Origin of the sequence: Tundrisphaera macrotermitis (assembly GCF_051175315.1) — a bacterium.
Classification (GTDB): Bacteria; Planctomycetota; Planctomycetia; order Isosphaerales; family Isosphaeraceae; genus Tundrisphaera.
The window spans coordinates 3,739,642-4,201,014 of record NZ_CP195100.1; the positions used below are offsets into that span (position 1 = coordinate 3,739,642).

General features: G+C 69.3%; 377 protein-coding genes, 4 tRNA genes and 1 pseudogene (2 of these 382 cut by a window edge). 184 read left to right on the plus strand and 198 right to left on the minus strand.

What is annotated here, in order from left to right; translation table 11 throughout:
• From TA3x_RS15030 to TA3x_RS15050, 5 genes are all read right to left on the minus strand, one after another.
• Nucleotides 1–575 carry the start of a sulfatase-like hydrolase/transferase gene (locus TA3x_RS15030; protein WP_435015466.1) on the minus strand. Its footprint begins 814 nt before the window's first position, so the window shows 575 of its 1,389 coding nt (coding positions 1–575); it begins with the start codon at nt 573–575; its stop codon lies beyond the left edge, outside the window.
• A gap of 258 nt (nt 576–833) precedes the next feature.
• A complete protein-coding gene (locus TA3x_RS15035) occupies nt 834–2,132 on the minus strand; it encodes a beta-ketoacyl-[acyl-carrier-protein] synthase family protein (protein ID WP_435015467.1) in 1,299 nt (432 codons plus the stop codon).
• A 44-nt stretch (nt 2,133–2,176) separates the two neighbouring features.
• Nucleotides 2,177–3,421 carry a beta-ketoacyl-ACP synthase II gene (fabF, locus tag TA3x_RS15040; protein ID WP_435015468.1) on the minus strand — a complete coding sequence of 415 codons (1,245 nt, stop codon included), beginning with the start codon at nt 3,419–3,421 and terminating at the stop codon, nt 2,177–2,179.
• Between the two features lie 73 nt (nt 3,422–3,494).
• Nucleotides 3,495–3,935, minus strand: coding sequence for a MarR family winged helix-turn-helix transcriptional regulator (locus TA3x_RS15045; protein WP_435015469.1), 441 nt, complete (start codon nt 3,933–3,935; stop codon nt 3,495–3,497).
• Nucleotides 3,936–4,110: 175 nt separating this feature from the next.
• Nucleotides 4,111–4,413 (minus strand): hypothetical protein, encoded by a 303-nt coding sequence (locus tag TA3x_RS15050; protein ID WP_435015470.1) that lies wholly within the window; start codon nt 4,411–4,413, stop codon nt 4,111–4,113.
• A 353-nt stretch (nt 4,414–4,766) separates the two neighbouring features.
• On the opposite strand from TA3x_RS15050, the gene TA3x_RS15055 reads away from it, so the two are divergent.
• From TA3x_RS15055 to TA3x_RS15065, 3 genes are all read left to right on the plus strand, one after another.
• On the plus strand, nt 4,767–5,729 hold the full coding sequence (locus TA3x_RS15055; RefSeq protein ID WP_435015471.1) for a TIGR03885 family FMN-dependent LLM class oxidoreductase: 963 nt from the start codon (nt 4,767–4,769) through the stop codon (nt 5,727–5,729).
• Nucleotides 5,730–6,047: 318 nt separating this feature from the next.
• A complete protein-coding gene (locus TA3x_RS15060) occupies nt 6,048–6,479 on the plus strand; it encodes a hypothetical protein (RefSeq protein ID WP_435015472.1) in 432 nt (143 codons plus the stop codon).
• Nucleotides 6,480–6,818: 339 nt separating this feature from the next.
• On the plus strand, nt 6,819–7,199 hold the full coding sequence (locus TA3x_RS15065) for a hypothetical protein (protein WP_435015473.1): 381 nt from the start codon (nt 6,819–6,821) through the stop codon (nt 7,197–7,199).
• A gap of 20 nt (nt 7,200–7,219) precedes the next feature.
• On the opposite strand, the gene TA3x_RS15070 is transcribed toward TA3x_RS15065, so the two are convergent.
• Together TA3x_RS15070 and glgA are read right to left on the minus strand one after the other, a co-directional pair.
• Entirely contained in the window at nt 7,220–7,726 is a 507-nt protein-coding gene (locus TA3x_RS15070; protein WP_435015474.1) for a DUF2127 domain-containing protein, read from the minus strand.
• A gap of 40 nt (nt 7,727–7,766) precedes the next feature.
• Nucleotides 7,767–8,987 carry a glycogen synthase gene (gene glgA, locus TA3x_RS15075; protein WP_435015475.1) on the minus strand — a complete coding sequence of 407 codons (1,221 nt, stop codon included), beginning with the start codon at nt 8,985–8,987 and terminating at the stop codon, nt 7,767–7,769.
• A 299-nt stretch (nt 8,988–9,286) separates the two neighbouring features.
• Here glgA and TA3x_RS15080 point away from each other — a divergent pair, with 299 nt between their 5' ends.
• The 4 genes from TA3x_RS15080 to TA3x_RS15095 all read left to right on the plus strand — a co-directional run bounded on the left by TA3x_RS15080 (nt 9,287) and on the right by TA3x_RS15095 (nt 14,576).
• Entirely contained in the window at nt 9,287–11,164 is a 1,878-nt protein-coding gene (locus tag TA3x_RS15080; protein ID WP_435015476.1) for a DUF1592 domain-containing protein, read from the plus strand.
• Entirely contained in the window at nt 11,161–12,597 is a 1,437-nt protein-coding gene (locus TA3x_RS15085) for a DUF1552 domain-containing protein (RefSeq protein WP_435015477.1), read from the plus strand. The genes TA3x_RS15080 and TA3x_RS15085 overlap by 4 nt, the downstream gene beginning before the upstream one ends.
• Nucleotides 12,598–12,693: 96 nt before the next feature.
• On the plus strand, nt 12,694–13,854 hold the full coding sequence (locus TA3x_RS15090) for a lactonase family protein (protein ID WP_435015478.1): 1,161 nt from the start codon (nt 12,694–12,696) through the stop codon (nt 13,852–13,854).
• A gap of 224 nt (nt 13,855–14,078) precedes the next feature.
• On the plus strand, nt 14,079–14,576 hold the full coding sequence (locus tag TA3x_RS15095; RefSeq protein ID WP_435015479.1) for a hypothetical protein: 498 nt from the start codon (nt 14,079–14,081) through the stop codon (nt 14,574–14,576).
• A gap of 134 nt (nt 14,577–14,710) precedes the next feature.
• Here the strand turns inward: TA3x_RS15095 and TA3x_RS15100 are convergent, their stop codons facing one another.
• From TA3x_RS15100 to TA3x_RS15120, 5 genes are all read right to left on the minus strand, one after another.
• Complete coding sequence (locus TA3x_RS15100) at nt 14,711–15,607, minus strand: J domain-containing protein (RefSeq protein ID WP_435015480.1); 897 nt, start codon at nt 15,605–15,607, stop codon at nt 14,711–14,713.
• 416 nt (nt 15,608–16,023) lie between these two features.
• Nucleotides 16,024–17,070 (minus strand): 1-acyl-sn-glycerol-3-phosphate acyltransferase, encoded by a 1,047-nt coding sequence (locus TA3x_RS15105; RefSeq protein ID WP_435015481.1) that lies wholly within the window; start codon nt 17,068–17,070, stop codon nt 16,024–16,026.
• Nucleotides 17,071–17,118: 48 nt separating this feature from the next.
• Nucleotides 17,119–17,838 (minus strand): metallophosphoesterase family protein, encoded by a 720-nt coding sequence (locus TA3x_RS15110; RefSeq protein ID WP_435015482.1) that lies wholly within the window; start codon nt 17,836–17,838, stop codon nt 17,119–17,121.
• Nucleotides 17,839–17,863: 25 nt separating this feature from the next.
• Nucleotides 17,864–19,747, minus strand: coding sequence for an asparagine synthase (glutamine-hydrolyzing) (gene asnB, locus TA3x_RS15115; protein ID WP_435015483.1), 1,884 nt, complete (start codon nt 19,745–19,747; stop codon nt 17,864–17,866).
• A gap of 73 nt (nt 19,748–19,820) precedes the next feature.
• Entirely contained in the window at nt 19,821–20,567 is a 747-nt protein-coding gene (locus TA3x_RS15120; RefSeq protein ID WP_435015484.1) for a 3-keto-disaccharide hydrolase, read from the minus strand.
• 323 nt (nt 20,568–20,890) lie between these two features.
• Here TA3x_RS15120 and TA3x_RS15125 point away from each other — a divergent pair, with 323 nt between their 5' ends.
• Nucleotides 20,891–21,334, plus strand: coding sequence for a hypothetical protein (locus TA3x_RS15125; RefSeq protein WP_435015485.1), 444 nt, complete (start codon nt 20,891–20,893; stop codon nt 21,332–21,334).
• Nucleotides 21,335–21,404: 70 nt separating this feature from the next.
• Here TA3x_RS15125 and TA3x_RS15130 read toward each other — a convergent pair whose 3' ends face one another.
• On the minus strand, nt 21,405–23,246 hold the full coding sequence (locus TA3x_RS15130; protein WP_435015486.1) for a delta-60 repeat domain-containing protein: 1,842 nt from the start codon (nt 23,244–23,246) through the stop codon (nt 21,405–21,407).
• 409 nt (nt 23,247–23,655) lie between these two features.
• Between TA3x_RS15130 and trpB the strand changes: the two genes are divergently transcribed.
• The 4 genes from trpB (at nt 23,656) to TA3x_RS15150 (ending at nt 26,449) form a co-directional block, all read left to right on the plus strand.
• On the plus strand, nt 23,656–24,891 hold the full coding sequence (gene trpB / locus TA3x_RS15135; protein WP_435015487.1) for a tryptophan synthase subunit beta: 1,236 nt from the start codon (nt 23,656–23,658) through the stop codon (nt 24,889–24,891).
• 61 nt (nt 24,892–24,952) lie between these two features.
• The gene (gene trpA, locus TA3x_RS15140; protein WP_435015488.1) at nt 24,953–25,783 is read left to right on the plus strand and encodes a tryptophan synthase subunit alpha; all 831 of its coding nucleotides are present in this window, start codon (nt 24,953–24,955) and stop codon (nt 25,781–25,783) included.
• A gap of 76 nt (nt 25,784–25,859) precedes the next feature.
• Nucleotides 25,860–26,126 carry a ribbon-helix-helix domain-containing protein gene (locus TA3x_RS15145; RefSeq protein ID WP_435015489.1) on the plus strand — a complete coding sequence of 89 codons (267 nt, stop codon included), beginning with the start codon at nt 25,860–25,862 and terminating at the stop codon, nt 26,124–26,126.
• Nucleotides 26,123–26,449, plus strand: a complete 327-nt coding sequence (locus TA3x_RS15150) for a type II toxin-antitoxin system RelE/ParE family toxin (RefSeq protein ID WP_435015490.1) — start codon at nt 26,123–26,125, stop codon at nt 26,447–26,449. Before TA3x_RS15145 ends, TA3x_RS15150 begins: the two co-directional genes overlap by 4 nt.
• A gap of 667 nt (nt 26,450–27,116) precedes the next feature.
• On the opposite strand, the gene TA3x_RS15155 is transcribed toward TA3x_RS15150, so the two are convergent.
• Nucleotides 27,117–28,538, minus strand: coding sequence for an MBL fold metallo-hydrolase (locus tag TA3x_RS15155; RefSeq protein WP_435015491.1), 1,422 nt, complete (start codon nt 28,536–28,538; stop codon nt 27,117–27,119).
• Nucleotides 28,539–28,847: 309 nt separating this feature from the next.
• On the opposite strand from TA3x_RS15155, the gene TA3x_RS15160 reads away from it, so the two are divergent.
• The 3 genes from TA3x_RS15160 to TA3x_RS15170 all read left to right on the plus strand — a co-directional run bounded on the left by TA3x_RS15160 (nt 28,848) and on the right by TA3x_RS15170 (nt 31,298).
• Complete coding sequence (locus TA3x_RS15160) at nt 28,848–29,387, plus strand: hypothetical protein (protein ID WP_435015492.1); 540 nt, start codon at nt 28,848–28,850, stop codon at nt 29,385–29,387.
• A gap of 286 nt (nt 29,388–29,673) precedes the next feature.
• Nucleotides 29,674–30,489 (plus strand): Ldh family oxidoreductase, encoded by an 816-nt coding sequence (locus TA3x_RS15165; protein ID WP_435015493.1) that lies wholly within the window; start codon nt 29,674–29,676, stop codon nt 30,487–30,489.
• 26 nt (nt 30,490–30,515) lie between these two features.
• On the plus strand, nt 30,516–31,298 hold the full coding sequence (locus TA3x_RS15170; protein WP_435015494.1) for a rhomboid family intramembrane serine protease: 783 nt from the start codon (nt 30,516–30,518) through the stop codon (nt 31,296–31,298).
• A 3-nt stretch (nt 31,299–31,301) separates the two neighbouring features.
• Here the strand turns inward: TA3x_RS15170 and TA3x_RS15175 are convergent, their stop codons facing one another.
• Entirely contained in the window at nt 31,302–31,946 is a 645-nt protein-coding gene (locus tag TA3x_RS15175; RefSeq protein WP_435015495.1) for a hypothetical protein, read from the minus strand.
• Nucleotides 31,947–32,103: 157 nt separating this feature from the next.
• Between TA3x_RS15175 and TA3x_RS15180 the strand changes: the two genes are divergently transcribed.
• On the plus strand, nt 32,104–32,886 hold the full coding sequence (locus TA3x_RS15180) for an MlaE family ABC transporter permease (RefSeq protein WP_435015496.1): 783 nt from the start codon (nt 32,104–32,106) through the stop codon (nt 32,884–32,886).
• Nucleotides 32,887–32,902: 16 nt separating this feature from the next.
• Here the strand turns inward: TA3x_RS15180 and TA3x_RS15185 are convergent, their stop codons facing one another.
• The 10 genes from TA3x_RS15185 to thrS all read right to left on the minus strand — a co-directional run bounded on the left by TA3x_RS15185 (nt 32,903) and on the right by thrS (nt 43,396).
• A complete protein-coding gene (locus tag TA3x_RS15185) occupies nt 32,903–33,910 on the minus strand; it encodes a DUF3500 domain-containing protein (protein WP_435015497.1) in 1,008 nt (335 codons plus the stop codon).
• A gap of 112 nt (nt 33,911–34,022) precedes the next feature.
• Complete coding sequence (gene pheT, locus TA3x_RS15190; RefSeq protein WP_435015498.1) at nt 34,023–36,038, minus strand: phenylalanine--tRNA ligase subunit beta; 2,016 nt, start codon at nt 36,036–36,038, stop codon at nt 34,023–34,025.
• A 220-nt stretch (nt 36,039–36,258) separates the two neighbouring features.
• On the minus strand, nt 36,259–37,809 hold the full coding sequence (locus TA3x_RS15195) for an APC family permease (protein WP_435015499.1): 1,551 nt from the start codon (nt 37,807–37,809) through the stop codon (nt 36,259–36,261).
• A 28-nt stretch (nt 37,810–37,837) separates the two neighbouring features.
• Nucleotides 37,838–38,074 (minus strand): hypothetical protein, encoded by a 237-nt coding sequence (locus TA3x_RS15200; protein WP_435015500.1) that lies wholly within the window; start codon nt 38,072–38,074, stop codon nt 37,838–37,840.
• A 58-nt stretch (nt 38,075–38,132) separates the two neighbouring features.
• Nucleotides 38,133–39,140, minus strand: coding sequence for a phenylalanine--tRNA ligase subunit alpha (gene pheS / locus TA3x_RS15205; RefSeq protein WP_435015501.1), 1,008 nt, complete (start codon nt 39,138–39,140; stop codon nt 38,133–38,135).
• A complete protein-coding gene (locus TA3x_RS15210) occupies nt 39,137–39,346 on the minus strand; it encodes a hypothetical protein (RefSeq protein WP_435015502.1) in 210 nt (69 codons plus the stop codon). Before TA3x_RS15210 ends, pheS begins: the two co-directional genes overlap by 4 nt.
• A gap of 165 nt (nt 39,347–39,511) precedes the next feature.
• Nucleotides 39,512–39,922 carry a 50S ribosomal protein L20 gene (gene rplT, locus TA3x_RS15215; RefSeq protein ID WP_435015503.1) on the minus strand — a complete coding sequence of 137 codons (411 nt, stop codon included), beginning with the start codon at nt 39,920–39,922 and terminating at the stop codon, nt 39,512–39,514.
• Between the two features lie 93 nt (nt 39,923–40,015).
• Entirely contained in the window at nt 40,016–40,330 is a 315-nt protein-coding gene (gene rpmI, locus TA3x_RS15220; protein ID WP_435015504.1) for a 50S ribosomal protein L35, read from the minus strand.
• 182 nt (nt 40,331–40,512) lie between these two features.
• Nucleotides 40,513–41,004, minus strand: a complete 492-nt coding sequence (gene infC, locus TA3x_RS15225) for a translation initiation factor IF-3 (protein WP_435015505.1) — start codon at nt 41,002–41,004, stop codon at nt 40,513–40,515.
• Between the two features lie 172 nt (nt 41,005–41,176).
• On the minus strand, nt 41,177–43,396 hold the full coding sequence (gene thrS / locus TA3x_RS15230; RefSeq protein ID WP_435015506.1) for a threonine--tRNA ligase: 2,220 nt from the start codon (nt 43,394–43,396) through the stop codon (nt 41,177–41,179).
• A gap of 332 nt (nt 43,397–43,728) precedes the next feature.
• Between thrS and TA3x_RS15235 the strand changes: the two genes are divergently transcribed.
• Nucleotides 43,729–44,154 carry a DoxX family protein gene (locus TA3x_RS15235; protein WP_435015507.1) on the plus strand — a complete coding sequence of 142 codons (426 nt, stop codon included), beginning with the start codon at nt 43,729–43,731 and terminating at the stop codon, nt 44,152–44,154.
• A 65-nt stretch (nt 44,155–44,219) separates the two neighbouring features.
• Here TA3x_RS15235 and TA3x_RS15240 read toward each other — a convergent pair whose 3' ends face one another.
• Together TA3x_RS15240 and TA3x_RS15245 are read right to left on the minus strand one after the other, a co-directional pair.
• Nucleotides 44,220–45,050 carry a methyltransferase domain-containing protein gene (locus TA3x_RS15240; protein WP_435015508.1) on the minus strand — a complete coding sequence of 277 codons (831 nt, stop codon included), beginning with the start codon at nt 45,048–45,050 and terminating at the stop codon, nt 44,220–44,222.
• Nucleotides 45,051–45,137: 87 nt separating this feature from the next.
• A complete protein-coding gene (locus TA3x_RS15245; protein WP_435015509.1) occupies nt 45,138–45,479 on the minus strand; it encodes a YnfA family protein in 342 nt (113 codons plus the stop codon).
• Nucleotides 45,480–45,772: 293 nt separating this feature from the next.
• Between TA3x_RS15245 and TA3x_RS15250 the strand changes: the two genes are divergently transcribed.
• On the plus strand, nt 45,773–50,044 hold the full coding sequence (locus tag TA3x_RS15250) for a tetratricopeptide repeat protein (RefSeq protein ID WP_435015510.1): 4,272 nt from the start codon (nt 45,773–45,775) through the stop codon (nt 50,042–50,044).
• Between the two features lie 27 nt (nt 50,045–50,071).
• On the opposite strand, the gene TA3x_RS15255 is transcribed toward TA3x_RS15250, so the two are convergent.
• From TA3x_RS15255 to TA3x_RS15265, 3 genes are read right to left on the minus strand one after another with little or no spacing between them, the layout of a single operon-like run.
• On the minus strand, nt 50,072–52,039 hold the full coding sequence (locus TA3x_RS15255; protein WP_435015511.1) for a response regulator: 1,968 nt from the start codon (nt 52,037–52,039) through the stop codon (nt 50,072–50,074).
• The gene (locus tag TA3x_RS15260; RefSeq protein ID WP_435015512.1) at nt 52,023–52,472 is read right to left on the minus strand and encodes a response regulator; all 450 of its coding nucleotides are present in this window, start codon (nt 52,470–52,472) and stop codon (nt 52,023–52,025) included. Before TA3x_RS15260 ends, TA3x_RS15255 begins: the two co-directional genes overlap by 17 nt.
• On the minus strand, nt 52,454–54,145 hold the full coding sequence (locus tag TA3x_RS15265) for a sensor histidine kinase (RefSeq protein WP_435015513.1): 1,692 nt from the start codon (nt 54,143–54,145) through the stop codon (nt 52,454–52,456). Before TA3x_RS15265 ends, TA3x_RS15260 begins: the two co-directional genes overlap by 19 nt.
• Before the next feature lie 282 nt (nt 54,146–54,427).
• Between TA3x_RS15265 and TA3x_RS15270 the strand changes: the two genes are divergently transcribed.
• Together TA3x_RS15270 and TA3x_RS15275 are read left to right on the plus strand one after the other, a co-directional pair.
• Nucleotides 54,428–55,279 carry a hypothetical protein gene (locus TA3x_RS15270; protein WP_435015514.1) on the plus strand — a complete coding sequence of 284 codons (852 nt, stop codon included), beginning with the start codon at nt 54,428–54,430 and terminating at the stop codon, nt 55,277–55,279.
• Between the two features lie 215 nt (nt 55,280–55,494).
• The gene (locus TA3x_RS15275) at nt 55,495–55,857 is read left to right on the plus strand and encodes a GlsB/YeaQ/YmgE family stress response membrane protein (RefSeq protein WP_435015515.1); all 363 of its coding nucleotides are present in this window, start codon (nt 55,495–55,497) and stop codon (nt 55,855–55,857) included.
• Nucleotides 55,858–56,127: 270 nt separating this feature from the next.
• On the opposite strand, the gene TA3x_RS15280 is transcribed toward TA3x_RS15275, so the two are convergent.
• Together TA3x_RS15280 and TA3x_RS15285 are read right to left on the minus strand one after the other, a co-directional pair.
• A complete protein-coding gene (locus TA3x_RS15280; protein ID WP_435015516.1) occupies nt 56,128–56,586 on the minus strand; it encodes a hypothetical protein in 459 nt (152 codons plus the stop codon).
• Nucleotides 56,587–56,648: 62 nt separating this feature from the next.
• Nucleotides 56,649–57,236, minus strand: a complete 588-nt coding sequence (locus tag TA3x_RS15285; RefSeq protein ID WP_435015517.1) for an FHA domain-containing protein — start codon at nt 57,234–57,236, stop codon at nt 56,649–56,651.
• Nucleotides 57,237–57,482: 246 nt separating this feature from the next.
• Here TA3x_RS15285 and TA3x_RS15290 point away from each other — a divergent pair, with 246 nt between their 5' ends.
• The 3 genes from TA3x_RS15290 (at nt 57,483) to TA3x_RS15300 (ending at nt 59,959) form a co-directional block, all read left to right on the plus strand.
• Nucleotides 57,483–58,322 carry a sugar phosphate isomerase/epimerase family protein gene (locus TA3x_RS15290; protein WP_435015518.1) on the plus strand — a complete coding sequence of 280 codons (840 nt, stop codon included), beginning with the start codon at nt 57,483–57,485 and terminating at the stop codon, nt 58,320–58,322.
• Nucleotides 58,323–58,422: 100 nt separating this feature from the next.
• Nucleotides 58,423–59,091, plus strand: a complete 669-nt coding sequence (locus TA3x_RS15295) for a class I SAM-dependent methyltransferase (protein WP_435015519.1) — start codon at nt 58,423–58,425, stop codon at nt 59,089–59,091.
• A 10-nt stretch (nt 59,092–59,101) separates the two neighbouring features.
• A complete protein-coding gene (locus tag TA3x_RS15300) occupies nt 59,102–59,959 on the plus strand; it encodes an alpha/beta hydrolase (RefSeq protein WP_435015520.1) in 858 nt (285 codons plus the stop codon).
• 62 nt (nt 59,960–60,021) lie between these two features.
• On the opposite strand, the gene TA3x_RS15305 is transcribed toward TA3x_RS15300, so the two are convergent.
• Nucleotides 60,022–60,582: a DUF2231 domain-containing protein gene (locus TA3x_RS15305; protein WP_435015521.1), complete on the minus strand. Its 561-nt coding sequence runs from the start codon at nt 60,580–60,582 to the stop codon at nt 60,022–60,024.
• 172 nt (nt 60,583–60,754) lie between these two features.
• Between TA3x_RS15305 and TA3x_RS15310 the strand changes: the two genes are divergently transcribed.
• On the plus strand, nt 60,755–61,726 hold the full coding sequence (locus TA3x_RS15310) for a YihY/virulence factor BrkB family protein (RefSeq protein WP_435015522.1): 972 nt from the start codon (nt 60,755–60,757) through the stop codon (nt 61,724–61,726).
• A gap of 4 nt (nt 61,727–61,730) precedes the next feature.
• On the opposite strand, the gene TA3x_RS15315 is transcribed toward TA3x_RS15310, so the two are convergent.
• A complete protein-coding gene (locus tag TA3x_RS15315) occupies nt 61,731–62,615 on the minus strand; it encodes an SDR family oxidoreductase (RefSeq protein ID WP_435015523.1) in 885 nt (294 codons plus the stop codon).
• Nucleotides 62,616–62,767: 152 nt separating this feature from the next.
• Between TA3x_RS15315 and TA3x_RS15320 the strand changes: the two genes are divergently transcribed.
• Nucleotides 62,768–63,658 carry a ParB/RepB/Spo0J family partition protein gene (locus TA3x_RS15320; protein WP_435015524.1) on the plus strand — a complete coding sequence of 297 codons (891 nt, stop codon included), beginning with the start codon at nt 62,768–62,770 and terminating at the stop codon, nt 63,656–63,658.
• A 68-nt stretch (nt 63,659–63,726) separates the two neighbouring features.
• Entirely contained in the window at nt 63,727–64,203 is a 477-nt protein-coding gene (mscL, locus tag TA3x_RS15325) for a large conductance mechanosensitive channel protein MscL (RefSeq protein WP_435015525.1), read from the plus strand.
• Here the strand turns inward: mscL and hemW are convergent.
• From hemW to TA3x_RS15340, 3 genes are read right to left on the minus strand one after another with little or no spacing between them, the layout of a single operon-like run.
• Entirely contained in the window at nt 64,165–65,319 is a 1,155-nt protein-coding gene (gene hemW / locus TA3x_RS15330) for a radical SAM family heme chaperone HemW (RefSeq protein WP_435015526.1), read from the minus strand. The genes mscL and hemW overlap by 39 nt on opposite strands.
• Nucleotides 65,316–65,558, minus strand: coding sequence for a NifU family protein (locus TA3x_RS15335; RefSeq protein ID WP_435015527.1), 243 nt, complete (start codon nt 65,556–65,558; stop codon nt 65,316–65,318). Before TA3x_RS15335 ends, hemW begins: the two co-directional genes overlap by 4 nt.
• Nucleotides 65,559–65,562: 4 nt before the next feature.
• Nucleotides 65,563–65,961: an RNA recognition motif domain-containing protein gene (locus TA3x_RS15340; RefSeq protein ID WP_435015528.1), complete on the minus strand. Its 399-nt coding sequence runs from the start codon at nt 65,959–65,961 to the stop codon at nt 65,563–65,565.
• Nucleotides 65,962–66,254: 293 nt separating this feature from the next.
• On the opposite strand from TA3x_RS15340, the gene TA3x_RS15345 reads away from it, so the two are divergent.
• The 4 genes from TA3x_RS15345 to metG all read left to right on the plus strand — a co-directional run bounded on the left by TA3x_RS15345 (nt 66,255) and on the right by metG (nt 69,842).
• On the plus strand, nt 66,255–67,379 hold the full coding sequence (locus TA3x_RS15345) for a DUF1573 domain-containing protein (protein ID WP_435015529.1): 1,125 nt from the start codon (nt 66,255–66,257) through the stop codon (nt 67,377–67,379).
• Between the two features lie 97 nt (nt 67,380–67,476).
• Nucleotides 67,477–69,075, plus strand: coding sequence for a multiheme c-type cytochrome (locus tag TA3x_RS15350; protein ID WP_435015530.1), 1,599 nt, complete (start codon nt 67,477–67,479; stop codon nt 69,073–69,075).
• A 27-nt stretch (nt 69,076–69,102) separates the two neighbouring features.
• On the plus strand, nt 69,103–69,453 hold the full coding sequence (locus TA3x_RS15355; protein WP_435015531.1) for an Mpo1-like protein: 351 nt from the start codon (nt 69,103–69,105) through the stop codon (nt 69,451–69,453).
• A 35-nt stretch (nt 69,454–69,488) separates the two neighbouring features.
• Nucleotides 69,489–69,842, plus strand: a complete 354-nt coding sequence (gene metG / locus TA3x_RS15360) for a methionine--tRNA ligase subunit beta (protein WP_435022372.1) — start codon at nt 69,489–69,491, stop codon at nt 69,840–69,842.
• A gap of 102 nt (nt 69,843–69,944) precedes the next feature.
• On the opposite strand, the gene TA3x_RS15365 is transcribed toward metG, so the two are convergent.
• The 6 genes from TA3x_RS15365 to TA3x_RS15390 form a co-directional block, all read right to left on the minus strand.
• Nucleotides 69,945–71,984 (minus strand): substrate-binding domain-containing protein, encoded by a 2,040-nt coding sequence (locus tag TA3x_RS15365; RefSeq protein WP_435015532.1) that lies wholly within the window; start codon nt 71,982–71,984, stop codon nt 69,945–69,947.
• 1 nt (nt 71,985) lies between these two features.
• The gene (locus TA3x_RS15370) at nt 71,986–72,918 is read right to left on the minus strand and encodes an ABC transporter permease (protein ID WP_435015533.1); all 933 of its coding nucleotides are present in this window, start codon (nt 72,916–72,918) and stop codon (nt 71,986–71,988) included.
• Nucleotides 72,915–74,426: a sugar ABC transporter ATP-binding protein gene (locus TA3x_RS15375; RefSeq protein WP_435015534.1), complete on the minus strand. Its 1,512-nt coding sequence runs from the start codon at nt 74,424–74,426 to the stop codon at nt 72,915–72,917. The genes TA3x_RS15370 and TA3x_RS15375 overlap by 4 nt, the downstream gene beginning before the upstream one ends.
• Nucleotides 74,427–74,431: 5 nt before the next feature.
• Nucleotides 74,432–75,703 carry an L-rhamnose isomerase gene (locus TA3x_RS15380; protein ID WP_435015535.1) on the minus strand — a complete coding sequence of 424 codons (1,272 nt, stop codon included), beginning with the start codon at nt 75,701–75,703 and terminating at the stop codon, nt 74,432–74,434.
• A 136-nt stretch (nt 75,704–75,839) separates the two neighbouring features.
• Complete coding sequence (locus TA3x_RS15385) at nt 75,840–77,960, minus strand: prenyltransferase/squalene oxidase repeat-containing protein (protein ID WP_435015536.1); 2,121 nt, start codon at nt 77,958–77,960, stop codon at nt 75,840–75,842.
• Between the two features lie 29 nt (nt 77,961–77,989).
• Nucleotides 77,990–79,354, minus strand: a complete 1,365-nt coding sequence (locus TA3x_RS15390) for an arylsulfatase (protein ID WP_435015537.1) — start codon at nt 79,352–79,354, stop codon at nt 77,990–77,992.
• A 565-nt stretch (nt 79,355–79,919) separates the two neighbouring features.
• Between TA3x_RS15390 and TA3x_RS15395 the strand changes: the two genes are divergently transcribed.
• The 4 genes from TA3x_RS15395 to TA3x_RS15410 all read left to right on the plus strand — a co-directional run bounded on the left by TA3x_RS15395 (nt 79,920) and on the right by TA3x_RS15410 (nt 84,766).
• Entirely contained in the window at nt 79,920–81,326 is a 1,407-nt protein-coding gene (locus TA3x_RS15395) for a neutral/alkaline non-lysosomal ceramidase N-terminal domain-containing protein (RefSeq protein WP_435015538.1), read from the plus strand.
• Nucleotides 81,327–81,482: 156 nt separating this feature from the next.
• Entirely contained in the window at nt 81,483–82,478 is a 996-nt protein-coding gene (locus tag TA3x_RS15400; RefSeq protein WP_435015539.1) for a metallophosphoesterase family protein, read from the plus strand.
• A 57-nt stretch (nt 82,479–82,535) separates the two neighbouring features.
• Nucleotides 82,536–83,384, plus strand: a complete 849-nt coding sequence (locus TA3x_RS15405) for a 3-keto-disaccharide hydrolase (protein WP_435015540.1) — start codon at nt 82,536–82,538, stop codon at nt 83,382–83,384.
• Nucleotides 83,385–83,416: 32 nt separating this feature from the next.
• Entirely contained in the window at nt 83,417–84,766 is a 1,350-nt protein-coding gene (locus TA3x_RS15410) for a PHP domain-containing protein (protein ID WP_435015541.1), read from the plus strand.
• A gap of 28 nt (nt 84,767–84,794) precedes the next feature.
• Here TA3x_RS15410 and TA3x_RS15415 read toward each other — a convergent pair whose 3' ends face one another.
• The 4 genes from TA3x_RS15415 to TA3x_RS15430 form a co-directional block, all read right to left on the minus strand.
• Nucleotides 84,795–85,562 (minus strand): vWA domain-containing protein, encoded by a 768-nt coding sequence (locus TA3x_RS15415; RefSeq protein ID WP_435015542.1) that lies wholly within the window; start codon nt 85,560–85,562, stop codon nt 84,795–84,797.
• 90 nt (nt 85,563–85,652) lie between these two features.
• Complete coding sequence (gene aroA / locus TA3x_RS15420) at nt 85,653–86,951, minus strand: 3-phosphoshikimate 1-carboxyvinyltransferase (RefSeq protein WP_435015543.1); 1,299 nt, start codon at nt 86,949–86,951, stop codon at nt 85,653–85,655.
• A gap of 50 nt (nt 86,952–87,001) precedes the next feature.
• Complete coding sequence (locus tag TA3x_RS15425; RefSeq protein WP_435015544.1) at nt 87,002–87,301, minus strand: DUF167 domain-containing protein; 300 nt, start codon at nt 87,299–87,301, stop codon at nt 87,002–87,004.
• Nucleotides 87,294–87,992, minus strand: a complete 699-nt coding sequence (locus TA3x_RS15430) for a YggS family pyridoxal phosphate-dependent enzyme (protein WP_435015545.1) — start codon at nt 87,990–87,992, stop codon at nt 87,294–87,296. Before TA3x_RS15430 ends, TA3x_RS15425 begins: the two co-directional genes overlap by 8 nt.
• A 127-nt stretch (nt 87,993–88,119) precedes the next feature.
• Between TA3x_RS15430 and TA3x_RS15435 the strand changes: the two genes are divergently transcribed.
• A complete protein-coding gene (locus TA3x_RS15435; protein WP_435015546.1) occupies nt 88,120–88,377 on the plus strand; it encodes a hypothetical protein in 258 nt (85 codons plus the stop codon).
• Here TA3x_RS15435 and TA3x_RS15440 read toward each other — a convergent pair.
• Nucleotides 88,364–89,077: a hypothetical protein gene (locus tag TA3x_RS15440; protein ID WP_435015547.1), complete on the minus strand. Its 714-nt coding sequence runs from the start codon at nt 89,075–89,077 to the stop codon at nt 88,364–88,366. The two genes, TA3x_RS15435 and TA3x_RS15440, sit on opposite strands and share 14 nt — an antisense overlap.
• Before the next feature lie 1,319 nt (nt 89,078–90,396).
• Between TA3x_RS15440 and TA3x_RS15445 the strand changes: the two genes are divergently transcribed.
• Both TA3x_RS15445 and TA3x_RS15450 read left to right on the plus strand, forming a co-directional pair.
• Nucleotides 90,397–91,956, plus strand: a complete 1,560-nt coding sequence (locus TA3x_RS15445) for an outer membrane beta-barrel protein (RefSeq protein ID WP_435015548.1) — start codon at nt 90,397–90,399, stop codon at nt 91,954–91,956.
• Between the two features lie 169 nt (nt 91,957–92,125).
• Entirely contained in the window at nt 92,126–93,730 is a 1,605-nt protein-coding gene (locus TA3x_RS15450) for an ammonium transporter (protein WP_435015549.1), read from the plus strand.
• A 20-nt stretch (nt 93,731–93,750) separates the two neighbouring features.
• Here the strand turns inward: TA3x_RS15450 and pucL are convergent, their stop codons facing one another.
• Entirely contained in the window at nt 93,751–94,605 is an 855-nt protein-coding gene (gene pucL / locus TA3x_RS15455; protein WP_435015550.1) for a factor-independent urate hydroxylase, read from the minus strand.
• Between the two features lie 485 nt (nt 94,606–95,090).
• On the opposite strand from pucL, the gene TA3x_RS15460 reads away from it, so the two are divergent.
• The 6 genes from TA3x_RS15460 (at nt 95,091) to TA3x_RS15485 (ending at nt 99,511) form a co-directional block, all read left to right on the plus strand.
• The gene (locus TA3x_RS15460) at nt 95,091–95,291 is read left to right on the plus strand and encodes a hypothetical protein (RefSeq protein WP_435015551.1); all 201 of its coding nucleotides are present in this window, start codon (nt 95,091–95,093) and stop codon (nt 95,289–95,291) included.
• 450 nt (nt 95,292–95,741) lie between these two features.
• Nucleotides 95,742–95,948 carry a carbon storage regulator CsrA gene (csrA, locus tag TA3x_RS15465; RefSeq protein ID WP_435015552.1) on the plus strand — a complete coding sequence of 69 codons (207 nt, stop codon included), beginning with the start codon at nt 95,742–95,744 and terminating at the stop codon, nt 95,946–95,948.
• Nucleotides 95,949–96,154: 206 nt separating this feature from the next.
• On the plus strand, nt 96,155–97,303 hold the full coding sequence (locus TA3x_RS15470; protein WP_435022374.1) for an aldo/keto reductase: 1,149 nt from the start codon (nt 96,155–96,157) through the stop codon (nt 97,301–97,303).
• A gap of 380 nt (nt 97,304–97,683) precedes the next feature.
• Nucleotides 97,684–98,052 carry an RNA recognition motif domain-containing protein gene (locus tag TA3x_RS15475; RefSeq protein WP_435015553.1) on the plus strand — a complete coding sequence of 123 codons (369 nt, stop codon included), beginning with the start codon at nt 97,684–97,686 and terminating at the stop codon, nt 98,050–98,052.
• 152 nt (nt 98,053–98,204) lie between these two features.
• On the plus strand, nt 98,205–98,393 hold the full coding sequence (gene rpsU, locus TA3x_RS15480; protein ID WP_026012078.1) for a 30S ribosomal protein S21: 189 nt from the start codon (nt 98,205–98,207) through the stop codon (nt 98,391–98,393).
• 245 nt (nt 98,394–98,638) lie between these two features.
• The gene (locus tag TA3x_RS15485; RefSeq protein ID WP_435015554.1) at nt 98,639–99,511 is read left to right on the plus strand and encodes a TerC family protein; all 873 of its coding nucleotides are present in this window, start codon (nt 98,639–98,641) and stop codon (nt 99,509–99,511) included.
• A gap of 242 nt (nt 99,512–99,753) precedes the next feature.
• Here TA3x_RS15485 and TA3x_RS15490 read toward each other — a convergent pair whose 3' ends face one another.
• Nucleotides 99,754–100,584, minus strand: a complete 831-nt coding sequence (locus TA3x_RS15490; RefSeq protein ID WP_435015555.1) for a S1/P1 nuclease — start codon at nt 100,582–100,584, stop codon at nt 99,754–99,756.
• A gap of 191 nt (nt 100,585–100,775) precedes the next feature.
• Between TA3x_RS15490 and TA3x_RS15495 the strand changes: the two genes are divergently transcribed.
• The 7 genes from TA3x_RS15495 (at nt 100,776) to TA3x_RS15525 (ending at nt 109,903) form a co-directional block, all read left to right on the plus strand.
• Complete coding sequence (locus tag TA3x_RS15495) at nt 100,776–103,037, plus strand: SEC-C domain-containing protein (protein ID WP_435015556.1); 2,262 nt, start codon at nt 100,776–100,778, stop codon at nt 103,035–103,037.
• A gap of 42 nt (nt 103,038–103,079) precedes the next feature.
• The gene (locus tag TA3x_RS15500) at nt 103,080–104,846 is read left to right on the plus strand and encodes a hypothetical protein (RefSeq protein WP_435015557.1); all 1,767 of its coding nucleotides are present in this window, start codon (nt 103,080–103,082) and stop codon (nt 104,844–104,846) included.
• Nucleotides 104,839–105,252 carry a phosphoribosyl-AMP cyclohydrolase gene (gene hisI, locus TA3x_RS15505; protein WP_435015558.1) on the plus strand — a complete coding sequence of 138 codons (414 nt, stop codon included), beginning with the start codon at nt 104,839–104,841 and terminating at the stop codon, nt 105,250–105,252. The genes TA3x_RS15500 and hisI overlap by 8 nt, the downstream gene beginning before the upstream one ends.
• Nucleotides 105,253–105,302: 50 nt before the next feature.
• Entirely contained in the window at nt 105,303–106,388 is a 1,086-nt protein-coding gene (gene serC, locus TA3x_RS15510; RefSeq protein ID WP_435015559.1) for a 3-phosphoserine/phosphohydroxythreonine transaminase, read from the plus strand.
• Between the two features lie 32 nt (nt 106,389–106,420).
• Complete coding sequence (locus tag TA3x_RS15515; protein ID WP_435015560.1) at nt 106,421–107,584, plus strand: pyridoxal-phosphate-dependent aminotransferase family protein; 1,164 nt, start codon at nt 106,421–106,423, stop codon at nt 107,582–107,584.
• A 40-nt stretch (nt 107,585–107,624) separates the two neighbouring features.
• Nucleotides 107,625–109,259, plus strand: a complete 1,635-nt coding sequence (serA, locus tag TA3x_RS15520) for a phosphoglycerate dehydrogenase (RefSeq protein WP_435015561.1) — start codon at nt 107,625–107,627, stop codon at nt 109,257–109,259.
• 161 nt (nt 109,260–109,420) lie between these two features.
• Nucleotides 109,421–109,903: a hypothetical protein gene (locus TA3x_RS15525; protein ID WP_435015562.1), complete on the plus strand. Its 483-nt coding sequence runs from the start codon at nt 109,421–109,423 to the stop codon at nt 109,901–109,903.
• Nucleotides 109,904–109,951: 48 nt separating this feature from the next.
• On the opposite strand, the gene TA3x_RS15530 is transcribed toward TA3x_RS15525, so the two are convergent.
• The 7 genes from TA3x_RS15530 to TA3x_RS15560 all read right to left on the minus strand — a co-directional run bounded on the left by TA3x_RS15530 (nt 109,952) and on the right by TA3x_RS15560 (nt 118,462).
• Nucleotides 109,952–111,607 (minus strand): ABC transporter permease subunit, encoded by a 1,656-nt coding sequence (locus tag TA3x_RS15530; protein ID WP_435015563.1) that lies wholly within the window; start codon nt 111,605–111,607, stop codon nt 109,952–109,954.
• On the minus strand, nt 111,604–112,074 hold the full coding sequence (locus tag TA3x_RS15535; protein WP_435015564.1) for a hypothetical protein: 471 nt from the start codon (nt 112,072–112,074) through the stop codon (nt 111,604–111,606). Before TA3x_RS15535 ends, TA3x_RS15530 begins: the two co-directional genes overlap by 4 nt.
• Before the next feature lie 21 nt (nt 112,075–112,095).
• Nucleotides 112,096–113,022, minus strand: coding sequence for an ATP-binding cassette domain-containing protein (locus tag TA3x_RS15540; RefSeq protein ID WP_435015565.1), 927 nt, complete (start codon nt 113,020–113,022; stop codon nt 112,096–112,098).
• Entirely contained in the window at nt 113,019–115,562 is a 2,544-nt protein-coding gene (locus tag TA3x_RS15545; protein ID WP_435015566.1) for a hypothetical protein, read from the minus strand. Before TA3x_RS15545 ends, TA3x_RS15540 begins: the two co-directional genes overlap by 4 nt.
• A gap of 151 nt (nt 115,563–115,713) precedes the next feature.
• Nucleotides 115,714–117,018 (minus strand): hypothetical protein, encoded by a 1,305-nt coding sequence (locus TA3x_RS15550; RefSeq protein ID WP_435015567.1) that lies wholly within the window; start codon nt 117,016–117,018, stop codon nt 115,714–115,716.
• Nucleotides 117,019–117,199: 181 nt separating this feature from the next.
• Nucleotides 117,200–118,264, minus strand: coding sequence for a 4-hydroxythreonine-4-phosphate dehydrogenase PdxA (pdxA, locus tag TA3x_RS15555; protein WP_435015568.1), 1,065 nt, complete (start codon nt 118,262–118,264; stop codon nt 117,200–117,202).
• 30 nt (nt 118,265–118,294) lie between these two features.
• Complete coding sequence (locus TA3x_RS15560; protein WP_435015569.1) at nt 118,295–118,462, minus strand: hypothetical protein; 168 nt, start codon at nt 118,460–118,462, stop codon at nt 118,295–118,297.
• 308 nt (nt 118,463–118,770) lie between these two features.
• Between TA3x_RS15560 and TA3x_RS15565 the strand changes: the two genes are divergently transcribed.
• The 6 genes from TA3x_RS15565 (at nt 118,771) to TA3x_RS15590 (ending at nt 126,187) form a co-directional block, all read left to right on the plus strand.
• Nucleotides 118,771–119,823, plus strand: coding sequence for a choice-of-anchor A family protein (locus tag TA3x_RS15565; protein WP_435015570.1), 1,053 nt, complete (start codon nt 118,771–118,773; stop codon nt 119,821–119,823).
• A gap of 733 nt (nt 119,824–120,556) precedes the next feature.
• Entirely contained in the window at nt 120,557–121,669 is a 1,113-nt protein-coding gene (ald, locus tag TA3x_RS15570) for an alanine dehydrogenase (RefSeq protein WP_435015571.1), read from the plus strand.
• Between the two features lie 55 nt (nt 121,670–121,724).
• Entirely contained in the window at nt 121,725–122,021 is a 297-nt protein-coding gene (locus TA3x_RS15575) for a hypothetical protein (RefSeq protein WP_435015572.1), read from the plus strand.
• Nucleotides 122,018–123,124, plus strand: a complete 1,107-nt coding sequence (gene mtnA, locus TA3x_RS15580) for an S-methyl-5-thioribose-1-phosphate isomerase (RefSeq protein ID WP_435015573.1) — start codon at nt 122,018–122,020, stop codon at nt 123,122–123,124. The genes TA3x_RS15575 and mtnA overlap by 4 nt, the downstream gene beginning before the upstream one ends.
• Before the next feature lie 94 nt (nt 123,125–123,218).
• Nucleotides 123,219–123,530, plus strand: a complete 312-nt coding sequence (locus tag TA3x_RS15585) for a Dabb family protein (protein WP_435022376.1) — start codon at nt 123,219–123,221, stop codon at nt 123,528–123,530.
• Nucleotides 123,531–124,630: 1,100 nt separating this feature from the next.
• The gene (locus TA3x_RS15590) at nt 124,631–126,187 is read left to right on the plus strand and encodes a thioredoxin domain-containing protein (RefSeq protein WP_435015574.1); all 1,557 of its coding nucleotides are present in this window, start codon (nt 124,631–124,633) and stop codon (nt 126,185–126,187) included.
• Between the two features lie 103 nt (nt 126,188–126,290).
• Here TA3x_RS15590 and TA3x_RS15595 read toward each other — a convergent pair whose 3' ends face one another.
• Both TA3x_RS15595 and der read right to left on the minus strand, forming a co-directional pair.
• Nucleotides 126,291–127,202 (minus strand): sugar phosphate isomerase/epimerase family protein, encoded by a 912-nt coding sequence (locus TA3x_RS15595; RefSeq protein WP_435015575.1) that lies wholly within the window; start codon nt 127,200–127,202, stop codon nt 126,291–126,293.
• A gap of 219 nt (nt 127,203–127,421) precedes the next feature.
• Complete coding sequence (gene der, locus TA3x_RS15600) at nt 127,422–128,924, minus strand: ribosome biogenesis GTPase Der (protein WP_435015576.1); 1,503 nt, start codon at nt 128,922–128,924, stop codon at nt 127,422–127,424.
• Nucleotides 128,925–129,166: 242 nt separating this feature from the next.
• Between der and TA3x_RS15605 the strand changes: the two genes are divergently transcribed.
• Entirely contained in the window at nt 129,167–129,757 is a 591-nt protein-coding gene (locus TA3x_RS15605; protein WP_435015577.1) for a hypothetical protein, read from the plus strand.
• A gap of 108 nt (nt 129,758–129,865) precedes the next feature.
• Nucleotides 129,866–131,623 (plus strand): TolC family protein, encoded by a 1,758-nt coding sequence (locus tag TA3x_RS15610; RefSeq protein WP_435015578.1) that lies wholly within the window; start codon nt 129,866–129,868, stop codon nt 131,621–131,623.
• Between the two features lie 13 nt (nt 131,624–131,636).
• On the opposite strand, the gene TA3x_RS15615 is transcribed toward TA3x_RS15610, so the two are convergent.
• Nucleotides 131,637–133,250: an MFS transporter gene (locus TA3x_RS15615; protein WP_435015579.1), complete on the minus strand. Its 1,614-nt coding sequence runs from the start codon at nt 133,248–133,250 to the stop codon at nt 131,637–131,639.
• The gene (locus TA3x_RS15620; RefSeq protein ID WP_435015580.1) at nt 133,250–134,671 is read right to left on the minus strand and encodes an HlyD family secretion protein; all 1,422 of its coding nucleotides are present in this window, start codon (nt 134,669–134,671) and stop codon (nt 133,250–133,252) included. The genes TA3x_RS15615 and TA3x_RS15620 overlap by 1 nt, the downstream gene beginning before the upstream one ends.
• Nucleotides 134,672–134,868: 197 nt before the next feature.
• Between TA3x_RS15620 and TA3x_RS15625 the strand changes: the two genes are divergently transcribed.
• Nucleotides 134,869–135,354 (plus strand): hypothetical protein, encoded by a 486-nt coding sequence (locus TA3x_RS15625; protein ID WP_435015581.1) that lies wholly within the window; start codon nt 134,869–134,871, stop codon nt 135,352–135,354.
• 58 nt (nt 135,355–135,412) lie between these two features.
• Here the strand turns inward: TA3x_RS15625 and TA3x_RS15630 are convergent, their stop codons facing one another.
• Nucleotides 135,413–137,257: a hypothetical protein gene (locus TA3x_RS15630; protein ID WP_435015582.1), complete on the minus strand. Its 1,845-nt coding sequence runs from the start codon at nt 137,255–137,257 to the stop codon at nt 135,413–135,415.
• A 294-nt stretch (nt 137,258–137,551) separates the two neighbouring features.
• Here TA3x_RS15630 and topA point away from each other — a divergent pair, with 294 nt between their 5' ends.
• Together topA and TA3x_RS15640 are read left to right on the plus strand one after the other, a co-directional pair.
• A complete protein-coding gene (topA, locus tag TA3x_RS15635; RefSeq protein ID WP_435015583.1) occupies nt 137,552–140,218 on the plus strand; it encodes a type I DNA topoisomerase in 2,667 nt (888 codons plus the stop codon).
• Between the two features lie 152 nt (nt 140,219–140,370).
• Entirely contained in the window at nt 140,371–140,625 is a 255-nt protein-coding gene (locus TA3x_RS15640; protein WP_435015584.1) for a glutaredoxin family protein, read from the plus strand.
• 7 nt (nt 140,626–140,632) lie between these two features.
• Here TA3x_RS15640 and TA3x_RS15645 read toward each other — a convergent pair whose 3' ends face one another.
• Genes TA3x_RS15645 through TA3x_RS15655 form a run of 3 tightly spaced genes read right to left on the minus strand, consistent with a single transcriptional unit; the run spans nt 140,633 to nt 145,490 of the window.
• Nucleotides 140,633–141,013: a hypothetical protein gene (locus tag TA3x_RS15645; RefSeq protein ID WP_435015585.1), complete on the minus strand. Its 381-nt coding sequence runs from the start codon at nt 141,011–141,013 to the stop codon at nt 140,633–140,635.
• A gap of 31 nt (nt 141,014–141,044) precedes the next feature.
• Entirely contained in the window at nt 141,045–142,907 is a 1,863-nt protein-coding gene (mnmG, locus tag TA3x_RS15650) for a tRNA uridine-5-carboxymethylaminomethyl(34) synthesis enzyme MnmG (protein ID WP_435015586.1), read from the minus strand.
• 60 nt (nt 142,908–142,967) lie between these two features.
• A complete protein-coding gene (locus TA3x_RS15655) occupies nt 142,968–145,490 on the minus strand; it encodes a hypothetical protein (protein WP_435015587.1) in 2,523 nt (840 codons plus the stop codon).
• Between the two features lie 260 nt (nt 145,491–145,750).
• Between TA3x_RS15655 and TA3x_RS15660 the strand changes: the two genes are divergently transcribed.
• Both TA3x_RS15660 and TA3x_RS15665 read left to right on the plus strand, forming a co-directional pair.
• Nucleotides 145,751–147,061 (plus strand): hypothetical protein, encoded by a 1,311-nt coding sequence (locus TA3x_RS15660; RefSeq protein WP_435015588.1) that lies wholly within the window; start codon nt 145,751–145,753, stop codon nt 147,059–147,061.
• Nucleotides 147,062–147,525: 464 nt separating this feature from the next.
• A complete protein-coding gene (locus tag TA3x_RS15665; protein ID WP_435015589.1) occupies nt 147,526–149,022 on the plus strand; it encodes a hypothetical protein in 1,497 nt (498 codons plus the stop codon).
• 46 nt (nt 149,023–149,068) lie between these two features.
• Here TA3x_RS15665 and TA3x_RS15670 read toward each other — a convergent pair whose 3' ends face one another.
• Both TA3x_RS15670 and TA3x_RS15675 read right to left on the minus strand, forming a co-directional pair.
• On the minus strand, nt 149,069–150,316 hold the full coding sequence (locus TA3x_RS15670; protein ID WP_435015590.1) for an aldo/keto reductase: 1,248 nt from the start codon (nt 150,314–150,316) through the stop codon (nt 149,069–149,071).
• 115 nt (nt 150,317–150,431) lie between these two features.
• Nucleotides 150,432–151,301, minus strand: coding sequence for a hypothetical protein (locus TA3x_RS15675; RefSeq protein ID WP_435015591.1), 870 nt, complete (start codon nt 151,299–151,301; stop codon nt 150,432–150,434).
• A gap of 183 nt (nt 151,302–151,484) precedes the next feature.
• On the opposite strand from TA3x_RS15675, the gene TA3x_RS15680 reads away from it, so the two are divergent.
• The 4 genes from TA3x_RS15680 (at nt 151,485) to TA3x_RS15695 (ending at nt 155,279) form a co-directional block, all read left to right on the plus strand.
• Nucleotides 151,485–152,165 (plus strand): nucleotide exchange factor GrpE, encoded by a 681-nt coding sequence (locus tag TA3x_RS15680; RefSeq protein ID WP_435015592.1) that lies wholly within the window; start codon nt 151,485–151,487, stop codon nt 152,163–152,165.
• Nucleotides 152,166–153,032: 867 nt separating this feature from the next.
• On the plus strand, nt 153,033–153,866 hold the full coding sequence (locus TA3x_RS15685) for a phytanoyl-CoA dioxygenase family protein (protein WP_435015593.1): 834 nt from the start codon (nt 153,033–153,035) through the stop codon (nt 153,864–153,866).
• Nucleotides 153,856–154,926, plus strand: a complete 1,071-nt coding sequence (locus TA3x_RS15690; protein WP_435015594.1) for a glycosyltransferase — start codon at nt 153,856–153,858, stop codon at nt 154,924–154,926. Before TA3x_RS15685 ends, TA3x_RS15690 begins: the two co-directional genes overlap by 11 nt.
• Nucleotides 154,927–155,054: 128 nt before the next feature.
• A complete protein-coding gene (locus tag TA3x_RS15695; protein WP_435015595.1) occupies nt 155,055–155,279 on the plus strand; it encodes a hypothetical protein in 225 nt (74 codons plus the stop codon).
• Between the two features lie 64 nt (nt 155,280–155,343).
• Here TA3x_RS15695 and TA3x_RS15700 read toward each other — a convergent pair whose 3' ends face one another.
• Entirely contained in the window at nt 155,344–157,803 is a 2,460-nt protein-coding gene (locus tag TA3x_RS15700; RefSeq protein ID WP_435015596.1) for a DUF1549 domain-containing protein, read from the minus strand.
• Between the two features lie 265 nt (nt 157,804–158,068).
• Here TA3x_RS15700 and argB point away from each other — a divergent pair, with 265 nt between their 5' ends.
• The 4 genes from argB to rph all read left to right on the plus strand — a co-directional run bounded on the left by argB (nt 158,069) and on the right by rph (nt 162,063).
• Entirely contained in the window at nt 158,069–159,037 is a 969-nt protein-coding gene (argB, locus tag TA3x_RS15705; protein WP_435015597.1) for an acetylglutamate kinase, read from the plus strand.
• A 106-nt stretch (nt 159,038–159,143) separates the two neighbouring features.
• A complete protein-coding gene (locus tag TA3x_RS15710) occupies nt 159,144–160,397 on the plus strand; it encodes an aspartate aminotransferase family protein (protein ID WP_435015598.1) in 1,254 nt (417 codons plus the stop codon).
• The gene (argF, locus tag TA3x_RS15715; RefSeq protein WP_435015599.1) at nt 160,397–161,344 is read left to right on the plus strand and encodes an ornithine carbamoyltransferase; all 948 of its coding nucleotides are present in this window, start codon (nt 160,397–160,399) and stop codon (nt 161,342–161,344) included. The genes TA3x_RS15710 and argF overlap by 1 nt, the downstream gene beginning before the upstream one ends.
• The gene (gene rph, locus TA3x_RS15720) at nt 161,341–162,063 is read left to right on the plus strand and encodes a ribonuclease PH (RefSeq protein WP_435015600.1); all 723 of its coding nucleotides are present in this window, start codon (nt 161,341–161,343) and stop codon (nt 162,061–162,063) included. The genes argF and rph overlap by 4 nt, the downstream gene beginning before the upstream one ends.
• A gap of 13 nt (nt 162,064–162,076) precedes the next feature.
• Here the strand turns inward: rph and TA3x_RS15725 are convergent, their stop codons facing one another.
• Nucleotides 162,077–162,706, minus strand: coding sequence for a histidine phosphatase family protein (locus tag TA3x_RS15725; RefSeq protein WP_435015601.1), 630 nt, complete (start codon nt 162,704–162,706; stop codon nt 162,077–162,079).
• Nucleotides 162,707–162,865: 159 nt separating this feature from the next.
• On the opposite strand from TA3x_RS15725, the gene TA3x_RS15730 reads away from it, so the two are divergent.
• The 4 genes from TA3x_RS15730 to TA3x_RS15745 all read left to right on the plus strand — a co-directional run bounded on the left by TA3x_RS15730 (nt 162,866) and on the right by TA3x_RS15745 (nt 169,335).
• Nucleotides 162,866–163,504 carry an adenylate kinase family protein gene (locus TA3x_RS15730; RefSeq protein WP_435015602.1) on the plus strand — a complete coding sequence of 213 codons (639 nt, stop codon included), beginning with the start codon at nt 162,866–162,868 and terminating at the stop codon, nt 163,502–163,504.
• A 94-nt stretch (nt 163,505–163,598) separates the two neighbouring features.
• On the plus strand, nt 163,599–165,752 hold the full coding sequence (locus TA3x_RS15735; RefSeq protein ID WP_435015603.1) for an OPT family oligopeptide transporter: 2,154 nt from the start codon (nt 163,599–163,601) through the stop codon (nt 165,750–165,752).
• A 37-nt stretch (nt 165,753–165,789) separates the two neighbouring features.
• Complete coding sequence (locus TA3x_RS15740) at nt 165,790–167,874, plus strand: S46 family peptidase (protein ID WP_435015604.1); 2,085 nt, start codon at nt 165,790–165,792, stop codon at nt 167,872–167,874.
• Between the two features lie 120 nt (nt 167,875–167,994).
• On the plus strand, nt 167,995–169,335 hold the full coding sequence (locus TA3x_RS15745; RefSeq protein WP_435015605.1) for a Gfo/Idh/MocA family protein: 1,341 nt from the start codon (nt 167,995–167,997) through the stop codon (nt 169,333–169,335).
• 93 nt (nt 169,336–169,428) lie between these two features.
• On the opposite strand, the gene TA3x_RS15750 is transcribed toward TA3x_RS15745, so the two are convergent.
• From TA3x_RS15750 to TA3x_RS15795, 10 genes are all read right to left on the minus strand, one after another.
• On the minus strand, nt 169,429–170,628 hold the full coding sequence (locus tag TA3x_RS15750) for a glycosyltransferase family 4 protein (protein WP_435015606.1): 1,200 nt from the start codon (nt 170,626–170,628) through the stop codon (nt 169,429–169,431).
• A 117-nt stretch (nt 170,629–170,745) separates the two neighbouring features.
• On the minus strand, nt 170,746–171,120 hold the full coding sequence (locus TA3x_RS15755) for a hypothetical protein (protein ID WP_435015607.1): 375 nt from the start codon (nt 171,118–171,120) through the stop codon (nt 170,746–170,748).
• 79 nt (nt 171,121–171,199) lie between these two features.
• Nucleotides 171,200–172,471, minus strand: a complete 1,272-nt coding sequence (locus tag TA3x_RS15760) for a glycosyltransferase family 4 protein (protein ID WP_435015608.1) — start codon at nt 172,469–172,471, stop codon at nt 171,200–171,202.
• A 57-nt stretch (nt 172,472–172,528) separates the two neighbouring features.
• Nucleotides 172,529–173,794 carry a glycosyltransferase family 4 protein gene (locus TA3x_RS15765; protein ID WP_435015609.1) on the minus strand — a complete coding sequence of 422 codons (1,266 nt, stop codon included), beginning with the start codon at nt 173,792–173,794 and terminating at the stop codon, nt 172,529–172,531.
• A complete protein-coding gene (locus TA3x_RS15770; protein WP_435015610.1) occupies nt 173,791–174,894 on the minus strand; it encodes a glycosyltransferase family 4 protein in 1,104 nt (367 codons plus the stop codon). Before TA3x_RS15770 ends, TA3x_RS15765 begins: the two co-directional genes overlap by 4 nt.
• 417 nt (nt 174,895–175,311) lie before the next feature.
• On the minus strand, nt 175,312–176,886 hold the full coding sequence (locus tag TA3x_RS15775) for a Gfo/Idh/MocA family protein (protein ID WP_435015611.1): 1,575 nt from the start codon (nt 176,884–176,886) through the stop codon (nt 175,312–175,314).
• Nucleotides 176,887–176,899: 13 nt separating this feature from the next.
• Nucleotides 176,900–177,982 (minus strand): DoxX family protein, encoded by a 1,083-nt coding sequence (locus TA3x_RS15780; RefSeq protein ID WP_435015612.1) that lies wholly within the window; start codon nt 177,980–177,982, stop codon nt 176,900–176,902.
• Nucleotides 177,983–178,014: 32 nt separating this feature from the next.
• On the minus strand, nt 178,015–179,154 hold the full coding sequence (locus TA3x_RS15785) for an FAD:protein FMN transferase (protein WP_435015613.1): 1,140 nt from the start codon (nt 179,152–179,154) through the stop codon (nt 178,015–178,017).
• Between the two features lie 500 nt (nt 179,155–179,654).
• Complete coding sequence (locus TA3x_RS15790; RefSeq protein ID WP_435015614.1) at nt 179,655–180,743, minus strand: hypothetical protein; 1,089 nt, start codon at nt 180,741–180,743, stop codon at nt 179,655–179,657.
• A gap of 171 nt (nt 180,744–180,914) precedes the next feature.
• Nucleotides 180,915–181,448, minus strand: coding sequence for a hypothetical protein (locus TA3x_RS15795; protein ID WP_435015615.1), 534 nt, complete (start codon nt 181,446–181,448; stop codon nt 180,915–180,917).
• 162 nt (nt 181,449–181,610) lie between these two features.
• Between TA3x_RS15795 and TA3x_RS15800 the strand changes: the two genes are divergently transcribed.
• From TA3x_RS15800 to TA3x_RS15810, 3 genes are all read left to right on the plus strand, one after another.
• Complete coding sequence (locus TA3x_RS15800; protein WP_435015616.1) at nt 181,611–182,732, plus strand: glycoside hydrolase family 18 protein; 1,122 nt, start codon at nt 181,611–181,613, stop codon at nt 182,730–182,732.
• A 315-nt stretch (nt 182,733–183,047) separates the two neighbouring features.
• Complete coding sequence (locus tag TA3x_RS15805) at nt 183,048–184,595, plus strand: sodium:solute symporter (RefSeq protein WP_435015617.1); 1,548 nt, start codon at nt 183,048–183,050, stop codon at nt 184,593–184,595.
• A gap of 94 nt (nt 184,596–184,689) precedes the next feature.
• Nucleotides 184,690–187,059, plus strand: a complete 2,370-nt coding sequence (locus TA3x_RS15810) for an exo-beta-N-acetylmuramidase NamZ domain-containing protein (protein ID WP_435015618.1) — start codon at nt 184,690–184,692, stop codon at nt 187,057–187,059.
• Nucleotides 187,060–187,371: 312 nt separating this feature from the next.
• Here the strand turns inward: TA3x_RS15810 and TA3x_RS15815 are convergent, their stop codons facing one another.
• Nucleotides 187,372–187,551: a hypothetical protein gene (locus TA3x_RS15815; RefSeq protein WP_435015619.1), complete on the minus strand. Its 180-nt coding sequence runs from the start codon at nt 187,549–187,551 to the stop codon at nt 187,372–187,374.
• Between TA3x_RS15815 and TA3x_RS15820 the strand changes: the two genes are divergently transcribed.
• The 8 genes from TA3x_RS15820 (at nt 187,550) to TA3x_RS15855 (ending at nt 201,370) form a co-directional block, all read left to right on the plus strand.
• Complete coding sequence (locus TA3x_RS15820; protein WP_435015620.1) at nt 187,550–191,665, plus strand: choice-of-anchor Q domain-containing protein; 4,116 nt, start codon at nt 187,550–187,552, stop codon at nt 191,663–191,665. The two genes, TA3x_RS15815 and TA3x_RS15820, sit on opposite strands and share 2 nt — an antisense overlap.
• Nucleotides 191,666–191,854: 189 nt before the next feature.
• Nucleotides 191,855–193,414 carry a sulfatase family protein gene (locus TA3x_RS15825; protein WP_435015621.1) on the plus strand — a complete coding sequence of 520 codons (1,560 nt, stop codon included), beginning with the start codon at nt 191,855–191,857 and terminating at the stop codon, nt 193,412–193,414.
• A 391-nt stretch (nt 193,415–193,805) separates the two neighbouring features.
• Nucleotides 193,806–195,257 carry a DUF1501 domain-containing protein gene (locus TA3x_RS15830; protein WP_435015622.1) on the plus strand — a complete coding sequence of 484 codons (1,452 nt, stop codon included), beginning with the start codon at nt 193,806–193,808 and terminating at the stop codon, nt 195,255–195,257.
• 97 nt (nt 195,258–195,354) lie between these two features.
• Nucleotides 195,355–197,535, plus strand: a complete 2,181-nt coding sequence (locus tag TA3x_RS15835; RefSeq protein WP_435015623.1) for a DUF1549 and DUF1553 domain-containing protein — start codon at nt 195,355–195,357, stop codon at nt 197,533–197,535.
• 12 nt (nt 197,536–197,547) lie between these two features.
• Nucleotides 197,548–198,864, plus strand: coding sequence for a DUF1501 domain-containing protein (locus TA3x_RS15840; RefSeq protein ID WP_435015624.1), 1,317 nt, complete (start codon nt 197,548–197,550; stop codon nt 198,862–198,864).
• Nucleotides 198,861–200,507, plus strand: coding sequence for a PPC domain-containing protein (locus TA3x_RS15845; protein WP_435015625.1), 1,647 nt, complete (start codon nt 198,861–198,863; stop codon nt 200,505–200,507). The genes TA3x_RS15840 and TA3x_RS15845 overlap by 4 nt, the downstream gene beginning before the upstream one ends.
• Nucleotides 200,504–200,968, plus strand: coding sequence for an alpha/beta fold hydrolase (locus TA3x_RS15850; protein ID WP_435015626.1), 465 nt, complete (start codon nt 200,504–200,506; stop codon nt 200,966–200,968). Before TA3x_RS15845 ends, TA3x_RS15850 begins: the two co-directional genes overlap by 4 nt.
• A 102-nt stretch (nt 200,969–201,070) precedes the next feature.
• On the plus strand, nt 201,071–201,370 hold the full coding sequence (locus tag TA3x_RS15855) for a hypothetical protein (RefSeq protein WP_435015627.1): 300 nt from the start codon (nt 201,071–201,073) through the stop codon (nt 201,368–201,370).
• A 7-nt stretch (nt 201,371–201,377) separates the two neighbouring features.
• On the opposite strand, the gene TA3x_RS15860 is transcribed toward TA3x_RS15855, so the two are convergent.
• Nucleotides 201,378–203,468: a hypothetical protein gene (locus TA3x_RS15860; RefSeq protein WP_435015628.1), complete on the minus strand. Its 2,091-nt coding sequence runs from the start codon at nt 203,466–203,468 to the stop codon at nt 201,378–201,380.
• Between the two features lie 25 nt (nt 203,469–203,493).
• Entirely contained in the window at nt 203,494–209,583 is a 6,090-nt protein-coding gene (locus TA3x_RS15865) for a GH36-type glycosyl hydrolase domain-containing protein (protein ID WP_435015629.1), read from the minus strand.
• Between the two features lie 284 nt (nt 209,584–209,867).
• Here TA3x_RS15865 and TA3x_RS15870 point away from each other — a divergent pair, with 284 nt between their 5' ends.
• Together TA3x_RS15870 and TA3x_RS15875 are read left to right on the plus strand one after the other, a co-directional pair.
• On the plus strand, nt 209,868–215,846 hold the full coding sequence (locus TA3x_RS15870) for a hypothetical protein (RefSeq protein ID WP_435015630.1): 5,979 nt from the start codon (nt 209,868–209,870) through the stop codon (nt 215,844–215,846).
• Nucleotides 215,847–215,932: 86 nt separating this feature from the next.
• Complete coding sequence (locus TA3x_RS15875) at nt 215,933–217,918, plus strand: fructose-bisphosphatase class III (protein WP_435015631.1); 1,986 nt, start codon at nt 215,933–215,935, stop codon at nt 217,916–217,918.
• Nucleotides 217,919–217,943: 25 nt separating this feature from the next.
• On the opposite strand, the gene TA3x_RS15880 is transcribed toward TA3x_RS15875, so the two are convergent.
• The 5 genes from TA3x_RS15880 to TA3x_RS15900 all read right to left on the minus strand — a co-directional run bounded on the left by TA3x_RS15880 (nt 217,944) and on the right by TA3x_RS15900 (nt 228,600).
• Nucleotides 217,944–219,512 (minus strand): TolC family protein, encoded by a 1,569-nt coding sequence (locus tag TA3x_RS15880; RefSeq protein ID WP_435015632.1) that lies wholly within the window; start codon nt 219,510–219,512, stop codon nt 217,944–217,946.
• 189 nt (nt 219,513–219,701) lie between these two features.
• Nucleotides 219,702–222,818, minus strand: coding sequence for an efflux RND transporter permease subunit (locus TA3x_RS15885; protein WP_435015633.1), 3,117 nt, complete (start codon nt 222,816–222,818; stop codon nt 219,702–219,704).
• 69 nt (nt 222,819–222,887) lie between these two features.
• The gene (locus TA3x_RS15890) at nt 222,888–224,432 is read right to left on the minus strand and encodes an efflux RND transporter periplasmic adaptor subunit (RefSeq protein WP_435015634.1); all 1,545 of its coding nucleotides are present in this window, start codon (nt 224,430–224,432) and stop codon (nt 222,888–222,890) included.
• Nucleotides 224,433–224,630: 198 nt separating this feature from the next.
• Nucleotides 224,631–226,076 (minus strand): DUF1501 domain-containing protein, encoded by a 1,446-nt coding sequence (locus tag TA3x_RS15895; protein WP_435015635.1) that lies wholly within the window; start codon nt 226,074–226,076, stop codon nt 224,631–224,633.
• Between the two features lie 19 nt (nt 226,077–226,095).
• Entirely contained in the window at nt 226,096–228,600 is a 2,505-nt protein-coding gene (locus tag TA3x_RS15900; RefSeq protein WP_435015636.1) for a PSD1 and planctomycete cytochrome C domain-containing protein, read from the minus strand.
• A gap of 432 nt (nt 228,601–229,032) precedes the next feature.
• Here TA3x_RS15900 and TA3x_RS15905 point away from each other — a divergent pair, with 432 nt between their 5' ends.
• The 8 genes from TA3x_RS15905 to TA3x_RS15940 all read left to right on the plus strand — a co-directional run bounded on the left by TA3x_RS15905 (nt 229,033) and on the right by TA3x_RS15940 (nt 238,982).
• The gene (locus TA3x_RS15905; RefSeq protein ID WP_435015637.1) at nt 229,033–229,392 is read left to right on the plus strand and encodes a ComEA family DNA-binding protein; all 360 of its coding nucleotides are present in this window, start codon (nt 229,033–229,035) and stop codon (nt 229,390–229,392) included.
• Nucleotides 229,393–229,438: 46 nt separating this feature from the next.
• Entirely contained in the window at nt 229,439–231,514 is a 2,076-nt protein-coding gene (uvrB, locus tag TA3x_RS15910; RefSeq protein ID WP_435015638.1) for an excinuclease ABC subunit UvrB, read from the plus strand.
• Between the two features lie 20 nt (nt 231,515–231,534).
• Nucleotides 231,535–232,473 (plus strand): carboxylating nicotinate-nucleotide diphosphorylase, encoded by a 939-nt coding sequence (gene nadC, locus TA3x_RS15915; RefSeq protein ID WP_435015639.1) that lies wholly within the window; start codon nt 231,535–231,537, stop codon nt 232,471–232,473.
• Complete coding sequence (locus TA3x_RS15920; protein WP_435015640.1) at nt 232,470–233,414, plus strand: biotin--[acetyl-CoA-carboxylase] ligase; 945 nt, start codon at nt 232,470–232,472, stop codon at nt 233,412–233,414. The genes nadC and TA3x_RS15920 overlap by 4 nt, the downstream gene beginning before the upstream one ends.
• A gap of 88 nt (nt 233,415–233,502) precedes the next feature.
• Nucleotides 233,503–235,746 carry a S9 family peptidase gene (locus tag TA3x_RS15925; protein ID WP_435015641.1) on the plus strand — a complete coding sequence of 748 codons (2,244 nt, stop codon included), beginning with the start codon at nt 233,503–233,505 and terminating at the stop codon, nt 235,744–235,746.
• The gene (locus TA3x_RS15930) at nt 235,743–236,054 is read left to right on the plus strand and encodes a hypothetical protein (RefSeq protein ID WP_435015642.1); all 312 of its coding nucleotides are present in this window, start codon (nt 235,743–235,745) and stop codon (nt 236,052–236,054) included. The genes TA3x_RS15925 and TA3x_RS15930 overlap by 4 nt, the downstream gene beginning before the upstream one ends.
• A complete protein-coding gene (locus TA3x_RS15935; RefSeq protein WP_435015643.1) occupies nt 236,047–237,678 on the plus strand; it encodes a sodium:solute symporter family transporter in 1,632 nt (543 codons plus the stop codon). Before TA3x_RS15930 ends, TA3x_RS15935 begins: the two co-directional genes overlap by 8 nt.
• 323 nt (nt 237,679–238,001) lie before the next feature.
• The gene (locus TA3x_RS15940) at nt 238,002–238,982 is read left to right on the plus strand and encodes an N-acetylmuramoyl-L-alanine amidase (RefSeq protein ID WP_435015644.1); all 981 of its coding nucleotides are present in this window, start codon (nt 238,002–238,004) and stop codon (nt 238,980–238,982) included.
• A gap of 38 nt (nt 238,983–239,020) precedes the next feature.
• Here TA3x_RS15940 and TA3x_RS15945 read toward each other — a convergent pair whose 3' ends face one another.
• The 10 genes from TA3x_RS15945 to pyrR form a co-directional block, all read right to left on the minus strand.
• Nucleotides 239,021–239,644, minus strand: a complete 624-nt coding sequence (locus tag TA3x_RS15945) for an NUDIX domain-containing protein (protein WP_435015645.1) — start codon at nt 239,642–239,644, stop codon at nt 239,021–239,023.
• A gap of 3 nt (nt 239,645–239,647) precedes the next feature.
• The gene (gene sucD, locus TA3x_RS15950; protein WP_435015646.1) at nt 239,648–240,529 is read right to left on the minus strand and encodes a succinate--CoA ligase subunit alpha; all 882 of its coding nucleotides are present in this window, start codon (nt 240,527–240,529) and stop codon (nt 239,648–239,650) included.
• Nucleotides 240,530–240,624: 95 nt separating this feature from the next.
• Nucleotides 240,625–241,188: a Uma2 family endonuclease gene (locus TA3x_RS15955; RefSeq protein WP_435015647.1), complete on the minus strand. Its 564-nt coding sequence runs from the start codon at nt 241,186–241,188 to the stop codon at nt 240,625–240,627.
• Between the two features lie 29 nt (nt 241,189–241,217).
• On the minus strand, nt 241,218–242,468 hold the full coding sequence (gene sucC / locus TA3x_RS15960) for an ADP-forming succinate--CoA ligase subunit beta (protein WP_435015648.1): 1,251 nt from the start codon (nt 242,466–242,468) through the stop codon (nt 241,218–241,220).
• Between the two features lie 115 nt (nt 242,469–242,583).
• Nucleotides 242,584–243,216, minus strand: coding sequence for an NYN domain-containing protein (locus TA3x_RS15965; RefSeq protein WP_435015649.1), 633 nt, complete (start codon nt 243,214–243,216; stop codon nt 242,584–242,586).
• A gap of 110 nt (nt 243,217–243,326) precedes the next feature.
• Entirely contained in the window at nt 243,327–244,634 is a 1,308-nt protein-coding gene (locus tag TA3x_RS15970; RefSeq protein WP_435015650.1) for a dihydroorotase, read from the minus strand.
• Between the two features lie 227 nt (nt 244,635–244,861).
• Complete coding sequence (locus tag TA3x_RS15975; RefSeq protein ID WP_435015651.1) at nt 244,862–245,089, minus strand: hypothetical protein; 228 nt, start codon at nt 245,087–245,089, stop codon at nt 244,862–244,864.
• Between the two features lie 98 nt (nt 245,090–245,187).
• Complete coding sequence (locus tag TA3x_RS15980) at nt 245,188–246,252, minus strand: DUF1559 domain-containing protein (protein ID WP_435015652.1); 1,065 nt, start codon at nt 246,250–246,252, stop codon at nt 245,188–245,190.
• 218 nt (nt 246,253–246,470) lie between these two features.
• Nucleotides 246,471–247,427: an aspartate carbamoyltransferase catalytic subunit gene (locus TA3x_RS15985; protein WP_435015653.1), complete on the minus strand. Its 957-nt coding sequence runs from the start codon at nt 247,425–247,427 to the stop codon at nt 246,471–246,473.
• A complete protein-coding gene (gene pyrR, locus TA3x_RS15990) occupies nt 247,424–247,996 on the minus strand; it encodes a bifunctional pyr operon transcriptional regulator/uracil phosphoribosyltransferase PyrR (protein ID WP_435015654.1) in 573 nt (190 codons plus the stop codon). The genes TA3x_RS15985 and pyrR overlap by 4 nt, the downstream gene beginning before the upstream one ends.
• 399 nt (nt 247,997–248,395) lie before the next feature.
• Between pyrR and TA3x_RS15995 the strand changes: the two genes are divergently transcribed.
• The 5 genes from TA3x_RS15995 to ispH all read left to right on the plus strand — a co-directional run bounded on the left by TA3x_RS15995 (nt 248,396) and on the right by ispH (nt 252,694).
• On the plus strand, nt 248,396–248,599 hold the full coding sequence (locus TA3x_RS15995; RefSeq protein WP_435015655.1) for a hypothetical protein: 204 nt from the start codon (nt 248,396–248,398) through the stop codon (nt 248,597–248,599).
• A gap of 46 nt (nt 248,600–248,645) precedes the next feature.
• Nucleotides 248,646–249,722 carry a DUF1559 domain-containing protein gene (locus TA3x_RS16000; RefSeq protein WP_435015656.1) on the plus strand — a complete coding sequence of 359 codons (1,077 nt, stop codon included), beginning with the start codon at nt 248,646–248,648 and terminating at the stop codon, nt 249,720–249,722.
• 145 nt (nt 249,723–249,867) lie between these two features.
• Nucleotides 249,868–250,434: a hypothetical protein gene (locus TA3x_RS16005; protein ID WP_435015657.1), complete on the plus strand. Its 567-nt coding sequence runs from the start codon at nt 249,868–249,870 to the stop codon at nt 250,432–250,434.
• Nucleotides 250,435–250,545: 111 nt separating this feature from the next.
• Nucleotides 250,546–251,649, plus strand: coding sequence for a family 16 glycoside hydrolase (locus tag TA3x_RS16010; RefSeq protein ID WP_435015658.1), 1,104 nt, complete (start codon nt 250,546–250,548; stop codon nt 251,647–251,649).
• Nucleotides 251,650–251,746: 97 nt separating this feature from the next.
• Complete coding sequence (gene ispH, locus TA3x_RS16015) at nt 251,747–252,694, plus strand: 4-hydroxy-3-methylbut-2-enyl diphosphate reductase (RefSeq protein WP_435015659.1); 948 nt, start codon at nt 251,747–251,749, stop codon at nt 252,692–252,694.
• A 14-nt stretch (nt 252,695–252,708) separates the two neighbouring features.
• On the opposite strand, the gene TA3x_RS16020 is transcribed toward ispH, so the two are convergent.
• Nucleotides 252,709–253,584: a hypothetical protein gene (locus TA3x_RS16020; protein ID WP_435015660.1), complete on the minus strand. Its 876-nt coding sequence runs from the start codon at nt 253,582–253,584 to the stop codon at nt 252,709–252,711.
• Between the two features lie 185 nt (nt 253,585–253,769).
• Here TA3x_RS16020 and TA3x_RS16025 point away from each other — a divergent pair, with 185 nt between their 5' ends.
• Together TA3x_RS16025 and TA3x_RS16030 are read left to right on the plus strand one after the other, a co-directional pair.
• Entirely contained in the window at nt 253,770–254,714 is a 945-nt protein-coding gene (locus TA3x_RS16025) for a VWA domain-containing protein (RefSeq protein WP_435015661.1), read from the plus strand.
• Nucleotides 254,715–254,742: 28 nt separating this feature from the next.
• Nucleotides 254,743–256,473, plus strand: coding sequence for a vWA domain-containing protein (locus TA3x_RS16030; RefSeq protein ID WP_435015662.1), 1,731 nt, complete (start codon nt 254,743–254,745; stop codon nt 256,471–256,473).
• A 3-nt stretch (nt 256,474–256,476) separates the two neighbouring features.
• Here TA3x_RS16030 and TA3x_RS16035 read toward each other — a convergent pair whose 3' ends face one another.
• The 6 genes from TA3x_RS16035 to TA3x_RS16060 form a co-directional block, all read right to left on the minus strand.
• On the minus strand, nt 256,477–258,210 hold the full coding sequence (locus TA3x_RS16035) for a hypothetical protein (protein ID WP_435015663.1): 1,734 nt from the start codon (nt 258,208–258,210) through the stop codon (nt 256,477–256,479).
• Between the two features lie 34 nt (nt 258,211–258,244).
• Complete coding sequence (locus TA3x_RS16040; RefSeq protein WP_435015664.1) at nt 258,245–259,294, minus strand: tetratricopeptide repeat protein; 1,050 nt, start codon at nt 259,292–259,294, stop codon at nt 258,245–258,247.
• 74 nt (nt 259,295–259,368) lie between these two features.
• Complete coding sequence (locus TA3x_RS16045; protein ID WP_435015665.1) at nt 259,369–260,004, minus strand: hypothetical protein; 636 nt, start codon at nt 260,002–260,004, stop codon at nt 259,369–259,371.
• Nucleotides 260,005–260,036: 32 nt separating this feature from the next.
• Nucleotides 260,037–260,570: an RNA polymerase sigma factor gene (locus TA3x_RS16050; protein ID WP_435015666.1), complete on the minus strand. Its 534-nt coding sequence runs from the start codon at nt 260,568–260,570 to the stop codon at nt 260,037–260,039.
• A 222-nt stretch (nt 260,571–260,792) separates the two neighbouring features.
• The gene (locus TA3x_RS16055) at nt 260,793–261,164 is read right to left on the minus strand and encodes a hypothetical protein (RefSeq protein WP_435015667.1); all 372 of its coding nucleotides are present in this window, start codon (nt 261,162–261,164) and stop codon (nt 260,793–260,795) included.
• 175 nt (nt 261,165–261,339) lie between these two features.
• Nucleotides 261,340–261,552 (minus strand): hypothetical protein, encoded by a 213-nt coding sequence (locus TA3x_RS16060; RefSeq protein ID WP_435015668.1) that lies wholly within the window; start codon nt 261,550–261,552, stop codon nt 261,340–261,342.
• Between the two features lie 308 nt (nt 261,553–261,860).
• Between TA3x_RS16060 and TA3x_RS16065 the strand changes: the two genes are divergently transcribed.
• Complete coding sequence (locus TA3x_RS16065) at nt 261,861–263,093, plus strand: DEAD/DEAH box helicase (RefSeq protein WP_435015669.1); 1,233 nt, start codon at nt 261,861–261,863, stop codon at nt 263,091–263,093.
• A gap of 118 nt (nt 263,094–263,211) precedes the next feature.
• On the opposite strand, the gene TA3x_RS16070 is transcribed toward TA3x_RS16065, so the two are convergent.
• Entirely contained in the window at nt 263,212–264,480 is a 1,269-nt protein-coding gene (locus TA3x_RS16070; RefSeq protein WP_435015670.1) for a hypothetical protein, read from the minus strand.
• Nucleotides 264,477–265,415: an alpha/beta hydrolase fold domain-containing protein gene (locus TA3x_RS16075; protein ID WP_435015671.1), complete on the minus strand. Its 939-nt coding sequence runs from the start codon at nt 265,413–265,415 to the stop codon at nt 264,477–264,479. Before TA3x_RS16075 ends, TA3x_RS16070 begins: the two co-directional genes overlap by 4 nt.
• 178 nt (nt 265,416–265,593) lie before the next feature.
• Between TA3x_RS16075 and TA3x_RS16080 the strand changes: the two genes are divergently transcribed.
• From TA3x_RS16080 to TA3x_RS16090, 3 genes are all read left to right on the plus strand, one after another.
• Entirely contained in the window at nt 265,594–266,826 is a 1,233-nt protein-coding gene (locus TA3x_RS16080; protein ID WP_435015672.1) for a hypothetical protein, read from the plus strand.
• Nucleotides 266,823–268,349 (plus strand): tetratricopeptide repeat protein, encoded by a 1,527-nt coding sequence (locus TA3x_RS16085; RefSeq protein WP_435015673.1) that lies wholly within the window; start codon nt 266,823–266,825, stop codon nt 268,347–268,349. The genes TA3x_RS16080 and TA3x_RS16085 overlap by 4 nt, the downstream gene beginning before the upstream one ends.
• Nucleotides 268,350–268,709: 360 nt before the next feature.
• Nucleotides 268,710–269,195 (plus strand): TraR/DksA family transcriptional regulator, encoded by a 486-nt coding sequence (locus TA3x_RS16090; RefSeq protein WP_435015674.1) that lies wholly within the window; start codon nt 268,710–268,712, stop codon nt 269,193–269,195.
• Between the two features lie 86 nt (nt 269,196–269,281).
• On the opposite strand, the gene nadA is transcribed toward TA3x_RS16090, so the two are convergent.
• Nucleotides 269,282–270,208 carry a quinolinate synthase NadA gene (gene nadA / locus TA3x_RS16095; protein ID WP_435015675.1) on the minus strand — a complete coding sequence of 309 codons (927 nt, stop codon included), beginning with the start codon at nt 270,206–270,208 and terminating at the stop codon, nt 269,282–269,284.
• Between the two features lie 417 nt (nt 270,209–270,625).
• On the opposite strand from nadA, the gene TA3x_RS16100 reads away from it, so the two are divergent.
• On the plus strand, nt 270,626–272,191 hold the full coding sequence (locus TA3x_RS16100) for a trypsin-like peptidase domain-containing protein (RefSeq protein WP_435015676.1): 1,566 nt from the start codon (nt 270,626–270,628) through the stop codon (nt 272,189–272,191).
• Nucleotides 272,191–273,219, plus strand: a complete 1,029-nt coding sequence (trpD, locus tag TA3x_RS16105; protein WP_435015677.1) for an anthranilate phosphoribosyltransferase — start codon at nt 272,191–272,193, stop codon at nt 273,217–273,219. Before TA3x_RS16100 ends, trpD begins: the two co-directional genes overlap by 1 nt.
• A gap of 21 nt (nt 273,220–273,240) precedes the next feature.
• On the opposite strand, the gene TA3x_RS16110 is transcribed toward trpD, so the two are convergent.
• The 3 genes from TA3x_RS16110 to TA3x_RS16120 form a co-directional block, all read right to left on the minus strand.
• Nucleotides 273,241–273,720, minus strand: a complete 480-nt coding sequence (locus TA3x_RS16110; protein WP_435015678.1) for a GNAT family N-acetyltransferase — start codon at nt 273,718–273,720, stop codon at nt 273,241–273,243.
• Nucleotides 273,720–274,643 (minus strand): rhomboid family intramembrane serine protease, encoded by a 924-nt coding sequence (locus tag TA3x_RS16115; protein WP_435015679.1) that lies wholly within the window; start codon nt 274,641–274,643, stop codon nt 273,720–273,722. Before TA3x_RS16115 ends, TA3x_RS16110 begins: the two co-directional genes overlap by 1 nt.
• A 139-nt stretch (nt 274,644–274,782) precedes the next feature.
• A complete protein-coding gene (locus TA3x_RS16120) occupies nt 274,783–275,157 on the minus strand; it encodes an STAS domain-containing protein (protein ID WP_435015680.1) in 375 nt (124 codons plus the stop codon).
• 501 nt (nt 275,158–275,658) lie between these two features.
• On the opposite strand from TA3x_RS16120, the gene msrB reads away from it, so the two are divergent.
• The 5 genes from msrB (at nt 275,659) to TA3x_RS16145 (ending at nt 279,368) form a co-directional block, all read left to right on the plus strand.
• On the plus strand, nt 275,659–276,159 hold the full coding sequence (msrB, locus tag TA3x_RS16125; protein WP_435022378.1) for a peptide-methionine (R)-S-oxide reductase MsrB: 501 nt from the start codon (nt 275,659–275,661) through the stop codon (nt 276,157–276,159).
• Between the two features lie 145 nt (nt 276,160–276,304).
• Nucleotides 276,305–276,379: transfer RNA gene (locus tag TA3x_RS16130), tRNA-Gly, on the plus strand.
• Nucleotides 276,380–276,481: 102 nt separating this feature from the next.
• Entirely contained in the window at nt 276,482–277,951 is a 1,470-nt protein-coding gene (gene tig / locus TA3x_RS16135; RefSeq protein WP_435015681.1) for a trigger factor, read from the plus strand.
• 110 nt (nt 277,952–278,061) lie between these two features.
• A complete protein-coding gene (locus TA3x_RS16140; protein WP_435015682.1) occupies nt 278,062–278,691 on the plus strand; it encodes a ClpP family protease in 630 nt (209 codons plus the stop codon).
• 62 nt (nt 278,692–278,753) lie between these two features.
• Complete coding sequence (locus TA3x_RS16145; protein ID WP_435015683.1) at nt 278,754–279,368, plus strand: ATP-dependent Clp protease proteolytic subunit; 615 nt, start codon at nt 278,754–278,756, stop codon at nt 279,366–279,368.
• 61 nt (nt 279,369–279,429) lie between these two features.
• Here the strand turns inward: TA3x_RS16145 and TA3x_RS16150 are convergent, their stop codons facing one another.
• The 4 genes from TA3x_RS16150 to TA3x_RS16165 all read right to left on the minus strand — a co-directional run bounded on the left by TA3x_RS16150 (nt 279,430) and on the right by TA3x_RS16165 (nt 282,629).
• The gene (locus TA3x_RS16150) at nt 279,430–280,047 is read right to left on the minus strand and encodes a hypothetical protein (RefSeq protein ID WP_435015684.1); all 618 of its coding nucleotides are present in this window, start codon (nt 280,045–280,047) and stop codon (nt 279,430–279,432) included.
• A gap of 19 nt (nt 280,048–280,066) precedes the next feature.
• Nucleotides 280,067–280,543, minus strand: a complete 477-nt coding sequence (locus TA3x_RS16155; RefSeq protein WP_435015685.1) for a (deoxy)nucleoside triphosphate pyrophosphohydrolase — start codon at nt 280,541–280,543, stop codon at nt 280,067–280,069.
• Nucleotides 280,477–281,286, minus strand: a complete 810-nt coding sequence (locus TA3x_RS16160; protein ID WP_435015686.1) for an enoyl-ACP reductase FabI — start codon at nt 281,284–281,286, stop codon at nt 280,477–280,479. Before TA3x_RS16160 ends, TA3x_RS16155 begins: the two co-directional genes overlap by 67 nt.
• Nucleotides 281,287–281,429: 143 nt before the next feature.
• Nucleotides 281,430–282,629 carry a hypothetical protein gene (locus tag TA3x_RS16165; protein ID WP_435015687.1) on the minus strand — a complete coding sequence of 400 codons (1,200 nt, stop codon included), beginning with the start codon at nt 282,627–282,629 and terminating at the stop codon, nt 281,430–281,432.
• Nucleotides 282,630–282,788: 159 nt separating this feature from the next.
• Between TA3x_RS16165 and pxpB the strand changes: the two genes are divergently transcribed.
• Nucleotides 282,789–283,460: a 5-oxoprolinase subunit PxpB gene (gene pxpB, locus TA3x_RS16170; RefSeq protein WP_435015688.1), complete on the plus strand. Its 672-nt coding sequence runs from the start codon at nt 282,789–282,791 to the stop codon at nt 283,458–283,460.
• On the opposite strand, the gene TA3x_RS16175 is transcribed toward pxpB, so the two are convergent.
• The 5 genes from TA3x_RS16175 to TA3x_RS16195 form a co-directional block, all read right to left on the minus strand.
• Nucleotides 283,457–285,307, minus strand: coding sequence for a protein kinase domain-containing protein (locus TA3x_RS16175; RefSeq protein ID WP_435015689.1), 1,851 nt, complete (start codon nt 285,305–285,307; stop codon nt 283,457–283,459). The two genes, pxpB and TA3x_RS16175, sit on opposite strands and share 4 nt — an antisense overlap.
• Before the next feature lie 4 nt (nt 285,308–285,311).
• Entirely contained in the window at nt 285,312–285,908 is a 597-nt protein-coding gene (locus tag TA3x_RS16180; protein WP_435015690.1) for an RNA polymerase sigma factor, read from the minus strand.
• The gene (locus TA3x_RS16185; RefSeq protein ID WP_435015691.1) at nt 285,905–287,578 is read right to left on the minus strand and encodes a hypothetical protein; all 1,674 of its coding nucleotides are present in this window, start codon (nt 287,576–287,578) and stop codon (nt 285,905–285,907) included. Before TA3x_RS16185 ends, TA3x_RS16180 begins: the two co-directional genes overlap by 4 nt.
• Before the next feature lie 480 nt (nt 287,579–288,058).
• A complete protein-coding gene (locus TA3x_RS16190; RefSeq protein ID WP_435015692.1) occupies nt 288,059–289,078 on the minus strand; it encodes a hypothetical protein in 1,020 nt (339 codons plus the stop codon).
• A 277-nt stretch (nt 289,079–289,355) separates the two neighbouring features.
• Nucleotides 289,356–289,721 carry a hypothetical protein gene (locus TA3x_RS16195; protein WP_435015693.1) on the minus strand — a complete coding sequence of 122 codons (366 nt, stop codon included), beginning with the start codon at nt 289,719–289,721 and terminating at the stop codon, nt 289,356–289,358.
• A gap of 449 nt (nt 289,722–290,170) precedes the next feature.
• Between TA3x_RS16195 and TA3x_RS16200 the strand changes: the two genes are divergently transcribed.
• On the plus strand, nt 290,171–291,121 hold the full coding sequence (locus TA3x_RS16200; protein WP_435015694.1) for a hypothetical protein: 951 nt from the start codon (nt 290,171–290,173) through the stop codon (nt 291,119–291,121).
• A gap of 41 nt (nt 291,122–291,162) precedes the next feature.
• Here TA3x_RS16200 and TA3x_RS16205 read toward each other — a convergent pair whose 3' ends face one another.
• Nucleotides 291,163–292,059, minus strand: coding sequence for an extracellular catalytic domain type 1 short-chain-length polyhydroxyalkanoate depolymerase (locus tag TA3x_RS16205; protein WP_435015695.1), 897 nt, complete (start codon nt 292,057–292,059; stop codon nt 291,163–291,165).
• Between the two features lie 142 nt (nt 292,060–292,201).
• Between TA3x_RS16205 and TA3x_RS16210 the strand changes: the two genes are divergently transcribed.
• Nucleotides 292,202–293,635: a glycoside hydrolase family 140 protein gene (locus TA3x_RS16210; protein WP_435015696.1), complete on the plus strand. Its 1,434-nt coding sequence runs from the start codon at nt 292,202–292,204 to the stop codon at nt 293,633–293,635.
• Between the two features lie 33 nt (nt 293,636–293,668).
• On the opposite strand, the gene TA3x_RS16215 is transcribed toward TA3x_RS16210, so the two are convergent.
• Entirely contained in the window at nt 293,669–294,226 is a 558-nt protein-coding gene (locus TA3x_RS16215) for a sugar O-acetyltransferase (RefSeq protein WP_435015697.1), read from the minus strand.
• A 342-nt stretch (nt 294,227–294,568) separates the two neighbouring features.
• Here TA3x_RS16215 and TA3x_RS16220 point away from each other — a divergent pair, with 342 nt between their 5' ends.
• Both TA3x_RS16220 and TA3x_RS16225 read left to right on the plus strand, forming a co-directional pair.
• Nucleotides 294,569–294,811 carry a hypothetical protein gene (locus tag TA3x_RS16220; protein ID WP_435015698.1) on the plus strand — a complete coding sequence of 81 codons (243 nt, stop codon included), beginning with the start codon at nt 294,569–294,571 and terminating at the stop codon, nt 294,809–294,811.
• Between the two features lie 194 nt (nt 294,812–295,005).
• Complete coding sequence (locus tag TA3x_RS16225) at nt 295,006–297,642, plus strand: hypothetical protein (protein ID WP_435015699.1); 2,637 nt, start codon at nt 295,006–295,008, stop codon at nt 297,640–297,642.
• Between the two features lie 77 nt (nt 297,643–297,719).
• On the opposite strand, the gene TA3x_RS16230 is transcribed toward TA3x_RS16225, so the two are convergent.
• The gene (locus tag TA3x_RS16230) at nt 297,720–303,359 is read right to left on the minus strand and encodes a hypothetical protein (protein WP_435015700.1); all 5,640 of its coding nucleotides are present in this window, start codon (nt 303,357–303,359) and stop codon (nt 297,720–297,722) included.
• Nucleotides 303,360–303,998: 639 nt separating this feature from the next.
• On the opposite strand from TA3x_RS16230, the gene TA3x_RS16235 reads away from it, so the two are divergent.
• The 3 genes from TA3x_RS16235 to TA3x_RS16245 all read left to right on the plus strand — a co-directional run bounded on the left by TA3x_RS16235 (nt 303,999) and on the right by TA3x_RS16245 (nt 307,558).
• Nucleotides 303,999–305,078 carry an acyl-CoA dehydrogenase gene (locus TA3x_RS16235; protein WP_435015701.1) on the plus strand — a complete coding sequence of 360 codons (1,080 nt, stop codon included), beginning with the start codon at nt 303,999–304,001 and terminating at the stop codon, nt 305,076–305,078.
• A gap of 153 nt (nt 305,079–305,231) precedes the next feature.
• Complete coding sequence (locus tag TA3x_RS16240) at nt 305,232–305,840, plus strand: fused DSP-PTPase phosphatase/NAD kinase-like protein (RefSeq protein WP_435015702.1); 609 nt, start codon at nt 305,232–305,234, stop codon at nt 305,838–305,840.
• 65 nt (nt 305,841–305,905) lie between these two features.
• On the plus strand, nt 305,906–307,558 hold the full coding sequence (locus tag TA3x_RS16245; protein WP_435015703.1) for a hypothetical protein: 1,653 nt from the start codon (nt 305,906–305,908) through the stop codon (nt 307,556–307,558).
• Between the two features lie 28 nt (nt 307,559–307,586).
• On the opposite strand, the gene hisE is transcribed toward TA3x_RS16245, so the two are convergent.
• Nucleotides 307,587–307,925: a phosphoribosyl-ATP diphosphatase gene (gene hisE, locus TA3x_RS16250; RefSeq protein ID WP_435015704.1), complete on the minus strand. Its 339-nt coding sequence runs from the start codon at nt 307,923–307,925 to the stop codon at nt 307,587–307,589.
• Between the two features lie 27 nt (nt 307,926–307,952).
• On the minus strand, nt 307,953–309,128 hold the full coding sequence (locus TA3x_RS16255; protein ID WP_435015705.1) for an FIST signal transduction protein: 1,176 nt from the start codon (nt 309,126–309,128) through the stop codon (nt 307,953–307,955).
• A gap of 273 nt (nt 309,129–309,401) precedes the next feature.
• Between TA3x_RS16255 and TA3x_RS16260 the strand changes: the two genes are divergently transcribed.
• The 11 genes and pseudogenes from TA3x_RS16260 to TA3x_RS16310 all read left to right on the plus strand — a co-directional run bounded on the left by TA3x_RS16260 (nt 309,402) and on the right by TA3x_RS16310 (nt 318,199).
• Nucleotides 309,402–310,883 (plus strand): hypothetical protein, encoded by a 1,482-nt coding sequence (locus TA3x_RS16260; RefSeq protein ID WP_435015706.1) that lies wholly within the window; start codon nt 309,402–309,404, stop codon nt 310,881–310,883.
• Entirely contained in the window at nt 310,880–311,458 is a 579-nt protein-coding gene (locus tag TA3x_RS16265) for a FliG C-terminal domain-containing protein (protein WP_435015707.1), read from the plus strand. Before TA3x_RS16260 ends, TA3x_RS16265 begins: the two co-directional genes overlap by 4 nt.
• The gene (locus TA3x_RS16270) at nt 311,451–311,765 is read left to right on the plus strand and encodes a FliG C-terminal domain-containing protein (protein ID WP_435015708.1); all 315 of its coding nucleotides are present in this window, start codon (nt 311,451–311,453) and stop codon (nt 311,763–311,765) included. The genes TA3x_RS16265 and TA3x_RS16270 overlap by 8 nt, the downstream gene beginning before the upstream one ends.
• A gap of 103 nt (nt 311,766–311,868) precedes the next feature.
• Nucleotides 311,869–312,405 (plus strand): FliO/MopB family protein, encoded by a 537-nt coding sequence (locus tag TA3x_RS16275; protein ID WP_435015709.1) that lies wholly within the window; start codon nt 311,869–311,871, stop codon nt 312,403–312,405.
• Nucleotides 312,402–313,262 (plus strand): flagellar type III secretion system pore protein FliP, encoded by an 861-nt coding sequence (locus tag TA3x_RS16280; protein WP_435015710.1) that lies wholly within the window; start codon nt 312,402–312,404, stop codon nt 313,260–313,262. The genes TA3x_RS16275 and TA3x_RS16280 overlap by 4 nt, the downstream gene beginning before the upstream one ends.
• A gap of 24 nt (nt 313,263–313,286) precedes the next feature.
• Complete coding sequence (locus TA3x_RS16285; protein WP_435015711.1) at nt 313,287–313,556, plus strand: flagellar biosynthetic protein FliQ; 270 nt, start codon at nt 313,287–313,289, stop codon at nt 313,554–313,556.
• 82 nt (nt 313,557–313,638) lie between these two features.
• Nucleotides 313,639–314,061 (plus strand): annotated as a pseudogene (locus TA3x_RS16290) (flagellar biosynthetic protein FliR); the annotation flags it as partial.
• 52 nt (nt 314,062–314,113) lie between these two features.
• Entirely contained in the window at nt 314,114–314,368 is a 255-nt protein-coding gene (locus tag TA3x_RS16295) for a flagellar biosynthetic protein FliR (protein ID WP_435022380.1), read from the plus strand.
• Between the two features lie 33 nt (nt 314,369–314,401).
• Nucleotides 314,402–315,436 (plus strand): EscU/YscU/HrcU family type III secretion system export apparatus switch protein, encoded by a 1,035-nt coding sequence (locus TA3x_RS16300; protein WP_435015712.1) that lies wholly within the window; start codon nt 314,402–314,404, stop codon nt 315,434–315,436.
• 157 nt (nt 315,437–315,593) lie between these two features.
• A complete protein-coding gene (locus TA3x_RS16305) occupies nt 315,594–317,015 on the plus strand; it encodes a glycosyltransferase family 87 protein (RefSeq protein ID WP_435015713.1) in 1,422 nt (473 codons plus the stop codon).
• 191 nt (nt 317,016–317,206) lie between these two features.
• Nucleotides 317,207–318,199, plus strand: a complete 993-nt coding sequence (locus tag TA3x_RS16310) for a dockerin type I domain-containing protein (protein WP_435015714.1) — start codon at nt 317,207–317,209, stop codon at nt 318,197–318,199.
• A 57-nt stretch (nt 318,200–318,256) separates the two neighbouring features.
• Here the strand turns inward: TA3x_RS16310 and TA3x_RS16315 are convergent, their stop codons facing one another.
• Nucleotides 318,257–318,808 carry a GNAT family N-acetyltransferase gene (locus TA3x_RS16315; RefSeq protein WP_435015715.1) on the minus strand — a complete coding sequence of 184 codons (552 nt, stop codon included), beginning with the start codon at nt 318,806–318,808 and terminating at the stop codon, nt 318,257–318,259.
• A 242-nt stretch (nt 318,809–319,050) separates the two neighbouring features.
• On the opposite strand from TA3x_RS16315, the gene TA3x_RS16320 reads away from it, so the two are divergent.
• Nucleotides 319,051–320,253 carry an aldo/keto reductase gene (locus TA3x_RS16320; RefSeq protein ID WP_435015716.1) on the plus strand — a complete coding sequence of 401 codons (1,203 nt, stop codon included), beginning with the start codon at nt 319,051–319,053 and terminating at the stop codon, nt 320,251–320,253.
• 22 nt (nt 320,254–320,275) lie between these two features.
• Here the strand turns inward: TA3x_RS16320 and TA3x_RS16325 are convergent, their stop codons facing one another.
• The 13 genes from TA3x_RS16325 to glgX (TA3x_RS16385) form a co-directional block, all read right to left on the minus strand.
• A complete protein-coding gene (locus TA3x_RS16325; protein ID WP_435015717.1) occupies nt 320,276–320,479 on the minus strand; it encodes a DNA gyrase inhibitor YacG in 204 nt (67 codons plus the stop codon).
• A complete protein-coding gene (locus tag TA3x_RS16330) occupies nt 320,476–320,814 on the minus strand; it encodes an FmdB family zinc ribbon protein (protein ID WP_435015718.1) in 339 nt (112 codons plus the stop codon). Before TA3x_RS16330 ends, TA3x_RS16325 begins: the two co-directional genes overlap by 4 nt.
• An 18-nt stretch (nt 320,815–320,832) precedes the next feature.
• Entirely contained in the window at nt 320,833–321,324 is a 492-nt protein-coding gene (gene grpE, locus TA3x_RS16335) for a nucleotide exchange factor GrpE (RefSeq protein WP_435015719.1), read from the minus strand.
• Between the two features lie 10 nt (nt 321,325–321,334).
• Nucleotides 321,335–322,480, minus strand: coding sequence for a molecular chaperone DnaJ (gene dnaJ, locus TA3x_RS16340; protein WP_435015720.1), 1,146 nt, complete (start codon nt 322,478–322,480; stop codon nt 321,335–321,337).
• Nucleotides 322,481–323,048: 568 nt separating this feature from the next.
• Nucleotides 323,049–324,674 carry a chaperonin GroEL gene (groL, locus tag TA3x_RS16345; RefSeq protein WP_435015721.1) on the minus strand — a complete coding sequence of 542 codons (1,626 nt, stop codon included), beginning with the start codon at nt 324,672–324,674 and terminating at the stop codon, nt 323,049–323,051.
• Between the two features lie 134 nt (nt 324,675–324,808).
• Entirely contained in the window at nt 324,809–325,102 is a 294-nt protein-coding gene (groES, locus tag TA3x_RS16350) for a co-chaperone GroES (RefSeq protein WP_435015722.1), read from the minus strand.
• A gap of 132 nt (nt 325,103–325,234) precedes the next feature.
• Nucleotides 325,235–326,929, minus strand: coding sequence for a chaperonin GroEL (groL, locus tag TA3x_RS16355; RefSeq protein WP_435015723.1), 1,695 nt, complete (start codon nt 326,927–326,929; stop codon nt 325,235–325,237).
• A gap of 389 nt (nt 326,930–327,318) precedes the next feature.
• On the minus strand, nt 327,319–327,606 hold the full coding sequence (locus tag TA3x_RS16360) for a hypothetical protein (protein WP_435015724.1): 288 nt from the start codon (nt 327,604–327,606) through the stop codon (nt 327,319–327,321).
• Between the two features lie 97 nt (nt 327,607–327,703).
• A tRNA-Ala gene (locus TA3x_RS16365) sits at nt 327,704–327,776 on the minus strand.
• Between the two features lie 82 nt (nt 327,777–327,858).
• Nucleotides 327,859–327,931 (minus strand) — tRNA-Ala (locus tag TA3x_RS16370).
• Nucleotides 327,932–327,991: 60 nt separating this feature from the next.
• Nucleotides 327,992–328,579, minus strand: coding sequence for a thioredoxin family protein (locus TA3x_RS16375; protein WP_435015725.1), 588 nt, complete (start codon nt 328,577–328,579; stop codon nt 327,992–327,994).
• A 24-nt stretch (nt 328,580–328,603) separates the two neighbouring features.
• Nucleotides 328,604–330,112 (minus strand): carboxypeptidase M32, encoded by a 1,509-nt coding sequence (locus TA3x_RS16380; protein WP_435022382.1) that lies wholly within the window; start codon nt 330,110–330,112, stop codon nt 328,604–328,606.
• A gap of 78 nt (nt 330,113–330,190) precedes the next feature.
• A complete protein-coding gene (gene glgX, locus TA3x_RS16385; RefSeq protein ID WP_435015726.1) occupies nt 330,191–332,338 on the minus strand; it encodes a glycogen debranching protein GlgX in 2,148 nt (715 codons plus the stop codon).
• 390 nt (nt 332,339–332,728) lie between these two features.
• Between glgX (TA3x_RS16385) and TA3x_RS16390 the strand changes: the two genes are divergently transcribed.
• The 3 genes from TA3x_RS16390 to TA3x_RS16400 all read left to right on the plus strand — a co-directional run bounded on the left by TA3x_RS16390 (nt 332,729) and on the right by TA3x_RS16400 (nt 335,894).
• Nucleotides 332,729–333,526, plus strand: coding sequence for a hypothetical protein (locus TA3x_RS16390; protein ID WP_435015727.1), 798 nt, complete (start codon nt 332,729–332,731; stop codon nt 333,524–333,526).
• A 71-nt stretch (nt 333,527–333,597) separates the two neighbouring features.
• Nucleotides 333,598–334,182, plus strand: a complete 585-nt coding sequence (locus TA3x_RS16395; RefSeq protein WP_435015728.1) for a hypothetical protein — start codon at nt 333,598–333,600, stop codon at nt 334,180–334,182.
• Nucleotides 334,179–335,894 carry an ABC transporter permease subunit gene (locus tag TA3x_RS16400; protein ID WP_435015729.1) on the plus strand — a complete coding sequence of 572 codons (1,716 nt, stop codon included), beginning with the start codon at nt 334,179–334,181 and terminating at the stop codon, nt 335,892–335,894. The genes TA3x_RS16395 and TA3x_RS16400 overlap by 4 nt, the downstream gene beginning before the upstream one ends.
• Nucleotides 335,895–335,939: 45 nt before the next feature.
• On the opposite strand, the gene ftsH is transcribed toward TA3x_RS16400, so the two are convergent.
• The 6 genes from ftsH to TA3x_RS16430 all read right to left on the minus strand — a co-directional run bounded on the left by ftsH (nt 335,940) and on the right by TA3x_RS16430 (nt 343,584).
• Complete coding sequence (gene ftsH / locus TA3x_RS16405; RefSeq protein ID WP_435015730.1) at nt 335,940–337,916, minus strand: ATP-dependent zinc metalloprotease FtsH; 1,977 nt, start codon at nt 337,914–337,916, stop codon at nt 335,940–335,942.
• Nucleotides 337,917–338,219: 303 nt separating this feature from the next.
• Nucleotides 338,220–339,386: a hypothetical protein gene (locus tag TA3x_RS16410; protein WP_435015731.1), complete on the minus strand. Its 1,167-nt coding sequence runs from the start codon at nt 339,384–339,386 to the stop codon at nt 338,220–338,222.
• A gap of 519 nt (nt 339,387–339,905) precedes the next feature.
• Nucleotides 339,906–341,546 (minus strand): formylglycine-generating enzyme family protein, encoded by a 1,641-nt coding sequence (locus TA3x_RS16415; protein WP_435015732.1) that lies wholly within the window; start codon nt 341,544–341,546, stop codon nt 339,906–339,908.
• A gap of 25 nt (nt 341,547–341,571) precedes the next feature.
• Nucleotides 341,572–342,141 carry a hypothetical protein gene (locus tag TA3x_RS16420; RefSeq protein WP_435015733.1) on the minus strand — a complete coding sequence of 190 codons (570 nt, stop codon included), beginning with the start codon at nt 342,139–342,141 and terminating at the stop codon, nt 341,572–341,574.
• Nucleotides 342,142–342,165: 24 nt separating this feature from the next.
• A complete protein-coding gene (locus TA3x_RS16425) occupies nt 342,166–342,657 on the minus strand; it encodes an acetolactate synthase (RefSeq protein WP_435015734.1) in 492 nt (163 codons plus the stop codon).
• Nucleotides 342,658–342,759: 102 nt separating this feature from the next.
• On the minus strand, nt 342,760–343,584 hold the full coding sequence (locus TA3x_RS16430; RefSeq protein ID WP_435015735.1) for an SDR family NAD(P)-dependent oxidoreductase: 825 nt from the start codon (nt 343,582–343,584) through the stop codon (nt 342,760–342,762).
• Between the two features lie 182 nt (nt 343,585–343,766).
• Between TA3x_RS16430 and TA3x_RS16435 the strand changes: the two genes are divergently transcribed.
• Nucleotides 343,767–345,410, plus strand: a complete 1,644-nt coding sequence (locus tag TA3x_RS16435; RefSeq protein WP_435015736.1) for a hypothetical protein — start codon at nt 343,767–343,769, stop codon at nt 345,408–345,410.
• A gap of 12 nt (nt 345,411–345,422) precedes the next feature.
• On the opposite strand, the gene TA3x_RS16440 is transcribed toward TA3x_RS16435, so the two are convergent.
• From TA3x_RS16440 to TA3x_RS16450, 3 genes are all read right to left on the minus strand, one after another.
• On the minus strand, nt 345,423–346,322 hold the full coding sequence (locus tag TA3x_RS16440; RefSeq protein WP_435015737.1) for a DNA integrity scanning protein DisA nucleotide-binding domain protein: 900 nt from the start codon (nt 346,320–346,322) through the stop codon (nt 345,423–345,425).
• A gap of 3 nt (nt 346,323–346,325) precedes the next feature.
• The gene (locus TA3x_RS16445; RefSeq protein WP_435015738.1) at nt 346,326–348,137 is read right to left on the minus strand and encodes a hypothetical protein; all 1,812 of its coding nucleotides are present in this window, start codon (nt 348,135–348,137) and stop codon (nt 346,326–346,328) included.
• Nucleotides 348,138–348,330: 193 nt separating this feature from the next.
• Nucleotides 348,331–348,939, minus strand: a complete 609-nt coding sequence (locus TA3x_RS16450) for a hypothetical protein (protein ID WP_435015739.1) — start codon at nt 348,937–348,939, stop codon at nt 348,331–348,333.
• A 566-nt stretch (nt 348,940–349,505) separates the two neighbouring features.
• Here TA3x_RS16450 and TA3x_RS16455 point away from each other — a divergent pair.
• Complete coding sequence (locus TA3x_RS16455; protein WP_435015740.1) at nt 349,506–349,694, plus strand: YegP family protein; 189 nt, start codon at nt 349,506–349,508, stop codon at nt 349,692–349,694.
• Nucleotides 349,695–349,794: 100 nt separating this feature from the next.
• On the opposite strand, the gene TA3x_RS16460 is transcribed toward TA3x_RS16455, so the two are convergent.
• A complete protein-coding gene (locus TA3x_RS16460) occupies nt 349,795–351,243 on the minus strand; it encodes a hypothetical protein (RefSeq protein WP_435015741.1) in 1,449 nt (482 codons plus the stop codon).
• A 120-nt stretch (nt 351,244–351,363) separates the two neighbouring features.
• Between TA3x_RS16460 and TA3x_RS16465 the strand changes: the two genes are divergently transcribed.
• On the plus strand, nt 351,364–352,779 hold the full coding sequence (locus tag TA3x_RS16465) for a hypothetical protein (RefSeq protein ID WP_435015742.1): 1,416 nt from the start codon (nt 351,364–351,366) through the stop codon (nt 352,777–352,779).
• Between the two features lie 61 nt (nt 352,780–352,840).
• Here the strand turns inward: TA3x_RS16465 and TA3x_RS16470 are convergent, their stop codons facing one another.
• The 4 genes from TA3x_RS16470 to TA3x_RS16485 all read right to left on the minus strand — a co-directional run bounded on the left by TA3x_RS16470 (nt 352,841) and on the right by TA3x_RS16485 (nt 359,532).
• Nucleotides 352,841–355,621, minus strand: coding sequence for a hypothetical protein (locus TA3x_RS16470; RefSeq protein WP_435015743.1), 2,781 nt, complete (start codon nt 355,619–355,621; stop codon nt 352,841–352,843).
• A gap of 459 nt (nt 355,622–356,080) precedes the next feature.
• Nucleotides 356,081–356,770, minus strand: a complete 690-nt coding sequence (locus tag TA3x_RS16475) for an RNA polymerase sigma factor (RefSeq protein WP_435015744.1) — start codon at nt 356,768–356,770, stop codon at nt 356,081–356,083.
• Between the two features lie 379 nt (nt 356,771–357,149).
• Entirely contained in the window at nt 357,150–358,247 is a 1,098-nt protein-coding gene (locus tag TA3x_RS16480; RefSeq protein WP_435015745.1) for a DSD1 family PLP-dependent enzyme, read from the minus strand.
• 16 nt (nt 358,248–358,263) lie between these two features.
• Nucleotides 358,264–359,532 (minus strand): Gfo/Idh/MocA family protein, encoded by a 1,269-nt coding sequence (locus TA3x_RS16485; protein WP_435015746.1) that lies wholly within the window; start codon nt 359,530–359,532, stop codon nt 358,264–358,266.
• Between the two features lie 418 nt (nt 359,533–359,950).
• Here TA3x_RS16485 and TA3x_RS16490 point away from each other — a divergent pair, with 418 nt between their 5' ends.
• The 5 genes from TA3x_RS16490 (at nt 359,951) to TA3x_RS16510 (ending at nt 364,792) form a co-directional block, all read left to right on the plus strand.
• Nucleotides 359,951–361,036 (plus strand): DUF1559 domain-containing protein, encoded by a 1,086-nt coding sequence (locus TA3x_RS16490; protein ID WP_435015747.1) that lies wholly within the window; start codon nt 359,951–359,953, stop codon nt 361,034–361,036.
• 101 nt (nt 361,037–361,137) lie between these two features.
• A complete protein-coding gene (locus TA3x_RS16495; RefSeq protein WP_435015748.1) occupies nt 361,138–361,551 on the plus strand; it encodes a hypothetical protein in 414 nt (137 codons plus the stop codon).
• A 420-nt stretch (nt 361,552–361,971) separates the two neighbouring features.
• On the plus strand, nt 361,972–363,066 hold the full coding sequence (locus TA3x_RS16500) for a DUF1559 domain-containing protein (RefSeq protein ID WP_435015749.1): 1,095 nt from the start codon (nt 361,972–361,974) through the stop codon (nt 363,064–363,066).
• A gap of 309 nt (nt 363,067–363,375) precedes the next feature.
• Nucleotides 363,376–363,630, plus strand: coding sequence for a hypothetical protein (locus TA3x_RS16505; RefSeq protein WP_435015750.1), 255 nt, complete (start codon nt 363,376–363,378; stop codon nt 363,628–363,630).
• A 205-nt stretch (nt 363,631–363,835) separates the two neighbouring features.
• Nucleotides 363,836–364,792, plus strand: a complete 957-nt coding sequence (locus tag TA3x_RS16510; protein WP_435015751.1) for a lysophospholipid acyltransferase family protein — start codon at nt 363,836–363,838, stop codon at nt 364,790–364,792.
• A gap of 6 nt (nt 364,793–364,798) precedes the next feature.
• Here the strand turns inward: TA3x_RS16510 and TA3x_RS16515 are convergent, their stop codons facing one another.
• The 4 genes from TA3x_RS16515 to fae all read right to left on the minus strand — a co-directional run bounded on the left by TA3x_RS16515 (nt 364,799) and on the right by fae (nt 368,340).
• Nucleotides 364,799–365,842 (minus strand): ComEC/Rec2 family competence protein, encoded by a 1,044-nt coding sequence (locus tag TA3x_RS16515; protein WP_435015752.1) that lies wholly within the window; start codon nt 365,840–365,842, stop codon nt 364,799–364,801.
• A 19-nt stretch (nt 365,843–365,861) separates the two neighbouring features.
• On the minus strand, nt 365,862–366,881 hold the full coding sequence (locus tag TA3x_RS16520) for a DUF1464 family protein (RefSeq protein ID WP_435015753.1): 1,020 nt from the start codon (nt 366,879–366,881) through the stop codon (nt 365,862–365,864).
• 8 nt (nt 366,882–366,889) lie between these two features.
• Nucleotides 366,890–367,759, minus strand: coding sequence for an NAD(P)-dependent methylenetetrahydromethanopterin dehydrogenase (locus TA3x_RS16525; protein ID WP_435015754.1), 870 nt, complete (start codon nt 367,757–367,759; stop codon nt 366,890–366,892).
• A 74-nt stretch (nt 367,760–367,833) separates the two neighbouring features.
• Nucleotides 367,834–368,340, minus strand: a complete 507-nt coding sequence (gene fae / locus TA3x_RS16530; protein WP_435015755.1) for a formaldehyde-activating enzyme — start codon at nt 368,338–368,340, stop codon at nt 367,834–367,836.
• 282 nt (nt 368,341–368,622) lie between these two features.
• On the opposite strand from fae, the gene TA3x_RS16535 reads away from it, so the two are divergent.
• Together TA3x_RS16535 and TA3x_RS16540 are read left to right on the plus strand one after the other, a co-directional pair.
• The gene (locus tag TA3x_RS16535; RefSeq protein WP_435015756.1) at nt 368,623–368,937 is read left to right on the plus strand and encodes a DUF6370 family protein; all 315 of its coding nucleotides are present in this window, start codon (nt 368,623–368,625) and stop codon (nt 368,935–368,937) included.
• A 90-nt stretch (nt 368,938–369,027) separates the two neighbouring features.
• On the plus strand, nt 369,028–370,155 hold the full coding sequence (locus TA3x_RS16540) for an ATP-grasp domain-containing protein (protein ID WP_435015757.1): 1,128 nt from the start codon (nt 369,028–369,030) through the stop codon (nt 370,153–370,155).
• Here the strand turns inward: TA3x_RS16540 and TA3x_RS16545 are convergent.
• From TA3x_RS16545 to TA3x_RS16555, 3 genes are all read right to left on the minus strand, one after another.
• On the minus strand, nt 370,136–370,315 hold the full coding sequence (locus TA3x_RS16545) for a hypothetical protein (protein WP_435015758.1): 180 nt from the start codon (nt 370,313–370,315) through the stop codon (nt 370,136–370,138). The genes TA3x_RS16540 and TA3x_RS16545 overlap by 20 nt on opposite strands.
• Nucleotides 370,312–370,848 carry a DUF6677 family protein gene (locus tag TA3x_RS16550; RefSeq protein WP_435015759.1) on the minus strand — a complete coding sequence of 179 codons (537 nt, stop codon included), beginning with the start codon at nt 370,846–370,848 and terminating at the stop codon, nt 370,312–370,314. Before TA3x_RS16550 ends, TA3x_RS16545 begins: the two co-directional genes overlap by 4 nt.
• 95 nt (nt 370,849–370,943) lie before the next feature.
• The gene (locus TA3x_RS16555) at nt 370,944–371,780 is read right to left on the minus strand and encodes an ExeA family protein (RefSeq protein ID WP_435015760.1); all 837 of its coding nucleotides are present in this window, start codon (nt 371,778–371,780) and stop codon (nt 370,944–370,946) included.
• Nucleotides 371,781–371,900: 120 nt separating this feature from the next.
• Between TA3x_RS16555 and TA3x_RS16560 the strand changes: the two genes are divergently transcribed.
• Nucleotides 371,901–372,617 (plus strand): RsmE family RNA methyltransferase, encoded by a 717-nt coding sequence (locus TA3x_RS16560; protein ID WP_435015761.1) that lies wholly within the window; start codon nt 371,901–371,903, stop codon nt 372,615–372,617.
• Between the two features lie 101 nt (nt 372,618–372,718).
• The gene (locus tag TA3x_RS16565) at nt 372,719–373,468 is read left to right on the plus strand and encodes a hypothetical protein (RefSeq protein WP_435015762.1); all 750 of its coding nucleotides are present in this window, start codon (nt 372,719–372,721) and stop codon (nt 373,466–373,468) included.
• Between the two features lie 61 nt (nt 373,469–373,529).
• Here the strand turns inward: TA3x_RS16565 and TA3x_RS16570 are convergent, their stop codons facing one another.
• Nucleotides 373,530–375,497, minus strand: a complete 1,968-nt coding sequence (locus tag TA3x_RS16570) for a sulfatase (RefSeq protein ID WP_435015763.1) — start codon at nt 375,495–375,497, stop codon at nt 373,530–373,532.
• 231 nt (nt 375,498–375,728) lie between these two features.
• On the opposite strand from TA3x_RS16570, the gene TA3x_RS16575 reads away from it, so the two are divergent.
• The 3 genes from TA3x_RS16575 to glgX (TA3x_RS16585) all read left to right on the plus strand — a co-directional run bounded on the left by TA3x_RS16575 (nt 375,729) and on the right by glgX (TA3x_RS16585) (nt 379,598).
• A tRNA-Met gene (locus TA3x_RS16575) sits at nt 375,729–375,800 on the plus strand.
• Between the two features lie 139 nt (nt 375,801–375,939).
• Nucleotides 375,940–377,280 carry an NAD(P)/FAD-dependent oxidoreductase gene (locus TA3x_RS16580; protein WP_435015764.1) on the plus strand — a complete coding sequence of 447 codons (1,341 nt, stop codon included), beginning with the start codon at nt 375,940–375,942 and terminating at the stop codon, nt 377,278–377,280.
• A gap of 200 nt (nt 377,281–377,480) precedes the next feature.
• The gene (gene glgX / locus TA3x_RS16585; protein ID WP_435015765.1) at nt 377,481–379,598 is read left to right on the plus strand and encodes a glycogen debranching protein GlgX; all 2,118 of its coding nucleotides are present in this window, start codon (nt 377,481–377,483) and stop codon (nt 379,596–379,598) included.
• Between the two features lie 84 nt (nt 379,599–379,682).
• Here the strand turns inward: glgX (TA3x_RS16585) and TA3x_RS16590 are convergent, their stop codons facing one another.
• Nucleotides 379,683–380,357 (minus strand): hypothetical protein, encoded by a 675-nt coding sequence (locus TA3x_RS16590; RefSeq protein ID WP_435015766.1) that lies wholly within the window; start codon nt 380,355–380,357, stop codon nt 379,683–379,685.
• A gap of 425 nt (nt 380,358–380,782) precedes the next feature.
• On the opposite strand from TA3x_RS16590, the gene TA3x_RS16595 reads away from it, so the two are divergent.
• The 8 genes from TA3x_RS16595 (at nt 380,783) to TA3x_RS16630 (ending at nt 388,076) form a co-directional block, all read left to right on the plus strand.
• Complete coding sequence (locus tag TA3x_RS16595) at nt 380,783–383,404, plus strand: type VI secretion system Vgr family protein (RefSeq protein WP_435015767.1); 2,622 nt, start codon at nt 380,783–380,785, stop codon at nt 383,402–383,404.
• A gap of 34 nt (nt 383,405–383,438) precedes the next feature.
• Entirely contained in the window at nt 383,439–384,086 is a 648-nt protein-coding gene (locus TA3x_RS16600; protein WP_435015768.1) for a hypothetical protein, read from the plus strand.
• Nucleotides 384,087–384,108: 22 nt separating this feature from the next.
• Nucleotides 384,109–384,399, plus strand: a complete 291-nt coding sequence (locus TA3x_RS16605; RefSeq protein WP_435015769.1) for a PAAR domain-containing protein — start codon at nt 384,109–384,111, stop codon at nt 384,397–384,399.
• A 10-nt stretch (nt 384,400–384,409) separates the two neighbouring features.
• Entirely contained in the window at nt 384,410–385,039 is a 630-nt protein-coding gene (locus TA3x_RS16610; protein WP_435015770.1) for a DUF6931 family protein, read from the plus strand.
• Nucleotides 385,040–385,268: 229 nt separating this feature from the next.
• Entirely contained in the window at nt 385,269–385,913 is a 645-nt protein-coding gene (locus tag TA3x_RS16615) for a DUF6931 family protein (RefSeq protein WP_435015771.1), read from the plus strand.
• A gap of 26 nt (nt 385,914–385,939) precedes the next feature.
• Entirely contained in the window at nt 385,940–386,374 is a 435-nt protein-coding gene (locus TA3x_RS16620) for a hypothetical protein (protein ID WP_435015772.1), read from the plus strand.
• A 5-nt stretch (nt 386,375–386,379) separates the two neighbouring features.
• A complete protein-coding gene (locus TA3x_RS16625) occupies nt 386,380–387,069 on the plus strand; it encodes a cysteine peptidase family C39 domain-containing protein (protein WP_435015773.1) in 690 nt (229 codons plus the stop codon).
• Entirely contained in the window at nt 387,054–388,076 is a 1,023-nt protein-coding gene (locus TA3x_RS16630) for an LIC_10091 family protein (RefSeq protein WP_435015774.1), read from the plus strand. Before TA3x_RS16625 ends, TA3x_RS16630 begins: the two co-directional genes overlap by 16 nt.
• A 7-nt stretch (nt 388,077–388,083) precedes the next feature.
• On the opposite strand, the gene TA3x_RS16635 is transcribed toward TA3x_RS16630, so the two are convergent.
• Together TA3x_RS16635 and TA3x_RS16640 are read right to left on the minus strand one after the other, a co-directional pair.
• The gene (locus tag TA3x_RS16635) at nt 388,084–389,193 is read right to left on the minus strand and encodes an MBL fold metallo-hydrolase (RefSeq protein ID WP_435015775.1); all 1,110 of its coding nucleotides are present in this window, start codon (nt 389,191–389,193) and stop codon (nt 388,084–388,086) included.
• On the minus strand, nt 389,190–389,438 hold the full coding sequence (locus TA3x_RS16640) for a DUF3006 domain-containing protein (RefSeq protein WP_435015776.1): 249 nt from the start codon (nt 389,436–389,438) through the stop codon (nt 389,190–389,192). The genes TA3x_RS16635 and TA3x_RS16640 overlap by 4 nt, the downstream gene beginning before the upstream one ends.
• Before the next feature lie 324 nt (nt 389,439–389,762).
• Here TA3x_RS16640 and TA3x_RS16645 point away from each other — a divergent pair, with 324 nt between their 5' ends.
• The 4 genes from TA3x_RS16645 to TA3x_RS16660 all read left to right on the plus strand — a co-directional run bounded on the left by TA3x_RS16645 (nt 389,763) and on the right by TA3x_RS16660 (nt 393,770).
• Nucleotides 389,763–390,218 carry a hypothetical protein gene (locus TA3x_RS16645; protein WP_435015777.1) on the plus strand — a complete coding sequence of 152 codons (456 nt, stop codon included), beginning with the start codon at nt 389,763–389,765 and terminating at the stop codon, nt 390,216–390,218.
• A gap of 116 nt (nt 390,219–390,334) precedes the next feature.
• Nucleotides 390,335–391,342, plus strand: a complete 1,008-nt coding sequence (locus tag TA3x_RS16650) for a lysylphosphatidylglycerol synthase domain-containing protein (RefSeq protein ID WP_435015778.1) — start codon at nt 390,335–390,337, stop codon at nt 391,340–391,342.
• Nucleotides 391,339–392,295 (plus strand): glycosyltransferase family 2 protein, encoded by a 957-nt coding sequence (locus tag TA3x_RS16655; RefSeq protein ID WP_435015779.1) that lies wholly within the window; start codon nt 391,339–391,341, stop codon nt 392,293–392,295. Before TA3x_RS16650 ends, TA3x_RS16655 begins: the two co-directional genes overlap by 4 nt.
• Nucleotides 392,292–393,770, plus strand: a complete 1,479-nt coding sequence (locus TA3x_RS16660) for a hypothetical protein (protein ID WP_435015780.1) — start codon at nt 392,292–392,294, stop codon at nt 393,768–393,770. The genes TA3x_RS16655 and TA3x_RS16660 overlap by 4 nt, the downstream gene beginning before the upstream one ends.
• Here the strand turns inward: TA3x_RS16660 and TA3x_RS16665 are convergent.
• The 9 genes from TA3x_RS16665 to TA3x_RS16705 all read right to left on the minus strand — a co-directional run bounded on the left by TA3x_RS16665 (nt 393,755) and on the right by TA3x_RS16705 (nt 399,705).
• Nucleotides 393,755–394,315 carry a type II toxin-antitoxin system VapC family toxin gene (locus TA3x_RS16665; RefSeq protein ID WP_435015781.1) on the minus strand — a complete coding sequence of 187 codons (561 nt, stop codon included), beginning with the start codon at nt 394,313–394,315 and terminating at the stop codon, nt 393,755–393,757. The genes TA3x_RS16660 and TA3x_RS16665 overlap by 16 nt on opposite strands.
• A complete protein-coding gene (locus tag TA3x_RS16670) occupies nt 394,312–394,551 on the minus strand; it encodes a hypothetical protein (RefSeq protein ID WP_435015782.1) in 240 nt (79 codons plus the stop codon). The genes TA3x_RS16665 and TA3x_RS16670 overlap by 4 nt, the downstream gene beginning before the upstream one ends.
• Nucleotides 394,552–394,715: 164 nt before the next feature.
• Complete coding sequence (locus TA3x_RS16675) at nt 394,716–395,003, minus strand: GlsB/YeaQ/YmgE family stress response membrane protein (protein ID WP_435015783.1); 288 nt, start codon at nt 395,001–395,003, stop codon at nt 394,716–394,718.
• Between the two features lie 156 nt (nt 395,004–395,159).
• Nucleotides 395,160–396,215, minus strand: a complete 1,056-nt coding sequence (locus TA3x_RS16680; RefSeq protein WP_435015784.1) for a copper homeostasis protein CutC — start codon at nt 396,213–396,215, stop codon at nt 395,160–395,162.
• Nucleotides 396,208–396,555, minus strand: a complete 348-nt coding sequence (locus TA3x_RS16685) for a hypothetical protein (RefSeq protein WP_435015785.1) — start codon at nt 396,553–396,555, stop codon at nt 396,208–396,210. Before TA3x_RS16685 ends, TA3x_RS16680 begins: the two co-directional genes overlap by 8 nt.
• Nucleotides 396,556–396,571: 16 nt before the next feature.
• The gene (locus TA3x_RS16690) at nt 396,572–397,342 is read right to left on the minus strand and encodes an AMP nucleosidase (RefSeq protein ID WP_435015786.1); all 771 of its coding nucleotides are present in this window, start codon (nt 397,340–397,342) and stop codon (nt 396,572–396,574) included.
• A gap of 20 nt (nt 397,343–397,362) precedes the next feature.
• Nucleotides 397,363–397,761: a GatB/YqeY domain-containing protein gene (locus TA3x_RS16695; protein WP_435015787.1), complete on the minus strand. Its 399-nt coding sequence runs from the start codon at nt 397,759–397,761 to the stop codon at nt 397,363–397,365.
• Nucleotides 397,762–397,894: 133 nt separating this feature from the next.
• On the minus strand, nt 397,895–398,314 hold the full coding sequence (locus TA3x_RS16700) for a hypothetical protein (protein ID WP_435015788.1): 420 nt from the start codon (nt 398,312–398,314) through the stop codon (nt 397,895–397,897).
• Between the two features lie 47 nt (nt 398,315–398,361).
• Nucleotides 398,362–399,705, minus strand: coding sequence for an erythromycin esterase family protein (locus tag TA3x_RS16705; RefSeq protein ID WP_435015789.1), 1,344 nt, complete (start codon nt 399,703–399,705; stop codon nt 398,362–398,364).
• A gap of 206 nt (nt 399,706–399,911) precedes the next feature.
• Between TA3x_RS16705 and TA3x_RS16710 the strand changes: the two genes are divergently transcribed.
• From TA3x_RS16710 to TA3x_RS16720, 3 genes are all read left to right on the plus strand, one after another.
• Nucleotides 399,912–401,960 (plus strand): FAD-dependent oxidoreductase, encoded by a 2,049-nt coding sequence (locus TA3x_RS16710; protein ID WP_435015790.1) that lies wholly within the window; start codon nt 399,912–399,914, stop codon nt 401,958–401,960.
• Nucleotides 401,957–402,745, plus strand: coding sequence for a SprT-like family protein (locus TA3x_RS16715; RefSeq protein WP_435015791.1), 789 nt, complete (start codon nt 401,957–401,959; stop codon nt 402,743–402,745). The genes TA3x_RS16710 and TA3x_RS16715 overlap by 4 nt, the downstream gene beginning before the upstream one ends.
• 137 nt (nt 402,746–402,882) lie before the next feature.
• On the plus strand, nt 402,883–403,605 hold the full coding sequence (locus tag TA3x_RS16720) for a YebC/PmpR family DNA-binding transcriptional regulator (protein ID WP_435015792.1): 723 nt from the start codon (nt 402,883–402,885) through the stop codon (nt 403,603–403,605).
• Nucleotides 403,606–403,662: 57 nt separating this feature from the next.
• Here TA3x_RS16720 and TA3x_RS16725 read toward each other — a convergent pair whose 3' ends face one another.
• The 6 genes from TA3x_RS16725 to TA3x_RS16750 all read right to left on the minus strand — a co-directional run bounded on the left by TA3x_RS16725 (nt 403,663) and on the right by TA3x_RS16750 (nt 409,076).
• Complete coding sequence (locus TA3x_RS16725; RefSeq protein ID WP_435015793.1) at nt 403,663–404,913, minus strand: aldo/keto reductase; 1,251 nt, start codon at nt 404,911–404,913, stop codon at nt 403,663–403,665.
• Between the two features lie 134 nt (nt 404,914–405,047).
• Complete coding sequence (locus tag TA3x_RS16730; RefSeq protein ID WP_435015794.1) at nt 405,048–406,115, minus strand: hypothetical protein; 1,068 nt, start codon at nt 406,113–406,115, stop codon at nt 405,048–405,050.
• 98 nt (nt 406,116–406,213) lie between these two features.
• The gene (locus TA3x_RS16735; protein WP_435015795.1) at nt 406,214–407,146 is read right to left on the minus strand and encodes a DUF3466 family protein; all 933 of its coding nucleotides are present in this window, start codon (nt 407,144–407,146) and stop codon (nt 406,214–406,216) included.
• A gap of 145 nt (nt 407,147–407,291) precedes the next feature.
• Complete coding sequence (locus TA3x_RS16740) at nt 407,292–407,741, minus strand: thiol-disulfide oxidoreductase DCC family protein (protein ID WP_435015796.1); 450 nt, start codon at nt 407,739–407,741, stop codon at nt 407,292–407,294.
• Between the two features lie 22 nt (nt 407,742–407,763).
• The gene (locus TA3x_RS16745) at nt 407,764–408,213 is read right to left on the minus strand and encodes a hypothetical protein (protein WP_435015797.1); all 450 of its coding nucleotides are present in this window, start codon (nt 408,211–408,213) and stop codon (nt 407,764–407,766) included.
• A gap of 140 nt (nt 408,214–408,353) precedes the next feature.
• Nucleotides 408,354–409,076 (minus strand): TetR/AcrR family transcriptional regulator, encoded by a 723-nt coding sequence (locus TA3x_RS16750; protein WP_435015798.1) that lies wholly within the window; start codon nt 409,074–409,076, stop codon nt 408,354–408,356.
• Nucleotides 409,077–409,192: 116 nt separating this feature from the next.
• Between TA3x_RS16750 and TA3x_RS16755 the strand changes: the two genes are divergently transcribed.
• The 3 genes from TA3x_RS16755 (at nt 409,193) to TA3x_RS16765 (ending at nt 412,675) form a co-directional block, all read left to right on the plus strand.
• Nucleotides 409,193–410,053: an NAD(P)H-binding protein gene (locus TA3x_RS16755; protein WP_435015799.1), complete on the plus strand. Its 861-nt coding sequence runs from the start codon at nt 409,193–409,195 to the stop codon at nt 410,051–410,053.
• 244 nt (nt 410,054–410,297) lie between these two features.
• Nucleotides 410,298–410,942, plus strand: coding sequence for a sigma-70 family RNA polymerase sigma factor (locus TA3x_RS16760; protein WP_435015800.1), 645 nt, complete (start codon nt 410,298–410,300; stop codon nt 410,940–410,942).
• A complete protein-coding gene (locus TA3x_RS16765; protein ID WP_435015801.1) occupies nt 410,939–412,675 on the plus strand; it encodes a serine/threonine-protein kinase in 1,737 nt (578 codons plus the stop codon). The genes TA3x_RS16760 and TA3x_RS16765 overlap by 4 nt, the downstream gene beginning before the upstream one ends.
• Nucleotides 412,676–412,687: 12 nt before the next feature.
• Here the strand turns inward: TA3x_RS16765 and TA3x_RS16770 are convergent, their stop codons facing one another.
• A complete protein-coding gene (locus TA3x_RS16770; RefSeq protein ID WP_435015802.1) occupies nt 412,688–413,362 on the minus strand; it encodes an adenylate kinase family protein in 675 nt (224 codons plus the stop codon).
• Nucleotides 413,363–413,625: 263 nt separating this feature from the next.
• On the opposite strand from TA3x_RS16770, the gene TA3x_RS16775 reads away from it, so the two are divergent.
• Nucleotides 413,626–415,461, plus strand: coding sequence for an ABC transporter permease (locus TA3x_RS16775; RefSeq protein ID WP_435015803.1), 1,836 nt, complete (start codon nt 413,626–413,628; stop codon nt 415,459–415,461).
• On the opposite strand, the gene TA3x_RS16780 is transcribed toward TA3x_RS16775, so the two are convergent.
• The 8 genes from TA3x_RS16780 to TA3x_RS16815 all read right to left on the minus strand — a co-directional run bounded on the left by TA3x_RS16780 (nt 415,441) and on the right by TA3x_RS16815 (nt 425,624).
• Nucleotides 415,441–416,103, minus strand: coding sequence for an MBL fold metallo-hydrolase (locus tag TA3x_RS16780; RefSeq protein ID WP_435015804.1), 663 nt, complete (start codon nt 416,101–416,103; stop codon nt 415,441–415,443). The genes TA3x_RS16775 and TA3x_RS16780 overlap by 21 nt on opposite strands.
• A gap of 1 nt (nt 416,104) precedes the next feature.
• Nucleotides 416,105–417,118 (minus strand): GTP 3',8-cyclase MoaA, encoded by a 1,014-nt coding sequence (gene moaA, locus TA3x_RS16785; protein ID WP_435022383.1) that lies wholly within the window; start codon nt 417,116–417,118, stop codon nt 416,105–416,107.
• 892 nt (nt 417,119–418,010) lie between these two features.
• Nucleotides 418,011–418,691, minus strand: a complete 681-nt coding sequence (locus TA3x_RS16790; protein ID WP_435015805.1) for a molybdenum cofactor biosynthesis protein — start codon at nt 418,689–418,691, stop codon at nt 418,011–418,013.
• A 52-nt stretch (nt 418,692–418,743) separates the two neighbouring features.
• On the minus strand, nt 418,744–421,662 hold the full coding sequence (locus TA3x_RS16795; protein WP_435015806.1) for a bifunctional transaldolase/phosoglucose isomerase: 2,919 nt from the start codon (nt 421,660–421,662) through the stop codon (nt 418,744–418,746).
• Between the two features lie 331 nt (nt 421,663–421,993).
• Nucleotides 421,994–422,362 (minus strand): hypothetical protein, encoded by a 369-nt coding sequence (locus TA3x_RS16800; RefSeq protein WP_435015807.1) that lies wholly within the window; start codon nt 422,360–422,362, stop codon nt 421,994–421,996.
• A gap of 259 nt (nt 422,363–422,621) precedes the next feature.
• On the minus strand, nt 422,622–423,827 hold the full coding sequence (locus tag TA3x_RS16805) for an FG-GAP repeat domain-containing protein (protein ID WP_435015808.1): 1,206 nt from the start codon (nt 423,825–423,827) through the stop codon (nt 422,622–422,624).
• Nucleotides 423,828–423,998: 171 nt separating this feature from the next.
• Nucleotides 423,999–424,313, minus strand: coding sequence for a hypothetical protein (locus TA3x_RS16810; protein ID WP_435015809.1), 315 nt, complete (start codon nt 424,311–424,313; stop codon nt 423,999–424,001).
• Nucleotides 424,314–424,316: 3 nt separating this feature from the next.
• A complete protein-coding gene (locus TA3x_RS16815) occupies nt 424,317–425,624 on the minus strand; it encodes a Gfo/Idh/MocA family protein (protein WP_435015810.1) in 1,308 nt (435 codons plus the stop codon).
• Nucleotides 425,625–425,824: 200 nt separating this feature from the next.
• Here TA3x_RS16815 and TA3x_RS16820 point away from each other — a divergent pair, with 200 nt between their 5' ends.
• Nucleotides 425,825–426,526 (plus strand): 3-keto-disaccharide hydrolase, encoded by a 702-nt coding sequence (locus TA3x_RS16820; RefSeq protein WP_435015811.1) that lies wholly within the window; start codon nt 425,825–425,827, stop codon nt 426,524–426,526.
• Between the two features lie 6 nt (nt 426,527–426,532).
• On the opposite strand, the gene TA3x_RS16825 is transcribed toward TA3x_RS16820, so the two are convergent.
• Nucleotides 426,533–427,360 (minus strand): hypothetical protein, encoded by an 828-nt coding sequence (locus TA3x_RS16825; protein ID WP_435015812.1) that lies wholly within the window; start codon nt 427,358–427,360, stop codon nt 426,533–426,535.
• Nucleotides 427,361–427,366: 6 nt separating this feature from the next.
• A complete protein-coding gene (locus tag TA3x_RS16830) occupies nt 427,367–429,748 on the minus strand; it encodes an alpha/beta hydrolase family protein (RefSeq protein ID WP_435015813.1) in 2,382 nt (793 codons plus the stop codon).
• A 238-nt stretch (nt 429,749–429,986) separates the two neighbouring features.
• On the opposite strand from TA3x_RS16830, the gene TA3x_RS16835 reads away from it, so the two are divergent.
• A complete protein-coding gene (locus tag TA3x_RS16835) occupies nt 429,987–434,468 on the plus strand; it encodes an amidohydrolase family protein (protein ID WP_435015814.1) in 4,482 nt (1,493 codons plus the stop codon).
• A gap of 234 nt (nt 434,469–434,702) precedes the next feature.
• Complete coding sequence (locus TA3x_RS16840; RefSeq protein ID WP_435015815.1) at nt 434,703–435,041, plus strand: YbjQ family protein; 339 nt, start codon at nt 434,703–434,705, stop codon at nt 435,039–435,041.
• 111 nt (nt 435,042–435,152) lie between these two features.
• Here TA3x_RS16840 and TA3x_RS16845 read toward each other — a convergent pair whose 3' ends face one another.
• From TA3x_RS16845 to uvrA, 8 genes are all read right to left on the minus strand, one after another.
• A complete protein-coding gene (locus TA3x_RS16845) occupies nt 435,153–436,187 on the minus strand; it encodes a hypothetical protein (protein WP_435015816.1) in 1,035 nt (344 codons plus the stop codon).
• A gap of 27 nt (nt 436,188–436,214) precedes the next feature.
• Complete coding sequence (locus tag TA3x_RS16850; protein ID WP_435015817.1) at nt 436,215–437,132, minus strand: phosphate acyltransferase; 918 nt, start codon at nt 437,130–437,132, stop codon at nt 436,215–436,217.
• Between the two features lie 64 nt (nt 437,133–437,196).
• Nucleotides 437,197–438,870 carry an energy-dependent translational throttle protein EttA gene (ettA, locus tag TA3x_RS16855; protein WP_435015818.1) on the minus strand — a complete coding sequence of 558 codons (1,674 nt, stop codon included), beginning with the start codon at nt 438,868–438,870 and terminating at the stop codon, nt 437,197–437,199.
• A gap of 153 nt (nt 438,871–439,023) precedes the next feature.
• Nucleotides 439,024–441,231 (minus strand): peptidylprolyl isomerase, encoded by a 2,208-nt coding sequence (locus tag TA3x_RS16860; protein WP_435015819.1) that lies wholly within the window; start codon nt 441,229–441,231, stop codon nt 439,024–439,026.
• 199 nt (nt 441,232–441,430) lie between these two features.
• Nucleotides 441,431–443,221, minus strand: coding sequence for a hypothetical protein (locus TA3x_RS16865; protein ID WP_435015820.1), 1,791 nt, complete (start codon nt 443,219–443,221; stop codon nt 441,431–441,433).
• A gap of 247 nt (nt 443,222–443,468) precedes the next feature.
• A complete protein-coding gene (locus TA3x_RS16870) occupies nt 443,469–444,467 on the minus strand; it encodes a S1C family serine protease (RefSeq protein ID WP_435015821.1) in 999 nt (332 codons plus the stop codon).
• A 129-nt stretch (nt 444,468–444,596) separates the two neighbouring features.
• A complete protein-coding gene (locus tag TA3x_RS16875; protein WP_435015822.1) occupies nt 444,597–446,003 on the minus strand; it encodes an MATE family efflux transporter in 1,407 nt (468 codons plus the stop codon).
• Complete coding sequence (uvrA, locus tag TA3x_RS16880; RefSeq protein WP_435015823.1) at nt 446,000–448,801, minus strand: excinuclease ABC subunit UvrA; 2,802 nt, start codon at nt 448,799–448,801, stop codon at nt 446,000–446,002. The genes TA3x_RS16875 and uvrA overlap by 4 nt, the downstream gene beginning before the upstream one ends.
• Nucleotides 448,802–449,002: 201 nt before the next feature.
• Here uvrA and TA3x_RS16885 point away from each other — a divergent pair, with 201 nt between their 5' ends.
• The 9 genes from TA3x_RS16885 to TA3x_RS16925 all read left to right on the plus strand — a co-directional run bounded on the left by TA3x_RS16885 (nt 449,003) and on the right by TA3x_RS16925 (nt 460,396).
• Nucleotides 449,003–450,799, plus strand: a complete 1,797-nt coding sequence (locus TA3x_RS16885) for a TIGR03960 family B12-binding radical SAM protein (RefSeq protein ID WP_435015824.1) — start codon at nt 449,003–449,005, stop codon at nt 450,797–450,799.
• A 17-nt stretch (nt 450,800–450,816) separates the two neighbouring features.
• The gene (locus TA3x_RS16890) at nt 450,817–451,005 is read left to right on the plus strand and encodes a hypothetical protein (RefSeq protein WP_435015825.1); all 189 of its coding nucleotides are present in this window, start codon (nt 450,817–450,819) and stop codon (nt 451,003–451,005) included.
• Nucleotides 451,006–451,071: 66 nt separating this feature from the next.
• A complete protein-coding gene (locus tag TA3x_RS16895) occupies nt 451,072–451,335 on the plus strand; it encodes a hypothetical protein (RefSeq protein ID WP_435015826.1) in 264 nt (87 codons plus the stop codon).
• A 31-nt stretch (nt 451,336–451,366) separates the two neighbouring features.
• Nucleotides 451,367–453,931 carry a YfhO family protein gene (locus TA3x_RS16900; protein WP_435015827.1) on the plus strand — a complete coding sequence of 855 codons (2,565 nt, stop codon included), beginning with the start codon at nt 451,367–451,369 and terminating at the stop codon, nt 453,929–453,931.
• Between the two features lie 109 nt (nt 453,932–454,040).
• Entirely contained in the window at nt 454,041–456,323 is a 2,283-nt protein-coding gene (locus TA3x_RS16905; protein WP_435015828.1) for a DUF4159 domain-containing protein, read from the plus strand.
• Nucleotides 456,324–456,358: 35 nt separating this feature from the next.
• Nucleotides 456,359–457,039 carry a DUF4159 domain-containing protein gene (locus tag TA3x_RS16910; protein ID WP_435015829.1) on the plus strand — a complete coding sequence of 227 codons (681 nt, stop codon included), beginning with the start codon at nt 456,359–456,361 and terminating at the stop codon, nt 457,037–457,039.
• Nucleotides 457,040–457,156: 117 nt separating this feature from the next.
• On the plus strand, nt 457,157–458,632 hold the full coding sequence (locus tag TA3x_RS16915) for an aldehyde dehydrogenase family protein (RefSeq protein ID WP_435015830.1): 1,476 nt from the start codon (nt 457,157–457,159) through the stop codon (nt 458,630–458,632).
• Nucleotides 458,633–458,718: 86 nt separating this feature from the next.
• Nucleotides 458,719–459,330 carry a Maf family protein gene (locus TA3x_RS16920; RefSeq protein ID WP_435015831.1) on the plus strand — a complete coding sequence of 204 codons (612 nt, stop codon included), beginning with the start codon at nt 458,719–458,721 and terminating at the stop codon, nt 459,328–459,330.
• A 19-nt stretch (nt 459,331–459,349) separates the two neighbouring features.
• Nucleotides 459,350–460,396, plus strand: coding sequence for a M28 family peptidase (locus tag TA3x_RS16925; protein WP_435015832.1), 1,047 nt, complete (start codon nt 459,350–459,352; stop codon nt 460,394–460,396).
• A 7-nt stretch (nt 460,397–460,403) separates the two neighbouring features.
• On the opposite strand, the gene TA3x_RS16930 is transcribed toward TA3x_RS16925, so the two are convergent.
• Nucleotides 460,404–460,694, minus strand: coding sequence for a hypothetical protein (locus tag TA3x_RS16930; protein ID WP_435015833.1), 291 nt, complete (start codon nt 460,692–460,694; stop codon nt 460,404–460,406).
• Between the two features lie 148 nt (nt 460,695–460,842).
• Here TA3x_RS16930 and TA3x_RS16935 point away from each other — a divergent pair, with 148 nt between their 5' ends.
• Nucleotides 460,843–461,373, plus strand: the 5' end (the start) of a protein-coding gene (locus tag TA3x_RS16935) for a hypothetical protein (protein WP_435015834.1). Its footprint extends 1,566 nt past the window's final position; the window shows 531 of its 2,097 coding nt (coding positions 1–531); the start codon lies at nt 460,843–460,845; its stop codon lies beyond the right edge, outside the window.

The window sequence follows — 461,373 nt, forward strand, 5'->3', positions numbered from 1 at the left end:
CGGATGAAGTCGACCCCGCGATCGGTGAACAGGTCGTCGGCGTATCCGGAGACCGGACGGCGAGCCCTCCCGTCCCACAGGGACTTGGGGAACTTCTCGAAGGCATGATAGGCGTCCGTGAAACCGAAGAACTCGTCGAACCCCTGGTCCATCGGGTGGACATAGCCCTCCTTCGACCTCGGCTTGCCGTGGTGCCACTTGCCGAACAGGGCCGTCGCGTAGCCGCGGGCCTTCAGCGCCTCGGCGATCGTCACCTCCTCGGCCGGGAGATCCTCATCGTTGCGCGACACGCCGCAATGAATCGGCGCCTTGCCGGTCAGCATCGACGCCCGGCTCGGGCCGCAGACGACGGCCGAGGCATAAAACCGGGTGAAGACCGTTCCCGAGGCGGCCAGCTTGTCCAGATTCGGCGTCGCCCAGTCCTTCCGGCCGTTGAAGCCGACATCGTTCCACCCAAGGTCATCGGCGTAGATCAGGACGATGTTCGGGCGGCGATCCGACCCACACGCGGCACCGCACGACAGGACGACCCCGAAGATCCACATCAGCGAGAGGCTTCTGGACAGTCTCATCATCGGAACCACCGCATCCGTTCCAGGACATCGAAGGGCTTCCGCCGACGCAACGACCGAGTTTCGCCCCGGCGTACCACCCTGATCGGCCACTGAAACGATTCTACGCCACGTTTTTTACCTTGTCGATCGTTTTAGTCGGGTAATCCGGCGAGATCTTTCCTACGCCTCGGTGGGCAGGTCCAATCAAGCCCAGGACGGGTCGACCCCTCATCGAGGATCAACGGGCCCATCCCGATGCGGGGATCGGCCCGAAGATTATCATCCCTCGAAGCGACGGACGACGATCGTCGTGTTCTGGCCGCCGAACCCGAAACTATTCGACATCGCCACGTCGACCTTCCGGTCGCGCGAGGCGTGGGGGATGTAGTCGAGGTCGCAGTCGTCATCGGGGTGATCGAGGTTGATGGTCGGCGGCACCACGCCGTCGCGGATCGCCAGGAGGCAGGCGATCGTCTCGACCACGCCTCCGGCGGCGATCAGGTGGCCGGTCATGCTCTTGGTGCTCGAAATCGGGACCCGGCGGGCGTGATCGCCGAGGGCCGACTTCAGAGCCAGGGTCTCGACCGAATCGTTGACCTTCGTGCTGGTGCCGTGGGCGTTGATGTAGTCGACATCTTCCGGGTTCAGTCCGGCGTCCCGGAGGGCCAGCCGCATCGCCGCAATGGCCCCTCGCCCCTCGTCGTGGCAGTCGGTGAGGCGGAAGGCGTCGGCCGTCGACGCCTGCCCGGCGACCTCGCCGAGGATGTTCGCCCCTCGCGCCCGGGCGTGTTCCAGCGCCTCCAGGACCAGCATCCCGCCCCCTTCGCCGAGGACGAACCCGTCGCGGTCGCGGTCGAACGGGCGGCTGGCGTGGGCGGGCTCGTCGTTGCGGGTCGTCATGGCCGTCAGGAGGATGAAGCCCGTCAGCCCGAACGGGTGGATCATGCTGTGGACGCCCCCGGCCAGCATCACGTCGGCGGTCCCATCGCGGATCAGCTCCGCCGCCTCGCCGATCGCCTGGGCGCTGGCCGAGCAGGCGGTCAGGCACGACAGGTTCGGCCCGCGCGTCCCGAAGGCGGCGGCCAGATGCCCGGCCGGCGTGCCCGGCTCATGCTCGGATTCGGAGAGCGGGTCGAGCAGCGCAACTCCCTGGGACGTGAACGCTCGCGTATCCACGACTCGCCCGTCATTGGAGCGTCGGACGAGGTCGACGAAGTGCGGGAAGTCCGCCTGCTGCTCCCCCGACCCGAGATAGATGCCGAAGCGACTGCGATCGATCTCCGGCCCCTCGTCCAACCCGGATTGGCGGATCGCCTGCGCAGCGACGGCCAGCGCGATCTGAGTGCTCCGGCCATGATTAGTCCAGCGGGAAGCCTCGGCGCCGAGGTCGCCTGCCAGGTCGAAGTGCTTCAACTCGGCGGCGATCCGCGTCGCGAACCGGCTCGCATCGAACCGCGTGACCGGCCCGACGCCGCCCCGGCCTTCGCGGAGCGCTTCCCAGGTCGACTCCACGTCGAGCCCGACCGGGGTGGCCATCCCCATGCCCGTCACCACCACTCGCCTGCGACTTCGGTCCATGGATCCTCCTCGGCCCGCGATGCGGCGGGCCTGCAACCCTCGGGTCAGGCCAGGGCGCCGATCGCCAGGCACGTGTTGTGGCCGCCGAATCCGAAGCTCGTCGAGAGGGCGTGGCGGACACGCATCTCGCGGGCGACGTTCGGCACGTAGTCGAGATCGCAGGCCGGGTCCGGCGTCTCCAGGTTGATCGTGGGCGGGACCACGCCGTGGGCGATCGCCAGGGCCGAGGCGATCAGCTCGATCGCCCCGCTCGCCCCGCAGAGGTGGCCGGTCATCCCCTTCGTGCTGCTCACCGCGACCCGAAGGGCCCGCTCTCCGAACGCCGCCTTGATCGCGCGGGTCTCGATCTCGTCGCCCAGGCATGTGCTGGTCGCATGGGCGTTGATGTAATCCACGTCCTCGGGGTTGAGGCCCGCGTCGTTCAACGCCATGCGGACCGCGTGGATGGCGCCCAGCCCTTCGGGATGCGGGGCCGCGATCCCGTGGGCATCGTTGGTCCGCCCGCACCCGAGCAACTCGGCATAGATTCGCGCCCCCCGCGCCCGGGCATGATCCAGTTCTTCGAGTACCACGATGCCCGCCCCTTCGCTCAGCACGAAGCCATCCCGGTCGCGGTCGAAGGGCCGGCTCGCCGCCTGCGGGTCGTCATTGCGGAGCGAGAGGGCGCGGGCCGCCACGAACCCGCCGAGGCCCATCGTGGTGATCGAGGCGTCGGAGCCGCCGGACAGCATCACGTCGGCCTCGCCCCTTTGCACGGAACGGAACGCGTCGTGGATCGCGTCGGCCGCGGAGGCGCAGGCCGAGGCCACGGATCCGCTCGGGCCCATCAGCCCGAACTGGATCGCGACGCAGGCGGGGGCCGCGTTGGGCATCATCTTGGGGATGACGAACGGGCTGATCCGCCGGGCCCCGCCCCGGAGGTAGGCCGAGTGCCCGTCCTCGAACTCGTTCAAGCCCCCGATGCTGCACCCGAGGATGACGCCCCTCCGGTACGGATCCCCGGCCGAGAGGTCGAGACCGCTGTCCCGGATCGCCTCGACGGAGGCCCGCACGGCGAACTGCGCGAAGCGATCCATCCGCTTCGCGGCGCGTGGGTCCGGCAGGTCGGCCGGGTCGAACCCCTTCACCTCGCCCGCGATCCGGACCGGGAAATGGGTCACGTCGAACTGGGTGATCGGGCCGATGCCGCTCCGGCCGGATCGCATCGCCTCCCAGGTGCTCGCCACATCCAACCCGAGCGGGTTCACCGTGCCGAGGCCGGTGATGACGACGCGTCGCGATCCGTTCATCCTTCGACCTCCCAAACTTGTTGTATCTACAACCAAACTTGCCTGACGATCCGCCCCGCGTCAAATCTCACGTTCAGTCGACGGAACCGAGTCCCAGTCGGGTCGCGATGTCGCGGAGCGTGGCCAAACCGGGCTCGCCGATGAGTCGGGCTGCCTCGGCCTGGGCGCGTTCCCACCCCGGGAGCGAGTCGATCAGCAGTTGCTCCCCGGCCGCCGTGAGTCGCAACACCTGATGGCGTCCCCCTCCCGGCGGATCGGAGGTGATCCAGCCCTTGCGCTTCATGACCTCGACATCCCGGCTCAGCGTCGATTTCTCGATGCGGAGCTGGCGGCAGACCTCGACCGGCCGGGGGCCGTCCAGCCTGGCCACGGTCACCAGGATGTTCGCCTGGTTGACGCGGATGCCCAGCGGCCGGAGGGCCTCGTCATAGAGCGCCGTCACGACGCGATTGATGAGCCGCACGCGCACGGCGGTGCAACTGGCTGCGATCCGATCCAGCAACTCCGGATTCAAGGCGTCCCCCGACATCGCTAAGTTGTAGATACGACCTGGCTCGAAGTCAAGGGAACCATCCCTCTCGGGCAGGACATCCCTCCCGAAACGCTTTCCGGCCCGGGACCTGGAACCTCCGCGGATTCGCCTCGCTTCGGCCGGTCCCCATCATCGCATCTCGGGTGGCACCGCGGAATCAGGTCCGCCACTCCGGTTCCTCGTCGGCCGGGTCATCGTCGCGAGCGTCGTTCGACCGGGGACCGGACTCGTCGCCCGAGGGTTCTTCGAGGAAGGCCATCTTGAGGGTGGAGAAACGCTCGACCCAGGATTCGACCCGCTCGATGCCCACCCGGCATTGCCGGGCCACGGTCTCCAGGGGTCGGCCTTCGTCCAGGGCCAGCAGGGCCTCGGCCCGATGGAGTTGCTTGCGGCTCCGGGGCCGACGGACCATCCCCCGCAGGCGGGATCGCTGCTTCTCGGTCAGTCGGAATGACATCATGAGCCTCCTCGACGGGATGAATGCTCCGGAGACCAACGGCGGTCGTGCGACGATCCGGCGTGGTGCCCGGCCGCCGGCCCGATCAGGCAGGATTGATGCCATCTTCCTCGCGTCCCCTCCAACATTCTCGTTCGCTCGGCACCGAATTTCCTCAGCCCGGGCCCGGATCCGATCGCGAGGCCCGTCGGGCCGTCGATCGAATCGCAACACAGGCGTTCGGGATCGGACCATCGAGCCAGGATCAGGTCCGATGGATCCGGACCGATTCCCTCCGCGAGTTCCGGGATCGGAATGTTCGACGATGGGGATGCCATCGGTCGGCAGAAATCCTTTAGAGCGAAGAAAGGGGCGGTATGAAGATCGGGTTCCATGCTTCGCACGAGCTTTACTCGCCCGGGGCACTGCTCGACCATGTCCGGATCGCCGAGGCGGCCGGCTTCCGCGCGGCGATGTGCTCGGACCACTACCACCCGTGGACCGAGCGGCAAGGGGAGAGCGGCTTCGCCTGGTCGTGGCTGGGGGCGGCGATGCAGGCGACGGAGATGAGCATGGGGGTCGTCAATGCCCCCGGCCAGCGCTACCACCCGGCGATCATCGCCCAGGCGGCCGCGACCCTGGGAGAGATGTTCCCCGGCCGATTCTGGATGGCGGAGGGGACGGGGCAGAACCTGAACGAGCACATCACCGGCGACCCCTGGCCCGCGAAGCCCGACCGGCGTTCCCGGCTCAGCGAGGCCGTCGACGTGATCCGCGCCCTGTGGGCCGGGGAGACCGTCAATCACGAGGGCCGATGGTTCCAGGTCCGCGACGCCCGGCTCTACTCGCGGCCGGCCGCGCCGATCCCGATCTACGGGGCGGCGATCACCGCCGAGACGGCGGAGTGGGTTGGGTCCTGGGCCGACGGCCTGATCACCGTGGGCAAGGACCCCGAGGGCCTGCGCGAGGTGGTCGACGCCTTCCGCGGCGGTGGCGGGGTCGGGAAGCCGATGGCCCTCCAGGTGGCCCTCAGCTACGCCCCCGACGAGGCCGAGGCCCTGGCCGCCGCGCATCGGCACTGGCCGATCGCGCTGGTCGACCTGGCCAAGAATCAGGATCTGGCCATGCCCGCCGATTTCGACCGGGAGACCGCGGGGACCCGGCCGGAGGAGTTGAAGGACAAGCTCCGGATCTCGTCCGACCTCGGCCAGCACCTCGACTGGCTCCGCACGGACGCCGAACTCGGCTTCGACGAGGTCTACCTCCACCACGTCGGCCCCGACCCGCGTCGATTCATCGACGCCTTCGCGGAGCGGATCCTCCCCGAATTCCAGCGCTGAACGGACGGTGACGACACCTTTTCATTGCCGGCCCATCGGGGTATTGGCACGCCGGAGATGACCCGGGAACGCATCGGATTTCCCATGCGTGCGGCAAGCCCGCCGCAGGGTTGGCCCCCGGTGCTGCCTCGGCGACTTCTCCGAGGAATCCGTCCCGGGCATGCCACGGGGCGTTTAGATGAGTCCACTCGTGGACGATTCGATGCGAATCGAAATGATCCGCCCCGATGGTGTCGGTTTTGCTAGCAGCCTCGCGGGTCGCGGGGCCTGGATTCGGCCCCGGGCGACCGGAAGCACACCCATACCGAGGAGACGACGATGAGCATGACATACTGGCTGCGCGGGGCCCTCGCGGCCGCGGTCCTGGCCCTGCCGATCCTCTCCGGATGCGCCGACAACGGCAACGGGACGGGGGCCGGCGGAGGTGCCGGCACCGGGACGGGCGGCGCGAGCGGGGCGGGATCCACGGAAGGCGGCTCGGGCACCTCCGGCGCCGGTTCCACGACCGGCGAAATGGGCACCGGCACCTCCGGCACCGGCACGTCCGGATCCGGGACGGGGACCTCCGGTGCGGGTTCCACGTCGAGCGGATCGGGGACCGGCACGTCCGGTTCCGGGGCGACCGGCACCGGCACCGGCACCGGCACCGGCACCGGCACCGGCACCGGCACCGGGGCTGAAGCCGGCCAGGGTGCATCGCCCGCCGGGACGGGTAGCTCGGGCGGTTCTCCCGCCAGCCCGAATCGCTGATCGAAGGGCGGGCATCGGCCACGACGCCGGTGCCCGCCCCCCTCTGCTGATCCACTCAACTCATGGCCTTGACAGGATTCATTTGTATCGAACTTTGAATGATTCCCATGTCGCATGCCCTAGTCCGGGAGCAGGCCGAGACTCGCCCCGTTTCGCCGCATCGTCCCGTCGGGCATTAGTTGGAATTCGAGCGAGCGTCTTTCTTCAATCTCAAGAATCCTCAAACGATGAAATCCGCCAATTCCTCCCAGAGCGCCCCATCGGAACTGTTTTTGCACTATCCTTGTCACATCGCGACGCTTCGGTGGCGTCGAGACCCACCCGTGAGAGGACATCCTGATGAAGATGGCATTCGTGGCGGGCCTGGCCGTGACGGCCGCCCTGACCCTGATCGCTCCCGACGTCGAAGCCCAGGTCATCCGCGGCGGCCGCACGCAGACGTTCGTCGGTGCAGGGGGGCCCGTGTCGCTGACGCCGGGCGTGGGCTACGGCTATCGCGGATACGCTTCGGGGTACTCGACCGCCCCGGTCTATCACTACAGCTACTACGCCGTCCCGAATCCCGCCTACCCGGCCCGCGCCTACGTGGGACTCGACACGCCCGTCGACTTCCCGTTCCACGGCCAGGCCTATGGCCATCCCTATGATCCCTGGACCTGGCCCTACCTGGCCAACAACGGACGGGGCCTGGCGCGGTATTACGACCCGCCCGTGAAGTGAATCGCCCGGGCGTGGGGAGTTCAGGCGGCCGGGGCGGTCATCGCCCCTACTTCCACCTTCTCCTCACGCCTCCGCTTCCAGACCACGGAAATCAAATAGGCCACGATTGCCACGTTCAGGATCAGGACGGTCGCCCGGGGCGCCGTCAGCTTGTGGATCACCTCGTAGCATTCGAGCGGGATGAAGATCCCGGTCAGCACGACGGTGAGATACTCGGCCCACGGCTTCCTGAGCAGCAGCCCCACCCCCTCGATGGCATAGGTCAGGGCATACAGGATCGTCCCGCCCCCGATCACGCGGAGTTGCTTGGGCTGGATCCCCGAGACCTTCGTGATGGCCTCGTGGATGTAGCGGTTGTCGGGGTCGAGCTTGATCCAGGCGACCAGGCGCGTCGCGGCGGTGGCGAGGTCGGAATGGATCGAGTGGAGCAGCCCGACTCCCAACGCGGCGAGCAGGATGGCGCTCGCCACCTTGAAACCGCCGATCAGATACAGCCCGAAATGGCTCGACCCGTTGCGTGGCGACACGTGGCGTGATCCTGAGCGATGAGGGTAGGTGCGGACGCGATCAAGCCTGGACCAGATCCCAGTAAAAGTCCATGGTCCAGCGGGCGATGCTGGTCCAGCTGAAGAAGTGCTCGACCCTCTCGCGCGAGCGGGCCCCCATCTCGCGGAGCCGGGCGGGGTCGTCCAGGAGCTGGTTGATCGCCCCGGCCAGGTCGGCCGCGAACTTGCCGGGGTCCACCGGCTCGAAATCGGCCCCGCCCTGGGAGTCGACCGGGACGAGCAGCCCGGTCTTGCCCGGCACCACGACCTCGTTGATCCCCCCCACGGCCGAGGCGACCACCGGCGTGCCGCAGGCCATCGCCTCCAGGTTGATGATCCCGAACGGCTCGTAGACGGACGGGCAGACGAACAGGGCGGCGTCCGAATACAGGGCGATGATCTCGTCCTTGGGGACGATCTGGGGGATCCAGATGATCGGGTTGGCCGACTCGGCCCGGGCCCGTTCCACCCGCTCCGCCATCTCCTGGCCGATCTCGGGCGTATCCGGTGCCCCGGCGCAGAGCACGACCTGGACGCCCGGGCGGATCGACTTGATCGCGTTGACCAGGTGGATGATCCCCTTCTGCCGGGTGATCCGCCCCACGAACAGGACGAACGGGATCGCCGGGTCGATCCCGTACTTGTCCAGGACCGCGCGATCGGGGGACGGCCGATACTGCTGGAGGTCGATCCCGTTGTGGATCACCCGGATCTTGCTGTGCGGCACGCCGTACAGGTTGTGCACGTCGTCGCGCATCGCGGCGGAAACCGCGATCACGCCGTCGGCGTTCTCGTAGGCGATCCGCTCGACCCACGAGCTGGCATGGTAGGCGGTGCCCAGCTGCTCGACCTTCCAGGGGCGGTGCGGCTCCAGCGAATGCGTGGTCAGCACAAGCCGGGCGCCGGTCAATTGCTTGGCCAGGCAGCCGGCCAGGTGGGTGTACCAGGTGTGGCAGTGGATCACGTCCACGTCCTTGAGCATCCCCGCCATGACGAGGTCGCGGAGCATCGTGTCCTGGAACTTGGCGTGGCGGGGATCCTGCGACGGGAGCTTCGGGCCGGCGCCGACCCCTCGGACCCGGATGTTGCCCTGGTGCGACTCCTGATCGCCGAAGCAGATGATGTCGAGCGTGTGGTTGCCGTCCTCGACCCGGGCCAGCTCCCGGGTCAGGTACTCCACATGCACGCCGGCCCCACCATAGATGTTGGGCGGATACTCGTTGGTCAGGATCGCGATTCGCATGGCGGGGCGGGCCTCCGATCCCTCGCTCGGCGACAGGCCGGGCCGGACCGGCCGGGGCCCGCTGGCACATCGCGTCGTTTCCGGGCGAGGATCTCCCGACCATAAACCATCGCGGACCATGTGGCCAGGCCGCCACCGATCTCGAAATTCCCGGAGGACTTGGGCCGGGCCCGGCGCGGCCGACGCCTGGTATGGCAGGAGCCCTCGACGCCCCGGGCCTCCCCGACTATCATCGTTGTTGAACATCCCCCCGCCCGATCCGGCCCACCGCACCCACCGGCCCACGAACGGATGCCTCGATGACCCGAGCCTTCCCGGTCGCATGCGTCGCGATCGCCGCCGCGGCCACGCTCGCGACGGCCGCCGAGCCGCCGACGTTCGAATCCGACGTCCTGCCGGTCCTGAAGCAGACCTGCGTGGGTTGCCACGGGGCGAGGCGGCCGAAAGGGGGGATCGACCTTTCGAAGTTCCCCGACGCCGCGTCGGCCCGGCGCGATCCCGACCTCTGGGAGCGCGTCGGCGACGTGCTCACCGACCGGAGCATGCCCCCCCAGGGCAAGCCCGCCCCCGGCGACGACGAGCGGGGCAGGGCGGTCGAGGCGATCGCCGAGACGTTGAGCGTCCAGGAAGGCCCCCGCGACCCGGGCCCGGGGCCGGTCCAGCGCCTGACCCGATCCCAGTACAACAACACACTCCGCGACCTGCTCGGCGTCGACCTCCGCCCCGCCGATGCCTTCCCGGTCGACGGGGCCGGCGGCGAGGGGTTCGACAACAACGCCTCCACCCTGTTCGTCTCGCCGATCTTCATGGAACGCCACCTGGCCGCCGTGGCCGAGGTGATCGAGAAGGCCGACCCCACCTCGTGGCGCGTGGCCGTCCCCCGGGAAGGCGTGACAAAGGACGAGGCCGCCCGCCTCTGCATCGAGCGGTTCGCCGCCCGCGCCTTCCGCCGCCCGCCGGGCCGGGACGAGGTCGATCGCCTGATGGGCCTGTTCCGCCGCGCCGAGGCACGGGGCGACGACTTCGACGCCGCAGTGAAGCTGGCCCTCCGCGGGGCCCTGGCCTCGCCCCGGTTCCTGTTCATCGGCGAGGCGGCCAAGGGCGGGTCGGAGCCGTACCGGATCGATGATTACGAACTGGCCAGCCGCCTGTCCTACTTCCTCTGGTCGTCGTGCCCCGATGATTCTCTGTACGACCTGGCGAAGGCCGGCACGCTCCACGAGGACGAGGTCCTGGCCGGTCAGGTCCGGCGGATGCTCGCCGATACCCGGTCGGAGGCCCTGGCCCGCGACTTCGCCGGCCAGTGGCTGGGGGTCGACCGCCTGGCGACCGTCGCCGAGCCTGACGGGCGGACCTTCCCGACCTACACGCCGGCCCTCCGGGACGCGATGGCCGAGGAGCCGATCGCCTTCTTCCAGGGCCTGCTCCGCGACAACGCCCCGCTGCTCGACCTGCTCGACGCCGACTATGCCTACCTGAACCAGCCGTTGGCCGAGCATTACGGGATCAAGGACGTGGCGGGCAACGAGTTTCGCCGCGTCGCCCTGACGGACCGCTCGCGCGGGGGCGTCCTGGGGATGGGGGCGGTGCTGACCCTCACCTCCTACCCGCGCCGGACCAGCCCGGTCCTCCGGGGGAAATGGGTCCTGGAGGAACTGCTGGGGACTCCCCCCCCGCCGCCGCCGCCCAACGTCAAGGTGCTGCCCGCCGACGATCGCGCCCGGGAAGGGCTCACGTTCCGCCGGAGGCTCGAACAGCACCGGGCCGACGCCAAATGCGCCTCGTGCCACGCCAAGATGGACCCGCTGGGGTTCGGCCTGGAGACGTTCGACCCGATCGGTCGGCTCCGCGACACGGTCGGCGGCGAGCCGGTGGACGCCTCCGGCGTGCTGGCCGGCGGTGTCGAGTTCCGGGGCTCGGCCGAGCTCAAGAAGATCCTCCGCGACGACAAGCGCGACCTGTTCGTCCGCAACCTCTCGGGCAAGATGCTGTCCTATGCCTTGCGCCGGGGGCTGGAATATTACGACGCCCCGACCGTCAAGGAGATCGCCGCGGCGGTCGAGGCCGATGATTTCCGGGCCCAGTCCTTGGTGATCGCGATCGTCGAGAGCATCCCGTTCCGGTTCCGCCGCGATGCGGGCCCATCCGCCAACCCTTCACCCAAGGCCGAACCATGAGCCGACCGAGCCGGACGATCACGCGCAGGACCATGCTCCGCGGGGCGGGGGTGCTGATGGGCCTCCCCTTGCTGGACGCCATGCAGGCGACGAAGGCCCTGGGACGCCTGGCCGGAGGGGCCGCCGCGCCGGGCCAGCCGGTCCGGATGGCGTGCCTGTTCTTCCCCAACGGCGTGAACGCCAAGACCTGGACCCCCGAGCAGACCGGCTCGGACTACGCCCTCACGAAGACGTTGCAGCCGCTGGAAGCGGTCAAGGACCAGGTCCTGGTCCTGACCAACCTGTCCCACCGGGCGACCGACACCGGCGACGGCCACTACGCCAAGGACGCCGCCTGGCTGACCGGCACCACGATCCACCGCACCACCGGGTCGGCCCTGAACGCCCGGGGCACCTCGATCGACCAGATCGCCGCCAAAAGGGTCGGCCACTTCACGCCGTTGCCGTCGCTGGAACTCGGCGTCGAGCCGGTCACCACCGGGGTCGACACCAACGTCGGCTACACCCGCCTCTACGGATCGCACATCTCCTGGTCCACGCCCACCACGCCCCTGGCGCGGGAGATCAAGCCGAAGCTGGCGTTCGATCGCCTGTTCCGGCCCGACTCGGCCCGCCGGACCGGCACCCAGGCCGACGACGACCGGAGCATCCTCGACCTCGTCGGCGAGGACGCCCGCGCCCTGCGTCAACGGGTCGGGCAGGACGATCGTCGGCGGATCGATGAGTATCTGGAATCGGTCCGCGCCGTGGAGGCGAGGATCGCCCACGAGGCGTCCGGCCGCCGTGCCCTCTTGCGGGACGATCCCGCCGCCCGCGCCGCGATCGCCGAACTCGGCGGGCGGATCGACGCCTACCACAACGACCCGGGCCGGGCCCGCGAACGGAGGATGGACCACACCCCTCACGCCCGCCTCATGCTCGACCTGATGGTCCTGGCGTTCCAGACCGACTCGACGCGGATCGCCACCTTCATGTTCGGCAACGCGGTCAGCGGCAAGAACTTCTCGTTCCTGGAGGGCGTCTCGGGCTCCCACCACGAGATGTCGCACCACGAGAACGACGCGTCGAAGCTGGACCAGTACGAGCGGATCAGCCGCTGGCACGTCGAGCAGTACGCTTACATGCTCGACCGGATGCGGTCGATCCGCGAGGGGGAGGGGACCTTGCTGGACAACAGCCTCGTCCTGTTCGGCTCGGCCCTCCGCGACGGCAACAGCCACAACCCGCACAACCTGCCGACCCTGCTCGGCGGCAAGGGGGCCGGGGCAATCGCGCCGGGGCGGCACCTGAGCTACGCGAAGGATACGCCGATGGCCAACCTGTTCGTCTCGATGCTCGACCGCGTCGGGGCGCCGGTCGACCACGTGGCCGACAGCACCGGGCCGTTGCCCGGCCTGGACGACCCCGGTTTCCGGTCGGCCGACCCGGCCTGATCGGTTGCGTCGGCGGCGGGCCCGGTTATCCTGGCTCCGGACCAGGGGCCGGGCCGTCGCCGGCCCCGCACCGCCACCCACCCTGGATTCGCCCCCATGATCCGCACCTCCCTGGTCGCGCTCCTGCTCGTCGCGGCCTCGGCCCTGCCGGCCCGCTCGCAAGATGCGACGGCCCCCGAGAAAGTCCGGGCCTACGTCGGGACCTACACCAACAGCAAGAGCAAGGGCATCTACCTGCTCGAACTCGACCTGGCCACCGGCTCCGTGGCCGACAAGGGCCTGGCCATCGAGTCGACCAGCCCGTCGTTCCTGGCCCTCCATCCGTCCGGGAAGTTCCTGTACGCGGCCAACGAGGTGAACCGATTCGACGGGAAGCCGGTCGGCGGCGTCACCGGCTTCGCGATCGACGCGTCCTCGGGCAAGCTGAGCAAGATCGACAGCCAGCCTTCGGGCAGCCCCGGGCCCTGCCATGTGAAGGTGGACGCTACCGGCAAGGCCCTGCTGGTGGCCAACTACGGCGGAGGCTCGGTCGCGTCGTTCCCGCTCGACCCGTCGGGCAAGATCGGCCCGGCCGCGTCGCACGTCGTCCATCAGGGATCGGGCCCGATCAAGTCGCGCCAGGCCGGCCCGCACGCCCACTCGATCGACCTCGATCCGGCCAACAAGTTCGCCCTGGTCAACGACCTCGGGCTCGACCAGACCCTGACCTATGCCTTCGATGCCGACAAGGCGACGCTCTCGCCCGAAGCCGTCTCGATCGCAAAGAGCCAGCCGGGCGCGGGCCCCAGGCACCTGGCGTTCCACCCCAACGGCAAGTTCGTCTACGTGATCAACGAGCTGGACTCGACCGTGGCCGTCAGCGTCTATGACCCCGAGAAGGGGAAGGTCACCCCCTATCAGGTCATCTCGACCCTGCCCCCGGGGGGCGTGAAAGGGAGCACCACCGCCGAGATCGCGGTCCACCCGTCCGGCCGGTTCGTCTACGGGTCGAATCGCGGGGCCGACAGCCTGGTCATCTTCGCCGTCGATCCCACCTCGGGCCAGCTCGCCCTGGTCGGGTTCCAGCCCACCGGCGGCAAGACCCCGCGCAACTTCGCCATCGACCCGTCCGGCAAGTACCTGCTGGCCGCCAACCAGGAGTCGGACAACGTGGTCGTCTTCCGGATCGACCCGCAGGCCGGCACGCTCCAGCAGGTCGGCGAGCCGATCGCCGTCCCGCTGCCGGTCTGCATCCAGTTCGCCCCGATCGGCGGCTGATTCAGCCCCCTCGGGTCAGACGATAAACACCCGCGCCCACCTGCCGAAGCGATGGGCAAGCGGGGGCCTGGCTGATGTGACGGTGAGAGTCCTGCGTACATTGGGACACCGCACCATTTGTGGCGGGGAGGCATGGACCTGGCATGGACCTCGATTTCCATTGCCAGGTCCATGCGCCCCGTCGCCTATTCCCTGGAAGAATCGCCTCCTCCAGGGAGCTTCCCATGACCGCCACGATGAAATCCCTGCTTTGTGTCGCTGCTCTGGGTTTTGACGCTTCAGCCCATGGCCAGGGGCCCACGATCGACCCGCTGAAAGCCGAGGTAGACGACCTCCGGGTGCGGCTCATACGCTTGAATGACGAGGCAGAGTATCTTCGGGCGCGGCTCGAACGCGTGAACGCGGAGATCGCATTCACCGATCCCTTCAAGCGGGCTTTCGGGTCGGAGAACACTGATCCGACGCAATGGCTGGGGATGACCGATTCTGACATCGAACGCGTTGCGGATCGCATGATCTGGGTCGATCAGCGGATGAGAGAGGGCAAGTTCAAAGGCTACATCTCCAGCGATCCCTCGCCCAGAAAGGCTGCCCTGGACGACTTCGTCCGTTTCGTCAGGGATGGGAAACACAAGCATCATCGGGCCGCGATCGAGAAGGCTAAGGTAGTGGAGATGGAGAAGAAAGCCATCTTCGAGAAAGGCCGGGTCTTGGGTGATTGAAAGATGGTCATTATTCCGTGAAAGGATAAAGATTCAGTTAAGTGAGACGATTCGACTTTGGTCTGAAAATCATCAGAATTGTTTGGCCGCCACATGGTGACATGAGCACCATGACCGAGCCACGCAACTCACTGTCAGATCCCGCGCATCCGGCAGTACTCGCGGGCCTCCTCGAAGGCGGCCCGCAGGCGGACGAACTCGGCATGGCTGCCCCCCGCGTCCGGGTGGGCGGCCTTGCTCCGGACCCGGTAGGCGTCTCGGACCGCGTCCGAGCCGAACGGCGGGGCGATGCCGAGGATCACCGACCAGTGCGGCACGCCCGCGGTCGCGTCGACGTCCTCGGCCCCGCCGAAGGCGTCGGGGTAGAGGTGGCGGACCTCGTCGCGGAACCCCCGCCCGGCCGGGAAGACGTCGGGCAGGACCAGCCATCGGGCCACCCGCCAATCCTCGTCCTCGTCGTCGTCGAGGATCTCGCGGGCGAGGTCGGACCGCCGGAACGCCTGGTCGACCCGGCGGGCGAGCAGCCGGGCCATCGCCTCGGACGGGTCGGGGTGGCCGGCGGCTGGGTTCCAGAAGATCAGCCGGGCCGACTCGGCCAGGCGACGCGCGGAGGCATCCAGGCCCGCCCCGGAATCCCCCTGCGCGGCCTCGCCGCGCCAGAAGCCGACGACGGCGACCTCGAACAGGGTCAGCAGCCCTTCGGGGTCGGGCGGGATCGACTCGATGCGGCGCCTCGCCCGCAGTTCGAGGCCGAGCCGCCTGCGGACCCGCTCGCCGATCCACCGGACCATGTCGGCGTCCGGCTGCTCCTCGCGCGGGATCTCGTTCGGAGGCCGCGACCCCCGGCCCATCGCCTCGGCCGCCACGTTGAAGGCGAACGCCGCGAGGCCGGCGGTCTCGTAGATCCCCAGGTGGGCGTCCACGCCCTTGCCCTTGCGGATCTTCGCCACGAACCGCCGCCCGTTACGCGCCCGGGGCAGGGCGGAGACCCCCTTGTAGGGGCGTTCTTCGTTCCCCTTCTTCTGACCCATCGCGCCCCACCGCCTCCCGATTTCCTCGACCGCCCCCCCAAGTGGGGACCGATCAGCCTGACCGAAGGGGCGGGCCCGGGTCGAACGCAGTCGGAGGATCGGGGCCGATCGCCGCGCCGACTCCGACCTGCAACCTCCCTCGCGCCTCGACGCCCCCAGACCGCCTCTCGAAAGTGAGCGGCCCGGAATTTCTTTCCGATGCATCGAGGCGTACGACCCGGGGCTCTTCGAGGCCCAACCCCGACCGGCCCTCGGGAAAAACGAACCCAACGACCGAGTTCGCAATGGCCGACCCGATTGTGCTAGATCGACCGAGGAAAAACGAACCCAACGACCGGCCGAGCCCGACGCGACCCCGCCCGATCCTCCCGGATCGACCTGGGCGAAACGAACCCAACGACCCTTGCGGGCCGGGATCATCCCGCCGATTCGTCGCGGGTCGACCCGAGGAAAACGAACCCATCGCCGTCCAGATGCCCTCGCTGGCCGAGGTCCGCCCAGCCGCCCCGGCCCGGGACGAGGGCCTGGAGACGTCCCTCGGCGTCCGGGGGCAGGGGAGATCCCGCATCGTCCACGGCCCGGATGACGACCCCGGGGAGGGTGAGGCCCGCCGAGCCTTCCCGATGGCCGGGCTGGAACACCCCGACCGACGGCTGGGCGATGTCCTGGGCCGAGCCGGTCAGGGCTCCCAATGTCGGGTGGGTGTAGTGGGGCAGGGTCGGGTCCACGGTCTCCGGCGGGGCCATCGGCGCGATCTCCGCGGCCCGGACCCCGGCCTCCAGCACGGCCTGGCGCACGACGAACGCCGTCACGGGCGGCGGCACCGGCGGGCCGAAGACGACGACGACGCTCCGGCGGAGCCCCTGGGGCCATTTGCGGAGGAATCGGCCCCCCGAGTTGCTCAGCAGGCTGCCCCACAGGTTGCCCAGGTAGACCGGCACCACGACCGTCTCGGCATTCCCCGAGACGATCAGCTCAAGGCCGCGTTTGAACGGCCCGGTCAGGCCCGACCGGGAGATCTGGGCCTCGGGGAAGATCCCGAGCAACCCCCCGTCTTTCAGCACCTTCCGCCCGGCGTCGATGGCCGCCCGCTGGGCCCTCGGCCCGGACGCCGCCACCGGGATCAGCCCGCACCGGCGCGACAGCGAGCCGATCACCGGCAGCTTGAAGATCCCGGCGTACATCAGGGCCGTCCCCTTCCTGGGGAGCACCGCCGCCAGGAAGAAGCCGTCGAACCAGGTGATGTGGTTCGCCGCCAGCAGCACCGGGCCGGTCCTCGGGACGTTCTCCAGGCCGATGACCCGGATCCGATACCGCAGGGCGAGGACGATCCGGAGGAAGGGCTGGACCACCGTCGGCAGGATCGCGACGAAGATCGCCGCCGCGACGAGCATCGTCCCCGCCGCGATCGCGGCCCACGTCCAGGCTCCGATGGCGGCGAACAACGGCGGGGGGGGGAACATCGGCATCGATCGTCACCAGGGGTTTGGGCCGGAAAGGGATGGCGGGCCTCAGGGCCCGTGGCCCTCGGCCGGCGGTCGCGGCAGCCGGCCGGTCCGGAAGCATTCGCGAAACATCTCTTTGGCTTTTTCGGGGAGCGGAGAGGCTTCGAGCCGGGCGATCGTCTCCTCGACGGGGTAGGCGACCCGCTTCAGCTCGATCTTGTTCCCCTCGATGATCGCGTACGCGGCGCGGGGGTCGCCGTCGCGAGGGTTGCCCACGCTGCCCGGGTTGACCACCACGGTCCCCCCGGCGCGGAGGTTGAACTGCATGTGAGTATGCCCCACGCAGACGATGTCGGCCTCGACATCCTTCAGACGCCGCGTCCAGGCCTGCTCGTCGTTCATGACATACTCGTCGAGCGGGTCGCGCGGGGTGCCGTGGACCAGCAGGAAGCGCTTGCCGCCCAGCGTGAACCGGGCCATCAGCGGCAGCTGGAGCAGATACAACCGTTCTTCCGGCCCGAGCGCCTCCCACATCGACGGCCGGGTGACCCGGGTCAGGTAGCGATAGCCGGTCTCCCCCAGCACCGGCACCCCCTGGGCGACGCCGTGGTCGTGGTTGCCCCGGACGGCGTGGGTGGCGTGCTCCATGGCCCACCGGACGCACGGGCCGGGGTCGGGGCCGTAGTCGACCAGGTCGCCCAGGCACAGGCAGACGTCGTGGGGCTCGTCGATCGCCGCCAGCGCGGGCCAGTTGGCGTGGATGTCGGAAACCACCAGGATACGCATCCCACCCCCTCGCGGGTCGTCGGCCTCAACCCAGCCAGCGGTCGGCCCAGAGCTGGAACATCAACAGGGTCCAGAGCGGCTTGCGGTGGTCCCGGACGCCCGCGCGATGCTCGGCGACCCGCCGGGCGACCGCCTCGGGCCGGAACAACCCCTGCCGGGCCAGCCGGCCGGGTTCGAGGAGTTCGTCCATGAGCGGGCCCAACGGCCCTCGCAGCCAGCGTGCCACCGGGATGCCGAACCCCTTCTTGGGGCGTTCGAGGATCGAGGGCGGCAGGTGTCCGGCGACCGCCGCGCGGAGCAGGCGTTTGGATTGGCCCCGGCCAAGCTTGAACGAGGCCGGCAGGCTTTGCACGGAGTCCACCAGTTCCGCGTCCAGGAATGGGGCCCGGACCTCCAGCCCGCACGCCATGCTCGCCCGGTCGACCTTGGTGAGGATGTCGTCGGGCAGGTAGGTGTCCTGGTAGAGCCGCAAGGACCGGGTGAGCGGATCGAGGCCCCGGGGGAGCGCGTCGGCGCGGGCCAGGTGCTCGCGTTCCACGTCGCCGGCCGGCTCCGCCAGGACCTCGTCGATCTCGACCCCGGAGAACGACCCGAGCCAGCGTTGATGGGCCAGGGCCGCCGGCTCGCCGGCCCCGCGGAGGAACTGCTTGAGCTTGAAGTCGAGGCTGTAGTTGCCGTGATTCACGGGCAAGAGCCCGACCGCCGCGCCCGCCATCGCCCGCGCCGGGCGGGGGAGCCGGCCGAACCAGCGCGAGGCCCGCTCGATGCCGAAGGTGGGATATCCGGCCAGGAGTTCATCGGCCCCGTCGCCGCCCAGTGCGACCGTCACCTCCTCGCGGGCGAACCGGCTCAGGAGGTGGGTCGGCAGGATCGACGCGTCGCCGAACGGCTCGTCGAGCCAGCCGGCGACCTCGGGCAGCAGCTCCATCACCGTCTCGGCCGAGAACATCCGCTCTCGGTGGTCGGTCCCGAGGAAACCGGCCACGGCGCGGGCGTGGGCACTCTCGTCGAAGCTGGGATCCTCGAAGCCGATCGAGAACGTCCTGATATTCCGGGGCGGCTCCAACTCGCACAGGGCCGCCGCCACGCTCGACGAGTCGAGCCCGCCCGACAGGAAGACCCCCAGGGGGACATCGGACCTGCGGTGCCGGCCCACCGCCGCGCGAAATTCGTCCCAGAATCGGCCCGCCTCGCGGTCGAAGGCGGCCCGGCTCTCATCCGATCCCGCCTTGGGCTCGGGCGGGACCCAGTAGCGGGAGATCGCGGAGATCCCTCCCTCTCGTACCAGGACATGCCCCGGCGGCAGCTTCCGCATCCCGTCCCAGATCGCGTGCGGCCCGGGGACGTACTCGTAGAACAGGTAGCGGGCCAGGGACTGCGGGTCGAGCCGGCGTGCGACTTCGGGATGCCGGAGGAGTGCCTTCGGTTCCGACCCGAAGATCAGGGTGCCTCGGGGCGTCTCGGCATAGTACAGGGGCTTCTGGCCCATCCGGTCGCGGGCCAGGATGAGGCGCTGGCGGGGGATGTCCCAGATCGCCAGGGCGAACATCCCGTTGAGGTGGGCGGCGAAGTCGGGGCCGTATTCTTCGTAGAGGTGGACCAGGCTCTCGGTGTCGCACTCGGTCCGGAAGGTGTGGCCCCGGGCGATCAAAAGTGAGCGGAGGTCCGGGTCATTATAGATCTCGCCGTTGAACGTGACCCAGACCGTCCCGTCCTCGTTGCTCATCGGCTGGGCGCCGCCGGCCACGTCGATGATCGACAGCCGGCGATGCCCGAGCGCGGCGGGCCCATCGCACCAGAGCCCATCGCCGTCCGGCCCGCGATGGGCGAGGGTCGCGGTCATCCGGGCCAGGACATCGCGGTCGGCCCGCTCGCCGAGGCGGTTCACGAATCCGGCGATGCCACACATGGGGGGAGGGTCGTTGCTCCGGCGGAGGAGAGGGGGAAGGATGGGCGGCGCCCGGTCCGCCCATCGCGGCCGATCAGTCCAGGGTCTTGATCCGGATGTTGCGGAACTGGACCAGGCTGGGCGGGCCGAAGTACTGCCCGTCGCGGAAGGCCCCGTGGTGCTGGAGCGCCAGCGGCCCCTTGAGCGGGATGCCGGGAAGCTCGGCGTTCTCGATCACGACCACGCCGTTGAGGACCACGGAGAGGCGATCCCCCTTGAGGGTGATCTCGAACGAGTTCCACTCGCCGACCGGCTTGTCGGCCTGGTGCCTGGGCGTGACCCCCGCGCGGACCGAGGCGGGCATCGTCTTGTCCATCCGATAGCCGTAGACCTCGCCCGAGCCGATCGGCCAGCACCAGATGTTGACCTGGCTCTTGCCCTTCATGTCGCGGAGGTAGATCCCGGAGTCGCTGTCCGGCAGCGCCAGCTTGATCTCCTTGCCGGTGATGTCGCGGGCGTGGGTGCCGTCGGGGAGGACGTACGGCACGTTCGGGTTGATATAGGGGGCTTCCTTGATCTTCCAGTCGAACTTGATGACGAAGTCGCCGTATTCGCGCTCGGTGACCAGGTTCTTGTCGCCGGCGGCCTCGCTCCGGGCGTCGTAGTCGATCACCCCGTCGATGACCTTCCAGTGACCGTTGTCCCCCGCCGGGACCTTCCATCCCTTCAGGTCGACCCCGTTGAACAGGGGGACGAACCCGTCCTCGATCTGCGGGCCGGCACCGATCAAGGTCAACGCGAGCAGGGCGAGCAGGCCCCCGCGGGCTCGGGTGTGATTCATGTGGTTCGATCCGTGAGGAAGTGCGGAGCGGCGATCCTGGCCCATGCCAACCATGTCCCGAACATCCGGACTCCGTCGAGGCCACGCTATCGCGGGTCCCGGCCCGCGTCAACCGTCGGCCCTGGCACGACCCGGATCGTCGGGGATGGGGCGGACTTCGGCCCGGACGGTCGTGACGATTGAAACGGATGCACCCCGAAACAATTGTCCCCTTCCCGTCGACGCCGGTTCAGTCCTCGGCTAAGATGGAATGGAGGAGCGAGGGAGGCCGCGATCGTTGGCAGGAGCCGCCGTCACGGGGTTGTTTCCGAGGGGATCGAGCCATGCCGATGGGACCCGCCGAGATCGTGTCGAGCCTCAAAGAGCTGTGCGAGGCCAAGGGCCCCACCCTCCATACGGGCGACATCGTCCAGTGGATCGACCATCTGGGCGGATTCGAGTCCGACGCCGAGCTGATCGCCTTCGCCAAGAAGATGAAGGCCCGGCAGTTCGCCCGGCTGCTCACCTTCGAGGACGAGGAGACCGGCCTCCGCGTCAAGCGGCTCTGGAGCATCCGCGATCGCGAGAACGGCCGCCGCGCCTATCGCGACATCCTGGACCTCCCGCCCGAGCGTCGCCGGACCCTGATCCGCGAGTATTCCCAGTTCCTCGACCAGCTCCGCACCGTCCGCCGCGCCATGTCCGATTACGTCGCGGGGCAGGAGTTCTTCGAGTTCTACGTCGGCGAGTTCGACCCCCAGCCGACCGCCGCGGCCCACTCCTCCTGATCGCGGGTCGTCGAAGGCACGCCATCGGGCCGCCCCATCATCCTTCGTGGGCCGGCCCGATCGACGACCCTCAGCGGACCCAGATCGCGTCCGAAACCCGCAGGGCGTTGCCCGAGAGATCAGCCAGGCCCGGACGGATTGCGATCGTCGCCCCCCTGGTGAACTGGGCCTTCCTCCGGGTGGCCAGCGTGACCGTGTTGGTCGCTGGATCATAGGCGGTCGCCACGATCCGGGCCGGCGCGGTGATGGCCTTCCCCCAGCGGTATCGACGGACCCGGCCCAGGGCGAAGCCGTCGGGCACCATCGCATCGGCATGCATCGGCTCGCTGAAGGTCAGGGCGAAGCCGGCCAGGCGCCTCCGTCGTCCGATCCCGACGAACACCGGGCGGGCCGAGGTCACGACGGGCTGTACCCGATCTTTCCCCTGGTCGGGATAGGGAATGTTCGGGAAATCCGGATCGACCGGAGGGATGGGCGGAGGCTCGACCGGAGGGACGGGCGGAAGCTCGACCGGAGGGACGGGCGGGGGTTCCTCCGGCAGTCCGTCGTACCCTCCCATCAACCGGGCGACGATCATCTGGGTTCCGAAGATGCCGACCCGACTGGTTCCCGCGGCGACGATCCTGCCGTCGGGTTGGACGGCCACCGCGCTGACCCCCTTGCGCAAGGGATCATAGGCGATGTCGAGGACGAGTCGTCCTTGATCGTGGAAAGTCGAGTCGATGGTCCCATCGGCGTCGAGGCGGGCCACCGCGTAGAACAGGTCGTACACGCGGGTCGGCTGCGTCCCACCGCCGACGACGATCCTGCCGTCGGGCTGGATCGCCACGCTGCTGGCCCGGGCGAAGCCATCGCCTTCGGAAGGGAAGGCCACGGTGGCCAGCCCATCGACGCCGAACGATCGGTCGAGGGCCCCATTGACTTCGAGCCTGGCGATGGCGAATCGGCCTTCGCCATTCCCCGGGCGCCGGGTGTAACCGACCGCGACGATCTTGCCATCGGACTGGAGCGTCAGGGCCGACGCCGATTCGGCATCCGTCCCGCCCGGATCGAAGTCGACCGTGACCCTCCCGCCATCGCCGAAGGTCGGGTCGAGCACACCTCCCGCATTGAGCCGGGCGAGCGCGAATCGGGACTCGGCGACGCCCGGGCCCAGGGCGGTCCCCGCCAGGACGATCTTGCCATCGGGCTGGATCGCCAGGCCCGAGGCGGTGTCATCGTTCGGCCCGCCGAGGTCGAAGCCGATCGTCGCCTTGCCGCCCACGCCGAAGGCGGGGTCGAGCCTCCCGGCGGCATCGAGCCGGGCCGCGGCGAATTCGCTGCCCGAAGCCCCCGACCGGGCGGTCCCCGACACCACGATCTTCCCGTCGGGCAGGATCGCCACACCGGTGGCCCCATCCCGGCCGTCGCCGCCGAGGTCGAAGCCGATCGTCGCCTTGCCGCCCTCGCCGAAGGTCAGGTCGGGGGCACCGTCCGGGAGGAATCGGGCGATCGCGAAGTCATAGTTCCCCATCCACGAATAGAGGTCATCCGTCCGGTCGACCTGCGCCTCACCGACGACGACGATCTTGCCGTCGGGCTGGATCGCCACGGCCGCACCGACATCCCGGCCGTTCGGGATCACGTCGAAGGCGAGGCTCACGAGCCCACCGTCGCCGAACGTGGGATCCGGCGTCCCGTCGGCGTTGAGTCGGAAGAGGGCGAAATCGTAGTACTCGGAGAAATAGGAGTCGCTCTGCTGATCGGCGGCGCCGGCAACCAGGATCTTGCCGTCCGGCAGGACCGCCAGGTCCGAGGCGCTGCTCCGGATGACGTAGTTCAGAAAGTTGGAGCGATCACCCAGGGTGATATTAATGGATCTCCACCCCCCATTCGCGAACGACGGATCGAAGTCGCCGGCCGAGAGGAGCATGCGTCCTTCCAGGGGCTCGATCCCGGGCCGGCGACGCGGCCGGCCTGGGAAGGCCCTGGTTGGGGATGGGTCTGAGGAGGGTTTGAGACCTGGGATCATGGGGGTCGACTCCGGCGATGGGGGGGGAAAACGGCCATCCTGCTCTCTGCCGCGGTTCCACTCGTCCGCGGCATGGGCCGTCCGATCGCGTCTTCATCAGGATAGCCGAAAGCGAGCCCTTTCAGCGGTCGGATCCCGAAGATTGAACCCAACGCATGCGAGGCCGGCCCGTGCCCGGCGGTCACTCGACGGGCCGGAATCTCCTTCCCCTTGACCGGGGGCCGGGCCGGTCGGGACAATGGTAGCCATTCGCACGATGCCCCGAACCGCCCGGGGCCATTCCGTGGTTCGCCCCAGGATCGCCGACATCATGCCCGCGCCCTCCGCCACCGAGGCCTCGAAGACCGCCCACACCTCGTTCCCCGACGCCCTCGGGCGATACGGGGCTTTCGGCGGCCGGTTCGTCCCCGAAACCCTGATGGACGCCCTGAACAAGCTCGACGTGGCCTATCAGGAGGCGATCGCCGACCCGGCGTTCCAGGCGGAGCTGGACGAGCTGCTCAAGGACTACGTCGGCCGGCCGTCGCGGCTGTTCTTCGCCAAACGCCTGACCGAGATGGCCGGCGGGGCGAAGATCTACCTGAAGCGGGAAGACCTGAACCATACCGGGGCCCACAAGATCAACAATGCCCTCGGCCAGGTCATGATCGCCAAGCGAATGGGGAAGAACCGCGTGATCGCCGAGACCGGGGCCGGCCAGCATGGTGTGGCCACCGCCACGGCCTGCGCCCTGTTCGGGCTCCAGTGCACGATCTACATGGGCGAGGAGGACATTCGCCGCCAGAAGCTCAACGTCTTCAACATGAGGACGATGGGGGCCGACGTGGTGGCCGTGACCTCGGGCTCGCGGACCCTCCGCGACGCGACCAACGAGGCGATGCGCGACTGGATGGGCACGTCGGACCAGACCCACTACACGATCGGCAGCGTGGTCGGCCCGCACCCGTTCCCCAGGATCGTCCGCGACTTCCAGGCGGTCATCGGCCGCGAAAGCCGGCAGCAGTGCCTGGAACGGCTCGGCCGCCTGCCCGAGGCGGTGGTGGCCTGCGTGGGCGGGGGGTCCAACGCCGCCGGGATGTTCTTCCCGTTCATCGACGATGCCGAGGTCGCCTTGATCGGCGCCGAGGCCGGCGGGCGCGGCCCGACCTCGGGCGAGCATGCGTCGAGCCTGACCCAGGGCCGCCCCGGGGTCCTCCACGGCAGCTTCAGCTACGTCCTTCAGGACGACGACGGCCAGACCGACGACGTCCACTCGATCTCCGCCGGCCTCGATTATCCCGGCGTCGGCCCCGAGCACAGCTACTGGAAGGATGCCGGCCGGGTCCGCTACGAGAGCGTGACCGACGCCGAGGCGATGGACGCCTACCACCAGGCCGCCAGGCGCGAGGGGATCCTCCCCGCGCTGGAGTCGAGCCACGCCCTGGCCCAGTCGTTCAAGGAAGCCGCCCGGATGAGCCCCGAGGCCGTGGTCCTGGTCTGCCTGTCGGGCCGGGGCGACAAGGACGCCTTCGAGGTGGCCCGCCTCCGCGGCGAGCCGATGAGCTGACCCCGACCGAACTCCGCACGATCCCCCACCGATCCTCGAACCGCCGGGCGACCCGCCGACCATGAATCGCATTGATGCCCTGTTCGCCCGCCTCCGCAGCGAAGGCCGCCGCGCCCTGATGCCGTTCCTCACGGCCGGCGATCCCGACCTGGCGATGACCGCCTCGCTGATCTCCGAGATGATCAAGCACGGGGCCGACATGGTGGAGGTCGGCATCCCCTATTCCGACCCGATCGCCGACGGCCCGGTGATCGCCGCCAGCTATACCCGGGCGCTGAAGTCCGGGGTCCGGCTGGCCCACACCTTCGAGACGTTCCGCACCCTCCGGGCCGAGGACACGGTCGGCCCGGCCGGCAAGGCGCCGATGGTGGCGATGGTCTCCTACGCGATCATCCACCGCCAGGAGCCGGCGAAGTTCCTCCGCGAGGCGGCCACCGCCGGCTTCGACGGCCTGATCGTCCCCGACCTGCCGGTGGAGGAGTCGGACTCGCTGTGCCGGCTGGCGACCGCGCTGGACCTCCGGCTGATCCAGCTGATCACCCCGACCACCCCGCGCGACCGGGCCCTGGCCATCGCCCGCAACACGACCGGGTTCATCTACTACGTCTCGGTGGCCGGCATCACCGGCGAGCGCCGGAGCCTGCCTCCGGAACTGGCCGCCAACGTCGCCTGGCTCCGGTCGGAGACCGACCTGCCGATCTGCATCGGCTTCGGCATCGGCACCCCCGAGCAGATCCGCGAGCTGGCCCCGGTCGCCGACGGGCTCATCGTCGGCTCGGCCCTGGTCCGCCGCCTCGCCGATGCGGAGACCCGCCCCCGCGCCGACGTGATCGCCGACGTCGGACAGTTCATCGCCCACCTCGCCACCGGCCTGCGACCCGCCGAGAAATGATCAGTCCCATGCCGATCCATCTGCCCGTTGACAGGCTGAGATGGCTCATGCAGCATGGAACCGAGGAGGCCCCTCGATGGACAATTTGACGGTGATCTTGCCCGAATCACTCAAGCCCCTCATCGAGACTTCGGTCGCCGAGGGCGGGTATGCCAGCATCGCCGACTATCTCAGAGCCCTCGTCGAGGAGGACCATCGACGCAAGGAAGAACTCCATCTGGAAAAGCTGCTCCTCGAGGGGCTCAACTCTGGAGAGGGTCGCCTCGTCACCGAGGAGTTCTGGGAGGAAAGGCGCCGACGCATCCTCGAGCGCTACGGCAACGGCAACGAGCCGACGCCGTGAAATTGCCATTGCGAGTCCTCCCTGCTGCACAGCGGGACCTGGACGACATTGCCGAATATATCGCTCGGGCGAATGGTCCGAAGCCATCGTTGCGACTGCTCGATGCCGTCCCCGAAACGTTCCGCTCGATCGCGGCGATGCCCGGATTGGGTGAACGTCTCGACCTCAAGAGCCCGGCTTTTGCCACCGTCCGAACTCGCTCGATCGATGGATTCAAGAATCTCATTGTTTATTACAAGATCGATCGATCTGAGATCATCGTCCTTCGCATCCTGCATGGGGCTCGCGACGTCGAACAAAGTTTGGGTTCAGACCTTCTTTGATCCGCATCCATCCAGAATGAGATCGGAAGGATGATCACCGACCATCTCGGGTCGACTCTTTCGTTTAAGTCCAGAAAAATGGCCGAGCCGTCCACCTGAAGTTGGCAATTAGCCCTCGTTCTACCCGACCTCTCAGTTTGACATCATTCAAGCGGCGGCATGTCGAGGCGGCGAACTCTGGGTCTTCGCCAGAGGCGATCAGGATGGCATCTCGCAGGTTGCGAGCCTGCCGCCAGTGGAGGGGCGGGGCCGAAGCCCGGACCAGCGCATCGAAAACGCCCGACCAGATCCTCCGGCCGGCGGGCTGGACGGCCTGGTATAGCAGAAACAAGGCTTCGGATCGACTCGCGAGGCTTTGCACCGTCCCCGCTAGATCAATCAGGGCGGGAAGAATTGGACCGATGGCTTCTCGGTGGTCACGTTCGGCAAGGGCTCGGAGCGGCCAGGCCGCCGATCCAACAGTTCGAAAAGGGTCGCTCGACCGCCGGCCCACCTTCAGAGCTTCCTGTGCGATCGGGCCGACCTGATCATCGGGGGCGAATCGAGCAACCCATCCCAGCGTCTGACAGGCGGACCAGGCGTCGTCGATCTGCCGAGCCAGCTTGAGGGCTGCGGCGGTATCTCGGGTCGCCAGTGAGATCGCCCGATCCAGGGCCATGCGCCGGATTCACACCTCGTAGGTCACGCCGCGCTCGGGGATGATCACCGGGTCGTGGACGTGGGGCTGGAGCAGGGGGGCGAGGGCTTCCAGGCTCTCGGGCTCGCCGTGGACCAGGAAGGCCTTCTCGATCCCGCCGCCCGTGGACTCGTACCACGCGGCGAGGTCGTTGCGGTCGGCGTGGCCAGAGAAGCCGTCCAGGACGTAGACCGCGGCGTTCAGCTCGTGCCATTGGTCCATGATCTGGAGCCGCTCGACGCCCTCGGCGATCTTGCGGCCCATCGTCTTCTCGGCCTGGTAGGAGACGATCACGATGGCATTGTCGGGGTCGGAGACGGTGTGGCGGAGGTGGTGCCGGATGCGGCCCGCCTCGCACATGCCCGACGATGCGATGATGACCATCGGGCCGGTCTGGTAGTTGAGCCGGCGCGAGTCGTCCCAGCTCTCGCAGAACTCGACGAACTTCGACCCGAAATATTTCGGATCCCTGTCCATCAGCGCGCGGGCCTCGGCGGTGTAGGCCTCGGGGTGGTCGCGGTGGATGTCGGTGAGCCGCAACGCCAGGGGGCTGTCGACGTAGACCGGGATCGGCCGGAGCTTGTGGACGGCGAACAGTTCCTGGAGGCAGTAGACCATCATCTGGGTCCGGCCCAGGCTGAACGCCGGGATCACCACCCGCGACTGGAGCCGGATGGCCCGCGCGATGATGGCGTGGAGCTGCTTGATGAGCTTCTCCTTCGGCTCCAGCTCGCGGGCGCCGTAGGTGCTCTCCGACACCAGGATGTCGATGTCGCGGACCGGCTTGGGGTCGGGCAGGAGGCCCATCGAGCGGCGGCCGAGGTCGCCGGTGAAGACGAACCGGCGCGGCTTGCCATCCTCGACGAAATCGAGCTGGACGATGGCCGAGCCCAGGATGTGGCCGGCCTCGTGGTAGGTCAGCGTGACGCCCGGGACGACCTCGGTCGGCGTCTCGAAGTCGAGGCGCTGGAACTGCTCGACCACCCATTCCACGTCGGGCAGCTCGAACAGGGGCTCCAGGGGCGGGGCGGCGACGGCGACCGCCGCGGCATCCTTGTCCTTGTTCTGGTGGGAGCGGAAGGCGTTGTGGCGGACATCCTCGCGCTGGATCCGGGCGCTGTCCCGGAGCATCACGTTGGTGATGTCGGCGGTCGCCCGGGTGACGAAGATCGGCCCGCGATAGCCGGCGCGGACCAGGCAGGGCAGCCGCCCGATGTGGTCATTGTGCGCATGCGACACGATCACCGCGTCGATGTCTCGCGGGTCGTAGGGCCATTGCCGATTGAGGCTCAGGGGGTCGGTGCGATCGGAGTCGAACAGGCCGCAATCGAGCAGGATCTTCCGACCGCCGATCTCCAGGAGGTGTGCGCTGCCCGTGACCTGACGGGCCGCGCCGTGGAACGTGATTCGCAACCGAACATCCTCCGTCGAGGGCCGGGGCCCGATCGCCCCGACCGCAGGTCGTCCTCTCCCGGGAGGCCCAAGTTCGGGATCTTGCCCGCTCCGGAGATCGCGACGATCGAAATTTCGCCATTTTTGTCCAATATTCTATGATGTCAAATACCGACCCTAACGACAAGGGGACTGGCGTCCCCCGATGGTCTCCACGTCGAGCCGAGCCGGAGGTGGTCCGCCGTTTGCAAAAGTCCGCAGATCGATCGAGATCGCTCGACGCGCCGCCCATTTCCCGTCCGTGACTGACCGGTTGAGGAACGACCCGTCATGACGCGCGAAATTCCCGAATCCCACCCGCTCCACCGCCTTCTCCGAGGGATCACCGAGTCCACTTTCCTTTCCGAGCTGGGGATCGGCGATCCCCGCCTGGTGGGCTATGTTTCCGACCTCCTGGCTCGATTCGTCCCCGGCCAGGCCGCCTGGCCGGTCCGCGATGCCCAGGGCAAGCGGGTCGAAGGGGTGGTGGCCATGGTCGCCGAGGCCGAATCCTCCACCGATGCCGACCGCCGCCGCGAGTGCCACCGCCACGTCGGCGATCTGGCCTTGTTCTGGACCGGGGTCTACCCCGAGGCGTTGCCCAAACTCCGGGCAAAACACCTGGCCGATTGCCTGATCGACGTCCAGGAGCAAGGGAAGCGATCGTATCTGGTGGCCAGCCATCTCGCCGACGAGGCGGCCCCGGTCCTCCGTCGATTGAGCGAGCAATTCGAGCTCTGCGCCTTCGGACTGTCTCGGGTCCGGCAGGAGTGGGAACGCCACGAAGCCCACCTGATGAGCGGCCCGAACCGGGGCGTGATCGTCGCCTGATCGCGGCCCGGCCCGGGGATCGGACGATCCAGTCCGCCAGGGGCCGAGTCCCTCTCGCCGCGATGGCCCGCTAATCGGTTTTGGTTCGATCGCACGACGACGGCATCGCAAGGTTCGCCGAGGTCGCCCGGCAGTCCGGTCGTCCCCCGCTCCCGATCTCCCGGTTCAGGGGCGGGCTCGGAGGAGAGGCCGGGACTCCCGGCCGGCCCGGGGCGCAGACACGGCCGGTCCCTCTCGCTACACTGATCCGGCACCGGATCGGTGGATGTCGCGGGGAGGGCGTGCGGTGGGCGCTGGCGTCGCGGAACGATATCGCCTCGATGATCTGCGGAGGATCGCCGCCGACCTGGCCAAGCAGGCCGGGGTGGCCCCGGCGCGGGCGTCGGCACTGGCCACGCACTTACTCTGGTTCGACGCGGCCGGGGTCCCGGCCCACGGCATCGGCACCTTACCGGAATGGCTCGACCGGATCGACAGCGGCGAGATCGATCCCAGGGCCGAGGGGAAGGCGCGCGGAGAGCGGGCCGGCACGGCGGTCTTCGACGCCGGGGCCGGGCTGCCCCCGTTGATCCTCGCCCGCGCGGCGGAGATCGCCACCGAGAAGGCCCGCGAGTTGGGCATCGGCATGGTCCGGGTGGTGAATCTGGGCCGGGGCGGGTCCGCGGCGCCGGTCGCCGCCGAGATGGCGATGGGGCCGTTCGCGGCCACGATCGTCGGCCCCGGGCCGACCTGGACGGTCGCCCTGCCGATGCCCGAAGGGCTGCCCGCCCTCTACGATTCGGCCCTGATCCCCGATGGGGGCCGCCCGGCCGATCCGGGGATCTGGCCCGCCTGGGCCTCGGCGATCGCCGGAGAGGAGGGCTGGGCGATCCTGGCCCTGGCCGTCCCGGCGCTCGAATCCCTGAGCAGCTTCCACGAACGCGTCTCGGCCTCGTTTCGGGGCGGCTCCGGAGGGGAGGGCCTGTTACTGCCCGGCCCCTGGGACGATCGCCGCCGGGAGGCCCGCGAGCGTGGCGTCGCGCTGGACGGCCCGGCCTTGGTGCAACTCCGCGACCGCGCCGATCGCCTCGGCCTCGCTTTCCCGTTGCCGATTCGCGGCTGAGGCCGATCTGGCCAGGAGCGTCCCGGATGGTGCTGCCGCTCGGCGATCTTGAAAAGACCCGGATCGTTCCGGTGGCGACCTACACCCTGATCGCGATCAACATCGCGATGTACCTGGTCCAGGCGGATCGGGGCCAGGAGTTCACCACGGCCTACGCCGCGACCCCCTACGAGATCACCCACAATCTCGACATCGTCGAGCCCTTCGTCTTCCAGGTGGAGCCGGATCGGGCCGAAGGGCTGATGCCGGTTCGGCAGGGGCCGCACGTGATCCCCCAGGGGCCGGGGCCGACGCCGATCTGGCTGACGATCTTCACGGCGATGTTCCTCCACGGCAGCCCGCTCCACCTGGCGGGGAACATGCTGTTCCTGTGGATCTTCGGCGACAATGTCGAGGAGGTCCTCGGGACGTTCGGCTACGTCCTGGCCTACCTCGCCTGCGGGGTGGCCGGCACCCTGGCCCAGATCGCGGCCTCACCCGAAGCGTTGATCCCCACGCTGGGGGCGTCCGGGGCGATCGCCGGGATGATGGGGGCGTACATCGTCTGGTTCCCCCACAACCGTGTCCGCGTCCTGATCTTCCGATTCCTGACCGTGATGCCGGCGTACGTGGTGATCGGCGGGTGGATCGCGATCCAGGCCCTCGAAGGCTACGGATCGCTCGGACGCCTGGGCCAGATGGGCGGGGTGGCTTATCTCGCCCACATCGGCGGGGCCGCCGCCGGGATCGTCGTGGCCCTCCTGTTCCGCGACCGGGCGATCGCCATGCAGGCGGCCGCCTACCGCGACCACTGGGCCGATCGCCTCTGACCTTCAGCCGGGGCTGGCCACCGGGGCGGACCCTTCCAGCGGGCAGGCGTCCCGCGCCCCGGCCATCGCCCGTTTGTGCTCCAGGGTCAGGCCGATCCCGTGCAGGGCCAGCCACCAGGACACCCCGTAGATGGCATAGGCATGGTCCGGGTAGCGGGCGAGCAGGAGCCCGGTCAGCGACATCTGGACGGCGGGGATCAGGAAGGCCAGGTGGAAGACCCAGGCCATCGTGGCGAACCCGAAGGTGCTCAGCGTCCCCCAGATCGGCTTGAACCAGTCGTTCTCCAGGCCGGTCATCGTGTTCAGCGACGCCACGTTGAGCGACAGGATCAGGAACGTAATCCAGACCCTGACGCCCAAGGTCAAGAGGGCGGGTGCCGGGCCGCGAGCCCGATCACCGATCGTCTTCCGGTAGATGACCACCACGGCCGCCAGTTCCGCGGCCCAGAGGGCGAGGAAGTGGGTCTCGGTGCGGTCGCCCCGGCTGATCAGCGTGTAGCAGGCCAGGAAGATCACCAGGTGGACCCAGCCCACCGCCATGAACGGCAGTCCCCATCGGTCGCGGACCGCGACCCGGCTGATCTCGGCGACGTCCATCGCCAGGCCTGTCCGATACACGCTGGTGTCGTCCCCATCCTTCGTAGTCATCGCGGTCGGCTCGGGCGGGGTTGGCATGCAAGTTGGGTGGTCTGGGGCAAATATAGCAGATGATTGACTCCAACGCGTCGGCTTCCCTGCGGGGATCTTTCGATTCGGCAAGGTACGGGACGCGGAAGACGCTCCGGCATGCGGGGAGGACTTTTGGATGATCGGCGTGATCGAGGATGGGCTGGAGCAGTTCGGGCGATTCGCGGGATTCTCTTGCGAAGTCCTCCTGTCGATGCCGGGGGCATTGATCCGCCGGCCGGGCGAAACCCTGAAGCAATTCGAGCGGGTGGCCTGGGGCGGCCTGCCGATCGCAGCGGCGGCCGGGGCCAGCGTGGGGTTGGTGACGTGGCTCCAGGCCCGGCGCCTGCTGCTGACCTACGGCGAGGAGGCCCGCCTGCCGAGCGTCCTGGCGGCGGCGGTCCTGGTGGAGACGGGTCCGGTGCTGGCGGGCCTGCTGGTGGCCGGCCGGATGGGGGCGGGGCTGGCCGCCGAACTCGGCTCGATGACGATGACCGAGGAGGTCGACGCCCGCGAGGTCCTGGGCGCCCCGACGATCCCGTCTCTGGTCGCCCCCCGGGCCCTCGCTTGCCTGATCGCCCTGCCGTTGCTGACGATCATGCTCGACGCCTCGGCCTTGCTGGGAGGATTGGCGGCCGAGTTGGCGGGGGGGACGCTGTCGGCCGAGGCGTATCGTGCCCGGGCCCTCGACTTCCTCAAGCTGTCCAACGTGGTGCCGGCCACGGCCAAGACGGCGGCCTTCGGGCTGATCGTCGCCCTGATCGGCTGCTGGACCGGCCTCCATGCCGACCGTTCGACCGAGGCGGTCGGCCATGCCGCGACCCGGGGCGTCGTCCGGTCCATGTTAGCGGTGTTCGCCGCGAATGTCGTGCTCGTCCCCGCCCTCCAGGCATTCACCGCCGCAATCGGGTGGCGGGGTTGAGCCGACTATCCCCGGATCAGTGCGAAGCCGAGGCGGCGGCAGTCGATGCGCCGAAGTCGCCGAGCAGGCTGCGGTAGAACGTGTGGATGTGGTTCACGCCGTTCTGGGTGTCGTTGAAGTCGATGTACAGGGTCGGCCCCTGGATGTGGAAGGCGTGGTTCTGCATCGTGTCGGCCGGGCCATACCAGGCGAAGTAGAGGGGAGACTGGCCCTGGCGGAACTGGGCCTGTAGATCGGACCGAATCGGTTCGGGGAAATTCACGTAGTACGCCTCGATGACCTTGTGCAGCAGGGCAACCTGCTCGGGCTTGAGGTCGTCGGAGATGATCCCCTGCGGCGTGATCAGCAGGGCCTGGGCCGGGTTCGGCGTGACGGTGACCTCCGGGGCCACGGCCGCCACCAGGGCCGTCTTGCGCTGCTCGGGGGTCAGGGTCTGCAGCAGGGCATACGCCGGGTCCTGGATCTCGGCGAGGTTCCGCAGCCCCTTACGCGGGCCGGAGGGGACCTCGGCGGGGTTCGACCCGAACATGAACGGGGTGGCCGAGACGACCTTGCCGTGGCGGAGGGTGAAGTTGAGGGCGAGGTGATGCCCCTCGACCCGCCAGCCCCATTCGCCCCGATCTTCGGGGGTGCCGAACACGCTGAGATAATACAGCTCGGAGTCGCGGACCGGGCCGGTCCCCTTCTCCTCGACCCGGAGGAGCTCCTCGTAGCTCATGATCGTGGTGGCCTTGAGGAACCCCTTCGTCGACAGCCCGGTGGCGATCAGACCGAAGGCCACCGAGCGCTCGTCGGGCCCGAGTTCCTTGATCGGCACGCCGTTGCGGGGGCGGGGGATCCAGTGCCAGTTGGTCCGCTCGGGGCTATCGAACGGGAAGCTGGCCTGGGCCCTTTGCTTGTCGTCCAGCGTGCCCAGGAACCGTCGCGCGGCCTCGGCCATGTTCGACCCGGTCTCGTCGGCCCGCGCGAGGCCCGGCGCGAGGATGCTGCTGGAAACGGCGAACCATAAGGCGAGACGGCGCATGCGGGGCACTCCGGCGGGAAGGTCGGTATCGGTCGGCGGATGCTCGCAGCCTATCCGAACGACCGCCCCGAGGCCAGGGTTGGCCCCCTTCGCGCAAGAGTGCTTCCCAAGATCAGGATCGCAGGGTCGCCTCGAACCGCGAGGCGCAGGCATCGACGATCGAGCGCACCGACTGCTCGACCTCGTCGCCGGTGAGGGTCCGCTCGGGGTGGCGGAACCGGAGGCCGAAGTGGAGGCTCTGGCGATCCTCGGGCAGGTTCCCGCCCCGGAACGAATCCAGGTAGACGATCGCCTCCAGCGTCGAGCCGCCGGCATGGCCCACCACGCCGGCCAGGTCGGACCAGGGCAGGGCCCGGGGCACGACCAGGCTGAGGTCGCGGGCGACGACCGGGAACGGGGGCACGGGGCGGTTCTGGGGGATCAGCACCGCCCGATCGATCAGCGCCGCCAGGTCCAGCTCGGCCGCGACGCAGGCGCCCCGCAGGTCGATCGGGGCGTAATGCTTGCGGTCGACCTCGCCGATGACCCCCAGCGGGAGGTCGTCGAGCCACATGGCGGCGGCCCGACCCGGCATCAGGCCCGGGATCGAGGCGGCCCGCACCTGGAACGTGCCCGCGACGTGGAGCCGGGCCATCAGGGCTTCCACCACCCCCTTGAGCCCGTAGTAGTCGCGGCCCGCGACGATCGCCAGCTTCGCCGGCTGGTCCGGGATGGCCGAGTCGGCCCGGGGCAGGTAGACGTTGGCGATCTCGAACAGGTCGACATCCCCGTTGCCGTGCGATTCGTTGTGCTTCCGGGCCGCCAGCAGGCTCGGCACCAGGCTTTGCCGGAGTGCATTCTCGCGTTTCCGGCTCGAATGATCGACGTGGATCGAGGCCATCGCCGGCTTGGCGGCCAGCGGGGCGGCCAGGTCATCGGAGACCAGGCTGTAGGTCACCGCCTCATCGAAGCCGAGTCCGGTCAAGAGCGACCGGATCTCCCCCTCGACCCGCTCTCGGGGAAGCCGGGGGGAACTGGCGAGCGGGACCGGGCGATCCTCCGGGATGTTCTCGTAGCCGTGGATCCGCGCGACCTCCTCGATCAGGTCGATCTCGCGTTCCAGGTCGCTCCGCCAGGTCGGCGGGGCGAACCGGGGCGCCTCGGGCGGCCCGCCTTCGTGGGTCAGCCCCAGGGAGAGCAGGATCCGCGAGACCTCGGCCGGGTCGATCGTGATCCCGAGGATGCGGGCGATCTGGTCGAGGCGGAGGGTCACCGCCGGACGCTCGACGGACGTCGATCCGACGTCGATGACGCCCGAGTGCAGCGTCCCGCCCGCCGTGTTGAGGATGATCTCGGCGCAGCGGCGGCTCGCCCAGTCGACGGTTTCCGGATCCAAGGGCCGCTCGAACCGATAGCTCGACGGGCTGAACAACGCCAGGGCCCGCGAGGTCCGGCGGACCGACATGGCATCGAACCGGGCGGCCTCGATCAGGATCTCGGTGGTCCCGTCGCCGATCTCGGTCTCAAGCCCGCCCATGACCCCGGCCAGCCCGACCGGCCGGGCCGCGTCGGCGATCACCAGCATCTCGGGCGTGAGGTCGTAGCCCTTGCCGTTGATCGCCTTCAGGATCTCCCCCTTGCGGGCGCGGCGGGCGACCAGGGACCGGCCTTCAACCTTGGCGAGGTCGTAGGCGTGGAGCGGCTGGCCGCATTCGAACATGACATAGTTCGTGGCATCGACCACGTTGCTGATCGGGCGGACGCCCAGGGTCTCCAGCCGCTTGCGGAGCCACCAGGGGCTCTCGCCGACCTTCACGCCGGTGATGACCCGGCCCGTGAATCGGGAGCAGAGGCCGGCGTCCTCGATGGCGATCTTCGCCAGGGTGTCGACGCCCGCGCCGGAGGTCTTCGGCCGGGGGTCGGGCATCGTCACCCGGCGGTCGAACAGGACGCCGATCTCGCGGGCCACGCCCAGATGGCCCAGGCAATCGGGCCGGTTGCTGGTCACTTCGAGGTCGATGGCGAGGTCGCCCCCCACCTCCTCGGTCGACTCGTGATTCAGCCCCGCCAGGGCGAGTCGCTCCGTCAGGACCTCGTCCGGCATGTCGAGCTTCAGGTAGTCCGTCAACCAGTTCCAGCTAACGATCATCGCGCGTGTCTTCCCGTCTGAAGCCCGATCCCAGGAGGTTGTGCCGTGACCCGGGTGTGTGAACAGGCGGCCGCATCAGGGCCCACTCGCCGGCCGTCGCGAGGGTCGCCCGATCGTGGGCGAATGGAGAAAAGTTCGTCAGGAGATCATAACCCTTTTTCGGGCCGAAATCCCGAAGACCCGTCCCGACGATCCGGGATAGGCCGGCCGGATGAGTCGATTAGCGATCATCGGCCGAGGCGCTGAGCCCTGGATCGCCGATCGGCCGATCCTTCATGAATCGATTTCGGAGCCAATAGACGGGGATGCCGATCAGGGCGATGGCATAGCCGATGCCCGCGGTGCGGGGCTCCAGGTAGATGAAGTCCGCCACCAGCAGCCCGGCCACGCCCAGGTAGAACACCAGGGGCAGCGGGTAGGCGAACGTGCGGTAAGGACGCTCGGCGTCGGGCCGCTTGAGGCGGAAGACCAGGCAGGTGCCGACCATCAGCATGTAGAACGAGAGGTCGACCGGGGCGAGGAACTGGAGCAGGTCGGAGTAGGTGTTCCCGTAGCCCGGCCGGCCGGTGGCCGCATCGACCGAAACCGTGACCGGAAGGACCAGGAAGATGGCCCAGGCCCCCTGAGCCAGCAGCGCAACCGCCGGGACATGGTGCGCATTGGTGGTGCCGACCTTGCGGAAGAACAGCCCGTCGCGGGCCATCGCGTAGAAGACCCGGGCGCCGGAGAGGACCAGACCGTTCACGCAGCCGAAGGTCGAAACCATGATCGCCGCCGCCATCGCATAAACTCCGCCCGTGCCCAGCACGGCCCGCATCACGGCGGTCCCCACTCGATCCTTCTCGGCGTGCTGGATCTGGTCGAACGGCAAGGAGACGAGATAGGCGAGGTTGGCGAGCATGTACAGCAGGATGACCGTCCCGCAGCCGATCACCAGGGCGAACGGCAGGGTCTTGCCCGGCTCGCGGACCTCGCCGCCCGTGAACGTGACGCTGTTCCAGGCGGTCTGGGAGAACAGCGGGCCGATCATCGCCTTGCCCAGCACGAGGGCGAACCCCAGCCCGCCGGTTGCACTCAAGCCTTCCTGCGAGGTGGCCAGGCTCCACCCGTTGGCCGCCGAATCCCACCACGCCGCCGTCCAGGCCGCGGAGTCGCGATTCGCCCCGAAGAAAAGGCCGACGGCGATGAGACCGATCAGCGCGGCGGTCTTGGCGAACGTGAATGTGTTCTGGATCAGCTTGCCGGCACGCAAGCCCCGCGTGTTGAGCAGCGTCAGTCCGGCGATCAGCGCGACCGCGACGCATTGCTGGGTCGATAGGCTGAGGGCGTAGCCCAGGCGTCCCAGGTGGACCGGCGGGATCAGATAATGCGTGTCCGAGACGCCGGGGGCGAAGACGCCGAGGAACTTGGCGAAGGCCACGGCCACCGCCGCGATCGTCCCGGTCTGGACGACCAGGAACGTCGCCCAGCCGAACATGAAGCCGATCGAAGGCCCATACGCCTCGCGGAGGAAGACATACTGCCCGCCGGCGCGGGGCATCATCGATGCGACCTCGGCCGAGCAGAGGGCGCCGGCGATCGTGAGCAGCCCGGCGACCGCCCAGGCGACCAGGAGCCAGCCCGGGGCCCCGACCAGTCGGGCCGATTCGGCCGAAGTGATGAAGATCCCCGACCCGATCATCGACCCCATGACGATCATCGTGGCGTCGACTCGTCCCAACGCGCGGATCAGGTCGGGGGCGGAGGACGACGACGGCTCGGGGTCGGGCATGGGTGCGGGGCTCCGGGTCGGTGGGGCGTCAGGCGTTCTCGGCGGCGAAGGCGCGGACCTCGTCGATGGCCTGCTGGATCGCATCGCGACGCCACTTGGTCAGGGCGCTGTCCAGGGCCCGGGTCAGGTGGTTGGCGAGATTCTCGGCGGCGGCCGAGGGGGACTCACCCTCGCCGCGGATCTCCGGGAAGTCGCGATGGTGAATCAGGGTGGCGTGGGCCGTGGCCCCGGTCGTCACGATGACCCGACTCTGCTCCGTGGCCATGGGGTGATGCTCGCTTGGGTTCGTTGGGAGGGGAGAGGAAGGCGGCCCGGCCGGCCCGTCAGAACTGGCCCAGGAATCGCGCGTCGTTCTGATACAGCAGGCGGATGTCGTCGACCCCGTGCCGTCTCATGCACAACCGCTCGATCCCCAGGCCGAATGCGAAACCGGAAACCTCATCGGGATCATACCCCACGGCCCGGAAGACGTTGGGATCGACCATCCCGGCTCCCCCCATTTCAACCCAGCGGTCGCCGCCATGCCAGAGCATGTCGACCTCGACGCTCGGTTCGGTGAACGGGAAGAAGGACGGCCGGAAGCGGATCTTCACGTCCTCGCCCAGATAGCTCCGGGCGAACAGGCGGAGGACCGTCTTCAGATCCGCCATCGTCACGCCCTTGTCCACCATCAATCCTTCGATCTGATGGAACATGAACGAGTGGGTGGCATCCACCGTGTCGGGCCGATACACCCGGCCGATGGCGATTACCCGCACCGGCGGCGGCTGATTCTCCATGACCCGCACCTGCACGGTGCTGGTCTGGCTGCGGAGCATGGTCGCGTCGGAGAGGTAGAAGTTGTCGAGCGGGTCCCGGGCCGGGTGGCTGGCCGAGATGTTCAGGGCGTCGAAGTTGTGGTGGACGTCCTCGACCTCAGGGCCACGGGCCACGGCGAAGCCGAAGCGGCCGAACAGGTCGATCAGTTCGTCGGCGGTCTGCGTCAGCGGGTGGCGATGGCCGATCCTCGGCCGATGGCCGGGCAGGCTCACGTCGATCGCATCGACCGCGACATCGGGCCGGCCGCCGCGTTCTCGCGCCGCCTCCAGGGCGGCCTCGATCGACTTCTTGGCGGCGTTGAACCGCTGGCCGAAGGCCTTTTTCCCGTCGGGAGGGAGGGTCTTGAGCCGCTCCTGGGCCGACTTCAAACGCCCCTGCTTCTGACCCAGGAACTCGATCCGCGCCGCCTCGATGGCCTCGGGATCGCGGGCTTGGGCAAACGCCTCTTGCCCGGCGGCTTCCAGGGCGTCGAGGTCCGCCAGGGCAACATCCAACGGTTCGGGCTGGCTCATGAAGTACTCGGACCTTGATGGCTGACGGCCGCGAGTCGATCCACCTCCGCTGCGAGCTCGCGGACTTCCCGGATCAGGAAGTCGGTCTCCTTGCGATGGTGGGCTTCCAGTGCGGCGAGACGTTCCTCGCAGGAGGCTTCGGACGCTTCGATGGATCGCTTGACCTTGATCCACCCAAACCCGGAATAGTGATCCGCGCAGCTCATCGAGCAGACCTCGCATCACCGAGACGATCGAATCTCGAACTCCCACCAGTCGGGGTGCTCGGATTCGGGCGGACCGAATGGCGAGCAAGCCGCGAACTCGGCCGCCCCGGGCAGGAACGGCCAACGTCCACGGCTTTCGCATGGCAGCTTCGGCGATCGGATCGGTCAGGCCGACTTGGCCTTGACCTTGGCCCGGTTCCGCTCGGCGACGGCCGCGTCGTGCTTGTCCAGCTCGGCGCGGGCCAGCGAGACGATGGCGTCGAAGGTCTCGGGATCGTGGATGGCCAGCTCCGAGAGGCTCTTGCGGTCGAGCTTGATCTCGGCGAGCTTGAGGCCGTGGACGAGCCGGCTGTAGCGGAGGCCGCGCATCTCGGCGGCGGCGCTCAGGCGGATGATGAACAGGCGGCGGAAATCGCGCTTCTTGGCCCGGCGGTCGCGGAATGCGAACATCCCGGCGCGGAGCAGGGTTTCCTTGGCCGTGCGGAGCAGGCGGCGACGGCCGCCGACAAACCCTTCGACCTTGCGAAACAGACGCTTTTTCGCCTTGTTACGGGCCGCGCCCTTCGTTGCACGCATCGATATGTCTCGGCAAAAGATGGCTTCGGGACGCCCGATCCGGGGCGGTCAGGCCCCGGGGTCGGGGAAGATGATAGCTCAAGGCTGCGTGGTTCAGGCCTGCGAGGGCAGGGTGGCCGGGTTGACCGCGGCCTCGGCGGCGATCGACGTGGCGCCGGCTTCCGCGGCGGCCAGCTGGTCGGCCTCGACCACGACGGGGTTGTCCCCTTCGCGGGTCTGGAGGACGCGGCGAATCCGCTTGGCCTCGGCCTCGACTTTCAGGTACGACTTCTTGCGCAGCCGGCGGATCTGCTTGCCGCTCTTGTGGCTGTTCAAGTGAGACGACCCGCAGCGCTTGTGGCTGACCTTGCCGGTGGCCGAAACCTTGAACCGCTTCTTCATCCCTTTGTGGGTCTTCAGCTTGGGCATGGTCGCTCGGAGCCTCGCGGAGCATGTGTGAGGGCCGGGCGCGGGCCCGACACGCGGGCCTTCCGAATCGGCCGAGGCGGAGAGTGTAGCAGATGACGCCGGCCCTCGCCAAGGGCAATCCGCCCGGGGCCGGCATCATCCCGGAAAATGTCGGGATCCGACGATGGATCGGGGTGTCGAATTCAGGAAGAAACGCGGGGGGCGATGATCGCCGTCATCCGCTTGCCTTCCATCGACGGGTTCTTCTCGATCTTCGCGACATCGTCGAGGGCCTGGAGCACTTCGTTCATGACCTTGCGGCCTTCATCGATGTGCGCCAGCTCGCGTCCCCGGAAGAGGACGTTGACGAGGACCTTGTCTTTGCCTTCGAGGAATTCGCGGGCCCGCTTGACCTTGACCTCGATATCGTGGTCTCCGGTCTTGGGCCGGACGCGAATCTCTTTCACCTGCACCTGGTGCTGCTTCTGCTTGGAGGCCCGCTTCTTCTGCGAGTACTTGAACTTGCCGAAGTCCATGATCTTGCAGACGGGCGGCCGTTCGTTGGGCGCGACCTCGACGAGGTCGAGGCCGGCCTCTCGGGCCGACTCCATCGCCTTGCCGGTCGGCATCACCCCAAGCAGCTCGCCTTCGGTGTTGATGACCCGCACGGGTGAGATGCGGATCTGCTCGTTCACCCTGAGATTCCGGTCGATAGCGTCCTCCCCGGCGGGACGGGTGGTTGGGCCTCATCGGGACCGGGGAGGCTCTCCAGGAGGGACCTCCCCGTCTCACCACGGCGTCCGCCCCGCGGCGGGCCTTCCGTGGTTCCCTGGCACTCCAAAGCATTACATTGTGGCGGGGCGCCTGTCAATAGGCGTGTTTCTCGGCCGACTCTTCCGGTGGGGCTGCCGGGAGAGCCGCGGCCACCTGGCGGATCGTCCGGGAGTCCGACTCGGCCTTGAGCTGAGCGATGGCCTCGGCCAGGGGCAGGGCCCCCCGGTCGCCGTCCACGCGGTCGCGGTAGGAGACCAGGCGGGCCTCCGCCTCCTTGCCGCCGACCACCAGCATGACCGGGATCTTCTCCAGCTGGGCGTCGCGGATCTTGGCCCCCACCTTCTCCGACCGCGAGTCGAGCCCGGCGCGGAGGCCGGCGGCCTGCAACTCGGCGACGACCTCGCGGGCGTAGTCGAGCGTCTTGTCGGAGATCGGCAGGACGCGGACCTGCTCGGGCGCCAGCCAGAGCGGGAACGCTCCGGCGAAGTGCTCGATCAGGATCCCCATGAATCGCTCCATGCTCCCGAACGGGGCGCGATGGATCATGACCGGCGGGTGCGGGAGGTTGTCCGCCCCGGTGTAGTGGAGGCCGAACCGCTCGGGCAGGACGTAGTCGAGCTGGACGGTCCCCAGCTGCCACTGGCGGCCGATGCAGTCCCGGACCACGAAGTCCGCCTTCGGGCCGTAGAAGGCCGCCTCGCCGGGGGCCTCGTCGTAGGGCAGCCCCATCTCGTCGAGCACGGCGCGGATGTCGGCCTCGGCCTTCTGCCAGGTCGCCCCGGCCGCCCCCTGGTACTTGGGGTCTTCGGGATCGCTCTTGCTCAGGCGGAGGCGGTAGTCGTTCAGCCCCAGGCTTTCCAGGACCGACCGGGTCAGTTCCATGGTCTTGCGGAACTCGCCGCGGACCTGCTCCTGGGTGCAGAACAGGTGGGCATCGTCCTGGGTGAACCCGCGCACGCGGGTCAGGCCCGACAGCTCGCCCGACTGCTCGTAGCGGTAGACCGTCCCGAACTCGGCCAGGCGCACCGGGAGGTCGCGATAGCTCCGGGGCTGGGCGGCGAAGATCTGGATGTGGTGGGGGCAGTTCATCGGCTTGAGGAGGTACTCCTCGCTCACGCCGAGGTCAGACACGTACTTGACCCGCTGCGCCGGGTCGAGCGACCAGTAGGACTCGCCGAGCTTGGCGTGGACCTCGCTGCCGTCGTCGGCGGCAAGCTTGGGCATCGCCTCGGGGATGCCGGCATCCTTGAGCAGCTTTTTCTGGGCGGCGTCGTCGACGGTCCCCTTTTCCAGCCCGTCGACGAGCGCCATGGCGGCGTCGGATAGCATCCGGATCGGCGGGAACTGGGAGTCTTTGTAGTAGGGATAGTGGCCGCTGGTCTGGTAAAGCTCGATCTTGCCGATGTGCGGGGTGTAGACCGGCTGGTAGCCGAGCTTGATCAGCTCGTCCTTAAGGAAGTTCTCCAAAAGCCCCCGGACGATCGCCCCCTTGGGCATCCAGAGGATCAGGCCGGAGCCGACCATCTGCGAGATCGTGAACAGGCCGAGTTCCTTGCCGAGCCGCCGGTGGTCGCGCTTCTTGGCCTCCTCGATCTGGGCGAGGTGGGCGTCGAGATCCTTCTTGTCGAAGAAGGCGGTGCCGTAGACGCGCTGGAGCATCTTGCGGTCGGTGTGGGCCTTCCAGTACGACCCGGCGATCGACAGGAGCTTGAACGCCCCGACCTTGCCGGCGTGGGGGATGTGCGGGCCCCGGCAGAGGTCGACGAACTCCCCCTGGCGGTAGAAGCTGAGCACGCCGAACTTGTGCAGCTCGTCGTCGATGTGCTCGACCTTGTAGCCCTGGCCGAGATCCAGGACGAACTGGCGGGCCTCGTCGGCGGGCAGGCTGAACCGCTCGAACGGCTCGGCCTCCTTGGTCAACTTCGCCATTTCGGCCTCGATGGCCGGGAAGTCGTCCTCGGACAGGGGCCGATCGGGCAGGTCGACGTCGTAATAGAAGCCGGTGCCGGTGGTCGGGCCGAAGGCGAGCTGGGCACCCGGGTGGAGCCGGAGGATGGCCCGGGCCATGATGTGCGCCGTCGAGTGCCGCAGGACGTCGAGCGCCTCGCGGTCCTTGTTGGTCAAGAGCTTCAGCTCGATGGCGGCCCCGTCCTCGACTTCCAGGGGCCGTTCGAGGTCGACGATCTGGCCGTCGGCCACGGCGGCGACCGCCGCGTCGGCGAGCCTCTTGCCGATCCCCTCGGCGATCTCACGCGGGCGGACGCCCTCGGGATATTCCTTGACCGACCCGTCCGGCAGCTTGATCTGGACCATCGTATCCGTCCGGCCGATCGCTCGGCCAAGCGATGCCGACCGGCGCGGGCCGTCCCCCCCGGCTCACGATGCCGGTGCGGGACCGCCCGCCGATCGCTCGCGGTGTCTGGGTTCCGGCCCACAGCGTACCCCCGGCACCCGGTCGTTGCCAAGCTCGCGACCGCCCCGGGACCTCGATCGGGGTGGATGGCCCGTCGGCTCACTGGCGCCCCATCGGGATTCGGTGGCGGGCCTGCCCGGATATTGCCCATCGGTTTCCGGGGCCGGGCCCGTACAATGGGCCGACCGGACGGTCCCCGCTCAGGTTCATCCGCCGCAACGAGGAGACGCTCATGGCCCGGGAACTCGCGAGGGTGGGCAGGGTCGCCGCCAAGCTCCTGTTCGCGGCGTTATTCCTGACGTCCGGGGTGATGCACTTCACCCGCACGGACCTCTTTGCTCGCATCATCCCGCCATCATTCCCCGAACCTCGCTGGCTGGTCTGGTTCAGCGGGGTTTGCGAAATCGCCCTGGGGGTGATGCTCCTGATCCCGGCCACGTCTCGCCTGGCCGCCTGGGGACTGATCGCCCTGCTGATCGCCGTCTTCCCGGCCAACATCTACCTGTATCGGCACCAGGACCTGATCCCGACGGCATTGCCGCCCCTCGTCCACCTGCTCCGATTGCCGTTCCAGGGGGTGTTGATCCTGTGGGCCTACGCCTACACCCGCGACCGCCGATCGGCCCCCGACCTCGATCCTGACCGGCGGCCAACCTGACGACGTGCGCCGGACCGTCCGGCCCGGAAGGGTCTGCCGACCCTGCGAATCGCGGGCGACTTCGATCACGCCGCGGGGACCCGCCCGGAGACGACGTGGTCGATGCAGGTGAGGGTCGTGTCGGGGTCGTTGACCAGGGATCCGGGCGAGTCCGGGTCGGCAAGTTTCTCCAACGCCCTGCGATGCCCGGGATCAAGCCGAGGGCCGACCCGTTCGACGAGGTCGGCGAGGTATTCGCCGAGGAATGTGCGTACCGACTCGTCGAGCGGCGCGACGCGATCCGAGGCGTGCGTGTCGATCCGGATGTCGACCAACCCCGCCTGGCGGAAGACCTTCAGCAGGCGTCGGCCCACATAGAACTTGCCGGGATGGTCCGACTCCTCGCGAAACGACTTCCATTCCGCGGTCCGCAGCGCCAGCTCCAGCTCGACCGGCCAGGGCAGGATGATCTGGTGCAGGGTATCGTTCTCCAGGACCGCGACCAGCCCACCCGGCCGGACCCGCCCGGCAAGCTGGCGGACCGAGGCCACGGGCTCCGGAAGGCTGAACAGGCTCTGGGCGCACCAGGCGACATCGAAGCTCCCCTCGGCGAACGGGAGCCGATCGATCGATGCGGTGACGAACCGGATCCGCGACGCATCATCGGATCGGGCCGCCTCGCGACTCGCCACCCGGAGGAATGCCGGCAACACGTCGAAGGCCACCACGGACCCGCCGTCCCCCACCCGTTCGGCGAGCCAGGGCGTGTACGACCCGTCGCCGCAGGCGGCCTCCAGCACCCGATCCCCTTCCCGGATCGGCAAGCCATCGATCATCGACTTCAGCTCAACGGCGTAAGCACGATGGTAGGCGGCGAGCATCGGTTCATAGTCGGGCAGGTCTTCTTCCTCGGCCACGCATCAGCCTCCCGGTGCGAGATCGATCCGGCCCCGAGACATCGAGGGCCGACCGTTCCCTCTGGCAGATGGCGTGCCGGCACGGCCTCACCCGCGACGGGCGTGGAAGATGACCACGACACCGACCAGGCAGATCGCGCCTCCGATGAGGTCGTAGCGATCCGGCTTCGCCCCGTCGATGGCCCAGCCCCAGGCGATGGACAACGCCACGAATACCCCCCCATAGGCGGCATAGGTCCGGCCGAAGGAAGCGGGTTGCAGGGTCGGGATCACGCCATAAAGGATCAACAATGCCACGCCGACGACCCCGAACCAGGGCGACCGGCGATCCCGAAGACAGGCCCAGACCAGATATCCGCCGCCGATCTCGCAGAGGCCGGCGGCGAGGAAGAGCAGGATGGCCAGGAGGGCAGGGCGGTGATCCGGCATGTTGGCGTGAGTTTCCCGAATACGGCGTCAAGAACCCCGCCCACTCCCCGAATATCGGATTGTGGCGGATTTGCCGACACCCACCGAACCTTCGCGACGTAGTGTTCCGAAGCGAGATCCCGGAACCCCTCCAGGACGACCGGCACGGCACCGACCCGGTGTCATTCTTCGATCCGAATGAGTTGTCAAGCGACGATGGAAACCGTTACTCTCGACTGAGCGATGGCGCGCGACCAACGTTCGGCTTGCCCCCCCAACCCGATCTTATTCCATCCGCCGACGGAGTTCCCTCAGTGGCCAAATCCCCCAAACAAACACCCCAGGCCGCTCCGACTCGGACGCGCGTCAACATCCGAGGCCTGATCATCGTCGGGGGGATCCTCCTCGCCGGCCTCCTGGCGATCGTGCCGATCCGCATCCTCCAGGAGCGTCGACTCCGCCAGTCGGCCATGGAGCAGGCGACGGCCAGCATCAAGAGGGGGGACAACGCCCTGTCGAGCCGGCTCCTGGAGAATTATCTGCGCTCATGGCCCACGGATGTCGAGGCCCTGAACCTCCAGGGTGACCTCCTGGCGAAGACGGCGCGGTCGCTCCCGCAGTACCTCGGCGCCGCCGCGGTCAACGATCAACTCCTCCGGCTCGACCCGTCGGGTCCCCACGCCAAGGACGCTCGCCGCCGCATCGTCGAGATGTACGTCGAGCACGGCAACCTCGTGCTCCGGTCGGCCGCCGCCTACGGCACCAAGGATACCCAGGCCCAGGAACTCCGGTTCCGCGCCGCCGAGACGCTGGCCCGTGCCATGGTCAAGGATGACCCGAAGGATGCCGATGCCCACCGCCTGCTGGCGATGGCCCTGGACGGCGAGGCCTCCGCGGGCGACGACAAGGCGCTGCCCGAAGCGATCGCCGAGTACGAGAAGGCCCTGGCGATCGACCCGGCGAACACGGCATCCGCCCTGCTTCTGGCCGGGATCTACGCGGACAAGACCAAGGATCCCGCCGCCGCCGATCGGGTCATGGATGCCCTGTTGAAAGCCAATCCCAATTCCATCGATGTCCGCCTGGCGCGTCACAAAATCGCCCTGAAGATGGAGCGTGAGACGCAGGCCCGGGAGGAGATCGCCAAGGCCCTGGCCCTGGATCCTGATTCCGCGGATGTCCGCTACATCGCGGCCCAGGATGCCCTCCGGCTCAATGACCCGAAGGCCGCCCGCGCTCACCTGGATGCGATCCCCAAGGCCCAGGCGGACAGCATCAATGTCCGCATCCTCCGGGGCCAGATCGACTTCGCCGAGCTCCATCCCGACGAAGCGATCGACGAGTGGCGCAAGGGCCTGACGGCCGTCGGGGGCAGCGATTCGGACCTGACCTTCCGCCTCGCCTACATCCTGATCCAGCTCAATCGGTTGTCCGAGGCCCGCCCCCTGATCGAGCAGTATCTTCGCCTGGAGCCCGACAAAACCAAGCCGATGGCCCGCCTCCTGAACGCCTTCTTCGAGGAGAAGGCCGGCCATCCGGCCGCGGCCATCGCCGGGCTCGAACTGGCCCGGGACAAGGTGGATCAGGCCTGGGAGGCCGAGCTGAACCTGGTCCTGGGCCGGTGCTATGCCGCGATCGGCGACGAGGCCCGGGCGCTCACGGCGTTCCGCCGGGCCGCCGTGATCGCCCCCAAATCGATGGGCCCCCGGCGTGCGATCGCCTCGATGATCCAGGCACAGAACCCGGACGGCGCGATCGCCGAGCTGGAACACGGGCTCGCCATGGCCCCCGAAGACCCCGCCTCGCTGGTGGAACTGGCCCGGGCCATCATCAATCGCCAGTTGTCCCTGCCCGAGGGCCAGAGGCGATGGGAACGCCCCGAGGAATTGATCGCCCGGGCGGATAAGATCCACCCCAATGACCCGGCCGTCCTGAGCGTCCGCGCCGATTTGCTCGCTGCGAAGAATCAGCTCCAGGAGGCCATCACCCTTCTTTCACGTGCCACGGAAGGGGAGGCCAGGAAGCGGCCCGAGATCTGGCAGGCCCTCATCGTCGGCCTGGGGCGTCAAGGCAAGCTCGATGAGGCCCTCAAGACGCTGGATCGGGCCGAGTCGCCCGAGAATGCCGGCGACCACGTCGAATTGCGTATGCTCCGGGCCCGGCTCCTGATCCAGACAGGCCACGCCCAGGCGGCCAAGGACCTGCTGGCCAAATCCCCCCAGACGCTCCCGGCCCGCGAGCGCGCGGCCCTGGCCCGAGGCCGGGGCGACCTGCTCCGCGAGTTCGGCGACCGCGATGGTGCCCGCCAGGCCTATGCGGAGTGGGCCAGCCTCTCGCCCGAGGACTCGCTGCCCGGCCTCTTCCTGGTCGAGTTGGGTCAGACCGGCGACGCGGAAGCCACCCGGCTGGGCCTGGAGGCGCTCCGGAAGGTCGGCGGCGACGATGAGCCGTATGGCCTGGCCGCCCGCGCCCTGGCCTTGCTGGGCGAACCCAAGCCCGGCCAGGTCACGCCCCCCGAGCAGCTCGACCAGGCCGATCGGATCATCGAACGGCTGCAGACCATCGCCCCCCTGTTGCCGGTCGGCCATCTCCTGCGCGGGGTCTTGCTGGAACGCCGGCTCCGCCCCGAGGAGGCCATCGGCGAATTCAAGAAGGCCTTGAAGTCCAACACCCAAGCCTCGGCGCTCGGGCGGCTGGTCGCCCTCTACACCCGCCTGAAGCGGTACGACGACCTCGCCGAACTCCGCAAGCAGATGGGCGCGACGGTCGTCGATCGGCTCTCGGCCGTCGAGTCGCTGAAGCTCGGCGACAAGGAACGGGCCGAGCAAATCGCCGCCCAGCTGGTCGAGGGTCAGCCGGATAGCCTCCAGTTCCGATCCGCCCAGGCCTCGCTGCTCCGCGAGCTGGGCCGGCCGCTCGAGGCCCAGGAAACGCTCCGCGAACTGACGGTTCGCCAGCCCAACGAGCCCGGCCCCTGGCTGGCCCTGCTCCTCTTCCAGATTGGGCAGAAAGATCAGACGGGCGTCAAGGCGACCATCGACCGCGCCGCGAAGACCTACAAGGGTGAGCGCCCGGACCTGCTGATCGCCCGCTGCCGCTGGCTGGGAGGGGAAGTCCCCGAGGCCACCAGGCTCTACGATGCGGCGCTTGCCCAGCACCCCGACGACATGACGACCCTCAAGTCGGCGGCCGAATTCTTCGAGGGGATCGGGAAGAACGACAGGACCGAAACGATCGTCCGCCAAGCTTTGAAACTCGACCCCACGGCGTCGTGGGCGGCGCGATGGCTGGCCATCCTGGTCTCCTCCAAGGGGGTCGACCGTTGGGATGAAGCCTGGAAGCTGATCGCCCCCGGCGCCTCGGCCGCCGGAGATTTGCCCGAGGACCGCCTGATCCGCGCGGCCGTCCTCGGCCGCTCACCCGACCCCTCCCGTCGTGACGAGGCCCTGAAGCTGCTCTCGTCGCTGGCGGAAGACCTCCCGGCCTCGTCGCCGATCGCCCTGGAGGCCCGCGTCCGACTCGGGCAGTTCTACCTGGATGTGAACCGCCCGGAGGAGGCGGTCCGCGTCATCCTGCCGGCGTCGGACGAGACCTCGGTCGCCAATCCCGCCGCCCTGTCGATCGCCGTCGAGGCCCTCTCCCGGACCAAACGCCCCGCGGAGGCGCAGCAACGGCTCGATCGGCTGGTCGAGGTCGAGCCTTCCTCGCCGCGGGTCGTCAGCTCGAAGTACTGGGTAGCCCGGGCCAACGGGAAGGTCGATGATGCGGCGGCCCTGATCGAAGCCTACTACCCCGAAGTCGAGACGGCCCCTAATGGCCAGGTCATGAGCCTCGCGTTCCTGAACCTGATGAGCCAGCTCGAAAAGCCCGAGGTCACCGAACGCTTCGCGCGGACAATCACCGCCAAATTCCCCGGCCTCGGCTGGACTCTGGCGCGGATCCTGATCGGCCTGGATCGGATCCCGGAGGCCCTGGATGCTTGCCGGGATGCCTTGGCCGCAGGCTCCGTCAGCGAATCCATGGAGACGGCCCTCAGCCTGCTGGACAAGCATTCCGGGGATCGCGCCATCGTCGATCGCATCTCCGCGATCGCCGAGATGGCCCGGACCAAGGAGCCGAAAGACATGGTGCCCTACATCGGACTGGCCGCCGTTCGCCATATCCAGGGGCGCTATGATGAGGAGCTGGCCCTGTATGACGAGGTGCTCAAGCTCAACCCCGCCAGCTTCGGCTTCCTGAACAACAAGGCCTGGACGATCTCCGAGGTGAAGGGCCAGCATGAAGAGGGGCTCAAGCTGGTCGACGAGGCGATCCGCCGCGTCGGGCGTCTCGCCCCCTTCCTCGACACCCGGGGGGTCATCTTGACCCGACTCAAGCGGACCGACGAGGCGATCCAGGACCTGGAAGAATCGGCCAAGCTGAGTTCGAGCCCGACGACGCTCTTCCACCTCGCCCGAGCCTACCTCCAGGCGGGCCGGACGGCCGAGCATCGCAAGGTCCGGGATCAAGTCAAGGCGGCCAACTTCGATCCGAAGCGGCTCGACCCCAACGACCGCTCCGATTTCGACGCGGTCATGCAGCCCTGATCGGATCGGGCAGGCCGGGCCATCCCGTCACGGGATGGGCCCGGCCTCCGAGGCCACCCGGCGGATCATGGCATCCAGCTTGGAGAAGTCCAGGGGCTTGGTGAGGTGGGCGATGAAGCCCGCCTCACGGCTCTGGCGGATGTCTTCTTCCATGCCATAGCCGGTCAGGGCGATCCCCGGGATGTTGTGACGCGGCAGGATGTTACGCATCAGCTCCAGGCCCGACCCGTCGGGCAGGCCGATGTCGCTGACGATGAAGTCGTAATCCGCCAGCGGGACGGCGAGGGCGCCGGCGACGGTGTTCGCCGTGGTGACCGTGTACCCCTTCTGGCGAAGCAGTTTCGCCATGATCCGGGAGGTCATCACGTCGTCCTCGACGAGCAAGATCCGCCGGTGCGGGGGGGGCTCCGCGGCGGGGTGGTCCGCCGAGTCGTGCGAGCTGGCCGGCGCGATGTTCGAAGTCGGCAACTCCACGGTGAAGGTGGACCCCCGATTCTTGCCGGGGCTGGAGGCGACGATCCGCCCCCCATGCCCTTCGACGACGGATCGGCTGATGGCCAGGCCGAGGCCGAGGCCCCCGAATTTCTTGGTCGTCGCGTCCTCCCCCTGCTCGAATGCGTTGAAGATGTGGGGGAGGTGGGCCGGGTCGATCCCGATGCCCGAATCGACGAAGTCGATGATGATCCGACCGTCTGCGTTCCGGGATCGGACCAGGAGGCTCCCCTCGGCGGGGGTGAATTTCACCGCATTCTTGATCAGATTCCAGAGGACCTGCTGCCATCGCGCGGCGTCGGCGATGATGTGATGCTCGGTCGCGTCGAGTGCCACGACGACGCGGAGCCGCTTCGCCTCGGCCTCGGCTCGGCAGATCTCGATCGCCCGCCGGATCTGGGCATGGGCATCCACGGGTTCGAAATGATAGGGCATCTTGCCCCGGATGATCCTCATCACGTCGAGCAGGTCGTCGATCAGCCGGGCTTCGAGCTCGAGGTTCTGGCGGATCAACTCGAACGTGGGCCTGAGGAACTCCGGCGTGTCGGGGTCGTCCCGGGCCGCGGCGGCCGTCATCAGGACGGGCGTCAGCGGAGTCCTGAGTTCGTGGCTGAGCATGGCCAGGAATTGATCCTTGGCCAGGCTGGCGCTCTCGGCGAGGTCGTGGGCTTGCTTGAGTTCCTGCTCGTTCCGCTTCTGGTCGTCGATGTCGGTGCAGGTGCCGAACCACTTGACGAGCTTGCCCGAAGCCTCGCGGACGAGTTCGGCACGCCCCAGGAACCAGCGATACTCGCCGTCGGCACGCCGAAGGCGATACTCGCACTCGAAGAGTCGCCCCGTCTCGATCGATTCGGCCCAGCGGTCGAGCCAGCGATCGCGATCCTCGGGGTGAACCGACCGGGACCAGGCCTCGCCCAGCGCGTCGGAATGCGAGGACCCGCTATACTCGAACCAACGCCCATTCATGTAATCGATCTGCCCATCCTCGGTCGCCGTCCAGACGATCTGGGGGATCGCCTCGGCGAGCAGGGTGACGCCAGCCAGCCGCGCCTCCGATTCGGCCAGCCGCCGCTCGGTGCGCACCTGCTGGATCACCCGATCGACGGCGCGGGTCAGGTCGTCGAGGTAGTCGATCGTCTTGGGCACGAAGTCGCGGAGTCCCACGCGTATGGCCCGGATCAGCGTGTCCTCGTCGCTCAGGCCCGTCACCAGGATCGCCGGGAGATCGATCCCGTCCTGGCGAAGGTCCTCATAAAGGTCGAGGCCGCTGATGGCCCCCTGGAGCTTCTGATCGAGGACGATCAGGTCCACGCCGCCGCCCATGACCACGAACCGGGCCTCTTCGGCCGTCGCCGCGCAGGTCACCTCGTACCCGGCGCGCCGCAGGCGCAAGCTCTCCAGGCGCGAGACCCCCGGGTCGTCCTCGACCACAAGGATGAGCTCGGAGCGGTGCGACTCGATGGGAGGCCGTGGCCGCCCGTGTGGGTCAATGACTCCCACCATTTCGTGGCACCTTGACGACTTGCAGGAACAATCCCAATCGGTTGATCGCTTCGACGAAGCCTTCGTATTCCACCGGCTTGGTCAGGTAGACGCTGCATCCCAGGTCGTAACAGCGCTCGACCTCGCGGGGGTCGTCGGTCGTCGTCAGCATGATGACGGGGATCTTGGAGGTTTGCGGATCGTTCTTGATCCGCCTCAGGACCTCGATCCCGTCGATCCTCGGCATGTTGATGTCGAGGAGCAGGAGGACCCAGTCCGAGAGCGTCCGGCTCGCATGGGCCCCCTCGCCCCTGATGTAGTCCAGGGCCTCCTGGCCGTCCTTCACATGGACCATCGCATTGACGAATCCGGCACGCCGGAGGTTGCGCTGGACCAGGTTCGCGTGACCTTCGTCGTCTTCCGCAAGGACGAGAGTCATGGGTTCGATGGACATTCCTGCTCCTTCTCGCTTCCGAGTCCTGAGGATAACACCGATGGCGACGGGTCGCGAGACGAGACCGGCTCGGCGGGGAAGGCGACGAAGAACGTGCTCCCCTGGCCGGCCACCGATTCGAACCAGACGCGGCCTCCATGGCGCTCCACCATGCGTCGGACCAGGGCCAGGCCGATGCCCTCGCCCTTGACGTGGTCACCGTGGAGCCGCTGGAACACCGAAAAGACCTTCGACTTGTAGGCGTCCGGGATGCCCATGCCATTGTCCTGGATGGCGAAGATCACCGTGCCGGGCGGGGCGATGGGATGGTCGGGGGGGGCGGGTGCGGCGGAGATCGAGATCACACCGGGCCGGGCCGGGTCCAGGTAATTCAAGGCATTGCCGATCAGATTCCCCAAAACCTGCTCCATCGCGGTCGGGTCGCCGTAGGCCATGGGCAGATCCCCGACGTGGACGGTCGCCCCTTTCTCCTGGATCGTCTGGCCCAGGGCCGATACGACCCGGCGGACAATCCCCGCGATATCCGTCGTCTGGAACCGATACTCGACCCGCCCCGCCCGCGAGAGGCGGAGCAGGGCATCGATGATCCCGCTCAATCGCGTCACGGCCGACTGGATGAACTGGATCGACTCGCTGATGTCGACGTCGATCATGCCGATCGCGCGGTCTCGCAGGTTCCTCGGGACATCATCCCGGTCGAGGGTCGACCGCAGATCCTTGCCGATCAGGCCCAATTCCTTGCTGAACCCCTGGAGGTTCACGAGCGGGGAGCGGAGGTCGTGCGAGACGCTGTAGACGAACATCTCGTTCTCCTGATTCTTCTCCCGGAGCTGATCGTTCAGCGTCGCCAGTTCCTCGGCGCGAAGGGCGGTCATCCGGGCATTTTCGCGTTCGGTCTGGGCGGCCCGATCGAGTGTCCGGGCCATCTCGTGGAAGACGCGATCAAGTCGCGCGATCTCGTCGTCGCCCCCGACGGCGGCGGCCAGGGCCTTGCCCTCGCCCAGGCGATGGACATTGGCGGCGAGGGCCGAGATCCGCCCGCTGATGCTCTTGGCGAAGAGCGACACCAGCAGCAGCGAGAAGAGGATCGAGGTGATCGTGCCCGCGGCCAGCAAGACGTCGAGCCTCGACCACGCCTGGTCCAGTTCGGCGTGGCGGATCCGGTCGAGTCGCTGCTCTTCTTCCAGGAAGTTCGAGAGCAGGTGGTCCATCCGTTCGAGGCTCTCCTGAGAATGCTTGCGACGCTCCATCGCCAGGGCCATCTCCATCTTCCCGTCGCGGAGCAGGGAGACGCCTTCGTTGAGGAACCGGGAGAACCGATTCACCTCCGCCTCGATGGCGGCGGCCTTCGCCTTCTGGGCCGGGTTGTCGGCGACCAGGTGGGTCAATCGCGCCGCCTCCTGGTCGACCCCTCGGATCTGATCGACGGTCAGCCGATCGAATGCCGCATCCCGCGTGATGACATACCCCTGCAACGAGCCGTGGGCGGTGATCATCTTCGACCAGAGCGCCTGTCGCTGCACGAACACATCCTTGGTATGGAGCATCCAGGCCTCGGCGGAGACGGCGTTCCTCCGCATCACGGCGACCATCGTGATGAATGCCATCTGGAAGCAGAGCGGGACGGCGATCAGCAGCAATCCCTTCTTCAAGATCGTCAGGCGGTCTAGCATGCGGGTGCCGCGATCCTCTCGGAGTGGCCCGGGCGGGTTCGTTTCGATGCGATTCGCGAAAAAACGTCTTTCAATGGCCGGATCGGTGGCAAGTGTACCGAGACGATCCCGCCATGCCCACTCCCACCGCCGGATCGGGCCACGTCGCCGGAGTCCTTTCCTTCGCATTCCCGCAGAAAATGGCCATGCTCGCAATTCGGCACGAAGGTTGCTGATTAGCACAGCCTATCGAAAAGGGGCATCCTCGCCTCGTTTCACACCGGCCAACGGGCGAGGGGCAGCATGCGACGTAAATGGGCCGGACTCGCCGGACTTTGTTTGGCCGTGCTCGGCGGGTGCAACCCGATGGCCGGGCCACCCGAAGCGTCCGCCCCCAATCGCACGGAGGCCCGGCGGCCCGCCGATTCGGCGCCGGCCAACCCTCCCCGGGCCGTCGGGCAGGGCGGGGTGAAGGTCGCTTGGGATACGCGACGCGACCAGACCTACGCCGAGTTCCTCCGCGACCACTCGGCGGGGATGATCAAGGACGCGACCGTCTGCATCGAGCGTAAGGGAGTGATGGATGTCCAGATCGATCAATCCGTCGCCCCCGATGATACGCTCGAACTGACCAAGAGTTTGATGTCCGGGGCCAGGAAAGACTTTCCCGATCAGCCGATCCTCCTGAAAATCTTCGATCCTTCCGGGGCGGCGATCCTCTCGGCCCAATTCCGGCCAGGCGAGGGGGTTCGATACCAGATCGCCAACGAGGGCGCCACGCGGACCCGGGTGGAACGCGACGGCCCGGCGACGGCCCATCAGCCCGCTTCGACCCCGACCACCACCTCGGCGGCGTCCTCCGAGCACCCCGGGACGACCGAGAAGGATCGTCGATTCGCCTCGTGGGCGGAAACCACCGGGAAGGCTTACCTGCGGTATGTGGAAGCCGACCTCGAAAAACATGGACGCCTGTGGATCGGCGTCACCCCGGAGGTCAAGCCTTCGGATGTCAAGCCACTGACCCGTTCCGTCCTGGAAGGGGCCCAGCGGGAATTCCCGGGCCGGGACTTGGTCGCCACCGTCTTCGATCCTCACGGGGAGCGGATCGGCCGAGCGATGCTACGCTCGAACGGGGCGATCGAGTGGGAACGGTGATCCTCCGCGGGGCGAACCGTCCGCCCTTCCATGACCTAAACTGACCCTGCAATGACCCGAGGGGTTGCGGGGTTTCCAGTCCGCTCACCGGATCCCGATCCGTCGAGCCGGGACGACGCCGGATCGCGGCGAGGCCGGACGGCACTGACGACGTCTTTTCTTCACAACTTCTTTTCACTGCAACAAACAGCCTGCGCTGACACAAGGAGCGGATCATGGGCAGTATCGGTGATCTGATTGGTTATGCGATCTTCGGACTCATCGCCGGCGCGATCGCCCGGTTGATCAACCCGGGTCGCGACCCCATGAGCTGGCTCTGGACGATGATCCTCGGGATCGCCGGAGCCGTGGTGGGCGGATACATCGGCCGATTCACCGGGATGGACAATCGCGGCCTTTACGGATGGATGACCGCCATCGGCGGGTCGCTCCTGCTCCTGATGCTCTATAATTTCACGACGAAGCGTGCCGCCATCGCCGGGCCGTCCGCGAGCGATCCCTCGCTGACCGGCACCAGCACCACGAGCGACTACAAAAAAGCCGTTTTCGACGATCTTTCGCGCGGGCCCAACGGCTGATCCCGAAAGCTAGCGTCTCACCGGCCGTCGTCCTCCTGGCGACCTTTCTTCCCCTTGCGAAGATTCGATCCGAGGGCTCGCCGCGATGATCCGCCGCGAGCCCGCGACGATGACACCCTCGATCACCGTACCCCACCCGCATCCAACGGTTCGGGTACGGTGATCGTCGTGTTACCGTCGTTTACCCGGATCGAGACGATTGGCGATCAGAGGAGGCCACCGGGCAGGGCGATCCTGTTGATTTCGACGAAAGGCTGCACGTCGAGAGATTTACTGGCGGGGAGCCCTGAGCCCACGGTAGACACCGCCAGCGACCAGACCCCCGGCGAAGTACCAGGCAAATGTCATCCACGCGGTCCGGGGCTTGAGGTCGGAAGGAGAAGGCCCGAGCCCGAGCACGGGCGGGAGCACCAGCGCTCCGACGCCCAGCGCCGCGCCGATGGCAGCGCCCCGGGCCGGGGCCGACCCCGCAGGCCCCAGGCCGACCAGGGAATAGGCAAGCCCATTGGTGGCCAGGTCGCCGACGAGGGCGATCCCCTGGGCCTCGGGCTCGCTGGGCGGGGTGAGTCCGGCGGCCCTCATCACCCGTCGCAAGCCGCGACGTCCCAGCACGTCCATGCGAGGGGGATCGGGGACGACCCGACGCGCCACCTCGTGGATGGCGGTCAGGGCCACGGCGCCGGCCAACCCGCTGGCCAGGGCATCGATCCCTCGGCTCGACTTCGACATCGATCGTTCCTCCGGTGATACCGCACGAAGTCGGCCCGGGTACGGCCTCGGCCGATCGGGATTCAGCCGAGGTCGCCCTGGATCATCTTGAAGAAGTCGTCGTCGGTGGCGTCGGCCAGCGGGAGCGGGGCCTTGCTGGGCAGGTGATCGGCCAGCGGATCGTCGAAGTCCGTCTCCACGGCGGATGGCCGTTCCTCGCGGGGCGCGGGCCGGGCCGGGCGGGCCGGACGCCTCGTCCCATCCTCGGATTCCATGCCCGCCATCTCCAGCAGGGAGCGGCGCTTCCGGGTCTCGACCATGTCGTCGTCCATCATCTGGGCGGCGGCCAGGGCGCCGGAGGGGCCGGCCGGCTCATAGTCCAGGGTGAAATGGTGCGTGGCGATCCCCAGTTCGACGTCGGGCATGACCCCGACCTCGCCCGTGACCTTGACCCGGTTGACGGTCGTCCCGTTGCGGCTCCCCAGATCCCGGACGTACCACTGGCCGTTGATGTAATGCAGCTCGCAATGCTTGCCCGACACGTTCTCGAAATCGAGGCACACGTCGCAGGACGGCCGACGGCCGATCAGCAAGGTTTCGCGATGGAGCGGGACCGGGTCACCGCCGCCGATCGGCTTCAGCACGCCCAGGAGTCTCGGGGAGCTTGACATGGGTGAGTTCCTCGCGATCGCGGCGGGAGGGGGATGGATGATGAAGCGGACCACGCCCGCATGGCCGGCGGCCATGATAATGCATGGCGAACGGTCCCCTCAATAGGCGTCGATCCGTGGCGACCCCGCCCGATTTTCCGCGAAGGTCTGGATCGGCCCGGGGCCATCGGATAGCCTCGGGCCAGGCCGGACCCCGGCCGTATCTCCCCACACGGCAACGGCACCGACCCGGAGCGAGACCCCGACATGCAGCACACCGACCTTCGGAACGTGAATCGGCGCGATTTCCTGGCCACCGGGTTGGCCGCCGCCGGCGCCCTCGCCCTCGGCGGCCGGTCGGCATTCGCCCATGATCATGGCTTCGGGCCGTTCAAGGTCGGCCTCCAGAGCTATTCGCTCCGCGAGTACAACGCCCAGGATGCGCTGGCCAAGACCAAGGATCTCGGGGTCCATTACTGGGAATCGTACAGCAAGCATACGCCGATCGACGTGTCCAAGGCGGCGGCCGCGAAGGAGATGGCCGCCGGCTCGGAGGTCAAGGTCATCGGCTTCGGCGTCTCCGCCTTCACCAAGGACCACGACGCCAACCGCAAGATCTTCGAATTCGGCAAGGCATTAGGCGTCGATTACCTCTCGGCCGACCCCACGCCCGACGCGTTCGACAGCCTCGACAAGCTGGTCGAGGAGTACGACATCGCCATCGGCATCCACAACCACGGCCCCGGGCACCGCTGGGCCAAGATCGACACGATTGCCGCCGCCATCAAGGACCACCACAAGCTGGTGGGGGTCTGCGTCGACGCCGGCCACTTCCTCCGATCCAGCGAGGACCCGGTCCGCGCCGTCGAGGTCTTCGGCAAGCGGACCTATGGCGTCCACCTCAAGGATGTGAAGGACGCCAAGACCTTCACGATCCTCGGCGAGGGAGACCTCCGCGTGGCCGCGCTGCTCCAGGCCCTGGCCAAGAACGACTACCAGTATTGCCTGGCCGTCGAGTACGAGGAAAACCCCAAGGACCCGATCGCCGACATCCATAAGTGCCTGGATGCGGTGCGGGCCGCGGTCAAGTCGCTCAAGACCGCCTGATTCCCGGTCGGCCGGGCCGGGGCGATTTCGATGAGGTAGTCAGAGAAGGTGTCATGGTGCCGATCACCCCGGCCAGGACCCATCCTCCAGGAGTCTCGCCGTGCTGCCCCGCGTGCTCGAAACCGAGGTGATGGACAAGCCCGAGGAGGCGCGCGACTACGACGCGATGGACCATTCGGCCGTGAACTCGCGGTTCATCGCCGACTTCCTCGCCGCGCACGGCCCGATGCGAGGCGGGGAGGTGCTCGACGTCGGGACCGGGCCGGCCCGGCTGCCGATCCTGCTCTGTCGGGCCGATCGCAACGCCCGCGTGCTGGGCGTCGACCTCTCCGGGCCGATGCTCGACCTTGCACGCCGCAATGTGTCCGACGCCAATCTGGCCGATCGCATCCGGTTCGCGCGGGGCGACGCCAAGTCGTTGCCCTTCCCGGACAGGCGGTTCGAGGGGGTCATCTCCAACACGATCGTCCACCATATCCCCGAGCCGGCCCCGGCCCTGATCGAGATGGTGAGGCTGGTCGCGCCGGGCGGGACGCTCCTGATCCGCGACCTGGCCCGTCCCGATGATGAAGACGAGCTGGACGCCCTCGTCGAGAGGCACGCCGCCGGGGAAACCCTGGCCGCGAAGGCCCTGTTCCGCGACTCCCTCCGCGCGGCGCTCACGCTCGACGAGGTCCGCGACATCGTCGATGCCCTCGAACTGCCGGGGGGGGAGGTGGCCATGACTTCGGACCGGCACTGGACCTGGACCTGGCGTCGTCCGACTTGAAGGACGGATCATGGCCGGAACCCAGCCCAGTCCCGCGGACCCGACCGACGTCGCCTTCCCCTCTGGTGACGGGTCCGCTCTCCGGGCCTGGCACTGGACCCATCCCGCCCCCCGGGCCATCCTGACCATCTCGCACGGCCTCGGCGAGCACGGCGGGAGCTATCGCCAGGTCGCCGAGATGATCGCGACGAGGAGCCAGGTCGACGTCCTGGCCTTCGACTATCGCGGCCACGGGCGAAGCGCGGGGCCCCGCGGGGTCGTCCGGACCTATCAGGATCTGGAGGCAGACCTCCTGGCCGCCCTCGGCCGGGCGGCCGAACTTCGACCCGGGATCCCCCGCTTCCTGCTCGGGCACTCGAACGGCGGGCTGGTCGCCGCCCGGGTCGTCGCGGACGGGGATCGGGGCCTGGCCGGGCTGATCCTCTCCAATCCCGCGCTCCGGCTCGCGACGCGGGTCCCACGGTGGAAGAAGACCGTGGGACGCATCCTCTCCCGCCTGGCGCCCAACGCGACGCTCTCCACGGGGCTGCGCGAGTTGAGCAACACCCAGGATCCGGCCATGATCGCGGCGATGGCCGCCGACCCGCTGCGCCACGGGCGAATCGGCCCCTCGTTCTTCTTCGGGATGATCGAGGCCGGGACCGGCATGCTGGGCCGGGCCGATCAGATCAGATTGCCCACCCTGATGATCCTGGGAGGGGCCGACCCGATCATCGACCCTGCGGCGAGCCGGGCGTTCTTCAATCAGTTGGGCTCGTCGGACAAGACGCTGCAGATCGAGCCCGAGATGCGTCACGAGCCCTTCAACGAGATCGGCAGGGAGCGTGTCGTGGCCGACGTGGCGGCCTGGATCGAGGCCCGGGTGTGAACCGGGCCGCGACCGGCGTCGAAGGTCGGGGGCCGAGGGGCGATGGCCCCCGGCCCGGGCGATCAACCGTGGGCGAGGCCGAGCGGGGAATCGGGGGCCAATCGGTGGCGACCGTGGCCTTCCTCCCCATGCTCCATGCCTTCCCGGATAGCCTCCATCGGCTGGACCCCCTCGCCCATCTCCTCGACGAGCTTGCCGCCGAGCCATGCGGCATAGAGCGACGCCCCGCCGCCGGCCACGCCGAGCAAACGGGCCCCGAGGCCGGTCGGGCGCCCGGCGGCCCGGTCTCGGCTCCTCAGGATGTAACTGGCCGCGACAAGGCTGACGGCGACGGCATTGGTCAGGCCGTGGGCCGTGGCCACCTCGTGGCTCGGGCGGTCCTGGGGGATGTGGCTATAATCGCGGAGGCCGGTCACCACCGCGCCGGCGGCGCCGACGAGGCCGACCGCCATGCTGATGCTGGCCGCGTCGTCGAATTCATCCCGGCCCGTGGCGACGGCCAGCCCATCGCACACGTTGCTGACCGTCCAGGCGCCCAGGGGGACGGTGACGATGGCCGGGTGCGGGCTGTGGCCCATCAGCTGATGGACCGCGTCGATGGCAAGCTCGATCGGATTGCTCATGATGTCATCCTCGGGAACGGTCGGATCCCGCCGCCGAGGGCGGTCGCGGCGGGCCTTTCGATTTTCCAGCAAGCGAACGCCATGCCGGTGGCACGCGGGATGCGGCTGATGGCCTCCGTCAGGCCGGCCATCCCGGGCCATCGAGTTTTCCTGTTCATGGAGGCGGCGCCTCGTGTTCCCACCCTTGCGATTGAAGGCCGCGTGGAACTTCGGCGGGCTCAGCGCGCGCGAGCTGATGATTCGAACCTGGCAGAAGATCAATCAGAACGAGATCCAGACGCGCGCGGCCGGGGTGGCCTTCTATGCCATGCTGGCGCTCGTCCCGTTCATCGGCCTCGTCCTGGCCCTGGCCGTCCAGCTCCTGCCGGACCTGACCGGGGGCTCGGAGGCGGCCAGCGGGGTGGCGAACCTCACGGTCGAAGAGCTTCAAAATCGGCTCAAGCAGTCCTTCCCGGATGAAGCCTCGTCCGTCATGGTCGAGCAGATCACGCGACTCCAGAAGGAGCCGCCCGTCGGGCTGTTGTCCATCGGCCTGGCCATCACCCTCTGGCTGGCATCGAGCCTGTTCGTGGCGGTCATCGACGCCATGAATCGCATCTATGGGATCAAGGAGCGTCGGAACATCATCAAGCTCCGGATCATCGCGATCATCATGACGCTGATCCAGGCGTTGATCCTGGTCGGATCGCTGGTGGTCATCGTCGGCGGCCCGATGATCCTGAAATGGCTCGGATTGTCGGAAATCCAGGCGAATATCGCCACCGTCGTCCAGTATCTCGTGGTCGAATTGATGGTGCTGATGAGCTTCGCGCTGGCGTTCTACGTCGCCCCGGATTCGGACCAGAGGTGGGAGTGGATCACCCCCGGGAGCATCCTGGGGAGCCTGGCCTTCATCGGCGTCACCCTCCTGTTCCGGCTCTACGTGGAGCACTTCGCCGACTACGACAAGGCGTATGGTCCGCTGGGCGGCGTGATGGTCCTCTTGTTCTGGTTCTGGATCTCCAGCCTCGTGCTTCTGACGGCCGGCCAGATCAACAAGATCATCGAGGACGCGTCCCCGCTCGGCAAGAACTTCGGCCAGCGGTCGAACCCCACCGAGCCGCCCGACTTCACCAAGATGGAGCCGGTGCCCGCGAACCCCTGATCCGTCAACGAGAGGCCCCGCCTCGCAGGGCCTCCTCGATCGTCGGCCGCGCCAGGTCCGGGAACAGGGCGGACAGTCGCGACGTATCGAGCGACACGTCGGCGGGGCGAGGCTCCGCCGCCGGGGCGTCGGCCCGGAGCCCCGGCCTGACCAGCTCGGGGTCGATCGACAGGGCGGAGGCGGCCCTGCGCATCAGGTCGAACCGGCTGACACGCTCCGCCCCCGCGACGTGGATGACCCCGGTGGCCGCCGAACCCGCCAGTCGGGCGAGGATCGCCCCGGCTGTCCCCAGGTCGAGCGGGGTCCGGTGTTCATCGGCGAAGAACGACTGCGGCGTGCCGGCCCGGAGCGCCGAGATGGCCCGGTCGAAGAAGTAGGGACGGCCGCAACGCGACGGCCCATAGAGCAGGCTGACGCGGGCGACCAGCCCGTGGGATGTTCCCAGGATCGCCGCCTCGGCCTCGGCCTTGGTGCAACCATACGCAAGGACCGGCCCGGTCGGGTCGTCCTCGCGATTCCAGGCGCGGGAGCCATCGAAAACCAGGTCGGTGGAGGTGAAGACCACCCGGCGTCCGCGATCGGCACACCAGAGGGCGATCCGCCGGGTCGCCTCAACATTCACGGCGCGGGCCGTCTCCGGGTCGCGCCTCACCGCCTCGGCGGCGCTGAGGGCCGCGAGATGGAGCACGACGTCCGGCGCGGCCTCATCCAGGGAACGGACGATCGAAGCCGGATCGCGCAGGTCGATCGGGGCGAGGTCCAGGCCGTCCCGACGAGCCGATTCCGACCCACTCCAGCCGACGACCTCATGCCCTTCCGCCCGGAGGGGACCGATCACGTAGGCCCCCAACTGCCCGCTCGCGCCCGTCACCAGCACCCGCATCGTCATCGCCCCCCGTCGGAACTTCGCCAGGCCGCGTGACGAGTCTAACCCTCAGCGTCGAGCCCCGACAATCGAAGCGTAATTGATGTCCGCCGGAATGGTCGTCCGATGATGGGGGAGGATGGACCCTGGGGGCGATGACGCCGACGGAGGCGAGGATGGAGATTCGCGATGTTCCGGTCGAAGACCTGGTGCTCGACCCCAATCTGAACCTCCGTGACCGGCTCGACGAGTTCGCCGTCGAACGATACGCCGATGCCTGGGAACGGATGCCCCCGGTGACGGTCTTCGAGGTCGAGGGGCAATGGCTCCTGGCCGACGGGTTCCATCGCCACGCCGCCGCCATGAGGTTGTCGCGGCGGACGATCCCGGCCGAAGTCCGCGAAGGCACGATGGCCGATGCCCTCGACTTCGTGTCCGGGATCAATGCCTTCCACGGCCTCCCCTGGACCCGCGCCGAGCGGAGGAGGGCGGTCGAGGTGAAGATCCGGCTCCACCCCGACTGGTCCGACCGGCGACTCGCCGAGGACCTGGGGGCGGGGCGCGACCTCGTCGGCCGGGTCCGCAAGAACCTGGTCGACTCCGGCCAGCTCGCCGCCTCGGCCTCGCGGGTCGGCGCCGACGGCAAGGTCTACCCGGCCACGAGCCTGCCTCGCGACCCCAACGAGCACCTGCCGCGCGACCGGATGGGCGGCGGCCAGGAAGACCCACGCGATCGCGGCCGGAGCGAGGCCGATCCGATCGGCTGGGACGACACCGTCGACCCGATGCCCCCCGTGAACCAGGACGGCCCCGGATCCTATCCCGCCCCCCCCTGGGACACCGCCGATGCCAAGGTGATGGCGCTGGCCCCGCCCGTGGCCACCGCCGCGCCGAGCATCGAGGAGATGCTCAACCTGATGACCAACCAGGTCAACGAGGTCATCGCCTGGACCCAGTCCGAAGGCTTCGCCGAGGCGTACCGCACGGCCGGGCCGAACGCCCGCACCCTGTTCCAGACCTCCGCGCTCAAGCTGGCCGCGCAGGCCGACCTGCTCCGCAAAGGATAATGGCCCCTGGATTGCAGGCGGGGATGGGGAACGACGCCCACGCCTCACCGCGATCGAGGAGCCCGGAGATGAGCAAGCTCGGCAAATTCCACCTGCCCGAGAATCCCACCAAGGCGGCCACGTCCCTGTTCGAGGAGTTCAAGGGGTTCGCCTTCAAAGGGAACGTGGTCGACCTGGCCGTCGGCGTAATCATCGGCGGGGCGTTCGGGACGATCGTCAAGTCGCTCGTCGATAACATCCTGATGCCGGTCGTCTCGATCCTGACTCCGGGCACCGCCAAGTATCAGGATTGGACCGTCATGCTGAGGGGCAAGCCGATCCACTTCGGCCTGTTCCTCGCCGATATCGTCAACTTCCTGATCGTGGCCGCCGCCCTGTTCTTCTTCATCGTCAAGTTCCTGGGCTTCATCATGAGGACGAAGAAGGAAGAGGTCGTGGCCACGCCCGCCCTGACCAAGGACCAGGAACTGCTGATCGAAATCCGGGACCTCCTCCGGGATCGCGGCTCAGAGCAGGTCGCACAGCACCGTGTCGGCCAGGAATAGGCCGTCGCGGGTCAACCGGACGCGGTGGCCATCGTCTTCGAGCAGCCCGTTCCCGACATGCCGGGGCAGGGCGGGACCGGCCAGCGCATCGAAATCGATCCCGGTGCGTCGGAGGAAGTCGGGACGCTCGATCCCCGTGCGGACCCGGCGGAGCATCAGCACGGCCGTCTCGCGGGCCCGGGCCTCGGCGTCGAGGGTCTCGGTCGGCCCGATCATGGGCAACCCTTCTTCGATCCGCTTGAGATAGGCGGTCATGTCGCGGGTGTTCGACGACCGGACCCCGCCGACATAGCGGGCTGCGCCCAGGCCGACCCCGAAATAGGCATCATTGGCCCAGTAGACCAGGTTATGCCGGGATTCGTGGCCCGGCCGGGCGAAGTTCGAAATCTCGTACATCGACAACCCGGCGGCGGCGAGGCGGTCGATGGTGTGGTCGTACATCGCCCGCTCGACCTCCTCATCCACCTCGCGGACCAGCCCCGCCGCCTGCTGCTTCCACAGGGCGGTCCCCTTCTCGAAGACCAGCCCGTAGCAGGACAGGTGCGACGGGCCGAGTTCGAGGGCCCGGTCCAGGTCGGCCGCCCAGTCGGCCGGCGTCGAACCCGGCACGCCGAAGATCAGGTCGAAGGACCAGAACGGGAATCGGGGGCGGATCAGGTCGAGGGCGCGGGGGACCTCCTCGGGGTCGTGGTTCCGTTCGAGGACCCGCAGCGATTCGGGCCGGAACGACTGCGCCCCCAGGCTGACGCGGTTCACACCGCCGGCCGCGAGGACGTCCGCCTTCTCGGCATCCAGGGTGCCGGGGTTGGCCTCCACGGTCCATTCCCCGCCATCGGAGAGGCGAAACTGGCGACGCACCATCGCCAACATGCGTTTGAGCTGCCGGGCATCGAGCCGGGTCGGGGTGCCGCCGCCGACGAAGATGGTGTCGACGTCCTGGGGAGGCCCGATCGCGTCGAGTTCGCGTCCCAGGGCATCGAGGTAGCGATCGGCCAGGTGGTCGGAACCGGCCAGCGAGGCGAAGTCGCAATACCCGCACTTGTGGGCGCAAAATGGGATGTGGACGTAGGCGGCACGCGGCCAGATCCACGGGTCGGCCCCCGGACCCGGCCTCATACGACGGCTTCGAGAAAGCGGATCTCGGGGACGTGGGCCTTGAGGGTCGCCTCGATCCCCATGACCCACGTCATGACCGACGAGGGGCAAGACTGGCAGGCGCCGACCATCCGGACCTGGACGATCCGGTCGGGATCCACGCCGACCACCTCGACGTCCCCGCCGTCGGCATGGAGGCCGGGCCGAACATGCGCGTCGAGCGCGGCCTCGATCCGCCCTCGCAAGTCGTCATCGCCCATCGGATCAATATCCCCCGCCGTACCCGCCGCCGCCACCATACCCCCCGCCTCCGCCGCCACCATATCCGCCGCCACCGCCGCCACCATACCCGCCGCCGCCGTAGCCACCACCACCACCGCCGTACCCGCCGCGAGGTCCACCGCCGCCGCCGGGCGTGCGCGGCTTGGCCTCATTGACGTTGAGCCGGCGGCCGCCGTGCTCGGTGCCATCCAGCTGCTCGATGGCGGTGTTGGCCTCCGCATCGTCGTCCATCTCGACGAAACCGAAGCCTCGGCTGCGGTTCGTCTCGCGATCGATGAGCACCTGGGCCGATCGCACGATACCGTACTGCTCGAAGAGCTCCTGGAGATCTTCGGAGGTCACGGAGTAAGACAGGTTGCCGACATAGAGCCGTTTCGCCATCGCTTTCGCCCTGCTTCTTCTCGGCCGATCGGCCACGTCTTTCGTGCGGCGTGGCCCGGGATCTGGTCCCCTCATCTTATCGCGTCCCGAGGGCAGCCGACAACCGAACACCAGGCCGACCCCGGGCGGATTTCCGGGGCGGGCGTGATCGCTTGACCAAAATCCAGATCTGGACGTAGAATCAAGCGTATTCGAGCGGCACCACCCGCGGGTTGTCATCCCATCTTCATCGACCCAGGCCCCGTCCCGGGACGGGTTGGCCCTCGACCGCACGCCCCGCCGGAGTCGCGTCCATGAAATCCTGGATCCTGTTGATCGTGGTCGTCGCCGGGATCTCCGCGGCCGCGACCGTCGCGGTCCCGCTGCTGACGGCCGATGCCGGCCTCCGCAAGCCCGGGATCGCCGCCCCTTCGTCCCGCCCGGATGGCCCCGCACCCGCCCTGAATGTCGATGGGAGCCTGACCCACAACTTCGGGCACATGGCCCAGAATCAGGACGGAAAACATACCTGGGTCTTCCGCAACGACGGGCCCGGGCCGCTGGAACTCCGGACCCTGTCCTCGACCTGCTCGTGCACGCTCGCCCAGCTCGGCAAGAACTCCGAGAAGTTCATCATCATCGAGCCCGGCCAGTCCGGCCCGATCGACCTGACCTGGCAGACCAAGCAGAACAACGGCTCGTATCGGCAGTCGGCCACGATCGGCACCAACGACCCGAATCGGCCCGAGATCGTCCTGACCGTGGAAGGCACGGTCCAGCCGGCGATCGTCACCGTACCCGGGGAATCCTCGATCAACTTCGGCAGCGTCAGCAACGAGCAGCCGCACACCAATCGGGTCGCCCTGTTCTCCGGCGACCGCCCCGACTTCAAGATCGTCCGGCTGGTGTCGTCGAACCCGGATCGGCTCAAGGTCGAGGCCGGCGCCCTGAGCAAGGAAGAATGCGAGACCCTGAAGGCGACGGCGGGGCATTCGGTCCAGGTGACCCTCCTGCCGACCCCGCACCTGGGCGCATTCGCCGAGGAGATCATGATCGAGACCGACCATCCGCTCCGGAAGGAGGTCCGATTCACGGTCCTGGGGAAGACCGAGGGGCCGATCATCGTCACCCCGGCCAGCGGCGCGATCCTGCACAATGCCACCACGCGCGACGGCGGCTCGATCGACCTGACGCTCTGGTGCCGCGGTCAATCCCAGACCAAATTCACCGTCGCCAAGAAGCCCGATCACGTCGGCGTGGCGATCGAGCCGGTCGGCCAGGCCGAGACCGGCAAGAACTCCAAATACCGGATGACCGTCTCGGTCGAGCCCTCCTCCCCGGCGGGCAAGATCAAGGGCGAGATCGTCCTTTCCACCGACAATCCCAACGCTTCCGAGGTCAAGGTCCCCGTCGACATCCTGGTGCGGTCGTCCAACTGACCGCCCGGATCTCGCACCGATCGGGGCGGGACGTCCGTTCCGCGGCGCGGGCAGGATGCCCCGCCCTCCGCCCCCCTCGCCCCCGGAAAGGATGACGATGACGCATTCCTCGATCCGGCCCGTGGCCGCCGTCGGCCTGGTGGCGGCGGTCCTCCTCTACGTCGGCTGCACCCGACGGGACGCGTCCCCCGACCCCGCCGGCTCGCCGACCACGACTGCCACCGAATCCGAAGCGAAGCCCGGCGGGCCGACCAAGCAACTCGCCGACTGGTGGTCGCCCCAGCCGGCCTGCATCATCCTGATCTCCGGCGAGCAGGACGGCTATCTCCAGCCCTGCGGCTGCACCGACGGCCAGCAAGGCGGCCTGGGCCGGCGCTACGACCTCCTCGACAAGCTCCACGCCCAGCACTGGCCGGTCGCCTCGATCGACCTGGGCAACCTGATCCACAACCCCGGCAGCGCCCGGGGCGGATTCGAGCAGGAGAAGGTCAAGTTCGGCATCGCCCTGAAGGCCCTCGCGTCGATGAAGTACGACGCCGTGGCCCTCGGCCCCGAGGACCTGAAGCTCGGCGTGATGGAACTGCTCGGCCAGCTCCTCAACACCAAGGAGCCCCGGTTCCTGGCGGCCAACGTCAAGCCGGCCGAAGGGTTCGAAGAGACGATCCGCGACGTGTCGTTCGCCGAGGCCGGCCCGGTAAAGCTGGGCATCACCGCCGTCCTCGACCCGGCCGCCTTCGCCGCCTTGCCCGACCCCGACAAGGAGGGACTGCTCACCCTCAAGCCCCCCGACGAGGTCCTGCCCGCCGTCCTCGACCGGCTGACCAAGGAGTCGCAGGTCCGCATCCTCCTGGTCCAGGGGCCGCCCGAGGAGGCCAAACGCCTGGGCGAGAAGTTCCCGGGCTTCGACATCGTCGTCTCCACCTCGAAGTTCGTCGACCCGATCGACACCAAGCCGACGATGCTCAACGACGGCAAGACCATGCTGATCGAGGTCGGCAAGAAGGGGAAATATGTCGGTTTGGTCGGCGTCTTCCCCGACTCGACGCCCCGATTCAAGTACCACCGCCAGGCCCTCGGCAACCGCTACCGCGAGGCCGAGCCGATGCGGGCCCTGATCGACGAGGAGTACCAGAGCGTGCTCCGCTCGGTCGGCGTGGTCGAGAACTTCCCGCGCCGCCCCAACGTGGAAGCCCCGACGGGCGCCTCCTATGTCGGGGCCGAGAGCTGCAAGACGTGCCATCCCAACACGTTCAGCAAGTGGGCCGCGTCCAAGCATGCCCATGCCTACGAAGCCCTGCTCAAGAACCCGAAGCGGAACCGCGAGTTCGATGCCGAGTGCATCAGCTGCCACACCACCGGCTTCGGCTTCAACACCGGCTGGGTTTCGGCCGACGCGACGCCCCTGCTGAAGGGGAATCAGTGCGAGAATTGCCACGGGCCGGCCTCGTTCCACATCGCCGAGCCCGACAATCCCGCCTACCGCAAGCCGATGGCCCGGACCGCCGAGTCGGCCGACCGCAACGGCCTGTGCATCCGCTGCCACGATGAGGACAACGACCACAACTTCACCTTCGGCGGCCGCTACCCGGTCATCGCCCACAAGGGCCTCGACAAGTACGACGACCCCAAGGTGCACCAGGGCGTCGCCCCGGCCGCCGCCAAGACGGCCGACGCACCGGCCCAGCCCGCACGCTGACCCGACCGTACCGGAAAGGAATTCCCGATGCCCGACGCCGCCGTCGCCGAAGTCGCCGCCCCCGCCGGGTCGAAGCTCGACCGCTTCGTGGCCAAGTATCGCAAGGATCACCAGCACCCGGTCAATCACTTCCTCCACGTCGGCGTGGGCTGGCCGATGTGCGCCGCGGCGGTCTTGCTGCTGCCATTCCACCCGCTCTGGTCGGTGGGGTTGGTGCTGGGCGCCTACTTCTTCATGTTCTCCGGCCACTTCCTGTTCGAGCGCAACCAGCCGACGATCCTGAAGCACCCGAGCACGCCGTTCGTGATGGCCTGGGCGGTGATCCGCGGCCTCGGCGGCGGCATCGCCCGCCTGGCGACCGGGTCGCGATCGCGGTAAGCTATCGAGGCCCGAACGGGCGACGTTCTCCGAAGATCCATGAAGGGAAGACGATGGCCGACGCGATCACGTACGACGACTTCGCCAAGATTGAACTCCGGGTCGCGAAGGTCCTGGAAGCCCGCCCGCACCCCAACGCCGACAAGCTGATGCTCCTGCTGGTGGACATCGGCGAGGAGTCCCCCAAGCAGATCGTGGCCGGCATCCGCCTCCATTACACGCCCGAGCAGCTCGTGGGCAAGTCGATCATCATCGTCAACAACCTCGCCCCCGCCATGCTCCGCGGCGAGGCCTCCAACGGCATGCTCCTGGCCGCCTCCTCCGAGGCCAAGGTCATCCTCCTGACCGTCGACGACCCGGAATGCGTCCCGGGGGCGAAGATCAAGTAAGACCCGGCCGAAGCCTTGCTACTCGGATGCTCGGCCGCTCCTGAGACAATGGCGGCCGCGCATCGAGTCGGGGCGAATCCATGCTACTGAAACGAATGCCTTTTAAAAGTCGAACTGGTCGATGTTGTCCCTGGTGAAGGCGAACGGCTTCCCCAGAAGGATGTTGTCTCCGGCAATGGCGACGGTGCCGAGGCGGCCGGCCGTGATCTCGGTCGAGCCGGGCTTGAGCGTCCCGGCGTGGACGGCCTGCGCGGCGTGGACGGCGAGGTAGCCGAGGTCGGCCGTCTTCCAGAGGATCAGGCAGTCGGTGATCCCGGCGTGGACGTAGGGCTTGTTGTCGTTGGGCAGGCCGAGGCCGACGACCTTCACGTCATCACGCCGGGCCTGCTTGATCGCCTCTGCGGCGCCGGGGACGGCGGGCGTGCAGATGGCCATGATCAGCTTGATGTCCGGGTTGGCGCTGAGCAGGGTGTTGGTCTCGTCGAACGCCTTCTTCTGGAGGTCGTCGCAGGGGCGGAGGGCGGCCATCGTGATCTCGGGATATTTCGCGGCGCGGCGGGCCTCGATCGCCTTCTGCCAGGTGATCATGTTCGAGGCGGTGAGATTGGCGGTGATGATGGCGAACTGGCCCTTGTTGCCCAGCACCCGCGCGGCATTGTCCATCAGGGCGTCGCCGATCCCCTCGGGCGTGGCCTGATTGACGAAGAAGTCGCGCGCCGAGGGGTCGGCGTCGGCGTCCCAGGTGACGACCTTGATCCCCTTCGCCCGGGCCTTGCTGAGGACCGAGGAGATCCCCTCGCGGTTCTCGACCGCCACGGCGATCACGTCCACGCCCCGGGTGATCCAGGCGTCGATGACCTCGTTCTGCTTGGCCGGGTCCGGCTCGGTCGGCCCGTCCCAGATCAGGTCGATGTCCAGCTCCTTCGCGGCCTCCTCGGCCCCCTTGCGGCACGCGATGAAGTAGGCATTCCCCTTGCTCTTGGGCATCATCGCCACGGTCAGGCGCTTGCCGGAGGCCGTGGGGTTCGCGGGGTTCGAGCCGACCCGGTCGGCCGTCGCGGCCGGCATCGAAGTCTGATGGGTCGACTGGATCAGGTAGACGTTGGTCGCGGCGACCAGCAGGCCGGCCGCCAGGATCGCCAGGCAGAGCGCGGCGACTTGCCCGTTCTTCACGATGAACTCCTCGGAATCGTGGTCAGGATCGGGGAGGGGGGCACGGGCGCGGGAGGGGCGACGGTCCAGGCCGATCGCGACCAGCAGAAGGGCACCGGTCAGGATGCCGGCGAACTCGGCGGGCAGGGCGGCCAGGCGGAGGCCGTTCTGCATCAGGGCGATGGCGATCACCCCCAGCAGGGTGCCGAAGATGCTCCCCCGGCCGCCGAAGATCGACGTCCCGCCCAGCACGACGGCGGTGATCGCCGACAGTTCATAGCCGGTCCCGGCGTCGGCCTTGGCCTGGCCCAAGCGGGACACATAAAGGATCGCGGCCAGCCCGGAGGTCAGGCCCGACAGGACGTAGGTCAGCGCGATCCGCCGATCGACGGGGAGCCCGGCATAACGAGCCCCGTCCGGAGAGAAGCCGATCGCCACCCAGGATCGCCCCACCGTCGAGCGGTGGAGCAAAACCCAGTAAGCCAGAACCACCGCCACGAAGATCGGCAACTGGGCCGGGATGCCGCCGGGCCCGTAGCCCTGGCCCAGGAACAGGAACGAATCGGGGAACTGGGTGACGTTATCGGTCCCGCCGGTGAGCCCTTCGGCCAGGCCCCGGAACAGGGAAAACGAACCCAAGGTCACGATCAGGGGCGGGATCCGCAACCGGGTGATGAGCCAGCCGTTGAGGCCCCCGGCCAGGCCGGACATCCCCACCGCCAGGAGGGCGGCCACCGGGATCGGCACGCCGAGGTCGCGCCAGAGGAGGCCGAATACGATCGCCGCCAGGCCCATGAGCGAGCCGACGGACAGGTCGATCCCGCCGCCGATGATGACCGGCGTCAGGGATACGGCGAGCAAGGCCACCTCGACATTGAGCCGGGCGATCTCGAAGCCATTGCGGGCGGTGAGGAAGTTGGTCCCGATGGCGCCAAACGCCAGGATTTCCAGGCCGATCAGGGCGATCAGGATCAGTCGGGCCGGTTGCACGTCAGCGCCTCCCCCGGGCCAGGCCGTCCGAGGCGACGGCCAAGAGGATGATGAGCCCCTGGATCGCCTTCTCCCACTCGGGGCGGGTGCCCAGGAACACCAGGGCCGCCGAGATCGAGCCCAGCAGGGCCACGCCGATCAGGGTCCCGGCCAAAGTCCCGCGCCCGCCCGCGATCGCCACCCCGCCGACCACCGCCGAGGCGATGACCTGCATCTCCAGCCCCGAGCCGGTCCGGGGGTCGACGCTCGGCAACTGGACGACCATCAGGAGCGCGGCCAGCCCGGCCAGCGCCCCCATCGCGGCGAACGCCCAGAAGGTGACCAGCCTCGGCCGGATGCCCGCCAGGCGTGCCGCCTCGGGGTCGGACCCGGTCGCATAGATCGCCCGGCCCGCCGCCAGGTAGCGCATCCCCCAGCCCGCCGCCACGAAAACGACGGCCGCCGCCGCGACCACGCACCACTGCCCGGAGGTCTGACCCAGCCCGAGCCACTGGAATGTCGCGGGCAAGCCGTCCACGAACGCCCCCTCGCGGGAGAAGCGGACGCCTTCGCGGAGGATCACCAGGGTGGCCAGCGTCACCACGATCGACGGCAACCCCAGCCCGGCGACCAGCAGGCCGTTGACCGCGCCCAGGAGCCCCCCGGTCAGGATGGTGCCCAGTCCCACCAACGGCATCGGCACCCCGGCGCGGGCAAGCAGTCCGGCGGCGATGCCGCAGGCGCCGACCTGCGATCCGACCGACAGGTCGATGTGCCGGCAGAGGATGACTAGCGTCATCCCGACCGTGGCCACCAGCACCGGGGCATTCTTCACGACCAGGTCGCGCAAGGGGGTGGGGCCGAAGAACCCGGGCGTCCGCCAGGCCAGCACGAGCAGGATCAGGACATAGGCGAGCAGGACCGAAAGCTCGCGACGATAGCGGCCGAAGCTCACGACGCCACCGCCGATTCCACCCGCCCCAGCGCCAGGTCCAGGATGGCCTCCGGGGTCGCTCCGTCGCGGCCGAGGATGCCGACCAGCCGTCCTCCGTGCATCACGCCGATCCGGTCGCTCATGCCGAGGACCTCGGGCAGTTCCGACGAGATCATCAGGATCGCCATCCCCTTCGCGGCCAGCTCGCCCATCAGGCGATGGATCTCGGCCTTGGCCCCCACGTCCACCCCCTGCGTCGGCTCGTCCAGGATCATCACGCTCGGCCCCGCCGCCAGCCAGCGGGCCAGGGCCACCTTCTGCTGATTGCCGCCCGACAGGTTCGCCACCGGGACGTCGATCGACGCCGCCTTGATCCCGAGCTGATCGACCAGCCCGAAGGCCACGCCCCGCTCATGCTCGAAGTCCAGGAAGCCGAACCGGGAAACCCATCGCAGCGTGGCCAGGGTGCAGTTGGCGGCCACGCTCATCTCGGGGATCACCCCGTGGTGGCGGCGATCCTCGGGGACGTAGGCGATCCCCAGATTCGCGGCCTCGCCCGGCGACTCGATCGCCACCTCGGATCCGCGCAGGGCGATCGTGCCCGAGTCGGCCGGGGTGATCCCGAACAGGACGCGGGCCAGTTCGGTCCGCCCCGCGCCGATCAGCCCGGCCAGGCCGAAGATCTCGCCGGCCCGCACCTCGAAGGAGACGTCGTCCACGCCGGACTCGCGGCAGGTGAGCCCCTCGACCCGGAGGACCTCCTCGCCGATCGGGACCGCAGTCTTGGGGAAGACGGACGACAGCTCGCGGCCGACCATCATGCGGATCAGTTCGTTCCGATCGGTCTGGCCCATCGGCCGCGTCCCGACCAGGGTGCCGTCCCGTAGCGCGGTGACGCGGTCGGCGATCCGGGGCAACTCTTCGAGCCGGTGCGAGATATAGATGACCCCGACGCCCCGGGCCTTCATCTCCCCGATCACGCGGAACAAACGCTCGACCTCGCGGTCGGTCAGGGACGCCGTGGGCTCGTCCATGATCACGATCTTCGCCTCGGCGCCGACCGCCCGCGCGATCTCGACGAGCTGCTGCTCGGGCATCGACAGCCGGCCGGCCTCGACACCCGGGTCGATCTCGGCCCCGACTCGTTCGAGGAGGAGCCGGGCCCGCTCGCGGCGATGCTTCCAGCGGACGACCCGCCACGGGCCGCCCGCCTCCAGTCCGATCGCCAGGTTCTCGGCGACGGTCAGGTCGGGGAACAGGGCCGGCTGCTGGTAGATGGCCGCGATCCCCAGGCGCCTGGCCAGGACCGGGTCGTTCGCCTCGACCGGCTCGCCCCGCACGGCCATCGTCCCGGCATCGGGCCGGTGGGCCCCGGTGATGACCTTGATCAACGTCGACTTCCCGGCGCCGTTCTCGCCCACCAGGGCATGGACCTCGCCCGCCCGCAGGTCGAACGAGACCCCCTTGAGGGCCCGGACCCCGGCGAACGATTTGACGATGCCGGTCATTTCGAGGAGCGTATCCGCCACGCGCGTCACCCCCGGGCCGCGAGCACGTCGCGCTCGTACGCCTTGACCTCCGCCAGCCACGCCGGGCCAACCGGGACGTCGTTCCGCAGGCAATACTGGTCCCACACGGCGGCGAACGGGAGCATCCGGGCCTCCTCCATCAAGGCGAGCCGGGCCGTCAGGTCGCCATCGTCCTCGCGACGGCGGAGGGTGGCGGTCGGCTCCAGGAGAGCGATCAGGATCGCCTTGAGCAGGTTCCGCGAGCCGATGACCCAGGCGGCCAGCCGGTTGATGCTGGCATCGAAGAAGTCGAGTCCGAACCGGACCCGGTCGAGGTAGCCGCCCCGGACCGTCTCCTGGGCGATCGCCAGCAACTCGTCGGTCAGGGTCACGACGTGATCGCTATCCCACCGCACGCCTCGGCTGACGTGGAGGAGGATCTCGTCGAGCCATTCCAGGACCGCCGAGATCTTGTCGGAGATCACCTCGGTCGGGTGGAAGTGCCCCGCGTCGAGGCAGAGCAGCGTCGAGCGGGTGATGGCATAGCCCAGGTAGAACTCGTGCGAGCCGACGACATACGCCTCCGACCCGAGGCCGAACAGCTTGCTCTCCACGGCGTCCCGGTTCCACTCGGGCAGGATCGGCTCGGCCAGGATTTCGTCGAGCGATTCGCGAAGCCGTTCCCGCGGCCCCCGGCGATCCACGGGCGTGTCCTTGGACCCGTCGGGGATCCAGATGTTCGTGATGCACGCCGAGCCGCGGGATTCGCCGATCGCGGCGCCGATCTTCCGGCACGCCTTGCCGTGATCGACCCAGAACCGGCGGACTCCCGGATCCGGATGGGCCAGGGTATACCCGTCGGCAGCCAGGGGGTGGGCGAAGAAGGTCGGGTTGAAGTCCATCCCCAACCCACGGTCGCCCGCCCAGTCGATCCACCTTCGGAAATGCTCCGGGGCCAACGCGTCGCGCTCGACGCGGCGGCCGCCTGTCTCGGCGTAGCTGGCGTGGAGGTTGAGCCGGTGCGTCCCGGGAATGAGCGAAAACGTCCTGTCGAGGTCGGCCCGCAGTTCGTCGGCGGTGCGGGCCTTGCCGGGATGATTCCCGGTCACGGCGAGGCCGCCGCCGATCGCCTCGCCGGACGCCTCGAAGCCGCCGACGTCGTCCCCCTGCCAGCAGTGCAGGGAGATGGCCACCCGCGAGAGTCGATCGAGGGCGGCCTCGACGTCGACATCGATCTCCGCATATCGTTCCCGCGCCGCCTCGTAGGCGAGCTCTACCTGACGCGTCGCGGTCGCCATCGGACGCCTCGCCCCGTTCCCATCATCGTGAATTGCCTGCCGGATCGGCGCCTAGTTTACGTCATGACTTCGCGGCATGCGAGGCCCCGGCGGGCCGCCCGACCGCCGACGGCCACGCGCGACGACCGGCCCGCCATCACACATCGAAGGAGATGGATCGTTCCGCTTCAATCCCGGTCCGGATGTCCCGGACCACCGCCGTGGCCGTATGGCGGCCGGGGCGGGGCTGGGCGATGGGATGGACATGATAATGGTCGACGAGGCCCGTCCCGTTGGGCCGCTTCTTCGCGACGAGGGCCGGGGCGACCACCTCCCCATCCACGGCGAGGCTCTCCAACTCGGCCAGCGGTCGGGACGGCATCCCCGGGCCGGTGTTCTCCCAGGCGCAGCGGACCCGGATCGCGAACCCGATGTCGGGCCGGGCCGCTTCGAAGGCATCGCCGGGCGCGACCGCGACCAGGGAAACGAGCGGACGACGGATCTCGGGGTTGTCCCACCACTTCCATCGGGCCTCGTCGCGGCGAACGACCTCCAGGACCTCCGGCGAGCCGCCGTGCATCCAGGTCTTGAAGCCGCTGACCGCGTCGTGGCGGACGGCCACCACGCGATCTTCGCGGAGCGCCTCGATCCAGCCGTCCCAGGTCGGTTCGCTGGCGAGGAACAAGGTCCGGAAGCCGGTGGTCATGTCGGCGAACCACCAGGGCTCGTCGCCGTGGGCATCCTGGAGGGCGACGAACGGGATCCGGCCTCGGTAGCGGAGCAGGAACGGTTCGGTGTTGGTGAAGTCCGGGTTGCCGAAGTGGAAGGTGCTGATCGCCGCGTAGCCGCCCCTTTCCCGCGAATCGTCGAGGAAGATCCGCACCAGTTCCTCGTTCTCGCCGAACTGCCAGACCAGCCGCCCGCCCGCCCGTTGCAGGGGTTCGAGCCGCTTCGCCCGGAATTTCGGCCAGGACCAGACCCCGCGATCGCCCAGCGACGGCCCAAAGTCGATCCCGGCCGGCGCCATCACGTCGCTGGTGTGGCTGTAGGTCCCCAGCCCGGGCATGTCGACCCAGGTGCCATACTCCTCGTTGGAGACAAAAAATTGGACGGGGACCCGGTCGCGGTCGGCGATCGCCTGGGCCCGTTCCACCCACCCCGGTTCGGGGTTCTTGGCCCCCCAGAGGTGGATCTTCAACGCCCCGGCCAGCGTCACCGCATCGGCCGGGCTGCCCTGCCCGTGGGCTTCGATCTGGGCGCTGAAGACCTTCAAGCCGGGTGGAAGGGGCTTCGATCGCGGCCTGTTCCGGCCGATCGGTGGCCGATCCGTTTCCAACTTGCCCAGGGCCGCGAGGGCGTCGAGGGCCTGATAGGTCGCCGATGGGTTGCTGGGCCATCCGGGACGATCCCCGGCCCCGCCGTCGTCGTTCCAGAGCGAGGCGAGGTAGGCCAGGCACTGCTGCGGATCGGCCGGGGCCGCGTTCAGGAGGTGGAGGGCGCGGACGGCCGCCCTGGTATAGGCCCCATCGTCGACGCCACCGATGTCGGCGCCGGGGCGGTAGGTGAATCCGCCGCCCGGCAGTTGGCAGGCGCGGAGCCAGGCGACGGTCTCATCACGCTTCTCGGCCGACCGGCCCAGGATGCGGAGGGCCCGGAGGCCCCACCAGGTGTTCATCACATGCCCATCGCCGCCGTCGGACGCGGGCGTGTTGTTGAAGCTGCCATTCTCGCGGCGCCGGGCATCGAGATAGGGGACGAATGCCGGCGTCAGCTCGTCGATCGGCAGCCCGAGCAATTCGCGGCAGGTGAACGCCGTGAGTTGGGAACGGAAGACGGGATAGCGGTGTTTCTCGTACTGGGGCAGATACGGCTTCGGGCGGGTCCATCCCCGGACCTGATCGCGGAAGGACGAGGCATCCGCGCCGAGCCAGGCCAGGGCCTGGATCTGCAGGTAGGTGAATTCGCGACGCTCCTGTTCGAGCTTCTTCAATCGCTCGGGGTGATGGGTGCGGACGAACTCCGCCAGCGCGTCGCGGTCGGGAGGATCGACCCCGAGGAGGTGGTGGATACCGATCGCGGCGAAGGTCGGCGTCAGGTGGGCCTCCGCCTGCGAGTCCCAGGCATAGCCCCCGCCCGGCCGGGCCAGGGTCGCCAGGTAGGCCGAGATCCCGGCCACCCATCCGGAGCGGGCCTCGTCGCCCCGCGCCCGGACGGGCCATGGCAGGCCCGCCGCGATCTCGGCCGCCGCGATCGCCTTGAGCCAGGATCGTCGGTTCATGTCCGTCCGCCCGTCGAGCCCGCCCGCCATCACTCCGCCTCCGACTTGGCCCGGGCCTTTTTGGTCGCGGGGCGTTCCCGCACCGGCCAGATCTCGGATTCGACGCGGGCCGTCTTGAGGAACGCCCGGAACTTCTCGACGAGGTCCGGGTGCTGCGACGCCACATCGCGCGCCTCGCCGACATCCGCCTTCAGGTCATAAAGTTCGATGGGTCCGTTTCGGCCGACCTTCACCGCCTTCCAATCGCCGATCCGGGCCGCCTGATCGAACCCACGCTCGTGGAACTCCCAGTAGAGGGGCGGGTGGTCGACCGGCTTGTTGTCGAGCAGGGCCGGCAGGATCGAGATGCCGTCGATCCCCGCCGGGGCGGTCTGCCCGGTGAGGTCGGCGAGGGTGGGTAGGATGTCCCAGAAGGCCCAGACCTGCTCGCTGACGACGCCCGGCTTGATCCGGCCCGGCCAGCGGGCGACCACCGGGGTCCGGATGCCCCCTTCGTACATGTCGCGCTTGCGGCCGCGCAACGGGCCGGAGTGGTCGAACAACTCGTCGTTGTAGGCCGCCCCGTTGTCGCTGGCGAACATCACCAGGGTCCGATCATCGATCCCGAGTTCCTTGACCAACGCCATCAGCCGCCCGACGTCGCCGTCCATGCGGGTGATCATGGCGGCCAGCTTCTTGAGGTCGTCGGGCCAGGATTCGTCGGCATACGGCCCGAGGTCGGGCACCTGGAGCTTGGAGTGGGGGATCGTGAACGAGAGGTCGAGGAAGAACGGCCGATCCTTGTTGGACCGGATGAAGTCGAGGGCATCGGCGGCCATGAGGTCGTGCGAGTAGGCCTTGCCGTCGAGCATGACCTTCTGCGTGTCGCGCCAGAGGTATTCGGGATAATATTCGTGGGCCATCCTCTGGCAGTTGTAGCCGAAGAAGTGGTCGAACCCCATCTTCTCGGGCGTGCTCGCCGACCCGGGGTGGCCCAGCCCCCACTTGCCGATCAGCCCGGTGGTGTATCCAGCCTTCTTCATCAGGTGGGCGACGGTGAAGGTGTCGCCCGGCATCGGCGTCTGGCCTTCGGGCTTCACCTCCAGGTTGCCCCGGATAAACGCGTGGCCGTTGTGCTTGCCCGTCATCAGCGAGCAGCGGGACGGCGCGCACACGGTGGCGCCGGCATAGGCGTGGGTGAATTTGATCCCCTCGGTGGCCAGGCGATCGATGTTCGGCGTCTTGATGTGTTTCTGGCCGAAGCAGCCGAGGTCGCCATAGCCCAGATCGTCCGCGAGGATCAGGATCACATTCGGCCGGGACGGCTCGGCGGCCATCGTGCGGGGGGCCAGCAAGGCGCAGGCGAGGAGGGCGGCCAACGTGGGGGCGAACGAGCGCAGAGGTCCCGGCGTCATGAGGGGTGGATCCTTTCTCCGCGCCGGGCAGCGATGGCGACCCCCGCCCGCGCCCGGCTCCCCGGCTACGGTAATGGCCCCCACCGTGTTCCGCCAGGGCCGGTCACCGCGGCGATAGCAAACCATCGGCCTGGCCCGCGGGCTCGGGCCGTCCGTTCTGTCCGAGCCAGCGTCCCCTTGCGCGGGTCGACGACTCTCCTGGAACGACCCGTCGGGAACCCGCCTTGAGCATTCCTCGCTGGTTCGCCGGCCTCCTCGCCGCGATCGGATTCGCGTATCCCGCCCTCGCCGGGCCGATGGTCCGCATCGACTTCCGGGGAGGGACCTGGATGTCGGTCGACGTCGCGCCGGATGGCCGACGGCTGGTCTTCTCCGGCTTGCCGACAGGATCCGTCCGGTCCAGATCGACGGCCGGTCGGGGAGCCGAGGCCTACGACCGGCGATCCGGGATCAAATCGTGGGAAAGGGCCTCCTCTCCGTGTAGGGTGAGGCGGCCCACCCTGCAAGACGTCGTCCGGGGGCGGCCCGATCGGCCCGCCCTCGGATCCCACCCGGAGGAGAGTTCATGCGCCTCAGCCTCGTGTTTCTCGCGTTGATGACGGTCGGGACCGCCCGGTCCGAGGAGTTCAAGGTCGGCGCGGCGACGGTGGACATCACCCCGCCGATCGGCACGCCGATGGCGGGATATTATTCCGAACGGCTGTCCCAGGGGGTGCACGACCCGCTCTACGCCAAGGCGATCGTCCTGGAACGCGACGGCAAGAAGGCGGCGATGGTCTCGCTGGATCTCATCAGCACGCCCCGGAAGCTGGTCGAGCTGACCCGGGCCGCGATCGAGGCCCAGGGGAAGGTCCCGGGCGACGCCGTGATGATCTCGGCCACGCACGCCCACACCGGCCCGGACCTCCAGGGGTGGGGGGCCTACGGCGAGGCCTATACCGGCCGGAACGAGCTGGCCGTGAACTATTCCGCGGCGCTCCCCGGCAAGATCGCCGAGTGCGTCCGGAAGGCCGACGCGGCGCTCCGGCCGGCGCGGGTGGCGACGGCCCGGGGCCAGGAGACGGCGATCAGCTTCAATCGCCGCTTTCACATGACCGACGGGTCGGTCGGATGGAACCCCGGCAAGCTGAACCCCCGGATCCTCAAGCCGGCAGGCACGATCGACCCGGACGTGGCCGTCGTCTACTTCGAGTCCGCCGACCAGGACCGCGCCCCGCTGGCCACCTACGTCAACCACGCCGTCCACCTGGACAATGTGGGCGGGGCCGAGTTCTCGGGCGACATGCCGGCCACCGTCGCCGACCTGCTCGGGCGATTCAAGGGCCCGGAGATGGTCACGGTCTACACCTCGGGCTGCTGCGGCGACATCAACCACATCAACGTGAACTGGGGTGACCCCCAGAAGGGGCACGAGAACGCCGCCCGGATGGGGGTGATCCTCTCGGCCGAGGTCCTGCGGGCCTGGCCCCGGCTCGCCCCCGAAACGGCCGGCTCCCTGCGGGTCGAGCGGGTCAAGGTCAAGCTCCCATCGGCCCCGATCACCCCGGCCGACGTCGAGGCGTCCAAAGCGGCCATCGCCAACGTCGTCGCCAAGGGGAAGCCGCAGCCCTTCCTGGAGGTGGTCAAGGCGTTCCAGGTGGCCGACGTCGCCGAGCAGAAAGGCGAGCCGGTCGAGGTCGAGGTCCAGGCCATCACGCTGGGGGACAAGCTCGCCTGGGTCTCCCTGCCCGGCGAGATCTTCGTCGAGCTGGGGCTGGCCATCAAGCAGGACTCGCCGTTCCGGGACACCATCATCGCCGAGTTGGCCAACGGCGCGATCGGCTACATCCCGTCCCGCCGGGCCTTCGGCCAGGGGAACTACGAGGTCGTCAGCTCGCGGGTCGCGGCCGGGTCGGGCGAGATGCTCGTGGACGCGGCGGTGACCCTCCTCAAGAAGATGCACCGCGAGGCCACCGCCGTCGCGGCCCCCTGACGATCGTAGAGATTCGGGCATCGCCCCCGATTCCTGCTTGCGGGGGCCGGGGGCGCCCGCTACCTTGAGCGACCAGACCTCCCCGCCGGGCCTCCCCGCCCCCGACGAACCCGCCGACCACCCCCGACCCGCCGGTCGCCCCGAGGAATTCGAATCATGGAGACATCAGGCCGGAGCCCCTCCACACCCGGGCATGTCGATCGCCGAGGCTTCCTGACGGGCATGGGCGCCGCCGCCGGCGTCCTGGCCTCCGCCGGCATCGGCCAGGCCCAGCCGCCCCCCGGGCGGAAGCGGGTCCTCCGCGTGGCCCACCTCACCGACATCCACGTCCAGCCCGAACGCCACGCGCCCGAAGGGATGACCGCCTGCCTTCACCACGTCCAGTCGCTGGCCGACAAGCCCGACCTGATCCTGACCGGCGGCGACCACGTGATGGACAGCGCCCGGCAGAAGCGCGACCGGACCAAGCTGCAGTGGGACGTGTTCCAGAAGGTCATCAAGGGGGAGAACTCGATCCCGCTCCGCTCCTGCATCGGCAACCACGACATCTGGGGATGGGAGCGGGAGAAGAGCCTGGCCACCGGCAATGAGCCCGATTACGGCAAGAACTGGGCCCTGGAACACCTCGGCCTGGACCGGCGCTATGACAGCTTCGACCGCGCCGGATGGCACTTCATCGCGCTGGACGGCGTCCAGCCGGCCGGACCCAAGAAGGAAGGGTCGCACTCAGCCTACCTGGACGAGGAGCAGCTCGACTGGTTCCGCCGCGAACTGGCGTCCGTCCCGAAGACCACCCCGATCCTGATCTGGTCGCACGTCCCGATCGTCTCGGCCCTGCCGATCACCAACCCCCGCGACCCGCTGGGGAACATCGTGATCGAGGAGGGTCACGTCCACTCCGATGCGGCGGTCCTGGTGAACCTGATGGCCGAGCACCCCAACGTCAAGGCCTGCCTGAGCGGCCACCTGCATCAGGTCGAGCACGTCGAGATCAAGGGGATCCACTTCCATTGCAACGGGGCCGTGTGCGGCTCGTGGTGGAAGGGCAAGAATCGCGGATTCGCCGAGGGCTATGCCCTGGTGGACCTCTACGACGACGGCTCCCACGAGTGCACCTACACCCCCTATGGCTGGGTGGCCGACCCCGCCTGACCAATCCCCTCCGCTCCTCCTTCTCGCATCCCGAATCCGACCCGAGAGAGAGTCTCCATGCGATCCTTCCCCGCGCTGATGGCAGCGTCCCTGGCCGCGATCCTCGCCCCGGCCGCAACGGCCCAGGAACTCGAGATCCCCGCCTTCGCCCGGGCCGTCCCCGAGGTGAAGTCCGGCGAGCCCCTCCTGAAGTTCAACGGCCGAGACTTGACGGGTTTTTATGTCTACACCAAGACCAACAAATTCGAAGACCCTCAAAAAGTCTTCACGGTCCAGGACGGGGTGCTGCGAATCTCCGGCGAGGATTTCGGGGGGATGTCGACCGGCGGCAACTTCTCCGATTATCACCTGGTCACCGAGTGGCGTTGGGGCGAGAAGACCTGGGACAAGCGGGCCAAGGCCGCGCGCGACTCGGGCATCCTGCTCCACTGCATCGGCCCCGACGGGGCCTGGGGCGGGCAGTGGATGGAGTCGATCGAGTGCCAGCTCATCGAGGGGGGCTGCGGCGACTTCCTCGTGCTCAACCTCCGGGGGACGCCCCGGATGACCAGCGCCACCCGGACCGGGCCGGACAAGCAGCCCTACTTCGATCCGGGTTCGCCCGCCACCGAACGCCTGAAGGGGCGGATCAACTGGTGGGGCCGGGACCCGGCCTGGAAGGACGTGATCGACACCCCCGAGAAGTATGGCGTCGAGAAGCCGCGCGGGCAGTGGAACCGCACCGAGGTCATCTGCGACGGCGACCGGATCGTCGTCCTGATGAACGGCATCCTGGTCAACGAAGGGACCAAGGTCGCCCCCACGGAAGGCAAGATCCAGTTCCAGTCGGAGGGGGCGGAACTCTTCTTCCGCAAGATCGAGGTCCGGCCCCTGATCAAGCCGGACGCCGCCAAGCCCGCCAAGTGAGCCCGCAACCCAGGCCCCTCCGAGACCTCTCCATGCGTCAGACCCTGTTCCTCGCGTTCGCGATGCTCGCGACGCTGCTCCCGTCGGCGGGCCGGGGTCAATCCCCGGTCGCCGAGCCGGCCCCGCTCGACGACGCGCCGAAGTGGTACAAGGGCAACCTCCATACCCACTCGCTCTGGAGCGACGGCAACGATTACCCCGAGATGATCGTCGACTTCTACGCCCGCCGCGACTATCACTTCCTCGCCCTGTCCGACCACAACATCCTGGGCGTCGGGCAGAAGTGGATGGGGGGGAAGCGGGTGAGGCCGGATGGCCTGGACCGCTATCGCAAGCGGTTCGGAGAGAACTGGGTGGAGACCCGGGGCCAGGGCAAGGATCTCGAAGTCCGCCTCAAGCCGCTCGGGGAGTATCGCCCCCTGTTCGAGCGCGCGGGCCGGTTCCTCCTGTTCCAGGGCGAGGAGCTGACCGACACCTTCGACAAGAAGCCGGTCCACATGGGCGTGACCAACGTCCTGGAGGTGATCCCGGCCCAGGGGGGCAAGGACGTTTCGGACGTGATGGCCAACAACCTCGCCGCCGTGGAGGCCCAGAGCAAGAAGTTCGGCCAGCCGATGCTGGCCCATCTCAACCATCCCAACTTCCGCTGGGGAGTGACCGCCGAGGAACTGGCGATGGTCACGCGGGAACACTTCTTCGAGGTCTACAACGGCCACCCCGGCACCAATCAGCTCGGCGACGCCACCCACGCCCCGGTCGAGCGGATGTGGGATATCATGAACACCCTGCGCATCGGCGAGATGAATGCGGCCCCGCTCTATGGCCTGGGGACCGACGACTCGCACAACTATTTCGGCGAGGAAGGATCGACGCCGGGCCGGGGCTGGATCGAGGTCCGGGCCCGTTTCCTAACCCCGGAGTCACTGATCCATGCGATGGAGGCGGGCGACTTCTACGCGTCCAGCGGGGTCAGGCTCAAGGACGTCCGGTACTCGGCCGAATCCCGCACCCTTTCCGTCGCGGTCGAGCCCCAGGGATCGGCCCGCTACACGATCCGGTTCACCGGGACGATGAAGGATTACGACCGCACCCGCGGCCCGGTCCTGGACGCCGAGGGGAAGCCGTTGCCCGTCACCCAGCGCTATTCCGAGTCCGTTGGGAAGATTCTGGCCACCGTCGAAGGGCCGGTCGCCGAGTATCGCCTCACCGGCGACGAACTCTATGTCCGCGCCACGATTTCCTCGGACCAGCCGCCGGAGAATCCGTCCTTCCCGGGGCAGGTGGCCCAGGCCTGGACCCAGCCCGTCGGCTGGGTCGAATGGCTGGCCGCGAACCGACCCCCGGCCGGGGCGCAACCCGAGGCCACTCCCGCCCCGCGTTGACCCAGGCACGAAGCCGGCCGCCCGCGGCTCAATCCCCGCGGGCGGCGTATCGTCCGCCCGACTGGTCGGCGATCCGGCGGAGGCCCTCGCCGGCCAGGCCGCCGCTCAGGTCGATGCAATGGATCGGGATCCGGGCCGGGTTGAGCCCGGCGACGGCCTCGACCGTGCCGTCGGGGAACGCCCCGTCGGAGAGCAGGAAGACGGCGTCGGGCTTCATGGCGACGGCCAGCGAGAGCGACGACCGGGGGTCGGTCTCGCCGTCGGCCTGGACGAGGTTGAGCCAGCCGGAAAGCTGATCCTTCGATGATCGGTCGGCCGGCTTTGGCAGGGAACCCGGCATCGGGATCGCCTGGTCGTTGTAGAAGATCACCTTGAACCGCTGGGGAAACTGGAGCGCCGCGATGCTCCTCCGCAGCTCGCGCTTGGCCCGGTCGAGCCGTCCGGCGTCGTCCATGCTGCCCGAGCAATCGACCACGTAGATGAACAGTTGCCCCTCGGCCTTCACGCCGAAGAACGAGGTCTGCCGCCACGGCGGGACCTGCGTCCAGTCGGGCTCCTTCCCGTACCGATCCTCGGGGGCAACCTTGCCCCGGGACCGGGCGAAGGCCTCGGCCGACATCACGGCCGGGCCATCGTCCTCGATCGCCGCCTTGCCCCGGGCCGGACCGCCTTTCGGCCGCGACTCGGCCGGACGCGAGGTCGGCGGTGGATCGTCGCCCTCGGCCCGGAGGGACGCCCATCCCAGGGGCAGGGTCGCCATGATCCACGCGAAGCGGCGGGCCATCGAATCGGGCATGTCCGGACCTCCGTCGCATCGAACCCGGCGCGGTTTGCCGACCCACGAGCCTATCCCATGGATCGGCAGGAGGCCAGGAAGCGGTCGCGATCAGGGAGTCGTCGGCCCCAGTCGGGCCAGGTCGTCCCAATAGGCAGGATAGGTCTTCCGCACGCAGCCGGGGTCGAGGATCGTCACGCCGGGGGCCTTGAGGCCCGCCAGGGAGAAGGCCATCGCCATCCGGTGATCTTCGTAGGTGGCGATCCGTGCCGGAGAGATCGCCGCCGGGGGGAAGATGATCAGGCCGTCGGGCTTCTCCTCGACGGTGGCGCCCAGCTTCCGCAACTCGGTGGCGACCGCCGCGATCCGGTCGGTCTCCTTGTGCCGGATGTGGGCCACGTTCCGGATCCGGGTGATGCCCGGGGCGAACAGGGCGACCACGGCGAGGGTCATCACCGTGTCGCTGATGGCGTTCATGTCGACATCGATCCCGCGCAGGGGGCCGCCGGTCACGGTCGTGGAGCCCTTCTCCCGGGTCACGGTGCAGCCCATATGCTCCAGGAGGTCGACGAAGGCGAGGTCCCCCTGCAAGGTCGCGGTGCCCAGCCCCTCGACGGTCACGGTGCCGCCGGTGATCGCCGCGGCGGCGAAGAAGTAGCTCGCGGCCGAGGCGTCGGGCTCGATGGCGTAGGTCCGTCCAGTGTAGCGGCCCGGCTCGACGTCGAACCGCTTGAACTTCCGGTTGCCGACGCGGACGCCGAACTCCTGCATCACGGCCAGGGTCATTTCGATGTAGGGCTTCGACACCAGGACGCCGTCGACCTCGACCGAGACCTGCTCGCGGGCATAGGGCAAGGCCATCAGCAGCCCGCTGAGGAACTGGCTGGAAACGTCCCCCTTCACGAACGCATAGCCCCCATCCAGCCCGCTCGCCTTGATGACCACGGGCGGGCAGCCGGTCCCCGCCTCGCTCTTCGCGTCGGCGCCCAGGCCGTTGAGCGCCTGGAGCAGGTCGGCGACCGGCCTCTGCCTCATCCGGGGGGTGCCGTCGAGCCGGAAGGTGCCCGATCCGGTGGCGACCATCGCGGTGAGGAACCGGAGGCTCGTCCCCGAGTTGGCGACGAACAGGTCGGCCTCGTTCTTGGGGATCTTGTTGGAGCAGCCCTGGATGGCGATCCGGGCGGCGGCCGGGTCATGCTCCACGGCGATCCCGAGCTTCTGCAGGGCCTCGATCATGACCCGGGTGTCTTCGCTGTCCAGGGCCCCGGTCAGGGTGCTCGGGCCGTCGGCCAGGGCGGCCACGATCAGGGCGCGGTTGGTCAGGCTCTTGGAGCCGGGGACGCGAACCCGGGCCGGGGCGAATGGGCCGGGCAGGGGGGTGATGGTCAGTTCGGGCGGGTAGTCGGGCATGGAAAGGGCGATCCGATTCGGTGGGGCCGTTGAGAGTTCGAGACGAGCGATCACGCCCCGATCAGCGGGGCGATCCGGAGTCGCAGGGCCTCGGGGTCCAGGCCAACGACGAGGAAACGTTTATCACGGGCGGTCGCCCCGGCGACCAGCACGACTTGCGAGGCGCGGCAGCCGAGGGCCTGGGCCAGCACGTCGGCGATCGCCTCGTTGGCCTTGCCCCGCTCGGGGGCGACCGTCACCCCCACGCGGAGCGCCCCGGCGCGTTCGCCGAGCACGGCCGACTTGCGGGCGTTGGGCTGGGCCCGCACCGGCACGATCGTCCCTTCGGCATGGCGTGCCAGGTCAATCACCGGCCACCCCTTCGAACAGGGCCGATCCCACGCGGACCATCGACGCGCCTTCCTCGATCGCGGCCTCGAAGTCGCCGGACATCCCCATCGATAGGTCGGGCAGGGGGAGCCCGGTGGCCTCGCGGAGGCGGTCGCGGGCCTCGCGGAGGCGGACGAACGCGGGGCGGGCCTCCTCATTGGTCGTGCCGTAACCGGCCATGGTCATGAGGCCTGCGATCCGGACATTGCGGACCGAGGCGATCGCCTCGGCGTCGCCGAGCAGGGCGTCCGGCCCCCATCCGTGCTTGGACGCCTCGCCCGAGGCGTTGACCTGGAGGCAGACCGCCGGGGGGTCGGCCAGTTCGGCCGCCAGGCCGTCGATGGTGCGGAGGAGCTTGAGCGAGTCGACCCCGTGGACCACCCGGACCAGGGGGAGAGTCTTGCGGGCCTTGTTCCCCTGGAGGTGCCCGATCAGATGCCATCGGAGGTCCAGGTCGGCGAGCCCATCGACCTTCTCCCAGAGCTCCTGGGGATAGTTCTCGCCGAGCACGTCGACCCCGAGCCCGGCCAGGGCGCGGATCATCTCCGCTGGGTTCTTCTTGGTGACGGCCACCAGGGTCGTGGAGGAGGTGTCGCGGCCCGCCCGTCGCGAGGCGTCGGCCATCCTCGAACGCACCGATTCCAGATTTGCTCGCAGGCGATCGAGATTCATGGAAACCTGAGGCAGGAACTCGAAGGGCCGATGACGTCGGCCTCCGGTCAGTCTATCCTATGGAGGCACCTGGACGCATCGCTTGCCCCCGGAGACCGGAGGCGTGACACCGAGGATTGTCGCCACGATGAATCGTAAGCTCAAGGCTATCCTGATCTTTCTCGGTCTTGCTTCGGCCGCCCTGATTATCGCCCAGCTCGTCATGGGGCTGATGATCGTCCGGGCGGGCAGGGGAGGGGGAGACCCCACGGCTCTGGCCCGGATGATCAAGATGCACCAGCATTCCGGCTACCTCGCGGTCACCGTCTCGGTGATCTACATCACCCTGTCGATGACGGCCATCGCCCGGATCTCGTCCCGCTCCGAGCCGATCAATCGAGTTTGAGGATCGGCCGGACATCCCCCGAGCGGGTGAACACGCCGATCAGGAACCGGGCGCGTGTCTGATGCCCCAGGACGGCCCGGGGGGCGGCGGGGGCCAGGCTGCGGTAGATCAAGAGCTGCTCGTCGGCGGGCCCCCAGGCCACCCGGTAGCCGACCGCGACGTGGGGCGGGCAGATCCTCGACTTCTCGGTCACGGTCAACGCCCGCCAGCTCGTCGGGGCCTTACCCCAGGAGACCAGGAGCGGGAGCCACGCCCTCCGCCCCGACGACCCGGGATGGAGGACCATCTCGCGCCCTTCGGCGGCGAACACGCTCGGCCCGGGTGCCAGTTGGACCTGCGTCAGGCCGATCGGGATGGCCCGGGCCTGGGGGCGACCACGTCCGGGCGAGAGGGCCAGCATCCGCGATCCCGCCACGGGCAACGCCTCGATCCCATCGGGGAGGCCGAGGCGCATCGTCGAAGGCCGATGGGCAAATTCGCCGTGACGCTGTTCGGCCAGCAGGGCCAGCCCGCGCCCCCGGAGCAGGACGGCGGTGCGCGTCACGCGGCCGATGTCCGTCTTGTACGACCACTCGGCACAGTCGGCGAACGCACCCGACGTCCAGGAGGTCAGCCTCGGCTTCCCGAAACGGGCGGGCGGTGAGTCGGATCGCCACGACGGCCCGACCCAGGTCCGGCCCCGGCTCGAAATCTCCACCAACGCGCCGTCTCCTCGGCGGCGCTGATCGATGGCCACCAGGTCGCCGTATGGGGTCCAGTCGGGGCGGAGCACCGCCAATGGCCGGTCAGCGATCGCGGACGCGGGCAGGGGGGGCGGCGTTGGTACCCGATCGCCGGCCGGCCGTGGGTGCCACCAATCCATCACCGTCGCCACCCCCGGATCGGCGAGTCGATCGGCGAAGGATCGGAGCTGGGCGAGGCGGGCGGCCGACCGTCCCCTCGGGCCGAAGACCAGCGAGCCATCCGGGCGGGTCATCCTCAGGGTGGCGAGAAGTCGGGACAGATCGAACGGCCCAGGCCGATCCACCCATCGGGCCACCGGCACGAGCCCCGGGTCCCACTCGCGGGGCTCCGGCGAATTGGGGTCGAAACCCGGACCATCGAGCGGTCCGCCCGGTTCGGGAGGCGTCGTATCCTGCATATCTTCCATATTTCGAGCACGCATGAATGCTGAGGATTGAATCTCGGACCGGGCGATGATCGAAAATCTACCCGATCCGACGCCCGGAGGAATGGTTGCCGAAAAATCGTGCAGCTTCGCCGTGAGACCGGTCAAGAATCCTCATGCGTCCGGCGACCCCGGAATCGGCGGCTTCGATCCTCAGAAAAATTCTCGAAAAATCACCAAGGCGGTAAGTCCGGGAGTGATCGCGATTTGGATGCTGCGGACTCGGTGTCCGGCGGACGATATCGGGGGCTGCCCGGACTCGTGCCGCCGTCTGGCATTGCCTTAGCATTATGTCCCCAACATGGAAACGAGACGAACAATGCCAGCCACAAATGCTTTAAGAATCTAATCTTACGTTTGGACTCCCGATCACGCAAGCCACCCCCACGGCGACGGATTCCTCGGAATCTTACCGCCAGAGGGCGAGCGGGTTGCCTCGCACGACCCCCCCGCTCGCCCTTTCTCACAAGCGTCTGGAGCCGCCCTGCGGTCGACGCCTGAAGCGAGCCGGTCGGTCGGTATGATTCGATTCGCCATGGGAGAGGTGGCGATGCGATGAAATGCCGACCGACCGGCTTTCTTACAGATCAATACAAGCGATCATGTTCACCCCGACCCGAAGGCATAACGCCAGATGGGTCGGGGTGTTGGCGCTGGTCGTGATCGTGGGGGGATTTGGACCCCTCCTTGACGAATCTTCTCAATAGATGAGTTCATTCGGTCGATCACTTGACCACCGGCGTCGGCCGGGATTCAGGAGACGAGCGCCGGGACCGAGTGCCGCCTGGGAGATTGCCATGATGGCGAAGGCGGTGGTCCCGGGATGTCAGGATCTACCGGGGGTGTTCAGGATGAACGTTTCGAGACATCGTTTGACCGTCACGCTGGCCCTTGGGCTGGCCGCGGCATGGTGCGGCCTCGCATCGGCCCAGCAGGTCGTGGGCAGCTACCCGGGTCAGGCCGCGGTCGCCTATGACCCGGGATTCCGCCCGGTGCAGGCGCCGGCCGGCGACATCACGGCCACGCCGAGGCCCACGGCCGAGCCGGACGCGGCCAGTTCCACCCCGCCGACCCCCGAGGGCTCGACCCCCGAGGCGACCAGCCCGTCGGCGACCGGGAACCCTCCGACCAACGAGACCGACCTCGGTATCCCTCGCGCTGAGAAGGATGGCGAGCCGACCGAGGCGACGGCGGAGGCCGAGGCCTCGGAAGCCCCGGCCACCGACGAGACCAAACTCCTGGAGAAGTTCCTCGGCAGGGAGGACGCCAAGGTCAAGATCTACGGCTGGATCCAGAACAGCTTCACGGGCAACGCCAACGGCCGGCCCAAGAACGGGCTGAACTTCGGCGTCAACCCGAACAACCTGGCCAACCAGTGGATGGGCAATCAGTATTACCTGATCTTCGAAAAGCCGCTGGAGCAGAACGACGAGATCAACTTCGGCTTCCGGTTCGACAACCTGTTCGGCAACGATGCCCAGTTCAACCACGCGCACGGCATCTTCGACCGGGCGTTCAAGCCCAACTACTTCTCGCAGTACGACCCCGCCCAGTATTACCTGGAAGTCCACCTCCCCTGGTTCACCGAAGGGGGCCTGGACATCCGGGGCGGCCGGTTCTACACGATCGCCGGCTACGAGGTCGTCCCGGCGACGGGCCGCCCGCTCCTGTCGGTGCCCTACATGTTCAACTACGGGCAGCCGTTCACCCACTCCGGCATGCTGTCCACCCTGCACGTCACGAAGAACCTCAACGTCTACAACGGCGTGATCAACGGCTGGGATCGCCAGTTCGACCAGCGGCTGACCTGGGGTTACATCGGCGGGTTCTCCTGGACCGCCGAGAATGGCAAGACCACGCTGGCCACCACGTTCATCTCCGGGCCGAACCAGTTCCCGCTGTTCCTGCCCGCCGGCCAGAATCCGCTCTACCCCACCGGCGTCATCCCCCCGCCCCCCGCGTTCGCCGGCAAGCGGAACCCGGGCTACAACAGCAATGAGCGGTTCCTGTTCACGACCGTCCTCACCCACAAGTGGACGGACAAGCTCACCCAGGTGATGGAAGTCGACAACGGTTGGGAAACCAACGTCCCGTTCGCCCTCGGCAACACCAATGGGTTCAATCGCCAGAACGCCCAGTGGTACGGCTTCGGCAACTGGTTCCTGTACCAGTTCAGCGAGAAGCTGACCGGCGTATGGCGTTCGGAGATCTTCCGCGACAACAACGGCGTCCGCACCGGGTATGCGGGCAATTTCTCCGAGTTCACGCTGGGCCTGATCTACAAGCCCAAGCCGTACATCTGGGTCCGCCCCGAAGCCCGGTATGACTTCGCCAACGAGGCCATCCCCTACAACGACGGGACCCGGACCAGCCAGCTCACCTTGGGTTTCGACATCATCCTGCTGTTCTGAGGCATTCCCCGCCCACTCGACGACACCCCCGGACGCCCGCATCCTCTCTCCCAGGATGCGGGCGTTGGTGTTTACGGGCGGCCTCGCCTAGCACTTGACGCGTCGACCCGGCTAAACTCCCCGATGATTCATGAGGACTGTGCGACGATTGACCGGGAATCCATCGATCATGAGCCGACCACTCGTCGCCTTGCGTGCCCTCGCGCTGATGCTCATCCTGTCGGGTTGGGGGGCCGTCCCCGCCTCGCCGGGCCAGGAAGCCTCCCCGACCGCCCCGGGGCGGAGCATCGCGACCGCCGAGTCGAGGCCGGGGGCGATGCCCGCCGCGAATCAGCTCGACGCGATCAAGGCCACGCTCGGCATGGTCCGGACGCTGATCGTCGGGTTCCTGGCCCTCGCGATCCAGGCCGGTTTCATCCTCGTCGCCGTGGGACTGACGCGTGCCAAGAATGCTTCGCACACCTCGGGCCAGATTCTCCTGGGATTTGCGATCGGCGTGATCGGCTTCTGGGCGTGCGGATTCGCCCTGATGTTCGGCGGCGCGGGGCACATCGTCGCCTCCGTCGGCGATGACGTCCTGGGCCGGATGGCCTCGATCCACCTCGGGGAGAGGGAGATCGGCCTGTTCGGTTACGAGGGCTTCTTCCTCTCGCAGAATCCGGGCACGGGGTCGGCCCTCTGGCTTTTCCTGCTCCAGCTCGGCTTCCTGGGCACGGCGGCCATCATCCCGACCGGCTCGCTGGCGGAGCGCTGGCGGATGAAGGCATCCTGCCTGTTCGGCCTCGCGATCTCGATGCTGATCTACCCCATCTTCGGCTGCTGGGCCTGGGGCGGCGGCTGGCTGGCCGGGCTCGGGACCAACTTCGGTATTGGCAATGGCTTCGTCGATTTCGCGGGGTCGGGCGTGGTCCACCTGACGGGCGGGGTCGCGGCCCTGGTCGGCTCGTCGGTCGTGGGCCCGCGCATCGGCAAATATCGCCGGGACGGCATGCCCAACCCGATCCCCGGGCACAACATCCCGCTGGTCATCGTGGGCAGCCTGCTGCTGGCCTCGGCCTGGATCGCGATGGGGGCCAACGGCGGTCGGCCAACCGCCGACATGGAACTCGGGCCGATGGCCGTCCGGGCGCTCCTCGCCGCGGTCTCCGGCTGCCTGGGATCCTGCCTCTATGCCTGGCTCTTCTTCGGGAGGCCCGATCCGACGCTGTGCTGCAACGGGCTGCTGGCCGGCGTCGTCGCCATCTCCGCCCCCTGCGCGTTCGTCAGCCCCATCGGCGCCACCGTGATCGGAGGCCTGGCCGGCCTGCTGGCGATCGGCGGCATCCTGGCGGTGGAACGGATCCTCAGGGTGGATGATCCGGTGGGGGCGGTGAGCGTCCATGCCGCATGCGGGGCCTTCGGCTGCCTGTGCGTCGGGCTGTTCGCGACCGGCGAATATGGCAAGGGCTGGAATGGGGTCGCGGACGTCACTCCGATGGGCATCCTCTACGGCGGGGGCCTCGGACAGCTGGCCGCGCAGGCCATCGGAATCCTGGCCAACCTTCTCTGGGTCGCTCCCACGTCGTATGCGGCCTTCCGGGCGATCGACGCGTTGGTCGGGAACCGAGTCTCGGCCCGGGTCGAGGTCGAGGGGCTCGACATCCCCGAGACCGGCGTGCTCGGCTACGTCGTCGAGGAGACCCACGTCGTCGCGACGGCCGGCCAGGTCTACCTGGCCAGCCACGGTCCGGGAGTCCCGGAACGGACCTCGCTCGGCCCGCCCTCCAGGCGCTGAGCGAGCGGACCGGCCGCCGATCAGGCCCGACGCAAGGTTCCCGATATCACCCCGTAGGGCTCGTCGGTCGCGACGAAGATCTCGTCGCGGCCGTCCAGGCCGAACCGGGATACGTCGAACGGGATCCGGTGCTTGTTGGGCAGGGTAATGCGAATCTCCTCGATCGGGTCGATGGCGTCCAGGACGGACTCCCCCAGCGCGTGGAGGGTCTGCTGGATCGAGCGGCTCTCGTGGGTGGCAAAGGCCCGCACCATCATGTCGCGGGCCAATCGGTGCAGGCCGTCATAGTCGAGCGCGGTCGATCGGGCGGAGTAGGTCCATTCGGCCCGGACCTCGGTGGCCAGGATCCGCTCATCGGGTTCCGGCAGAACCGCGAACCCATCCCGCGAGAATCCGGTGGAGGCGGAACCTTCCGTCTTCAGGAGCATCAGCCCCTCGATGCCCGACGCCACGCGCCGTTCCTGGTCCCGGGACTGCGAGACGACGGCCGTCCGGACCTCGCGGCCGCCGCCGACGAAGGCATGCGGATGGTTCTGCCCGTCCACGGCGATCCGCCTCCAGGGCTCCTCGGAGATCCGGACCTCGGCGAGTCCGACGTCGGAGTATTCCCCCAGGAGATGCCCGAGAAGGATCGCGCCGAACTCCTCGATCGAGCCGAGTTGCCGCCCCACCGCCAGGGCGTACACCAGATTCTTCATGGTGTCCGTCGCGATGACCTGGGCATTGTCCCCCTCGGTGAACGAAGCTTCGAAGTTGCCTTCGAGGCGGAGATCCACGACGACATCGCGGATCTCGTGGCGATCGGGGCCCCGTTCCAGCTTGGTGAGTCGGACCCGGGATGTTCCGTAGGCGTTGTGGGTGAGGGCGACGGGCATCCTGAGATCATCCTCCGAGCTTGGGCGGCTTTCCGATCGGCCGGCCCGATGATAACCGGAGACGCCCCGACTCGGGAGTTGCCCTCGTCGGTTTTGATCCGGAAAGGGCGGGAATCGGCTCCCGGGCGGGTCTCCGGGATCGCGCCAAGCTCCGTCGATCTGACCGGTGCCACGATTTATCAGCACGGCGAATCGGTGCGGGCCGCTGTTCCAACGAGGCCACGAAGGCCGAACTGCCCGCGTCTCCCCCGAGATTTCGGGCCCCGACGCAGTCCCCATCGGACCGCCATCCCACCTGGCGGTCCGGTCATACCCGGAAAATCCCGTTCGATCCCGCAAAAGCCTGGATGGCCGCGGGACGCGACACCCCTTGGTGCCCCACGGCTTCCGTTGATCTCGTCGCGAGAGGGCGAAATTTCGGGGCCACTTAAGGAGAATTTTATCGATCCGGGATTGGTCTCCGATCGTAGAATGATGAAGATGTCGTGAAGACGATCCCCCGGTTGGGGATGGAGGTTCTATTCGATCGCGACGCCTGTCAAACCACGATGAAGGAGGATCAAATGATGCTGTCGAGGGCCCATTGCCGCGAGCTTGTGACCGAGGCCTTTCTGATCTCCTTCAGCGGCGGGTTTCTCGCCTGGTATGTCTGGGCGAAAATCGCGACTTATCCCTGGATCACCTGAGCTTCCCTCCGACGAGGTGCGACGCCTCGACCTGACACGCGTCCTCCCATCACGAGCCTCCGATGGCATCGAGCCCAACCCGGGCCGATCGATCGGGGGCTCTTCTCATACGCAGTCTTCCCGATGATTCATCCAGACCGGACGGCCGAATCCGTCGATCCCTGTTTCCCTTTTTCCTCGCGACTTGAATGTTTTTGGGAAGAAAAGTAAGACCACCTGTACGAATTATCAGGGACCGCTCGTGGTTTGAATCACCTCAAGAATTACCTAAAACCTTTGGTGCAAACGGGACCGGAAACATTAGCCCTGCAAATCCAGCGAGTGGCACGGGCCGTGCATTACTCTCATGGTGTTCGCGGCAAATCAGTCAGGACGTCGCACTCGACGGATCGACTCGAAGGCGGCGACAAATACAGAAGAACCTCGGAAGTTCGACACGGAGGATTCGCCATGCTGGTCCTGAGCCGCAAAGTGAACGAGAAGGTCATGATCGGGAACGACATCGTCATCACCATCGTGAAGGTCGATCGCAATCAGGTGCGAATCGGCATCGAAGCCCCGGGCCACGTCCCCGTTTATCGCGAAGAAATCCTCCCGGCCAACTGGTTCGAAAACACCGAAGTCGACACCCGCGAAGAGGTGAGCGTCGGCGTCTGAGATGAGATGGAAGGGGTTTTCTCGACCAAGTTCCCCGTCGCGGCTCGACATCCGACCTGGGTCGGTTTAACTTGAGTCCCAGGGTAGAGGACGCGGATCGAGGAAATTTCGACGCCCGTGAGGCGTCCCCGACCGGAGCCAAACAGATGATGCAACGTCGCGACTTTCTCCAAGCCGGCGCCATCGCCGCAACGGCCTCAACGACCATGGGCCTCGTGTCGCCAGGTTTCGGCGACGAACCGAATGCGTCGAAGCCGACGCTCCCGACCCGCAAGCTGGGCAAGACCGGCGTCGACGTGACGATCCTCACCCAGGGGACGTGGAAAGCACCGGGGCTCGACCGGCTGCTCCGCTACTCCTATGCGAACGGCGTCCGCTATTACGACGCGGCCAAGTCCTACGGCTCGGAACCCGGCATCGCCAAGTGGTTCCAGGCCATGCCCGAGGTCCGCAAGGAAATCTTTCTCGTCACCAAGGATTCGCCCCGCACCCCCTCCGAAATGATCGGGATGCTCGACAAGCGCCTGGAGGCGCTGGGCACCGATCACATCGACCTGTTCTTCGTCCATGCCCTCGGTGACCACCATACCACCGACGAGGCGATCGAGTGGGCCAAGGGCAAGGAGTTCAAGCAGGCGGCCGACGCCATCCGCAAGTCGGGCAAGGCGAAGTTCGTCGGCTTCTCGACCCATCATAAGGATCGCGACAAGATCATCCAGGCGGCCGCCGACGGCGGATTCGTCGACGCGATCATGATGCAGCACACCGCCTGGCTGCCCAAGGATACGGCGCTGAACAAGGCCCTCGACGCCTGCTACGAGAAGGGGATCGGACTGATCTCCATGAAGCAGATCGCCGGCCCCAATCCCGCCGACTTCCTGGCCGAGGTCCCCAAGCACGTGCCCGACCTCAAGGAACGCGGCCTGACCCCGTTCCAGGGGATGCTCCACGCCATCTGGACCGACGAGCGGATCGCGACCTGCTGCGTGTCGTGCCGGACCGTCGAGCAGATCCGCGAGAACGCCGAGGCGGCCCGGAAGTTCGTGCCGCTCAAGCAGGCGGAGCTGGATGGCCTTCGTAACGCCTTCCTCGCATCGCGGCCCAGCCTCTGCGCCGACTGCAACGGACAGTGCGGCCAGGCGGGCGGGACCGATGCTTCGCTGGGCGACCTGACGCGCTACCTGACCTATCACGATCGGCATGGCTTCCGCACCGAGGCCCGCCGCCTCTTCGCCGAGATGCCCGAGGCCCTCCGCGACTGGCGAGGTGCCGATCTGGAGGCAGCCCGCGCCGCGTGCCCGAATCACCTCGACTTCGCGGCCCTGCTCGCCGAGGTCGATCGTCACCTCGCGTGACGCAGGCAGGCACTCATTTACGATTCGCGACGACGGCCCGGGATCTGATCCCGGGCCGTCGTCATTCCCTGACATGATGCCCAAATAATTCGCGAGACGAAGCCTCGATGGGCCGCCGCCACCCACGCGGATCCATGCTGGCGTCATCGACTTGAAAGCATCCAAATCTCCTCCGATTTGCCTCACGATTCTCCGCTTTTTCGCTTGAGTTCCCGGATTCGATCCGACATATTGCTTCATGGCGAAAGGTGTCCAGCCCGATTTTCTTCTGGCACCGTCCCTCTCCGGGCCGACCCGCTCGCCGAATCTCCCGCTAGGAGTAGGCACCGACGACCCGAGGTGGGCCGAGCGGGGGCGGACCCTGAGACGATCGCACGACCATGGGCAAGAACATCTACGTGGGCAACCTGCCCTATGACACCACCGGTGATGATCTCGTCGAACTGTTCCGGGCCTATGGGACGGTGACGAGCGGACAGGTCATCATCGACAAATTCAGCGGCCGGAGCCGCGGCTTCGGATTCGTCGAGATGGCCGAGGACGACGAATCCCAGGCGGCCATCGATGCCCTGAACGGCACCCCCTATGGCGGCCGGCCGCTGACCGTCAACGAGGCCAAGCCGCGAGAAGATCGGGGCGGCGGAGGCGGTCGGGGCGGATATGGCGGCGGGGGCGGAGGGCGCGGCGGATATGGCGGCGGGGGCGGATACGGTGGGGGCGGCGGGGGCGATTACGGCGGGGGTTATTGATCGGAATCTCTCCGGCAATCGCTTGGCGGCGTCATCGTTTTCGATTATAGTGCCACATGAAACCCGACCCGGGCTCTCGCCCCGGGCTCGGTCGGCATTCTCCTCCGTCGCGCGAGGGCAGGCGGAATCCAAGCCATCGGGAGATCGAGACTGTGGTGAAGCTACGGGTCCGTTCCGGCGAATCGATTCAGGAAGCCGTCCGGCGCTTCCGCAAACTTTGCGAGCGGAGCGGCCTCCGGAAAGAGATGCGTCGCAAGGCCTACTATGAGAAGCCCAGCGAGCGCCGTCGTCGCGAAGAACTCAAGCGACTCCGCAAGGCTCGCCAGGCCGCCCGGGTCTGAGCCTGGGCATTCGCCGCCCGACCCGATCGATCGCGATCCGCCAGCCCGGGAATCCTCCCGGGCTTTTTCGCGCCCCGATGGTCCCTGGCCCCGCCATTCCCTCGATCGGGTCTCCACGACGGGACGACCTTGCTGGGGGTCGCGTTGCATGTCCGTCTATGATAATTTGAGTCCGATCATCCGACCTGGAAGAGCGATCCAGAATGAGTTCCTTCTCACCTTGCCTTGCATGAGGAGTTCCCGGCATGTGGGGCATTGATGCCGCCGACTATGCGGTCTTGCTAGGCACCATGGCGACTCTGGTCGTTCTGGAAGGGCTCCTGAGCGCGGACAACGCCCTGGTCCTGGCGGTCATGGTCCGCCATCTGCCGAAGGATTCCCAGAAGCGGGCCCTCCGCTACGGGATCATCGGGGCATTTGCCTTCCGCCTGATCGCGGTCGTCTTCGCATCGGCCCTGCTGCATTACTGGTGGATCAAGGTCCTCGGCGGGGTCTACCTTCTCTACCTCTCCCTGGCCCATCTCTTCTCGGGCCATGATGATGAGGTGAGCGAACATCATTCGAAGTTCGGCAATGGATTCTGGGCGACGGTGATCGGGGTCGAGGTCGCCGACATCGCGTTCTCGATCGATTCGATCCTGGCGGCCGTGGCGATGGCCGAGGGGTTGGATGAGCTTGGCGAGATCGCGCTCTTTCGGGTCCCGATTATCCATACCCTCGTCGACATGAAATTGATGGTGGTCTACATCGGTGGGATCCTCGGGATCATCACCATGCGATTCGTCGCCGGCTACTTCCTGCTCCTCCTCGACCGATTCCACGGGCTCGCCGTCGGCGCCTATTATCTGGTCGCCTGGATTGGCCTGAAGCTGATCGGCGGCGGGTTGAATGACATCTTCCACCCTCACGCCGGCGTCACGCCGGGCACCTGGCGCGACTCGGTGCCTCCCTGGCTGGCAAAATTCCCGTTCGAGATGAACGAATGGGTCTTCTGGTCGGGCATGGGGCTGATCATCGTGATCAGCATGCTGATCAAGCCCCGGAAGCCCGCCGCGGTCCCCGAAGATCTCGGGCCGGCCACCGAAGCGACCCTGGGCTCGGGGCCGGCGGCCGGCTAATCCACGACCTCCCGTAATCAGGGGACGCGTCCTATCGTTGTCCTCTCCGGAACGAGCCAGGCCCCGCCCTGATCGGGCATCACCCCAGCCGCGACCGACCGGATCCACTGCAATGGCAGGTCAACCGGTCGTCCCCGCCCGATTCCAGCCAGTGACGGCGAACCGACCGGATCTGAGTTGCCATCGCGCCACTTCATCCGGGGCCACCGTGGCACGCCGGGCTCGATATCGCTCGATGCAAATTAAGGCTTCAGGATCTCATTGAGCACCTGGGCCAGCCGGACGCCGGCCTGGGTCACCCTCCGCTCGGCCAGGGGCAGGTTGGCCGCCTGGTAATCCTCGCCGAGTCGGTCGCCCCGTCGGATGGCGGCCCCGGTGCCGGGGTGCTTGTAGGCTTCGCGGGCGATGTCCAGGCTTTCATTCGCCCACTCGTCGACCCCGCCCTTGGACCAGGCTTCGGCCAGCTCGGGCGTGATGGTCGCCGTCAACTTGGACACCCGATTACGTTCGGACATCCGGGCCTCGCCCAGCAGCCCCGAATCCCAGATCCGGTGGAGGTTGTCGTTCCGGCCGAACCACTGGACCTGCAAGTCATTGCCCCCCTTGTCGTTGCGGTGCCCGACGTGGAGCGGCTGGTGGACGTCCTGGATGAAATGCACCAGGTATCGCAGGGCCATGATCCTCTGGCTCCGGCTGGCCCGGGGATCTTCCAGGACGGAGCGGAAGTGCTCGATCCGGTCCACCACGCTCCCTTGCTTCAGGATGAACTTGCGGTCGTACCGGGGCTCGGTGATCGGGATGTTGATGTAGTGCCAGGTGGCGGCCTCCGGGTGGTCGGCCCGGTTCTCGTCGGCCCAGGTGGAGACGTCGGCCAGGCTCTCACCGGGTTCGAGCAGGGCCCGGAGGGCCGACCGCGCGGCGGGGGTGAGCCGGGCCTCGGCGATCCGCCCCGCGACCCGATGTCCGACGACCCCCCAGGCCTGGGCCAGCCCCGGCATCAGCGCCAGGGCCAGCAGGGACACGCCCAGGATCCTGATCGCCCGCGGCGTCCGCCCGATCACCTTCGGATTCATCTCGCGTCCGCCTCTCTGGGGGCATCCGATCGAAGCCGGGCCGACACACACGCTCGCGATGCGGCCCCCTAGCAGCATAGACGCGCCCGGCCCGGCTTTGCTACTGTGATCTGATCGGAGCGTGCGCGTCGATCGCCCTCCCTCGCGTCTCGGTCTTTGCCCGATTGGTCTCCGTCCAGGAAGCAGCATTGATGGCCGGCATCGAGCCTTATGCCCCTTGCCCTTGCGGCAGCGGCGAGAAGTTCAAGTGGTGCTGCCACAAGGTTGAAGCGTTCGCCGATCGGGCGCAGCGACTCTTCGAAAGTGGTCAGGTCGAAGCCGCCATCAAGGTGCTGGATGAGGGCCTGCGCAAGGACGCCGGCAATGCCTGGCTGCTGACCCGCAAGGCGATCATGCAGATCCGCGAGGGTGGGCTGGAAGCGGCCAAGGATTCGCTCCGCGTGATCCTCCAGAAGCAGCCCAAGCACATCGGCGCCCTGGTGCTGCTGACCCGGTGCGTCCTGGAGACCGAGGGGCCGATCAACGGCGCCGGGATGCTCCAGCAGGTATTCACCTCGATCTCCGACGAAATGCGGCCCTCGATGGCCGGCCTGACCCGGATCGTGGCCATCCTGCTCGGCGAGCTCGGGCGATTCCCGGCCGCCCTGAAGCACCTGGAACTGGCCCGCTCGCTCGACCCCGAGGATCGGGACCAGGCCGCGGTTTCCGCCGAAAGGAACATCGAGACCAGCCCCGACGTCTCGCCCTGGCTCAAGGACCATTACGAGCTGTCCCCACCGTCGGACCACCTGCAAGGTGAGGCCCGGGCCCGTTTCGAGGACGCCCTCGGCTGGGCCGAGCGTGGCCTGTGGGCCCCGGCCGCGGCGGCTTTCGACGCCCTCTCGATGGACGGCACGGCGGGGCCCGAGGCCGAGTTCAACCTCGGCCTGTGCCGCCTCTGGCTGGGAGACGAGGCCGGCGCCATCGGCCCGATCCGGAGCTACGCGGCCCGCCTGGGCAATATCGCCGAGGCCGTCGACCTGGAAGTCCTTTGCCAGCTCATCGAGCTGGCGCCGCCCGATGACCGGGTCGAGAACGTCCAGCTGATCTGGCCGCTCCGCGACCGCGACGCCCTCCTGGCCGCCCTCCGTGCCGCCCAGGACGCGGAGGAAGAGGGCAAGGGCCCCATCGATCCCCTGGATCCCGAATCCCCCGAGGTCGATCAGTTCGTCCTGCTGGATCGCCCCGCGTTGCCCCCGGGAACCGGCGAAGGGCTGGAGCCGGACCAGATCCCCAGGATCCTCGGGCGGATCTCGGTCGGGCAGGAGATCGCCGCGCTGGAAGCCCCCGACGATGGTCGGGTGAACTCGCTCGGCGACCGATTCACCGCACTGGCCGGGTCGTCGATCAAGCCGGCCCACCCCAAGACCAAGGTTTTGGGAGAGATTGGCCGCTCGACGCTCGCCCTGACCTGGGACTGGCTCTTCCCCGATGGGATCACCCGGGCCGAGGCCGAGAGGCTGGATCGGGCCAAGCGGGCCCAGATCCTCGGCGAGGTCTGGCCCGTCACGCCCATGCACTACCTGGGCGGTCGCACGCCGCTCCAGGCGGCCGGCGATCCCAAGGCGGCCGTCGCCCTCCGCGCGGCGGTCCTGCAATTCGAACAGGATCCGACGCTGGAGCAGGCCGGGCTCGACTTCGCCAAGCTTCGCGAGCGGCTCAAGATCCACCGCGAGCCGGCCATCGACGCCGCCCTGGTCGACCTGGAACGCCTGCCGGTCGCCCGCCTGGCCGCCGTCGCGGCCGAGGAACTCGACGACGAACGGCTGATCTTCCTGTATCGGCGGGCCCGCCGCGTCATGCAGGTCGACGCGATGGAGTCGGCCGCCAAGGCGATCATCGCCAGGCCCGCCCTCTTCGAATCCGGGGCGATCGACACGGTGACGGTCTACTCCGACCTGGCGAGCGTCGCCGCCGGCCGGGGCCGCCGCGAAGAATCGCTCGAATGGCTCGAACGCGGCCGCCAGGCCGATTCGCCCGCCCGTCGCGGCCCGAACGCCCCGCTCTGGGACATGATCGGGGTCCGGCTGATGGCCCGCTCCGAGCCCCCGGAGACCTGGGTGCCGGAGCTGGCCGTCGTCCTGGAACGCCACGCCAGCGACCCGAGTTCCAACCAGATCATCCTGATGAACCTCATCGAGATGGGCCTGATGCGGGTGGGTCCGAACCCGGACAACCCCGACGACATCCTGCTGGACAGCCGGCCCCTGCAATCGGTCCTGGCCGAGTACGGCCCGCGCGTGACCACCGCATCCGGCCGTCTGGGCGTCTCCGCCGCCAAGAACGAGCTCTGGACCCCGGGCGGCCCCGCCGCCGGCGGTGGCGGTGGCGGTGGATTGTGGACCCCCGGCTCCGACGCGGGGGCTAGCAACCCGGCCGGCGGCAAGTCCAAGTTGATCATCCCGGGGCGGTAACGTCCCCGGGTTTCCCGAATCCTTCGCAAGTCCCCAAGCATCATGCCCCCGCCTCCCGATCGCGACGATCCCGCCCTGGCCTTCGTGCACCAGGGCTGGGATCACCTGAAGCAGCAACGCCCGGTCGCAGCCTGGGCCTCGTGGCGGCGTGCGCTGCGGATCGATCCCGAGAACAAGGCCGCTAGCCAGGCCCTGGATGTGCTGGCGGCGGCCGGCGACCTGCCGAGGGCCGCCCGCGTCGAATATCGGTTCAGCCAGCCCGACGGCGACGAGCGTCGGGCGAGGTGGGACCGTCGGCTCCGCGGCGAAGATCTCGAAGACCTCGCGGTCGCTGCCGGCGCCTTCGCCGATCTGGCCGAGGCCGACCCTTCCGACGGCGGGGCAAGGCTCAACCAGGCGTACTGCCTGGCCTGGATCGGCCGCAACGTCGAGGCGATCGCCGCGCTCGACCTCGCCGTCCGGGCCCTCGCCGAGCCCGAGGCCGCGACACGGGCCTGGACCCTAGCCGAAGTCCTCCGGCAGGGGGGCGGGGCGGAGACCCTGGCCGACGACCTGAATCACAACCTCACCCTGACCTGGGTGGGCGGGACCGACCCCGCCGGGTTCCTCGACGAGCGGCCGGAAGTGCGGCTCTTGCCGAGCCCGGTCGACCCCTCCGTGGGCACCTCGCCCCTGCCCGAGGCCCGGGTCTACGAATGGCTCGATGGGCCGCCGACCTACGGCCCCGCCGGCCAGGCGCGGCGGGTCCTGTCCCGCCTGGTCCGCACGCCCCGGATGCTCCGCCTGTCGAGCCCCGACCCGGTCGGCCTGGAGATCGTCGCCGAGGCGGTGTTGGGCATGGTCAGGGACAGGGTCGAATCGGCCCGCCGCGAGGCCACACCGCTCCCGCTCACCTTCCTGGATGCCGCGATCTGGGCGATCCGCCCGCCGGCCGCGATCGACCCCGGGGAAGAGGCCCGATTCCATCGCGAGGCCGTCGAACGATTCTACGAAGGGGCCTGGCTCCGCACTCCCCGGCATGGACTCGATGGCCGGTCGCCGATCGAGGCGGGCCGCCTGGCCTCGGGCGGCGACCCGGTGGCCCGGGCCAAGCTGGAGGCCGTGGTCGGGTTCCGCGAGCAGTTGGGAGAGCGGCCCACGACCGCAGCCCTGTACCAGGGGTATCCCTTCGACCGGCTCCGCCGCCGGCTCGGCCTGAGCATGCCCGACCCCGCCGTCGTCGATCCACTCGATCCGACGAGCATGAGCGGCGAGGAACTCGACAAGCTCGACCCGGCCACGCTCGGCGATGTCCCCCTGGCCGACGCCTACGAGTCGGCCGCCGCCCTCGGCGACGATCGTCGCACGTCGCGGTTCGCCGCACCCCTGGCCGAGCGCGACCCGTCGGCCCTGGCCCGGCTCGACATCCCCGCCCTGTTCGCCACCCTGGTCCGCGCGCACCTCGCCGACGAAGACCCCGATGGGGCGCTGGCCCGGCTCGACCGCGCCGACGTCATCGACCGGGAGTTGCACCAGGGGCGGGATCGCCGGACGTTCGCGACGTGGCGGGCCGAAGTTCTCGCGCGGGTCGGCCGCCCCGAAGCGGCCTTGCAGGCCTATAATCGGATGTTCGAGCTGGCCCCGGAGTCGGAGGCGGCGCTCGCGGCGTTCGACGCGGCCGAGACCATGCTGGACAACGGCCACGACGCCGAGGCCGGCCGGCTCGCCCGCCGGGCCCGCCGCCTCGCACGACGGGCGGGCGATGTCGCCCTGGCCGAGCGGGCCGAACTCCTGATCCCGGCCGGGGAAGAGGACCTGATCGATGAGTGAGCCCGACGCCGACCTGGCCTTTCTCGGATCCCTGAAGTGGACCACCGACGGCCTGATCGCCGCGATCGTCCAGGACGCTGAGACCGCGCAGGTTCTGATGATGGCCTGGATGGACGAGCGGGCGGTCCGCGACACCCTGCGGACCGGCCAGACCCACTTCTATTCCCGGTCGCGTCGATCGGCGTGGCACAAGGGGGGGACCTCGGGCCACGTCCAGCACGTCGAATCGATCCTGGTCGACTGCGACGCCGACGCCCTCCTGATCCGGGCCCGGCAGGTCGGCGGGGCGTGCCACGAAGGGTTCCGGTCCTGCTTCGCCCGCCAGGTCGACGCCGACGGGACCCTGCGACTGGTCGCCTCACCCGTTTTCGAAGCCGAGAAAGTTTACGGCCCAGCCGCCTCCTGATCCGGGGCGGTCGCCTCCTCTCCGCCTGCTTCCCTGGGGATGCCTTCGCGATGAGCAAAGCTCTGAATTTCAACGCCGGTCCCGCCGCCCTCCCGCCCGCCGTCCTGGAGCAGGTCCAGTCCGAACTGCTGGACTACCAGGGGCGCGGGATGTCGATCATGGAGATGAGCCATCGCTCCAAGGAATACGAGGCCGTCAACAACCACGCCGAGGCGACCTTCAAGTCGCTGCTCGGGCTGGGCGACGGCTATCGCGTCCTGTTCATGCAGGGCGGCGCCTCCGGCCAGTTCTCCACGGTGCCGATGAACTTCCTCCCCAAGGGGGGATCGGCCGACTATGTCGTGACCGGCACCTGGGGCGAGAAGGCCGTCGAGGAAGTGGCCCTGTTCGGCACCGGCAAGGTCATCGCCTCCACCAAGGAGGGCGGGTACAAGCGGGTCCCGAAGCCGTCCGAGGTCCAGGTCTCGCCGGACGCGGCCTACGTCCACGTGACCTCGAATGAGACGATCCAGGGGGTCCAGTTCCGCGACTTCCCCGAGGTGGGCGAAACCCCGCTGATCGCCGACATGAGCAGCGACATCCTGTCGCGGCCGTTCGACGCCGGCAAGTTCTCGCTGATCTATGCCGGCGCCCAGAAGAACCTCGGCCCGGCGGGGGTCACGGTCGTCCTGATCCGCGAATCGATGCTGGAGAAGGCGAGCAAGGGCGTGCCGACTATGCTCCGGTACGCCACCCACGCCAAGAACAACTCGCTGTACAACACCCCGCCGACCTTCGGCGTCTACATGCTCGACCTCGTCCTCCGCTGGATCGATAGCATCGGCGGCCTGGGCGCGATGGCCGAGCGGAATCGCAAGAAGGCGGAGATCCTCTACGGCCAGATCGACGGCTCCGCCGGGTTCTACCGCGGCCACGCCGACGCCGACTCGCGGTCCGAGATGAACGTCACCTTCCGCCTGCCGTCCGAGGCCCTGGAAAAGCAGTTCGTGGCCGAGGCCCAGGCCGCCGGCATGGTCGGGCTGGCCGGGCACCGCTCCGTGGGCGGCATCCGGGCATCGACCTACAATGCCATCGGGGTCGAGACCTGCCAGGCGTTGGCCTCGTTCATGGCCGACTTCGCCAGGAAGAACGCCTGACACCGGACCTCCCCCGACGATCGGACCCACCGATGAAGAAGCCGCGATTGATGACACCGGGGCCCGCCCCGGTCCCCGACGATGTCTTGCTGGCGATGGCCCGGCCGGTGATCCACCACCGGTCGGACGAGGCCAAGCAGGTCGTCGTCGAGGTCGCGGCCGGGCTGAAGCGCGTCTTCCAAACCAACCACGACGTCCTGATCCTCTCGTCATCGGGGACGGGTTCGATGGAGGCGGCGGTGGTCAACACCGTCCCGCGCGGGGCCAAGGCGATCGTCCTGGATGCCGGATGGTTCGCCTCACGGTGGGGGACGATCTCCCGGACCTTCGGCGTGGAGGTGGTCACCATCGCCACCGAGTGGGGCAGGGCGGTCGACCCGGACGCCGTCGCCCGGGCCTTGCAGGAACACCCCGACGCCCGGGCCGTGTTCGGCACCCTGAGCGAGACGTCCACCGGCACCGGGCACCCGGTCGAGGCGATCGGGCGGGTCGTGGCCGAGACGCCCGCCCTGTTCGTGGTCGACGGGATCTCGGGCGTGGGGGCGATGGAATGCCGCACCGACGCCTGGGAGATCGACGTCCTGTGCGTCGGCTCGCAGAAGGCGCTGATGCTCCCCCCAGGGCTGGCCTTCGTGGCCGTGAGCCCCAAGGCCTGGGCCCAGATCGATTCGTTCGACTCGCCCAGCTACTACTTCAACCTCAAGGCCGCCCGCAAGTCGATGGCCGACTTCGACACGCCCTACACCCCGGCCCACACCCTGATCGCCGCGCTGCGGGTCGCGCTCGGGCGGATCGAGGCCGAGGGGCTGGAGAATGTCTGGGCCCGGCACCGGACCATGGGCGCGGCCTGCCGCGCGGGGATCGAGGCCCTGGGCCTCGAATTGTTCAGCGAGCGGCCCGCCGAGGGGATGACGGTCTTCCGCGTCCCCGACGGGCTGAAGGACACCGCCATCCGCAAAGCCCTGGCCGAGCGGTTCGGGATCACCGTGGTCGGCGGCCAGAGCAAGCTCAAGGGGCAGATCCTCCGGATCGGCCACATGGGCTACATGGACGAACTCGACGTCGTCGCCGGGCTCGCCGCGCTGGAGATGGTCCTGTTCGACCTCGGGCTCGACGTCGAGCCGGGCCGGGCGGTCTCGGCCGCGCAGCGCGTTTTGATCGGCCCGCGAGCGACGAGCCCGGCCCTCCCCGTTTGATCGATTTCCGACCTTTTCTCTCCCATGGAGTGATTTCATCGTGGCTTACCGCGTGCTGGTGACGGACAAGTTGGCCGAGGAAGGTTTGGCGTTGCTCCGCGCGGAGCCCGGCCTGGAAGTGGTGGTCAACACCAAGCTGGCCTCGGACCCGGCCGCCCTGAAGGCGGCGCTGGCCGATGCGGACGGCATCGTGATCCGGTCGGGCACCACGCTGACCGCCGAGGTGCTCAAGGACCAGCCCCGCCTCAAGGCGATCGTCCGCGCCGGCGCGGGCGTGGACAACATCGATGCCCCCACGGCGACCCGCCAGGGCATCGTGGTGATGAACACCCCGGGCGGCAATACGATCTCCACGGCCGAGCACACGATGGCTCTGCTCCTGGCCCTGTCGCGGAACGTGGCCCCGGCCAACGACAGCCTCAAGGCCGGGCGCTGGGACCGGTCCAAGTACACCGGCACGCAGCTCGAAGGGAAGACCCTGGGCGTGGTCGGCCTGGGCCGGGTGGGCCTGGCCGTGGCCCAGCGGGCCATCGGCTTCGACATGAAGGTCGTCGGGTTCGACCCGTTCCTGGCCCCCGAGAAGGCGTTGGCGCAGGGCGTCGAGAGCGTCTCCAACCTGGCCGACCTCTGGGGTCGGTGCGACTACGTCACGATCCACACCCCGCTGTCGGCGGAGACCCGTCACCTGGTCGGGGCCGCCGAGATCGCCAAGATGAAGCCGGGCGTCCGGATCATCAACTGCGCCCGGGGCGGGCTGATCGATGAGGCGGCGCTGATCGAGGCGATCGACAAGGGCCACGTCGCCGGCGCCGCGATCGACGTCTTCGACCCCGAGCCGCCGCCCGCCGGCCTTCCGGTCATCGCGCACCCGAAGGTCCTGGTCACGCCGCACCTGGCGGCCTCGACCGAGGAGGCCCAGGTCAACGTGGCCATCGAGGCGGCCCGGCTCCTGGTCGACTTCTTCGGCACCGGCCGGGTCCGGTTCGCCGTCAACATGCCGTCCCTGGAGAAGGCCGAACTCGACGAGATCCGGCTCTACCTCGACCTCGGCCGCAGGCTGGGGATGCTCCACGCCCAGATGGACCGGGGCCAGGTGAAGCGGGCCACGCTGCGTTATCGCGGCGAGGTCGCGAGCAAGAACACCCGGCTGATCACCGCCAGCTTCGCCGCCGGCTGGATGGAGTCGGCCCTGGACGAGCAGGTCAACCTGGTGAACGCCGAGGTCCTGGCCAAGGACCGGGGCATCGCCATCGTCGAGGAAACCTCGACCGACCCCGGCGACTTCGGCACCATGATCCAGGCCGAGGTCGAGACCGAGCGGAAGACCTACGTCGCCGCGGGCACCCTGTTCGGAAAGGAATTCGTCCGCCTCGTCCGGCTCGGCGAGTACCGCCTCGACGCCCACCTGGACGGGACCCTCTTCGTCTTCACCCACCACGACCGCCCGGGCCTGATCGGGTTCATCGGGACCACGTTCGGCAAGCACGGCGTGAACATCGCCCAGATGAACGTGGGCCGGGCCGAGCCGGGCGGCGAGGCGATCGGCGTGGTCAACCTCGACTCGTTCCCGTCCCAGGAGGCGATCGACGAGGTCCAGGCCCACGCCGACATCCTGAGCGTGAGCCTCATCAAGCTGCCCAAGCACGGCGAAGTGCCCCCCTGGCTGGCGAGCTGAAACGAACCCAACGGGGGCGAGGGCGGTACCGCCCGCCTTCGCCCCGACAATCGGCACCGTTGTTGCGATAGTCCTGGGCAACACCCATGAGACGGTCGCCGATACGACCGAACGCACCCCGGCACGAGATCGAGTCCCTCGCCGTCCGGAGCGTTCCCGTCATGCCCTCCAATACGACCCGTCCCGCCCATCGCCTCCGCCCCGATGCCGTCGAGACGCTGGAAGGACGGCAGCTCAATGCCGTCCTCGGGATCTCGGGGACGGCGAGCTTCGGCGATCCTCCCGCCCGGCGCGGCGGTATCCAGGCCGTCGTCGTCGAGGGGCGGGTCGAGGTCGACCGGCCGATCGGCACGGTGGCCAACGCCCTGCTGTTCGACGAGTATGCCCCGGGCATGCCGACGGTCTTCCCCGTCACGCTCACCCCCGAACCCGACGGTTCGTATTCCTATTCGGTCCCGCTCGGGCTGTCGACCAAGGTCCGCGCCGGCGACCGCGACGGCCACCAGTACACCGTGGCGATCTCGGTGCAGGACCGGAACGGATCGGCGAGCACCTCGACCACCATCTCCCTGCCCGGAGCACGGCCCGCCGCACCCAAGGTGTCGGCCCGGTTCATCAAGCCGGCGCGGATGGCCCCTCGGTGAGAGGCCGGATCGCCTCTGCCGGTCGAGAGGCCCCCGGCCGCGATGCTCCTAGCCTGTGCCCCCCGCCTGCCACCATCGGATCCGGAAAGCGAGGTAGGTCGTTCCGAAAAGGAGCAGGCAAGCCGGCGGATAGATCGCGAGGAACGCCGCCCAGGTCGGCACCTCCACGCCGGAGATCTCCAGGGTCCGCCCCTGCATGGAGCCGACCTGGAAACCCGGCGAATTGGCCGGGGTGAAGGCCATCGGGACGCTGAAGGCCGCCGAATACGGGCTGGAAATCGTCAGGGACTCGATCACGCCGACCGAAAGCTGTTCCTGGAACCCTTCCAGGTACTTTCTCGCCCCGATCGGGCCGGCGAACAGGATGAGCAGCACCAGGTACGTTGCCACCATCGCCACCGAGGTCCTCCGGGACAGCGCGGAGCAGAGCAGCCCGATCGTGGACGTGGCCAGGCAGGTGGTCAGGATGATCAGGAGGAAGACGCCCAGGGTCCAGAACCGCCCGCGCAACTCCTCGACCATCACGTATGCGAGCAGGAGTTGCTCGGTGAGCAGGAACGTCAGGACGGTCGAGACCCGAAGCGCCGCCACCAGCTTGGCGAATACGATGCTCCCGGGCGTGAGCAGCGTGGTGAGCAGCAGGGACAGCGTCTGCCGTTCCCGCTCCTGGGTGATGCTCCCCGCCGAGAAGACCGGGCCGACCAGGAGGTTGAAGGTCAGGACGTAGGAGACGTAGTAGGCCGCATTCTCGGGCCGGAGGAACAGAAGGGCGGCCATCAGCGGGATCGACAGGAGCATGCTGACCTGGATCACCACCCGGAGCATCAGCGTGCCCTGGCTGAAGATCTCGCTCCGAAGTTCCTTGTCGAGCACCGGGTTGGTGCCATCGGGCATCAGGTCGGTGCGTTTGGCCGGGGCGAACAGTTTGTCCGGGAACAGGTCGCGGTCGATCACCACGCCGATGGCGTACTTCATCTCCTGCGACTCGTCGATGACCTCCTTACCTTCGCTGCCCACATCGGGCGGCCGGAGCAGGCGGCGGTTGATGAGCGAGACCACCACCGCCCAGATCCCCAGGCACCAGGGGGGCATGACCGCGATCGACACGAAGTCGCGGAGCACCACGTCATCGCTCCGCGTCAGGACGATGGCGACCACCGCGAGCGGCAGGATCACCAGGTAGCTGACGACCAGGGCCGAGCTGGTCCGGCCGAAGTAGCTGGAACAGGCCAGGCTCAGCAGTCCGAACGTCCCCGCCGCCAGGATCAGGATCAGGTAGGCCCGGGCGATCTCCGACAGCAGGATCCCGCCCAGCAGGAAGCAGAGGATCATCAGCGGCAGGCTGGAGATGATCAGGATCACCAGGTAGGTCAGCGAGCTGAGCAGCTTGCCGATCAGGATGTTCACCGGCCTGAGCGGGCTGGCCAGGAGCATCTCGTAGGTCTTCCGTTCCTTCTCGCCGGCGATGCTCCCCGACGCGAAGCTCGGCGCCACCAGCGCGACCAGGAAGAACTGGCCGAGGAAGAACATGTCGAACAGACGCTGGGCCCGCTCGGGGCTCACCATCTTCCCCTCCGCCGGCCAGGCGAAGTAGACGACGGCCCCCAGGAAGCTCACGTAGACGAACAGGATCGCGAACGATCGCGACGATCGCAGGGTCACCAGCAGTTCGCGGATCAGCACCGGGTTGTCGCGGAAGATCATGGGTGGCCCGCGGTGTTGGTGGTTCGAGCCGACACGGCCTGCCGCGACGCCAGGGCCCGGGCGAACGCGCCCCCGGCCAGGCCCGCGGAGATGGCGAACGACGCATGCACGACCGTCGCGTGCGGGACGAGCCGGTAGGGAGGCCCCGAGGAAAACCGGCCCATCCACCGCTCCATGAGCGCGAAGCTCGGCACGACCCCCCGGGAGAAGACCAACGAATCGACCGGCTCGACGAAGGTGACGAGGAACAGGTACGACAGGCCGCAGGCGACATAGGCCCCGGCGATCGCACGGATCCGGCCCCTGCCGGTGGCCGCGGCCAGCATCGCCGCGAGATTCAGGGCGAAGGCGAGACCCGTCGCGAAGGTGGCCAACCCATCCGGGTGATCGCGCAGCGACGCCACGCCGGCCGCCATGAGGGCGACCAGGCCCATCAGCCCGGCGATCGTGAGCGGTCGCTCCAGCATGCGGCGAGCCCCCAGGGTCGGCTAGTTGACGATCCCCTTGGTGATCATCATGAAGACCTCTTCCAGGCTCAGGTTCTCCTCGGCGAACGAGCTGACGACGACGCCCGAGGCGATCAGGCGGCCGAGCAGGCGGGCGAGGTCGTCGTCCTCGCCGTGGAACTCGGCGGTGACCGTGAAATCGAACGCCTCGACCGCCTTGATCCCGGCGTCGTCGCGGAGGATCGAGGCGGCCCGCCCGGGGTCCGCCAGCACGCCGACGCGGAGCACGCGATGGGAGCGGATCTGCTTCTGGATGTCCCGGATCGACCCGGCCGCCAGCAACTTGCCACGCTCGATGATCCCGATCGACGTGCAGAAATCGGCCAGCTCCGACAGGATGTGGCTCGACACCAAAATCGTCTTGCCCATCCCGCGCAGCTCGGTCAGCAGCGCCTTCATCTCCATCCGGGCGCGGGGGTCGAGGCCCGAGGCGGGCTCGTCCAGGATCAGCACGGGCGGGTCGTGGACCAGCGTCTTCGCCAGGCACAGGCGCTGCTTCATCCCCTTGGACAGCCCGTTGACGTAGTCGTCGCGCTTGTGGGTCAGGTCCAGCAGTTCCAGCACCTGGCCGATGATCTGCTTGCGGTGGGCGCGGGGGATCTCGTAGGCGACGGCGAAGAAGTCGAGGAACTCCCAGACCTTCATGCCGTCGTACACGCCGAAGTCGTCGGGCATGAAGCCGATCACCCGGCGGACGGCCATCGGGTCATCGACCACCGAGTGGCCGCACACCCGCCCCTCGCCCGAGGTCGGGCGGAGCAGGGTGGCCAGGAACCGGATGGTCGTGCTCTTCCCGGCCCCGTTGGGGCCGATGAAGCCGAAGACCTCCCCTTGCCCGATCGAGAGGCTGAGGTCGTCGACGGCCACGAAGTCGCCGTATCGCTTGGTGAAATGGTCGACCTCGATCATGGCCGGGGATCCCTCGTCGCGGGGCCGTCGGTCGCTGGAGGACTGGGGATTTCCGACGACGCCAGGGCGTTGTAGCGGCCCGAGGCGGGGTCGGGCAGGGGGGCCGGCGCCAGATGGGCGACCACGATCGCGAATCCGCGATGGCGGTCCGGGGCGGGGTCGATGGACTGGCCGACCAGCGGGCGGGGCGACCAGGCCACGAGCCGAAGCTCCCCGACCTCCTCCGGCGTGGCCGCGACGGACGAGCGGCGAATCGCGTCGAGGAAGGGGGCCGGGGAGAGCTGACCAGTCCCCTCGGCCGCCGCCGGTTCCTGAGCGATCAGTTCGGGGAGCGTCACCTGCGCGCCCGACTTGATCTCGCCGATCGATGCCGATCGCATCTGGTTCCGGGGGAGGACCTCGATGATCCAGGCGTCGCGGAGGTCGAGCCCGCTCCGGTTGACGATCATCCTAGGTCCCGGGCCCGGCGTCGAGAGCGAGACCGTCCCGGGCAGGGATGTCATCTGCTCGGCCCGGAACAGGGCCAGGCTGCGGGGCTCGACCTGGAAGCCGGCCAGCTCGGGCATCGGCAGGGCCTGGAAGGTGGACCTCGCGGCCTCACCTCCGCGAAGGGCGCCGCTGGTGCTCATCGGCAACGCCAGGGCGCTGGAGTCGCCGGGGTAGGTCATCGAGAACCGGACCCGGCCGGTCGCGAAGAGCGAGACGAACCGCGACGTGTGGCCGCGGGGATGATCCCCGTGCGTTTCCAGGATGTCGATCTCATCGCAGGCCGAATCGTACCCGACGTCGTAGACCGCCGCGCGTTCGACCATGACCGCGACCCCCAGGGCCAGCAAGGGCGCCACCACCCAGGCCCATTCCCTCCGCCTCAGCACGTATCGGCAGAGGAGCCAGTTGAGCGGGACCAAGGCGACGATGTAGCCGAGGATCACCCGGAGCACGAACCGCGAGCTGGGCACCTCGATCCCCGACGCCTCCTCCAGGGTCAATCGGCCCAGGGCGGGCAGTTCCGACGCGTCGAGCCACTCGCCGACCGGGACTTCCCTCGCCGGGGCGGCGCCGATCGGGTTCGTCTGCTGGAACCCGGTCGGGGGTGATCCTCGCCCCGACGGCCCAACCGATGGATCCGCGAGACTGCCCGCGTGGCGGGAGGGGGCACCGAGGTCGCGGGACAGGTAGCGGACCCAGGTCAGATCCGGGCCGACCAGGGATATCGTCCCGGTGGAGTTGAACGGCCCTCCGCCGCCCCAATCGGGCCGGGCCGCATCGGCGTTCAGTTCCTCGGGGCGGCGGAGCACGACGCGACGGAGCAGGGTGTCGAAGCCCGGCCAGCCCACGAGGTCGGGATCGGTCAGGCCCACCCCCAGCATCAGCACCCGGCCCCGCCCGACACGCCACTCCACCCCCAACGGCGGATCGTCGGGGCCGCCCAGCGGGATTGCGGTCGCCCCCGGTTTCGGCCTCAACGCCGCGATGTAGATGGGCTTCCCGGCGGATGTGCGGATCGGCGCCGGCGGGCGGTATCTCGTAGCGTTCGATGGACGGGCATAAGGGAAGACGTCCGAGGGATCGGCGATGGGCGCGGGGGGCAGATAGCGTTCGGTCAATGGTTTGAGTTGCTCCCCCCCCCTCGTCACGTTCTCGCCCGACGCGTCGGCCGGCAGGTAGGGGGCGAGGAAGCTTTCTCGCAGCGGGGCGAAGGTCGGCCCCGCCCCCCCCGCGATGATCAACTGGCCTCCCCAATGGATCCAATCCACCATCGCCTGCTGCTGGGCCACGTTCAGCTTCTCGGGTTCCAGGCCATCCCAGATGACGTGGCTGATGGGAGTCCAGGTCAAGGGATGCGGCGAGAGCAGGGGTTTCTCGGGATCCAGCGGCAGGACCATTCGGTAGTATCGCGACCGGTCGACTTCGACGGGGTCATCCTGGCGGGCGGAACCCGGCACGGTGGCCCGGAACGAATTCCATCGCAGGTATGCATCATTCGACTCGCGTGCCAGCACCACCACCATCTGCTGGTGCGGGCCCATGACCCGGCACGAAGCCAGCCAGTGCTCGTCCTCGCGGATCGAATCCGGCCGGATCAGGCGGAACGGCAGCTCGCCCCGTTCGGGGATCTGGGGCAGGAACACCGGCATCGTCAGGCGGGTCCGCTGCCCCTTCACCAGGCGGGCGTCCCGCCGGAAGGTCACCTCCTGGGTCCTGTCGCCGAGGAGGATGGCATCGGTCTGCAGGGTGCCTTCGTAATCGCCTCGATTGGCCCGCATCTCCAGGGCGAACATCGACCAGTGGTTCGCCTTGACGAACGGCAGGACGTCGTTGGGCATGACCTGGGAACGGGAGAATTCGAGGGGGGGGCGGTCCGCCTCCGACTTCGCCTTCTCGACCTTTTCCGGGGTCGTGAGGATCTTAGCCAGCGGGTCTTCGGGGACTTCCTGCCCGCCGGCCGTCGGGCCGAGGGCGGACAGGACCGCGACGGCCAGCGCCGCCAGGGCCGATCGGAAGAAGCGCGGGTGGGGCGGGGCTTCGTGCCGGATCACCGGGGAGATCCTCGGGTGAACCGGCAAGCCTCGCGGTGCCCGAGCCTGGGCTCAGTCAATTGTCCGCGACCGCCGGTTCGGCCCAGTCTATGCCGTCCCGGCCCGCCGGGAAAGGTGCGACCCGGCCCATCTCGAAGGATTGGGCGCCGGGTTACCTCGGCACCCTCCCGGAGAAGACCGAGGCCATCGTCACGCCCGTGCCGGCCGAGGCCAGGGAGGTCGAGACCGTCAGCCCGAGCCGGCCAGCCGGCCGATACGGCCGGGCGAGCTTCAGCGTCACGGCGTTCGCCGCCGGATCGTAGGCGGCCGAGGCCAAGCGGATCATCTTGGGCCGGAAACGACGGCCCGCCCCGGTCGTCGCCAGGGTGTAGGCCCCGAGGTCGACGGCCGATGCGGCGTCCATGTCGGCGTCGAAGGTGACCACGACCGCCTTCAGACCCTTCAAACGACTCCGGATCGCGCGGAGCCCGCTCACCCGCGGCGCCCTCCCCCTCGCGATCGACACGGCGGTCGAGTCGGCCGCGGCCGGGATCTCCGGGGTGGCCATCAACTGATAAGACTCCCCGATGTCGAACAGGCCATTCTGGTTGGCATCGGAGAAGGAGACGCCGGAATACTGCCCGGGCTTCGGGCCGTCCTGGCGGACGTTGTCGAACCTCATCGTGGAGATGTAGTAGTTCGGGGCGTCCGAGCCGGCCTGATAGGACAGAAACTCCTGATTGATGCCGATCGAGTCGAAGTTGGCGACCGACAGCGGGCCGGTCGTCCCGGCCGTCATCCCGTCCGGCCGGCCGAACAGGTTCCGCAGGTGCCCGAGGTCGGGGATGCCGACGTCGAGGATGTAGCTCATCGTCGAGAGGTAGGCCAGCCTTTGCTGGTGGGCATCGAGGCTGAGGGTGCCGGCCCGGTACGGGGCCTCGAAGGCCCAGTTGGTGTGATACCCGTAGTTGATGTTCTCGCCCATCGGCATGCCGTAGCGGGCCGGGTCATGCCCGTAGGCGTCCGGCGAGGCCGCCGGCGTCGCCCGGAATCCGGGGAGGCTCGCCCCCAGGGTCGTCGCCCCGGTGTGGCCGTATCCGTGCTCCTGCATCCATTGTGTGTGCGCGGAGGCCTCGGCCGAGAGGTCGTCCTGGAGGAGCAGGCCGGGCAGGGCGGGCTGCTTGCGGAGGAACCCCAGGGTCGTCTCCAGGGTCCATCCCTTCTGGCCGGAGTTCTGCTTGATGTCGGCGCGGATGTCGGTCCAAACCGGGTCGGACGCGGCGTAGCCGTGGTATGTGCCGGGCCGGCCCGAATAGAGCGACTGGATATCGTCGGCGAACTGGGCCGGGTTGGCCCTCATCGTGTTGATGAGTTGCCAGGAATAGACCTCGGCCGCGTCGATCCCTGCGGCCAGCGCCAGGCGTTCTTCGAGGCGTTCCACGATCACGCGGACAGGCCGAGCGGGGCGGCGTGGCATGGCTGAGGACTCCACCATCGTCCAGGCCGCCGGACGCCCCGTTGCGTTCGAGCGGTGGAGAACACTACGTCGGTTTTGCGGATCGTGCAACCGGGATCGGGGCATCGCCGCCCCTCGGCTTCGGCGCTTCGAGGTTCGGCCCCGGCATCATCGACCGGGGTCATCGGACCATTCGGGCAGTTCAGTGGGTCGGGGCAGGCATGCCCGGACCGATCGCGCTTTTCCCGGCGACGATCCGGGCGGCGACCCGAACGGCCGCCAGAAGGCTCGTCGTCGACGCGATCCCCCGCCAGGCGATGTCGAACGCGGTGCCGTGGGCGACGCTGGTCCGGACGATCGGCAGGCCGAGCGTGACGTTGACGGCGCGGTCGAAGCCGAGGGTCTTCAGGGCGACGTGGCCCTGATCGTGATACATCGCCACCACGGCATCGAACTCGCCCCCGACCGCCCGGGCGAACAGCGTATCGGCCGGGACCGGGCCGACCACGTCAACACCTTCCGTCCGCGTCCGGGCGATGGCCGGGGCGATGACGGTCCGCTCCTCGTCGCCGAACAGGCCGTTCTCGCCGGCATGGGGGTTGAGCCCGGCGACCGCCACCCGGGGAGGCCGCCCGCCGGTCAGGGGCCGGAGCGCCCCGTCGGCCAGGCGGATCTTCGCCGCCACGGTATCCACCGTGAGGAGGTCGAAGACCTTCCGCAAGGCGACGTGCAATGTGGCGTGGATGACCCCGAGCCCTTCGGTCGGGCGGGACGGATCGGCCGAGGGGAGATAGAGCATCATGGCGTGTTCGGGGACGCCGCATCGCTCGGCCAGGATCTCGGTATGGCCGGGATGGCGGACGCCCGCCTCATGGAGCGATTCCTTCTGGAGGGGCAGGGTCGCGATGGCATCGACCCGACCGGCGAGAGCCAGGTCGATCGCGGTCTCCAGGAAGTCGGACGCCGCCCGGCCCGCCCGGGGATCGACCCGACCGGGGAGGACCTGGGAGAGATCCTGCGCCGTCGCATCGAGGCAGGGGATCGACCGGGGATCGGGGCGGGCGTCTTCGGGGTCGGCGATCGTGACGACATCGCGATCCACTCCGATCGCGGCGACGGCCCGCCTCATCACGCCCGAGTCGCCGACCACCAGGGGGCGGGCGAGACCCCAGAACTCGTCATCGCCCCAGACGCGGGCGATCAGCTCGGGGCCGACCCCGGCCACATCCCCCATCGTCAAAGCCACCAGGGGCCGGTCGTCTCGCACGATGGATCCCTTCCTCATCATTCCGACGTTTCAGTGGGTGGCGATATTCCTGGGAGGCTTCGCGTCCAGCCCCGAATCGCTCGGGGCAGGCCGTCGCGTCGCCGCCTGGGAGGGGTCGGCCGGGACAAATCGCGGACGTTCCTCCTCGCCGCAACCGACGACCATCCCCGCCAGGACCAGGATCAACGCAGTACGCATCGCCGGGCACCGCCCATCGTCTCGGACTCGATTCGATCACCCATCGGGCCGGCCGCCATTATCCCCGCGCGAAGGAGTCGAGTCGAGATGACCTCCCGAGGCGGCCGGTCCCGGGGCACTCGCGGGGGCGATGGCCCGCCTGCCAACCGGGATAAATCCCGCTTTCGTCGGACCCCCGTGGCAATTCGGCATCGTCCCGCACCGTTTCCCACGACCGTCGAAATAAAAGCCTAGGGTTCCTTCGGGTTCGCCCGAAACCGTCGGGCGACACCGGTCCATCCCTTCTCCTTCGAGGAACCGCCTCCAGCATGAACCGCATCCAATGGGTCGTCCTGGCCGCGATGATCACCGCCTCCCCGACGTCCCAGGCCGGGATCGTCAACCTGGGGACCGCCAACGGCTACAACGTCTTCGTCCTGGGCGATAACACCCAATCCAACACCCGTTCGGAGGGCAAGGTCGCGGTGGGGGGCAACGCGAATTTCGGCGGCAACTACTCCGTGGCCAGCGCGCTGTCCGCGAGCGGGACGAACCTGGTCGTCGGGAAGAATTATTCGAACACCTACGGCTCGGTGAACGGCAGCGTGGTGGTCGGGGGGACGGCGACGATCAACGGACCGACGATCAACGGCAACCTGAACGCGAACGGAGACGTCAAGTTGAGCGGGTACGGGACGATCAGCGGGGCCCTCGGTTATGGGGGGTCTCTCTCCAATCCCAACACGGTGATCGGCGGTACGGTGGCGCATGGGACGACCTCGCTCCCGGTCGCGTTCGATGCCGAGAAGACCTATCTCACCAGCCTGTCGAGCGAGCTTTCCAAGACCATCGGGAACACCTATGGCAACGGCGTGACCTACCAGTACGGCGGGCTTACCCTGACCGGGACCGCTTCGGACGTGAACGTCTTCACCATCAAGGGGAGCGACCTGGCCTCCACCAACAACATGAAGATCAATGCGACGGCGGGCTCGACCGTCGTCATCAACGTCGACGGGGCTTCCGACCAGATCCAGAATTTCGGTTTCACCCTGACCGGCGTCGATCGGCAGCGCGTCCTATTCAACTTCCACCAGGCCACGAGCCTGACGCTCAGCGGCGTCGGCATCCAGGGGAGCATCCTGGCCCCCAATGCCGCCATCAGCTTCAACAACAGCACCATCGATGGGACGATCGTCGGCAGGTCGATTTCCGGGAATGGGGCCGCGAACAACTTCTCGTTCGCCGGGGACCTCTCCGCACTGGTCGGCCCAACAGTCACGCCGGGTGTCGTCCCCGAGCCGGCGACGATCCTCTCGACCGTAATCGGGCTGGCACTGATCGGCGGGGCTTCGCATCATCAGCGACGGAGGACCGCCTGACGCTTCCCACGGTCGCTGAGGGATCGCCCCCGAGTTTGGTCGGAGGGGAAAAGGACAGATCCGCGAAGGCACCGGGATCATCCGGACCTTTGCGGATCTGTTCGATGAAGGCGATCTGGAAGAAAAGAGATCGGTTGGAAAGTTCTGTCGGAATGACCGGGCTGGGACTCGAACCCAGGACCAACGGATTAACTTACCTCATCGGCTTTCGCCGACCGGGCCGGGCGATCCTCCTCAGGAACGCGGCGGCTCGTTGAGCGTCTGGACTATCCCATCGCCATCGCAGGCGTGCCGCGTCTAGTCTCTGGGGCCGAGCCCGGCGATCCGCCGGGCCCTTGCCTGCTGATTGCCCAATCCCCCGCCTTTTCAAACCGTCACGCTTGCCGTTGCCGGCGACGTTGTGGTGTCGGGGGCTCTCAGGGTGTCCCAGCAAACTGCGGCATCCACTCGTCGCGGTTCGGTGTCTTCCCGCGCGAGGCTCCTATTTCCTTGAAGTCCGTTGCTCTACCGACTGAGCTACCCGGTCTGTACTCGAATCACTTTAAGAACTCGCGGGGGGTTCGTCCAGGCCCCCTCGCCCCGGCGGCCCATTTTGATCGATCCGGGATGGTTTCCGACCTCGGTCGTCCGTCGCAAACTCCCCGCCGGCTTGATTCCCGGGCCGCGGTTTGATGAAATGGGAGGGACGGGACCGTGCCGGGCGAGTCGACGATTGTCGAGAGGACGTGGCCAGATGATTGTCGGTGTCCCCAAGGAGGTCAAGTCGGACGAGTATCGGGTCGCGATGCTCCCCGTCGGGGCCGAAGAGCTGACGGCGGCCGGGCACACGGTCTTGATCGAGGCCGGCGCGGGCCTGGGAAGCGGCATCCTCGACGGCCAGTACACGGCCGCGGGCGCGACCCTGGTTGATGATGCCGCGTCGATCTGGTCCCGGGCCGACCTGGTGGTCAAGGTCAAGGAGCCGCAGGCATCCGAGTGGCCGCACATGCGGTCGGGCCAGGTCCTGTTCACCTACTTCCACTTCGCCGCCGACGAGAAGCTGACCCGGGCCGTGATCGAGAGCGGGATCACCGCCATCGCCTACGAGACGATCCGCGACGCCCGCGGCAACCTCCCGCTGCTGACCCCCATGAGCGAGGTCGCCGGGCGGATGAGCATCCAGGAAGGGGCCAAATTCCTGGAGCGTCCCCAGGAAGGGCGGGGCATCCTGCTGGCGGGCGTCCCCGGCGTCGCGCCGGCCGAGGTCGCCGTCCTGGGCGGGGGGATCGTCGGATCCAACGCCGCGAAGGTGGCCGCCGGGCTGGGCGCCAACGTCCGCATCCTCGACATCAACCTGGATCGCCTCCGCTACCTCGACGACATCATGCCGCCGAACGTGACCACGCTCTATTCGGATCGCCACACGATCCTGGAGTCGGTCGAGCGGGCCGACCTGGTCATCGGCGCCATCCTGATCACCGGCGCCCGCGCCCCCCGATTGGTCCGCCGCTCCGACCTGGCCCGGATGAAGCCCGGCGCCGTGATCGTCGACGTCGCGATCGACCAGGGAGGCTGCTTCGAGACCAGCCGGCCGACCACCCATCGCGAGCCGACCTACGTCATCGACGGCGTCGTCCACTACTGTGTCACCAACATGCCCGGGGCGGTCGGCCGCACCAGCACCTACGCCCTGGGCAACGTGACCCTGCCCTACGTCCTCCAGATCGCCAGGTCGGGCTGGGAGGCGTTCGCAGGGTCCTCGACGGGCTTCGCCGAGGGCGTCAACATCGACCGGGGCCGCGTCACCAACGAGGCGGTCGCCTCGACGTTCGGCCTCCCTTACGTCCCTTTGTCCTCGACGCTCTGATCACCGAGCCTCCGGCTCGATTCAACGTCCCTTCCCCAATCGGAGCGCGTCTTCCATGTCCGAGATCGACGACGAGAACGTCCCCGCCAACGAGGAAGAAGTCCTCGAACAGGCCCTGGAACTCGACACCCAGAGCCAGATCTTCCTGGAAATGCGCCGCCAGAACCTCGACCTGCTCAAGCTCTCGATCGAGGTCGCCGGGCTGGGCGGCTCGCACGGGCCCGTCAAGTCGGGTGACCTGAAGGTCGCCGTCAAGAACATCTGGGAACTCTATTCCGAGTTCTATAGCTGGATCGACCCCGAGGAATCCGAAGGGGACGACGACGAGGACGACGAGGATTACGACGGGTGAGCACCCCCAATCAGGCCACCTCTTTCGAGACCGTGGGCTGGGTGGGCGACGCCGCGACCGGCTTCCTCCGGATGATCGACCAGACCCTGCTCCCGGTCGATTTCGTCCAGATCGATTGCCGAGACGTGCCCACCGTGCACGAGGCCATCAAGGCGCTCCGCGTCCGCGGGGCGCCGGCCATCGGCGTCGCAGCCGGATACGGTGCGGTGGTGGGCGGCCAGGCGGCGCTCGCCAACTCGGGCGACCTGGGCGCGGTCCGCGCCGCGGTCCAGGAGGCGACCAACCACCTCCGGACCAGCCGGCCCACGGCCGTAAACCTGTTCTGGGCCCTGGACCGCATGGATCGGGCCGCCGCGGCCTCGTCCGCGACGACAGGGCGCGCGTTCCTGGACGGGCTGCTCGAAGAGGCCCATGCCATCGCCGCGGAAGACCGGGCGATGTGCCGGGCCATCGGCCGGTTCGGGGCCTCGCTGATCGGCCAGGGGCAGGGGGTGCTGACCCACTGCAACGCCGGGGGTCTGGCGACCGCCGACTACGGCACCGCCCTGGCCGTGATCTTCGCGGCCGTGGAGGGCGGGACCGCCCTGCGGGTCTACGCCGATGAGACCCGCCCCTTGCTCCAGGGGGCCCGCCTGACCGCGTGGGAACTCCAGAGGCGGAACATCCCGGTCACCCTGATCTGCGACAACATGGCCGCCCAGGTCATGAAGGAAAAGAAGGTCGACCTCGTGGTCGTCGGGGCCGACCGGATCGCCGCCAACGGCGATACGGCCAACAAGATCGGGACCTATGGCGTGGCGTTGCTCGCCAAGGCCCACGGCATCCCGTTCTACGTCGCGGCCCCCTCCAGCACGTTCGACCTCACGATGGCGGATGGTTCCACGATCCCGATCGAGGAACGCGACGCGCGGGAGATCACCCACGGGTTCGGCCGCGAGACCGCTCCCCAGGGGATCGACGTCTACAACCCGGCGTTCGACGTCACCCCGGCGGAACTGATCGCGGGGATCATCACCGAGCGCGGGGTGATCAGCCCGGTCACCACCGAGAACATCCGCGCGCTGGTTGGTTCCGACGCGGCGATCTCGGCGAGCGCACGCTGAAATGACCGAGAGGGCGGGAAGTGGGAGGCCACCGCGTTCACCGCGGGCCTCTCATTTCCCGCCTTCGTTGATCCATAGAGCTAGGAGCCCGATGATGCTGGCCCACAATGTCTACTTTTCGCTGCATCAGCCGACCGAGGCCAATCGTGCCAAGCTGATCGCGGCGATGAAGACCTACCTGAACAATCATCCCGGATTGGTCTTCTTCGCCTGCGGCGTGCTGACCCCGGACCTCGCCCGGCCGGTCAACGATCGGGGCTTCGACGTGGCCCTCCACACGGTCTTTGCCACCCGGGCCGACCACGACGCCTACCAGGTGGCCCCCCGCCATCTCCAGTTCATCGCGGAGAACAAGGCGGACTGGGCCCAGGTCCGCGTCTTCGATTCCGACGTGGAATCGGCCTGAGCCGACGCGCCGCTCCCCGGGGCGGCGATCCGACCCACCGCGAATCGTTCGATCCGAGGACCTGGGACACCCCAGGTCCTTCGCGTCGGGCGATCGAGGTCGGTACTTCCCTCGATCTGCACGGGATGCCGGAGTCGAGGGCCATTGGCCGCTCCGAGACCATCACTCCGGGCGGCATCGATGGCCGACGGGCCATTTCGGCTCCCAACCCACGATCGACCGGGTGAGCCGGGGCGAACATGCCGCCTGTGGCGACCGGGGGGCGATGGTGAGCGGAGCCCGGTCCGAATCGGTCCCGATCTGGTCGGATCGCGGTCGCTCGTCGGAACGACCCGACGGAAAGGTTCCTCCGCGCAAACCCGGATTCGGGACGGAGATCCCCCGACCATCGGGGCCCGGTCACGAGGGCGAAGCGACTGGTAGGGGCCGCCTCCGACTCGCTCACCGATTCGTTCGGGCCGATCGGGAGGGACATCACGGGTCGGTCGCGGGAGGGCGCCCCGCATATTCCCGGATTTCGTCGGAGAAAGGCCGAAGTTCGAGCCGGGCAAATTCCGATTATTGCTCTGGTGCTCCACGTCACCTCCTTGTAAAAGGGGCCTCATCGCGGTGATTGCGTTGCCTCCCGTTCGCGGGACCGGGTCGACCGGATGGTCGGTACCGTTCACTGGCAGGGATGTCGTCGTCGCCGCGAGACCGCCGAAGGCCCAGGGTCTCCCCTTCGCTTCGTCGCAAGGGACGCCGCGGGACCCTTCGAGCGGGACCCGACTCGTCACGATGACGGGTCGTGGGGCCTCCGACGCGAGGCCCGCCCAAGGAAGGGCCGGGGTCCCCCCCCGGCATGACCAGCACCCTCGATCTTTCCCCCGCTTCTCCCTGGTGCGTGGCCCCGAGCGATCGGCTCCGCCCCGCCGTCGGATCGTCGTCCGGTACGCCATCGCGTCCCGAACGTCGTCGGTCCCGACGCGGATGCGGCCGTCGCGTTGTCCGGCCCGAACCACGGTGGTGCCCTCGCCTCGGGCCCACCGCGAACGGCTTGCGTGCGTCCCCCTGACCGGGAGACGTCCCGGGTCGACCTGCGGGAAAGGAGTCCGTGCGGCATGACCATCGCCACGTTGATTCTCGCCTTGATCGCCACCCCGGCCGCCGGCCCGGGCGAGCCCATGTTGCTCGACTTCCACGCCGACTGGTGCGGCCCCTGCCGCCAGATGCGCCCCGCCGTCGATCAGCTCGTGCGGATGGGCTACCCTGTCAAGTCCGTCGACATCGACAAGTCGGCCGACCTCAAAGAACGCTATCAGGTCGAGCAGGTCCCGACCTTCATCGTGATCGACGGTACGGGGAAGGAGCTGGCTCGCGCCATCGGTGCCCAGCCGCCTCGCGAACTCGCGACGCTCTATAACGGGGCGGTTTCCAAGGTCTCCAAACGGCCAACCCCCGAGGTCGAGCGGACGTCGAGTGCCGATCCGGACGCTTCCCCCGATGCGGGAACGGCGGAGGAACCTTCCGAGGCCTCCGAGTCGGACCTGCCGCGGCCGGTCAACCCCCGCCCGTGGGAGACCGTGGTCCGGATCAAGATGCACGTCTCGAACAATGCCCTGGTCTTCGGCTCGGGCACGATCATCTCCAGCACGCCCGACGAGTCGATCATCCTGACCTGTGCCCACATCTTCAAGGTCGATGGGCCCAGGCAGATGTCGCCATCGCAGTACAACCGCCGGATCTCCGTCGACCTGTTCGATGGCCAGCTCCACGGCCCGAACCGCCAGCAACTCCACCCGGCCCAGCTCGACATCCCCGGCGAGGCCATCGATTACGACTTCACCCACGACGTCGGTTTGATCCGCATCCGGCCCGGCCGGCGGCTCCCGGCGTCCCGGGTGATCGGCCCGGACTGGCAGCCGAAACGCGGGCTCCAGATGTTCACGGTCGGCTGTTCCAACGGGAAGGATGCGACGGCCTGGAGCACGCAGATCCTCGAGCCGCGCGTCACGATGAGCAACTCCGCCACCACCATCAAGTGTGCGAATCAGCCCCGGGAAGGGCGGTCCGGCGGCGGCCTCTACACGACCGACGGTTACGTCGCGGGCGTCTGCGACTTCGCCGATCCCAATGAGCACACCGGCCTCTACGCCACGCCCGGGGCGATCCACGCCCTGCTCGACCGCAACCGGATGATGGCCCTCTATCGCCCGACGACGGGACAGCCCGACCGCCTCCTGGCCTCGAACCCCGGTCGACAGGCCGCGGGATCGGGCACGAAGTTCCGGGCCCAGTCGCCGAGCGAGGTCGAGCCCCGCCTGTCCGGGTCGATCACCCTGCCCCCGCCCGCCCTGGCCGGCGTCAAGATGCCCGAGGTGGAGCCCGGAGGCTGGAATCCCCCGGTCGCGACCCCCTCGACCCGGGTCGCCAGCAACTCGGGACGGACCCGCCCTGGCCAGCGGATCATCGAGGATGATCCCGGCGTGCCGTCGCGCACGGCCATCGCCACCGAGGCCGAGGTCGAGCCCACCGAGGAAGACCGGATCTTCGACGACCTCGCCCGCAGGCCGGAGCCGAAGGCCGAAGCACCGATCCCGGCCCGCAACTCGGGCAAGAGCAGTTGGACCCGCTCCACGCGGCAGATGCCCGACCCCGCCATGATGGCCCGACCCTGACTCGCTGGATCGGTCACGAATCACGATCGGCCCGGCGACTTCACAGCGAAATCGCCGGGCCGATCGCCATGGTGCCGCGGGCAGTCCGCGATGCGGCTCTCCCTCAACTGATTAACGACCGAAGCTGCTTGAGGTGGCGGGGCACGGCATCCCGGGGATCTTCCTTGCCCTCATATTCCAGGACGACATACCCGGAGTATTTGGCGTCGCGGAGGATGTTCACGAACCGCGACAGGTCGGCCTCGACCTTCTTGCCGCCGCCGGGGCTGATCTCGGTCTTCACCTGGACGTTGACCGCGTAGGGGGCGATCTCCGCCAATTCGGCGTAGGGATCGGCCCCCTTGAAGTTGCCGGTGTCCAGGTTGACGCCGAAGTTGGGGGAGTCGACCGCCTGGACCAGCCGGAGGAGTTGCTTCGGCGTGAGGGTGATCCCGCCGTGGTTCTCCAGGCCCAGCGTCACCCCCTTCTCGACGGCCAGGGGCAAGGTCTCCTGGATCGCCTCGATCACCCGCGCCACGGCGACATCCTCGGTGTCGCCCTTGGCCACTTGGCCGGCGAAGATCCGGATGACCGGGGCATCCAGTTCGGCGGCATTCTCCAGCCAGGTCTTGACCAGCTTGATCTGGGCCTCGCGGGCGGGGCCGGGAGGGACGCAGAAATTGTTGCCGACCGACGTCCCCGAGATGTCCAGCCCGAGCTTGAAGGCGTGCTGCTTGAGCTTGTGGAGGTAGTCCGGCTTGACGTCGGGCGGGAAGTAATAAGAGGTCAGTTCGACGCCGTCGAGGGCGTAGTCGGCGGCGAGTTCCACGAAGTCGAACAGGTCCATCGTCGGCTTGCCGGTCTTGGGCAGGAGCGCGTCGCGGAACGAGTAGGCGGCCAGGCTCAGCTTGAGATGGCTGGGCCGGGTCCGCCCGATCGGGCCGATCGCCGAGGCGGCCCTCGGCAGGGACACGGGGCCTGCGACGCCCAGGAGGGCCGCCGCCTTGAGCAACTCGCGTCGGGAAAGCATCGCCATCAACTCATCCTCCGATCGGGTCCGGGGACTCCGCGCCAGCCAGGATCCGATGATAGGACACCGGTGCGGCCCCGACCAGGGAGCGTCACCGGGATCCTCCCACGCCGGGACGGTCGTGGGGCGGAGGGTCGAGATCGGGCAAGGCCACGTCGGCGCGCGAAAACCGCCGGCCATCGCTGGCCGGCGGTCCTGGCTGGTCCGGAATCATCCCGGCGAAGGTCAGCCGTCCAGGTCGGTCAGCAGGTCGTTGACCTCGCGGTCCATTTCGGTCCGTCCGGCGGACACATGCGAGCCCCGTCCGGAGACGCGCGAGCCTGCATCCGCCCCGAAATCCTCGTCCGAGCGGCCGCGCCCCCCCGGTGCGTCGTAATCGGTCTGGGTCCGGGCGCGAAGGTAGAGCTTCACCGGGACATCCCGGAACGGAAGCTTCTCACGGAAGACGTTGAGCAGGTAGCGGAGATAGGTCGGGTCGAACAGCGAGGGGCTGTTGACGAACAGGACGATGGTCGGCGGGGCCGTGCCGACCTGGGTGGCATAATAGATCCGGGCATGTCGGCCGCTGCTCGACGCCGGGGGGTGGGCAGCGACCGCCTCGCGGACAACGCGGTTGAGCGTCCCGGTCCCGATCCGCTTGCCCGCCTGCTTGAACATCGACTGCGACAGGTTCAGCAGCGCCTTGACGTTCTTGCCCGTCTTGGCGGTGATGAACGCCAGGGGCATGTAGCTCATCCCGCGGAACGCATGCTGGATCGCGGTCGCATACCGATTCATCCCGGCGACGCCGCTGTTCTCGCCGGCATCGTCCATGATGAGGTCCCACTTGTTGACCACGAAGATGCACGGCTTGTACTGCTTGGCGATGTAATCCGCCATCTGCTTGTCGAGCCGCGAGATCCCCGAGGTCGGGTCGAGGAACAGCAGGACCACGTCGGCGCGGCGGATCGAGCGCTCGGCCCGGTGGACCGAGTAGAAGTCGAGGTTGTCGCGGATCTTGGCCTTTCGGCGGACGCCCGCCGTGTCGATCGCCAGGAACGGGAGGCCGTCGAGTTCGAACCGGACGTCGACCGAGTCGCGCGTCGTTCCGGCGACCTCCGAGACGATCATCCGCTCGGCGTGGGCCAGGGTGTTGATGAAAGTCGACTTGCCGGTGTTCGGGCGGCCGACCACGGCCACCTTCATCATCTCGTCGGACGGCCGGGGCGTGTGGACGTTGGGCATCATCTCGGCGATCAGCTTCAGCAACGCGGGCTTGTTGCGATTCTGATGCGTCGAGACGTGGATCGGGCGGCCGCGGCCGAGCTTGTAGAATTCGCCGCCGCGCTGGTCGAACTCCGGCGTGTCCGACTTGTTGATGACGAGCAGGACCGGCGTCTTCTGGATGTAGCGAAGCTTGTGCGCCACATCCTCGTCGAGCGGCATCACGCCGTCCTTGACATCGACGACGAACAGGATGAGATCGGCCTCGTTGATGGCCGTCTCGATCTGGCGTTCCACATCCTCGGACAGGTCGTCGCGGTCGACCATGCCGATCCCGCCGGTATCGACCAGTTCGAAGTAGCGGGGATCGTCCTCGTCCCCGGCCGAGGCCAGGGTGCCGACGCGGTCCCGAGTGACCCCCGACATGTCATCAACGATCGCGATCCGGCGGCCGGCGATCCAGTTGAACAGCGAGGATTTTCCGACGTTGGGTCGGCCGACGATCACGACTTTGGGCAGGGCCATTTCCGGTACGCGTCCTTTCCCGCGAGCCCGAGTGGGTCGGCCTCGGACCTTCGAGGACCCGGCCCCGATCCGGGTCGCGGCGGCCGGAGATCGATGGCGATCGCCCGGCGACCGACTATTATAGGAAAGCCGCTTCCTTCGGACAACCGTACACAGGGTCATCCGGGCGGGATTTCGGCCGCTTCGACCTCCCGATCCAGCGGGGAGTGAATTCCGGAGGGCAGGGGATGGGATCGTCGGACATGCCTCGTTCGAAGGCCCCGGGCCTCCGCGACCTGCTCGGGCTGGTCGCCGGCTATGCCCTGGCGGGGTTCCTGCTCCGGCACTGGAAAGCCGATCGATCGTCGGATCTGGCGATCCAGGTCGGCTTCTGGGGGGCCTACCTCTGGTACGGCCTGGCGATGAGCGGGCCGATCGTGCTCTGGATCTGCCGCCTCGGGGACGGTGGCGGGATGCCGCCGAGGACGCCGCTGAAGCTCGGTCGGCTGATCGCGGATGTACCGGTCGGCGCCGTGCCCGAACCGGAGCACGCGAGCATCGCCGCTCCGTCGGATCAGCTCTCGTTCAACGAGTACCTTTGGCTGATCATCGGCGGTTTCTGGGCCACTCTGACCCTGTTCCTCCGCGCGCCGATCGGATGGGATCTATCGTGGACGATCGTGGCGGCGGTCCCTGGGCTGGCCTGGATGGGTCTGGGCCCCTGGATCGTCCGGTCGATGGTGAAGGGGCCGCCGACGCGGAGATGGACCCACACCGTCGCCTCGGCGGTGGTCCTGGGCTGGCCGTTCGCCGCCCTGATGCTCCTTCTCGCCTCCGGGATGTATGGGAATTGATGACCGATCAAGGTTTGGCTTGATCTTGACGCCCGGGCCGATTTACCGCACAACGCCTCCGATCTCGGCGTGGACTGCGCGGTGACGTCCGGCGGAAGGATCGACGACGTGCGAGACCGACAGATCATGGCGAGTCGGCGATCCGGTCGGGCGGCCGGCCTCCTGATCGGCCTGGTCATCACGCCGGGATGCGTCCAGACGCCCCCCGAGGCCGACCGTCGAGTCCTGGAAGAGCGCATCGTGGGCGCGGGCCTCGCCCCCCACAAGGAACCCGCCGGGCCGGAGGTGGACACCGCGGTCAGGCCGGCCCGGGCCGAGGGCCCCGATTCCGCCGCCATCGCGATCGAGCCGTTGAGCCTGGAGCAAGCCCGGGCGATCGCCCTGCGGCAGAGCCCGATCCTGGCCCAGTCGAATGCCTCGGTCGACATCGCGCTCGGGAATCGGGAGATCGCCGATGCGGGGTTCTATCCCACGATCCAGGGGAACTACGGCTTCCAGGCGTTCTCGTCGCAAGTGGGATTCACCGGGACCCGGGGCCGCTTCCCGGTCCTGCCGGTGCGCGGCTTCGGCCCGGGAACCCAGGATTTCCACGTCACCGAAGCCCAGCTCAAATGGACGATCTTCCAGTTCGGCAAGCAGATCACGGCCCATGAGCAGGCGGGTTGGCGGGCCGAGGTCGCGAAGCTCGAACGGGAACGGGCCTGCCAGACCGTCGGCTACGAGGTCGCCCAGGCCTACTTCCGGATCCTCGAAGCGAAGTCGGACGTGGAGATCGCGGCGCGGGCCGTGGATCGGGCCGAGGCCTTCGCCAAGGAGGCCGGCGACCTGCTCCGCCGGGGCGTGATCACCCGCGAGGAGGAACTCCGCGCCGAGGCCGGGTTGGCCGGGGTCCGCCAGGTCCGCGCCGACGCGGTCAGCGCCGAGGAAGTGGCCATCGCCGCCCTGAACCGCGCGATGGGCATCTCGATCAACGCGGACACGCGGGTCGTCGAACGACGCGAGGCGCCGCAAATGGCCCTGACGCTCGACCAGTGCCTGCGGCTGGCGGTGGCCCACCGGCGTGAGATCCCGGTCGTGTCTCGGGGGATCGCCATCGCCCAGGGGGACGTGAAGGTCGCGACGGCCGACTTCCTGCCCAGCCTCTCGATCCAGGCCGGATACTCGAACGTGACCGGCACCGGCGTCCAGAACGCGAACGTCGGGGCCGGCGGGATCTTCGTGTCCCACGACCTGTTCGCCGGCGGGAAGCGGCGCGGGCAGCTCCACGCGGCCGAGGCGGGGGTGAGGTCGGCGGCGGCCCAGGCCCAGCAGGTCTGCGACGGCATCGCCTTCGAGGTGAACGTGGCCTATCGCGGCCTGGAAGACGCCCGCGAGCGGATCGGGTCGGCGCGGGCGGTGTTCGAGCAGGCACGCGAGAACACCCGCCTGCTCGCCAGCCGCGCCCGCGCGGGGGATGCCACCCCCGCCGACGTGATCGAGGCCGAGTCGGGCGAGACCCGGTCGGAGCAGACCTTCCACGCGGCGATCTACCAGTATCAGCGTGCCATCGCCCGGCTCGAATACGCGATCGGCGTCGAACTCCCGGCGACCCCGGGCCGGCTCCCCGAAGCCGCCTCGCCGGTGGTGAGTGATGACGTCCCGCCCGTCCCCCCGGACGACCCATCGCCGTTCGAGCGTCGATCGACCCCGAATGCGCTCCCGGGGTTGCCCCCCCCGCCGGGGACCGACGCGGTCGCCCCGATCGAAGGGACCCCGCTGTCGCCGCCCCCATTGCCCGAGGCCCCCGATCGATCGCGATTGTTCGGCCCGCCCTCGCTGGCCCGCCCGCCCTACGAGTCGTCCTCACCGTTCGGCACCCGGCCCTGAGGGATCGGCGCCTTCAGCCTCGTAGCGGGCCGGAGGCCCCGGGCGGCACGGGTCGGAGGAAGCAGGCCAGGATCACGGCCACCCCCAGCACGGCCGTCAGCATCTGGAAGGCCGACTGATTGGCGAAGACCACCGCATGGGCGTGCGTCCAGGAGGCCAGGAGCCGGGAAGCCTGCGCCGGGGCCTCGGCCGGATCGAGGCCGTGGAGCGTGAAATCGTCGATCAGCCGCAGCCGGACGTCATCCCATGGGGGCCGGTTCGGCACCAGGCTCTGTCGCATCGCGTCGAAGAGCGCGTCGCCCCGCCTCTCGACGAAGATCCCCATGAGATTGCCGCCGACGAAGGCCGGCAGGGCCAGCATCAGGTTCTTGATCCCGGAGGATGAGGCGACCTGGGCCGGGCTCATGTCCTCCTGCGAGATGCAGATCAATGGCGACGCCACCAGGCCGGCCGACGCCCCCCAGAACGCCATGACGGACGCGATCCAGGTTTTGTCCGTGAACAGGTCCAGCGACGAGAGGATCCAGGTCGCGCCCATCATCCCGGAAAGGCCGCCGATCAGGCGCCACTTGCGATCGGCCCGGGTCCCGAATCGGGCCGTCAACGCCAGGCTGGTGGCCATCGCGACGACCGCGGGCAGCAGGACCAACCCCGTCGTGGTCCTCTGATAGTCGCGGGTCACCGCCATGTACTGGATCAGCGTCCCGATCACGGTGAAGAAGCCGAAATCGGCGAGGGCCTTGATCACCACGCTCATCGCAAATCGGGTCACGCGGAACAGTCGCAAATCGAGCAGCGGGTGGTCGCAATGCAGTTCATGAGCCACGAACCAGGCGAACAGGACCAGGCCAACCGCCGAGACCAGCCAGAACTCATTGGAGGTGGACCAACCCCACTTCTGGAACCGGAACAGCCCGAGCATCAGGCAGAGTACCCACCCCAGCAGCAGGACGAACCCGCCGAAGTCGAACGGTTCACGCCGTCCCGTTGCCGGCTCATCAGGCTGGAGGAGGTGGAACGTCAGGACCACGCACGCCGAGGAGACCGGCACGACCGCGTAGAAGATCGTCCGCCATGAGGGAAGGTCGATCAAATAGGCGCTGATGCTCGGCGCCGCGATCCGGCCGAAATAGAGCCCGAGGACGTACGCCGCGATGGCGCCGTCGCGATGGTCGGGGAATTCGCGCCAGAAGACCGCCAGGACGGTGGTCACCACCATACCGTTGCCCCAGCCCTGGACGAACCGGGCCACCCCCAGCATTTCCATGTTCGGGGTCATGGCGCAGCCCAGGCTGCCCAGGGTGTAGATGATCAGGCCGATCACGTAGGTAGCCTTCAGGCCCATGCGGGCCCGCATCCAGGCGATCAGCGACATCCCCGCCACCGACCCGAGCAGGGTGCAGCCCAGGACCCACTGATAGCGGTATCGATCCGACGAGAGTTCGTTGACGACCCAGGGGCGGGCCAGGTCGGTAAACGTCGAGGTCATCCCGGCCAGCAGGAGCGTGGGCATGATCGCCGCGACCACCCGGTCCCGGCACGGGATGCCATGCCAGAGGCGGAGATCGGGCGCAATCGGGTCGTCGGAGCGGGGTTGGATCGGGAGGGCGGCGGAATGGGTCGCCATCAGTGCACCGCCCCGGGGATCCCGGCGGTCGGGCTGACCCCGAGCCGCCCCCGGTGGCGCTGGCGTTCGGCCTCGGCCTCGGCCCAGGCCGGGTCGCCGGGCCCGTGCGAAATCGCCACGGTGACCGAGAGGCCGGGGCGGAGCCGGGCCTTGCGCGGGCCGTCGTCGATGGCGATCCGCACCGGGACGCGCTGGGTCACCTTGGTGAACTCGCCCGAGGTCACGTCGCGCGGCAGCAGCGAGAAGTTCGCCCCCGTCGCCTGGTTGACCCAGACCACCCGCCCGGTTTGCGTGCCCCGCAAGGCATCGACCCAGATGCGGGCCCGGTTGCCGGGCTCGACGCCTTCGAGCCGGTCCTCTTCGAGGTAGGCGGTGATGTAGATCAGTCCCGGATCGTACATGCTGACCACCGGTGAGCCGAGCGGGGCGTGGTCGCCCGGGCTCCGGTAGCGGCGCACGATCACGCCGTCGAACGGGGCCACGATCCGGGCATTCTGCCTGCGGGTCGCGACCATCGCCTCGGCCTTCGCCGCCTGCTCGACCTCGTCGCGGCGGAGCTGGACCTGGCGCTTCTGGACCTCGATTTCCAGGGTGCCCAGTCGGGCCAGCCGGACCGATTCGGCGGCCTTCTCGGCCGCACGCAATTTCTGATCGAGCGACCGTCGGGCGATCTCGACCTGGGCGCGGTCGGCCTCGGCCCGTTCCACCCGGGCCCGGGCGGCCTCGACCCTCGCCTGCTCGGTGTGATACTCGCGGGTCACGTCCTGGAGTTTTCGCTCGGGGGCCGACCGCTCCTGGAACAGCTTGGTGTAGCGTTCGAACTCTTCCTGGGCATGGGTGAGCGCGGCCTGGACCGCCGCCGCCTCGGCGGTCGCCTGGTTCACCGCCTTGTCCACGTCCTGAATGGTCATCGTGAGCAGCGCCCGCGACTCGGCGACGGCCGCCTCGGCCGAAGCCTGTTCTTTCTCGGCGACCGCGACCCGGCTCGGATACTCCTGTTCGAGGCGCTCCAGGGTCGCCTCCTCGAAATGCAACGTCGCCTCCGCCACCCTCCGCTTCGCCTGGACCTCCTCGACGGCCCGGTCCAGGGGGACCGGGTCGATCTCCGCGAGCAACTGGCCCGCCTTGACCGAATCGTGCTCCTCGACCAGGACCTGGGTCAGGATGCCGGATTCCTGCGGCGCGAGGTGGACGATGTGCGACTCCACGAACGCATCGTTGGTCATCGACGTCGTGAATCGGTAGTAGGCGCAATCCGCCATCACCGCCAGGCCCACCACGGCCCCGAGGATGCCGATCGACCAGATTCCCCACCTCGCCCACCGACCTCCGAAGCCCTTCCTGCGAAGGGCGGGGGCGGGCGGTGCGATGAGGGGAGGAGGGATCTCGACCGCCGCCGGCTCGGATTTCTGCCCGTCCATCCGACCACCTATCGGGACCATCGATGAGGATCATCGGCTCGCCGCGCGGCAGGCTCCGAGAGCATCGTAAGCCCCTCCGGCCGAAAAGCCAGCGAGCCACGGGGCGCGGCGATCCGCCTCGACCCCCCGGAGGGCGTCGGCTACGATGCGCACGAAGATCGTGACCGCCGGATTTCCTGGGCTGGGGAGGGGCAAGGATGCGGATCGCCAAGAAGGGTGGAGCGGCGCTCCTGGGAGGGGCGGCGATCGTTTCGGGGCTCGCCGTCCTGGGCGTCGCCCTGGCCCGCGAGGGGGAGGCTGTCCGAGCGGAGCGGGGACGCCTCGACGGCCGATGGGTTGCCACCTCGGTCCGCTCGGTCGCGGGCGAGTTGGACGGGGACGGGGCCGCTCGGTATGGGCTCGAATTTGCCGGCGGGACGATCGTGGCCCGGGGCCTGGCCGATGTCCCGGAGAGCCGGGGCACCTACCAGCTGGCCCCCGCCGCCCGGCCCGCCCGGATCGACCTCAAGCTCGAATCCGGGCTGGCCCTGGGAAACTACGCCTTGAACGGGGATGAGCTGGTCGTCTGCCTGAACCCCCTGGACCTGCCGGAACGGCTGGGCCTGCCCGAGCGCGGTCGCCCCGATCGCCTGGAACCGGACGAGTACCGACTGGTCTACACGTTCCGCAGGCAGCCCCGGTAAGCGGCCCCGATGAAACGGTCGGGGGCGGCCCAGCCGCCCCCGACGCCAAGATCACTGATTACTCGGCGGCTTCCGCATCGCGGGTTTCGTCGGGCGGGGTCCAGTCGGGCTTGAGGCCGGCTTCCTCGCGGAGCCGGGTCATCCCGTCGGTCAGGTTCCTGGTGAGCACGTCGGTGCGGGTCTCGGAATAGAACGAGGAGAGCGACCCGTTGGGTCCGAACAGCGTCGCGAAGCTGGCCGGCTCGCGCTGGTTCAGGGTCATGACGTAGTACGTCTTCTTGGGCAGGTCGGGGGCGACGGCCACCTCGTTGGGCTTCAGCCCGAAGAGGGTGTCGGCCAGCTCCTGGCCGGCGCGGGGGATCTGGGGCAGTTCGTTGGGGGTGGCCGGGCCCCTCTGGAACTGGAAGTCGCCGGGGAATTGCGGCGGGATCGGCATCCCGGGCCGGAGCTTGGTGATCGACGGGATGTCGATGACCGGCCGGTTCTCGAAGGTCAGGCCCTTGATGGTGCCGCCATCCTTCTTGATGGCGGCGGCGAACTCCTCGGCCGCCTTCTGGGCGAGGGGGCGGGCCGCCTCGGCCTTCCAGGCGGCGACGACCTGGGAGCGGATCTTTTCGAGCGGCTCGACGTGGGCGGGCACGTCCTCGATCCGGCGGCCGAGGTAGCGGCGGCCCAGCACGTCGACCAGTTCGAAGGAATCGAACAGGGGCAGCTTCGTGTCGAAGGCGATGTCGGCGAACGTCCTGCGGTCGCCCCCCTGGCCGAGCGAGACCTTGGCTTCGGACAGGCGGCCGTTGGCCCGGGCCCCATCCTTGTCCAGCAGCGGGGTGGTCTCATGCTCGAGGCCATTCTGCTTGGCGACATCCGACAGGTCGGTCGGGGTGGGCAGCTTGGCCCCTTCGACGGACTCGCCCAGCTTCTTCCGCTCGTTGATGTCGTCCTGGTAGTCGTGATACTTATCCGAGAAGGCGTCGATGACGTCTTCCTTGATCTTGTTAAACTTGTCGTTGATCTGCTCCTCGGCCAGCTCGCGGGAGCGGGACGAGGCCAGGGTGTCCCGGACGTCAGCGAACGGGACGTAGCGGGCCGGGGTCAGGGCGGGCTCCCCCTGGAACAGGTCCACGGGCAGTTCATCGTCGACCGGGAAGTCGGCCTTCCTGGACTCATACAGGGCCTTGAGGTCGGCCTCGGTCAGGGTGGCCTTGATCGACTCGGCCAGCTTGATGGAGTCGATGGATAGCAGCTCCACCTTGACCCGGCGGGGCTCCTTGAAGGCGGGCTCGGGGCTGTTCGGGTCGGGCAGGCGATCCTTGCCCCGGTCGTAGAGGGCCTGGACCTGCTCGTCGGTCGGCTCGCCCACCTTGTCGATGAAGGCGTTGACCTCGACCGGGACCACCTTGAAGGACGCGCGCTCCGACTGGTCGCGATAGGTCTGGAACACGTCCAGGGGGGTGATGATCGGCGAGACGACGGATTGCTGGGCCTGCTGGATCCGGATCTGGCTGGCCAGGTCGCCGAGCAGGGCCTCGCCGCCGACCTCGTTGTTGAATTTGCTCAGGATGTATTCGAAGGAAGCGGCGTTCATGGCGCCGTTGGTGACCTTGTTGAGCCACTCGTTGGCGAACCGGGCATCATTGGGGATGCCGAGCCGATCGGCCTCGTGCTCCAGGATCATGGCGTCCACCAACTCGCGGGTGGAGGTGCCGCCGAAGTAATTCGCGCCGGCCCGGGGATCGGCCAGGGCGAGGAACCGGTTGGCCCGCTGGCGCTGCTCGTTGATCCGATACAGGTCCATGCGCCGGACCGGCTTGCCGTAGAGGTCGGCGATGGGCGTGTTCTGGTCCCGCGTGGCGGCGGAATTTCCGCTCCGCGTCAGGGTGTCGGCCAGCACGAACCCGATCATGGCCAGGATCCCGACGATTGCGATGAGGTTTCGTTGGTGGCGTCTGAAGATCGCGAACGGCATGATGTTCCTCGGGCTCGAAGCCGGTCCGGCGGGGGGGTCGGCCTGGCTCGCCCCCTTGACACGACTTGGTACGCTAGCTAATTGAAAGGCTCGGCCTCCAAGTCGCCGGCCCAAACCGTAGTGTATCAGTTGGCGTCGGAAGAACAACGGCAAAGGACCGCCCCGCGAGGGCGTCGATCACGGTTGATCGGCGACCGAAGCGGAGGTTCCGGAGCAGGATAGGAAGATATCGTGGCCCGAAAGTCCGCCAAGACAGCATCCACCGACGAGACGCCCAAGGCCGCCCCCAAGAAGCGGGCCGCGGCCAAACCCAAGGCGGCCGCCGCCACGCCGAAGCCGAAGAAAACGGCCGCGGCCTCGTCGGCCGCGGGAGGCGGCGGCAAGGGCCGGAGCCTGGTCATCGTCGAGAGCCCCAAGAAAGCCAAGTCGATCAATAAGTTCCTCGGCTCCGGCTTCGTCGTGAAGGCCAGCATGGGGCACGTCCGCGACCTGCCCAAGCGCAAGCTCGGTCTCGACGTGCTGGGCGGCTACGCCCCGTCCTACGAGATCATGACCGCCAAGAAGGAGACGATCCAGGACCTGAAGCGCGAGGCCGCCAAGGCCGAGACCGTCTACCTGGCGACCGACCCCGACCGCGAGGGAGAGGCCATCGCCTGGCACCTCCAGGAGGCGCTGGAACTGCCCGACGAGCGGGTGCGCCGGGTCATGTTCTACGAGATCACCGAGAAGGCCGTCAAAGAGGCGTTCAACCACGTCGGCCCGATCGACATGGACAAGGTGAACGCCCAGCAGGCCCGGCGGTTCCTGGACCGCTTCGTGGGATATGAGCTGTCCCCCTTGCTCTGGAAGAAGGTCGCCCGCCACCTCAGCGCCGGGCGGGTCCAGTCGGTCGCCGTCCGCCTGATCGCGGAGCGGGAGAAGGAGATCCGCGCCTTCGTCGCGGAGGAATACTGGAGGATCGGCGCGATCCTGTCCCCGGCCGGCTCGACCGCCGAGTCCGACCGCTTCGAGGCCGAGCTGGCCCAGTGGAAGGGGGAGAAGTTCGCCGCCAAGACCGGAGAGGAGGCCCAGGCGATCCGCGACGCCATCGCCTCCGCCCCGTTCCAGGTCGCCGAGGTCGAGGAGGTCGAGAAGCTCGACAAGCCCGACGCCCCGTTCAAGACCAGCACGCTCCAGCAGCAGGCGGCCATCCGGCTCCGGTTCTCCGGCAAGCGGACGATGAAGATCGCCCAGGAGCTTTATGAAGGCATCGACGTCGGCGGAGACGGCCCGACCGGGCTCATCACCTACATGCGTACCGACAGCCTCCGCGTCTCCGACGACGCGGTGACCCAGGTCCGCGAGCAGATCCAGACCCGCTACGGCGACCGCTACCTGCCCGCCAAGCCCAACCGCTACGCCGCCGGCAAGCAGGCTCAGGAGGCCCACGAGGCGATCCGCCCGACCGAACTGGCCCACGACCCGGAGACGATCAAGGGCAAGCTGACGATCGACCAGTACAAGCTATACTCGTTGATCTACCGCCGATTCGTCGCCAGCCAGATGACCCCCGCCGTGTTCGCCGTGACCAACGTCTCGGCCCGGGCCGGCGACGGGCTGTTCAAGGCCCAGGGCAAGATCCTCAAGTTCGACGGCCATCGCAAGGTCCTCACCCCGGCCGGCAAGCAGGAAGATGCGCTCCTGCCCGCCTTGAGCGTCGGCATGGGGCTGGATCTCATCGAACTCAACCCGACCCAGCACTTCACCCAGCCGCCGCCCCGGTTCTCCGAGGCCGCGCTGATCAAGGCGCTGGAGAAGGAGAACATCGGCCGGCCCTCCACCTACGCGCCGATCATCCAGACGATCCAGGACCGGCTCTACGTCGAGCAGAAGGAACGCCGGTTCCACGCCACCGACCTGGGGATGCTGGTGACCGACCTTTTGGTCAAGCACTTCCCCAAGATCATGGACCTCAAGTTCACCGGCCACATGGAGGACGAGCTCGACGAGATCGCCACCGCCAAGATCGACATGACCAAGGTCCTGGACGAGTTCTACCACCCGTTCAAGGAGTCGCTCCGCGTGGCCGAGACGGCCATGGAGAAGGTCCAGGTCATGTCGTCGGAGACCTGCACCGAGTGCGGCGCCCCGATGGTGGTCAAGTTCAGCAAGACCGGATCGTTCCTCGGCTGCTCCCGCTACCCCGAGTGCAAGTCGACGCGGCAGATGGACGGCACCGCCCGCGCCTCCGCCGTCGAGACCGAGCACATGTGCCCCAAGTGCGGCAAGCCGCTGATGTTGCGGGACAGCAAGCGAGGGCCGTTCCTGTCGTGCTCGGGCTATCCCAAGTGCAAGGAGTCGTTCAACCTCGACCCGGTCACCAACCAGCCGGTCCCGTCCGCCGTCGAGACCGAGCACACCTGCGAGAAGTGCGGCAAGCCCATGGCGTTGCGACAGGGGTCGCGAGGGGCCTTCCTGGGCTGCACCGGCTACCCCAAGTGCCGCAACACCATGCCCGTGGACGACTCCGGCAAGCCGGTCGTCCCGGTCAAGGTGGACGTCAAGTGCGAGAAGTGCGGCGGCCCGATGGGGCTCAAGACGGGACGTCGGGGGGCCTTCCTCGGCTGCCTGAATTACCCCAAGTGCCGAAGCACGGCCCCGCTGCCCGATGACCTCAAGGAGCAGCTCGGCGACGCGGCCACCGCCGCCCCGGCCGCCGCCAGCGGGCCCGACCTCAAGTCGGTCGAGGTGGTGGAAACCTGCGAGAACTGCGGCGGGCCGATGCTCGTCCGCAAGGGCCGCCGGGGCTACTTCCTGGGCTGCGCCAAGTACCCCAAGTGCAAGGGGACCAAGGAGCCCGGCGAGGTGACCCTGGAACGGATCTCCGCCGTCACCGGGGCGCCGGCCGAGGCACAATAAGACCCGGAGTCCCCCACGCTATTCAACCCGCCCCGCGTCGAGGAGATCCCCCGGCGCGGGGCGTCGTCGTTTCGGTCCTGAGGCAGGGCGCAGGCTTTGCAACCTCAAAAGACATCGGCCCGTGACTTCCGCAAACCCTACGGAGCGATCCCATGCGTCAGCCCAACGTCAGCGTCTACGGCTCGATGACCTGCCCGGACACCGTCCGTGCCACCGAATTCCTGGACGCCCAGAAGGTCCCCTACGAGTTCAAGGATGTCGACCAGAACCCCGAGTACAACGACTTCATCGCCGGCCTGAACGGCGGCAAGCGGGTCATGCCCACGATCCGGGTGGAGAACGACAACCTCATCAACCCGTCCTTGGACGAGTTGTCGAAGGCCGTCCAGGCCGCAGCCTCCAACTGACGGTCGCTCAGGATGTCCGCAGCCCCAGCCGAACCAGGGCGATGATCTGGAACACGACGGCACTGCCGGTCGCCCACGGCTGGACGAACCCGGCCTTGAACACGAGATAGAGGTAGGCCAGGACCAGCACCAGGAAGATCGGCGTCAGGAACGGATCGATCCAGGAAGGCCGGCCGTCCGCCCGGGGCGTCGGGGTCCAGCCGATGAAGTAGCCGACCACGGCGAAGGCGACCGAGAACGGGATGCCATCGGCGACCTCGGCCCGACCCCGCTTGTCGTCCTCCGCGCCGGCGAACAGGATCAGGCTCAGGGCGATGACCGAGGCGATCGCCAGGTGATCGGTCGCCCGGATCGTCGGTCGCCGTGGCGGGATGTCCTGGAAATCCACCCGGAACCTCCGTCGCCCGGCCCGGGCGGTCTCAATCCATAGGATCGGGCGCCGGGTCCGCACGCCGGGCCGTCGGCCGCTTGAGGTGGACGAGCAGCGTGGCCACGTCGGCCGGGTTGATGCCGGTGATCCGCCCGGCCTGGCCGAGCGAGCGGGGACGGACCCGGGCGAACTGCTCGCGCGCCTCGGCCCGGAGTTGGGAGATCCCCGCGTAGTCGAGGTCGACCGGTAACGGCTTATCTTCTAGGCGTTGAAACCGCTCGACCTGTGCCGCCTGGCGATCGATATAGCCGCCGTACTTGGCCGCGATCGTGACCTGCTCGACCGCCGAGGAGTCGTCGGCGTAATCGACCAGCGCGGGATGGATCGCCGTCAATTCCTCCCAGGTCGTCGGGGGGCGGCGGAGGATCTGCTCCAGGGTATCGCCGCCCACGCGCGTCGCCTTGAGATACGAGCCCAGGCGATCGATCCGATCGCGTCGACGTTCGAAACGGCCCCACCGCGCGTCGTCGACCAGCCCGATCGATCGGCCGAGTTCGGTCAGGCGGAGGTCGGCGTTGTCGGAGCGGAGCAGGAGGCGATACTCGGCGCGGCTGGTAAACATCCGATAGGGTTCGTCGACCCCCCGCGTCACGAGGTCGTCGATCAGGACGCCAATATAGGCGCGAGATCGATCGATCACGAAGGCGTCTTCGTCCCGGGCCAGCCGGGCGGCGTTGATCCCGGCCATCAGCCCCTGCGCGGCGGCCTCCTCGTAGCCGGTCGTGCCGTTGATCTGCCCGGCGAAGAACAGGCCGGGGATCGCCTTGGTTTCCAGGGTCGCGTGCAACTGGGTGGGCGGTGCGTAGTCATATTCGACCGCATAGCCATAGCGCATGATCTCGGCGTGTTCCAGCCCGGGGATCATCGGGATGATGCGGTCCTGGACGTCGCGGGGGAGGCTGGTCGAGATCCCGTTGCAGTAGTATTCGAGCGTCTGCCGCCCCTCGGGTTCCAGGAAGATCTGATGCCCCTCGCGGTCGGCGAAGCGCACCACCTTGTCCTCGATCGACGGGCAGTAACGCGGCCCGGTCCCCTGGATCTGCCCCGAGAACATCGGGGCCCGATCGAGGTTGGCCCGGATCACGTCGTGGACCTCGGGGGTGGTGCCCGTGATGTGGCAATCCATCTGCGTTTGCTCGATCCGATCGGTCAGGAACGAGAACGGGGCCGGGTCGGGATCGCCGGGCTGGGGCTGGAGCCGGGAGAAGTCGATGGTCCGGCCGTTGAGCCGTGGCGGCGTGCCGGTCTTGAATCGCTTCAGCTCGAAGCCGAGTTCGCGGAGGCTCCCCGAAAGCCCCTCGGCCGAGGCGTCCCCGGCCCGCCCCCCGGACGTCTTGACCTCGCCGGTGTGCATCAGGGCCCGCAGGAACGTCCCGGTCGTCACGACGATGGCGCGGGCCCGATAGAGGACGTCGCCCCGGCACCGGACGCCGACGGCCCGGCCCCCCTCGACGGCGATCCCCTCGACCATCTCCTGCCGAAGGGTTAGATTTTCGCGCTTCTCGACGGCAAGCTTGGCGTGGGCCTGATAAAGCTTCTTGTCGCACTGGGCCCGGGGGCTGTGCATCGCGGGGCCCTTGCCGCGGTTGAGCAGGCGGAACTGGATGGCCGAGGCGTCGGTCAGCAGGCCCATCGCCCCGCCGAGGGCGTCGACCTCCCGGACGATCTGCCCCTTGGCCACGCCGCCGATGGCCGGGTTGCAGCTCATCTGGCCCACGGCATCGGCGTTGATCGTCAGGAGGGCGGTCCGCCGGCCCATCGCGGCCGACGCCATCGCGGCCTCGATCCCGGCGTGCCCCGCGCCGATGACCAGGACGTCGAAGTGATACGGGTCGCGCGCGGGCGAGGTCATGGCGGTCGGGTCTCGGTGCGTGGGGCTGGCGGGTCGTGGCGGTGGTCCGATCCTCCGATTTTACGGGATCGCGGGCCGCCGGGCATCCCCACTCGCGTGCCAACCCATCGCGATCGCCCGAGCGGATGGGCCTCCGGGATGGGGCCGGGCCGTCCTTTTCTTCGGGATCGACGCCAGCGTCGCGGGCGTCGCGGCGGCCGGGATCGCCCGGCCCCGGCCCGACGGGTCGAATGGGACGATCAGGTCGGGGCCGCCGGAGGCCGGCCGGTAGGTGAAGGCGGCGGCCTGCGTGTCGTAGATGGCCGGCTCGGTCCGGACCGACCCCGAGTAGTTGCCGGGCACCGGGATCGAGCGGCCCGGGCCCCGGACGCCGATCGCGACGATCTGATCCGAGCCCCCCTCGGATGGGCGGATGCGGAAAGCGGCCTGGGCCGGAAGGTAGACGGCCACATCGGCCAGCCCGTCGCCGGTGTAGTCGGCGGGCACGGGGATCGCCTTGCCGACCCCCTTCGGCCCGATGCGGATCAGCCGGTTGGGGCCCCCCTCGGAAGGTCGGATCAGGAAGGCGGCCTTCGCCGGGAGGTAGACGGCGACGTCGGCCCGGCCGTCGCCGGTGTAGTCGGCCGGTGCCGGGATCGACCGGCCGGTCCCCTTCGTGCCGATCCGCACGACCCGGTCCGGCCCGCCCTCGGAGGGCCGGATGAGGAAGGCCCCCCGCGATGGCAGGTAGACCGCGACGTCGGCCTTGCCGTCGCCGGTGTAGTCGGCGGGCGTGGGTATCGACCGGCCGGCCCCCCGGAGTCCGATCGGGACGGTCCGGTCGGGGCCGCGGTCGCCGGGGCGGATCAGGTAGGCCCCCTGCGACGGCAAGTAGACCGCGAGTTGGGTCACACCAATGCCGTCGAAATCGGCGGCGGCGGGGATGGACTTTCCCGACCCAGCGATGCCGAATGGAATGTTCCAGTCGTTGGAACCCGGGGAGCCGAAGGCGGGGCGGTAGGCGAAGGCGCCGGCTTCCGGGAGGTAGACCGCCAGGTTGGTCCGGCCGGAGCCGTCGAACGAGGCCGGCGGGGCCGGCGGAGGGGGCAGGGCGGGCCTCCCGGGCGTGGCCGATCCGAGGGCCCGCGCCACCGCGAATCGCGAGTAGAGGGAGGTCGAATCCGCGGAGCCCGCCGCGCCCGCGAGGAGGATGTTGCCGTCCGACTGGACCGCCAGGGCGGCGACCTCGGCGGATCGGACGGCCGCCCCGAGATCATACCGGGCCAGCCCTGGGGAAGACGCATCCCCGAAGCTCGCGTCGGGCGATCCGTCCGCGTTGAATCGGGCCGCCGCGAACGCCCTGCGGGTGACGCCGCCCTCGACGGACGCCAGGGTGATGACGCCCCCGCCCACGAAGATCCGGCCGTCGGCCTGGATCCCCAGGGGACCGGCAAACGTCGTGCTCAGCAGGCCGGCCTGCCCGAACGAAGCGTCGGGCGTCCCGTCGGCGTTGAGCCGGTGCAGCGCCTGAGCATAGGGGAGGCCGCCGATCGAGGCGATCTCCTCGGTGGACAGGACGATCTTGCCATCCGGTTGGACGGCCAGCCCCGCGACATCGGCGGAGAGGACCGACCTCGGGTCGCCCTGGTCACCGGGCAGGATCACCACCCCTCCGGGCGCGGCCGGGCCGCCGAAGGTGGTGTCGACCCGGCCGTCGGCGGCGAGCCTGATCACGGCGAAACTGGGATCCGTGATGCTGGGCCTGGTGTCCGCCGGGCCCGCCAGGATGATCCCGCCATCGGCCTGGATCGCCACCCGGGTCGGCGAGCTGTACAGGCCGGGGTCGGCCGTCGCCGTGCCGTTCACCCCGAAGCCGGTGTCGAGCGAGCCTTCGGGGTTGAGGCGGACGGCCGCATAGGATTGGCCCGAGCCGCCGACCAGGATGATGCGGCCGTCGGGCTGGAGGGCCATGGCACTCGCTTCGATGACGCCGGCCGAGGGGGATTCCCGGGCGCCAGGGGGATAGACCGCGAGTCCGTTGCTGCCGAACGTCGTGTCGAGCGACCCGTCCACGTTGATCCGGATCACGGCGAACGTCGAGCCCGCATCGGGCGAGAACGGGGATCCCAGTTGCAACCGGCCCGCCGCGAGGATCTTGCCGTCCGGCTGGATGGCGACCACTCTGCCGATCTGGTTCCTCGCGAACGTTGACCGGGAAGAGACGGTGCTGAACGGGATCGCGACATCGACCTGGCCGCCCGTACCGAAGCCGGAGTCCGGGGAGCCGTCGGCATCGTAACGGGCGAGGATCAGCCTGCTGGTGACGCCGCTGGCCAGGCTGAGGCCGCTGGTGGTGACGACGGCCACGGCCACGGCCTTCCCGTCCGGGAGGGCGAACAGGCCGGACATCGAGACGTTCGACAGGATGGCGGGCGATCCGGGGAGGGGTGTGTTCACGAAACCCCGGCCACCGCCGAACGCCGGGTCGAGGGCCCCGGCGCCGGCCAGCAATTCCCGACCTTCGAGCCGCTCGACGATCGCGATCGGGCGGGGCCGGCGCCGGGCGCGGCCCGATCGGCCCGGCAGGATGCACGCGGCATTCATGGCGAGAATCCCCTGATCCGCGGTGGGCGGGGCACCCACGCGACGACGCGCGGGCCGCCCCGCATCGGATCGGTGTAAATATGTCATATGGGTTCGGTCGGCGGAGGTCAAAGGGTCGGCGAAATTCCCCGCCGCGCGGGCCGGTCAACTTTGCCGTGACAATCCCGCCCGCCTGCGCTATGCTCGACGGATGTCTCGGCGGGGTCGGGGGGCGGTCGTGCCCCCGACGCCGGACCGACCCGTCGCCCCGTGGACGACCCATGCCCCTGGACTGGCTGACCCGGCTGGACCCGCTCCGGAGGGTCCGCTGCCCATTCTGCTTCGAGCGATTCGCCGCGTGCGAGATGCACATGCGGTGCGACGACCACTATTGCAAGATCGACTTCGGCCGGATGATCGAGGACCCGATCCTCTCGAAGGCGATGTTCGGGCCCCGGTGGATGGGCGGGCAGGGGGGCGCGGCGCTGCGGAGCCCGTGGTGGACCGACCCAATCCGGGACGCCAGGCGGGGCATCAGCCGCTTCTTCGACTGGATGATCCTGCCGGCCTCCGTGACCTGCCCGAATTGCCGCAAGCCGACCGACGTCCGGCTCTGCCCGCGCTGCCACGGCCGGCTGCCCGACGCTGTGGTGACGGATCGCACCGGCCACGTGGCGATCTTCGGGCCCCAGTCGGTCGGCAAGACGACGTATGTCGCCGTCCTGATCCACGAGCTGGAGCACCGGGTCGGCCCGGCGCGCGGGTTCACGCTCGACCCGCTCACCGACGAGATCGGCGAGCGGTACGGGCGCGAGTACCACGACCTCACCTATGGCGGCTCGCACCTCGGCGTCGGCGAGGGGGCGGACGACGACGCGACCCGCCGGAGCCATCCGGCCACGCCGTCGATCGAGACCGATCGGCGGATCCTGCAACCGCTGGCCTATCGGGTGTCGGCCCGCTCCGGGAAGGGCCAGGGGAGGCGGCGGGACGCGTTGCTTTCCTTCTTCGACACGGCGGGCGAGGACTGGGAGATGAACTTCGACCTCCTCCGCAACGAGGCGAAGCAGTTCACCCAGGCCCGGGGGCTCCTGTTCCTGCTCGACCCGCTCCGCATCCCCGACGTGGCCCACGACCGCCGGCTCCGGCTGACCGAGAAGGAGACCCGGGTCCCTCCGGCCGACTACCTGGGCGATATCCGCAAGCTGGCGACCTGCTTCACCCGGAGCCCGGTCCGGACGCCCCTGGCGATCGTGCTCAACAAGCTCGACCGCTGGGGCCACCTCCTGGAGCCCGGCACGCTGCTGCATGACCTCGCCCGATCCGTCCCGGATCGTGCCCCGGACCGCCACCTCGACGGCCTGGTCCACGACGAGGTCGAATCGGCCCTCCGCCGATGGGGGGCGACCGGGTTCCTTGACTACGTCGATGCCCACTTCCCGAACCATCGCTTCTTCGCCTGCTCGGCCCTCGGCGACGCCGCCCCGGACCGGGACGACGCCCCCCAGCCCCTGCCCACGCCCCTGCTCATCGAGCGGCCCGTCCTGTGGCTCCTGGAGCGGCAGGGGATCATCGACGAGGCCCGGCCATGATCGGCACCCGGCCGGCCAGCCTCTGCGAACGATGCGGCTACATGCGCGAGGTCATCTCCGGCAAGGGGTCGCGATTCCTCCTTTGCCGGCTCGCCGGCGCCGATCCGAGGTTCGCCAAATATCCGCCCCAACCGATCGGGCGATGCGTCGGCTTCGTCGAATCGCATGCAGCGGATCCGGGACGGGAGGGCGGGACGGCCGGGTCGGATGACGTGTGATGGTCCTGTCGCATCGCCGGCCCGGCGGACCTTTCGAAGCTTGATTTCGGGTCACGCAAAATCGTCCCGGCACCGATGGATGGGATAGGCAGCCGGGAGGGCTGGCCAGTCGCGTGATCGCGGGGGGCGTTGCAGGGATGCCGGGCGGATTCGCGAGGCCCCACCGGGTGGGATGACTTGCGGATCTGGTTGCGAGCATCCTCTGCGATCGGCCTCTCCGCACCCGGCTGCCCGAGGTTTCCGCCGATGCCCATCGGTCCCGTCCTGTCGCGGCTCCGTCGGATCCGCCTGCTGCGATCCTCGAAGACCCGGCCACGCCGCCGGGCGATCTCCCCCTCCGCGGAGCGGCTCGACCTCCGCCAGCTCCTGTCGACGATCTCGCTCGTGTCGGCCTCCACGGCCGACTCGAAGGGGGTGACGATCACCTACGACGCCGCCCCGTCCGACGGCCCCACGCCCCTGATCGGCGTGTTCCGTTCGGCCGACCCCGCCTTCGACGCCGGGGACCGCCAGGTCGGGCCGTCGGTGGCGTTGCCCGCCTTCGACGATGCGGGCCGGCCCTCGACCGAGCCCGGCCGCCATCGGATGACGATCCCGGTCGCGGGCGGGCTGGCGATCGCGCCGGAACGCCCCTTCGTCCTGGTCGTGGCCGACCCCGGGTCATCCACGGCGGGGCAGGCGGGCGAGGTGGCCTCGTTCCGCAAGGCGTCGATGGCCGTGGTGACGCACGGCGGGCTCCAGTCCACCAAGGACAAGAAGCACGGCCCGCCCTGGGCCCGGCAGATGGCCCGCAAGCTCCGCGAGGAAGGCTACGACCGCGTCCTCGTGTTCAACTGGGTCGCCCAGAGCAGCACCCCCGGCGCCGCGGCCAAGCAGGCGCCCCGGCTGGCCCGGGCGATCCGTCGATCGGCCGACCGCTTCCCGGACGGCGAGCCGGTCGACCTCCACCTGATCGGCCACAGCGAGGGGGCGGTCGTCAACACCCAGGCCATCGTCCGGGTCATCCGGTCGCGCCGCCCCGAGATCGAGGCCGGGTATCTCCAGGACACGCTCCTGGACCCGCACGCGGCCAACCCGCGCTTCCCGGGCCGCCAGTACAGCACGGCCGGGCCGGTGGGCTGGATGGCCAAGCTGGCGATCGACAACTACCAGTCACGGGCCCGCGATCCCCTGGTCTTCATCCCGAAGGGGGTCGACTCGGCGCAGGTCTTCTACCAGCAGACCCCGGCCGATCAGGACCGTGGGACCAACGCCGGCGTCTACAACCTGTGGGGCCAGGTCCCCGTGCCGGGGACGGCCGACTACTTCAACCTGACCCCCGCCGGGGTCGTCCATTCGGGCAAGTTCGGCGTCGCCCGGTGGTACGGCCGCCACATCGTCCCGTCCCTGGGCGACGGGGCGCCGGGTTTGGACCAGAAGACCCTGAAGGCGGAGCCGGACGGCCCGGTCCTCTCCGGGAGCAAGGCCACCTATGCCGGGACGGCCGAGCCGGGCGCGACCATTCGCTTGACCGCCGCCCGGGGCCAGGATCGATTGGTGCTGGTCGCGAAATCGGTGGTCGGGCGCGACGGGTCCTGGACGGCCACGACCAGGCCCCTGGCACCCGGGGTCTATCGGGTCATCGCGGCGACTCAGCCGGCCGGATGGACCCGCGAGGGCGGGCAGGCCATCCCGACGGCCCCCCTGGGCCCGCTCGTGATCGGGCCCGGCAAGGCCCGGGCAGCCTCGAAGGATCGTTCGTGATGGATGCGGTCGGCCCCCGGATCCCGCTGGGCCGACCCTCTTGGATTCATGCCAGGTGGCGGTCGGCTTCGGGCAGGAGGCGGGCGAAGTCGAGCTTGTTGGGGCAGGCGGCGCGGGCCGCTTCCAGGTCGGCGCCCGACCAGTCGCGGGCGGCCTCGTCCATGGCGGCGTACTGGCGGCGGGCCTCGGCGCGGATGCCGTGGTGCTCGTGGTAGGTGAGGAACCGGGTGAGGTTGCCCAGCTCGGCCTTCGTGCCGGCGGCCTCGGAGCAACGGCCGTCGCAGTCGGCGCACAGGGTCGGGCCGAACGACAGGGCGACGTCGCGGAGTTGGAGGATCTCCGCCATCTTCATCGGCTCATAGCGCCGGGCGGCGTCGGAGTCCTCGCGGAGCTGCTCGGTCGACTTGATCGACACGCACGAACCGCTGATCCGCTCGTCGGTCCAGATCGCGTGGAGCAGGGCCTGGTAGGGGGACAGCTTCTTCTCGGCGAGCATCGGCAGGCGGCGGGCCACCTCATCGCGGACGTTGGCCTTGAGGGCGTCGGTGAACTGGCCGGCGACCTGCTTCATCGAGATCAGGCCGATCCCCCGGGCATGGCAGGCATCGATCGCCTTGTTCAGGGGCGAATCCTTGTCCAGCCACGGGGTGTACTGGAGCATGATCGCGTCGGCGATCCCGGCCTCGGCCGCCGCCTGGAGCAACTGGGCCCGGGCGGGGTGGTGCGTCGAGAAGCCGACGAAGCGGACCTTGCCCGACTTCTTCAGGGCCTCGGCGGTCTCCTTGAACTCCTTGCCCCGGGCGTACTCGATCGACTCGTCGACGCTCTTCTCCTTGTCGCCCAGCCCGTGCATGAAGTAGAAGTCGAGATAATCGGTGCCTAGGGCCTCCAGCCGCTCGTCGACCTTGGTGAGCATCTGCCGGGGGCTTTCGATCTCGTCCTTGGTGACCAGGACGATCTGCTTGCGGACCTCGGGCGACTGCTCGAACCACCGCCTGAAGCCGGGCTCGGTGCCATAAACCTTGGCCGTGTCGAACGTCCGCACCCCGGCGGCGAACGACTGGCGGATCATCCGGTCGAGCGTCCCCCGCTCCCGGAGGGCGCCGGAGCCCATCTCCAGCATCGTGATCTCGACGCCGGTCTTGCCCAGCTTCCGCATCGGCAGGACGGCCGGTTTGGCCGCCGGCCCCTGGGCGGTCGCGGCCGAGCCGGCGGCCAGGGTCGCGGCCGAGGCCACCGCGCCGGCCTGGAGGAACGTGCGGCGATCGGTCGCTTGCGTTTCTTCTCGGGACATCGCTCTCGACTCCTGCGGGACGGGGCCGGATCGGGCGGATGATGGGCTCCCCGGCCATCCTAACCCGATGCGGAGCCCATGCCCACCATTGTTGGACAAATGCTGGAGACCCGCCTCAACCGCCCCGATCGCCGGGGGAGAACTTGACCGATCCCGGGCTGATGAGGGTCTGCGTCTCCTTGATGATCTCGGAGAGCCTCAGGACGGTCAGGGTGAACTCCGTCAGGGCCTCGCGTCCATCGGCCTCGACCCAGACGTAGCAGGATCCGGAGTGCCCGACGAAGCAGGCGTCCCGCGGAACGTCCCGCTTGCGTCCGGTGCGATACCAGCCGGGGCGGATCGCTGCGAGTTCGCGGAGGATGATCTCCACCTGGCGCGAGGTGTCGCGGGCCAGGGGGGAGCGTTCCTCGATCGGCGATCGCGGGTCGGTGAAGAACCGCTCGTCGTTGGTGCTGACGACGGCGCGGTCGAGGGCGTGCGGTGAGTGGTCGCGGGACGGATATTGGGCCGCGAAGAAGGCCGCCGTCTCCTGCTGGATGTCGGCGTTGTCGGCGATCTGCCCCTTCAACTCGTGGGCCAGCTCGTCGAGGAACTCGGGGCTGGGCATCTTGTCCTGCCCCTGGGCCCGCTGGTAGGCGATCCGCAGGAGGCGTAGGGCCGTGGGCTCGATGACCGGGGACATCCCCCACTGGGCCACGGCGGTCCGCGTGCCGAACAGCTGGGGCTCGGTCGCCCCCAGGTCGATGTCCACCAGCGCCCCGCCGGAGATCGAGTCGGTGATCTGCGTCGTCCCCTCGCGCAGGCTGATGTGCCAGGGCAGGGCGGACGGATTCGCGGAGAACGCGGCCAGATTATCGAGCACCTGCTGATACTGCAGCGCCGGCAGGGTGCTCCCCAGGTTGGTGGTCCGCTGGCGCAGCCGGGCCCCCGTGCATCCGGGCAAGGCGATCAGGACGAACAGCAGTGCGGCCCAACTCAAGCGCATCGAGGCAACCTTCCGGCATGGGAGGGATGGTCCTGCGGATTGTATCGGCCGGGATGGCCCGGTCCGTGAGTCGAGCGACATCGAACGCCGGTCGCGAAGACCGGACCCTTCCCTTCGCGTCATCCCCCCTCTATGGTGGGTCGATCGTGCGGGATCAGGATCTCTCGGGGCGAGATCGGGGCAATGATGGACGATCCGGAGCTGTCCGAAGTCACTTCGATCCCGGAGGAGCTGCCGGGGGCCGCCCCAGAGGGCCCGGCGCCCGAAGTCTCCTTCGTGATCCCGGCCGCCGTCGAGGAGACGATTGCCACCGACGACCCGATCATCGAGCGGGAACTGCCGACGGCCAGCGGGCCAACGACGGGCGTCGACGCGGCCCCCGTCCTGGAGGCTCTGCAAAACCTGGGCGGGTCGATCCTGGGCAAGCTCGACGAACTCCGGACGCAATTCGATCGCGAGATCCGCGCCGAGAGCACTCGCGAGAAGGTCGTGGACCGGCTCCACGCCGAGTTGCAGGAATACAAGCAGGGCCTCCTGATCGGCATCCTCCGCCCCGTGTTCATGGACCTGATCCAGTTGCACGACGACATCGGCAAGATGGGGGCCGGCGACGACGATCGGCTCGCCTCGGTGCGGCAGGGGATCGAGGACATCCTCTACCGCCAGGGGGTCGAGCCGTTCAGCCTCGAAGGGGACGCCTTCGACCCCCGCCGCCAGCGTGCCCTGTCCACCATGCCCAACGACGACCCGGCCCTGGCCAAGACGATCGCCGCCCGCCTGCGCAAGGGGTTCCAGGCCGGCGACAAGGTGATCCGGCCCGAGATTGTCGCGGTCCACGCCACGCCCCCGCGACGCGATCCGTAGCAAAACCTGGGATCGGGCCCGCCGGCCGTTGTCCTCTCCCCGACGGGACGACAGGCCGAGGTCGCGAGGCCCATGGAATCGGAAGCATTCCCGCGCCGTCCGAAACCGGGCGATCATCGCCGGGATCGCCGGGCGGAGGCGACGCGAGCACGAGGCTGCGGCCGCCGTCCGGGCCGTCCCCTGGTTCGACCCCGACCCGTCCGCCCGCCTCGGGGACGCTCGTCGAGCCGGATGCCGCGCAGGCCGCCCTGGCATCGCTGCCGGAAGCCCGGCGCGAGGCCATCGTCGCCCGCCTCCGGGGCGGGCAGATATCCGGACAGATCAGGGCGCAGGCCGGACCCTCGGCCAGTTCCGCCCATCAACCCGATCAGGCGGGATTCGTCTCGCTCCGCGAACGCCTGGGGGTTCGCCATGCCTACGGACCTCGCCCCGACCGACGGAGGGCTGAATGCCTCCGCCGCCGATCTCGCCGCACTCCGGCCCGCCCCGGCCCGTTCGATCGCGACCGGGTCCTGTTCGACGCTGGCGAACCGATCCCGACTCACACCGCCCAGGCCCTACCCGATCAGGGCCCGGGTCCAGCCCGGCCGCCCCGGCCCCAAGACAATCGGAGGATCCTTGAATCCGGCCCCGCTCGCTTTCGAGACGTCGGTGATGCCCGATCGCAACAAACCCCTGTATCAATGATCGACGATGCGTTTCGCCGCGAAGGGATGCTCGGTTATAATCCCTCAATTGTGACGGATTGCGGCCCACGGCGGTCGCGCCTGTCCCCGATGGCCCACGGCGGTTGCTCTAGCCTTCGATCATGAGATCAAACCGTCCCCGGCTCCCCACGATCCAACGGACCTCGGGCAGGGATCGATCATGATGGAGACTCGGGAATTGATGATGAATCCTGAGGATAATCGGCCGGTCGCCCTTTTGCACGACCCGGGTCCCTCCCACGCGAAGATCTGGGCCGATCTGCCGAATGATGGCTTCGTCGTCGAGCGGGGCCTCTTCGCGGCCGATGAGGTCGACCAGGTCCGGGGCCAGATCGACGCCTTATTCGAGGATTATGCGAACCTCCCCGCCGGCCACGCGTACGACCTCGATCGCCGGGGCGGCGACGGCGGACCGGGCAACATCCCGGCCATCCGCGACGTGCTCTCGCTCCGGCCGTCGCTCCGCCAGACCCGGGGGATGGCCAGGGCCATCGCACTCGCCGGAGAACTCCTGGGGCGTCCCGCCGAGATCCTCTGGGACGCCGCCATCTACAAGCCCGCCGGGAGCCAGAGCGAAACCCCCTGGCATCAGGATGAGGCCGTCTACGACCTCAACGGCCAGATCCGCAAACCCCGGTCGATGGTGTATTTCTGGATCGCCCTGGATCCGGTCACGGAGCTGGGGGGGACCATCCGGTTCGTCCCCGGGAGCCACATCGGCCCGCTGATGTCGCACGCCTGGCGGCACGGCGACCGCACCTCGTCGCTCGAACTGCAAACCCCGGTCGATCCGGCCAGCGTCGCCTGCGTGCCGCTCGGGGCCGGCGACGCCACGATCCATCATCCCCGGGCCCTCCACGGCACCGGCCCCAACAATTCGGATCGTTGCCGCAAGGCGTGGGTGCTCGGCATCGGCTGCCCCTGGGCACCGGCCTGGCTCCGCCGGATCAATCGCTGGCGGGTCGCCCGCCGCGCCCCCAAGCATGGCGGTTGATTCTCGACTCGACGGATCGACGCCGATCCGGGCGGCGATCGGCGTCGTGGCGATCGGCCGCAACGAAGGGCCCCGGCTGGCCGAATGCCTGGAGTCGATCGCCGGCATCGACCATCTCGTCTACGTCGATTCGGGGTCGACCGACGGCAGCGATCGGGTTGCGCTCGACCTCGGGGCCGACGTCGTCCGCCTGACGTCCGGCCCGCCGTTCACCGCCGCCTGGGCCCGGGATGCCGGCGTCGACCGACTCGCCCAGAGGGCCCCGGGGCTGGACTACGTCATGTTCATCGACGGCGATTGCACGCTCGACCCCGGCTGGCTGGGCCGGGCCGTCGCGGCGCTGGATGCCGACCCCGGGCTCGCGGTGGTGTGCGGACGCCGTCGCGAGCGCGAGCCCGGACGCTCGGTGTTCCGCCGCCTGCTCGACATCGAGTGGGACGTCCCGCCCGGCCGCTCGGTCGACGACTGCGGCGGGGACGCCGCGTTCCGGATCTCCGCCTACCGCGACGCGGGGGGCTATGCCAGGGACCTGCCGGTCGGCGAGGAGCCCGAACTGTGCCACCGCCTGCGGGACCGAGGCTGGCGGATCGACCGGATCGACGCCGAGATGACGAGTCACGACATGGGCGAGGCGTCGATCGGCCCCTGGTGGCGTCGCCACGCCCGCCAGGGGTATGCCGCCCTCGACATCGCGCGACGATTCCCCGGGCCGTCCGGGCCATACCGCCGGCGGGTGCGATCGGCCTGGGTGTGGGGGGTCGCGGTGCCCGCGGGGATCCTCGCCGCGTCCGCGGTCGGCCCCCGCCTGATCGATGCCTCGCCGATCGCATGCGGCCTCGCCGCCGCGATGGTCTACCCGCTCCAGGTCGCCCGGATGGCGCGGCAGGTCCGACACCGCGTCGATGGCCTCGGGCTCCGGCTGGCCTACGGCTTGGCGATCGTGGCGGCGAGTTGGGCCCACCTCGCCGGCCAGGCCACCTACCTGGCCGACCGACTCGCCGGGCGGGCGCCCCGCCTGCTCGAATACCGCGCCTCGCGAGAAGCCCCCGCCGCTGAGTGAGGCGGACCGGTCGGGATCAGCCGGCCGGGCAAGGCATCTGGCTGGGCATGGGGATTGCGGGTCGGGTGGCCCGGAGGCGACGGCGCGGGGCCGTCGCCAATCGCGAGCCCACCCACCGAGAGGCCACCATGAACCAGCCCGGGACGCACAAGATGACGGAAGCCGTGCAGGGCCAGGTCCCGCCTTCCGACGCCAATCTTCAGGCAGAACAGGGCCAGTCCGGTCCTCCCCACCCGAGCCAGGCCGAGGTCGCCGAGCAGACGCGGCTCGCCCAGCAGGGCCGGGCCGACGGCGACGAGGATCGGGACGCCAAACTGCTCCAGGCGGGCCGGATCCAGGAAACCAATCGTTGAACCGATCCGAGGACGTCAGGGCCCGCCGCCATCGGCGGGCCCTGGGCATCGGCGGTCCGGCCGATCAATGCCGGAACAGGAATTCCTTGGAATTGATCAGCGCCCAGCCGAGGTCTTCGACCGCCTGGCGACGGTCGGGCGTGGCCGTGATGTGCTTGACGGCGGCGGCCGTCTCCGAGGCGTCCGGGTCGCGGGCCAGCGCCACGAAATAGAGTTCTCGGGCGATCTGCTCGGGCGACAGGTCCGACTTGGCCAGCCGGGCCATCCGCCCGTTGTCGTCGCGGAGCTTGCCGTTGACGGTCGCGCCGCCGATCAGCTGGAGCGCCTGGGAGAGGTTGGCGTCGCTCTCGCGCTCGCACTCGCAGGCCAGCTCGCGGGCGGGGCGGCCGAACGTCTTGAGGAAGGCGTTCTCCAGCTTCCCGTCGGGGATCTGGACCGCGCGGGCCCCGCGGGGCAGGCCATCGAACGGGGTCGTCGTGCCCGTGACCGTGGAGATGGCGTCCAGCAGCACCTCGGCCGGCAGCAGCTTGGTATAGGCATGCGAGAAGTAGGCCGTGTCGTCGGCGTTCAGCTCGTTGGCCCTCGACGCGAGCTGGTAGGTGCGGCTGGTCATGATCTCGCGGACCAGCGACCGGAGGTTGTATCCGGACTTGGCGAAGTCGGTGGCCAGGGTCTCCAGCAGCTCGTCGTTGGATGACGGGTTGGAGTCGCGGAAGTCGTCGACCGGCTCGACCACCCCCCGGCCCATCAGGTGGAACCAGATCCGGTTGGCCATGCTCTTGCTGAAGAACGGATTGCCGGGGCCGGTCAGCCAGGTGGCGAGCCGGGCGCGGCGATCGGCCATGTCCGGGGTGGCCTCCTTGTCGTCGAACACCGGGCCGCCCAGGGCCTTGGGCTTCATCGCCTGCCCGGTCCGGGGCTGCTTGACCTCGCCATCGTCCGAGGCGAAGACGATCTCGTCGCCGGGCAGGCCGCCCGGCTTCCGCTTCACCCGCGAGAAGAAGGCGGCGAAGCCGTAATAGTCGTCCTGCGTCCAGCGCTCGAACGGGTGGTTGTGGCACTTGGCGCACTGGATCCGGACGCCCAGGAAGAGCTGGGCCGTCGATTCCACCGAGCTTTCCGGGTCGCGGCTGATCCGATAATAGTTCGCGGGGGGGTTGCGGAGCGTCGAGCCGTTGGCCGTCAGCAGGTCGCGGACGACCTGGTCGAGCGGCGTGTTGCGCTCCAGGTGCCCTTTGAGCCAGCGGTTCAGGGCATACGTCCCCTTGGGGGCGATTAAACGGCCGTTGACCCGGAGGATGTCGGCGAACTTGAGGGTCCAGAAGTCGACGAACTCGGGCCGCGCCAGCAGGGAATCGATCAGCTTGGCCCGGCGGTCGGGGCTGGTGTCGGCCGCGAACGCCCGGACCTCCTCGGGCGTGGGGAGGACCCCGATCGCGTCGAGCGACGCCCGGCGGATGAATTCGGCGTCGGTCGAGATCTCCGAGGGGGCGATCCGCATCCGGTTCAGCTTGGCGAACACGGCGCGGTCGATGGGATGATCCTGGGGGACCTCGGCCACCTGGAAGCTCGGCACCTGGACCAGGTGCGTGAGCCGGACGTTGGCGACCAGGTCGAGGTAGTGGGCGATGATCGCCGCCTCGCCGGGCCTCTTGAAGGTCACGTGGCCGTCGGCGTCGACGTCGGCGATGTCGGTGTTGGACGAGTTGTAATAGCAGAGGGGGGTGATGTCGCGCGACGAGCCGTCGGCATGGAAGGCGACGACGCTCACCTGCTGGGTCTTCGCCGCGTCGTTCAGGACCCGCGCCCCGGGGCGCATCTCCAGGCGGACGGCCGGCGAGGCCGACGGATCATCGTGGGCCCCTTCGGCCATCCAGTCGCGGAGGACCACATGCGAGGGGGTCTCGCGGAACAGGCGGATGCCCCCCTCGTGGGGGACCAGGCCCAGGGGCTTGGTGAGGATCAGCCCGGCGTCGGCGTTGACCGAGTTGATCCGCCGCCCTTCGACCTCGCGGGTCAGGGTGGTGAAGTCCTGGTCGGGGAGGTAGCCGCGGAGGCTGAGGCGGAACCCGCCCTTGCCGGTGGGGGTGCCATGGCAGGCCCCCATGTTGCAGTTCGCCTGGCTGAGGGCCGGGATCACGTCGAGCCGGAAGCTGACCGGCGCGGGCTTCTCCATCCCAGAGACCACCACCGTCGCCCTCGCGTCGACGCTCCCGCCCCGGGCGATGATCGTGGCGGTGCCGTTGCCGCGGGGGATCACGCGGCCCTTGTCGGTCACCGTGGCGACCTCCGGCTGCTCGCTGATCCACTGGAGGCCGCGCGTGGCGTCGCGGACCGAACCGTCAGGGTCGGTCGCCGTGGCGATCAGCTGCCGGGTCGCGCGGCGCCCGACCAGCGTGGCATCGGCGGGCTCGATCACCACCGTTGAGGGCTGGGCCTCGTCGGCGGCGAGCGGCGCCGGGGGGGCGGCCAGGCTGGACACCAAGAGCAGGGCGGCGAGGGCTCGATGGCGAGGGGCTCGCATGCGGTCGCTCCAGCGGGAAGGTTGAGTTCGGAGGGCGGGCGTGTCGTCGCCTTCGGCGGGGGAGGCCAGGCGCAGCAATCCAGCGTAGGATCCCGACCATACCCGCGGTTCCCCATGATCTTCAAGCGAAATTTAACATTTTCAACGGGCCGACGTTCCGGATTCCCGGCGGGTTCCGGGCAACTACACGCTGGACAAAGGGGGCCCGGCTCGGAACAATGGCGGTTTGCCGATCGAAGAGAGTGGGCGCGACGAGGGCCGGGCCGTGCATGAGGAAGCGATCCGCAAGGCGGACGTGCTGATCGAGGCGCTGGGATACTTCCGCCAGTTCCACGGCAAGTTCACGGTCATCAAGCTCGGCGGCTCGGTGATGGAGAGCCCCGAGGCGCTCCAGGCCTTGCTGGTCGACGTCGTGTTCATGCAGACCGTGGGGATGCGGCCGGTGATCGTCCACGGGGGCGGCAAGGCCATCACCCTGGCGATGGAGAAGGCCGGCCTGGAAGCCCGCTTCGTCCGGGGCCGCCGCTACACCGACCCGGATACGCTCAAGATCGTCGCCCGCGTGCTCGCCGAGGAGATCAACGAAGACATCGTCCGCCACATCAAGAAGTTCGGCGGCCGGGCCTCGGGTCTCCATCACAAGACGCACCAGTGCCTGTACGGCGACCCCATCACGCTGCCCGGCGAAGACGGCCAGCCGATCGACCTCGGCCGGGTCGGCGAGGTCACCGAGGTGGACCGCTCGCCGATCGAGAACATGTGCCTGGCCGGGGTCGTCCCGGTCCTGCCGAGCCTGGCCGAAGACGATGACGGCGGCCTCCTGAACGTCAACGCCGACACCGCCGCCGCCGCCGTCGCCGTGGCCCTGAAGGCCGAGAAGCTCGTCTTCCTCACCGACACGCCCGGCATCCTCGAAGACCGCTACAATCCCAGCTCGCTCCTGCCCAGCCTGACCCCCGACGACTGCCGCGACCTGATCGCCCGGGGCATCATCGACAAAGGGATGATCCCCAAGGTCGAGGCGAGCCTGGCCAGCCTGGCCGCCGGGGTCCGCAAGGTCCACATCCTGGACGGCCGGCTCCGGCACTCCCTGCTGGTCGAGACCTACACGACCACCGGCATCGGCACGGAACTCGTCCTGGAACGCACGGCCGCCGACGCCCGGGCCGCGATGCCCACCGATCGCATCTCCGTGCTCCGCAACGGCCAGTCCTGGGGCGCCGGCTCGATGTGAGCCCCCGGGCCGGATCGCGGGTCGCCGGGGTCGATCGAACCTCGGCGGGCCGGGATCGCTCCGGACCCGATATCGCCCGATCCCGGCCGCTTCGGCCGACCCACGAATGCGGAATGCCGCCCGCTCTTTCGAAGGAGCCGTCCCCTTGTCCCACGCCGCCACCCAGAGCTCGGCCGAGACGATCGCCCAGTTCGATCGCTATGTGGTCCCGAACTACCGCCGCTACCCGGTCTGCCTGGTCCGGGGCGAGGGGTCGGAGATTTGGGACGCGGAAGGGCGGAGGTTCCTGGATTTCTTCCCGGGCTGGGGCTGCAACCTGATCGGCCACTGCCCGCCCCGCGTCGTTGAGGCGGTCCGCGACCAGGTCGGCCAGCTGATCCACGTCCCCAACACCTGGTACATGGAGGCCCAGGGGGCGTTCGCCCAGGCGTTGTCGGAGCGGTCGTTCGGCGGCCAGTGCTTCTTCTGCAACAGCGGGGCCGAGGCCAACGAGGCCGCCATCAAGATGGCCAAGGCCTACGGGCACGCGTCGGGCCGGTACAAGGTCGTGACGATGTTCAACGGCTTCCACGGCCGGACCTACGCCGCGCTCTCGGCCACCGCCCAGCCCAAGTATCACGAGGGGTTCGAGCCGCTGGTCCCGGGCTTCAGCTACATCCCGTTCAATGACCTGGACGCGCTGGCGGCCGCCGTCGACGACCAGACGGCCGCCGTCATGGTCGAGCCGATCCAGGGGGAGGGGGGGGTCAACCTCCCGGCGCCGGGATATCTGGAAGGGGTCCGGCGGATCTGCGACGAGCGCGGGGCGTTGCTGATCCTGGACGAGGTCCAGACCGGGCTGGGCCGGACCGGGGAATGGTTCGGCTACCAGAACTTCGGCATCGTGCCCGACATCCTCACCTGTGCCAAGGCCCTGGCCGCCGGGGTGGCGGCGGGCGTGGCGATCGCCCGCCGCGAGGTCGCCGCGGCCCTGAAGCCGGGGATGCACGCCAGCACCTTCGGCGGCAACCCGATCGCCTGCCGCGCCGGGCTGGCGGCCGTCGAGACGATCGAGGCCGACGGGCTGCTCGCCCGGGGCAAGGCGATCGGCGAGCGGTTCCGGGGCCACTTCGAACGGCTCCGTGGCGAGATCCCCGGCCTGATCCGGGAGATCCGGATCCTGGGCGTGATGATCGGCGTGGAGCTGAGCATCGACGCCTCGGGCGTGGTGGCCGACTGCCTGGATCAGGGCCTCCTGATCAACGCCACCCACGGCAACGTGATCCGGCTTCTGCCGGCCCTGAACCTGTCCGACGAGCAGGTCGACGAGGGCTGTGCCATGCTGGCCGCCGCGCTCCGACGGGCGGGGGCGTCACTCTGATGGGAGCCAGCCCGGTGGTCCGCCATTTCATCGACCTGTTCGACGTCACCGCCGCCGAGGTCGCCGACCTCATCGCGGCGGCCTCCGCCCTGAAGCTCGACGACCAGAGGGGGCATCGCCCGCCCCTCCTGTCCGGCCGGATGCTGGGGCTGGTCTTCGACAAGCCCTCGCTGCGCACCCGCGTCAGCTTCGAAACCGCGATCACCCGCCTGGGGGGGAACGCCCTGTTCCTCAACGGCAAGGATGTCGGCCTCGGGGTGCGCGAGAGCCTCTCCGACTTCGCCCGGGTCATCAGCCAGTACGTCGATGCGCTGGCCGTGCGGACCTACTCCCAGACCACGCTGGAAGAACTGGCCCGGCACGCGACGATCCCGATCATCAACGCCCTGTCCGACTGGTCGCACCCGTGCCAGGCCCTGGCCGACTTCCTCACGATCGGCGAGGCCCTGGGCCCGGTGGCCGGGCGCAAGATCGTGTTCGTGGGGGACGGCAACAACGTGGCCCGGTCGCTGGCCCAGGCGTCCGCGGCGCTGGGGGCGGAGTTCGTCCTGTCCTGCCCGCCCGGCTACGAGTATCCGTCCATCTTCGAATCCCGGTTCGCCGCCGCCTACCCCGGCGTCCCGCTCCAGATCGACCACGATCCGGAGACCGCCGTCGTGGGGGCCGACGTCCTCTACTCGGACGTCTGGGTGAGCATGGGGCAGGAGGACGAGGTCGAGTCCCGCAAGTCCGTCTTCGAGCCCTACCAGGTGAACGCCCGACTGATGGGTCTGGCCAAGGCCGATGCGATCTTCCTCCATTGCCTGCCCGCCCACCGGGGCGAGGAGGTGACCGAGGAGGTTTTGGACGGCCCGAGCAGCCTGGTGATCCCGCAGGCCGCCAACCGGCTCCACTTCCAGAAGGCCCTGCTGGTCTGGCTGCTCAACCGCGAAGGGGCCTCCTCATGACCGCCCGGCACGACGGCCGCGCCCCGGGCGAGATCCGCCCGGTGAAGATCGAACGCGGGTTCGCCCGCAACAGCGCCGGGAGCGTCCTTTATCGCTCGGGGGCGACCACCGTGCTGGTCACGTCCCAGATCGCCGAGGACGTCCCGCCGTTCCTGGAAGGGAAGGGCGTCGGCTGGCTCACGGCCGAATACGCGATGCTGCCCGGCAGCACGCCCGGACGCAAGAAGCGCGGGCCGGACGGCCGCTCCACCGAGATCCAGCGCCTGATCGGCCGCAGCCTCCGCGCCGTGATCGACACCAAGGCCCTGGGCCCCCGGACGATCCACATCGACGCCGACGTCCTGGAGGCCGACGGCGGCACCCGGACCGCCGCCATCACCGCCGCGTTCATCGCCGTGGCCGACGCGGTCCGGACGAAGATCGGGCCCGAGGCGGGCCGGCTGATCCTCCGGGACAGCATCGCCGCCATCAGCGCCGGGATCGTCAAGGGGGAGCCGGTGGTCGACCTCGACTACGTCGAGGACTCGCGGGCCGACGTCGACTTCAACGTGATCCGGCTCGGCGGCGGCGGGCTGGTCGAGGTCCAGGGGACCGGCGAGGGGGGAGTCTTCTCGCGAGGCCAGCTCACCAGCCTGCTCGACCTGGCCGAGTCCGGCATCGACGAGCTGGCCCGGCTCCAGCGCGAGGCCCTGGGCGCCGACTGGCCCTTCGATGCCTGACCTTCGGTCCCCATCACCCCGGCGCGACCTCGTGCCCGTTGAGCCGAGCCGCCCGCCAGGTCCGGCCGTCCCACCGGAGGTCGTTGACCGCGACGAAGTCGATCCCGTAGCGGTCGAACTCGACCGGGCCGGACCCTTCCAGCAGGGCCGTCAGCAGCACCCGGATCACGACGCCGTGGGCGACCACCACGACGGCCTGGCCCCGATGGCGATCGGCGATCGCCGCCAGGGCGGGCACGGCCCGGTCGCGGATCTGGGCGTAGGATTCGCCCCCCTGGTGGGTCGCGTCCAGGTCGTCGGCCTTCCACAGGGCCATCGCCGCCTGGTAGTCGTCCCAGCCTTCGGCCAGGGGTCGGCCGCTGAGCGAGCCCATCCGGCGCTCGTGGAGTTCGGGCACCACCGCCGTGTCCAGCCCCAGTGCCGCGGCGATCGGCGCGGCGGTCTCGCGGGCGCGGAGCATCCCCGACGAGTAGACCGCGGCGATCGGGATTCCGGAGTCGCGCAGGGCGGTCGCGGCGGCCTCGGCCTGGAGATGGCCGCGTGGCCCCAGGGCGACATCGGACTCGGCCCCGTGGAACCGATCGGGGGCGGCGGTCTCGGCGTGTCGGAGGAGCAGAACACGGCTCGTGGTCGGATCTTGCATCGAACGGGCGGCCTCGGGTCGGGGGCGGTGATTCTCGGGAAAAGGGGTTGCCGGGCCGGCCGGCAAGCTCCCATGATAGATTAGGGGTGAAAGACGACGATCGTCGTCGCCCCGGCCGACGCGGGACGTCGGAAGCCTCGTCGGGTCAAGGTGAGCATTATGGCCGCGGAAAGACGATATCGCACCATCCTCCTGTTCGGGATGCCCGGCAGCGGCAAGGGCACGCAAGGGATGGTCCTTGGCCAGTTGCCCGACCTCGTGCACGTCTCGTGCGGGGACGTCTTTCGGAAGCTCCCCAAGTACGGGACGCTGGGCCGCGAGATCGTCGACTTCACGTCGCGGGGCCTCCTGGTGCCCGACGACCTCACGGTGCGGAGCTGGGAGCGGCACATCAAGATCCTGGAACTCCAGGAGTTCCTGATCCCCGAGATCCACACCCTCGTGCTCGACGGCCTGCCGCGCAACTATGCCCAGGCCGAGCGGCTCGATCACATGCTGGACGTGATCCAGATCTTCCACCTCAAGATCGCCGACAACGCCAAGGCGATGGAGCGGCTCAAGTCCCGCGCCCTCCGCGAGAACCGCCTGGACGACACCAACGAGGAGGTGATCCGCCGGCGGCTCCAGACCTACTACGACGAGACCTACCAGACGCTCAAGTTCTACGACCCGTCGCTGATCTACGACGTGGACGCCGGGCAGTCGCCGATCGACGTCCTGCGCGATATCGTCGATCGGCTGTCGCTGATCCAGCGCGAGCGCCGCGAGGCCGTGAAGGCCAAGGCCGAATCGATCTGAACGACTCCCCGATGAGGACATGCCGATGACGTCGGTCCCCGCCGAGATGGAAGCCACGCCGACGCATCGACCCTTCGTCCCGGGATCCGCGGCGATGCCCGAATTGACCTGGACCGCCGTCCTGCTCGGGGCGGTGCTGGGGATCATCTTCGGGGCATCGTCGCTCTACCTGGTCCTCCGGGTCGGGATGACCGTCTCGGCGTCGATCCCGGTGGCGGTGCTCTCGATCACCCTGTTCCGGGCCTTCTCCCGGGCGTTCGGCACCCGGCCAGCGACGATCCTGGAGAACAACATCGTCCAGACGGCCGGCTCGGCCGGCGAGTCGATCGCCTTCGGCGTCGGCGTCACCATGCCGGCCCTGATGATCCTGGGCTACGACATGACCGCCGTCCGGGTCATGCTGGTGGCCGGGCTGGGCGGCCTGCTCGGCATCCTGATGATGATCCCGCTGCGGCGGGCCTTCGTGGTCCGCCAGCACGGGACGCTCGCCTACCCGGAGGGGACCGCCTGCGCCAAGGTGCTGATCGTGGGCGAGCAGGGGGGCTCCAGCGCCCGGACCGTGTTCGCCGGGTTCGGGATGGCCTTCGCCTACCAGTTCGCGATGGAGGCCCTGAAGCTCTGGCAGCCGTCCCCCGGCCGGACGTTCGAGAAGTTCAAGGGGGCGGTGGTCGCCTGCGATGTCTCGCCGGTCCTGCTGGGCGTGGGCTACATCATCGGACACCGGGTGGCGGCGGTCATGGTGTCCGGGGCGATGCTGGCGTACCTGGTCCTGACCCCGGCCATCATGCTCTTCGGCCAGGGTTCGACCGAGCCGATCTTCCCGGCCACGATGCCGATCTCCCGGATGGGACCCCAGGACATCCGCAACGCCTACATCCTCTACATCGGGGCCGGGGCGGTGGCAGCGGGCGGGATCATCAGCCTCCTGCAGGCGTTGCCCCTGATCCTCGCCTCGATCCGCTCGGGCCTCGGCGACCTGAGGCAGTCGGACGGCCGGGCGGCCGGATCGGGCCGGATCGACCGCGACCTGCCGCTCTGGATGGTGGGCCTGGGCTCCACCGGGCTCGTCGTCCTGATCGCCGCCAGCGGGCTGTTCCCCGGCGAGGTCGGGCCGGCCGGAAGGGTGGCCGGGGCGGCGATGATCGCCCTGTTCGGCTTCCTGTTCGTCACGGTCTCCTCGCGTCTGACCGGCGAGATCGGCTCGTCGTCCAACCCGATCTCCGGCATGACCGTGGCCACCCTGCTGGCGACCTGCCTGATCTTCGTCCTGCTGGGCTGGGTCGGGCCCGAATACCGGATGGCCGCGGCGTCGATCGCCGGGATCGTCTGCGTGGCGGCGTCCAACGGCGGGACGACGTCGCAGGACCTCAAGACCGGCTACCTGGTCGGGGCCACGCCCCGGTCGCAGCAGGTGGCGATCCTGGTCGGGGCCCTCTCCTCGGCGGTGGTGATCGGCCTCGTCCTGCTCCTGCTCAACAAGGCCAGCACGGTCGTGACCGAGAAGCCCGAGCATCTGCCGACCGTCTCGGCCCCCTCCGACCTCGCCCGTTCCGAGGAAGGCCCCGACGGCAAGACCTACAAGGTCTGGTGGGTCGTCGACCCCCGGCCCGGGGCCCAGCCGGGCAAATACCTGGTGGACGACTCGGGGAAGGCCAAGTACCTGATCGACCCGGCGATCAACGGCCGGATCGACGTCCGCGACGACGGCACCAAGGTCACCAAGTACGACGCCCCCAAGGCCCGACTGATGGCCCTGATCATCGACGGGATCATGCAGGGCAAATTGCCCTGGGGGCTGGTGATCCTGGGCGTGCTGATCGCCGTGCTGATGCAGCTGTCGTTCGTCCCGGCCCTGGCGTTCGCGGTCGGCGTCTACCTGCCGTTCGCGGTGTCCGTGCCGATCTTCGTGGGCGGGATGATCCGCCTGGCCGTGGATCGGATCAAGCGGACCCCGCCCGAGGAATCCGACGCCAGTCCGGCCGTGCTGCTGGCCAGCGGCTACATCGCGGGCGGGTCGATCGCGGGCATCCTGATCGCCCTGCTGGCCCTGACCCCGGGGCTGGCCTCCATGATCGACCTGTCGGGCCGCCTGCCCGCCTCCTGGAGCGAAGGGGCCTGGCCGTCACTGGGGGCCTTCGGCGTGATGGTGGCGGCGCTGTTCCTGTGCGGCGTCGGCGTCCTGTTCCGGGGCGACGGCCTGCCCGCCGGCATGGAAGGCGAGATCGAGGTCCGCGAGGAAAACCTCTGATCCGCCCGGAATCCCACACCCCTGGAGAGGTCGCCCGATGAAGTTGAGTCGAAGGATCGTCCTGGGTTTCGCCGCCGCGCTGATGATGACGGGAGGGATCGTGCCAGCCGACGAGGGGATGTGGGTCTTCGACAAGCTGCCGCTCAAGCACCTCAAGGACACCTACGGCTTCGAGCCGCCCGCCGGGTGGGTCGACCACCTGCGGTCGTCGGCCGTGCGGTTCAACAGCGGCGGCTCCGGCTCGTTCGTGTCGGCCGACGGCCTGGTGATGACCAACCACCACGTCGGCGCCGACACGCTCCAAAAGATCAGCACCAAGGAGAAGGACTACTACAAGGAAGGCTTCCTGGCGAAGACCCACGCTGAGGAGGTCAAGGCCCCCGACCTGGAGCTGAACGTCCTGGTCGGCATCCAGGACGTGACCGACCGCGTGAACGCGGCCGTCGAGCCCGGCATGGACGACGCCAAGGCCGCCGTCGCCCGCCGCGCGGCGATGGCCGCGATCGAGAAGGAATCGCTCGAAAAGACCGGCCTGCGCTCGGACGTTGTCACGCTCTACCAGGGCGGCCGCTATGCCCTGTACACGGCCAAGAAGTACACCGACGTCCGGCTGGTGTTCGCCCCCGAGTTCGACGCGGCATTCTTCGGCGGCGATCCGGACAACTTCGAATACCCGCGCTATTGCCTCGACGTCTGCTTCTTCCGGGCGTATGAGGACGGCAAGCCGGTGAAGCCGGCCCACCACCTCCGCTGGAGCCCCGACGGGTCGAAGGAAGGGGAGCTGACCTTCGTGGCCGGCCACCCCGGGCGGACCAGCCGCCTGTTCACCGTGGCCCACCTCGAATATCTCCGCGACCACAGCTTCCCGCTGCTCCTGGAGATGCTCCACGAGCGCGAGTCGTTCCTGCTGGACTACGGCAAGCTCGGCCCCGAGCAGCTGCGGCAGTCCAAGGAAGAACTGTTCGGCTACCAGAACAGCCGCAAGGCCCGGATGGGCGGCTTGAAAGGGCTCAAGGACCCGGCCGCGATGGCCCGCAAGGCCGACGCCGAGAAGGCCCTCCGCGCCTCGATCGACGCCGACCCCGCCAAGAAGGCCGCCTACGCCGGGGCCTGGGACAAGATCGCCGGCTCCAAGAAGGTCGCCGCCGAGATCCTGCTGCCGTACAGCTTCCTGGAGCGCGGGTTCGCCTTCGACTCCCACCTGTTCGGCGTCGCCCGGACCCTGGTCCGGCTGGCCGAGGAGAAGGCGAAGCCCAACGGCGACCGGCTCCGCGAGTATCGCGACACCGCCCTGGAATCGCTCCAACTGGAGCTGTTCTCCTCGGCCCCGGTCTATCCCGACTTCGAGAAGGCCAAGCTCGCCCGGTCGCTCGCCTTCTGGAAGACCAGGATGGGCGCCGACCCGATGGTCGATCGCGTCTTGCGCGGCCGGTCCCCCGAGCAGGCCGCCGCCGACCTCGTCTCCGGCTCGCGCCTGGCGGACGTGGCCGCCCGCAAGAAGATCGCCGAGGGCGGGCTGCCGGCCATCACCGACTCCGACGACCCGATGATCAAGCTCGCCCTCGCCGTCGACGCCGACGCCCGCGCCCTGCGGAAACGGTTCGAGGACGAGGTGGAGGGCGTGGACACCGCCCAGTACGCCCTGATCGCCAAGGCCCGGTTCGCCGAGCTGGGCGAGTCCACCTATCCCGACGCCACGTTCACGCTCCGCCTCGCCTTCGGCACGGTCAAGGGGCTGGAGGTCGACGGCAAATCGATCCCTGCCTACACCCAGATCGGCGGCGCCTTCGATCATGCGAAGGCCCACGGCGACAAATCGCCCTACGAGCTGCCGCCGAGCTGGTTCGCGGCCCGGAACTCGGGAGGGCTGAAGCTCGACACCCCGCTCAACTTCATCTCGACGGCCGACATCATCGGCGGCAACTCGGGCAGCCCGGTCACGAACCGGGACAACGAGGTGGTCGGGCTGATCTTCGACGGCAACGTCGACTCGCTGGTCCTGGACTTCGCCTACGACGATCGCCTGGCCCGCGCCGTGTCGGTCGACTCGCGGGGGATCATGGAGGCCCTGCGATCGATCTACTACGCCGAGGCGCTGGCGGCCGAGCTGTCGGCGAAGTAAGTTTTGCGAACCGGCCGCGGTCGGGCGTTTTTGCTTGACGCGGCCGGGCCCCGCGGTTGAGATGGGTCGCATCCAACCCATCTCATCCCGCCTCGCCCCTCGCCCCTGGAGGTCTCGCCCATGCCCGAGATCGACCGTCGGAACTTCCTCCAGAATTCCGCGGCCCTGGCCGCCAGCCTCTCCGCGTTCGAACTCGCCGCCACGGCGAGCGCCCGCGCCGCGGCCCCGGACGATGCCCCCGCGGCGGACGGCAAGAAGGTCTCCGCCAACGACCAGCTCCGCGTGGCGGTGCTCGGGGTCAACGGGCGGGGCATGGACCACGTCAGCAACTACCTTGCCCTGAAGGACGCCCGGATCACCACGATCTGCGACGTCGACCAGAAGGTGATCGGCAAGGCGAACAAGATGATCGGGGCCAAGTACGGCTCCGAGCCGAAGTACGTCCAGGACCTCCGCCACGTCTTCGACGACCCGAACATCGACGTCGTGTCGATCGCCACGCCGAACCACTGGCATGCCCTGGCCACCATCTGGGCCTGCCAGGCCGGCAAGGACGTGTACGTCGAGAAGCCGGTCAGCCACAACGTCTTCGAAGGCCGGAAGATGGTCGAGGCCGCCGAGAAGTACAACCGGATCGTCCAGACCGGCACCCAGTGCCGCAGCCACAAGGCGGTCCAGGACGCCATGGCGTTCATCGCCTCGGGCAAGCTCGGCAAGGTCTACATGGCCAAGGGCCTCTGCTACAAGACCCGCAAGTCGATCGGCCACAAGCCGGACGGCCCGGTCCCCGAGGGGCTGGACTACAACATCTGGACCGGCCCGGCCGAGATGAAGCCGTTCAACCCGAACAAGCTCCACTACAACTGGCACTGGGTCTGGAACACCGGCAACGGCGACCTCGGCAACCAGGGCATCCATCAGATGGACCTGGCCCGCTGGGGCCTGGGCAAGCGCGAGTTCCCCAAGGCGGTCCAGGCGTCGGGCGGCCGGTACGGCTACACCGACGACGGCGAGACGCCGAACACCCTGAACGCCTCCTACGAGTTCGACGACTCGCTGCTCCAGTTCGAGGTCCGCGGCCTGCCGACCAACGAGGAGCTGGGCGTCAAGGTCGGCAACATCTTCTACGGCAGCGAAGGTGTGCTGGCCATCGCCGGCTACAACGAGTGGCAGACGTACATGGGCTATGACATGGAGAAGGGCCCCGGCGGCAAGGGGGGCGGCAACCACTACGACAACTTCCTCAAGGCCGTCCGCAGCCGCGATCGCAAGTCGCTGGCCGCCGACATCGAGGAAGGCCACCAGTCGAGCGCCTATTGCCACCTCGGCAACATCGCCTACAAGCTCGGCCGCAAGCTCCACATCAACCCGTCCTCCGAGTCGTTCCTGAACGACCCCGAGGCGGATACGATGCTGACCCGCCCCTACCGCGCCCCGTTCATCGTGCCGGCCAAGGTCTGACCCGACCGGCCCGCCTTCGAAACCAACCGACGTCCGCCGATGGGATCGAACCCATCGGCGGACGTCGTCGTTTCTCAATCCATCCGATCCGGATCAGGCGACCACGGCGGGCTTGTCCCGGGCGGCGGGGCCGCGGAACGGGTGGTCGATGTAGTAGCGGGTGAACCAGGCGGAGGCCATCGCGGTCCACTTGCGGATCGCGAGTCCGTCCCAGTCGAACGCCGAGCGGAGGCGGTCGCGATCCTTGAGGGTCTCGCGAATGCTCTCGGCGCCCCGTTCCAGCGATCCGGCGATCACGGGGAACAGGGCTTCCGGGTGATCGTCGGGGCAGAACCGCACCCCCTTGTACGGGTCGAACAGGCTCCGCATCGGACCCCAGTCGGCGGCGAAGACCGGCGTCCCGGTGGCCAACGCCTCCAGGATCGGCAGGCCCGCCGCCTCGTTCTCGCCGAGCAGGATCAGGCCGCTGCTCTCGGCGTAGGCCCGGTGCAGGTCGCCCGGCCCGGAGGCGTCCAGGAACTGGACCGCGGGGCGGAGCGACTCCGGGATCCGATCGCGGGCCGACGCGCCGGCCGGCCCGGCCACGACGAGCTTGATCCCCGACCGCCATTCCAGGAGCCGGGGCAGCGCCGCCACGATCCGGTCGAACCGCTTGCGGGGGTCGGCCGCATCGCCCACGAACAGGAGCTTGGGCTCGCGGACCAGGGGCCCGGCGCGATGGACATTGAAGTCGCAGCCCAGGGCCGACGGGTGGCAGTGGTTCCGCCCGGGGGCCTGCGACTGGATCACCGCGCGTTCCCAGGGGGAGATGCAGACCACGGCATCGGCCCGGTTCGCCATGCTGCGGTGGACCGAGTCCGTCTGGATGGCCACGGCTTCGGGCAGGGGCCCGACCCAGGTCGGCTGATAGACGGGCGTGTAGACCATCGGCCGCTCGCCCAGCTCGCGAAGGACCAGGGCATGGGTCGCTGCGTTGGACCAGCCCAGGGTCTCCACCAGGTCCCAGTCGTGCCGGCGGAGCAGCCCCGCCAGGCTGGCCGAGAACGAGTCGAGCGACCGGGATGAGGTGAGGCCGGGCCCGACGTGCACCGGGATGCCGTGCTCGCGGCCGAACGCCTGGATCGGCGCGACGTTCTCGGGGTGGGTGTCGTCGATCGCGAATTCGAAGGCCACACGCTCCGCGAGCCGGGAGGAGAGTTCGAACAGGAGGCGGCCGACCCCCGAGCACGCCGGCGTGGACGAGGACAGGACCGAGAGCACGCGCATCCGGGGCGAGGCCTCGGGTCGGCGCACGGCCGGATCCGGGGCCCTGTGGCCGGGGTCGCGTCGGAGGGTGGGGACGGGGGCCATCGGATCGCTCCACGGATCACGGGGGAGGAATCGCGCCTCGACCTCGGCGCGTCGGGGAGGTCAGGCCCGCTCGGCTTCCAGGGCGGTGAAGTGCACCGACGGCCGGCCCGTCGCGCCGCGATCCCGCGTCATCAGGGTATCGACGTGCTCTTCCAGGACGGCGAGCCGGCGGACCATCGCCACGTAGTCCCAGCCGAAGGCGAGGGCCGCCGGGAGCTTGTTGGACTGGTCCTCGTGCCGCTGGCGCAGCTCGTTCAGCTCGTTCCGGAGCGTCCGGACCTCGTGCTCGTTGTGGTCGAGCCGATGGGCGAAATGGGTCAGGATCTCGACCAGGCGCTGGCACATCGGCAGGATCGCCTTGCGGGCCGCGCGACGCACCAGATTCTTGAGCTTCGAGCCGCCCGCCGTGTGATGGTAGAAGACGAGGTGTTCCATATCGACATCCCTTGAAAGGGGCCAGCGACCTGGCCGGTAACGGATCGCGAAATGATGACAGGTGATCGGTCGGGCCGGCTCAGGCCGGGATGGCTTCCTGGATCAGGACCTTGGCGAGCTTCTCGGCCAGCAGCGCCAGCCGGTACGCCTCGGCCGCGGTCCCGGCCCCGCGTCGGGGTTTGGCGGCGGCGCGGGCCAGGGCCCGCTCGATCCGGGGGGAGAGGGCGTCGATGTGGAAGTCCCGCTCCACGACCGCCGCCGCCCGCCGCCCGATCGGCTCCAGGTCGATCCGGCCTTCCATGATCGAGGCCAGGGCCTCGGCCACGCCGCGGGCGCTGCGCTGGATCTTGACGCAATGGACCCCGTGGACGAGCCACTCGCTGATCCCGCAGGTGTGCGAGATCAGGGGCACGCACCCGCGCCAGGCCGCCTCCAGCGGGACGAGCCCGAACGGCTCGCGCTGCCAGGTCGGGAAGGCGAACGTGTCGTAGTCCCGGTACGAATCCTGCAATTCGGCCTGGGGCTTGAAGCCCCGGAAGTGGACGTGGTCGTGGAGCCCGAACCGGTGGACCATCGTCGGGAAGGCCTGGTCCTCGACCTTGCCGTAGATGTCGACCTGGAAGTCGTCGTGGCCGAGTTCCCGGAGGAGCGCCGCCCCCTCGATCAGGAGGTCGACCCCCTTGGAGGAACTGATCGAACCGGCGGAGGCGATCCGCAGGGTCTGGCCCGGCCGGTAGTAACGCTCCCGGGCGGGGGGCTTCTCGCCGACCACCCAGTTGGGGAAGATCTCGACGCGGTCGCGGAGCCGGACCCCGCCGGCCTCGACCTCGTCCACGAGCTGGCGGCTGCAGGCCTGGAACTCGCCGTCGAGCTGGCGATTGAACTCGCCGCACAGCTGCTTGTGGACCTGGCCCATGATCCGGCAGATGGTCACCGGGATCTCGTCGCCGAGCTGCCAGACCCAGGGCACGCCCATATGCTGGAGGGTCGCCATCACACCGATGCCGCCGACCGCGACGATGTTGTGGACATAGGCGGCGTCGGGCTGGAAATCCTCGATCTCCCGCGCCAACGCGTGGACGTTGAACGCGTTGACCATCGACGATTCGGCCTGTTCGAGGTAGGCGGTGACCGGCCGGTTCCTCGCGCCGAGGTAGCCGTTGTAGACGTCGGTCATCTGCCAGACGCGGCGAACGTGGGGGATGTGCGGCACCGGCGTCCGGGGTGCGGTGGTGACGACCCGGACGTCGTGGCCCAGCGCGCGAAGGGCGTCGACGGCCTGCTTGCAGGCGACCTCGTAGCCGCCGATGTAGTCGGGCGGGTACAGGTTACTCAGCGCCAGGATCTTCACGCGGCCGTCTCCTCTGTACGGGGGGGTCTCGTCGATCAATCCGCGACGTCGGGGATATCAGGCGGCTTCCTGGATCAAGACCTTGGCGAGCTTCTCGGCCAGCAGTGCCAGCCGGTACGCCTCGTCGGCCGTGCCCTTGGCCTTCGTCGGCCGGGCGGCCGTGCGGGCCAGGGCCTGCTCGATCTTCGGGACGACCGCGTCGATGTGGAAGTCGCGATCGACGGCCGCCGCCGCGCGGCGGGCGATCGGGGCGAGGTCGACGCGGCCCTCGATGATCGAGGCCAGGGCCTCGGCGATGCCCCGGGCGCTCCGCTCGATCTTGACGCAGTGGACCCCGTGCATCAGCCATTCGCTGAACCCGCAGGTCTGGGTGACCAGGGGGACGCAGCCCCGCCACGCCGCCTCCAGCGGGGCGAAGCCGAACGGCTCGCGCTCCCAGGTCGGGAAGGCGAAGACGTCGTAGTCGCGATACAGCCCGACGAGGTCGGACTGCGGCCGGGTCCCGAGGAAGGCGACGTGGTCGGCGACGTCGTGCTTCTGGGCCAGGCTCGGGTAGTGATGGTCATCGACCCGGCCGTAGACACCGACGCGGAAGTCGTCGTGGCCCAGTTCGCGGAGCTTCGCGGCCCCCTCGACCAGCAGGTCCACCCCCTTGTGTGCCGCGACGTAGCCGGCGAAGGCGACCCGGAGCGGTTGGCCCGGCCGGTAGATCCGCTCGCGTGGTTCGGGCGAGTCGCCGACCACCCAGTTGGGGATGACCTCGGCCCGGTCGCCGAGATGCACGCCGCCGGCCTCGATCTCGGCGACGAGCTGGCGGCTGCACGCGAGGAAGTCACCGTCGAGCTGGCGGTCGAACTCGGCCTGGAGCGTCTGCTGGACCGGGCCCATGACCCGGCAGATGTTCAGCGGCACGTCGTCCATCAGGTGCCAGAGCCAGGGCATCCCCCGGTGCTGGATCGCCGCCAGCAGCCCGAGGGCGCCGAGGGCGAGGATGTTCCAGACGTAGACCACGTCGGGCCGGAAATTCTCGATCTCGCGGGTCAGCGCATGGACGTTGTAGGCGTTGACCACCGAGGCCCGCGACTGCGCGAGGTACGCCGTGACCGGGCGGCTGCGGGCGAACAGGTAGTTGTCCCAGACGTCGGGCATCTGGAAGACCCGGGCGACGTGCGGGACGTGAGGGGCCGGCGTCCGGGGCGCCGAGGTCAGGACGCGGACGTCGTGGCCCCGGGCGCGGAGCGCATCCACGGCCTGCTTACAGCCCAGCTCATAGCCGCCGACGGTGTCGGGCGGGTAGAGGTTGCTCAGGACCAGAATTTTCACGCGGCCACCCCGCGGGCTCGGGCGATCAGGGGCTCATACACCTCGACGAAGCGGGCGCCGGCGACCCGGAGGTCGTAGACCTGGTCGATCTCGCGGCGGGCCCGGGCCCCCATCGTCTCGACCAGCACCGGGTCGGAGGCCAGGCGGCGAATCCGGTCGGTCAGCATCGGCAGGTCCTTGAAGACGAAGCCGGTCACGCCGTCGATGATGAACTCGGGCATCGCCGCCACGTCGGAGCAGATCGCCGGCGTCCCGCAGCACATCGACTCCAACAGGGTGAAGCCCATCAGCTCCGGCCAGAGGTAGGTGTTGCCGTAGCAGTCGCGATAGACCGAGGGGAGCACGGTCGCCCAGGACCGGCGGTAGAAATCCAGGGTCGTGTCGTCGTCGGCGTCGGTGACGAACTGGACGTCCTTGCCCACGGCGAGCTTCTTGAGCATCTCGAAGTAGTCGGGGTTATACGGCCGCCCGCAGACGGTCAGCGGGATGTCGGCCGGGCAGGCCGTGATCAGCCGGTCGATCGCCTTGTGGGGCAGGAGCCGGCCCACATAGAGGATGCGATCGCGCTCGGGCCGCCTGGCGGGCGGGGTGAACATGGTCCCGTCCACGCCCCCCTTGACCACAGTGATCGGCGTCGAGACCCGGTAGGCGGCCTTGCCGAAGTCCGAGTAGGAGATGATGTGGTCGACCATCTCCAGGCAGCCGACCGACGTGCCGAGCGTGCTGCTGGGGCCGCCGTGGTCGGTCACCACCACCGGCTTGCCCTGCTGCTTGGCGACCAGGATGGCCATCTCGGTGCAGCGGGTGTAGGCCTGGTGGATGTGGACGAGGTCCGCATCGACGAGCGCCGAGGGCAGCTCCCAGGAGACCACGTCGAGCGGGTGCTGGGGCGGGCGGGCCGCCTCCAGCACCCTCATGGTCAGGCCGGGGGCGATCGGCCAGGTCCGTGATTTGGGGCCGAACGAGAGGATCTCGACGGTGTACGCCCCGCCCGTACTCTGGACGATCCCCTGCGACAGGTTGAGCGGGTAGCGCTCCCCGCCTCCGATGCAGGATTCGTCGCTGAAATAGAGCGGGGTCAAGCAGGCGATTTTCGGCACGGGAAGGCGCTCCGATACCCACGGACTTGGTCGATCCTTCGCTCGCCCGGGGGGGTCGGGGTTGCCCCGCCCGGACGTGGGGCTTCCATGCCCCGCCCTGCTGCACGCCCGGTCCGTCGATCAGGGATCTTCCGATCCGTTCGCCATGCAGCCGACGCCACGGCGGGCGCGGATCGGCCCGGCGTCGGCCGGATGGGCCGCGGGGCTCGTCCCGGGTCGGGTTCGGTGAGGAGCGATCATCGCTCGGCCCTTTCCATCCTTGGCCATCGGGCATGGTGAACGCCGGCCGATCCTGGCCGAGGCGTCTTGATAGCGGAGCGATGCCGAGACGTCAAGGGGAAAAAGGCGAGGCGGGCGCACCCGGGATGCCGGGGACGACCGCCTCGACCCATGAATTCGCCTCGATCCGAACCGGGATCAGCCGCGGCGGGCGATCTGCTCGGACTTCTCGGGCACGTCCGGGGACTGCCAGTCGAACCAGGACGGCTTGAACTCGATCCGCCGCTTCTGGCGCATCGCCAGGTTGCTGGTCAGGGCGATCACGGCGTCGGCCAGGGCCACCTCGCCTCGGCAGCGGGGCTTGTCCTTGTCGTCGGCGTCGTGGTAGGCGCTCTGGTTGCCGTGGCGGATGCAGTAGGCGAAGTGCTCCAGCTCCTCGCGATAGCCGCGCGACACGTCGGCCGTGGCCAGGCCGCCCAGGGCGGTCGCGGCCGACGGGCCTGCCAGGCTGGGGCTGGCCTCGATGGTGGGCTTGTTGCCCGCCTTGTTCTCGACCGTGATGGTCGTGGCCTTGGGCCCGCCGCCCCCCTTGTAGGTGTTGCGGTCGATCTCCTTGTACAGGAGCATCTCCTTCTCGCCTTCCACGATCATCGTGGCCCGCGTTCCCATCAACTCCTCACCATACGTCTCGAAGGCGTTGGTGTTGATCGACGAATAGGTGACGACGGTGTGGTCGTTCTCGGCCTTGCCGGGGAACTCGAAGTTGACGAACACGTGGTCGTCGACCTCGCGGCCGTCGGTGTAGAAGAAGGTCCCGCCCATGCCGGTGACGGCCAGGGGGTGCTTCTTGCCCAGGAAGATCGAGCAGGCGTCCAGCTGGTGGCTGCCCAGCTCGGCCATCAGCCCGGCCCCGGTGCGGTCGTAGAGCCGCCAGCGGACCAGCTCTTCCAGGCTCTTGTAGCCGTGCTTGGCGAAGTCGACGTTCTGGTCGGCGGCGGGGATGTCCGGCTTCCAGGAGTCGAAGTAGAGGACGTTGCCGTTCTTGTCCTTCTTGTAGACCGGGTTCCCCTTGTCGTCGTACACGAGGCGGCCGTCGCTGTCCTTCTCGATCTGCGGGCAGGCGTTGTTGCGGTGCCACAGGGCGCGGATGTGGCGGATCTCGCCGAGGTGCCCTTCCTTGACCAGGTAGTTGGCGTTGTCGTAGAGGACCGAGTAGTGCCGCTGGTGGCCGATGGCCAGGAGCCGGTTGGTCTCGTGGGCGACCTTCACCATCTCCTTGCACTCGGAGATGTTGTGGGCCATCAGCTTTTCGCAGAAGACATGCTTGCCGGCCTTCATCGCCTTGATGGCGACCGGGGCGTGGAGCCAGAGCGGCAGCGCGATCACCACCATCTCGACGTCTTTGTCGGCCAGCATCTCATCGACGTCGGCGTAGCTCTTGAGCTTCTCGACGTCGGCCGGGGTGTAATCCTTGTGGTTGGTGAATTCCTTCTTGGCCCGCTCCTGCTGCGACGGGCGGATGTCGCAGAAGCCGATGTAGTCGACGTAGGCGCGGTTGTGGTCGTGGATCATGGCCTGGCAACCTTCGTTGCCGGTGCCGATGATCGCGGCGCGGACGGGCTTCTGGTCGCCCATCGCCTGGTAGCCGAAGTAGAACGCCCCGAGGCCGGGGGCGACGGCGGCCGCCTTGAGGAAGTCGCGGCGGGTGCTGCCGATGGCGGTATTGGCGTTCTCGCGCCCGAGGGCGCGCTGCTCTGGGGTCAGGTTCAGCATGGGTCGCTCCGGGTCAGCGGGACTTGTTCTTGCGCGGGGCGGAGGTGACGACGTTGATGGGCGCGGCCTGGGCCCGCCCCTGGGATTCGAGCAGGGCCTGGAGTTCGGCCTGCTCGCGGGCGCGCCGGCCCCGGCCGATCCAGCCGAACAGCAGGGCGTCGATCCCGATCCAGAGGCCGTTGGGCGTGCTGGCCAGGGCCAGGCAGGCGAACATCTCGATCAGGTTCTTGTTGACGTAGCGGTAGTGCCCTTCCAGGTTCGGCCCTTCGGGCAGGCCGGGCCAGGGGGGCATGCTCAGGTAGAAGCTCAGCAGGTAGGCCGCCCCGCCCAGGGCCGCCAGGGGGGTGAACAGGCCGAGCATCAGGCAGAGCCCGACGGCGGTCAGGCCGTACATGGTCAGGCGGTCGATCTTCTCGATCTCGGTGGGGGGCACGGCATAGGGGCCGGCCGCCTCGACCTGCTCGGGCTTGGCCAGCTTGACCAGGCTATCGCGGAGGGTGTCGGTCCAGGTGTCCATCTCCTTGACCAGGGCGCGGCGATCGGTGTCGACCGCCTTGCGCTCCTTCCAGGCGTTGAGCTTCTCGGATTCGAGCGCCCGGGGATTGTTCTCGACCTTCTCGATCTCGGCGAGGTCGTCCTTGTATTTCTTGACCTTCTCGCGGTTCTCGACGACCTGGAACCAGTCGTCGGCGACCTTGATCCGGTCCTGCAGGGCGCGGGTGGCCTCGGCCCGCTGGGCCTCGTCGAAGCGGTAATGGTCGGCGACCCGGGCGGTCAGCAGCGACCAATCGTCTTCCAGGGCCTTGGGGTCGAGCTTGCGCAGCGAGTCGACATCCGGGATCATGCCCCGGAACTTGGGGGCGAGCGGCCCCGTGGCGTTGCGGAGGTAGCCTTCCGACGAGAACGGGGGCCCCTCGGGGACCGGGAAGATCCGGGCCAGGACCGAGTTCTTCCCCTCGGGCGTGGTCAGGATCTTCTGCGTCCCCTCGTACATGAAGTGCCAGCCGATCGCGGTCCGCAGGACGACGAGGAACAGGGCGCCGAAGAAACCGGGATAGTAGCGTCGCGAGGCGGCCAGGGGACTCCTCCGTTTCATCATCTGCTCGGCCGGCGCGGGCGGGCCCGCCCTTAATACGGGGCGGATCGGCCTCGGGGCGTCGACCGTTTCGGGTGGGGGGTGAAATCGGCGTCGGTCAGCCCGATCGCCAGGACGCGGGACGGTGCATCGGGGCCGGGCCGGGTCACGAACACGGCCCCGAGGTCGGGCCGGCCGGCGAGGATCGTCGCCGAGGCCGCCGGCCCGAGCAGGTAGAAGGCGGTGGATAAAGCATCGGCCTCGGCGGCCGTCGGCGCCAGCACGGTCACGGAAGCCGGCCCGTCGTCGGGCGGCTCGCCGGTCCGGGGGTCGATGATGTGGCCATACTCGCGGCCGTTCGCCTCGAACCGCTGGAACGCCGCGCCGGAGGTGCCCATCCCCCGGTTGCGGAGGTGGAAGGTCCCCAGCGACCGTTCCGGGTCGGCCGGGTCTCGGAGGGCGACCGCCCATCGGCCGCCGAAGTCGTCGGGCGGGGAGCCGAGGGCGTACAGGCTCGACCGACCTCCGTGGATCAGCGCCGTGGTCGGCCACCAGTGGCCCCGGATCACGTCGGCCGCGCGGTCGATGGCGTAGCCCTTGCCGATCGACCCGAGGTTGATGACCAGACCCGGGCGGGCGAACCGGACGGTGCGGGACTCGGGGTCGAGGATCAGGTGGGCCGACCCGGTCCGCTCGCGGGCGTCCTGCAACGTCTCGGCGTCCGGGACGCGGCGGGGGCCGCGGGTGAAGCCCCAGGCCAGGGACAGGGCGCCGGCGGCCACGTCGTAGGCGCCCCGGGTCAGGCGGCCGATGGCGACGGCCTGCTCCAGCAGCCGGAACAGCCCGTCCTCGACCTCGACCGGCCCCCGGTGGGCGCGGGCGTTGAGCCGGCTGACCTCGGAATCGTCGTGGTAAACGGTGAGCTGTTCTTCCAGCTCGTCGATCCGGTCCAGGGCCCGGGTCGCCAGATCGACGGCACCGGGCACGGACGCCCCCAGGCGGACCTCGAAGAACGAGCCCATCCCCGGCCGGGACGCGTTGATGATCGCGTGCGATCCGCCCGACCCGGCGGCCTGCGCGGCCGACGTCGGCGCGGCGGGCATCGCCTCGGCCCGCGCGCGGAGCCGGAACAGGTCGCGGCGGTGGAGCGGCCGGCGACGGGTCGGATCGTGGTCAACGCCTTCCGGGAACATGGCGCGGCCATCCCAAGGGACGTTCTTCGGGGATTACGACCGAAAGCGACCGTGAGCGTGGCGGTCGGGGGCGGGGCGGGCGCAGCCCGTCATCATCTACCGAGTATACCGCATCCGCCCGCATCGGGAAGGGGCCGGTGATTTCGGAGGACCTTGCGGGTGTGCCCATGACTTCTGGCCTTTGGTTCGGCAGTCCTGGGTGGCTGTGGTTGGCTTGCCAACCACGGCGCCGGTGACAGGATCGTGGGGTGATGGCCATGGCGGCACCGGGCCAGGGATCATCGACGCCGGCCATCGGTCGCCGGGCGGGCTCGTCGGCGCCGTGGCTGTGGAGCCAACCACGGCCACCCGGAGACCAAAACGCCAAAAGGGACACTCGGACCTTGCCGTTCGGCGCGACGCGGCCGCATCGCCTCCCGGCGGGGGGTCGGCCCGGCCCGGTGCGGGCGAAATCCATCGTCGGAAGTGCCACCCGACGATGTCCCGGCGGGGGTCCGGGGTCATCCGGCGCCTTCGATCGCCGGCGCCTCGGGGCCGGGCGTTGGGTTCGTTCGGCACGGCGAGGCGGGCCACGGCGGGCGGGTCGCGGCCGGCCTCGCGACGGCCGTCGGCAGCGTCGCAACCCGGGGTCGGGGCATGGGCGGGGCGGTGGGCCGGGCCGGTGCCGGGGCCGGGGTCGGTTTCGGGGCCGGCGCCGATCCGAGCTGGTCGGCGGCCCGCCGCTCGGCCTCGTGGAACTCGCGGAGGGCGCGGAACAGCCCGCGCTCGGCGGCGGCCTCGTAGCGTCGGGCGAGTTGCCCCTCCTTGGACGGGTCGAACAGGGCGCGCTCGGCCGCCTCGGCGCGGTCGGCGGCCTCCTCCTCGTCGTCCTCCATCTCGCGTAGTTCGCGGAGGGCCTGGATCTCGTCGTCGATCAGGGCCGCCAGCCGCTCGCGGGCCCAGATGGCCCTCCGCCTGCGATCCAGCCCGGCCCCTTCGTCGTCGCCCAGCCCCGAGAAGTCGCCCGCCACGGCCCGGGACAGGCCGTCGAGGGGGGTTGGCGGGTGCATGTGCGCGTGCCGCCCCAGCAGGTGGGCGATCCTCTGGTGGTGAGGTTCCCCCCACGCGAATCGGCGGGGCTGCGCGAGTTCCCCCCGGATCATCTGCCACGTCTCGATCAGGCCGTCGATCCCCTCGGGCGTCCGCATCAGGCGCCGGACCGTGGCGGCGGGGTCGTTGTCCCAGTTCGCGGCGATCGCGTTGACCTCGGCCAGCCGGGCGTCGTCGCGGGCCTCCTGGGCGACGCGGACCCTCCGCGCGGTCATCGCCGCGTCGTGCCGCTCGCAGCGGTCGAGCCGGGTCGAGAAGACCGCGACCCGCCGGAGCAGCATCCGGCCCATCGCCCCGCTCGGCTTCATCTCGGCGACGAACTGCGAGGCCAGGGCATCGGCCTCCTCGTCCTGCCCCGGGGGCAGCACCACCCCCGCGCCGGCCATCCCGTGCTTGAGGGCGTTCTTCCGCGATTGTTGCTTGCCGGCCAACGTCTTGGGGCCGGTGCTCAGGGCGGCGTTGCGGCGGTTGGCTTCGAGCCGAGCGGGGGAGCAGGTCATGGTCGATGATCCCGGTGCGAGGCCGCGCCGGTCCCCACGCCGCATCCCGGCGTCGATGCCCCTCGCCCGGCCTTCACCCTGTATATTCAGGAGATCCGGGGTCGCTTCAGCTGAGTATTTTCTCGGGCAGCTCGGGATTATCGCAAATCCAACCGGTATCACCAGATCGGTCTATCGCCCGGGCAGGAGGAAGGACAGTCCGAACGAGCAATCGCCGCCCCAGAGGATCGTCGAGCCGTTGCCGCAATGCCCGAACCGATGCCGGAGCGGCGTCTGGCGCTCGACCGCCGCGATGAACTCCCCGATGGTGATCTCCCCCTCCGGGAACCGGACGACCCGCCCGGCGAGGTCGGCGGGGAGTTCGCTCGGGAGCCGGGCGAAGCGATTCCAGGCGTCGGGCTCCGCCATCTCGCCGAGCGTCAGCTCGCGCCTCGGCAGGGCGATGCGCCGGGCCTTCATCCGGTCGACGACCTTGACCGGCGCGGCCTCCGCGGCCGCCAGCAGGGCGATCATCAGGACCGCCGGCACGACCCATTCGGCGACCCCGGATCGTCCGCCCGCCCGTCCCGGGCGTCTCGCCCATCTCCCGACCAGCCACGCCCAGAGGCCGAAGGCGACGAGGTTGATCGGCAAGGGCGTGACGACCGCCACCCCGCCCAGCACCAGCGTGGCGAGCCCGTGCATCAGCGGTCGCGCGTCCGGCATGGCATGTCCCCCCCGCATGGCCGCCCGTCCCATCATAGGATCCCGATGCCAGGGTGGCCAGGGATAGGCCCGGCCGGGGCTCGCCGAACTTCCCCCGCCGCGAGCTTCCCGCTAGGATCGGTCGGATTCGCCCGACTCCCGACGCCCCCCCGAGGATCGATCATGCATCGAAGGATCCGTCCGGCCCGATTGGTGGCGCTGGCCCTGGCCCTGTGCGTCCCGGCCGCGGGGCGGGCCGAGGAGCCGGCCGAGAAGGTGTTCGTCGGCTACCTCTTCGGCCCGCCCCGCGACGTCGACTACAAGCTCTACACCCACCTGTGCCACGCCTTCCTCACGGCCGACGCGGACGGGACGATCCGCCTGCCGAGGGGGGCCGATGGCGCCGAGCTGACCGCGAAGGCCCACGCGGAGAAGGTCGCCGTGCTGCTGTCGCTGGGCGGGTGGGGGTGGGACGACCAGTTCCGCCGGATCGCCGCCGACCCCGCGATCGAGGCCCGGTATGTGGACCGGGTGATGGAGGTGATCGACCGGGCCGACTACGACGGGATCGACCTCGACTGGGAGTATCCCGACACGGCCGACGAGGTCGCCGGGTTCGAGACGCTCTCTCGACACTTCCGCGAAAGGCTCGATGACCTGGGCAAGCGGAAGGGCCGGCCGATGCGGCTGACGATGGCGGCCTCGTCCAACGCCGGGACCTTGAAGTGGCTGGACACCGCGTTCCTGACGCGGACGTACGACTGGATCAACGTGATGACCTACGACATGGCCGGCGACTGGACCGACTACGCCGGGCACAACGCCCCTCTGTTCGCCTCGACCAAGGCACCCCGGGGCAGGGGCCCGTCCACGGCCGCGACGATCGCGTTCCTGCTCGACGAGCGGAAACTCCCCGCCGACAAGATCGCCCTCGGCCTGCCGCTCTACGGGCGGGCGTTCGCCGTGGCCGAGCCCTACGCGATCAAGCCCAAGGTCGCCCCCAAAACGAAGCTGCCGAACGGGGATTACCGGAACGTCCACAAGCTCCTCGCCGAGGGGGGCTGGAAAAGGACCTGGGACGACGAGGCGAAGGTGCCCTGGCTGATCGCGCCGGACCGCTCGGCGGTGATCGGCTTCGACGACGCCGAGTCGATCGCGACCAAGACGGAATGGGCCATGAAGAAGGGGTTGCGCGGGGTCTTCTTCTGGCAGATCCACGGCGATCGATTGCCCGATGGGTCGAACCCGCTGCAGGCCGCCGCGCTGAAGGCGTGGCGGGCGGGGCAGGGCGACAAGGCCCCCTGAGCCGGACGCAAAGGCGGCTCAAATCTTGGCCCGAGGTCTTTCCGGGTGGCTGTGGTTGGCTTGCCAACCACGGCGCCGACGAGCAGGGCAAGCCGGGCAGAAGCTCGATCGTCCGCGGCGCGAGATCACCGGCGCCGTGGTTGGCAAGCCAACCACAGCCACCCAAAACCTCGGCCCGGCGGTGCCAACCCAACCCGGGGAGCGACGCGCCGAGGGCGAGGGGTGATGGCCATCGGGGCGGAAAACCGGTAGATTGGCGGCTCCGATTCGATCGAAAGGGGCCGTCGCGCCCCGAGAACCGCCCGGGGGCCGTCCATGTCTGTGTTTGGCTTGCATCCGATCGACCTCGGCGTCCTGATCCTCTATCTGGCCGGCTGCACGTGGCTGGGGGCGCGGATCGCGTCGGGGTCGGGCGGGCAGGGGCTCAAGGGGTATTTCCTCGGGGAGAGCAACATCCCGGCGTGGGCGGTGATGATCTCGATCGTCGCCACCGAGACCAGCGCCGTGACGTTCCTGAGCGTGCCGGGGAGCTCCGCCACCCCCAAGGGGGACATGACGTTCCTCCAGATGGCGCTGGGCTACATCCTGGCCCGGGTGGTGGTGACGGTGATGCTCCTGCCCTCCTACTTCAAGGGGGAGATCTACACCGCCTATCAGGTGCTGGAGAAGCGGTTCGGCGGCGGGACGCAGAAGGCGGCGTCGGTGCTGTTCCTGGTGGCGAGGACGCTGGCCTCGGGGCTCCGGCTCTACCTGGCCGCGTTGGTGTTGCAGAAGATCACCGAATGGAACCTTTCGGCGTCGATCGCGGTGATCGGGGTGGCGACGCTGCTCTACACCTACCTGGGCGGGATCAAGGCGGTGGTCTGGATCGACGTGATCCAGTTCGGCATCTACCTGATCGCGGCCGGCGCGGCGATGGTGATCCTGGTCCGCCAGATCCCGGGCGGCTGGGAGGAGATCTGGACGCGCGGCATGGCCGCCGGCAAGTTCCGGGTGATCAACTTCGGCTTCGACGGCGTGGCCCGGCCCCATTCGATCGCGGACGCCTGGCACGCCTTCTACGGGATGCTGGGCCAGTCCTACACCTTCTGGGCCGGCGTGATCGGCGCGCTGGTGCTGGACACCTCCACCCACGGCGCCGACCAGATGATGGTCCAGCGCTACCTGACGGCCCGGTCGGAACGCCAGGCCGGGTGGGCGTTGATCGGCTCCGGGTTCGTGATCCTGACCCAGTTCGCCCTGTTCCTGGCCATCGGCGTCGGCCTGTGGGTGCTGTACCAGGACCAGCCGCCCCGGACACCCCTGGTCAAGAACGACGAGTTCTTCCCCTACTTCATCGTCAACTACCTGCCCCGGGGCCTGCTGGGACTGGTGATCGCCGCCGTGTTCTCGGTGACCATGAGCACGGTGTCCGGCGCCCTGAGCGCGTCGGCGTCGTCCACGGTGAACGACATCTACCGGCCCCTGTTCCCCCAGTCCGACGAGCGGCACCTCCTCCGGGTGTCCAAGGGGATGACCGCCTTCTGGGCCGTGGTCCAGATGATCGTCGCCCTGGCCGCCGAGCGGATGAGCAACAGCGTGATCGACAACGCCCTGGCGATCGCCTCGTTCGTCACCGGGCTGCTGCTCGGCCTGTTCCTGCTGGGCCTGTGGACCCGCGACGTCGGCCAGCGTGCCGCCTTCGTCGGCCTGCTGGCGGGCACGGCGGCGGTGTCCGCGGTCGCGTTCGGCACCCAGGTCGCCTATCCGTGGTATGCCCTGGTCGGCTCCGGCACCGTGGTGCTGGTCGGCCTGCTGTCCAGCCTGATCCTGCCCGAGGCGCCGGCCCCGCCGGCCGCCGAGCCCGAGTGGTCCCGCTCCTGAATCGAGTCGCCGACGCGACCCGTCGGGCCGATCGCGGGCGATCGGCCCACCCCCCCGCCCCCATGATCCCGCCCCATTCCGGAAGCATTCTGTGATGAGACGACACGCCCCGACTTCCGCCCTGCTGTTCCTGATCGCCGCCGCGATCCCGGCCCGCGCCGGCGTGCCCGAGGCCAGCCCCGAGTCACTCGGCCTGGACCCCGCGAAGCTCGACCAGATCGGAGAGGCCGTCGACCGCACGATCGCCGAGAAGAAGGTCCCCGGCGCCGTGGTGGTGGTGGGCCGTCACGGCAAGATCGCGCTGGTCAAGGTCGCCGGCAAGCGGTCGGTCGAGCCGACCGACGAGGCGATGACCCGCGACACGATCTTCGATATGGCGTCGCTGACCAAGCCCGTCGCGACGGCGTCGTCGGTGATGGCGCTGGTGGAGCAGGGCAAGGTCAAGATCGGCGACGTGATCACGACCTACCTGCCCGAGATGACCGGGCCGGGCGGGGCGGGGATCACCGTCGAGCAGCTCCTGCGGCACCGCTCCGGGCTGATCGCCGACAACCCGATCGGGGACTACAAGGATGGCGTCGAGAAGGCGTGGGCGAATATCGCGGCGCTCAGGCCGTTGACGCCGCCGGGCGAGAAGTTCCTGTACAGCGACGTCAACTTCGAGATCCTGGGCCGGCTGGTCGAGAAGGTCTCCGGCAAGCCCCTGGACGTGTTCGCACGCGAGACGATCTTCGCCCCGGCCGGGATGGTCGACGCCCACTTCCGCCCGCTCGCGGCGAAGCCCGGTGACCTGCCCCCGGTCGGCCGGATCGCCCCGACCGAGCCGGAGAACGGCACCATGATCCGGGGCGTGGTCCACGACCCCCGCTCGCGCGCCCTGGGCGGTGTCGCCGGCCACGCCGGGCTGTTCGGCACGGCCGACGACCTGGCCGCGTTCGCGGCGATGCTCCTGGACGGCGGCCGGGCGATCGGCGGCTCGCAGGTCCTGGCCCCCTGGACGGTCCGGGCGATGACCTCGCCGGGCGGCACGCCCGAAGGCCAGCTGCGCGGGCTGGGCTGGGACATCGCCACCTCGTTCAGCAGCCCCAAGGGGAGGCGGTTCGGCTCGACCGGCTTCGGCCACACCGGGTTCACCGGGACGAGCATCTGGGCCGACCCCGAGACCGACTGCTTCGTGATCATCCTGACCAGCCGGCTCCACCCCGGGGGAGGCGGATCCCCCTCGACGCTGCGGTCGGACGTCGCCACCCTGGCGGCCGAGGCCGTCGTCGACGGCCCCTCCAAGCCCGACGCGGCCCCGGCCCGGCCGGAAGCCCGGCGCGCCCGGCCGGATCGCCCGGTGGACTGCGGCGTGGACGTGCTGATCTCCCGCAACTTCCGCGAGTTGCAGGGCAAGTCGGTCGGCCTGGTGACCAACCACACCGGCCGGACCCGGGACGGCGTCGCCACCATCGACGTGCTCCACGACGCCCCCGGCGTGAAGCTGGTCGCCCTGTTCAGCCCCGAGCACGGCCTGCGCGGGCTGGTGGACAAGGAAGTCGGCGACGACAAGGACGAGAAGACCGGCCTGCCGATCTACAGCCTCTACGGCAAGACCCGCAAGCCCACGGCCGAGACCCTCAAGGGGGTCGACGTCCTGGTGTATGACATCCAGGACATCGGCGCCCGGTTCTACACCTACATCAGCACGATGGGCCTGGTGCTGGAGGCGGGCAAGGAGAACAACATCCCGGTGGTCATCCTGGACCGGCCCAACCCGATCGGCGGCGAGGCGTTCGCCGGCCCGGTCCGCGACCCCGAGTTCGCCTCGTTCATCGCCTTCCACGAGATCCCGGTGCGGCACGGGATGACCATCGGCGAGCTGGCGAAGATGTTCAACGCCGAGCGCAAGATCGGCGCCGACCTGACGGTGATCCCCTGCGAGGGGTGGCGGCGGGCCGAGACCTACGACCGCACCGGCCTCACCTGGGTCAACCCGTCGCCCAACATGCGGAGCCTGACCGAGGCCCTGCTGTACCCCGGGATCGCCCTGCCCGAATTCACCAACCTGGCCACCGGCCGGGGCACCGACACCCCGTTCGAGCGGGTGGGCGCCCCCTACATCGACGAGCGGGCCTTCGCCCGGAAGCTCAACGAGATGGGCCTGCCCGGCGTCCGGTTCATCCCGTCCCGGTTCACCCCCAAGGAAAGGCAGTTCGCCAACCAGGAGTGCCGGGGCGTCCAGATCCTGATCACCGAGTGGGCCGCCTTCGACCCGATCGACGCCGGGATGGGGATCCTGGTCGCCCTCCGCTCGCTGTATCCCGACCAGTGGCAGCCGGCCGGGCTCCAGAAGATGCTGGCCGACACGGCGACGTATGAAGGCATCCTCGCCGGCAAGGACGTCGCGGCCCTGCGGGCCGGCTGGGCCGCCGAGCTGGCCGAGTTCGGCAAGAACCGGGAGAAATATCTGCTCTACAAGTAAGCCGAGCGGGCGAAGCCCATCGGTGTCGGGAATCCCATCCGTTGCGACCGAGGGCCGGGCCCATCGCGGACCGGCCCTCGTTCTGCGCAGGGATGACGCCCGGATCAAGGCCGTCACCCCCACGGCCCGAAGATCTCGGCCCGGCCGATCCCCCGGGCATGGTGTTTCGATCCGCCCCAGCGCCGTCCCATGCGCGACGAAGGCGCCAAGGATCGCCGGATCTGCGGATCCCGGCCGGAAGGCCCGGAGCGTGGCGATTTCGCGCGGGGCCGCCCCTGGAGCCGACGTGCTGGCCTCGCCGAGCGGCCGGATTCAAACGACAAGCAATCCTATATCATCTTTGGTTTGTGCATATTTTGAAATCAAGCGATAATTTTCTTGACGACCGGGCATCGAAACGCAAAAAATGTCCCACATTGCCCATCCTTCCCCCATCCTGATGTCGATCAACTGGTCGGAATCGTCCCGGATCAACCCGGAGGCACCGGACATGTCGCGGATCCGCTTTCGAACGCAGCCATGCCGGCAGTCCCGCCCGCTCAAGTCGCGTCGGCCGCAGCTGGAAGCGTTGGAACCTCGGAGGCTGCTGGCTGCGATCACCGCCAACAGCCTGGGCGACACCGATGCCCGGGATGCCGTCCTGACGCTGCGCGAGGCGATCCTGGTGGCCGACGGCGGCCTGGACCTCGCGGCCTTGTCGCCGGCGGAACGGGCCCAGGTCGACCCGCTGGCCAGCCCGGCCCGCGCCGCGATCGGCTTCGCCCCGTCGGTCGCCGGGACGATCCGCCTGGAGCGTGCCCTGCCGGCCCTGACCGGCCGCTTGTCCGTGGCCGGCCCCGGGGCCGCGTCGCTGACGGTGACGCGCAGTACCTCCCCGGGGGCGGCAGAGTTCCGGATCTTCCATGTGTTGGCCGGCGCCGATGTTGCCCTCTCGGGGATCACGATCGTCGGCGGGCGATCAGACAGGGGGGCCGGCATCCTGAACTCAGGCTCGCTGACGCTCGACGACGGCGGAGTCCTCGGGAATGAGGCGAGCAGCGCCGGGGCCCTCGGGGGCGGGATCGCCAATTTCGGCACGCTGACGGTCACCAACTCCCTCATCTCCGGCAATCGGTCCCAGGGCGGCGGCGCCCTCGGGGGCGGGATCGCCAATTTCGGCACGCTGACGGTCACCAACTCCCTCATCTCCGGCAATCGGACCGAGGGCGGCGGCGCCCTCGGGGGCGGCATCCACAACGCCGGCAAGATGACGATTGTCGGCACCGAACTGGCCAACAACACCGTCTTGGGCGGCGGGTCATCCGGCGGCGGCATCAACAACTCCGGGTCGGCGACGCTCGTCGGCGTCGACGTCACCGGGAACATCGTCGCCGGCGCCGGGGCGGGCATCAACAACAACGGGGCGCTGACGGTCATCGACTCCGAATTCGTCGGGAGCGGGTCCCTCATCTTCCCCGGGCAGAGCATCATCAACGGGGGCACGGCAACGGTCGTCGGCTCGACCTTCGTCGGCGGCACGGGCGCGACCGGCGTCCAGGCCATCATCAATCTCGGCACGTTGGCGGTGACCAACTCGACGTTCAGCGACTTTCCCTCCTCCGGCGGGAACGTCGCCATCGATAGCCAGGGGACGAGCCGGCTGACGGTCAGCCACTCCACCTTCGGCGATGCCGGGATCTTCGCCGGCGGGGCCGCCTCGGTGAAGATCACCGCGAGCCTGTTCACCCAGGCCGCGGGCAGCACCATCGTCCTCGGCGCCCCGGCCACCACGTTCGTCTCCGGCGGGCACAACCTGTTCTCGGACCGGCCCGCCGTGGCCCTCGACCCCTCCGACCTGACCGACGCCGACCCCTTGCTGGCCCCGCTGGGCGACTACGGCGGGCCGACGCGGACGATGGCCCTGCTGCCCGGCAGCCCGGCCATCGACACGGCGGTGTCGGTGGCCGGGGCATCGGCCGACCAGCGGGGCGTGCCCCGGCCGCAGGGCTCCGCCCCCGATATCGGCGCCTTCGAACTCGCCTTCGGGCCGTTCCTGCGGCTGACGTCCGACTCGGACACGGAACTGGTCGGCGCCTCGCACACGGTCACGGCGACGTTGCTCGGGCTGGACTTCCGGCCGATCGCCGGCGTCCCGGTGGCGTTCCGGGTGGCGGCCGGCCCCAACGCCGGGGCGTCGGGGACGATCAGCCCGGCCGGCGGTCTGACCAACGCCGACGGCGAGGTCAGTTTCACCTTTGCCGGCCGGGGCGGCGTGGGCATCGATACGATCTTCGCCACCGCGACCCCCGCCGGGGGGCCGGCGATCTCATCGTCGGGGACGTCGTTGATCTGGACGACGCTCGCCGTCGCCACCACGGCCGATTCCGGGCCCGGCTCGCTCCGCGCCGCGATCGCGGCGGCGGATCGGAATCCCGGGCGGGATGTCATCACCTTCGCACCGGGTTTCGCCGGGACGATCGCCCTGCTCTCGCCATTGCCGGACCTGTCCGGCGAGATCGCGGTGGTCGGGCCGGGGGCCTCGTTCGTGACCGTCGCGGCCGATCCGGCCGGCTTCCGGGTCTTCTCCGTGGCGGCGGGCGCCGACGCGAGCCTCTCCGGGCTGACCATCAGCGGCGGGCGGGCCGATGCCGGGGGCGGGATTCTCAACGCCGGCAGGCTGACCGTGGCCGACTCCATCGTCGCCGGCAACACGGCCGCCGGCTTCGACCGGGGCGAGGGGGGCGGCATCCGCAATGTGGGCACCTTGACGATCCGCAACACGACGGTCGCCGGCAACTCGTCCATCCACACCGGCCCCTTCGGCAGCTCGGATGGCGGCGGCGTCTCCAACTCGGGCCTGCTGACGATCATCCGATCGACGCTGTCCGGCAACTCCGCCCCGGGTTGGGGCGGTGGCATCTACAACGACGCCTCCGGGACCCTGACGGTCGTCGATTCGACCATCGACGGCAACTCGATCGCCGGCGGCTTCTTCGGCGGCACGGCGGGCGGCGGCATCGCCAATTTCGGCGTGCTGACGCTCATCGCCTCCACCCTGAGCGGAAACTCGGTCGAGGGCCTGGTTCCCGGCGGCGGGGGGCTTTCCAACCACGGGACGGCGACGCTCATCAACGCCACGCTCGTCGGCAACACGGCCACCTCCGCCAGCTTCGGGTTACCGACCGGCTTCAGGAGTTCCGGGGGCGCCATCAGCAATGCCGGGACGCTGACGGTCCTCGGTTCCACGCTGGTCGGCAACTCGACCGACAGGGGCGGCGGCATCCACACCACCCCCGGGACGACGACGGTCATCGCCAGCATCCTCCACAACCCGACCGGGGGCAATCTGTCCTTCGAGGACGGCGCCCCGGCCACCGCGTTCGTCTCCGGCGGGCACAACCTGTTCTCGGACCGGCCCGCCGTGGCCCTCGACCCCTCCGACCTGACCGACACCGACCCCTTGCTGGCCCCGCTGGGCGACTACGGGGGGCCGACGCGGACGATGGCCCTGCTGCCGGGCAGCCCGGCCATCGACGCCGGCACCGCATCCGCCGGGATCGAGGCCGACCAGCGGGGCGTCTCCCGGCGGCAAGGATTGGCCCCCGACATCGGGGCCTTCGAGTCCCGCGGCTTCACGATAGTCATCGTCGCGGGCGACGGGCAATTGGCCCCGGCCGGGGCCGCCTTCGCCTCGCCGCTGGTCGTCGCCGTCGCCGGCGCGTTCGGCGAGCCGGTCGCCGGCGGGCGGGTCCGCTTCATCGCCCCGGACGGCCCGGCCACCGCACGGCTCGACGCCGCATCCGCCACCATCGGCGCCGACGGTCGGGCCTCGGTCATCGCCACGGCCAACGAGCTGGGGGGGAGTTACTCGGTTGTCGCCGGGGCCGCCGGCGCCTCGGAGGTCGCGTTCGCCCTGGCCAACGCGTCGGGGGCGACCGTCGTGCGGCTCCTGGTTGAGCCCGCATCCCCGGCCCCGGGCCGGCCGATCACCTTCACGGCGACGGTGGGCGGCGCCCCGGGTGCGACGCCGACCGGCTTCGTCACGTTCCGCGAGGGCGAGGCCGTGCTGGCGGTCGTCCCCCTCGACGCCGACGGCCGCGCCTCGTTCAGCACGACGGCGCTCGGCCCGGGCCCGCACGCCATCACCGCCGAGTATGGGGGCGACGCGGCGTTCGCGGCCGGCGGCGCCACGGCGGAGGTCGTCGTGGCGGACGGGGCGGCTCCTCGCGTCGCGAGCCTGAGTCGCTTCGGCTTCCACGCACGGCCGACCGTCCTGGTCCTGCGATTCGACCGGGCGCTCGACCCGACCTCCGCGGAGTTCGTCCGCAACTACCGCATCGTCGACCGTCGCGGGCAGCGGATCGCCGTGCGATCGGCCGAGTACGACCCGGCCTCGGGGACGGTGACCCTGCGCCCGTCCCGTCGGCTGGACATCCATCGCCGCTTCCGCCTGACGGTCATCGCCGACGGGCCGTCGGGGGTCCGGGGGCCGGACGGCCGGCCGCTCGATGGGTCGGGCCTGGGCCGGCCGGGCTCCCACTACCGCACCACGATCAGCCGGGAGGACTTGATACTGCCCCCACGGATGGTCCATCTCAGGATTCGACCGGCCCACCGGAGCCGATAGCGCTGGGGACGGCCGTGCGACCCGGCCCGGCCCCCCGGTTCCCGCCTTGACCGGAATCCAACATGCGATAGAGTGCCCGAGGGGGCCGGGCGGCACGCCGGACCGGTTCTCACATGCCAGACAGAGGACCCATACTCGCGAGACGGGCCGCCTTCCTCGCGAGAGGCCGGGATCGTAGGAGGCAGCGGATTGGGCCAGGGAACGGTCGACAGGGCGAAGCTGAGGAGCCGGTGTCGGATCGCCGCCTGGTGCGTCCTGTGCGTCCTGGCGATGGTGGTCCGGCCCGACGGCTGGCCGTCCCGGGCCCGCGCCCACCTGCCCGAGGGCACACCGCCCCGGGGGCCCAACATCCTGATCCTGATGGGCGACGACCATGCCGGGGGGACGCTGGGGATCGACGGCGACCCTCGGCGGGCCACGCCCCGGCTGGACGCCCTGGCCCGGCAAGGGGTCCGGTTCGACCGGGCCTACTGCAACTCGCCGCTCTGCACGCCGAGCCGGCAATCGCTGATCACCGGCCGGATGCCCCACGCCGTCGGCGTGACCCGCCTGACCACCCCCATGCCCGACGACGCCCTGACCCTGGGCGACTGGCTGGGCGACCTCGGCTACCGCACCGCCGCGTTCGGCAAGATGCATTTCAACTCGCCGGCGCACCACGGCTTCCAGGAGATGGCCGACACCGACGACTGGTTCCGCTGGCTCCGCGCCAACCCACCGGCCGGCGGCGACCACCACCGCAAGTGGCGGCCGTTCCAGGTGCCCGCGGCCGAGTGGATGAACGCCGCGTGCAAGCCATACGGCCTGCCCCTGGCGTCGATGGAGGCGACCTACTACGTCAACCGCGCGGTGGAGTTCCTCCGACGCGATGACGACGAGCCGTTCGCGCTGGTGGTCAGCTTCTACGAGCCGCACGCCCCGTTCAAGTTCCCCGACGAGTGGGCCGGCCGCTTCAAGCCCGAGCAGTTCACCGTGCCCCAGGCGTCCGAGGCCGACCTCCGGGAACAGCCCGAGGTGTTCGCCTCGCTCACGCCCGACCAGGCCCGGGGGATCCAGGCCGCCTACTACACGGCGGTGTCGCACATGGACTACCAGGTCGGCCGCGTCCTGGATGCGCTCGAAGCCTCGGGGCACGCCGACGACACGATCGTGATCTATCTGGGGGACAACGGCTACATGCTCGGCCAGCACGGCCGGTTCGAGAAGCATTGCTTCTACGAGCCCTCGGTGCGCGTGCCGCTGCTGGCCCGCTGGCCGGGCCGGCTGCCCGCCGATCGCCGGGTCACCGACCTCGTCGAGCTGATCGACGTGGTGCCGACCCTGCTCGACCTGGCCGGTCTCCCCGCGCCGCCCGACCTCCACGGCCGGAGCCTCAAGGGCCTGGCCGCCGGCACCCCCGGGGCGAAGGGGCGGGACGTGGTCGTCAGCGAATACCAGGAGAACGAGGAGGCGATGGCCCGGTCGTCCCGGTACAAGCTCGTGGTCGGCACGGGGGCCCGGCAACGCGAGGACGGCTACGAGACCGGCCGCCCCTTGCCCGGCCCCTATGAACGCCTCTACGACCTGGAGGCCGACCCCGGCGAGGACGTCGACCTCCTGCCCACCCGCCCCGACCTGGCCGCGGTCGCCGCCGACCTCCGCCACCAGCTGTTCCTCCGCCTCAGCACCACCCGCGAGGGCCGGACCCCGGTGCCCGCCGCCCTGTCCGAGATCGACGCGATCCGCTGGTGCCTCGTCCCCCAGGACTGAGCCGGGGGAGTGCCCTTTGATTTTGGCCTTTGATTCGGCGGTCCCGGGTGGCTGTGGTTGGCTTGCCAACCACGGCGCCGGTGACACGATCGCGGGATGATGGCCATCGCGGCTCCGTGTCAGGGATCATCGACGCCGGCCATCGGTCGCCGGGCGGGCTCGTCGGCGCCGTGGTTGGCAAGCCAACCACAGCCACCCTGCGGGATTTCGTCATCCCCAGATTCACGGGCTACACTCCTAAGGACCACGGGGTTGCGGCCCGCGACTTGCGATGGTTCAATAGCCCGGTGCCGACCTCCCTCGCACACCCTCCCGCCTCCCCCAGACCGACCCGGCCGACCCGCTCGCCGGATCGTCATGCCTGAAGCCGAGGTCATCCATGATCCGAGTGATGGGCGGACCGAAACGGTTCTGCGACGGAATGACTCGCCGCGACCTGCTGACCGTCGGGTCGCTGGGCCTGATGGGGTTGGCCGCGCGCCCGGCATCGGCCGCGACCTTGCCCCACTTCGGCCGGGCCAAGTCGTGCATCCTGATGTTCCTCTACGGCGCCGCCAGCCAGCTGGAGACCTTCGACCCCAAGCCGGACGCCCCGTCGGGCATTCGCGGGGAGTTCAAGTGCATCCCCACCAGCGTGCCCGGGGTGAACTTCTGCGAAGGGCTGCCGCGCCTGGCCCGGGTCATGGACAAGATGTCGGTCGTCCGGTCGCTCACCCACCCCCACCCGCTCCACGGGGCGGCCTTCGCCCTGACCGGCATCCCCCGGATCTCCGGCCCCGAGGAGCTGAACCCGCGCGACCCGGTCCACCACCCCTACATCGGCTCGGTGGTCGACTATGCCGACCGCCTGGCCCGGCGTCCGGGCAGCGAGGGCCCGCGCAACCTGCTGTTGCCCTGGTCCTTCAGCAGCCAGCGCGTCGGCGAGGTCGCACGGGCCGGGCCCTACGGCGGCTACCTGGGCTCGGCCTACGACCCGATCGCCACCGAGTTCGTGGGCGAGGCGACGGTCAAGGCCCGCAAGACCCTGCTGACCAAGGTCTGGGAGGACAACGAGCCGTATCGCGGGATCCACCCGGACGGCCGGTTCCGCCTGGGGGGCGCCGGGGCCGACGCGGTCGCCGTGGACCGGCTCGATCGCCGGCGGACCCTCCTGGAGCAGCTCGAATCGGCCCGACGCGACCTCGATCAGCTCCCGGGCAGCGCGTCGATCGACCGGAACCGCTCCTCGGCCTACGCCCTGCTCGCGTCCGAGAAGATCCGCCGCGCCTTCGACCTCGGCCAGGAGACGGCCGCCACCCGCGAATCGTACGGGATGACCCTGTTCGGCCAGGCCTCCCTGACCGCCCGCCGGCTGGTCGAGGCGGGTTCGCGGTTCGTCTCGGTGTTCTGGGACGAATACGGCCTGGCCGGGTCGGGCTGGGACACCCACTTCGACCACTTCTCCCGGATGAAGGACGAACTCCTGCCCGGGCTGGACCTCGCCCTGTCGGGCCTCCTGACCGACCTGGATAACCGGGGCATCCTCGACGAGACCCTGGTCATCTGCGTGACCGAGCACGGCCGGACCCCGACCCTGAGCCTGGGCCAGGGCGGCGGCCGCGACCACTGGTCGCGCTGCTACTCGTCGGTCATGGCCGGCGGCGGGATCGCACGCGGCAAGATCATCGGCCGGTCCGACAAGATCGCCTCCGACCCTGCCGAACGCCCGGTCAGCCCCAAGGACCTGCTCGCCACGGCCTACCACCTGCTCGGGATCGACCCGGGTCTGATGCTGGCCGACCGCCTGGGACGGCCGCTCCCCGCCGCCGGCGACGGCGTCGTGGTCCCGGAACTCCTCGCCTGAACGGCCCGGCGTTCAAGAATTGTTGAATTTTCCGCCCGGCCGGGTAGAATAAACCCGCCCCCCCCGCCGATCGACACCGATCCCCAAGGTGCCCGCCATGCGGCTTCGCCCGGCATCCATGCCGTTCTGGCTCCTCCTCGCCACCGCCGTCGGCGCGGCGGAGCCGGTCACGTTCGAACGCGACGTCGAGCCGATCCTGACGCGTGCCGGCTGCAACGCCGGGGCCTGCCACGGCAAGTCGGGCGGCCAGGACGGGTTCGCCCTCTCGCTGCTGGGCTTTGACCGCGACTTCGACCTGAAGGCGATCGCCCGCGACGCCGGGGGCCGTCGGGTCTCCCGGTTCGACCCCGACCAGAGCCTTCTGCTCCGCAAGGCCACGGCGGCGATGCCGCACGGGGGCGGGCGGCGGATCGAGCCGAACGGCCCCTTTTATGACACGCTCCGCCGCTGGATCGTCGCGGGGATGCCCCGGACCCCGGCCGCCGAGCCGAAGTGGACCGCGATCGCCGTCGAGCCGGCCGAGCGGACCGTGAAGGCCGACGAGGCGTTCCCGCTCCGGGTCGTGGCCACGCTCGACGACGGGTCGAAGCAGGACGTGACCCACCTGGCATCGTTCGCCTCCAGCGAGTCGGTCCTGGTGGACGTCGATCCCGACGGCCGGGTCAAGGCGGGCAAGTTCCCGGGCGAGGCGACCATCTCGGCCCGGTTCGAGGGGCTGTTCGCCAACTGCGACGTGGCGATCCCGCTGCCGGGCGACGTCCCGGCCGACGCCTACAGGCCGCTGGACTCGGGCCACTTCATCGACGGGCACGTCGCCGCCAAGCTCCGCAAACTGGGCCTGACCCCGTCGGCCCGGTCGGGCGACGCGAGCTTCCTCCGCCGGGCCCACCTCGACGTGATCGGCCGGCTGCCGACCGCCGACGAGGCCCGCGCCTTCCTCGCCGACCCCGCCCCCGACAAGAGGGCCCGGCTCGTCGACCGGTTGCTGGAGCGGCCCGAATATGCCGACCACTGGGCCAACAAGTGGATGGACCTCCTGCGGCCCAACCCCTACCGGGTCGGCATCAAGGCGGTGCTCAACCTCGACGGCTGGATCCGGTCGGCGTTCCGCGACAACATGCCGTATGACGAGTTCGCCCGGCAGGTGGTCACCGCCAGGGGGAGCACCTTCGAGCCGGGGGCCGCGACGATCTTCCGCGACCGGCGCGAGCCGCAGGAGGTTGCGCCGATGATCAGCCAGCTGTTCCTGGGCGTCCGGCTCGACTGCGCCAAGTGCCACCACCACCCGTTCGAGCCGATGGGGCAGGAGCAGTTCTACGAGTTCGCCGCCTTCTTCGCCCGCGTCGGCCGCAAGGGGACCGGCCTCTCGCCGCCCATCTCCGGCGGCGAGGAGATCGTCTACGCCGCCAGCACCGGGTCGGTCTCGCACCCGCTGACCGGGCAGGTCATGGAGCCGAAGCCGCTCTACGGCTCGGCCCCGATCGGCGACGACCCGGACGACGACCTCCGCGACGCCCTGGCCCGGTGGATGACCGCGCCGGACAACCGCCACTTCGCCCGGGTGATGGCCAACCGCGTCTGGGCCGACCTGATGGGCCGGGGGATCGTGGACCCGGTGGACGACCTCCGCGCCACCAACCCGCCCAGCAACGGCCCGCTCCTGGACGCGCTGGCCGACGACTTCCGCCGCCACGGGTACGACATCAAGCACCTGATCCGCACGATCATGGCGTCGGAGACCTACGGGCTGTCGTCGGAGCCGACCGACCGCAACCTCGCCGACGCCCGCAACTTCTCGCGGCATTACCGCCAGAGGCTCCGGGCCGAGGTGCTGCTGGACGCCACGACCGACGTGACCGGCGTCTCCGAGAAGTTCGCCGCGGCCCCGCCCGAGACCCGGTCGACGGCGATCTGGACCCATCGCGTCAGCTCGCTGTTCCTCGACACCTTCGGCCGCCCCGACCCGAACCAGGACCCGCCCTGCGAGCGGACCAGCGACTCGACGGTGGTCCAGGCCCTGCACCTGATGAATGCCCCCGGGCTGCACCTCAAGGTCGCGGCCGACGAGGGGACGGTGGCCCGGCTCGTCAAGGGGGACAAGCCCCCGTCGGCGATCGTCGAGGAACTGTACCTCCTGACCTTCTCCCGGATGCCGACCGCCGAGGAACGCCTGGTCGGCGAAGGGTTGTTCGCGGGGCCGGGCGCGGACCGCCGTTTGGCGGTCGAGGACCTGCTCTGGGCGTTGCTCAATTCGGCCGAATTCGTCCTCAAAGACTAAGGCGAGGCCCGGATGATCCACCGAAACTGCGAATCGACGACCCGCCGCGACTGCCTCCGCCTCGGCCTGACCGCCCTGGTCGGCGGGGGCCTGGTCGATGCGCTCCGGCTCCGGGGCCACGCCGCCGCGCCCGGCGCCCGGCCGACCAGCTGCATCCTGGTCTGGCTCGACGGCGGGCCCAGCCACTACGAGACGTTCGACCCCAAGCCCGACGCCCCGGCCGAGATCCGCGGCAAGTTCGGGCCGATCGACACCAAGGTCCCCGGCATCCGGTTCGCCGAGCCGATGAAGCGGCTGGCGTCGATCGCCGACAAGCTGGCCGTCGTCCGGTCGATCCGCCACGACCAGGGGAACCACGGCGCCGGCAACCACTACATGATGACCGGCGCGCCGCCCCGGATCCCGGTCGGCTGCGGGGCGTTCGTCAGCTTCCACCCGAGCCTGGGCTCGGTCACGGCCCACGAGCGGCCCTCCTCGGGCGGGCTGCCGTCGTACTTCTCCCTGCCGAGCATGACCCGATCGGGCGGGCCCAACTTCCTGGGGGCCAAGTGCGCCCCGTTCGTCGTGCCCGACGACCCGAACGGCAAGAACTTCCGGGTCCGCGACGTGGCCCCGCCGGTGGGCGTGGCCGACGAGCGGTTCGGCCGCCGCCGCGACCTCCTGTCCCGCGTCGACCGCTTCCGCCGCCACATCGACGACGCGGCCGGCGATCCTGCCGTGGCGCTCGACGAGTACTACCAGCAGGGCTACGAGCTGATGGGCTCGCGCGAGGCCCAGGCAGCCTTCGACATCGGCCGCGAGGACGAGGCCACCCGCGAACGCTACGGCCGCAACCCGTTCGGACAGCGCTGCCTGATGGCGCGCCGGCTGGTCGAGGCGGGCGTCCCGTTCGTGACCCTCAACGAGGGGGGCTGGGACCACCACATCGGCATCTTCGACGCCTTCGACAAGCGGATGCCCGCCGTCGACAACTCGCTGGCGACCCTGATCGAGGACCTCGACCGGCGCGGGCTGCTGGACACGACCCTGGTGATCGTCCTGGGCGAGTTCGGCCGGACCCCGAAGATCAACAAGGACGCCGGACGCGACCACTGGGCCAACGCCATGTCGGTCCTGTTCGCCGGCTGCGGCACCCCGGGCGGGCAGGTGGTCGGCGCGACCGACGCCCGCGGCCACTCGGCCAGCGAGCGGATCCTGTCGCCCGAGAACTTCGCCGCCACGGTCTACGCCAAGCTCGGCATCGACCCCGGCAAGTTCCTCTACACCCCGGGCGGGCGGCCGACCTACCTGGTCAGCGACCCGACCCCGATCCGGGAACTGATGGGATGACCCGACGGGGATGGATCGCGGCCCTCGCCGCCTGCGGCCTGCTCGCGACCGGCCGGGCCGCCGAGGCCAAGCCGCCGACGCTCGCCTTCCTGGACCCGGCCGGCGCGGCCCGCGGCCAGACGGCCACCGTCAAGGCGTCGGGCAGCTTCGACCACTGGCCGGCCGGCGTCTGGGTCGACGGCCCGGGCCTCGCCGTCGAGCCGGCCGCCGAGAAGGGGACGCTGACCATCCGGGTCGCCGCCGACGCCCCGCCCGGCGTGCGCTGGATCCGGCTGTACGACGAGGAGGGGGCGACCGACCTGCGCCCGTTCCTGGTCGGCACCCTCCCGGAAGTGGCCGAGGCCGAGCCCAACAACGACCCGGCGCGGGCCCAGCCGATCCCCGGCCCGTCGGCGACGATCAACGGCCGGCTCGGCCGCAACGGCGACGTCGACGGCTTCGCGGTCACGCTGGCTCGGGGCCAGACCCTGGTGGCGGACCTCGTGGGGAATCGCCTGATCGGATCGCCGATGGACGGCGTGCTCCAGGTCGCCAACCCGGACGGTTTCGTCCTGGCCCAAAACGACGATTTCGCGGGGATCGACCCCCGGATCGTGTTCCAGGCCCCCGCCGACGGCAAGTACCTGGTCCGGGTGTTCGCCTTCCCGAGCAAGCCCGACCAGAGCATCCGCTACGCCGGGGGGGAGGCGTTCGTCTATCGCCTGACCCTGACCACCGGCGGCTTCCTGGACCATGCCCACCCGCTCGCGGTGTCGCGCGACGTGATCGACTCGGTGACGCTGGTCGGGCCGAACGTGCCGGAGTCCAGCAGCACCTGGACCCCGATCACCCGCGATGATGGGTCGGACTCCCTGGACGTGTTCCACCCCGACCTGGCGGGGACGGCCGACCTCCGCAGCCTGCCCGGGCCGGTGATCCTGGAAGCGGAGCCCAACGACCTGGCCCATCCCCAGGCGGCCCCCGGCATCGGGGCGGTGTGCGGCCGGATCGACGCGCCGGGGGACCGGGACGCCTTCCGCGTCGCCCTCAAGGCGGGGGAGAAGCGGACGTTCCGGGTCGAGTCCCGGTCGCTGGGCCGGCCCCTGGACCCGGTCGTCCGGGTGGTGGACGCGGCGGGCAAGACGCTGGGCGAGAACGACGATGCCCGGCAGGATCGCGACCCGTCCCTCCGGTTCACGGCGCCGGCCGACGGGGAGTACCACATCGTGGTCCGCGACCTGAACGGGCGGGGCGGCACGAGGTTCGGCTACGTCCTCCGCATCCTGGCCGAACGGCCCGACTTCGAACTCACCCTGGCCGCCGACCGCTTCGAGGCCGCGCCGGACAAGCCCGCCACGGTCGCCGTGACCGTCGCCCGCAGGGACGGGTTCGCCGGCCCGATCGAGATCGCCGCCGCCGACCTCCCGCCCGGCATCACGGCCGACGCCGCGACCTCGAAGCCCGGCGACGACTCGGCCAAGGCGGTCACGCTGACCCTCCGGGCCGAGGCGGGGGCGAAGCCGGGCCCGTTCCGGATCGTCGGCCGTTCGTCGGCGGGCGCCGAGCCGCTCACCCGGCCCGGCCGCGCCCCGATCGCCAACTTCGAGGCCACGACTGACCGGCCCTGGCTCACGCCCCGGCCGATGGCGAAGCCCGCGCCATGACGATCCTGTTCCTCCACGGCTGGCACTCGGTCCCCGGCGGCGTGAAGCCGTCGTACCTGGCCCGGCACGGCCATACGGTCATCAACCCGGCGCTCGACGACGACGACTTCGCCGCGGCCGTGCGGGTGGCGCAGGCCGAGTTCGACCGCCATCGCCCCGACGTGGTCGTCGGCTCGTCGCGCGGCGGGGCCGTGGCCCTGAACATCGCGTCGGGATCGGCCCGGCTGGTCCTGCTCTGCCCGGCCTGGAAGCGGTGGGGCACCGCCCGCACCCTCAGGCCGGGGTCCGTCGTGCTCCACTCGCGGGGCGACGAGGTGATCCCGTTCGCCGAGAGCGAGGAACTGATCCGCGCCAGCGGATTGCCCGCGTCGAGCCTGATCGAGGTCGGCACCGACCACCGGCTCGCCGACCCGGAGCCCCTGGCCCGGATGCTCGCGGCGTGCGAGGGCCGCGACGCCTGAGCGGACGATTCGCGGCCCGGCACGGGAGATGATGCTGGGTCGGGCTCGATCCTGCGCGCACGTTGCGCCCGGTTCGAACCTGGCCCCGACCCGGAAGCCGACATGGAACCGATGAAGCCGATGGAACCGATGAAGCCCCTGGAGCCCATGAAGGGGCCGGAGCCCTGGTGGCCCGGGGACCTGGGCGAGCCCGGCACGTCGGGCGGGCAGGATGACCTGAAGTATGCCTACTTCGGCGAAGCAAACCGCCTGGCGGTTTCGCGGGGCGGGAAGGTGACGGTGTACGACTCCGGGTCGCACCGGATCACCGGCGTGGCGCAGTCCCAGGGGGATGGCGACGACCTCCGGTTCTCGACCGCGGACGGCGAGGTCGCGGTCGAGAGCCTGGAGGCCGTCGGCTGATCCGGGGTCAGCGGCCAGGGGGCCGGATCGCGAAGTGGGTGATGGCGAGGTCGGCGGGCACCTTCTCGTCCCGTTCGTGGTAGATCACCACCTCCTTGATCCGGGCCAGGCCGGGCGTGGTGGGCAAGGGGACGCGGAGTTCGCCCTCGCCGTCGGCCAGCCGGGTGAGGATCTGCCGCGAGATCAGGCCGGGCGGCGGGTTCTCCGGCTTGAACTCGATCGAGACCGGGTCGAGCCCGCCCGCCGTTTTGTAGCGGAGCGTGAGGACGCCGCCCGAGAGGTCCCAGCCCCGGGCGTCGGGGGCGACGAAGGCGATGCCGACCTCCTTGAGCTGATTCCCATGGACCCGGAACCGCCCCGAATCCGGGCCGGATTCGAGCGTGTCCCCCTTGGCGGTCCAGGCGAACGGGGGCTTGGTGCCGCCGAGCAGGTCGGCCCCGGCCCCCGGCGCGAAGAAGGCATCGGCCCGCGCCTGCAGGCCCTTCGATGCGAGGTAATGCCCGAGGTCTTCCGACCCCCGGCCGATCAGCCCCAGGGCCAGGGCCAGCGTGTGGGCGGTGGTCTGGAACGGGATCGGGGCCTTCTGGGTCGTGTTGTAGCCTTCCCAGGGGCCGTGGTCGGTGAGCAGGGACGAGACGATCGGCCAGTTCGCCTTCAGGAAGGCTTCGACCCTGGCCGGCTCGACCGAGTAGGCCACGCCCAGGGTGTAGAGCGACGCGGCGTCGGTGATCCTCGGCTTCGGGCTGACCGTGATCTCCGGGATGCCGACCGAGCCGGTGTAGAGGGTGCCGACGCCGGTGTAGGACTCGGACAGGAAGCCGGGCAGGCCGTGGCGGGTCGAGTAATCCGTCTCGATGTCGACCAGATCCCGGAGCAGGGCGTCCCAGCCGGGACGATGGGTTTCGCCCAGGCTCAGGCCGAGCCCGAAACCCTGGAACGCCGAGCCTTCCCACGGGGCCAGGGCGAACAGGTCGCGGCCGTCGCCGGCGCGGTAGGACTTCATCTTGAAGCCGAGGTTGCCGACCGCGTCGGCCGGGATCCCGTAGCGGGCGGCGATGAACGTGGCCGGGCCCCGGAACTCGTTGACCAGGTAGTCCATGTGGCCGATGACGCGCTTGCCCTGAAGGTCATCCCAGCCGAACAGGCGGTCGCGGGTCACGTCCCAGCCGAAGTAGAACAGCCCGCCTTCGCGGTCGTAGAGCCGCCGGTAGCCCGGCTCCTGGGCGGCGAGGAACCGCTCCAGCTCGTCGCGGATCGCGGCGATGCCGGGCCGGTCCTTGACCTCCGGGGCGAGCAGGGCGCCGATCGTCTTGGCGGCCGAGGTGGTGAGGTTGGAGTTGTCGCCGAAGATGACCATGACCACCCGCGCGTCGAGGATGGCCAGGAGCCTGCGGCGGGTGTCGGGGTCGTTGAAGGGGGCAAGCGGGCCCTTGAAGTGCTGGTCGCCGTACTCCTGCTTGCGGGTCACGTCGGCCTCGTGGCCGTCCTGGCTGGGGGCGATCCACCCGGCGGCGACGAGCGCGTCCCAGATCGCCGCGCCCTTCTGGGGGAACGCTTCCAGGACCTTCGCCTTCTGGACGTGCGAGGCCAGCGGGCCGAGCCTTTTGCTGGTGGCGAGGTCGAGGAAGTTGCTCAGGAGGCCCTCGGCGGCCAGGGTCGGGTCCTGCTGGTCCTGCCGCAGGGTCTTGACCAGGTGGGCGAGCCGCTTGACGGCCTCGTCCCGACTCATGTGGGGGGAGTCGGCCCGGCCGGCGGCGACGTTGGCCAGGACCTCCATGTAGAGGCCGATGGCGGTGATCTGGGTGAACGACCGGAGGAACATCCCCCGGGGCGGGTCCTGGTTCCAGCCCTCGAAGGGATAGCCCGAGGCGGGGTCGACCAGCCCGTGGGCCGGGTCGAGGTAGCGGAGCGTCGCCGCGAGCAGATCCCGCGCGTGCGTGTGCTCGGCCGGGAGGGTCGGGAACGGCCCGCGCGGCTGGGCGGGCTCGGGGCGGGACTGGCCGAGGGCCGGGCCGAGCGGCCAGGCCAGGATCGCCGCGAGCCAGGTCATCGCCCTCGCGGCGATCCGTCGCGCGGCCCGCATCCAGTGGATTCGCATCGGTCGGCTCCTCGGGCGGTGCTGGTCAGGGTTTGCTCGGGTTCGAAGGGCCCGGGCGGGGGCCGGGCAGGGGGCTGACGGACACGTCGCGGGCCAGTTCGGCCCGGCCCAGCGCGGCCACGACATCCCCCTCGGCGGGCGGGACGACGCGGCCGGCCTCCAGGCGATAGCCGAGGACGCCCTCGATGGCCTGGCGGAACATCCAGCCGGCGGCGCCGGTGTAGCCGTTCCAGATCATCCGGCCGGGGTCGAAGGTCGTCACCATGTCGGCCGCCTGCTTGTTGGGCTGGCCGCCATAAATCTCGATCTTCTCCGGGTCGGCGTGGCCGATGGCGGCGATCTTGTGCCAGAGGCGATAGGCGGTCTCGCGATACTGTTGAGCCTCGTCGGCCCGTTCCTGGGCCGCGGCTTGATCGGCGAGGATCCGCGCGGCGCCGACGAGCCACTGGACGCCGTGGCAATACATCCCGTTCTCGCGGACCCCCTCGGGATACCACGACGACCGGCCGAGGTAGGGCTTGGTGTCCTCGCGCAACGGGGGCCATCCCAGGAGGATGGTGTCCTCCTGCTCCAGCACGTCGAGGGCGGTCTCGAACACGGTGCGGGCCCGGTCGGGGTTGATCCCGGCCATCACGGCCCACGACGCGGTCAGGGCGTCGATCTCCCAGATCCCGCTGTCCTTGACGCCGATCTCGGTGCCGTCGTCGTGGATCGCGCGGAGGTAGCGGTCCCCGCGCCAGGTCGTCTCGATCGCCTCGCCCAGCGCCCGGAGCCGGGCCTCGTAATGGGCCATCCGCTCCTTCCCCTCGGCCCGGCCGACGATCGGCACCATCCGGTCGAGGATATAGTAGAGGAACAGGCCGAGCCAGACGCTCTCGCCGCGTCCCTCGCTGCCGATCTCGTCGAGGCCGTCGTTCCAGTCGCCGGTGCCCATCAGGGGGATGCCGTGGGCGCCCATCCGGCGGTCGAGCACGAGGTCGATGGCCCGGAGGCAGTGGCGGTAGATCGTGTCCTCGCGCGACGTGCGGAGCGGGTCGAACCCCATCCCGTGCTTGCCGGCGGGCAGGGGCGGGAAGGGAAGTTCGGACCCGAGGTAGGTCGCCGTCTCGCCGAGCACCGAGTCATCCCCGGTCGCCCCGACGTAGTCCACGACCCCCCAGGCCAGCCACAGGAGGTTGTCCGAGGCGTGCGACCGGCCGACGAACCCGGTCCGGCCGTCCTGCAACTGGTGGAACCAGTGGACCACGTCCCCCTCGATGAACTGCTGCGAGGCGTGGAGCAAAATCTGCCGCCGGGCCAGGGCCGGGTCCGCCCAGATCAGGTTCACCGAGTCCTGCAACTGGTCGCGGAAGCCGAACGCCCCGCTCGCCTGGTAGAACCCCCGCCGCGCCCAGATCCGCTCCGCCAGCGCCTGGTACTTGAGCCAGTCGAGGTAGTGGTCGAACTCGGGGTTGCCCGTCCGGATGCGGACCGTCTCCATCAAGGACAGCCACCAAGCCCGGGTCGATTCGAGGGCGGAGTTGGCCGACTCCTGGTTCACGATCAGCGCCGCTGCGGCCTCGCCGGTCGTGTCGGCCTGGCCCAACTCGACGATGATCGTGTGTTCCTCTTTCCCTTTAAGCGTCATCGGCGAGATCAGTGCCGCGATCGGACGATCGTCATCAAAGGTCACATGGGATCGCTGGCCGGCTAACAACGCCGGCCGTGCCACGTCACGATCAGGCCCGAAGAACCGGCCCCGGGACGTCTCGATGACGTGTTTGTTCGGCTCCTTCGAGGTCGCGATGAAGACAGGACCCCGGCGGAACGTGTTCCTCGGATTCGTGAGCGTCACTTCGCAGAGGCCGTCTCTCACGATGCGAAGCGGCCCGGAGAACTCGGGCTGCGCCGCCAGGACGATCTGGAAGTAGGCCCCGATGCCGAAGTGGCGACGTCGGGCGGATCGATTGCGGACGGTCAGACGGTAGATGCCGGCCGGCCGATCGGGCGGGACGAACACCGTCAATTCGGTCTCCATATCCCCCTTCCTCATGCGGAAGGTGGCCGTGCCGTCCACGCCGAAGTCGGTCTCATAGGTCGCGTCGGGATCGTTCAGCGGGTGATAGGTGGGCGAGAACCACTCCTCGGAAATGGCGTCGTAGAGGTAGAACGCCTCGGGCGGGACCTCGCGGGTGACGGTGTCGGACCAGTCGGGGGTGATGCGATTCTGCTGGGCGTTGACGCTGGACGTGGTGTTGAAGCCCCGGTTCGTCACCGACACGACATGCCCGAGGGCGTTGGACATCGTGTGGTCGAACGGGCGGGGGGTGAACGGGGTCCGGACCGTCATCGTCCGGCCGTCGTCGGAGTAGGTGCAGTAGGGACGGGGCGTGCCGGGCGGGATCTCGCCGTGGCCGATCGAATGGCGTTCCTTCCGCCTGCGGGCGGGCGGGTGCGATGCGGCCCCGGGGATTTGCAGCACGCGGTCCACCAGGGCGATCGCCTCCGGCTTGTTCGCGACCAGTCCGTACACGAGCCGGGCCGAGGCCGAGCCCCGCGCCGGGACGTTCAGGGGGAGGAGCAGGCTGCCGATCGGGTCGAAGGTGGGGTGGGCGTCGGTGTCCTGGTGGTCGGAGAAGGCCAGGGTCTCCAGCGCCCGGGGGGAGCGGATCGACCGGGCCCGGCCGATGAAGTCGACTCTTGAGGTGAGGAACCCCGCCGGCGCGACGTCCGAGGCCAGCACGCCCATCGCCTTCGCGTGCTTGTCCCAGGCCAGCACGGCGTGCAGGCCGGCGGCATACTCCATCTCGGCGAACAGGCGGTTGTACTGGGTGTGCCCCCGGTCGGCCTCGGGCTTGTTGAGCACCCACTCCAGGTAGGGCACGACCTTCACCGACCGGGCCGAATCCGTCGCGTTCTCGACGGCGACCTCCCAGACCTCGGCCGCCCCGTCGAGCCGGATCGTGACCGTCGCCCGCAGGCCATCGGCCTCGCGGACGATCCGCAGGGCGTCGTCGGCCCTCTCGAATTGGGGGACGCCGGCCCGCCCGCCCGGGAACTGCCCAACGACCGGCCACGATCCCTGCTCGTCGACCAGGAACAATGCCCGCCCGGCCGGGTCGAGCCCGTCATACGACCGGCGCGACAGGTCGTACCCCCTCGCGGTCGCGTGGCCGACGACGCCGCCGGTCGCGGACAGGGTCAGTTCGTAGTCGGCGTTGCGGAGGGTCCAGGATCGCGGCCGGCGTCGTTCCGCCCGGGACCGAATCAGCCGCGCGATCGCAAACCCCGCCGTGGCCGCCAGCGCCGCCCCGGCCGCGATCGCCGCCAGCCGGGGGGCGGGCATTGCGTAGAACGAGGCCATCACGCCGCCCCCGGCGTTGGCCTGGATGATCGCCTGGGAGCGGTTCCACGCCTCGTCCCACTCGGTGCCGCGGGGGATGTAATAGGGGATCAGCAGGGGGGCCCAGGTGGTGAACCGCTTGACCGCCTCCGGGATCACGCGGGCGGTGGAGGCCGGGGCCAGGAACCGGGCGAGCTTGTGGTCGAGCCGGTCGGTGCCCAGGAAGCTGAGGTTGACCAGGGTGGCCACCCGCAGGCCGAAGTGGTCGAGCCAGATCAGGACCCGGACCGCGTCATACGCCAGCAGGGCGACGAAGACGTTCAGGCTCCAGGCGCGGAAGGCGTCGGGGCTGGAGGTGAGGTCGTGGACGATGGCGAAGCCGGTCCGGATCGCGCCGTCCTGGTTGTACCAGGTGGGGTCGCCCATCGGCCGGAGGAACGACTTCACGATCGGCGACATCCACAGGCCCCAGCGCAGGACGCCGATCATGTCCCGCACCAGCTGGGCCGAGCCGGCCCGCGAGAACAAAGAGCGGATCGGCGCCGCCTGACCCTCGAAGTAGGCGGCCAGGAAGGTCCGGTTGATCGCGAACAGCCAGGCCGGCACCGCGAACGAGATCACCCCGGCCAGCGCCTCGTCGAACAGGAGCTTGACGCCGCCGGTCTGGGTGCCGAGGTTGATCGTCCCCCACCGCTCCAGCAACGGCCGGACGTCGTAGGGGAAGGCCTCGGTGTGGACGCCGAGGTACTGGTGGAACTTGCTGGCGACCACCGCCACCTGCGCCAGGTCGAAATAGAACCCCAGCGCCGCGCCGATGAACCCGCCCAGGAGGCCCTGGGCCAGGTAGAACCGGGCCGGCTCGACCCGGCGACGGCCTCTGGAAGCCCCGAGCGTGTCGGCTGCGAGGTCGACCCCGCCATAGGCCAGCGCCCCGGCGATCAGGCCGAAGGCGACCCGCCCCGACATCGTCCAGCCGGCGACGTGGAAGGCCAGGGCCAGCCCGAGCGCCAGCCCCACCACGATGCCCCGGGCGTAGAGCCGGGGGTCGCGGTAGCTCCGGGCCACCCGGCCGAAAAACCCCTGGCTGCCGTCGAAGGTCTCGAAGATCGTCTTGACCAGCGGGAACGCCAGCATCCCGAGCAGCGTTGCCGCCAGCACCGGCATCCCCTGGGCGAAGCCCCGGACGGCCGGCACGGTCCACAGTGCCCCCAGGCCGTAGAGGATCCCGATGTAGGTCCCGGCGTAGATCGCCCCCTTCTTCATGCCGGTCCAGGGATGGGCCAGCGTCGAACCGCGCGACGGCGCCACGCCGCCGATGGCGTCGGTCAAGAGCCCGGTGACGAGGTAGACCTCGGCCCACAATCCCGCCTGCGACAACGCGGCCGTCGCCACCGCCAGGGGCCACCGCCCCCAGGCAGAATACGACGCGACCCACGCCCCGGAGCCGAAGTCGGCCACGTGCGGGGCGACCACCGCCAGCACCGCGACCGCCAGGAGCCCGAGATGGCCCCGGAGCGACCGGAGCCCATGCCCCCGCGTGGCCATGCCGAGCCCGAAGGCCACGGCCTCGTTGAACCCGAACAGGACGGCCACCCGGCCGAGCGAGGCGAGCAATTCCGGCCGATCGGCCAGCGACCCGGCCGACAGCAGCGAGCCCAGGTCGGAGACCAAACCGCCGGTCGAGAGCAGGACCAGCGAGCCCAGGACGAAGGGCGTGCCGACGATCAGCGCCCCGGCCGCCGCTCCCAGGTGCCGGCCGGCGGTCGACAGCCTCGCGGCGTCGGCGAAGTGGTAGAGCATCGCCGCGACCGCCGCGACCAGGGCGCTCAGCCGGGCGAGGTCGGTCCAGGCCCCGGGCACTTCGAGGATCGCCATCGGGCTCGATGCCGCGGCCAGCAGGCCCGTGGCCGCAGCGTCGCGGAACGCCTCGGCCGCCGTGGGCCACCGGCCGGCCAGGCCGACCGACCACCAGGCCGCCACCGCCGCGCCGGCCACGGCCAAACCGACCGGCCACCAGCCCGGCTCCGTCCCCGGCTCGCCGAGGTGGTAGATCGTCGCCCCCAGGGCCAGCACCAGCACCGTCCCGATCCCCTGGACCAGGTCCCGGGCCGGGCCCCGGCGGCCCGCCATCCGCGAGCCGACCACGGCGCCGATCAGCCCGAAGATCGCGGCGGCCAGGGCGGAGGCCAGCAGGGCCCGGCCCATCGCCGGGAGCGACGACCGGCCCAGGATTTCCATCCAGGAGAGCCGGTCGAAGCGGATGTCGAGTTGGATCGATCCGGCGGCCACCTCGGCGTCGCCCGTTCGGCTCGCCGACACCACGACCTCGGAAACCTCGCCGATTTCCCCCCACGCGATCGGGTGTTCCGACCCTTTCGGATCGCCCCCCGGCGCGATCGGGATCCGCTGGGTGCCCCGGGTCCCCTTGATCTCCAGGGCGAAGTTGACAGGGGGCGGGTCGCCCTGGCCCTGGGCCTCGGCGGCCACGCGCACCAGGTCGACCGATTTCGGATCGAGGCCGGGCGGGAAGGCCTTGGCCCAGATCCCGGCCGCCGTGCCCCGGGGTAGGGTATAGTTGAGCCGGAGCACCGTCCCCCCGGCGTCGGGGGGAAGCTCCACCCGGTCGACGGTCGCCCGGGCGTCGCCGACGTTGAAGACCCCGGACGCGGTCGCATCCGAGAGGCGGATCGGCGGGCCGTCCCCGCGGGCCGAGGCGGGCACGGCGATCAGCAGGAGGGCCCAGGCGGCCCGGAAGGCGAGACGCCCGGAGGCACGATGTCGTTCCTTGACCAAGCTCCCGACCTCCTGGATAGGGCCGCGAGGCGGTGCGCCCTCGCCCTGCGACGAGGCGACCGGACCGGGTATCGGCGATGACGACCACGGAGAGCGGGCGATTCTAGCCCGTCCCGGTGGCCGTCGCCAGTCGATGGCCGCGCCGGGGCGGGGCCGCGGCATGCGGAACTTCGAATGCACTTGATCCCGCCCAGGTCTCGGGCATCATGGGCCCCGGGACTGGCGCGAGGGATCGTTCAGCGGATGGACCGGCGGGCGCGCCCGGTCCGCATCGGGAGCCCGTCATGGAAGTCCTCCTCGCGTTGATCGTCGGCGTGGCGTTGATCGCCGTCGTCGGCCACGGGATCTGGGTCCTGGCCTTCGCCGTGAACCGCCGGCTGCTGATGCTGGGCCGCCGGCCGATCGAGCCGGCCCGGCAGGCCGCGATGTGCCCGAGGTGCGGCAACACCTGGAATCCCCAGGCCGGGCCGATGCCGTGCCTCCTGTGCGGCTGGAATCCCGATCCCTCCGAGCGTCCCGCGCCGCCCCGGCCCGACCTGCTCCTGGCCCAGTTGGGCCGCCGGATCGAGCTTTATGCGAAGCTCGGGCTGGTGTCGCCCGGCCTGAAGGACCGCCTCCTCGCCGAGATCCGGGCCGAGGCCCCCGCCCCGATCGCGACGCCCGCGGCCCCGCCGATCGCCGAGCCCGTCGCGGCCGCCCCGGTGGTCCGATGGGCCCCCGAGCCCGAGGCGCCCGCCGCGACGCCGGCCGACCTCCCGGAGCGGGCCCGGGCCTACCGCGATGCCCTCGCCGCCAGGACGGCCGACGAGGCCCCGCCCCCGCCTCCGCCCGCGCCCGCCGCGGGCCGTCCGCACCGGATCTTCGAGGTCCTGTCGGCGTTCCTGGAGGAGAAGAGCATCCGCTGGGGCGAGCTGGTCGGCGGCCTCCTGATCGTCGGCTGCTCGATGGCGCTGGTGCTGAGCTTCTGGTCGAGCATCGCCGAGCGGCCCTGGATCAAGTACGGGCTGTTCAACGGGGTGACCGCACTCCTGTTCGCTCTGGGCGGGCACGCGGAGCGTCGGTGGAAGCTGCCGACGACCGCCGCCGGGCTCCTGATCATCGCGACCCTGCTGACCCCTTTGAACTTCCTGGCGGTGGCCTCGCTGGTCCGGGGCGGGCGGGTCGAGCCGGCCTGGGGGCTCGCGGGCGAAGTTGCGGCGATCGCCGCGTTCGCGGTCCTGGTCTGGCGGGCCGGGCGATGGCTGGTCGGGCTGGCGCCGTGGACGCTGGTGGCGGGGGTGATCGTGCCGTCGGCGTCGATGCTCCTGCTCCGCCGGGCGGTCGATGCGGGCGGGTCGTTGAACCTGGCGCTGGGTCTCGGGGCGATCCCCTGGTTGGCCCAGGCGGCGGCCCTGGGCGGGTGGTCCGCGCGATCGCGGGGCGGGCCGGAGTTCGGTGAGCGACGGGCGGCCGAGATGCTCCGCCTGCTCGGCCTGGGGACGTTCGCGGCGGCGGTCGCCTTCGGGCTGGTGCTGGCCCATGCGGGGCCGGCCCCGCAGATCCCCGGGCGGATGGCGCCGCTGGCGCCCTTGATCGGCGCGACGATCCTGGCCCCGGGCCTCCTGCTCTGGAGGCGGGCGGCGGCCCGGGAGTTGGTCGGCTATCGGACGGCCGGGACCGCGATCGCGGCGGCCGGGACGCTGATCCTCCTGTCCGGCGTGGCCCTGGCCTGGCCGAGCCCGGCGCGGATCATGCCGGTGGCCCTGCTGGATTTCGCCGTGCTGACGGCGATCGCGTTCGCCTTCCGCGTCCCGGCCGCCCACGTCCTGGCCGGGGCCTGCCTGTCGCTGGCCTACCTCGTGGGCTGGGCCATCGCGTCCGGCCGGATGGGCTGGTCGGGGATCACCTCGGCGGAGGCCGCGCGCGTCCTCCTGTCGGCCGGGGGCGGGACCGCCCTGATGCCGTTCGTGCTCACCTTCGGCGTGGTGGCGGCGGCCGGGACCCGGGCGGGGCGGCGGCACGATGCCCAGGCGTTCGGCCTGGTCGCCGCGCTGGCCGCGCTGGCCAGCCTGGCCCTGGTGACGTGGCACGGCTTCGGCCGCGCGGGCGACCCGGAAGGAGCGACCTGGGTCTACCTGGGCCATGCCCTGATCGCCGGCGCATCCGCCCTCTGGCTGGCCCGGACCCCGGCCCTGGCGCGGGGGCTGGCCGGGGCGGGATCGGCCCTGCTGCTGGCCTCGCTGATGCAGGGACTCACCTTCGGCGGGTTCCCGATCCGGCCGCACCTCCCGGTGATCGTCGCCCTGCTGGGGCACGCGGCCCTGGCCGTGCTGGCGGGGCTCCTGCTGACGCCCGGCGGCAGGAGGGCCCCCGGCGTGGAGGGCGAGGAGCCCGCCCCGATCCGGCCGGCCGGCCGGATCTTCGGCCCGATCCTCGACGGGTCGGCGCTGCTCTCATCCGTGGCCGCCGCAGCGGTCCTGATCCTCGTCGGCGAGCACAGCTTCCGGCGGGTTGTCGCCGCGGATGCTGCCTGGCTCTCGGCGGTGTGGGTCGCCCTGGCGTTCCGGTTCGCCTCGCCCGCCCTGTTCGGGATGGGCCAGGCCGCGCTGGCCGGGGCCGTCGTGTTTGCGGTCCCGGCGCTGGTCGAGACCTTTCCCTGGCTCGGCCAGGCCCGGCCGCGACGGGCCGACCCCGGGATGATCCTGAAGCAGGCGGTCGCGCTCGGGCTCTACTGCCTGGCCTGGATCGGGGCCCGGGTGGCCCTCCGCCGCCGGCCGAAGTTGATGCCGACCCTCGGCCCGTTGATCGACCCGGCCTGGCCGGCCGTGGATCGGTGGATCCGGTTCGCAGTCGTCGCCCTGGCCGTGATGGTGGCCCTGGACGCCGCCGCGCCGGGCGTGGCCCGGGAACTGGGACGCTGGGCCGGGCCGATCTCTGGCGATGTCGCTTCGGTCCACGCGTTCAGGATCCCCGGGATCCCGCATTTCCTGCGGATCGGGATCATCCATTGGGCCGTGTGGGGCTCGGCGATCGCCGTGATGCTGGCCGGGATGTGGGAGCGGTTCCGCCGGCTCGACCTCCTCGTCGCGCTGGCGGTCGCCATGATGGCCGCCCCGCTGGCGGCGGGCCGATGGGAGTCGAGCCAGGCCGCGGCCTCGGCCCTGGGCTGGGGCGGGGCGATCGCCCTGTTCCTGGCGTCGCTCCTGATCTGGGGACGCGGGCGACTGGCCCGCTGGGCCGATCGGCTGGGCTGGCGGGCCGGGCCCGATCAGGTCGTGGACCTGCGAGGCCAGGCCACCGGGATGGCGATCGGCCTGGGAACCTTCCCCATCGCGCTCCAGGTCTGGACCATCCTGGGGGTGATCCTGGCCGGAGGGACGCCGGTCGGCCCGCCGCCGGGCACGATCTTCGGCCGCCTCGGCCTGATCGGGTCGGTCGTGCCGCCGCTCCTGCTGCTGGCGGCGACCCTGGTCGGGTTCGCGATCCGCGAGCGGTCGTCGGGCTCCGCGTTCGCGGCCGGGCTGGTCGCGAACCTGGCCGCGTCGCTCGGGTTCGTTCTGGCACGACTTTCGGGCGGGATGGCCTTCGACGGCCGATTCTGGACGTACCTGCATCAGATCAACGCGATCGTCTCCGCGGCGACCGCCCTGGCCTGGATGGGCGGGCTGGCGGCCGCGAGGCGTCGTCGCGGGGGGGCCGGGCCGATCTCGTCCGATGCCCTGATGACGACCACGGTCGCGATCGCCGCGGCCTTCGCCGTGGCCCCGATCGTCGGAGGGACGCTGGCCCTCTGGCAAGATCCGGCCGCGTCGCCGACAAACCTGGTCGTCGCCGGGCCGCTGGGCTTCATCGCACTGGGGCTGGCGGCAGGGTCGGTCTCGTTGCGATCGCGATTGCTGGCGCGGCCGATCGACCCGGACTGGGCGGGCCTGGGCGCGGTCGCGCTGGCCGCCTTCCTCGCGATGGGGTTGGCCTTCCGGGATCCCGGCAACTGGTTCACCTATCACGGGCTGATGGTGGGCCAGGCGATGGCGGGGGTGCTGTTGCCCCTGGTCGCCTGGAGGAACGCCGGGCTGCAGGCCGGCCGGGTGGCCCGCGGCGTCCGGCTCGCGGTGACCCGCTGGAGCACCCTGGTCCTGATGGTGGTCGTGGCCTTCGCCATCCGGGGATACTGGTCCGACCCGCAATCGCCGTGGTGGACGGTGGGCGGGCTGGCGTTGATGGGCGGGCTGGCGGCGATCCTCGCCGGGTGGTCGGGATGGCCCGGCTACCTGAAGCCGGCGGCGCTGCTGCTGAACCTGGCCGCGACCTTCTGGTGGTGCGCCCGGTCGTCCTGGACCGCCTGGGCGGCGCCGATCGACCTGGCGCTGGTCAACATCATCGCCCTGGCGGTGCCGGCGCCATTGTGGCTGAGGATCGAACGGCGGATCGGGGCGCGATCGGCCCCGTTCCAGCAGGTCGTGGCGTGGCTGGCCCTGGTCGCGATGGCGATGGTCGTGGTCGCCTCGCTCGGGGAAGGGGCCTGGTTCGCCCCGAATGACTCGATCACCCTGCTGGGATGGCTGGCCCTGGCGGCGACCGCCCTGGCGATGGGCAGCGGGCTCCGGGACGAGCGAGCCCGCGCGCCGGTCGCGGGCCTGTACCTCCTGGGCCTGGTGGCGTCGGGCTGGGTCGTGGCCCAGTTCCACCTCCCCGCCCGGTGGCTGGCCTGGACCGGCACGATGGTCCTGGCGGCGTACTCGGTGGGTACGAGCTACCTGTGGAGCCGCCGCGCGGGGCTTCGTGCCCTGGCCGATCGGCTGGGCTTCCCGCGTCCCGCCCTGGACGACCCCGGGGCGAATCTTTTGTGGCTGATCCCGGCGAACCTCGCCCTGGCGGCCGGGGTGATCGGGCTGGCCTTCGGGACGATCCTCGACGACCGCGAGGTCGCGCTCCGGACGGCCTCGGCCAACTCCGCGCTGGCGCAGGCCCTGGCGATCGGGCTGCTGGCCCGGGGGGCGAGGCGGACGCAGTTGCAGGCGATGGCGTTGGCCGTGGGCGTCCTCGGGGCGATCGCCCTGGGCTGGGCCGGGATCGCCCCGGGCTCGGCGTCGGCGATGCTCGACCGCGCGGCGGTGGTCCTGGCCGCGACGGCCGGCGGGGCCGCGCTCTACGGGCTCGGGCTGGCCAAGTTCACCCGACGCGATGACGACTGGACCCGCGCCGCGCGACGGCTGGTCCCCTCCCTCCTCGGCCTGGCGCTGGCGGCCCTGGTGCTCATCCTCGGGGTCGAGATCGGCGAAAGGCTCCAGGGGCGGCCGATCCTGATCGCGGCCCCGGCGATCGCGACGATCGCCCTGAGCCTCGTCGGGGCGGCGGCGGCCGCGCTGGTCGCGGCGGTGGTGCCGGGCCGGGACCCCCTGGGCCTGAGCGAGCGCGGCCGCACCGCCTACGTTTACGGCGCCGAGTTGCTGCTGGCGGCGCTCGGCGCCCACCTCAAGCTGTCGCTGCCCTGGATCTTCACGGGCCGGTTCGTCCAATACTGGCCCTTGATGCTGATGGCGCTGGCGTTCGCGGGGGTCGGGCTGGCGGAGGTCTTCCGGCGACAGGGGCGGATGGTCCTGTCCGTGCCCCTGGAGCGGACCGGGGCCTTCCTGCCGCTCCTGCCCCTGCTGGCCTCGTTCTGGATGCCGCCCCGGCCGGGGGACGGCGTGGTCTACCTGGCCCTGGTCGGGTGCCTGTATGCGGTCCTGGGGACGATGCGGTCGTCGCTCCTGTTCGGCTCGCTGGCGACGCTGGCCGGCAACGGGGCCCTCTGGACTTGGCTCGCGCATCAGGAGAGGCTGAGCCTGGCGGATCACCCGCAGCTGTGGGTGATCCCACCCGCCCTGTGCGTGCTGATCGGGGCCTACCTGAACCGGGATCGCCTGAGCCGGTCCCAGATGGCTGGGATCCGCTATGCCTCGGCGATGGCGATCTACCTGGCCTCGACGGCCGACATCGTCCTGACCGGGGTCGGGCGGGCGCCCTGGCTGCCGGGGGTGCTGGCGGGGCTGTCGATCGCGGGGATCTTCGCCGGGATCTGGCTCCGGGTCCGGGGGTTCCTGTTCCTGGGGCTGGGGTTCCTCTCCCTGGCGCTGTTCTCGATCATCTGGTACGCCGCCGTGGACCTCCGGCAGACGTGGTTGTGGGCCGCGTCGGGCGTGGTGGCCGGGGTGGTCATCCTGGCGGTGTTCGCCCTGTTCGAGAAGAAGCGGCTGGAGATCCTCCGCGTGGTCGGCCAGATCAAGGAATGGAGCCCCTGACGTGGACGGGCCCAGGTTGACAGGCCGGCGTCGCCGGGCGAATGTCTTGGCTCGATGCACGATCCACCCTCTTGGGCTCATCGGCCATGGATACGCGGGCAGGCGACGACGAACGGGGGCGGGACGCCCGCGACTACGAGCTGATCACCCTCCGCGCCCTGTCGGGCCGGTTCCCCGACATCGACTCGGCGACGGCGGAGATCGCCCGACTGGCGGCCGTCCTGACCCTGCCCAAGGGGACGATCCACGTCATCAGCGACGTCCACGGCGAGGACAAGAAGCTCCGCCACGTCATCAACAACGCCTCGGGCACCCTGCGCCCGCTGGTCCAGGGGCTGTTCGCCGCGACGATGTCGCCCGAGGAGTTCCAGGAGTTCCTCACCCTCATCTTCTACCCGGCGGAGATGGTCGAGCGGCTCGAACAGACCATGACCGACCCGGAGGAACTCCGGTCGTTCTGCACCCGGACGCTGCGCCACGAGTTCGAACTCGTCAGGGTCCTGGCGGCGCGGTACAGCCTCAAGAGGGCGATGGAGGTCTTCCCGCCCGAGTATCGCGAGCTGATGGCGGAGATGCTCCACCAGCCGACCACGGAGCGCGACCGCAGCTTCGTCGAGGCGATCGTCGGAGAGCTGCTCACCCGGGGCCGGGCCCTGCACCTGATCCACCTGACGGCCCGCCTGGTCCGCAACCTGGCGATCTACGAGCTGATCATCGGCGGCGACTGCTGGGACCGCGGGCCCCGGGGGGACCGCGTGCTCGACTACCTCCGCCAGCAGCCCAACGTCTCGTTCATCTGGGGCAACCACGACATCGCCTGGCTGGGGGCGAGCCTGGGGCACGAGGCCCTGATCTGCCACGTCCTGCGGGTGTCGCTCCGCTATCGCCGGCTCGGCCAGCTCGACGAGGGGTACAGCATCCCGCTCACCCCGCTGGAACACCTGGCGCGGGTGTGCTATGGCGACGACCCGGCCGCCGGCTTCATGCCAAAAGCCTCCGGGATGCGCGACGCCTCGCTCGTCGCCCGGATGCAGAAGGCGGCGGCGGTCATGCAATTCAAGCTGGAAGGGCGGGTGATCGCCCGCAACCCCCAGTGGGAGATGGAGCATCGCCGCCTGCTCCACCGCATCGACCTGGAGGCGCGGACGATCGAGGTGGACGGGATCGGCTACCCGCTGGCCGACCCGCACCTGCCGACGGTCGACCCGGCCGACCCGTATGCCCTGAACGACGAAGAACAGAAGTGCATCGACCGCCTGCGCCGCTCGTTCCTGTCGAGCCAGAAGCTCGGCGAGCACATGCGTTACCTGGTGGGCCGCTGCTCGATGTCCCTGGTCCGGGACGGCTGCCTGATCTTCCACGGGTGCGTGCCGGTCGACCGCGAGGGCCGCTTCCTGGCCATGAGCATCGACGGGGAATCGGTCGGCGGGAAACGGCTGTTCGACGCGATCGACCGGGCGATCCGCAGGGCCGCGGAGCGGAGGGACCGGAAGGACCTGGACCTGCTCTGGTACCTCTGGGGCGGGGACCGCTCGCCCCTCTTCGGCAAGGATCGGATCACCACCCTGGAGCGCGACTTCATCGCCGACAAGGCGACCCACCGCGAGACCAAGAACCCGTATTTCGAGCTGATCCACGAGCCCTGGTTCTGCGACCGGATCCTCGCCGAGTTCGGCGTGGACCCCGGGGCGGGGCTGATCGTCAACGGCCACGTCCCGGTGAAGATCGAGGCCGGCGAGGACCCGGTCAAGCGGAGCGGCAAGGCCATCACCATCGACGGGGCGTTCTCGGAGGCCTACGGCGACCACGGATATACCCTGGTGCTGGAGGCCGACCGGACGATCCTGGCCGAGCATTCCCACTTCGAGTCGGTCGAGGCGGCCATCCGCGACGGGGTGGACATCATCCCCAAGGTCTCGGTGGTGCGGGAGTGGGCCCACCCGCACCGGATGGCCGACACCGAGCGCGGCGACCAGATCCGCTGCGAGATGCGGATGCTGGGCCGGCTGATCGAGGCCTATCGGGAGAACGCCGTCCGCCAGGGGGAGCCCGGGGCGTGGCCCCCCCCCTGAGGCCCCTCGGCGGGGCCGGCCCGGGTCAGGGCAGGAGCCGCTGGCCCAGCGCGGTGTTCAGGTTGAGCATGCCCCGGCGGTGCCGCACCGAGGTGTCGCGGTACTGCCGGACGACCTCGTTGTAGTCGTTGCGGGCGTTCAGGTAGGACACGATGTTGGCCTCGCCGCCGCGATACAGCCGGCTCGCCTCGTCGAGCACCTGGGTCGCCGCCGGGATCATCACCCGCTCGATTCGCTCGACCGCGGCGCGGGTCAGGGCATAATCCTGCTCCGCCTGGCGGACCTCGGCGACGACCTGCCGCTCGCGGGACAGGAGTTCGAGCTGGGTCTGCGACACGTTGATCTTGGCCCGCTCGATGTTGCCCTGGTTGCGGTTGAAGATGGGCAGCGGGACGGTCACGCCCAGGGCCCAGGAGGTGGCGCTCTTGGTGTTGAACGGGGAGTTGTCCTGGAACGTATAAGGCTGATAGAGGACGTAGACGTCCGAGAACCGCTCCGCCCGGGCCAGCCGGACGTCCGCATTCGCCCGGGTCACGCCGAGACGATAGGCGGCCAGGTCGGGCCGGGCCGCCAGGGCGAGACCCGTCAGCTCGACCGACGAGGGCGGGGGGGGGAGGCGATCGGAGAGGGTCCCGCGGAGGGCGAGGTTCTCGGCCTGGTCCGGGGGGATGTCGAGCAGGAGGGCCAGGTTGCGATTGGCCTGCCGGAGGGCCGATTGCGAGGCTTCCAGGGCGATCGCGGCCGACTCGCGCTGGATCTCGACCCGATTGACCTCGGCGAGCGTCACATCCTTGGCCTTGCGGCGGGACTTGACGACCTCCAGGAACTGGTCCAGCCCGGCCACGCTGGCCTCGACGAAGCGGACCGTCTCGCGGGCCGCCAGGGCGTCGACGTAGGCGTTGTAGAGGTTGCCGATCTGCTGGCGGACGGCGTCCTGGTACTGGGCCTCCAGCACCTTCAGGGCCTGGCAGGCGACGGCGGTGCGTGCGGCCCGCTTGCCCGACAGGTCGAACGGCTGGGTGATGTTCACGTCATACTGGGTCGGGCCGCCGGCACGCTCGGGGGAATACTTGCCGTACGGGGCGAGCTGGGTGTCGGCGAAGATCAGGGGGTTGCCGCGCAGGCCGGCCGTCAGGACGTCGGCGCGGGCCTGGGGGATCTCCAGGTACTTGGACCGCAGGTCGATGTTGGCGGAGAGCAGGCGGGCGATCGCATCGTCGAGGGTCAGCCCGTCGGCGGGGCCTTCGTCCTCCTGCGTGGGCAGGGTGAGCGGGCCGAACGCGGGGAGTTCGGTGGGGGCGAGCGGGGCGAGCGGGCCGATCTCGGGCAGGGGGGCGACGCGGCCCCCGCCGGGCTCGGTCAGGCCGGCCGGGACGCGGGGGCTGCCGGCGCCGGGGCGCGTCCCCAGGATCGAACCCTGGGAGCCGGGCGAGTCGCCGGAGAGGCCCGCCGATCCGATGGCCGGGCCGAGGCTCGACGCGTCGGCGGGCCGGGCCGGGCGTTCCGACGGGAGGTTCTGCGCCCGGATGGACCCGACGCCGACGGCGAGCCACAGGGCGGACGCGATACCGAGCGGGCGTGAGAGGGCGGGCATCGGGACGATCCTCCATGATCGGCGTGGGAATGGGCGGGCCCCGCCGGCTGCGGTAACCCCCGATCCGCGAATCCATCGCGGCCCCCTGATGCCTTTTTCTATCGGCCCCCCATTCGATGATCATGCCCCCGAGGAGGCGGGCCGCGTCGACGGCGACGTCACGACCCGCGCCCTCGGCGCGACCGGGATTCAGGACGGGTAGGCATCGGCCGCCTCCCGGTTCGGCCTCCCGGGGTCGAACCAGGGGTAGATGGCCGGCAGGACGATCAGCTTGAGCAGGGTGCTGGTCAGCAGCCCGCCGATGACGACGGTGGCCAGGGGCCGCTGGACCTCGGCGCCGGACCCGTGCGAGAACGCCATCGGCACGAACCCGAGGCTGGCGACCAGGCCGGTCATGAGGATCGGCCGGAGCCGCGACATCGAGGCGTCGGCCACGGCCTCCCGGACGTCCTCGCCGGCCTCGATCAGGTGGCGGATCGCCGACACCAGGACCAGGCCGTCGAGCACGGCCACGCCCGAGAGGGCGATGAAGCCGACACCCGCCGAGATGCTGAAGTTCAGCCCCCGGGCCCACAGCGCCAGGATCCCCCCCACCGCCCCGAGCGGGACCGACAGGAAGATCAGGATCCCCAGCTTCAACGACCCGAACGTGACGAACAGCAGGAGGAAGATCAGGATCAGGGCGATCGGCACGACGATGGTCAGCCGCTTGGTGGCGGACTGGAGGTTCTCGAACGTCCCGCCCCATTCCAGGACCGAGCCCCGGGGCAGCTCGACCTCCCGGGCCACCCGCTCCTGGGCCTCGGCCACGAAGCCGGCGAGGTCCCGGCCGCGGACGTTGGCCTGGACCATCGCCCTCCGCTCGCGATCCTTCCGCCAGATCTCGTAGGTGCCGTCCTCCAGGGTGATGTCGGCCACGTCCTCCAGGGGGATCAGCCGCCCGTTGGGGTCGGCCACCTTGAGGAGCCGGATCGCGTCGATGTCGTTGCGGTACTCGGACTTGAACCGGACCTGGAGCGGGAAGCGCCGCTGCCCCTCGACCACCTGGCCGACCTCCACCCCGCCCAGCGCCGAGACCACGTCGAGCACGTCGGCGGCGTCGATCCCGTAGCGGGCGGCCCGCTCGCGGTCGACGTTGATCCGGAGGAACGGGAGGCCGCCCAGCACCTGCGCCTTCACGTCGACCGCCCCGGGGGTGGATTTGAGCACGGCGGCGAGCTGGTCGGCCTTCTCCTGGAGGACCTTGAGGTCGTCGCCGTAGAGGCTCAGCCCGACGTCGCCGCGGACGCCGGCCAGCAGGTCATTGAAGCGGCCGTCAATCGGCTGGGTGAAATTGACGAAGGTCCCGGGCAGGGTCGTCTCGCAGATCTTGGCGATCCCCTCGATCAGTTCCTCCTTCTCATGGACCTTGGTCCAGAGGTCGGGCTCGGTGAGGAACACGAAGACGTCCGTCGAGTTCACCCCGGCCGGGTCGATGCCGATCTCCGGCCGGCCGGTCCGACTGACGATCGAGCGAATCTCGGTCGGATAAGCGGCCTTGATCGCCCGCTCCAGCCGTGTCGTGTCGGCGATCCCCTCGGTCAGCCCGGCGCTGGGGGGCCGGGTGAGGATCACGACCATGTCCCCCTCGTCGAGCTTGGGGATGAACTCCCCGCCCAGGCTGTGGGCGAACGGGATCGAGGCGCCGAGCATGGCGATCGAGGCGAGCGTGACCACGACGGGGTGGGCCAGCACCGTGCGGAGGACCGGCCGATACACGACCTTGGCCAGCCGGACCGGCCAGGTCTCCTTCTCCGACAGGCCGGACTTGAGGAAGAACGACGCCAGGACCGGCGTGGCGGTCAGCGACAGGATCAGCGACCCGACCAGGGCGAAGATCACGGTCAGGGCCATCGGCCGGAACATCTTCCCCTCGACCCCTTCCAGGGCGAGGATCGGCAGGTGCACCGTGGTGATGATCGCCACGCCGAAGACCACCGGCTTCTGCACCTCCAGCGTCGCCCGGCGGATGACCTCCTTGGCCGAGGCCGACTTGTCGGCGTGGCCGAGCCGCCCGACGCAGTTCTCGATCACGATCACCGCGCTGTCCACGATCAGGCCGAAGTCCAGCGCCCCCAGGCTCATCAGGCTGCCGGTGATCCCCAGGCCGAGCATCAGGTTGCCGGCGAACAGCATGGACAGCGGGATCGCCAGCGCCACGATCAGCCCGGCGGTGAGGTTGCCCAGCATGATCAGGAGCACGGCGATGACCAGGATGCCCCCTTCGGCCAGGTTCTTGGCGACCGTGGAGATCGTCCGGGCGATCAGGGTGGCGCGATCGTAGTAGGTCTCGATGATCACGCCTTCGGGCAGCGTCTTCTGGATCTCCGCGAGCTTCGCCTTGATCCGGTTGACCACGACCCGCGCGTTCTCGTCGGCCAGCATCAGGACGGTGGCGGTCACCACCTCGCCGCGTCCGTCGCGGGTGACCGCACCGTTGCGGATCAGCGGGCCGAAGGCGACCTCGGCCACGTCGCGGACGAAGATGGGGGTGCCGCCGGCGGTGGTCTCCAGGGCGATCGACCCCAGCCCGTCGAGGCTGTCCACCAGGCCGACCCCGCGGATGATCCGCTGCTCGCCGTTGCGCTGGATGTAGCCGCCGCCCGAGTTGCTGTTGTTGCGGCGGATCGCCTCGAAGACCCGGGTGGCCGAGATGTTGCGGGCCGCCAGGCGATTGGGGTCGAGGCGGACCTCGTAGGTCTTCATCAGCCCGCCGAAGGCGTTGACCTCGACCACGCCCGGGACGCTCTTGAGCCGGCGGGCGACCTCCCAGTCGAGGATCGTCCGCAGCTCCATCGGCGTGTGATTGGACTTCGATTTCGGGTCGTCCCGGACCTCGAACTGAAAGATCTCGCCGAGCCCGGTGGCGATCGGCCCCATCTCCGGCTCGCCGAATTCCTTGGGGATTTCCGACTGGACCTGGTTCAGCCGCTCGCCGACCTGCTGGCGGGCCCAGTAGATGTCGGTCCCGTCGCGGAAGACGATGGTGACGCCCGAGATGCCGAACTGCGAGAACGAGCGGACTTCCTGGACCGAGGGGATGCCGTTCATGGCATTCTCGACCGGGATCGTGATGAATTGCTCCACCTCCTCCGGGCCCAGCGCCGGGGCGCTGGTCAGGGCCATGACCTGGACGTTGGTGATGTCCGGCACGGCGTCGATGGGGAGGTTCAGGAGGGAGTAGACCCCGGAGGCGACCAGGGCCAACATGCCGAGGACCACCGCCCCGCGATGGCGCATCGAGGCGTTGACGAGCGATTCAAACATGGCGGGATGCAAACCTCGCGGTCAGGGGAAGATCGAAGGGTGGAGGACGACGCGCCGGCGTGCCCGGCGTCAGCCGCCCGACCGCCGGATCTCCTCGGCCTTGAGCTTGAACGCCCCCTGGCTGACGACCTGGGCGCCGGGTTCGAGCCCCCCCAGGATCAACGCCTTGTCCTTGATGCGATCCCCGACGACCACGTCGCGGCGGCGGAACCGTTCGTCGCCGTCGCGGACGTAGACGAACGTCCGATCGGCCTCGGTCACCAGCGACGAGAACGGGACCACCAGGGCCTTCCGCCCGCCCTGGGTGTGGATGGCGACGTCCACATACATGCCAGGCTTCAGCTCGCGGCCGGGGTTCTCGGCGCGGGCCAGCAGCTTCACCATCCGGCTCTTCTCGTCCACCAGGTCGCCGGTGTAGATCACCTTGCCGGCGAAGGTCCGCCCCGGGTAGGCCGGCGAGCTGAGGAGGACCTCGGCCCCGTCGCTCGCCCCCAGCAGGGCGAAATGGCTCTCGTGGACGCTCGCCTCGACCCAGACCGATCGGAGGTCGGCCATCGTGAAGATCCGCCGCGCCAGGTCGACCGGGACGCCCGGGACGATCATCTCCCGGTCCAGGATCACCCCATCGAAGGGGGCCCGGATCGTGTAGGTGCTCAGCGGCTGGGTCGAGGTATCCGACGCGGGCGGGGATTTGGGCCCTTCCGGCAGGGGGGCCTCATCCGGCTCCAGCGGGACGTCCAGGACGCGGAGCCGTTCCTTGGCGACGCGGGTCGAGGTCTGGGCCGCGCGCAGCTCCTGCTGGGCCAGGGTGTTGGCCAGCTGGGTCTCCACGCCCACGCGGTCCATCAGCCCCTGGTAGGTGGCCAGGGCCGACTCGTACTCGGCCACGACCATCTGATAACGCGACAGGGCCACGGCGTTGTTCTTGAGCAGGTCCTTGTTCCGCTCCAGGGAGGTCCAGGTCAGGCGGCGATTGGCGTCGGCGGTCAGCAGCCGCTCGCGATCGGCCCCGATGGCCCGCCCTTCGAACCGGCGGCGGATCTCCTCGGGCGGGACGTTGTTCTTGAGCTGGTCGATCAGTTCGAGGGTGGCGGCGGTGATCCCCTCCTGCCAGTCGGCCCGGGTCCGGGCCACGTCGAGCATCTGCTCCTTGGTCAGGAGTTCCAGGCGGGCCTGGGCCACCTCGGGGCTATCGATGGTCGCCAGGAGCTGCCCGGCGCGGACGTCCTGTCCGATCTGGGCGGACACGTTGCGGACCACGCCCGCCGCCCTGGGGGTGATGTAGGCGAACCGGGTCTCGTCGGGCGTGACCTTGCCGGGGGCCTCGATGATCTCCGAGCCGGGGCTCGGCTCCGCCGGGGCGACCTCCAGCCCGATCGATTTCTGCTGATCGGCCGTCAGGAGTACCACGCCCGCCTCGGCCTGGACCGGGTTCGCTTCGCCCTGCTCCCGGGCGGCCGCGGCCTGCTCGGCCGGATGGCCCTGGCGGGCCTCGCTCCCCCGGAGCTTGGCCCAGGCGAACGGGAAGGCCGCGGCGACGGCCGCGATCCCCAGGAGCGACCAGGTCGCGATCCGGACCGGACGCTTCTCCCAGGATTGACTCAATTTCGACATCGAACGATCACCCCGCCGGGCCGCCGGGGCCCGGTTCAGCAGAGGCGCCGACCTGGCGAAGGGCATTCTTCGCTCGGGGACGACGCCCCGAGGGCGAGACGAGTCGTGGCAAAGGACGACTCGGCGTGATGCCCTCGTCGATTGGAAGGGCCGGCGGGTCGGGACCGGCTGACATTACATTCATCTTATCCGACCGGATCAAGCGCCGGTGGATTTTCCCGCGGGCACCTCGGCCGGGGACCCGGCGAGCCTGGTCGAGACGACGCCCTCGTTGAGGGTCGCTCGTTCGGGCCGGCCCTTGTGGAGGTAGACCAGCTTGGTGTGGTCCAGCCCCATCAGGTGCATGACCGTGGCGTGGAGGTCGTGGACGTGCATCCGGTCCTCGATGGCGTGGAGGCCCACCTCGTCGGTGGCCCCGATCGTCCGGCCCCCCTGGATCCCCGCACCGGCCATCCACATGGTGAAGCCGTAGGGGTTGTGGTCGCGGCCGTCTCCCTGCTCGGACATCGGGGTGCGGCCGAATTCGCCGCCCCAGATCACCAGGGTCTCGTCGAGCAGGCCGCGCCGCTTCAGGTCCTTCAACAGCCCGGCGACCGGCAGGTCCATGGCCCGGCAGAGGTCGGAGTGGTTCTTCTCGATCCCCTTGTGGGCGTCCCACTTCGAGCCGGCCCCGTGGTAGAGCTGGACGAACCGGACGCCGCGCTCGACCAGGCGGCGGGCCAGCAGGCAGTTGCGGCCGAACACCTCGGTCTCCTTCTGTCCGAGGCCGTAGAGGGCCTTGGTTTCCTCGCTCTCGTCGGCGATGTCGACGGCCTCGGGCGCCTCGGCTTGCATCCGGAAGGCCAGCTCGTAGGCGCGGATCCGGGCTTCCAGCTCGGTCTGCTCGGGGCGGGTCTCGGCGTGCCGGGTGTTGATCTGGCGGAGGTATTCGAGCTTGCCTCGCTGGCGATCGGGGCCGACCTCCTTGGGGGTTTCCAGGTTGGGGATCACGTCGGGGGCGGCCCCGAGGCGGATCCCCTGGTGGGTGGCCGGCATGAAGCCGGCGCCCCAGTTCCGGGGCCCGCCCGCGACGATGCTGGGCCGGTCCAGGAGCACGACGTAGCCGGGCAGGTTGGCGTTCTCCGAGCCGAGCCCGTAGTTCACCCAGCTGCCCAGCGACGGGCGGCCGGCCAGCGTCGACCCGGTGTTCATCTGGCAGACGCCGCCGACGTGGTTGAGCCCGTTGGACCAGCACGACCGGATCACGGCGAGGTCGTCGGCGCAGCCGGCGATCTCGGGCAGCCAGTCCGAGATCCAGAGCCCGCCCTCCCCGTGCTGCTTCCACTTCCGCTGCGAGGCCATCAGCGGGGCGTTGGATTCGCCCATCGGCAGGATGACCGGCTTGAAGCTGGGCGGGAGCTTCTGACCGGCCAGCTCGTTGACCAGGGGCTTGGGGTCGAACAGGTCGATGTGGCTGGGGCCGCCCTCGATGAACACGAAGATGCAGCTCTTGGCGCGGGCGGGGGTCGTCCACGACGGGAGCGCCGCCCGGTCCGAGGCCCGGGCCGGGCCGGCGCCCAGGAGCGAGGCCAGGGCCATCGCGCCGAACCCACCGCCGCCCCGCGTGAGCATCTCGCGACGGGTCATCGTCCTCGGGTCGGTCATGATCGGGGTCCCACCGGGATTAGTCGACGTAGAGGAATTCGCTCGCGTTGAGCAGGGCGTGGCAGAAATCCACCAGGGCCGTCTTCTCGGGCTCCTCGGCGGAGCGGGCGGCCTGGTCGCGGAGGAAGGCCCGGGCATCGGCCCGCTCGGACGGGTCGGGCCTGCGGCCGAAGGCCAGGCGGTAGGCCAGCTCGACCCGGCCGTCCTCGTCGGGCGCGGCGTCGCCGACCCTCCGCGCGAACCCCCGGGCCCGCTCCAGCCCCCAGGGGCCGTTGATCATCAGGAGGGCCTGGAGGGGCGTGACCGAGATGTTGCGCTGCGGGGTGGTGCTGGAGCTGTCGGGGGCGTCGAACCCGTCGCTCAGCGGGTCGCGCTTGTTGCGCAGGACCTTGAGGTAGACCATCCGCCGGGGCTTGCTGAAATCGACGGCCGGGCCCCCGACGGAGGCGTCCAGCTCACCGCTGACGGCCAGGATCGCGTCGTGGATCGGCTCGACCTCCAGCCTCCGCGACGTCATCCGCCACAGGAGGCGGTTCTCCGGGTCGGCCTTCATGCCGACCTCGGGCGCAGGGTGCTCGGCGCCCTGGCGATAGGTCGCGCTGCGGAGGATCAGCCGGTGCATCGCCTTGAGCGACCAGCCTTCCTGGACGAAGGTCGAGGCCAGCCAGTCGAGCAGCTCCGGATGGCTGGGCCGGTCCCCCTTGCGGCCGAAGTCGCTGGACGTGCCGACCAGCCCCCGGCCGAAGTGCGACTGCCAGACGCGGTTGACGGCCACGCGGGTCGTCAGGGGGTTGTCCGCCCGGCCGATCCAGGCGGCGAGGGCGGAGCGGCGGCCGGTCGACTCGGGGGCGACGGGCACGATCGACGCCGGGGACGGGTCGAGCAGGGTCAGGAAGCCGGGCTCCACCGGGGTCTTCGAGCGATCGCCGGGGATGTAAGTGGGCGGGGCGATCGGGCCGACGTCGCAGACGGTCATCGCCGTCGGCAGGGGGGCGGGCCGGGGCGTCGCGGATTCGGCCAGACGCTTCTGGAGCTCCTCCCACTCCTTCTTCACCTTGCCCTTCTTCATCACGGCCGGCAGCTTTTTGTGCTCGTCGACGATCTGCCGGTAGGCCAGCTCGGCGATCAGGTGCTCGGCGGGGGTCCGCTCGGCCCGGGGCTTCTTCAGGAGGGCCTGGATCTCCTCGGAGAACCGATTGAAGGCGGTGGTGACCTCCTTCTCCAGGATGGGACGTTCCAGGTCGGCGATCTGCGCCAGGATCGGCGCGGCGTCCGCCTCCCAGGCCGCCGTCGCCCGGTCGTGATCGGCCTTCTCCCCCGGGGAGGCCAGCGCGAATTCGTCGCGGGGCCAGATCGGCTCGAAGAAGGCCCGCAGGCGGAAGTAATCGCGCTGGAGGATCGGGTCGAACTTGTGGTCGTGGCAGCGGGCGCAGGCCAGGCCCATCCCCAGGAAGACGTCGCCGGTCACGTCGGTGATGTCGTTGAGGATGGTGTCCCACTGGCCGTGCACGTCCCTCTGGTTGTACTCGTAGGTCCCCAGGCGGAGGTAGCCGGCCGCCACGCGCAGCTCGGGGTCGTCCGGGTCGATCTCGTCGCCGGCCAGCTGCTCGGCGGCGAAGCGGTTGTAGGGCCGGTCCTCGTTGAACGCCTTGACCACGTAGTCGCGGTAGCGGAAGGCGTCGGGCCGCTCGGCGTCCTCGTTGTAGCCGTCGGAGTCGGCGTAGCGCACCAGGTCGAGCCAGTGCCGGGCCCAGCGCTCGCCATACCGGGGGCTGGCCAGCATCGATTCGACCAGCTCGTCGTACGCCTCGGGCCGGGCGTCGGCGACGAAGGCGTCGACGGCCTCCGGGGTCGGCGGCAGGCCGAGCAGGTCGAACGAGAGGCGGCGGATCAGGGTCGTCCGATCGGCCTCGGGGGCCGGCGTCAGCCCGGACTCCCGGAGCTTCGCGAATACGAAGCGGTCGATGGCATTCCGCGACCACCCGCCGTCATCCACGGCCGGGGGCTCGGGGTGCCGGACCGGCTGGAACGACCAGAAGGCGCGATCCTCGTCGGTGATCTTGGGGCGGGCTTCGGCGGTCGGGGCGGGGATCGCCTCGTCGCCGCCGGGCCAGGGGGTGCCCATCGCGATCCAGCGCGTCAGGATGGCGCGCCGTTCGTCGGAAAGCTTCCCCTTGGGGGGCATCTCCAGCCCCTGATATTCGATCGCCTCGACCAGCAGGCTTTCCTCGGGCTTGCCGGGGACCGCCGCCGGGCCGCTGTCGCCGCCCGAGAGCACGCCTGCCCGCGAGTCGAGCCGGAGCTTGCCGCCCTGCTTCTTGGGGCCGTGGCAGGAGATGCAATTCTCGATGAGGAGGGGCCGCACTTCGGACTCGAAGAACCGGACCGCTTCGGGGCCGGGCTCGGCGTCCGACCCGGAGGCCGGCGCCGGCGCGATCGGGACCAGCCACGGGATCCACAGGGCGAGTCGCCAGGGGCGGAAGTTGGCCTGGTCTCGCTGCCCGAAGGCCGTGGTCGGACGCATCGATTCGTCTCCCCTGGGATTCCTCGTCTCATCTTCGCGGGGCCGGGCCGTCCGGGCAAGCCGGCCGGCCGGGGCATCGCATCGAGGAGGGCGTGACGCGGGAACTCGATGAACGGCGGGAACTTCCGGGCACCTCGCCGCCGGCTCGGGTCCGGGGCATCTCGCCCGGTCGATCGGGGGGTCGGTTCGGGCGGGGCGGGGCCGGGGCGGCGCAGGATCCGCGGTCGATGGCCAGGGCCAGCATAAACGACGATCGTACCGGATGCGAAGCGAAATCCGCGTGGTTTTCCCATTGTGTTGTCATGCCCCGCACGATCCGACCAGGCCCGAACGCCGGGGCGAATCCCTTGAGCCGGCGTCGGCCTTCGGTGTAGACTGAACGGGCATTCAATGGCAATGATCTCCGGGCGAAGCCGAGGGGCGATGCCGATCATGGGACGCGATCTGGATCGCCCGATCTGGGGCTGGGACGGCCCGGTCCGCGTCGCCCTGATCGCGATCGTGGCGACGCTGGCGCTCCCGCTGGCCTGGGCCGCCCCGCAAAAGGGCGCACCCTCCCAACGGCTCCCCGCCCTCCAGGCCGATGCGAACCGGGCCCCGGAGGCGGTGCTCGGGGCGCTGCCGGGGCTGGGCCCCGCGCTGTCCCGCCGCATCGTCGAGGGGCGATCCGACGGCCCCTATGCCTCGATCGACGACCTCGATCGCCGGGTCCGGGGGATCGGGCCGGCGAAGGCGCGGGCCCTTACCCCGCACCTCCTCTTCGACCCGACCGCCGACGCCGTGACCCGCTGAACCCTGGGACCTCCGCGGGCGGGGCCCAACGCCCCGCGACTCGACCATGCCCGACTTCCAGTTGGTGGCCCCCTACGAGCCGGCCGGCGACCAGCCCAAGGCGATCGAGCAGCTCACGCAGAACCTCCGCGACAAGAAGGAGCACCAGACGCTCCTCGGCGTGACCGGGTCGGGCAAGACCTTCACGATGGCCAACGTCATCGCCCGGCTCAACCGCCCCGCGCTGGTGCTGTCGCACAACAAGACGCTGGCCGCGCAGCTGTACGGGGAGTTCAAGGAGTTCTTCCCCCACAACGCCGTCCGCTACTTCGTCAGCTACTACGACTACTACCAGCCCGAAGCCTACATCCCCCAGCGCGACATCTACATCGAGAAGGACTCGTCGATCAACGACGAGATCGAACGCCTCCGCCTGGCCACCACCAGCGCCCTGATCGGCCGCAACGACGTGCTGGTGGTCGCCAGCGTGTCGTGCATCTACGGGCTCGGTTCGCCCGAGGATTACCGCAAGATGACCGTCCCGCTGAAGGTGGGCCAGATCATCGACCGCGACGAGATGCTGCTCCGGTTCGTCGACATCCAGTACGAGCGGAACGACATCGACTTCTCGCGCGGGAAGTTCCGGGTCCGGGGGGACGTGGTCGAGCTGTGGCCGGCCTACGAGGAGTTCGGCTTCCGGATCGAGCTGTTCGGCGACGAGATCGAAACCCTCGCCGTGATCGACCCGACCTCGGGCACGGTGACGGAGAAGAAGCAGGAGATGGCCATCTACCCGGCCAAGCACTTCGTCCTGCCCGAGGAGCGGATCAAGGGGGCCGTCGAGGCGATCAACGAGGAGCTGGAGCAACGGCTCCAGACCTTCAAGGAGCAGGGCAAGCTCCTGGAAGCCCAGCGACTCGCGGCCCGGACCCGCTACGACATCGAGATGCTGCTGGAGGTCGGCTACTGCTCCGGCATCGAGAACTACAGCCGCGCCCTGTCGGGCCGCAAGCCGGGCGAGACCCCGAACACCCTCCTGGATTTCTTCCCGCCCGATAGCGTCCTGTTCATCGACGAGTCCCACGTCACCCTGCCGCAGGTCCGGGGGATGTTCGCGGGCGACTTCAGCCGCAAGAGCACCCTGGTCGAGCACGGGTTCCGCCTCCCCAGCGCCCTGGACAACCGCCCGCTCCGGTTCGACGAGTGGGAGAAGAAGATGGGCCAAAGGGTCTACGTCTCGGCCACCCCGGCCGACTACGAGATCACGATGTCCGGCGGCGAGGTGGTCGAGCAGGTCATCCGCCCGACCGGCCTCCTGGATCCGATCGTCCGCATCGAGCCGGCCCGAGGCCAGGTCCCCGCTCTGCTGGCCGAGGCCAAGAAACGGGCCGCCAAGGGGGAACGCGTCCTGATCACGACCCTCACCAAGAGGCTGGCCGAGGACCTGACCCGCTACCTGGTGGAGCAGGGGCTCACCTGCAAGTGGCTCCACTCCGAACTCGACGCCTTCGAGCGGGTGACCATCCTCCGCGAGCTGCGCGAGGGGGCCTTCGATGCCCTGGTCGGCGTGAACCTGCTGCGCGAGGGGCTGGACCTGCCCGAGGTGTCGATGGTCTGCATCCTCGACGCCGACAAGGAAGGGTTCCTCCGCAGCGAGACTTCGCTGATCCAGACGATCGGCCGATCGGCCCGGCACGTCAACGCCGAGGTCGTCCTGTACGCCGACACCGTGACCAACTCGATGCAGCGGGCCATCGACGAGACCTCCCGACGCCGGGCGCTCCAGATGGCGTACAACGCCGAGCACGGGATCACCCCCGAGACGATCAAGAAGGCCATCCGCAAGGGGATCGAGGAGGAGGTCCAGGCCAAGAATGAGGCCCGCAAGGCGGTGGGCCGCGACGAGGCCACCGAGATCACCGAGGAATACATCCAGGAGCTGGAGGCCGAGATGCTCAAGGCCGCCGAGAACCTGGAGTTCGAGCGTGCCGCGGCCATCCGCGACCGGATCATGCAGGTCAAGACCGCCAAGTCCGGCGGCAAGGCCCGCCCCTCCGCCTCGGCCCAGGCCACCAAGGCCCGCGACAAGGCCAAGGCGGGCGGCGGCAAGCGAGGGGGCCGCAAGCCCAAGCCACAGCCATGATTTCCCCCACGAGGTCCGCGATGCCGCACACGGTATTCGATCCCGCCGCGCATGAGAACGCGCTCGCCCTGATCGACATGGCGATCGCCGAGGATCTCGGGACGGCCGGCGACCTGACGGGGCTGGATGCGATCTTCGAGCAAGTCGTCAACGGCGACCTGACGGGGCGAGCGACGATCCCGGATGTGGCAGATGGTTCGGCCTGGTTCGTCGCCCGATCTGGGGGCGTCCTGGCCGGCGAGCACGTTCTGGCACTCCTCTGCCAACGGTTTGGCGTCGGACTGTCTTATTCCTCCTTGCACCGAAACGGTCAAAGGCTAGAGCCGGGGGCGAAATTCGCCAGGATCACCGGCTTGATGCGATGTATCCTCGCGATGGAGCGGACCGCGCTCAACTTCCTCCAGCGTCTGAGCGGGATCGCCACCCTCACCGCCCGGTTCGTGGACGAGGTCGAGGGGACGAAGGCGGTCATCCTCGACACCCGCAAGACGACGCCCGGCTGGCGGCACCTGGAGAAGTACGCCGTCCGCTGCGGAGGCGGGCAGAACCACCGGATCGGCCTGTATGATGCGGTCCTGATCAAGGACAACCACCTGGCCTGGCTGGCGAACGAGCCCGACCCGATCGGCCGGGCCATCGCCTCGGCCCGCCGAGAGTCGCCTCCCGGCACGACGGTGGAAGTCGAGATCGACGACCTGGACCAGTTCGACCGCGCCCTCCAGTGCGGGCCGGACATCATCCTGGTCGACAACCTCGGGCCGGAGAAGCTGGCCGAGGCGGTCCGCCGCCGCGATGCCCGCGCCCCGGGCATCCTCCTGGAAGCCTCGGGCGGGGTCACGCTGGCCACGGTCCGGGCCCTGGCCGAGACGGGGGTGGACCGGATCAGCGTCGGGGCCCTGACCCACTCGGCCCCGAGCCTCGACATCGGCCTGGACTTCGATCGGGCGATCGTCGGGTGAACATCGCGCTCCTAGATCGCCTGAAAACGGCCGGTGGGTTCGTTTCGGAGGCCGACCTCGGCCCGGATCGGGCGGCGATCCGGGCCGACCTCGACGACCTGGAGCGGTTCGGCTTCGCGATCGAACGCCACCCTTACCTGGGCATCGCCTACCGGGGGCCGGCCGGCCGGCTCTGCCCGGACCAGATCGAGTGGGAACTCGGGACGCGGCTGGTAGGGCGGCGGATCGCGGTCTGGAACCGGATCGGCAGCACCAACGACCTGGCGGCCCGCGCCGCCGGGAGCCGGGCCAACGCCGGATTCGCGGTCCTGGCCGAGGAGCAGACCGCCGGCCGGGGCCGTCGCGGCCGGGTCTGGACGGCCCCGGCCGGGGCGTCGATCCTGCTCTCCGTCCTCCTGTTCCCGCCGCCTCTTCTCGACGATCCGGCCTGGCTCACGGCGTTGGGGTCGGTCGCGGTGGCCGAGGTCGTCGGCGACGGGGCGCGGATCAAGTGGCCCAACGACGTCCGGGTCGACCGCCGCAAGGTGGCGGGGATCCTGGTCGAGCGGGGGCAGGGGACCGTCCTGGGGATCGGCCTGAACGTCAACGTCGCCCGCGAAACGTTCCCCGAGGAGATCCGCGACGCGACGACCTCGCTCCAGATCCTCCGGGGCGGCCTCCCGCTCGACCGCTCCGAGGTGGCCCGGTCGCTGCTGCGTCGCCTCGACCACTGGTATCACCGGGGCATCGAGGAGGGTCCGGCCTCCTTGATCGGGCCCTGGCGCGATGCGAGCGAGCACCTGGGCCGGGCCGTCGAGGTGGAGACGGCCGAGGGTCGCCTGGCCGGCGTGATCGCCGACCTCGACCCGAGGTCCGGCATCTCGCTGATCCTGAACGATGGCTCGCGGAGGGTCGTCCCCGGGCGGGATGTCGCGGCGATCCGGGATGCGGCCGGGGGTTGACACCGGCCCACGGCTGCCCGACCATGCCGGGACCATTCGCGCGGACGGCTCCCCCCGCCGCCGCCACCGGCCCGCCGGGATGCCACCGATGAAGCGAATCCTCCCGCCCTCGCTCCTCCTCCTGAGTCTTGCCATGCCGGTGCCAGCCTCGCCGACGCCGCCGGAACGGACCGAATCGAGGCCGATCGCGGCGGCCGACGTCGCCCGCCAGCCCGCGCCCGGGACGGCGGTGCCGGGGTCGATCGCCTTCACGCCCGACTGCCGGGCGGTCACCTACCTGAAGGCCGAAGGGGCCAGCCTCAGCCGCGTCCTCTGGAAGGCCGACGTGGCGGGCAACCAGCCCCCCCGGGTCATCGCCCGGGCGCCCGACGGCGGCGATACCGACGCCAATGTCTCCAGGGAAGAGGCCCTCCGCCGCGAGCGGCAACGGCTCCGGGACACGGGCATCACCCAGGTCGTCCGGGCGAGCGGCGCGGACGTCGCGGTGATCCCCCTGCGGGGCAACCTCTACCTCCTGAAGGGCGATGCGGCCCTGGAGCCGATCACCAACACCCCGAGCCCCGAACTCGACCCCCAACTCACCGCCGACGGGTCGAAGGTCGCCTATGTCCGCGATGGCGAACTCCACGTCATGGACCTCGCCACGAAGGTCGAGACCCGGCTCACCGAAGGGGCGGCCGATGGCCTGACCCACGGCCTCGCCGAGTTCATGGCGCAGGAGGAGATGGATCGGTCCTCGGGCTTCTGGTGGTCGCCCGACGGCTCGATGATCGCCTACCAGGAGACCGACGAGCGGCACATCCCCAACTACGCGATCGTCCACCAGGGGGGCGACGACATCTCGGTCGAGAATCACCGCTACCCGTTCCCCGGGGCGGCCAACGCCAGGGTGCGGTTGGGAGTGGTCCCTGCCTCGGGCGGGGAGACCCGATGGCTCGACCTGGCCGGGCCGGATGCCGACTTCTACCTGGCCCGCGTCGAGTGGGACGGGCCGGGGCATCTCCTGGTCCAGACCCTGGACCGCGAGCAGAAGACGCTGCGGCTCGAACGGATCGATGCGAAGGCCGGCGGTAAGACGCTGCTGATCGAGGAGAAGGCCCCGAGTTGGGTCAACCTTCACCACGACCTCCGGACGATCCCCGGGACCGGCGAGATCCTCTGGACCTCGGAGCGATCCGGGTTCCGCCACCTGGAACTGCGCGACCGCGACGGCAAGCTGATCCGCACCCTGACCGAAGGCCCCTGGGCCGTGGACGCGGTCGAGCGGGTCGACGCCGAACGCCGCGAGGTCTGGTTCTCGTCGGGGCTCGACACGCCCCTGGAGCGGCACCTGTGCCGGGTCTCCCTGGACGGCGGGCCGCACCAGAAGGTCACCGCCGAGGTCGGCACCCATCGCGCCGTGGTCGCGGCCGACGGCCAGCACTTCGTCGATACCTGGTCCTACCGGATGCGTCCCCCGATCACCCGGCTGATCGACCGCGATGGGCAGGTCAAGGCGACGCTCGACGACGCCATGACCTCCGACCCGCGTGTGGCCGAGCTGGGCCTGGCCCCGCCGGAACTGGTCGAGTTCTCCGGCCGCGACGGGTCCCGGCTGTTCGGCGCGTTCTACGCCCCCCGCTCCGGGGCGTTCGGCGAGAAGGCCCCGCTGATCGTCATGCTCTACGGAGGCCCGCACGTCCAGTACGTCTCGGAAAACTGGACGCTCACGGCCGACCTCACGGCGCAGTTCCTGGCCGGGCGGGGCTTCGCCGTCTGGAAGATGGACAATCGCGGGTCGGCGCGCCGGGGCCACGAATTCGAGGCGGCGCTGCACCTCAACATGGGGTCGGTGGAGGTCCGCGACCAGGCGGACGGGGTGGCCTTCGTCGGCCGGACCTGGCCCGGAGTGGATACGACCCGCGTGGGCGTGACCGGCGGGAGCTACGGCGGTTACATGACGCTCCGCTGCCTGGAGCAGGCCCCCGAGACCTTCCATGCCGGGGTTTCGGTCGCCCCGGTGACCTCCTGGGACGGCTACGACACCTGCTACACCGAGCGGTACATGGGGACGCCCGCCTCCAACCCCGGCGGCTACAAGGCCTCGTCGGTGCTGGAGCGGGTCGATCACATCCGGGGCGAGTTGCTCATCATCCACGGGATGATCGACGAGAACGTCCACTTCCGCCACTCGGCGCGGCTGGCCTCGGCCCTGATCGCGGCGGGCAAGCCGTTCCGCCTGCTTCCGCTGCCCGAAGAACGGCACTCGTCGCGGAAAGAACCGGGACGAGCCTACGTGGCCGAGCAGGTAGCCGGATTCTTCGCCTCGGCGCTGGGAGGGCGGGTGCGATGATCCCACCCGAAACGGAATCCACGACCGACCCGACCGATCCGGTGGTGATCCACGCCCGCCGCGAGGCGATCGTGATCGGCCTGGCCTGGCTGGGCTGCACGATCTATTGCTGCGTCGCCTCGTATGCCCTGGGCTACATCACGCCCGATCGGCCGCTGGGCCCGGAAGACGTCCGGCCGATCCTGGGCATCCCCTCGTGGGCCATCTGGGGATACCTCGTCCCGTGGCTGGCCTGCGGGGTCTTCACGATCTGGTTCGCCGGCTGGTACATGGTCGACGACGACCTGGGGGGGGACGACGATGGCTGATCCTCGGGGGGGCCAGGCCGATTCGGCGACGCTGGTGGCCCTGATCGCATTCACCCTGATCTCGCTCCTGCTGGGCTTCATCGCCAACCGGGCGGGGAGCCGGTCGGGGTTCCTGGCCAGCTACTTCCTGGGCAATCGCTCGATGGGCGCCGTGGCGATGGCGTTGACGGCGGCGGTGATGAGCGGCGGGACTTTCATGGGCTTCCCGTCGCTGGTCTACAGCTTCGGGTGGGTGGTCGGGCTCTGGATCGCCAGCTACATGGTGGCACCCCTGACAGTGATGGGGGTGCTGGGCAAGCGGATCGGCCAGCTTTCGCGGAGGACCGGGGCGATCACGCTGCCCGACCTGATGCGAGAGCGGTACGACAGCCCGGCCCTGGGCCTCCTGACCAGCCTGCTGGTGACCGGCTTCCTGTCGTGCAGCCTGGTGGCCCAGTTCAAGGCGGGGACGCTGATCCTCCAGATGGTCCTGCCGGCGTCCTGGTCGGCGTGGGCCACGCCGGAGATGCTGGGCGGGGTCGACCCGCGCTACGCGGTCGGCCTGGCGATCTTCACGGCGACGGTGGTCGCCTATACCGCCTACGGCGGGTTCCTGGCGGCGATCTGGACCGACATCTTCCAGAGCCTGATCATGGCGGTCGGGGTCGCGATCCTCCTGCCCCTGGCGCTGATGCATTCGGGCGGCCTGGGCGCGGCGACCGAGCGGGGCATGGAGGTGGCGGGCCCGGGGTTCGCCTTCGGCCCCGGGGCGGGGCGGGACTTCCTGGCGCCCGGGCTGGCGTTCTCGTTCTTCGTGATGTGGGCCATCAGCGGGATGGGGCAGCCCTCGACCCTGGTCCGGCTGATGGCGTTCCGCGACTCCCGCACCCTGCGCTGGGCCATCCTGTACCAGTCCGCGTACAATGCGCTGATCTACATCCCGCTGGTGCTGATCTTCATCGCGGCCCGGGGGATCCTCCCCGGCCTGGAGAGGCCCGACGAGGTGATGCCCCGGCTGGTGATCACACTGGCCAACCCCTATGTGGCGGGGCTGATCCTGGCCGCCCCGTATGGCGCGGTGATGAGCACGGTAAGCGGCTTCCTCCTGATCGTCGCCTCGGGGCTGGTCCGCGACCTGTACTCGCGATTCCTCCGACCGGCGGCCTCCGAGCGCGAGATCGCCCGGGCCAGCTATCTGGCCACGGCGGGAGTCGGAGCGGCCGCGGCCATGATGGCCCTGCGTGACGTGACCTTCCTCCAGCTGATCGTGGTGTTCGCCTCGGCCGGCATGGCGTCCGCGTTCCTGGCGCCGGCGTTGCTGGGCGCGTTCTGGAGGAGGGCCACGGCCCCCGGTGCGCTGGCCGCCATGGCGGCCGGGTCGGCCGTCACGCTGGTCCTGTATTGCCTCGGGTCGTTCCCGTCGATCCTGGGGATCGGTGACCAGGGGATCGGCCCGAAGCCTCAGGCATTCGGCGCCTACTACCTGTTCGGCTGCGAGCCTTGCGTCTGGGGGATCCTCACCTCATTCGCCGTCGGGATTGCCGTCAGCCTCGCGACGGCCCCGCCCGATCCCCGACTCGTGTCCCGGCTCTTCGATCGCCCCGAAGTCGGCGGGGCTAAGGGCCTGGCCCCGGCGTCCGCGTGAGGCCCGGATCGGCCCGGTCGCTCCGGGCACATTCGGCACGATCCGACCGACCCAGCCAACCACCGGATTCGCCAAGATCGTTCAGGTCGTTCTTACAATGTCTAGGTCGGCAGGAGGAGGCGCGAGCTTGAATTTTTTCGGGTGATTTTCGCCGGATTTCTCACGCTCGCCATTCTGGCGTGTAGAGTTGAGTCGAACGCAGATGACGTGCCCGGGGGGCGAAAGATGGCGGTGAATCCCCCCGGTACACGTCTTGCATCTGGGCTGATCGTCGCACCTGGGACGCACCCGCTCAACCCCGTCAATGTCTCCGGAGACCACTCATGGTCCATCCCCTCATGGCCTCGTCCCCGTTGCGCGCCTCGCGTCTGGTGCTGGTCCCCTGCCTGATCCTGGCCGGCCTGTCGGGGTGCAGCCACAAGCGTTCCGTGATGCGTCCGGTCTACGGGACCCCGGTGCAGGCCGCCTCCCCGGGCTGCACGACCCCGGGCTGCACGACGGGCGGCGCGGTGATCACCGCCCCCTCGGCCGCCGATGAGCCCTTCGCCTCGCCGGACACCACGATCTCCGCGCCGCCGGCCGCGTCGGCCAGCGATTACGACCCGGTGGTCCCGGCCCGGATCTCGCCCCCCGTCCCCGGCGACGCCGGAGAGCGCGAGCCCGGCCTCAATCTGAAGTACTCCGACCCCAAGGCGCCCACGTCCTCGTCGATCGACGACGGGCCCATGCCCGAGCTGACGCGTCCCAACGCGTCGCGTCCGACGCCCCGCCGCACCACCCGATCCGGGAATCGACTGTCGCCGGTCTCGCTCCGCGAGGCCGTCCGCCCTTTCGTCGACAACCCCGATGACCTGTTCCAGCCCCCCAAGGCCGACCGCCCCTGGCGTTACGTGGTCCTGCACCACAGCGCGGGGGCGACCGGCGGCTACGACCAGATCGATCGCGAGCATCGTAAAACGCTGGGCTGGAACGGCTGCGGCTACCACTTCGTGATCGGCAACGGGACCGACACGCCGGACGGGCAGATCGAGGTGGCCCAGCGCTGGGTCGACCAGAAGAACGGGGTCCACTGCCGGGACGGCAAGAATCCCGACGTCAATGAGTACGGGATCGGCATCTGCCTGGTGGGCAACTTCGACCAGGCGCCGCCCACCCCCAAGCAGATCGCCTCGGCCCGCTCCCTGATCGCCTACCTCGGGTCACGCTACCAGATCCCCGCCGACCACATCGACACGCACTCGGATCTCGCGGCGGGCCCGACCGCCTGCCCCGGCAAGTTCTTCCCGTCCCTGGCCTCGCTCTGAATCCGACCGATCTAACGCGACCGCATTACCATCAAAACTTACGTCTCGGATCCCTTCAAAGAGAACTCACCCGGACGGCCGAGATCGAGGCGGGCCCGACGCAGGGCCTCGTGATACAGAGCGATGACGCTCATCGAATCGGTGATGGTCCCGTCCTGGACCATCCCCCAGGCGATCGACCAGGCGACGCGGCGGACGTGGAGCCGCTCGGTCCCCTCGGGACTGCTCGCGCCGAGGCTCAGCCCGGTCGCGCGGAAGAGCAGGGCCTCCTCGTCGCTGACCGAGTTGGACAGGTGCGACCGGTTGATCAGTTCGAGGCGATCGGCGGTCAGCCCGGTCTCTTCGAGGAGTTCGCGGCGGGCCGTGGCCTCCGGGTCCTCCCCCTCGGGGCCCCCACCCTCGGGGATCTCCCAGGAGTAGGAGTCGAGGGGGTAGCGGTGCTGGCCGACGAGCCAGACCGACCCGTCGTCCTCGACCGGTAGGACGCCGATGGCCTTGTTCTTGAAGTGGACGACGCCATAGATGCCCGGCTGGCCGTCGGGCCGGACGACCTGGTCCTCGCGGACCAGGATCCAGGGATTGTCGTAGACGACGCGCCCGCCGACCGTGGTCCAGGGGTTGGCGGGGTCGTCGGCGGCCGGCCGGGCCTGGTCGTCGGACACGGGTCAGCCCTTGAGGACGGCCTGGAGGGTGGCGCCCATGTCGGCCGGGCTCTTGGCGACCCGGATCCCGGCGCCTTCCAGGGCGGCGATCTTGTCCTCGGCCTTGCCCGAGCCGCCCGAGATGATGGCGCCGGCGTGCCCCATCCGCTTGCCGGGGGGGGCGGTCTGGCCGGCGATGAAGGCGGCCATCGGCTTGGTGAACTGGCCCGACGCCTTGAGGGCGGCGGCCTGCTCCTCGGCGTTGCCTCCGATCTCGCCCATCATCAGCACGGCATCGGTGTCCGGGTCGGCCTCGAACATCCGGAGCGCGTCGACGAAGCTGGTGCCGTTGACCGGGTCGCCGCCGATCCCCACGCAGGTGCTCTGGCCGATCCCGAGGTTGGTGAGCTGCCAGACGCCCTCATAGGTCAGGGTGCCCGACCGGCTGACCACGCCCACGCGGCCCGGCTTGTGGATGTAGCCCGGCATGATGCCGATCTTGCACTGGCCGGGGGTGATCACGCCCGGGCAGTTCGGGCCGACCAGCCGGACGTCCGGGTGGTGGGCCTTCAGGTAGGCCACGGCGCGGGCCATGTCCAGGACCGGGATCCCTTCGGTGATCGCGACGATCAGCGAGATGCCGGCGTCGGCCGCCTCCAGGATCGAGTCGGCGGCGAACGGCGGGGGGACGAAGATCATCGTCGCGTTGGCGCCCGTGGCCTTGACCGCGTCGACGCAGGTGTCGAACACCGGGACGCCCAGGGTCGAACTCCCGCCCTTGCCGGGGGTCACCCCGCCGACGAGGTTGGTGCCGTAGTCGCGGCACTGCTCGGAGTGGAACGCCCCGGCCTTGCCGGTGATCCCCTGGCAGATCAGCCGCGTCGTCTTGTCGACCAAGATGCTCATGCGATGGATTCCGTGGGGCGGCGTCGGGCCGCCCGAAGCCAGGACACTGGGACTGGATCAATAAGAATGTGACTGTGCCCTACTGTGAGGGCGGCTCACTGGAACAATTCATCCACCGGGCAACGCCAACCGGGGACGGCGGGCTCGGCTTCGGCGACCTCTCCGGCCTGGTAGACATGGTCCGGGGTCAAACTCGGGTCTCGGTAGACGGCGACGGTCATCGCGATCGGGTCGACATCCCAGACCACCAGCGTGCCCGCCTCGAAATAATCGGCCCACTTGGCTTTCATGTCTCGCTCCGCGGCCGGCCCGTAGTCGTTCTCGCTCCGGACCTCGACGGCGAAGATCGGGATCCCTGGAATGAATCGCATGGGATTCGAGGGCACTGGCCCGGAGTAGAGCGAGGCATCGGGAGAAAACGACTGGCGACCGCCCATCAAGGGCGTAGCCAGGGCATACCCGACCCCGTCGCCGAATGCCACACCCAGGCCGTTCCGCTTGGCGTAGACGTGGAGGCTCATCGCGATCATCAGTGCAATTTGCGAGGGGAGGAATCCGCTGGACATGAGGTGGACGATCTCGCCGTCGATGAGTTCGGCCTTGCCGTCGACGCGCGAGAGATCGTCCAGCGTGGCCGGCGTCCGGGTGTGGGTTGCCATGTCCGGTCCTCCCCCTCGGCGGCGAAACGTCAGGCGGCGCCCTTGGTGGCGGCGACGACCTTCTTGGCGGCATCGGTCAGGCCGACCGCGGTGATGATCTTGCGGCCGCTCTCGTCGAGGAGCTTCTTGCCGAGTTCGACGTTGGTCCCTTCCAGTCGGACGACGAGGGGGACCTTGAAGTCGATCTCGTCATAGGCCGCCAGCAGGGCCGAGGCGATGGTGTCGCACTTCATGATCCCGCCGAAGATGTTGACCAGCACGCCCTTGACGTTGGGGGTGGCCAGCAGGATCCGGAAGGCTTCGAGCACCTGGTCCTTCTGGGCCCCGCCGCCGACGTCGAGGAAGTTGGCCGGCTCCCCGCCGTGGTACTTGATCAGGTCCATCGTGCTCATGGCCAGCCCGGCCCCGTTGACCAGGCAGGCGATGTCGCCGTCGAGGCTGACGTAGCTCAGGCCGCTCTTGCTGGCCCGCAGCTCGTTGGGATCTTCCTCGGCGACGTCGAGCAGGGCGGCGATGTCCTTGTGACGGAACAGGGCGTTGTCGTCGAAGTTGAGCTTGGCGTCCAGCGCCAGGACGTCCCCCTTGTCGGTGACGATCAGGGGGTTGATCTCGGCGAGCGAGGCGTCGCTGTCGAGGAAGAACCGGACGAACGCCTTGAGGAACGCCTCGCCCTTGCGGGCGCTTTCCCCCTTGAGGTCCAATGCCTGGCAGACCTTGCGGGCCTGGAAGCCGAGCAGGCCGGTGTTGACGTCGATCGGCTCGCGGTGGATCTTCTCGGGCGTCTCGTGGGCGACGATCTCGATGTCGACGCCCCCCTCGGTGGTCGCCATCAGGACCGGGCATTGCAGCTCTCGGTCGACGGCCAGCCCGAGGTAAAGCTCGCGGGCGATGTCGTGGCCGACCGTGACCAGGACCTTGGCGATGTTCTGACCCTCGGCGCCCGTCTGGTAGGTCACCAGGGTCTTGCCGAGCAGCTCGGAGGCGGCCTTCTTGGCCTCGTCGCGAGAGCGGACGAGTTGCACGCCCTTGGCCATGCCTTCCTTGCGGGGCTTCAGGCCGCTGGCGATCTCCAGCGCCTCGCCGCGGTCGTCGTCGGGGCCGATGGCGATCCCCTTGCCGCGGCCGCCGGCATGGACCTGGGCCTTGACGACGATCAGGCCGCCGCCGAGGGCGTCGTAGGCATCCGCCGCGTCCTCGGGCGTGGTGGCCACGATCCCGGCCGGGACGGCGACGCCGGCCGCCTTGAGGAGATCCTTCGCCTGATATTCGTGGACTTTCATGGCGGCTCGGGCCCTGGTTCGCGTGCGATGCGGGACGGCGACGATGCGGGTAACGGACGGGCCGGTTCTACCACAGCCCGACCGACGGTTCCAGACCCCGGAGGGTCCGTCTGATTCAGCGGAGCCGGCGCGACGGGGGCTCCGAGGCGACCTCGCGGGCGATCCGGGCGAGTTCCTCGTCGGTCGGGAAGGCGACGTCGCCGCGGGAAACCTCGCGGATCTCGTCGGAGGCGGCGAGTTCGCGGAACTCGGCCATCCAGAAGGCAGCCTCCATCGCCGACGGGGCGTCGGGGCGCTCGGGCGGGTCGGCGTCGGCGTGGGCCTGGCCGGGCCGGGCCGGCTTGCGATTCTTGCGGCTATCCATGAGCGTCCAGTAGTCGTCGGCCGTCATCACCTTCGCCTTGCGGCGGGTTGCCGCCCGCTGGACCCGATGGTCCGAGGAGACGACCGTCAGCGTCTTCGGGCTCGAATGGGCGGCCACCAGGGCCTCAATCCGCTCGTCGGCGCTCTCGGCGTCGACCGCGTACAGGATCGTCATCCCCTTGTGCCGCACCGAGGCCGGGCGGTCGGGGGGCGGCTGGGAAGCGTCGAAGACGATGGTGGTCAGGTGGGCTTCGATCGGGGTGATCGCGGCGGAAACGTCGTTGAGGAAGCGATTACGCACCTTGCGGAAGCCGTCGGGGCCGAACCTCTGCCCCATCAAACCGCCGGCGAACATCACGTTGTAGCCGTCGATGAGGGTTTTCATGCGAGGTGCCGGGTTCAAGGGTTCGTTCCGAAAGCGAGGCCGGGCCGCTCCTTACAGGATACGCTCCGGCACCGCGTTCGGCAAACCGATCGGGCCTCCCGGGAGGGGCTTCAGCCCGCCTTACCGGCCTCGCTGACGATCCCGCCCAGGGTGTGGCGGACCTCCCCGGCGACGATCGCGGTGTGGGCCCGGCCCCGGACCTCCCAGCCCCCGTACGGCGTGTTCTTGCTCTTGGACAGGAACTTCGACGGGTCGATGGTCCATCGGGTCGCCGGGTCGATGATCGTCACGTCGGCATCCGCGCCCGGCCTGAGCGTCCCCTTGGGGATGCCCAGCAGGGCGGCCGGCTCGACGGTCAGCTTGCGGATCACGTCGGGCCAGGTCAGGTGGCCGGGCTCGATCAGGGCCATGACGGTGATCGGGATCAGGGTCTCCAGACCCACGATCCCGAACGGGGCCTGGTCCAGCTCCCGCATCTTCTTCTCCTGGGCGTGGGGGGCGTGATCGGTGGCGAGCAGGTCGATCGTCCCGTCGCGGAGCCCCCCGATCAGCGCATCGACGTCGGCCCGGGACCGCAGCGGGGGGTTCATCTTGAAGTTGGAATCGAACGTCTCCAGCCGGTCGTCGGTCAGGGTGAAGTGGTGCGGGCAGGCCTCGGCCGTGACCCGGACGCCCCGCTTCTTCCCCTCGGCGACCAGTTCCACGGCGCGTTCGGTGGAGATGTGCTGGATGTGGAGCCGGCCCCCGGTGATCTCCGCCAGGCGGATGTCGCGGGCGACCATGATGTCCTCGGCCGCGGCGGGCATCCCGCCCAGCCCGAGCTTCATCGAGGTGAACCCCTCGTTCATCACGGCGCCGACGGTCAGCTCGGTGACCTGGCAGTGCTGCATGATGACCTTGTCGAACATCTTGGCGTACTGCAACGCCCGCCGCATCAGCGATGCCGACGACACCGGGGCGCCGTCGTCGGTGAACGCCACGGCGCCCCCCGCGACCAGCTGGCCCAGCTCCGCCAGTTCCTCGCCCTTGCGGCCCTTGCTCACCGCGCCGACCGGGTAGACGTTCGCCCGGCGGGCCCGCTGGGCCTGGAGGACCACGAACTCGGCCGCCCCCTGGCTGTCCAGGGCCGGGTTCGTGTTGGGCATGCACGCCACCGAGGTCAGGCCCCCCGCCAGGGCCGAGCCGGCCCCGGTGGCGATCGTCTCGTCCTCCTCGTTGCCCGGCTCGCGGAAGTGGACGTGGACGTCGATCAGCCCCGGGCTCACGATCATCCCGGCCGCGTCGATCACGAGGTCGGCCGTCTCGTCCGACCCGCCGATGGCCAGCACCCGGCCGCGCCCCAGCCAGACGTCGGCGACGAGGTCGAGGCCCTGGCTCGGGTCGATGACCCGACCGCCCTTGATTTGGATCGTCTGCATGAGAGGAGGGACTCGGTCGAGGGATGCGACGGGGCCGGGGACGGAACGGGCCCGGCCGGGGATGCCGCGGATCGTACCAATCCCGCGATGGGCCCCGCAACCTCGACGAGCACGCCCGGGCCACCGATCCGGGGGAGATCGGGTCGGGGCGAAACGTCCGGTCACGGCACGGAGCGTCTACTGAACGACACGCAAATCAGCCGACGCACGGACGACGAACTGGCCAGTTATTTACGCTTGGCCTTGGCGGCCTCCTGCTGCTCCTTGGCGTACTCCTCGGCGGCCCGGGCGGATTCGTCGCGGGCTTTCTGGAGTTCGGTGGAGGCCTGGGCGCCGGTCTCGGGCTTGCCGCCGCAGCCTCCGGACAGGAGCGGGAGGCCGAGGGCCGAGCCGACGAGGTAGGCGGCCAGCGGCGTGGCACGCGGGAACAACCGGGAGAGGGGATGGCGTCTCATGGCGATCGATCTGGCTCCGATGGCTCGATGGTAAGAGAAGGTCCGGGGGAGGTCCCCCCACGCCGCCCCACCGGGGAGGGCGCGGGGCGTGGCCCGGTTCAGAAGGCGTCGCTGCTCACGACCTCGCCGCCGGCGCGGGTGCCCAGCTTCCACCAGGTCATCCGGTCGATCGTGTTCTTGATGAAGCGGACGCTGCCGTCGGCGAACAGGGTGTTGACGCCGCCGGGGTGCTGGCTGGTGGCGGGCAGGGTGAAGCCGCTATCCAGCCCGCAGTCGTCGCGGCAGCCGAACCGGCAGCCGTTGCCCTTGTAGATCGAATCGTTCGGGGTCTGGAATTCGTTGAACAGGGTCAGGCCGGCGGCCCCGTTCGACCACGACTCCCCGCGTCGGGCGCTGATCTTGAGCGACGTGGGCGTGAAGTTGGAGGAGCAGGCCTGGAGATCTTTGAGGATGTTGGCCGAGTTGGCGAACCCGTTATCCCGCTCCGCCTGGGTCGACACCTGCCCCGAGATGTTCATCACGTTGTTGCCGGCGTAGGTGTTGGTGAGCGTCTTGCCGCCGGGGGTGTTGCCCACCAGGGCCTCGGCGAAGGCGATGGTATTGGAGGTCCCGTCGGTGCATCCGGCGATGCCATAGGCGACGAAGAAGCCGAACAGGCCGGTCGTCGCCTTGCCCGTGGCGGCGGAGACCCCATCGCCCGACGTCACGCCCAGGCTGGCGTGGTAGTTGTTCAGGCCGCAGCGGGGGGAGTTCGGGTCGCTGGGGCAGAGGAAGGTGTTGATGACGGTGTTGGTGACGGTCGTGTTGGTCACGCCATAGGTGTAGTTGTCGGGCGCGAAGTGGAAGTTGATCGCATTGTAGAGGGGCAGCTGCTCCATGTTGCCGAGCAACAATCCGTGGGCGCTCCACACCTTCCACGAGTTGACGACGGCGGGGGCGGCCGAGACGTTCTTGGAGGCGCCGAGCGGGAAGCTATCGTGGGTGCTGTGGTAGTTGTGGAGGGCCAGTCCCATCTGCTTGAGGTTGTTGGTGCACTGGGACCGGCGGGCGGCCTCGCGCGCCGCCTGCACGGCCGGCAGCAGCAGCGCAATCAGCACGGCGATGATGGCGATGACGACCAATAGCTCGATGAGCGTGAATCCAGGACGACGGCGATGAGGCATGGGGGGACTCCGGTCGATGGGGGGAGGATCGCGGCGTGCCGGGCCCGAGGGACGCCCCGGCCACGCGACGACTCGGTCGGTAAGATCATCGGATGATGGACGGAGCCGTCGGCAGGGGCCCCGCACCCTCGCGGCGCGGGACGGCATGACGGATCCACCGAGATCCTACAAGTGGATCGGTGCCGCCTCAAGGAAATTTCGGCCTTTTCTTGCCGGGTTCAGCCCTCGGGCGACGCGGGTTTCCCGCTCACCAGATAGAGCACCGCCATGCGGACCGCCAGGCCGTTGGTCACCTGGTCCAGGATCGCGGACTGTGGCCCGTCGGCCACCTCGGGGGTCAGCTCGACCCCCCGATTGATCGGGCCCGGGGCCAGGACGAGCAGGTCCGGCCGGGCGCGTTCGAGACGCTCCCGGGTCAGGCCGTAGAAGTGGGAATATTCGCTGAGCGACGGGAAGAGCCCGCGCTCCTGGCGCTCGCGCTGGATGCGGAGGGCATTGACGACGTCGCAGCGGTGCAGGACGTCGTCGAGGTGGTGGGCGATCTCGCAGCCGAGCATCTCGAACCCGCGGGGGACCAGTGTCGGGGGGCCGCAGAGGATGACGTGGGCGCCGAGCTTCAGCAGCCCCCAGATGTTGGAGCGGGCCACGCGGGAATGGCCGATGTCGCCGATGAGCCCGACGGTCAGCCCGGCGAGCTTGCCCTTGGCCCGGCGGATCGTCATCAGGTCCAGCAGGGCCTGGGTCGGATGCTCGTGGGCGCCGTCGCCCGCGTTGACGATCGAGGACTTGACGTGCTGGGAGAGCAGGTGCGGGGCGCCCGGGGTGGGATGGCGGACGATCAGGACGTCGGAGCCCATCGCCTCCAGGTTCTTGGCCGTGTCGATGAACGTCTCCCCCTTGGCCAGGCTGGAGACGGCGGCGGAGAAGTCCTGGACGTCGGCCGAGAGCCGCTTGGCCGACAGGCTGAAGCTGGTCCGGGTCCGGGTCGAATTCTCGAAGAACAGGTTGAAGACCACCTTGCCCTGGAGGGCCGGGACCTTCTTTCGGCTCCGGCGCGACACCTCGGAGAACGAGTCGGCGGTGTCGAGGATCGCGGTGATCTCGCCGGCCGACAGGTCTTCCAGGCCGAGGAGGTGCTTGCGGTTCCAGGCGATCGGCGAGGCCGGGGCGTTCATCGAAGGGACTCGGGGTTCGGGTGGGGCGTCTCGCGAGAGACCCGGATCACTTCATCCACGGGATCGACCGGGCGGACGCGGACCTTCACGGTCTCCGATCGCCGCGTCTCCAGGGCCAGACCGGCCAGGTCGGCGCGGATCGGCAGCTCGTGGTGGCCCCGGTTGACCAGGACGGCCAGCCGGACCCGCGCCGGGCGGCCGAGGTCGCAGATGGCGTTCAACGCCGCGCGGACGGTGCGGCCGGTGTAGAGCACGTCGTCGACCAGGACGATCTCCGTTTCATCCACGGCGAACGGGATCTCGGTGCCGAGCAGGACCGGCCAGCGGGCGAACTCGCTGAGGTCGTCGCGATACAGGGTGATGTCCACCGCCCCCACCGGCACGGGCTCGCCCAGGATCGCGGCCAGCTTGGCGGCCAGGCGTTCGGCGATCGGGACGCCCCGGGTGCGGATCCCGATCAGGCGGAGCGGGGCCCCGGCGTCGCGGCCATCGGCGATCCGCCGCGCCAGGTCGTCGAGCGTGTCCTCGAACCCGGCGGCATCGCGGACCAGGACTTCGGTCGGCCCCATCAACCATCCCCCTCGCATCAGATCCGGGCTGCGGCACGCCGTGGCGGATCGTACCAGCCCCGGCACCCGCCCCGCAACCACCCCCCGTCCCCCGACCCCGCCGCGAAATCCCGGGGGAGGAGGCCCTCCGAGCAGGGCGCTTTGATCCGACCGACGGGCCGATCTCATCACTCATCGATCCGGCCCCGTCGAGGGCCCATCGTCGGTCCCGGCCTCGCGACGGAGTCGTCAAATCACCACGGAATCGCTGTCAAAAATTTAGACATTGCTCCGAGGGGGCCGATCTCCTATGAAAGAAGATCTCGATCCCTCTCATAAAACATCGTTCCGATCCTTTCGCGGCCCCGGTCCGACGCGACCGGGCGCGTGCGCCTTCTTCTCGCGAGGAGCGTGGCGTCGATGGCCATCCCGAGGCGATTCGTGCTGATTGCGGGCGTAATGGCCCTGTCCTCGCCGCTCGTCGGTTGCGGCCCGAACGGGGACAACGAGGCCGTCTTCGCGGGCGGGGGCGGCAAGCCCGACCCCAACGTCCCGAGCACGTCGGAAGAGTATGACAAGAAGTTCCAGGTCGAGGGGCCGCCGCCGGCCAGGAAAGCGAAATGAGCCCGTCCCGCATCCTCCTTCATTCCTTCAATTCGAGCGAGGTCCCATGATGGTGCCCAGGTCGCGTCGCGGTTTCACGCTCATCGAATTATTGGTCGTCATCGCCATCATCGCCGTGCTGATCGCGCTGCTGCTGCCGGCCGTGCAGGCGGCGCGCGAGGCCGCCCGCCGGGCCCAGTGCACCAACAACCTGAAGCAGTTGGGGCTGGCGATCCACGGCTATCACGACGTGAACGGTCGCCTGCCGGCGGCGGGCGCGTACAGCACCACGACTTACAAGGTCAACCAGAACTTCGCCATGGCCTGCCGGATCCTCCCGTTCATCGAGCAGCAGGCCCTCTACAACACGATCAACTTCCTGTACGGCGTGCCGACCAGCGACACGGCCGGGGGCAACGACCCCGGCTTCACCAACACGACGCTGGTCCACATCAAGGTCGCGGCCCTGAACTGCCCGTCCGACGGCAACGAGCCCGATGGCAATTATGCGTCCTCCAACTACGTCAACAATCACGGGACCAACCCGGCCAACACCGATTACGCCCCGAACGGGGCGACCTACTGGATCATCGTCCCCGGCGTCAGCATGAAGACCTGTTCGGGCGGGACGGCCAGCAGCCCCTTCGGCGGCCCCATCGGCTTCGCGGACGTGACCGACGGGCTGAGCAACTCGGCCATGTTCAGCGAGATGGTCAAGGGACGAGGCGGCGCGAACGGGACTGGCGGGGATGGCCTCCATCAGATTTACATCGGGGGCACCAAATCCGCGTGCACCTTCGTCGGCCAGCCCGACGCCGACTTCAAGCTCAATCAGGACTGCATCCAGAACGCCAAGACCTGGCATTACGCGAGCAAGGGGAAGCAGTGGGCCAGGACCCCGATCTGCCTGGGCGGGGGCGGCTACACCCATTCCATGCAACCCAACGGAAAAACCTGCGTGTATGAGGGCGTCTCCGACCAGACGCTCAACCTGGCGGCGGCCAGTTCCTACCACCCCGGCGGGGTGACGGTCGCCATGCTCGACGGCTCGGTCCGGTTCATCAAGAGCACGGTCAACTTCAACACCTGGCTGGCCATCGGCACCCGCGCCGGGGGCGAGATCATCTCCGCCGACGCCCTCTGACCGCGACGGCATCGGGACGCCATCCATGCCGCCGCCGGACGGAACCAAACCGATCGATGGCGATGGATGGCAGTCACGCGTCCGATTTCCGCTCGTAGGTTCCGCGGCGTTCCGAGACCGGCGGCCGACCCCTGGAGTGGCACCGATGCGCGTCTTCAAGATCTACCATCCGCTGCAGATCAATCGGGAGATCCACGTCACCAAGTATGTCCGGACGGCGGCGGGGCTGAACATCAAGATCGAGCACAACGTCCCCAGCGCGGGGGTCGATCTCCAGTGGATCCAGACGGTCACCAGCAACCACGGCAACTCGGTCATCTGCAATCTGGCGACCCGCGTGGACCCGTTCGGCGCGGGCGGTGGCTCGGTGAACTCCGTCTCCCTGCCGAACATGCCCGGCCTCTGCAAGGCGGATGACCTCCTGCCGTTCTACTGGACGGGAGCGGACCTCGCCGGCGGGGCGGGGCCGGGGCTGTCCGATGCCCCGCAGGTCCCTGCGCCGGCCACGGGCCGGACCTGGGTCCAGTTCGTCACCGGGCTCACCCAGGTCATCGGCACGTCGATCACCCACCTCGTCCTGATCGCCTGGGGCTATGACCGGATGGCCGACGGCAGCGTCCGGGCCGCGGCCGTCCGCCGGGCCTCGGACGCCGACGTCCGCAGTCACCTCAAGGCATTGAGGCTCATGTACCCGTCCTACACCTACTCCTGAGCGGGGGGCGGGGTCCGGGTGGTCGCGTGGGGCGGCCGGTCGGATTAGAGTGGTGGCTTCCTCGGCCCGACCATTCGACCCGATCCGCCTCGTCCCGGGAGCAACCGCCCGATGCGTTCCATCTCGCCCCGATCCGGCCTCCTTTTCCTGACGGCGGGCCTCGGGCTCGCCGCCGCGCTCTCCGCCGACGAGCCCCGACCGGCCTCGACGCCCGCCCCCGCCCGGTGGCGGCAGCACGACATCTCCCGCCCCCGGCCGCCCGTGGTCGAGCCGACCGGGGAGGGCCCGATCGCCAAACCCCCGGCGGATGCCGTGATCCTGTTCGACGGGACGAGCCTCGACGCCTGGAAGGGGCGGGACGGCAAGCCCTCGCGCTGGAAGGTGGCCGACGGGGCGATGGAGACGGTCCCCGGCGCGGGGATGGTCGAGACCAAGGGGCAGTTCGGCGACATCCAGCTCCACATCGAATGGGCGGCGCCGAAGGAACCCAACGGCAAGGGGCAGGATCGCGGCAATAGCGGGCTGTTCCTGATGGGCCAGTTCGAGGTCCAGATCCTCGACTCGTTCCAGGCCGACACCTACGCCGATGGGCAGGCGGGGGCCATCTACGGCCAGTATCCCCCCCTGGCCAACGCCTCGCGCCCGCCCGGCGAGTGGCAGGCCTACGACATCGCCTTCCGCCGCCCCCGGTTCGACGGCTCGGGCCGCCTCCTCGAACCGGCCCGGATCACCGTCCTGCACAACGGCATCCTCGTGCAGAACAACGAGGAGCCGTTCGGGCCGACCTCGTGGCTGAAGTGGCTCCCCTACGAGAACAAGGGGGACCGCGGCCCGATCGCGCTCCAGGACCACGACCACCCGGTCCGGTTCCGCAATATCTGGCTCCGCGAACTGCCCGAGCGCGCGGCACCGGCGACCCGGAACCTCCTGCTCCCGGCGGTGGCCTCCCTCCCGGCCGAGGATCTGGATCGCATCGCGGGCGACTACCGGATGGGCGGCTCGAAGGTGGCGATCCGTCGCGACGGGAACCACCTGACCATCGCCTTCCCCTTCCTCCCCCGGGCGTTGGAGCTGATGCCCAGCTCCGCGACGGAGTTCTTCCTCCCGTTCACCGACGGGGAGTTCACCTTCCGCAAGGACGGGGCGGGCAAGGTCACCGGGGCCCACTTCCGGATTGGCGATGGTGAGCGCGAGCTGAAGCGGATCGAACCCTGAGCCCGGGGCCCGGGCCGGCTTCCCCGTCGGCCCGGAAACGCTTACGATAGGGGCGAGGGACGAGCGTTTCGACGGTCCGATGGAGGTTGCCCCCGCGATGCAGATCATCCTGGCGAATCCCCGAGGCTTCTGCGCGGGGGTGAACATGGCCATCGAAAGCCTGGAACGCTCGCTCGAATTCTTCGGTGCCCCGCTCTACGTCTACCACGAGATCGTCCACAACAAGTACGTCGTCGAGCGGTTCCGCGACCGCGGCGTGGTCTTCGTCGAGTCGCTGTCCGAGGTCCCCCCGGGGGCCCCTCTGCTCTACAGCGCCCACGGGGTGTCCCCCCAGATCCGCGAGGAATCGCGCCAGAGGCAACTCCGGGCCATCGACGCCACCTGCCCGCTGGTGACCAAGGTCCACCTCGAAGCGGTCAAGTACGCGCGCGAAGGGTACACGATCATCCTGATCGGCCACGAAGGGCACGACGAGGTGATCGGCACGATGGGCGAGGCCCCCGAGCGGATGATCCTGGTGGAGACCGCCGAGGATGTCCGGAACCTCGAACTCCCGGCCGACGCCAAGGTGGCCTACCTCACCCAGACCACGCTGAGCGTGGACGACGCCAACGTGGTGATCGCCGCCCTTCGGGAGAAGTTCCCCCAGATCAACAACCCGCCCAAGGATGACATCTGCTACGCCACCCAGAACCGGCAGGAGGCCGTCCGCGAGCTGGCCGGCCGGGCCGACGTGGTGCTGGTCCTGGGCAGCCAGAACAGCTCGAATAGCAAGAGGCTGGCCGAGATCGCCGGGTCGTTCGGCCCCCATTCCCACCTGATCGACGGCGTGGCCGACCTCCGCGACTCCTGGTTCGACGGCGCCGAGACCGTTCTGATCACGGCCGGCGCCAGCGCCCCGGAAGACGTGGTGCAGGAGTGCATCTCCTACCTCCGCGACCGCTTCAACGCCGAGATCCGCGAGGAGACGGTCCGCACCGAGAACGTCCACTTCCCGCTGCCCAAGTCGTTGCGGGAACTGCTCCCGGCGACGACCCAGGCCTGAGCCCCCCGCGACGGTCAGGGGCGATTCCGATGGAACTCGTCCCAGGCCGACTCGGAGGGGTGGTCGAACTTGCCGAGCGACCGATCCTCGCGGATCATGTTCCGCAGGGCCACGGTGCAGGCGTAGGCGGCCAGCAGGGTCAGGGCCGTGATCTGGACGAGGTTGATCGTGTAAAGCACGGTCTCCCCGAGCATCATGAGTTGTAGCTCGGGCTGCCGGAACATCGGCCGCATCCGCAGCGGCCAGAACGGGACGGTCCACCGGGTGCAGAAGAAGATGACGGCCAGCCAGAGGGTCGCCCCCACGCTCGCCAGCGCCCGGGCTCCCCGGGCGATGTCCAGGGCCTGCGGCGAGCCCAGGTGATCGGCCACGTCGGCTGCGAGGCTGGCGATCAGCGAGAGTTCCGCCCATCCCAGGGCGTGCCCCAGGCAGTGCCGGAACCACTCGTGGTCGATTCCCTGTTCGGAGAGGCCCAGGACGACCGCGAATTCGAGCGACCAGAGGATCAGGTCCACGAAGCCCATCAGGACCAGCAGCCCGGCCCGGCGTTGCCAGCTCGCATCGCGCCAGCGCCCCCAGAGCAGGCAGGTCCCGACGAACGAGCACCAGACGACGAGGCTCGCCTCGGCGAACTTCCACGACTCGGGGAACACCCCGCCGGGCATCCCGCGGAACATCGCCAGGACGCCACCGACGGTCCCCACGCTGGCCAGCACGAGGGCGAATCCCAGCAGGGCGAAGGCTAGCAAGCAGAAGCGGATCCGTCGCCGGTCCCGGGTCCTTTCGTCGATCGGGTCGGTCCACCCGCCCGCGCCGGGGCCGAGATCGAGGCTGTCGGTCGGCGGGGACCAGGCGAAGGCATCCTGGGGCGGTCGCGGGGAGGAGTCCATGATTCGTCCGGAGGGCCGAGGATCGTCCCGATGATTCGGAGTGGGCATCACCGATGCGCCATTATAGTCGACCGAGCCACTCCCACCAGGGAGCGCGATCGGGCATCGCCCGAAGTCCCGGCGGCGGATATGATCGAGCCGATGGGCATCGGGGCCTCGACCCGGTTCGGAGGGCGAGACATCTCATGAGGCTGGCGGAGGCGGGATGGCTCTGGCTCCTGCCCCTGGCCCTGCTCCCCTGGGCCTGGGGGCTGGGCCGGCGGCGGATCGATTGGCCGTCCCTGGCCGGCTTCGGCCCGAAGCCCTCCCGGACGGCGAGGGTCCTGAAGTCGATCTCCCCCGTCGTGCGGGGTGTGGCCATCGTCGGGCTGGTGGTGGCGCTGGCCCGCCCGCAGGTGGCGGGCGGGACGGTCCGGGTGGCGGGCCGGGGGGTGGCGATCCTCGCCGCGATCGACCGCAGTTCGAGCATGAACGCCGCCGACTTCCCGTCGGATGGCGGACCCGTCTCGCGCCTCGAAGGGGCCCGGCGGACGCTGGCCCGGTTCGTTGAAGGCCGTTCCGACGACCTGGTCGGGCTGGTGGCGTTCGCCCGCTACCCCGACCTGCTCGCGGCGCCCACCCTGGATCAGGGCTTCCTGCTCGACGCCATCCGATCGATCCGCCCGGCGGGGGCCATCGACGACGGGACGAACCTGGGGGATGCCCTGGCCTGGGCCCTGGGGGCGATCCGGGACGCCCCGGCACGGCGCAAGGTCGTGATCCTCCTGACCGACGGTCGCGACGCCCCGGCCGTGCCGAACCCGCTCGACCCCCTGGAGGCCGCGACCATCGCGCGGGGCCTGGGCGTGGTCGTCCACACGATCGCCCTGGGGGGCGAGGGGCCCGACGGGCCGGACCTCCCCCTCCTGGCGAGGATCGCCGGGGCCGGGGGCGGGCAGGCCTATGCGGCGACCGATGCCGGGTCGCTGGCCCGGGTCTTCGCCGCCATCGACGCTCTCGAAAAGAGCCCCGTCGCCGGGACGGTTCGGACCCTCTACCGCGAGCGGTTTTCCCCCTGGGCCGCGCTCACACTGGGCGTGCTGATCCTGGACGTGACGTTGAGCTCCGGCCGGCTCCGGTCGTTCCCCTGACCTGAATCGAGGAAGCGTGGCGTTGGCGATGGCGGATTTCGCACACCCGGGACGGCTCTGGCTCCTGCTCCTGCTGGTCCCCGGATCGCTGTGGGTCGTCCGGGGGGGCCGGATGCGGCTACGCGCCTGGAAGGCTCTCGCCCAGGATGGCCGCCCCTCGCGGGATGGGGCCTGGTGGCGGGTGGCGGCCGTGAGTCTGGTCATCCTGGCGCTGGCACAGCCCCGGTGGGGCCGGCTCACAGGCCCGTCGGCGATGTCGGGTCGCGACGTCGTGCTCCTGATCGACGTCAGCCGGAGCATGGCCGCCGAGGATGCGGTCCCCGATCGCCTCGGGGTCGCATGCGCATCGGCCACCAGCCTCCTCCGGGCGATGGCCGAGGAGCCGGGCGACCGCGTGGCGGTGGTGGCCTTCGCGGGCCGGGGGGTGGTCCGCTGCCCGCTCACCTTCCAGAAGGAGGCCGCGATCGAGACCGTCGCGGGGCTCCGGGCCGGCGACGTCCAGCCGGGCGGGTCGGACCTCGGCACCGCCATCGACGCGGCGATCGCGGCCTTCGCTCGGGAGGACCAGGCCGGGGGCCGCTCCATCGTCGTCTTCTCCGACGGCGAGGATCTGGCCCAGTCCGCCGACGCCGGCGCCGAGCATGCGCGGGAGGCCGGGATCGTGGTCCATGCCGTGGCCATCGGCGACCCGAAACAATCCCATCCGATCCCGGACGGCCCCTCCGGCACCCCGCTCACCTACCAGGGCCGGCCGATCGCCACCCGGCGATCCGACGCGCCGCTCGAACTCCTGGCCCGGGCCACGGGCGGGTCGAAGATCGATCTCGACCTGATGCCGGCCGACCTGGGCCCGTTGTATCGAGGCCGGATCGCCCGGGAGACGGGCCATGCCACGGGCCACGCCCGGCCGTCGCCCCATCCCGAGCGGTTCCCCGGCTTCCTCCTCGCCGCGCTCGCCTGCCTGCTGATCGGCTCGCGCCCGGGCCGGGTCGGCCGTCGGCTCCGGACGCTTGTCCCCGCCATCGCCCTCTGCGTGATGGCGACGGGTGCCGACGATGTGCGCGAGACCGCCGCCACCCTGGTCGGGCGGGGGCGGGCGGAGTACCAGGCCGGGCGGTTCGCCGAGGCCATCGAGGCCTTCGAACAGGCCGGGAGGCTCGGCCCATCCTCGCCCATCCCGCCCTATGATGCCGCGACCGCCCTGTACCAACTCGGCCGGTATCCGGAGGCGATCGACGCCTACCGAAAATCGTCTCCGATGGCCGGGCCCCGACTCCGGCTCAAGATCGACTATGGGCTGGGGAACGCCCTGCTCGCCTCGGGGGATCTCCCCGGTGCCCTGACAGCCTACGATGCGTGCCTGGCCTCGAACTGGCCGGGCCCCGAGGCCGACGCCGTGCGCGGGGACGCCGCCGCGAATCGGGCCTTCGCCATCAGCCGCCAGGTTCGGCCGCCTTCAACCGCCGATGAGGACGGCACCGGGCCACGCCCCCCGACGAAATCGGGGAAGTCGGATCGGGAGGGACGCGGCCGCAACCAAGCCGGGGGGCCCGCACCGAACCAGGCCGGGGAGGCCCCCGACTCGCCCGGATCACGCGGGCAGGGCGGGCAGGGGGGCCAAGGCGTCGCCCCGCCCGGGGCGGAGACCCCGGGTTCCCGACTCGACGAGGCGCTCCGCGAGGTCCGCAACGCACGCAGGCTCCGGCCCGCCGACGTCCGGGCGGAGCGATCGACGTCGCCCGATGTCCGCGACTGGTGACGATCACCGGGCGATCAGGCGGAAGACCCGATGGACCGAGGTGGCGTCCGGGCTCGCGGTGGCCGTGAAGGTCGCCGCCGAGAACATCTCCGCCGCGGCGACGATCTGGTCGAGGTCCGTGACGATGGCTTCGACGCTCCGCCGCCCCCGCTTCGCCAGGCGTTCGGCGATCGACGCGCGGAGGGGCTTGATCGCGGCCGCCGCCCGCGACAGATCGACCACGCCGAACGTGGTGGCCTCGGGGAAGTTCGCCGCCCGGATGGCCTCCAGCGAGGAAGGGGCGGACTGGGTCCCGAACCGGGCGACCGACTCCGGCAGGTTGCCGAGGACCACCCGATCCGGGCCGGAAGTCAGGGCGAAGAGCGTCCGCCTGGCGTTGAGCAGGACCAGCACCCGGGCCACGCCCAGGGCCCGGGATTCGACCCGGAGCCGGGCCGATGCCTGCGCGGGTTCGAGGGCATAGATCGAGATCCCGGTGCGGATCGCATTCTCGATCGCCGCGGCCGTCCCCGGCGTCTCGGGCCCGGGCTTCACCCCGATCACCGCGACCAGGGGCAGCCGGGTCCTCGCGTCGGCCTGGACCGGCTCCTCCGCGAAGAGCAGGACGCCCGGGCCGAGCCGGGGCAGGACCACCGAGTCGAGGTCCAAGCCGGCGAGCAGGCCCTGGGCGGCGGATTTGAGGTTCCGGAACCAGGGGAGGTCGCGCTCGGCGACCAGGCCCGCGGCCGCGTCGCGGAGGGCGACGAAATCCAGGTGGATGACGAACGCGGCGAGCGCGGAACCGGGCAGCGGGGCGATCGCCGGGCTGGCTGCCGAGGGACGTGTCATCCAGTCCCGGAGCCAGCCGTCGAGCCGCGACGGCTCGATCGACTCGTGGACGTGCAGGGCGACCCCGCGATCCCACGCCAGCGCGATGCCCATGTAATCCAGGGCGGCGACGTAGCGGGCGAACAGGCCGATGATGCGTTCCTGGGTGGTGGCCGATTTCCGGCCATCGAGCCCCAGGGAAGCCTCCAGGAGGCGGGGCGAGAGATAGAGGCCCACGAGGGCCTGCGCCGGCAAGGCTTCGCGGACGGATCGGAATCCCGGGGCATCGGCCAGCGACGGCCCGCCGCCGGCCTTGCGATCCAGGATGTCGTGGATCAGCCCCTCGGAGTTCGACCAGGCGAACGTCCCGTCATCGAAGGTCGCATAGAACTCGTCGGGACGGCCGGCCCGGGCATATTTGCGGACCGCATAGCCCTCGGGGCCGCGGCGCTTCCGCTCCACGGCCGACAGCTCACCATTGCCGAGTTGGGACTCATCCACGGATTGGATCAGGCGGTCGCGTATCGCCCGATCGCGGGCCCGCCCCAGGAGGACCCCTCGCGCCTGCTCGGGGGCGTCGGGCGGGCCCGGCCGCAGGGCCAGGACCACCGCGTCGCCGAACAACTCATCGCGGATCGAGCCGGGCGCGAGATTGAGCCCCCCCTCGACCTGCCGGACGACCCGCTGAACGCCCCGGATCGGGTTCGAGTTGAGCCAGGTCGACACGTGCGGCAGGCGTCCCAGCCCGTCGGCCAGGGGGGATGCGGCGACCTCGCGATAGCGATCCCTGAGATTTTCGACCGCGAGTGCAATCCCGGCATCGGGCGGCAGGAGGCGGAACAGGGGATCGGCGGGACCGGCCGCGCCGGCGTGGGGGGCGAGGGCCAGGCTCCCGGCCAGGGCCAGGGCCGCGATCAGGGCTCGTTGCATGGACCCACTCCGAAAGAAAAGCATCGGCGAAGATTCAGAAGGATCGCGGGTGGATCGCCGGGGTGGGGGGTGAGGCGGCCGTCCGGGGCCCGTCCAGGCGTCCCCGAATCGCCACGGCCCGGTCCCGGAAGGGAGGGGCCTCGGCGGCACGGCCCGCCCGTTCGAGCCAGTCGGCATATCGATGGAGCGCCCCGATCGTTTCGCGATCCCCCAGAGGGTTGGCGGCATCCAGGACGGCCAGGGCCCGGCGATACGCGGCCTCGGCCTCGGCAGCTTCGCCGCGCCGCCCTCGGATGTCGGCGATCATCAGGAGGGGGGAGACCAGGTTCCGATGCGTCCGCCCCCGATCCTGCTCGATGCCCGTCAGGGCCCGCGTCAGGAGGGGGAGGGCCTCGTCGTCCTTGCCCTGGCGGAACAGGGCCCCCGCCAGCCCGAGGACGACCTCGACCGTGGCGGGGTGCGAGAAGCCCATCAGGGCTTCCCGGAGCGTGATCGCTCGTCCGAGCACGGGCTCGGCCTCCGCGAAGCGCCTCTGGCCGACCAGCAGGCTCCCCAGGGCGGCCAGGAAATCGGACGTTTCATACTGGTCGGGCTGGTCCAGGGCGTCGTGGATCGCCAGGGCTCGCCGGAGCGATGCCTCGGCCTTGGCGGATTGCCCGAGCGCCACCTCGATCCGCGCCAGGATCCCCAGGTGGGTCGCCGCCGCGGCGGAATTCGGCCCATACTTCGCCTCGCGGACGGCCAACGCCCACCGAGCGAGGGGCTCGGCCTGGGCGGCGCGCCCCTGATGCTCCAGGGCCAGGGCCAGGCCGGCATAGCTCCGCGCCATCAGCTGCCGATCCTCGGCCGGTGCGGCGCGCCGGGCGGCCTCGATGGCCGCCTGGAACTCATGCTCGGCCGTGTCATGGTAGCCTTTGCCGAGCGCCCGCCATCCCGCCTCGTCGTAGGCGAGCCAGTCGAGGATCCCGTCCGAGGAGCCGACCGGCCCGGTGGTCCGGCGGACTCCCTCCGTGGTCTGCGAGGCCGCCGGGTCGGGGGCCAGGACGATCAGGGCGGCCGCGAACAGGAGTGGGGGTGACTTCATGGATGTCGTCCCGGTCGGGGTCCCGGTCGGCGGGCCATCGCCACGATCGTGCGGGGCCCGATCGCGGCCGGCCCTCATTGGGCCGGGAGCAGGAATTCGAAGGCGTGCAACGCCGATCCCGAGAGGGGCCGGGCCCCCTCATCGATCCGGTCTCCCATCAATCTTAGCAGATCGATCGCGTCCTGGGCCCGCACTGCGTCGCCCGGATCGTCGTCGGAGGGGTCGGCGGCCTCGTCGTCGAGGTCCAGGACGTCCATGCCGATCCGCGCGGCGGGGGCCGACACCCCCCGCGCCAGCTCGATCGTGGCGGAAGTCGCATCCGTCAGCGCCGAGGCCAGGTGGATCCCGATCTCAGGGCGCGACGGACGGGGGGGCGGGGGGCCGGGCCGGGCGGCGATCCAGGCCAGGGCCAGGATCGAGGCGGCCAGCGCCGGCGCCAGCCAGAGGATGCGGCGGGGGAGGGGCCGGGCTGGGCGCGGCCGGCCGGCCTCCCAGGCGTCGAGGATTCGACGTTCCAGGTCCGGGGAGGGGTCGGGGACCGGCCTCGGCGCGAGCAGGGCCGTGGAGAGGACGCGATAGCGGGCCGAGGCCGCCCGGCATCGATCGCAGGACGAGGCATGTACCGCGAGGAGGGCGTCCGGCCCGGGGCGGGGGTCGCCCCGCCCATCCAGGATCTCGTGCCAGAGTCGGTCCGCATCGTCACACGTCATGGGAAAGGCCTCGGCTCCGCCCCCGCCGTCCATCAACATTCGACCCCCCTGCGGCTGAGTTCACCGGCCAGAGTGGCGCGGGCCCGATGGATCCAGGTCTTGACCGTCCCGATCGGCCTCGCCGTGGCCTGGCCGATCTCCTCGTAGGACAGCCCCTGTTCGTGATAAAGGAGGAAGACCAGGCGATAATTCGGCCGGAGCCGGCCGATGGCGCGTTCCAGCTCGCCGGCGAGCCCTTCGGGGTCGGCCAGCCCGGGCCGGGGATCGATCGGATCGTCGGCGGCCTCCGAGCGGGCGGGCCGGCGGGCCCGCTGCACCAGCGCCGTCCGGCAACGATTGGCGGCGATCCCCAGGAGCCAGGGGCGGAGCGGCCGATCGATGTCGAAGCCCCGGATGGCCCCGAGGGCGCGGAGGAAGGAGTCCTGGGTCACATCCTCGGCGTCCTGGCGATGCCCCATCATCCGGAAGCATAGGCCGAAGACGGCCGCGTGATAGCGTTGGAAGAGCAACCCTGGCGCCCCCGGGTCGTCGGATCGAAGCGATTCGACCAGAGCGCGGTCGTCCATCAACTCGTGCCTTCGCCCCGCGATCGGAGAACCGATGTGCGATCGGTCGTCTCGGGATACCTCTTCGGAGAGGATCACGTTTCAAGATTCGCCCGGATCGCGGGAAAATTGCAAGCCGGCGATCCCCGGCGCAACGACGGACCACCGCCGCCCCCATCCCGGGGACCGGGGCGAGGTCGGCGGTGGTCGCGGGCGGATCGCTCGCGCGGGCGGGGGCCGGTCTCAGGCCCCCATCCCGCCGGCCGAGAGGTCTGTCAGCTGCTCGGCCGTGGCCCGGTCGAAATCCCAGCCATGCATGGCGAGGCCATCGCCGAGGTTGATGGCGATCTCGTGGAGTTCGGGCGAGTCGATCCGCCAGGCGATCTCGGCCAGTTCGCCGGGGGTGACATCGGCGAGCATCTGGCCCCTGCGCTCCAGCTCGGATTCGAGGCGAAGGATGGTCTCCAGCATCTCGGCATGGGTCTCGGCGGAACCCCCGACCAGGACGGAGTGTTCGCCGGTGCTGAGACGTTGGAGGTCATCGCCCGCGTCGAGGCCGAACCCGATGATCGCGGCGCGGAGCCGGCGTGGGCCGGCGTCGGGTTGGGTCATCATTGCGTTGGAGGCCTTTCGCATCTGAGGGTCGATCGGGCGTGGCGAGCGGTCGAGGGTCCCGGTCCCCTCCGTCGGCTCGAGCCGCCACGCCCGTTGTTATCGGCTCACCGGACCGGCCCGGACAGCGTCCGAGGCCGGAATCGGCGCCCTCCGCGACAGGCCTCCGTCACGGCACTCATGACCCGCCCAGGCATTCCTTCGCGGTCGTCCTTGCCACCCGATAGGCTGCACGAAGCGTGATGGCGCGCGCCTCGATCTGTTCCTCACTGAACAGGCGCCCCTCGCTCGGCGGGAGGCCCGCCAATGCGACGGTCAGCGGCATCAGGTCCAGGAACTGGCGATAGCGCTGCTGAAGATCATTGGCGCCGGCGGCAACTTGGTCGGACACGGCGGGTCTCCTGCCTGGGCGTTCTGGAGGGGTCTGCGCGGTGACGAGACGTCTCGTCGGCGGGGGCTGATCGGACCCGCGCAACGGATCAGCTTCGAAGGTAGCGGAGCGACCCGCCGATCGGCAAGCATCGGCCGCCCCCATCGACGCCTCGGAGCTTGACGCCCAACTCCATCAATTTCGCCCGCGATTCCTCTCTGGTCAGCTTTGACGAAGATAGGGTATCGGGGTATATTGCCATGGGAAACACTTTGCCGCCGAGGCAAGGTGAAACCCATCTCACCCAAGATGAGTCACAGGAGGTTTGTTTGATCCAACGCGCGGTGGAAGAATCCCCACCTGGCTTCGAGACGATGGGCCTGAGCCGGCCGATGCTCGCGGCCCTCAAGAAGGTGCGTTATACGACCCCTTCTCCGATCCAGGCCGCCTTGATCCCGGAAGCCCTGGAAGGGCATGACGTGATCGGCCAGGCCAAGACCGGCACCGGGAAGACGGCCTCGTTCGCGATCCCGATCATCGAAATGCTCGAAGGCCGCGGCCGCGGTCCCCAGGCCATCATCCTGGCGCCGACCCGCGAACTCGTCCAGCAGATCGTCGTCGAGATCCAGAAGCTGGCCCACGGCCAGGACGTCTCGGTCTGCGGCATCTACGGCGGCGAGCCGATCGAGAAGCAGCTCCGGGCCCTGGATCGCGGCGTCGACATCATCGTCGGGACGCCGGGCCGCATCCTCGACCACATCGAGCGCCGCACGCTGAACCTGGAAGGCATCTATCACGTCGTCCTCGACGAGGCCGACCGGATGCTTGACATCGGCTTCCGGCCCGACATCGAACGCATCCTGCGCAAGGTCCCCGATCCCCATCAGACCTTGCTGCTCTCCGCAACGATCAGCGACGAGATTCGCGCCCTGGCCCGACGCTACATGTTCGAGCCGGTCGAGATGAATCTTTCGAAGGATGAGCCTTCGGTCGAGTCGATCAAGCAGTACTACATCACCGTCGAGCACGATCGCAAGTACGACCTGCTCGTCCGCCTTCTCGAACGCGACAAGCCGAGCCAGGCGATCGTCTTCACCCGCACCAAGCGGGGGGCCGACAAGCTGGCCGAGAAGCTTCGCGGCAAGGTCGCCGGCGTGGCCACCATCCACGGTGACCTCACTCAGGCGGTCCGCAACCGCGTCATGCAGGGCTTCCGGAACGGGACGATCCCGATCCTGGTGGCCACCGACGTCGTCGGACGCGGCATCGATGTCAACGACATCAGCCACGTCATCAATTTCGACATCCCCGACGATGCCGAAAATTACGTCCACCGCATCGGTCGCACCGGCCGGATGGGCAAGAACGGCCTGGCCTACATGTTCGTCTGCCCGGATCAGGGCGAGCCCCTGACCGCGATCGAGAACCTCATCAACAAGTCGATCCCGGCGCACAAGATCGAAGGCTTTGAAGCCTTCCGCCGCGAACCCCGCCGCGAACCGGCGTTCCAGGAACTGTTCAGCACCACCAAGACTCGATCGTTCGCCTATTCTCGCGGTTGAGCCTCGCCTTGCGTATTCGGTCTGGCCGACGGGGACAAAAGGCCCGTCGGTTGCCTTGCGGCGAACTTCGGTTCGAGAGTTGTGATTGCGGGAGGCAGTTCCTGACTGCCATGGCCTGTTACCGAGCCTCGCGGTCTCGGCTGCCTCCCACGGTTCCTCGCCGGACTCCCCGCCTCGCCAAATCCAGGAACACCTGCTTCGCCTCCCCGATCAACTCCCGCCCCTCCCTCTCTCCCTCGCCGAATCTCGCCCGATCGCAGCGTTCGATCAAACGACGGCATCGGCCCGGCAACACCGGATCCTCGGTGATCTCGGCGATCGTCGCGTCGATCTCGGGAGGGGTGACCACGGCCGAAGGTGGGTGGCCGATCGCCCTCAGGTAATCGGCGAACGCCGCCGCAACCTGGCGCGCGGCCGTCACTCCGTCGCGGTCGGGGTCCAGCCGGGAGGCCCAGCGCGTCGCCACCCTCCTCGGATCATCGGCCATCCTCGGCCCGAGTCGGACGGCCAGGAAGACCGACATGAGGACGGCCAGCACGATACCACCGCCAACGTCCACCCAGGTGCGATCGCCGGGGCCGGGGGAGGCGGCTGGGCTCGTGGATGAAACCTCGGGCAGGGCCGGGTCGGACCGATCGGGCAGGACCACTAACAATGAGATGCCGGGCGTATAACGCGTCTGGAACCGACGCGATGCGGGGTCGTAGGCGGCCACGGCGACCGGGGGCAAGGTCCAGCGCCCTGGGCGAGTGGGCCGGATCTGGTAGATGAAAGTCCGCGTGGGCGGGTCGGGTAGAAATTCGGAGGCGGGGAACGATCGGACCCGCAGGCCGGGGATCTTCGATGCCCAACCCGCCAGGTCGGGGGGGCGGGCGCTGCCCGATGCCGCCTCCCCGACGATCTCCAACCGATAATTCGTCGTCGATCCGACCAGGAGGGTCGGGGTATCGAGTTTCGCCGCGACCTCGAACCGGCCGACCCCGCCCAGGAACGCGGAGGGACGGCCCTGGCTCGGCACTCCCAGGATCGTCCTCCGCAATGGTTTCGAAGCCCCGGCCCGATCTCCCGAATGGACCTTGAACGGCGGGATCACCAGCGGACCGGCCCGGTTGGGGATGACCACAAATCTGCCCGCCGACGATCCCTGGTGCTCAAGCGGAGGAGTTGGAGAGGGCTCGACCCGATGGATCTCGGCTTCGGCCGGGCTCGGCGGATCGACCCGGATCGGCCCGGTCGCACCCGCCACTTCGACATCGACGGAGAACGCCTCGCCCACATAGAACGACCGGGCTTCGGCCCGTGCCGTGACCATGAGTTGTGGGGTGGATCGATCATCAGGCTCGGCGACCTGCGCGAGCAGCATCGTCAGGAGCAGGGCACCGCTCATGGGGCGGTCGCTGCGGGAATCGCCGCCCGGCCCGGCAGGACGGAATCCAGGAAGCCGACGATCTGGGGGATCAGCTTGAGGTCTCCACGGTTGGGCTGGAAGCCATGCCCGTAGCCCGGGAGCAGGACCAGGCGATTCGCGACACCGGCCGCATCGAGGGCCCGCCCCAGGCGGATCGATTGATCCTGGGGGACCGTCGCATCCTCGGTCCCGTGCGCGATGAACGTGGGCGCGGAGCGATTCGAGACGAAGCCCAGGGGGGAGGCGGCCGCGTATCGGCCCGGGACCCGGTCGGGCGGGCCGCCCAGGAAAGTGAGCAGTTTGTCGCGGGCCTTGGGCTGGCGGAACAGGGGGACGAGATCGGTCGGCCCGTATAGGTCGACGACCGCCTGGACGCTCGCGTCTCCGCTGGACCCGGCGGGGTCGGATGGGTTCCCGAGCAGTAAGGCCAGGTTGGCGCCGGCCGATTCGCCGAAGGCCACGATCTGCCCGGGATTCACCCCGAAGCGGGATGCGTTGGCCCGCACCCATCGGACGGCGTTCCTGGCATCGTTGAGGTTGCGTGGCCAGATGTGGGTACCGACCTGCGTGCCGGCATAGCTCACATCCACCACGGCCACCGCATAGCCGGACTTTCCGAACGAAGCCACCTCGGGGGTCAGGAGCTTGCGATTCACGGATCGCCAGCCGGCGCCGGGGAAGGCCAGGATCACCGACCACCCTCCCACCGGGGCGTCGCCCGCCGGAAGCATGAGGTCGAGCCGCAGCGCCCGTCCCTGACGACCGCTGTAGATCAGATCCGGGAACGACCGGCCGTCCGGCCCGCGGCGAATCGAAGCGATCTGCCCCGGCGAGGCGATCGACAGCAGGGATCGGGGCTCAAGCCCATCGATGGGTGCCGGCCTGAACTGATTCCGTCGATGGGGGGCGTGCATCGGTTCATGCTCAGGGACGATCATCCGTGGTGATGGTGGAGGAACGGCGTCCACCCCGTCCGGGTGATGCCGGTCTGACGATTGACCGATGGGACCGGGGGCTTGATAATGAAGGGGCTGGGCGACGCTCGCGATAAAATCGATCGGCGGACGATGCGACGACGGAGGTGCCTCGACGTTGGGAATCCTGGGCCTGGCACGAAAAGTGGTCGGTGGTCTGGCGGGCTCGACGCCCCAGGCCGCCCAATTATACCAGGTCTCTTGCGTCGCGGGTCACCGCCTTCGGGGGGAGCGGACGGAGGGTTATCAGGCGCTCCGTTGCCCCTCCTGCGGAGATGGCCTTTTCGTCCTGCCACGCAGCCCCCTGCCGGAACCTCCGGCCCCGACCGAGCGGGCCTCGGTCCGATCTCCGGTCGAGACCGATGAACCGGCCTGGACGGACGACGACGAACTGATCGCCCTGACCGATCCCATCCCCGAGAAGACCTCCACCGGATCGAGCCCCAACCCTGACATCGACATCGAGTGGGAGGAATCGCCCGCCCCGGCCCCTGCGCCGAAGGCGAAGCCGCAGGGCGCAGAATCGACCAGCGACGCGTCGACGAAGACGAGGGCGTCACGGCGGCGTCGGGAGGATCGCCCGGCATCGCCGCGCCCCACCGCCGTCCGGGCCCCGCGTCCAGACTTCAAGCAACTGGCACGCAAGCATCGCACCGCCTTGCTGACGATCGGCGTCGTCTCATTGGTCGTGGGGGCTTTGATCATCAGGGAGGGACGCCGCCGGCTCGAACTCCTGCCGAAGGTCGCCGAGCGGGGTCGGCTCGAAGGTCTGGAGAAGCTCGACGCGGGCGAGTTCCACGTCGCCAAGCGCATCCTGGTGGAGGCCGCCGCCGCCGTCGATGGGCTGGGCGGCCGCGTCGAGGGGGCCGAGGAGATCCGCCAGGGGGCCCGCGAGGCCGCCATCTTCACGGATCTGGCCTCCGAATCGCTGGAGCGGATGGTCGAGGAGGCCGCCACCTTCCGCGACGTGACCGCCTGGTCCTCCCACTTCAAGACGATGTACCAGGGCCGCTCGATCATCCTCGATGCGCCGCTGGTCGAGGCCCCCGACCCCTCACGACCCGGGTCGCGCTATCGGATCGACTACAAGATCTTCCTCGGCAAGGGCCCCAAGCCCGAGGGCAGGGCCCGCATCGACCTCGAAGGGTTCCGGCTCTTCGAGGAGGCCCGATCGTCCGTGGGGGAACAGAAACCGTTCGGGGCCCGGCTGGCCTCGCTGGAACTCGATCTCGAAGCCAACGAGTGGGCGTTCCGCCTGGAGCCCAGGAGCGGCGTGTTCATCACCCATCCGCTCGCATTGGAGGCGATCGGCTGGCCCGCTCCGGAGTCGATCGAGGAGGCCCGGCCATGATCGTTCCCCTGCTGATCGCCGCCGCGATGATCGGCCAGGCGGGTTCCCCGGACGAGATCGAGCCGTCCGAACTGGCCGGTCGGGCCGACGCGATAGGCCGTGAGGTGATCGTCGATGATCGCGTCCGATACTTCCTCGAATCGAAGCGTGGTCAGGGGTTCGACGAGATCCATCTCAGGCGGACCGACATCGTCCTCAAGCTCCCGGCCCGCCTCAAATTCCCGAGGTCGCCGACCGAGCCGGTGGTGCGGGCCCGAGGGATTCTCACCCGGACCGACGGGCGGCTCGGTTTCGACGTCACCTCGCTGGAACTCCTGCCCAACGACCCCGAACGCCTGGAGCATGAGATCGGCCGGCTGCGGGCCGAGGATTTCGCGGGCATGCGGCGATGGGGGCTCTGGGCCCAGCGTCGCGGGCGCGAACTGAACGAACCCAAGCTCGTCGAGCGGGGTATCCGACTCGAAGGCGAGGCCCTCTGGGTCGAGGCCGCCCGGCACGGTTCGGATCCGCTCCAACTCGCGGAACGATCGGCGGACCGGCCGATCCCTCCCGAGATCCGCCGTGCCTTGCTGCATCGAGGGTTCCGCGACAAACTCCGGGCGGCACGCACGGCCGCCGAGTTCGGCGAACTGGCCCAGCGGATCGAGCGCGACCTGCCCGACGCCGTGGCAACCGGGGCGAAAGGCCCTCTCGACGCCACCTTGCGGGACGCCTACGCCAAGGATCCAGCAGCCTCGTATCGTGCGGCCTCCGAGGCCGACCGGAAGACACTCGACCGAACCCTGGCGGCCGACGCCGTCCAGGCCCTGCTGGAATCCCAGCTCCGCGACGACCCGACCCGCGCGAATGAACTGGCCGAGGTCGCGAGCCAACGCCTCTCGGATCGCCCCTCGGTCGCCGAGCAACTTCGACAGCGCGGGCTGGACGAGGCCGAGGCCGGGGTGACGGCGATGCGCCAGTCGGAAGTCGAGGCCCTGGCCGAAGTCCTCCGCAAAGATCGGCAGGACGAACGGGCCCGCCGGCTTTTGAAGACATGGCTGGCGGATCGGCGGGAGCATCGGGTCAGCCCCGGCGATGCGGAAGGCCGGGTCCTCCTCGCCCTGAACTACGATCGGATGCTGGGCGATCGCGCGACCGCCGCCGAACTCCTCGGCGAGGCTTATCAGATCGATCCCGGATCCAAGGCGATCACCGAAGCCTACCTACGCCTGGGATTCCGCAAGTCCGATCGCGGATGGGTGGACCCCCGGGCCGAACGCGACGTGGTGTCGGCAACGAATCCCGCTCCGGCGGCCAACACGCCGTCGGCGGCTTCGGGTGATTCGCTCAGAGGTTTGACGAGGGGGCAGGTTCGCGCCCGCCTGGGGGGGAAACCGGATCGGATCTCCCGATCGGCGACCCAGGGCCAGAGCGTCGAGCAATGGATCTACTCGAGTCCCCGAGGTGCCCAGGTCATCAATTTCACGACCACCCTGGGGAGTGGCGAGCCAAGGGCCGCTTCTTCTTTCTCGACCAACGATTAAATCCGCAAAATTCTTTGAACCTTTCCTGGCTCCCCTTCGTCTCAATGTCAACCGACGTGCTCCGAAGGCTCTCGGTCAAAACTCGGGAAAATTCTCCAAGTTCGGAAAACAATTTGCCTTGGGCAACGTATTACGGTTGAGAGTTCGAGTTTTGACTTGCCTTCCTGGCCATGGCGCATAATGTGCTGTGGCAACCCTTTGTCATCAGCGATGACAAAGATCAGAGGCTCGGCGGTGACTTCCGCCTGAGAACCATCGCGGGAACGGTGTGGCTGTCTCCATTCACCGCCTGCGTTCCGTTTCATCGTCCTATCCCGGCCATTCCATTCAACGGCCGTGACGTACACCCGGAGGTGTCATATGGTCCGTAAAGATGCATTGCTCAGGCTCCATTCGCGACTGGTCGCGCGTCGCGATGCCCTCCGCAAAGCCTTGAATGGCGACATGGACGGATACCGCGAATACGCCGCCCTGAACGTGGTCGGTGACAGCGTCGACGCGGCCATCGAGACCGCCAATGACGAGATCAGCTCCCAGATCGTGGAGATCGAAAGCCGGGAACTCGGCCAGATCGAACACGCGCTCCAGCGGATCGTCCAGGGCGTTTATGGTCGCTGCGAATACTGCGGCGGCAAGATCGCCGAGGCCCGACTGAACGCACTCCCCTATACCAATTCGTGCATCGAATGCCAACGCGAGAACGAGCGTCATGGCCCGGCGTTCGGCCGGGGGCACGACGAACATCGTTGGGCCAAGGCGTTCGACAAGTCGATCGGCGAGGGTGATGGTGAGACCCACATCAAGCTGAGCGACTTCGAGATGGACCTGAGCGAGTCCGGCCGTTGAGATGCTTCGACAACACGATGACGAGCGGGCCGCCGATCATTCGGCGGCCCGCTTGCATTGATGGACCTCGTCGAGGGAGTCCGAGGTCAGTTCAAGAGGCTCCGCTGGAGGACCGCGGTGGCCCGATCGAATTCCGGTTGCCAGTCGATGGCCGGCCCGCCGGTGGCCAGGCAATTGCGGAGCGATTCGAGGTTGTTCCGGGCCATGTGCGGGCACTTATTGCAGGCGCAGGTGATCCCGGGCACCGGGTGGTAGCGATGCCGAGGGACCGCGTTCTGCATCTGCCAGAGCATGTTCGCTTCGGTCGCCACCAGGAAGTCGGCCGGCTCGGCATGGGCTTCGAGGTGGCGGAGCATCCCCTCGGTCCCGCCGATGTAATCGCTCAGTTCCCGGATGTTCGCCGGGCATTCCGGGTGCGACAAGGTCTCGGCCTGCGGCATCCGCCGCTTCAGGCGGAGCAGGTCGACGACGCTGAAGACCTCGTGGACCATGCACGAGCCGTCCCAGAGGATCATGGGCCGTCCGGTCACCCCTTGCAGGTAAGACCCGAGGTGCCGATCCGGGACGAAGAGGATCTCCTGATCTTCGGGGACGCGGCGGATGATCGACTCGGCATTTCCCGAGGTGACGATCCAGTCGGAAAGGGCCTTCACGGCGGCCGAGCTGTTGATGTAGGTCACCGTCTGGAATCGGCGCCCCTCGGCGCGGAGGGCTTCCTGGCGGCGGGCCAACGCCGGGGCAGGGCAGCTGTCGGCCAGGCTGCACCCCGCGCGGAGATCCGGCAACAAGACACGCTTCTCGGGGTTCAGCATCTTGGCCGTCTCGGCCATGAAGTGGACCCCGCAGAAGACGATCGTCCCGGTCTTGACCTCGGTGGCCGCCCGGGCCAGTTTCAGGCTATCGCCGGTGATGTCGGCGATCTCCTGAATTTCACCTTCCTGGTAATAATGGGCCAGGATGGTCGCATCCTCACGCTCCTTGAGCGCGAGGATTTCGTCGTAAATGTCGGTCAATCGCCTATTCCTTGTTTTTATCGTGGCGTAGGAAAAACCCACAACCCACGGACACACCCGGCCTTTGCGATGTGATGTCGTGGGAGACTGGAGAAGATCGCGATCGCCGAGCCGGGCACTCATCCTATCTTGGGCAAGATCCCTGGATCAAGCCGTCATCTCAACGGCTCGAAACTTGCAACCTGGAAAATTCCCCCGGATGATCACCCCGATCCACACCCGATCTGCGAATTCCTCTCAAGTCGATCATCTTTACGAAATTTCCTGCGACCCTGTTCAATTTGCCCGGATTTTGACAGTCCCGCTCGGGCGGGGGTATATTGATTCATCAGCCATGCAATCCGGGTCGGGACCCTTCGACTTTCGCCACGCAACGTGTCCTCCCGATCCATTGGCACGGTTTGGAGATCGGCCGATATGGCACGTTCCACCTCGCCTCTACTCCTCCTCACCACCCTGGGAGTCGGTGTGATCCTCGGGCTGGAGTTGAACCGGGGCGGCCGCTTCGTCCGGGCCCAGGTCGGTCAGCTTCCCCTGTCCGCGACCTCCGCCACTTCCGCGTCTCAGCCCGTCTTACCGGCTTCCATCGGCAAGCCGCAGGGCGAAGATGCCATCTATCAGCAACTGGCCCAGCAATATGCCAAGTTCGACCCGATCAATCGGACCTTCGAACTCGTCGCCAGGGCGGTCTCCCCTTCGGTCGTCCACCTCGTCACCCACAAGACGGGCAGGCGCGAGGACGACGATCAGGTTCGCGACTTCGAGGAGACGGGATCGGGCGTGATCGTCCGGATGGACGGCTCCCGCGGGCTTTATGTGTTGACGAATAATCACGTGGTCAGCGACGCGACGGTGGGGGCGATCAGCATCCAGCTGAGCGACGGCCGCAGCGTGCACCCCGTGCGGATGTGGGCCGACTCCAAGGCCGACATCGCCGTCCTCAAGCTGGACCGGACCGACCTTCCGGCCGCCCGCCTCGGGAACAGCGATGATGTCGCGGTCGGCTCCTGGGTCATGGCGATGGGGAGCCCATTCGGGCTGACCCACTCGGTCAGCCAGGGGATCATCAGCGGTCGCGGTCGCCACGAGGTGGACCTGGAACGGGCCGGGGTCGAGAATCAGAACTTCCTCCAGACCGATGCGGCCATCAACCCCGGCAACTCGGGCGGGCCCCTGGTCAACATGAAGGGGGAAGTGATCGGGATCAACATCGCCATCCTCTCCAACGGGGGCGGCAACGAAGGGGTGGGCTTCAGCATCCCGATCAACGTCGCCCGCTGGATCATGGGCCAGTTGCTCGCCAACGGACGCGTCAATCGCGGGGCCCTCGGGATCAAACTCCAGCCCGATTTCGTCTCCGAGAAGGCCATCGATCTCGGCCTGGATCGCCCACGCGGGGCGTTGATCGACTCGGTGGACGATCAGTCGCCGGCGGCCCTCGGAGGGGTCCGGATCGGCGACGTCATCCTGCGATTCAACGGCGTGGAGGTCATCGACCTCAACCATCTGATCAATTTGGTCTCGATGGCCCCGATCGGCCAGAAGGCCGACGTCGTGGTCTGGCGCGACCGCCGCGAGCACCGCTTCGATATCCTCGTGGCCGACAAGGACCGGATCGTCGTCCAGGCCAACCGCACGAACCGTCCGTCATCGAGCCATACGGCCCGCCGTCCCGAGCGGATCGAGGCCGTCTCCTCATCGGCCCAGGGGATGGAGTTGGTGACGCTCGACGGCTCGGCGACCCGCCGCATGGGGCTGCCCGATGGGCTCCGAGGCGCCGCGGTCACGAAGATCGAGCCCGACAGCCCGCTGGCGAATTATTTCCGGCCCCTGGATGTCATCTATTCGATCTCGGGCGAGGCGATCACGACCGCCGACCAGGCCATTCGTTATCTCGGCGATCGGTCGACGAAACCCGCCGAGTTCAGCGTGCATCGCCTCGTCGATGGCAACTTCGAGCGGATCAAGGTGCGACTTCCCTGATGAATCCGCTCCACGACGCACTCAGGTACTTGGGGGAAGGTCTCGACCTCACCCGCGAGCAGTCCCGCGAAGCCGTCGCCCAGATCATGGGCGGCGAGGTCCCCGAACCCATGGTGGCGGCCTTCCTGACCGCTCTGAGGGTGCGGGGCGAGACACCCGAGAATCTGGCTGGTGCCGTCCAGGCCGTCCGGGACCGTATGGTGCCGCTCGATTCGGAGGGAAGGGTGACCCCGTCCCTTGATACCTGCGGGACGGGCGGCGATGGTGCCTGTTCGGTCAACATCTCGACCGCCACGGCCATCGTGGTCGCCGCCTGCGGCGTGCCGGTGACCAAGCATGGCAATCGATCGGCCACGGGAAATTCGGGGAGTGCCGAGGTCCTCGTCGAACTCGGCGTCTCTATCGAGGTCGATCCCACCATCCTCCGGCGATGCCGTGATGATCTGGGCCTGACCTTCCTGTTCGCCCCCATGTTCCACCCGGCGCTGCGGTTCGCCTCGCCGGTGCGACGCCAACTGCCGTTCCGGACCCTGTTCAACCTGATCGGCCCCCTGGTCAATCCGGCCCTGCCCACCTACCAGTTGATTGGGGTGCCTCTCGAACGCGTCGGCCAGTTGATGGCCCGGGTGATCGAGCAGCAAGGGCTGCAACGGGCCGCCATCGTCACGGGTGCGGACGGCCTGGATGAAGTGAGCCTGGGAGGGCCGACCAAGGTCCTGTGGGTCCAGGACGGTTCGACCCGATCCCTGACCTGGACCCCGGACACCTTCGGGCTGCCACCGGTCCACGCCGATCAGCTCCGGGTCTCGGGCCCGGCCGAGAGTGCCGCCCGGATCCGAGATCTGTTCGCGGGACGACCCGGCCCGGCCCGGGATACGGTCCTTGCCAATTCCGCGGCTGCTCTGCTGGTGGCCGGCCGCGTGGGCGACCTCCGGGAGGGGGTGGACACCGCCTCCCGATCGATCGACACCGGCGCCGCAAGCTCCCTGCTCGAACGTTGGGGCCGCATGTCCCGGGGCGAGGCCTGACCTCGCCTCATCGCGTCGCGTTCACGCCCCGGTCGGCCAGATATCCTCGAAGACCTCGTATCCGCTCGGTCCCAGGCCCAGGCTCTGGTAGACCCGGCGGGCGCGGTCGTTGTGGCCCTCGACATAGAGGCGCAGGCCGATCACGTCGGGCGACTCCCGTGCGGTGTCGCGGATGGTCGCATACAGGAGGCGGAAGACGCCCTGTCCCCGATATTCATCGACGACATACACGCTCTGGAACCACCAGATCCAGCCCCCCCGCCAGTCGCTCCACTCGCGGGTGATCGCCGCCTGGCCTACGAAGCGGGATCCGCCGGGCTCGGAGAGTTCGGCCACCCAGTACTTCAACCGGTCGGGATCGGCGAGGGCCTCCGAAACGCCTCGACCGAGAACCTCGGGATCGAGCCGTTTCTGTTCGGTCTCCTCGGCGAGCCGGAGGTTGGATTCGACGATGTCAGCATGATCGCCCGGGCGGGCATCTCGAACCGTGATCTTGGACATCAAATCCGCTCACCGCGACGATTTCTCGCCCGCCTGCTGGCCTCTTCGAGGACACGATTCTCGTCCTCGCTCAGCGTGTTCCGGCCTTGCTGGGCGATCTTGACCAGGATTTCATCCAGCTTCTCATCGAACATTTCTTCGGGGATCAGCAACGAAGGAGCCGGCTTCGTCACGGCCGAGGAGATGTTGGAAGTCCAGGTCGGTCCCGATGTGGCGCGGGTCGGGGTCGGCTCCCGCGTCTCGGCCGATACGATCCGAAGTCGGGGTTTTCGGCTGAAAAACGGGTCGAGTCGGGAGATCCGGAGATTGCCGACCTTGAACAGATATCCATAAGCGGCCCCTCCCAGGTGAGAGGCGAACGCCACCGGTTCGTCCGACCGAACGAGGAGTTGCAGCACGTTGTAGCCCAGGAAGACCATGAGCAGGAGGCGCATCTCCACCGGGAAGATCAGGAAGATGACCTCCCGGCGCGGATAGTAGAGGGTATAGAGCACCATCACGGCCATGACCGCGCCCGACGCGCCCAACATCATGCCATGGCGGGGGCCGAAGGCATCGACCACGGCCCAGCAGAACGTGCTGAAGGCCGCGGCGGTCAGGTACATCGCGGCAAAATCGCGACTGCCGTAGAACCGCTCCATCTCCCGCCCGACCATCCACAGGAACATCATGTTGAAGAGGATGTGGAGCGGGTTGTCCTTGTCGTGGATGAACGTGGCGGTGACGAGTTCCCAGATGCGATATTCCTGGAAAATCCCGTGACTGGTCGCCTCGAACCAGGACGTGAGCGGGGGGATCAGCTGCTGGCCGACGAACAGGGCCACATTGGCCATGATGATCGCCTTGCAGGCCGGGGCCTCGCCGGAGAGCCAGCCCCCGCCCCGCGTCTTGTCGCGATAGTATTCGCGGTCAGAGATGCCCATGGTGGCTCCGACGGACGTCGTCCACGACAAGCCGGCCGGGACGCCCGAAAATCAGGGATCTTTGTTTCATCATCGGGACCCCGTCGGGCCCTGTCAACCGGATTCGAGCCGTCGATTTGCCGACGCCCAATGACCGGCTTCATTCGGAAGAGAGGGCCTCGACCGCCTCGCGGCGATCGGCATAGATGGGCCAGACGAAATCGAGGGAAGTCAGGTGGAGGAGTTCTTTGGCCCGCGTTGAGACCCCGGACAAGGCCATGGTCCCGCCCTTGGCCTTGACCATCTTCCAGCATCGGAGCAGGACGGCCAGGAACACCGAACCGAAATAATCGACCTGCGACAGGTCGAAGACGAGCAGGGGATCATCGAACGTCTTGAGACGGCTGAAGATCAGGTCGGCGGCCTGCTCCTCCAGTCCCATCGCGATCGTTTCCAGCGCGGGGGTGGCCGAGATGACCATCACTTCGCCCCGCCGTTCGATCGTGAACGCGTCCGGCGTTTGAGGGATTGTCATGGTGGTCGGCTCATGTTGAGTGAGGGCGGGAAGCGGACGCCCGGGTTGAGGCCGGAGTCTCAAGGTAGATCCCACGCAATCCGTCGGCAAGCTCAAAAGTCGAATCCATCGGGAAAATGCCCGAAACGCTTCCAATTCGCGCCGGCCGAAGCGGCAATTCCTCACCATCGCCATCGCCCGTGCGTGAGCGTCTCAACGCCCCACCGGGCGGATCCCGGGCCGTTGACGCCGATCTCCTAGAAAGGGAACGCTCGGCCGGCCGGATCGGACGATTGTGCTTGACCTCGTCCTAAAATCAAACAAACAATCGAACAAGGGCGGATCGCCTGGATCCGTTCCTCCGAGGAGTCCGGCCCCATGCTTCGACGAACCATTGCCCTGACCTGTTGCGTGCTCCTGGCCGGTTCGGACCTGGCCCCTGCGCAGTCACAGAGGTCGAGGTCGCGGGCCGTTTCCTCGAAAGAGGCTCGTGCCGAGAAGGAGGCCCGCCCCGAGCCCACCCTGCCGGCGCATCCCCGGAAGGTCGTGAAGTCCGACGCGGAGTGGGCCAGGCTGCTGACGCAGGACCAGTTCCTGGTCACGCGCAAGAAGGAGACCGAGCAGCCCTTCACCGGCAAGCTGCTCCACAACAAGCAGAAGGGCTACTACCTCTGCGTCTGCTGCGGGAATCCGCTGTTCACCTCGCGAACCAAGTTCGACTCGGGAACAGGCTGGCCCAGTTTCTTCGCGCCGATCCGCCCGGGCAGCGTGGAGAACGAGGTCGACAACTCCTATGGCCAGGTCCGGGTCGAGGTGGTCTGTGCGAGCTGCGATGCCCACCTCGGCCATGTCTTCGACGATGGGCCGGCGCCCACGGGCCTCCGCTACTGCATGAACTCACTGGCGCTGAAGTTCGTCAAGGAACTGCCCGAGGCCGAAGACGCGACCAAGAAGAAGCCGGAAACGACCTCCACCGAGCCCGACGCCGCATCCCCCAAGGAAGCCGCGATCCCGAACCCCTGAGCGGGGCCCAGAACTTCTTGGACAATTTCTGAGTAGCCTATTGCATTCCCCCCGGTAGAACCCTATATTGACCTTCGCCCCGAGTGACTCGGGTCAAACGAAATAACGAGCCGGTGAGGACGACACCTTCCTCACCGGATTCAAAGCGGGAGTAGCTCAGTGGTAGAGCGCCACGTTGCCAACGTGGTTGTCGTGGGTTCAAATCCCATCTCCCGCTCCATTCTACCCTTGCAGACCGGGCTGGCGGCTGACGCTCGAGCGCTTCGGGTGCGTGGTGGCGATCATGCCATCCCAACCGGTAGGCGCCCCAGGATAGCCGTCGATGAGCACCGGTGAGCAAGACCTCGCATCGCCCGCCACCATCTCCGATGACGGCCCCTCCGCCGATGCCGAGACCCCCAAGCTCAAGCTCGACCTCGATGTCCAGATCACGGACGTGGGGCCTTGCAAGAAGCACCTGAAGGTCTCGATCCCTCAGACGGATGTTGAGAGGCAGTTCAAGGAATCGGTCGGGACCATGGCGAGAGAGGCGGTCGTCCCCGGCTTCCGGCCGGGACATGCACCCCGCCAGCTAGTGGAGCGTCGGTTCCGTAAGCAGGTCTCCGGTCAGGTGAAATCCACCTTGATCCTGGCCTGCATGGAACAGCTTGACGAAGACCACAAGCTCAACCCGATCACCCAACCCGAACTCGACGTCGACGCCATCGAGATGCCCGAAGACGGGCCGATGGTCTTCGAGATGGACGTGGAGGTCCGCCCGGACTTCCCGCTCCCCGCCTACAAGGCGCTCACGATCAAGAGCCCGGTGAAGGCGGTCGAGGATTCCGACATCGACGGCCAGGTGAAGGCGTTCCAGGAACGCTACGCCCAGCTCGTTCCGAAGTTGGAGGGCGGGGCCGAGGTCGGCGACTTCATCACCGCCAACCTGGTCTTCCACAAAGACGGGAAGACCTACAACGAGGCCAAGGAAATCCAGTTCCGCCTCCAGCCGGAACTCCGGTTCCAGGATGGGTCGGTCCCCGCGGTCGACAAGGTCCTGGTCGGCGTGAAGCCGGACGAGACCCGCGAGGCGGACGCCGTGATCGGCACCTCGTCGCCCGATCCCGAGCTGCGCGGCCAGAACATCCGCGTGACCTTCAACGTCCTCGACTTGAAGACGCTCCGCCTGCCCGAGCTGAACGCCGATTTCTTCCGCTCGACCGGCTTCACCGACCTGGCTGACCTTCGCGATGCCCTCCGCGGCGTCCTGGAGCGCCGCTTCGAATACCAGCGCAAGCAGGCGATCCGTCGCGAACTGCTGGAAAAGCTGGTGGCCGAGACGCCGTTCGAACTGCCGGCCGACCTCGTGTCGCGGCAGGAGAAGACCACGCTCCGCCGCCTGATGATGGAGTTGCGGCAGGGCGGCCTGAACGACACGGAGATCCGGGCCCGCGAGGCGGAGCTTCGGGCCAACGCCCACGCTTCGACCCTCCGCAGCCTCAAGGAATTCTTCCTCCTGGCCAAGATCGCCGAGGCCGAATCGATCAAGGTCGAGGAAGAAGACCTCAGCCAGGAGATCGAGGCGATCGCCGCCCGGACCGACGAGAGCCCCCGCCGGGTCCGGGCCCGGGTGGAAAAGGAAGGGCTGGCCGACCCCCTCGCCTCCCAGATCCTCGAACGGAAGACGATCGATCGCATCCTCGAGTACATCAAGCTTGAGGAAGTCCCGATGGTCCAGGATGAGGCGGTCGAGACGCTCGACCAGACGGCCACGACGGCCCCCGAGTCCGCCGAAGAGGTCGAGCCGGCCTGACCTTCGGGTCGGGCTGACCTTCGTCCATCCCTCGCTCGACGTTCCACGGCCAGGCCCGGGCACCCGCCTTGATCGGCGGGGCCCGGGTCGCGTTCCCCAAGGATCGACCCATGAGCTTCGACCATCCGCTCAGCCCCAACCGGCTCCAGCGCTACAAGGATTATTCCCGGCAGCGGCAGATGGGCTTGGGCGATCTGCTGCTGGAGAACCGGATCGTCTTCCTGGAAGGCGTGATCAATGACGCCTCGGCCAACCTGGCCGTCATGAAGATGCTCTATCTCCAGTTCGAGAACCGCTCGCAGGGCATCAGCTTCTACATCAACAGCCCGGGCGGCAGCGTCTACAGCACGCTGGCCATCTACGATACGATGCAGTTCATCGACTGCCCGGTCGCGACCTATTGCATCGGCATGGCCGCCTCCGGCGCCGCGGTCCTCCTGGCCGGCGGGGCCAAGGGGCGTCGATTCTCGCTGCCGCACTCCAAGATCATGATCCACCAGCCCCACGGGCAGGTGGGCGGCCAGATCTCCGACATCGAGATCCAGGCCCAGGAGATCCTGGCCAACAAGCGGGACATCAACGAGATCCTCGCCAAGCATTGCAACCAGCCCATCGAGCAGGTCGCCCGCGACACCGAGCGTGATCGGTACATGACGGCGCTCCAGGCCAAGGAGTATGGGCTCGTCGATGAGGTGGTGGGGCACATCCCCGCCTCCGAGGCGAACAAGCCTCCCGTCTAATCCGTCGCGTACTTGGCTCGAACGCATCATCGGCTGACCGCTTCTTCCACGGGGACCCCTCCATGCCATTGATCCCGATCGTCATCGAGCGGAGCGGTCGCGAAGAGCGGGCGATGGACATCTATTCCCGCCTGCTCCAGGACCGCATCATCCTCCTGGGCTCGGCCATCGACGACCAGGTCGCCAACGTGGTCGTCGCGCAGATGCTGGTCCTGGCCCATCAGGATAGCAAGGCCGATATCCACCTCTACATCAACAGCCCGGGCGGCAGCGTGACCGCCGGCATGGCCATCTACGACACCATGCAGTTCGTCCCCTGCGACGTCGCCACCTACTGCATGGGCCAGTGTGCCAGCATGGGTTCCCTGCTCCTCGCGGCCGGTGCGAAGGGGAAGCGGAACTCCCTGCCGCACGGCCGGATCATGATCCACCAGCCGCTCGCCGGCATGGAAGGGACCGCCACCGAGATCCTGATCCATGCCGAAGAATTCATCCGGATGAAGAAGCAGCTCAACGGGATCTATCAGAAGCACACCGGCCAGACCCTGGAACGGCTCCAGGAAGACACCGACCGCGACCGCTTCATGTCCCCCGAAGAAGCTCGCGACTACGGGCTGATCGACAACGTGGTGGAGCGCGAGCCGGCCATCACCTTGAACCCGAACCCGGTTCCCTGATCATCCGGCGACGATCGAAACATTGACGGCGGGGGGTCCCTGGCGACCCCCCGCCGTCGTTTCATTTCCATCGCGCGATCGCGTCGGTGATCCAGGGGGCCAGGAAGATCAGGGCGGCCAGCAGGAACATCGCCTGGGCCATCGCGGACCGACCGGCTTCCGCCCTCCGGAGCAAGGCGACGAGACTGGGCCTGAGCGCCAGGATCAAGGCTTCCGGATTGCGACCCCGCGCCTCGACGACCCCGGCGCGAAGGAGTCTCGACGACCTGATCGCGATTCCATGCTCCCGCGCCTCATCCTCGACCCCGTCGATCGTCGGGCAGGCCCCGCCCTGAAGCGAGCCGAAGGCCTGCCTGGCCAGTCGGTGGAGTTCCTCCGGCCGGATGTTGTAGATCGCCACCCGCCGCGAGGCGGAGGTCATGGCGATCGCGGTCCCCACCGCGACGATCGCACCCCAGGTCGTCCAGGCGACCATCGTCGAGCCGCCCAGGATCTTCCCGACGATCAGATGGCCGACCGGGCCGAATGCGATGATTCCCCCCAGCCCCCCGGCCAGCAAGGCGGCGTCCAACGGGCCCGCGACCAGGCGTGGCCTCGACCCGGAATGCAACAGCCCCAAGACGCCGAAGTAAATGGCGAGCGGGACCGTGATCAGGCTCATGGGAGTGGCGTGCGACATGAGCGGGCCGCGTCCTGATTCAGGGCTCGTCCGAACAAGCCAGGTCGGCGATCAATCCTTCGTTCGCCTCGGGGAAGCGGCGATGGGCCAGATCCCGGGCGGCCACCCAGAGGAATCCCGAGTCGGGGGCCGGCTCGCACTCCGCCGACTCGGGGCGACAATGGAAGTACGAAAGCTCGACCAGCCCATGCGGGTAGCGATGGGTGATCGTCCGATCGAGCCGGCCGACCCTGATCACCATCCCGACTTCTTCCCGGCATTCGCGGGCGGTGGCGGCCTCGGGCGTCTCCCCCGGCTCGCATTTCCCGCCGGGGAACTCCCAGACGCCGGGCATCGGCGACCCGGGAGGCCGGATCCGGACCAGGTATCGACCGTCGCGAGCGATCAGGCCGATCCCGACCCGGATCGGGGTTTCCGCGTGCGGGCCGTTCAGACTTTCCCTTCCTTGGCCATCTCGATGGCCCGGCCGGGCGAGCCCATCACGTTGTAGCCGCAATCGACGTGGAGGATCTCGCCGGTGATCCCGCTGGCCAGGTCCGAGAGGAGGAACATCCCGGCCGAACCGACCTCTTCGCGGAGGATGTTGCGGCCGAGAGGCGAGACGGCCTCGTACAGCCCGGCGAGCTTGTCCGAATCCCCGACGGCCGAGGCGGCCAGCGTCTTGACCGGGCCGGCGGACAGGCCGTTGACCCGGATCTTCTTGGGGCCCAGGTCATAGGCCAGGTACTTCACGGCCATGTCGAGGGCGGCCTTGCAGACGCCCATCAGGTTGTATCCGGACACGACCCGCTCGCCGCCGAAGTAGGTCAGCGTCTCGATCGAGCCACCCTCCGGCATGACCTCGGCGGCATGCTTCGCCACGCTGGCCAGCGAGTAGACGCTGATGTCCATCGCCGTCTTGAATCCATCGCGGCTGGACTGGACGAACGGCTTCTTCAGGTCGTCGATCGGCGCATAGGCGATCGAGTGGAGGACGAAGTCGAGCGAGCCATACACCTCGCCGGCCTCGCGGAAGGTGCGGGCGATGTCCTCGTCCTTCTGCACGTCGCACGGCGTGATGAGCTTGGCCCCGATCGGCTCGGCGAGCTTGCGGACCCGACGCTCCATCTTCTCGCCCGGCAAGTGCGTGAAGCCGACCTCGGCCCCTTCCGCCAGCAATTTCTGGGTGATCGCCCAGGCGATGCTGAAGTCGTTGGCGAGCCCAAGGACCATGCCTCTTTTGCCCGAGAATAAGCCCATCGGCCCGGTTCCTTTCACCGTCGCGAAATCTCGACCCATCAACACTGCGTTCGCGCGCGGAAATTCCTCGCTTGGCGGATCGACCACGCCACCAGAGGATAGCGTGCCGGCCGCGTCCGCTCAACCTCATTCGAGGCGCTTCGTCAAGGCTTCGGCCCGGGGCCGTCCGCCCGGGCGGGCGGTTCGTCGAGCGGCAGCGCCAGGGATTGCAGGTCGCGATCGATCACCGCCCGGGCCCGGGCCAATGCCGTTCGGGTCGCGGCCCCCACCGCCAGGCTCTTCTGCTTGAGATCGTCCGAGACCGTGCCGAGGCCGAGCGATTCGACCAGCCCGAATGCCGCCTTGACCTGGGGGTCTTCCGCGAGGCCGTCCCCGGCGTTCGCCGGGAGGTCCCCGGGGCCGGCGATGCCCGACCGCGACAGGCCCGCCACCCACCGGTCCGCACCACCGACCCGGACCCAGAGCGTCACGCGGACCGAGACCGCCGAGAAGTCGGGGGCGATTTCCAGTTCGGTGACGACCGCACCCGACCTCCCGCGTGTGCCTAGTTCGCGGAGACGGTTCGGCAATGGGTCGGGGGCCGGTGCCTCGCCGAGCAGGTCCTTGAGTGCATCGGCGGCGGTCGCGAGCGCCGCCCCGGCCGGGGGCGGCTCGCCCGGAGCAGGCTCGGGGAATAGGGTCCCCTGATAGCGGAGGAACCGATTCCCCGTGTCGTGGACGACCTCGGTCGCCGCCCTGCGGAGCAGCCAGCGGTCGTCGGCCTCGGCCGGCAGCGGGAGGAGCGTATCCAGGGGGACCGGGGTCTCCGCGTCCACCGCGAAACCTCGCCCCTCCAGGGCTTGCTTCAACGATGCGACCGGCATCGTCTCCACCTCATCAAGGCCGATCGACCAGCCCAGCCTGAGCAGCCGGCCGACCTTCGCGGACTTCCGTGCCGCCGACTTCACGTCGGCCCGATTCAATCGGACGACCATCAGCGGAGAAAGCGACCCCTGGCGGTCCGGCTCGGACTTGAGCCTCGCATCGAGCCAGGCGGTGATTCGGTCTCTCTGTCCCGTCGACGCGGGACGATCGCGCCGCCACGCCGCCAGGCGAGTCGCCCTCTGGGCCTCCGCGCGACGGATGACGGGTTCTTCATTCCGCTTCCAGGCTTCGTAACGCCCGGGGGCGTTGGCCTCCGCCCACGAGCGGCGAATGAGGAGCGATGGCGTTCCGCCTCGACGATCCGGTTCGAGCAACTGACCGAGGAGGACCTTGCCGTCGCGGAGGGTCACGGCGTCGGCGGCCATGTCTTCGGCGATCCCCGAAGCGACGAGGCCCAATCCGATGATGAGGATTGTCACTGGACCGCTCCCTCCCCAGAATGGATGACGACACGACCCCTGGACATGATAGACCGATCATTGTCCGAGTTCATCCAGGAAATTGGATGATTTCGTGCATGGACCGTCGATCGCCCCGCCCAGGGGGAGGGACGCGGGCCGAGGCGGGTGCTATCCGACATGATTGATTTAACGCCGCTGGGAGATCGGGCCTTCCTCGCGCGGTTCGCGACCGAATCCGAGGCCCAGGCCTGGGGCGAGGCGGTCCGCCGGCGCGGTTGGCCGGGGGTGATTGAGGTGACGGTGGCCTATGCTTCGGCGGCCGTCTTCGCCGACTCGGATCGGGTCGACCTGGAGGCCCTGGAACGCGTGCTCCGGACGATCGAACCCGGGCCGACGATCTCCTTCAACGGGCGATTGATCCGGGTGCCGGTCCTCTACGACGGGCCCGATCTGGGCGAAGTCGCCGGCCGCGTCGGGCTGCCCCACGCCTCGCTGATCGAGGAGCACTCGGGGCGGGATTACAAGGTCTACGCGATTGGCTTCCAGCCCGGCTTCCCCTACGCCGGATACCTGGAAGGGCGACTGGCGGGGTTGCCTCGCCTGGCCAGCCCCCGGCCCCGGGTGCCGGCCGGCTCGGTGGCGATCGCGGGCCGGCAGACGGGCATCTATCCGAGGGCCACCCCGGGGGGGTGGCTCCTGCTGGGCCGGACTCCGGCCCGGATCGTGGACCTGGAACGCGGCGAATTCCCGATCCGGGTCGGCGATCGCCTCCGATTCGAACCGATCGGCCCTGGTGCCTATCGCGACCGGCTCGGCGAGGGGCTGGTTGCGGACGAGACAGAAGGCTAATTCCGGATTCCATCGGGGACCGGAGTGGCCAGGAGTTGGGTGCGGACCCGTTCCAACTCAGGCGATGAACCAACTTCGGCCCGCGCCTCATTGAGGCGGCGCAGCCCCTGCCGTCGGTTGGCCGAAACCTCCGAAGGCCGGGCCCTGGCATCGAGCGCGATCGAGAGGATGGCCAGTTCACGCAGGTCTTCGCGGATGCCCTGCTCGACGACGTCGGCGAGGGTCCCGTCGCGCGTGTCGAGGAATTTCTTGCGTTCGCGCCAGAGGTCATGGGCCAAGTCGGCCAGCACGCCGTCGGCCTCTTTATTGCGGGGGGCCGAGGAGGTGATCCGATCCTGGTCGCGGAGGCTGGCGACGGCCAGGGCCAGGTGTTCGGCGTCTTCCTGGCGATGCTTCAGCCGGGACTGGTGGTAGGATTCGATATCCATGGGGGTCAACCCGGGCCCCCGGGTCGCGATGAGTGTGAGGAGGGTCGCCAGGGCTACCGCCAATCCCATCATCATCAGGGCCAGGGCGTGAGGCCTCCTCCGCCGCCACCGCCTCCAACGTTCGATCGGATCGCGGTCGGAGACCCCCCGCAACGGGAGGTCGGCCAGGTATCGCCTCAGGTCTTCCACCAAGGCCGAGGCATCGGGATAGCGATCGCGGGGGTCGATCGCCATGGCGCGGGCGATCAGTTCGGCGAGGCTCGATGAGACCTGCCGATTGGCCCGCCGGAGTTGCCGGGCGATGTCGCGGGACTCGGCCGGCGGCGGCAGCGTGCCTCCCAGCATCTCGAAGAGGAGCACCCCGAGCGAGTAGATGTCGGACCGGGCGTCCACGGCCGACCGGGGGGGGAGACCCTGGCGGATCCGCACCAGGGCATCGGCCTGCTCCGGCGACATGTAAGTCGGAGTTCCTCCGATCGAGCCGGGGCTCGGGTCATCGGCCTGGACCGGGGCCCGTGCCAGGTGGAAATCGAGCAGCATCGGTTGCCCGTCCGCGGCGATCAGCACGTTGGACGGCTTGAGGTCGAGGTGGACGAGGCCGCGCTCGTGGGCATGGAGCAGGGCCTGGCCCAGGCAGGTCCCGATCCAGGCGACGGCCTGGGCATAGCTCGCGCGGGCCAGCCAGGCCCGGGCCGATCCGCTGCCGGGCAGGTCGACGGGCTGGGCTTCGCGAGAGCGGTCGAGGACTTCCAGGAGATCCGCCCCGGTGCGCGCCCCGGGCGGGATCGGGCCCAGGGCGGTCGAGAGGCGGGCCAGGGTCAGGGAGCCGAGATAGGGCATGAACAGGGCACGCAGGCCCAGTTCCGGGAAGACGGGGGCCGCGTAGAGGGGGACGATGTAGGTGTGCTGGAGCCGGGCCAGCGTCAGATGCTCGACCCCGCGCAAGGGGATCACTTTTAATACGATCGGGCGATCCGCCAGGGCGAACTGGGTGGCCAGGAACACGCGCCCGAGGGCGCCCCGGCCCAGTTCCGAGAGCAGGCGAGCATCCCCCAGGGTCCCGCCCACCTCCGGGAATGCAGCGGCGGGGGCCTCGTCGTCGAGGACCCTGTGGGCGGTCAGCAACATCTGGAGTTCGTCGCGATGGGCGGGGAACCGCCCGAGCATCTCGACCGAAAGGGACTTCGGGCCTTCCTCCTGGCGCAGGCAGATCTCCTCGTAGATCAGCCGAAGCACGACGCGAGGCTCGTCGCGGAGGTCGGGCGAGTCCGCCAGGACATCTTCGACGGACCTCCTGAGGCCGATCCGCCAGTCCTCGGCCATCGCGATCGCCAGCCCCTCGGCGAGGGTCTCGACCGAGGGCTCTTGATCCGGCTCGAAGTTCGCCATCAGCGTGGGGACGGTCGCTCGTTCCGGCATGGTGTCATCCTGTCGAGGACTCACGCTGTTTCTTCTCGACCCCGAGCCGGCCGGCCATGTCGTAGAAGACCCGACGGATGCTCGAGGGGTGCATGCGAGAGCGGTCGGCCATCTCGGCCAGGCTCCGGCCCTCCCGCTTCATCCGGAACAATTCCCGATGCTGGGGTGGGCAGGACGCGAGGATCGAATCCCACAGCTCATCGGCGTGGACGGCCTCGCTGGGCCGATCGCGGGCGGGCGATGCGACGGCGTCGAGTTCCGCCCCGGAGGCGGGCCGCTCGCGATCCATCGCGGCGGCATGCTGACGCTGGCGATCGATCAGGCGGTTCCGGGCCGCCCGGGCCAGGAAGGCCTGGAGACGGGCGGCGTCGGGGAACCGGTCCCCCCCCTCGCGGAAGAGGTCGAGCAGATCGACCCAGATCGATTGGACGATGTCCTCCGAATCCAGCTTGGAGCGGAGCGTCGCGCTCAGGCGACGGCGGACGACCATCCTCAGGAACGGCACATAGGTCTCGAAGACATCCCCGACGGCAGCCTCGTCGCCCCGATTCAGGCGCCGGATCATCTCGTCGATCAGGGCATCGTCCCGGTCCATGCTCATGAGATCCCCCAGGTCGCGAGCAGGTCAGGGCTACCCCCGGCGGGGGGCTCGCTGGCCGAGTTCCGGAGCTCGCGCCGGGCTAGCTCCGTGGAGACCACCACCAGCACGCCCAGCATGATCCAGGTCACGGGCGAGAGGGCAGCCATCCGGACCAGCCGGCCGACGGAATGAGAGCGGACGGAGGCGATCAGCTCGCCCATCTCCCGCACCAAACCGGAGACATCGACGGGATCGAGCTGCGAGGCATCGAGCGCGGCCCGCACCATGGAAGTGGCGGAGTCGAGTTCGAGGGCGAGGACCTCCGACGAGATCCTGGGGAGCGATTCCGCGAGGTCCGAAACGACGGCGAGAGCGAGCTCGATCCCGTCGCGGGTCGCCTCGTAGGTGTCCGACGAAGCGATCTCGGCGAGGAGCGCGGACGGGGCCGCGAGCGTGGCCGCGGACGAGGCCGCCGAGAGGATGGGCGACAGGCCCAGGGGTTCCCACGTGGTCTCGAACTGGAGTTCATCGGCCGGAGGGCCGCCGGAAGGGTTCCCCGGGATGAAATACCCGGCAGGGCCGCTCGAAGTCCATGCGACGGGCGTACTCATGAGCGAGCCCGACCGCTCCGCCGAACCCCCGGCGAAGATCGTCGGGGCGGGAGCCGAAGTACCCTTCAAGCTATCGGATGCGGTCGAGGCGGGTTTGGACGGCTTCTCCCCGACCTCATCCGGCGACGCGACGGGCCTGGCGGTCTCCGGGTTGCCCGGGGGCGGCGAGGCCGGGGCCGACGGCGGTGGGACGACCGCCGTCGGGGATTTCGAGGGCGATTCGATCGGGGGCGTCGCCGGACGATCGGGACGCGACGGATCGGCCCCCGAACCGGATCCGATCGGCGGATCGATCGCGGAGGCGGGCGGTGCGGTCGGCCGGTCCCCCTCGGTCGACGCCGGTGGCCCGACTTCCGGGGTCGGAGTCCCCGGGCTGTGAGACTCGTCGGTCGGCGTCCCGGCGGGCGGGGTGGCCGGCGGCGGCGTCACCAGGGGGACCTCGACCGTCGAGGGGCCATCGACGATGGGCACCTCCGGCGGCGGGTTGATCACCGTCGTCGGTTCGGGAATCGGGGTGGTGCCGCTCGACCCCGGGTCGGCCTCCTCCTCGGGGCCCATCGGCACAGGGGAGGGGAGATCCGGGGGGGTGACCACCGGCGTCACGGCCGGTTCGGTGGTGATCGGGGGCGGCGGTTCGACCGGGATCACGATCGTCACGTCTGGAATGATCGGAATCACCACGGGGACGGTCGGTCCGCTCGCCGGAGGGTCGGCGGGGGTCGGTGAAGACGGCGTGGGCCCGATCACGACCACCGGCATGGGCGTGACGATCGGACCGGGCAGGGTGATCGTTGGATCGGGGCCCGCCTGCTCCTCATCCTCGCCCGAAACGTCCTCGACCACGAGATCCTGGAGGATCGGGATCGGCTCGGCGAGCGATCCGACGATCGGAGCCCGGACCTCAACGGTCGGCGATTCGTCGAGGACCGTCGTCACTTGGACCAGCTCGACCGGGATCACCACCGCCGGGATGGTCAGCTGGAGGCCCAACCCGCTGAGCAACCGGCGGTCTTCCAGCGAGCTCCATGGAAATCGAGGGCGGAGCATCCGGGTTTCGCGACGATGAGACGACTTCGCCATGCCCGAGGTCCCTCCATCGAATCGCGGCCGGGCGTATTGTCCAGAGGGCCGGGTGCAGCCCGACGGCGGTCGGGCAGGCCCTGGAGATCGGGAACCGATGCGGCAAGGCGACCGGGTCATCGTCATCCAGGTGGAGTGCGGGCGGCCCGAGGAAGCGACCGGGATGACGAGGCCGGGGCGGAGCAATCATCGACTCATCGAATACCCATGTTACGAGACATGACCCGCCCGTGACGAGTGGTAAACCGACCACGCCCCGGTGATTTCAAAGATCCGTTGTCCTGGGTCACGCAGGGCGTCCACTCTCATCCCAGCGGCGGAGATCGACGGAATCGATTGTTTGCACTCCCGCTTTTAATATGCGACGGGAGGCGAACAAAGGTCGGCCAAGGGGTGAAACAATGCGACTCCGGGCACCCCACCGCCGCGAGGGAGATCGGGGGATGCTCGGAGTCGGCTTGAAAAATCCGAAAGGCAATGTCAACGGGAGGAGGCGCGGGCCCGATACGCCGCGAGCCAGTCCTTGCCATTGGCCGCGGTCAGATCGGCGAAGATGGCGTCGATCTTGCTAGCCTCAGGCGATCCAGCCTTCTCCTTCTCGATCCCCAGGTTCACCAGTCGCTCGGTCTCACCCCTCCAGTTGCGGGTGGCGAGCCCATTGGCGAGGGCGGAGAAGTACCAGACCCGGGCATCCTCGGGGTGATCCGCCTGGAGCCGGGTGAATCGCTCCAGGCTTTCCGCATACTTCTTCTGCCTGAACAGGTCGACGGCCTCGGACATGGCCGCGTCCGCCGCCTGGATATCCGCGGGGGGCCGTGCCGCGTCGGGCGCGGGGGCGGGCCGGGTCGCCGACGCGGCGATCGCGGCGACTTCGCCCTTGAGGGCGTCCAGGGCCGAGGCCAGCTCGCCCACCTTCCGCTCGACGGCATCGATCTTGGCCGGGTCGGCGGGGTCGGCCTTGCTCATGGCCCCCACCTTCTCGTCGATCGCGGCCACCCGGGCGGAGAGCCCTGCCACCGCGTCGGAGGACTTGGCCATCTCGGCGAGTTTATCCTCGACCGATTTCAGGTCGGGGGCGGGCTTCAATGCCAGCTGGTCCAGGCGGTCGGTGGCCGTCTTGAGCGCGGCCTGGAGTTCCGCCACCTGCGCGGACAGCACGCCGGAGGGTTCGGCGGCCGTCGCCGGGGCGGGGGCCTCCGCGGGCGGGGCCTCCGCGGGCTTCTCGCCGGGGGCTTCCGCGGGCTTCTCGCCGGGGGCCTCGGCCGGGGTCGCGGGGTTGTTCTTGTAGGCGTCGTAGCCGAGGAAGCCCAGCCCGCCCAGCAGGGCGAAGGTGATGACCAGCCCGCCCAGGATCGAGATGGGCGAACGGTACAAGGGGTCCGGGGTCGTCGCGGGGGGCTTTGCGGCGGTCTTCTGCGGGCTCGCGGGCGGGGGCGTCGCGACCGGCTTGAATGGTTCGCTCGGGGGCTGCGGCTCGTTGAATTCGAAGTCCTGGGACACGAGACACCATTCCTTCCGCGGTCGAGAAGATTCGGGGGTGATGATCGGTCAGACCCGGCATGACCCCATGCTTCGCCGCGGAGGCCCCGGGGGCGTGATGACCCCGAGGGACTCAACCCAGGTCGGGCCTCCCCCGCTGCGCCCCTCGATCCGGGCCCAATCCCGAGCTTACCAGGCCGGGTGGCGAGAGCAAGCATCCGACGGAAATTGTCCCGGATGCCGACTCGTCCGGCTTCGAGCCCGGCAGAAGCGGGTCGAGGTCCCCGATGTTCTTCCCCTAATCATCTCGAGATTGGATGACCAACGCGATCGCCCCCCACTCCCCGGGAGGGGCGGCGAGCGCGATCTCCCCCAGATCCACGACGAGCACCAGATCGTTGCGGGGCTGGAGCGGCCCATCCAGCGGGGCGGACCAGGATCCGGCCTCGCGGGAGAACAGCTCGACCTCGCGTTCGTTGATCCGGGCCGAGATCAACCCCGGCACGCGGTCCAGTTCCAGCCGCAGGGCGTCGCGGGCGGGATCGAGGTTCGGCCGGCCGAATCGGCGTCGGAGCCGGAACTTCGCTTCCACGCCGGGAGGCCAGTCGATCGGAAGGGCAACGCGGCGGGACGCCATCGACGCCGGCCCGTCCTCGAACTCCATGTCCCAGGGACCTCGAAATCGGATCCGATGCTCGCCCATTGATTGGGGCTCCCGAGGCGATGGTCAACCGTCCGGGAGATCGACGGCCTCCCCGTCCCCGAGATTCCCACGCCGGCCCGGAACCTGCAAGCCGTGATGACCTGACCTTCGCCGCATCTCGGGGATACCTTTCCCGGCCCCGGCCGTCGCATCTTGCGCTTGGCCCCGACCGACGCGGAAAAGCGAGGGGTGTGAAGTCCGCCGGAGGCTCGACGAATGATTTAATTTTCCGCCGCCCTTTCCAACGGATTAAGTCCTAAAATCAGGAGAACCCGCAAGATTTCCGCTCAAGGGACCGATGACTTCCAGGTAAAGCGCATCGGGCGAAGCCGGGAGTGCCCCCCCGATCCGCCGTGGCCGGTGGGCGATGATCGGCCGATCGAATCGATTTAGAGGCAGGAGCCAGACACATGGATCAGGGCAAGATGAAGACCCCGCGCGCCCGCCGCACCGCGTCATCCCCGTCCCTGGAGCCGCTCGAAGGGCGCCGATTGATGGCCGCCCGGGCCGCCGCGTCGGTCGGCTTCAGCGAGGTCGCCGGCGATGGATTCACCTCGCTGGTGATCACCGGGACCAACAAGGCCGACGTGATCAACATCTCCGACGATGGCACGGGCGAGGCCGGCAACCTGTCGATCACGCTCGGCAACGGGACCACCTACACGAGCAAGGCGGGCATCCAGGTCATCCAGGTCCTCGGCAAGAAAGGGAACGACAAGATCAGCTACTCCCTCGACGGGGACCTGGTCAAGTCCCAGATCGTCCTGGTCGACGGCTCGGCGGGCAACGATCGATTCACGGCCAACATCAACGGCAACGTGAACAATTCGGCGGGCCTGGATGTCGAATGCTACGGCGGGGCCGGCAATGACACGATGGTCGTCAACCAGCGAGGGGCGATCCTCCAGGGCTCGCTGATCTCGTACCTCCAGGGCGACGCCGGCAACGACAAGCTGACCTTCAACGGGTCCGGGCCCGTGGCCCAGGGGGCATCGATCGTGCCCGAATTCTCGGGCGGGGCCGGCAACGACAAGATCACCACGGAATACTCCGGGGTGATCCAGGGGAACTTCATCTACAACCTGACGGTCGACGGCGGCGCCGGCAACGACAACATCGTGACGAATATCAACGTCGCGGCCGGCTCGACGGGTTCGGTGGGGAGCGGGTCGGCGTTGCCCGCGGCGGTGCAGGGCGGGGCCGGCAACGACAAGATCCGCTACACCGTGAGGCTCGCGCCGTCGGTCACGAACTTCGCGGTCAATGCCGTCGTGATCGGCAACAAGGGCCGCGATCAGATCACGCGGACGGCCAACGTCGAAGGCGACCCGACCAACGAGAAAGAATCCCTGATCGCCTGATCCGATCCGCGAGCCCTGGCCCCGCCGCTAACCCGGCCGGGTCAGGGCAGGGGATGCTCGCGGAAGAACTCCCAGATCAGGTCGTTGGCCTTCAGGTCGGCCGCCGATTTGCCCAGGAAGGCCCCGGTCTGGTCCCGGCCGGGCCAGGCGTGCCCGCCCTCCTCGATCCTGTAGAGGATCACGGACGACCCTTCCCGCCCCGGGCCGTAGACCGACTTCACGACGGCAAGTGACTCGGCCGTCGCGCGGGGCAGGGCGGTGGTGGTCGGCATCTCGGGACATCCGTCGAAGCGGGCCCAGGCCCGAACCGTCGCCTCGACGCCCTTGAGCCGGGACTCCCCCGGATTTCGCCAGAGCCGGCCGTCGTAGGACACGAAGCCGTCCCTGGTCCCGTGGAAATGGAGCACGGGGACGGGCCGGCTCGCCCGGATCTCCGCATCGGGCATGGTCCCGGCCACCGCGGCGATGGCGGCGATCCGGCCGGAAAGTTCGGACGCCAGGCGATAGCACATCATCGCCCCGTTGGAGAAGCCCGTGGCGAAGATCCGCTTCGGATCCACGCGGGCGACGTCGGCGATGTCATCAAGGACCGCCGCGAGATAGGCCACGTCGTCGGAGTCGCCCCCGGTCTTTGCCTCAACATCCCAATGCAGGATCCCCGCCCGGCCCCTCCCTTCGGGATAGGCGATCAGGAATTTCTCCCGATCGGCGACGTCGCTCAGCCCGGTGATCCGGGCCATGACAGCACCGTTCGTCGCGAACGGGTGGAGGGCCAGGACCACGGGGTGCGGTCGGGCCGGGTCGTAGGAGATTGGGACGTGGAGGAGATAGGGCCGCGAGGACTCGCCCAACCGCACCGTCCGGAGATGATCGCCGGGGGTGAGCGGGCCGGCCCACGCTCCCAGGGCCGCGGTCAGGAAGACGGCAACACCGGTCATTATTCTTCGCCTCTCATGAGCCCCGAGACTAACCCACCACCCAGACTACACATTCGCCCGGCGTCGCCCCTCGCAAATCCGGCCGGATCGTGGCAATCTCGCCTGCAAGTCCGTTCTCCCCGACGTACTGCGAGATCCCGCGATGAAACCGACGCCCGCCTCCTGCTTCGTCCTCCTCATGATCACCCTGATCCCGGAACTGAACGGGATCGCCGCCGAACCGGCCCAAATCACGGCCGCCGCAAGCCGATTCTCCCAAATCCCGTACCCGACCCGGGTCAGCGACAACCGCCGTAACTTGCTCGATCAGACGGGGAAGCCATTCTTCTACCTGGGCGACACCGCGTGGGAACTTTTCCACCGCCTCGACAGGGATGAGGCCGATCTGTACCTCCGCGACCGGGCCCGCAAGCGGTTCACGGTGATCCAGGCGGTCGTGCTGGCCGAATACGACGGCCTCACGGTCCCCAATCCTTACGGTCATCGCCCGCTCGAAGATAACGACCCGACCCGGCCCGTCGAGGCGTATTTCGCCCACGTCGATCACATCGTCGATCGCGCCGAGGAACTGGGGCTGGTCATCGGCATGCTGCCCACCTGGGGGGACAAGTGGAACAAGAAGTGGGGACTCGGGCCCGAGATCTTCACGCCCGAGAACGCGAAGGCGTTCGGCACGTTCCTCGGCCGTCGCTACAAGGACAGGCCGATCATCTGGATCCTCGGGGGAGATCGGCCGGTCGAGAATGAAGGGCAAGCCCGGATCATCCGGGCGATGGCCGAGGGATTGAAAGAGGGGGATGGCGGACGCCACCTGATGACCTACCATCCCAACGGCGGGAGGACCTCGGCCGAATTCTTCCACGGCGATGACTGGCTCGCGTTCAACATGCTCCAGTCCGGGCACGGCTTCGACCGGCCCAACTACGACCGCATCGCGGCAGACTATGCCCGGACGCCGACCAAGCCCTGCCTCGACGGGGAACCCGGCTACGAGGACCATCCCTCGGGATTCAAGGCGTCGAACGGTTACCTGGGGGACGATCAGGCCCGCAAGGCGGCCTACTGGGCGACCCTCGCCGGGGCCTGCGGGCATACTTACGGGTGCCACGACATCTGGCAGTTCTTCGCCCCGGGCCGCACCCCGATCACCTTCGCTCGCACGCCCTGGAAGGAAGCGATCGGCCTGCCCGGCGCCGGACAGATGCAGCACGTCCGGGCCCTGCTCGAATCCCGGCCCATCCTGGCGCGGATCCCCGACCAATCCCTCCTCGCGTCGGAACCGGGCCAGGGACCGGACCACGTCCAGGCCGCCCGGGCCGAGGACGGCAGCTATGCATTCATCTATTCTCCGACGGGCCGGCCGTTCACCGTCGATCTCGGGAAACTCTCGGGCCCGAAGCTCTCGGCGGCCTGGTATGACCCGAGGACGGGTGCCGCGCAGCCTTTCGGCAACCTCGCGCGTGAAGGCCGGCGAGAATTCCACCCGCCCTCGCAAGGCAAGGGGCAGGACTGGGTGTTGGTCCTCGACGACGCATCGCGAAACTATCCCGAGCCGGGGCAGCCCCGCCGGGACTGAGCGGCAAGCCTCGTCGCGTCCCGGATGCCGCCGTCAGTCGGTGATCTCCCGGATGACCCGGCAGGGATTACCGGCGGCGAAGACCCCGTCGGGGATATTCTTGGTCACCACGCTGCCGGCGCCGATGACCGACCGCGACCCGATGCTCACCCCCGGACAGATGATCGCGCCGCCGCCCACCCACACGTCCGAGCCGATCGCGATGGGCTTGGAGAACTCCTGGCTCCTCCGCAACTGGGCATTCATCGGGTGCGTGGCGGTGTAGATCTGGACCGCCGGGCCGAAGAGCGTGAAGTCGCCGATGGTGACCGGGCAGACGTCGAGGACCACGCAATTGAAGTTGAAGAAGACCCGCTCGCCGAGCCGGATGTTGGAGCCATAGTCGCAGTAGAACGGCGGTTGCATCCACACGGTATCGCCGCCGGCCCCGAAGAGTTTTAGGAGGATCCTCCTCCGTTCCTCGCGGTGGCCCTCGCGGGTGGCGTTGAGATCCTGGCACAGGTCTCGCGCCCGGTCACGCGCCCGGACCAGGTCCGGATCCATCGGGTCGTAAAGCTCGCCCGCCACCATCTTGTCCCATTCGCTTCTCATCCGGTTTCGTCCGCTCCCATGGTTTTTCGACGGTTGCCATCACGCCGGGCCGCCGGAGCACCGACGGGGCCGCGTGAGGCCGGAAACCTTGCCTGCGTGCGAACCAGGTGCCGGGCGCGATCGAAGGCGAAGGCGGGCCCATCGTGGTCCGGGAACCGGCGGGTCGTCCACCCCTGGGGTGCATTTTTCGCAGCGGCCTCCCTCGCGTGCGGGTGGCCTTTTCGATACACGGCACTTCTGCCGGGAACATTCCGGGGGATCGGTGCGTAGAATGTCCAGGCGAGGAGGGAATCTCCGGACCATTCCCATAAAATCAACCCGGGCCGCCCGAGGAGGCATGCCATGACGACCCTATTCGCCGAGACGACGCTCTGGCAGAAGAACCTGGCCTCCCTGATCCGCTCGGGCTTGTTCGACCGGGCCGAGGTCGTAGCTCTCAAGGGTCTGTATGCGGTGGTGGGGATCTATCAGGATGGCTCCCACTCGGCCCCCCTGGCCAAGTACAGCGAACAGCAGCGTGCCTACCAGGCCCTCGCCGTCGTGTCCGGGCTCGTCGGCCCCCCGATCGAGGTCGGGCAGAATTGAAGCACTCGGCCGGCCCGATCAGCGATGATCGGGCCGGTTTGCTTTCGAAGCGCGACTCGGTCAGCGGCTGACGGCGACGGCCGGCCGTCGCTATCATGGGTGTCCTCAGGGCGATTCGCCGAGGGGCTCGCCCGGACTCTCCCGGAGACCTGACGATGTCGCCTCGCCGTTCCTCGACCAGGATTTGGCTCGCCATGGCCGCCCTCTCGCTCGCGATCGCGCCGGATGCCAAGGCCGCCGATGACTGGATCTGGATCGAGGGGGAGAAGCCGGACCGTTCCGACGTCCATCGCCATCCCTGGTGGTATGACCAGGTCAAGAAGGGCCTCTTCTCCGGCGGCGACTTCACCAGCAATTTCGACGAGAAGCACGTCGGCACCCTTTCTTATCGGGTGGCGGCCCCGAAGGCGGGCCGATACGAGCTGTGGGTCCGGGCCAACCCGATCCAGAGCCGCCTGTCCTGCCGGGTGAACGGCTCCGACTGGGGCCCGATCGAGATGGGGACGGGCGTCATCGACTCGACCAACGTCGCCGCCGACGACAAGCCCGACCTCCGGTTCCTGGCCTGGGCCCGCGCGGGGGTGGTGGCACTGAAGGCCGGGGCCAACACGGTCGAGTTCCGGATGGACAGCGCGAACCACAACCACGGGTATCTCGACTGCTTCGTGCTCAGCCTGGCCCCATTCCGCCCGAATGGCCTCCGCAAGCCGGGCCAGACCACGGAGGCCGTGGCCGGCTGGTTCGCCTTCGACCCGCCCCCCGACCCGTTCGCCCCCGGGGCCGGGTTCGACCTGCGCGGGCTCAACGAGAAGGCGGCGGGCGACGGCGGGTATATCGCCGCGAAGGGCGGCGGCTTCGTCCACGGCAAGACCGGGGCCCCGGTGCGCTTCTGGGGGGTCAATGGCCCGGCCGAGGCGGCGGGCTCGTTCCCGGAGCAGGCGCGGATGCTGGCCAAGCACGGGGTCAACCTCGTCCGGCTCCACCGGGGCTACTTCGACCAGGAAGGCAACCTCGACCCCGCCCAGTTGGGCGTCGCCCGCAGCGTCGTCGTCGCCATGAAGGGCGAGGGGATTTACACGCATCTCTCGATCTATTTCCCCCTGATGCTGAAGCCGACCGCCGCCAATCGGGCGCTCCGCGGCTACGACGGCACCAAGCATCCGTTCGCCGCCATCTTCTTCGACCCCGGGTTCCAGGAGATGTATCGGGGCTGGTGGAAGGCCCTGCTCACCACCCCCGACCCGGCGACCGGGGCCCGACTGATCGACGACCCGGCCGTGATGGGCCTGGAGCTGGTCAACGAGGATTCTTACCTCTTCTGGACCTTCAACGATCAGAACCTCCCCGAGCCGGAACGACGCCTCCTCGAAGCCCAATTCGGGGAATGGCTCGCGCGAAGGTACGGGACGATCAACGCCGCCCTCAAGGCCTGGGGCGGCACGAAGGTCGACAGGGATCGCCCGGCCGAGGGCCGCATCGGCTTCCGCCCGCTCTGGAATCTCGCCAACGAGCGCACCGCCCGGGACAAGGATACGGCCCGCTTCCTGGTGGAGAGCCAGCGTCGATTCTACGACGAGTCGGCCCGATTCCTCCGGGACCTGGGCTTCAAGGGCGTGATCACGGCTTCGAACTGGGCGACGGCCGACCCCCGCGTGCTCGGCCCCCTGGAGAAATACAGCTATACGGGGGGCGATTTCATCGACCGGCATGGTTACTTCGGGGCCAGCCAGGCGGGCGAGGCCTCGGAGTGGTCGATCCGCGACGGGCACACCTATGCCGATCGATCTGCCCTCCGATTCGATGCGTCCAAGCCGGGGATGCCGAAGGAGTTCGTCCACCCGGCGATGGACCCCAGCTACGACGGCAAGCCGTCGATGATCTCCGAGACCACCTGGAACCGGCCCAATCGATTCCGGACCGAGGCCCCCCTCTATCTCGCCGCCTACGGCGCCCTCCAGGATTCCGACGCGATCGTGCACTTCGCGCTCGACGGGGCACGCTGGTCGACCAAGCCGCAGTTCTTCATGCAGCCCTGGACGCTGATGAGCCCGACGATGATGGGCCAGTTCCCGGCCTCGGCGCTGATCTTCCGCCGGGGGCTGGTCGCGCCCGGCGACCTGATGGTCGACCTCCCGCTCCGAAAGTCGGACCTGTTCGACCTGAAGGGGACGCCCATGCCGCAAGATGCCGCCTTAGACGAACTCCGGCTCAAGGACGTCCCCGCCGGTGTCACCCTGAAGCCGGGGAACGTGATCGATCCCCTGGCCCATTACGTCGGCCGCACGGCCGTCCGGTTCGTGGACGGCGCGGAGCCGGCGAAGTTGAAGGATCTTTCCGCCTACGTCGATCGGGGACGAAAGCGGGTCGCCAGCAGCCATGGCCAGCTCCGGCTGGATTATGGCCAGGGCGTCCTGACGATCGACGCCCCATCGGCCCAGGGGGTCCTGGGCAACCTCGGGTCGGCCGGGAGCGTCCGGACCAAGGACCTGGCGATCACGTCGAAGCTGGACCTCATGGCCGTGGTCGCGGTCGCGCTCGATGACATGCCCCTGGCGACTTCACGCAAGATCCTGCTCCAGGTCATGACCGAGGAGAAGGCGAGCGGGTTCCGGACCTCTCCCGGAGCGTCGGGGGCGAAGACCATCGCCAGCATCGGCCAGGACCCCTGGCTCGTCCGGCAGGTCGAGGGGACGGTCCGGTTGAACCGGCCCGATGCGGCGAGCCTCAAGGTGACCCGACTCGACCCGAACGGGGAACCGTCGGGCTCACACGGCGTCGCCTCCGAGATCAGGCTCGACCCCGCGACGCTCTACTACCTGATCGCGCCCTGAGATTGCGGCCGCCGGGAACGCGAGCAGGCCCGCCCCCCACCGAAGGGGGGCGGGCCGGGATTCGCGATCGATCGCGCTCAGATCGGCAGGTTGAGCTGGATCGAGGAGCGGTTGCCCGCGTTGTCCGTGATCGCGGTGATCCGGGTCGCCGTGGAGTTGGCCCCCTTGATCGTGATGCTGCCGGTGCCCGAACCGCTGATCACCCCGGCCGAGGCCGCGAGGATCATCGAGAGGGCCTGGCGGGCGTTGACGCCCGCCTCGACGGAGGTCGCGTCGAGGCCCGACGCGGCCAGGAGATAGCCCGACTTGTCATTGACCTTGCCGACCGTGGCCGGGGTGGCGGTTATCGCCGAGGCGCACGCCGCCTGGACCTGGGCCGTGGTGAGCGACGAGCCGCCGTATCCGGCCGGGGCCGTCGCCGGCAAGGGGACCGCGGCCCCCGCGGCGAAGCTGCTCGTGGTGATCCCGCCCGCCTTGATGGCGACCGGTGTCGAGGCCAGGATCGAGCCGATCGCATCGGCCGTGGCGATCGAGGCGATGAGGTTCCCGGCCGTCCCGGCCGGATAGCGGCCCACGACCGGCATCGCGAGCAGGTCGAGCGTGGCCCACGACCCAGAGCCATGCGAGGCGGACAGGACCGAATCGACGCCGCCGGCGATGGCCGGGATCGACAGGGCCGAGAGCGACGCCTTGATCGAGGCGATGTCGCCGCCGATCTGCGCGGCGACCCGTGCGGCGACCGCGTCCCTCTCGTCGGGGGCCAGCGAATAGCCCGCCTTATCGGTCACCGAGACGGCCGTAGCCGGCGTGGCGCGGATCGCGGCGGCGCAGGCAGCCTGGATCTGGTCCAGCGTCAGCCCGGAGCCCGCCCCGCCGCTCGGGGCTTCTTCCACGAAGACGGAGGTCGGCGACGGGTCGGTCATGCCGGGGTTCCCGCCGTCGTGCGTCGCCCGCAGCGAATGGGTGCCCGAGGTCCTGGGGAGGTAGCTCGTCGTCCCGTAGGTATTCCCGACCGGGATGAGCACCGCACCTCCGATCGTCGCATCCGCATCGGTCAACCTGACGAGCAGGCCGTTCTCCAGCTCGTGGCCGCCGGTCAGGACGACGATCGCCGTGGCGGCCTGGCCGATCACGACCGTCGATGGCAGGATCACGGCATAGCCGGTGGCCGGCGATCGGGCCCCGGTGGTCGGTGCGGGCAGGCCGATGAAGGTGATCGGGTCGGGGCCCGACAGGTCGCCCCCGCCCGTCACGGTCGCCGAGATCGAGACCTCGCCCTCGGCGGAGGGGGTGAAGGTCGTCTGGCCCGAGGCCGCCCCGGCGGCGATCGCGATCGGGCCGCCGAAGGCCCCGCCCGAGGAGACCAGCTGGATCCGCAGGTCGGAGGCGAGCGTCGCCCCGCCCTCAAGGCTGGCGGTCACCGTTGCATTCGAGCCAATGGGACCCGAGCCCGGCGAGATTGACAGCCGGACGCGGGTCGCCTCCGCGGTCGAGGCCGACAGCGCGATCATCCGGGGAGGGGGGGTGGCGAGGCCCGGCGAGGCCTCGATCTGGATCGACCTCAGGCCCGCCGAGGAGCCCGAATACGTGAAGGCCTTGACCTCGAACGAATCGCGCGAGAACGAGAGGCTGGGCGGATCGAAGGTCCCGCCCATGTCCCCGTCCGATGGGGTGACGACGGCGTCCGTCAGCAGGGGACCGCCGACCGGGGTGACCAGGAAGTCGCCGGAGGCCGCGCCGACCGTGGCGGTCGCGGGGCCCGAGAGCGAGAACCCGGTGGCGTAGCCCAGCCGCCAGATCGTCACGTCGTCGGCGGTCGCGGGGCCGCTATTCAGGAACAGGCCCGCCTGGCCTGGCGAAGTGATCGGGGGCCGATCTTTCGGGGCCGCGACGCCGAATTTCTCGCAGATGACCTTTCCGGACTCGACGTCGGTGACCCGGATGTCGAAGACCGGTTGGGTCTGGCGGATCCGGGCGTAAAGTTCGTACTTCCGCCCGGCCACGTAGGGGGTGGACACGGCCGCGGCGATGATCACACCGTCGCCCCCGGTCCCGTCGAAATGCCGGACGAAGACCGAGTTATTGCCGACCGCCGGGACGATACCGTAGCCGATCGCGTTGTTGCCGACCAACCCGTTGGACCGGAACAGGAGGCCCAGGCCGCCTTGCCCGGCCGTGAATGTCATTTTCGCCTGGGCATTGAGCATCAAGTCGTCGCGGAGCACGACCGTTGAAATCTGCGTCCACATGGACGCGGGGGTGAGCTGGATCGACAGCGCATTACCGACGATCGCGGCCCGGTCCGCCGCGTTGACGATCCAGCCGTCGCCGGGCGGGCCGTCGGGGCGATCGAAGTGGTCGGCGACGATGACCGTCGCATTCCCCGGGTTGCCGTATTCGTCGGAGGTCACGGACATGGCGGTAGGTGCCTCCCCGAGTGGGGGGGAAATGGAAGCGGTGATGGGCCGAGTTCCGAAGGTTGGGGGTGCGTAGGTGAAGGGCTGGGCCGAGTCGGTCCCGGCCGGGAAGATGAGGGTGGGCGGGGTGAACGTGCCGCCCGCGCCGTCGTCGTCGAGGACGATCGTCGTCTCGCCCTCCAGGATGCCGTCGGGCCCGATCGTCCCGTATCCGCCGGGCTCGCCGGCCGGGTGGGGATCGGGGGCCGTCATGCGGAACCGGGCCGCCGGGGCCGAGGCGGGCCGGCCCTCGCCGTACAGGGCGATCCCGTCGAGCAGGCCCGGCCATTTCTGGCTTCGCGTGTCCTGCTGGTAGGGCTTCACGCCGAAGGAGTGGGCCCGCCGGCCCCAGACCAGGGTCGAGGTGTAATAGGTGTAGCGGCGGACCCCCCTGGCAGCGTGCAGGGCGATCGACTTGGTGATCGTCGCCCTCATGGCCGGGACGCACTGGGATGCCTTGAGGGCGCCGCTCACCCAGGGGACGAAATCGACGTGGGGCTGCGAGTAGACGTGAGTGCCCGACTCGTAGATGCCCATCGTCATCCCGTGCTTGCCGGACGCCTCGGCCAGGTCGGCGAAGTGGCGGTTGTAGCTCGGCCCGTCGAGACGCTTCGAGATCGCCAGGGGATAGACATCCAGGACCGCCGCCGAGAAGGCGTTGCCCCGGCCCGGGAACTCGAACGACGGGTCGAAGTCGCAATCGACCTCCACCGTGAACGTCGTCGCGGTGGTCGCCTTCACGGCGAAGACGCCCTCGTGCCGTGGCGATGCGATGTGGTCGATCCCGACCATCTGCCCGACCGAGAACGGGTGGCCCGGGGCCTGGTAGGTGATGTCGTGACCCGACCGGGTGAACCCGACGAGTTCGACGCCGATCGCGCTGTCTTTGATGGCGAAGATCGGCCCGTCGAACCCGGAGAGGGGGCCGTCGGGCAGGCCGGTCGCGGGGAAGGTGAACGTCGAGGCCCCGGTCGGCGTGATCGTGTACCTGCCGTTGCCGCCCGCCTGGGCGACGTTCTGGATCGTGACCTGATCGCCGGAGGACCAGCCGTGGGCGGTCGACGGCGTCATTTCGGGGCCGCTCGGGTATTCCTTGACGGTGGCCGTGGCCACCCCGCCGGAGACGACCACCGAGGCGAGCGGCTTCACGTCCCCGACGTAGGTCGCCCGGTGGTCGATGTCGGGCTCCGGTTCGTGATAGCTCGCGATGTGGAGCGTCGATTCGGAGATCGGCGGGAGCTTGCCGCCGAACGGGATCTTGGCCGCCTCGCACCTGGCATCATTCTGGAACTTGTTGTTGACGAACCCGGCCACGATCATGACGAGGCGATTGAGGTGGCCGGGGAACTGCGACTGGATCACCTTGAAGGTGGACCCGGCCCGGTAGCCGGACCAGCGGTCGGAGGCGACCCCGGTGTGGATGACCTCGGCCGAGGGCGTGGCGCTGCCGACCACGCAGGCGAGGATCTGCCGGCCATCGATCGGCCCGAAGGGAGTGACGGGCCCCGCCACGGGGGCGAGGACCGGATGATGCAGGGCCTGATATTGGAAGTTGAGCAGGAACTCGTTGGCGGCGTAGCCCGGCGGCTTGCTGACGAGCCAGAACCCGTCGACCCCGACCCCGTCCGCGTTGCAGAGCGCGATCACGTCGCCGGCCTTGACGACCTCGGCCGGGGTCGTGACCTTGAACCCCGAGTGGGCGTAGTAGCCGTCGGCGGCATCCTTCCAGACCAGTTCGATCGACGAGACTTCCGAGGTCCGGGCGCGGCCCAGCTTGAATACCCCGGGCCGGCCGATGTTCGTGGGCCTCGCGGGCGAATGCCGGGGCGCGGAAGCGGGAGTGAACCGGAAGCTGTCGGCGGTCACCCCCGAAATCGTGAACGTGCCGTTGTAGGCCGCCTCGGACGCACCGTAAACCTGGACGGTATCGCCATCGGAGTACCCGTGGGCCGGCTTGTTCGCGGTGGCCTTCCCGGTGCCCGGGTCATAAGTGATCGACTCCAGGGCCCCGGGGTGGAAGTAGGCCGACCCGAGGATCACGCTGGCGTAGTATTCGGAGAAGTCGTAGTTCCAGGTCTCGCACGAGTACTCGACCAGCAGCTTCATCCACGGCGGGGCGCACGCCTTGAAGACGTCGCAAAACGCGACGACCGTCTCGTCGGTCCATTCGTGGCCGGTGCAGAGGTAGAAATCCTGCCCGGCGAGCGCCGCATACTCGATCTGCCATTCCCAGGGCATCGCGCCCCCGACGCCGCCCTCCTCCTTGCCGAAGCCGAATGTCGGCAACGAGCGATCGGAGGGGTCGACGATCCCGTGGTACTCGCCCGGGAACGGGATCTGGATGGTCGCCTGGACATCCACATATCGGCCGTGGGCGAAGTGCCTCCCGTCGCGGACGCGGGCCGGGTGGGGCAGGTAGAACGCCGGGTCGTCGGCGTGCTCGTCGTAAATCTGGACGAAGGACTTGCCCTCATAGCCCCTCCCTCGGCTGTCCAGGTCCGCCGGCCAGGTGCCGGGCTCGATGACCCGCAAGTCGTGGAGCGGGTCGGCCGGGTCGCTCTCGATCAATTCGAGCCCGAGGCCGTAGCACTCGTCGCCTTCGACGCGGAGCGGGCCGGACGGGACGCCGCCGACGATCGCGATCGTCGCGACGGAGCCGGGTCGGTCGCGGTAATTGATCGCGATCCGGACCTTGCCGGTCCCCTTGGCCCGGATGGACCAGTCGCCGCCCGGGTTGAACCGCTTGCTGAAGTCGACCATGCGGAACTTCATCCGCTGGCCGGGCCTGAGTCCCTCCGGGAACCCGGTGCGGCGGCCGTCGGGCCGGACGTACTCGTTCATGGCCCAGTCGGCCGGGTCGGTCGAGGTGTTCGACCATTTCTCGGCCCGGAAGTCGATCGGCCGGCCCGCCGGCAATCCCGACGCCGTGGCGGCCTCGAAGATCGCCTTCTTCCTCTGACTATTCGGGTCGTTGTTCCATCGGATGAACAGTTCAGACTGCCGGGACAACTTCCGATATTGGACGACCACCGGCCCCGAGGTCGTCGGGATCGAGCACTCGCCGGTCAGGTAATCGTTGGGATAGTTATACGGTTCGTTATGCGCGTCACAAACCAGGCGGTCCGACCCCGGGACGTAATCCTCGACCAGCCTCCTCTGCAAGTTGCCGACATCGATCAGCAGACCCTGGGTCATCACATCGGGCGACGAAAGGTGGGCCTGGTAGGAGAAAGTCCGCGATTCGTTGATGCCAATTTTCATGAAAGACGCCCCTCAGGAAGTTCGGCGGCATGGGGCAAGATGAGCGGCCTGGGCGAGACGATCCGCGAGGCGGGCCGGGAGGAAACCCTGCACCGCGAGGGGTAGGCCGCGATGCGATGACACCGGCCTGGCCCGCCCCCCGGCTCGACGACGCCGCCTCGATGGGAAACCAACATGGCATTCCTTGATCTTTTGTTTTTATGGATTCTCGCGCTCCTCCCCCTTCCTCCTGTCCTGGCACCGACGGACGTTGCTCGGGATGGCCCGGCCGCTTGAGAGGGGCATCGGGCGAGCGGAGGGGGATCGACCCGGGCCGATCCCCGGAAATCCGCGGATGCCAACGAAGATTCGGCATGGCAACATCCTGAGAATGCCATGGTGAATCTTCATTTGTCGGCCGTTATTTCCCCACAAGCCATTGAAAGCAATGGATTAAAGCGACTTTTGACCGCTCTTTTTAAGCCAAACCCCGAGCCGAGGGCGCACCGGGTGCGCCAGCGTCCCGCACCGATTCCGGGAGATGTATCGCGCCGGCTTGCCCTGAGATGGGATAATCGAGGGACTTCGCGAGGGGAGGTGGATCGCGTTGCCCGGTGGCTTCGCACCATCGCCGCCGGCTGAATGCCAAGGAGATGCTCGATGGACAACTGGGCCGAACCTGATCCCGCCGACGAAGGGGCCCTGGCCGACCTGATCGGGAAGCTCGCCGAGGGGGACGGCCCCGCCGATGCGGCGGGAGTCTGGCCGGCGCCGCTCTGGTCGGTCGCCGAAGCCTCGGGCGTGACGCGCTGGTCGCTCCCCCGCGAACTCGGCGGCGAGGATTGCGACCGGCCCACGCTCCTCCGGCGCTACGCCCGAGTCGCCGAGGGGTCCATGACCGCGGCATTCATCCTCTCCCAGCACGACGCCGGCGTACGCCGCCTGGTGGCCGCGATCGACCGCCCGGTCGCCCGGCGGTGGCTGTCCGCGATCGCCGAGGGGCGCGCGTTCCCGACGGTCGGGATCTCGCAGCTCACCACGTCGCGCCGGCATGGGGCGCAGGCCGTGCGGGCGGAGGAGGTTGGGCCGGGCCGATTCCGGGTCGATGGGATCATCCCCTGGGTCACGGCGGCGCCCCGGGCCGACCTGCTGGTCGCCGGGGCGACGACCGACGACGGGCGGCAGCTCCTGATCGCGCTGCCGACCGACCGGGCGGGAGTGACCGTCCGGCCTCCGTTCGAGCTGGCGGCCCTGCAGGCCTCCTGCACCGCCGAGGTGGCGTGCCAGGGCGTCCAGGTTGAAAGCGAGGATCTCCTCGCCGGGCCGGTGGCCGACGTGATGGCGACGACCAGCGCGTCAGGGACGGGAGGGCTGGAGACCTCGGCGTTGGCGCTCGGCCTGGCCCGCGCGGCGATCCGGGCCATCGAGGCCCAGGGGCGGGACGACCTGGCGGATTCGGCCGACGCCCTCGGGGCGGATTGGGACCGGCTCCGCGACGACCTGCTGGCGACCGCGGGGAATTGGCCCGGCGCTCCCACGCCCGCGGCGATCCGGGCCCGCGCGAACTCGCTGGTGCTCCGGTCGACCCAGGCATTCCTCACCGCCCGCAAAGGGACCGGGTTCCTCCGCGAGGAGGCCGCCCAGCGCTGGGCCAGGCAGGCCCTGTTCTTCCTGGTCTGGTCCTGCCCGGGGCCGGTGGCCGGGGCCGTCATCCGGGACCTGGCCGGGGTGTGCTCCTGAAGGGCCCGATTCGGGTTGACCGCCCCGGCGATGTCACCTACGATCCGCCCCGCGACGGACCTGGGCCGCTCCGCGTACGGGGCAGGGCATCCTGCCGCGTCGCGACCGCCCCCTCGACCTTCCTTTGCCTCACGGCGCGATGGGATGCTAAACATGCGGATCGGGATCGTCCTGGGCGTCGCCACGGCGGCGGCCGCGGCCATCTGGCTCGGCGTCCAGACCCGGGCCAATCGGCTGGTCTGGGACCACTTCGACGTGGTCAAGCCGGGCCTCTTCTACCGGAGCGGCCAGCTCAACGCCGACCAGCTCACCGAGGCCGTCCGGCGCTACGGGATACGCACGATCGTCAACTTCCAGAGGCCGAACGGCGGCGTCGAGGCCGAGCGGGCCCTGGCCAAGAAGCTCGGCGTCGACTTCCTGAACCTGCCCATGCCCGGGGACGGGTTCGGGGATGAGGCGCAGTTCCGCGAGGTCCTCAAGGCGATCGACGACCCGGACCGCCATCCCGTGATCGTCCACTGCGCACGCGGGACCTGCCGGACCGGGGCTTCGGTCGCCCTCTATCGGTTCGAACGCGATGGCTGGACCATCGACGACGTCGCCGCCGAGATGAAACGCCAATCCTACAACGACGGTTGGATCCCGGGTTATATCTACGAGATGGTCAAGAAGCGCCCGGGGTATCCGCTGCCCGACCCGCCCGTCGTGCTCGACCGGAATCTGGCACGGTCGGCCCCCGAGCCGGAATCGACCCTTCGCTGAACCTCCGGACGCGACGGAACGCGACCGCAACCGGGTTTGCCGCCCACCTTCGGAAGGAGCCGTTGATGTCCCTGGAATCGCCGCCGGTGGCGCGCCCGTCCCGCAAACTGAGAGCCGATCAGCCGGGGCCGTCGGAGGGCTGGCGATCGGCGGCCGTCCGGCCGGCCGTGATGGCCCTGGCCGCGGGATTCGTCCTGCTGGGCGGCGCCGCCCTGGAACTCGGGCCGCTCGAGGCCAAGGTCGGCATGGCCATCGGCGAGCCGATCGGTCCCTTCGGGCGGCTGTTCGGCTACTGGGAGCCGAGCGTCTGGCCGGGATCGGTGGCGGTGGGGCAGGCCTGGGCCTGGTTCGAGGAGAAGGGGCCGACCCACAACTCGGTCCGATGGCCGGCCGCGCTCGCGGCGATGGCGATCGGGCTGCTGCTCGCGCGACGGGCCAGGATGACCCTGGGGGCACGCGCCGGGGTCCTGACCGCCCTCTGCTGGTTCGGCTCGATCGCGGCGATCGACCGTTCGATGGGGGCGGGGATCGACCTCATCGCCGGGCTCTGCACCGTGGCCGCCCTGGACCGGATGCTGGCGCGAGGGTCGGGGTGGACGACCGGAGCCTGGGCCGCCGCGGCATTCCTGTGCGGCGGGTGGCCCCCCCTGGCGGTCCTGACACTGGCCATGATCGTGCTCGGCAAGGCGCAGATGCGCTGGACCTGGCGGATGACCATCCCGGTGGCGGCCGCCGTCGCGGGCTGGTCCGCCTGGGCCATCGCGGCGGCCTGGGCCTCGTCGCCGGCGGAAGCCTGGGCCTCGGCCCTGTTCCTGCCATTGACCCAGCCATCGGCCTGGGGCCTGAGCCTGACCGTCCTCGGCCTGGGGATGCCCTGGGCCCCGTTCGCGGTGCTCGCCACGTCCCGTTCCGTCCGCGAAGGCTGGCCGGCGGCGGGGCGGGATCCGGTCATCGGCTGGGCGAAGGTGGCCGGCGCCTGCCTGATCGCCGGGACGGTGATCCCCGGACTCTCGCCGGCCGCGTTGGTCCCGGCCCTCGCCGGCCTCGCCGTGCTGGCCGCCGCCGGCTGGGACTCCCTCTGGGATAACCAGGGCGAACTGCCCTCGTCGATCCGTCGCCGGGCGTTGGCCATCACCTGGCTCATCGTCGGCCTCTGGTCGATCATGGCCCTGGCCGGGGGCGGGTATCTCGCGTTCGCCGTGGCCTATTACCGCGCGGTGATGATCGCCGTGGTGGTCTCCGCAGCGTGTGCCATCGCCTTCGCGGTCCTCGCCTCATCGCGGGGGGACGGCCGATGGGCACTCGGCGCCGTCGTGGCGGTCGCCGTCGGGCTGAAGCTCGCCCACTGGGGCTACTACGCCCCCGAAACGAACTACCGGTTCGGCCAGGGGCCCTGGGGCCGGGCGATCGGCCAGTGGGTGCCCCCGCGATTCCCGATCTACGTAACCCACGGCTGGCCCGCCGACCTGGCCTTCGCCACGGGTCGCCGCGTCCAGAGACTCGAACATCCTCGCCTGCTTAACTACCAGCCGGGCGGCCAGGCGAAGTTCGTCCTGCTGCTCGCCTCCGAGTATGAGCACTGGCCGGAAGACTGTTCCAAGCTCATCAAAGTCGCCGAGTTCCACGACGAGTGGGATTCCATCCGCGTGCTCGCCCGGACGGAGGGGAAGAATCCCTACGAGATGCCGATCCCCCGGCAAGTCCAGCGGGACGAATGACGGGCAGGGCAGGGTTCCGGGGCCAGGATCATTTCTGGCCCCGCGATTCCTTCTCGACGATCCCGCCGACGCCGAACCGCCGGCCGAGTTCCGACTCGACGTCGGACCAGGGGATGTCCTTGAGGCCCAGCAAGACGAGCGTGTGAAAGACGAGGTCCGCCACCTCGTGAACCAGGTGGTCGCGGCCCGCGGTGCCGGGCTCGTCGGCCGCCTCGACCACCTCGGCCGCCTCCTCGACGATCTTCGACCCGATCTTCGCCGTCCCCCCGTTCAGGAGCGAGACGACATAGGATCGCTCGGCGGGGGGATTCGCCTTGCGCTCGGCGATCACGCCCATCAATTTCGGCAGCAGGGACGGCTCGGACATCGCTTCAAGCTCCGGCAATTCGTGACATCAGGCTCGACGGGCGGGCCAATCGGCGGGTTCTTCGAACAGGACGATGCTGGCGGTGAAGCCGTGGACGAAATTCTGGCCCCCGATCGGGCCGATCTCGCCCATGGCGAAGAGCCCCGCCACCGGGATCGGGCCGAGCAACTCGCGGAGGACCCCGACGTCATGGTCGGGGACCGAGAAGAGTCGCGAGCCCCGGCCGTTGCAGGTGAAGAGCAGGGCCCCGGAGATCCGGGCATCGGGCCGGGCCTCGCGTTCTTGCTCGATCAGGCGTCGCAGGTCCTCGTCGGCGGTCTCGGCGTCCCGGACCTGGAACTGGATCGTCTGGCCGACGCGGACCACGTCGGAGATCGCGATCCCGCCCGCGTCGTCCGCCCCCATCACATTGCGGATGAGGAAGTCGCCCGGGCCGAAATGCTCCTGGTATTCATTGATCACGCGGCCGATGTGGAGTCCGGCCTGGACCCGCTCGCGGTCGGCCTCGCCGAGCCCTTCGAAGATCTCCCGGAGGGCCTCCAGGGCCGGGCGTCGGCCCAGTTCCCGGATCAGATTTCGTTCGACCTTCGTCACGATCATCGGGCGTCCGACCGGCCGACACCCCTGGCTCACCAGCGTCCGGACCGCGATCGGGCCGGAGATCTCGATGGCCACCGCGCCGTCATGGAAGAGCCGACGATCGAGGACGAGCCGGTTCTCCCCCGGCGCGTGCGACCCGCTGGCCATGCCGCCCACCACGCGGAGCCCCGGCGCGGCCTCGCCGGCCTTCTTCAGCCAGGCATCGGTCGGGAAGGTGAACGGGTCGCCCAGGAGCAAGACGGTCGAGTCGCCTGGCGGATGGCCCCGCAAAGCTTCAACCCCATCATCGGCCCCGTCGATGCGAATCGGCCGGAATTCGGCCCCGGGTAGAGAGATGGCCCAGGCCGCCATCGCCGGCCCGTTCTCGATCTCGCGGGCCTCCCCGACGATCGACTCGCCGGTGCAGCCCAGGACGTGGCGTCCCAGGCCGCGTTCGGCCAGGGCCTCGGTCAACCGCCCCAGGTGCTCCGCATGGTGCATCGAGACGAAGACCACGGCCAGATCGGCCGGGGTCTCCGCGAAGGCCTCGCCCAGCCGTTCCACGACCTCGCGGATCGCGGCTTCACTCTCCGGGTCGGTGGACAGGGCCGAGGCGCAAAGCATCGCCGACATCCTCAATGTGCAATCGCTCAGGGACCGGACGGGTTCCCACCAACCATAACCCATGACGAGAGGTGGGGCCAGGACCCTCCCGCCCGCCCGGGCCGCCAATGGGGCCCGTCCCGATTGACAAGATGCGACGAAAGTGGATAACACGTCTCTCAGCGCGGGCCGACGCGACCAGCGATCCCAGGGACGGGATGGCGGACGTCGGGACCCTGCCCGCCTCGGCCCCATCCCCCCGGATCGGCCGGGCGTCACGGAGGATCATCATCAATGCGGACGGAGCCCTCCTCGCCCCTGACCTTGGCCGTCGCACGGCTCCGAGTCCAGGCGGCGCGGGCCCGGCAGTGGGTCGTCGCCCGAGGCCCGATCGCCCGGATGGCCCTGCTGGTCGTCGCCCTCGCGGCCCTGGCGACGGCGGGATACCTCGCCACTCCCGACGCCTCGGCCGCCGCATCCTGGGCCTGGATCTTCGAAAACCGACACCTCTCCCGCGACGACATCGCGAGGATCCGGGAGACCCTCGAAGCCCAGGGCATCCCCTGCTACACCGACCGGGCCGGCCGGATCGGCGTGAAGGCGGAGTGCAAGGCCCAGGCCCTGGCCGTGCTCGCCAAGGGCAAGGTGGCCCCCCCCACGCTCAATGAGCTGGACAGCCGCGCCGTCGAGCCGCACGGGCTGTTCGATGGACCCGAAGAGATCGCCCGCCGGGAAAGGATCCTGACCCAGCAAAGCCTCAAGATGCAGATCGAGACGCTGGACCCGTCGATCGATTCGGCCTTCGTCCGGATCAACCGGTTCCGGTCCGGCGGCGGCTTCCAGACCACCGAGTCGGTGAGCGGGTATGTCCACCTCACGGTCAACGATCATCGCGAGCTCCCCCACAAGATCATCGACGGGATCCAGACGATCCTCACCGGCTCCGTCCCCGAATTGAGGCGGGATGCGATCACGCTCATCGACCAGAGGGGCCGCGCCTACCTCTCGGCCGGCAATCGGGAACTGACCGAATCGGTTTCCTCGAGGGCCCGCGAGGAAGTCTGGCGCGATGCGATCCACGAGGCGCTGCGGCACATCCCCGGCGTGGACGTCCGCGTTCAACTGGAAACGCCCCAGCCCCCGAACTCGCCGAAGGTGGCGACCGAGACGCCGACGCCCTCCGAGACGGTCCGGCCCAACATGCCGGTGGCCGTCGCGCCCGATCCGCCAGCGCCGGCCGAGGCGCCGCCGGCCCCGGCCCGTCCCCAGGCCAATGTGTGGGTCCGCGTCCCGCGCAGCTACTATCTCATGGCCTTCGAATCGCAATCGCCCAACCGGAAGCCGGGGCCCGAAGACCTGAAGGCGTTGGATGCGACGACCAGGGAACTGGTCGACCACGCGGTCAGGTCGGTCATCTTGAGCGAAGACCTGGGACACGTCGAGACTTACATGGTCCAGGACGACCTGACCATGGCCCGGCCCCCCGCGATCGCCATCCCGTCCGAGACGCGGTCGGACTTCTCCTGGGCCGTCGTCTCCGGGGCCGTCGGCGCCCTGGGGATGCTGGCGGGGGCGGCCGCCCTGCATCTGATGTCGGCCCGGCGCCCCTCGTCGCGGCCGGCCATCCCGAAACGCCGCGCCGACTTCGCCACCGATGAGGCGGACGGGTCGGCCCCCGGCCCATCGGAACGGGTCCGGGAGCTGATCCGACTCGATCCCGAGGCGGCCGCGGGCGCCCTCCAGCGTTGGATCGGCCAGGGGGAGGCCACCGGATGAGCCGTCCCGGGACGCGACCGGCCCCGGGCACGCCGCAGGCGGCGAGCCCGACCGCTCCGAACGATGGCGACGCCCTGGCGCCGCTCCGCAAGGCGGCCATCCTGGTCGTCAGCCTCGAACAACCGCTGGTCTCGCAGCTCCTGGCCCAGCTCGACCGCACGGCGGTCGAGGCGGTGACCCTGGAGATCGCGCGACTCGAACGGATCGCCCCGGTGGAACAAAACGCCGTTCTTGAGGAATTTTACGGCCTGGTCCTCCGGCGGCTCCGATTTGTCTTCGACGATCTCGTGAAGCTGGACGATACAGGAATCAGGGAGGCGTACCACGCCGAGGATGCATCGACCTGGGCCCTGGCCCTGATCGGCGCGGCCCGTCCGGTCCGCGACCGGGTGATCGAGGCGCTCGACACCGGCCCGGCCGACGACCTCAGGCGGCGGTTGGCCCTGATGGGTCCGTTCCGACTCGCCGACTCCGAATCCGCGCAGGCGGACCTGGCCGAGCGGATGCGTCGCCTTCACGACCACGGCCAAATCACCCTTCCCGACCCGAACGGTCAGGAGGCCATCCTTGTCTGACCTGGTTGACTTCGAAGATCTGGCCCAACTCGATTCCCACGACCTCCGGTCGGTGTTCGGGCAGGTGACCAGCGATGAGCTCCTCGACGCCCTGGCCGGTTCGACCCCGGGCGTGCGACGCCAACTCCTGACCAAGCTCGTGCCATCCTCGGCCGCCTCGATGGAGGCCTCGCTCCTGTCGCACGGGCCGGTCTCCTTCGAGGCGGTCCAGGCCGCCCAGCGCACCCTCGTCGAGGCACTGTGCCGCCTGAGCCGGGGCGGGCAGGTGGCCTTCGACGACCCGGCCGACATGGAGATGGTCGCCTGACGCGACCCCCTTGAAACATCCCGGCGACGGCGAGGATCGCCGTCGCCCGGCTCGACCCGCACCGCGGCGCGAGCCACGATCGCCATCCAGGAGGAGTCACCCCGTGTTGCGCACCCACACCGGTCGCCCATCGCTCGCGGCCCTGGCGAGCCTGGCGGCCCTCCTCGCCCTCGGCGCGAATGAGCCGCCGCCGACGGCGGCGATCCGACCGCCCTCCCTGGACGGGCGAATCCCGGCCCCCATGCGCCCCGACCTCTCCGATGGCGCCTCCGCACCGCCGTCGGGCGGTTCGGGCGGCTGGTGGATCGGCACGGCGGGCATCGGGGCCGCCCTGGCCGTGTTCGGCGGCCTGGCCGCGGCCTCGCGCCGCTACCTGCCCGCCCGCGAGGCGTCCGGGTCGCTCCGCGTGGTCGGCCGCGTCAGCCTGTCCGCGAAGCAGGCGGTCTACCTGGTCCGGGCCGGGGACAGGATCCTGATCCTGGGGGGCGGGTCTCAGGGGCCCCCCACGCTGCTCGGTGAGATGGACGAACCGGCCGAGCCCATCCGGACGGGCCCATCCCCTTCGCGTCACGTCGAGCCGATCCGAGTCCCGTCGCCCACCGCCCGCGGGTTCGACCAGAGGATCGGAGACGACGAATGACACGGCTCGCCCCGGCCCTCCGATCGCTGGCCATGCTGATGGCTATCGCCCCGTTGATGGGGGCGGGCCCGGCGGACAAGTCCGCCGACCGGCCGGCTTCATCGGTCCGGATGAATACGTCGCTCGCGGCCCCGGCCGACCCGGCGCCGGCGGCGATCGCCCCGGCCGATCCCGTCCTCGGGCTCGACCTGATCCCGACCCGGGAAAATCTCGGGAACTTGCCCAGCCTGGTGCTGGTCGGCCTGATCGGCTTCCTGCCGGCGGCCATCCTCATGTTCACCCCGTTCGTGCGGATCCACATCGCCCTGATCCTGCTCCGCCAGGCGCTCGGCAGCCAGCAGGTGCCCGGCAACCAGGTGCTCGCCGCCCTGGCGTTGCTGCTCACGGCCCTGATCATGAAGCCGGTGGCCGAGACCGTCTACAAGGGGGCCGTCGCCCCCTTCGCCGCCCACCAGATGAGCGGCCAGGACGCCTGGGAGGCCGGCTCACGGCCCTTGAAGAACTTCATGATCGCTCAGATCGAGAAGACCGGGCACCTGAACTACCTGTTCACCCTCCATGACTTCGCCGAGCCCGGCCCGAAACGGGTGGTGCCCCGCTACCGGGACGAGTACCCGCTCCGAGCGATCCTGCCCGCGTTCCTCCTCAGCGAGCTGACCACGGCCCTGATGATCGGCTTCGTCCTCTACCTGCCGTTCCTGGTGGTCGACCTGGTGGTCTCGGCGGTCCTCTCGGCGATGGGTCTGTTCATGCTGCCCCCGTCGCTGGTGGCCATGCCGCTCAAGCTGATCCTGTTCGTGCTGGCCGACGGGTGGCTCCTGGTGGCGACGTCGTTGCTCCAGACGTTCAAGGTCTGAATCACAGGGTTGGAAGGGTGGACAATGAGCGATGCATCGTTGGTGATCGATTGGAGCCGGGAGGCGGTCCGGATGGCGCTCCTGCTGGGCGGGCCGCTCCTGGCCGTCGCCCTGGTGGTGGGCCTGGCGGTGGGCATCGTGCAGACCCTCACCCAGATGAACGAGCCGGCGGTGGGGCAGGTCGCCCGCCTGGCGGGCGTGATGGTCGCGGTGCTGGTCGCCCTGCCGTGGCTGCTCGGCCGCTGGGTCTCCTATGCCGTGGCCCTGATCGGGTCGATCCCCGATCGCCTCTGACCCGACGGGGAGCCGACGAGTGAACTGGGGGACCGCAGATAACATCGCCCGACACGCCTGGCTGGTCTCGCCCTGGGCCCTGGTGCTGGCGCGAACCGTGGGACTGGCCTGGACCGCCCCGGCGCTATCCACGCCGGGGCTCGGGGTGCGGATGCGGCTGGCGCTGGCCGCCGCGCTCGCCGTGCTCCTGGCGCCGCTGATCATCCCCAACATGCCGCCGCTGTTGTCACCGGCCGCCCTGGTCCCGGCCGTCCTCTGCGAGATCCTGGTCGGCGCGGGGCTGGGCTGGTCGGCCTCGCTGGTGATCGCCGGCGCACGGCAGGCGGGCGAGGTGGTCGGCCTGCAGGCGGGTCTGTCCCCGGCGGCCCTGTTCGACCCCGACGCCGGGGGGGAGATGACCCCGATGGGCCACCTCTACGGGATGGTCGCGCTGGGCGTCTTCCTCTCCCTGGACGGCCCCCTGGAACTGACGCGGGCGCTGGCCGAGAGCTTCCGGGCGATCCCGGCCGGGGGACTCTCGATCTCGGCCGAGACGGCCACCCGCGCCTGCCGCGCGGATCGGGTGGGCCCTCGCCCTGGCCCTGCGGGCGGCGGCCCCGGCGGGCGTGGCCCTGGCGATGGCGGGGCTGGCCCTGGGCCTGCTCGGCCGCGCCGCGCCATCGCTCTCGCTGATCACCCTGGCCTTGCCCGCCCGGTTGGTGCTGGGCCTGGGGCTGGCGCTGATCGGGATCGTGACCCTGGCGGCGACCCTGACGACAGCCTGGCACGGGACGTTCCCCTGGGGCTGGTCCCCCGCGAGCATCGGCGGCTGACCTTTCGGACCTCCTGCAGAGAGCGATCGAGCCATGTCCGAGGATCGGACCCACGCCCCTTCGAAACGCCGCAGGATGCTCGCCCGGGAGCAGGGGCAGGTGGCCCGCAGCCCCGACCTCACCGGAGCCGCGGGGCTGCTGGCCGCGACGGCCTTGCTGGGGATCTGGGGGGACGACCTCACCCTGGCCCTGGTCGGATTGGTCCGAGAGCCCTGGCAAGTCGGCCTGCTGGGGACGGGCGGCGCGGCCGAGGTGGTCGATCGCCTCAGGCGATCGGCGTTCGCGATCGGCGGGCCCCTGGCCGGGATCGTGGGCGGGTCGGCCGTGGCGGCCATCCTGGCCCACCAGGCCCAGGTGGGCGGCCTGTTCCTGCCGGGGATGCTCGCCCCGGACCCCACCCGATTCGCGAACTTCGGCGGGCCGGGCCTCTCGACCCGTTTCGGCCGGGGGGTGTGGGGCCTGCTGAAGGCGGCCGCCGTCGTCGCCGTGGGCCTGGCCCTGATCCGATCCAACCTGGTCGACCTCCACCGGGTCGGCCGCCTCGGGCCGTCGCAGCTCGCCCACGCCGCCGCCGGGACCCTCCGGCTGATGGCCGGGGCGCTCGCCGCGACGAGCCTGATCCTGGGCCTGATCGACTTCGTGCTCCAGCATCGCCGGGTCGAGGCGATGCTGCAGATGACGCCCGATCAGCATCGCGAGGACGAACGCGCCGCCGACGGCGACCCGGCGCTCCGATCCCGCCGCCGTCGGCTGGCCCGGGCCTGGCGGGGGGACGCCCCCGAGCTGTTCGCCGGGGCCACGCTCGTCGTCTCCGGGCCGAAGGGGCTGGCCGTGATCCTGGCCGGGGGCCCGCCGCCGAAGCGGGTCGTGGTCCGGTCCTCGGCCAAGGGGGCCGCCGGCGCCTCCTTGCTCCGCGCGGCAGAGCGAGCCGGCCTGACGCCGGTGGCGGCCCCGGAACTGGCGATCCGCCTGGCGCGTCTGCCCTCGCCTGTGGTCCCCCCCGAGGTCTGGATCGGCCCGGGGCGGCATTGGCCGGCCGCGACGCGAGCGGCCGGGCGGCAGGAATAGCGGCCGGAGGCGGGGTTGACCGTTCCGGTCGGGCCGGGTATACCTCGTCCCGAGTCGGCGGGCCACCCCGTCCGGCTTCCGGGCCCGTCGCCGCAGGATGCGGATTCGCCGCCCGTTCTCTCGTCTCGGATTCCGACCTCCAAGGAAGGAGGGACTCGTGCCGCCTCCCACCCCGGCGCCCGCGCCCGACCCCGATCGCCACGGCCGGCGCGCCGTCTGGATCGCCGCGCTGATCACCATCATCGGCACCGGCTTGATCCACGCCGACAAGGCCGCCGAGGATCGCGGCGCGTTCCTGCGCTGGCGCCACCAGATCATCGAGATGATGCAAGGCGTCAACATCTACGATGAATACTTCTTCCCGAATCCGCCGATCATGCCGCTGTCGCTTTATCCCCTGATGAAGCTGCCGCCCATGCAGGGATCCCTGGCCTGGTTCGTCCTGAAGGCGGGCATGGCCGGGGCCGCGATCCTCATGTGCTTCCGGATGGTCCGATTCAATCAGAAACCGATACCGTCATGGGTCCAGGCGGGCGTGGTGCTCCTGAGCCTCCGCCCGATCATGAGCGACCTCCACCATGCCAATAATAATTTGCTGATCATGTTCCTCGTGGTCAGCTCCCTGTATGCGTGGCGGAAGGGTTACGACGTGCTGGCCGGGCTGATCCTGGCCCTGTCGATCTCCTACAAGGTCACCCCGGCACTCTTCGTCGCCTACTTCGTCTGGAAGCGGCAGTGGCGGACGGTGGGGGCGACCCTGCTCGGCATGGGGATCTTCCTCCTGATCGTGCCGAGCCTCTTCCTCGGCCCCGAATTCAACGGCATCTGCCTGGTCTCGTGGTTCAACCGGATCCTGAGCCCTTACGTCAGCGGCGACAAGGTCGGGGATCAGGAGATCAACCAGTCCCTGGTCGGCGTCCTGACGCGGTTGATGACCGAGACCAACCGGGTCGGACGATATGCCCTGAAGCGGCACGTCAACTTCGTCGACTGGGATCCGGCCCTGGTGGTCCAGTTGATCAAGGGGCTCTCGGTCGGCTTGGTCGGCCTGCTGGCCTGGCTCTGCCGGACCCGGACCACCCGGCGCGACGACCCGAGGCTGCTCGGCGAGTTCTCGCTGGTGGTCCTGACGATGCTGTTCGTGTCGGAGCGGAGCTGGAAGCACCACTTCGTCACGCTCGTGCTCCCGTTCACCTACCTGACCTATCGGGCGGGAGTCTCGGGCCTGGCCCCGAGGGCCCGCGCGGCGCTGGTCGGCGTGCTGATCACGTCGGCCGCCTTCATGGCCACCACGTCGACCGAGATGGGCGGGCTCTTCGCCCGCCAGCAGGGGCACAAGATCGCGCAGGCCTACGGGATGTTCCTGTGGTCGGCGATGGTCCTGTACCTCGCGACGGCATGGCGGGTCTACGTCGAGCGGGGGCCCAATCCCCGGTCGCTCCCGACCGGTGCCCGCGTCGATCCGGCCGCCCACGACCTGGCCGGCCCCTCCGGCGTCCTGTTCCCGGAGGGCGACGATCGGCGCCTCGCGTACGTGCCGGGGCCATTCCCCGACCTCTCTCGCCGCGACGGCGAGTAGCCTCCCGATGATCGCCCGGCCGACCCGACCCCTGCCGGGTCGGCCGCTCGCCTCTCGCATCGCTTGACGGACTGCGTAGGATTCGAGGCACTTCCAAGGATGGAACGTCCGAGTCACCGCCCCGACCCAGCGATCGGACCGATTTGCACGGGGCGGTCCCCTAAACGCACGATGGCCACGGAGGGCCCGCCATGAACACGTCACAACCGACCCCGAAGCGTCGCCGCACCCCCACCCTCTCCGCCGAGGGCCTGGAAACCCGCCAACTCATGACCGGGGGCGTGGGCAACACCTTCGCGATCGTCCCGGCCACGCTCAACAAGCCGGGCGGGCAGGTCTCCGTGTCGTTCGTGCTCGACCCCAAGCTGATCTCGGTCCCCAAGGGGAAGAAGTCGATCGTCCTCGGGCTCGACGTCGCCCCGGATTCCGGGTCGGCGGCCTCGCCGGTCGTCAAGTCGGTGACCGCCCCGGGCGGGAAGGTCCTGAAGGTGACCAACGCCGTCTACGACAAGGCCGTGAAGAAGGGCGGCAATGACGGCAACGGCAACAAGTCCAGCGCGGTGACGGTCACGATCCCGACCAGGGATCTCCTGGCCGGAAAGGCCCAGACCTACAAGGTCAACGTCCGGGGGGCCAACGCGAAGACGGGCGACATGCTCGTCGGCTTCTTCATCCCCGGCGACGCCGATGGCAACGGGATCGTCGATACGGCCGACTCCAACGCCACGTCCTACGCCATGGGGGCGGTGGCCACCAGCACCACGAGCACCGCGGCCGCCGACACCTCGAAGTATGACTTCGACATCGACTCCAACCGGAATGGCCGGATCGATAAGGCCGACCTGAATTTCGTCAACAAGAACAAGGGCCTCAAGGTCCTGGTCTCGCCCGTGATCACCGCGAACCTGGACCCGGCCAGCGATAGCGGCCTGGCCGACCGCATCACCAACATCCCGGACATCAAGATCAACGGCACCGCCACCCCGGGCGCCTCGATCACCTACTCCGAGGCCAGCGACAAGACGACGCCGGTCACGACGATGGCCGATGTCGCGGGCAACTACACCATCAACGTCCGCCTCGGCGAAGGCTCGAACACCTTCAAGGTCGAGACCCGGGACGGGTTCAACCAGAAGATCGTCGGCACGATCGCCCCGATCACCTACAGCACCACCGCGACCTGATCGATCCCCCTGTTCGACGAGCCGATGCCGATGACACCCCCGGCCCGCGTCGGGGGTTCACGGCGGGCTCGGCACGCCCCTCGCCGGGGCCTCGACACCACCTCCGTCGGCCTCGATCGCGTAGAGCATGCACCGGTGGTGCATGAACTGGATGACCCGCTCCTGGCGGAGCCCCACCTTCTCGGCCACCCGCCTCGATCCGAGGTTGTACCGGTCGATGATCGAGACCATCCGGCCGAGCCCGAAACGGCCGAAGCCCAGGTCGCGGACCGCGCGGGCGGCTTCCGTCGCCAGCCCGAGCCCCCAACGGTCGCGCGCCAGCAGGTAGGCGATCTCGACCTCGTCGGCCCCCTGGAGCTTCTGGGGCAGGAGGCCGCAACGGCCGATCAGCCGGCCATCGGCGCGATCGACCGTCGCCCACAGGCTGAACCCGTGCTGGGCCTGCAAGGCGATGCAGCGTTCGAGGTCGCGGCGGGTCTCCTCGCGAGTCCTCGGGCCGGACGGGAAATGGCGCATGACTTCGGGATCGCCCTGGATCTCCGCCAGGTCGTCGATGTCTTCGTGCCTGAGGTGGCGGAGGATGAGGCGTTCGGTCTCGACCACGAGCATCGGCAGGTTCGCCTCGGGGGCCGGACCATCGGGCTGGGAGCCTCCATTATTCGTAGCGCCCCCCGACCTCGGCAACCCTCCGGCCGGGCGAGGCTCGGCCGCCCGTCCGGGAATTGCCAGATGGTTGTTGAACACCCGGCGTGGGGCCCGCACAATGGGCGCGGTCGCACCGCGGTGGGGCCGGCGCCTACGCGGTGGGCGCCAGGGACCGAGCCAGCCTCGATCGATGGGGAGATGCGAAGATGGAAGGAACGTGCGGAGGCAACCGGCGCCACTTCTTGAAGACGGCCGCGGCCGCCGGCGCCGCGATGGGCCTGGCCGATCCCGCCCTGGCCGCCCCCCCGGCGACGCCGATCCCGCTGGTCACCCTGGGCAAGACCGGCCAGAAGGTGACCAAGCTCGGCATGGGGACGAGCTGGAACGTGGACCCGTCCTTCGTCCAGAGGGCCCTGTACGCGGGCGTCCGCTACATCGACTCGTCGGAGACCTACGAGCGCGGCCAGTCGGAGAAGACGATCGGCCAGGTGCTGGAACGGACCGGCATGCGGAAGGACGTGTTCCTGGTCACCAAGAACAGCAGCTACTCCCGCGCCCAGGGCGACGCCAAGGCCAGGTCGTTCGAGACCCACCTGGAAGCCAGCCTCGAACGGCTCAAGACCGATTACGTCGATGCCTATTACATGCACGGTGTGTCCGGCAAAGACCTGTCGATCTTCAAGGACGAGGGGGTCAAGAAGACGTTCGAGAAGCTGAAGAAGGCGGGCAAGATCCGCTTCGCCGGATTCAGCTGCCACGACGCCATGATCTCCGAGATCATCGAGGCCGCCGCCGAGGCGGGCTGGATCGACCAGATGATGATCGAGTTCAACTTCCGGAAGATGGACGGCGATACCCTCCGCCGGGCCGTGGACGCCGCTTCGAAGGCCAACATCGGCATCGTGGCCATGAAGACCCAGGGCGGGGCCAAGGAGTTCAAGCTGGGCGATGAGGTCCCGAGGATGACCGCCCTCGTCGAAAAGGGGCTCGCCATCCCCCAGGCGGCGCTCAAGAGCGTGTGGAATGACGAGCGGATCCACGCGATCGTCAGCGAGATGACCAACACCGAACAGCTCAAGATGAACCTGTCGGCGAGCCTCGAAGCCCTGACCCCCAAGGAGGCCCGCCTGCTCGAAGAGCACAAGGCCCGGACAGCCAACCTCTACTGCCACGGGTGCGGCCACCTGTGCGAGACCGCGGCCCGAGGCGTCCCGGTCGATACCGTCCTGCGGTACTACCGCTATTACCAGGGGTATGGCAAGCGCGAAGAGGCCCGGGCCCTGTACCAGGCCCTGCCGCCGGCCTCGCGGGCGATCGCCGACGCCGACCTCGCCGGACTCGACGCGTCCTGCCCGCACGGCCTGCCGGTGGTCCAGCTCCTCCGGGACGCCGACCGCCACCTCGCCTGAGACGGCCCGCCGGGCCGGACGGTCACTCTTCCTCGACCTCCGGCCCTTTCGCCATCCCGTCGGCCGGCTCGATCGGGGCCGAGCCCGGGATGGTGTAGCTCCCGTCGATCCAGCGGCCCAGGTCGACCATCCGGCAGCGATCCGAGCAGAACGGGAAGCTCGGCAGGTCGTCCAGCCGGGCCAGTTCGAAGGCCTTGCCGCAGATCGGGCACCGGCCCCGGATCACGTGGCGGCCCCCCCGGTGGACGGCTTGGACTCGGGCTTCGGGGCGGACGAGGAGGACGAGGAGGACGAGGAGGACGAGGAGGACGAGGAGGACGAGTCGGCCGCCGGCTTCGAAGCCGATTTGTCGGCCTCGGCCCCCTTCTTGTAGGAGTCGCTCCGGTAGTCGGTCTGGTAGAAGCCGGAGCCCTTGAACAGGATCGCGGCCCCCGCGCCGATCTTGCGGCGGAGCTTCGGCTCGTTGCAGGACGGGCAGATGGTCTGCGAGTCGGCCTTGATCGATTCGAAGGCCTCGAATTCGTGCCCGCAGGCGTCGCAGATATAGTCGTAGGTCGGCATGGGTTCCCTTCGGATCGGTCAGAGCACCGAGACGGCGACCTTGGATGGGCGGAGGACGCGGTCTTTCAGCTTGTAGCCCTTGACCAGCTCGGCCACGACGGTCCCCTCCGGCTTGTCGGCGTGGCTCTGCTGCATGATGGCTTCGTGGAGATTCGGGTTGAACGGCTCGCCGAGGGCCGCGATCGGCTCCACGCCGTGCTTGCCCAGCGCGTCGACCAGCTGCTTCTGGACCATGTCCAGGCCGGCGACGATCCCGGAGGCGCCCTCGGCCCTGGCCGCCTCGATGGCGCGGTCGAAGTTGTCGAGCGCGTTCAGGACGTCCTGCGCCAGGGGCACGATCATGTACTGGCGGTCGTTGTCGGCCTGGATCTTCGACCGTTTCTGGTAGTTGGCGAACTCGGCGCGGAGCCGGAGCAGCTGATCCTGGCAGTCATCGCGCTGGCGGGTGACTTCCGCGAGTTCGTCGCCGGCCGGGCCGATCGAGTCGTTGGCAGTGCTCGGGTCGCTCATGAGACTCTCCTCAGGAACGCGCCTCGTCGGCGGCTTCCTCGTCCTCGGTGAAATAATCACGGAGCTTCTCGAAGAAGCTCTTCCGCTTCGGACTGACGACCTCGTGCTCGATCTCGGCGAGTTCGCGGAGCAGCTCTTCCTGGCGCGTGCTGAGATGCCTCGGGGTCTCCACCAGCACCTCGATCAGCTCGTCGCCGCGGCCCCGGCCGTTCAGGTCGGGCATGCCCCGGCCCTTGAGCTTGAGCACGTCGCCGCTCTGCGTCCCCTTGGGCACGGTCAGCCGATCGGGGCCGTCCAGGGTCGGCACCTCGATCTCGGCGCCCAGGGCCGCCTGCGGGAAGCTGATCGGGACCTGGCAGACCAGGTCGTTGCGGTGCCGTTCGAAGAACGGATGCGGCTTGACCTGGATCTGGACCCGGAGGTTGCCCCGGGGCGCACCGGGGTCGCCGGCCTCCCCCTGGTTCCGCAACTGGAGCCACATCCCGGTCTCGACGCCGGGCGGGACGTCGATCTTGAGGTGGGCCATCGACGGCACCTTGCCCTGGCCCTTGCAGGACGGGCAGGGGTCGTTGATCCGCACCCCGTCCCCGCCGCAGGCCGGGCAGGTGGTGGCCACCTGGAAGAACCCGCGCGACTGGACGACCTGGCCCTGGCCCGAGCAGTAATTGCAGGTGGTGGCGACGGTGCCCTTCTTGGCCCCGGACCCCTTGCACTCGCCGCAGGCCTCGGCGCGGGTCACGTCGACCGCCTTGGTCGTGCCCCGGGCGGCCTCGATCAGCTCGATGTCGATCTTCATCAGCAGGTCCTGCCCGGGCCGGGGCCCGCGCTTCCGCTGCTGGAACAGGTCGCCGAACAGGCCGCCGCCGAAGATGTCCCCGAACGCCGACATGATGTCGTCGGCGTTGCGGAAGTCGTGGTGGGCGGCCCCTTCCAGCCCGGCGTGGCCGTAGCGGTCGTAGCGGGCTCGCTTCTGCTGGTCGGACAGGACCTCGTACGCCTCGGCCGCTTCCTTGAACCTGGCCTCGGCCTCGGCGTCGCCGGGGTTGCGGTCCGGGTGGTTCTTCAGGGCCAGTTGCCGGTAGGCCTTCTTGATGTCGTCCGTCCCCGCGTCCTTCTTCAGGCCGAGGACTTCGTAATAATCGCGCTTCGTGGCCATCGGCACGGGATCTCTTTCGGGGCCCGGTTGCGGCGGGTCGTCAGGCTCCAGGATAGCATAATCCACCCCGGTCGCGACACGCCGCTTGGCCCCCGCCTCCCTCACGTATTGGGATCGACTATTTTGATATCAGCCGAATTCGGATCAACCACGAGCTTCACGAGTGACTCTCAGGACGCGTTTGCTATGGACATCATCCCTGAAGAGGAGGATGCCCACGCCAGACCATGCAACCAGCGAAATGCAACAGATCACCAAGGTACATCGGAGCCACTCGGACAGGAGGTCATCCCAGCCCATCTGGCCAGGACTCGCCAATGAGTCGATTGCGCCGAATATCACGGAGCCAGTCGGGAACGCAAAGGCAAACCAGATCGAACATTTCAGCCAAACGAGCGGACTTCGATCTTTGGCGTCCCGCCAGGGGGAGGGCAGAATGGGCCGATGACAACCCACACCGCCATCTTGATGTGCCGATTCAGCAGAAACCTCCACGACGTTCCTCGATCATGAGGGTGCCGGGACGGTGAGATCCGCCGCCGGCACCCTCATCGATCCGATCAGAGGATCAGCGGACCGAACCTTCGGCGCGGGCCGCGTTCTTGTCCTCATCGTCCTTGACGTTGGTGATCATCGCCTCGGTGGTGAGCATCAGGGCGGCGATCGAGGCGGCGTTCTGGAGGGCGGAGCGGGTGACCTTGGTGGGGTCGACGATCCCGGCCTCGAACATGTCGACGTACTCGCCGGTGTTGGCGTTGAAGCCCTTCGACCCGGTGAGCGACTTGACCTCTTCGGCGATCACGCCGCCGTCGTGGCCCGAGTTGCCGGCGATGTGGCGGATCGGCTCTTCGAGCGACCGGAGGATGATCGCAGCGCCCAGCTTCTCGTCGCCGGAGAGAGTGTCGTGCACCTTCTGGACGGCGGGGATGACGCGGAGCAGGGCGGTGCCGCCGCCCGGGACGATCCCTTCCTCGGCCGCCGCGCGGGTGGCGTGGAGGGCGTCCTCGACGCGGGCCTTGACTTCCTTCATCTCGGCTTCGGTCGCGGCACCGACGTTGATGAGGGCGACGCCGCCGGAGATCTTCGCCAGGCGCTCCTGGAACTTCTCCTTGTCGTACTCGCTCTCGGTCTCGCTGATCTGGCGGCGGAGCTGCTCGACGCGCTTCTGGATGTCCTCGCGCTTGCCGGCCCCCTGGATGATCGTCGTGTTGTCCTTGCTGACCTTCACCTGCTTGGCGTGGCCGAGCTGGTTGAGCTGCAAGTTCTCCAGCTTCAGGCCGAGGTCCTCGCTGATCACCGTGCCGCCGGTCAGGATCGCCATGTCGCCGAGCATCGCCTTGCGGCGGTCGCCGAACCCGGGGGCTTTGACGGCGCAGATGTTGAGGATGCCGCGGAGCTTGTTGACGACCAGGGTGGCCAGGGCCTCGCCGTCGACGTCCTCGGCGATAATCAGGAGCGGCTTGCCCGACTGGGCGACCTTCTCCAGCAGGGGGATCATCTCGCGGAGGTTGCCGATCTTCTTCTCATGGAGAAGGATCAGGGCGTCGTCGAGCACGGCCTCCATGGAGGTCGGGCTGGTGACGAAGTAGGGGCTGAGGTAGCCCTTGTCGAACTGCATCCCCTCGACGAATTCGAGCGTCGTGGCGGCGGTCTTGCCTTCCTCGACGGTGATCACGCCGTCACGGCCGACCTTCTCGACGGCGTCGGCCAGCAGGGTGCCGATCGTCTTGTCGTTGTTGGCCGAGATCGTCCCGACCTGGGCGATCTCTTCCTTCTTCGACACGGGGCGCGACAGGTTGGTGGTCAACTCCTCGACGGCGGCCTCGACGGCCTTCTCGATGCCGCGACGGATCGCGGTCGGGTTGGCGCCGGAGGTGACGTTCTTCAGCCCTTCGCGGAAGATGGCACGGGCCAGGATGGTGGCCGTGGTCGTGCCGTCGCCGGCGACGTCCGACGTCTTGGACGCCACGACGTTGACCAGCTTGGCCCCCATGTTCTCGAACGGGTCGGGCAGTTCGATCTCCTTGGAGACCGTGACGCCGTCCTTGGTGACCGTGGGGCCGCCGAAGGACTTGCTCAGGATGACGTTGCGGCCGGTCGGGCCGAGCGTGGTGCCGACGGCGTGGGCCAGGATGTCGACGCCTTCCAGCATCTTCCGGCGGGCGGCATCGGAGAACAAAAGCTGCTTGGGCACGGGCGGGGCTCCTTGGGGGAGCGATCCGAGTCCCTCTCGCGGCGGCCGGCGGGGGCGAGCTTGGGTTCGTTTGGGAAACCCGGGGCCCGCCCCGTTCGGCCGTCATCGCGGGAGGACGGCGGATCGCTGCGACCTCACTTGAGGATCTTGGCCAGGATGTCGGATTCGCGGAGGATCTTGATCTCCTCGCCGTCGACCTTCAGCTCGGTGCCGGAGTACTTGCCGAAGAGGATCTCGTCCCCTTCCGCCACCCCGATCGGGGCACGCTCGCCGTTGTCGAGGAGCTTGCCGGGGCCGACCGAGACGACGCGGCCGCGCTGGGGCTTCTCCTTGGCGGTGTCGGGGAGGACGATCCCGCCCGTGGTCTTCTCTTCGGCTTCGATCTGCTTGATCACGACGCGGTCTTCGAGCGGGCGAATCTTGGCCATCGCGGTCGGTTCCTTGCGATTCATATCGGATTCAGGGGAAACCGACCCCGCGAGCTGCGGGGCCGGGTCGTATCGCGTGTCGACGTTGGGTTCGTATGGGATCGGGGCAGGGGAGCGATTGGCGACCGCCGATCACATCATCCCCATGCCACCCATCCCGCCCATGCCACCCATCCCGCCCATCCCGCCCATGCCACCCATCCCGCCCATGCCACCGCCGTGGTCATGATGGTCTTCGCCGCCGGCGGCCTTCTTGACCTTCTTCTCGACGATGATGGCCTCGGTGGTGAGCAGGAGCCCGGCCACCGACGCGGCGTTCTGGAGGGCCGAGCGGGTCACCTTGGTCGGGTCGACGATCCCGGCGGCGAGCATGTCGCCCCAGGTGTTGGCCTCGGCGTTGTAGCCGAAGTTGGCGTCGGTCGACTTCTGGATCTTGCTGACGACCACGGCGCCGTCGATGCCGGCGTTCTCGGCGATCGAGCGGGCGGGCTGCTCCAGGGCGCGACGGATGATCGCGACGCCCAGGGCCTCATCCCCTTCGAGGTTGAGCGAGTCCAGGGCCTTGGCGGCGCGGATCAGGGCGGTGCCGCCGCCCGGGACGATCCCTTCCTCGATCGCGGCGCGGGTGGCGTGGAGGGCGTCCTCGACCAGCGCCTTCCGCTCCTTCATCTCGGTCTCGGTGGCGGCCCCGACGTTGATCTGGGCGACGCCGCCGGCGAGCTTGGCGAGCCGCTCCTGGAGCTTCTCGCGGTCGTACTCGCTGTCGGTCCCCTGGATCTCGCGGCGGATCATCTCCGCGCGGCCCTTGATCTCGTCCTGGGTGCCGGCGCCTTCGACGATCGTGGTGTTATCGCCGTCGATGGTGACCTTGCGGGCCCGGCCGAGGTCAGTGAGCTGGACGCTCTCCAGGTCGATGCCGAGGTCCTTGAAGATCGCCTTGCCGCCGGTCAGCACGGCGATGTCGCCCATGATCGCCTTGCGGCGGTCGCCATAGCCGGGCGCCTTGACGGCGACGACCTGGAGGATGCCGCGGAGCTTGTTGACGACCAGCGTGGCCAGGGCCTCGCCCTCGACGTCCTCGGCGATGACCATGAGCGGCTTGTTGGAGCGGGCGATCTGCTCCAGCAGCGGGATCAGCACCTTGGGCGTGCTGATCTTCTCCTCGAAGATGAGGATGTACGGGTCATCCAGGACGACTTCCATCCGGTCCTGGTCGGTGACGAAGTGCGGGCTGAGGTAGCCGCGGTCGAACTGCATCCCCTCGACGACGTCGACCGACGTCTCGAAGCCCTTGCCTTCTTCGACGGTGATCACGCCGTCCTTGCCGACCCGCTTGAAGGCGTCGGCCAGCTTCTCGCCGATGGCCTTGTCGTTGTTGGCCGAGATGGCCGCGACCTCGGGGATCTCCTTGTCGGAGACGGTCTTGCTCTGGCCCTTGACGTTCTCGATCACGGCGGCGACCGCCTTGTCGATCCCGCGCTTCAGGCCCATGGCGTCGGCGCCGGCGGCCAGGGCCTTCAGGCCCTCCTTGAAGATCGCCTCGGCCAGGACGGTGGCGGTGGTGGTGCCGTCGCCGGCGACGTCGGAGGTCTTGCTGGCGGCCTCCTTGACCAGCTGGGCCCCCATGTTCTCATAGGGATCGGTCAGCTCGATCTCCTCGGCCACGGTCACGCCGTCCTTGGTCACCGTCGGGCTGCCCCAGCCCTTGTCGATGACGGCGTTCCGGCCGCGCGGGCCCAGCGTGCTGCGGACCGCCCGGGCCAGCTTGGAGACGCCGCTCGCCAACTTCTGGCGCGCCTCCTCGTCGTAGGCCAAAATCTTCGCCACGTGAAAATCTCCCTGCGTCGCGGACGAAACACCCCGGCTCCCGGGTCACCGGGGCACCGGCGGGGCAACCAGCGTCTGCCCCTTCCGAGAATTTCGGATTCGCACACCCAATATGCAAGGGCTATACCGCACCATTCGAACGGCACGCTAGCGATTACAACCAAAAGACTTATGACACAATCCGATTTTACCGGATGCTCACTTCCCCTGCCGTTTTGACAGCAGGATCGGACATGACAGTCGCCCATCCGAAGCGTGGCCAACCCGGTCGGATGGGCGATCCGATTGAGCGGGAGAACGCCCCACTCGACGCCGCAAAACGAGCGAGGAAAGTCCGCGAAGCAGGGGTCGATGCCGCGGCCTCGGGTCGCGGTTGGACGAGTCGACGATCAGTCCAAACCGAGATCATCGACCAGATGGGCATCTGGACGGACACGATCGGCCGCGATGCCGAAGTCCTGCTTCATGATGGCCGTGATCCGTGACCATACTTCCGCATGATCGACCGGCGATCCGCGCTCTTGCAACGCCTGGATGACGAATCGTTCGATGTCGCCGAGGGTTTCCAGGGTCGGCGCCACCTCGTTGGGGATGTTGATACCAAACGTCGATTCAATGGCCATGACCAGTTCGACGATATCAAGCCCCACCAGTCGAAGCCTCAAGAGAGGCAGCATCACTCATCGAGTGATGAACATCGGCCAACGCCACAGGACGCTGACCGATAGGCAAGGACCGAAGGCGAACATCGCCCCAGGCATAGGTCCCTGTGAATGGAGGATAGGGGATTTGAACCCCTGACCTCTTGCATGCCATGCAAGCGCTCTCCCAGCTGAGCTAATCCCCCGCATTGCGTCGCGGTGCGTTCTTCAAATATCAAAGAGAAGAAAAAACCTCCGGCCGCAATGATTTGCGAGCCGGAGGGAAGGTGGAGGATAGGGGATTTGAACCCCTGACCTCTTGCATGCCATGCAAGCGCTCTCCCAGCTGAGCTAATCCCCCGTCGTGTGGGGATGAAGATACCGGGTCTCGCGGGCGATGTCAACGGGGTAGGCCGAGAATTCAAGCCTTCCCGTAATAGTCGGGCTCATTGCCGGGGCGCCACTTGATGTTGCAGCCCATGCTGGGCCGCTGGATCTCCAGGGGAGGGCGGCCATCGATGGCGGCGTCCAGGGCCAGGCGGAGGTCGACGCCGGAGACCGGGATCGGGTTGCCGGGCCGGCTGGCGTCCATCTGGCCGCGATAGACCAGGGACCGGTCGGCGTCGAAGACGTAGAAGTCGGGCGTGCAGGCCGCGTGGTAGGCGTGGGCCACCTTCTGGGTCGCGTCGAACAGGTACGGGAACGTGTAGCCGACCTCGGCCGCCTCGCGGGCCATCGCCTCGGGGTTGTCGGACGGATAGGCGTCGGCGTCGTTGGAGTTGATCCCCACCACCGCGACGCCCTTGGCCTGGTAGGCTCGTCCGAGGTCGGCCAGCGCATGGCGGACATGCTTGACGTAGGGGCAGTGGTTGCAGAGGAACCAGACCGTCAGGATCTGGCCGGGCCGGGCGATCTGATCGAGTTCGAAGATCTGGCCCGAGGGGTCGGGCAGGGCGAACGCGGGGGCCTTCGTGCCCAGGGGGAGCATGGTCGAAGGGGTCAGGGCCATCGGGGACGTCTCCGGGCAATCGGTTCAGAGGGCGTAGATCTCGCCGTACTTGGCTTGCAGGGCATCGATCAGGGGTCGGTGGTCGAGCGGGACGCCGGTGGCGCGGCGGATCAGCTCGCCGGCCGGGTATTGCTGGCCGAAGCGGTGGACCCGGGCGCGGAGCCATTCGAGCAGGCCCGCCGACTCGCCCCGGGCCAGGGCCGCGTCCAGCCCGCCGAGGTCGGCATCGGCGCGGGCGTGAAGCTGGGCGGCGTAGAGGTTGCCGAGGCTGTAGGTGGGGAAATAGCCCACCAGCCCGGCCGCCCAGTGGATGTCCTGCAGGCAGCCCTGGGCATCGTCGGGCGGGAGGATGCCGAGATACGCCTGATACTTGCCGTTCCAGGCTTCGGGCAGGTCGGCCACGGCGAGGTCGCCGCCGATCAGGGCCTGTTCCAGCTCGAAGCGGATCAGGATGTGGAGGTTGTAGGTCACCTCGTCGGCCTGGACGCGGATCAGCGAGGGGGCCACGCGGTTGATCGCGGCGTGGAAGGCGTCCGGGTCGACGCCGTGGAGGGCGTCGCGGAAGACGCGGCGGGCGAGCGGCAGCCAGTGGGCCCAGAAGGCCCGGCTCCGGCCGACGCCGTTCTCCCAGAGTCGCGACTGCGACTCGTGGACGCCCAGCGAGACCGCCTCCCCGGTCGGCGTGCCGAACCGCTTCGGGTCGAGCCCCTGCTCGTACAGTCCGTGGCCGACCTCGTGGAGGATCCCGAAGAAGGCGTCGGCGAAGCCCCGGGGGTCGAACCGGGTGGTGATCCGGCAATCGCCGGGGCCGATCCCCGAGCAGAATGGGTGGGCCGTGGTGTCGAGCCGGCCGCGCTCGAAGTCGAACCCGATGGAGGCGGCCACCGTCTCGCCGAAGATCCGCTGGCGATCGACGGGATAGTCGCCGACCAGGACGTCCGGGATGCTCGGGCGGTTGGAGCCGACGATCGCCGCGACCAGCGGGACGAGGTCGGCGCGGAGGGAGGCGAACAGCGAGGTCAGTTCGGCCGTGGTCGCGCCCGGCTCGTACTCGTCGAGCAGGGCATCGTAGAGCGGGCCGGAGCCGGGCCTGAGGCAGGCGGCCTCCTGGCGCTTGAGCCCCATGATCTTTTCGAGCCAGGGGCGGAAGGCCGGGAAGTCGCTCCTGGCCCGCGCCTCGACCCAGGCCTGCTGGGCCATCGTGGTGGCGGTGGCCATCTCCTCGACGAGCGAGCGGGGGAGCTTGGTCGCCCGCTCGTAGTTCCGCCGCCACTCGCGGATGTTGGCGGCCTCGGGCGCGTCGGGGTCGGCGGCCAGTTCCGTCCCCTCGACCTCGGCGAGCAGCTCGCCGAACCTCGGGTCGGTGGCCCGCTCGTGTGCCAGGCCGGCGAGCAGGGCCATCTGCTCGCCACGCCCCTCGGCGCCGCCCTGGGGCAGGTAGGTCTGCTCGTCCCAGCCCAGGAGGGCCGCGCAGGAGGCCAGGGTCGCCCGCTCGCGCGACCTCCTCGCCAGAGCCTCGTAGCTTTCACGCATGGTCACGCCTTCATCCCTCGCCGGTCATCGCGGTCGGGCCTCGAATCCGGCCCGACCGCGAGTCTAACCGATTCGGGTTCAGCGGGCGATCAGGACGACCGTGGTGCGGGGGCTCACGGTGTAGTTCAGCTCGCCCAGGAAGGCGGCTTCTTCCTCGGGGAGGATGTCCTGGCCGGTGGGCAGCGACGTGTCGATGACCCGATACCAGCGCCGCTTGGGGGTGGGGGGCAGCTCGATGTCGATCGGCTCCCAGAACGTGTTGGAGGCCACGAAGATCGGCACGTCGGCCCGGTCGCTGGTCTCGAAGGCTTCGAGCATCCAGGCGACGAACCGCGACGAGTCCGAGAAGTCCGGCTCGTTGGGCTTCACGCCATGCCAGGTGATGGTCCGCAGGGGGGTCATCGCCTCATCGGAATCGCTGCTCATGTAGTGCCAATCGCGCGTGAACTGGTGTCGCTTGCGGAAGGCGATCAGGAGCTGGGTGAACCGGAGGATCTCGGCGTGGCGCTTGGTGTTCTCCCAGTTGATCCAGTTGAGGTGATTGTCCTGGAAGACGGTGTTGTTGTCCCCCTCGGCGGTCCTCCGCATCTCGTCGCCGTAGAGCAGCATCGGCGTGCCCTGCGACAGGAACAGGATCGACAGGGCGTTCTTGATCTGCTGCTTGCGGAGGGCCTCGATCCGCTCCTTCTCCTCGTCGGGGAGGTCGGACTCCTCGACGAACCCCTCGTAGCCGCAATTCCAGCTCTCGTTGTCGTTGGCGCCGTCGCGGTTCCCCTCGCCGTTCCGCTCGTTGTGCTTCTCGTTGAAGGAGACGAGGTCGTTCAGGGTGAAGCCGTCGTGGCAGGTGACGAAGTTGATGCTGTGGTAGGGCGTCCGCATGTCGGCTTCGGAGCTGCCGAACAGGTCGTAGGACCCGGTGACGCGGGCCCCCAGCTCGGAGGCGACCCCGGCATCCCCCTTGAGCCACTTGCGGACCGTGTCGCGGTACTTGCCGTTCCACTCGGCCCAGCGGCGGTCGGAGAACGAACCGAGGCGATACTGGGAGATGCTCCAGGGCTCGGCGATCAGCTTGATCCGCGACAGCACCGGGTCGGTCTCGATCTCCTCGATGATCGGCGTCTTCCCCTTCTCCTGGAGGTCGACGTCGATGGCGAACACCGCCGCCAGGTCGAACCGGAAGCCGTCGACGTGCATCTCCGTCACCCAGTAGCGGAGGCAATCCAGGATGAACTTCCGGACCACCGGGTGATTGCAATTCATCGTGTTGCCGCAGCCGGTGAAGTCCATGTAGAACTCCGGCTTGTCGGGCACGAGCATGTAATAGGCCTGGTTATCCAGCCCCTTGAAGCTGATCGAGGGCCCGAAGTGGTTCCCCTCGCGGGTGTGGTTGAACACGACGTCGAGGATGACCTCGATGTTGTTCTTGTGCAGCTCCCGCACCAGCATCTTGAACTCGTCGATCTGCGAGCCCAGCTTGCCGTAGTAGCTGTAGCTCGACTCCGGCGCGAAGAACGCCGTGGTGTTGTAGCCCCAGGCGTTGGTCAGGCGCTCGCCGGTGAACGGGTCGCGGAATGGGCAGTCGAACTGGTCATACTCCATCACCGGCATCAGCTCGACGGCGGTGATCCCCAGCTCGTTGAGGTAGGGGATCTTCTCGATGAACCCGCGATAGGTCCCGCCCATGTCGCTTTCCGACGAGTGGTGGCGGGTGAAGCCCCGGACGTGGACCTCGTAGATGATCGAATGCTCGATCGGGTGGTCCGGGTGCTTGTCCCCCTGCCAGTCGAAGTCGCTGAGGTAGGCGACGCAGCGGGGGGCGCCCTCCACGTTCATGACCGCGCTGGGCCGGAGATGACGCTCGGGATCGCCCGGGATGGTGTTGTCGTAGCCCAGGGCGTCGCCCGTCCGCCAGTAGTAGTCGCCGGTCACGGCCGGGGCGTAGGGATCGAGCAGGACCTTCGCCGCGTTGAACCGCGAGCCATCGGATGCCGGGTTGTACGGGCCATCGACGCGGTAGTTGTAGAGCGTCCGGTTGGGCAGGCCCGCCACGAAGATGTGCCACACGTCCCCGGTGCGATTCGAATCGGCCGAGAGCGGGATGACCTGCGACGGCCTCTGGTCGGTGATGTTGTCGAAGAGGAGCAGCTCGACCCTGGTGGCGCCCGCGGAGTGGATCGCGAAGTTGATCCCGCCGGGCGTGACGGTCGGCCCCAGGGGTTCCGGCATTCCCGACTCAAGGCTCTTGATCTGCGGCATCGTGTCGCTTCGCGGCGGCTGCCGCGCCCATTCGTTGTGAAAAAACTCGCGTTCCGGGGCGAGGTGGGTCTTCCGTGAGGCGAGCGGGTCGGTCCGATCGGATCGTGACGGACCTGGCTTCTCCAGATCCATCAAGTTTACCATCTCCCACAAAGTCGCACCCCGACTTCGGCGAATTCCCCAGGGGCGGGCATTCCTCAAACCGGCCGGCTATAGTGGCGGAGCCGGGCCGGGGACCGGGCACGGGATTCGAAATCCCGGCGAATAAAATCGGCCCGGCGGCGAAATGCGATCGGCCGCCACATCCGATATGCCGCGATGCTGCGACGGACCCGGCGGCAAACCGAGGAGCATCCGATCATGAGCGCCGCCGACGGGCTGATCCTGCCCAAGCCGCAGATCCCCAAGACGCTGGGGATCCTCAACATCATCTTCGGCGTCCTCCTGATCCTGGTGGGTTCCTGCCTCCTGGGATTCACCCTGATCGCCCCGATGACCCAGCAATTCGCCGAGCAGTTCCATGATCAGGCGAAGCAGCAGGCCGAAGCCAAGCGTCAGGCCCAACTCAAAACGCTCGACGAGCAGATTCAGGCGGCGGCCACTGAGGAGGAGAAGACCATCCTGAGAGACAGTCAGGAGGACCTCCGCGCCACGCCGCTGGCGGTCCCGCTTAAAGCGGATCTCTCGCAGATGGAACAGTTCAAGCACCCGACGATCCGCACCTACACGTTCATCCAGGGCGGCTCGGGCCTGCTCTGGGACATCGCCCTGATCATCTCCGGGATCGGCCTGATCCGGTTGAAAGAGTGGGGCCGATCGCTCGCCTTCTGGCTGTCCGGCATCCAGATCGTCCGGATCGCCCTGCTGGTGGCGGCGAGCTTCCTGTTCGTGGCCCCGGTCCAGAAGATGTTCGTGGATCGGCAGATTGCGGCCCTCGAGGAGAGGATCGAGGCCAAGACCGCGCTCCCCCAGGATCCCGCCAACCTGCAAATGCTCAAGATCAGCGCCACGACGACACCCATTACCCTCGCGGCCTATGGCCTCTTCGGGGTGATCTACCCGATCGTGTCCCTGATCCTGCTGAACTCGGCCGGCGCCCGCGCCGCGTGCCAGCCCGTCAAGCCCGATCCGTTCTCCGAACTCCCCGGTGCCCCATGAGCGCCATGCCGACCGAATCGGTGCGGCCGCCGGCCACGCCCCGGCCCGGGCTCGTTCGCGCGATCGGGATCATGAACATCGCCTTCTCCTCGATCATCACGCTCTGGGCCGGGGCGACGGCGTTGATGGCGTTCTCGATGAGCCTGGCCTCGGGCGAGGTGCCGGCGGCAGCGGCGGGTCAGTCGACCCCCAACCCTTATTCATTCATGGGCGACCCGGCCCTGATCCGGTTCTACATCATCGACATGGCGACCGGGCTGCCGCTCAACATCATCATGTTCGCGTCGGGCATCGGCCTCATCAATGCCCGGCGCTGGGGGGCGTGGTGGTGGACGCGGGCGGCTTGGGCGAAGATCGTCCGGCTGATCGCCGTCTACGGGTACTTCATCGTGGCCGTCGTCCCCCCGCTCTCGGCCGGGATGACCCGGATGGTCATGGCCATGCTCGAAGCCCAGAAGTTGCCGCCGGGAAAGGGCCTCAAGCCCGAAGAGCTGACGAAGCTCTACATCTTCAGCTACTCGTTCATGTCCGTGGCCATGATCGTCCTGGGCATGATCTATCCGGCCGTCTCGATCTGGATCCTGGGGAGGCCGGGCGTCAAGGCGGCCCTCTCGGGCGATGACGGCGAAGCCGAAAGGGAAACGAGCCTGCCGTGACCGACCTGGCCACCCTCGTCCTCGGGCCCCTGGCGTCCCCCGAGTGCCGCCGCGCCGCGCGTCGCCCGTGGCCGATCGTGGCGCGGAGCGCGGCCGGCGCGATCGCCTCGCTCCTGGCCTTCGTGACGATCTGGACGTGGTGGATCTCCGCCCAGGTCGACCCCTACCATCAGCCGTTCGTGGAGCTGCGGGTCTGCCTGGTCACCCTGGTCGGCATGGCCGTGGCGATCGCGGTGGTCCTGGCCCCGGCCTTCCTGGCCGGGTCGCTCGCGGGGGAGCGGGAACGGGGATCGATCGGCCTGTTGCTCGCCACGGACGCCTCGGCGCTCGACATCGTCCTGGGCCGCCTGGCCGGCGGGCTCGGCCTGGTCGCTCTGATCGAGCTGGCCACCCTGCCCCTGCTCGTCGGGATCGCCTCGCTGGCGGGCTTCACGCCCCTCCGGCAGGCGACGCTGGCGGCCCTGCCGCTGGCGGTCGCGTTCGGGGCGGGGGGGGTCGCGCTGGCGGCCTCGGCCGTATCCCGACGCGGCCGCGACGCCCTGATGCTGGTCTACCTGCTGATCGCCCTGACGCAGCTGACCCCCTTCCTCGGCCGGGCGGGCGTGATCAATCCCTTCACCGTCCTGGGCCCGCTGGTCTGGGGGGAGGACCCGGCCCCGGCCTGGGTCTGCTCGCTGGCCTGGGCCGGCTCCGGGCTCATCGGGCTGGCGCTGGCGACCTGGCGGCTCCGGCCGGCGGCCCTGTCCGAGGGGAAGAACAGCCGCGATCGGCGCAGGGCCCGGAGGCGCACCCGCCGCCTGCCCGAGGTCGATCAGGCCCGGCCGATGCTCTGGAAAGAGCGATACATCGAACGGGCCGGCACCATGGGCGGGATCGGCCGATGGATCGGCGGGGCCATCGTCGCCTGGCTGGTCGGGAGCAGCCTGATCGCGGGGGGGATCCTGGCCCGGGAGACGTTCTCCCCGAGCGGCAATCCCTCGCGGGCGCAACAGGCCCTCGAACTCCTGGAGATCGGCGTCGTCGGGCCGGCGGGGGCGATCTCGGTCCTGATCTGCGCCGCGATCGGGCTCCGGGCCGCGGTGACGATCGCGTCGGAGCGGGAAAGGGGGACCTGGGATGGCCTGCTCACCAGCCCCCTGGAAGGCCAGGAGATCATCCTCGGGAAGCTGGCGGGCAGCCTCCGCGCCGTGCGGTGGCTGATCGCGGCGGCGGCCCTGGCCTGGACCATCGCCGCGTCGGTCGGGGCGATGCCGCTCCGGGACTATATCGACGCGATTCTCGGCCTCGCCGCGGTGGGGTTGTTCATGGCCGCGCTCGGGGTGCGGGTGTCGCTCCGCTGCTCCACCGCGACCCGCGCCATGGGGATGACGCTGGCCCAGGCCCTGCTCGCCGCGGCGGTCTTCGCCATCGGCGCGGTGTCGATCTGCCTGGGGGTGGCGCTGGCCTGCTGGCTCGGCTGGCTGTTCCTGGGCCAGATCGGCCAGATCGACCTGTCGCGGGTCGCGGTCTGGTTCCCGATGTCATTCCCATCCGGCTATGCGATCGCCAGGCTCTCGCTCTACGCGGTCGCGGCGGTGGCCCTGGTGATCGAGACCCGCCTTCGCTTCGACCGGATCGCCGGGCGGATGACCGCGGGCCGCACGTCGATCGCCGTGGATCGGTTCATCCACGGCGGGCCGGTCGTCCCGGTCCGCCTGGAATCGCGGCGATGACGGGGGCCGGCATCGCCGCCCCCGCCATCGCGGATCGCGGACGATTCAGGCGACGTGATCGACGCGGAACGGCGGGACGTCGGTGCGGGGCGGGGGCACCAGCGTCGTCGGTGCGGGGCGGGCGGCCATCAGGTCGGACAGGTCGACCGGGTGGCGGTCGAGGACGGCCTGCAACTCCTGCGCGTCGATCGTCTCCTGCTCGATGAGCAGGGTGGTCAGGTCTTCCAGGGCCAGGCGCCTCCGGCCCAGGATCGCCCGGGTCATGGCGTACGCCTCATCCAGCACCCGGCGCACCTCCAGGTCGATCTCCCGGGCCGTGCGCTGGCTCCAGGAATCGGAGTTGGCCCCGCCCCCGGGCAGGAACGGGCTCCGGCCCTCGTTCTGATAGCTGACCCGCCCCAGGCGAGGGCTCATGCCGAACTCGGCGACCATCTTGCGGGCGATCGACGTGGCCCGCTGGAGGTCGCTGGTCGCGCCGTCGGAAACCTCTCCGTAGACCAGTTCCTCGGCGACGGTGCCGCCCAGCAGGCCGCGGATCGTGTTTTCGAGCCAGCTCTGGGTGTGGAGGAACCGATCATCCTCGGGCCGATACATCGTGTAGCCGAGCGCCCCGTTGCCCCGGCCCAGGATGGAGACCTTGTGGACCGGGTCGGTGTGGGGCAGGCTCCGCGAGACGATGGCGTGGCCGGCCTCGTGGTAGGCGATCCGCAGCTTCTCGTCGGGCCGGAGGACGCGTTGCTTCTTCTCCGGGCCGGCGACGACCCGCTCCACGCCCTCCTCGAACTCGACCCGGCCGACGGTCGTCTTGTTCTTGCGGGCGGCGAGCAGCGTCGCCTCGTTGACCAGGTTGGCCAGGTCCGCGCCCACGAATCCGGGGGTCATCGCCGCGATGTGGCGGAGGTTGATCTGATCTTCCAGGGCCACCTTGCGGGTGTGGACCCGGAGGATCTCCTCGCGGCCGGCGATGTCGGGGCGATCGACGGTGATGTTGCGGTCGAACCGGCCGGGCCGCACCAGCGCCGCGTCGAGCGTCTCGGGGCGGTTGGTGGCCGCCATCACGATCACGCCGAGGTCGGAGCTGAACCCGTCCATCGCCACCAGCAGTTGGTTCAGGGTCTGGTCCCGCTCGTCGGACGTGCCCGGGCCGCCCGCGCCTCGGGATTTGCCCAGGGCATCCAGCTCATCGATGAAGACGAGGCAGGGGGCCTTGGCCTCGGCCTGGGCGAACAGGTTGCGGACCCGGGCCGCCCCGACGCCGACGAACATCTCGACGAAGTCCGAGCCGGACAGCGAGAAGAACGGCACGCCCGCCTCGCCGGCCACCGCCTTGGCCAGCAAGGTCTTGCCCGTACCGGGCGGGCCGACCAGGAGCACCCCCTTGGGGATGCGGCCGCCGATCTTCTGGAACTTCTCGGGGGTGCGGAGGAAGTCGACCACCTCGCGCAGCTCGGCCACGACCTCGTCGTTGCCGGCCACCTGATCGAACGTGACGCGGGCTTCCCCGTTGCCATAAACCTTGTGGCGGCTGCGAGCAAAGGCCATCGCCGAGCCCAGCCCGCCCCCCTTGCGGCTCATGAAGACCAGGATGCCGACGGCGATCGCCAGGACGGCCAGGGGCGCCAGGACCGTCTGCGCCTGGGAAGGTCCCTCGATCGCCTCGTAGCGACCGCCGGGGATGTGGTTGGCCAGGAGCGCCGGCAGCTCGCGATCGAGTTCCATGCCGAGCCGCGAGGTGCGGAACCGGGCCGGGGACCCGTCCGGCCCGGGGGCGGTGAACTCCCCGTCGATCTCCGTCGGCCCGATGCGGGCGGATCGGATCTGGCCGCCGATCAACTTTTCCTTGAACGTGCCGTAGCGGATCGTCTCGATCTCTTCGGCCGCCACGGTGTACCAGGCGGCGGCGCCGATCGCGACGAGCAGGGCCAGGGCCGCCCCCCCGATCTTCTGGTACTTCTGCCGCGTCCGCTTCGATTGGCTCGGGGCGTGGGAGGACGACGATCGATCCTGAGAATCGAGATCCATTCGATAGGTGTCCGGCGTGGGGTGGAGCCCGCGTGCGGAAAGAGAGGGTGGGGACAACGGCGTCCCGGTGAGATTCCGCAGGGCGGAAGTGCGGGCGAGATCCATGGATATCAGATCGAGTCTATGCCGGTCGCCAGGATCATGTCAACAGTCGCCGTCCCATCGTTGTCACGCGGGCACATCGCCCCGTCGATCGGCCCGCGGCACCGGCGCACCAGCCCATGCCGGGCTCGCCGCCGGGTCCGCGGGCCGATCGACATCAATGCCTGCCTCGGCCCCGGCAGCTTCCGCGGGGCCGTCGCATCAGAATCGGAAGGTCGCCGCCGCGCCGGAGTCCGTGGGCATGCGATCCGCAGGGACGACGACGACCTCGCTGCCCCTCCTGATGGCGAGCTCCGCGAGGTCGTCGAGCAGGTCATCCACCTCGGGGTCGGCAAGGTCGCCGAACTCCACCCGGCCCGAGGACGGATCGACCTTGCCAGGGATCTGCCGGTCCGATTCGACCAGCAGGGTCTGGACCCGGCCGGTGACCAAGGCCTGGGCGATATCCGAGAGGTCGGCGGACCCGAGGAACTTCGACCGGGCCTCCTGGAAGTCGCTCGCCATTCGGGAGATGCGTTCCAGATAGCGTGGTTCCACCATCCGACAGGCCTCTTCGCGGAGCCGGTCGGCGGGGATGGATTTCGGGTCGAATGCGATACCTCCGGCCATCAGCATCGGGTTGTGGCTGACCTTGCGGAACAGGTCGTGATGCTGCGGCAGTGCGGCCAGCATGAGCGGCAGCCCCGAGGATCGGGAGTGTCGATCCAGGACCGCCCGATCCACGGCCCGGAAGAAACGCTCGTTGTCGAGGTCCACTTCGTCCTTCTTGCCGCCGTGCCCATGATGCATCGACGGCGAGGCGTGCCTCCCCCCGCGTCCCCCCGCCGATCCGTAGGAGGCCACCGTCAGGTGCGACTCGGTCAATTCCTCGCCCAATGCCTCCTCGATCGTCCGGGGGACGCCATCGGCCAGCTCGACCTCATCCAGGGCGTCCCGGTTGCCCTCATAGAGGTACGCCTCATGGCGATTGAGCCCCAGGATCTGATAACGATCGGCGGATTGCAGCATCCGCACCAATGGCTTCGTATGGAAGCTCTCGGCCACGACGGACAGTTCGGGGACAGATCGTTGCAGCGTGTAGAAGCGGAAGCTCCCGGGCGAGGCGAAGACGGCCAGGCCGTCGAGCGTGTGATTCCAGAACTCGGAATCTTCGGCCAGGGAGCGGAACCGCTCCAGCAAGGTCCCGACCTCGCTCGTCTCATACTTCCGGCGGAGTGAGGATTCCACCTCCTTCAGGAGATTGCGGAACCGGATCGGATCCTGCCGGTTGTCGACGTGGTGTCGATGCGTCGGCTGGTAGAGCGAGATGCAGGGCGTTTCATGTTCGTCCAACAGCGCGCGAAATTCCTCGGTGTTCAGAAATGCCATGAATCTCCCTCCGAATGAACGAACCCGGCTTCTGTACGCGCGTCGCCGATGTCCGCCGGCCTCCGTCGAAGACCAGCCGATCTCGTTCTTGGCCTCCTCGGACGTTCCGCCGATGACGGACCCGGGAGGTCGCTGCGAGGCTCACCGCACCCGGTTTGCTACGGGAGCGATTGTCATCGCCTCGCTGATCAGCGACGCGACTCCGCTGCGAGAAATGTCCGACGCGAGGGATGCCTCGAATGAGCGGGCAACCCTCATTTTCTTCCTACGGCCCAGGCTGGAACTCGGTTCGAAACCGAATTTGATAGACGGCTCAAACATGGATAAACAATGAGTTTGCGTCAGAAAAATCGCGGCCGTCTATGATGGAAAGTATTCTCGGGCGAGATACAGACGCTCCCACCACGGATCTGTCGAGTTTCCCGGGCCATACCACCGTCCGGAGATTTTCCCGGCGGGGGACACGATCCGGGGCCAGCCTCGCCCGAATCGAGTCCTTCTTATCAATGCCGATGCCCGTCAGCGGCTGATCGGCACGATATCGCTGACGATGCGCGGATTGTCCACGGTCGATGCCGGCGCGCCGAGGCTCAACGCGGCCTGCCGAGAGGGGCCGGCCTGCCCGTCCCATCGGCCGGATTCGACCCGGACGGCCACGCGATTCGATCGGCCGGGGCCGGGCTCTCCCAGGCGATGGGCGACGTGCCCGCCCCCCGGCAGGTAGACGTTGACCCACCACGCCGATCCGGCGACCGGCAACGGGTCGGACCAGGCGACGGGCAGCGTCACCTCGACGGCGGATCGGCCCAGGCTGCCCACCCTTCGCGGCGGGGCGGTGGGCGGTCCGAGGCGGGCCAGGCGGCCCGGCGGGACGACCGGGGTCTGGAGCCGATCGACGACCGCGGCCAGGAACCAGAGCGGTTCCAGCCGAGACGCGGCAAACCGGCGAGCGGCCGCATCGGGGACCGGCCCGGTCAGGGTGGCTATGGCACGGTCGGGATCGAATGCGACGGCCACCCGGCCCAGCGCCGCGTCGGTCCCGAGCGCCTTGCGGATCAGGTCGGCACCGACCTCGGCCGGCAGGTCGAAGGCGGGACGCACCCCGACGAACGGGTCGGGCCCCAGGGCATCGGCCCCCACGACCGCGACCTCGGAGGGGCTCGCGGCCGGCTCGGTCCGAAAATGCCCCCCGAGCCGGGCGAAACCGCCGGCCGGGAGCGTGGCCCATTCGTCGGCGTTGCCAAAGGTGTGGAACAGCCCGAAAGGGTTGGCCCGATACTTTGTCGAGGCGTCGGCCGTTGCGTCGGCCTCCAGCGCCGCTTCCGGGCCGAGGAAGTTGGCCCCTTCCGGATGCGTCGGCTGATCGCCCCACCAGAACGGCCCGGCGTTCCCGCCCCGGGCCGCGCGAAGCCATTCGGCTCGGGTCGGCAGTCGATAATCGAAGTGGAGCGGATCCGCCGCGCCCAGGGCCTTGAGGTAGTCGCGGGCCTTCCCGGGCGTCAGGCCGATGGCCGGCTGGTCGGGGCCATCCAGCGCAAACTCATCGGATCGGCCCGCCCTGGGGTCATACCCCGGCAACCGACGGCCGACCTGCTGATTCGTCGCCTCGGTGGTGGCGAGGAAGAAGCCCGGGACGTCGCCATCGCCCGCGATCCGCGCGAATCGCACCCCGTCCGGGCCCGGCCGTGGCAGGACCCGGGGGGGCTCCGAGAGCGGACGTCCCCAGCCGAACGGCCCTCGATCGTCGACCTTCGCCGCCCCCCTCGGCCTGGGGAATGCCCCGATCCCGGCCGCCAGCACGTTGCTCACCGCGTTCCCCGTAGCCGCGTCGATCACCGCCAACTCGACCCGCACCGCCGATGGCAGCCGGTCGCGGACCGCCGCCGCCGGGACCAGCACATCGATCCGGGATCGCCCCGGCGGGGTCTCGACCGGGAACGCCGACCGCTGGATACGCCCATCGGGCAGGGCCACCCGCAGGGCGAACCGGGCCGAGTCGATGGCCTGGCCGCGCTCCCATCGCGCCTCGGCGACCAGGCGGATCAGATCCTCACCGCCCCGGCCCGGCAGGATGACGCCCTCGCCGGCCCAGCGGATCAACCGGACCGGCGGCTCGGGCACCGCGATGGCGGTCGCATTGGGCCAGCCTGCCAAAAGCATCAGAGCGAATCCGAAGGCACGCCGGTCACCGAAAATCATGGAGGACGTCTCTCGCCGGCTTCATTGGCTCGATCAGATCACGAGGGAAGTTGTCCCTCCAGTCGGGGACCATCAGGCGATGGATCAGGCCGAAGACGAGCGCGAGCATCATCAATAGCCCTCCTGTCCCCAGCGTCGCGATCAGCCCCGAGGCAAAACTCCTCAGCTCATATTCGTGACGCAGAGGGGAGCCTGACATCGCCTCGAACTCGCCGGCAAGTCCCAGACCCATGGATCCCGCGAGGAGCTGGGCCATCGGCAGGATCTGGGCCAGGCCCAGCAAGAAGCCACCCTTGATGAACGCCAGGCCGAGGGGATAGGACATTCGGCAAGAGTAAAACCCCAGCGCGAACAGGAGAAGGATGCCGGTCAGCATCCCGGGCCAACCCCCTGTCATGGTCGTGAAACCGCCGAGGATGAGGCAAACGGGCAGATTCAAGAGGTAGATGAAGACCCAGTCCAATGACAGCGACCTCATCCGGTCGCGATCTAGTCGATCCCGAGCCGATTTGTCAGCGATCGGCGGCCAGTCCGTGAGGTCGCCGAGGTCTCCCATGAACTCTCCCTTCACTCCGAGCGATCAGGGCCGGAGGTCGGCCTCGCAGAGGATGTCGAACCCCTTGGCGTGGAGCGTGACGGCGGCCTGCTCGATGTTGTCGACGTGGGTGGCCATGCCGCATCGCCCGTGGGGGTGGACGATCAGGGGATAGGCGTAGTGGATGTTGATCTCCGCCTGGATCAGCGCCGTGCCCAGGTTGACCAGCGAATCGGGGCCGGCCGGCAGCTCGACGACCAGCAGCTCGTTCTCGGCGAACGCCAACTTGTTGAGTCCGAGGATCTCCCGGCCCTGCTCGGGATGGCTCAGGATCAGGCGGACGATGCAGCAGTCAGCCGAGTCGGAGATCGACAGGCCGACGATCTTCACCTTCGACCCCTGGAAGGCGCGGAACACTTCGAGGAGTTGGCCGACCCGGTTCTCCAGGAACACCGAGAACTGGGTGATCGACGGCCAGTTCCTCCCTTCCAGGGTTTCGAACTCGACCTCGCTCCCGCCGCTCTCGCCATAGCTCATGGCCCGCCCCCGATCTTCGCCGACGTCGCCCCAGCCCAACGGTTCGACACCGAGTGTACGGGGCGGATTCCGGGCGGTCAATCGGTCCGGCGGGCCCCTCCCTCAACGCAACCGGAGCCGGAGCAGATCCTCGGCCTCGATCCGGTCGAGGCGGGTTTCCAGGATCGTCGGCGTCGCCGGCGCGGCCACCACGCGGCCGGACAGGGCAAGCGGGCGTTCCGCCGCCAGCCACTCGACCATCTCGGCCACGACCTCGGGCCCGACCTCCTTCCCCTCGGCGAAGGCCTCGTTGAACCGGGGCAGCCTCCGCCTCGCCTCGGGGTCCGAGAGGAGATGCTGGGTCAGGTCGGTCGGGACCAATCCCGGATTCACCGCATAGATCGCCGGGCCGTCGGGCCGGAACTCGCGGGCCAGGCATTCCACCAGCCGGACCAGCCCCGCCTGTGCCATGGCATAGCCCGAACCGAAGGCCAGTTCCCCATTGTGGCCCGGCCCGACGAGGACGGAAATGGTGGCCGCATCCGATGCCCTCAGGAGCTGGAGGGTTTCGCGGATCGCGTTGTGGGCGCCTCTCAGGGCGGTCTCGACGTCCTTCCACCACTCGTCGGCGGCCACCGCACCGATGGCACCGATCCCCCGGAACCGGCCCGCGGCGCAGACCAGGGTGTCGCACACGCCCCCCGCCCACTCCCCGAACCGACCCAGGGCCTTCCTCAACCCGGCGTCGTCGAGCACATCCGCCGCGAGGGCCTTCGCCTCGCCCCCGCCGTCGGCGATCGCCCGCGCCGTCGCCTCGACCTCGGATAGGGTCCGGGCGACCAGCCCGACGCGCGTGCCCGATTCCGCCAGCCGTTCGGCGATCGCCCGGCCCAGGCCCCGCCCCCCTCCCGTGATCAGGGCCGTCCGGATGCGTCGTTCGCTGCTCATCGTCCACCTCGTCCTCGCGGGATCCCCGTCGCGCCCGGCCGCATCCCCACTGTAGGCCGGACGCCGATCCGGGTCGAGGGACGCCGCCAACGAGCCCGCACTTGTGGCCCGCCGGACGACTGTCGTATAGTGATCCGAGAGGGATTAGGCCCATCGCCACGATCGCCGGGGGGAGCCAGGCCATGGAGTCGTTGGAAAAGCCGATCACGCGGGTCTGGCGGCGGATGCGGATGCAGCGGTTCCTCTCGGCGCTGGTCTGGTGCCTGGCCTCGGCCCTGGCGGCGGCCACCGTCGTCTTGATCGTCGAGAAGTCGGGCTATCCCGTGCCGGGGGCGGCCTGGTGGCCGTTCGCCATCGCGGCGGCCCTGGGCGTGATCGCGGCCGGGCTGGTCGCGATCCTGAGCGGTCCGGGACGAATCGATGCCGCCGTGGCCCTCGACCGGGCATTCCAGCTCAACGAGCGGTTGAGCACGGCGCTGACCCTCCCCGAATCGTTGCGGGAGACCGCCGTCGGGAAGGCCCTGATCGCCGACGCGGCGGCCAAGGTGGGGACCATCGACGTGGCGTCCCGGTTCGGCCTGACCGTACCCCGGAAGTCGTGGGTTCCCCTGATCCCCGTGGCCCTGGCCGGCGCGATCCTGCTAGCCCCCCCGTGGACGCGGACGCGGGCCGATGCCAGGGCCGCGACGACCGCCTCGACGAAGGTCGAGTCCAAGGCGGTGGCGAAGTCGGGCGAGGCCCTCGGCAAGAAGATGGCCGAGCAGCGCAAGCAGATCGACAAGCAGAAGTTCGCCGAGGCCGAACGCCTGCTGGCCGAGGTCGAGAAGATCGCCGACGGGCTGGCCAAGTCGCCCCCCGCCCAGAAGGACAAGGCCATGATGGCCCTGAACCAACTGACGGACGCCATCAAGGAACGCCAGAAGCAGCTCGGCTCCCCCGAGCAGGTCAACCGCCAGCTCCAGCAGCTCAAGGAGATGGCCAGCGACGGGCCCGCCGAGGACTTCGCCAAGGCCCTGGCCAAGGGCGACTTCGCCAAGTCCGCCGAGGAGTTGAAGCAGATCAAGCAGAAGCTCGCCTCGGGCAAGATGACGGAGAAGGAGAAAGAGGCCCTCAAGAATCAGATCGGCGAGATGGGCAAGCAGCTCGAAAAGCTCGCCAACCTCGACCAGCGCAAGAAGCAGCTGGAAGAAGCCAGGAAGAACGGCGGCCTCTCTCAGGAGCAGTTCGATAAGGAGATGGCCAAGCTCAACGACCAGGCCAAGGGGCTCGAAGGGCTCAAGAAGATGGCCGACAAGCTCTCCCAGGCCCAGCAGGAGATGGCCAACGGGGATACCAAGAAGGCCGCCGAAACCCTAGGGATGAGCGAGAAGCAGCTGGAGAAGATGGCCCAGGAACTCCAGGAGATGCAGTCCCTGGAAGGGGCCCTGGCCGATCTGCAGGACGCCAAGAACGGGATGAACGGCGAGGGGATGAACCAGCTCGGCGAGGGGATGTCGCAGTCGGGCCTGGGCGGCCGATCCCCGAACCAGATGGGAGATGGTCAGGGCCGGGGACGGGGTCGCGGGGAAGGGGATCGGGCCGAGGCGCCCGACGACGTCAACGCCTACAACACCCGCGCCAAGCAGCAGTTCGGCAAGGGGGCCGCCGTCGTCGAGGGGACCGCCCCGCCGATCTCGCAGACCAAGGGGCAGTCCGGCATCGCCATCCAGGGGGAGGTCGAGACCGCCACCGGTGCCGCGGCGGATGCCCTGACCAATCAGAAGATCCCCAAGACCGTCGAGAAGCACATCCGGGGCTACTTCGACCAGATCAACAAGGGGAACTGAGCCGGCCCCGGCTCAGAATTCCTCGGCGGGGCGGCTGCGGGGCTTGGGGATGTCCGCGACCAGCCGGCCCCGCCGGAAGATCGAGATCGTCCCGGTCGACTGCGAGACGCACAGGGCCATGGCGTTGGTGTCGAGGGTGATGGCCGCCGCCGCCTCGTGGCGGGTGCCGAGCCCCTGGGGCAGGGCTTCGTCGAGCTTCGCGACCGGGGCCAGGTAGCGGCCCGCCGCCAGCACGACGCCGTCGCCCCGGACGATGAAGGCGCCGTCGATCGCCGAGAATTCCTTGAGCGTCTCCTCCAGCCCCGCATCCAGGACGTTGCGTTCTTCTTCGGGATAGCCGCGGAACGGGTTGATCACGAGTTGGCGGCTCTGGGCCAGCACGGCCTCGCTGTCCCCCAGGACGAACAGGCAGCCGACCGGCCGTCCTTCCCGGCCCTCCAGGCCGAGTTCGCTGGCCAAGGTGAGCAGGCGTTCGAAGACGGCCGGCTCGATGTCCCGGGGCAGGGGTTCGGCGGTGGCGCCGCCGAACATCTCGATCTCGGAGCCGAGGTCCAGGACCATCACGGTGTCGATCCGGCCGGACCGATCAAGCCCGGTCACGCAGACGATCCGATCCCCCTGCGCGATCCATCCTTCGGCGGCCGCCACCAGGGTCGCCACCTTGATCTGGCCGGCGCGGGTCATGGAGACATCCGGCACGCGCACGACCTGGCACAGGTCGCCCCACCCTTCCGGGGCCCGGAAATCCATCTTGCGGGTGATCAGGATGACCCGAAATGCGACATCTTCGATCAATCCGGCCAGGTCGTTCTCATCCTCGATCACGTCGGCCGACAGCAGCACGGCGCGGGCCGAAACCTCGCGGGCGATCGCGTGGGCGTGGCGGACCAGGCTCCGGGTGAGGGTCTTCACGAATCAGGGGCTTCCGGGTTCGGGTGGGGGGGCGTCGAATTCCAGGGCCATCATGAGAAGGCCGAAGTCGTCGAACTCCCCGGGGTCGGTCTTCTTTCCGGCCTGCTCGATCCGCACCCGATTCTCGCCCGCGCGGAGCAGGCCGGGCGGGATCGGCAGGCGGATCCGTTCGGGGGTCTCGTTGTGGGTCGTGATGTGCCGGTTCAGGTAGTCCACCTTCTGCCCGTTGACCAGCGCGGACGTCCGGATCTCCCCCGCCCGGACCCAGGCGGAGAATTCGATGTGATTGGCCTCGCCGACCACCTGGACCACGTCCAGCACCAGGAAAGCGGGCCGATCCGGCACCGCCTCCAGCACGAACGAGCGTTCCAGGACGCCCCCTTCGGGCAGGGGAGGGTCGAGGAGCGGCGGCTTCCGAGAGGCCTCGTTGCCCAGGTGATGGGCCGTCGCATCCAGGACCATGCGGGTGCCCTGGCCCAGGATCTCGACCTGTTCGAGGCGATCGCGGGGGATGACGAGGTCGCCCGCATAGGGCGTGGCCACGGTCATCGCATCATCGGCCAGCGCGATCAGGGCCCCTTCGACGCGGTCCAGGTCGCCGGGGTCGACGCCGGGGGCGGACCTCCATGCGACCCGGATGAGCAGGCCGTCGATCGGGCGGGACGGGGCCGGGACGCGGCGGAAATCGATGCCGGCCACCTCCGACCAGGTCAGCGAGACTACCCGGCCGTCGATGTCCATCCGGATCGCGTCGGCGTCGGCCGACACGAACCGGCCGAACAGCTGATCGCCGTCGTCGGCCAGCCGGACCACGTCCTGGGTGGGGTCGACTTCGAGGTTGCCGACCGGCTCGGCCAGGCGGACCAGCCGCAGGTCATCGAAGTGGACGGCGAGATCCTCCGGGGGGATGCCCGGGCCGTTGGACTGGTTGGCCAGTCGTATCTCGACGAGGGGGCCGCTCGGCCCCCGGCCGTGGGCCAGTTGATCGCCGCCGACGGACAGGTCGGTCACGCCCGGGCCGAAGCGGATCACGAGACGATGCCAGCCGGGCCGGCGGGCCAGGCGCTGGACGGGCAGGGCGGGGCCGCCCGAGGAGAGGACCGCCAGGCTTTCCTCGCCCCAGTCGAGCAGGGCGCGGACCGTCTCCGGGCCGGCGGCGCCCCGGAACAGGAGATCGACGAACCATTGCTGGCCGGCGACGACCCGGCCGTCGTCGTGGAACGCGACTTCGAGGCGGCCGGAGTTCACCGGCTCCGCCAGCCTTCGCGTGATCGCCGAGCCGCCCGCCGGGATGCGGAGGCTCTTCTCCCCGACGAGCCGGGGCTCCGACACGACCTCCGGCAACCCGACCTCGGACCAGAGTCCGGCTTCGAGGGTCTCGAACCCGTCGCGGAAGACGAGCGCCTCGCCGGGCCGTTGATTTAACCCGAGGGCTCCCCCCCGGGCGACGACCACCGGCCCGAGGCCGGGCCCGCCTTCGAGCCGGACGGAGGCGGCATCGACCGACCCGAGACGCCCCGAAACCTGCTGATCGAGGCCGAGCACGACCCGCATCGGCGGGGTGCCCGAGACCGCGTCGGCGGCGGGGCCATCGAACGAGATCACCGATCCGGGCCGGAGCGGGATGGGAGCGGCCCCCCCATCGGGCCGGAATCGGAAGCCCGATCGGGCTTCGCCGATGAGGCGCCCCGTGAGGCTTTCGCCGCCGGGCCGGGCCAGCGTCTCGATCCGGGGGCGGGGCGAGGGCGGTGCGGGCCGGATCTGGCGCGCGTCGGCGTCCGGGCTCGCCGCCAGGGCCCACCAGATCATCGCCATGGTCAAGCGGCCGGTGCACATTCTCATGGGGGTCGAGTTTACGACGGAGGGATCACCCCGGGCAAGCATCTCCATCGCCCGGCCCCGGTCGCCGCTTTCCATCAGGGTCGTCGACTATCGCCAAGGTGCGTGCGCGCGAAAAAGCCCGGCCCTTTCGTCAAGGGCCGGGCTCGGGCCGATCGGCGTGGGCCGATCAGGGTTGCGGGAAGGTCGAGGCCGGGCCGCCGCAGCGGCGGAGGTAGTCCTTGTCGAAGTAGACGACCTCGACGCGGGCCTTCTTGTGGTTGAACGGGATCGGGTAGTCCGCCCAGTACAACTCATCGAAGTAGACCGAGCACTTGTAATGGCAGCTGATCAGCTGGCAGGCGCCGGCCAGGGGATAGATCTTGCAGGGGTTGACCTTCTCGCCGATCTTCTCGACGAGGATCCGGACGTTGTTCCGCTGGGTCTCGTAGAACGGCGGGCACCCGTTCTTGAACTTCGGCACCTTTTCCCACACCTCGGCCTCGCTGGGCGGGTCGAGGCAGCTGGCCGGGGCGAATTCGCCGGGGATCGGGTCCATGATCGGGACGCGATCCTGCTCCTCACGCTCGATGTCCCGCTCCAGCCTCTGCGACTGAGAGGGCAGGATCGGCCAGGCGAACGACCAGCCCGTCGGGTGCAACGGGGAAATACTCCGGAACACGTAGCTCAGGCCGCAGCCCGTGAAGCTCGTGGACACGACCGCCAGCAGGGCACCCGTCAGTATCCCGCGAACCCAGCGCGGGGTGATCGGGCCTTGGTGCCGCGCAGATTGGGACATGAGAACTTCCCCTCCTTGGGAGCGAGCGCGAACGGGCCGAGGGGTGACTTCCTCCCCAACGGCATCGGCGCCGGAACCATCCTGTTCGGCGCGGGCGGGGAAGTCCTTCCCCGTTGGCGTCCGTCGTCGGTTCTCGGTCAGGTGGTTTTGTTATCGAACGAGTTGCGGTCCGGCTTTGAGGAATTTCATCGCTGCGCCACCGGATTCCCATTGCTAACCGGATTTCGGCCCGAATTTGCCGCCGAGAGATCGCCGTCAGACCCGGCCGAATGTCCTAACTCCGAAAGGCATCATCGCGAGATTTTGCCCCGCCGATGACGGTGTCAGCCGCCCGCCTCCACCCGGCCGATCACCCCCTTTGTCGCGACGGAAGTTCCACGATGCAAATCGCTAGAGACAAATCGCCGGCACAGGCCGATCCGGGGACGGCTCCGATCCTGGCCGACCGGGGTTGCGATGGAGATCGGAGCGAAGCGGTGTGGCGCCGCTTGTCCGGTGTTGTGGGGCCCGGTAGGGTGGAGAAGTGGGGGAAATCCCGTTTGCCCAGAGACGCGGAGAAAAGACTCATGTCGCGGTTTGTCATCTTCAAAGACGATCAGGGCGAGTTTCGCTGGCGCTTCCTGGCCGCCAACCACAAGGTGATCGCGGTGGCCTCGGAGAGCTACGTGTCGAAATCCGACTGCGAGCACGGCATCGAGTTGATCAAGAAGAATTCCGTCGAGGCCCCCGTCCAGGACGAGACCGCGACGAGTTGATCGGACCCTCGGACTGCCCGGGCTCGAAGCCCTCGAACGCGCATCACGGCGGCGGGACAGGTCGAGGCCCGATCGTCCCGCCCGCATCGCCCCAAGGCCCTCAGGCGTGCGTCTTGAAGCCCGGGACCGAGTAGGTCCGGCTGCCCCGCTCATCGGGGTGCACGCCTTCGACGCTCCCGGGCATGCCGAGGCCCCAGGAGGCCAGCCCGCCGGACGCGATCAGCACCGGCAGGATCAGGATGCTGTTCATCGAAAGGTCGGCCACGTTCACCGCGAGGATCGCGGTCGAGGCGGAGATGCCGCCCCACTCGGCGCGGCCCCAGTCGAGCCGTCGAAGCCGATTCACGGCGGCCAGCAGCGGCACCAGGCAGGCCCCGATGCAGGAGGCCCATCCGACGGCCCCATACATGCCGGCCGCGTGGATCCAGACGCTGATGGCGATCGGGTCTTCGAAGGTCCCGTCCGGCCGCCGCCCTGACCAGTCCGGCCGGCACCAGCCCAGGAGGGGGTGGCGGAGGATCTGGGGGAAATCATCCGCGATGCGGGCCAGCCTCCAGGTGAACGACGCCTTGCCGATCCCGTGGAAGAGTGTCCGCGTCGCCTCGCGCGGGTTGCCGCCGGACTTCGCGGCGATCCAGATCCCCGCACCCAGGACCGCCACGCCGATCAGGATCAATCCCACCTGGATCAGCCTCCGGCCGGCGGTCCCCAGCCGGCCGCGAAAGGACAGGGGGGCCAGTCCGAGCAGCAGGAAGACGATCGCCGAGTGGGATTGCCAGAGGAAGCACGAGCCGATCAGCACGAGGGGCACGAACGAGGCCGGGATCGCCCACTTGCCGATGCGGAGGGGGACGCGATGGCCGGTGGCCCAGAGCCAGGCCGAGGCGACCGCGGCCGACGCGGCCCAGATGCCGAACTGGTTACCGCTCTCGAAGAACAGGACCGGGCGGTGGCCCAGGGTCCGATCCGACCCGGAGAAGCGATAGGGATGGAAGCCGTAGGCCAGGTGGTAGAGGATCGGCCCGCGCGCGAATTCGATCAGGGCCGGGACCAGCGTCGCCAGCCCGGCCAGGGTCCAGGCTCGGGCATACTGGAGCAGGGCGGGGGCGCTGGCGAACGACGATCGGCCGATCGCGTAGGGCACGCCCCAGGCCAGGGCCAGGTGCCGTGACTGGGCCAGGCCCTCCGGCAACGGGACGCCGTTGGCCAGGGCGGAGGCCGCCGGGGCCAGGCACCAGGCGATCATCGGCGCATCCGGCCAGCGGGGACGCCCGCCCCTCCGGAAGTTCCGCCAGTCGAACAGGATCGACCCGAGCAGGCAACCGAGCCCGATGGCGGACGCCTTGTCCAGGATCGGCGGCGAGGGGATCGCCAGGGCATGGATCGCGTTGGACTTCTCGCCCGCGAGCATCGCCCGTTCGGAGATGACCTGGTTGGGGAGCAGGGCCCACCCCCCGATCATCGCCACCAGGGTCGCTGTCCGGCCCTCCAGGGCCCGGTACAGGGCCAGGGTCGCGACGATCCAGAGGCCCAGCATCAGGTCGATCATCGGGCGGCCTCGGGGCGACGACGGCCGCCGGAGCGTTGGGACATCCGGCGGGGCCGATTATGATACCCCAAAGGCGACGCCGTCGCCCAGGCAGGTCAACGGCCGGCGAGGCATCCCCGCATGGTGATCCGACAGGGATTGATCAACGCGACCCTCCTGGGCTGGGCGGCCGTCGTCCTCGTCCTGTTCCGCGTCCTGGGGCCGCGCCGGGCCGGCCTGATCGCGGCCTTCGGGGGCCTCCTGCTGCTCCCGCCGGGCCAGGTGATGCCCCGCCTCCATCCGGCCATCCCGCTGACATCCACCACCGTCGTCGGCCTGTCCATACTGCTCGGGATGATCGCCTTCGGCCGGCCCTGGTCGCGTCCCGCCCGGCTTTCGGGGCCCGATCTCGCGTTGCTCGCGTATGCCCTCGCCCCGGCGGCGGGGGTGGCGGTCCGGGGCCCGTCGGCGATGACCGACGCCGTCGACACGATCCTCTATCGTTCGTTGACCTGGGTCGTCCCTTATGCGTTCGCACGGCTATATCTGGCCGACCGCGACGGGCCGAGGGACGTGGCCCGGGGGGTCGTCGCGTCGGGGGTGTTCCTCCTGCCGATCATCGCCTATGAGTCGCTGGTCGGCCCCGACCGCTACCTGCTCGGGATGATCTTTGGCATGCCCTTCCGCCCCGAGATGGTCGAGCGGATGGGGGGCTATCGGCCCGAGGCCTTCTTCAACAACGGGATCCACCTGGCCTCCTGGATGGCCATCGCCTCGGTGGCCTCGTGCTGGCTCGCCCTGGCCCGGACGCCCTATCCCGGGAAGGTCCCGGGCTGGATCCCCGCCGCGCTGGTCCTGGGGGGATCGATGCTGTGCCGGGGGATGTACGGGCTCCTGCTCCTCGGGGCCGGGCTGCTGACGATGGTCATCACCCAGTTCGGCCGGACGCGCGGGGCGATCGTGATCCTGGCCCTGATCGCGCCCACCTACATGGCGACCCGGATCTCCGGGGCCTGGGATGGCCGGGCGCTGGTCGCGGCGGCGGGTTCGTTCGGCCGGCCCGATACCGTCAAGACCCGGATCGACTCCGAAGACGGGATCCTCGCCGCGATCCGGGCGCGGGGCCTGGCGTGGGGCGACGGGCTGAACCTGTGGGTCACGGACCGCCGGCCCGCCGTCTACTGGCCCGATGGCAAGTGGTTGTTCCCGCTATGGTTGGGCGGGGCCATCGGCCTGGCGATGCACTACGCCGCCATCCACCTGATCCCCATCGGGGTGGCGATCTCCGCCCCTCGCGGGAGGCCGAGCCGCGTGGAAGCCGCCTCGCCGGTCTGGTGCCTGGCCACGCTCTCGGCCCTGCACATGATCGACGGATTGCACAACGGGGTCGATTTCCTGCCCACCGCGATGATGGCGGGGGCCATCGTCTCCGCGACGCCCGTCGCGGCGTTCGACGACACCTGGCCGAGGCGAGTCGGCCGCCTCGCGCTGATCGGAGTCCTGGTCGCGCTGCCCGAGTTGGTCGGGCTGGCCATGAGGCTCGCCCGCCGGCAGTGACCCATCAAAGGGATCGGGCCGGCCGGGGGATCCGGCGCGGCCCGATCGAAGTCGCTCGGGATCAGACGTTGGCGAGCGAGGTCCCGAGGAAGGTCGTGGTGTAGTTGGAACCGGCCGTCCCCGACCCGTTCAGGCGATTGCCGGCCAGGTCCCGGATCCCGTTGGCATTGGCGCCGACCACGACCAGCCGGAACAGCTGGGCACGCGGGACCGAGTTGGCCAGCGTGATCGTCACCGACCGCGTGGTCGCGTTGTAGGCGACCGAACGGACGGCGACCGCCCGCGAGGTGGTGCCCGCGGCCCCCAGGGCGAAGACGCGGTAGTTCGCCTTGCGGATGGCCGTGTTCCGGTTCAGGGGGGTGCTGAACCCGACGGTGAGCCGGTTCAGATTCTTGCCGGTCCCCGGCGCACCGATGCCGAGCACGGTCGGGCCGGTGCTCACGCCGCCGACCGGGATGACCTGCGTCGAGAACGTGACCACGGCGCCCGGTACGCCCGAGGCGATCGTCGCGGCGTTGTTGACGATCGGGGTCGCCGAGGTCGGATTCAGGACCAGGGTGACGGTGGCCGAACCGCCCGCCGGCAGCGTGCCGATGGTCGCCGCGAAGTTGTTGCCGGTGAGCGAGAACGTCCCCTGGCTGGTCGACGCCCGGACGAACGTGGTGTTCGCGGGGATCGTGTTGGTCACGATCACGCCCGGGGCGGGGACCGTGTTCGGGTTGGTGACGGTCAGGGTGATGGTCTGGGGCTGGCCCACCACGATCGGGTTCGACCCGGCGGACTGGGTGAGCGACAGCGGCGTGGTCGCGTTGACGCCCGTGATCGTGTCGACCAGCGTGGCGGAATTATTGCTGGCGTTGGTGTCGAGCTGGGCCCCGTTCACCGTGACCACGTTGGTGGCCGTGCCGGCCTGGGTCAGCCTCAACAGGACCGTGACCGTCGCCGTGGCCCCGACCTGCAGCGTCCCCAGCCGGGTCGTGACGATCCCGTTGGCGAAGCTCGACGTGCCCTGGGACGAGGAGGCGTCCACGTACTGCTGGTTGGCCGGCACGAAGTCGTTGACCGTCACGTCGGTCGCCGCGTTCGGCCCGAAGTTGGTGACGGTGATCGTGTAGACGAGGTTCTGGCCGACGACCTTGCCGACGAACGGGGCGAACGAGGTCTGGCCGATCCCGAGGTCGGAGGTCGGCTGGACCGGCGGGACGATCGTGATCGTCTGCGTGGCCTGGTTGTTGGCGTAGTTCGGGTCGAACGTGGTGGAGAACACGGCGCCCGCGTTGGTCAGGGCCCCGGTCTCCAGTGCGTTGACCCGCAGGGTGATCGTGACCGAGGCGCCGGCGGCGATCGTCCCCAGGTTGGCGTGGATCAGGCCGTTCGCGTCGGGGCCCACCGTGCCGGCGGTGGTCGTCGCCGAGATGAAGGCCAGCCCGACCGGCAGGAGGTCGTCGACCACCACGCCGTTGGCGGCCACCGTCCCGTTGTTGGTGACCGTGGCCGTCAGCGTGAAGTCGGTGCCGGAGAAGACGGGGGTCGCCGGGCCCGTCAAGGCCAGGACGAGATCCGTCGAGGCGACCGCGGCGACCAGCGGGAACGCCGGGCTGAACTCCGAGGTCGTGCCCGCGGCATCCGTCACCGTCGCCGTGAACTCGGTCTGGGTGATCCCGCTATACGGCTGGGAGAAGGTCGCGTTGCCCAGGACGTCGGTGGTGATCGTCACCGTGGAGAAGAAGAGATCCCCCTGGCCATACCCGGACGGATCGGCCGCGTCGCTGCCGTAGAAATCGACCGAGTAGGTGGTGTTCGGCGTGCCATGATAGACGCCCGAGAGCGTCAGCAGGTTGCCCGGGTCGCGCGTCGCCGAGGTCACGAACAGGTAGCCGGGCGTGACCCCGGCCGGGCCGGTGTCGATGCCGAGCCGCTTGTTCCCGGTGATCAGGTTCCCCTGGATCGTCACGCCCTGGACCGTCCCCCCCGCCAGGGTGGCCACCCGGACGCCGGCCCCCTCGTTGAACCAGATCAGGTTGCCTTCGCCGAAGGTGCTACCGCCGATCCGGATGTTGGTCGCGACGGCGGAGGCACTCAGCGAGCTGATCCCGTTGCCGCCGTTGCCGGCCGGCTCGGCCGCGGCATTCAGGCCGATGTAGTTGCCGATCACCCGGGTGTTGGCCGACCCGTTCAGGGCGATCCCGTCGAGGGTGTTGCCGGAGATGAAATTCCCCGCCTCGGAGATCGGGCCGCCGATCGTGTTGACGGTCGCGCCGGCGGGCGTGGTCGTGGCGACCAGGACGCCATAGGAGTTGGGGATCGCCGTCTGCCCGTTGAAGTTCAGGCCGATGTAGTTGCCTTCGATCCGATTGCCGGACGCGGCCCCCTGCATCAGGATGCCGGCCCCGGCGGCGGCCCCGGCCCCGGTATTGCCCGAGATGAAGTTGCGCAACCGGAGGTCGTCGCCGCCGATCTGGTTGTTGGGCGACTGGATCATCAGGCCGATCCGGTTGGGGACGGCCTCGGTGGCGGCGAAGTTGGTCCCGATGTAGCAGTTCTGGACCGTGTTGCTGCCCGGCCCCAGCAGGGCGATCCCGTTGCCGCCGCCCGTGCCATCGGCCCCTCGGAACCCGTTGATCGTCAGGCCCCGCACCACGTTGCCGCCCGACAGGAACGTCAGCCCGTTCGCGCCGACGCCCGCGTTCGCACCGTTCAGGACCACCACCGGGGCGCTGGAGTAGCCCGGCTGCGTCTGGCCGTCGATCGCCACGCGATGCGTGACCGCGGGCAGGGGGGACTGCAGCGAGATCGTCCGGTCCGAACCCTGGGTGATGTTGAAGACGATCGCGTTGGACACATCCGTGGTGTTCGCGTTCGACCTCGAGATCGCATCTCGGAGCGAACCGGGCCCGGAATCGGCGATCGAGTCCACCGTGAAGACTGCCATCAGGTCGCGACGCTCGAGCGATTCGACGCGGGGCCTCCGAGACCGTTCGCGGCGGATGGGCGCGGCAATCCTGTGTGTCTGGCGAGACATCGCGTCGTACTCCTGGGGTGCTGCGGCAAAGGGCGAAGACGTCACCCGGGCGGGGTGCGCCCTGACTAGCGATCGTCCAGCAGGAGGGCACCTCGGCGTGTCGACCCGTCCGTCGCGGCGTTCGCAAGCCAACCAGTCTAACTTCATGCAAGCGTGAAGCAAGGCCCTGCCGCAAGCTGGGCAGTGTGCGTAATTTATTTCGAATCGCCGGCAACCGCCGAGTCGGCGGGCCGAGCCAATCAATGTATCGGAATCGCGGGGGAGTCCGGCCAGGAAGGGTCAGAAATCGAGGTCGGAAACCAGGACTTCGCGGAGCTTCTGCAGGGCGCGGGTCTTCTCGTTGCTGACCGTCTTGGGGGCGACCCCCCAATGCTCGGCGATCTCCGCCGGCGTCTCACCCTGGAGGGTCGACCGGATCAGGGCCGCTTCCCGAGGGGAGAGGGTGCGGGCGACGGCGTCGCGGAGCGAGGCCCGGAGGTCGTCCTGGGCGGTCTCGGAACGAGGGTCCGTCGAGGCCTGGATCTCGGCGGCGGCGTCCAGCGGCTGGAAGCTGCGCTCGCGCTGGGCCCGCTTCTTGACCGTGTCGATGGCGCGGAAGAAGTCGGGTCCCTCGGCCGTCTCGCGGCTCAGGACCTCGCGGATCCCCGACTGGCCGACCTCGCCGAGCATCCGGTCGAACCGGCCGCGGCCCATCCCTTCCAGCAGGCTCGCATAGACGGCCTGGGTGCAGTCGTCGAACTTCTGCGGGGACAGCCCGGCCCGGGCCCACGACCGCGCCAGGTAGCGATCCACCTGGGCCAGGCCCGAGGCGATGTCGGACTCGTCGACCTCGGCATGATGGATCGAGCCGGGGAGGAAGTCGATCAGGCCGGATTCGACCAGCGCCGCATCCCAGGCATGATCCGAGATCGTCGGGACGTCGACTCCGGCCGACGCGGCGGGGATATCCCACTCCGCGATCAGGCCCATCGGCGCCTCCATGACGGTGCTCAGCAGGCGGATCGCCTCCAGAGCCTCGACACCAGGCCGATAAGCGCGTCGTCGTTTCCCTCGATCCTTGCCGTTCAAGCCCCGTTCCTTTCTCTCGGCGCCCCCGAACCCCACCCCTCATCACAAGGAATAGGTCATCATCGCCATGATGGCCCCATCCCAGATCCCGGCCGCCGGGGAACGCCCGCGGCTACCCTAATCCAATGGATGAAATTCGGCGAGATCAGGTTTGTGTGACGTCATCGTCAAGATAGCATGCAACCAATCAGGCACGCAATCAGCGTTTCGCCCCGACATCACCCATTCTAAAAGATCATCGTGACCGTTGCGACGATGAATTCAGGAATTCCCATTTCCTTCATTGTAACATCCCCCTTCCGGGTAGATCCCAGGACGCTTCGACGAGTCCCGCCCGATGGGCGAGCACCCGGTCGTGGAGCACGAAGGTGAAGTCGCTGTACCCCGGGACGACCCGGACCTTGGACCCGATGGGCAGGTTGACCCCGCCGGGCAGTTGGAACACGGCATGCTCGGCGGACAGGCTCTGCACGCGACACCCCCCGGGCTGGACCAGGACCGGATCCTGCTTGAAATCGCTGATCGACTTTCGGCCGATATCGAGGACGGCCAGATCGGGGGAGGGCCGCCCGACCACCGTGGCCAGCACGGACAGGGCGTTGAGATGCCCCGCCACCCGACATCCCTCAACGTAATACATGCAGGCGAAAATTCCGCCTCCCGCTTGGATTTCGGTGATCCCGGGGATGTCGGCGGTGATCTGGTAGGACCCGGTCCCGCCGGTCGAGATGATCCGGCAGGGGAGGCCGTCGGCCTCGACCGCTCCACGCGCGGCGAGTAGGATGTCCAGGGCCCCCCGGATGGCGGCCCGCTTCTCGGCCGGGTCGGTGATCAAGAGGGTGTGCCCCTCGTAGCCCATCAGGCCGTCGAATCGGAGTCCGGGCGTCGCCGCGACGCGGCGGGCCAGGGCGATGGCCCCATCCGGCGAGCCGACTCCGCCCCGGCCCATCCCGAGATCCACGTCCACGAGGACGCCGATCTCGACCCCGAAGTCCCGCGCCGCCGAGCCGAGCGGGCCCACATGATCGGGATGATCGACGGTCACCTTGACGTCGGCCTGGCGTTGGAGCGCCGCGAGCCGGGCGACCTTGGGGGCGCCGACGACCAGGTGGGCGATCAGGATGTCGTCGATCCCCCCGGCGGCCATCACCTCGGCCTCGGAGACCTTGGCCACGGTCACGCCGATGGCGCCCGCCCGCCGGAGCAGGTGGGCGATCGCTGGGCATTTGAACGCCTTGGCGTGGGGCCTCCATGCGACCCCACGTTCGGCGAGGGTGCGGGACATGACGCGGACGTTGTGGTCGAACGCGTCCATGTCCAGCAGAAGGGCCGGCGTGTCGAGGTCTTCGACCCGCCGGCCAATCGCGCTCATACGCATCAGTTTCGATCTCGCATCAGACCTGTGAAGGCATCTCGAATCGGGTCGAGTAGTCGCGGCCCAGCAGGGCGTTGGCCTCGGCGTCGCCGGGGAAGGTCTCGGTGGCGGCGTCGAAGGCGACCTTGCGGCCCACCCGATGGGCGATGTTGCCGATGTGGCAGAGCCGGGTCGTGTGGTGGGCCAGCTCGATGTCGGCGTTGGGCTTCGCCCGGGACTTCACGCAGTCGACGAAGTTGGCATAGTGGGCCTCGACCCCGCCGGTGGCCTTGCCGCTGGCCCCGTCGCCGTCCTCGACCTTCCAGCCATTGGTATCGATCGTCAGGACGCCCTTGTCGCCGTGGAAGGCGATGCCGAAGCCCATCCCTTCCATCGGGTGCTTGTCGTAGAGCCGGTGCTCCCAGACGATGCACGCCTTGGGATACTCGTAGGAAACGACCTGGGTGTCGGGCACCTCGCGATCGTCGAACACGTAACGGCCGCCCAGCGACGCGACCGAGAGCGGGGCGTCGACGCCGAGCCCCCATCGGGCGACGTCGAGGCCGTGCACGCCGTTGTTGCCCAGCTCGCCGGTGCCCCAGTTCCAGAACCAGTGCCAGTTATAGTGGAAGTGGTTCTCGACGAACGGGCGATCGACGGCCGGGCCCTGCCACATCGCGTAGTCGACGCCCTTGGGGACCTCGGCCGGCTTGGGCGGGCCGATCGCGGGACGCTTCTGCATGATCCAGGCGCGGGCCATCCCCACCGTGCCGATGCCGCCCGACTGGACGTGCTTCACGGCCTCGATGACGTGCGGCATGCTCCGGCGCTGGATGCCGACCTGGACGATCTTGTCGTACTTGCGGGCCGCCTCGATCATCCGCCGGCCTTCGACGATGTTGTGGCTGGCCGGCTTCTCGGTGTACACGTCCTTGCCGGCCTGGCAGGCCATCACGGCGATCAGGGCGTGCCAGTGGTCGGGCGTGGCGTTGATGACCGCGTCGATCCCCTTGTCGTCCAGGAGGCGGCGGAAGTCCTTCTCGGTGCGGGGCGCCTCCTTGCCGGTGATCTTCTGGACCGCCTTGGCCGGCTTGGCGAACGCCTCGTCATCGATGTCGCAGAGGGCCACGACCTCGACGTCGGGCCGCGCGGCGAACCCCTTGGCCAGGTCGTTGCCGCGTCCCCGGACGCCGATGACACCCACCCGGAGCCGCTCGCTGGCCGGGGAGGACCCCGGAGCCATCCGCGCCCCGACCGCCGCCGCGCCCATCGCGCCCAGGAACACCCGCCGGTCGATCCCCGTCATCATCAACGCCCCCATCGGAAAGATCGGGGCTGACTTCCCGGCCCGTCGCCGGGTGAACATCCGACCCGATCCCCGAGGGTAGCCCCACGGTCCCCACCCGGCAATGGTTTTTCGGCAACATCCCCGGACGCTGACCTCGATTCAACGAACTCTTAATGTCTTGCGTCTTGCCTGCGCCTCGGATTCGGGATAAATTTAAGAGAGCATGACGAGGAAGATTTTCTGCGATGCGGGCTCCCAGGCCCGCCTCATGCGATGCCGCTCCGACGGTTCTCGCACGTCATCGACCGGTCGAGCGACCGGATCTCGACCTTTCATCCACCGGCCGTCATATCTTTGGTACGTCTTCCGCGATCGGGGGCTTTTCGCCTTGATCGGCGGTCGTGGTGGATTGCCCCCTCCCGTCGACAGGAGTCAGACGATGCGACGCCCCAACATAAGACGAGGATTCACGCTGATCGAGCTTCTGGTGGTGATCGCCATCATCGCCGTGCTGATCGCGCTCCTGCTGCCCGCGGTGCAGGCCGCCCGCGAGGCCGCCCGCCGCGCCCAGTGCACCAATAACCTGAAGCAACTCGGCCTATCGATCCACAACTTCGAGTCGACCAACGGCAAGTTCCCCGATGGCCAGGGGCCCGTCCCGGTGTTGAGCTCCACCTTCACCCGGGCGAGCGTCCAGGCTCAGATCCTGCCGTTCATCGAGGGGAACAATCTGTTCGCCGTCTTCAACCTCAATATCGACGTCCAGAACCCCGAAAATGATACGGCCCGCATTCAGCAAGTCTCCGCTTTGGTATGCCCATCCGACCCTTCCACGACCAAAATGCCCGGTAGTCGAGTTTGGGGCAGTAGCACCGGTCAGATTGGCTACGACAACTACTATGCCAGCATCGGCGCCACCGCCGCCCAGTTGTACAACACGGCCACGGCGACCGCCGAGACCAACACCGCGACGCTGGGCATCTTCAACATGCAGATGGACTTGAGCGGCGGGTCAGTGGCGGTCAATCCCAAATTCCGCTCCGCGGTCGGCGGGGTACGGATCGCCGATGTGACTGATGGGACGAGCAACACGAGCTTGTTCTCGGAGATCCGTCGGTCTCCCTTGACCAGTGCGACCGACGCGGGGACGGCCAACGATAAGAACCACATCCATCGCGCGACCGGGACCTGGAACGTCGCCGTCGACAATTACACCCCTCGCCTCCCCGAGTGCGATACCAACACCGCGAGCCGGGTCGAATATCGCGGTCAGCAGTATTACCGGGGGACGCAGTTTCTTTCGACCTACAGCCATACGGTCCCGCCCAATTACAAGGGCTTCGACTGCATGGATGCTGCCCTGACCGTCGGTCACATCGCCGCGCGGAGCTACCATCCCGGTGGGGTGAACGTGAGCATGGCCGATGGCTCGGTCCGGTTCGTCAAGGATACGGTCAATATCGGGACGTGGCGAGCGCTCGGCACCCGGGGCGGCGGCGAGATTATCTCCTCCGACGCATTCTGATCCGACAACCCCCGACTCGACCAAACCCGTCCCGCCGCCGTCCCACCCCGGGCCGGCGGCGGCTTTTCTATATCGGCCTCCTCTGGAATCAACAAACACCCATGCGATCATCCCTGCTTGCCATCACCCTTTCCCTCTTGCTCAGCGGCTGCGGCAGCTCGACCGTGGAGAATTCCCCGGCCGTCTTCGAGAACAACGCCCTCTCCGAGATCGGGACGATCTATCGCCTCTATTCCGAGGTCAGCAAGAAGCCACCCCAGAGCCTCAAGGATTTCGCGCCCTATCGCGAGGGCACTCCCGATGGGATCAACGCGGCCGCGCGGGGCGAGATCGTCATCCTGTGGGGGGCGAAATTGAATGACCTCACCGAGGAAGGCACCGGCGATTCGCCCGACGAGGTCCTCGCCTATATGAAGGAAGTCCCCGAGAAGGGGGGGCTGGTCCTGATGAAGAACCGCAAAATCAAGTCGATGACGGCCGAGGAATTCAAGGCAGCCCCCAAGGCCGGATCTTGATCCGATCGGGCTCGGCGCGAAGGTCGGATTACGCATGATCCGGCCCTCGCCCTCATCCACGAGAGCATGCATTTTGAGTTGAGGGATCATCAGGGATCGTGTTGTGTTTTCTCGCCCATCCGGTCGGTGAATCGCGGGATCAATCGCTGGTTTCTTGAATCGCGAGCGCCTTCCGAGTAGAATCTCCCGATCCGGGTCGGCCTCGAAGTCGAGCCAAGATCCGGCAGAGTGAGTCGGATTTGGAACCCAAAGCGACTCGCCGCACCGAACGTCCCGCCGCGCTCTCGATCCGAGACGCCCCCCCTCTCTGGATCTCCCCGAGCCTGACGATTTCCGATTCCATGCCTTTGGCGACGGAACTCGCGATTTCGGCACATCCGCCACCCGTCATTTTCTTGCAATTTTCAGCGGAGGTCCAGCATGACAGGTCATCGTCCGAGGCGTGGTTTTACTCTCATCGAGCTTCTGGTCGTCATCGCCATCATCGCCGTCCTCATCGCCTTGCTCCTCCCCGCCGTGCAGGCCGCCCGCGAGGCCGCCCGCCGCTCGCAGTGCACCAACAACCTGAAGCAGATGGGCCTGGCCGCCCTCAACTTCGAGTCGACCTACAGCGCCTTCCCGCCGGGGAGCGGACCCCGCCCGACCATCAGCTCGAACAAGACCCGGATGTCGCCCGCGGCATTCATGCTCCAGTACATGGAGCAGGGGGCGGCCTTCTCGGCCTTCAATCTCCAGATCTCGGTCGCGACCGGGGAACTTGGCAATCTCACGGCCATGTCCCAGATCGTTTCCTCGTATGTCTGCCCCTCCGACCCGAACACCACGAAGTTCATCCAGGGCAATTCCCGGGGATACGGCTACAACAATTACTTCGGCAGCATCGGCAATACGCCCAGCCAGCAGCTCGGCACGGCGGCCTATCAGGAAGCCGACTCGGGACGCGCCGGCATCTTCAACTTCCGGTTCCTCGGGAACCCCCAGTGGCTCGATGCCCCGACCAACACGGTCCCCAACCCGGACTACCTGGCCGCATCGCGCACCACGATCGCCGAGATCACCGACGGGACGAGCAACACGGCCCTGTTCTCGGAGACGAGGCGTTCGCGTGCGATCGATGGGACCCCGGCCGGGGACGGGATCCCGATCCCGGACCTGTTGAACGTCTACATGGCGAACGGTAATTTCACCGGCGCCGGGACGATCACCCCGCCCAGCGACTGCGTCACATTCGCCTCACAGACCCGGATCCGCTATCGCGGTCAGCAGTATCACCGCGACCTCCCTTCGACGAGCGTCTATTCCCACACCTTGCCCCCCAACTACAAGCAGTGGGATTGTACTGACAGCTCGTACACTCAGGTCCACGGGGCGGCGCGGAGCTACCACCCGGGCGGCGTGAATGCCACGTTCTGCGATGGTTCGGTCCGCTTCATCAAGGACACGATCAATCCCATCACCTGGCGGGCCCTCGGCTCCAAGGCCGGCGGGGAAGTCGTCAGCGCCGACGCTTACTGATCCAACCCCCGCCATAGGGGCCGCAGGCCGTCCGCGGCGACCTGCTTCGAACTCAATTCGGGCCAGGGGGGAGGATGATCTTCCCCCCTGGCTCTTTTACATGGAGATAGGTTGATGAAAAGATTGGGAAGAAGGTCATGGGTCGCTTTCGTCATCCTCGGATTGCTTTCGGGGTGCGGCGGCGGGGGCGGCGGCGAGGCCTCCCTGGCAGCGAGTGGACTGGATGAGAAGGGGTTTCTCCAGTCTCTGGGCGAAGACTATCGGATTTTCTCGATTTCCCAGAAGAAGCCACCCCGCAAGATGGCCGACATGGAAATCATGAATACGATGATGTCGGCCGCGATGAACGAAGTCCGGAATGGCAACATCATCGTCCAGTGGGGCGCAACCCTCCCCGACATCAAGGAAGAACCCGGCCAGTCGACGGCCCCGGAGATCCTGGCCTACGGGAAGGACGTCCCGGAGAAGGGCGGCTATGTACTCCACCTCGACCGGACGGTGACCAAGATGACGGCCGAGGAATTCAAGGCCGCGCCGAAGGCGGGCGCGAAGGCCGGTTCCTGATCCGAATGCCGCTCCGCGAAGGTCGAATCATGAAGGGCTGCCCGGGGGACCCTGGCAGCCCTCTCGCATTCCCGGGTCGACCGCTACGAGCCTCCGGGCCGGAGGATGGCCATCGAGGAACCTTGATCTTTCGGCCGAACGCGGGTAGCATCCCCGCGCGGACCCCGGACGGACGGGGCGGGCCCGGTCGAAGGAGTGGCCGACTGTGAAGCGGAAGCAACCGTGGTGGATCGACTATAGCCTGTACCTGCTCGTCCGGCTGATCGTCGCCATCGCCCAGGCGATGAGCATCGAGCAGTCCTATGCCTTCGCCGAGGGGCTGGCGGCGCTCCTGTACCGGGTCAACAAGCGGCACCGCAAGATCGGCATCGAGAACCTGCGCCTGGCGTTCGGCGACCGGTACACCGAGGCCGAGCGAGACCAGATCATCCGCGGGGTCTATCGCCACTTCTGCATGATGCTGATGGAGATCCTCCACATCCCGCGCAAGCTCCACCCGACCACCTGGCGCGACCGGATCACCCTGGTCGGCCACCCGATGGTCGTGGATCAGCTGCTCAAGGGGGGGCCGATCATCATGCTCACCGGCCACTTCGGCAACTGGGAGATGGCGGGATACCTGTTCGGAGTCTTCGGCTTCCCGCCCAACTCGGTGGCGCGGACGCTCGACAACCCCTATCTCGACCGATTCCTCCGGTCGTTCCGCGAACGGACCGGGCAGAAGATGATCCCCAAGAAGGGGGGATACGACCAGATGCTCGACGTCCTGCGGACGGGCGGCGTCCTATCGTTCCTGGCGGATCAGGATGCCGGCGAGCGGGGGATGTACGTCGACTTCTTCGGCCGGCCGGCCTCGACCCACAAGGCGATCGCCCTGATGGCCATCGAGCACAAGGCCCCGGTCATGGTCGGATACGCCCGGCGGATCGGCCCCGGCTTCCGCTACGAGGTCGGCTGCACCGAGCTGATCCAGCCGACCGAATGGACCGGCACCGCCGACGACGTCCGGCTGCTCACCCAGCGCTACACCTCGGCGCTGGAGGCGATCATCCGCCGCGACCCCGACCAGTATCTCTGGCTCCACCGCCGCTGGAAGCACCAACCGAAGCCGAAGAAGGCCAGGGCCCCGGTCGCCGAGGTCCCGGCCGCCTCGGCCGCGTGAGATCGTTCAGCGGGCCGGATAGGTGGCCTTCGGCCCGTCCTCGCCGATCTGCACCGTATAGCTCGACCCGTCGGGCTCGACGGCGACGTGGATGAACTGGCCGCCGTCTTTGCCCTGGTTGGCGATCAGGGCGGGGTCGGTGTTCTGCTCGGCGGAGGTGGCCGCGTTCTTGTGGAGCTGATAGGCGGCCTTGAGCGAGGGCAGGGCCCGGAGTCGCTCGACGGTCGCCGCCGCACCGCCCTTGCGCGGGCCGTTGTTCATGATCGCCACCGTCGGGGCGATCGTCTTCAGCAGGGTGGGATGGTTGGAGATGTCCATCCCGTGGTGCGTGACCTGGAAGACGTCGATCGGCCCGATCTTGTCCACCGGGCAGACCAGTTTGTGCTCGATGTTCCAGGTCAGGTCGCCGCAGTCCAGGAACGTGAAGTCGCCCAGGCGGAAGCGGAAGGTCAGGCTCTTGGCGTTGTCGGACTTGTCCTCGGCCTGGTCGGCCGGGGCCTCGGCGCAGAGTGGGTTGGGCGGCCCGGTCGGGGTGGCGATCACCTCGCCCCCCGAGGCCAGGACCAGGACCTCGACTTTGCCCTTGAGGGGCAGGGTGTCGCCGGCCTTGAGGCCCTGTCGCTTGCCGGCCGAAGCTTCGAGGTAAGCCTTGCCCATCTTCCCGGCGGGGCCGTCGGGGAAAGCGGCCTTATCACCGTCCGGGGCATTGGGGTCGGGCAGGCCGCGATCCCAGAACTTCCCGATCTTGACCCGTTTGTTCAGCCCCTCGACGCCGCCGTAGTGATCCATGTGCCAGTGGGTCGTCGCCAGGTGGTCGAGGTGGTCGAGCTTGGCCACGTCCTTGAGGACGTGCTCGATCCGGATCGGGTCGCGGTCCATCAGCTCGGGCCAGCCCGAGTCGATCAGCAGCGACTCGCGCTCGGGCGTGACGACCAGGGTGGCGGCCCCGCCCATCACGTCGATGAAATAGATGTCTAACTTGCCGGACGCCGGGGCGTCGGCCCCGCACAGGCTCAGGCCCAGAAAGAGGGCGGCGCAGGCGTTGGTCATGGAGTTCATCCGAGGGGGTTCAGGAAGGATCGGTCGGCCGGATCCGGAGGGAGTCCCCGATTGTGCCCGACGCCGATCGCAGATCAAGGGCCTCGACCAGATCGGCATGGCGGCCCCCGGCCAGCCCGTCGGCCAGCAGCGCCGCGCCCTGGGCGGCGGACTTGACCCAGGCCCCGGGCAGGCCGGACAGGCGACGGATCTCCCCGAAGGGGGTCAGGGCCGTGGTCACGAGCCGCCGTAGGTCGTTGCCCGCGCCCAACCCGGCGACCGCCGAGCCGGACAGGTAGATCCGGTCGAACGGCGTGACCGCCCTGAGCCCGGCGACGTGCTTGACCAGGGACTCGCGGAACGCGGCCGGGCCGATGTCGCCGAGGTCGCGGACGCCGCCGCGGAACAGGTCGGCCTTGGTCAAAGGGCCGAGCCAATAGGCGGCCTCGCCATCCCAGGCGCCGCCGGACTTCATCCCGATCGGCCCGCGGGACCCGGCCGCCGCGTCGACGATCTTGCCCCCCTCGACGACCAGGACCGCCGTGAACGCCGAGCCGATCTCGACGACCGCGAACGAGCGGGCGGGGGAGGGCGTGGCGTGGCGATCGGCCCAGCAGGCCAGGGCAGCGACGGCCACCTTGTCGGCCGTCCCCAGGTCGATCGCGTTGGCCTTGCGGTGGTCGGGGATCGACCCGAGGTGGATCCCGCCCGGCAGGAAGACGCTCGGCCAGCCCGACTTGAGGACCTCGCGGACCCAGCCGCGAAACCCGATCACGCCGGCATCCTGGCCCCTCTGGTCGGGGCGGACCAGGGCCATCCGGTCGATGTCGGCCTCGCGGAGATCCTCACCGCGGACCAGCGGCAGGCCGTAGCCGGACGGTCCGGCGATCAGGTCGATCGGCCGCCACTGGCGGAGCAGCTTGGCCAGGGCATCGGGCCGGGCCCGGAGCGCCTCGGGGTCGAGCGACGACTGGCCGGCGACCTGGCCATCGACCAGGAGCAGGAGGTCGAGGCTGCCGGTCCCCGGGTCGGTGCCGACGACGCGAAGCATGGCATCCTTCAGGTCAGGCTCCGGCCGAGTTCGAACACGGCCTCGGCGTCGAGCACCTTGTCGTTCGACTCGAACAGGGACCGGATCGCCGCCTTGTGGATCTTCATCTTGGTCCGGCCCACGCCCAGGGCCCCCCAGCAGCGAAGGCCATCGCGATCTTTGTCGCGATCGGTCGCCTCGACCCCCTCGATCCCGGCGGGCGGGACGGCGTTGAGATCGATCAGGACCCGGAGGTCGGAGGCCGCCGTTCGGGCCGAGGACGGCAGGAGGGTCACGCCCGCCGCGCCGGCGGCGACCACGATCGAGGCCCCGTCGAGGCCGCGGGCCATGTCGTTCGTCGAGAACCCCGAGAGCGTCTTGCCGGTCGCCTTGCCGACCACCCGGGCCGCCTCTTCGGCGCGAGAATGAGAACGCGAGCCGATGGCCACCTCGGCCCCGAGTCCCGCGAGAAGCCGCGCCACGCGCTGGCCGACCGGCCCGGTACCTCCCAGGACGGCGGCGCGGGCCCCGTCCACCGATCCGCCCGAGCCTTCCAGGGCCGCGAGGACGGCGGCGGCGGCCGTGGTGTTGGCGCCGTTGGCATCCAGCAGGACCGAGACCCGGAACGGGCCGAAGAAGCTGTCGGTCACGGCCTTGAGGAGCGCCTCGCCCCGGGCCACGTCGGAGCCGCCGACGAAGATCGCGGTCCGGCTCAGGTCGGGCCCGCCCCGGGTGAACAGGGCCCCGTGGACGAGATCCCGGACGGCCTCGGGGGTGATCCCGCCGTGGCGGAACAGGTGATCCACGCCGGAGTCCACCGCCACCACGCCGTCGAAGACGCTGGGCTGCGGGTCGGCATCGAGCTGGATCAGGATGGTCGGCTTGCCGGCCTCGCTCATCGTCGCGCCTCGATCCGGGATGAGGGAGTCGGGAGGGCCGGCCCGAAGCGGGCCCTCCGCACAGTCCGGTCGGATCAGCCGGCGAACGGGTGCTTGGCGGAATCCTTCTTGGAGACGACCTCGGAGGCGGCCGGCTCGTTCTTCATGGCCCGCTTGATGGCGAGCTTGGTGGCCTCGTAGTTGTAGTCGAGGATCTTCTTGTTGTCGTCGGCGGCGGGGTGAATGAACACGCCGCAGACGATGACCAGGTTGTCGGCCTCGGCCTGGGGGATGGTGCCGTCGGCCAAGCTGTCGGCCACGGCCTTGGCCACGGCATACTGGGCGGGGCCGAACATCTGGACGACCTGCTTCATCCCCTTGATGGTCACCTTGGTGATCATCACGGTGGCGGGCTTGGTGATCAGGTTCGGCTCGAGCACCGCCAGCAGGTTGGTGTGGCCTTCCGACTGGTTGCAGAGGGCGTTGGCGAACGCGGTGCCGACCGGGCCGGCCTTGTCGCCGATCAGGAGGTCGATGTGGGCGACTTCGTTGCCATCGCCCGCCAGGGCCTCGCCGACGTACATGGTGTGCTCGCTGGCCATCGTTCTACCGCTCCCTAGCATGGGCTGTGATCGTGAATGACGCCGTCCGCTCGGGGCGAGGACGGCCCCGACGCCCGAGGCGTCGGTCGAATCGGAGATGATAACACCCGGTGGTCCGACCGCAACCCCCGCGTCCCCCTCTCGAATGTGGAAAAAAATCAATTGTGGTGGAACATTGTTGGTGATCCAATGTCGCCAAGGAGGCCTTCTCCTCCTCTCCGGCCTCGCCCTGATCGGGCCGATCCGCCACGCCCGGTCTCCAACCTTTGGGAGCCTTCCCGCATGCGTAAGCTCATCCCGTTCCTGTCCGTGGCCGCCCTGTTCACCGGCATCGCCCTGGCCGCCGACCCCGTCACCATCACGGGCGAAGGCAAGTGTGGCAAGTGCGCCCTGAGCGAGACCCCGACCTGCCAGAACGTGATCGAGGTCGAGGAAGGCGGCAAGACCGTCAAGTACTACCTCGCCCAGAACCCGACCGCCAAGGCCTACCACGGCAAGGTCTGCAAGGCGACCGTCAAGACCACCGCCACCGGCACCGTCGAGGAGAAGGACGGCAAGAAGGTCATGACCGCCACCAAGATCGAAGCCGCCAAGTAAACCGGCCAGCTTCTCCTCCGATCAGAACCCGACGGGCACCCTCTCGCCCGTCGGTCCTCGATCGCTCGCCCGATGCCCGGAGGATCGAGCTTGGCCCTCCTGATCCTGGGCGCCAGCGCCCGGGCGGCGGCCTTCTCCGCCCTCCGGATCGGCCTTCGCCCGGACTGCGCCGATCTGTTCTCCGACCTCGACCTGGCCCGGGCCTGCCCCGCGACGCGGGTCGACTTTTCGGACTATCCCTCGGGACTGGCGGCCTTCGCCGCGACGCGGCCGCCTTCCCCCTGCCTCTACACCGGGGCACTGGAGAATCGGCCCGACCTGGTGGACGAGATCGCCGCCCGGCACCGCCTCCTCGGGAACGCCGGCCCGGCCCTCCGGGCGGTCCGCGACCCGCTCGCCGTCGCCGCCTTGCTCCGGGCCGACGGGCTGGCGGCCCCGGATGCCTGCCGCGACCCGGAGGGATTGCCCCGGGACGGCTCCTGGCTGGCCAAGCCGCTCGCCTCGGCCGGGGGCCACGGCATCCGCCCCTGGACCGGCGGGATCGAGCGGCCCGGCCGGTATTATCAGCGACGGATCCAAGGTCTCCCCCTGTCCGCAATCTACGTCGCGGAGGGGGGCCGGTGCCGGCTCGCCGGGATCACCCGCCAGTTCGTCGGAGGCACGGGGGACGGCCCGCGCGTCGCCTATCGCGGCAGCCTGGGCCCGTGGCCGGTCGCCTCGGAGGTCTCCGCCGAGGTCGAGCGGATAGGTGCGGTTCTGGCCTCGGCGTTCCCGCTGGCCGGGATCTTCGGCGTCGACCTGATCCTCAGCGGAGGGCGAGCCTGGGCGATCGAGGTCAACCCGCGCTACACGGCGTCGGTCGAGGTGCTGGAATGGGCGTCGGGCCTGTCCGTGCTGGCTCGCCATCTCCGCGCCTGCGGTTTTGACTTCGCCGCCCGGCCGCATCCGCCCTCCCCGGGCCGATTCGTGGCCAAGGCGATCCTCCGGGCCGATCGCCGGTCGCGATGGATGGGACACGTCGCGCCGGACGACCTCGACCCGGACGCCTTCCCCGAGATCGGGGACATCCCCCATCCCGGGACGACCTTCGAGCCCGGGGAACCTGTCCTCACCGCGTTCGCCGCGGGCGAGACTCCGGCCGACTGCCGCCGCCGGCTCTCCGCGCGGCTTCGCCACCACCGGGGTCGGCTCTCGCCGGTCAGCCCACCTGGGTGTTGATGATCAGCAGGATGACGGTGGTCGCCAGGAGGATGCCCAGGATCGCCCCGAACAGCCGGACGGCCTGGGGGAGGATCCGGGACCATTCCTCATGCCGCGAGGCCGAGTAGACCAGGCTGATGGCGGTGACCAGGGGCAGGATGAAGGCGTAGTGGATCATGCCGAGGCCCCCGCCTTGGACAGGACGTCGGAGGATGCGACGGTCGTTTCGGCCGCCTCATCGGCGTCGCGATGGGCCGGCCCCTCGTAGGCATCGAAGATGGCCAGGATGTTCAGCAGGCCGGCGATCGTCGTGTAGAGCGACCCCATCTCGACCATCTTGCCGAGGGGCTGGTAGAGGCTATTGATCTGGTTCTGGCTGGGCTCCGCCAGGAACCCGCCGAGGATCGGCCCGTGGCCGTAATGGAGGAGCGTGGCCTGGATCAGGGCGGGCAGGGCGGGCAGGCCGGCGAAGAACTGCCCGAGATAGTAGAAGCAGAACCGCTCCGAATCCTGGACCGGGCTGACCCATCGCCAGTAGACGTTCCGCCACTCGCCCATCGCCAGGCCGACGAAATAGAGCCCGAGGATGCAGACGCCGTAGAGGATGCCCTTGCTGGTCCGCCCCTGGTAAAGATGCCCGAGGCCGGGGACCAGGTAGGTGAGCAGGGCGGCGAGGGGCCGATTCTTCAGGTTGATCGGCGGTGGGGTCATGGCCGGGCTCTCGTGCGTCCGATCGTCCTCCGGGGGTTCCGGAGGTGGAATCGCGGTCCATCTTAACCGCCCCGCGACGTCCGTACCAGACTCCCTCAGGCGTCACCCCAACGCGCGAACTCCACCGCCGCGTGGACGCCGTCGCATTCGTGGGCGGAGGCGTCGACCACGTCCGGGGTGATGATCTCCAGGCCCCGGAGCGCCCCGGCCATCAGGGCGAGGTGGGCCAGGCGATCGAGGCCGCGGGGCACGCCCCCGGAGAGGGCATGGAGCCGGGCCTGGGCCCGGGGCGTAAACGTCGGCGCCGGCCGACCTGAGGCGGCCAGCCGGGCGTCGAGATAGGCCGCGGCCTCGGACCGGGTGTAGGCCTCCAGTCGGATCGCCAGGTCCCATCGCGGCGTCCGGTCCATCCCATCCGGATCCGGGTCGGGGCGGCCGACGCGGATCACGCTGACGCGGGCCGACGGGTCGGGATCGACGTGGTCGAGCCGGTCCAGGTCGAGCCGGTCGGCCGGATCGACGAGCATCTGGCAATCATCGACGGCCAGGACGACGTGGAGACCCTGGAACCGGCAGAGCCGGGCCGCATCGGCCAGGGATCGCCAGGCGGAGGCGCGGCCGGCGCCGGGGGCAACCCGGACCCCGAGCCCTTCGGCCAGGCTCGCGATCAGCCCAGCCCCGTCGATCGGGCCGGAGGCCACCGCGACCCGACGCGACGGCGACCGGGCGAGCTGGAAGGCCCGCTCCAGGACGGTCGTCTTACCCAGTCCGGGGGCCGCGACCAGTCGCGCCGAGGGATGGGCCGCCTCGATCGCGTGGACCAGCCTCGCGACGGCCTCCTCGCGGCTCGGTGTCGCCACGAAGGAGGACGGGTTCCGATGGGCCAGGGGGCCGAACGGGTCGCGGGTCAGTCCCCAGTGTCGCAACCACATCGATGGGCGGCCTCGTCGAGTGAATTGGGCGAGTCGGGCGGCCGGCCGCCTGCGTTCGCGTCCTGCCCCTTTGATCGGTAACATGGTCCCGAGTCTTTCGTCCTCCGCCGGAGATTGCCCGTGGCCGATCGCTTTTTTTACCCGAATCCCCCGGTCGACGGCATCGCCACCCTGGAAGGGGACGAAGCCCGCCACCTGGCCCGGGTACGACGGGTCGCCGTGGGCGAATGCGTCGAATTGTTCGACGGCAAAGGCCGGGCATTCCGGGCCGAGGTGGAAGGACTGGGCCGCGACCGCGTGACCCTGCGGATCGTGGGCCCGGGCCCGGATTCCGGCGTCCCCGCCTGCTCGCTGACCCTGGCCACGGCGGTGCCCAAGGGGGATCGCTTCGACTGGCTGGTGGAGAAGGCGACCGAGGTCGGCGTGGCCCGGCTGGTCCCCCTCACGACGGCCCGGTCGGTCGTCGACCCGCGAGCCACCAAGCTCGATCGGCTCCGCCGGGCGATCATCGAGGCGGCCAAACAAAGCCGACGCGATCGCCTGATGGACCTCGACGCGGCGGTGGCGTGGTCGGCCCTGGTCCGCGACGGCCGGGCGCCGTTCCGCTACATCGCCGACCCGTCGGGGCCGCCGATCGCCGCGGTCGAGCCGCCGGCCCGGGGCTCCTCGGCGATCCTGGCCATCGGCCCCGAGGGGGGGTTCGCCCCGGAAGAGTTGGCCGAGGCGGCCGACCAGGGTTGGCGTCCGGTCGGCCTCGGGGCCCATATCCTCCGCATCGAGACCGCCGCCCTGGTCGGCGCGGCGACGCTGCTGGCGCTGTCCGAGGCGGCCGGATAGCCGGCGGATTGCCTCCGGCGATGGCCCGCGCCTATGCTATCCCGGTCGTCATGCGGCAACCGTCGCTCGTTGCAAACCAGGCCCCAACGCGAGATGAACCCATGATCCGATACTTCGGCGTCCTGCTGGCTTCGACCGCCCTGATCGCCCCGGCGCGGGCCGCCGACAAGGACGCGGCCCCGATCCTCGACAAGGCGATCCAGGCGCTCGGCGGCGAGCCGGCGCTGGCCAAGGTCATTGCCTCGGCCACCTGGAATACCGAGGGGGAGTTGACCTACAACGGGGACGTCAACCCGTTCAAGACCCACGCCACCACCCGGGGATCCGACCATCTCCGCGACGAGTTCTCGGGGGATTTCGGGGGGACCGAGATCCGGGGCGTCCGCGTCCTGGCCGGATCCAAGGGCTGGATCTCGATGAATGACAACGTGAACGAGTTCGACGCCGACGCCGTCGCCCGGGAGAAGCACAACCACTTCCAGGAAATCGCCCCGATCGCGATCCTGCCCCTGAAATCCCAGGGGGTCAAGGTCGAGGCCGAGGGGGAGGAAGCGGTCGAGGGCAAGCCCGCCGCCAAGGTCAAGGTCACGCCCAAGGACGGCCCCGACTTCACGATCTTCTTCGACAAGGAATCCGGCCTGCCGCTCAAGATGGTCGGCAAGGCCTTCAACTGGCAGGGGGAGGAGTATTCCCGCGAGGCCACCTTCTCCGACTACAAGGAGATGGGCGGGATCAAGAAGGCCACCAAGGTCGTCATCAAGCGCGACGGGTCGAGGTTCATCGACCTGACGATCACCGACTTCCGGCCGCTCGAATCGGTCCCGGCCGACGCCTTCGACGAGCCGAAGTGACCCGGAGATCGCGGGGGGCGGCGCCCGATCGCCCGCCCTCCGCCTCCCCCGGGCCGGTGGCTCAGCCCTCCCCGTCCCCCTCCTCGGCGTCCGGGACCAGTTGCCCGAGGGCCTGTCGGAGCCGTTCGAGGTCGGCCCGGCGATCCGGGAGGTCGGCCAGGTTGCGCGTTTCGGCCGGGTCGATCGAGCGGTCGTAGAGCTGCTCGCCGCCCCGGCTGTCGCGGATGTAGACCAGGGTCCCTTCGACCAGCGACCAGAGCGGGCCGGTCGCGGCCGGGACGCGGGGGTTGTCGGCGAACTTCTTCTGGTGCTCGACCTCGGAGAGGGGCGGTTCGCCGGGCTTCGCCGGGGCCGCCTCGGGCTGCCAGCACCGGACCAGGGAGCGCCCGGGGAAGGGGGACGCCGGGCCGAGCCCGACGACCTCGGCCACCGTGGCGGGCAGGTCGCGGAGGCTGACCGGCTCGGACACCCGCAGGCCCGCCGGGCCGGATTCCTCGACGAGATGGCTCCGGGGCGGGAGGATCATCAGCGGCACGTCGATCAGGGGGGCATACAGGCTGTGCCCATGGCCGAACAGGCCACGGTCGCCGAAGTGCTCGCCGTGGTCCGAAGTGATGATGACCAGGGTATCGGCGAGGACGCCCCGACGGTCGAGCTCGTCGAGCATCGCGCCCAGTTCGGCATCGATCGAGGCGATGCACTCGTCGTAGGAGTCGACCAGGAGCTCCACCGGGGCGACGCCGCCTGCCGGCGTGCGCGGGGCGGCCGGCGCCCCGGACGCATCGCCATCGCCGCCGCCGGGGGCATCCTGGGCGTGCCGGTCGTGCAACTGTCGGAACGTGGAGAGCCGGGCGGCGGGGTCGGTGGCACCGGGGCCGAACCGGCGGGCGTGGTTGTCGGGGGGCTCGAACGGGCCGTGGGCATCGTAGTAGTTGAGGAAGGCGAAGAAGGGCCTGCCGCCGAGGCCGGAGATCCAGTCCATGGCCGCCCGGTTGATCGCGGCGGCCGACTTCCGCGAGCCCTTCTCGCCCGGCTTCTCGTCGTCGAAGCCGGCCTTGTGGGCGACCTTCCGCCCGAGTGTCGAGGCGCGAAGGATTTCAACCGGCGTGACCTGCAGGTTCTCGGGGAAGTCCTCGTACCGCTCGAACCCGCGATCCAGGCCGTACCAGGCGTTGCAATAGTAGGTATTGGCCACGAACCCGCCAGTGGCGTAGCCGCGAGCGGATAGGGCTTCCGCCAGCGTCGGGTATTCATCATTGAGCGGATGGTCGACGTCCGCCGAAAGCTCGTGAGGCCATCGGCCGGTCAACATGCTGGCGTGCGACGGCAAGGTCCAGGGGGCCGTCGACCGGGCCCCGGTGAACACGGCGCCCCGTTTCGCCCAGCGGTCAAGGTTCGGCGTGGTCGCGCGGCGGTACCCGTGGAGTGACAGATGATCGGCGCGGACGGTGTCCATCACGATCAGGAGGACGTTCGGCCCGATCTTCCGGGCGGCCGCGGCGGTGCCGGCCGTCGTCGCCGCTGTCCGGGGGGTATCGGCGGAGAGCTCCCGCGCCCGGATCCAACCGAGCACCCCGACCAGCCCCAGGAGGACCGGGATCGCGGGTCCGGCGATCCGGCGGAACCGGGGCGAGTCGACCCGGACCCACGACGCCATCCGGACCGCCAGCCCGACGGCCAGCAGGACGCAGACGATCGGGTACAGGCCCCGGACCGCGAGCAACGGGCCGAGGAACATCGGCACGCCCAGCAGCACCGGCGCCACCCGGGCCACCGGCCGAGGCCGGAGCCACGCGACCAGCCCCAACACCACCCCGGCCGTCGAGAAGAGGGCCAGGGTGGAGACCGGGATCATCCACGGGTAGTGGTGGTTGGTCCGGATCGAGTCCACCGTGACTCGGGGATCGATCGCGTCCTGGACGACCAGCACGGCCAGTTCCAGCAGGCCCGCCACCAGCCCGAATCCCACCGCCATCACGACCACCGCGGCTGCGGCCCCGGCGCCCGGCGCCTCCGTGCGATCGGCCATCGGCCTGCCCCCCTGAGATTTCCGGCCCCGGGCCGATCCATCGGCCGCGACGCGCGCATGTCGGCCCCGAATCCGGGGCTCCGCCGCGGACCGTATCGCTTCGGCCCCATCCCGTCAATCCGACCTGAACGCCGGCCGATGATCGCGGCCAGCCACCCCCCGGCCGCGTTTCGGGTCGATTCGAATCGATTCGGGGTGGACAGGCCGGGGGCGTTCGGGTAGATTCGGAGTTGCGCCGTAGAGCACCGGTAGCTCGCCAGGCTCATAACCTGGAGGTAGCAGGTTCGACTCCTGCCGGTGCAACTCAATCGAGAAGGCCATCCCGACCATCGGGATGGCCTTCTTCGTTTCGAAGGCCGGGTGCGGGGCTGGCGATGCGGTCGGCGGATGGAGTAACCTTTGGCGCGATCGGGGAGAAGATGCGGCCTGGTGGGAGACGTCGATGGCACAGACGAAGCACGACAGTCATGAGACGGCGGCCCTGCCCCCCCACGTTGTGATCGTGGGCGGGGGCTTCGGCGGTCTCGAAGCGGCCAAGGCCCTGAACAAGGCCAGGATCAGGGTGACGCTGATCGACCGGAGGAATCACCACCTGTTCCAGCCGCTGCTCTACCAGGTGGCGACCGCCGCGCTGAACCCGGCCAACATCGCCTATCCCCTGCGGCGCGTGCTCAAGTGGGAGTCCCATGCCGAGGTCCTGCTCGGCGAGGTCGAGTCGATCGACGTCGCGGCCAAGGTCGTGCGGATGGGCGAGACGACGGTCGCCTATGACTACCTGATCCTGGCGACGGGGGCGACGCACAGCTACTTCGGCCATGACGAGTGGGCCGAGTTCGCCCCGGGCCTGAAGACGATCGAGGACGCCACCGAGATCCGCCGCCGGATCCTGCTGGCATTCGAGGCCGCCGAGCGCGAGCCCGATTCGGTGTCCCGCCGCCGCTGGCAGACGTTCGCGGTGGTCGGCGGCGGGCCGACCGGCGTCGAACTGGCCGGGGCGGTGGCCGAGATCGCCCGCCACGACATGATCGGCGAGTTCCGGCGGTTCAACCCGGCGCGGGCCCGGGTGGTGCTGATCGAGGCCGGCCCGCGGATCCTGCCGGCCTATGCCGAGGACCTCTCGGCCAGCGCCCAGAAGCAGATCGAGGCGATGGGCGTCGAGGTCCTGACCAACCACATGGTCACGGGGATCGACGTCGACGGCGTGGACTTCGAGGGCGGGCGGCTCGAAACGCGGACCGTCCTGTGGGCGGCGGGGGTCGCCGCCTCCCCGCTCGGGCGGGCGCTCGGGTCCCGGCTCGACCGGGCCGGCCGGGTCCTGACCGAGCGCGACCTGACGGTGTCCGGCGCCCCGGGCGTGTTCGTGGTCGGCGACCTGATCGGCATGGAGCAGGACGGGAAGCCGTTGCCCGGGGTCGCCCCGATGGCGATGCAGTCGGGCCGGCACGCCGCCAGGAACGTGATCCGGGCGATCCGGGGCCTCCCCGCCCTCCCGTTCCGCTACCGCGACAAGGGATCGATGGCGACGATCGGCCGTGCGGCGGCCGTGGCCGAGATCGGCAAGCTGCACCTGTCCGGGCTCACCGCCTGGCTGGCCTGGTGCCTGATCCACGTCCTGTTCCTGATCGGGTTCCGGAATCGGGCCCTGGTCATGCTCAAATGGGGATGGCTTTACCTGTTCCACGACCGCGGCTCCCGGCTCATCACCGGCCCCGTCGATCATTTCATGGAACGCCCGGAACTCCCCGCCGCCGATCGGGTGCTGGAGGCCAGCCGGGCCACCTGATCCGGGCACGGGCGGCGGCATCCTCAAGGCGGGCCGGTCGATCGGTCGATGAGCAAAAATGCACCTGGATCGATCCGTCCGGCCGGTGCTTAAGAATGCACACAGGGCCGCCGCCGATCGAACCCCTCGGGGACGGATTCCCGGGGCGACCGAACCGACCAGGGGGATGCGTCCCCGACGACCGAGGGACCAATCTCATCATGCCGCACGCCCAGCCACTCAGCGATTTCGGGATCGAAACGGGACCCCGCTACTTCTTCCGCGGCCATCCGCTGAAGGTGACCCGGGGCCATCCGCTCCCCCTCGGCGCCAGCCGGGCGTCGCGCGGCGGGTTCAACTTCGTCCTGATCTGCCGCCACGGGACGTCGGTCCGCCTGGTGCTGTCCGAGCCGTGCAGCGCCGAGATCGAGACCGAGATCCCGCTCGGGCCCCGCTATTTCCGGACCGGCGACCACTGGCACGTGCGGATCGAGGGGCTGCCCCCGGAGTTCTGCTACGGATACCGCGTCGACGGCCCCGGGGGCCCGATGCACCGGTTCGACCCCAGCATCGTCCTGATCGACCCGGCGTCGCGCGCCCTGTCCTGCGGGCGGCCCTGGGGCCAGTCGCGCGACACCACGCGGCGGAGCATGCTCACCCGGTCCTTGGGGGACCGCCAGGAGGACCTGAACCCGCGCATCCCCCGCGAGGATACGATCCTCTACGAGTTGCACGTCCGGGGCTTCACGGTCGACCCCTCCTCGGGCGTCCAGGAACCGGGGACGTTCGCCGGGCTGGCGGAGAAGGTCCACTACCTCAAGCAGCTGGGCATCACGGCCGTCGAGACCTTGCCGATCGACGAGTTCGACGAGGACGATTGCCCGTTCGTGAACCCGCTGACCGGCGAGCGGCTGAGGAACCTCTGGGGCTACAACACGATCGCCTATGCCGCGATCAAGGCCGCCTACGCGAGCCGGTGGGAAGGGGGCGGCCCGCGCGAGGAATTCCGCGACATGGTCACCGAATTCCACAAGGAAGGGCTGGAGATCATCCTCGACGTGGTGTTCAACCACACGGCCGAGGGCGGGGAAGGGGGCCCGACCTACAACTTCCGGGGCCTCGACAACAGCATGTACTACATGCTGGACGAGCAGGGCCGCTACCTGAACTACGCCGGGTGCGGCAACGCGGTCAACAGCAACCATCCGGTCGTCCGGTCGCAGATCCTGTCCTGCCTGCGGGCCATGGTCGCCGAGTCGGGCGTGGACGGGTTCCGGTTCGACCTGGCGTCGGTCCTGGGCCGCGACAAGCGCGGCAACGTGCTGGTCGAGCCCCCGGTGATCGACCAGATTTCCAAGGACGCCCTGCTGGCCGACACCAAGATGATCGCCGAGCCCTGGGATGCCGCCGGCCTGTATCAGGTGGGGAGCTTCCCGGGCGGGCACCGCTGGTCGGTCTGGAACGGGCAGTACCGCGACGACGTCCGGCGGTTCTGGAAGGGGGACGCGGGGATGACCTCCGCCCTGGCCACGAGGCTATGCGGGTCGGACGACCTGTGCCACGGGCGGGGCCCCCTCCACTCGATCAACTTCATCACCTGCCACGACGGCTTCACCCTGAATGACCTCGTCTCCTACAACCACAAGCACAACGAGGCCAACGGCGAGGGGAACCGCGACGGCTCCGACGGCAACCATAGCTGGAACTGCGGCGTCGAGGGGCCGACCGACGACCCGGCGATCCTCGCCCTCCGGGCGCGCCAGGCCCGCAACCTGATCGCGACCCTGCTGGTCTCGCAGGGCGTGCCGATGCTCCTGGCCGGCGACGAGTTCCTCCGCACCCAGGGGGGCAACAACAACGCCTGGTGCCAGGACAACGAGGTCAGCTGGGTCGACTGGACCCTCGCCGAGAAGAACGCCGACTTCCTCCGCTTCGTCCGCCAGATGATCGCCCTGCGCAAGCGCCATCATGTCCTGAGGCGGAAGACATTCTTGAATAGCCGGATGTCGCAGACCCCGGACGTGGTGTGGCACGGCGTCCAGCCCTGCCAGCCGGACTTCTCCGGCAACGCCCGCGCCCTGGCGTTCGCCCTGGACGGGCGGAGGGGGGATCGCCCCGAGGTCGACCGCGACATCTACGTCGCGATGAACGCCTTCTGGGAGCCGCTCGACTTCACCATCCCGGCGGCCCCGTCGGGCCGTCGCTGGCGCCGGGCCGTCGACACCTCGCTGGCATCGCCCGACGATGCGGTCGGCCCGGATCAGGGGCCGGTCGTCCCGGTCGGGCAGGCCTATCGGGCCGAATCCCGGTCGATGGTGATCCTGGTCTCCGAGGCCTGAGCCCGCCGGCCCGGGATCCACGACCAAGAATAGGACGACCCGAGGATGCGACCGCGTCCCCGGGTCGTCCGGATTTCGGACGGCTCAGGGCGAGAGGTGCTTCTTGCCGGCGCTGGAGATCTGGTAGCGCGGGTTGCCGCTCGCCTTGTCCTTGGCCCCCTTCTTGATGAGCTTGCGGGAGAGCAGGGCGTCGATCGATCGCTGCTCGGCCTTCTTGCCGATCGAGTAGCCGACCTCCGGGGCCTCGCCGATCTTCTTGAGCAGCTCGTTCTGGCTCTCGGTGAGCTTGATCGGCGTGGCGGACTTCTTGACCGCGGCCTTGGGCTCGGCGGCCTTGGGCTCGGCGGCCTTGGGCTCGGCGGCCTTCGCCTTCGCCTCGGCCTTGGGTTCGGCCGCCTTCGCTTCGGCCTTCGGGGCCTTGGCCGCGGCCTTGGGGGCGGGCTTCGTCGCAGGCTTGGCCTCGGCGGCCTTGGCTTCGGCCGGCTGGGCCTTGGCCTTGGTGGATTTGGCCGTGGCCTTGGGCTCGGCCGCCTTCGCCTCGGCCTTGGGCTCGGAGGCCTTGGTGGCGGGGGCCTTGGCCTTGGCGGGCTTGGCGGTGGTCTTGGTCTCGGGGGCCGGTTCCGGTGCGGGGGCCGCCGCGACCGCGGCCTTCTTGGTCTTCGGCTTCGCGGCCTTTTTCGGGGTGCTCTCCGTCGCGGCCTCGGCCTTGGCCGACGCCGCCGGCTCTTGTTTCTTCGCGGGCGTTTTCTTCACCGCCATTGCTACGGACCCCCGACCGGGAATGGTGGATTCTCTCGGGCGCGACAACGGAAATCGCCGATGCGGCCCTTGAGTTAGTAACGAATTATATCACCTGCCGCAAGACAAGCCGTATCCAGATTTCGGCTTAGATCCCAGGGTTTGGCGCCGATCTCGGCCCTCGTCGCGAGGGCCGGCGCGCCGTGCCGGGGCTCGCAGCGACGGCGGCTCGCATGAGAACGTCCCGGCCGAACCGATGCGATCGGGGCCCCAGCACGGTCACGCGGGGCGGTGCGGGCCGTAGACAGGGCATGCTCCGGGCCGGGCGATTTTCGTTTGTATCGCCCCGACCGGCGCGTCATCATCGTCGCGGCCGGCGGGGGTTTCGGTGGCCGTCCCCGGCCCGCGTCCTCCCCTCCCGGGGCCCGACAACGGAGGCGATCGTGGTGGCGGACGACACGCGGGGCATCCCGTTTCTCCAGGCGAATCGGCCCATCGCCGTCATGAGCCCCCTGGGCCCCGACGTTCTCCTGCTGGCCGGGTTCCGCGGCTCGGAGGCCATCTCCCGGCCGTTCCGGTTCGAGCTGGACCTGATGGCCGACAACCGGCTCGACATCGGCTTCGACCAGCTCATCGGGGCGGATCTCACCTTCCGGATGATCCTTCCCGACGGCACCTGGCGCTACTTCAACGGCATCTGCTCGCGGCTGGCCCAGGGGGAGCGGGACAAGACCTTCACGCGGTACGAGGCCGAGGTCGTCCCCCGGGTCTGGTTCCTGGAGAAGGTGGCGCGGAGCCGGACCTTCCAGTACCTCTCCGTGCCCGAGATCCTCGGGCAGGTCTTCGCGGGCTTCAAGGTCGCCTTCCACCTGGAAGGGACCTATCACCCCCGGGTCTTCTGCGTCCAGTACCGCGAGACCGATTTCGCCTTCGCCAGCCGCCTGATGGAAGACGAGGGGATCAGCTACTACTTCCGCCACGAGGTCGAGTCCGAGGCGACGGATCCCGACGGCCACGCGTCGTTCTCGGCGGACCACACCCTGGTCATCGTCGACCGTCCCCGCGGCTTCCTGGACCTCCCCGAGCCGGGGCGCCGGGTCACCTTCGAAGAGGTGGTCGGCGCGTCGGGCGGCGATGGCGGTGGCTCGCGCGACGAGGGCCGCGTCCGGTCCTGGACCAAGGCCCAGGAACTGCGATCCGGCAAGATCTCGCTCCGCGACTCGCACTTCGAGCTGCCCCGCGACACCCTGGAGGCCGAGGCCCTGACCCCGGAACTCGTCCGGGTCGGCCAGGTCGACCACCGCCTGAAGCTCGACGCCAACGGCCGCCTGGAACTGTACGACTTCCCCGGCGGCTATGCCCGGAGGTTCGACGGGATCGACGCGGGCGGGGCCGACCGGGGCGGCGAACTCGCCAAGATCTACGAGGACGCACGCCGGGTGGCCGCCCTCCGGATGCTCCGCGAGGCCAGCCTGGCCATCTCGATCGAGGGGGAGGGGAACTGCCGCCAGTTCTCCGCCGGATTCCGGTTCGAGCTGGAACGCCACTTCAACGGCGACGGCGCCTACCTGCTGACCGAGGTCGAGCACGTCGCCACCCTGGGGGACACCTATCGATCCGGCGGCGACGCCGACCTCACCTACCAGAATCGGTTCGCCTGCCTGCCGGCCGCCCTGCCGTTCTGCCCGCCCAGGGAGACCCCCCGGCCCCGGATCGACGGCACCCAGACGGCCCTGGTCACCGGCTCGACGGCCCGCCAGGCCTACCTGGACCGGCTCGGCCGGATCAAGGTGCTGTTCCCGTGGGACCGCGAGGGGAACCGGGGCGGGGGCAGTTCGTGCTGGGTCCGCGTGGCCCAGCCGTGGGCCGGCAACGGCTGGGGGGCGTTCTTCTGGCCGAGGATCGGCCACGAGGTCGTCGTCACCTTCGAGGAAGGGGATCCCGACCGCCCCCTGGTGATCGGCAGCGTCTACAACGCCGAGAACTTACCCCCGTTCCGGCCGTCGTCGGACCCGATGGTCAACGGCATCAAGTCGTGCAGCGAGTTCGGCGACCCGCTGGGCAAGTTCAACGGGATCGTCTTCTATGACGAGCAGGGGGATGAGCATACCCAGGTCCATTCCCAGAAGTTCGCCCTGTCGACCAACGAGACCGCCCAGTGCACTCAGGTCGGCAAGAACCGCGTGAGCATCGTCGGCGGGCTCAAGAAGTCCGGGGCGGGCAGCGGATCGGGCGGGGCCGGCGACGACGAGGATGAGGACATCCGCGACCTCATCGACGACGGCCCCGGCGCCGATGGCGCGGGGATGGCCGATGGCGCCGCGACCGGCAAGGGGGGCCTCGGGGGGCCGCCGGCCGGGGTGGTCCAGTCGATCCTGGAAGGGCTGGGCTGGGACGACAATGCGGCCGGCGGCTGGGCGACCGACCTCGGCGTGGGCTACGGCGAGGCCCGCGACGCGACCGTCGGGATGCGCCACGACGACCGGGTCGGCGGCCACGCGTCGTACCACCTCGACCCGTTCGGCTGGTCGGCCGAGCTCGATCGCGACGACTCGCTCAACGCCCGCGAGACCCGCTACGGCGACCTGGAGGCCCTGGGGTCGATGATCGGCAAGAACGAGGTGAAGCTCGCGGCCGAGGGGGCGTTCCACTTCGGCCGCCACGTCGGGGTCCGGCGCGGCCAGACCACGACCCTGGACAGCCCGATCGACCCCGGCAGCCCGGCCGCCGACGCCGCCGAGCAGTCGGTGCTCCTGCGGATGCTGTTCCTCACCCTGGCCGGCTCCAGCACCGCCGACGCCCTCGACTACAAGAAGGGGCAGTGGGCCGTCGACGGCAAGACGAGCCAGGACACCATCAAGACCCTGATCGGGCTGGAGACCCTGGAGGCGATCCGGGCCAACATCCGGAGCAAGTCCGACGACCTCCAATCGGCCAACGAGCTGATCCAGAAGTCGCGGATGCAGCCCGACCCCAATGCCGAGGTCGGCAAGTTCCTGGCCGGCATGATCGGCTATCTCGACGTCAAGTCCGACGAGGTCATCGCCCTGGAACAAGAGTCGCGCTGAGGCCCGGCCCGAACCGCACGAAGGAGACCCGACCATGCCCGCCGGACCGAGCCCCAACGACACCAACGAGACGATCCGCGGCACGTACTCGATGCACGCCCGCGACATCTCCCTGATCTGCGACGAGCAGCCGGCCGAGGGGATCCCGGCCCGCGACGGCGGCACCCGGGTGGCGATCCGGTCCCACGGCGGCGGCCTGAGCGCCGCCGACGGGCGGATCTGGATCGACGCCACCGGCACCGCCGCGATCACCTGCGACACCGCCATCCTGGGCATCCGCCGGGCCGGCGGGAAGCAGGAGATCCTGGCCGAGACCGACCCCACCGGCACGATCACCCTGCGCCAGGCCACGCCGGTCCTCAGCCCCCACATCAAGCTCGACGACCAGGGGATCGAGCTGGGCGTCGGCCCGGAAGGGGTGGGGGCCCGGATCAAGCTCACCGCCCAGGGGATCACGCTGTCGTTCGGGATCTCCAAGATGGAGTTCGGCCCCACCGGCATCAAGATGACCGTGGCCGAGGTCAACACCCTGGAGCTGGCCGCCACCGGCTTCGAGGTCAACGCCCTGATGGCGGCGCTCAAGTCGATGGTCAACACCGACATCCAGGGTGGCGTGATGACCACCGTCCAGGCGTCGGCCCTGCTCAAGGAGAGCGCGGCCCTGGTGACGATCGGCCCCTGAACCCCCGACCGCGGAGAGTCCCATGCCCCAGCCCGCCGCCCGGATCGGCGACATGCACGCCTGCCCGATGGTCACGGTGCTGGTCCCCCACGTCGGGGGGCCGATCCTGCCGCCCGCCTGCGTCACCGTCCTGATCGGGATGCTGCCCGCCGCGCGGATGACCGACCTGGCCGTCTGCGTCGGCCCGCCCGACGTGATCGTCATGGGTGCCCCCACCGTGCTGATCGGCGGCCTGCCCGCCGCCCGGATGGGCGACATGACGGCGCACGGGGGCGTGATCGCCATGGGGTTGCCCAACGTCCTGATCGGTTGAAAGGCATGCCATGAACATCCCTCTCCTGGACCGCGAATCCGCCCGCAGGCTGTCGGCCACCCTGGCCGGCGCCGAGGCCCTGGCCCCCGGCGAACGGGCCCAGCTCGACATCGCCCTGGTCGGCTTCCTGGCCCACGCCCTGCCCAGGCGAGCCGCCGTGTGGTGGGGGGCCCTGTGCGCCTGGAAGGTGGCCCGGCCGACCCCCACCGAGGCCGAGGACCAGGCCCTGCAAGCGGCCGTCCGCTGGGCGATCGAGCCAATCGAGGAGCACCGCCTCGCCGCCTCCGGCCCCGCCCAGGCGGCCGGGATGAAGACGCCGGCCGGCTGCCTGGCCTTCGCCGCGTCGTGGAGTTCCGGCAGCCTGGCACCGGCCGGCCTCCCCCCGGTCGAGACCCCGAGCGACACCACCGCGCGGCTGGTGGCCGGCGCCGTGATGCTGGCGGCGGTCCGGGGGGATGCCCTCCGGTTCCGCGACCGCTACCGCGAGTTCGTCGCCATCGGCGCCGAGATCGCCGAGGGCCGGAACCTCTGGGCCGAGGGCGACCCGCTCGGCCTCGCCCCCGCACCGGCAACCCGCCCGACGGCGACCTGGCATGACGTGGCGTCGAACCACCTCGACCCGATCGCGAGCGCCCGCTGATGGACCTCCATCGCCACTTCCGGGTGGCTGTGGTTGGCTTGCCAACCACGGCGACGATGAGATTGGGCTCCTACACTAATCGATCACGCCCGCGCTCCGGGAGTGGCCGGCTCGGGGGACAATCCCGCGTGACGAACTCGCCGGCGCCGTGGTTGGCGAGCCAACCACAGCCACCCGGAATCATGGCGGTGATCGAGTTACCCGAGGATTCGAAGGGGAGTGCCCGCTGATGGACCTCCATCGCCGCCGTCCCGGCGACCCCCTGCCGCCCGCCTCCCCACCGCCGCCGGCCCGCCCGGCACCTCCTGCGGCGCGGGCCGTGCCGGCCGCCGCCCCTGAGACGGCCGCCGACATCGCCCGACGCTACCGGCCCTCGGATGCGGCGTGGGGGCATCTGCGCGGCGACCTGGCGCCGGATGCCTTTGCGGCCCTGCTGGTCGATGCGGGGCTGGGGGCGGACGCCGCCGAGTTCCAGGCCCATCGCCTCCCCGCGCGAGAGGCGGTCTGGTGGGGCTGCCTTTGCGCCTGGGAGGTGGGCCCGCCCACCCCGGCCGGCGCCCCGGACGAAGCCCTGCGCGCAGCGGTGCGGTGGGTGATCGAGCCGACCGTGCCGAACCGCACGGCCGCCGCCAAGGCCGGCGAGGCCGCCGGTCCATCCACCCCGGAGGGGCTGCTGGCCCTGGCCGCGTCGTGGTCGGGCGGCAGCATGACCCCGCCCGAACTGCCGGCGGCCGCCCCGCCGCCCGGCCTGACCGCCCGCACGGTCTTCGCGGCGCTCCGGATGGCCTCGGCCCGCGACCCCTTCGGGGGGATGCTCCGGTTCGCCGGGATCGCCGCCGGGGTGGCCGCCGGCTCGCTCCGCTGGAACCGTTGACCCAGGCCCGACCCGAGGTGATCCCGATGCACGACCTCCCCGACGTCCGCGCCGTCGCCCACGACGTTTCCGCCCTCCTCGGGCGGGTGCGGACGATCCAGCCCGGCATCGCCGACAGCACGCTCAGGCACTTCGTCGGCCGCCTGTCCGGCCGTCTCCGCGACGTTCAGCACGAGATGGCCGCGAAGCTGCCGCCCCACGTCGCCGCCACGCGGGCGAAGATCCTCGACGCCCGGCATCAGGCCGAGTCGATCAAGTCCCGCCTGCCCCAACTCCGGGCCGAGGCCGAGGAGGCCGAACGCACCCACCCGGCCGCGCCGGCCGTCGCGGCACCGGCCCCGGTCGACCCGGCCCTGGCCTCGTCGCTGCGGGACGAAATCTTGCAACGCTACGGCCCGCCGCAGGCGACCTCGCGGGGCGTCCCGGGCGGCAACCCCAACCGTCCCGGGTGGGGGCATTGATCCCGATGCTCGCCGCCCGGCCGCCGATCCCGTTCGAAGCCCAGGCCGATCGCCGCGGGTGCGGTGCCGCCGCCCTGGCGATGGCCTATCGCGCCCTGGGCCGGGAGGCCGATCAGGCCCGCGTCTGGACGGAGATAGCCCGGACCACCGAAGTCGGCCTCGTCGCGGCCCGATCGTTCGAGCTGGCCGCGCACGCCCTGGCCCTCGGGCTCGACGCCGCGACGGTCCGGGCCCGCGACCCCTGGACATCGCTTCGAGCCTGCGGCGAGGGGCCGGGCGTCGCCCTCCTCAACCACCGGACCACGCCCTCCGGGCGGGGAGGTCATTTCTCGGTCCTGGTGTCCGCCGACGATGATGGCGTGGTGATCCACGACCCCCGCGTCGGGCCGGGGCGACGGCTCGGCCGCCGCGAGTTCCTCGCGCTCTGGTCGCCGGATGGGAGGCCGGGCGAGATCGCCGGGCACGTCCTGGTCGCGATCGCCGCACCCTCGGGACCGGCCCCCGACTGCCCGTCCTGCCGGGCCCCGATGCCCGCGACCATCGCCTGCCCGTCGTGTCGATTCGCGATCCCCGCGCGGCCGGCTTATGCCCTGGGTTGTGCCCGGTGGGGTTGCCCGGGGCGGCTCTGGGACCGGCTCCACTGCCCGAGGTGCGACGCCGGAGCGATCGGCGATGCGCCGTGGTGGTCGTCGTGATCCCGCAACGCCTGGGCGATCTCCTGTTCCCCATGAGGGATCCCGGTTTCGGCCCGCTCCTGGCCGAGTTGTCCGAGCCCGACGCCGGCCGCTCGGCCGACAACTTCGTGAGCAACGAGGACTCGTTCGGCCGGGTCTGCGACGACCTGGCCGGGCGCGACGGGGTGTACCTGGGCGTCGGCCCGGATCAGAACTTCTCCTACATCGCGCGGGCCTGGCCGTCGCTGGCGTTCATCGTCGACTTCCGCCGCCGCAATGCCCTGGTCCACCTGCTCCACAAGGGGCTGATGGCCCTCGCGCCCGACCGCGTGGGGTATCTGGCACGGCTCACCGCCCGCGTGCCCGGGCCGATGCCCGCCAACCCCTCGGCCGATGATCTGGTGGCCGCCTTCGCGACCCCGGCCCTGGATCGCGCCCGGCTCGAAGCCACGGTCGCGGAGGTGCTGGAATCTCTCCGGCCGCTCGGCGTGCTGGGGGAAGGGGAGGCAAGCGCGATCGCCTCCATCGCATCGAGGCTGGCCGGGCCGGGGATGAACGCCCGGTTCCTGGCCCTGCCGATGTACCCGACGTTCGGCGACCTGATCCGGGCCCGCACCCGCGCGGGGAAGCCCGCCCACTTCCTGGCCGACGAGGCGAGTTACCAGGCCGTCCGGGAGAGGCAGATGGGGGATCGGATCCTGCCCGTGGTGGGGGACTTCGCCGGGCCGAAGGCGTTGGGGGCGATCGGTGCGTTGCTCGCGAGGGCCGGCCGCAAGGTGGCGGTCGCCTACGTCTCCGACGTCGAGTTCTTCCTGCTCCGCTCCGGCAAGTTCCCCGCCTACGTCGCCAATCTGGGCCGGCTGCCCTGGGCCGACGGGGCGGTGATCGTGCGGACCAGCACCCGCGAGATCGCCCACCCCGAGCGGGTGGCGGGCGACTCGTCGACCACGATCGTCCGCCCGGTCGCCCCGTTCCTGGAGCGGGCCCGGGCCGGGGAGATCCGATCGGACGCCGACCTGTTCCGCTGAGGCCCGGTCAATCGAAGGTGATCAGGGGCCGGAGCTTCTCGACCCGCTTCAATCCCAGCCCGTCGACGTGGCGGAGGTCGGTGACGTTGCGATAGGGCCGGCCGAGCTGGATTCGCCGGGCCAGTTCCGGGCCGATGCCGGGCAGGGCCTGGAGTTCGTCGAGCGAGGCGCGGTTGATCCGGACCAGCCCGCCGCGGAGTCGGTGGCGGTCGTCGCGGGGCCGGGCCGGGCCACGATAGCTCGAATCGGAGGTCGGCGGGGCCCGCGCCGGGTACTCGGGATAGACCAGGCTCCAGGTGTCGCCGTCGGAGCGGATCGTGATGGTCCCCTCGCGATCGGTGCGGCGGAGCGGGATCTCCAGCCCGTCCAGCAGAGCGAGGGTCTCCGCGTGGGGGTGGCCGAAGTCGTTGCCCGCCCCCAGGCTGACCACGGCCAGTTGCGGGTGGGTCAGGTTCAGCCATCCGGCGTCGACCCCGTTGCGGCTGCCGTGGTGGGCGAGCTTGAGGACGTTGACCTCGGCGCACAGGTCGGGGACGCGGCCCATCCACCACTTCCGCTCGCGCCCCTCCGAGTCCCCGGTCAGCAGGGCGGAGAAGTCGCCGAACTCGACCCGGATGGCCACGCTGTTGTTGTTCTCCTCCTGCGGGTCGTCCGGCGCCTGCGGGAACACCACCAGCCGCACCGAGCCGACGTCGATGTTCCGGACGGAGTCGGTCGTATGGATCGCGGTGCAGCCGGCCGACTCGACCTCTTCGAGCAGGCCGAGATACTGGCCCGAGGCGTGCGACGATTCGGCATCGAGGAAGACCCGGGGGGCGAACTCGCGGACCACCTCCTTCATGCCGCCGTAGTGATCCGAGTGGTGGTGGCTGACCACGGCGAGGTCGATCGACTCGATGCCGCGGTCGTGGAGCAGGTCGACGACGTGCCGGGTCGGCCCGGCGTCCACCAGAGCCGTCTTCCCCTCGGGCGATCGGATCAGGATGGCATCCCCCTGGCCGACGTCGAGGATCTCCAGCAGGAACTGCCCGCCCGGCGGCGGCCGATCCGGCCGGGGCGTGCGCGAGCAGGCGATGGCGAGCAGGGACAGGGCGACGAGGCCGACATGGCGGGTCATAGCTTGATGTCCCCGCCGGGGTCGGACTTGCGGAGCCGGGCGCGGACGGCGCGGGTCTTCTTGCGGACCGCCTCCGTGGCCCGGGCGTCGCGTTCCAGGGTCAGGGTGAGCGAGTCCCCGGAGGCGGCGTCCGGGGGAAGGAGGTCGCGCGGGACGTTCAGCGTCCGGCCGTCGGCGAGGACCAGCACGGCAATCGGCCTGTCGTCGTCGCCCTCGAAGCGGTCGAGCGAGACCCGGGTTTGCATGCGATCCTCCCGAGAGGGTAGGGCGATCGTGGACGCCTCGGCCGACGATACCCGGGCCCGGCCCGACCGGCCAGGGGCGAGGCCGCTTCGACCGTTTCGCACCATCCGGGCATCGGCGCAAAAGTGCCCCAATGGCGGACCCGTGCCTGGGATCGCGGGCCGGGATGGCATTGCGGAAAACGACCAGATAAGATCAAGGATTGAACAACAATAATCATTCCGTGGCCCCCGCCTTCGAGAGCCCGTCGTCCGAGCCTTCGCGTCAACATGGGGTTACCACGCTTCAAGCTCTGGACGCTCTGCCTCGCCGTCGCGGCATCCGCCGTGGCGGTGAAGCTGGCCCTGATGGTGAACTCGGTGCGCGACCTCCGGATGCTCGCCTATCCGATCCTGTTCGTTGGCGCGCGAATCGGGATCAGTCTGGACCGACGCCGGGGAGGGGATGGGACGGTGGGCGGTGTCATCGCGGGCGTCATCTCGGGCGCCGCGATCGCCGCGATCCTCAACATCGACAGAGTTCGGGCGACGGGGAGATTCGACTGGTCCGAGATCGCCCATGAAACGATATTCTACGTCGTTATCCTACCGTTCGGCATCTGGGCGATGGGGCCGCCCCGCTCGCCCGATGAGGCCAGCTCGTGCCAGGATGATGGCCCGCCCAAAACGATTCAGGACGATCGGGCTCCGATCAACGGGTCAACACCGGGCGGTGGGGATACGGCCGGATCGATGGCGGAGGATTCGACTGAAGGCTCCACCCCGGGAAACCTGGCAGGCTAGCCTCCCGGGGCACACCAGGATCGGCCCCGAGGGGCGAGGCCGCGCCCTTGCGGCGGGGCTTCGCCCGGTTTACGCTTGGAACCCCCCGATGATTCGTCCCCCTGCCTCGGAAAGGCGTGCCCGCGTTGGCCCGGTCGGACTGGAAATCGCGAGCCAAGATCGCGCTGAAGCTGGTCCTGACGGGCCTGGTGTTCTGGTTCGCCGGACGGCACATCGCCCGGACCTGGCACGACCTCCGCGCCCGGGGGGAGGCCCCGCGCATCGACGCGGCCTGGGCCGCCCTGGCGGTCGCGCTCTATGTCGCGGGGCTGGCGGCCTTCGGGGCGTACTTCTGGAGGGTGGTCCATGCCTCGGCCTCGCCGGTGGGGGCCTGGGCGGCGATCCGGGCGTACCTGATCAGCCACCTGGGCAAGTACGTCCCGGGCAAGGCGATGGTCGTGGTGATGCGGGTCGGCCTGGTGGTCCCGTACGGGGCCCGGCCGGCGACGGCGGCGTTCGCCACGCTCTATGAGACCCTGGTGATGATGGCCGCGGGCGGATTCATGGCGGCGGTCGGGTTCGCGACGGCGCCCTCGACCCGGGCCGTCGTCGACCTGCCGATCGGCCGGGGCTCGACCCTGGCGGTCCCCCAATCCGTGCTGGGCCTAGGGCTGGGCCTGGCGTTCCTGGCGGTGACGTGGCCGGCGATCTTCCCGAGGCTGGCGGGGCTGGCTCGCCAGGCCCTGCGCGGGGTCGGGCCCGACGCCTTGCCCCGGTTGTCGTATCGGCTGATGTTCGAGGGGATGGCCTGGGCCTTCCTGGGCTGGACGCTGCTGGGGCTGAGCCAGGTGGCGGTGATTCGGGCGGTGTTGCCGGGGGGGATCGCGGTCGGGGCGTGGCCCCTGGCGATCGCCAGCGTGGCCCTGGCGACCGTGGCCGGTTTCGCGGTACCGATCGCGCCCGGGGGGCTGGGGGTCCGCGAGTGGGTCCTCTGGACGGCCCTGGCCGCCACGTTGGACAGTGATATGGCGGTGGTCTCGGCGCTGGTGCTGCGGCTGGCGTGGGTGGCCGGCGAGGTCGCCGCCGCCGGGGTCTCGTTGATGATCCGGCCCGCCGCGCCGGCCGGGGGGTTGGAGCCATCATGATCAGCATCGTCGTCCCGCTCCACAACGAGGCCGACAGCCTCGTCGCCCTCCACGGCGAACTGGCCGGCGTGGTCGCGTCGGCCAATCTCGGCGATGCCGAGTTCGTGTTCGTGGACGACGGCAGCCGCGACGATTCGTGGCGGAAGATCGAGGAACTGGCCCGGATCGACCCCCGGGTCCGCGGCATCAGGTTCCGCCGCAACTTCGGCAAGGCGGCGGCGCTGACGGCGGGGTTCGCCTCGGTGCGGGGCGAGACCGTCTTCACCCTCGACGGCGACCTCCAGGACGACCCGGCCGAGATCCCCCGGTTCCTGGCCAAGATGGCCGAGGGGTTCGACGTGGTCAGCGGCTGGAAGAAGCGGCGGCACGACCCCTGGCACAAGGTCGGGCCGAGCCGGGTCTTCAATCGCCTGGTCAGCTCGCTGACCGGGTGCCGGCTCCACGACCACAACTGCGGGTTCAAGGGGTATCGCCGCGAGGTGCTCGATGAGGTGGTCCTCTATGGCGAGCTGCACCGGTTCGTCCCGGTCCTGGCGTATGCTCGGGGGTTCCGGGTCTCGGAGGTGGTGGTCAACCATCGGGCCCGCCAGTTCGGCCGGTCGAAGTACGGGTTCAACCGCTTCCTGAAGGGGCTGCTGGACCTGGTGACCGTCCAGTTCCTGTCGCGGTTCGGCCAGCGTCCGCTGCACATCCTGGGCGGGACGGGGCTGGCGTCGTTCGCGATCGGCGTGGTGGGGCTGATCTACCTGGCCGTGCTCTGGGTGCTCGACTACCGGCCGATCGGCGAACGGCCCCTCCTGATCTACTCGGCGGTGTTCGTCCTGGCCGGGGTCCAGCTGGCCTGCTTCGGCATCCTGGCCGAGCTGATGATCTCGCTCAACATCCAGACGGCCGCCACCTACAGCGTCGCCGAGCGTTTGGAACCCTCCTCCCCCTCCGAGGATCCCCGATGACCGACCCCGTCCCCGTCCCCGTCGCCGAGCGATCGCAGGCCCGGCGGTTCGTGGCCCTGATCGTGATCGGCGCCGCCACCGCGCAGGTGCTCGGCCTCACGCTCCGGATGCCGACCCAGCTCACCGCCAACGACATCTCCCGCTGGTGCACCGTCTGGTCGCTCCTGGAGCGCGGGACCTACGCCATCGACGACTGCCCCTGGCAGGCCAACACCCAGGACAAGGTCCGTCGCGAGGTCGGGGTCGAAGCTGCGGGGAAAGAGGGCGAAGCCTCGAAGCCCGTCTTCCACGTCTATTCCAGCAAGCCGCCGCTGCTGCCCACCGTGATCGCCGGCATCCTCTACCCGTTCCGGGCGGCCACGGGCGTGCCCCTGGACAAGGTCGTCGATCAGGTGCGGGTCGGGCGGAACGTCGAGAAGCCGCTGAAGGACAACCCGAACAAGACCGAGTTCGTCCGCGAGGTCGGCCCGCCCGTCCCCTGGCCGGCCTACGTGTTCTACTTCAAGCCGATCGTGGTCCTGTTCAACGTCGTCCCGTTCGCCCTGTTCCTGGTCTACTACGCCCGCCTGCTGGACCGGTTCGCGGCCAACGACTGGGCGTGGTTCCTGAGCCTGTTCGCCGCCGCGTTCGGCAACCTGCTGGTGGTGTTCAACACCACCCTGAACAACCACACGATCGCCGCCTATGCTGCCTTCTTCGCGATCCTGCCCCTGGCCCGGATCTGGGACGAGGACGGCGGACGGCCCGTCGACTACGCGTTGGCCGGGTTCTTCGGGGCCCTCTGCGCCGTCAATGAACTCCCCTCGGCGCTCTTCGGGGTGCTCCTGTTCGCGCTCCTGGCGATCCGCTCGCCGATGCTGTCGCTGAAGTTCTTCACGCCCGCCGCGCTGATCCCGATCGTGGCCCACCTGGCGACCCAGTACCTGGCCCTGGGGACGTTCCGGCCCGCCTACGAGGACTGGGGCACGGCCGCCTACAACTACGAGGGGAGCTACTGGAACGACCCCCTGGAATTCGACTGGTTCACCAAGCATCCGGAATCCAAGGCGCTCTACCTGTTCCACATGACCCTGGGGCACCACGGCGTCTTCTCGCTGACGCCGATCTTCGCGTTCGCGTTCATCGCGGGCATCCGCAACGCCTTCGGGAAGGGACGACCGCTCCGGGTCGTGTCGGCCGTCACGGTGTTCCTGACCGTGGCCATGCTGGCGTTCTACACCTGGAATCCCAAGGCCCGGAACTACGGCGGGTCGACCCAGGGGCTGCGCTGGCTGTTCTGGCTGATCCCGTTCTGGCTGGTGACGCTGCCCACCGGACTGGCCGAGGGGCAGGAACGTGCGTGGCCGCGCCGGCTTTCGCTGGCGGCGCTGAGTTTCTCCGTCCTGTCGGTCGGCTACGCCATGAGGTCGCCGTGGAGCCACCCCTGGATCCTCGACCTGCTGGAACACCTCGACCTGTATCACCTGGTCCGCTGAACTCCACGGGCCCGGCCCGCGAGATCGCTCGGGACGCCGGGCGACCATGAATTGAGCACCCGATTGCGCGCCGGGATCATCGCCGAGACGTGGGATGATCCCGGCTCGCCTCGACGGATCTTCACCCCGCCTGCCATGGAATCGATGAGGAATGCCCCGCTCGCCTCGAAGTGGCGGGTATTACGCGTCATGACGTGCAGGCCGTGCCGGAGTGCGGTTGCCGCCAGGAGGCCATCGGATGATGGGATGATCACCCCGGCTTTTTGCGCCCTGGCGGTCATCTCTCCCCAGATACGGGAAGTCTCGACGTCGATCGATAGGATACGATCCGAGTACTGGAGCTCGAGCTTGACAAGCCAGTTGGCGAGAGCCGTCTTCCTCTCGCACGGGGCGAGCAGGGCGATCCCCTTGACGATCTCGCCGACCGTCAGGACGCTCAGGAACAGGTCCGGCGATGGGATGTTTCGGACCGCATCGATCACCCCCGGATGGCCGCCGGGCTTGACCAATTCGGCGAGGATATTGGTATCGAGCAAGACTTTCACAAGGGCACGTCCCGGCCTGGCGACCGATCCCGCGAGAGATCCAGCTCATCCAGGCCGATGCCCTCCAACAGAAACTCCTTGAAGTCGGTCGCCCGTCCCGTGAGTTCGATGTATTGCTGGCCGGTCATCAGGACGAAGGTGTCGTCTCGCCTGGTGATCGTCTGAGGGCCCTCCGTGAGGGCCAGATCGACGAGTTCGACAAGCCGATCCTTCGCCTCGGCGAGGTTCCATGTCATGATTGTCTCCTGCGCTGGCCTACCCTTCTAGCCACGTTGCCACACGGGGCCGACTCTCGCAAGATCGAGCCGACGACCCACGCCGCGCAAGGCCACGGGCGAGGAAGGGCGTTTGCCCCTCCCCGCCCGTGGTCGAGTTTTCGGAAATCGGCGTGCTGGGGATCTCAGAGCGCCGGCTTCCCCTGGACGGCCCGGACGATCGCGATCAGGATGCAGGAGCCGAGGAAGGCCACGAACGTGGTCCCCCAGAAGCCCACCACGCCCGTGTCGAAGAAGCCGACCACGAAACCGCCGATCATGGCTCCGACGAGCCCGACGACGATGTCGCCGAGGAGGCCGAACCCGCCGCCCTTCATCACCGTCCCGGCCAGGAAGCCGGAGATCAGTCCGACGACGAGCCAGGCGACGATGTTGCCCGGTGCCAAAGCGATGTCGGAAAGGAGGAAGGGCATGATCGCGTCTCCGGGTCACAGGTTATATTCAATACGTCCGACGAGCGGCCGTGAACCGGCCCGATCCCGTCTCGTCGTCCGTCGGTTACGCCTGGACCTCCAACGCAAAGCCGGGACCAAGAGCCCAGGAATTTTCCGATCCGGCCCCCCGCCGGCTCAGGGCCAGGCGAACCGGCCGTCCGCGCCGGGGGGCAGGGGGGTGACAGAGACCACCGCCGACGGGTCGAGCGGGCCGTACAAATGGGGGAACCAGGCCCGTCGCGGGGCGGCATATTCCCAGACGATCGGGACGCAGACCCGGGCCGGGTCGATCTGGAGGGCGAGCAGGTCGGTCCGTCCCCGGTAGTACCGGTTGGCCGACTCGGCGAGCTCCCCGGCCACCGACGCGTGGATGAACCCCTCGGCGGCCAGCGACCCCGGCGCATACGGGACGCCGAGGTCAACGGCCCGCTTCCAGTCCTCGCGGGGGGCCAGGTGCCAGATTGGCCCGTCCGTATTGTGCCGCGGAGCCGCGAACGCCCCCCGGGCCGCCGCGATGAACGACCGGACCAGATCGGCGTCGATGGCCCCATCCCGGGCCAGGGCCGACCCGGCGTGCACCTCGGTCAGCCCGGAGGCCACCAGGGGGACGAGGTCCGGCTCCGCGACCCGCCCCCCGGCCAGGATCGCAATCCGCCCGGAGGCGTGCCGCACCAGGTCGGCCAGGGTGGCCATCCCCAGCCGGGCGGTCGGGGCCGCGCCCGAGGTCAGCACGCGGTCGATCCCCAGGCCGATCAATGTGTCCAGCCCGGCGATGGGGTCGACCAGGAGGTCGAACGCCTTGTGGAACGTCACCGACATCGGCCGGGCCAGTTCGGCCAGCCGGCCGACGGCGTCGCGGTCGATCTCGCCCCGGGCATCGAGCACCCCCAGGACGACCCCCGCCGCCCCCCGCTCCCGGGCGGCCCGGATGTCGTGCCGCATCGCCTCGACCTCGTCCGGCCCGTGGTGGAAGTCGCCGCCCCGGGGGCGGATCAGGACCTGGACCGGGATCGCCAGGCGCTCGCAGGCGACGGCGATCGCCCCCACACCGGGCGTGACCCCGCCCACGGCCAGGTTCTCGCACAGTTCAACCCGGTCGGCCCCGCCCGCGCCGGCCGCGAGGGCGGAGGCGATCCCCTCGGCGCAGGCCTCGACGACGATGCCGGCGCCCTTCGATGCGTGGTCAGACATCGCCCAGCTCCTCCTCGGCCCGGGCGACCTCGGCCCTCAGGGCGTCGTCGTCGATGCGGAGGCATTCGAGCGGGGAGATCGGCCCCTCGACCAGCGTGAGCAACTCGGCCGTGCCCGACCGGAGGCCGAGCGCCCGCGATCGCTTCTCTAGGGCGCGGGCTACGATCTCGTCGAGGCCGAAGGCGGTCGATGCGGAGGCGATGGCGCGGGCGATCTCGGCCCAGCGAGTCGCGGAGATCGGGTCGCGGCCGTCCAGGCGGGCGGCCTCGGCCACCCGCAGCAGGGCTTCGGCCAGGAGGTCGCACCCCTTCTCCTGGGATCGGGTCGGCTTGGTGGCCATGGACGTGGCGGGCTCCCTACTCGAACCGGAGGTGCTTGACCGACTCGCCCGAGCTGCGCAGCTCGACCAGGGCATCGATGCCGATCGCCAGGTGGGTCCGGACGAACTGCTCGGTCACGCCCTGATCGCTGCGCGAGGTCTTCACCCCGTCGGGGCTCATCGGGTTGTCGGAGACCAGCAGCAGGGCCCCCTTGGGGATGTGGTTCACGAACCCGACCACGAAGATGGTGGCCGTCTCCATGTCGATCCCCAGGGCGCGGCTGCGGGTCAGGTAGTTCTTGAACTCGTTGTCGTGCTCCCAGACCCGGCGGTTGGTCGTGTAGATCGTCCCGGTCCAGTAGTCGAGCTCGTGGCGGATGATCGCCTCGGAGACGGACCGCTGGAGCCGGAACGAGGGGAGGGCGGGGATCTCCGGCGGGAGGTAGTCGTTGCTGGTCCCCTCCCCCCGGATCGCCGCGATCGGCAGGATCAGGTCGCCGAGTTTGGCCTTCTTCAGCCCGCCGCACTTGCCCAGGAACAGGACCGCCTTGGGCTCGACCGCCGAGAGCAGGTCCATCACCGTGGCCGCCATCGGGCTGCCCATGCCGAAGTTGATGATCGTGATCCCGTCGGCGGTGGCCGACGGCATCGGCCGGTCGCGGCCGACCACGGGCACGCCGAACCGCTCCGCGAACAGGTCGACGTACAGGCCGAAGTTGGTCAGCAGGACGTAGGGCCCGAACCCCTCCAGGGGGCGGCCGGTGTAGCGGGGCAGCCAGTCGCGGACGATCTCGGCCTTGGTGTTCACGGCGAGGCGATCCCCCGGCATCAGCCCCGGATCTGCGAGACCACGGCGCGGACGTCATCGCTGTCGGCGGGCTGGCCGGCCAGCGCCTTCATGGCGATGCCGATGGCCATCCCCTCCTTCGGGGCGGCCTTGATCGCGTCGGCCACGTCGGCCAGGATCGCGGCCACCGCGTCGCGGTCCAGCGACGCCGGGACCCACTCGTTGATGACGGCGAGTTCCTCGGGGCTCCAGGTGGTCTGGCCCGATTTGGCCTCCTTGAGCACGCCCCGCATCTTCTTGAGGGCCTCGGCGTCGGGCACCTCGGCGCCGGCGCCCGTGGTGAGCTGGGCGATCCAGTAGCGGAGGACGCTGGTCCTCACGGCGTCGCGGGCCTTCATCGACTCCGGCAACGCGGCCCTCATCTTCTGCGCGATGGTCACGGTCACAAGCTCCCTGGGCGACGGTCGGTCCGGACCTGGGTACACCCCGGCCGGACAGGCGTCGCCCGCGCCGGGTTCGGCCGCGGGCGACGCCGTCGCATCATATCGCGCCGGGCCGCCGATGGCGCGGGGCTCAGGCCCGGTCGATCTGGAACTCGCATTCGTGGACCGAGCCGCCATCGACCCGGGCCGAGCCGACGAACCGGACCAGGCGCACCCATCGATCGCCCCTCTGGTCGATCTGGAAGCTGGCGTCCAGGTGGGCCGGCTCGACGAACCAGCCCGACACGACTTCGGGCCGGTCGTGCTTGCTGGTCACGATCAGGTAGGTGTGGCCGTCGGTCTGGTCCTGGATGCCGGGGGTGTTCTTGTTGAGCAGCCAGAGCCCCAGCACGCCCTCGGGCGGGTCGACGGGGGCCCGGTCCAGGGCGGGGGGCTCCTCGTCGCCGAAGGGGTTGTCGCCGGCCATCACCCCGGGCGTGGCGGGGTCGGCGTAGGCGTGCCAGGCGTATCCCTTGATGATCGGCGCGGCGCCGACGGTCGAGCGGTCCATGATGTCGTCCTCGTTCCGGTGTGGGGGTTCCGCGGCCGTCCCCGGGCTCAAAGGCCCGTGGGCATCGTTTCCGGCGTCTCGCTCGTCAATTCCGATGCCAAATCCAGGGGTTCGAGGGGCAGCGTCCGATCGATGTGGATCACCGCGTCGAATTGCTCGGCCAGCCGGGCGCGGAAGTAGTGGCTGCGCCGCTCGGTCTGCGGGCGATAGATCACGCCGATGGCCCGTTCGAGCAGCGGCCCGCGCACGGCCCGGGCCGCCTCCTCGTCGCGGAGGTCGAGCAGGAACCGGGGCACCCCGACGGCGTGGAACAGTTGCTCGTAGCTCCCCGCCAGGCCGGGCCGGACCGCCATCCGCCGCGCCGGCTCGTCCCAGTCGGCGGCGGCCGTCACCGTGCCGTCGTAGGTCGTGAAGCCGACGAGCACCGCGTCGCGAGGGCGTGCCCGCCGGACCAGTTGCCCGACGTTCAACTCTCCCCCTTCGCCCATCTCAGTGGCGCGGGCGTCGCCCAGGTGGGAGTTGTGGGCCCAGACGACCACCTTGGTCCGCGCCCCGTGGCGGTCCAGGTGGGCGACCAGTTCCTCCAACGTCTCGGCCATGTGGGTGTCGCGCAGGTTCCAGGACGAGGCCCGGCCCCGGAACATCGAGCGGTAGTATTCCTCGGCATTCCGGGCGAGCCGGGCGTTCTGCTCGGCATGGAAGTACTCGTCCTCGGCGACCTGGCCGTCTCGGGTGGCATAGTCCGCCGCGCGACGTTGGAGGGCGAGGAGTTGCCCGACGACCGCATCCTCGCACGACCGGCCGAGCCCGAACGAGGCGGCCTGGCCGTAGGCCTGCGGGTCCTCGCCGAAGCGTTCGAAGCAGGAGTAGCGGCGGATGGCCTGGCGGGCGGCCTCGGGGTCCACCCGGGTGAGGTAGCCGATCACCGCCTCCATCGAGGCGCGGAGGCTGTACAGGTCCATGCCGTAGAATCCGGCCTTGGCCGCGCCCGGGGGCGTCCGTTCGTTGTGCCCGCGGAGCCATTCGACGAAGTCGAGCACGACCTCGTTGCGCCACATCCAGCGGGGAAATCGGATGAAGTCGCCCAGGGACTCCCGCGCCGAGCCGTCCCCGCCGGCGCCCCGCACATAGCGGTTCACGCGGTAGGCGTCCGGCCAGTCGGCCTCCACGGCGACCGCCGTGAAGCCCTTCTCGACGATCAGGCGACGGGTGATCGCGGCGCGTTCGGCGTAGAACTCGTGCGTCCCGTGCGACGCCTCGCCGATCAGGACGAAGCGGGCGTCGCCGATCCGTTCGAGCAGGGGGTCGTAATCGCCCGGGGAGCCGGTCAGGGGGCGGGCCAGCCGGCCCAGCGCCTCGATGATCCCCCGGGCCCCGATCTCATCGTTCATGGCGTGCCCCTCCCCGTCTCCGATCGGTCCTCGCCCCATCGATCCATCGAAGTTCGCCTGGCAATTCTCGGGCCGGCCCGGGGGGATGGTGGGTCCTTGTCGCCCGCGGCGTGAGGGCGTTTAATAACGATCCGAGCGTCCGACCCCGACCCCACCGCCCGATAATCAGCGCGTCGCCCAGCCCGGCGACGATCGGAGCCGATGCCATGATCCGCCCAGGTTGGTCCCCGATCGTCGCGGCCTTGATCTCGGTGGGATGGGCCGGCGTCGTTCCTGCGGCACAAACCCATCAGGCCGACGTCGTGGTGTATGGCGGCTCCGCCGGGGGGGTGATCGCCGCCGTGGCCGCCGCCCGCGAGGGGAAGTCGGCGATCCTGGTCGAGCCGGGCCGCCACGTCGGCGGGATGGTCTCCGGAGGCCTGGGGGCCACCGACCACGGCAACCGCCGGGCGATCGGCGGCATCTCCCGCGAGTTCTTCCGCCGGGTCCACGAGCATTACGTCGCCAAATACGGCGCCGATTCGCCGCAGGCCAAGGACAGCTCCGACGGCTTCCGCTTCGAGCCCCGCGTCGCGCTCGGCCTGTTCCGGGAGATGCTGGCCGAGGCGAAAATTTCGGTCGTCACCGAGGCCGGCGGGCTCGCCTCCGTGACCATGGACGGCAAGCGGATCGCCTCGATCCGCACCGCCAACGGCGACACTTTCTCGGCCCCGGTCTTCATCGACGCCAGCTACGAGGGGGACGTGATGGCCCGGGCCGGCGTGAAGTACCACGTCGGCCGCGAGGGGAAGGCCGAGTATGGCGAGACGCTGGCCGGGGTCCAGGCCCGGAGCGCGGCCCACCAGTTCTCCGTGCCCGTGCCCGCCCGGAGGGCCGACGGCAAGCCGTTGCCGACCGTCCAGGCCGAGCCCCCCGGCGCCCCGGGCGAGGGGGACCGAAAGGTCCAGGCGTACAACTACCGGCTCTGCATGACCGACCGCGCCGACAACCGGGTCCCATTTCCCAAACCTGCCGGCTACGACCCATCCCGGTTCGAACTCCTGGCCCGCTACCTCGCCCTGAAACCCGGCCTGACGCCGGAACAGGTCCTCAGCCTGGTCCGCATCCCCAACGGCAAGACCGACACCAACAACAACGGGGCGATCTCGACCGACCACATCGGCGCCAACTGGGATTACCCCGACGCCGACGACGCCGCCCGCCGCGCGATCATCGCCGACCACATCGCCTACACCCAGGGGCTCCTTTACTTCCTGGCCAACGATGAGCGGGTGCCCAAGCCCTTGCACGACCAGATGGCCCGCTGGGGCCTGGCCGCCGACGAGTTCGTCGACACCGACCACTGGCCGCACCAGCTCTACGTCCGCGAGGCCCGGCGGATGATCGGCGTCTACGTGATGACCCAGGCCGACATCATGGAGGAGCGGACCAAGCTCGATGCCGTCGGGCTCGGCTCGTACAACACGGACTCGCACCACGTCCAGCGGTTCATCCAGCCCGACGGCACGGCCTTCAACGAGGGGGACTTCCAGGTCCGCGTCAGCCCTTATGCGATCCCCTATCGCAGCCTGCTCCCGAAGCCCGACGAGTGCGCCAACCTGCTGGTGCCGGTCTGCCTGTCGGCGTCGCACGTCGCCTACGGGACGATCCGGATGGAGCCGGTCTACATGATCGTGGGCCAGGCGTGCGGCGTGGCCGCATCGCTGGCGGTCGACGGCAAGGTCCCGGTCCAGGGCGTGCCGGTCGACACGCTCGTCGCCAAGCTCAAGGCGCAGGGGGCGGTCCTGTCCCCCGAGAACTTCCCGGTGTCCCCGCCCCGGGCCGGCAACATCGACGCCACCAAGCTGCCGGGTGTCGTCGTGGACGATGCCCGCGCCACCCTGACCGGCGGATGGCGCCCCTCGACCTCGAATACCCCGTATGTGGGCGAAGGCTACGTCCACGACGGCAAGGCCGCCGACCCCGGGACGAAGATCCGGTTCACGCCGAACCTGCCCGCGGCCGGCGAGTACGAGGTCCGGCTCTTCTTCCCGCCCGACGGCAATCGCGCCACCAACGCGACGGTCGTGATCCACTCCGAGGGGAAGGACCACGCTCGGACCGTCAACCAGAGGAGTCCGGCGAAGGGGGCCACGCCGGTCTCGCTCGGCGTGTTCGAGTTCGCCAAGGGGGAGGCCGGCTGGGTCGAGATCCGCTCCGGGGGGGCCGACGGCTACGTCGTCGCCGACGCGGTCCAGTTCCTCCCGGCGCCATGAGCATCCACCCCGGGCGGCAGGCCCGGCTCAACGCGTTCCGCTACAGGCCCGAGGAGATCGCCGCCCGGGTCGGCGGGATCCGCCGGGCGGTGCTCTCGACTTCGAAGCACATCAACGTCGGCAACTTCGCGGCGATCGGCCGCGACGACCTCGAAACCCTGTACGTCCTCTACGACTCGGCGTTCTTCAACGGCCTGCTGGCGGACTGGCTTGCGGAGGACCGCGCCGGGACGCTCGGCTTCCGCGTCTCGTCGCGGATGACCCGGGCCGGCGGCAAGACGATCCGCACCCGGGCCCGGCCCACCCGCAAGGCCCCCGCGCCCCCGGCCGAGTACGAGATCGCCGTCTCGTCGACGCTCCTGTTCCAGACCTTCGGCGACGTCGCCCGGCCCGTGGAGGTCGTCGGACTCGCATGCCGCGACCGCCTCGACGCCCTCCAGCGGATCTTCGAACACGAGCTGATCCACCTCGCCGAGTTCCTGGCCCTCGGCACGTCGAGCTGTTCCGCCGAGCCGTTCCAGGCCGTCGCCCGGTCGATGTTCGGCCACCTCAAGGCGGTCCACGACCTCGTCACCCCGCGCGAGCTGGCCGCGACCACCCACGACCTCGGCGTCGGCCACCTCGTTTCGTTCGACCACGACGGCCTCCGCCGCATCGGCCGGATCAACCGCATCACCCGCCGCGCCACGGTCCTCGTCGAATCCCCCAACGGCCGCCTCTTCACCGACGGCCGCCGTTACGAGACGTATTACGTCCCGCTGGAGATGCTCCGGAAGGTCGAATGATCGGCCGACGCCCGCACGCCCGCCGGGTCGCGATCGCGCGTTCGACGGTTGAATTGCAATCGAGGTGGGTTTCTCTACAATGGGGCGAACCTGTTCCGGCTTGAATCCGCAGCGAATTTGAAAAGGCAGACACTCGTATGGGACGGATCTTCGAGAAACGCAAAGAGTCGATCTTCAAGACCGCCGCCCAGAAGTCGAAGCTCTTTTCCAAGTATGGCCGGCAGTTGTACATGGCCGCCAAGAACGGCGTGCCCGACCCGGATGCCAATCCGTCCCTGCGGGCCATCGTCGATCGGGCCAAGCGCGACAACGTCGCCAACCATGTGATCGAGAAGGCGATCGCCAAGGCGGCCGGCGCGGGGGGCGAGGACTTCCAGGCCGCTCGCTACGAGGGGTTCGGCCCCGGCGGCTCGCTGCTGATCGTCGATTGCCTGACCGACAACAACACGCGCACCATCTCCGACCTCCGCACCTGCTTCGGCAAGAACGGGTCCAAGCTGGCCGCCAACGGGTCGGTGGTGATGTCCTTCGATCACCTGGCCGTCCTCTCGTTCCCCGGGGACGACGAGGAGAAGGTGATCGAGGCCCTGTTCGCCGCCGACGTCGCCGTCGAGGAGGTGGAATCCGAGGGCGGCAGCGTGACGATCTTCGCCCCCCCCGCCGAGTTCTACAAGGCGCGGACGGCGTTGCTCGAAGCGTTCCCCAAGCTCGAATTCGAGACCCAGGAGATCCGGTTCCTCCCCCAGACCAGCAAGGTCCTCGAGGGGGACGAGCTGGCCTCGTTCGAGAAGCTGCTGGCGATGCTCAACGACCTGGACGACGTCCAGGAAGTCTATCACAACGTCACGACCGCCGGTTGAGTCGACGCGACGGATCGGATCGGGGGCCGGTCGTCACGGCCCCCGGGCGATCGCCGATCAGGCCAGGTGCCGGTCGGCCTCGGGCAGGAGGCGGGCGAAGTCGAGCTTGTTGGGGCAGGCGGCGCGGGCCGCTTCCAGGTCGGCGCCCGACCAGTCGCGGGCGGCGTCGTCCATCGCGGCGTACTGGCGGCGGGCCTCGGCGCGGATGCCGTGGTGTTCGTGGTAGGTGAGGAACCGGGTGAGGTTGCCCAGTTCCGCCCGGGTGCCGGCGGCCTCGGAGCAGCGGCCGTCGCAGTCGGCGCACAGTGTCGGGCCGAAGGCGAGGGCGGCGTCGCGCAGCTGGAGGATGTCGGCCGTCTTCATCGGCTCATAGCGGCGGGCGGCGTCGGAGTCCTCGCGGAGCTGGTCGGTGGTCTTGATCGACACGCACGACCCGCTGATCCGCTCGTCGGTCCAGATCGCGTGCAGGAGGCCCTGGTAGGGGGACAGCCCCTTCTCCTTGAGCACCGGCACCCGGCGCACGACCTCTTCCAGGACGTTGAGCTTGGGCTTCTCCGGGAACTGGCCGGCGACCTGCTTCATCGAGATCAGGCCGATGCCCGCCTTGTGGGCGGCGTCGATCGCCTTGTTCAGCGGCGAATCCTTGTCCAGCCACGGCGTGTACTGGAGCATGATCGCGTCGATGATCCCCCCCTCGGCCGCCGCCTGGATGATCGCGGCGCGGTCGCGGTGGTGGGTGGAGAAGCCGACGAACTTGACCTTGCCCGACTTCTTCAGGGCCTCGGCCGTCTCTTTCATCTCCTTGCCCCTGGCGAACTCGATCGAGTCGTCGAGGCTCTTCTCCTTGTCGCCCAGCCCGTGGATGAAGTAGAAGTCGAGGTAGTCCGTGCCCAGGGCGGCCAGGCGCTCGTCGACCTTCGTGAGCAGGTCCTTGGGCGAGTTGACCTCGTCCTTGGTGACCAGGACGATCTCCTTGCGGACCCCGGGCGATTGCTCGAACCAGGCCTTGAAGCCGGGCTCGGTGCCGTAGAGGTTGGCGGTGTCGAAGGTCCGGACGCCCGCGGCGTAGGACTGGCGGATCATCCGCCCGAGCGTCCCCCGCTCACGGAGGGCGCCGGAGCCCATCTCCAGCAGGGTGATCTCGACGCCGGTCTTGCCCAGCTTCCGCGTCGGCAGGATGGCCGGCTTCGCCGCCGGCTCCTGGGCGCCCGCGACCGGCCCCGCCCCCAGGGTGGTGGCGGCGGTGGCCAGCGCCCCCGCCTGGAGGAACGTGCGGCGGTCGGTGCCCTGGCTCTCGTCGTGCGACATCGAGTCTGACTCCTCGGCGGTTCATATTTCCCACGGGTCACCCCGTCCAGGGAGCATCGTAACCCGGACGCGTGCCGGTGGCCATCCGTGATCCGCGGGCCGGCAGATCTCCTAAAAATCACGGCGTCCGGGGGTCAGGGGCGCCCCTCGGGGGAGGGGCCGAAGAACAGGTCGCCGCCCGACGAGTTGGGCGAAGCGGGCCGCGTCCCGCCGTCGTCGCGTCCGTCGGGGCCGACGCTGTAGGGGATCAGGGCGTCCCCATCGACGCGCGTCTTCAACGGCCCCCGGCCATACGGGTCGGCCGGCACGGCGTCGAGGTAGGCGGGCACGAGGGCGGCGAGGCCGGGAGGGCGGGGCGCGTCGGGGTGGTCGAGGGCATACGTCCGCAGGGCGAGCGTCGCGGCGATCAGCCGGAGCTGGGCCTGGCCCCGGAGATCGGCCCGCTCGGCCGACTTCCTCGCGGCGTTGAGCATCGCCTGCATCGTCGCCCGCTGGGTCAGATAAGTGATTTTGAGCGGGAGCCCGCCCCGATCCAGGCCGAACGCCAGGTCGCGATCGGCCACCCGGGCCAGCGGCTCGCGGTCGGCGTCGATTCGCTCACACTCGCGGGCGAGCCGCCGGGCCTCGTCGGCCGGGAGGGTGCCCGCCAATCGCGCCATCCTGGCGATGGCGGCGTGCTGGATGGCCGGCTCGATCGTCCGATCGAGGATGAGCCCGCCCCGCGACGCCGCCCGGCCGAGCCGGATCATGTCGGCGCACGAGGCGACCGCCTCATCCGGGCGCCCCTCGCGCTCGGCCAAGGCCGCCTCGCACGCCATCACCCGCCCGAGCGACCTCAGGGCGGACGCCGCATCGATGTGCGTATGGATTGAATCCATGTGGGCCAAGGACACGGCCGACCGTCGCCCCAGCCCGACCCGGGCGCGGGCCAGGGCGTCGGCATTGGCCGCCACCAGCGCCCGGAGTTGATCCTCGTTGCCGACTCCGTCGAGGTCGGCCCTGGTGAGATCCCCCCGGATCATCCGCCCGGCGGCGACGAGGTCGTCATAGCCGTTCGGGTCGGGCAACGGCTCGCCGAAGGGTCGCGGACGCAGCACCATCCAGGCGACCGACCCCGCCAGGATCGCGGCCAGCCCGACCCCGACCGCGATGAACCGGCTCCTCCGCCATCTCCGCCGCGGAGCCGTCGAGTCCTCGTCCATCCGCCCCTCCTCGTTCGCGGGGCCGCCCGCCGCCGGGCCGGCGTTCCCCCAAAGGGTTCGCCGATCCGGCGTCGATATTGCGTCGGCCCGGCGCGAGGTCAACCCGCCCGACGTGACCTGGCCCGATGGCGGCGGGCGGCGATCGCGGACATCCCGAGGCCGAGGAGGGCGAGCGTGGCCGGCTCCGGGGTGGCCTGGGGCGTCAGCAGGATCTGGTGGTAGTAGCCGGTGGCGTCGAGCCCATAGGCGGCGATCTGGCCGGCATCGTTGATGTCGGTGGCCGACGTCAGCAGGAAGCCCGAATCCGAGGGGATGAGGTCGTTGAGGTTGAACATGGCATGCCCGTCGAAGACGAACGCCCGCGTGTCGAAAGGCATCACGGCCGAATCCGCGAGCTCCGACAGCCCGACGACCATCCCCCGGTTGTTGATCCCGAGACCGTGGCTCTCCTTCCCGCCCAGCGTGCCCAGGCCGACCATCGTCCCGCCCGGCGAGTAGAGGAAGGCCTGGATGGAGCCGGACTCGTCGACCCCGCCGAACGCGCCGGCGACCTGGCCCGAGTTGTTGGCGTCCATGCCGGCGGCGTAGCTGAACTTCCCGCTCGGGCGGCCGAGCGAGACGGCCTTGCCGTCGTGGACCATGTAGGCGTTCTGGCTGTTCATGCCGTTGCCGATGTATTCGAACACGGTCCCGGCCTGGTAGTGGCCGTCATCCGACATCCCGGGCTCGAAATACCGGTTGCCCATGCCCGGGATCGGGATATTGGCGAGGTCCGTGGCGGTCGGATCATAGTGCTTGTTCGAGGGGCGCACCGAGACGTCGCCCGATGGGCTGATCCCGAGCAGCTCCGATCCCGTCCGGTTGGCGCCGGGATAGGGCCCGTTCAGGCCCCAATTGTAGCTGGTATTCGAGATCGTGGGGGCGACCCCGAGATCCTTGACGGTATAGAGGGCATCGCCCCGGGCCGTCGACGAGGCGGCCCCGACCGCCAGGGCCAGGCCGAACGCTGTACGCACGATCCGTCGTTCCATGACTCGCATCCTTGACGAGGGGGAGAGACCCGTCTTGAGGTCACCCCGGCGACGCTATCAGGCGACCCCAGATCGGTCAATCTCGATTCGAGTGCATGGCTTCGCGCCGGAATTGGAGGCGGATTCGGAGGACTCGGATCGTCCCTCACCGAGCCCGCCGCATGGTCCACCGCTCGCCCACGGTGCAAGCTGGCTCCGGGACCCGGCGGAGGGTCGCCGCGACCTCGGCCGCGTCGGCCATGCCCAGGAAGATCGACAGCCAGGCCCGGCGTTTCGAGATGAGGTCGAACGCCCGCCGGGCGAAGGGCAGGAGGGCCGGGCCGGCCAGGACGGTCGACCACTCGCGGTACTCCTCCAGGGCGTACAGGCACATGATCCAGGCCGACCCGCCGCGGTAGACCCCGCCGGCCTCGTCGACCACGACGAGTTCCTCGGGCTCCTCGCCGTGGGGCAGGGCGGGGAAGGCCAGGGCGGCCTGCCGCGAGCCGGCGGCCAGGAAATGAAGGTCGACCAGCCAGGCCTGCCGCTCCAGCCAGGCCCGGGCGCCGCGGCAGAGCCCGCAGCGCGGGTCGTAAAGGACGTAAAGGTGTCGCATGGTCGGGCCTCCGGGTTCGGGGTCAGCGGGCGTAGCCGGGGACGACCTCGGTGATCTCCTCGGGGGCGACCGGCGGCTTGAGGTCTCGGAGCCGGGCCCGGCGGCGGACCTTGGAGATGACCCAGAGGTTGAAGAAGTGCATCATCCCCAGCACCAGCAGGACCAGCCCGACCTTGGTGCTCACCACTTCCAGGGCGGTCGCCGCATCGGTCGGCCGGTCGCCATACTTCAGCGCCGTGGCCGCGAAGCCGACGTTGATGAGCAGGAACCCGACCACCAGCAGGTGATTGACCGAATCGGCCAGCTCGCGGTGCCCGCCGAAGGCGTCGACCAGGAAAATCCGGCCGTTCCTGGACAGCGTCAGCGCGACCCAGGCGGTCAGGCCGACGCTCAGGATCAAGTACGCTGCATGAGCCTCGACGACGTACATCGGGCGAATCCCCTCATTCCGGGCTTCGAGGAGGGGCGCCATCCGCCCCCTATCCCTCGGGCCGCACGGCGAGAAGGATCCTTAACCGGGTCCCGAAAGAATTTCCTCGCGAGGCCCTGGCCCCGCCCGCCGCCCAAACCAACCCCATGGTCGGGCCGTTCGGGACGGACGAGATCCCCGGTTCACTTCGACCTGGCGATGCGGTCGAGCCACTCCGCCAGCAGGAGGCGCTCGCCGTCCGACAACCCGCCGATGGCGTCGAGCGATGCCCGAAGCTCCGCCGCCGCGACCTGAGGCCGGCGTTCCGCCCTCGTCGCCGCCACGTCGGCGATCTCCGCGAGGACGGTCTCCCGGGCAAAGGTGGAGAGGTCCGGGTCGCGGGCCGACTCCGGCTGGGACAGGAGCGTGAAGACGATGCCGACCCCGGCCGCATGCCAGAGATCCGTCGCCCGCTCCTCGCTGGTCTTCAATAACCCCGCGTTCGCCAACCGACGCATCCGCCGCCGCAGGACCTCACGGCCTGCCCGGGCGGCCGGGGACGCTTCCTTCGATTGCGGATCGCCCGCGAGGATCGCGAACAGGCCGGGATTGGCGAGGCTGAACGCGATGTGAGCGTCCCAGCCTTCGCGCAAGTCCTCGATCGGATCGGTGTTTGGGGCAAGCCGGGCCTTCGCCGCGACGTAGGCCGCCAGGTCATGTTCGGCCACCGCTTCGAGCAAGCCCTGCTTGTCGCCGAAGAGCCGATAGATCGTCGGCAGTTGCACCCGGGCGGCCGTCGCCACGGCGCGGGTGGTCGCGGCCTCGCGCCCGCCCTCCGAGATCAGCCGCGAGGCCGCGACCAGGATGCGTGTGCGAGCGTCCCCGTCCGGCGTCGCGTCATCGGGTGGGATGTTTGGGTCGGCCATGCAGCGATGTTAACGAACGGTTGGTTCCGGCGCAATGGACCCCTTGCCGATCACCACTATCATCGATACCATGTTTTCGTTAACAACGATAACGCGACGTTTCTGGGGTCGTTTTCATGATCATCATCACCGGGGCGACGGGCCAACTCGGCCGGGCCGTGCTGGAAGGATTGCTCGTTCGCGGCCCGGCGGGGGGGATCGTCGCCAGCGTCCGCAACCCGGCCGATGCGGCGAGCTTCGCCGAACGGGGCGTTCAGGTGCGGGCGGGGGATTTCGCCAGGCCCGACGATCTGGCGACCGCCTTCGAGGGGGCCGAGCAGGTCCTGATCGTCTCGGTCAATCGGTTTGGAGGCGAAGCCATCCGGATGCATCGGGCCGCCATCGACGCCGCCCGGGCGGCCGGGGCGAAGCGTGTGCTCTACACCAGCCACATGGGGGCGCGGGCCGACTCGCCGTTCGCCCCCTCGGCCGACCACGCCGCGACCGAGTCGTATCTTGCCGAGGGGGGCAAGCCGTTCACGTCGCTGCGTCACGGCTTCTATGCCGAGAGCGCCTGGCACCTCGTCGGCCGTGGGTTCGAGACCGGGGAGATCCGCGTGCCCGAGGATGGCCCGGTGAGCTGGACCGCGCGGGCCGACCTGGCCGAGGCGGACGCGGCCGTGCTCGACGAGGAGGGGAGCCTGGACGGGATCTCGCCCCCGCTGACCGGTCCCGAGGCATTCACCATGGCCGACCTCGCCGAGATCGCGTCCGAGCTGACCGGTCGCGAGTTCAAGCGGGTCACCGTGACCGACGACCGGTGGCGCGACGCGACCGTGGCCCAGGGCGTGCCCGAGCCGATGGCGGACATGCTGCTGGGCTTCTATCGGGCCGCCCGCCGCGGCGACTTAGCCGCCGTCGATCCCACCCTGGGCCGCCTGCTCGAGCGACCTCCGCTGTCCATGCGGGACGTCCTGAAGGCCCGCCTCGCCGCATGATCCCGGGCCGAGAGTCATCGAATGTCCTCAGGGAGGCGAGATTTCTTTCGCAAGGGCCGATCTCCTTTCGGCTAGGATGGCGGGAGGAAAAACGAACCCAACGGCCCGGGCCAACCCGCCGAAACGAACCCAACGATGGACGGCCGGCTTGTCGGGCGAAACGAACCCAACGGCCGGGGCGACCCGGGCGGGCGAAACGAACCCAACGGCCGGGGCGACCCGGGCGGGCGAAACGAACCCAACGATGTGGCCCGACGATGCCGAGACCCGTGGGTTGCTGGACCGCGTCGCCGACGGCGGCGGGGCCGAGGCCGAGCATCGGCTCTGGGAGCGGCACCGCGAGCCGTTGCGGCGGATGATCGGGTCGCGGCTCGACCCGGCGCTGGGCCGGCGGGCCGACGCCAGCGACGTCGTCCAGGAGACCCTGATCGAGGCGAGCCGGCGGCTGGCGGACTACCTCCGCGAGCCCGGGCTGCCGTTCCACCTCTGGCTCCGGCGGATCGCCCGGGACCGCGTGGTCGACGCCCACCGCCGCCACCGGGCCGCCGGCAACCGGAGCCTCGACCGCGAGCGGTCGCTGGCCCTGCCCGCGTTCGCCGATCGCTCCTCGATCGAGCTGGCGGCCCAGCTCCGCGACCCGGCGATGACCCCGGCCGCCGCCGCGGTGCGGGCCGAGCTGGCCCGGCGGTTCCGCGAGATCCTCGACGGGCTCGACGACGATGACCGCGAGATCCTCCTGCTCCGCCACTTCGAGTCGATGACCAACGGCGAGGCGGCGAAGATCCTGGGGCTCAGCGAGCCGGCCGCCGGGATGCGCCACCTGCGGGCCCTGCGACGGCTCCGCGCGGCGCTGGGCGAATCGCCCTCGCGGTCGGGGATGGGCTCATGACCGGCCCGAACGAAGATCGCGATGCACGGCTTGCGGCGGCCCTGGCGGGCCTGGTCGATGCAACCCGAGACGGCCGGGGCGCGGACGTCGAGGCCGCGGCACGGCTCGATCCCGACCTGGCGGCCGAGCTGCGCGAGTTGTGGGCCGCGGCCTCATTGGCCGATGCCATGGCCAGCGGGTCGACCGGCTGCGAAACCTGGGCCTCGCCCAACTCCGCCGATGCCAGGCCCAGCGGGCGGGCCGAGCGGAGGGAGACCGCCGGAGGCCCGCCGCCCGGAGCGTCATCGGGCCCGGGTTGGACGATCGGGGAACTCGAGTTACAGGAGGAGATCGGCCGGGGCGGCATGGGCGTGGTCCACCGCGCCATCCAGTCCCATCTCGGGCGGGAAGTGGCCGTCAAAAGGTTGCTGAAGGGGGCGGAGGCCACCCCCGAGGAAATCGCCCGATTTCAGGGCGAGATCCTGGCGGCGGCACGGCTCCGACATCCCCATATCCTGCCGGTTTTCGAGGTCGGCATCCACGAAGGCCAGCCCTACCTGGTGATGCGGTGCGTCAAGGGGACGACCCTGGCCGCGAGGCTCGCCCCCGGCCCGATGCCGGCTCACGAGGCCGCGACCCTGCTGGCCCCGGTCGCGCATGCTGTCGGCCATGCCCACGACTGCGGGGTCCTCCACCGCGACCTCAAGCCGTCCAACATCCTGATCGACGAGGGCGGTTGGCCCCTGGTCAGCGACTTCGGCCTGGCCAAGCGGATCGACCTCGACCCGGAGGCCGATCCCGGCCTGACCCGAACCGGGGTGATCCTGGGGACGCCCAGCTACATGGCCCCGGAGCAGGCCAGCCATCGCCGGGGGCCGATCGGCCCGGCCGCCGACGTCTACGGCCTCGGTGCCATCCTCTACCACATGCTCACCGGCCGCCCGCCGTTCCAGGCGGCGTCGGCCGTGGACACCTTGCTCCTGGTCCTGGAGCAAGACCCGGTCCCGCCCCGGGCCCTGAACCCCCGGGCCGATCCCGACCTGGAGATGATCGCCCTCAAGTGCCTCCAGAAGTCCCCCGAGCTGCGCTATGCCTCGGCCCGGGCCCTGTCCGACGACCTCGGAGCCTACCTGGCGGGGGAGCCGGTCTCGGCCCGGTCGACCTCGCTCCGCGCCCTGGCCACGCGGCTGCTCGGGGAGACCCCGCACGCGGCGATCCTGGAGAACTGGGGCGGCCTGTGGATGTGCCACGGCGTGGCGCTCGTGGTGTTCACCTCGCTGGTGATGGTGCTCCAGGCCCGGGGCGTGGCGGCACACTGGCCGTACATCGCCCTGTTCACGGTCGGGCTGGGCGGGTGGGCGGCGTGCTTCTGGGAGGTCCGCCGGAGGATGGGGCCGATCACCGTCGTGGAACGGCAACTGGCCCACCTCTGGGGGGCCGGTATGATCGGCCTGAACCTGGTCCTGGTGGCCGAGTGGCTCTACGGCCTCGCGCCGATGACCTTAGCCCCCATCCTGGCCGTGACCAACGGGATGCTGTTCCTGGTGAAGGCGGGCGTCCTGTCCGGGGAGTTTTACATCTATGGGGGGCTGGTGCTGCTGACCATGATCCCGGGCATCCTGGTCCCGCCGCTGGCGTTGCCGTTGTTCGCCCTGGTTTCGGCGATGGGCTTCTTCATCCCGGGCCTGAAGTATCGACGACGACGCGCCCGGGCGTTGCGATCGGCGGAAAGCCGGCCGCATCGCCCGGGGTGAAAAGTGAGCGGGTCAGGATTCCAGGCCGAGGGCCTTCTTGGTCGCGGCATAGACGGCCGACGGGGACTGGTTGCCGTCGACGACCCGGCACAGTTCCGGGCAGCGTTTCCGGTAATACTCCAGGATCGGCAGGGCGTGCTCCTCGTAGACCATCTGGCGATGCTCGACGACGGCGGTCTTGTCGTCGGGGCGGCGTTCCAGCCGGGTGCCGTCGTTGTCGCAGGCTTCCGGCGTCCTGGGGGGCTTGGTGATCAGGTGGTAGGTGGCGCCGCAGGTCGGGCAGACCCGACGGCCGGTCATCCGGGCGATGGCCTCCTCCCGGGTCACCTCCACGTCCAGGTAGCCGTCGACGCGGAAGCCCAGCTTCTCCTCGAACTTCTCCAGCAGGGGGACCTGGCCCATCGTCCGGGGGAACCCGTCGAACAGGAGGCGATGGCTGCCGGGGGCCTGGAGGTTGTGCTCCAGGAGTTCCAGGATCAGGGCGTCGGGGACGAGTTCCCCCTGGGCCAGGTGTGACTCGACGCGGCGGCCGAGGAAGTCGTTGCGGCGGATCGCGGCCCGGAGCATCTCGCCGGTCCGGATCAGGCGATAGCCGAAATCCTCGCCCAAGGCCTCCGCCAGGCTGCTCTTGCCGCTGCCGGGGCGGCCGAAGATCACGACGTATTCGCAAGGGCCGGTCGATGCCAAGGTCAGGCCTCCTCGGGGGCAGGCAGGTTCGGGGATCCGGCCCGGGACGCATGGACCATCGCGAGACCTGCCCCGCGCACGCAGGACATTATTCCCCATGAACCGGGCCCCCGCCAGGTGGAACGCGCGGGCCGGCCGGCGGTCGCGACATCCATGACGCTTCGACAATCGTCGCGGGCGCCCCTGGCCAGCGGACGCATCGGCCCGTATCGTGGTTCGCAGCCCCGATCGGCGACGACGCCCGGACCGAAGGATAGCCACCGATGACGCTGGGACCCGTCTTCAACGTCGAGCTGCTGACCACCGCCCGCCGGGCCCGGTTCTACGCCCTCCGGTTCCTGTACGGGCTGATGGTGCTGTTCCAGGTCTTCCTGGTCTACAGCTCCTGGAGCTGGCGGATCGACCGGGAGGAGGGGCTGTCGATCCACGAGATGGCCGCGTTCGCCAACGCGATCTTCACCTCGTTCGCCTTCCTGCAGGCGGCCGTGGTCTTCCTGCTGACCCCGGCCCTGGTGGGCGGGGTGATCGCCGACGAGCGGCAGAGGAAGACCCTCCACTACCTCCTGACCAGCCAGCTGGGCGGGGCGGAGATCGTCCTGGGCAAGCTGGCGGCGCGGCTGCTCCAGCTGGGCGTGTTCCTGGCGATGGGGCTGCCGGTCGTCAGCCTGATCGGCCTGTTCGGCGGTGTGGACCCGCTGATGATCGGATTGACCTACGGCGGCACGGTCACGTCGATGTACTTCCTGGCGACCCTGTCGATCCTGGTCTCGGTCCACTCCCGGTCCCCGCGCGAGGCGATCTCGGCCCTCTACCTGATCGGGGTCGTCTGGCTGACCCTCCCGCCGATCCTGCTCGGGCTCCTGCCGACCGTCCGCCCCGACTGGTGGAGCGTGGTCGGCCCCTGGGTGGGCCCGGCCTTCGAATGGGTGGCGGTCTCTAGCCCGATGTACCTGATCCAGGGCCTGAGGTCGGGGCAGGGGACCCTGGTCGAGAATTGCTGCTGGGTGATGGGGATGCAGGTGGTTTACGGGACGACCATGGCCGCGTTCGCCGCGATCCGGCTCCGGCCCGCGTTCCGCACGATCGAGGGGGGCCGTCCGGGGCGGCTCCGCTGGGCGAGGAACCTTGCCCGGAAGCGGACCTGGCTGCCGAGACCGCCCTGCGGCGATGACGCGATGCTCTGGAAGGAACGCTACGTCGCCCGGACCGCCGGCATGGCCAAGCTCACCTCGCTCATCCTGGGCCTCTGCCTGTTCGGCCTGCTGATCTGGGCCGGCTACGACTTCGTCAAGCCGGTGGTGCAGGAGATCCTGGTGAGTGGCTGGTCCGACCTCCGCTCGCAGCCCCGACGCGACCTGCATGCGTTCCTCCTGGGGGTGAGCGTCACCATCTACATCCTGTGGGGGCTGGGCATCGCCTCGGCGGCGGCCGGCGGGGTCAGCTCGGAGCGCGAGGGGGACACCTGGATCTCGCTGACCGCGACGCCCCTGTCCGGCCCCGAGATCCTCCTGGCCAAGATGATCGGCGCCGCCTGGTCGCTCCGGATCCTGGCCTATCTCCTGTTCTCGCTCTGGGGGATGGGGCTGGTGCTGGGGGCGATCCACCCGGTCGGCGTCATCTTCTGCCTGGTCGAGTTCGCCATCTACAGCTGGTTCATCGTGGCGCTCGGGACGACGATCTCGCTCCGCTCCAAGAACTCGACCCGGGCGCTGGGCGGGACGATGCTCACCCTCCTGATCGTCAACGGCGGGTACATGTTCTGCTGCATCCCGCTCCGGGTCGATTCCCCGATCATCATCGTCGGCTGCACCCCGGCCATCTTCGGGGGTTCGCTGTTCAGCTACGACATGGCGGGCGAGTTCCTGGGCAGGGGGAGATCGTACGGGTACGGGAACAATACCGGCGAGTTCGTCGCCGCCGGGTTCCTGAACGTGATCGGCTACGCGATGGCCGCATTCACCCTGACGGGCCAATGCTTCAGCGCGTTCGACACCGTGGTCGACCGCCCCGACCGATTCCACCGGCCGCCGCCCGGCCCATTCCCCAACGCCACGCCCCAACCCAAGCCCGAAGCGGGATCAGCGGGCGGGCTGGAGTGACGCGATCCGCCGCCCCTCCGGGAGCGTCCCGGAGGTGATCTCGACCGACGACCCGGCCACATGCTCGACCGGCCAGCCGGGCAGGCACTCGAAGAAGCGTTCGACCGGCTGGATCTTGAGGTTGATCCGGGGCGTCTTGTAATGCATCGGGATCACGACCCGGGGGCCGATCGCCTCCAGCAGGGCGGGGATCTCGGAGAAGTCGATCGTGGGAGGGCCGCCGGCCGCCGCCAGCACGACCTCGGCCCCGCGTAGCGGCCCTAACTCCTCGTCGCCGAGCGCATGCCCGAGGTCGCCCAGGAAGACGAGCGTCATCCCCTCGGCCCGCAGGATCACGACGGCGACCTCATCGCCGGCCTTCTTCTCGGGCGACTCGAACACCCGGATCGCATCGATGCCGACCGGGCCGAACTCGATTCCGCCCGGCGGCAGGTCCATCGCCCGGACGACCTCGAACGGGGGGATGATCTGGCCGAGGTGGCTGTGGTAGCGGTCATTCTCGTGGCTCACCACCACGAGATCGGCCCCCTCGGCGATCGGGGCGTAGCCCCCGGAGTCGGGCGAGCGGAACGGGTCGAGGATGATCCGCGTCCCCCCGGCCTCGATCAGGAACGCCGCGTGTCCGTACCAGGTGATCCGCACATCATCCCCCGATCGAGTGCATCAGCCGCTCCGGCCGGATGAAGCCCGAGGTGTTGATCTGGTGGCCTTCCCACTTGCCGGCCACGCTGGAGCGCAGTGCCTCGGCGATGCTCGCGTCGGGCGAGCCGTCGCGGAGCAGGGACCGGACGTCGGTCTCGTCGAGGGCGAACAGGCAGTTGCGGAGCTTGCCGTCGGCCGTGAGCCGGACCCGGTTGCAGCTCCCGCAGAACGGCCGGCTCACCGAGGCGATCATCCCCACCAGCCCCCCGCCGTCGCGGTAGAAATAGTCGGCGGCCGGCGCCCTCGGGTCCGGGTTCGCCGCCGGGTCGAGCGGCCCGAACGCGTCGGCGAGCATGGCCAGGATCTCGTCGGCGAACAGGACCTTGTCCCGCTCCCAGCCGTGTTCGGCATCCAGGGGCATGTATTCGATGAACCGGAGTTCCACGCCGTGCTCGCGGGCGAACCGGGCCAAAGGCACCACGTCCCCTTCGTTCATCCCCTTGATGGCGACCGCGTTGACCTTCACCGGGTCGAAGCCCGCCGCCTTCGCGGCCAGGATCCCATCGACGACCTGCTCCACCCCATCGCGCCGGGTCAGCTCGCGGAAGCGGGCCGGGTCCAGGGTATCGAGGCTGATGTTGATCCGCCGGAGTCCGGCCTCCCACAGGTCGCGGGCCATCGGGGCGAGCAGGATCCCATTGGTGGTCAGGCCGACGTCCGCGATCCCCGGCACGGCCGCGACCCGCGCCACCAGGTCGGGCAGGTCGCGCCGGACCAGCGGCTCGCCTCCCGTCAGGCGGATCTTATCGATGCCCAGCCCCGCCGCCACGCCGACGAACCGGGTGATCTCCTCGAACGACAGCAGCTCCCGCCGGGGCAGGAACTGCACCGCCTCGGGCATGCAGTACACGCACCGGATGTTGCACCGGTCGGTGACGCTGATCCGGAGGTTGTTATGGGCCCGGCCGAAGCGGTCGACGAGGCGATCAGGGCCCGGCGTCGTGGTGGCGATGATGGCATCCTCTGTGGGCCGATCGTTCCCTATCAGATCATACCATCGCCAGGAAGTGGGGGTTCGTCCGGACTGGCGGTCAGTATGACCTGGGCCGCATCGCTCGCCACGCCTGGTGGCCTGCGCGAACCCGCAGATACTCGACGTGTGCCAGGTCGGCGAGAAGTTTCCGGCCGAGATTCAGCCGCAAGAGTCGCCAGGCCCGGAGATCGGTCCGCTTCGGGACGCGGATGCGATGGTACAGATTCCGGCACCGTCCATGGCAGAAGGGGCAATGCACCTCGCCCTCGGCCAAGACGTCGCGCCTGAGGACGATCCGGCAATCGAAGCAGGCCCAGGAGACGTTGCAGAACGACCGCTCCCTGATCGGATGGGGTAGGCCAATTCGCCGAGACCTCATCGTTCCCCCTCCGGAAACGGGCCCAGGAGAGTTGAATTGGAGCAAGCCTCCTGGGTTCCCTGGGACGTGGCTGGGAAAATCGCGAGGCACATCAACTGGCCTTTCGATCTGCCAGCATGACCCAACGGGGCGGAACCGAATCATCCCGGGGCGCAGCCTGTGATCGATGCACAATCACCTTTCCAGATAGTGGCGTTCTTCCTCTGGGACGTCCATCCACCGCCCGCGAGACCGCATGAAATCGGCCCCGCATCGTCGGCAGGAAAAGTAGCTTCGATCCATACCGGTCCTCCTTCCATCGATGATCCCGGACGCCCTGATCAGATACATCAATCGCAACCGTGACGCCCGACAAGCCGGACAACGTCGATCAATCCACATCCCTCGGATTACAAGCGTCACAGACAGAAGGGCGAGGACGAATAGGGATATTTCCAGATTTGAAAAGATCCATATTGTCGACCACATGGTCGTTGTCCTGCTGGGACGATGCGGTCATCCGGCATTGGGATCGACCGCCGGGTGGATCCACTCCTCGGAGCCGTCGGCCCAGGTCTCGCGCTTCCAGATGGGAACCGACTCCTTGAGGCTGTCGATGAGCCAGCGGCAGGCTTCGAAGGACTGGTCGCGGTGGGGGCAACTGACGGCGACGACGACGGCGACCTCGCCCAGGTCGAGCCGGCCGACGCGGTGGACCAGGGCCAGGCCGATGATCGGCCAGCGGCGGCGGGCCTCGGTTTCCAGGGCGGCCATCCCCTTGAGGGCCATCCCGGGGTAGGCCTCGTAGTCGAGCGTGACCGTTTGGCGGTCGCCGGTCATCTCGCGGACCGTGCCCAGGAACGAGCAGACGGCGCCGGCCTGGTGCGACCGGACCGACTCGACGACGCGGGCGTGGTCGATGGGCTGATCCGTGATCTCGATCATGGAGGGGGAACCTCCGCTGACGGGGGGGATCGCGGCGATCTCGACACCCGGGGGGATCGGGCGATCGTCGTCGGCGTACTCGGCGTCGATCGCGATCCGCAGGGACGGGAGGTATGGGACGAGGTCCGGGCGCGACCGCGCCACGGCGGCCTTGAGGTCCGCGACCGTGGCGGGCTCGGGCAGTTCCAGGGGCAGCATCGGGACGCCGGCCCGCTGGCGGATCCCGGCGAACAGGAGCAGGTGGACTCGCACGGGAAGGCCCCCCGGCCGGGCGGGCGGGGTGGCCCGCCCGGCCGACGCGATCTTACTTGGCCTCGGCGTGGTGGCCGATGATCTCGTGGACCAGGGTGTGCAGCGTCTTGAGGCCCGCCTCCACGTCGTTGCCCAGGTGCAGCCCCAGGGCCCGGCGGTTCCGCGAGGCGAGCGACTGGAAGTCGCCCAGGGCCTGGGCTTTGACCAGGGTCGAGAACCCGCAGGGGTAGCCCGGGATCGGCAGGTCGGCCCCGTCGTCGGCGGTCAGCTGGAGGAAGACGCCGGCGTCGGAGCCCCCCTTGTGCAACTGGCCCGTCGAGTGGAGGAACCGGGGGCCGTAGCCGGTCGTGGTGGCAACCTTCAGGGCGTCCCGCAGGTGCTTGCGGAGCTTGAGGATCGCCTCGTCGCGCGAGGGCGTCTCGTCGAAGTACTGGGTGATGGCGAGGTAGTCGCCCGGCTTGATCCGGTCGAGGTGGGCCTTGAGGACCGCCGAGAACAGCTCACGCCCGCCCTTGCCGCCGGCCGCCTTGAGGAGCTGGTCCTTGTTGCCGGGGTCGGCCACGAAGGTCAGCCCTTCGAAGGTCGCGACCACGTCCTGCTCGGGCAGGGCCCCCTTCTCCTTGTAGACTTCCAGCAGGGCCTTGGTATTGTCCTTGCTCTCCTGGACGTTGGGCTGGTCGAACGGGTTGATGCCCAGGACCCGGCCGGCCAGGGGCGTGGCGACCTCCCAGCGGAAGAACTCGGCGCCCAGGTCGTCCGGGGCGGCCATGACGAGGTCGAGCACCGGGTGGCCGGCGTCCGACAGCGCCATCAGCTCGGGGCTCCTGGCCACGCTCGGCTTGTCGGCCGTGTGGACCTGGACGAACACCCGGTCGGGGCCGTAGACCTCGGGCTGGCCGACGGGCTCGCCGGCCACCGGCAGGATCCCCTTGCCTTCCTTGCCGGTGCTCTCGGCGATGATCTGCTCGATCCAGAGGCCGAGCTTCTCCAGCGGGGCGGGCGTGACCAGCGTGACCTTGTCGCGGCCGGCCAGGGCCAGGGATCCCAGGGTCGCGCCGAGCGAGGCGCCCGGGTTCTGGTTGACCGGGATGTCCGGCTGGCACTGGGCGATGGCGACCTCGGCATGTTCGAGGATCGCCTTGACGTCCAGCCCGGCGAGGGCGGCGGGGACCATCCCGAAGAACGACAGGGCCGAGTAACGGCCGCCGATGTCGGAGGGGTTCAGGAAGATCTTGCGGAACCCGTCGCGCTGGGCGTCGGCCTCCATCTTCGTGCCGGGGTCGGTGATGGCGATGAAGTTCTCGCCGGCCAGGTCGCCCCGGACCTTCTTCACCAGGTCGAAGAAGTAGGCGTAGAAGACCGACGGCTCGGTGGTCGTCCCGCTCTTGCTGGCGACCACGAACAGGGTCTTGGCCGGGTCGATCTCCGCCTCGATCCGGCGGATCGTGGCGGGCACCGTGCTGTCCAGGACCAGCAGGGTCGGCCGGCCCTCGACGGGCGGGCTGACCGTGCGGAGCACCTCGACGCACAGGCTGGAGCCGCCCATGCCCATGACCAGGACGTGCTTGAAGCCGGCCTTCTGGATCTCGTCGGCGAAGGCGGTCAGCTCGTCGAGCTTCGCCTCGACCGTCTTCGTGACGGTGAGCCAGCCCAGGCTGTTGTCGATGATCTTGACGGCGTCGGCGTCGGTCTTCCAGGCCGAGGCGTCCTTGGCCCAGAGCTTGGCGACGACCCTCTCCTTGTCGAACCCGCGGAGCGTCTTGCCCATCGCGTCGGCGGCGGCTTCGGGCAGGACGAAGGTCTGGCCGATCCGGCTGGCCTGGAGGATCTTGGCCTTCTTGTCCTCGATCGCCTTGAACAGCTGGTCGAACGACTCCTGGAACAGCTTCACGCCGTCGGCCAGGAGCTTATCCGTGATGCTGTCCAGGTCGATGCCCAGCGGCTTGAGGCCCTCGATCAGGGACTTGGCGTCGTCGGCCCCTTCCAGCAAGGTCGGCGAGGCGACGCCGTGGTCCTTGAAGGCGTTGTAGGCGGCGCGGGGCATGGTGGAGACGGTCTCCGGCCCGATCAGGCCGGCCGTGTACAGGGTGTCGGCGTACCGTGGGTTCTTGGTCCCGACCGACGCCCAGAGGACGCGCTGGACCTTGGCCCCCTTGGCCTTGAGCGGGGCGAAGTCCGGTCCGTGGAACAGGCCCTGGAAGATCGCATAAGCATTCTTGCCGTTGGCGATGGCGACCTTGCCGAGGGCGGCTTCGAGCTTCGCCTTTGCGGCCGGGTCGGTCGTCTCCTTAATCTTGGCCTCGATCCGCTTGTCGGCCTCGGAGTCGATCCGCGAGATGAAGAAGCTGGCGACCGAGGCGATCTTGTCGACCGGCAGGCCGGCGTCGACCCGGCGCCTGATGGCCTTGATGTAGGTCCTGGCGACGGCCTCGTAGGCCGAGGCGCTGAACAGCAGGGTGACGTTGACGTTGATGCCCGAGAACAGCAGTTCTTCGATCGCGGGCAGGCCCTCGGGCGTGCCGGGCACCTTGATCATCGCGTTGGGGCGATCCAGCAGCTTCCAGAGCTGCTTGCCCTCTGCGATCGTCCCCTCGGTGTTGTGGGCCAGGTAGGGGGAGACTTCTAGGCTGACGAAGCCGTCGTAGCCGTTTGTCTGGTCGTAGACCGTGCGGAAGGTGTCGAGGGCGTTGCGGATGTCCTCGACCGTCAGGTTCTGGTAGATCGACTGGAGGCCGCCGCCCTCGCCGACCAGCATCTTGACGTCGGTGTCGTACTCCGAGCCGTCGCTGATCGACTTCTGGAAGATCGACGGGTTGGACGTCATCCCCCGGAGGCCGTCCTCCTCGATCAGCCGGCGAAGCTCCCCCTTCTCGAGCATCTGGCGGCTGATGTCGTCCAGCCAGGGGCTCGTGCCCTGCTCGATCAAGGCGGCCAGCGGGGTCGTCGGCTTGCCGGTCGGTGCGGTGGCCATGGGCTTCGATCTCTCCGGGGATACGGTCGACCCTTCCCGGGCCGCGACGCCGCCGCGACCCCAATTCGACCATCTTACCGAGGCGCCCGTAGATCAGCGAGGGGGCGACGTTGCCTGAAATGGCCTCTATCGTATCGTTGCCTGATGTATTCGTCGGTATCGACAGGTTTCCCGCGATCGACACATTCTGCCCGAGGATGAACGGCGAACCGAGCCGTCATGTGCAGGGTCAAGATCGAACTTTCGGACATGACCGAATCGTGACCCAGGCTTCGGAATGCCCGACCGTCAGGCCGGGACTTTGGGACGATATCGAAGCGGCAATCCATAATTACAGGGTGCGATCAGCCTCCATCGGTCCCGGTGTTGGCGGGGAATTATGATGTCGCCAGGGTGCATCCCAGGTCGGTATCTCCCCCACGCGGCAACACGGGAATTTGCCCGCGGCCTCTTTGCGGGCGTACTCATCTTCCTCGATCCATCCTTCGATCCCGTTCGAAGCGATACCCGCGACCGGGTCGTCATGGCGGAAACGCGCCCGGAGGTAGTCGGCCAGGACGAGGTGGCCCCAGTCGAGAGCGGCCTTCTCGTTCGGCGCCTCGATCCAGACCGACATGCCGAAGTCGGTCCCCGGGTCTTCCGGCGTTCCACTGCCGACGAACCCGAAGAGATTCAGATAGCTGTAGAGATAGAGGGCCATGCTCCTCTCCGCTACCAGGGCTGGACGAAGCCTTCGATCGCCCCGGTCCCCATCTTGATGACAGCGCCGCTGGGTGGCTGTGGTTGGCTTGCCAACCACGGCGCCAACGATCCCGGACTGATCGGTGATGACCCGTGGAGTCCGCAATCCGTGATCGGCCAGTTCGGTGGACGTCCCCGCATCGCAAGCCCGCCGGCGCCGTGGTTGGCAAGCCAACCACAGCCACCCAGATCGGGGAACATCCACCGGCCCAGGTTCGTCAGCGAGCCGTCTTGGTCAGGTTCTCGAACAGGTAGAGCCCGCTCTTGCCGGGGCAGACGAGGTCGAGGTCGCCATCGCCGTCGATGTCGATGGCGGTCATCTCCAGGCCGGTGCCGGCGGTGCCGGGGGCGAAGTCCTTCTGGGCGTCGCGCTTGCTGTGGTCGGCCGGGGCGTCCTTGGCGGGCTGGCCTTCGAAGATGACGTGCTTGGCCCACGCCTTGGTCGCGGGGTCGAAGCCGTACCAGGCGATCACGGAGGCGTCGGTGTCGCCGGCCTCCTTCTCGTGGGCGTAGACCCGCTTGCCGGTGAGGAGTTCGTGGGCCTTGCCGTCGCCGTCGAGGTCGGCCCAGAGCAGGGTGTGGACCGAGGCGATCTTGCGGTCGATCTCGGCCTTGGTCCAGTTCGCCTTGCCGCCGTCGCCCTTGCCCTGCTTGAGCCAGAACAGGCCGTAGTCGTGGCCCATGCCGTAGACGACGTCGGACAGGCCGTCGCCGTCGACGTCGCGGGCCAGGATCTGGATGCCGGCCGCGCCGAGGTTCCAGTCGGGGTGCCAGGCCCAGGTGCCGGCCTTGGGATCGGCGGGGGCCTCGAACCAGCCCTTGCCGGTGAGCAGGTCGACCCGGCCGTCGCCGTTGACGTCGCCGGTGCCCACGCCGTGGGTGGCCGCCGCCTTGCCCAGGTCATGCTTGTTCCACTTGGGCTCGCCGCTCGGCTCCAGGTGGTACCAGGTCACCACGCCCACCGTGTTGGGCAGGACGTCCATGCGGCCGTCGCCGTCGAGGTCGACCAGCACGGCGGCCTCGCTCTGGCCCGGCAGGTCGATCTCGTGATAGGCCCAGGGGGCGCCCTTCTTGCCGGGGTTCTGGACCCAGCCGACGTTCTTGCCGAAGTACGAGACGGTGACGAAGTCCATCTTGCCGTCGGCGTTGACGTCCATCGGCAGGTTGGCGAAGTCGTTCATGTAGGTGCTCTGCTGGGTCACCTTGCGGGTCGGCTGGCGGGTCCAGTCCGGGGCGTTGTACCAGGTGTCGCCCGACACGATGTCCAGCCGGCCGTCGCCGTCGAAGTCGGCCACGCCGGCCGCCTCGAAGATGCTCTTGGGGTTGATGTCGTGCTTCTTCCAGCGGATCTCTTCGCCGAGGGCCGGGGCGGATCCGACCAGCAGGGCGGAGGCCAGGGCGAGCCAGGTTCGGGTCGAGAGCATCGGTGCGGAGCCTCCTGGGGAGAGGAAGGGGGCCAATCGTTTGGTGAGATCGATCGGCGTTCGAGCGTTCTCTCCCGTAGGGTGGGCACCGCCCACCAGCCCCTGTCGCTCGTCGGAGGGAGGTGGGCAATGCCCACCCTACGAGAGGCAATCGTCGCTGCGGTACGTGGGTCAATCGTCGTCATCATCGGGGTCGTCGGGGTCCTCGGCGTGGAGTTCCCAGCCGATCGCTGCGACGGCCGCCTCCAGGGCCGAGAGGGTCGGCCCGGGGTCGAGGCTGTGCAGTTCGAAGTTGATCGCGGCCACCTTGCCGGCCTCGATGACCGCGTAGCCCCGGAGGCGGCGGGTCGGCGTCTCGACCCAGTTCACGTCCGGGGACTCGCGGGTCAGGGTGGTCGGGCCGCATGCCTCGGTGAGGCATGCGACCCAGGCGTTGATGTCGACCGGGGGGGACTGCCAGTCGGGCAGGGCGAGGTATTCGACCATCGGTCAGACCGCCGGGAGGGTCCAGGGGGATCGGGCTTCGGGGCCGGCCAGGATGCGGTTGGCCTCCTCGTTGTTGGTCACGCGTTCGGCCTCGCGGTCCCACTTGAGGGTGGACCCGGTGCGGAGGGCGGCGTTGCCCAGGTGGCCGACCGTGGCCAGGCGATGGCCGTATTCGAAGTGGCAATCGCACTGGGCCCGGGTCTTGATGGCGTCGAGCCACTGGCGATGGTGGCCGGGCGATCGGGGCAGGGTGGGGGAGGGCAGCTCGATCTTGCGGCCGTCCTCGGCGAAGACCTGGAACGTGCCGTAGGTGGCGAACAGGGTGGCGTCGCGGCCCTGGAACTCGATCCCCTGCTTCTTCCCCTCGAACCCGTGCGAGCTGGCGTCGGTCTGGGTCCAGACCAGGTCGAACCCCTTGGCGTAGTGGAACAGGACTTCCAGGGTGTCGGGGGTCTCGGTGTTGTCCTCGATCGCGTACTTGCCGCCCATCGCGGCGATGGTCTCGGGGGCGTCCACCTGCATGCCCCAGTGGACGAGGTCGACGAGGTGGCAGACGAAGTCGCCCAGGACCCCTCCGCCGTAGTCCCAGAAGTAGCGCCAGGTGAAGTGGGAGCGGTTGGGGTTGTATGCCCGCTTCGGGGCCGAGCCGAGCCAGAAGTCATAGTCGAACCCGCTGGGCGGCGGCCCATCCGGGGGGTTGCCGATGCCGGGCTTGTCGGCGTTCATCCAGACGCGGGTCTTGGTGATCTTGCCCAGGACGCCCGACTGGACGATCTCGGCCACCCGGTGGAAGTTCTCGGTGGCGTGGATCAGGTTGCCCATCTGGGTGACGCGCTTGTTCTTCTCGGCGGCGGTCACCATCGCCCGGCCTTCGTGGACCAGGTGCGACAGCGGCTTTTCGCAGTAGACGTCCTTGCCGGCCTGGCAGGCGAGGATCGACGGGATGGCGTGCCAGTGGTCGGGCGTGGCCACCACCACGGCGTCGATGTCCTTGCGGTCCAGGACGCGGCGGAAGTCGCCGTAGGTGTCCGGCTTGCCGCCGGCCGCCTCCTTGGCCCGCAGGACGTGGGCCTCGTCGAGGTCGCAGACCGCCGCGACCTCGACGTCGGGCATCTTCTTGAAGATGTTCAGCAGGCCGGAGCCCATCCCGCCCACGCCGATGAACCCCAGCACGATCTTGTCGTTGGCACCGGCGGCCTTCTCGGCCTTGGGCTGATCCTGCCCGAGGGCCGTCGCCGAGGCCACCGCCCCGACCGCCAGGGCCGATGAAGAGTCCGCCAGGAAGCGGCGTCGCGTGGTCGGTCCGGTCATGGATTCGCGTCCTCGTGTCCGGTGAGCAAGGATCATCGGCGAGCCGGGCCCGCCGGCCTGACCCCTAGAGTAATGCCCCGACCGCCGATCACAAGCGACCACCGCCCGATTGCTCGATCCCACCGGTGGGATTGGCGGGGCTGGCCGGATACCCTGGGCGGATCGCCGCCCCCCCTTCGCCTTCCCGGAGGATCCCGACCATGCCCGCCCGCGCCCGCGGCCTCGCCCTCTTGCTGGCCCCGATCCTGTTGGCGATCGCATCCGCCCCGGCCCCGCCGGAAACCCCATCGGCGCTCGCCTCCGACCCGTCGGGCTGGATCGACCTGCTGGCCGATGCCGGGCCCGACCTGAAAGGCTGGACCCGCTGCCCCTGGCCGGGCGGCCAGGCGCTGGCGGCCGAGTCTCCGTGGTCGTTCGACCCCGCCACCGGCCTGCTCACCTGCCGGGGCGACGCCGCCGGGCACGAGTGGCTGAGGCTCGACCGCGAGATCGGCGACGCGATCTTCCACGTCGAATGGGCCTACGTCCCGTCGCCGTCGGTCAAGCCGGGCCGGTACAACTCCGGCATCTACGTCCGCAACTCCGCCGATGCGAACTTCTGGCACCAGGCCCAGGCCGGCGACGGCTCGGGAGGCTACCTGTTCGGCGACTCCCCGGTGGGCGGGAAGCGGACTCGGGTCAACCTGTCGAAGGAGATGCTCGACAAGAGGGTCCGCCCGGCCGGCGAGTGGAACACCTTCGAGGTCACCTGCCGGGGCGGCGACCTCACCCTCTGGACCAACGGGGCCGCGACCAGCCGGTGGATGGGGTGCGAGGTCCCGCGCGGCCACGTCGGCCTGGAGGCCGAGGGCTACCGGATCACGTTCCGCAACCTGAAGCTCAAGCCGATCGGCCCGGGCTGAGGCCGGTCAGAGTAGGGACCGCAGGGGGGCGACCTCGGGCATGTCGCCCAGGCTGTCGAGGATCCGGGCGGCCCGCGCGGCCACGACCGGGCGGGCGACCCCGTCGCGGGCCTGGCGGCGGATCTCGCCGGCCAGCCAGCGGGCGAGGTCGCGGTCGAGGTCGCGGAGCGGGTCGCCCCGGAGGTGCTGGGTGAGCGCATCGCGGTGGTCGACGGCCGCCTCCACATCGCCCCGAATCCGGGCCTCCTCCAAACGGTCGCGGAGGTCGTCGGCGGCGCGGCGATGGGCGCCGTCGAGCGCCGCCAGAAGGGCGGCGGCCTCCGGCCCGGGATGGTCGCGGACGAAGGCGCCGACCAGGCGATCGGCCTGCCCCCAGCGGCCCGAATCGATGGCCCGCCGGGCGGCGTCGGCGGCCTGGGCCTTCGGGTCGGGCCGGGTCGCGGCGGGAGGGGCCGGGGGCGGCGTGGCCTTCTCCAGCGCCAGGGCGATCCGATTCAGGGCGGGGACGGCGTGGAGTTCCAGGAGTTCGGCGGTCCGGGCCGACGCCTCGGCCTGGTCGGCGAAGACGTCGAGCAGTTCGGCCGATGTCGACAGCAGCTTGCCCGCGACCCAGCCCGCCAGGGCGAACCCACCCAGCCAGGTCAGGGCCACCACGCCCATGATCCGCCGCTCGGCCCAGGTGAACTGGGCATCGGACAGGAGCGACCGCCCCTGGTCCAGGCACATCGAGACGCCCGCCGAGAACAGGCCAAACCGCACCCACCACGCCGCCCGGGCGAGCGATCGCCGGGCGTCGCGGAGGGAGTCGTAGCGGGACAGGGCGGGGCGGATCATCGCGGGTCAGTCTCCGTCGGCGATCCAGGCGGCGATCTCCTCGGCGGGCGCGTCCTCGCAGTCGAGCCGGAACCGGCCCGACGCATCGGCCAGGGCATACGCCCGCTCCGGCCACGCCGCCCCGAACGCCTTGCCCGCGCCGGTGATCCGCAACGGTGCCGGCGCCGCCAGGGCCGCGGCCGCCTTCAGCCCGCCGAACTGGAGCACCCCCGGCAGGTCGAGCCCCGGCGGAACCGAAGCCGAGCCGTCGCCGTAGTCGAACCCGTCCAGGTCCACCGCCGTCCGGCCCAGCATCCCGAGCAGCGGGCGGGCCAGCAGGGCGAGCGGGCCGTCCTCGCCGCCGGCGACGAGGTTGACCTCGCGGACGTCGGGCAGGGATCGCGCCCAGGCCACCACGGTCGCCAGGTCCTGCATCCGGTCGCCGGCCAAGGACGGGTTGTAGGTCGTCAGGTACTTCACGGCGGGCCGGCCCTCGGCCGGATCCATCGGGTCGCGGGACTCGCCGATCTGGAACGGGTCGTACCCGACCACGATCTGCCCCCGGTCGAGCAGGGCCCGGACCTGGGGCGAGAACCGCCCGTCCGCCCCGATCAACCCCGCCTTGCCCCGCCCGGTGGCCACGACCGTGACCCGGCCATCGGCGCGGGGCGGGGTGATCCGCACGACGGGGATCCGCTCGCCGGTCGCCGCGCGGCCCACCGTGGAGTGGAGGATCGCCGCGCCGTCGCGTTCGGCCCGCCGGACCTCCCGGATCGCGATGTCGCGGGGGGCGGGCGGCTCGATCCCGACCCGGACGCGGTGCGCGGTCGCCAGCACGGCGCGGGCCCCCTCCCAGAGGGTCGGGTCCGCCCCCGGGGCGAGCCGGTCGAGCTGCCCGCCGAGGACGCCGATCAGGGCGGCCTCCAGTTGCTCCGGCGTTTTGGCGTCGGCCGGATAGGGGTGGTCCTTGCCGTCGTAGGCGTACAGGTCCTCGGGCTTCTCGACCCGGGGTTCCTTTTCGAGCGTCGACGCCGGGTCGGTGATCCCCAGGAGCCATCGGCCCATGAACGGATAGACGGCGTTGCGGCTGGTCTGGTTGTAGTTGTGCGGGAAGTCGAACACGTCGGCCGAGACGCGGTCGGTGGCGCCGGTCAGGGCGTAAATCATCTGGAGGTTCGGATAGGCGATCGTCATGGTCCGCGCGGTCCAGTCGCCGGTGGCACCCACCAGCTTCATCGGCCGGGGAGCGGCCAGGGCGGCGATCTCGACGTTGTCCGTCCCGATGCGGAGTCCGGCGGCGTTCTCGCAGGTGCACCCACCCTGAAACGCCTCGGAGACCATCACCACCGGCGCCGCGACCTTGACCCGGTCGTCGAGCGCGGTCAACAGGAAGGTTTGCGTCCCGCCGCCCGACTCCCCGGTGACGCCCACCTTGGCGGGATCGACGTCGGGCCGGGTCGAGACCCAGTCCAGGGCCCGGATGCTGTTCCAGGTCTGGAGGGTGGCCAGGCTCAGCCCCCAGCGGGCCAGGCGATCGTCGAGGAAGGCGTGGCCGAACGGCTTGCTGTCGGCGTAGCCCACCATGTCGTACAGGAAGACCACCGCGCCGAGCTTCGCCCAGTGGGCGCATCGGGCCTGGGTGTCATCGTTGACCCGTCCGGCCTCGGCGTGGCCGTGCGGGCTGAGGATCACCGGGTGGCGCTTGCCGGCGGGCCCGCCGGTGGGCCGGAACAGGTTGCCTGCCAGGTAGAAGCCGGGCAACGTTTCCAGCACGACCTTGTCGATGGCATACCCCTCGCGCTCGATCGTGCCGTAAACCTTCGGGTGGAGGTCGGTCTTCGGCAGCATCGGCCAGAGTCCGAGCGCGACACGCAACCGCTCGCGGACCGCGCGGGCCCGGTCGTGCCAGGCGGAGGCGGTCGCGGGCGGGCGGAAGTCCGCCCCTTCCTCGTTGGTCCGGGCCGTCGTCCGACGCGGGTCGTCCGGGGGCGTCGCCTTCTTCACGTCGCCCCGGGCGATGTCGAGCGTCGCGGCCGGGCTCGCCGCCGGGTCGGTGGACAGCCACAGGAGGGCGGGGACGGGATGCCCGCCCCGGTCGTCCGCCGCCACGACGATCCTGGCCGGGGCGTCGGCGGCCAGCGCGACCTTGCCGACCTTCTTCCACGACGCCGCGGGCTTTTCAGGCCGCACGGCCGGCGCCAGCGTGATCGTCGGGCCGTCGGCCGCGACCGACCAGGCGACCGAGGCGGGAGTCCACGCCCACGCCGTGTACTCGCCGGTCGCCGGCACGGCGAAGCCGCCCGCCAGCCCGGGGAGGTCGCTGGCCGTGAACAGCAGGGCATCGGCGGCCGGGGCGGATGTGGATGCGATCAGTACGGCGACCGTCGCCAGCAGGGGGAGCCGCGGCATGGTGGGCGAGCCTCGGGGAAGGGGTCGGCGATCCGGCGATCGGCGGCGTGGAGCCTTGCCGGTCATCGGGTTGAGATGTTAAGACTGGTGGGCCGGGAACGCGAGCGAAAACCGGGCGACTTCTCCCCGCCCTCGGCCCGATCGCCCCGTCCTCCTGCCCCGCGCGACCTCTCCTCGCGACCCGGGCCGCCCCCGACCCGAACCACCATCCGAACCGACCCGCCGGGAGCCTTCCCCCATGATGGGCCTTGTCCGATCCGCGACCCGGATGCGGTCCGTGGCGCTGTTGCTCGCCACGGGCGCGACCGTCTGGTCCGTCGTCCCCCTCCGCTCGGCCGACCTCCGGCCCGATTACCAGCCGGCGGCCTATGCGATCCGGGGCGCCAGGGTGGTGCCGGTCGCGGGCGAGCCGATCGACAACGGGACCGTGGTGGTCCGCGACGGCGTGATCGCCGCCGTCGGCCCGGCCGACAAGGTCGAGGTCCCGTTCGACGCCGAGGTGATCGAGGGGAAGGGGCTGGTCGTCTACCCCGGCTTCCTCGACCTCTACACCACCTCCGCCACAGCCCCCGGTTCGAGCCGGTCCCAGACCGGCGCCGGGCGTGACGTGAACTACAGCAACTTCGCCCTGCCCCGGACCCCGGCCGACAACCGCAACGGGATCACCCCCGAGTTCGAGGTCGCCGCGACCCTCGACCCGTCCGCCGGGGCCGAGGAGCACCGCCGCCTGGGCTTCACCGACGTGCTGGTCGCCCCCGGTGGCGCCATCGCCACCGGGCAGAGCGCCCTGGTCTCGGCCGGCGGCCTGCCCCGCCGCGAGTCGGTGGTCAAGACGCCGGTCGCCCTCCACATCGCCCTGCGGAGCCCGGGTGGCTCGTCGTCCGGCGAGGATCATGGACACTCCCACTCGCACGAGGATGAGGCCGGCCTCGTCGACCCGGCCGACCTCGTCGGCCCGACGCCCGGGCCGACCCAGGCGCCCGTCGTCGCCACCCCGTCGCTGAACCCGGTCGCCCCGCCCGCCACCCCGCCGGCCGGCCGCCGATCCGGGGGGGGCCAGGCCCAGTATCCGACCTCGCTGATGGGCGTGGTCGCCCACCTCCGCCAGGCGATGCTCGACGCCGAGAACCACCACGAACGCCTCGCCTACTACGACCAGAAGGGCGGCCCCCGCCCGCCCCTCGACCCGGCCCTGGACGCCCTCTATTCCGCCCTCGCTCGCGACCTGATGGTCTGGTGGGAGGCCAACTCGCGCGACGACATCCACCGGGCGCTCGACCTGGCCGATGAGTTCAACACCCACGCCGTGATCGTCGGGGGGCGCGACGCCGGCAAGGCGGTCGCCCGGCTCCGGGCCGAGAACGTGCCGGTCGTCCTCCGGATCGATTTCCCCGAGGAGCCCAAGGTCCCCAGCGAGGCCGACTATCGCAAGAAGCCGATCGAGGAACGCGACGAGCCGCTCAAGGTCCTGGCCGAGAAGGCGAGCAACTGGAAGGAGCGGGTCGCGGTCGCCAGGACCCTGGCCGATGCCAGCGTCCCGTTTGCCTTCACGACCGATGGCCTCGCCCGGGCCGACACCTTCCACGCCCAGCTCCGCAAGGTGATCGCCGCCGGCCTTTCGCGCGAGGCGGCCGTCGATGCCCTGACCCGCAGAGCCGCCGAGATCGCTGGCGTGGGCCATAAGCTCGGCACCATCGAGCCCGGCAAGCTCGGCCACCTCGTCGTCATGACCGCCCAGGTCGGCGACGAGGACGCCAAGGTCCGCTACGTCCTGGTCGACGGCCAGAAGTTCGACCTCGACCGCAACGGCGCCTCGGCCAAGAAGGGCATCGCCAGGAAGGAAAGCGATGCCTCCCCCAAGGGCCGGCGTCGCGGCGACGTGGCCAGGCCCATCAAGGACGAGGACGAGAAGGCCGACGAGCCCAGGAAGGAAGAGGTCGTCAAGAAGGACGACGAAGCCAAGGAGGAGCCCAAGAAGGAAGTCGCCGGGGTCCAGCCCGACGGCGCCCAGGCCCCGCCCAAGACGCAGGAAGACCAGCCCGGCCGGCTGCCGTTCGCGGACATCGCCGCCGAGTTCGACGCCGACCGCCGCCCGGCGATCAAGACCGGGGGCACGGCGTTGATCAAGGACGCCACGATCCTGACCGTGACCCGGGGCACGATCCCCCGCGGGTCGATCCTGATCCGCGACGGCAAGATCGCCGAGGTCGGCCCCAACGTCGTCGCCCCCGAGGGCGTGGCGGTGATCGACGCCTCGGGGCTGGTCGCCATGCCGGGGATCATCGACACCCACTCGCACCAGGCGATTCAGGGGGGCGTCAATGAGATGAGCCTGTCGATCGTCCCCGAGGTCCGCGTCAAGGACGTGGTCACCGGCGACGACGCCGGGATCTATCGCGCCCTGGCCGGCGGCACCACGGCCGCCCGCCTGCTGCACGGATCGGCCAACACGATCGGCGGCCAGGACGCCGTGATCAAGCACAAGCCCGGCCAGGCCGGCCGCGACCTGATCCTCCAGGGCAACCCCCAGGGGGTCAAGTTCGCCCTGGGCGAGAACGTGACCCGTCGCACCGGCCGGTTCCCCAACACCCGCATGGGCGTCGAGGCCACCATCGAGCGGGCCTTCGAAGAAGGCCGGGCCTACTCGGCGATGATCAAGGCGTATGAGGCCGCGAAGGCCCGGGGCGAGGACCCCGGCCCCCCGCCGCGTCGCGACCTGCGGCTGGAGGCCCTGGGGCGCATCGTCGAGGGTTCGATCAAGATCCACAGCCACTGCTATCGCAGCGACGAAATCCTGATGCTGCTCCGGGTCGCCACCCGGTTCGGCGTGCGGGTCCAGTCGCTCCAGCACGTCCTGGAAGGGTACAAGGTCGCCGCCGAGATCACCGCCCACGGCGCCAGCAACTCGACCTTCTCCGACTGGTGGGCCTACAAGGTCGAGGCGTTCGACGCCATCCCCTTCAACGCCGCCCTGCTGGCCGAGGCCGGGGCCCAGGTCTGCATCAAGAGCGACAGCGAGGAATTGATCCGGCACCTCTACCTGGAGGCCGCCAAGATGGTCAAGTACGGCGGGGTGTCCGAGGAGGCGGCCCTGGCCATGATCACCATCAACCCGGCCCGCCAGCTCGGCCTCGACCGCCGGCTGGGCTCGATCGAGGTGGGCAAGGACGCCGACATCGCCCTGTTCAACGCCCACCCGTTCGACGGCTTCGCCCGCTGCGAGATGGCCCTGATCGATGGCGAGGTCTGGTTCCAGCGCCAGAAGGACGGCAAGCCCGAGGCCCGTCCCGGCGACCACACCGCCATGCCCGCCGCGGCCGTCGCCGATGCGAAGGCCAAGGCGCTCGACCTCGCCCTGAACGCCGGCGGCTCCTACGGGATCACCGGGGCCAATCTCCACCCGGTTTCCGGCCCCGACATCTCGCGCGGGACGATTGTGATCAGCGGCGGCAAGATCGCCGCGATCGGCGGCCCGGAGACCCCGGTGCCGGCCGGGGCCAAGGTGGTGGACGCCGCCGGCCTGGACATCTGGCCGGGGATGCTCGACGCCGGCTCGACGCTGGGCCTGTTCGAGGTCGGCAGCCTGCCCGAGACCCAGGACTCGTCCGACTCGGCCGAGTTCCAGCCCGAGTTGCGGTCGAGCATCGCCCTCCACCCGGACAGCGAATTGATCCCGGTGTCGCGGGCCAACGGCGTCCTGTCGTCGTTCGCCCAGCCCGGCGGGGGGGTGATCTCCGGCCAGGGCTGCGTGATCGGCCTCGACGGCTGGGTGCCGACCGAGATGCTCCTGCTGGATAAGGCCGCCCTGCTGGTCACCGTCCCCCGATCCCCCCGCGCCCGGACGATTGGCGCCGCCCCCGCCGAGGGGACCGAGGCGGCCAACCGCCAGAAGCAGGAGCGGATGGAGGCGATCCGCGAGCAGTTCCGCCGCGCTTTGGCCTACGACAAGGTCGTCGCCACGGCCCGCGACCGCCACGCCACGCCCCCCACGCCCGACCCCCGGCTGGCGGCCCTGGCCCCCTACGCCAAGGGGGAGAAGCCGGTCATGTTCCGCGCCGAGGGCAGGGCGGAGATCCTCGACGCCCTCAAGCTGGCGTCCGAGTTGAAGCTGCGGGCGATCATCACCGGGGGCGGCGACGCCTGGAAGGTGGCCGACGCCCTCAAGGCGGCCAAGGTCCCGGTGCTGATCAACGGCACCCTCCGCGTCCCGGACTCGGCGACCGACCCCTATGACGCCTATTACGCCAACCCGGCCCGGCTCCACGAGGCGGGCGTGGCGTTCGCCATCAAGTCGGGCTCGGGCGGGTCGGACTCGGCCACGGCCCCGCGCAACCTCCCCTACGAGGCGGCGACCGCCGTCGCCTACGGCCTGCCCGAGGCCGTCGCCCTCCGCTCGGTGACCCTCAGCCCGGCCGAGATCCTCGGCGTCGCCGACAAGGTCGGCTCGCTCGACGTCGGCAAGCGGGCCGACCTGGTCATCACGGCCGGCCACCTGCTCCAGCCGACCACCGAGGTCAAGGGCCTGTTCATCGCGGGCAAGCCCGTCCCCCCGGAGAGCCGCCACACGAAGCTCTACAGCAAGTACCGCGGCCGCCTCGCCGAGGTCCGCGCCGGCTCCGCCCCGCTGGGCCTCGACCCCGACCCCTCCAGCCCGGCCCCCTCCATCTCCCCGGCCCCGACCCCGCCGGCCAACCCGGCCGCCTCGTCGGATCGCCGCTGAGGTAGGATTCAGAAGCATCGACAAAACCAGGCCCCCGGCCCATCGCATCGGCGGTGATCCGGGGGCCATTCCTTTCGCTGCGATCTCACTTCGTGATGCTCCGAACGACTCCGTGCCGGCCCCGACAGACCGCCGGACGGCGGCGGCGGAAAATAGCGGCTCCCCCGCGACGAATCGCTTGTGACTCTCATGCCGGTCACCGAATCTCGATCAATCTTGGAGTGGGCTCGAATCATGGACCATAATTTCGTCACCACCACGTTCGAGCTTCCAGGCGTCCGCGTGGCAAAGTCTCTCGGCGTCGTCCGAGGGATCATCGTCCGATCGCGCAGCGTCGTGGGTAACGCTTTCGCGGCCTTTCAGACGGTCTTCGGCGGCAATATCTCGATCTACACGTCGCTGTGCGAACGTGCCCGATCAGACGCCTATGAGCTGATGATCCGTCACGCCGAAGAGCAAGGCGCGAACGCCATACTCGGTGTCCGCTATGACGCCAATGAGATCGCCCCGGGCGTCACCGAAGTTCTCTGCTACGGAACGGCCGTCCATGTCGTCCCCGGCTCACGCGAGTAAGCACGAGATCTGGATCGCCGTCGCCATACTGTGGACCGTGACAATCTCTCCAGTCATGAGCATTACATTCGATTGAACCGGGATACGACACCGGCGACGCATTCGGGATGCTCAGCAACGTCGACCGGGCGTCTCCGCGAACGGATTGCCGACGATCTCGCGGAGAAGCGGTGCGGAAAGGAAAAGGCGATAACGCTCGATCGATTCTTTGGGCTTGATGCCGAAATAGACCATCGTAGAATCTGCGAAGTAGGCGGCGTGCCCCAACAAAGCCCGCGGGGAAAGGTCGTCCTCGGGACCGGGTGAGCAGAGCATCGCGTTCAACTCGTCTTTGGGTATCTGCGACACTTCATCGGCCCACCGCAATACCTCTTCGGACTCGGGTTCGAAGTGGAATCTCAGGGCTTCGCCCTCGGCAAGCCAGTCAGCCTTCCAGAGTTCCTCTCGCGTGGCCATCCCATCCAGGAAGCGTTCCGCGATCTCGACGCCAGACCGCGTCCCCTCGCAAGGCAAGAGCTTCCAAATCCTTCGGCAGCAGGCCAGGAGATAGCGGTGCAATAGCCGGTCCAGGGCGGTCTCATCACCGACCCATTCCTGCCGGAACCATCTCAACATCAGCGGTGCGTCGTCGGATCGAAGCCATTCATCCTCGGTCATGCTCACGACCGGGCGTGCCGGGTCTCTCACTCCCCAGCAGTCGAACAGGTCGTAATATGCGACGCGTTCTTTGTGGACGAGGGCGACGCTGCTAACGGGACCATTTCCCCAACGTTCCCAGGCGGCCATAGTTTCGAGCTCGGCACGAAACTCCATCTGGTGTTCGGTGTTGTCGGCCCACTTCATCCAGCAGGGTATTTCAATCGCCAGTTCCCATGATCCGACCTTGAAGAGTATTTCAAGATCGTCCGGGTTCAGAACCGGTTGTTCGGTCGAATTCTTATGCCATAGCCCGATTGAAATGCCACATTCATCCTCTCCATGCCGGGTCACGGAACCGAAAGAACAGAGCAATGGACCCAGGTGAGGATGCTCCTCATATAATTTAAACATCAGGTCGAGGCCCATCCGAGGCGTGAGCGAGGCCAGGACGAGGCCGTTGTCGGCGAGCAACCGTTCGAATCGTTCCTTGGATGTCCCGGCCTTCATGCTCTCACTCCTGATCTTCGCTGAGGTTTACGCCAACACGTCATCGCCCAGCAGCGACAGGGCGAGTGCCAGCGAGTTGAGCCGGGTGCGGGCGTCGTCGGAGCGGGACATGAAGGCGACGGGGGCGGTGGTGCCGCGGAGGACGCCGCCGAAGAGGCAGTCGGCGGTGTACATGATCGCCTTGACCGTGAGGTTGGCCGAGAGGAGGTCGGGGAAGATCATGGCGTCGGCGAAGCCCACGACCTTGCCGTCGACGCGCTTGCTGGTTCCGGCCGAGGGGGAGTAGGCGAGGTCGAACGAGAGCGGGCCCTCGATGTCGGCGGCGGGGAACTCGCCCGAGGCGGCGCGGCGGGCGATCTCGGCGGACTCCACGGTGTCGGGCATGCCGGTGGAGACGGCCTCGGACGCGGCCATCAGGGCCACGCGGGGGCGGGGGTGGCCCAGGGCGTGGGCGACCTCGATCGCCTGATTCATGATCTCGATGCGGGAGGCGAGCTTGGGCCGGACGTTGACCCCGGTGTCGGCCAGGAGGAAACGGCGGGCATCGCGGAGCAACTCAATCAGCACGACCTGCGCGACCACCCGGCCCGAGCGAAGGCCGGCCTCGGGGTCGAGGATCACATCCATCAGGGCGGGCGTGGCGATCTTCCCCTTGGCCAGGACCCGGGCCCGGCCGGCGCGGACCTCGGCGACCGCCGCGCGGGCGATGTCCGGGGCCTCGGCATCGAGGAAGGTGAAGCCTTCGAGTGCGATGCCGGCTTCGGCGGCGATGCGGCGGGCCTCCGCCTCGGGGCCGACCAGGATCGGGGAAGCCCAGCCCCGATCGCAGGCGATCCGGTAGGCGTCCAGGAGGGTGCGGTCGGCCCCGCCGGCCACCGCCACGCCGACGGGGCCGGGTCGGAAGTCGGCCCGACCGTGGAGGATCTCGAAGCGGGGGAGGCTCATCGGGGCCGACCTCGGGGAAGGGCGGGGCGACGGGCGGGTCGCCCCGCGTCCGGGGCCGATTCGATCAGCGGGTCAGCGACTTGTAGCGGATACGGTGGGGCTGGTCGGCGTCCATCCCGAGCCGCTCCTTGCGCTGGTCTTCGTAGGTCTGGTAGTTGCCGTCGCACCAGACCACCTTGCTGTCCCCCTCGAAGGCGAGGATGTGGGTGGCGATCCGGTCGAGGAACCAGCGGTCGTGGCTGATGACCACGGCGCAGCCGCCGAAGTCGAGGATCGCCTCCTCCAGCGCCCGGAGCATGTCGATGTCCAGGTCGTTGGTCGGCTCGTCCAGCAGCAGGAGGTTGCCGCCGCTCTTGAGCAGCTTCGCCAGGTGGACCCGGTTCCGCTCCCCGCCCGACAGGTTGGCGACCTTCTTCTCCTGGTCCGGACCCTTGAAGTTGAAGGTGGCGACGTAGGCGCGGGCCGGGATCTTCCGCTTGCCGAGGATGATCTGGTCGAGCCCGCCGGAGATCTCCTGGAAGATCGTGTTGTCCGGGTTCAGGGCCTCGCGGCTCTGGTCCACGTAGGAGGGGACCACCGTGTCGCCGACGCGGAGCGTGCCGCCGTCGGGGGTCTCCTGCCCCATGATCATCCGGAACAGGGTCGTCTTCCCGGCGCCGTTGGGGCCGATGATGCCGATGATTCCGCCGGGCGGCAGGCGGAAGGTCATGTCCTCGACCAAGAGGCGGTCGCCGTAGCCTTTCTTGACGCCTTCGGCCTGGACGACGAGGTCGCCGAGGTGGGGACCGGCCGGGATCTGGAGGACGATCGCCTCGTCGCGACGCTCGGACTCCTGGCTGGCCATCTGCTCGTAGCGGGCCAGTCGGGCGCGGTTCTTGGCGACTCGGGCGCGGGGGGCCATGCGGACCCATTCCAGCTCGCGGGCCAGGGTCTTGCGGCGGTTGCTCTCCTGCTTCTCTTCCAGGGCCAGGCGGGCCTGCTTCTGCTCCAACCAGGAGGAGTAGTTGCCCTGCCAGGGGATGCCCTGGCCGCGGTCGAGTTCCAGGATCCAGCCGGCCACGTTGTCCAGGAAGTAGCGGTCGTGGGTGATGGCCACCACGGTCCCGCCGAACTCCTTGAGGTGGCGTTCCAGCCAGGCGACGGACTCGGCGTCGAGGTGGTTGGTCGGCTCGTCCAGGAGCAGGACGTCGGGCTTCTCCAGCAGGACCTTGCACAGGGCCACCCGGCGCTTCTCGCCGCCGGAGAGGGTCTCCACGGCGGCATCGCCGGGCGGGAGCCGCATGGCGTCCATGGCGATCTCGATGTCGCGGTCGAGGTCCCAGCCGCCCCCGGCGTCGATGGCGTCCTGGACCTTGCCCTGCTCGTCCAGGAGCTTGTCCATCGCGTCGGCGTCGAGCGGCTCGCCGAGCTTGGCGTTGATCTGGTCGAACCGGGTGAGCAGGGCGCGCATCGGGGCGACGCCCAGCTCGACGTTGCCGCGGACGTCCAGGGCGGGGTCGAGGACGGGCTCCTGCGGGACGTAGCCGATCCGCGTCCGGGGGGCCGGCTTGGCCACGCCGATGAAGTCCTTGTCCACGCCCGCCATGATCCGCAGCAGGGTGCTCTTGCCCGCGCCATTGCCGCCCAGGACGCCGATCTTGGCCCCGGGGTAGAACGACAGGTTGATGTCCTTGAGGACTTCGCGCTTGCCGTGGGCCTTGGACAGGTGTTCGATCTGGAAGATGTATTGCGGGGGCATGCTCGGACCTTGGGCTGAAGCGGTTGACCTCGGTTCACCGTCCAGTAGACCCGAAGAACGGGCGCGGCGGAAGGCCGATTCGCCCCGCGCGCGGGACGGCCCGCCCCCGCCGGGGCGGCGGGGGCGGGCCGTGTGGGATCGACCGGCCTGGGATCAGGATTTGGTCGACATCCGGATGATCCGGGCCTTCCCGTAAGGGTTCTTCGTCGGGACCAGCTTGTTCCCCACGAACTTGTAGAAGGTGCCCGTCTCGGGGGTCGGCAGCGTCCGATCGACGGTGTTCTGGGCGAGGACCCTGGGGGTGCCGGCGAAGAAGATATCATCGCCGCCGCTGCGGAGGAACTTGACCCGGCCGCGGCGGCCGATCAGGGTGTCGTTCCCCTCGCCGCCCTTCATGTTGTTCTGGCCGAACCAGCCGTGGAGGGTGGTGTCGCCGGAGCCGGCCCGGAGGACATTCTTGCCGCCGTGGCCGCCGTCGATCGTCACCAGGTTGACGATGTCGCCGTCGACCGTGATCCGGTCGTTGGCCTTGGATCCGTAGAGGATGATCCGATTGACGTTGCCCGCCTCCGGCTGGATCGCGTCGATCACGCCGTTGACCGTGACCTGGATGTTCTCGCCGTTGGCGATCACCCGGATGTCGTTGGTCCCCTTGCGGCGAGGCCGGGGGGTGACGATCAGGTAGCCCGTCTGATCGATGTCACCCGACCCGTCGTCGGCGATGTAGCGGACCGCGCCGGTGTTCGCGTTGGCGACGTTCAGGCGGATCGTCGCCGGGAGGCTGGCGAGGTTGTTCGACGCGGTCTGCGACTCGAAGGTGAACGAGTCGGGGCCCGCATAGCCGGGGTTCGGCGTGTAGGTCAGCGTACCGGCCTGGGGGTTGAAGTTCGTGATCGTGCCGTTGGTGGGCTGCGACAGGATGGCGAAGGTCACGGGCCCGGAGCCGGCGGTCGGCGCGGAGCCGGAGAGCTGGATCGCCGCCGGGGTGCTGGCCTGGGCCGTGATCAGGGTCGAGCCGGCGATCGGCCGGAGCGGGACCACCGCGGGCGAGGCATTGACGACCAGGTTGAACCTCTGCGTGTCGAAGTTCCCGGGCGTCTCGGTCGCGGTGGGGGTCCCGGCGCGGACGCCGACCAGCAGGCTGATCGTCCCGCTGAAGCCGGCGGTGGGAACGATCGTGACGCGGCCATTCGCGTCGACGGTCGCCGAGCTGACGTTCTGGACGTCCGCGAACGCCGTCGAGGTCGACGTCCCGCTCTTCACGACATAGGTGATCGGGGCGCTCGGGTCGGGATTGACTGAGGTGAGCTGGAACGTGGCCGTCTGGCCCTGGCCGACGGTGATGGTGGGCTCGACCGGCCCGAGGTACGGGCGCTCGCCGGTGAAGTTGGCGACCCCGGCGCCCAGCCGGGTGACGCTGACCTGGAAGGACTGGGTCGCCGTGGTGTTATCCGTCGCGTCGGTCGCCGTGACCCGGATGTTGGCCGTCGCCCCGACCGCCGCGTTGGTGGTGTCGATCAGGATCGCGCCATCCTCGTCGGTGTCCGACAGGGTGGCCGAGGTGATCGTCACCGGGGTGACCGGGGTGGTGCCGTCGGCCCCGCCCTTGGCGACCCGGGTCAGCTGCTCCAGGACCTCGGCCCCCTCGACGAGCTGGCCCCAGATCGTGTGCTTGTGGTCGAGCGAGCGGGGTTGTCCGGTCGTGATGAAGAACTGCGAGTCGTTGGTGTCGGGCCCGGAGTTGGCCATCGCCAGCTGGCCCGACCCGGTGAAGACCAGGCTCTGGATGAACTCGTCGTCGAACGGCTGTGTGAAGGCACTCGGCGTGCTGGCCGTGGTGCCGCTGGCGGAGCCGCCCTGGACGATGAACGTGCTGGAGGTCGGGAAGCCGTTGGCGATCCGGAAGAAGGTCTTGCCGACGTAGAAGTTCTGGCCGTTGATGACCGCCGAGGTCGTGCCGGTCGCGTTGCCGTTGATCAGGCTCTCGATCTTCGTGGTCGTCAGCGGGGTCAGCTGGTCGAAGAGCTGGAACGTCATCGACCCGTTGACGTCGATGTCGCCCGCCCCGCTCGACGTGTGCGAGACGCCGATGGTCAGGAACTTGCCCTGGATCACCGACGCCTTGACGCCCGGGACATCCGACGAAACGGTGAAGGTCTGGGCATTGGCGGTGCCGCCGTTCAACGCCACGACGTTGCCGAGGTACTGGGGCGAGGTGATGTTGCCGATGGGTGCCAACGAGGCCGTGAGCATCTGGCGGACTTCGAGCGACTCGACCTGGAGCCGACGCCCGGCCTTGGATCGGGGGCGCGAGCCCGCACTACCCCGCCCGATCGCATCCTTGCCCGTGCTGTCGAACATCCGGCACCTCCTGCCCTGAGATCTCCGGCCGAACCGGGCGCAATGCCCCGGAGACTTCGGCATCCGTTCCTTGCGGATTCCATCGGGTCCGGCGTCCGTTGGACTTGAGCGGAAGGGGCGTCAAACGACGACGGCGAGCCCATCCCCGCGGGGACGGCTCGCCGTCGTCAAGGTCAATCCATCGCCCGATCGGGTACGATCAGGGGTTGGCCGACTTGCGGAGGGTGAAGTTCGTGAACGTCATCCCGTCGTCTTCCTGGATGCCGAATCCGCCGCCCTGCGAGAGGTACTTGGCGAAGACCTCGAAGGGGGGGATCTTGTCCTTGTCGATCGCCTTGGCGACCTTCTCGGCGTCCGGATTGTTGGCGTTGGCCTGCTTCAGGGCCTGCTCGAACTGGCCGCTCTTGATCATGTCGTAGGACAGGCGGGCCTGCTCCTCCGACCGGGCGAACGACAGGCTGCTGGTCTTGGCCGGGATTTGCTTGCTGATGGCCTGGAACTCGGGGTTATCGACCAGGCTCGACGCCCCGCCGCGGAGGACGCCCTCCAGGAGGGCCGGCTCGGTGGAGACGAACAGGGTGTCCTTGGCGATGGTCAGGCTGGCGACCCCTGACTTGAACGGGTTGTTCGCGGCGCCGTTGGGGTTGGGCATCTCGGGGAGCTTGAAGTCGAAGATCGTGGCGCCCTGGAACTCGCGCTTGGCGGGGCTGCCGCCGGTCAGGGCGATGATCTTGTTCAGGGTGTTCTGGAAGGCCTTGGCGTCTTCCAGGGCGATCCCGAACAGGAGGCGCTGGCTGTCTTCCTTGATCGGCTTCTTGAAGTCGCTGATCAGGGTCATCCGGTCGCCGAGCGGCCCGAAGATGTCCTTCTGGAGGTTCAGCGGCTCGCCGCCGTTGGGGCCGACCAGCTGCTGCTGGAGCAGGTCGAGCATGCCCGGCTGGAACTGGTTGACCAGGTCGTTGAGGCCGGCATAGGCGGCGTCGAGGTCCCAGCTGAAGGTCTGGTAGCTGGCGACGGTGGCCGGCACCCAGGGCTCGGGGCGGAGGTTGGCCGGCGGCATCGAGAACAGCTTCAGGAGCCCCTTGGCCGGGGCCGGGGACATCACGAAAATCTTGCTGATGCTGTCATAAGGGCCGCTGTTGAAGGTGAAGGTGCCCGCGGCGGCCTTCAGCCCGTCCAGGCCGAGCAGCTGGATCATGGCCTCGGGGCTCTGGCCGCCGCCGTTGGCCTGGGCGGCCTTGACGCCCGCCTTGACCGACTTGGTGATGTCTAGGAACCAGGAGACCGGGGCCTCGCCGAGCTTGGCCACGACCTTGGCGTACGACTCGACCGAGGCGAGCGAGTTGCTCCGGCCGTTGGCGTTGGTGATCACATCCTGCAGGGCATCCACATCGGTGGAGATGTGGAAGACCGAGCCGGCGTTGGTCCACACCACGGGCGGGGGGGCCGGCTTGTCGCCTTCCTTGGGCGCCTGGATGATGTGGAGCGTCAGCCCCTTGAAGTCCGACGTCGCGACCTTGGCGCCGGCCTCCTCGGCCTGCTTGGTCGACTTCATCATGACGTCGGTCATGGTCGACGCGTTCTTGCCCGCGTCGGCGGAGACCAGCAGGGCCACCGGGATCTTGCTCTCGGGCTTGGTCGTGCCGACCACCGCCACGGAGACCGTGCCCTGGGGCAGTTCGGCCAGTTCCTTGAGCGTGACGCCCAGCTTCGCCTTGACGTCCTTGCTGGCCTCTTCCAGCTTCTCCAGGACGCTCTCCTTGAGCGGCTTCACGGCCGGGTCGGCCAGCAGGCGGCCGAACTCGGTCGACTTGAACGATTCCCGCAGCTCGGCGACATTCTTGATCTTGAAGAAGAGCAACGTCGAGTCGGGCAGCGCCTTCTCCGGGTCGGCCGCGGCGCGGCCCGGCGTCGCCGCCGTCGAGAGGAGGGCCAGCCCGAGGCTGCCGGTCAAGGCGAGGCGAAAAGCCGCCCGCATCGGAGTACGCATCAAGTCTCACTCCCTGGTTGCTGCATCGAGCCCCGCTCCCCCGCCGATGCCGGCGGGCCGGGGCGAAACCCATCGAGATCCCCCGGCCATCCGTCGGGCCGGGGTCCTGATCCTGCCGAGTTCCCACGAGGGGCCACGCGCCCGCCGGGGCTGGCCGGCCCTGGGCCGGTCCGATCCCTGACCGGGATCCTGGCTCGAACCCACCGGTCGCATCCGGGCCGCCCCACCCCGGGCGGCTGCGGCCCGTTCATCTTGCATCCTCGCCGGAACGACCCGCCGGGGGGACCGGGCCCGCCTTCAGACGCCGGGGGGGATCGAGGTAGCGGTGCCCGGTGTTGGGGTTGTCCTTGTCGTAGGAGAACGCCTCGCGGTTGCGGAGGAAGTCCTTGAGGTAGTTGATCGGGATCGCGAAGCCCAGGTTGTCCCCCTGAGTCGCCTTCATGTTGGTGACCCCGATGACCTCGCCCCGGAGGTTGAACAGGGGCCCGCCCGAGTTGCCCGGGTTGATGGCCGCGTCGGTCTGGAGGTAGACCAGCCCCTCGAAGTTCCGGTTCCGCGTGCTGACGATCCCCTGCGACACGCTCCGCTCCAGCCCCAGCGGGTTCCCCACGGCGAACACGCCATCGCCGGCGTTGATGTCGTCCAGGCTACCTAGATAGACATGGCCGAGTTTCAAATCTTTCTGGGGGGGCAGCTTGATGAGGGCCAGGTCGACGAAGGGGTTCAGCGCCACGATCGCCACGTCTTCGATCCGCCGGCGGGCCAGGCCGGTTGGCGTGTTCTGGTAGAGGATGGCCGAGATCCGCGTCTCGCCGTCGATCACGTGATGGTTGGTGACCGCGTAGCCTTCGTCGTTGAGGATGAACCCCGAGCCCAGGCCCGAGGGGGTCTCGATCGAGATCACGGCCTCGCCGAAGCGCTTGACCAGGTCCTTGACCGGCGACGCCTTGAGGTCGGCGACCTTGTAGAATCCGGTGGGATCGACGTCGGCGACGGTCGCCCCGCCGGCCCCCAGGGCGACCGCGGAGGCGTCCCCCTTGCGGCGGGACACGACTTGGTCCCGAGGGATGCGGAGCACGTCGAACCCGAGGTCGACGTAGAGGGCAGACGGCTTCTCGGCCACGATCGAGCCGACGACCTGATGCCCGTCCTTCAAATCGATGACCTCGGAGTCCGCCCGGATCGGCGATGCTCCCAGGGCCAGGTTCCCGAGGGTCGCCGCGACGACCAGTCCAGCCCAACGCATGGTCCGTAATCCCTTCCGGTGTCCCACGGGCGTCGTGTGTTCATCCCCACGCTGTTGGGAAGCGTTCATTGTATGGAACCCCGGCAAGGATTCAACCCATTAGGCGACGAGGGCCGGCCGCCCCCGATCTCAGGCCGCCGGCCCGGCGATCAGGCGGGCGGTGCGGGCCCAGGTCGAGAGGTTGGCCAGGCCGGCCACCACCAGGCCGATCGACAGCCCGGCCCAGAGGCCGACGATCCCGTAGCCCATCACGAACCCAAGCGTATAGCCGATCGGCAGGCCGATGCCCCAGTGGGCCACCAGGTTGGTGAGCATCGGCGACCGGGTGTTTCCGGCCCCGCGAAGGACGCCGGTGGCCACCACCTGCACGCCGTCGAAGAGCTGGAAGGCCGCCGCCAGGTAGAACAGGCGGATCGATGCCGCCGTGGCCAGCGGGTCGCGGGTGAACAGGAGGATGATCGGCCGCGAGTAGACCAGCAGGGCCAGCCCGGAGCAGGCCATGAAGGCCAGGCCGATCAGGATCGCCATCCAGCCCGAGGCCGCCGCCCCGCGCGGGTCCTGGCGGCCCAGCGCCTGGCCGACCCGCACGGCCCCGGCCGAGGCCACGCCCAGCGGGACCATGAAGGTCAGGCTCGACACGTTGAGCGTGATCTGGTGGGCCGCCAGGTCGGACGGGGCGAGCTTGCCCGCCAGGGCCGTGGCCGTGGCGAACACCCCGACCTCCATCGTCACCTGGAGCGCCGCCGGCCAGCCCAACGCCAGCAGCCTCCGCATCCGCGCCGGCTCGAACCGGGGGAGGAGGCGCGGGCGGGGCTCGATGACCGGCTCCGACCGGCGATACCAGGCGAAGGCCAGGATCAGGACCAGGGCGAGATACACGCGGGCCAGGGTGGTCGCCCAGCCGGATCCCGTCACCCCCATCCGGGGCGCCCCCCAGTGGCCGTTGATCAGCACCCAGTTGGCCCCGGCGTTGATCAGGTTCGCCGAGACCAGGGCGAAGGTGATCGGCCGGACCCGGTCGACCCCCTGCAAGAACCGGCGGAAGGCCGCGTACAGCATCAGCGGCCCGGTACCCCAGGCGATCGCCCAGAGATACGGGATCGTCTCGCGGAGGACGGTCCGGTTGATCCCCCAGCCGGGCAGGAGGAGGACCACCCCGTACACCAGGAGCATCAGCAGGGGCGTCAGGCCCACCGCCAGGATCACCCCCTGGGCCAGCGATCGGCGGGCCTCGTCGTCGCGGCCGGCCCCGTGCTCCTGCGAGACCATCGCGTCGAGGCCGAGCAGGAGGCCCATGCCGAAGATGGCCGAGGCCATGTAGAGGTTGGTTCCCAGCCCCACCGCGCCGGTGGCCTCCGCCCCCAGGTGGCCGACCAGGATCGTGTCGACGATTCCCATCGACATCCAGCCCAGCTCGGCGACCACGACCGGCCCGGCCAGCGCCAGCATCGGCCGCAACTCGTCGGAGAGCCGGGCCATCATGGTGGCGTGGGCGATCCGGCCGCGTCCCAGGGTCTCGATCCCGTCGTCCATCATGGCTTCCCTTGCTTCAGCAACGCGGCGAGGACCTGCCCGGTGGGCGTGTCGAGCTTCGCGACATCCTCCGGGGTCCCTTCGCCCACGATCCGGCCCCCGCGGTCGCCCGCCTCGGGGCCGACGTCGATGATCCAGTCGGCCGCCAGCAGGACGTCCGGGGCGTGCTCGACCAGGATCAGCGAGTGCCCCAGGTCCAGCAGCCGCGTCAGGGTCTCCAGCAGCTTGGCGGTGTCGGCCGGGTGGAGGCCGGCGGTCGGCTCGTCCATCAGGAACAGGGTCTTCGGGCCCCGGGCCGCCCGGGTGATCGCGGCCGGCGACGATGCCAGGAAACTGGCGAGCTTGAGCCTTTGAGCCTCCCCGCCGGAGAGCGTCGGGGCCGGCTGCCCGAGCCGGAGATATTCCAGGCCCACGTCGAGCAGGGGCCGCAGCCGCGCCTGGGCCTTGGGCCGGCGGCGGAAGAAGCCGTGGGCCTCGCGCACCGTCAGTTCCAGGACCTCGGCGATCGTCTTGTTCTGATAGGCCACCTCCAGCACCTCGGGCCGATAGCGGGTGCCTCGGCACTCCGGGCAGGTCATGGTGATGTCGGCCAGGAACTGCATGTCCACGGTCAGGGTGCCGTTCCCCTCGCAGGCATTGCACCGGCCCCCCTCGACGTTGAAGCTGAACTTCCCCGCCCCCAAGTTCCGGGTTTTTGCTTCGGGGGTGGCGGCGAACGTCTGGCGGATCTCGTCGAAGGCCTTGAGATAGGTCACCGGATTCGACCGCGAGGTTCGCCCGATCGGCGACTGGTCGACCAGCACCACGTCGGCCAGCCCCTCGTATCCCGACAACCCGGTGCAGGGGATCGGCGTCGCCGATCGCTCGTCGCGCAGGGCCTTCGCCAGGGCCGGATACAGGGTCTCGTCGACCAGCGTGCTCTTGCCCGCCCCGCTCACCCCCGTCACCACGCACAGGACGCCCAGCGGCAACGCCACGTCGATGTTTTGCAGGTTGTTGCCGGTCGCCCCGGTCAGCAACAATCGGCCCCTCGGCTCGCGACGCGAGTCGGGGACGGCCAGCCGCCTCCGCCCCGAGAGGAACGCCCCGGTCGCCGATTCCTTGACCTTGGCGGCCCCCTTCGGCGTCCCCTCATAGAGGATCCGGCCGCCCGACTCCCCGGCCCCGGGGCCGATGTCGATCAGCCAGTCCGACGCGGCCAGGATCGACTCGTCGTGCTCGACCACGACCACCGAGTTGCCCGCGTCGCGCAGGCCGGTCAGGGTATCGACCAGCCGCCCGACGTCGCGCGGGTGGAGGCCGACGGACGGCTCGTCCAGGACGTAGAGGGTGTTGACCAGCCCCGACCCCAGGGCCGATGCCAGCGCCAGCCTTCGCGCCTCGCCGGCCGACAGCGTCCGCGCCGGGCGGTCGAGGGCCAGGTAATGGAGGCCGATCCGGTCCAGGGCATCGAGCCGGGCCCGCGCCTGGCCCAGCACGCGCACGGCGACCGGGTTGGCGGCCTCAGCCTCCTCGACCTGATCCAGGAACGACCGGGCCTCGCGCACCGCCAGCGCGGCGACCTCGGCCACGCTCCGGCCCGCCACCTTGACCGCCAGGGATTCGGGGCGGAGTCGGGCGCCCTGGCAGTCCGGGCAGGTGTGATAGCCCCGCCAGCGGGCCAGGAAGATCCGGACGTGAGCCTTGTACGTCTTCGATTCCAGGCGCTTGAAGAAGGTCCGCAGCCCCTGAAGCCCCTTCCTCGGCGCCCCGTCGACGACAATCGCCACCTGCTCGGGCGTGAGGGCGGAGAACGGGACGTCGACCGGCACGCCCAGCTTCGGCGCGATCGTCAGCAGATCCCGGAGGTTGTTGGCGTAGGCCGGGGTCGACCACGGGGCGATGGCGTTGTCCTGCAGGCTCCGCGACGGGTCGGGCACGACCTTGTCGATGTCGAACTCGATCACCTGGCCGAACCCCTCGCAGGTCGGGCAGGCCCCGAGCGGGCTGTTGTAGCGGAACAGGCGCGGGTCGGGCTCCGGGTACTCGGTCCCGTCGCGGGGGCACCGGCGCTTGCGGGTGAAGGTCAGGGGTGACAGGCCCTCGCCGTCGGGGATCGCCCGGCACCGGCCCATCCCCTTGCGGAATGCCGTCTCGATCGAGTCGAGGCGTCGGGTCTTCGACTCCGAGCCCCGAGTCAACCGGTCGACGATCACGTCTACCTGGCCGGGGCCGGGCAGGGGGCCTTCCTCCAGGCGGGTGGTCTCGCCGTTGAAGACGACGCGGGTGAAGCCATCGACCCGGAGCCCGTCGGCCAGGGCGTGGCGGTCGGAGCCGGGGCGGACCTCGACCGGGAACGTGACCAGGTAGCGGGTCCCTTCGGGCCACTCGTCCAGGGCCCGGGCCACGCAGCCGGGGTCGGCCGGCTCGACGGGCAGGCCGCAGACCCGGCAGGTGACGACGCCCACCTTGGCGAACAGGAGCCCCAGGTGGTCCTGGACCTCGGCCACGGTGCCCACCGTGCTCCGGCTCGACCGCTTGCCGCGCTTCTGGGCGACGGCGATCGCCGGGGGGATGTTGTCGATCCGGTCGGCGTCGGGCTTGTCGAGCCGCTCCAGGAACTGCCGGGTGTAGGCCGAGAAGGTCTCGACGTAGCGGCGTTGCCCCTCGGCATACAAGGTGTCGAACGCCAACGAACTCTTGCCCGACCCGCTCACGCCCGAGAACGCGACGAGCTTCCCCAGCGGGATGTCGAGGTCGACCCCCTTGAGGTTGTGGACCCGGACCCCGCGGAGCCGGATCGATCGCGTGTCGTCGGCCATCGATGCGCCCGCCCTTCGACCCACGACCCGTGACCCGCTCCGTCGGGCCTCATCGTACCCGCCCGGGCGATCCGCCCGCAATCCGACCCCTCGGAGAGCTTTCCGCGAAGGGGGCGTGCGGATAGAATGGCGATCTTGCCGTGCCCGGGCATCGACCCGGGGCGGCCCCGATCATCCGCAGGTCCGAACGAGGCACCGACCATGCTCAACGCCCCCCTCAAAGAGTACGTGACGTCGCGCATCCTGCCCACGATCCAGACGCCGGCACAGTACATCGGGGGGGAGTTGAACTCGGTCCGCAAGGACCACGGCACGGTCGCCGGGACGGTCTGCCTCGCCTTCCCGGATACCTACGCCCTGGGGATGAGCCACCACGGCCTCCAGGTGCTTTACAGCCTGATGAACGCCCACGGCTGGGCGTGCGAGCGGGCGTTCACGCCGCTGCCCGACTTCGAGAAGGCCCTCCGCGAGCACGAGCTGCCGCTCTACTCGCTGGAGACGTTCACGCCGCTCAAGGAGTTCGACGTCCTCGGCTTCTCGCTCCAGTACGAGATCGGGTACTCGAACGTCCTGACCATGCTCGACATCGGCGGGATCCCGCTCAAGGCCGAGGATCGCGGGCCGGACGACACGCTGGTGATCGCCGGCGGCCCCGGGGCCCAGAACCCCGAACTGCTCGCCCCCTACATCGACCTGTTCGTGATCGGCGACGGCGAGCCGAGCCTGCCCCACGTCTGCGACATGTGGGCGGCGATGCGGGATGACCCGACCCTGAGCCGCGCCGACAAGCTGGCGCGGATCGCCGGGTCGGTCGACTGGGCCTACGTCCCGCGGTTCTACGACATGACTTATGGCGAGGACGGGGTGATCACCGAGATCCACCGGACCCGCGACGACGTGCCGGCGGCGATCAAGCCGTGCGTGATCCGGGGGCTGGACGAGATCCCCTTGCCGACCGCCCCGGTCGTCCCATTCGTGGAGACGGCCCACGACCGGATCGCCATCGAGATCATGCGCGGGTGCCCCTGGCAGTGCCGGTTCTGCCAGAGCACCGTCATCAAGCGACCCCTGCGCTATCGCACCGTCGAGACGATCGTCAACGCCGCGATGGAGAGCTACAAGAGCACCGGCTACGACGAGATCAGCCTCCTGTCGCTCTCGACCAGCGACTACCCGAACTTCGAAGAACTCGTCACCAAGATGAGCGAGGTGTTCACCCCGCTGGGGGTGAAGATCTCCCTGCCCAGCCTGCGGATCACCGAGACCCTCAAGAAGATCCCGGCCCTCTTGCAGGAAGGCCGCCGCGGCGGGCTCACCCTGGCCCCCGAGGTCGCCCGCGACGACATGCGCGAGCAGATCCGCAAGCCGATCGACAACAAGGACCTGTACGACGGGGCCGCCGAGGCGTTCCGCCGGGGCTGGCGGAAGGTCAAGCTCTACTTCCTGTGCGGCCTGCCCGGCGAACGCCCGGCCGACCTCGACGGGATCGTGGAGATGGCCGAGACCATCGCCCGGATCGGCAAGGACGTCACCGGCCGGTTCGCCGACGTCACGGCCAGCGTCTCCAACTTCGTCCCCAAGCCGCACACGCCCTACCAGTGGAACGGGATGCAGACCCGCGACTACTTCCACTGGGCCCACCGCTATCTGCGGAATCAGGTGCGGATCCGCTCGGTCACGATCAAGTGCCACAACATCGAGACCAGCCTCCTGGAAGGCATCCTCACCCGGGGCGACCGCCGCGTCGCCGCCGTGCTCGAAGAAGCCTGGCGCCGCGGCGCCCGGCTCGACGCCTGGACCGAGCACTTCGACGCCAAGCTCTGGTGGAAAACCTTCGAGGATCTCGGCATCGACGTCGCCTCTTACAGCCAGCGGGAACGCCCCGTGGATGAGGTCCTGCCCTGGGACCACATCCACGTCAAGAAGGGGCGCGAGTACCTCGCCAAGGAGCAGGGTCGTTCGGTGATCCAGCTCGCGGCCATGGCCGGGGCGGTCTGAGATCGGGGGACACTGGCATGGGCAAAGATCCTGACGAGGTCGAGGCCGGGGCGGAGTTGATCTGCCCCCACTGCGACTCGCCCATCGAGAAGATCCAGATCGTCCAGCGGGAACTCACCACGCGAGGTTGGCTCGGCCTACCTGCTTTCGTCGCCGCCCTCGCGTGCCCGACCTGCCGCAGGCTCCTCGGGTTTCACCACGTTTAGCTGTAGGCTGGGTCTAGACCCAGCCTACAGCGAATGAACTTCGGGGACGCTCGGACGGAGATCAGCATGAACGCAGCGAGTGGTGCCTTGGTGGGCCTGTTCGCCGGGCCCATGTTCCTCGCGATTATTGGCTTCGTTCTCGGCGGGATAGGCCGTGCGGCCCCGTGCCATTCCGCTCCCGACTTCATGAGCGGGGCTCTATTTGGCGCCTTCGGCTTTGTCTTCATTCTCGGGCTGCCAGCCATGGCTGTCGGGGCCATCGCCGGGGGAATATGGGGCCAGACGCTCGATCATCCCGTCGATCGACCCGGCTCCAATGAGAACGCTTGAGCCGACCCTGGCCTTGCAAGGGGATTGAGACGTGACGACCGGTGACCCAACGTCTCCGCCCCCGGCGGCCTGGACCTTCGAGCGGCGCCCCTGGGGCCGGGGCGACCTCCTGGCCCTGCTGGCGTGGACCGTGGCCGTGGCGGCGTTCTTCTGGGACGCCGTCAGCCTGTCCAGGGCGTTCTTCTACTTCGACGTCACCGAGATCAACTACCCGTACCGCTGGTTCCTGGCCGAGCAGTACCGGACCGGCCAGTTCGCGCGGTGGATGCCCGGCCTCTACTGCGGCTTCCCGCTCTATGCGGAGAGCCAGGCCGGATACTGGCACCCGCTCAAGCCTTTGCTTTATCCCTGGATGCTCGCCTGGAAGGCGTTCAACCTCGACACGGTCGGGTCGGTCTGGCTGACCGGGTTGGCCACCTACGGGTGGCTCCGCCGCCACGTCGGGCCGTCGGGATCGCTGGCCGGCGCGGCCCTGTTCGGCCTCAGCGGGTTCGTCTGGGCGCACCTGATCCACACCAGCATGGCCAACGCCCTGATCAGCGTGCCTCTGGCGTTCTGGGCACTGGAAGTGGCCTGGGACGGGGGGAGGCTGCGGGGGCTCGGGCTGGGTGCGCTGGCGATGGCCTCTCAGGTGTTCTCCGGGCACCTGCAGGACACGATCCTGACCGGGATGGCGATCGGGATCTATGCCCTGTACCGGGCGGCGACCGAGCGGGGCTGGCGGGCCCGCCTGATGACCCTGGGCTTCGCGGCCGGCCTGGGAGGGCTGGGGATTGCCGTGGCGGCCGTCCAGTGGATGCCGTCCAAGAACCTCCTGGATCGGTCGCCCCGCGCCGGGGGCCTGACCTGGGAACAGTTGACCTACGGGTCGTGGTCGCCGGAACTCCTGCCGACGCTGATCGTCCGCGAGGCGTATGGCACCCGGGCCCGCGACACCGACTGGATGGACGGCTACTACCCTTACCACGAGATGAACGCCTACATGGGCCTGGTCGGCATGGCCCTGGCCGCCCTGGGGGCGCGGGCGGCGCGTGATCGCTGGGTGGCGTTCTGGGTGATCCTGCTCGGCCTGGGCTCGCTGGCGATGCTCGGCCGATACACGGCCCTGTTCGACCTGATGCACAAGGTCCCAGTGGTGGGCAGCTCGCGGATCCCGGTCCGCTACCATCTCTGGGTTTCGCTGGCCGTGGCGGCACTGGCGGCCGTCGGCGTCGATCGCCTGGCACGCGTCGAGTTGGGGCGGGTCCGGCTCCGGGGGGCGTTGGGGTTCGTCGGCGTGCTAATCCTGCTCTCGATCCCGATCCTGGCGTTCGTCTACTACCCCGCCTGGGCCGACCCCCGGCGGTGGTCGGGCGGGCCGAACCTGAACCGCTCGCGCTGGCTGACCCGCGAGTTGGTGATCGCTTCCATCCGGACGGTGGCCCTCGCGCTGGCCGGCTGGTCGATCGCCCTGAGGGCGGCCCGGGAAATCCGGCCCGCGGCCCGGGCCCGGCTGGCGGCGTTGCTGCCTGTGGTCATCATCGCCGACCTGCTCGGCTCGCACCGGTTCGAGGCCCCGACGATCGACCCGAGCTACTGGACCGACCCGCCCGCCTCGGCGAAGAAGATCCTGGCCGACCCCGGGACGATCCGGGTCTACGGGGTGGCGCAGGCGTCGTCGGGCGAGCCGGGCTACGCCTCCGAGTCGATCAACTTCCCCGCCGTCCGGGACACCTTGCCCTGGAGCCTCCCGCCGATCTGGGGCCTGCGATCGGCGACCGGCGAGACGCCGATGTACGACCGCCGGCTCCTGACCTTCCACGACCACGCCGCCCCCGGGCTCGTCCGATTCGACGTCGAGGGTGTGACGCACCTGCTCATGGATCGCCCGATCCCGGGATTCACCGGCCCGATCGAGCCGGCGGGCACCGCCTTCATCCATCGCAACACCACGGCCCAGCCCCGCGCCCGGGTTATGGGCCGGCCCGCCTATGTGGCCGACCAGGAAGCCGCCGGGAAGGCCCTGGGCGAGCTGGGGGCCGCAATCCGGGACCGGGTGATCGTCGAGGATCCCGACCGACCCATCCCGATCGACGCCCCGGGCGAGGGGACCGCCCGGATCATGGTCGATGAGCCCGAGCGGGTCGAGGTCGAGGTCGAGGCGCGGGGGCCCGCCTATCTCGTTTTGGCCGACACCTTCGACCCCGGATGGTCGGCGACCCTGGACGGCCGCCCCGCGCCGATCCGCCCGGCCTTCGCCGCGTTCCGGGCGGTCGCCGTGAATGCCGGCCCGCATCGGGTCGTCTTCACCTACGAGCCGGCCGGATTCCGGCTCGGGCTGATCGCGACGATCGCGGGGCTGCTGGGCGTGCTCGCCTGCCTGGCCTGGCCGGGGCCGGTGCTGGCATCGGACCCGCCGCACGCCCCCCTGGGATGGCCCCGGCCGTGGCCGGCCGCATTCGCCTTGATCCTGATCGTCGTTGTGGCGGCCTCCACCATCCGACTCGGCCCCGATGGGTTGGGGATCCAGCCGAGGTGGCGGGGGAGCTTCCACGGCTTCACCTGGGGGGCGGGGATCGAGGCCATCGCGCCGATGCGGTCGTCGATCGGCCGCTGATCCGGCCGAGGCGCGGTTGCCAGACGGCGGTCGCGGACCGTAAGGTGGAGGTCGGGTCGTCGGACATCCGTCTGGCCTGGATCGGCGACCCGCACATCGGAGCAGGCGAATGGGAACGAATCGGGGCCGATGGCGGGCGATCGCGTGGGGGTTGGCCCTCGGGCTGGGGGTGGCGACGGCCTCCGCGCCGGCGGCGGCCCGGGCCCAGGGGGGACGCAACGTCTCGCGCGAGGAGGTCGAGCACGCGATCCGCGGCGGCGTCGCCTTCCTGCTCAAGGCCCAGAGGATTGACGGTTCGTGGGGCACCGAACTCGGTCAGTCGGCGCTGGTGACCCTGGCCCTGCTGACGGCCGGCGAGTCGCCCCGGTCGGCCCCGATGCAGAGGGCCCTGGAGGTCCTGCGCAAGGGCCGGGTCGAACCGCAGCACGAAACCTACACGATCGCGCTGATCACGATGGCCCTGGCCGCTGCCGACCCCGACCGCTATCGCGACGAGATCGCCCGATACGCCGAGTGGCTGGAGCGGGGGCAGACCCGGTCGGGCGCCTGGTCCTACAACGCCAGCGCGGCGGGCATGTCCCAGTCCGGCGACAATTCCAACACCCAGTACGCCCTGCTCGGGCTCCACGCCGCCAGCGAGGCGGGCTTCGCCGTCCGCCCCGAGGCCTGGAACCGGGCGCGGGCCTACTGGATCGCCAACCAGGGGAATCAGGGCGGTTGGGGCTACCAGGGGCCGGCCGGCCCGACCGGCAGCATGACCTGCGCGGGGATCTCCAGCCTCATCATCACCGGGCTGAAGCGGGTCCAGGGCCGGGAAGTTTTGGTCAACGGCGAGATCCGGGGATGCGGCCAGGAGGTGGTCAACCCGAACCTCCAGAACGGGCTCGACTGGATGGCCCGGAACTTCGACGTCACCCAGAACCCGGGATCGCCCGGCATGTGGAAGTTCTATTACCTCTATGGTGTGGAGCGGGTCGGCCGGCTCAGCGGCCGGCGGTTCTTCGGCTCGCACGACTGGTATCGCGAGGGGGCCGCGCACCTGGTCCGGGGCCAGGACGGGCTGGAAGGCTTCTGGCGCGGGGGGGGCCCGGAAGGGGACCCGATCCTGACGACGAGCTTCGCCCTCCTGTTCCTGGCCAAGGGGCGGGCCCCGGTGCTGGTCAACAAGCTCCGCCACGGCCCGGGGGCGGACTGGAATAACGACCACGACGACATCGCTAACCTCGTCGGCGTGGTCTCGCGCGACTGGAAGCACCTGCTCACCTGGCAGGTGGTGGACCCCGACACGGCCAGCATCGAGGACATGCTCCAGGCGCCGATCGCCTACCTCAACGGCCACCGGGCGCCCCTGTTCTCCCCATCCGGCGAAGACCGGCTCCGCGAGTACGTCGAACAGGGGGGGATGATCGTCGCCGAGGCCTGCTGCGGCAGCGAGGAGTTCGACCGGGGCTTCAAGGCCCTGATGGAGAAGATCTTCCCCGACCCCGAGCTGGCGCTGAAAGTCCTGCACAAGGACCACGCCGTCTGGCGGGCCAGGTACGACCTGACCGATACACCCCAGCCGCTTTTCGGGATCGAGCATGGCTGCCGGACCGTGGTGATCTACTCGCCCGATGACCTGTCGTGCTACTGGAACCAGCTGGAAAATGCCCCCGGCCACCCCACGGTCCAGTCCGCCACCAAGATCGGACAGAACATCGTGGACTATGCCACCGGCCGCGAGATGCCGGCCGACAAGCTGGCCGTCCGCGACATCGCCGACTTCAAGCCCGAGCAGCCCCGCCGCGGCGCCCTGCGGATCGCCAAGATCCGCCACGCCGGCGACTGGAACATCGCCCCTTTGGCCATCCCCAACCTCACGACCTCGCTCCGCGACAAGCTCAAATTCGACGTGGTCATCAACCACAAGGAACTCTTCCCGCGCGACCCCAACCTCGTCCATTACCCCCTGATCTACCTCCATGGGCGGGGCTCGGTCGCGTTCCCCGACGAGGACGAGGCCCCCCTCCGGCGCCACCTCTCGCCGGGCGGCGGCACCCTGTTCGTGGACGCCGCCTGCGGCAGCCCGGTCTTCGACGCCGCGTTCCGCCGGATGGTCGCCGAACTCCTCCCCAACAATCCGCTCGTCCCGATCCCCCCCGGCGACCCGTTCTTCACCCAGAAGATCGGCTACGACCTGTCCGGCTGCAAGCGGACCGTCGCGGCCGGCGGCACGACCGGGTTCCCCGAGCTGGAAGGGGTGAAGATCGACGGCCGCTGGGCCGTGATCTATTCCAAGCTCGACCTCGGCTGCGCCCTCCAGAAGCAGGCCGGCCTGGACTGCAAGGGCTACGTCCACGACAGCGCCTTGAAGATCGCCACCAACATCGTGATCTACTCGACCCTGCCCTGAACCGGAGGCGGACGGCGATGCGGCTGACCCCCGCAATGGCTGCGATTCTCGCGATCGGCGCGATCGGCGCCCCCCTCGAACCCGCACGATCGCAGGCCCCGCCCCGGCGTTGGGTCGCCCGGGTCGCCTGCCTCCGCCACGCCGGGCCCGGGAATGACCAGCCTCGGCCCCTGGCCGACGCCGAGTTGTTCCTCCGCGACCTGTCCAGGGTCGGCATCATCCTGGACCAGAAGGAGCTGGCCCTGACCGACCCCGAACTGGTTCGTTATCCCCTCGCCTATCTCCGAGGGCGCGAGGCGTTCGCGCTTTCGGAGGCCGAGCGCACGGCGCTCCGCCGCCACCTCTCGCCCGGCGGCGGCACCCTGTTCGCCGACGCGGCCGGCGGGAGCCCGGCCTTCGACGCCTCGTTCCGACGCCTGGTCGCCGCGATGTTCCCCGATGCGCCCCTGGTCCCGATCCCGCCCGACGATCCGATCTTCCGGGGGGAGTCCGGCTATCACATCGCAGACGTGAGGAGGACGGAGGCGGCCGGGGGCAAGTCCTCACCGCCGCGTCTGGAGGGCATCAAGGTCGGCGATCGTTGGGCGGTGATCTATTCGGATCTCGATATCGGCGACTCCTTGCAGCGCCGGGATTCTCCCGATCGCAGGGGGTATGCCCGCGAGGATGCCGCAAAACTCTTCGCGAATGCGGTGGTCCACGCCACCTCGCCCTGATCCGTGAGCTTCGGCGACTCGGGTGGGGACTTCGGTGGACCGTCGCAGTAAGATGAGATATGCCCCCCGGACCTCGGGGACGGCACCCTCCGAAGACGACTCCAGGGAGCCAGACGCATGGCGACGATCACCGAGCCCCGGCGCGGGGCGACGCGCACCCTCCAGACCCAGCTCTTGATCGACGGCCAGTGGCGCGACAGCGTCAGCGGCAAGACGTTCGAGACCATCAACCCGGCCACCGAGGAGGTCATCGCCGAGGTGGCCGAGGGCGACTCCGCCGACATCGACCTGGCCGTCCGCGCCGCCCGCAAGGCGTTCGAGTCCGGCCCCTGGAAGAAGATGGACGCCCGCGACCGCACCCGCCTGATGAACAAGCTGGCCGACCTCCTCGAAGAGAACATCGACGAGCTGTCCGAGTTGGAGACGCTGGACAACGGCAAGCCGATCAGCGAGAGCCGCCAGGCCGACCTGCCGATGGTCATCGACTGCTTCCGCTACTATGCCGGCTGGGCCGACAAGATCCACGGCCAGACCATCCCGGTCCGGGGCAACTACTTCACCTACACCCGCAAGCAGCCGGTGGGCGTGGCCGGGCAGATCATCCCCTGGAACTTCCCCATGATGATGGTGGCCTGGAAGTGGGGCCCCGCCCTCGCCGCCGGCTGCACCATCGTCCTGAAGCCGGCCGAGCAGACCCCGCTGACCGCCCTCCGCATGGGCGAGTTGGCCATGGAAGCCGGCTTCCCCAACGGCGTGATCAACATCGTCCCCGGCTTCGGCGAGACCGCCGGCGCCGCGCTGGTGGCCCACCCCGAGGTCGACAAGATCGCCTTCACCGGCGAGGGCAACACCGCCAAGATCATCTCGCGGTCGGCCGTCGACACCATGAAGCGGCTCACCTTCGAACTCGGCGGCAAGAGCCCCAACATCGTCTTCGAGGACGCCGACCTCGACGCCGCAGTGGACGGCGCCCTGCTGGGCATCTACCTGAACCAGGGCCAGTGCTGCTGCGCCGGCAGCCGCCTGTTCGTCCAGGAGGGGATCTACGACGAGTTCGTGGCCAAGCTGGCCGCGAAGGTCGGCAACCGCCGCCTGGGCGACCCGTTCGACCCCCAGACGCAACAGGGCCCGCAGATCGACAAGGCCCAGTTCGACCGGATCATGGGCTTCGTGGAGAAGGGCAAGAGCCAGGGCGCCCGGGTCGTCACGGGCGGCGAACGCCACGGCGACAAGGGCTTCTTCATCAAGCCGACCATCTTCGCCGACGTCAAGGACGACATGGACATCGTCCGCGAGGAGATCTTCGGCCCGGTCCTGGCCGTGACCAAGTTCAAGGACGTGGAGGAGGCCGTGAAGCGCGGCAACGCCACCGACTTCGGTTTGGCCGCCGCCGTCTGGACCCGCGACATCGCCAAGGCCCACTCCGTCGCCCACCGGATCAACGCCGGCACGGTCTGGATCAACTGCTACGACGCCTTCGACGCCGCCGCCCCGTTCGGCGGCTTCAAGCGGTCGGGCATCGGCCGCGAGCTGGGCGAGAAGGCCCTGGACAACTACCTCGAACTGAAGACCGTGACGGTCTCGCTCGACTGACGATCCGATGGCCTTGCCGGCGCCGCCCTCTCCCGATCCCCGGGGGAGGGCGGCGTCGTTTCACGATCCGATCGAGGTCCCCACCGATGAGCGTCCCCCTGATCCTCGCCAGCGGATCGCCCCGCCGCAAGTTGCTCCTGACCGAGGCCGGATACGACTTCATCGTCGACCCATCCGACGTGGACGAGCCCGAGCCCGCCAAGGGCACGCCGCTGACCCTGTACGTGGCCAACCTGGCCTGGCGGAAGGCGATGGCGGTGGCCCATCGTCGCGGGTCGGGCCTGGTGCTGGGGGCGGATACGGCCTGCGCCGTGGGGGATGAGATCCTCAACAAGCCCGTCGATCGGGCCGATGCCGAGCGGATGATCCGGCTCCAGGAAGGGCAGGATACCTATGTGGCGACCGGCCTCTGCCTGGTGCGGGCCGGCCGGGGCGACTGGGTCGGGGCGGTCGAGGTGAGCGTCTGCCGGTTCCGCCCGTTGACCGATGCCGAGCGCGAGGGGTATCTCGACTCGGGCCGGTGGGAAGGGAAGGCCGGTGCCTATGGGTTGCAGGACGAGGACCCGTGGATCACGATCGTCTCGGGGAGCTGGTCCAACGTCGTCGGCCTGCCGATGGAGCGGCTCGCGTCGCTGCTGGGGGAATTTCCCGGCCTGACATCGGCGGGCCGGTCGGCTACGATGGGCGGCCGAACCTGAACCCGCCGGAGCCGCCCCGATGAGCACGCCCGCCGAACCGTCCCCGACCCGGCGACCCTCCCTGTTCCCGGTCGCCCTGGCGCTGGGCGTCCTCGGGCTGGCCGGGGTGGGCGCCGCCCTGATCTGGATGCCCGGCACCAGGACCATGAAGGCCCAATCTCGGATGGCGAAGCCGGTCCCCGCCCCCATCGACGGCGAAAGGGCCTACGGATACCTCAAGGCGATCTGCGCCATCGGCCCCCGCACGGCCGGATCGGCCGCCAACACCAGGCAACGGATGATGGTCGCGGAGCATTTCCGCAAGCACGGCGGGGCGACCCGCGAGCAGCCCTTCCAGGGGACCGACCCGATCAGCCGGAAGCCGGTGTCCATGGCCAACCTGATCGGCTCGTGGTATCCGGAGCGGGCCGAGCGGGTCGTGATCGCGGCCCACTACGACACGCGGCCGTTCCCGGACGAGGACCGGAACCCGACCAAGCGGCAGACGCCGTTCCTCGGGGCCAACGACGGCGCCTCGGGCGTCGCCCTGCTGATGGAGATCGCCCACCACCTGGGCACCATGCCGACCCCCTGGGGCGTCGACCTCGTCCTGTTCGACGGCGAGGAGCTGGTCTACGGCGGGGGACGGGACCAGATCGGCGAGTACTTCCTGGGCGCCAAGGAGTTCGCCCGGTCCTACGTCGAGGACCCGAAGCGCAAGGTCGGCGGCGAGGAGGTCGTCTACGCCGCCGGGCTGGTCCTGGACATGGTCGGCGACCGCAACCTCCAGGTCGACAAGGAGCCGCACAGCCTGGAGTTCGCCCCCGGGCTGGTCCGGGACGTGTGGGCCGTGGCCCGGGCGCTCAACGTCAAGCAATTCCGCGACCGCACCGGCCCGGCCGTGCTCGACGACCACCTGGCGCTTAACAACGGCGGCATCCCATCCATCGACATCATCGACTTCGACTATCCGCACTGGCACACGGCGCAGGACGTCCCGGAGAACTGCTCCGGCGCCAGCCTGGAGCAGGTGGGCAAGGTCGTCACCGGGTGGCTCAACCAGCCCAAGCCCCGCTCCCCGCGCTGAAGCCCGGTCACATCCCGCGGTCGAACAGCCGCCGCAGGCTCTCGCGCTCGCGGCGGGTGGCAGCCAAGTCGAACTCGACGGCGGCCAGGTCGAGGCGGAACCGCTCCAGGGCCTCGCGGGCCACGGACAGGGCCCGGTTGCGGAACCTCGCCTGCTCGCAGGCGTCGTCGGCCAGCGGTTCGAGCTGGGCCCGGACCTCGGGGGGCATCTCGCGGATGCGGGCCTTCAGCTCCAGGAGTTCGGCCGGCACCGCGTCCAGGGCAGGGCGTTGGCTGGGGAGTGTCGAGAGGCAGCTCATCGGTGTATCCTCGTCGGTGGTGTCGAGCAATTCTAGCACGCCGACTGCGGGAAGATTCCCGATTATGCGATTTCGTCCGGCCGGGCAAACTGGGCGGGCGATCCTCCCGGGTTGGCCCGCCCCCGACCGACATGCATCGAGGCCCCCGATGATACGCCGCATCCGAACCGCCTGGCCGCTGGCCTTCCTGCTCCTGATCGCCGCCAGCCCGAGCCGGGCCGATTCCGGCGTGATCGTCGAGGAAACCCGGGGCCGGGTGACCGCGACATGGCCGATCTCGGCCGACGAACGCGGCCGGATCGAGTTCAGCCTCGACGCCGACCGGTCGCTCATCGGGACGATCCGGGTGATCCCGGCGGCGGGGGCCGAGGTCGAACTCGCCTCGGGGCTGAACCCGGTCACGACGCTGACGGTGGGCAGCCGCAACCTCAAGGACCCGGCGGGCTGGGTGGCGTTCTTCGACAACCCGCCGAGGCGTCCGCACGAGACGTTCCCGGTCAAGCTCGGCCGGCGTCGGGCGGTGGTCACCAGCGAAGGCTCGCGGACGACCGTCAGCGTGGCCGAGGTTTCCGCCGGCCCGTTCCGGGGCGACCTCCGGTTCACCTTCTACCGCAACAGCCCGCTGATCCAGGCGGAGACGGTCGTCTCGACCCAGGAGGACGCCCGGGCGATCGTCTAC

Bases quoted from the DNA above. Each gene is read 5' to 3' on its own strand.
- TA3x_RS15035 (WP_435015467.1), bottom strand. From the start codon at position 2,132: ATGGACCGAAGTCGCAGGCGAGTGGTGGTGACGGGCATGGGGATGGCC.
- fabF (WP_435015468.1), bottom strand. From the start codon at position 3,421: ATGAACGGATCGCGACGCGTCGTCATCACCGGCCTCGGCACGGTGAAC.
- TA3x_RS15050 (WP_435015470.1), bottom strand. From the start codon at position 4,413: ATGATGTCATTCCGACTGACCGAGAAGCAGCGATCCCGCCTGCGGGGG.
- TA3x_RS15055 (WP_435015471.1), top strand. From the start codon at position 4,767: ATGAAGATCGGGTTCCATGCTTCGCACGAGCTTTACTCGCCCGGGGCA.
- TA3x_RS15060 (WP_435015472.1), top strand. From the start codon at position 6,048: ATGAGCATGACATACTGGCTGCGCGGGGCCCTCGCGGCCGCGGTCCTG.
- TA3x_RS15065 (WP_435015473.1), top strand. From the start codon at position 6,819: ATGAAGATGGCATTCGTGGCGGGCCTGGCCGTGACGGCCGCCCTGACC.
- glgA (WP_435015475.1), bottom strand. From the start codon at position 8,987: ATGCGAATCGCGATCCTGACCAACGAGTATCCGCCCAACATCTATGGT.
- TA3x_RS15080 (WP_435015476.1), top strand. From the start codon at position 9,287: ATGACCCGAGCCTTCCCGGTCGCATGCGTCGCGATCGCCGCCGCGGCC.
- TA3x_RS15085 (WP_435015477.1), top strand. From the start codon at position 11,161: ATGAGCCGACCGAGCCGGACGATCACGCGCAGGACCATGCTCCGCGGG.
- TA3x_RS15090 (WP_435015478.1), top strand. From the start codon at position 12,694: ATGATCCGCACCTCCCTGGTCGCGCTCCTGCTCGTCGCGGCCTCGGCC.
- TA3x_RS15095 (WP_435015479.1), top strand. From the start codon at position 14,079: ATGACCGCCACGATGAAATCCCTGCTTTGTGTCGCTGCTCTGGGTTTT.
- TA3x_RS15100 (WP_435015480.1), bottom strand. From the start codon at position 15,607: ATGGGTCAGAAGAAGGGGAACGAAGAACGCCCCTACAAGGGGGTCTCC.
- TA3x_RS15105 (WP_435015481.1), bottom strand. From the start codon at position 17,070: ATGTTCCCCCCCCCGCCGTTGTTCGCCGCCATCGGAGCCTGGACGTGG.
- TA3x_RS15110 (WP_435015482.1), bottom strand. From the start codon at position 17,838: ATGCGTATCCTGGTGGTTTCCGACATCCACGCCAACTGGCCCGCGCTG.
- asnB (WP_435015483.1), bottom strand. From the start codon at position 19,747: ATGTGTGGCATCGCCGGATTCGTGAACCGCCTCGGCGAGCGGGCCGAC.
- TA3x_RS15120 (WP_435015484.1), bottom strand. From the start codon at position 20,567: ATGAATCACACCCGAGCCCGCGGGGGCCTGCTCGCCCTGCTCGCGTTG.
- TA3x_RS15125 (WP_435015485.1), top strand. From the start codon at position 20,891: ATGCCGATGGGACCCGCCGAGATCGTGTCGAGCCTCAAAGAGCTGTGC.
- TA3x_RS15130 (WP_435015486.1), bottom strand. From the start codon at position 23,246: ATGCTCCTCTCGGCCGGCGACTTCGATCCGTCGTTCGCGAATGGGGGG.
- trpB (WP_435015487.1), top strand. From the start codon at position 23,656: ATGCCCGCGCCCTCCGCCACCGAGGCCTCGAAGACCGCCCACACCTCG.
- trpA (WP_435015488.1), top strand. From the start codon at position 24,953: ATGAATCGCATTGATGCCCTGTTCGCCCGCCTCCGCAGCGAAGGCCGC.
- TA3x_RS15145 (WP_435015489.1), top strand. From the start codon at position 25,860: ATGGACAATTTGACGGTGATCTTGCCCGAATCACTCAAGCCCCTCATC.
- TA3x_RS15160 (WP_435015492.1), top strand. From the start codon at position 28,848: ATGACGCGCGAAATTCCCGAATCCCACCCGCTCCACCGCCTTCTCCGA.
- TA3x_RS15170 (WP_435015494.1), top strand. From the start codon at position 30,516: ATGGTGCTGCCGCTCGGCGATCTTGAAAAGACCCGGATCGTTCCGGTG.
- TA3x_RS15175 (WP_435015495.1), bottom strand. From the start codon at position 31,946: ATGACTACGAAGGATGGGGACGACACCAGCGTGTATCGGACAGGCCTG.
- TA3x_RS15180 (WP_435015496.1), top strand. From the start codon at position 32,104: ATGATCGGCGTGATCGAGGATGGGCTGGAGCAGTTCGGGCGATTCGCG.
- TA3x_RS15185 (WP_435015497.1), bottom strand. From the start codon at position 33,910: ATGCGCCGTCTCGCCTTATGGTTCGCCGTTTCCAGCAGCATCCTCGCG.
- pheT (WP_435015498.1), bottom strand. From the start codon at position 36,038: ATGATCGTTAGCTGGAACTGGTTGACGGACTACCTGAAGCTCGACATG.
- TA3x_RS15195 (WP_435015499.1), bottom strand. From the start codon at position 37,809: ATGCCCGACCCCGAGCCGTCGTCGTCCTCCGCCCCCGACCTGATCCGC.
- TA3x_RS15200 (WP_435015500.1), bottom strand. From the start codon at position 38,074: ATGGCCACGGAGCAGAGTCGGGTCATCGTGACGACCGGGGCCACGGCC.
- pheS (WP_435015501.1), bottom strand. From the start codon at position 39,140: ATGAGCCAGCCCGAACCGTTGGATGTTGCCCTGGCGGACCTCGACGCC.
- TA3x_RS15210 (WP_435015502.1), bottom strand. From the start codon at position 39,346: ATGAGCTGCGCGGATCACTATTCCGGGTTTGGGTGGATCAAGGTCAAG.
- rplT (WP_435015503.1), bottom strand. From the start codon at position 39,922: ATGCGTGCAACGAAGGGCGCGGCCCGTAACAAGGCGAAAAAGCGTCTG.
- rpmI (WP_435015504.1), bottom strand. From the start codon at position 40,330: ATGCCCAAGCTGAAGACCCACAAAGGGATGAAGAAGCGGTTCAAGGTT.
- thrS (WP_435015506.1), bottom strand. From the start codon at position 43,396: ATGGTCCAGATCAAGCTGCCGGACGGGTCGGTCAAGGAATATCCCGAG.
- TA3x_RS15235 (WP_435015507.1), top strand. From the start codon at position 43,729: ATGGCCCGGGAACTCGCGAGGGTGGGCAGGGTCGCCGCCAAGCTCCTG.
- TA3x_RS15245 (WP_435015509.1), bottom strand. From the start codon at position 45,479: ATGCCGGATCACCGCCCTGCCCTCCTGGCCATCCTGCTCTTCCTCGCC.
- TA3x_RS15255 (WP_435015511.1), bottom strand. From the start codon at position 52,039: ATGGTGGGAGTCATTGACCCACACGGGCGGCCACGGCCTCCCATCGAG.
- TA3x_RS15260 (WP_435015512.1), bottom strand. From the start codon at position 52,472: ATGTCCATCGAACCCATGACTCTCGTCCTTGCGGAAGACGACGAAGGT.
- TA3x_RS15265 (WP_435015513.1), bottom strand. From the start codon at position 54,145: ATGCTAGACCGCCTGACGATCTTGAAGAAGGGATTGCTGCTGATCGCC.
- TA3x_RS15270 (WP_435015514.1), top strand. From the start codon at position 54,428: ATGCGACGTAAATGGGCCGGACTCGCCGGACTTTGTTTGGCCGTGCTC.
- TA3x_RS15275 (WP_435015515.1), top strand. From the start codon at position 55,495: ATGGGCAGTATCGGTGATCTGATTGGTTATGCGATCTTCGGACTCATC.
- TA3x_RS15280 (WP_435015516.1), bottom strand. From the start codon at position 56,586: ATGTCGAAGTCGAGCCGAGGGATCGATGCCCTGGCCAGCGGGTTGGCC.
- TA3x_RS15285 (WP_435015517.1), bottom strand. From the start codon at position 57,236: ATGTCAAGCTCCCCGAGACTCCTGGGCGTGCTGAAGCCGATCGGCGGC.
- TA3x_RS15290 (WP_435015518.1), top strand. From the start codon at position 57,483: ATGCAGCACACCGACCTTCGGAACGTGAATCGGCGCGATTTCCTGGCC.
- TA3x_RS15300 (WP_435015520.1), top strand. From the start codon at position 59,102: ATGGCCGGAACCCAGCCCAGTCCCGCGGACCCGACCGACGTCGCCTTC.
- TA3x_RS15305 (WP_435015521.1), bottom strand. From the start codon at position 60,582: ATGAGCAATCCGATCGAGCTTGCCATCGACGCGGTCCATCAGCTGATG.
- TA3x_RS15315 (WP_435015523.1), bottom strand. From the start codon at position 62,615: ATGACGATGCGGGTGCTGGTGACGGGCGCGAGCGGGCAGTTGGGGGCC.
- TA3x_RS15320 (WP_435015524.1), top strand. From the start codon at position 62,768: ATGGAGATTCGCGATGTTCCGGTCGAAGACCTGGTGCTCGACCCCAAT.
- mscL (WP_435015525.1), top strand. From the start codon at position 63,727: ATGAGCAAGCTCGGCAAATTCCACCTGCCCGAGAATCCCACCAAGGCG.
- hemW (WP_435015526.1), bottom strand. From the start codon at position 65,319: ATGAGGCCGGGTCCGGGGGCCGACCCGTGGATCTGGCCGCGTGCCGCC.
- TA3x_RS15335 (WP_435015527.1), bottom strand. From the start codon at position 65,558: ATGGGCGATGACGACTTGCGAGGGCGGATCGAGGCCGCGCTCGACGCG.
- TA3x_RS15340 (WP_435015528.1), bottom strand. From the start codon at position 65,961: ATGGCGAAACGGCTCTATGTCGGCAACCTGTCTTACTCCGTGACCTCC.
- TA3x_RS15345 (WP_435015529.1), top strand. From the start codon at position 66,255: ATGAAATCCTGGATCCTGTTGATCGTGGTCGTCGCCGGGATCTCCGCG.
- TA3x_RS15350 (WP_435015530.1), top strand. From the start codon at position 67,477: ATGACGCATTCCTCGATCCGGCCCGTGGCCGCCGTCGGCCTGGTGGCG.
- TA3x_RS15355 (WP_435015531.1), top strand. From the start codon at position 69,103: ATGCCCGACGCCGCCGTCGCCGAAGTCGCCGCCCCCGCCGGGTCGAAG.
- TA3x_RS15380 (WP_435015535.1), bottom strand. From the start codon at position 75,703: ATGGCGACCGCGACGCGTCAGGTAGAGCTCGCCTACGAGGCGGCGCGG.
- TA3x_RS15385 (WP_435015536.1), bottom strand. From the start codon at position 77,960: ATGAACCGACGATCCTGGCTCAAGGCGATCGCGGCGGCCGAGATCGCG.
- TA3x_RS15390 (WP_435015537.1), bottom strand. From the start codon at position 79,354: ATGACGCCGGGACCTCTGCGCTCGTTCGCCCCCACGTTGGCCGCCCTC.
- TA3x_RS15395 (WP_435015538.1), top strand. From the start codon at position 79,920: ATGCGCCTCAGCCTCGTGTTTCTCGCGTTGATGACGGTCGGGACCGCC.
- TA3x_RS15400 (WP_435015539.1), top strand. From the start codon at position 81,483: ATGGAGACATCAGGCCGGAGCCCCTCCACACCCGGGCATGTCGATCGC.
- TA3x_RS15405 (WP_435015540.1), top strand. From the start codon at position 82,536: ATGCGATCCTTCCCCGCGCTGATGGCAGCGTCCCTGGCCGCGATCCTC.
- TA3x_RS15410 (WP_435015541.1), top strand. From the start codon at position 83,417: ATGCGTCAGACCCTGTTCCTCGCGTTCGCGATGCTCGCGACGCTGCTC.
- TA3x_RS15415 (WP_435015542.1), bottom strand. From the start codon at position 85,562: ATGCCCGATTCGATGGCCCGCCGCTTCGCGTGGATCATGGCGACCCTG.
- aroA (WP_435015543.1), bottom strand. From the start codon at position 86,951: ATGCCCGACTACCCGCCCGAACTGACCATCACCCCCCTGCCCGGCCCA.
- TA3x_RS15430 (WP_435015545.1), bottom strand. From the start codon at position 87,992: ATGAATCTCGATCGCCTGCGAGCAAATCTGGAATCGGTGCGTTCGAGG.
- TA3x_RS15435 (WP_435015546.1), top strand. From the start codon at position 88,120: ATGAATCGTAAGCTCAAGGCTATCCTGATCTTTCTCGGTCTTGCTTCG.
- TA3x_RS15445 (WP_435015548.1), top strand. From the start codon at position 90,397: ATGAACGTTTCGAGACATCGTTTGACCGTCACGCTGGCCCTTGGGCTG.
- TA3x_RS15450 (WP_435015549.1), top strand. From the start codon at position 92,126: ATGAGCCGACCACTCGTCGCCTTGCGTGCCCTCGCGCTGATGCTCATC.
- pucL (WP_435015550.1), bottom strand. From the start codon at position 94,605: ATGCCCGTCGCCCTCACCCACAACGCCTACGGAACATCCCGGGTCCGA.
- csrA (WP_435015552.1), top strand. From the start codon at position 95,742: ATGCTGGTCCTGAGCCGCAAAGTGAACGAGAAGGTCATGATCGGGAAC.
- TA3x_RS15470 (WP_435022374.1), top strand. From the start codon at position 96,155: ATGGGCCTCGTGTCGCCAGGTTTCGGCGACGAACCGAATGCGTCGAAG.
- TA3x_RS15475 (WP_435015553.1), top strand. From the start codon at position 97,684: ATGGGCAAGAACATCTACGTGGGCAACCTGCCCTATGACACCACCGGT.
- TA3x_RS15485 (WP_435015554.1), top strand. From the start codon at position 98,639: ATGTGGGGCATTGATGCCGCCGACTATGCGGTCTTGCTAGGCACCATG.
- TA3x_RS15490 (WP_435015555.1), bottom strand. From the start codon at position 100,584: ATGAATCCGAAGGTGATCGGGCGGACGCCGCGGGCGATCAGGATCCTG.
- TA3x_RS15495 (WP_435015556.1), top strand. From the start codon at position 100,776: ATGGCCGGCATCGAGCCTTATGCCCCTTGCCCTTGCGGCAGCGGCGAG.
- TA3x_RS15500 (WP_435015557.1), top strand. From the start codon at position 103,080: ATGCCCCCGCCTCCCGATCGCGACGATCCCGCCCTGGCCTTCGTGCAC.
- hisI (WP_435015558.1), top strand. From the start codon at position 104,839: ATGAGTGAGCCCGACGCCGACCTGGCCTTTCTCGGATCCCTGAAGTGG.
- serC (WP_435015559.1), top strand. From the start codon at position 105,303: ATGAGCAAAGCTCTGAATTTCAACGCCGGTCCCGCCGCCCTCCCGCCC.
- TA3x_RS15515 (WP_435015560.1), top strand. From the start codon at position 106,421: ATGAAGAAGCCGCGATTGATGACACCGGGGCCCGCCCCGGTCCCCGAC.
- TA3x_RS15525 (WP_435015562.1), top strand. From the start codon at position 109,421: ATGCCCTCCAATACGACCCGTCCCGCCCATCGCCTCCGCCCCGATGCC.
- TA3x_RS15530 (WP_435015563.1), bottom strand. From the start codon at position 111,607: ATGATCTTCCGCGACAACCCGGTGCTGATCCGCGAACTGCTGGTGACC.
- TA3x_RS15535 (WP_435015564.1), bottom strand. From the start codon at position 112,074: ATGCTGGAGCGACCGCTCACGATCGCCGGGCTGATGGGCCTGGTCGCC.
- TA3x_RS15540 (WP_435015565.1), bottom strand. From the start codon at position 113,022: ATGATCGAGGTCGACCATTTCACCAAGCGATACGGCGACTTCGTGGCC.
- TA3x_RS15550 (WP_435015567.1), bottom strand. From the start codon at position 117,018: ATGCCACGCCGCCCCGCTCGGCCTGTCCGCGTGATCGTGGAACGCCTC.
- TA3x_RS15560 (WP_435015569.1), bottom strand. From the start codon at position 118,462: ATGCGTACTGCGTTGATCCTGGTCCTGGCGGGGATGGTCGTCGGTTGC.
- TA3x_RS15565 (WP_435015570.1), top strand. From the start codon at position 118,771: ATGAACCGCATCCAATGGGTCGTCCTGGCCGCGATGATCACCGCCTCC.
- ald (WP_435015571.1), top strand. From the start codon at position 120,557: ATGATTGTCGGTGTCCCCAAGGAGGTCAAGTCGGACGAGTATCGGGTC.
- TA3x_RS15575 (WP_435015572.1), top strand. From the start codon at position 121,725: ATGTCCGAGATCGACGACGAGAACGTCCCCGCCAACGAGGAAGAAGTC.
- TA3x_RS15585 (WP_435022376.1), top strand. From the start codon at position 123,219: ATGCTGGCCCACAATGTCTACTTTTCGCTGCATCAGCCGACCGAGGCC.
- TA3x_RS15590 (WP_435015574.1), top strand. From the start codon at position 124,631: ATGACCATCGCCACGTTGATTCTCGCCTTGATCGCCACCCCGGCCGCC.
- TA3x_RS15595 (WP_435015575.1), bottom strand. From the start codon at position 127,202: ATGGCGATGCTTTCCCGACGCGAGTTGCTCAAGGCGGCGGCCCTCCTG.
- der (WP_435015576.1), bottom strand. From the start codon at position 128,924: ATGGCCCTGCCCAAAGTCGTGATCGTCGGCCGACCCAACGTCGGAAAA.
- TA3x_RS15605 (WP_435015577.1), top strand. From the start codon at position 129,167: ATGCCTCGTTCGAAGGCCCCGGGCCTCCGCGACCTGCTCGGGCTGGTC.
- TA3x_RS15615 (WP_435015579.1), bottom strand. From the start codon at position 133,250: ATGGCGACCCATTCCGCCGCCCTCCCGATCCAACCCCGCTCCGACGAC.
- TA3x_RS15620 (WP_435015580.1), bottom strand. From the start codon at position 134,671: ATGGACGGGCAGAAATCCGAGCCGGCGGCGGTCGAGATCCCTCCTCCC.
- TA3x_RS15625 (WP_435015581.1), top strand. From the start codon at position 134,869: ATGCGGATCGCCAAGAAGGGTGGAGCGGCGCTCCTGGGAGGGGCGGCG.
- TA3x_RS15630 (WP_435015582.1), bottom strand. From the start codon at position 137,257: ATGATCGGGTTCGTGCTGGCCGACACCCTGACGCGGAGCGGAAATTCC.
- TA3x_RS15640 (WP_435015584.1), top strand. From the start codon at position 140,371: ATGCGTCAGCCCAACGTCAGCGTCTACGGCTCGATGACCTGCCCGGAC.
- mnmG (WP_435015586.1), bottom strand. From the start codon at position 142,907: ATGACCTCGCCCGCGCGCGACCCGTATCACTTCGACGTCCTGGTCATC.
- TA3x_RS15655 (WP_435015587.1), bottom strand. From the start codon at position 145,490: ATGAATGCCGCGTGCATCCTGCCGGGCCGATCGGGCCGCGCCCGGCGC.
- TA3x_RS15660 (WP_435015588.1), top strand. From the start codon at position 145,751: ATGCCCCTGGACTGGCTGACCCGGCTGGACCCGCTCCGGAGGGTCCGC.
- TA3x_RS15665 (WP_435015589.1), top strand. From the start codon at position 147,526: ATGCCCATCGGTCCCGTCCTGTCGCGGCTCCGTCGGATCCGCCTGCTG.
- TA3x_RS15670 (WP_435015590.1), bottom strand. From the start codon at position 150,316: ATGTCCCGAGAAGAAACGCAAGCGACCGATCGCCGCACGTTCCTCCAG.
- TA3x_RS15675 (WP_435015591.1), bottom strand. From the start codon at position 151,301: ATGCGCTTGAGTTGGGCCGCACTGCTGTTCGTCCTGATCGCCTTGCCC.
- TA3x_RS15680 (WP_435015592.1), top strand. From the start codon at position 151,485: ATGATGGACGATCCGGAGCTGTCCGAAGTCACTTCGATCCCGGAGGAG.
- TA3x_RS15685 (WP_435015593.1), top strand. From the start codon at position 153,033: ATGATGGAGACTCGGGAATTGATGATGAATCCTGAGGATAATCGGCCG.
- TA3x_RS15690 (WP_435015594.1), top strand. From the start codon at position 153,856: ATGGCGGTTGATTCTCGACTCGACGGATCGACGCCGATCCGGGCGGCG.
- TA3x_RS15695 (WP_435015595.1), top strand. From the start codon at position 155,055: ATGAACCAGCCCGGGACGCACAAGATGACGGAAGCCGTGCAGGGCCAG.
- TA3x_RS15700 (WP_435015596.1), bottom strand. From the start codon at position 157,803: ATGCGAGCCCCTCGCCATCGAGCCCTCGCCGCCCTGCTCTTGGTGTCC.
- TA3x_RS15710 (WP_435015598.1), top strand. From the start codon at position 159,144: ATGCGGAATGCCGCCCGCTCTTTCGAAGGAGCCGTCCCCTTGTCCCAC.
- argF (WP_435015599.1), top strand. From the start codon at position 160,397: ATGGGAGCCAGCCCGGTGGTCCGCCATTTCATCGACCTGTTCGACGTC.
- rph (WP_435015600.1), top strand. From the start codon at position 161,341: ATGACCGCCCGGCACGACGGCCGCGCCCCGGGCGAGATCCGCCCGGTG.
- TA3x_RS15725 (WP_435015601.1), bottom strand. From the start codon at position 162,706: ATGCAAGATCCGACCACGAGCCGTGTTCTGCTCCTCCGACACGCCGAG.
- TA3x_RS15730 (WP_435015602.1), top strand. From the start codon at position 162,866: ATGGCCGCGGAAAGACGATATCGCACCATCCTCCTGTTCGGGATGCCC.
- TA3x_RS15735 (WP_435015603.1), top strand. From the start codon at position 163,599: ATGCCCGAATTGACCTGGACCGCCGTCCTGCTCGGGGCGGTGCTGGGG.
- TA3x_RS15740 (WP_435015604.1), top strand. From the start codon at position 165,790: ATGAAGTTGAGTCGAAGGATCGTCCTGGGTTTCGCCGCCGCGCTGATG.
- TA3x_RS15745 (WP_435015605.1), top strand. From the start codon at position 167,995: ATGCCCGAGATCGACCGTCGGAACTTCCTCCAGAATTCCGCGGCCCTG.
- TA3x_RS15755 (WP_435015607.1), bottom strand. From the start codon at position 171,120: ATGGAACACCTCGTCTTCTACCATCACACGGCGGGCGGCTCGAAGCTC.
- TA3x_RS15775 (WP_435015611.1), bottom strand. From the start codon at position 176,886: ATGCTGAACCTGACCCCAGAGCAGCGCGCCCTCGGGCGCGAGAACGCC.
- TA3x_RS15780 (WP_435015612.1), bottom strand. From the start codon at position 177,982: ATGAAACGGAGGAGTCCCCTGGCCGCCTCGCGACGCTACTATCCCGGT.
- TA3x_RS15785 (WP_435015613.1), bottom strand. From the start codon at position 179,154: ATGTTCCCGGAAGGCGTTGACCACGATCCGACCCGTCGCCGGCCGCTC.
- TA3x_RS15790 (WP_435015614.1), bottom strand. From the start codon at position 180,743: ATGACCTGCTCCCCCGCTCGGCTCGAAGCCAACCGCCGCAACGCCGCC.
- TA3x_RS15795 (WP_435015615.1), bottom strand. From the start codon at position 181,448: ATGCCGGACGCGCGACCGCTGATGCACGGGCTCGCCACGCTGGTGCTG.
- TA3x_RS15800 (WP_435015616.1), top strand. From the start codon at position 181,611: ATGCATCGAAGGATCCGTCCGGCCCGATTGGTGGCGCTGGCCCTGGCC.
- TA3x_RS15805 (WP_435015617.1), top strand. From the start codon at position 183,048: ATGTCTGTGTTTGGCTTGCATCCGATCGACCTCGGCGTCCTGATCCTC.
- TA3x_RS15810 (WP_435015618.1), top strand. From the start codon at position 184,690: ATGAGACGACACGCCCCGACTTCCGCCCTGCTGTTCCTGATCGCCGCC.
- TA3x_RS15820 (WP_435015620.1), top strand. From the start codon at position 187,550: ATGTCGCGGATCCGCTTTCGAACGCAGCCATGCCGGCAGTCCCGCCCG.
- TA3x_RS15815 (WP_435015619.1), bottom strand. From the start codon at position 187,551: ATGTCCGGTGCCTCCGGGTTGATCCGGGACGATTCCGACCAGTTGATC.
- TA3x_RS15830 (WP_435015622.1), top strand. From the start codon at position 193,806: ATGGGCGGACCGAAACGGTTCTGCGACGGAATGACTCGCCGCGACCTG.
- TA3x_RS15835 (WP_435015623.1), top strand. From the start codon at position 195,355: ATGCGGCTTCGCCCGGCATCCATGCCGTTCTGGCTCCTCCTCGCCACC.
- TA3x_RS15840 (WP_435015624.1), top strand. From the start codon at position 197,548: ATGATCCACCGAAACTGCGAATCGACGACCCGCCGCGACTGCCTCCGC.
- TA3x_RS15845 (WP_435015625.1), top strand. From the start codon at position 198,861: ATGACCCGACGGGGATGGATCGCGGCCCTCGCCGCCTGCGGCCTGCTC.
- TA3x_RS15850 (WP_435015626.1), top strand. From the start codon at position 200,504: ATGACGATCCTGTTCCTCCACGGCTGGCACTCGGTCCCCGGCGGCGTG.
- TA3x_RS15855 (WP_435015627.1), top strand. From the start codon at position 201,071: ATGGAACCGATGAAGCCGATGGAACCGATGAAGCCCCTGGAGCCCATG.
- TA3x_RS15860 (WP_435015628.1), bottom strand. From the start codon at position 203,468: ATGCGAATCCACTGGATGCGGGCCGCGCGACGGATCGCCGCGAGGGCG.
- TA3x_RS15870 (WP_435015630.1), top strand. From the start codon at position 209,868: ATGGAAGTCCTCCTCGCGTTGATCGTCGGCGTGGCGTTGATCGCCGTC.
- TA3x_RS15875 (WP_435015631.1), top strand. From the start codon at position 215,933: ATGGATACGCGGGCAGGCGACGACGAACGGGGGCGGGACGCCCGCGAC.
- TA3x_RS15880 (WP_435015632.1), bottom strand. From the start codon at position 219,512: ATGCCCGCCCTCTCACGCCCGCTCGGTATCGCGTCCGCCCTGTGGCTC.
- TA3x_RS15885 (WP_435015633.1), bottom strand. From the start codon at position 222,818: ATGTTTGAATCGCTCGTCAACGCCTCGATGCGCCATCGCGGGGCGGTG.
- TA3x_RS15890 (WP_435015634.1), bottom strand. From the start codon at position 224,432: ATGTCGAAATTGAGTCAATCCTGGGAGAAGCGTCCGGTCCGGATCGCG.
- TA3x_RS15895 (WP_435015635.1), bottom strand. From the start codon at position 226,076: ATGACCGACCCGAGGACGATGACCCGTCGCGAGATGCTCACGCGGGGC.
- TA3x_RS15900 (WP_435015636.1), bottom strand. From the start codon at position 228,600: ATGCGTCCGACCACGGCCTTCGGGCAGCGAGACCAGGCCAACTTCCGC.
- TA3x_RS15905 (WP_435015637.1), top strand. From the start codon at position 229,033: ATGGGACGCGATCTGGATCGCCCGATCTGGGGCTGGGACGGCCCGGTC.
- uvrB (WP_435015638.1), top strand. From the start codon at position 229,439: ATGCCCGACTTCCAGTTGGTGGCCCCCTACGAGCCGGCCGGCGACCAG.
- nadC (WP_435015639.1), top strand. From the start codon at position 231,535: ATGCCGCACACGGTATTCGATCCCGCCGCGCATGAGAACGCGCTCGCC.
- TA3x_RS15925 (WP_435015641.1), top strand. From the start codon at position 233,503: ATGAAGCGAATCCTCCCGCCCTCGCTCCTCCTCCTGAGTCTTGCCATG.
- TA3x_RS15930 (WP_435015642.1), top strand. From the start codon at position 235,743: ATGATCCCACCCGAAACGGAATCCACGACCGACCCGACCGATCCGGTG.
- TA3x_RS15935 (WP_435015643.1), top strand. From the start codon at position 236,047: ATGGCTGATCCTCGGGGGGGCCAGGCCGATTCGGCGACGCTGGTGGCC.
- TA3x_RS15940 (WP_435015644.1), top strand. From the start codon at position 238,002: ATGGTCCATCCCCTCATGGCCTCGTCCCCGTTGCGCGCCTCGCGTCTG.
- sucD (WP_435015646.1), bottom strand. From the start codon at position 240,529: ATGAGCATCTTGGTCGACAAGACGACGCGGCTGATCTGCCAGGGGATC.
- TA3x_RS15955 (WP_435015647.1), bottom strand. From the start codon at position 241,188: ATGGCAACCCACACCCGGACGCCGGCCACGCTGGACGATCTCTCGCGC.
- sucC (WP_435015648.1), bottom strand. From the start codon at position 242,468: ATGAAAGTCCACGAATATCAGGCGAAGGATCTCCTCAAGGCGGCCGGC.
- TA3x_RS15965 (WP_435015649.1), bottom strand. From the start codon at position 243,216: ATGAAAACCCTCATCGACGGCTACAACGTGATGTTCGCCGGCGGTTTG.
- TA3x_RS15970 (WP_435015650.1), bottom strand. From the start codon at position 244,634: ATGCAGACGATCCAAATCAAGGGCGGTCGGGTCATCGACCCGAGCCAG.
- TA3x_RS15975 (WP_435015651.1), bottom strand. From the start codon at position 245,089: ATGAGACGCCATCCCCTCTCCCGGTTGTTCCCGCGTGCCACGCCGCTG.
- TA3x_RS15980 (WP_435015652.1), bottom strand. From the start codon at position 246,252: ATGCCTCATCGCCGTCGTCCTGGATTCACGCTCATCGAGCTATTGGTC.
- TA3x_RS15985 (WP_435015653.1), bottom strand. From the start codon at position 247,427: ATGAACGCCCCGGCCTCGCCGATCGCCTGGAACCGCAAGCACCTCCTC.
- pyrR (WP_435015654.1), bottom strand. From the start codon at position 247,996: ATGGGGCCGACCGAAGTCCTGGTCCGCGATGCCGCCGGGTTCGAGGAC.
- TA3x_RS15995 (WP_435015655.1), top strand. From the start codon at position 248,396: ATGGCCATCCCGAGGCGATTCGTGCTGATTGCGGGCGTAATGGCCCTG.
- TA3x_RS16000 (WP_435015656.1), top strand. From the start codon at position 248,646: ATGATGGTGCCCAGGTCGCGTCGCGGTTTCACGCTCATCGAATTATTG.
- TA3x_RS16005 (WP_435015657.1), top strand. From the start codon at position 249,868: ATGCGCGTCTTCAAGATCTACCATCCGCTGCAGATCAATCGGGAGATC.
- TA3x_RS16010 (WP_435015658.1), top strand. From the start codon at position 250,546: ATGCGTTCCATCTCGCCCCGATCCGGCCTCCTTTTCCTGACGGCGGGC.
- ispH (WP_435015659.1), top strand. From the start codon at position 251,747: ATGCAGATCATCCTGGCGAATCCCCGAGGCTTCTGCGCGGGGGTGAAC.
- TA3x_RS16020 (WP_435015660.1), bottom strand. From the start codon at position 253,584: ATGGACTCCTCCCCGCGACCGCCCCAGGATGCCTTCGCCTGGTCCCCG.
- TA3x_RS16025 (WP_435015661.1), top strand. From the start codon at position 253,770: ATGAGGCTGGCGGAGGCGGGATGGCTCTGGCTCCTGCCCCTGGCCCTG.
- TA3x_RS16030 (WP_435015662.1), top strand. From the start codon at position 254,743: ATGGCGGATTTCGCACACCCGGGACGGCTCTGGCTCCTGCTCCTGCTG.
- TA3x_RS16035 (WP_435015663.1), bottom strand. From the start codon at position 258,210: ATGCAACGAGCCCTGATCGCGGCCCTGGCCCTGGCCGGGAGCCTGGCC.
- TA3x_RS16040 (WP_435015664.1), bottom strand. From the start codon at position 259,294: ATGAAGTCACCCCCACTCCTGTTCGCGGCCGCCCTGATCGTCCTGGCC.
- TA3x_RS16045 (WP_435015665.1), bottom strand. From the start codon at position 260,004: ATGACGTGTGACGATGCGGACCGACTCTGGCACGAGATCCTGGATGGG.
- TA3x_RS16050 (WP_435015666.1), bottom strand. From the start codon at position 260,570: ATGGACGACCGCGCTCTGGTCGAATCGCTTCGATCCGACGACCCGGGG.
- TA3x_RS16055 (WP_435015667.1), bottom strand. From the start codon at position 261,164: ATGATGACCCAACCCGACGCCGGCCCACGCCGGCTCCGCGCCGCGATC.
- TA3x_RS16070 (WP_435015670.1), bottom strand. From the start codon at position 264,480: ATGAGCGGTGCCCTGCTCCTGACGATGCTGCTCGCGCAGGTCGCCGAG.
- TA3x_RS16075 (WP_435015671.1), bottom strand. From the start codon at position 265,415: ATGCACGCCCCCCATCGACGGAATCAGTTCAGGCCGGCACCCATCGAT.
- TA3x_RS16085 (WP_435015673.1), top strand. From the start codon at position 266,823: ATGATCGTTCCCCTGCTGATCGCCGCCGCGATGATCGGCCAGGCGGGT.
- TA3x_RS16090 (WP_435015674.1), top strand. From the start codon at position 268,710: ATGGTCCGTAAAGATGCATTGCTCAGGCTCCATTCGCGACTGGTCGCG.
- TA3x_RS16100 (WP_435015676.1), top strand. From the start codon at position 270,626: ATGGCACGTTCCACCTCGCCTCTACTCCTCCTCACCACCCTGGGAGTC.
- trpD (WP_435015677.1), top strand. From the start codon at position 272,191: ATGAATCCGCTCCACGACGCACTCAGGTACTTGGGGGAAGGTCTCGAC.
- TA3x_RS16110 (WP_435015678.1), bottom strand. From the start codon at position 273,720: ATGTCCAAGATCACGGTTCGAGATGCCCGCCCGGGCGATCATGCTGAC.
- TA3x_RS16115 (WP_435015679.1), bottom strand. From the start codon at position 274,643: ATGGGCATCTCTGACCGCGAATACTATCGCGACAAGACGCGGGGCGGG.
- TA3x_RS16120 (WP_435015680.1), bottom strand. From the start codon at position 275,157: ATGACAATCCCTCAAACGCCGGACGCGTTCACGATCGAACGGCGGGGC.
- tig (WP_435015681.1), top strand. From the start codon at position 276,482: ATGAGCACCGGTGAGCAAGACCTCGCATCGCCCGCCACCATCTCCGAT.
- TA3x_RS16140 (WP_435015682.1), top strand. From the start codon at position 278,062: ATGAGCTTCGACCATCCGCTCAGCCCCAACCGGCTCCAGCGCTACAAG.
- TA3x_RS16145 (WP_435015683.1), top strand. From the start codon at position 278,754: ATGCCATTGATCCCGATCGTCATCGAGCGGAGCGGTCGCGAAGAGCGG.
- TA3x_RS16150 (WP_435015684.1), bottom strand. From the start codon at position 280,047: ATGTCGCACGCCACTCCCATGAGCCTGATCACGGTCCCGCTCGCCATT.
- TA3x_RS16160 (WP_435015686.1), bottom strand. From the start codon at position 281,286: ATGGGCTTATTCTCGGGCAAAAGAGGCATGGTCCTTGGGCTCGCCAAC.
- pxpB (WP_435015688.1), top strand. From the start codon at position 282,789: ATGATTGATTTAACGCCGCTGGGAGATCGGGCCTTCCTCGCGCGGTTC.
- TA3x_RS16175 (WP_435015689.1), bottom strand. From the start codon at position 285,307: ATGCCGGAACGAGCGACCGTCCCCACGCTGATGGCGAACTTCGAGCCG.
- TA3x_RS16180 (WP_435015690.1), bottom strand. From the start codon at position 285,908: ATGAGCATGGACCGGGACGATGCCCTGATCGACGAGATGATCCGGCGC.
- TA3x_RS16185 (WP_435015691.1), bottom strand. From the start codon at position 287,578: ATGGCGAAGTCGTCTCATCGTCGCGAAACCCGGATGCTCCGCCCTCGA.
- TA3x_RS16195 (WP_435015693.1), bottom strand. From the start codon at position 289,721: ATGGAGTTCGAGGACGGGCCGGCGTCGATGGCGTCCCGCCGCGTTGCC.
- TA3x_RS16200 (WP_435015694.1), top strand. From the start codon at position 290,171: ATGGATCAGGGCAAGATGAAGACCCCGCGCGCCCGCCGCACCGCGTCA.
- TA3x_RS16205 (WP_435015695.1), bottom strand. From the start codon at position 292,059: ATGACCGGTGTTGCCGTCTTCCTGACCGCGGCCCTGGGAGCGTGGGCC.
- TA3x_RS16210 (WP_435015696.1), top strand. From the start codon at position 292,202: ATGAAACCGACGCCCGCCTCCTGCTTCGTCCTCCTCATGATCACCCTG.
- TA3x_RS16215 (WP_435015697.1), bottom strand. From the start codon at position 294,226: ATGAGAAGCGAATGGGACAAGATGGTGGCGGGCGAGCTTTACGACCCG.
- TA3x_RS16220 (WP_435015698.1), top strand. From the start codon at position 294,569: ATGACGACCCTATTCGCCGAGACGACGCTCTGGCAGAAGAACCTGGCC.
- TA3x_RS16225 (WP_435015699.1), top strand. From the start codon at position 295,006: ATGGCCGCCCTCTCGCTCGCGATCGCGCCGGATGCCAAGGCCGCCGAT.
- TA3x_RS16230 (WP_435015700.1), bottom strand. From the start codon at position 303,359: ATGAAAATTGGCATCAACGAATCGCGGACTTTCTCCTACCAGGCCCAC.
- TA3x_RS16235 (WP_435015701.1), top strand. From the start codon at position 303,999: ATGGACAACTGGGCCGAACCTGATCCCGCCGACGAAGGGGCCCTGGCC.
- TA3x_RS16240 (WP_435015702.1), top strand. From the start codon at position 305,232: ATGCGGATCGGGATCGTCCTGGGCGTCGCCACGGCGGCGGCCGCGGCC.
- TA3x_RS16245 (WP_435015703.1), top strand. From the start codon at position 305,906: ATGTCCCTGGAATCGCCGCCGGTGGCGCGCCCGTCCCGCAAACTGAGA.
- hisE (WP_435015704.1), bottom strand. From the start codon at position 307,925: ATGTCCGAGCCGTCCCTGCTGCCGAAATTGATGGGCGTGATCGCCGAG.
- TA3x_RS16255 (WP_435015705.1), bottom strand. From the start codon at position 309,128: ATGCTTTGCGCCTCGGCCCTGTCCACCGACCCGGAGAGTGAAGCCGCG.
- TA3x_RS16260 (WP_435015706.1), top strand. From the start codon at position 309,402: ATGCGGACGGAGCCCTCCTCGCCCCTGACCTTGGCCGTCGCACGGCTC.
- TA3x_RS16265 (WP_435015707.1), top strand. From the start codon at position 310,880: ATGAGCCGTCCCGGGACGCGACCGGCCCCGGGCACGCCGCAGGCGGCG.
- TA3x_RS16280 (WP_435015710.1), top strand. From the start codon at position 312,402: ATGACACGGCTCGCCCCGGCCCTCCGATCGCTGGCCATGCTGATGGCT.
- TA3x_RS16285 (WP_435015711.1), top strand. From the start codon at position 313,287: ATGAGCGATGCATCGTTGGTGATCGATTGGAGCCGGGAGGCGGTCCGG.
- TA3x_RS16300 (WP_435015712.1), top strand. From the start codon at position 314,402: ATGTCCGAGGATCGGACCCACGCCCCTTCGAAACGCCGCAGGATGCTC.
- TA3x_RS16310 (WP_435015714.1), top strand. From the start codon at position 317,207: ATGAACACGTCACAACCGACCCCGAAGCGTCGCCGCACCCCCACCCTC.
- TA3x_RS16315 (WP_435015715.1), bottom strand. From the start codon at position 318,808: ATGCTCGTGGTCGAGACCGAACGCCTCATCCTCCGCCACCTCAGGCAC.
- TA3x_RS16320 (WP_435015716.1), top strand. From the start codon at position 319,051: ATGGAAGGAACGTGCGGAGGCAACCGGCGCCACTTCTTGAAGACGGCC.
- TA3x_RS16330 (WP_435015718.1), bottom strand. From the start codon at position 320,814: ATGCCGACCTACGACTATATCTGCGACGCCTGCGGGCACGAATTCGAG.
- grpE (WP_435015719.1), bottom strand. From the start codon at position 321,324: ATGAGCGACCCGAGCACTGCCAACGACTCGATCGGCCCGGCCGGCGAC.
- dnaJ (WP_435015720.1), bottom strand. From the start codon at position 322,480: ATGGCCACGAAGCGCGATTATTACGAAGTCCTCGGCCTGAAGAAGGAC.
- groES (WP_435015722.1), bottom strand. From the start codon at position 325,102: ATGGCCAAGATTCGCCCGCTCGAAGACCGCGTCGTGATCAAGCAGATC.
- TA3x_RS16360 (WP_435015724.1), bottom strand. From the start codon at position 327,606: ATGCTGCCTCTCTTGAGGCTTCGACTGGTGGGGCTTGATATCGTCGAA.
- TA3x_RS16375 (WP_435015725.1), bottom strand. From the start codon at position 328,579: ATGGCCCTGACCCCTTCGACCATGCTCCCCCTGGGCACGAAGGCCCCC.
- TA3x_RS16380 (WP_435022382.1), bottom strand. From the start codon at position 330,112: ATGCGTGAAAGCTACGAGGCTCTGGCGAGGAGGTCGCGCGAGCGGGCG.
- glgX (WP_435015726.1), bottom strand. From the start codon at position 332,338: ATGCCGGAACCCCTGGGGCCGACCGTCACGCCCGGCGGGATCAACTTC.
- TA3x_RS16390 (WP_435015727.1), top strand. From the start codon at position 332,729: ATGAGCGCCGCCGACGGGCTGATCCTGCCCAAGCCGCAGATCCCCAAG.
- TA3x_RS16395 (WP_435015728.1), top strand. From the start codon at position 333,598: ATGAACATCGCCTTCTCCTCGATCATCACGCTCTGGGCCGGGGCGACG.
- ftsH (WP_435015730.1), bottom strand. From the start codon at position 337,916: ATGGATCTCGATTCTCAGGATCGATCGTCGTCCTCCCACGCCCCGAGC.
- TA3x_RS16410 (WP_435015731.1), bottom strand. From the start codon at position 339,386: ATGGCATTTCTGAACACCGAGGAATTTCGCGCGCTGTTGGACGAACAT.
- TA3x_RS16415 (WP_435015732.1), bottom strand. From the start codon at position 341,546: ATGCTTTTGGCAGGCTGGCCCAATGCGACCGCCATCGCGGTGCCCGAG.
- TA3x_RS16420 (WP_435015733.1), bottom strand. From the start codon at position 342,141: ATGGGAGACCTCGGCGACCTCACGGACTGGCCGCCGATCGCTGACAAA.
- TA3x_RS16425 (WP_435015734.1), bottom strand. From the start codon at position 342,657: ATGAGCTATGGCGAGAGCGGCGGGAGCGAGGTCGAGTTCGAAACCCTG.
- TA3x_RS16430 (WP_435015735.1), bottom strand. From the start codon at position 343,584: ATGAGCAGCGAACGACGCATCCGGACGGCCCTGATCACGGGAGGGGGG.
- TA3x_RS16435 (WP_435015736.1), top strand. From the start codon at position 343,767: ATGGAGTCGTTGGAAAAGCCGATCACGCGGGTCTGGCGGCGGATGCGG.
- TA3x_RS16445 (WP_435015738.1), bottom strand. From the start codon at position 348,137: ATGGCGATGATCTGGTGGGCCCTGGCGGCGAGCCCGGACGCCGACGCG.
- TA3x_RS16450 (WP_435015739.1), bottom strand. From the start codon at position 348,939: ATGTCCCAATCTGCGCGGCACCAAGGCCCGATCACCCCGCGCTGGGTT.
- TA3x_RS16455 (WP_435015740.1), top strand. From the start codon at position 349,506: ATGTCGCGGTTTGTCATCTTCAAAGACGATCAGGGCGAGTTTCGCTGG.
- TA3x_RS16460 (WP_435015741.1), bottom strand. From the start codon at position 351,243: ATGATCGACCTGATGCTGGGCCTCTGGATCGTCGCGACCCTGGCCCTG.
- TA3x_RS16465 (WP_435015742.1), top strand. From the start codon at position 351,364: ATGGTGATCCGACAGGGATTGATCAACGCGACCCTCCTGGGCTGGGCG.
- TA3x_RS16475 (WP_435015744.1), bottom strand. From the start codon at position 356,770: ATGGGCCTGATCGCGGAGTGGGATATCCCCGCCGCGTCGGCCGGAGTC.
- TA3x_RS16480 (WP_435015745.1), bottom strand. From the start codon at position 358,247: ATGCGTATGAGCGCGATTGGCCGGCGGGTCGAAGACCTCGACACGCCG.
- TA3x_RS16485 (WP_435015746.1), bottom strand. From the start codon at position 359,532: ATGATGACGGGGATCGACCGGCGGGTGTTCCTGGGCGCGATGGGCGCG.
- TA3x_RS16490 (WP_435015747.1), top strand. From the start codon at position 359,951: ATGCGACGCCCCAACATAAGACGAGGATTCACGCTGATCGAGCTTCTG.
- TA3x_RS16495 (WP_435015748.1), top strand. From the start codon at position 361,138: ATGCGATCATCCCTGCTTGCCATCACCCTTTCCCTCTTGCTCAGCGGC.
- TA3x_RS16500 (WP_435015749.1), top strand. From the start codon at position 361,972: ATGACAGGTCATCGTCCGAGGCGTGGTTTTACTCTCATCGAGCTTCTG.
- TA3x_RS16505 (WP_435015750.1), top strand. From the start codon at position 363,376: ATGGAAATCATGAATACGATGATGTCGGCCGCGATGAACGAAGTCCGG.
- TA3x_RS16515 (WP_435015752.1), bottom strand. From the start codon at position 365,842: ATGACCAACGCCTGCGCCGCCCTCTTTCTGGGCCTGAGCCTGTGCGGG.
- TA3x_RS16520 (WP_435015753.1), bottom strand. From the start codon at position 366,881: ATGCTTCGCGTCGTCGGCACCGACCCGGGGACCGGCAGCCTCGACCTC.
- TA3x_RS16525 (WP_435015754.1), bottom strand. From the start codon at position 367,759: ATGAGCGAGGCCGGCAAGCCGACCATCCTGATCCAGCTCGATGCCGAC.
- fae (WP_435015755.1), bottom strand. From the start codon at position 368,340: ATGGCCAGCGAGCACACCATGTACGTCGGCGAGGCCCTGGCGGGCGAT.
- TA3x_RS16535 (WP_435015756.1), top strand. From the start codon at position 368,623: ATGCGTAAGCTCATCCCGTTCCTGTCCGTGGCCGCCCTGTTCACCGGC.
- TA3x_RS16545 (WP_435015758.1), bottom strand. From the start codon at position 370,315: ATGATCCACTACGCCTTCATCCTGCCCCTGGTCACCGCCATCAGCCTG.
- TA3x_RS16550 (WP_435015759.1), bottom strand. From the start codon at position 370,848: ATGACCCCACCGCCGATCAACCTGAAGAATCGGCCCCTCGCCGCCCTG.
- TA3x_RS16555 (WP_435015760.1), bottom strand. From the start codon at position 371,780: ATGTGGTTGCGACACTGGGGACTGACCCGCGACCCGTTCGGCCCCCTG.
- TA3x_RS16565 (WP_435015762.1), top strand. From the start codon at position 372,719: ATGATCCGATACTTCGGCGTCCTGCTGGCTTCGACCGCCCTGATCGCC.
- TA3x_RS16570 (WP_435015763.1), bottom strand. From the start codon at position 375,497: ATGGCCGATCGCACGGAGGCGCCGGGCGCCGGGGCCGCAGCCGCGGTG.
- TA3x_RS16580 (WP_435015764.1), top strand. From the start codon at position 375,940: ATGGCACAGACGAAGCACGACAGTCATGAGACGGCGGCCCTGCCCCCC.
- glgX (WP_435015765.1), top strand. From the start codon at position 377,481: ATGCCGCACGCCCAGCCACTCAGCGATTTCGGGATCGAAACGGGACCC.
- TA3x_RS16590 (WP_435015766.1), bottom strand. From the start codon at position 380,357: ATGGCGGTGAAGAAAACGCCCGCGAAGAAACAAGAGCCGGCGGCGTCG.
- TA3x_RS16600 (WP_435015768.1), top strand. From the start codon at position 383,439: ATGCCCGCCGGACCGAGCCCCAACGACACCAACGAGACGATCCGCGGC.
- TA3x_RS16605 (WP_435015769.1), top strand. From the start codon at position 384,109: ATGCCCCAGCCCGCCGCCCGGATCGGCGACATGCACGCCTGCCCGATG.
- TA3x_RS16610 (WP_435015770.1), top strand. From the start codon at position 384,410: ATGAACATCCCTCTCCTGGACCGCGAATCCGCCCGCAGGCTGTCGGCC.
- TA3x_RS16615 (WP_435015771.1), top strand. From the start codon at position 385,269: ATGGACCTCCATCGCCGCCGTCCCGGCGACCCCCTGCCGCCCGCCTCC.
- TA3x_RS16620 (WP_435015772.1), top strand. From the start codon at position 385,940: ATGCACGACCTCCCCGACGTCCGCGCCGTCGCCCACGACGTTTCCGCC.
- TA3x_RS16625 (WP_435015773.1), top strand. From the start codon at position 386,380: ATGCTCGCCGCCCGGCCGCCGATCCCGTTCGAAGCCCAGGCCGATCGC.
- TA3x_RS16635 (WP_435015775.1), bottom strand. From the start codon at position 389,193: ATGACCCGCCATGTCGGCCTCGTCGCCCTGTCCCTGCTCGCCATCGCC.
- TA3x_RS16640 (WP_435015776.1), bottom strand. From the start codon at position 389,438: ATGCAAACCCGGGTCTCGCTCGACCGCTTCGAGGGCGACGACGACAGG.
- TA3x_RS16655 (WP_435015779.1), top strand. From the start codon at position 391,339: ATGATCAGCATCGTCGTCCCGCTCCACAACGAGGCCGACAGCCTCGTC.
- TA3x_RS16660 (WP_435015780.1), top strand. From the start codon at position 392,292: ATGACCGACCCCGTCCCCGTCCCCGTCGCCGAGCGATCGCAGGCCCGG.
- TA3x_RS16670 (WP_435015782.1), bottom strand. From the start codon at position 394,551: ATGACATGGAACCTCGCCGAGGCGAAGGATCGGCTTGTCGAACTCGTC.
- TA3x_RS16675 (WP_435015783.1), bottom strand. From the start codon at position 395,003: ATGCCCTTCCTCCTTTCCGACATCGCTTTGGCACCGGGCAACATCGTC.
- TA3x_RS16680 (WP_435015784.1), bottom strand. From the start codon at position 396,215: ATGTCTGACCACGCATCGAAGGGCGCCGGCATCGTCGTCGAGGCCTGC.
- TA3x_RS16685 (WP_435015785.1), bottom strand. From the start codon at position 396,555: ATGGCCACCAAGCCGACCCGATCCCAGGAGAAGGGGTGCGACCTCCTG.
- TA3x_RS16700 (WP_435015788.1), bottom strand. From the start codon at position 398,314: ATGGACCGCTCGACCGTCGGCGCCGCGCCGATCATCAAGGGATACGCC.
- TA3x_RS16705 (WP_435015789.1), bottom strand. From the start codon at position 399,705: ATGAACGATGAGATCGGGGCCCGGGGGATCATCGAGGCGCTGGGCCGG.
- TA3x_RS16710 (WP_435015790.1), top strand. From the start codon at position 399,912: ATGATCCGCCCAGGTTGGTCCCCGATCGTCGCGGCCTTGATCTCGGTG.
- TA3x_RS16715 (WP_435015791.1), top strand. From the start codon at position 401,957: ATGAGCATCCACCCCGGGCGGCAGGCCCGGCTCAACGCGTTCCGCTAC.
- TA3x_RS16720 (WP_435015792.1), top strand. From the start codon at position 402,883: ATGGGACGGATCTTCGAGAAACGCAAAGAGTCGATCTTCAAGACCGCC.
- TA3x_RS16725 (WP_435015793.1), bottom strand. From the start codon at position 404,913: ATGTCGCACGACGAGAGCCAGGGCACCGACCGCCGCACGTTCCTCCAG.
- TA3x_RS16730 (WP_435015794.1), bottom strand. From the start codon at position 406,115: ATGGACGAGGACTCGACGGCTCCGCGGCGGAGATGGCGGAGGAGCCGG.
- TA3x_RS16735 (WP_435015795.1), bottom strand. From the start codon at position 407,146: ATGGAACGACGGATCGTGCGTACAGCGTTCGGCCTGGCCCTGGCGGTC.
- TA3x_RS16740 (WP_435015796.1), bottom strand. From the start codon at position 407,741: ATGCGACACCTTTACGTCCTTTACGACCCGCGCTGCGGGCTCTGCCGC.
- TA3x_RS16745 (WP_435015797.1), bottom strand. From the start codon at position 408,213: ATGGCGCCCCTCCTCGAAGCCCGGAATGAGGGGATTCGCCCGATGTAC.
- TA3x_RS16750 (WP_435015798.1), bottom strand. From the start codon at position 409,076: ATGGCCGACCCAAACATCCCACCCGATGACGCGACGCCGGACGGGGAC.
- TA3x_RS16755 (WP_435015799.1), top strand. From the start codon at position 409,193: ATGATCATCATCACCGGGGCGACGGGCCAACTCGGCCGGGCCGTGCTG.
- TA3x_RS16760 (WP_435015800.1), top strand. From the start codon at position 410,298: ATGTGGCCCGACGATGCCGAGACCCGTGGGTTGCTGGACCGCGTCGCC.
- TA3x_RS16765 (WP_435015801.1), top strand. From the start codon at position 410,939: ATGACCGGCCCGAACGAAGATCGCGATGCACGGCTTGCGGCGGCCCTG.
- TA3x_RS16775 (WP_435015803.1), top strand. From the start codon at position 413,626: ATGACGCTGGGACCCGTCTTCAACGTCGAGCTGCTGACCACCGCCCGC.
- TA3x_RS16795 (WP_435015806.1), bottom strand. From the start codon at position 421,662: ATGGCCACCGCACCGACCGGCAAGCCGACGACCCCGCTGGCCGCCTTG.
- TA3x_RS16800 (WP_435015807.1), bottom strand. From the start codon at position 422,362: ATGGCCCTCTATCTCTACAGCTATCTGAATCTCTTCGGGTTCGTCGGC.
- TA3x_RS16805 (WP_435015808.1), bottom strand. From the start codon at position 423,827: ATGCTCTCGACCCGAACCTGGCTCGCCCTGGCCTCCGCCCTGCTGGTC.
- TA3x_RS16810 (WP_435015809.1), bottom strand. From the start codon at position 424,313: ATGGTCGAATACCTCGCCCTGCCCGACTGGCAGTCCCCCCCGGTCGAC.
- TA3x_RS16815 (WP_435015810.1), bottom strand. From the start codon at position 425,624: ATGACCGGACCGACCACGCGACGCCGCTTCCTGGCGGACTCTTCATCG.
- TA3x_RS16820 (WP_435015811.1), top strand. From the start codon at position 425,825: ATGCCCGCCCGCGCCCGCGGCCTCGCCCTCTTGCTGGCCCCGATCCTG.
- TA3x_RS16825 (WP_435015812.1), bottom strand. From the start codon at position 427,360: ATGATCCGCCCCGCCCTGTCCCGCTACGACTCCCTCCGCGACGCCCGG.
- TA3x_RS16830 (WP_435015813.1), bottom strand. From the start codon at position 429,748: ATGCCGCGGCTCCCCCTGCTGGCGACGGTCGCCGTACTGATCGCATCC.
- TA3x_RS16835 (WP_435015814.1), top strand. From the start codon at position 429,987: ATGATGGGCCTTGTCCGATCCGCGACCCGGATGCGGTCCGTGGCGCTG.
- TA3x_RS16840 (WP_435015815.1), top strand. From the start codon at position 434,703: ATGGACCATAATTTCGTCACCACCACGTTCGAGCTTCCAGGCGTCCGC.
- TA3x_RS16845 (WP_435015816.1), bottom strand. From the start codon at position 436,187: ATGAAGGCCGGGACATCCAAGGAACGATTCGAACGGTTGCTCGCCGAC.
- TA3x_RS16850 (WP_435015817.1), bottom strand. From the start codon at position 437,132: ATGAGCCTCCCCCGCTTCGAGATCCTCCACGGTCGGGCCGACTTCCGA.
- ettA (WP_435015818.1), bottom strand. From the start codon at position 438,870: ATGCCCCCGCAATACATCTTCCAGATCGAACACCTGTCCAAGGCCCAC.
- TA3x_RS16860 (WP_435015819.1), bottom strand. From the start codon at position 441,231: ATGTTCGACAGCACGGGCAAGGATGCGATCGGGCGGGGTAGTGCGGGC.
- TA3x_RS16865 (WP_435015820.1), bottom strand. From the start codon at position 443,221: ATGCGTACTCCGATGCGGGCGGCTTTTCGCCTCGCCTTGACCGGCAGC.
- TA3x_RS16870 (WP_435015821.1), bottom strand. From the start codon at position 444,467: ATGCGTTGGGCTGGACTGGTCGTCGCGGCGACCCTCGGGAACCTGGCC.
- TA3x_RS16875 (WP_435015822.1), bottom strand. From the start codon at position 446,003: ATGATGGACGACGGGATCGAGACCCTGGGACGCGGCCGGATCGCCCAC.
- uvrA (WP_435015823.1), bottom strand. From the start codon at position 448,801: ATGGCCGACGACACGCGATCGATCCGGCTCCGCGGGGTCCGGGTCCAC.
- TA3x_RS16885 (WP_435015824.1), top strand. From the start codon at position 449,003: ATGCTCAACGCCCCCCTCAAAGAGTACGTGACGTCGCGCATCCTGCCC.
- TA3x_RS16890 (WP_435015825.1), top strand. From the start codon at position 450,817: ATGGGCAAAGATCCTGACGAGGTCGAGGCCGGGGCGGAGTTGATCTGC.
- TA3x_RS16895 (WP_435015826.1), top strand. From the start codon at position 451,072: ATGAACGCAGCGAGTGGTGCCTTGGTGGGCCTGTTCGCCGGGCCCATG.
- TA3x_RS16905 (WP_435015828.1), top strand. From the start codon at position 454,041: ATGGGAACGAATCGGGGCCGATGGCGGGCGATCGCGTGGGGGTTGGCC.
- TA3x_RS16910 (WP_435015829.1), top strand. From the start codon at position 456,359: ATGGCTGCGATTCTCGCGATCGGCGCGATCGGCGCCCCCCTCGAACCC.
- TA3x_RS16915 (WP_435015830.1), top strand. From the start codon at position 457,157: ATGGCGACGATCACCGAGCCCCGGCGCGGGGCGACGCGCACCCTCCAG.
- TA3x_RS16920 (WP_435015831.1), top strand. From the start codon at position 458,719: ATGAGCGTCCCCCTGATCCTCGCCAGCGGATCGCCCCGCCGCAAGTTG.
- TA3x_RS16925 (WP_435015832.1), top strand. From the start codon at position 459,350: ATGAGCACGCCCGCCGAACCGTCCCCGACCCGGCGACCCTCCCTGTTC.
- TA3x_RS16930 (WP_435015833.1), bottom strand. From the start codon at position 460,694: ATGAGCTGCCTCTCGACACTCCCCAGCCAACGCCCTGCCCTGGACGCG.